A 392,077-nucleotide genomic window follows, 5' to 3' on the forward strand; every position below is an offset into this window, starting at 1 on the left:
TGCGCATATTGCTCACCGGTCACCAGGGCTACCTGGGGAGCGTGATGGCCCCGGTGCTCACCGCGGCCGGGCACGAGGTGATCGGGCTGGACTCGGGGTTGTTCGCCGACTGCGTGCTCGGCCCGCCCCCGCCCGACCCGTCAGGTCATGCCGTCGACCTGCGTGATGTCACGCCCGACCTGCTGACCTGCATCGATGCCGTGATCCATCTGGCCGCGCTGTCCAACGACCCGCTCGGGTCGCTGGCCCCCGAGCTGACCTATGAGATCAACCACCACGCCTCGGTGCGGCTGGCGCGGATGGCCCGCGACGCGGGCGTCAAGCGGTTCCTGTACGCCTCCACCTGCTCGGTCTACGGGGCCTCCGGCGGCGATGAGCTGGTGGACGAGAGCGCGCCGCTGCGGCCGGTCACCCCCTACGCCGAGTCCAAGGTGCGGGTGGAGGAGGACCTGGTCGCGCTGGCCGACGGTGACTTCACCCCGGTGTTCCTGCGCAACGCCACCGCGTTCGGCTACTCGCCCCGGCTGCGCGCCGACATCGTGCTGAACAACCTCGTCGCGCACGCCTACCTGACCGGCGAGGCGCGGGTGCTGTCCGACGGTACGCCCTGGCGGCCCCTGGTCCACGCCGAGGACATCGCGCGGGCCGTCGTGGCGCTGCTGACCGCCCCGCGCGAGGCCGTGCACGCCAAGCCGTTCAACATCGGCAGCGAAATCAACAACGTCACCGTGGCGGAGATCGCCGCGCAGGTCGTGAACGCGGTGCCGGGGGCCAAGCTGGTGATCACCGGCGAGGCGGGGCCCGACCCGCGGTCCTACCGGGTGGACTTCTCGGCGCTGCGCGCCGCCGTACCGGGGTTCGAGGCGACCTGGACGGTGGCCGCCGGCGCGGCCGAGCTCCTGGACGCCTACACCAGGTACGGCCTGCGCGAGGCCGACTTCCAGCCGCGGTTCATCCGCCTGGTCCGGCTGGCCCAGCGGCGCGAGGACGGCACCATCGACGCCGAGCTGCGCCCCCGCGAGGGCCTGCGCGGCTCCCGCTCGCCGGAGGCCGTCGGACTGTGACCCTCGACATGCACGAGCTGGTGCGGCGGCTGTACCCCCTGTGCCGCAGCATCACCGGCGACGGGGTGCGGCGCACCCTTGAGATCGTCGGCGAGTCGATCCCGCTCGACGTGAGCGAGGTGCCGACCGGCACCGAGGTGCTCGACTGGATCGTGCCCAAGGAGTGGAACATCCGCGACGCCTACATCAAGGACGTCGCGACCGGCCGCAGGGTCGTCGACTTCAACGAGTCCAACCTGCACGTGGTCGGCTACAGCGTGCCCGTGCCGCCGACCGTGCTGAGCCTGGCCGAACTGCGCGGCCGGCTGCACACGCTGCCCGATCAGCCGGACCTGATCCCCTACCGGACCAGCTACTACAAGGAGACCTGGGGGTTCTGCCTGCGGCACGAGACGCTGGCGGGGCTGCCCGAGGGCGACTACGAGGTCATGATCGACTCGACGCTCGCCGACGGGCACCTCACCTACGCCGAGCACGTCGTGCCCGGCCGTACCGACCGCGAGGTGCTGGTCTCCTGCCACGTGTGCCACCCGTCGCTGGCCAACGACAACCTGGCCGGCATCGCGGTGGCGGTCTCGCTCGCGCTCCGGCTCAAGGACCCGTACCACACCTACCGGTTCGTCTTCGCGCCCGGCACGATCGGGTCCATCACCTGGCTCGCGCGCAACCGGGAGCGGGCCGCCGGGAAGATCGCGCACGGGCTGGTACTGGCCTGCGCGGGCGACCGCGGCTCGCTCACCTACAAGCGCAGCAGGCGCGGCGAGGCCGAGATCGACCGGGCCGCCGCCCACGTGCTGCGCGCCTCCGGGCGCGAGCACACCGTCCTTCCCTTCTCCCCGTACGGCTACGACGAGAGGCAGTACTGCTCGCCCGGCTTCAACCTGCCGGTCGGGTGCATGACCCGCAGCACGTACGCGGGCTACCCGGAGTACCACACCTCCGGCGACGACCCTGACTTCGTCTCCGCGGAGGCGATGAGCGACACCCTGGAGACCTGCTGGGAGGTCTTCCAGGTGCTCGAACGCAACCGGCGCTACGCCAACCTCAGCCCCTACGGCGAGCCGCAGCTCGGCAGGCGCGGCCTGTACGGCTCGCTGGGCGGGCGCAGCGACACCCAGCGACTCCAGGTGGCAATGCTGTGGGTGCTCAATCAGTCCGACGGCGTCTCGCCGGACTGCGCTCTGCTCGACATCGCGGAAAAGTCCGGTCTGCCGTTCGACGCCGTCGCGGAAGCAGCGCGGGCGCTGGCCGAGGCCGGGCTGCTGAAGGAGATCCGATGAGTACCAGCTTACGGGTCGGCGACGTGGTCGAGGTCCGCAGCGCGGACGAGATCCTGGCCACCCTCGACGAGAACGGCGAACTGGAGAACCTCCCGTTCATGCCGGAGATGCTGCGCTTTTGCGGGCAGCGGATGACCGTGCACAAGGTCGCGCACAAGCTGTGCGACACGATCAGCCGCAGCGGCATCCGCAAGATGGAACGCGCCGTGCACCTGACCGGCGCGCGCTGCGACGGCGCGGCCCACGGCGGCTGCCAGACCGCCTGCTCGCTGTACTGGAAGGAGGCATGGCTCAAGCCCGCCTCCGGCCCGCCGCCAACCGAGGAGCCGCCGCGCAGCCTGCCGCTCCTTACGATCAGGACCCGCCGGGAGGACGGCGAGGACGGCGAGGTCCGGTACCGCTGCCAGGCCACCGAACTTCTCCGCGCCGCGCCCACCTGCCTGCCGTTCGGCTCGCTCGGGCAGTACGCCGACGACGTGCGCAGCGGGAACGTCGGCGTGGCGGGGAGCGCCCGCACCTTCCTGGTGGGGCTGTTCAACCGCTTCCAGGACCGCGCCAAGCGGCACCTGCCCCGGTGGTTGTGGATCAGGGGCGGCCTGCGCTGGGGGTTCGTCAAGGGGGGTGTCACCGAGGGCAAGACCCCGACCGCCACGCTCGGCCTGCAACCGGGCGAGGTCGTCAGGATCAAGTCCAAGGCCGAGATCATGGCGACCCTCAACGCCGACCTGCTCAACCGCGGCATGGGCTTCGAGGAGGAGATGGCCCGCTACTGCGGCCAGACGGCGCGCGTGCGCGCCCGGGTCGAGCGGTGCATCGACGAGAAGACCGGCCGTCTGCTGACGATGAAGAACCCGTGCATCATCCTTGACGACATCGTCTGCGCGGGTGTGTACAACGCCAACTGCCCCAGGGAGTTCGTGCCGTTCTGGCGGGAGATCTGGCTGGAGCGCGTCCCCGCGGCCGTAGGCCCGGTGAAGGAGCCTGTAAGCGGATGAAGGAACAACCGCCGGACACCACAGACGGCCTCGCCGACATCGGCCGCAAGGCCGGTCGCGGGCTGGGCTGGAGCCTGCTCGGCAACGTGGTGATGAAGGCGGGCTCGTTCGTCATGAGCCTGGTGCTGGCGCGGCTGATCGACGCCGACCAGTTCGGTGTCTTCGCGGTCGCGCTGGCCGCCAGCCAGCTCATGCTGCACATCAACGACGCCGGGATCATCGCGGCGACCGTGCAGTGGCGCGGGAGGCTGTCGGAGATCGCGCCGACGGCCACCGTGATGGCCATCGTCTCCAGTGTCACCCTGTACGCGATCTTCTGGACCGCCGCCCCGCTCTACGCGCTCTTCGTGGGGAGCGAGGACGCGGTCGGGGTGATGCGGGTGCTCATGCTGACCAACGTGGTCTACGGCCTGTCGGCGGTGCGCAGCGCGGCGCTGATGCGCCGCTTCGAGCACGGCAAACTGGCGCTGGCCAACCTGATCGGCTTCTGCGGGAACGCGGCCCTGGCCATCACCCTGGCCGCGAACGGCACCGGGGCGATGAGCTTCGCCTACGGCCAGCTCCTCCAAGCCGTGATCACCGGCATCCTGGTGATCACGTTCGCGCGGGTGCGGATCCGCATCGGCCTGGACCGCGCGGTGGCCCGCAAGCTGCTGGTCTTCGGCCTGCCGCTGTGCGTGACGATGGGCATCGAGGGCCTGCTACTCAACGTGGACCTGCTGCTGGTCGGCAGCGCCGTGGACGAGCACGCGCTGGGCCTGTACCTGATGGCGTTCAACATCTCGGCGTGGGTGCCGGGGCTGATCGGCACCGCCGTACGTTACGTGGCCCTGCCCAGCTTCTCCCGGCTGGCCGAGGACGCCTCCGGCGGCTCGACGGACTCGGTCTCCGAGGGGGCCAGGCACGCGATCCCCATGCTGATGTCCGTGGTGCTCCCGGTCGCGGTGCTGATGGGCGTGCTCGCGCCCGCCCTGGTCACCTTCCTGTACACCGCCGAGTGGGCGCCCGCCGCCGAGGCGCTGCGCTTCCTGGCCATCGTGATGACGGTACGCATGCTCAGCGCGCTGGTCACCGACATCCTGGCGGCGCTCGGCCGTACCAAGGCCACCATGTGGCTGAACCTCTCCTGGGTCGGCATGCTCGTGCCGGCCCTGCTCATCGGCGGGCGGCTGGACGGCATAAGGGGCGCGGCCATCGCGCACGCCTGCGTCGCCGTGCTGTACGCGCTGCCGGTGATGGTCTTCGTCATGCACCGCGCGGGGGTCCGGCTGCCTCCCGTGGCGCTCGGCCTGCTGCGCCCGCTGGGCGGCGGGGCCGTGGCGGCGGTGGTGATGATCCTGCTCGCCCGCGCGGTGGGCGACTCCCAGTTCGTTCAGCTCTGTGTGGCGGGCGGGGGCGGGCTGCTGGCCTTCGCCCTCGTCGTCGTACCCCGGGCCGTGCTGGTCTCGATGGCCGCCAAGGCCGGGCTGCGCCCCGCCCTGAGGAAGGAATCCGATGCCTGACACCACGCCACTGGTCTCCATCGGGCTGCCCGTCTACAACGGGGCCGGCCGGGTGCCCGGAGTGGTCCGTTCGGTCCTCGCGCAGGACCACGCCAACCTCGAACTGGTGATCTGTGACAACGGCTCGACCGACGACACCGAGGCGGTGTGCAGACGGCTGGCCGCGCTGGACGAGCGGATCGTGTACCACCGCCACCCGCGCAACCTGGGCCTGCTGAACAACTTCATCTCGGCGATCGACCTGGCCAGGGGGGAGTACTTCCGCTGGGTCGGCGACGACGACCGGCTGGAGCCGCAGTGCGTGACCCGCTCGCTGGAACCGTTCCTGCGCGATGAGCGGATCGTCCTGGTCACCACCCAGGTCGCCTACACCGGCCCGGACGGCGTCACCGAGACCGCCGCCTACGAGGGCACCGCGCTGGGCTCGGCCGACCCGGTCGCGCGGTTCGCCGAGATGCTGCGCCTGCTCAACCAGAGCCACCTGCTGATCGACCCGCTGTACGGCATGGTGAGGCGGGAGCCGGTCCAGGCGATACCGCGCCGCAACATGCTCCGCGAGGACGAGGTGTTCGCCACCAAGCTGGCCCTGGCCGGGCCGTGGGCGCACATCCCCGAGGTGCTGGCGCACCGCAACTGGAAGCACGACCGGCTGCCCAAGCTGGCCCGCCGCCTGGACGTACCCGCCTGGCAGGCCCGATTCGCCACGCTGTTGCAGTGCCGCGAGATGCTGCGCTGGCTGCCGCAGGCCGGGCTCACCCCCGCCCAGCACCGCCGCGCCCGCGCCGCGGTGCTGCGCATGTACGGCACCCGCCACCGCCGCACGCTGGCCCACCGCACCCGCAAGCTGGCCCGCATGGCCGCCTCGGTGACGGCGTCACGCGGAACGGCCCACGGCTGATCCCTCACCCTTCTCATCCAGGTCAGTGTGGTGAACCGAACGCCTACGATCTCGCCGGCGCGAGACGGCCGAGCGCACGGCCTCCCGCAGCGCGGGCCAGGTCCGGTGCCGCTGGAACGGCCACTCGAAGGCCGCCGCGAACAGCCGCGCCACCACCAGTGTGAGCGGGACGGCGAGCGCCAGCGTGGCCAGGAACCTTCCAGTGCCGGGCGCGGCGAACGGCTGGACCACCAGCACGCTCACCACGACGACCAGCGGGGCGTGGGTCAGGTACAGGCTGTAGGAGAACGACCCGAGCGCGCGTACCGGCCGGGTGTCCAGGAACCGCAGGAACCACCGCGGCCGTCCGGTCGCCACCGCGGCGAGCAGCAGGCCGACCGAGGGACCGATGGCGAGGTCGGCCCAGAAGAAGTTGCCGACCGTCCACACCGAGCCCTTGACCAGGATCAGCGCGAGCACCGGCAGGAAGGCGAGCAGCGCCAGCCAGTGCCAGGGCAGCCCGCGCGTCCGCTCACCGGCGGACACGATGCCCGCCGCCACGACGCCGATCGCGAACAGCGCGGCGAACTGCGGCGTGAACCGCATCAGGGCGTCCACGGCGGGCACGCTCGGGGCCAGTGCCCCGATCGCGGCCACGACGGCGGTCACCGCGCCCAGCATGACCGCGGCCCCGGCCCGGCGCACGATGAGCAGCAGGAGCGGGAAGACCAGGTAGAGCTGGGCCTCCACGGCGATCGACCACAGCGCGCCGTTCGGGCTGGGCGCGCCGAAGACGTCCTGCAACAGCAGGCCGTAGATCAGCACGGACTTGGCGGTCGGCGCCGCCTCGCCCGGCTGAGGGACCAGCGTCCAGGCGATGACCAGGCTCATCACCAGGGCGGGCCAGTACGGCGGCAGGATGCGCCACAGCCGCCGGTGGGCGAACCTGCGCAGCCCGCCGAGCCGCCAGCCGGACCGCGCCGGGGCGACGGCGAGCGAGAAGCCGGACAGCACGATGAAGACGCCCACCGCGAAGTGCCCGTACAGCAGCCAGCCGGACCACCACGGGCCCGTGTCGGCGGGAAATCCGGTGTAGGACAGAAGCCGGCAGTGGTGCAGCACGACGAAGAACGCGGCGAGGCCGCGGATCCCGTCGAGCCCGGCCAGCCGGGTGCGGCCGTCCGTGGAAGACACGGACGGCGCAGGCTGCACAGACGGCACGGAACGTTGCATTCAGGAGACTCCAGTCGCCGACGTGTCACTTGCGGGCACTACCGGGCGAAGCGGGCTGGCGACGATGGAGTGGTCGCACGGGGGGTTCGGCCCTCGGCTGTTAATCGAATGAAAGGCTCTCTACGTAACATGAATCCGAAGAGATGAAAGGTCATGGGATCGTTCCAGATACGGCGTTTTATGCCGGTTTATGCTTGAGTGTGCTGATGTTTCACGCCTTGACAACCCAAAGGTTGACGGTTTCATATGTGGGTGGAGCGCAACACCTGGTAACAGGCAGGCTGCCGCGGACGATGGCCAACGACGGTGTCCCAGGGTTGCCGGCGCCCTGGCGCACATAGAGGGCGGGGAAAAATGGAGTTCTGGAAGACCATATTTGATCTTGCCCGGAGGAAGTTCGTCGGCCCTCCGGTGGTCCTCGCGTCCCTGATCCTGGCCTCGGTCGCCTACCTGCTGGTGCCCTCCACCTACGTGTCCAGCGTGTCGATGGTGCTGACCACGTCCCCGAACGGCGGCACGCTGACCCCCGACCCCGAGCGGCAGGGCGGCCTGACCAACCCGCTGCTCCAGTTCAGTGAAGGGCTGCGGGTCACCGCCGGTGTGATCATCGCGACGATGAACTCCCCCGAGACGCTGGCCGAGCTGGGGATCGTCAAGGGCGGCGACACCTCGATCGTCATCAACGACGGGCGCAGCAACGCCGAACTGCTCGCCGCCAGCGTGAGCGGGCCGTTCGTCTACGTGCAGACCACCAGCAAATCCGCCAAGAAGGCCAGGGACATCACCGCGCAGGCCCAGCGGCGGCTGCGCCAGGAACTGGTGGACCGCCAGCGCCAGCTCAACGCCCCCCGCTCCACGTACATCGTCGTCGTCGATGTCGTCCCGCCGACCGCCCCCGTGGAGTCCACCTCCACCAAGCTCCAGATCGCCGCCGGGACCTTCGCGTTCTGCGTGGTCGCCGGGCTGGCCATCGCCTACTTCTTCAGGCGGCGGCAGATCCTGCGCGCCGAGGGAGCCGGGGGCGAGGGGCCGCCGCTGCCCGCTCCGGTCGCCGCGGCCCTGACGGTGGAGAAGACGGAGAAGCCGGAGGGACCCGGCGCCGGCCTGAGCAGGCCCCTGCCGCGGCCGGCCACGACCCCCGCCCCCGCCGGGGCGCAGGCCGCCGCGCCGGAAGAACCCGGCGAGACCGGACGGCCGGAGCGCCCGGCCGAGGAGCGGGAACCCAGGAAGGGGCTCGGCAAGTCGGTCGTCGTGGTGTTCCCGGCGACGGGCGGCGACGACGACACGGTCGCGTTCGCGCGCATCCCGATGGACGAGACCGCGCCCATCCCGGCCGTCAACAACGACAAGCACATCAACCAGAAGGACCACGGCAAGGACACCTGAGCGCACCGGTGCCGGAGGGGCCGCGGGTCAGGACTCCGCGGCCACCTCCGCGCAGCGCCGGATGGCGGCCCGGCGCGCGTGGTGCGGGGTATTGGACTTGGCGGAGATCGCCATCCCCACCGCCTGCGGCCCCAGCCGCCCGGCGAAGGCCACCGCGGTCGCCTCGTCCCAGGGGTCGGGGTCGTAGCTGGTGTGGCAGAACGTCGTGTCGACGGGCGGGGACTCCTGGCTCTGGCCGAGCACCTCGTCCACGAAGACGCCGTACAGGATGAACTCCGAGATGTGCATCTCGGCGGTGAACGCGTCCAGCCAGTGCCTGCCGGTCACCTCGGTGATCCGGCGCTGCATGGCCCGCACGATCGCCGGGTCCCACGGGATCATCGGCCCCACGTAGTCGGGCAGCGGCAGCGAGGGCGGCGGCGACAGGCCGAGCAGCCTGCGGGCCACCTGGTGCCAGATGACGTGCCGGGTCATCGACGCGTGCACCGCGTCGTCCTCGCGGTAGAGCACCACCTGTCCGTCGCGGACGAACCGCTCGGCCTTGGTCGGGCGGACCAGCACCACGTCGGAGTCGGCGATCAGCACGACGTCGGCGTCGGCCGACGCGGTGGCGTGGATCTTGATGGCCTGCTGGGTGATCCAGCCGCGCACCGGCGGCCACGGACGCCGGGCGTTGACGTAGATCTCCGAGGAGGGCAGCCGCAGGTAGCGGCGGGGCAGCGCGCGGGAACGGACGCTCACCCGGCAGCGCGGGCCCTGGAACCGGGAGAACAGCCGGAGGTCTCCTGGCGGCACGTAGACATGGTGGATCGTCGCGTCCTGGGTGTGGGCGAGGACGGACTCGTGAAGATCCGCGAAGAGCGGGAGGTCAGGCGGGTAGCTCGGGGTGACGACGGCCAGCTTCGGCATGGGTGGTCGCGTCTCCAGTCCTACGACGTCATGGGCTGTTTGCCTATTCATCATGCTGGTGCCTGAGCGCTTCGACCGGAGTACCGGAAAAGTTGCGTTTCGGTCACGTCGAGGACGTGGAAGAACCGCCGTTCGGAACGTAACATCCGACCGGCTTGGGCCCGATTGCTCTTAGGGGAGTCGAGTGCTCTTCGGGGAGACTGCCTGTTCGGCTCCCGTCATCCGGAATGGGGAAGCGAATGGACTTTTGGGGGACGGTCCTCGTTCTGTTCCGGCGCTGGTACCTCTCGGTGCCGGCCTTCCTGCTGGCCGTCGGGGCCGCCTTCGGGGTGTACAAGACCGTGCCGGTCACGCACGTCTCCTCGGCCATGCTGGTGCTCACCATCCCGACCAGCGGCGGCAGCCTGCCGAACAACCCGCAGTACCCCAACCCCAAGGTCAACCCGCTGCTCAACTTCGACCACGGGCTGAGCGTGTCGGCGTCCATCCTGATCGCGGCTCTCGGCACCCCCGAGGTGGCCGCCGAGCTGGGCTCGATTCCCGGCGGCCCGACCACCTACCGCGCCTTCAACGGCAGCAGCAACCTGGAGTCGCTGGCCACCGGGCCGTTCGTGTTCATCGAGGCGGAGAGTTCCGATCCGGCCGCGGCCAAGGCGATGGTCCGCAAGGTGATCGCCCGCGCCCACGTCGAGCTGGCCGAGCGGCAGCGGCGGCTGTCCGCGCCGGAGGCGACGTACATCGAGCTGAGCGAGACCGTTCCGCCGACCGCGCCGCTGGAGCAGGGCACCCGCAAGATGCGCGCGGTGGCGGCGGCGCTCGGGCTGGGCGTGATCTCGGCGCTGACGGTCACGTTCGCGGGGGAGAGCGTGCTCGGGCACCGCCGGGGACGGCGGGACCGCGCGCCGGCCGTACCGCCGGATCCGGGACCCGAGCCCGCGAAGGCCGAAGAGCCGGAGGAGCCCGGCGAGCGGGGCACGGGGCTGGTACGCGTCGGCACGCCGCCGGGGAGCTGATGTGACGACCCTCACGAGCGAGGCCGAGCTGCTGCCCGGCAAGGGCTTCGTGCGCGCCGACGGGGCGACGCTGGCCGTGGTGTTCTCCACCGTGCTGCTGGTGGTCCCGGCCCGGCTGGTCTTCGTCGGGCTGCCGCTGTCCATCACCCCGGCCAACCTGATCAGCCTGGTCGCCGCGGCCTGCTGGTTCTTCGCGCACTTCACGCTGGTGCTGAAGATGGCCAAGGGCCGCACGCCGGTGCGCACCGGCGTGTTCGTGTACGGCGCGGCCATGATCGCGACGTACGGCTTCGCGACCTACCGCTACCTGCCGCCCGACGAGCTGGGCCTGGCCGACCACGCGTTCATCCTGATCGTGGCCAACCTCGGGCTGACCCTGCTGGTCATCGACGGCGTGCGCGGCTCTGACCGGCTGGACTTCCTGCTCAAGTGCATGGTGCTGGCCGGGGCGTTCATCTCGGTGATCGGCGCGTTCCAATACCTGTTCAACATCGACCTGACCCGCTTCCTGGAGCTGCCCGGCCTGCGCTACACCTCCGAGGAGGCGTTCGTCATCGAACGCTCGGGCGGCCGGCGTGTGGGCGCGACGATGGGCCATCCCATCGAGTTCGGCGTGGCCTGCTCGATGCTGCTGCCGATCGCGATCCACTACGGGCACAAGGCCAAGCTGCGCGCCGAGCCGTCGCTGCGCTGGTGGGCGTGCGCGGTGCTGATCGGCCTCGGGCTGATGTTCTCCGTGTCCCGCTCGGCGGTCCTGGGCCTCGGCTGCGTGGCCGTGGTGCTGCTGATCGGCTGGCCCGCCCGGCGCCGCCTGATCGCCCTGGCGGTCACCTTCGGCTTCCTGGTGGTGATCAGGTTCGCCGTGCCGGGGCTGCTCGGAACCTTCGTCGGCCTGTTCAGCAACCTCGGCAACGACGACAGCATCCGCTACCGCACCCACGACTACGACGTGGCGGCGGCGGAGATCGCCAAGCATCCGTGGCTCGGCCGCGGGGTGGCGACCTGGTACGCGCCCAAGCACCAGGTCTTCGACAACCAGTACATCCTCAACCTGGTGGAGACCGGCTTCATCGGGACCGCCGCGTTCGTGGCGATGTTCCTCGTGGCGATGTACGCGGCGCTGCGCGCCCGCCACCTGAGCACCGACCCCGGCACCCGCGACCTCGGGCTCACCCTGGCCGCGTGCCTGACCGCCCCGCTGATCGGGTCGGCCACCTTCGACCTGCTGGCGTTCGCCACGGTGACCGGCCTCGGCTTCCTGATCATCGGGGCGTGCGGCGCGCTGCACCGCAACGCCCTCGCCGAAGCCGTCGCGGGTAAGGGAGCGGGTCAGAAAGCAGGTCAGGGGCCGGCGCAGGCCAGCGGGCCGACCGTGCCGGTGATCCGGTAGTTCTCGTCGATCCGCACCAGCGTGTTGTCCGCCCACACGGTGTCGCGGCAGTCGGTGTCCACCGGGCCGTACACCCACGACTTGTCCACCAGCTTGTTGTCCTTGACGACCTGGCGGCCCGCCACGTTGCGCACCTGGATGCTGTAGGTCCCGCCCATCACCAGGTTGTCGGTGACCGTGACGTTCTCCTGCCCCTCGTCCACCAGGAAGATCGGCGCGGTGGCGTCCTTGGCGAACCGCTGGTCGATGGTGTTGTGGTGGAAGACCAGGTTCTTGCCGGTCTTGTAGGACTGGATGCCGTCGGAGTGGTCGCCGGGGTTGGAGCACAGCTTGATGTAGGAGTCACGGATGTCGATGTCGTCGCCGGAGGCCCGGAAGCCGTCGGAGTGGTTGCGGATGTTGACCCGCGTCGCCTTGTACTTCGACGGGCCGACCCCGGGGGCCTGGTTGCAGCCGCCGGCCGGGCCCACCGTGGAGTCGGAGATCGTGAAGGACGAGAACTTCATGTTGTACTCGCCCCACACCTGACCGTCGATCAGGCTGTTCTTGATCGTGACGTTGTCCGCGCCGATCACCAGCTCGCCCTTGACGTGCACGCCGTCCAGTACCGCGCCCGGCGTGTCCACCAGGTGGGCGAGGCCGTCGATGTTCAGCTCCACCTCGGTCAGCTTGCGGCCGGGCGGCAGCCCGGTGCACTCCGGCGTCGGGTGGCCCTGGCAGGCCGGGGACGGCGTGGGGGAGGGGGCGCGCGGCGGGGACGGCGCCGCCTCAGGCGTCGCCGTGCAGCCCGCCAGCAGCGCGGCGGCGGCGATGATCGTGAAAACCCGGCGCATATTCCAGACTCCTACAGTCGTTCGCGCAATTGTGCCCATGAACCCGCGGCACGGTCACGAGCGCTTACCACGGTGACCGGAACCGGCCACTCGATCGACAATTCGGGGTCGTCGAACCGGACCGAAAGATCCTCCGCGGGATCGTGTTCCCGGTCGATTCTGTAGCACACGTCGGCGTGCTCGGTGAGCGCCTGAAAACCGTGCAGCATTCCGGGAGGGACGTATAGCGTGGTGAACGTCTCGTCGTCCAGCCGCACAGAAAGCCGCTGCCCGAACGTCGGCGAACCCGGCCGCGCGTCCACCAGGACGTCGAGGATCGCCCCCCGGGCGCAGCGCACCAGCTTGGCCTCGCCGCGCCCGGAACGGCCGTGCATTCCGCGTATCGTGCCCCGCACCGAACGCGACTGGCTGTCCTGCACGAAAGCCGGCGGGTCCAATCCCGAGTCCTTCGCGAGAGCGTTGTCGAACGTTCGGGTGAACAGCCCCCGCTCATCATGGTGCGGAGTCGGGACGAATAACAGAACGCCATCGAGCGGTGCTTTCTCAACGCGCATATGAGATCCTTTCCCAAGGGGAGGGAAAATGGCCACTGTAGTGATTCCCGCGCACAACGAGGAAACCGTCGTGGGGGCGGGTGTCGAAACCCTGCTGGACGGCGCCGAGCCGGGCGAGTTCGAGGTCATCGTGGTCGCCAACGCCTGCTCCGACCGCACCGCCGAGGTGGCCAGGAAGGCCGGTGCGCGGGTGGTCGAGACGGAGCGGCCGGGCAAGGCCAACGCGCTGCGGCTGGGCGACGCCGCCTGCCGTTCGTTCCCGAGGGTCTACCTCGACGCGGACGTCCGACTGTCCGCCGCGTCCGCGCGGGCGCTCATCGCGGCGGCGCGCAGGCCCGGCGTGCTCGCCTGCGCGCCGGTGCCCGACATGGACATGGCCGGGGTGGGCTGGCTGTCGCGCCGGCTGCACAAGGTCCAGGAGCGGCTGGTGGAGCCGACCAGGGGCCTGGCGGGCACCGGCGTGTACGTGCTCAGCGAGGAGGGCCACGCCAGGGTGTTCCCGATGCCCGACGTGATCTCCGACGACGGCTACGTCCACGCCAGCTTCGCGCCCCACGAGCGGGTGGTGGTGCCCGAGGCGCGGTCGCTGGTGCGTCCGTCCCGCACGCTGAGCGCCAACCTGAACCGCCGGGTCCGGGTGCGGATGGGCAACCGGCAGCTCGAAGAGCTGGGCCGCCCGGTCAGCGAGCGCAGGCTGTCGCTCGGCGACCTGTGGGCGCTGCTGCGCGCCCGCCGGGTGAGCCCGCTGGACGCCGGGTGCTTCCTGGCCGTGCTCGTCATGGACAAGGTGCTGACCAGGCTGCGCGCCCAGCGCGGCGGCCAGGTGAGCTGGGGGACCGACGCCACCACGCGCTAGCGTCCCCGGCCGTCCGGCGCGGTCACGCACGGGGCTCCAGCAGGTAGACCCGCGTCGACCCGAACACCTCCGGCTTGCCGCGCCCGCGCGCCACCGTGCGCACGAGCCGGAACCGGCCGGTGGCCAGCAGGCGGGCCTCCTCGACGGGGTTGAAGTAGATCAGCCGCACCCGGCGCGGCCGGCGGTCCACCGACTCGATCAGGTTGTCGATCACCCTGGAGAACACCTCGCCGCCGAACGGGTTGTTCATGAACACCGTGTTCACCTCGTCGGGGATCGCGTAGTCCAGCGCGTCGGAGGTGACCAGCCGGACATCGCCGCAGCGCAGCCGCACCCGGGTGCTCTTGAGGTTGGCGCGGGCGATCTCGTTCAGGTGCCGGGACAGCTCGACGCCGATCACCGTCCTGAACCGGTACCCGGCCGCCGCCTCCAGGACCATGCGGCCCATGCCCGAGCCGAGGTCGAGGAAGACGTCGTCCGGGGCCACCTCGCGCCTGGGCAGCGTCCGGCGCAGCGTCATCCAGTTGGCGGGTGAGTAGTAGGCGCGGTCCTGGTGGGCGAGCCCGAGCTCTTCCAGGTGGACGAACTCCGAGGTGTGCACGCCGTACCGCCACTCGAACAGCAGCTTGGCGGCGGTCTGGCGGAGCCAGGTCAACGGACGGCGGGCCGCGAGCAGCCCGACCGACTCCGCGCCCGCGCACTCCGAGGCGATGTCGACGACGGTGACGGCTTCCAGCAGGACCGTCATGCCCTCCCCTTTCTTCTCCTGCGGCCACGCGGGCCGTAGGGTCACTCCGGCCGGTTCCGCCCGGCCCCGCCTACGGCGGCCTGGTACGCCGCGATGAGCGCCTCCCGCGACCGCTCCCACGACAGCGGGCCCGCGACCCGCTCGCGGCCGATCGCGCCCATCCTGGCCCGCTCGTCCGGATCGTCCAGCAGCCTGGCGACCAGCCTGGCGAACTCCAGCTCGTCGTTGCCCGGCGCGTACAGCGCGGCCTCGCCCGCCGACACCCGGGCCTCGCGCAGCTCGAAGGAGACCATCGGCCGGGCCATCGCCATGTACTCCATGACCTTGTTCATGGTGGAGACGTCGTTGAGCGGGTTGAACGGGTCGGGCGACAGGCACACGTCGGCGGTGGACAGGTAGCGCAGCAGGTCCTCGTCGGGGATGCGCCCGGTGAACTCCACCTGGTCGGCCAGCCCGAGCCGCCGGGCCAGCGCCACCATGTCGTCGAAGGTGTCGCCCGCGCCGACGAAGACCGCGTGCCAGTCGTCCCTGCCCACCTCGTCGCGCAGCCGGGCCAGCGCCCGCAGCGCGTAGTCCACGCCGTCCTGCGGTCCCATCACGCCCAGGTAGCACAGCAGGTGCGGCTTGCCCCTGCGCAGCTCAGGCTCCTGCGGGACCTGCCTGAAACGCTCCACAACGGGCGCGCTGCGCACCACGAAGACCTGTTCGGGCCGCTTGCCGCCGCGGGTCAGGGCCATCTGGCGGTAGCTCTCGTTGGTGGCGATCACCACGTCGGCGGCCCGGTACGTCCGGCGTTCCAGGAAGCACACCACGCGGTAGAGGAGGTCCTTGCCGCGGTTGAAGCGGGACAGGTACAGCTCGGGCACCAGGTCGTGCTGGTCGAAGACGAACTTCGCGCCGCGCCGCCGCAACCCTCCGGCCAGCAGGAAGAACAGGTCGGGCGGGTTGCAGGCGTGCACGACGTCCACGCGCCCGACGCGGCGGGCGAGCCTGCGGGTGTGCCACAGCGCCGCGCCGTACTCCCGCAGGTACCCCAGCGGGCCGCCGGTCGCCGCGCGCAGCGGGTAGCGGTGGATCCGCACCCCGTCGATCACGGCCTCCGCCTCGGTGTCCCGCTTGGTGCCCTGCGGGCAGATGACGTGCACCTCCCAGCCCGCGTCGCGCAGCGCCAGGCTCTCCTGCCAGACGCGCCGGTCGAAGGGCACCGAGAGGTTCTCGACCAGAATGAGGACCTTGCCGAGCGAGGACGCCTTACCAGCCAAGTCCCACATACCCAGGTCGGGCCCGGCGCACGGCGGCGTCGGGGAGGCGGATGAGATCGATGATCACCTGGTCCGGGCCGGCCTTGTCCAGCGCGGTCAGCACGTCGGTGTCCGCGCAGCCGGCCACGCAGATCTCCGCGTGGTCCAAGACGTCGGTGGCGGAGTTGGTCAGCAGTTCGCCCAGGTGGGGGAGGCGGCCCTCGATGTAGGCGCGGTTGGCGCCCATCAGCCGGGACAGGGAGACGTTGGCGTCGTAGATCCGCAGGTCGTAGCCCTTGCCGAGGAGGCGTTCGGCCAGCTCGACCAGCGGGCTCTCGCGCAGGTCGTCGGTGCCGGGCTTGAAGGAGAGGCCGAACAGGCCGATCTTGCGCTTGCCGTAGGAGGCGATCAGCTCGAACGCGCGCCGCAGGTGCTCCTCGTTGGAGGGCAGCACGTTGGACAGCATCGGCACCGAGACGTCGGCGCGGCGGGCCGCGTAGACCAGGCCGCGCAGGTCCTTGGGCAGGCAGGAGCCGCCGAAGGCGAAGCCGGGGCGCAGGTAGGCGGGGCTGACGTTGAGCTTGCGGTCGGCCAGGAAGACGTCCATGACCTGGTGGGAGTCCAGGCCGAGGGCGCGGCAGACGGCGCCGATCTCGTTGGCGAAGCCGATCTTCACCGCGTGGAACGTGTTGTCCACGTACTTCGTCATCTCGGCGACGGTGACCGGCACCCGGAACACCTCACCGGGTAATCCCTCGTACAGCGCCGCGACGGTGGCGCCGCTCTCCTCGTCCAGCTCGCCGATGACGGTCTTCGGCGGCTCGTAGAAGTCGCGGACGCTCGTGCCCTCCCGCAGGAACTCGGGGTTCACCGCCACGCCGAAGTCGATCCCGGGAGTGAGCTGCGACGCCTTGGACAGGATCGGCACCAGCAGCTCCTCGCAGGTGCCCGGCAGCATGGTGCTGCGGAACACCACGGTGTGCCGCGGTTCGTCCGGCGACCGGGCGGCCAGGGCCCGGCCGATCTGCTCGGCCACCCGCTCCAGGTAGACCGTGGACAGGCTCCCGTTGGGCGCGGAGGGGGTGCCCACGCAGATGAGCGATACGTCCGATCCCGCGATGGCCTCGTCCACGTCGGTGGTCGCCCGCAGCGCGCCGGAGCGCACCACCTCGGCGGTCAGCTCACCGATCCGCTCCTCGACCACGGGGGCCTTGCCGCTCGCGATGAGGGCGACCTTGTCCGGGTTGGCGTCGATGCCGATGACCTGGTGACCCCGCGCCGCCAGGCACGCGGCGGACACCGACCCCACATAGCCCAGACCGAAAACGCTGATCCGCACGCTGAACCCAGCCCCTCCATCGCTCGCGGACACCGCGGAGCGGGAGGTGAAATATCCGGTGTTCCCCCGACTCCACCGCATATATCGCCGCAGCGTGACGGGTCGTTACGCCGGGAATGGAAAGGGGTTCGCCGGGCCTCGCGCGGGCCACCGGATCCGGGATGTGGGCCCCGCATTGTAAGCCCTGATAGTAGGATTTAGCGCAGTATCCGGTCTCGCGGGCGATCGGCTCCCCATTCGTGCTGGACGTTCATCGTATTGAGGGTCTGATGGCAGAGGGTCGTAGCGGATCACCGCAGGTGACGGGCGTCGTTTCGGCGCGGCAGCCGCCGGTCAGGCTGCCATCATTGACCGGATTGCGGTGGTTTGCCGCATTTGCAGTGTTCGGTTTTCACATACGGAACATCGGGCTTACCGACGAACCGGTCATCGCCCGCCTGCTCTCCGTCTTATTCGGGCCGGGTTCATCGGGCGTCCCGTTCTTCTTCATCCTCTCCGGGATGGTCCTCACATGGTCGGCGCGCGGCGGAATGCCGGCCACCGCCTTCTGGCGCCGCCGCGCCGCCCGCATCCTGCCCAACCATGTGATCACCTGGGTCGGCGCGCTCGCGCTGCTGTACGTCGCGGGCGAGGCGGTCGCCCCCGGCCCCGCGCTCAGCGGCCTCTTCCTCACCCAGGCGTGGGTCCCGGACGAGGGCTACTACTTCGCGGCCAACACCCCCGCCTGGTCACTGTCGTGCGAGCTGGCCTTCTACGCCGCGTTCCCGCTGCTGCTGCCCGTGGTCCGGCGCATACCGAAGAACCGGCTGTGGGCGGCGGCGGCCCTTCTGCTCGCCGGGGTATGGCTGGTGCCGCTGGCCACGCTGGCGCTGCCCACAGAGCCGGGATACTGGTTCGTCTGGATCTTCCCGATCCCGCGCGCGCTGGAGTTCGCGCTCGGCATGACCATCGCGCTGATGGTGCAGGAAGGCCGCTGGCGTGGTCCCGGGCTGCTGGTGTCCGGCGCGCTGGTGGTGGCGGCCTACTTCACGGTCCCCTACGTCTGGCCCGCCTGGAGCTGGGTGGCCTGGATGGCCGGGCCGTACGCGGTGCTGATCGCCGCGGCGGCGACCTCCGACGTGCGCGGCAGCAGGTCGCCGCTGCGCGCGCGGTCACTGGTCTGGCTGGGTGAGGTGTCGTTCGCCTTCTACCTGGTGCACGCGACCGTCATCCGGGTCGTCGCCCGGCTCGCCGGGGAGCACCTGCCGACGTCCGCCGCGGTGGCGATCATGCTGGCCACGCTGGTGCTCGCGGTCGCCACGGCGTGGGCGCTCTACCGGCTGGTGGAGCGCCCGCTCGAACGACGGCTGGGCAGGCCCCGCCTCACCGGCTGATGGACCGCAGGGAGCGCATCGCCCGCCGCAGCGCCGGGGCGAGCGGCGAGCGCTTCACCGCGGCCCGCACCGCGAGGCCCGCCCGGCGTACCAGGCGGCCGGTCGCGCCCCTGGTCACCATGCCCTGGCTCACGGTGTACTCGCCGGTCTTGGCCCGGCGCTTGTAGTCGTCCTCGCCGCGCCCGAGGTCGATGCGGGTCAGCCCCAGCTCCGGAGCGGCGGCCAGGATCTCGCGCAGCAGGATCCAGCCCGGCGACAGGTTGCCGAAGGCCGGGTCGTAGACCGGGAACCACCAGTGCAGCACGCCGTCCGAACGCATCCCGAAGTGCGCGGCCAGCAGGTGCGGCCCGGCGTGGACCGTGGACAGCATCCCGGAGAAGCCCGGGTCGCCGGTGTGCAGCAGCCGGGTCATCAGCTCGCGGCGGCCCGGCATCGCGAAGTAGTCACGGACTCCGGTCGCGGCGTACATCTCGCGCTTGCGCTCGATCACCCGCGCCAGGGACTCCTCGTCCACCGACCGCGCCTCGAAGCGGACCTGCCCGAGTTCGCGCCCGGCCTTGTTGGTGCCCCGCCGGGCCTCGGCCATCTTGTCCTTGCCGCTGCGCGAGGCCCGGCTCAGGTAGCCGTCGAGCCCGCCGGTCGCGTCGACGTACGGGGAGACCATCCGCGACTCCACCCACGGCTCGAACTCCTCCAGCCCGGCGAGCCCGTCGCGCAGGTGGTCGAAGGCGTACTGCCGCACGCCGCCGGTCAGCAGCGCGGCGAGCGGGAACGCGAAGCCCGGCTCGGCGATCGGGCCCTGGAAGTCGGCGGCGGGCCAGCCCATCGGCCGGATCAGGGAACGTTCCCGGTGGTAGGGCAGCAGCCCGCGGACCCGCCCGGTCGCGTCGCGGCCGACCGCCACCAGCACCTCGTTGCCGGTGGCGTGGACGGCGGCGGCGAACCCCGGATGGAAACAGGGACTGTCGAGCCTGGGGTCGGCGGCCCGGATCGAGTGCCAGGCGTCCAGCTCCTCGGCCCCCAGAACGTCGTAGCGGACCGTTCGCACGGTGGTCAGGGTCATACTCCCGTCTGGGCCATTGCTAGGGCATACGGACGCGTGAGGGCCGCAGCAGCGCCGCGACGGAGGCCCGGGCGGTGGGCCGGCCCGCCACGGCCCGCAGCGACTCGCCCAGGATCACCGCCAGGTAGTAGGGCACCGCGGGCAGCGCCCCCCGCCGCCTGCGGAACAGCCGGACCTTGTTGACCACCAGCAGCGCGGCCAGCCTCGGGCTGGTCCCGGACTCGCCGCCGATGTGCTCGACCACCGCCGACGGCTCGTACCAGAGCGTCCAGCCCTTGTCGGCGGCGCGCAGGGCGTACTCGGTCTCCTCGCTGTAGAGGAAGAACGACTCGTCCCACGGGCCGATCTCGCGCAGCGCCCGGACCGACATCATCATCGCCGCGCCGGTCGCCCACGGCCACACCGCGCCCTCCGGCCCGTCGTAGTCGCGCGGGTCGGTGGACATCTCGCCGAGTGTGCCGATCCGGCCCGCCCACCCGCCGCCCATCAGCCCGGTGGCCAGCGCCCTGAAGATCGCGGGCGTGCGGTGCAGCGAGGGTTGCAGCGAGCCGTCCGGGTTGACCAGCTTGGGGGCGGTGATCCCGCGCCCGGCCGGGCCGAGGGCCTGGGCCAGCGTGGTCACCGTGCCGGGACGCACCCGGCAGTCGGGGTTGAGCACCATCACTGCGTCGAGCGCTTCGAGATCCAGCGCCGCCACTCCGGCGTTGATCGCGGCGGCGTAGCCGGCGTTCCTGCCGACCTGCACGACGCGGACCGGCAGACCGTCACCGGCCGCGCGCTCGGCGATGGCCACCGAGTCGTCGGCGGAGGCGTTGTCGGCGACCACCACGCTGGTGAGCCGCGCGTCCCTGGCCCCGGCCGGCAGTGACTCCAGGCAGGCGCCGATGACGGCGGCGCTGTTGTAGGTCACGATGACCACGGCGATCCGCGGACCCTCGGGGCCCGCTGTGACATGCTCGGACATGGCCTCCTCCCTCAGCCTCGTAACCGTTTGAAGGCGCGCGCCGCGGTCCCGCGGGCGCGGCCGTACACCGATGGGGTGCCGTTGAGCACCCGGTCGAGCCAGTCCTGGTCGAGGTCGGGGCCGATGCTCGTGCGGGTCTGGAGCCACGTTCCGGGCCTGGCCCGCCCGCCGTCGCTGGTGTAGGCGCGGGTGATCCTCGACTCGCGCATCCTGCGCAGCACATGGCGGTCATAGGAGCCGAACGGGATGGCCACCCGCGACACCGGGTGCCCCACCAGACCGGCCAGCACCCGCCCGGCCTCGATCATCTCCCGCTCGACGTCCTCCACGCTCAGCAGCCGCCAGTCGCGGTGCGCCCAGCCGTGCGACCCGATCCGCATCCCGGCCGCGGTCAGCTCGCGCACGCCGTCCGCGTCGACCCTGCCCGGCTCGCCGAGCAGCCCCGCGCACACGAAGAACTCCGCGGTCAGCCCGCGTTCGAGCAGCCTGGGCAGGGCGATCTCGACGTCGGAGGCGTTGCCGTCATCGAAGGTGATCCGCACGTCGCCGCGGCCCACGGCCGCGTCGAGCATGCGCTCGAACTGCTCCACCTCGACCCAGACCTCATCCTCCCCGGGATCCAGCTCGCGGACGACGGGACCGATTCCGTGCACAGTGACATTGACGATCGAACCCGCCATTTCCCCACCCTCGCATCCCCGGCTCACCGTCATATCGGGATGTCCGGCGTCCGGTGTTACACGTCATTCGGCGGCGGGCGGCTCGGATCTGGAACGGTCCGCGTACCACGCCACGGTGGCGCGCAGCCCGTCCGTCAGCGGCGTGGCCGGACGCCAGCCGAGCACCTCGGCGGCGGCGCCCACATCGGCGATCTGGGGGTTGTCCAGCGGGCGGTCCGGCCGCGCGCCGAACCTCGGCTGCCCCGCCCCGCCGACGATCCGGGTGATCCGCTCGACGGTCTCCTTGATCGAGACCCGGTGGCCGGAGCCGATGTCGAAGACCTGCCCGGCGGCCTTCTCCGCGGACGCCGCCGCGAGGAACGCCTCCACCACGTCGTCCACGTAGACCCAGTCGATCATCCGGGTGCCACTGGACAGCTCGGGGTCGCGGCCCTGGAGCAGCGCCCTGGTGACGTACGGCACCAGCCGCCGCGGCTCGTCCTTGCCCGGTCCGTAGACCATGGCCACCCGGAGCACGGTCACCGGGACGTCCCACAGTCCGTGGAACATCCGCGCGTAGCCGGTCGCGGCCCACTTGGCCGCCGCGTACGGCGAACACGGCACCGCGTCGCCCTCCCGGGCCTCCTCCACGGACCCCGCGAGGATCACCTTGGTCCCCGTCCCGGCCCCGGCGACGGCGGACATCAAATTGACCGCGGCGCCCAGGTTGGCGTGCAGCGTGGGCAGCACCGCGTTGTGGTCCCGGGTGCCGGTGACCTCGCTGGCCAGGTGGAAGAGCACGTCGGGGCGCGCGGCCCTGATCAGGTTGCCCGCGGCCTCCGGATCGGTGAGGTCGGCGGTGTGCCAGACCTCTCCCGCCGCCTGCGCCTGCGGTCTGCGGCTCACAGCGTGTACCTCGGCGTCCAGAGCCACCAGCCTGGCGACCAGCCGGTCACCGATGAAGCCGGTGGCGCCGGTGACGAGCGCCCGCTTGCCGTACCAGTCCCATGGTCCCTCGGCAGGGGCCATCCGGATCCTCCTCACGGATTCGGCATCGGCGAACGCACTCACATTAGTCGGGAGCTTGCGGCGACGGAACAGGAATCAGCGCGAATTCGGATCTATAGATTTATTTGGCGAGGTCAGCGGCGATGTAGTGGCCTGATCCGGACGTCCTGCGATCGTTTCTGCGGAGGCTCGGCGAGATCATCGAAATTCCACGTCCGAAATCAGATAATGCGTGGAATTCCTTCTCAGATATGAAACCTTTTCAGGTCGCCAGACGGCGATTCAGGTCTACCAGATCGCGTGGAAATGGTGGACCGGACCGCGGCCGTGCCCGACCCCGAGCGTGTCGGCCGCGCGCAGCGCGCCGGTCAGGTAGTCCTTCGCCGCGCGGACGGCGTCCGGCCACCCCTCGTGGCGCGGACGCAGCGCCGCGATCGCCGACGACAGCGTGCAGCCGGTGCCGTGCGTGTTGCGGGTCGGCACCCGCGGCGCGGTCATCTCGATCTCCTCCTCGCCGGTCAGCAGGAGGTCCACGCACTCCTCGCCGTCGAGGTGGCCGCCCTTGAGCAGCACCCGCCGCACGCCCAGGCCGAGCAGCCGCCGGGCCTGGTCGCGCATCTCGTCGAGGGTCTTGGCCTCCGGCTCGCCGAGCAGGTCGGCGGCCTCGGGCAGGTTGGGGGTGATCAGGTCGGCCAGCGGCAGCAGCTCCTCGCGCAGCGAGGACACCGCCTCCGCGGCCAGCAGCCGGTCGCCGCTCTTGGCGACCATCACCGGGTCGAGCACGACGTACGGCGGGCGGTAGGCCCGCAGCGCCGAGGCGACCGCCCGGGTGACCCGGGCGTCGCTCAGCATGCCGATCTTCACGGCGTCCGCGGGGACGTCGGTCAGCAGCGTGTCGAGCTGCTGGGTGACGAACTCCGCGGGCACCTCATGGATGGCGCGCACGCCGGTGGTGGTCTGCGCGACGAGCGCGGTCACCACCGTCATGCCGTACGCGCCGAGCGCGGAGAACGCCTTCAGGTCGGCCTGGATGCCCGCGCCGCCGCTCGGGTCGGTGCCGGCGATGGACAGCACCTTGGGAATGCCGGTCACGGGTATCCTCCTTCGCCAGCCCGGTCGCGCTCGCTAGCCGATCCGCCAGGTGTCTCCGCCGTGCAGCAGCCTGTGCAGGTCGCCCTGCCCGCCGGCCTGCGCCTGCTCCAGCTGCTCGCTCATGAGCTGGTCGTAGGACGGCCGGTCCACGCTGCGGAAGACCCCGATCGGGACGTGCTCGAAGGCCGGCTCGTCCAGCCTGGACAGCGCGAACGCCACCGACGGGTCGGGGTGGTGGGCGTCGTGGACCAGGATCTCCGACTCCGGCACCGAGGAGCGCGCAACGACCTCCAGGCCGCCGCCGGGCGCGCGGCGCACCGCCTTGGACGCGCTCGCGATCGGCTGCCCGTGCTCCAGGCGCACCGTGATGTCGTCGCGCAGGTCAGGGTCCTTGAGCTGCTCGAAGGCGTTGTCGTTGTAGATGTTGCAGTTCTGGTAGATCTCCACCAGCGAGGTGCCGCGGTGGCTCGCCGCCTCGCGCAGCACCGAGTGCAGGTGCTTGCGGTCGGAGTCGATGGTCCGCGCCACGAACGACGCCTCCGCGCCGATGGCCAGCGAGATCGGGTTGAACGGCTTGTCCAGCGACCCCATCGGCGTCGACTTGGTGATCTTGCCGACCTCCGAGGTCGGGCTGTACTGGCCCTTGGTCAGCCCGTAGATCCTGTTGTTGAACAGCAGGATGTTGAGGTTGATGTTGCGGCGCAGCGCGTGGATCAGGTGGTTGCCGCCGATGGACAGCGCGTCGCCGTCACCGGTGATCACCCACACGCTGAGGTCGGGCCGGGAGGCGGCCAGGCCGGTGGCGATCGCGGGCGCGCGGCCGTGGATCGAGTGGAACCCGTAGGTGTTCATGTAGTACGGGAAGCGGGAGGAGCACCCGATGCCCGAGACGAACACCATGTTCTCGCGCCGCAGCCCGAGCTCCGGCACGAAGCTCTGCACGGCGGCCAGGATGGCGTAGTCACCGCAGCCGGGGCACCAGCGGACCTCCTGGTCGGACTTGTAGTCCTTCATGCTCTGCTTGGCGTCGGTCCGGGGCACCAGCGCCAGCCCGCGGCCGTTGAGGGTGGTCTCACTCACTGTCGATCACGTCCTGGATCACTCCCGCCAGCTCCTCCGCCTTGAACGGCAGGCCGCGCACTCGGTTGTAGCTGATGACATCGACCAGGAACCGGGCGCGCAGCAGCAGCGCGAGCTGGCCGAGGTTGATCTCCGGCAGGAGCACCTTGTCGTAGGACTTCAGGACCTCGCCGGTGTTCTTGGGCAGCGGATTGAGGTGCCGCAGGTGCGCCTGGGCGACCTTGCCGCCCGCCCGGCGTACCCGGCGGGCCGCCGCCGCGATCGGGCCGTACGTCGAGCCCCAGCCGAGCACCAGCACCCGGGCGTCGCCGTCCGGGTCGTCGACTTCGAGGTCGGGTACGTCGATCCCGTCGATCTTCGACTGGCGCAGCCGGACCATCGTGTCGTGGTTGTTCGGATCGTAGGAGATGTTGCCCGTGACGTCGGCCTTCTCGATGCCGCCGATGCGGTGCTCAAGGCCCGCGGTGCCGGGCACCGCCCACGGCCGGGCCAGCGTCCGCGGGTCGCGCTTGAAGGGGTGGAAGGTCTCGCCGTCGTCGTCGTTGGGCGCGGCCGCGAACCCAGGGGTGATCACCGGCAGCGCGGAGACCTCGGGGATCCGCCACGGCTCGGAGCCGTTGGCCAGGTAGCCGTCGGACAGCAGGATCACCGGCGTGCGGTACGTCACCGCGATCCGGGCCGCCTCGATGGCCGCGTGGAAGCAGTCGCTCGGGGTGGCGGCGGCCACGATCGGCACCGGCGACTCGCCGTTCCTGCCGAACATCGCCATCAGCAGGTCGGCCTGCTCGGTCTTGGTCGGCATGCCGGTGCTCGGGCCCGCGCGCTGTACGTCGACCAGGATGAGCGGCAGCTCGGTGGTGACCGCGAGGCCCACCGTCTCGCCCTTCAGCACCACGCCGGGGCCGCTGGTCGTGGTGACGCCGAGCGCCCCGCCGAACGACGCGCCGAGCGCGGCGCCCACACCGGCGATCTCGTCTTCGGCCTGGAAGGTGCGGACCCCGAAGTTCTTGTGCCGGGACAGCTCGTGCAGGATGTCGGAGGCCGGCGTGATCGGGTAGGACCCGAGGAAGAGCGGCAGCCCCGACTGCACCGAGGCGGCGACCAGCCCGTACGCGAGCGCCTGGTTGCCGGAGATGTTGCGGTAGACGCCCGATTCGAGCTTGGCCGGCTTGACCTCGTAGGACACCGAGAACGACTCGGTGGTCTCGCCGTAGTTCCAGCCCGCCTGGAAGGCCGCGATGTTGGCCTTGGCGATCACCGGCTTCTTGGCGAACTTGGTCTCCAGGAACTGGATGGTCGCCTCGGTCGGCCGGTGGTACAGCCAGGACAGCAGGCCGAGCGCGAACATGTTCTTCGCCCGCTCGGCGTCCTTCTTGGACATGTCGAAGCCGTCGAGCGCGCCGACCGTCAGGGACGTGAGCGGCACGGCGTGCACCCGCCACTCGGCCAGCGAGTCGTCGTCGAGCGGGCTCGCCGCGTAACCGACCTTGGCCAGGTTGCGCTTGGTGAACTCGTCGGTGTTGACGATGATGTCGGCGCCCTTGGGCAGATCGCCCAGGTTGGCCTTGAGCGCCGCGGGGTTCATCGCGACGAGGACGTTGGGGGCGTCGCCGGGGGTGAGGATGTCGTGGTCGGCGAAGTGGAGTTGGAAGCTGGAGACTCCGGGCAGCGTGCCTGCGGGGGCGCGGATCTCGGCCGGGAAGTTGGGCAGCGTGGACAGGTCGTTGCCGAACTCCGCGGTCTCGGCGGTGAATCGGTCGCCCGTCAACTGCATGCCGTCGCCCGAGTCACCGGCGAACCGGATGATCACGCGGTCGAGTTGCTGAACCTGCTTGGTCACAGCTCAGTCCTCCTCGACGCGCAGGGGCGCCGCTGGTTGTGGCATCTCTTTCGGCTCCATGCTAGGTCCCTTGGGATGGCGCGTATCTCGTTCGCGTACCACTCCCGGAGGAGTGTGACGCACGTCGCAGATTCTCCGGGCCCGCTGACCCGGGGCTGGCCGGCGGAACTTTCGTGCTCCGGGCGCGTGGCGAGGGGCGGACCCCGGGGGCGTCCCGCTCGGGCGTGGCGCGTGACGGGACAGGGCCGTCGGTGCGCCTGGTGCGGATCGTGGCGGACTTTGTGTCGCCGCCGCCGTCACGACCGCGGAAAGTAGCCGCGACACAGCCCCGACGCGAGCCGGCACAGGTCCACGTGCAGGCGAGCGAAAAGGACGGTTCGGGTCACGAGCACTAACTATATGACCCCTGTGGTGATGGGCCGCGACGGGTCCCGTACCTTGCCGTACGCCATCGGCCGCCCACACCCCGTTATGCTTCTGTAATTCCCCCGTTATACCGACCGGTGCCCCCTGTATAGGACGTTGTGGCTTTTGGCACTAATGGATAGCGCTCATGGTGCTATGGGTGGTGCGGCGGGTGCCGCTCATGCCGGGCTCCGTGCCTGGTGACACGGTCCTGCCCGCATAGTAAGTCTGTCCCGGTTCCATGGCATCCAGTCCGTCCAATTCCGGCACGGTGACGAAGACGTACCCCTGCTTTCCGAGTTCGGTGAGAACGCCGGGCAGGGCGTCAAGTGTCGGCCGGTAGACGTCGTGCATGAGGATGATCGCCCCGGGAGCGGCCCCGTCGATCGCGCGGCGCTCGATCGCCCGGCTGTCCCGCTCGACCAGGTCGCGCGTATCGACGTTCCACTTCACCACGCTCAGCCCCAGCTTCTCGGCCACCCTGCTCACCTCCGGGCCCATCGACCCGTACGGCGGGCGCATCAGCGTGGGCACCTGCCCGGCCACCGACGCCACCGCGCTCTGGGTGCGGCTGAGCTGCTCCGAGAGCGTCGGAGTGCCGAGCGAACTGAGGTTGCGGTGAGACCAGGAGTGGTTCGCGACCAGATGGCCGTCGTCCCGCATCCGCCGCAGCGACCCCGGCTGGGCCGCGGCGTTGGCGCCCAGCGCGAAGAACGTGGCCCTGGCCCCGTGCCGGGCCAGTACGTCCAGCACGTCGTCGGTGTAGCGGCCCGGTCCGTCGTTGAAGGTCAGCGCGACGCACTTGACGCGGGTGCAGTCCACCGAGCCATGCTCGTTGCTGAACGCCTTGGGCGGCGCCTCGGCGAACGCCCGCATCGGCGGCCCGTCCCAGGCCCTCCTGGGCGCCTCCTCGGTCGCCAGCCGGGCGTGCCTGCCCGCCGTGGACAGCAGCGGGTCGGCCTCCTCGCGCGGTACCGCGACGGCCACCCGGCCCAGCCAGACGGGTCCGACCTGGCCGTCGTCGAACTCCACGACCAGGTCCCCGTGCCGGTTGAAGGCGATCGAGTCGAACATTGCCTCCGTCGGGGCGATGGCCCGCACATTGACCTGCGGGGAGCGCGGGGCGAGCCGCCGCTTGACCATCCCGGCGAGGGTGGACAGCGCCTCGCGGTCGCGGAGCAGCCCGGCCGAGCCGAGCGGGCGCTTGCCGGATTGGTGGTACCAGAGGGTGCGGGTGGAGTTGCGCCAGTTCAGGCCGCCGTACTCCCCGGACCGCAGCCGCACGCCGACCATGTCGGAGGACAGGGCGGTGATCTGCCACTCCACATTGAACTCCCGCGTCGGGCCGGTCTCCTCGCGTTCGCCGGTGAACGCGCGGACCTGCCGGGTCACCTCCTCGCGGAGCCGGTCCGTCAGGGCGGGGGCCTCGGGCAGGCTCGGGTAGGTGACGTGGATCCGGGTGCCGGTGGTGCCGCTGATCGTGCGGGTGTCGATGCCGTCCACGCGGGCGGGGTCGACGAACTCCATCATCGTGGGGTCCGAGGGCAGGGGGGCCTTGGCGGGGTCGGCGGCGGGGGAGACGTCCATGGCACCGCAACCGGTGGCGATTGCGGTGATGAGCGCGACTCCTCCGGCCAGTCGGACGGTGCGCATGGAGGTGAGGCTAGGGAGCCGATCGGGCGAATTGTGGTGACTTGTCATGAATTGGTGGGAAGCGGGGGGATGCTTTTACGCGACGTTCCCGGACCATGGCCGGCCCTGCCCGCGCCTTCGGGCGGTCTTCTGGCAGGGCCTGGCAGGGTCTTTTAGCACGGTCTTCTGGCACGGCTGGGAAAGACCCGGCGGCGGAGTTACGATCGCCGCATGGGCGGATACTTCGGCTCCTACGCGCTGGTGGTCGTGCTCTTCGCGATCGGCGCGGTCGTCGTCGCCGGCGCCCTGTTCGCCAACCGGATGCTCCGCCCCAGCCGTCCCACCCCTGAGAAACTGACCTCCTACGAGTGCGGTGTCGATCCCGTGGGGGAGGGCTGGGCACAGTCGCAGGTCCGGTACTACGTCTTCACGTACCTTTATGTGGTGTTCGCGGTCGATGCCGTCTTCCTGTTCCCGTGGGCTACCGTCTACGCCGAGCCCGGCTTCGGGATGACGACACTGGTGGAGATGTTCCTCTTCCTGGGATTCATCGCGCTCGGCATCCTCTACACGTGGCGCAAGCGCGTGCTCGCCTGGACCTGACCCGGGCGGGCCGCACGGAAGGAGAACGATGGCCAAGGCGGACCTGCCGATGCCCACCCCGATGCCCACTGTGGGCCCGGTGTCGCGGCTCGCCCCCAAACCCATGCGGTTCATCCTCAACTGGGGGCGGCGCTACTCGCTGTGGGTGTTCAACTTCGGGCTGGCCTGCTGCGCGATCGAGTTCATCGCGACCTCGATGAGCAGGCATGACTTCATCAGGTTCGGGGTGATCCCGTTCGCCAACGGCCCCAGGCAGGCCGACCTGATGATCGTCGCGGGCACGGTGACCGACAAGATGGCCCCCGCCGTCAAGCGGCTCTACGAGCAGATGCCCGACCCGAAGTACGTGATCTCCTTCGGCGCGTGCTCCAACTCCGGCGGCCCCTACTGGGACTCCTACGCCGTCACCAACGGCGTCGACCAGATCATCCCGGTCGACGTCTACGTGCCCGGCTGCCCGCCGCGCCCCGAGGCGCTGCTGCACGGCATCATAAAGCTCCAGGAACAGATCGCCGGCGAGACACTGAGCGACCGGTACGTCTGGTCGCGGCCCCACCAGGACGGGGAGGCCGGCTCATGACCGGCGACCCCGCCCGCGCCCTCGCCGACCGGTTCGGCGAGCGCGTCCAGGCCACCGAGTCCTTCGGCGAGGTCACCGCCGACGTGCCCGCCGAGCTGTGGCCCGACCTGCTCACCTTCGCCCGCGACGAACTCGGCTGCGAGTTCTTCGACTGGCTGACCGGCGTGGACGACCCGCCTGAGGCGTTCTCCGTGGTCGCGCACGTCTACGCCCCCACAGGACGTACGCACCTGCTGGCCCGCACCTCCGTGCCCCGCGCCGACCCCCGGCTGCCCAGCGTGACCGGCGTCTACCGGGGCGCGAACTGGCACGAACGCGAGACCTTCGAGATGTTCGGCGTGATCTTCGAGGGGCACCCCCACCTGGTGCCGCTGCTGCTCCCCGACGGCTTCGAGGGCCACCCGCTGCGCAAGGACTTCGTCCTGGCCGCCCGCGTCGCCAAGGCGTGGCCGGGGGCCAAGGAGCCCGGCGAGTCCGACCATGCCTCGCCGAGCCGGCGCAAGACCCTTCCTCCCGGCGTTCCCCCCGATTGGGGTCGCGATGGCTGAAGTGCTCGACGTCCTGGTCCGGATCGCGTGCGTCGTCGTCGCGTTCCTGCTGCTACCGCTGATCGTGGGCCAGGCCGAGCACAAGGTCATGGCGCACATGCAGGCCCGTCTCGGCCCGATGTACGCGGGCGGCTTCCACGGCTGGGCCCAGTTGATCGCCGACGGCGTGAAGTTCATGCAGAAGGAGGACGTGATCCCGCGGGCCGCCGACCGCCCGGTCTTCGCCCTCGCCCCCGGCGTCTCGCTCGTGCCCTACCTGGTGGTGATGGCCGCCATCCCGATCGGCCCCGGCCTGGTCGCCGCCGACCTCGACGTCGGGCTGTTCTTCGTGCTCGCCGTCATGGGCATCGGCGTACTCGGCTCGATCATGGCCGGGTGGTCTTCGGGCAACAAGTACTCCCTGCTCGGCGGCATGCGCTCGGCGGCCCAGCTCATGTCCTACGAACTCCCCCTGGTGCTCGCCGCCTCCTCCGTCGCGATGGCCGCGGGCACGCTGTCCCTGTCCGGCATCGTGGACGCCTGGCAGTGGTGGTGGCTGCCCTGGCAGGCGGCGGGCGGCGTGGTCTTCTTCATCGCCGGGCTGGCGGAGCTGCGCCGCCCGCCGTTCGACATGCCCATCGCCGAATCCGAACTGATCATGGGCCACATGACGGAGTACACCGGCATGCGGTTCGCGTTGTTCATGCTGGCCGAGTACGTCGGCATCGTGGTCCTGTCCGCCCTCACGGCCGTGCTGTTCCTGGGCGGCTGGCACGGGCCGCTGCTGCCGGGGCCGGTGTGGATGCTGGTGAAGGTGGCGCTGCTGTCGTTCGTGGTGATCTGGCTGCGGGTCAGCTACCCGCGCCTGCGCGAGGACCAGTTGCAGCGACTGGCCTGGATCGGCCTGGTCCCGGTCGCGCTCGGTCAGCTCGCGCTCACCGGTCTGGTCAAAGTCCTCATCGTGTGACGGTCAAGATTTCCGGGGAAATCATGCGGACGGGTGCTGTGGCATTCACCTTCGCGGCAAGGTGCGCCATGATGTTGAGTCGTGGCGCACATACCGGGAGTAGGACTGGCCAAAGGGCTGTCGGTCACGCTGCGGCACATGCTGAGCAGGTCGGTCACTCAGCAGTATCCCGAGGTGAAGCCCGACCTGCCGGCCCGCAGCCGGGGCGTGATCGCGCTCGTCGAGGAGAACTGCACGGTCTGCATGCTCTGCGCCCGTGAGTGTCCCGACTGGTGCATCTACATCGACTCGCACAAGGAGACGCTGCCCGCCCCGGAGGGCGGCCGTCCCAGGGCCCGCAACGTCCTCGACCGCTTCGCGATCGACTTCTCGCTGTGCATGTACTGCGGGATCTGCATCGAGGTGTGCCCGTTCGACGCGCTGTTCTGGTCGCCGGAGTTCGAGTACGCCGGCCACGACCTCGGCGACCTCCTCCACGAGAAGGACCGCCTCCGCGACTGGATGGACACCGTCCCCCCACCTCCTCCCCACGACCCCAGCGCCGACCCTCCCAAGGAACTGGCCGCCACCTCCCGCCCCCAGCGCCCCAAACCACCGACCACCGGCAAGGCGCCCACCCCTTCGTCCCCCACCCCCCAACCGGCCCCTGAAGCCGCGCACCCCACGCCAGGTCGTTCCCCCGCCGTCTCCGGCACGCAGCCGCCCTCGCCCTCCGCTCAGCGGACTCCCGGCGCCACTCAGCCGCCCCCTGAAGCCGCGCCCCCCGAGCCGGGGACCACCCCCGCAGTGACCCCGCCTCCTCCGCCCACCGCCGGGCCGCCCCTGGCTCCCCCTCAGCCGCTCCCCGAATCCGCGGAGCCCGAGCCAGGCCGCCCCACCGAGGAAGGCGCCTCACCGAGGGCCCCCAGAGAGACGAGGCCGACGCGGCGCGCGTCCAGTACGACCGGCCACGCCGCCGTACGCGCCATCCGCCCACCCGGAGCGCTGCCCAAGCGCCCCGCCCCCGAACCACCACCCCCGCCCCCCACCGGAGGACCACCGCCCGCCAGCGGAGACGAGTCCTTAACCGCTGATCCCCCCGCCCGCCCGCCAGAAGGCGGCGAGATATCCACAGGCGGAACCGCCGCTTCGCGGTCATCCACAGAATCCGATTCGGGTGACACGAGCGGCCGGGACGAGCGGCAAACTCCTTCGCAAAGGCCGGATCGGCCACCGGATCAAACCGGCGGGCGAGACTCCAAGGAGGAGTGATGACCGGGGCAGTGCCGTCCTACCTGTCGCCGACCGGGCAAGAGATCGTCTTCTTGCTCCTGGGCGCGGTGACCGTGGGGTCGGCACTGCTCGTCGTGACGACGCGGCAACTCGTGCACGCCGCCCTCTGGCTGGTCGTCTGCTTCGGCGCCCTGGCCGGTTGCTACCTGGTGCTCACCGCCGAGTTCGTCGCGTGGGTCCAGGTCCTCATCTACGTAGGGGCGGTCGTGGCGCTCCTGCTGTTCGGCATCATGCTCACCCGGGCACCGATCGGCCGATCGGCCGACCTCGACAGCGGCAACCGCGTGGTCGCCGCCATCGTCGCCCTCGCCACCGCCGCCGTGCTGGTGACCGTCGTGATCGACGGCTTCCGCACCGCCTACGCCGACCTGACGCCCGGCAGGGGAGCGGCCTCCGAGGTCGGCAGCAGCCTCTTCCGCAACTGGGTGCTGCCCTTCGAAGCGCTCTCCGTGCTCCTGCTGGCCGCCCTGATCGGCGCGATCGTGCTCTCACGCACGGATATCAGGGGGCGCTGATGCACATCGTCTACCCGGCCGTCGTGTCCGCCCTGCTGTTCTCCGTAGGCGTCTACGGCGTGCTCGCCCGCCGCAACACCGTCCTGGTCCTGATGTCGGTCGAGCTCATGCTCAACGCGGTCAACCTCAACCTGGTCGCCTTCGACGTATGGCTCAAAGACCGCCTGCACGGCGGACAGGTGCTCACGCTGTTCGTCATCGTGATCGCCGCCGCTGAACTCGGCGTCGGCCTCGCCATCGTCCTCGCCCTGTACCGCAACCGCCGCACAGTCGAACTCGACACCCTCCGCCACCTCGCCGACCCCGGCATGGAGTCCCCACCTTCCCCTAACGGCTCCACCCCCACATCCCCCTCGGCCACTCCATCCCCGATCCCCCCACCCGCCCTCACGCTGGCCTCACCCTCCCCTCGCGCGACAGCTCCCGCCCCCACAACGGCCCCACACTCCCCGCCACTTTCAGCCCCTCCCACTGCGTCGGCGCCATCGGCAACCCCGGCGCTCACAAAAGAACCATCCGCCTCCCCGCCTCCAAAGCCCTCCGCCCCCACCCAGCCACCACACCCTGAACTGCCTTCGGACACCCCCGCCTCGGGCACTCCATCAGCAGTTCCCTCGCCCATCCCCAAACCTCCGGGCGCTCCTGCCTCGGGGGCCACGGCCTACCCCATTGCCGCACCGCAGTCCAAACCGCCTCCGGACGCTCCCGCCCCGGGCGCTACCTCGCCGGTTCCTCCGCCCACCCCTACAACGGGACAGCCCTCCGCGCCGCCCCCAAGTACTGCCGCACCCAGCGGGCCGGAGGTGGCCGAGGCTGAGGCCCTTGGGCAGGCCCGGAGTGGCGGCAGCGCCGGGGATGTCGGCCAGGTCGAGACGGTCGCCACGCCCAGAGGTACCGCCCAAGGCGACGAGAAAGACACAGGAGACCAGGCCGAAGGCAGGGCCGATGAGGAGGCGGAGCCGTGATCGTGATGTCCGCCGCCGTGGCGACACTGTTGCCATTCCTGGCATCGATCGCCGGTCTACTTGGATCACGCCGCCCACGCCTACGTCGTCGCCTGCCGGGCGCAGCCCCGCGCACGACCGCAGCTCACCCACCGGGCGCGACAGCGGGCACGACCGTAGCCCACCTGCCGGGCGCTACCGAGCCACGCCGACCGGCCGGCGACCATACCCGAGGACAGGCCGCCGCCCACGCAGACGCCGACCAGACTCAGACCCAGCCCCAGCCCCAGCCCGCCGCACGCCGTGCAGCCGTCATCGCCATCGCGCCCACCGCTCTCTCCACAGCACTGGCGGTCTGGATCGCCTACGCCTGGTGGGCCGCATGGGGGCTCACGCCGTCCGAAGGCCGTTCGCAGGCAGGCACCCTGACGGTCATCGACACCGGCTCGCTGCCCATCACGGTCGGCCTGGAGGTGACCGCCCTGTCGGTCGTGGTCGGCCTGCTGGTGACCATCGTGGCCCTCGCCGTCCAGATCTACTCCGTCGGCTACCTGGCCGGCGACCCGCGCTACCCCTCCTACAGCGCCTTCATCAGCCTCTTCACCAGCGCCATGCTGCTGGTGATCTACGCGGGAGACCTGCTGCTCCTCTACGTCGGCTGGGAGGTCATGGGCCTGTGCTCCTACCTGCTCATCGGGCACTGGTGGGAAGACCGCGCCAACTCCCGCGCCGCAATCAAGGCGTTCCTGGTCACCCGCCTCGGTGACGTGGGGTTCCTGTTCGGCCTGTTCACCCTCGGAGTCGGCGCGGGCAGTTTCCGGATCTCCGACGTACTCGCCGCAGTCCCTCAGATGTCCCCGGCCACCCTCCTCACCGGCACGATGCTGCTCCTCGCAGGTGTCGCAGGCAAGAGCGCCCAGCTTCCGCTGCACACCTGGCTGCCCGACGCGATGGCGGGCCCGACGCCGATCAGCGCGCTGATCCACGCGGCCACGATGGTCGCGGCCGGCATCTTCCTGGTGGCCAGGCTCTTCCCGGTCTTCGGGGCCGCCGGGCCGACGCTCGACGTCCTGGCCGTCATGGCCGCCCTGGGCATGCTCGCGGCCGCGCTGGCCGCGCTCGCCCAAGACGACCTCAAGCGGGTCCTCGCCTACTCCACCATCAGCCAGCTCGCGTACATGGCCGCGGCCCTGGCCGCCCGGGACGAGACCGTGGCGATCTTCCATCTGCTGACCCACGGGGCATTCAAGGCGCTGCTGTTCCTGTGCGCGGGCGCGGTGATCCACGCCGTCGGGTCCAACCTCATGCGCGACATGGGCGGCCTCCGCCGTACGATGCCGGTCACCTTCGTGACCATGACGATCGGCTTCGCCGCGCTGATGGGCCTGCCGCCGACGAGCGGCTTCTTCAGCAAGGACGCCGTGGTCGTCGCGGTCGAACGAGCAGGCGCGGACGGCCTGCTGACCGACGCGGCCGGCTGGCTGCTCCACGCGTGTACGCTCGCGACGGTGGCCGTGACCGGCGCGTACGCGACCCGGGCGTGGCTGCGCACTTTCTTCGGCGAAGCGCGCGTCGTCGCTCTGCCCGAGCCCGCGCCCGGCACCGCGCACGTCTTCACCGGCCGGGAAGCGCCGCGGTCCATGCTGCTGCCGATCACCGTGCTCGCGGTCCCGGCACTGCTGATCGGGCTGGTGGGCCTGGGCGGGGTCCACTGGGGGCCGGCCGCGATCACCGTCGCCCTTGCCCTGCTCGGCGCGGCCGTCACCTACGCCGTGTGGCGCGCCGATCCGGTGGCCGACCCGGCGCGGCTGCTCGGGCCGTTCCAGGTGGCCTGCGAGCGCGCGTTCGGGATCGACCGCTTGTACCGGGCGCTGTTCGTCTGGCCGGTACTGAGGCTATCCCGGGCGGTCGTCGCGACCGACGCGGGCGTGGTCGACGGCGCGGTACGCGGCTCAGGCAGGGCCGCGGTCGGGATGTCCGGTCTGCTGAGGTTCGTCCAAAACGGCAATGCCCAGCTTTACCTGAGCGGTGTGCTGGCGGGCGTCCTGCTCATCGCGGTGGGGGCGGTGATGCTCGGATGAACTGGCTGCCCATCGCCATCCTCGCGGTTCCGCTGCTCGGGGCGCTCGCCGCGCTCGCCGGGCGTAACGGCCCGGGATCCGCACGAGTGCTGCGGTGGCATTCACTCGCCGTCTCGGCGGTCACGTTCGTACTGACCGTGCTGCTGGCCGCCACCTTCGACCACGGCGACGCCGCCCGCATGCAGTTCGTCACCGACCTGCCCTGGATCCCCGGGCTCGCCATCCACTTCCACCTGGGCGTCGATGGCATCTCACTGCCGCTCGTCGTCCTGACCTCGCTGCTCACCCTGCTCTGCTTCGTCTACCTGGCCGGTACCGGAAGCCCGCGCCCGCGCGCCCTCGTCTTCGCCCTGCTGTTGCTCGAAGTCGGCATGCTCGGTACGTTCCTGGCGCTCGACCTGCTGCTGTTCTTCGTGTTCTTCGAGGTCGTGCTGATCCCGATGTACTTCGTGATCGCCATCTGGGGCGGCCAGGGCCGCCGCGCCGCGGCGGTCAAGTTCATCCTGTACACCCTGCTCGGCTCGGTGATCCTGCTACTCGGCCTGCTGCTGGTCTGGGCGCAGACCGGCACCCTGGACATGGTCGCGCTGGCCCGCACCCCCGGGGCCGGCATGACGCGGGCGGCCCAGGTGCTCGCGTTCGTCGCGATCGGCCTCGGGCTCGCGGTGAAGACCCCGATGTGGCCCCTGCACACCTGGCTCCCCGACGCGCACACCGAGGCCCCCACCGTCGGCTCGGTCCTGCTGGCGGGCGTACTGCTGAAGATGGGCACATACGGCTTCGCCCGCATCGCGATCCCGATCCTGCCCGAGGGCGCGGCGGCCGTCGCGCCGTGGCTGGGCGCGTTCGCGGTGGTCGGCATCATCTACGGGGCCCTGGCCTGCCTGGCCCAGCGCGACCTGAAACGCATGATCGCCTACTCCTCTGTCGGCCACATGGGTTTCGTCCTGCTCGGCTTCGCCACCCTCACACCGGTGGGCATCAACGCGGCTCTGTTCGGCAACATCGCCCACGGCCTGATCACCGGCCTGCTGTTCTTCCTCGCGGGCGCGATCAAGGACCGCTACGGCACGGCCGATATGCCTTCCATGGGCGGCGGCATGCTCACCCGCATCCCCCGCCTCGGGGCCCTGCTCACCTTCGCCTGCATCGCCTCCCTCGGCATCCCCGGCCTCGCCGGCTTCTGGGGCGAAATGCTCGCCCTCCTCGGCGCCTTCACCCCCGGCCCGGGCCTGCCTCGCCCGCTCTACCTGGTCTTCATGGCCCTGGGCGGCATCGGAGCGGTCCTCACCGCCGCCTACTTCCTGATCATGCTCTCCCGCACCACCCACGGCCCCACCACCGCCCTGGCGACATCCGCGCCCGACTCCGCCGACACCGCCACCCTGCCTGTAGCCGGTGCCTCGGCCGAGACGGTCGCTTTCGCCGGTGTCTCGTCACCGGTCCAGGGTTCGGCGTCGACTTCCTCGGATCCTCCGCTGATCGGCACGGTCGAGGCAGGACCTGGTGCGGTTGCGCCGCCGTCTTCGCCCGGTACGGCCGTCCCCCCAGACCCCGCTGCGTCCGCGCCTGGGTGGGATGTGGGCGAGGGGAGCGGGGCCGGTTCTGCGGATAGCGGAGGCTTGCCGGAGGCAGGAGGTTCAATGCCGGACGTCCGCGGCTTCGAACTGGCCGCATGGGTTCCACTGATCGCCCTGATCGTGCTGCTCGGCCTATGGCCGAAGGCCCTCCTCCTGCTCACCACACCCGCCGTCCAGGCCATCCTGGGAACGCCATGAAAGAGCAGGCCCGCACCCTGACCCGGGCAGTACACCTCCGACAGCTCCCTCTGCATCGTGCGTCTTTGCTTTTCCCGCTTACCAGGCTGGAGGGGCCGTGGAAGGGCAAGCCGTGGTCTTCGCTGCGGCGGTACGCCGCGCCCGCCATGCCCCGTCCGAGCAGGTCTACCACGTTGGAGGGGCTGTGAGAGAGCCAGTCTGTGGTCTCCACCGCCCGGCAGCCCCGGCAGTACGCCTCCGGCAGCCCACCCTGCTTCGTGCGGCTGTGCTCTTCCTGCTTACCACGCTGGAAGGGCAGGCCGTGGTCTTCGCTGCGGTGGTACGCCGTGCCCGATGTGGCCCGTCCGGACACGGCCGCCACGTTGGAAGGATTGTGAGACCCGGCCTGTGCTTTCCGCCGCCGGGCAGGCCGGGCGGTACGCCTACGGCAGCTCACCTTGCTTCGTGCGGCTGTGCTCTTCTCTCCTACCAGGCTGGAAGGGCTATGGAAGGGCAGGCCGTGGTCTTCGCTGCCCGGCCGCCTGGCGCGGTACGCGGCACCCGATGTGGCCCGGTCGGGAAGGTCTACCACGTTGGAGGGGCTGCGAGAGTGCAGGTCTGTGGTCTCCACCGCCCGGCAGGCCGTGCCGTGCGCCTCCAGCAGCCCGCTGTGTCCGAGACTTTGCCCTTCCTGCGCATCACTCTGGAGAGGGCACGAAAGGGCAGGCCCGTGGCCTTCGGCCCGGCCACCCAGGCGGTACATCGCGTTCGACATGGCCCCACCGGTCACGACCACCACCCGGGAGGCAGGCCGGGCGGCACGCCTCCGGCGGCCCACCCTGCGTGGCATTTCGCTGGAGGGGCCGTGAATGGGCTGGCCTGCGGTCTTCGCCACCCGGTCGCCTGGGGGGTATGCCGCGTCTCGTGTGGTCCCACTGGCCACGCTTACCCGGTTGGAGGGGCTGTGAGGGAGCAGGCTCACAGTTTCCATCGCCCGGCAGGCCTCAGGCAGCCTGTGGCCCTCGCCTTTCCTCCGCATGCCACGCTGGGGGCGCCGTGATCCAGCCGATCGACTATGCCGCCATCGCCACCCCGCTGGTCCTTGCGCTCACGGCCGGGCTGGTGCTGTTGCTCGACGCCTTCCTGCCGCGCCCGTCCGCCGAGACGGCCCCCGCCGCCACGACAGGTCCGGCCCGGCCCATACGGCAACGCGTCGCAGCGGCCCGCGTCGGCTCAGCCCCCACTGACCACGGATTGCCGAGGCGTGCGGACGACGCTTCGCCGTTCTCCCGGAGCGGGCTGAGCCTGGGCCTGGTCACGATGGCCGGGCTGCTCGGCGCGCTCGCGATCGTGCTGGCACAGGCGCTGGGTGGTACCACCCTCCGGACGTTCTGCGTGCCCGCGGAGCTGGCCCCCAAGGGGGGTTCAGCCCCCTGCTCCCTCGTCATCGATCCTTTCGCGCTGACCATCGCCGCCCTGGTCCTCGTCTCCGCCCTGGTCGTCGTACTGCTGTCGATGACCGAGCTAGCCGACGGCCACATACCCGTCGGCGAGTGGTACTTCCTGCTGCTCTGCAGCATCACCGGAGCCGTACTGCTGCCCGCCTCCCGCGACCTGATCACGCTGGTCGTCGCGCTGGAGATCGTCTCCCTGCCCGTCTTCGCGCTCACCGCGCTCAAGCGTTACGACGGCCGCTCCTCCGAGGCCGCGCTGAAACTGTTCCTGGTGTCGGTGGTCTCCACCGCGGTCATGCTGTTCGGCGTCTCGCTCCTCTACGGCCTGACCGGCACGGTCTACCTCGACCGGCTCGGCCTCGCCGCCGAGCCACGCCCGGTGTCGGTGGTCGCGATCGTCCTGGTGGTGGCGGGGTTCGCGTTCAAGGTCGCCGCTGTGCCGTTCCATTCGTGGGCCGGTGACGTCTACCAGGGCGCGCCCGTGCCCGTGGCGGCTCTGCTGTCGGTGATCTCCAAGGCCGCCGGATTCGCCGGACTCATCCTGCTTCTGGTCCTCGCCCTGGGCGCTCAGGTCGCCTTGTGGGGGCCCATGGTGGCCGTGCTGGCCGGGCTCACCATGACCGTGGGCAATCTGCTGGCGCTGCGGCAACGCCATGCCGTGCGTCTGCTCGCGTGGTCGTCGGTGGCGCAGTCCGGCTACATCCTGGCACCGCTGGGCGTCGCGGCGGCCGGAACGGCGGGCGCAACGGGCGCGCCAGGCGCGCAGGCGGCCAACGCCTCCATCGCGTACCTGGTGTTCTACGCGGCGATGAACCTGGGCGCGTTCGCCGTTGTGATGCTGGTCTCAAAGCGGAGCGAACGCAACGAGATCGACGACTACCGGGGCCTGGCCTTCCGTGACGCCCCGGCCGCCGTGGCGCTCGGCTTCTGCCTGATCTGCCTCGCCGGGCTGCCGCCTGGGCTGGCGGGCCTGTTCGCCAAGATCGTCGTGTTCCGTGAGATCGTCGGCGGGGGCGGAGCCGTCCTCGCGCTCGTCATGGCCGTCAACACCGTGATCGGCCTTTACTACTACGTGGCCTGGACGGCCCGGCTGTTCACCCCGCCGCCCACCGCCGTGGAGGCCCCCGCCACCAGCACTCGCATCACCACCCCCGTCGCCGTGGCCGCCGTCCTCGCGGTTGCCGTCGCCGTCGCGTTCTCCATCGCCCCACAGGCCGTACTCGGCCTCCTGCCTGGGTCGCTGTCCGCTGCGGGCTGACCACGTCCGGGAACGATAGGTGTGTCGCCGGGCGTTGAACCAAACGAGCCCACGGAGAACCGGCCCTTGCGAAGGGGGGAGCCACATGCATCACAACGGTCTGCGGACCGCGGTCCTCCTCGGCGCGCTTTCCGCGCTGATATTGCTGGTCGGCGCGTGGCTGGGAGGCGGGACCGGGGTCCAGATCGCACTCGTCGTCGCACTGGCGGTTAACGCGATCTCCTACTTCTTCTCCGACCGGATCGCCCTGTCGGCCATGCGCGCGCGCCCGGTCGGCGAGGTCGAGCAACCGGCCCTCTACCGGATCGTCCGTGAGCTCTCGACCGAGGCGCGCCAGCCGATGCCGCGCCTGTACGTCTCGCCCACGATGCAGCCCAACGCGTTCGCCACCGGCCGCAACCCGCGCAACGCCGCGGTCTGCGTGACCTACGGCATCACCCAGCTCCTCAACGAACGCGAGCTGCGCGGCGTCATCGGCCACGAGCTGTCCCATGTCTACAACCGCGACATCCTGGTCTCGTCCATCGCCGCGGCCCTGGCGACGATGATCACCTACCTGGGGTACATCGGCGTCTTCTTCGGAGGCTCCGACGACGATGAGGGCCCCGGCTTCCTGGGGGCGCTGCTGATGATGATCCTCGGCCCGGTCGCGGCGGGGATGATCCAGATGGCGATCTCCCGCGCCCGGGAGTACCAGGCCGACGAGTCCGGCGCCCGCCTGACCGGCGACCCGCTCGCCCTGGCGAGCGCACTGCGGAAGATCGAGCTGGGCAGCCGGGAGCTGCCCCTGCCGGAGAACGGCCGCCTCGCCTCCGCGTCCCACCTGATGATCGCCAACCCGTTCCGCGGCGCGGGCCTCGGCCGCCTCTTCTCCACCCACCCGCCGATCGCCGACCGGATCGCACGCCTGGAACGAATGGCCGGCTACCGCCGCTGAGCCGCCCCGCCCCATCGCATGGCTGGAGCGGGCGGCCGCCCATCCCGGCCGGGGCCTGGCCATCCCACCAGTGAGGTCAACTTCACCTCACCTGCCTCTGATCGCGTGGCCGGCCCAGGTTCGGCTCCGCGTGGTCGACGGCGACACGCCCGCTCAAGACCCGCTGCCGCGGACCCTTACCGCTTAGCCTGCAGAAACAGGATCACGCGCGGGATGTGGTCGTACACCCTCGCATGGACGTGACCCTCGCCGGTCGGGTCTCCACCCACCCTCCGCTCATGCGGTTGGAGCGGGGTCCAGCTATCGCCGCTGGGGCTTGGCCGTCCGGACCGAGCTGAAGTGGCCCATTGATGCACCAACCCCTCGTCGGTCAAGGGTTTCGCCGTGGGGCCGCTTATCCGGGCAGCCTCCGCCTACCGCCCCGATCAGGCCGGATCTGCGCCCACCACCCCGACCGCGTAGTTGGAGCCTGCCGCCCCCAAAGCACCCCAGACGGCACAGCACCCTGCCCCGTCCTCGCCGCCTTCCGACAGGGCAAGGCGGCACCGCACCTCCAGCTCACCGCAGGGCGAATCCGCCCTGGCGGCAGCGCCGGCCCGGCTGCCCGCGCCCCGGCCGATCAGGCATGCCTCCGCTTGGGCGGGGGAGGGGCGTCTCGTTGGTCAGGAGCGCAGGTGTACCGGATCGGTCTCGTTACCGGCCAGTGCGGGCAGGCCGTCGATGCTCGCCCGGGGGTTCTGTGACCGCTGGAGGCGCCGGGCATTACCGGCACCGGCGTTTCTGCCGTCGTCGAGGAGGGTGCGATCCTGGTCGTAGTTCATGAAAGGTACGGCGAAGCCGCACGAGTCGGCGACGCGGTCGCAGGTGACGACGATGATCGTCCGGACGCCCGGATGCGGGCCGAACAGCTTGAGCAGGCGCTCGAAGTCCTCGTCGTGCGGGGTGACGACGCGGCCGGTGCCGTACAGCCGGAGGATCTTCGGCTGGCCGGAGAACGCGCAGAACATGATGGTGATCCGGCCGTTGTCCCGGATGTGGCTGATGGTCTCAACGCCGCTGCCGTCGAGGTCCAGGTAGGCGACGGTGGTGTCGTCGAGGATGGCGAAGGTGTCGGCGTACCCCTTGGGGGACACGTTGACATGACCACCCGATTCGGGGGCGGTCGCCACGAAGTAGACGGGCTGTGCGGAGATGAAGGAACGTAGGCGGTCGTTCAGGCCTTCATAGACTTTGCCCATATGACGAAAGTATCCGTATTTGTCGCGACTTGAGCGTGATGTCCAGATGTCGGGACACGCGGTGTTGCCGTCCCGCTCGCAGAGCCCGTGCGTTGCTCTTGATGGACACAAGCCGCCGGGCGATGGCACGCGAGACGAGCTTACTGAGCGACTTACCCCGAAATGGCGTCGCCTTCACATGTTCATTGACAAGAACCTGACGAACCCTTGGCTTGTCACTCGCGGGCATCTACGATCATGACGGCCTAGCGAGAGGTAATGCCATGTTCCCTCGGTCCGCCCCACGCTCAGTCGTCATCGCGCTCAGCTTCTTATGGGTGGTCGCGGGTCTCGCCGCGCTGGTCGCCATCATCGTGATGCTCATCACGGAACCGGAGGAGGGCAGCGAGAACGTCGACACCGTCGCATGGCTCGTACTCGCCGGAGCCGCCGCCCTGGCCGGCCTCGCCGCACTGGGCACCCGGCGCGCGTGGTGGGTCTGGGTCACGCTGAACGTGGTTTGCGCTGGCATAGTGGTCTACAGCCTGGTCTCGTTGAGCGGCGATTCGATCGCGTTCTCGCTGTTCGGCGCCACCATGATGGTCGTCCCCATGTGGAACCTGGCACGCTGGGAGGCCCGCGCCTATTACCGCATGCCGGTGCGGTCCAACGTGATCCCCGGCGCCACCCCTGCCCCCGCCGACGAGCACATAGTCGACCTCACCCGCGAGACGCCGGCCGCCGGACGGGTCCCGCAGGGTGCGGCGGAGCGGGTGTACCGGCGGGACACCGCGTCGCTGTGGCGGGTGGGCCTGACCGCGCTGGGCATCGGGCTGGTATGCCTGGTCATCAGCATCATGCTGGTCGGGGCCGGACTACTCGGCGCCGACTCGCGCGGCGGGAGCAGGCTGTTCGCGCTGCCGGCCGCGCTCACCGTGCTGGCCCTGCCCGTCGGCGTGGTCCGGATCGTACGTGCGATCTCCTGGCGCGGCGAACGCTTCGAGCTGCACCCGGATGCGTTCGTCCAGGTACGGCCGGGCGACGCGAGAGAGGTGTTCGGCTGGGATGAAATCGCGGAGCTGCGAACCTTCACCCACGCCGACGCCAAGAGCCTCGTCCGTCTGCTCGACCGCGACTTCTGGTGCCTGGTACGGCGGGGCGACGGGGTCCAGGTACGGCTGGACCACACGGTGCAAGACGCCGAGCGGCTCGTGAAGGCCATCGAGGAACGGGCCGGCCGAGCCCTGGCCGCCCGGACGGAGGCGATCACGCAGTCGGGGCGGTCTGTGGCGTTCGGTGCGGTTCGTCTGACTCCGGCGGGGCTCGGATTCGGGTCGTTCGTCATCCCCTGGCGGGAGATGACGGACAAAGTGGCCGTCAGCACGGACAGCGTTGCGCTGGTACTCCAACGCCGCGTCATCCCCCTCGCCGACCCGGTCAACACCCCGAACTTCCTTGTCCTGCGCCACCTGCTGACCGCCCCCGCGCCCGACTGACCGCCTCCGGGGCGGCCCAGGGCCTCTCCGCGACCCAGGGCCTTTCAGTGGAGGGCGAGCACGATGACGTAGTCGTCCTCGCCAAGGGTGATCCTTTGTGACTTGTCCGGATTGAGGATGACGCCATAGGACGGCGCCTCGTTCACCTTGTCCCCGCGCCGGTACCCGATCGCCGTCTCGCCCCTGCGGCGGGCCGACTCGATCACCGTGGCGAACTCGATCTCCACCCCCGGGCGTACATAGTCCCCGGCCGGGCGCGGATAGATCTCCGAGCCGCGGGCGTCGAAGAGGTGGCCGAAGACCTTCGCCAGGTGCTGGTTCTCGGCGAGCTGGGCCAGCAGCAACCCGATCACCGTGTCACTGATCACGATGTCGTCGGCCTTGGTCACCTCGGCGAGGGTCCGGTTGTTCTCATCGTGCATCTCGCTGACGATCGAGTAACGCTCTGCGAGTACCGTCTGCATGTCCCTGAGCTGCAGCAACGTCATCAGCGTGCGCGTGTCGGCGTGCTGTGTGCCATACCGGTCATCGGACAGCACGATCACCCGCTCGTAGACCCCCGCGCCCAGCGACTCCAGCGCGTACCGGTCGGTGGTGTCGCACTCCTTGAAGTTGACCGTGAGGTTGCGCAGCCCGTGCAGGCCGCTCCCGGCGTCCGGGTGTGTGGCGGCGATGTCCAGTACCGAACCCGGCGCGACATAGCCGTCCATCTGCCTGACGATCTGCGGCGCGCGGACGTTCCAGTTGAGCAGCAGGGTACGTTCCGGGCGAAGCGGTGACGACTCGGTCAGTACGATCGCGTCCTCGTTCGCCTCCGGCGTCTCCTTGGCGAGCCGGATCAGCGAGTCGTCCTGCGCGATCAGCACGATCTCGTCGTCTTCGGCGATGACCGTGTCCATGGCCGGGTTGAGCATGACCGCAGACGGCGTGCGTAGCCCGATTATGGTCGCGGTTTGGTATGCCTGCAGCGCCTCGCCGTACTTCAGGCCAGCCAGCTTCGGCTCCCGGCGTAGATAGATCTCGCCGTTGTCAAAGTTGAGCAGGTCCATGCAGACCACCGAGACCCCGGACTGCCTGGACGACTGCACGATCAGCCGCGACGCCGTGTCATCGGAGTCCACGATGTGGACGTCCGGGCCGCCCGCGAGCCGCGCGGCGGCCATGTTGCCCGAGGAGGTGATCGAGGCCACCACCGGCGGATGGTCCCCGGAACGCTTGGCCAGCGCCAGCAGCGTCTTGATCACGTGCGCGTCCGGGTCCTCCCCCTGCGGGGACAGTACGACGACCGAACGCGCCACGCCCGGGTTCATCATCTCCAGGTCGGCCGGCTCAGTGGGCCGCCCGGTGCGGCAGACCACCCGGGTCCGCCCGGTGTCGCCCACCCGCTCGCGGATCTCGGTCTCCATCGAGATCTTGTCCTCGTCCGCCATGATGGCGATCACCGTGCCGCGCTGGCTCGCGTGCGCCTTGATCAGCTCGCTGACGATCGTGAACACCTGGTCCGACCAGCCGAGGATCACCGTGTGACCCTGCTCGACCACCCGTGACCTGCCCTTACGCAAGTCTTCGATCTTGGTCTTGAGGCCGTTGGCCAGCAGGCCGACGAGCGTACTGAAGATGAACAGGCCGCCCAGTGAAGCGGTGAGCATCAGGACCAGGTAGACCGGGGTGCCTTCGTCGCCCGCGATCTTGCCGGGGCTGAGGGTGTGCATGAGCGTGGACCACAGCATGCCGCCCAGGCCGTTGTTGTCCGCCGCCTCGCGCGGCGTGAGCCAGATCGTCAGCACGCTGACCAGAAGGATCACGGCCGTGGAGACGGCGGTGAGCCACCCGATCAACGCCACCGTGCCCTTGGACATGGTGTTGTCGAACCAGTACTTCAGCCGTTCCCGTCGAGTCGCGCGCGCCACGACACCCAACACCTCCCGTCAGACTACCAATCGGACAAGCTACATCCGCCGACGAAGTGCTCGCACCCTGCTAGGTCATGCCGTGATGGCCTATACGGCGACACCATGGGACTTTTGGTGATTCTTACGAAATTGGTGAAGTGTTGGCGTGTCGGGGGATAGACGGTGTTCGTCCCATATGTCGGGAACGATGTGGGCGTCCAGGCTCACCATGATCGAAGCCCCGCGGGTACGTCGGTACGCTCGCCCCGTGCCGTACTTCCTGACCGCCCACGGCCCGCCCGACGCCTACACCGACGGACCCGAACTCTACGAGAACGCCCTCGGCGGCGCCGCAACCGTCCGCGAGCACTGGATCGCCCCCGCCCGCCGCCTCGGCCTGCCGATCCTCGCCCGGCTCGCCACCGAGGACGTCACCGTGCGGCACACGGACCTGGACACACTTGCCGCCGAGGTCGTACGTCTTTCACAAGACTGGACCGATTCGGTACCCGGCGACGCGACCACACTGCACCTGATCGACGGACGGCGATTCGAGGTCCCGCTCCTCGTGGATCTCCTCCACCGCGCCGACCACCTCACGGCCGCCATCCGCCTGGCCCGCCTCGCGGGCGGCCACGTATGGATGGGCTCGATCTGAAGCCCGGGAGCGGGGGACGCCGAAAGGCTTGGGGCACACGCACAAGGCCGGCGCTCTCCTCGCCCGCGCTCGCGCCGTGTGCCCCGATTTCGCACTCCAGACCGTCCCAAACCGGCTAAGCCCAGGTCGGCGCATCTACCAGCCCCGATAACTTAGCGGTAGTTGGTGAACTGCAGGGCGATGTCGAGATCCTTGCCCTTGAGCAGGGAGATCACATCCTGAAGCTCGTCCTTCTTCTTGGAACTGACCCGCAGCTCCTCACCCTGGATCTGGGCCTTCACACCACGCGGCCCCTCATCCCGGATGATCTTCGAGATCTTCTTGGCGCTGTCCTGGTCGATGCCCTCCTTGAGCCCGACCACGAGCCGGTACTCCTTGCCCGACAGCTTCGGCTCACCCGTGTCAAGGATCTTGAGCGAGAGCCCTCGCTTGATCAGCTTCTCCTTGAACACGTCAAGGACGGCACCCGCCCGCTCCTCGCTGTTCGCCTTGACTTCGATGTCCTTCCCGGACCAACTGATGCTCGCCCCGGTCCCCTTGAAGTCGAACCTGTGCCCGACCTCCTTGACCGTCTGGTTCAGCGCGTTGTCGACCTCCTGCCGGTCGATCTTGCTGACGATGTCGAAACTCGAATCGGCCATCGATGTAGGTGTCCTCTCTACGTCCGTACCGACCTTAGCGACCTCAGACGATCAGGGTACGGAACCTCACCCCGGACAAACCGGTGTCACGCCCACCCTCGAAGTCCGCTATTCTTCTACCTGTCGCCGCGAGCAGCGGCAGACCAGGCAGGTTGCCCGAGTGGCCAAAGGGAGCGGTCTGTAAAACCGTCGGCTCAGCCTACGCAAGTTCGAACCTTGCACCTGCCACCAGCAGTGACAGCAGTTCAGAGGCCCTTCGGGGCCTCTTCTGTGTTTCAGGGGCCATGCAGCCGGATGCCGCCGTGAGCGGGCTGCGGTCGCAGGTTCCGGATATGGCCGTGGGAACGCGTTGGGAACGGCGAAGGGCCCTAGAAGCACGTCCGCACCGTGCCCGGCTCGCTCGGCTACATCGGGGGCGGGCACCCCTGCGTTCAGCCAGAGGGACACCGCCGCATGCCGTGGGTCGTACGGGCGACGGGCGAGCAATGAGGCGCACTGGGCGGGTGTCAGGGCCAGCTTCCGGGCGTCCTGCCGGCCCTCCGTGTAGGCCGTCGGGGCGACGACTTCACCGCGTTCGCTGTGGAACAGCCGGCGATCCTCGGCGACGCCGAACTCTGCGATGTGTTGCTGAAGGGTCTGGACCGGCTTGGGCGGGATGGGGACCGGGCGGGCGTCGCCGGTGTCGTCCACTGGACATTGACCTCGAGGCGGGAGACATTGACGAGGATACGGCCCGAGCCGGGCGGCAGTTGATCGACGGGATCCGGTGGCGGATCCGGAGCGGGGCGCCGTGGCGGGACGTGCCGGCCTGCTATGGCCGCTGATTCGCCGTGTACGGCCTGTTCCGCCGCTGGCAGCGGGCGGGCAGGTGGGTACAGATCCTGGCGGTGTTGCAGGCGTGTGCGGACGCCGCGGGGAAGATCGGGTGGACGGTGAGCGTGGACTCCACCATCGTCCGGGCTCACCAGCACGCGGGCGGCGCGCGCCGGGATGGTCATCTGCAGAAGGAGCCGCCCGCGAGGCCGGGGAGGCGAACCGGCCGATCATGGGCTGGGACGCCTTGCGCGGCGGGCTGACCACCACGACGCAGCTGGCGTGTGAGCAGGGCCGCAAGATGATGGCTGCGGTGGTGAGCGCCGGGCAGCGTGGCGATGGTCCCCCAAGTTCAGGCTGATGCGCGCGGACGGCCGGAGCAAGGCGTACACCGTCGGCCCGGGTGCAGGGCAGGGCGGTAGTGCCCGCCTGGGTGTACCGGCCGCAGTCTCCGGTGGATCCCGTCGATCGACTGCCGCTTGCTGAACGGCGACGGGCGCCCTCACCGCTTCGGTACCGGCAGCCCACCATGCGTGACTTCGATACACGCGCGTTGATCCATGACAATCAACCTGTGTCGAGTGAGGGTGAGAGGTGGCGTTTTGGAGGAGACGATGATCAAGAGACGTCCGCTGCGGTTCAGGCATGGCTGGGCATGGCTGATGTCTCTTGCCGGCGTCGCTTTGATTCTTGTGGCCGGGGTCTTTCTGACCGATCGCGACGATCCGGAGAGGGCTGGTCGATCAGTTTCCACGCCGACCAAGAGCGATGCTGCGCCGAACTTCAAGATCATCGATAAAGAACAGCGTATCGATGTCGATACCTTCGATCAGAAGGACAGCCCTCTGTGGCCGCTGTTCGAGGAGCTTCGTAGTGCCGTCCCCCGAAACAGCTCTACGGCCACGGACCCGTCATGAATGTTGCGCCTGCCGTCACGAGGCGGCTCGGCCCCTGACCAGCGGTGGCCTGGTCGGAGGCCGTGCGTGGGCAGGGGGGCAGGTGTTCGACGTTTTTGGGCCGGTGGTTGTCTGCTCTTGTCGTGCAGCTGAATAATTCGGCCACGTCTTGCCGCTATGCGCCTTGATCTTCATGCCGATGACGTCGTTGCCACCATGTCCAATTCGAATCGGGCGACGTAGGTGGCATCGGTGAGGTTCGGTGGAGGTAATACAGGTCGATGGGCAGGATCAAGGCATACAGATGTGCCCTGGCCCACGGCGGTAAGCCGGTGAGGGCCCGTTGAAGTCGCCGGCGGGGTGCGTCGCCGGTGCACTCGGGGCACTCGCACCTGAAGAGGACGCGGTCGGCGGTGCCCATCAGGGTCGCCTCCTGCCAGCTCGCCAGGGCGGCCGCCACCGCGCCGGGCCACAGGCGGGTGTGTTCGAGGGTGATCACTGCGGCCATGGGGCGATGGCCAAGGCCGGGAACTTGATGGATCACGGCTCGGTGGGTCCCACACGCTGAACCCCGGGTACGGACCTCGGAAGGGCGCCTACGCGGCATGGCCCTTTCTGAGCGATGGCATGAACACGATGGTCGCATGTCGGCCCGCGATTCCCAAGGTGAGGGGTCCTTTGTGGGCCTTATCACCCCCCGCTAGGGAGCAAACCATGACAATGGCTTATGAAACCGTACAGATCACGCGTACCTACCCCACCACCCCCGAAGGCATCGCCGCCTGGTGGTCACCGGATGGTTTCACCGTCGAGGTCGGTGAACTCGATCTGCGGCCGGTGGTGATCTCGTCTACACGATGACCGCCACGGGGCCTGAGCAGGTCGTGTTCATGGAGAGCCACGGAATGCCGCTGAACACTGAGTCCCGCAAGAAGTTCGTCGAGGTGTCGGTGCTGGCCAGGCACTCGTACACCTCGCTCGCGGACTTCATCCCCGGCGTGGACCCGTACGACTTCCTCACCGTGGTCGAGCTGGCGGCCGTCGAGGGCGGCGGACGCGATGGAGGCGGCCTCGTAAACATGGCAGGCTCGTGGCCCCCCTCTTTCTGACATGGCCGCCGCTGGTGACCGCCGTCCGGCCGGGCCGCCTATCCTGGTCAGCCGGCGCGGTTATCTGGGGAAACGACGTCCGCACCGGGCTGTGGAGCCTGGCGGCGACCGTGGTGCACCTGCCACGTCCCCGACCGGCCGTTGGACGTTCGAGGCGATGGCCATTGGCCGGGAACATGTGGCCGCGCGCCTACGTGAGCCTCGCGGTGTCGGCGGTCCTGGTCCTGTGCGGCCCCTGGCCCTTCATCGTGTACTTGTCGCTCGCCCAGCGGGTGGTCGCGCCGGATCGACGACGACCTCCGGCGTACGCTCGGCACCGCCCTGGAGGGCGGCAGGAGCCCGCGCACCCGTCGCGAGACCGAGGTCGGCCACCGTACGCGACTGCCTGTCGAACGCGACCAACAAGGTCGGCGCCCGCAACCGCATCCCCGCGACGTCGGCCGGCTGTGATCCACCGGTGCGAGTCGTGTCATCCTGTGCGCCATGGACGACCTTGAATTACTGCGATGGGAGTTCGGCGCGGAAGACGGATCGTTCCTCATCCAGCTTCGATGTGATCTCCATTGGGACCGGCATGCGTTCAGCCGCCTGGAGCAGGCCATGCGTCGTGTCTGTGCCGAACAGGAGACCAATGAACGACTCGACCGCTGGCTGGTCGAAGGTTACTGGTACATGGCCGATTTCGTCCGCGGCCATACCCGCCACCCGAACTTCCCCCGTCCCGAACCGCCCGCATACTACGAAGCCGCCATCGAACGGCTGCATGACCTTCAGAACTGGTTCGTCACCGGCCGATCCCCGTATCTCGCCAGCTACACATGGCCCGATCTCTAGAGCATCCAGTGGCGGCGGCAGCTTGAACAGCACGACAACAGATTCCGCTTCGGTCACTGGCAGATGGTCGGGCTCTGGGCTTGGCGGTCGAACTCCTCCTGGGTGATCGTGGTGTCGACCCAGTGTGGTGACGCCTTCTCCTCGTACCGCTGGATCAGGACCGAGCCGGGCTTGAGGCCGGCGATGCTCTCGGCGGAGAAGCCGACGTCCATGGTGTTGACCCGGGCATGGCCTTGGCCCCGGTAGCCGTAGGCGTGGTAGAGGACTTTCGGGCGCAGTACGAACGGTTTCGGCTCCACGGTCCACCCGTCCTGTGGGTCGTCCAGGCGGACGGACGCGTGCCGCCCGTCCAGGGATGGTGCGGTGAAGTTCACGTCATCGGTGACCGTCGCGGCTGAGGATGGGTGGGCGGGGCCCGTGGCCAACGGGCCTGAGGGGTCCTCGTGATGGAAGATGCTGACGCCCTCGGGGGTGGCCCCTTCGCACCAGGCCAGGACGATGATCGGATGTCCCGCCGCATCGACGCTGACCCCGGTGGACCCCGCTACGGGAGGGGAGCAACTTGAGAGGGTGATGATCCCAGCGATGACCAGTACGAGTCCGCATAAGCGCCGCATACACGTACGTTAAGCCAAGCCGGTCGGCCTGCTGCGGTTCGGGCCGGGTGGGGCGGGGTACTCGTGATCTCACTCACATAAAGAGGACTGTGAGACTCCTCTTTAAGTACGATCGCCGTGTGCACCTGAACCGGGCCACTGACATCGGCCTTCGCATTCTCATGCTCGGCGCGACCCGTGAGGACCTGCTCACCATTGATGAGCTGGCCGAATCTCTCGTCGTGCCACGGCATCACCTGGCCAAGGTGGTGCAGCGGCTGCAGCACATGGGGCTGTTGGAGACCGTTCGGGGGCGGCGGGGTGGGGTGCGGCTCGCCGGGGTGGCGCGTACCGCGTCGGTCGGCGGCATCGTACGTGAACTGGAGGGCGGGACCGAAGTGGTCGATTGTGACGGCGACCCGGCCTGCCCGTTGAGCCGAGGGGGTTGCCTGCTGCGCGGGGCGTTGCGCCGGGCGCAGGAGGCGTTCTACGCCAGCCTCGATCCGATCACGGTCGGGGACCTGACCGCGCCGCCGATCCGGCAGGTGCTGCTGAGCCTCGGCCGCCGTTGATCCGTCACCTATTCCCAGACCGGGAGGAACATATGCTTTCCGCCAGCAGTGCGCCGATCATCGAGGAGACTCTCCCCGTCGTCGGCGAGCACTTGGGCGACATTTCAGGGGTTTTCTACGACACCATGCTCGGCGAGAACCCCGACCTGCTCAACCTGTTCAGCCGGAGCGCGCAGGCGACCGGTGAGCAGAAGAGCGCGCTGGCCGGGGCGGTCGCCGCGTTCGCCAGGCACCTGGTCGGCCTCGGTCCGGACGGACCGGCCTTCGACCGGGTGGTGGAGCGCGTCGCGCAGCGGCACTGCGCGCTCGGGATCCGCCCAGAGCAGTACACGATGGTGGGAAAGTACCTGTTGAGGGCGGTCGGTACCGTGCTCGGTGACGCGGTCACCCCGGCCGTCGCCGCCGCCTGGGACGAGGTGTACTGGCTGTTCGCCACCCGGCTGATCGGGCGCGAGGCGCGCCTCTACGCCCAGGCGGGCGTGGACGGTCCCGCGCCGTGGCGGGAGTACGTCGTGGCCAGCAAGATCACCGAGGCGGACGACACGATGTCGTTCATCCTCACGCCGCAGGACGGCGGTCCCGCGCCCGATTTCGTGCCCGGGCAGTACGTCACCGTCGCCGCCGACCTGCCCGACGGCACTCGCCAGTTGCGGCAGTACTCGCTGTCGCAGGCGGCGGCCGTCGGGATGCTGCGGATCACGGTACGGCGGGTGCGCGGCAACGGCGGCGCCCCGGACGGCCTGGTCTCCGGCTTCCTGCACGACCAGGTGGACCTCGGCGACCGGCTGCTGCTCAGCCACCCGTACGGCGACCTCACCCTGCGCGCGGGCGCGTCGCCGCTGCTCCTGGTCAGCGCGGGCGTCGGGATCACGCCGATGGCCGCCATCCTGGACCACGTCTCGCGTACTCAGCCCACGCGCGACGTCACGGCGGTGCACGCCGACCGGAACGTGGCGCGGCACGCGCTGCGCGCCGAGATGAGCGCCAACGGCTCGCGGCTGCGCTCGTTCCGCAGCCTCACCTGGTACGAGCAGAACGTCCCAGACGTATCGGACGCGCTCACCGGGTTCGTCGACACCGATGCGATCCCGCTCACCGACGACGCGGACGTCTATCTGTGCGGTCCGGTGCCGTTCATGCAGATGGTCCGGGCCGGGCTGCACCGGCGCGGTGTGCCTGACGAGCGGATCCGGTACGAGGTGTTCGGCTCCGAGCAGTGGCGCCCCGCGCCCGTACCGGTGCCCGCATGACCAGGCGTCCTGCCGGGCTACCGTGCCCGGGCCGAGTCCGGTGGAGGCGCCCCTGACCTGGTCCAAGCGACCGGTTGAAAAAGGTTCATTGTGCGGCTGAGGCGGAACGGGCGCCTGCGGGACCATTCGGGAGGACGGGTTTCCGGGCCGGAGTCGGGTCCTCCGGGTTCTCCGGATTGTGCGGGGCCGGGAATCCGGCGCGGCGCAGGCGCAGGCCCAGGAGGGTGAGCCAGGTCCAGGCGGTGACGATGGCGGTCCGCTGGAGTAGTCCCGCGTGGTTCACCCAGGGTTCCAGTTGGTCGAAACCGAGCTGGGAAAGGACCAGCGAGGTCGTGAACACGACGGCGGTGGCGGCGGAATAGGCCGCCCAGCCGTACCTTCTCCGCCTGGCGAAGCGGACCGCGACGACGATCCCCGCGATGGTCAGCGCCGCGAAGCCGGGGACGGCGACCGCGTCGTGCAGCAGGGCGGGCAGCCCTGAGTACTCAGGACGCAGGGCGGGGGTGCCCGCCGGGTAGCCGCTGATCGGGTCGCCGGTGAAGACACCGGCGAGGACCATGGCGACCGCCCATACGCCGATCAGCAGCGGCGCCCAGAAACCGCCCTGCGCACGGCGCACTCCGATGGCGAAGGCCGTGGTCAGCAGGCCGCAGACGAGGAAGTTGAGGGTCTGGGTCCAGCCGAGGTCGCCGAGGGCGAGGGAGCTGACGGGGTGGCGCATCGGGTCGTAGCCGGTGCGGGTGGCGCCTTCGATGAGGAAGGCGGCGATGAAGAGCGGGCCTGCGATCACGCCGCAGGTGAGCAGGGTACGTGCCGGTTTGCCGGTCGGTGCCGCTGGTGAGGTGCCCATGGGTGTCAATGTAGGTTGACGCGGCGGCTCACGTCAACCCGGGTTGACGTTGGTCCCGGGGCTGCCGGGCGGCGTGCGTACTGTCGCCGCCCTGGCGGCTCCGGCCCTGCGGGCTTCCTGGGGGTACGTCAGGGGGCCGCGGTCGCCGGGGACGGACGGCGGGCGGTGATTCCGGCCGCCCACAGTGCGACGCCGATGTAGAGGATCTGCTCGGGGATGCGCTGCCACAAGGGTGTGGCGGGCTCGCCCGCGAGGGGCACGTCGGCCAGGGCGGCGTGGATGTTGGCCGGGAGCATGAGTACGAACAGCAGGGCCAGGCAGATGCCGGCGGCGCGGCGGGTGGCGGGGAGCAGGAGGCCGGCCGCGCCGGCCAGTTCCAGGACGCCGGTCGCGTAGACCATCAGGGCCGGGAACGGGATGAACGGCGGGACCATGGCCACCATGTCCGCGTGATTCGGCATGAAGGTGGCGGTCGGCGGGGCGAAGTGGGCGCTTGCCGTGAGCAGCAGCATGACGGCCAGGCCGTGCCCGGCGCTCACCCGCCAGGTGGCGAAGCGGGCCACGCCGAATGCCGCGCCCAGCAGGCGGAAGAACAGGGTGGCGATGACGAGAACGATCACGGTCATTGGATTCGACCTCCTTGGATAGTGATACTACCCAATATTGGATAGGATGGCTATCCAATAGATAGGCGGGTGGACGAGGCTGCGAAGTGCTTGCAGGAGCAGTAGGCACGTTGGTGTTGACGTGCTGCAATGCGGTTTTCGCGGCATCCTCGGTGGTATGAGCCGCACACCTCCCACACACGGCCATGGTCATGAGCACGGTCACGGTCACGGACATGAGCACGGTCACGGACATCAGCACGGACACGGTTCGCGCGGGCGCGTCTGGGCGCGGATCAGGCACGCGCTTCGCCCGCACAGTCATGAGGCGGCGGACAAGGTGGACGCCGCCATGGAGACCAGCGCCGAGGGCCTGCGGGCGCTGTGGATCTCGCTCGCCGTCCTCGGCTTCACCGCCGTGGTGCAGGCGGCGGTCGTGGCGGTGTCCGGTTCGGTGGCGCTGCTCGGCGACACCATGCACAACGCCGCCGACGCGCTGACCGCAGTACCGCTGGCGATCGCGTTCCTGCTGGGCCGCAGGGCGCCGACCCGGCGCTACACGTACGGCTACGGGCGTGCCGAAGACCTGGCCGGGGTCGTCATCGTGCTGGTCATCGCGGCGTCGGCGGCGCTCGCGGCGTACGAGGCGGTGGACCGGCTCGTGCATCCGCGTCCGGTGTCGAACCTGCTCGCGGTGGCGGGCGCCGCCGTGGTCGGCTTCGTGGGCAACCAGTGGGTCGCGCAGTACCGGATCAGGGTGGGGCGGAAGATCGGTTCGGCGGCCCTGGTGGCGGACGGCCTGCACGCGCGTACGGACGCACTGACCTCGCTGGCCGTCCTGGCCGCGGCGGGAGGGGCGGCGGCCGGGTGGCGCTGGGCCGATCCGGTCGTCGGGCTGCTGATCGCGGTCGTGATCCTCGCGGTGTTGCGCCAGGCGGCGCGCGAGGTCGGCCGCCGGCTGATGGACGCCGTGGACCCCGCGCTGGTGGACCAGGCCGAGGCCGCGTTGCGGGCCACGCCGGGGGTGCTCGACGTGGGGGAGATCCGGTTGCGGTGGATCGGCCACCGGCTCCGCGCCGAGTGCGCCGTGGTGGTGGACGCGGACGCGACCGTCCTACAGGCCCATGGGGTCGCGGTGAACGTGGAACACGCGCTGCTGCACGCGATCCCGCGCCTGGCGGCGGCGCACGTCCACGCCGATCCGTACGCGCCCGAAGGCGTCGACCATCACCTCATCCTGGCCGCCCACCGCTGAGAATCGGCTCACTGCGCGGCCGGCAGCTTCGCGAGGTCGGCCGCGACCGCTGCCTCGACCCCGTGCAACTGGTGTCCGCCTTCGTCGAAGGCGGACGTCGTGGCCTGGGGAAGCAGCTCGGCGTAAAGACCGAGATGGGCGAAGGGGACCACCTCATCGTCGCGGCAGTGGTAGACGTGGATCGGCGTCTCTTGCGGGAGCCTGGCGGCGGTGTCGTGCGGCGGCTCGAACTGCTCGCCGCCGTCGTAGCGCCAGCCGTCGCCGCCCCACATCGGCGCGGCCATCAGCACCAGGGCGGCGATCGGCCGCGGCGGCTCGATCTCGGCCAGGCACTTCACCAGGACCGACCCGCCGAGCGAGTGGCCGATCAGGACCAGCGGACCGGACATCGAGGCCATCTCCTCGATGATCCGCTGCTTCCACTTCGCGTGGTCGGGCTCGTGCTCGTCGGGCATGGCGGGATAGTGGATCTCGTGCCCGGGGCCGAGCGCCTGTCTCAGCCGCGCGACCAGCTCTCCGTCCGCCGCATGGGCCCCCTGCCCGGCCCCATGGACGAACAACGTCTGCTGCCCTTCCACCTGTGCCACCCCCCTCAGCCAAGGAATCTCACGCTAGCAAGGCGGTCCGACAGAATTCGCGTACGCTCGTGACGATGGCCGGTGGAGATCTCTACGTGATCGTGTGCGCCGCGGGCCCGGCGGCGGAGGCCGGGCGGCTGGTCGGCATGGCGCAGCGGCGGGGGTGGGGGGTTCAGGTCGTCGCGACGCCGTCGGCGGTGGATTTCCTGGACGTCGCGGCGCTGGAGCGGCAGACCAGTCGGCCGGTCCGCACCCGTTACCGCAGGCCCGACGAACCGAAACCGCCCAGACCGGGCGCGATCATCGTGGCTCCCGCGACGTTCAACACGGTGAACAAGTTCGCGCTCGGGATCGCCGACACCTACGCGCTCGGCCTGCTCGCCGAAGCCCCTGGGCTGGGGATTCCGGTGGTGCTGATGCCGTACCTCAACGCGGCCCTCGCCGCACGCCCGCCGTTCCGCCGGGCGCTGGAGGCGCTGCGCGAGGAGGGGGTCCGGGTGCTGTTCGAGCCGCATCCGGCGGGCGCGGGGGACGACGAGGCGGCGGCCTTCCCATGGGACCTCGCCCTCACCGCACTCGACGGACTCACCGCCCGGCGTCCCTCGGCCTTGCCCGGCGACGTCTAGCGTCCACATGTCGCGCACGACCAACTGCCGGGAGTTGTCTGGGTCAGGTGGGGATGGTGGTGGTGATGGTGTCGAAGGGGGCGGCTGATTTGATCAACCAGCTTCCGCAGGAGCACCGCAGGTAGAAGATCACCCCCTCGGAGGTGAGGTGGCTGGAGATCAGGCGCTGGGCTCCTGGATCGTGGACCCCTTCCCGGCAGGTTCGGTGGCTCATGGTGTCAGGATGATGTAATGCCCTTATGCAATTCAACGCTTACGGAGGCCATGGCGCCGCGCTGGCCGCAGCGCTCGTCAACTTCCGTGATCATCGGCTTGAGGCGTTGGAGGAGCTGCTGGCCGCGTACGAGATCGGGCGGCCGAAGTTGGTGGCCGCGCACGCGGACGGGCTGTACGCCTGGGCCGAGCGGATTCGGCCGATCTTCGGTGAGCAGGACAAGGATCAGCAGGTCGCGCTGATCAACGGCCTGCTGGCGGCGGCCGCCTCGCGGCCCTACGTCAGCACCCACGACGGCCTGCCGCCGCATCTGCACTACGTGTCCGACGAGGCAGACCTCGGTTCCCGCGTCCGTGCGGTCACCGCCGGCGGCCTCGCGATCGCGGCCACCTTCTCCGACGGCTCTCGCCTCGGCCGGTGTGAGCGTCCCGGCTGCGCCGTCGTCTTCGTGGACACCTCGCGTAACGGCCGCCGCCGGTTCTGCTCCCCGCAGTGCGCCAACCGCTTCAACGTCGCCGCGCACCGCGCCCGCCGGCACGGCGAACGCTGACTGTACGCAGATTCGCGTACGGCGAGAGCCGCGTTCCGGCGGATGCCCCGGACGCCCCCCGCTGGCGAGAATCGCCGCTGTGATTACCGCAGCCCGTAACCATCCGTACGCCCGGCGGCCGTCGTGCTGAGCGTGATCGCCCGTGCGTTCCGCACGCCCGAGTTGCGGGGCAAGCTCCTGTTCACGCTGGGCATGATCGTGTTGTTCCGGTTCGGGCAGATCCTGCCCGCCCCCGGGGTGCACGTCCAGAACGTCACCGCCTGCCTGACGCAGGCCCGTACGGGCTCGTCGCGGACCGTGCTGGACATGATCCAGTTCTTCAGCGGCGGCGGAATGCTCCGGCTCTCGGTCTTCGCGCTCGGCATCGTGCCGTACATCACGGCCAGCATCCTGATCCAGCTCCTCGCCGTGGTGATCCCCCGGATGGCGGCGCTGCGCAAGGAGGGGCAGGCGGGTACGGCCAAGGTCACGCAGTACACCCGCTATCTCACGGTCGGGCTCGCCGTACTGAACGCCACCGCGATCGTCGCGATGGCGCGTTCCGGGCAGATCTTCGCCTCCTGTGACCGTCCGCTGCTGACCGGTGATGACATGCTCACCGTCGGCACCCTGGTGGCCACGATCACGGCGGGCGCGGTGCTGGTCATGTGGATGGGGGAGCTGGTCACCGCGCGCGGGGTCGGCAACGGCATGTCGATCCTGATCTTCACGCAGGTGGTCGCGGTCTTCCCGTCCTACCTGGCCACGATCATGCGGCAGAACCCGCTCGCCTTCGCGCTGATCATGGTGCTGGGCGTCTTTCTGGTCGCCGCCGTCGTGTTCGTGGAGCAGGGGCAGCGGCGCGTCGCCGTGCGGTACGCCAATCGCATGGTGGGCCGCAGGGTGTACGGCGGTACGTCCACGTACATCCCGATCAAGGTGAACCAGGCCGGTATCGTCCCGGTCATCTTCACCTCGTCCCTGCTGATGCTGCCGCAGCTCGCGCTGTCCTTCCCGGCCGTGCAGTCCAGCCCGGCCGCCGCCTGGCTGACCCGGTACCTCGTCTCCGGTGACCATCCGGTCTACGTCATCACGTACTTCGCGCTGATCGTTGGCTTCGCCTTCTTCTACGTTTCGATCACCTTCGATCCGGTGGAGATCGCCGGCAACCTGCGTACGTACGGCGGGTTCGTGCCGGGCATCCGGCCGGGGCGGCCGACGGCCGAGTACCTGAACTACCTGCTCAACCGGCTGACCGCGCCCGGAGCCGTCTATCTCGGGGTGCTGTCGTTGATCCCGATCGTGGCGTTCGTCCTGCTTCGGGATCCGGCCACCCAGCAGAACTTCCCGTTCGGCGGCGCGAGCATCCTGATCATGGTGGGCGTGGGGCTGGAGACCGTCAAACAGATCGAAAGCCAGCTCCAGCAGCGCAACTACGAGGGCTTCCTCCGCTGACGCACAGGGCGGGTCAGCCGGGGATCGTCAGGCCCGCCCGCATCGCGAACACCACGAGCTGGGCGCGGTCGCGGGCGTGCAGCTTGACCATGGCCCGGCTCACGTGGGTGCGTACCGTGTCACGGCTGAGCACCAGCTCCCTGGCGATCTCCTCGTTGGACCTGCCGGTGGCCACCCAGGCGACCATCTCGCGTTCGCGCGGGGTCAGTTCGTCCAGGCCCGCGACGGCGGGGCCGATCCCGTCGGCCAGGTGGCGGCCGAACATGCCGATCACCCGCCTGGTCACCGAGGGGGAGAGCAGCGCCTCGCCCGCCGCGACGACCCTGACGGCGTGCGCCAGCTCCTCCGGCGCGCGCTCCTTCAGGATGAAACCGCCCGCGCCCGCCTGCAGCGACTCGAACACGTAGCGGTCGATCTCGAAGGTGGTCACCACGATGACCCGTACGTCGCGCAGGCCGGGGTCGGTGGCGATGGCCTTGAGCGTGGCGACGCCGTCCATGCCGGGCATCCGGATGTCCAGCAGCAGGACGTCGGGGCGGGTACGGCGGAGCAGGTCGAGCGCGGCCGCGCCGTCGGCCGCCTCGCCGACCAGTTCCAGGTCGGCCTCGCGTTCGATGAGGACCCGCAGGCCCATCCGGACCACGGCCTCGTCGTCGGCCAGCGCGACCCTGATCATGCGGCCGGCCGGGGGAAGCGGGCCACCACGCGGAAACCGCCGCCTTCGCGCGGACCGGCGGTGAACCGGCCACCGGCCGCCTCCACCCGCGCCCGCATCCCGGCCATGCCCCTGCCCTCGGCAGGGAGGGCCGCCGTGGAACCCCAGCCCCGGTCGGTGACCTCCACGACGAGGTCGCCGGACGTGCTCGGCTCCTGCGCCACGCGCACCACGGCGCGGGTCGGGCCCGCGTGCCGCATCACGTTGGTCAGCGACTCCTGGACGACGCGGTGGACGGCCGCGCCCAGGTGGGCCGGTACCGGCCCGTCCGGCTCGGCCACCTCCAGGTCCACCGGGAGCCCACCGGCCCGCACGGTCTCGGCGAGCGTCCACAGCCCGTACGGCCCGGCGGCGGCCAACGGTTGCGGCGCCGCTTCCCGGGCGGTCGCGGGAGGTGGTGGCGTGGCGTGCAGATCGCTCTCTGGGGGTGGGGACATCGTGTCGAGGGCGGCGCGGAGGTCGGCGAGGGCGCGGGTGCTGGTGGCGCGGATGGCCTCCAGGGACTCTCTGGCCTGTTCCGGGCGTTCGTCGAACATCAGCAGCGCCAGCCCCGCCTGCATCGCGATCGCCGCGAGCCCGTGCCCCGCCGCGTCGTGGACCTCGCTCGCGATCCGCATCCGCTCCTGGCGGGCCGCCCGCGCGGCCACCTCGTGGTAGACGTCGCGCGGGGCGGAGGTACGTGAAGCCGCGGACGGCTTGGCCGAAACGGACGGGGCGGTCACGCCCGCCGACTGGCCGCTCTGGGCGGCGGCCGGGGAGATGCCCCAGGGCAGCGCGAGCCAGCCGGTCCAGGCCAGTATGAGGATGACCGGCAGGTCGCCCGGGCGCGGCAGGTGCGAGGGCACCAGAGGCACGGCGAGCACCCGGTCGGCGAACGCGCTCCACAGCCCACGCCGCCGCATGATCTCCAGCACGGCTAGGCCGGTCACCGCCCACAGGCCCACCGCGCCCGCCTCGGACACGGTGGCCCACACCGACCCGGCGGAGACCGCGACGCCGAGGAGGGCGTCGTCCCACCGGCCGGTCGCGGCCCGCGCGTTGCGGGCGCGGCGCCGGGCGGGCGGGTGCGTGTGCTGCTCGGCCACCTCTCCCCACGGCTCCCTACGAACGCCTGACTGCTCCCACCGAACTGCTCCCCATCGGCTACGCCGATCTGTTCGTGAGACTAGTCGATCTGATCCGCCTGCCCGGCCCGCCGGCACGGCAGAATTCCCCTGTGGGGAAAATGTGGCGGTACGTCCGTAAGCGGTATCCGCACGTCAGGTACGTCCTCCCCGTCGTCCCCGCCGCCGCCGTACTCACCCTGGCCGTCGCCTCCACGCCGCTCGCCGCCCCCATCGACGTCGTCGGGGATTCGCGCGGGGTGGTCGCGCTCGCGGAGGCCGTCATGCGGGGACGGGCGCTGCCGGGCTGGCGGGGCGGGGCCATACCGTACGTGTGGGGCGGCGGTCACGCCCGCAGGCCGGGGCCGTCGCGCGGCACCTGCCTGGGCTATCGCGGCAAGGTCCGCCCGTGTCCGGCCGAGGACACCACCGGGCTGGACTGCTCCGGCCTGGTCCGCTGGATCTACCACCTGGCGTACGGCGACGACGTGCTCGGCGGCGGCACCACCAACGACCACATCCGCCGTTTCCGCAGGGTGGTCGCGGAGGAAGCGCGCCCGGGCGACATCGTCTTCTACGGGGACAAGCGCACCGACACCCACCACGCCGGGATCTACGTGGGCGACGGCCGGATGATCAACGCCCTCCGGACGGGGACCTTCGTACGTCTGGACGAGGTGACGGTCCTGGACGACCTTTTCGGCTATTACCGGCTGAAAGACGACAGATGATCGCATACTAGTTCGGTATCGGCGATGCGCGTGTTGTTCTGGGTGACCTGTGGGGCTTGGGCTTAGTCTGTCCGTTCGTGGAGAGGCATTGGGTGGGGCCGGACGGCCTTCAGATCACGGGCGCCGTGCGCGCGGGCCGGCAGGTGCTCCGGCTGCGCCGCAACGGCCGGATCGTCGCCGAGTGCCGGTCGGTCGAAGAGGTCGCGCGGTACGTCGATCTGGCCGACCTGTGCGAGGTCATCCCGCTTCCACGCCGCCCGCAGGACCCGTCCGCAAAGGCCGATCGGGCGGGCCGATCTGATTCGCGCGAAGCAGGGGTGCCGTGTATGGTTACACCTGTCAGCGACGCAAGAGCGGCGCGAGACAAGCCCCTATAGCTCAGTCGGCAGAGCGTCTCCATGGTAAGGAGAAGGTCAACGGTTCGATTCCGTTTGGGGGCTCCACCACAGAGCATCGCATGACGCCCGACTCGCACATCCGCGAGCCGGGCGTTTTACGTTGTCACGCCATCTCCGCCGTGCCGCGCCGGCGTCACTTCCTGGCGGCGCGGCGCTTCAGGGTGCGGTCGTAGTCCTGGAAGCGGGCCTTGGTGATGACCGCGCGGTCGGGGGTGCGCAGCACGATGCCCTCGTTCGCGCCCGGCTCGCCGGAGGTGGCCACGCGGGTGACCCGGTACGCCTCCATGAACGCGCGCATGCCGGCGATGTCGGCGGGCAGCGCGCCACCGTCGATCTCGAACAGGCGGGGCGTCAGCTCGACCCCGAAGGCCCGCGCGGCCTCGCGCAGCGCCGGTTCGGCGGCGTAGGGCTGCCCGCCGTCCTGCCGCCACGCGGAGATCTTCGCCAGGTCCCATTCCAGCAGGTCCGGCCCGATGGTGGCCATGTCGAACAGCCGCAGCGCGGGCTCGCCCGAGCCGTACTTCCGCCAGGCCGGAAGCTGCTTCCCGCCGTACACCTCCAGGTAGAGGACCGTGATGGCGTCGCGCTCGCCCGCGGCCTCGCGGGCCACGGAACGCAGAGCGTCGACGATGCCCAGCGCCGGGTTGTGGACCACGTCGCCGCTCGCGGTGAGCAGGTCCTCGCGGGAGCCGATGAGCCACGTGCCGTCCGGAAGCAGAATCACTCGCCCGTTGGTGCCGTCGACCTTCTCGGTGCCCAGCACGGTCCCGGGGAAGACGGCGGGCTCCTCGACCAGGCCGCCGTTCTTCGGGTCGAGGGTGTGGTGCGTCGGAATGGACGGGTACTTGGTGAGTGAATTGAGCCTGCGCAGATCAGCGGTGCGCAGCGAGAACACGGCCGCTCCTTCGGTCCGGTATCGGGGGATCAGGCTAAGCTCCCGGACCTGCGCCGCGCCTCCGCTTTTCACCGGGGGCGGCCTCCCGCGGCGTGCGGGAGGCCGCGGTTTCCGCAGCGTTCGCCCCAGTCGAAGGGCTCGCCGGGATTCTAGGGTGGCGCGGTCACGATTACCTGGGAGGGGCGTTCGCCGCCCGCGGCGAAATCTCGCCGTTAAGGTGTCACTTGGCCGCAGGCGGCGGCCTGCTCGGGCGTCTGGGCGCTGTCGAGGCAGGCCACGACGTCGTTGACCACGAAAATCGCGGCGGCCAGCCAGACGGCGGCGATGACGGTGCTGAGCGCGCCGAGGATGATTCCGGAAATGGCCACGCCCTTGTTCGAGGCGCCCTTGCGGCTGATCCGGCGCAACGCGCCGATGCCGAGGCCGATGGCGACCAGACCCATCGGTCCGCCCAGCCAGAACGTCAAGGGCACGATCGCGAAGATGACACCGATGATCCCGACGACCAGCGCCGCGGTACCGAGGCCGTTCCGTTGTGGCGGGGGGCCGCCGGCCGGCGCGTAATAGTCCGGGAATTGCGCCTGCGGCGCCCCGGGCGGTGGTTCGTAGGGGGGCTGTCCTTGACCGTGGGCCATCAATGCTCCTGATCGTATGTGGAACGGATCGTGAGCAAGTTAATGGAGTTAATCCTGCTATGTGGCGAAATGTAGGGCACAAATAAATAACACAAATAAATAACTCGGCTCCCTCCCATGGCCCCACGGCACGCGGGGCCCGCGCCCGACCGGCACGTTGAGCCCCGTCCCCGCGCCTGAGTGGCACGTCGAGCCCCGTACCCGGGGTGAATCCGTTCGCGTGAGGGCGGCCCCGCCTGGTAGTCTGACCAGCGATCCAACCCAGGAACCCACGCATCCATGCGACTCGCGCGCCGCCGGCCGCAACCGGGGTCCATCCCGGTGCCGGGCGGTCGTGTGCGTTGCACCCCCGCAGGTCGGGTATTCTTGGGTGCCGTTGGATTTCCACGCATCCAGGCGGAGTAGCTCAGTCAGGCAGAGCAAGCGGCTCATAATCGCTGTGTCGCCGGTTCAAGTCCGGCCTCCGCTACTACCCATGCCGTGTCTTCTCATCAGGAGACCGGCGCGGGTCGTCCACCCGTCCCAGACGCAGAAAGGCACTCCCACGTGGCTGCCACCGACGTTAGGCCGAAGATCACGCTGGCCTGCCAGGAGTGCAAGCACCGCAACTACATCACGCGGAAGAACCGGCGTAACGATCCCGACCGCCTTGAGCTGAAGAAGTACTGCCCTAACTGCAGGTGCCACCAGCCGCACCGCGAGACTCGCTGACCCGCCGGACCTTCCCCCGCCGCGTCGCGGCGAGCGCGCGCGATCCCGCCTACCCGCCTTGCCGCGTCTCGGTAGGCGGGTAGTGGTGTTTCCGCCACTGCTTCACAAATTGGGGCGAAAGGAGTCCCGGGCACGATGGCTTTGAACCGTGAGTTCGTCGGGCGTCAGTACCCGGCACCGGCCACCTACGAGGTCAGCCGCGTCAAGATCAAGGAGTTCGCGGCGGCGATCGGTGACACCAACCCGATCTACCGCGACCGTGAGGCGGCGAAGGCCGCGGGGCATCCCGACGTGATCGCGCCGCCGACGTTCCCGATCGTGTTCACGCTCACCGGGGCGGGCGAGGCGCTGGCCGATCCGGAGCTGGGGCTCAACTACGCGATGGTGGTCCACGGCGACCAGCGCTTCGAGTACACCCGGCCGATCCGGGCGGGCGACGAGCTGGTGTGCGTCTCGACGATCACCGAGATCCGCAGCATCGGCCGCAACGAGGTGCTGACCGTGCAGAGCGACGTGACGACGGTCGATGGCGAGCACGTCTGCACCAGCTACAACACCATCGTCGAGCGTGGGGGAGCGGCGTAGGCATGTCCGCGACGATCAAGTACGACGACGTCGAGACCGGCCAGCAGATCCCGGCCGCCGACTACCCGGTGCGCCGGGTCAACCTCGTGATGTATGCCGGGGCGTCCGGCGACTTCAACCCCATCCACTGGAACGAGCGGTTCGCCAAGACCGTCGGGCTGCCCGACGTGATCGCGCACGGCATGTACACCATGGCGCAGGGCGGCCGGTTCGTCACCGACTGGGCGGGCGACCCCGGCGCGGTGGTCGACTACTCCGTGCGGTTCTCCTCGATGGTGGTCGTGCCCGACGACGACGAGGGCGCGACGATCACGGTCAGCGGCGTGATCGACCAGAAGCTCGAGGACAAGCGGGTGCTGGTGATGCTGACCGCGCGCTCCGGCGACTCGCGGGTGCTGTCCCGCGCGCGGGCCGTGGTCCAGCTCGCCTGACGCTTACCGGCCCGGCCCCCGGGTAGGGGCCGCCCCAGGAACGGGCGGTCGAGCCGGAGGGGGATGTCGCCGCGGTGGGCAGAGCGACCGAAGTACCACACCACGTCAGAGGACTCGCCGAGCAGCGCGCCCAGGCGCGCGCCGATCGTGACTTCGCCGCGGCCGACGTGCTGCGCGAGCAGATCGAAGAGGCCGGCTGGCAGATCAGGGACGACGGCCCGGACGGCTTCGAGCTGACCCCGAAACCGCCGTTCAAGGTGTGGCCCTCGGTCGGCGCGATCCCCGAGGAGCCACGGGCCCCGGAAAAGGGCCCAGAAAAAGGCCCGGAAAAGCCCGAGCCGGGCACAGGGACCGGCCCCGGCACCGAGAGCATGGTCGCCTCCCAGGTCCTGTGGGACGCCAGCCTGGCCGTCTCCCGGGTGGACGAGGCGATCACCGGCGCGGGGGCCACCGAGGAGTACGCGAAGGCGGCCTCGGCGACCGTGACGGTCGCGCTGCTGGTGGACGGCTGGCCCACCGACGTACGCAAGTGCGTGGACGCGCTGCTCGCCTACACCGACGCCCGCATCCTCGCCCTGGACCTCGGCGACATCGACGGCGCGGGCACCGTGCTGCACGAGCTTGCGGCGGCCCATCCCGACCGGATCGAGGAGTGGCACGTGGCCGAGCGCCCGCACTGGCGGGACGGCACGGCCGGCTGGGGCCCGAGCCGTACCAAGCTGCTCCGGCTGGACACCGCCGACGTCCACGTCATCATGGAGACCTCCACGATCCTGGACGGCGACGCGCTCACCCCGCTGACCGAGGCGCTGCGCGCGGGCGCGACGGCGGCCGGCTGGAAGGGCGTCGATCCGGGGGACGACCAGCGCGAGTGGCATCCGGCGGGCCCGGGCAAGGTCCGCGGCCTGCTCGGCTACCTGCTGGCCGTACGCCGGACCGCCGCCCTGGACGCGGGCGGCATCAGCGGCCAGGCCCGCTACTACCGCAACGCCGACCTCGAATTCTCCCTCGCCCTGCCCGGCGACCTGGTCGTCCCCGACGTCGCGCTCCCGGTGCACCAGGAGCGCCACCGCGCCTACCACGAGGTCGATCCGGACTACCGCGACCGCGAGTCCCGCCGCACCTATGACCGTGTCCTGCGCCTGCTGCGGTCGAATTCGGACACCAAGACGCCTTAGGCTGTTTTCCGACCTGATCATTCGAGGAAGAGGCCAATGGCGGAGCGGGTGGCTGGCGTGCGGCTGGGGCCGTACACCACGTTGGGGCTGGGCGGCGAGGCCCGCGCGTTCGCCGAGGCGGGCACCGCGGACGAACTGGTGGCCATGGTCACCGCGGCCGACGCGGCGGGAGAGCCGGTGCTGGTGCTCGGCGGCGGCAGCAATCTGGTGATCTCCGACGACGGGTTCGACGGCCTGGTGGTGCGGGTGGCCACGCGGGGCCTGGAGGTGGCCGCCGAGGCGGACCGGGTGCTGGTCACCGCGGCGAGCGGCGCGGACTGGGACGCGCTGGCCGCGCGCGGCGTGGCCGAGGGCTGGTCGGGGATCGAGTGCCTGTCGGGCGTGCCGGGGCTGGTCGGCTCGACGCCGATCCAGAACGTCGGCGCGTACGGCCAGGAGGTGGCCCAGACGATCACGCAGGTCCGGGTGCTGGACCGGCGTACCGGCGAGGTGCGCGACATGGACGCCGCCGAGTGCGGTTTCGCCTACCGGCACAGCGTCTTCAAGGCCGACCTGGCCCGGCACCTGGTGCTGTCGGTGACCTACGCGCTGGCCCGTTCGCCGCTGTCCGGGCCCATCGCCTACCAGGAGCTCGCCACGCGGCTGGGGGTGGCGCTGGGCGACCGGGTGCCGCTGGCCGACGCCCGCGCCGCCGTGCTGGAGCTGCGCCGCTCCAAGGGCATGGTGCTCGACCCGGCCGACCCCGACACGCACAGCGCGGGGTCGTTCTTCACCAATCCGGTGCTCACCGCGGAGCAGGCCGCCGAGCTGGAGCTGCGGGCCGCGGGCTACCCGCGCTGGCCGCTGGCGGACGGCACGGTGAAGGTCCCGGCCGCCTGGCTGATCGAGCAGGCCGGTTTCGTCAAGGGGTACGGCACCGGCGGGGTCCGGATCTCCGGCAAGCATCCGCTCGCCCTGACCAATCCTGATCTGTCCGGTACGGCGGGCGAACTCCTCGCCCTGGCTCGCGAGGTCCGCGACGGCGTCGCCGAGAAGTTCGGTGTCACCCTGGTCAACGAACCGGTGATGGTCGGCCTGTCCCTGTGATCCGTGCCACCACCACGGCCCGGTTGACCTGGGAGATGTTAAGGTTGTGGAGTAACACCGAAGGGGAGTAGTCCCAATCGCGTGATCGACACACTGGCGCGGTAGCGCCCGGTCACGCGGGCCCATTCTGACGGGCGGACGAGACCTTCGGCCTGGTAGACGTGTCGTGTTCGACGCGCCGCCCGGCCGAAGCCCTGCCCGACTCCCCGGGTGTGCGCCCCGGCCGGGCCGCGCCGGAGGAAAGGGCCCAACCCCCGTGGAAGCCTTCTGGATCAGCCTTGCCGTGATCTTCGTCGCCGAACTCGGCGACAAGAGCCAGCTCATGGCGATGACCTTCGCCACCCGGTTCAAGGCATGGCCGGTGCTGGCCGGGATCACCATCGCCACCACCGTCGTGCACCTGCTCAGCGTGGCGGTCGGCGGCCTGGTCGGCGACCTGCTGCCGACCACCGCCATCGCGATCGTGGCGGGCATCGCCTTCCTCGGTTTCGCGGTGTGGACGCTGCGCGGTGACGAGCTGACCGAGGAGGAGTCGGGCAAGGCCGCCCGTACGACGAGGTCCGCGCTGATCGCCGTGACCATCGCGTTCTTCCTGAGCGAGCTGGGCGACAAGACCATGCTGGCCACCATCACCCTGGCCACCCAGCACGGCTGGCTGGGCACCTGGATCGGCTCCACGGTCGGCATGGTCGCGGCCGACGCCCTGGCCATCGTGGTGGGGCGGATGCTCGGCCGGCACCTGCCGGAGAAGGCCATCAGATACGGTGCGGCGGCGGCGTTCGCGATCTTCGGCGTCATCCTGATCGGCGACGCGGTGATGTGACGCCCCGGCTCAGATCAGCAGGGAACGGCGGTGCGCGGCGGCGGTGGCCTCGGTACGGCTGGAGACGCCCATCTTGGCCAGGATGTTGGAGACGTGCACGCTGACCGTCTTGGCCGAGATGAACAGCTCGGCGGCGATGTCGCGGTTGGAGCGGCCCTCGGCGACCAGCCGGAGCACCTGTACCTCGCGCGGCGTCAGCAGGTCGCCGGGGGCGGTCCCCGCCTCGAAGGCGGCGTCGTCGCCGAGCGGCGCGCCCGCCCGGCGGGCCAGCAGCTCGATCGCCTCGGTGAGCGGGCCCGCGCTCAGCGACACCGCGATCGGGTGGGCCTGCCGCAGGTGCGTCACGGCGGTGTCGCGGTCGCCGTCCAGGAACGCCACCTTGGCCGCGAGCAGCAGGGCTTCGGCCCGTGGGTGCGGGCGGCCCAGCCGTTCCCAGGCCACCGCGGCCTCGGCGTAGGAGCGCTCGCACACCAGCCGGTAGGCGTCGCCGACCGGGCCGTCGCCGCGCAGGCTGGCCTTGACCGCGCCCGCCTTGGCCAGTACGCCCTCCGCCCGCGGGATCGAGTCGCAGACGTAGGAGTGGCACAGCGAGACGATGTCGGCGATCAGCCGCCAGCCCATCAGCGCCTTGCTGGTCGGCTGCGGGTTGCGCAGGCTCCGCTCGGCGATGTCGAGCGCCGCGTCGGGCTCGCCGCGCAGCCGGTGCAGGGCGAGCAGCAGCCGGTTGTTGGCGGTGATCTCCTGGGCGCCCTCGTCGGTGGGCGCGCTGTACGCGCCGACCTCGGTCAGCACGGCTTCGAGCACGTCGATCTCGCCGCGCGCCGCCGCCACGTCGCCGCGGGCCCGCAGCAGGTGGTGGCGGGTCTGGAGCACCGGGTCGCGGGCGAGGGCGGCCTCGATCACCTCGACCGCCTCCTCCCACCGCGACAGCGACTCCAGCGCCTCGGCCTGGTTGAGCGCCTGGAACAGGCCCTGCACGCGGTAGCGGCCGTACTTGCGCGACAGCTCCTGCGCCTGGACGGCCATCACGACGGCCTCTTCTGAGCGGCCCAGGTTGTTGAGGGTGTCGGCGGTGTTGCCCATCGCACGGATGATCAGCCTGCCGTTGCACAGCCGCTCGCCGATCGCCTTGGCCCGGCCGTTGGTGGCGATGGCCTCCTCCAGCCTGCCGCCGAAGGACATGCCGACGGCCAGGTTGATCAGCAGGTCGGCGACCATCGACTCGTCGCCCACGCCGCGCGCGATGCGCAGCGCCTCCTCGGTCACCTCGGTGCCCTCGCGGATGTCGCCGCTGAACATCAGGTGCGAGCCGAGCCGGGTGAGCACGTAGGCGCGGGCCGCGCCCGGTTGGGGCACCAGCCGCTCGGCGTGGCGCAGGTGCTCCAGCGCGCCGGGGCGGCGGCGCTCCTTGTGGAACTGCGCCAGCCGGACGATCAGCTCGGCGACCCGCTCCGGCTGCGACTCCTCCGACAGCTCGCCCAGCGCCGCCTTGACGAACTTGGCCCCGCGCTCCAGCTCGCCGCTGGCCAGGGCGGCGCCGGAGGCGAGGTTGAGGACGTGGGTGTGGTCGGCGCCGATCCGCTCGGCGGCGTCGGGGACCTTCTGCCACAGCGTCAGCACCCGCTCCAGGAGCTGCAACTGCTCGGTGTAGGCGAACGCCTTGGCCGCCTTGCCCGCGGCCTCCCAGGCCGAGATGAGCGCCCACAGGTCATCGCGCGCGGAATACCAGTGGTGGGCGATCTCGATGGCGGCCCGGCCGGGCGGCACCAGCGTGCGGTCCCGCTCGATCTCCTCGGCGAACCTGGCGTGCATCCGGGTGTGCTCACCGGGCAGCAGCTCGTCGTGGACGGCCTCGCGGATCAGCGCGTGCCGGAAGGCGTAGGCCCGGCCGTCGGCGACCTGGATGACGTTGGCGGCGATGGCGGGCCGGATCGCGTCTTCGAGCGCGGCGTCGCTGAGCCCGCTGACCGCGGCCAGCAGCGCGTGCCCGACCTTGGTGCCGCCCGCGGCGGCCATCCGCAGCACCCGCTGCGTCTCGTCGGGGAGGTTTTCCACCGCGCCGGTGATGAGGTCGTGCAGCGACTCGGGGAACGCCGTGTCCGCCCCCGACTCCAGCAGCGCCTCCACGAACAGCGGGATGCCCTCGCTGCGCTGGTAGACGGTGATCACCCGGTGGTATTCGGCGGGGCCGCCGAGGATGCCCGCCATCTGCGCGGCGACCTCGTCGTGGGTCAGCCGCGGCAGCTCCATCCGCAAGACCCCGGCCACCCGGCCCAGCTCGGCGAGGACCGGCCGCAGCGGGTGCTGGCGGTGCAGCTCGTCGGAGCGGTAGGTGAGCACCATCAGCACGGGGGCGGTGCGCAGGTTGCGGCTCAGGAACGCGATGAGGTCGCGGCTGGAGCGGTCGGCCCAGTGGACGTCTTCGATGGTGAGGACCAGCGGGCGGCGCTCGGCCAGGCGTTCGAGCAGCGCGAGGATCTGCTCGAACAGGCGGGCCCGCGCGGTCTCGGTCTCGGTGTCGCCGCTCGGCTCGCCGAACTCCGGCAGCAGCCGCGCGAGGTCGCGCCCGGCGCCGTCGGGCAGCAGGGCCGAGACCGGCGCCACGCCCATCTCCCTGACGAGCTGGCGCAGGGCCGCGGTGAAAGGGGCGTAGGCGAGACCTTCGGTGGACAGCTCGACGCAGCCCCCGGAGAGCACCTGGGCGCCCTCGTCCTGCGCATGCTCGATGAACCTGCCCACCAGGCGGGTCTTGCCCACACCGGCCTCGCCCCCGAGCAGGACGACGGTCGCGGCCCCCTTGCGCGACTCGTCGAACGCCTCGGTCAGAACCCCCAGCTCGGCTTCCCGGCCCACGAAGACAGGGCTGACCGTCCGACCCACCATGTCCTCAAGCATGTCATGCCCCGCTGTTGAGGTTCCCCTGGTTTTTCGGCCGGCAGAATGCCGCCGGGACGATCCCGGCGGGCACTCCCGGTGTCACCTTCAAGGGGGCTTTGAGGCCCGGCCGAGAGGGAGGTTTCGGCCGGGCGCTCTGTGGACGGTCACGAGGTGCGCAGTCTGCCGAACAGGCTGCGGCTCCGCGAGCCGCGGGTCCGCTCGGCGGCCTTGCGCGTGCGTACCGCCTCCCTGGCCCTGCGGTGCTCGGCCGCGGCCTCGTGCAGCTCGCTCACTCGGCTGACGATCATCTCGTAGTGGATCTCCGGTCCCATGGTCTGGGTCCCCCCTGTGCATTGCTGTTTCCTGACACTTCTAGGTTCGTCCTAAGGCACCCCCTGCCACATCGGGCGGATGCCTTATCTCAGGGCCTTAGTCCCAGGTACGGCATGCCTAGGTACTCCTAGGCGGGCTCCTGGGGGCGTCGCCGCAGTGGCACGAGCGAAAGTTGACGAAAAGGGGTGACGACGCTCGGCCGGGTCCGGTTTGGAATCAATCGTGCTGGTCGGCGATGCTGGGATGGTGTCAACACTGACTACCGCCTTCGCGGATGTGGTGTCCTCCAACGCCACGCTGCGGGCCTTTCTCCGCGGCCTGCCCGGTGTCGACCGGGTGGGCGCCGATCAGCGGGCGGCCATGCTGAGCACCCGATCGATCAAGACCACCGCCAAGGCCCAGGCCATCGACCTGGCCATCGGCATGGTGGACCTCACGACACTGGAAGGTGCCGACACCCCGGGCAAGGTCCGTGCGATGTGCGCCAAGGCCGTACGCCCCGACCCCGCCGACCCCGCGGCCCCTCACGTGGCCGCCGTGTGCGTCTATCCCGACCTGGTCGCGGTCGCCATCGAGGCGCTGGCCGGCTCGCCCGTCAAGGTGGCGAGCGTGTCCACCGCGTTCCCCTCGGGACGATCCTCGCTCGAGGTCAAGGTCGCCGACACCGCGCTGGCGGTGGCGGCCGGAGCCGCGGAGATCGACATGGTGATCGACAGGGGCGCGTTCCTGGCCGGCGACCTTCTCAAGGTCGCCGAGGAGATCACCGCGGTCAAGCAGGCGTGCGGCGAGGCCCACCTGAAGGTCATTCTGGAGACCGGCGAGCTGGCCACCTACGACAACGTGCGCCGGGCCTCCTGGCTGGCGATGCTGAGCGGCGCCGACTTCATCAAGACCTCCACGGGGAAGGTCTCCCCGGCGGCCACCCTGCCGGTCACCCTGGTGATGCTGGAGGCCGTACGCGACCACCGGGCCGCCACCGGGCGGATGGTCGGGGTCAAGGCCGCGGGCGGCATCCGCACCGCCAAGGACGCGATCCGCTACCTGGTCCTGGTGAGCGAGACCGCCGGAGAGGAGTGGCTGGATCCGGCCTGGTTCAGGCTGGGCGCGTCCTCGCTGCTCAACGACCTGCTGATGCAGCGGCAGAAGCTCGCCACCGGCCGGTACGCCGGTCCCGACTACTTCACGCTGGACTGATCGACGATGAGATTCGAATACGCGCCCGCGCCCGAGTCGCGGGATGTTGTGGAGATCCAGCCGTCGTACGGGCTGTTCATCGACGGGCGGTTCACCGACGGAGGCGGGACGGCCTTCAAGACGGTCAACCCGGCCACCGAGGAGACGCTGGCGGAGGTCGCCTGCGCCGACGAGGCCGACGTGGACCGCGCGGTGGCGGCGGCCCGCAAGGCGTTCGAGACGTGGAGCGCGCTGCCGGGGACCGAGCGGGCCAAGTACCTGTTCAGGATCGCGCGGATCATCCAGGAGCGCGCCCGCGAGCTGGCCGTGCTGGAGACGCTCGACAACGGCAAGCCGATCCGCGAGTCCAGGGACGTGGACGTGCCGCTGGTCGCGGCGCACTTCTTCTACTACGCGGGCTGGGCCGACAAACTGGCATATGCCGGGTTCGGCCCGGCACCTCGCCCGCTCGGCGTCGCCGCGCAGGTGATCCCGTGGAACTTCCCGCTGATGATGCTCGCCTGGAAGATCGCGCCCGCGCTGGCCTGCGGCAACACGGTGGTGCTGAAACCGGCCGAGACCACGCCGCTGACCGCGCTGGCGTTCGCGGAGATCTGCGTCCAGGCCGGGCTGCCCGCCGGTGTGGTCAACATCGTGACCGGCCCCGGCGCGACCGGTGCGGCGCTGGTCGCCCACCCGGGCGTGGACAAGGTCGCCTTCACCGGCTCCACCGGTGTGGGCAGGCAGATCGCCAGGACCGTGGCGGGCGGCCGTAAGAAGGTCACGCTCGAACTGGGCGGCAAGGCCGCCAACATCGTGTTCGAGGACGCGCCGCTGGACCAGGCGGTGGAGGGGATCGTCAACGGGATCTTCTTCAACCAGGGGCACGTGTGCTGCGCCGGGTCGCGCCTGCTGGTCGCCGAGCCGATCCAGGACGAACTGCTGGCCGCGCTGCGGCGGCGGCTCGCCACCCTGCGCGTCGGCGACCCGATGGACAAGAACACCGACGTCGGCGCGATCAACTCGGCCGCCCAGCTCGCCCGGATCACCGAGCTGGTCGAGGCGGGCGAGGCCGAGGGCGCGACCCGCTGGTCGCCCGCGTGCGACCTGCCCGAGCGCGGCTACTGGTTCGCGCCCACCGTGTTCACCGGGGTCGCGCAGTCGCACCGGATCGCCTGCGAGGAGGTGTTCGGGCCGGTGCTGTCGGTGCTGACGTTCCGTACGCCCGCCGAGGCCGTGGAGAAGGCCAACAACACCCCCTACGGCCTGTCCGCCGGGGTCTGGACCGAGAAGGGCTCGCGCATCCTGTGGATGGCCGACCGGCTGCGGGCGGGCGTGGTGTGGGCCAACACCTTCAACCGGTTCGATCCGGTCTCGCCGTTCGGCGGCTACAAGGAGTCGGGGTACGGGCGCGAAGGCGGCCGGCACGGCCTGGAGGCGTACCTCGATGTGTGACCACCGCAGGCCGCGCCGGGACGACCGGCGCAGGCAGATGAACCGGGGCCACGCGTTCGCCGCCGCGGGCCGTACCGAGCCGCGCGAGGGGTGGTTCGCCCACCGGGCGGGCGTCAGCCGCTGCGCGCAGGTCACCGGGACCGAACGGCCGGCGCACCAGAGCACCTGGAGAGGGCGCGGACATGAGTGAGGGCGGCACCAGGCTCGGGGTCCGCAAGACCTACAAGCTGTACGTCGGCGGGGCCTTCCCCCGCTCGGAGAGCGGAAGGTCCTACGCCGTGACCTCCTCCAAGGGCCGGTTCCTGGCCAACGCGGCGCGGGCCTCGCGCAAGGACGCCAGGGACGCGGTGGTCGCCGCCCGCAAGGCGTTCCCCGGCTGGAGCGGAGCCACCCCGTACAACCGGGGGCAGGTCCTCTACCGGGTCGCGGAGATGCTGGAGGGACGGCGGGCGCAGTTCGTCACGGAGATCACCGACGCGGACGGCGTGCCCGCCCGCAAGGCGGGCGAACTGGTGGACCTGGCCGTCGACCGGCTGGTCTGGTACGCGGGCTGGGCCGACAAGATCGCGTCGGTGTTCGGCGGGGTCAACCCGGTCGCCGGGCCCTACCTGAACGTCTCCAAGCCGGAGCCGACCGGCGTCGTCGCCGTCGTCGCGCCCCCGATGGGCCCGCTGCTCGGCCTGGTCTCGGTGCTCGCCCCGGTGATCGTCACCGGCAACACCTGCGTGGTGGTGGCCAGTGAGCGGGCCCCGCTGCCCGCCATCACGCTGGCCGAGGTGCTGGCCACCTCCGACGTACCGGGCGGGGTGGTGAACATCCTGACCGGACGGCAGGCCGAGCTCGCCCCCTGGCTGGCGAGCCACATGGACGTCAACGGCATCGACCTCACCGGCTGCCCGGCGGACCTGGCCCTTACGTGCGAGCAGGCGGCGGCGGAGAGCATCAAGCGGGTGCTTCGGCCCAGGCCGGTGGACTGGCTCGCAGACCCGGGCACCTCCCGGATGACATCTTTCCTGGAGACCAAGACCGTCTGGCACCCTGCGGGCGTCTGACACTTGGCCGCGGCGGGATGGCGCGGGGCCCGGCTCCGCGTCATCCCGCGTGGTATTCCGCCAGGAATGATCTGGTGTTCTGAAGGGGGCCGGGAACGCTTTTTCCGGTAGTGACCATAGTGGTACAACTGGGTTGCGATCATCTAGGTCATACAGGCTGTTCCACGAACTCCCTACTCAAAGAGAGGGTAATACGGCTAACGTTCTCGGTATGGCCGGCGGCTCGAACACGCGCTGGTCACAGGGTTCCCACGGGCAGAAGTACGCATCTTTCCGCCACGCCGGACGCGTGTCGGTGAGCATTGCGAATCTGCACAACAGCGGACGGCCCGCCGTTCCCTTCACACCAGAGGTCCCCCGATGACAACCGGCATCCCCCGAACACCGGCCGGCCTCCCAGCGCCCGGCTCGCCATCGCATCAGCCCCCTTATGACGCCTATTTCCAGACCGCCCGCTTACCCATGACGGGCCCCCAGCCCGCCGGACTCCCTTCACCGTCGCCCGATGCCCTGGCGTCGGCCGCGGCGGCGTCGGGGGCGGCGTCATCGGGGCCGCTGCCGTCAGGGGCCGGGTCGCCGGTCTTCGATCCGACCGTTCCGAACGCCGCGCGGATCTACGACTACCTCCTCGGCGGCAAGGACCACTTCCCGCCCGACCGTGACGCGGGCGGCCGGCTCGTGGACATGATGCCGCTGATCAAGGCGTCGGTCCGGGCCAACCGGGAGTTCCTGATCCGCGCGGTCAAGGATCTCGCCGGGCGCGGCTGCGACGCGTTCATCGACCTCGGCTCGGGCCTGCCGACCCAGCGGAACGTCCATCAGGTCGTCCAGGACATCAACCCCGACGCCCGCGTGGTGTACGTGGACCACGATCCCACGGTCATCGCCCACGGCCGGGCGATCCTCAACGCCCCCGGCGTGGACATGCTCCAGGGCGACCTGCGGCAGCCGGACCGGATACTCGACTCCCCGATCCTCACCGGGCTGATCGACCTGCGGCGGCCGGTCGTGGTGGTCGCCGTGGCCGTCCTGCACTTCGTCGCCGACCAGGACGACCCGGGCGCGATCATCGACCGGCTGCGCGCCCGCCTGGCCCCCGGCAGCCGGATCGTGCTCAGCCACGCCTGCCTGGACGGCGTGCCGCAGGAGGCGCTCACCAAGGGCGTGGCGATCTACCGCAACACGGCCACCCCGATCACCCCCCGCTCCAAGAAGGAGATCTCCGAACTGCTCGCCGAATGCGAGCTGGAGGAGCCGGGCCTGGTCGCCGTGTCGGACTGGAAGCCCGAGCCCGATGAGCCGCACGAGGACGTCGGCGAGGCCCGCTTCGTCGGCGGCGTGGCCGACCTGCGTGCCCACGGGCGGCCCGAGGAACCCTGAGGTCTCCTGGAGGGCCCGGTCGCGCGCGGCCGGGCCCTGCCGGATCAGCACTTGGGGGCGATGCCGTCCATCCGCCGGCCGAATCTATTGATGTCGGTGTATTTCTCACTCCAGTCACCGATATAGGTCGGCCGCCTTTCCGGTCGCTCGGAGTCCACGAAACAGCCGTCGATCCGGGCGTCGAACGAGCCGACATGATCGCGCAGATATACGGGAAGCCGGTCGCCCGATTTCTTGCCCGGCGACCATATCCACACATTGCCCCCGAATTTCCCTTGGGGCCACAGGCATATCGACCCGACCGCGCACTGCGGATGGGTGTCCGGCTGCGGGACCGCCCCCGGGGACACCGGTTGCGGGGTGGCCTCGCTCGGCACGGCGAAGCGGTCATAGAGGAAGAAGCCCGCGCCACCCAGCGTGATCACTGCCCCGATGATCGCCGTGATGCCCTGCCAGCGCGCCCACGCCACCGTGTCATCCGCCCTTTCTGAGGGGGAGGTCTCCGGTACGTTCTGCTTACTGGTGGACGAAGTCGCTTTCCGATTTTGCCGCCTATTGCCCATGTTTTCCCATGCCCCCGCCGACGCATTTGGCCACCGTTATATTCACGCCTATCAGCGTCAACGGCAAGCCGTACATCGGCGGGGGAGGTCAGGCGTTCTGCGGGAAACCCAGGTCGAACTCCCGCGTGCCGGTCGCCGGCCAGCGTGAGGTCACCGCCTTCTCCCTGGTGAAGAAGTGCACGCCCTGCTCGCCGTACGCCTTGGTGTCGCCGAACATCGACTGCTTCCAACCGCCGAACGAGTAGAACGAGACCGGCACCGGGATCGGCACGTTGATGCCGATCATGCCCGCCTGGACCTCGCGCTGGAAGGTGCGGGCCGCGCCGCCGTTCGTGGTGAAGACGGCGGTGCCGTTGCCGTAGGCGCCGTCGTTGATCAGCCGGATGCCCTCGGCCAGGTCGCGCACCCGGACCACCGACAGCACCGGGCCGAAGATCTCGTCGGTGTAGACGCGGGAGTCCCGGCCGACGCGGTCGATCAGCGTCGGGCCCAGCCAGAAGCCCTCGGCCGCGCCGTCGGCCCGTACGTCGCGGCCGTCCACGACCACCTCGGCGCCGTCCTTCTCGGCCTCGTCGATGTACCCGGCCACCTTGTCGCGGTGCTCGCCGGTGACCAGCGGTCCCATGTCGCAGTTCCGGCGGCCGTCGCCGACCTTGATGCCGCCGATCCGGGCCCTGATCCGGCCGATCAGGTCGTCGGCCACGGAGTCCACCACCGCCAGCACGCTGATCGCCATGCACCGCTCGCCGGCCGAGCCGAAGGCCGCGTTCACCGCCGCGTCGGCGGCCATGTCGAGGTCGGCGTCGGGCAGCACGAGCATGTGGTTCTTTGCCCCGCCGAGCGCCTGGACGCGCTTGCCCGCGCGGGTCGCGCGCTCGTACACATGCCGCGCGATCGGCGTGGACCCGACGAACGACACCGCCTGGACATCGGGGTGGTCGAGCAGGCCGTCCACCGCGACCTTGTCGCCGTGCAGCACGTTGAACACCCCGTCGGGCAGGCCCGCCTCCTTGAGCAGCGCGGCCAGCCAGCCGGCCGCCGAGGGGTCCTTCTCGCTGGGCTTGAGCACGACCGTGTTACCGGTGGCCAGCGCCATCGGCAGGAACCACATGGGCACCATGGCCGGGAAGTTGAACGGGCTGATCACGGCCACCGGGCCGAGCGGCTGGCGCACGCTGTAGACGTCGACCCCGGTGCTGACGTTCTCCGAGTAGCCGCCCCTGGCCAGGTGCGGCATGCCGAGCGCGAACTCCAGCACCTCCTGCCCCCTGGCGATCTCGCCCTCGGCGTCGGAGAGCACCTTGCCGTGCTCGGCGGTGATGATCTCCGCGAGTTCGCGCCTGCGCCGGTTCAGCGCCTCACGGAAGTTGAACAGCACCTCCTGGCGGCGCGCCCAGGACATGTCCCGCCAGGCCGGGAAGGCGGCGGTGGCCGCGTCCACGGCGGCGTCCACGTCGGCGGGGGCGGCCAGCCGTACCCGCTTGGTCTCGACGCCGAGCGCCGGGTCGAACACCGGCCCGAGGCGATCCCCGGAGCCCGCGAAGGGCCGCCCGGCGACGAAGTGATCGACGATGCTCATGCGGGAGGTCTCCGATCGTTCAGAGGGCTGACGTACTTTTCATATATGTGCAAACTGGGGATGAATGTCAAGCACAGCGGTGCCGTACCATGCCAGCGGTGACCGAAACGCCGCAGGCAGCGAGGGAGTGAGGGACATGGCAGGTTCCCGGGACGGCGCCGCCACCGTGCCCTCCGTCGCCAGGGCGGCGCGCATCCTGGAACTGCTGGCCTCGGCCCCCGAGGGGATGACCCTGTCGGAGGTGGCCCGCGCCCTCGGCCTGCCGCCGAGCAGCGCGCTGGCGATCTGCACCACCCTGCGCCAGGCCGGGCTCGCGCACCGCACCCCCGAGCGCCGATACATGCTCGGGCCGGGCATCCTGGCACTCGCCGAGCGATATACGCGCGGCGGGCTGCCCGCGCTGTTCATGCGGGCCTGCCGGGACGCCCTGCCCGACGCCAGGGAGACCGTGGTGCTCGCCGTACGCGAGTGGCACGAGGTCGTCTACCTGGCCCAGCGCCCCGGCAACCGGCCGCTCGCGGTCAACTACCACCTGGGCATGCGGCTGCCCGCGCACACCACGGCCAGCGGCAAGGCGGCGCTCAGCACGGTGACCGACGCGGAGGTCCGGGAGATCTACTCGCTGCCGTCCTCCTCCGGCGTGGACGTGGACCTGCTGATCGAGGATCTGCGCAAGACCCGCGAACGCGGGTACGCCATCGACGACGAGGAGACCGCGCCGGGGATGGTGTGCCTGGGGGTGCCCATCACGGTGCCGGGGGCCTCGACCACGACGGCGGCGGTGGCGGTCAGCCTGGTGAAGTCCACCGTGGACGACGAGGTGCTGTCGGAGTACGTCGGGGTGATGCGCGCCCTGGCCGAGACCCTGTCCACCGATCCGTCGCCCGCGGAATGAGCGCCGGGCCGAAGCGGCTAGCCTGAGCTACGCGCGCGCCCCGGCCCCCCGGCGGGCCCGCGCGCAGCCACGGCTCAAAGACAAGCAGGGAGCGCAGTGAAGCTTCTCCACTCCGGCAAGGTACGCGACGTCTACGAGGACCGGGGGGACATCATCCTGGTCGCCTCGGACCGCGTCTCGGTCTACGACGCGATCCTGCCGACGCCCATCCCGGACAAGGGCAAGGTCCTCACCCGGCTCACCCTGTGGTGGTTCGAGCAGCTGGCGGACGTCGTGCCGAACCACGTGATCTCGGCCACCGACGTGCCGGAGGAGTTCGCCGGGCGGGCCGTGCGCTGCAGGCGGCTGCGGATGGTCCAGGTCGAGTGCATCGCCCGCGGCTACCTGGCCGGGCTGGGGCTCAAGGAGTACGAGCGGGACCGCGCGGTGTCCGGCGTCGCGCTGCCGGACGGCCTGGAGGAGGGCTCCCGGCTACCCGAGCCGATCTTCACGCCCACCACCAAGGCGCGGATGGGCGAGCACGACGAGTTCATCACGCTCGACGACGTGATGGCCCAGGAAGGGCCGGAGGTCGCCGAAGACCTGCGGCGGCTGACCCTTGAGGTCTACCGGCGGGGGGCCGAGATCGCGCGGGAGCGCGGGATCATCATCGCGGACACCAAGCTGGAGTTCGGCTGGGACGACGAGGGCGTGCTCACCCTCGGCGATGAGGTCCTGACCTCCGACTCCTCGCGCTTTTGGCCGCTGGCCGGCTGGCGGCCGGGCGGCCCGCAGTACGCCTTCGACAAGCAGTACCTGCGCGACTGGGCCGCCGGCACGGGCTGGGACAAGAAGGGCCCCGCCCCCGAGGTCCCCGACTACATCGTCGCGACCACGCGCGACCGCTACATCGAGGCGTACGAGCGCATCACCGGCACCCGCTGGTGAGCGATGCCGTGCTGACCGAGTTCGACGTGGCGGTGCCCGGCGGCGGCGTGCTGCACGCCTACGACGTCGATCCGGGCGGACCGGGCGAACACCTCACGGTGATCTGGCACCACGGCACGCCCAACATCGGCACGCCCCCCGAACCGCTGTTCCCCGCCGCCGCCCGGCTCGGCGTCCGGTGGGTCTCCTACGACCGTCCCGGCTACGGCCGATCGACCCCCGCGCCGGGGCGCGACCTGGCGTCCGCCGGCCGTTACGCGGAGCTGGTCGCCGACGTGCTCGGCGTCGAGCGGTACGCGATGGCCGGGCATTCCGGTGGCGGCTCGCACGCGCTCGCCGGTGCGGCGGCCCGGCCCGGCCGGGTGACCGCTGTGCTCAGTGTGGCCGGGCTGGCACCGCTCGACGCCGGCGACCTCGACTGGTTCGCGGGGATGGGGCCCGCGAGCGCGGCCTCGCTGCACGCGGCCGTCGCGGGCCGGGCGGCCAAGGAGCGGTTCGAGGCGGCGGCGGAGTTCGATCCGGAGATGTTCACGGCCGCCGACCACGCCGCGCTGGCCGGTGAGTGGGCCTGGCTGAACGGTGTGGCCGAGGCCGGGTCCGCGCCGGGGTCCACCGGCCTGATCGACGACGACCTGGCCTACGTCGCCCCCTGGGGCGCGGACCCCGCGGAGGTGCGCGCCCCGGTCCTGCTGCTACACGGCCAGAAGGACCGGATCGCCCCCGCCGCGCACGGCGAGTGGCTGGCCCGCCGCTGCCGGTCCGCCCAACTGCGGCTCACGCCCGGCGACGGGCACATCTCGGCCCTCGCGGGCGCGGCCTCGGGGCTGGAGTGGTTGCACGCCCATGCCGGGTAGCGGGGCGGGTCGGTGGGTGTGGCGGCGCAGTGGGACTCCAAGGCCCTCGTCGCGGGCCTGCGCGGCCTCACGACCTCACCCGATCCCTGACCCCTGACCGGCCGGTCCGTCAGCCCGGCTGGGGGACCAGGGCGCCCACCGGCTCGGCGTGGCGGACGAACCACACCGACTTGCCGTGCGGCCACGGCTCGACCCCCCAGTCGTCGGCGTAGGCGTTGACCAGGATCAGCCCCCTGCCGTGCTCGTTGAACAGGTCGGCGGGCAGCAGCGTGGGCAGCGCCGGGCCGTGGTCGCCGACCTCCCCGCGCACGGTGCGGCCGTCGGTGCACAGGGTCAGCGTGATCGGCCCCTTCCCGTACGCCAGGGAGTTGGTGACCAGCTCGGACACGATCAGCGTCACGTCGTCGGTCAGTTCGGCCAGCCCCCAGCGGGCCAGCGCCCGGCCGGCGAACCGGCGTGCCGCGCCGATCGCCTCCGGCCCGCCGGACACCTCGAACCGCGCCTCCCGGGCGCACGTCTCAGCCACCATGACCACATCCCCGGTTCACACGTCCCCAGTCAGGGGACTCTGCGAGCGGCGTCAACAAGTCGATGAACGGCGTTCGGTCCAGTGGTGTGCGCGCGGGCGGATGGTGTGCACGCCCCCCTATGGGGTCGGCGCTTTCCCGGTGAAGGGATGGATGGCGGCGGGGGCGGGCAGCGGCTCGGGGGACGGGCGCGTACCGTCCAGCAGCAGGGCCAGGTAGCGGCGCGGGTCGGCGCACAGGGCGTCGCCCTCGTGGGCGGTCGCCCACGTCATCACCACGATGGCGGCGAGGTCACGGGTCATGAGGTCGCCGCGTACCAGGCCGCGCCCCTGAGCCGCGGCCAGCACCTCGCCGAGCGGTCCCATGAACCGCTCGGCGATCTCCACGGTGAACGCCCCCGACTCCCGCGCGGCGGCCAGCAGCGACCGGTGCGCGGGCATCGCCTCCACCGCCACGGTCAACGCCTCCGCCAGCCCGCGCCTCGGGTCGGGCGCCGCGCGGGCGGCGAGCACGGCCGGTTCGATCTCCTCCGCGAAGTAGGTCTCGAACGCGGCTCCGATCACGCCGTCCCGGTCGCCGAACCGCCGGTAGACGGTCGCCACCCCCACACCGGCGCGGCGGGCGATCTCGTCCAGCGGTACGGCGGGGCCGTCCTTCTCCAGGGCTTCGAGCGCGGCCCGAACGATCCTGTCGAAGTTGCGCTGCGCGTCCGCCCGTCGCGTCTGGGGGGTTGTCTGGTCCTTTGTCCGCCTCTGCTGCACAGGGCGAACGGTAGCAGGGGCCGGTGGACCTACCAGGCCACCTTGAACTCGTCGAGGCCGTACACGATGCTGAACGTGCGGAACCGCGGCTCGCCCACCGGCCGCAGGCCGGGGAAACGACGCAGCAGGGCCGGGAAGGCCGCCCGCATCTCCATCCGGGCCAGCGGCGCGCCCAGGCAGTGGTGCACACCGTGACCGAACGCGACGTGCCCGGTGCTCTCCCGGGTGATGTCCAGCCTCTCCGGGCCGTCCAGCAGCCCGGGGTCGCGGTTGGCGGCGGGCAGTACGCACACCACGCGGTCGCCCGCCCGGATCGTCTGACCGGCCAGCTCGGTGTCGGCCGCGGCCCGCTTGTGGGTGCCGCTGTGCACGATGCTGAGCCAGCGCAGCAGTTCCTCCACCGCGTCCTCGACCCGCTCCGGATCCTTGGCCAGCAGCTCGGCCTGCTCGGGATGGCGCAGCAGGGCCAGCGTACCCAGGGAGAGCATGTTGGAGGTGGTCTCGTGCCCGGCCACCAGCAGCAGGTGGCCGATGCCGGCCAGCTCGTCCATGGTCAGCTCGTCGCCGTGCTCGCGTACCAGCATGCCGAGCAGGTCATCGCCGGGCTCGGCGCGGGCGCGGGCGACCAGCGTGGCCATGTACTCCCGCGACTCCTCGCGCATCGCCAGCCGCTTGTCCAGCGGGATGGACACGTCCAGGATCTGACTGGAGCGCTCCTGGAACTCGTTCCTGTCCTCGTACGGCACGCCGAGCAGTTCGCAGATCACCAGCGACGGGATGGGCAGCGCGAACTCGGTGACGAGGTCCACCGGCGGGCCGTGCCGCTCCATCGCGTTCAGCTGGTCTTCCACGATCTCCGCCACCCGCGGCACCAGCCTGCGCATCCGCCGGACGGTGAACTCCGGCGTCAGCATCCGGCGCAGCCGGCTGTGTTCGGGCGGGTCGTGCGCGAGCAGGTTGCCCGCCCGGAACTTCGCCAGATCCTCCGGCGAGAGCTCCCCCGCCTGTTCGAAAGGCGTGTCGATGATCGGGAATCTCGTCGTGTCCGACAGCACCGCTCGGACATCCGCGTACCGGGTGACCAGCCACAACTCGCCGTACGGGGTCTGCATCTTACGCACCCCGTCCGCCTCGCGTAGCTCGGCCAGCTCGGGGGCGGGATCAAAAGCCGTCCGCCGCATATGGAACGGCAGGACCGCAGACTCGCTCATGGTTCCTCCTGGGTTATGCACCTTCGGGGCCACGCTTGTCCTCGCCTAAACGATAGCAAGCTATCGTTTAGGCGACCAGACGGGCCCTGCTCGCAAAGGTGACCAACCCGGAACCAACCCGGAGGAAGGCGGCGGATCAGGCGGGGATCACGCCGAAGGACACCAGCGCGATGACCAGGACGCCGAGCGCGACCCGGTAGATGACGAAGCTGGTGAACCGGTGGGTGCTGATGAACCGCAGGAACCACGCGATGATCCCGTAGCCGACCGCGAACGAGATGACGGTGGCCAGGATGGTCGGACCCCAGGCGGGGGCGTGCGCCCCGTCGATCTCGCGCAGCTCGAACAGGCCGGACATGAGCACGGCGGGAATGGCCAGCAGGAAGGAGTACTCGGCCGCCTCCTCCCGGCGGTAGCCGAGGATCAGGCCCGCGCCCGTGGTGCCGCCGGAACGCGAGACGCCGGGGATCAGCGCGAGCGCCTGCGCCAGGCCGTAGGTGACGGCGTGCGGCAGGTTGAGGTGCTGGTCCAGGGTGAGCTTGTTGCGGGCCATGTAGTCGGCCAGGGCGAGCAGCAGGCCGAAGACGATCAGGCAGGTGCCGACCAGGCGCAGGTCGCGGACCACGGTCTCGATCTGGTCTTTGAAGGCGAGGCCGAGCACGCCGATCGGGATGCTGCCCGCGATCACGAACCAGCCCATCCGGGCGGCCTGCTCCTGGCGCAGGTGGGGGGTCCACAGGGAACGGGTCCAGGTGCTGATGATGTCCCAGATCCGCTTGCGGAAGTAGATGAGCACCGCGGCCTCGGTGCCGAGCTGGATCACCGCGGTGAAGGCCGCGCCGGGGTCCGGCCAATGAAAGAAGGCGGACACGACACGGATATGGGCACTGGAGGAGATCGGCAGGAACTCCGTGAGCCCCTGCAGGACGCCCAGTACGGTCGCCTCAAACCAGCCGATCAAGCGAAGACACCTTCCACGGTGATGCCGCGCCGTTCCGGGTCCGAAGGGCGGCGGGTCCGACAAGTATGTGAGAAGGCGAGGCTAGCGGAGGCTGGGAGGCGGCGCGGCCGGTCGTTGTAGCGGGTCAGGGTTCCGGGGGAAACGCGGGAGTTCGTCACCGGTTATCCGAACCCGGTTTCAAGACATGTCGGTCGGTGCTCGGAGGCCGTCCGGGAAACCCGTCCGGGAAACAGGGACGGGCCCCGGCTGTGCGCCGGGGCCCGTCGTGCGCGGTGCGGTCAGGAGACCGAGGTCCCCCTCAGCGGCACCGCCGTGCCGGTGGTGGCGGCGGCGGTGGCCGCGCGCCTCGGGATGGACGACAGGTCGAAGGCGTAGGTGGCGGTGGCCACCGCGATGGCGTCGGAGTTGACGTCCAGCGCCCTCTTGTTGATGTTGGTGATGGTGTCGCAGGCCACGTGGTAGCAGGAGTCGTACGGGGCGCCCGCCTGCCCGCCGAACAGCTTCGCCTCGGCCTCGGTCTTGGTGCCCTCGGCCCCGGTGAAGATGCCGCCGGCCGGGATGCCGTTGGCGATGAACGGCCCGTAGTCGGAGCGGCCGTCGAAGTCGGTGCCGACGTGGCCGAGGCCGCGGCGGTCGAAGTACTTCGCCAGCCGCTGCTCGATCTGCGCCGATCCCGCCGGGCCCGCCGGGAAGCCCACATTGTCGGAGTTGTCGCCGTCGTACAGCTTGTAGGCGTAGTTGGGCGAGGCGACCATGTCGAAGTTCAGGTAGAGCCTGATCCGGTCGCGTTCGGCCGGGGACAGCTCGGCGACGTACTGCTCGGAGCCGAGCAGACCGAGTTCCTCGGCCGCCCAGAAGCCGAACCGCACCTTGTTGCGCACCGGGAGGTGCTTGAGCCGCAGCGCGACCTCAAGGACGGCCGCGGTGCCCGAGCCGTTGTCGTTGATGCCCGGACCCTCCGGCATGCTGTCCAGGTGCGCGCCGACCATGACCACGTTGTCGCGGTCGCCGCCGCGGGTCTCGGCGATGACGTTCCTGGTGGTCGCGACCTCGACCTTGGTGTCGGTCCGGACGCGCACGCGGGTGCCCGGCGAGTTGGCCAGGGCGGACCCGACGGAGAAGCTGCTGAACACCACGGGGAACCCGTAGCGCCACTCGCCGATGTCGAAGGCGTAGGCGTCGGTGCGGCCCGGCTGTCCCTCGTTGAAGAAGATCACCGCCGCTGCGCCCGCGGCCTTGGCGTTGTCGGCCTTCTGCACGTACGGGCAGGTGCCGCGCTGGATGAGCGCGATCCTGCCGGGCACGAACCCGGCCCAGTCCGAGGCCTCGCAGCCCGCCGTCGAACTCGGCGACGGCGTGGGCGGCAGTGTCGGATCGACGGCCTGTACCTCGGCGGTCACGTCACCCGAGCCCGAGGAGATCACGGTGACGAAGTCCGCGGGCGTGGCGTACTTGGTCGGCGTCGGTGCGACCTGCTCCAGGACGGGCGGGGACAGTTCCTCCCAGCTCTTGGGGAACTGCACATCGGTGGTCTTCACCCGGTACCCGGCCTTGCGCAGCTTGCCCGCTACGTAGTCGACCGAGGCGTCATAGCCCGGCGAACCCGCGGCACGGTTGCCGCCGTTGGCGTCGGCGATGGACTGCAGGGCGTCCAGGTGCTTCTTGACGTTCGCCCCGGTGACCGTTTTCTCCAGGAGTTTGGCGAAGATGTCGGCCACAGGGCCGGACTGTGCCGACGCCGGTGGCGCGAAGGCCAGTGGCAACGCGAGAGCCGTGGCCAGGGTGACGGCACGGACCACGCGTTGGCGCAGCGATAACCGCATAGGGTTCCTCCAGCGAGGTAAGGATTGCAAACCCCCGAAGCATGCTTAGGGGAACTTAACCTGCCAGACCGCGCTTCGCCAGAACCCCCGGACTAATTGCTCGGCCGTACCATAAGGACCATGGCAGAACAGCCGTTGCTGCTGGTAGATGTGGACGGGGTGCTCAATCCGACCGGCCGTCAACGCGGCGATTTTCGGACATATGACTGCGTTACTAGTGGAACGTTATATAAGGTCCGGCTGAACCGCACCCACGGCACCTGGCTCCTCACCCTGGCCCAGAACACCGGAGCCGCCCTCATCTGGGCCACGACCTGGGAGGACGCCGCCAACGACTGGATCGGCCCACCCCTCGGCCTGCCCACCCTCCCGGTGATCCCGATGCCGCCCTCAGCGCCCCCCGCGCGGGGCCGCGGCTTCGGCGAGATGTTCAAGACCCCGTACGTCGCCGACTACGTCGCCGGGCGGCCGTTCGTGTGGTTCGACGACGCGGTCTCGGAGGCGGATGAGGAGTATCTGCGCCACCGCTCCGACGTCGGTGAATTCCTGCTCGTTCAGGTGTCCGCCGAGCGCGGGCTGACGAGGGACGACGTGGATCGGGCGGGGGCGTGGCTGGGGGATCGGCCGCGTGAACGGAGGGGTTCAGGGTAGCGGGGGGTTCGGTCTCAGGGATGAGGTCAGGGTTTTGTCAGGGGCGTCAGTCGGAACGCCGATCCCTGGCCGGGCGTTTTCCCGAGTGAGACCAAAACAGCGGGAGGAACAAAAGGTGTACCGGTCAAGACGACACAAGGTGATCGCGGGTGTGTGCGGCGGCATCGCCGAGCGCTTGGGCTGGTCGCCCAACGTGGTGCGGCTGCTGTTCGTGCTCTCGTGCATCCTGCCGGGGCCGCAGTTCATCATCTACCTGCTCATGTGGATCTTCATCCGTAAGGCCCCCGTCACGGGCGGCCCCTCCGCGCCCTACTACCAGTAAAACTCCCGGAGCTAAGCTGTCCGCATGAGGCAACGGCCGCTGTCGATGATCCAGGACGACCTGGTCGAGTACGAAAAGGCCATGGAGCGCATGGCCGCCCTGGTGGAGGAGCGGCAGCGGGACGCGCGCCCCGACACGCTCTGGCTGCTGAGCCACCCCGCCGTCTACACGGTGGGCAAGCGCACGCTGCCGGAGCACCTGCCCGTCGGCGGGCACGACATCCCGGTCGTGGCCACGGGCCGGGGCGGCCAGCTCACCTACCACGGCCCCGGCCAGCTCGTCGGCTACCTGATCGTCAAGCTGGGCGAGACGGAGGGCATCGTCGACTACGTCCGTGAGGTCGAGTTGCGGATGGTGGAGGCGCTGCGGGCGCTCGGCGTCGAGGCCGAGCGCCGGGACACCCCGCCCGGCTCCGAGCTGCTCACCGGGGTGTGGACGGCCCGTACCGGGCGCAAGATCGTCTCGATCGGCATGCGGCAGAGCCGGGGTGTGACCAGCCACGGGTTCGCCCTCAACGTCGATGGCGACCTCACCCCGTGGCAGTGGGCGGTGGCCTGCGGCATGCCGGATGTGGACATGACCTCGCTGAGCCGCGAGGAGTGCCCGGCGGGCATGGACGAGGCGCGCGTACGGGTGGCCACGGCCTTCGAGGCGACCGCCGCCGTCTGACCCGCCAGGTCAGAAGGACGGCAGGCCCCGGGCGTCGTCGATCAGCCGGCCGAAGGCCGGGTCGTCCAGGTCGCGTACGGCCCGCAGATGCCTCGCCGCCGCGCCGGGATCGGCCGGTCCGTCCAGCAGCCCGCACCGGACCGCCGACCGCAGTGCGCAGACGAGATCCGACATGATCCGATAGAGCGTGACCCTGGCGAACAGCCGCCGGTCCGGCCCGCCGAAGTAGGCGGCGGCCAGCATCGGCACCAGGTCGGCCGGATAGTCCGCCTCGGCGGCGATGGCGCCCAGGTCGAAGGCCGGGTCGTGGTTGCCGGAGAGCCGGTAGTCCATGATCCGCACCTCGCCGCCCTCCGTCGCGATGAGCGTTTCCGGCAGCAGGCCGTTGTGGCACGGCACGGCGGGCGGCGGCCAGTGCGCGAGGGCCCGCTCGATGTCGGCCACGGCGGGCAGCCGCTCGGCGTACCCGTCCGGCACCGCCAGCCCGTGCCGCGTGCACAGGCCCAGCAGCCGTTCCAGCTCGGCGAAGATCGAGAAGTCGTTCGCGAAGGCCGGTCCCGCGTGCAGCCGCCTGCACGCCCGGGCGATGCCCGGGATCAGGTCAGGCTCGCGTACGGCGGCGCCGTCCAGCGCCCGCCCCTCGACGTACTCCAGCAGCAGCGCCGGCAGCCCCGCCAGCCGGTGGACGACCTGCGGCCCGACGCCGCTGACCGCCGCCTGCCGGGTGTTGGCGATCTCCTCTTCCGGTTCGAGGCCGAGCCCGGCCGCCGCCACCCCGGGGTCGAGCACGCGCAGCAGCCAGCGCCGGCCGCCGTCCGCGTCGATCCGGGCCACGCGGTGGCCGCGCCCGCCCTCGATCTCGGTGATCGTCACCGGGCCTCCGGCCCAGGCGGTGATCAGTGGGATCGGGTCCGCGGACGGATCGGGCATCCAGGAGCCCCCCTTGGCCTGTGGTCAGACCGTTGATCTGCCGGTGACTCCGTGGCGTTACAGGCGTTTTCGCGCCGGGTGCGGGAGCCGGTCAGGGTTCGACCGCCACCATGGCGTCCACCGCGGCCTGGCAGAACGCCTTGAGGTCGTCCGGCTTGCGGCTGGTGACCAGCAGGTTCGGGCCGTCGGTGGAGATGACGACCTCCTCGTCGACCCAGGTCGCGCCCGCGTTGCGCAGATCGGTTCGCAGGCTCGGCCAGGACGTGAGCGTACGGCCGCGTACGACGTCGGCCTCGATCAGCGTCCACGGAGCGTGACAGATGGCCGCCACCGGCTTGCCCGCCTCGAAGAATCCGCGGACGAACCGCACCGCGTTCTGGTCGGTGCGCAAGAAGTCGGGGTTGGCGACGCCGCCCGGGAGCACCAGGCCGTCGAAGTCCGCAGGGGAGACCTGGTCGACGGTCGCGTCTACCTCGAAGGTGTCGGCCTTGTCGAGATGGTTGAACGCCTGTGCCCGCCCGGCCCTGGTGGAGATCAGCCGTGGCGTGCCGCCGGCCCGCTGGATCGCCCGCCAGGGCTCGGTGAGTTCGACCTGCTCGACGCCCTCGGGCGCGAGGAGGAAGGCGATGGACTTGCCCTGCAGCATGATTTCCCCCTAGATGCGCTGCGTGGATGCTCAGTACCGGCACGTTCCCGAGGCGGCGGGATCTATGCCCGGGCCCGGGCGCTATGACAGGGTCACGGAGGGGTCACACAAGTACGGCGCGCCGATGAACCGGTTCGCATGCGGGACCCCGATGTACAAAGATTGAGAAAAACGGCAAACTAATCGGTCTCGTGGACTGTCCAAGACTGAGGAGATCACCCGGCAGGGCGGTCTACGCGGGGCGATGAAGTGTGGGGCGGGGGAGAGCGGTGGGCACGAGCGGGCCGCCCATGAGCGCCGAGGACGTGCGAGACGCCCTCCGGCGACGTCGTGGTGAGCGCGACCGGCTGTCCGCCGACCTGCTCGACCTGGAACAGCACCCCGGCCACCAGCTGCTCAAGGGCGCCGCCCTCGGCGGGGAGACCGAACGCCGCTGGGAGGAGGCGCAGGCCGGCATCGCCACGCTGTGGTGGCTGTTCGACGCCTACAGCCGGGTGCTCGCGCGGGCCGAGGAGATCGCCGACGGCGGCCGGCGGCTGGGCGGATCGGAGCTGGAGACCCTCACCGACCTGCTGCGCGGCCCGTCGGTGGAGATGAAGGTCGAGGACGTGCCCGTGGAGCGGCGCTCCCTCGTACGCCCCACCGCGGAATGGCTCACGCTCGACCAGGTCATGTCCCGGATGGACACCGCCTACCAGGGCAGCGCGCAGACCGTCGCCGCCGCCGACGCCGCGTGGAGCGTGCTCGCCCCCCGCCTGAACCAGGCCGAGGCCGCCCTGCGGGCCGCCGCCGACGTGCTCACCCGGCTCGGCGGCACGGACGACGAACTCGACCGCATCGGCGCCGACCTGCTCAGACTGCGTGACGAGGCCCGTGCCGACCCGCTCGCCTACGCCGGCGGCGACCCGCGCGAGCTGCTGGCCCTCGACGGGATGCTCGCCGCGCTGGCCGAACGCCGCCGCGTGCTCGAACAGGCCCTGCGCATCAAGGACGACTACCAGCGGCGGGCCGACGAGGTGGCCGTGCGCATCTCCGGGGTGGCCGACGCCGAGGCGGAGACCCGCGCGGCCTGCGAGACCGCGCTCATCAAGATCGCTACTCCGGTGCTGCCCGCGCTGCCCGGCCAGGCCGCCACCCTCGCCGACCGGCTGGCCGCGCTGACGAGCCTGTACGGCCGGGCCGACTGGACCGAGCTGGCCGAACGGCTCGCCGACTTGGAGCGCGCCACCGCCGCCGCCCTGGACCAGGCCCGCGCCGCCACCGCCCACGTGACCGGGCTGCTGGACCGGCGCGATGAGCTGCGCGGCAGGCTGGAGGCGTTCCGCGCCAAGGCGGTCCGCCTGGGCATGGGCGAGGACTCGGCGCTGGCCTACCTCTATCGGCAGGCGCGCGAACTGCTCTGGACGGCACCGTGCGACCTGCGCCAGTCGACCGTGGCGGTGGCCGCGTACCAGCGGGCGATCAAGCGGATGGGAGAGGCCGGATGAGCGCGTGCACCCAGCCCGGCTGTACCGGGACCATGGAGGACGGCTACTGCGACACCTGCGGCATGCCCCCGGCTGCCGCGCCGCCGCAGGAACGCTCCGCGGGCGGCAGGCACGCCGCCCCACCGGGCGGCCCGCCCCCGGGCGGCGCTCCGGCGTACCCGCCGCAGGGGAGCGCGCCTTACCCGCCCCCGGGCAGCGCCCCGGCGTACCCCCCGCAGGGAAGCGCCCCGGCCTACCCGCCCCCGGCGTACCCGCCGCAGGGCAGCGCGCCTGCCTACCCGCCGCCGGGAGGCGGACCGCCCGCCCCGCCGCAGGGGAGCGCCCCCGCCTATCCGCCGCCGCCCTCGGGGCCGGCGCAGCCGGGCTCCGGCGGCAGGCACGCCCAGCCCGCCCCGCCGTACCCCCAGACCGGGCAGGTCCAGCCCCCGCCCCCGCCACCACCCTTGCAGCAGCAGGCCGCGCCGCCGTCGATGCCGCAGCGGCCGGGCAGCGCGCCGGTGTCCGGCTGGCAGGGCGGCAGCGCCCCGGTCTCCGCCGGCTGGCGCGGCCGGGGCATCGACCTCGGCACCGCGCCCTCCACCGGCCCGGTGAGCGGGCGCGGCACCAGTTCGACCCGCTCGCGGCGCAGCTCGCTCGGCGCGAGCCTGGTCGAGGTGCCGCCGGTGCCCTACCGGGACCCCGCGCTGGTCGTGCTGCGCGACCCGCAGGTCCCCGAGCACAAGCGCTTCTGCTCCAACGGCTCGTGCGGCAAGCCGGTGGGCCGGGCCAAGGGCGACCGGCCGGGCCGCGCCGAAGGCTTCTGCCCGCACTGCGGCACCCGCTTCTCCTTCACCCCCAAACTGGCCGACGGCGACCTCGTGGCCGGGCAGTACGAGGTCAAGGGTTGCCTGGCGCACGGCGGCCTCGGCTGGATCTACTTGGCCGCCGACCTCAACCTGGACGGCCGGTGGGTGGTGCTCAAGGGCCTGCTGGACACCGGCGACGTGGAGGCGCTGCTAGCGGCCGAGGCCGAACGGCGGTTCCTGACCGGCGTGGACCACGCCAACATCGTCAAGATCTTCAACTTCGTGCAGCACCCCGACCCGACCACCGGGACGATGGTCGGCTACATCGTCATGGAGTACGTCGGCGGCCAGTCGCTCCAGGACATGCTGAAGGCCCGCCTGTCGGCCAGCGGCAACCGCGACGCGCTGCCGGTCGGCCAGGCCATCGCGTACATCCTTGAGGTCCTGAAGGCGTTCGACTACCTGCACGACCGGCAACTGCTGTACTGCGACCTCAAGCCCGCCAACGTCATCCAGGTCGAGGACCAGCTCAAGCTGATCGACCTCGGCGCGGTCCGCCGGGTGGACGACCAGGACAGCTCCATCTACGGCACGGTCGGCTACCAGGCCCCGGAGATCGCCAAGGACGGCCCCTCGGTCAGCTCCGACCTCTACACGGTCGGGCGCATGCTGGCCGTGCTGTGCATGCCGTTCAGCCCGGCGGCGGACAACCGCGAGGCCCCGCTGCCCACGCCCGACCGGCAGCCGCTGCTCGCCGCGTACGAGTCCTTCCACCGCTTCCTGCACCGCGCCACCGATCCGGTGCCGAGCCGCCGCTTCCAGAGCGCCCAGGAGATGTCCGAGCAGCTCACCGGCATCCTGCGGGAGATCAGGGCGGCCGAGGACGGCAGGCCGCGACCGGCGCTGTCCACCGAGTTCGGGCCGGAGCGCCTGGCGGCGGCCACCACGCTCGCCGCCGACGGCGCGCAGAGCGGCCAGGTGCTCGACCTCCTCGGGGCCGACTCGGCGGTGGCCGCGCTGCCCACGCCGCTGGTCGATCCCGGCGACCAGGCCGCGGGCTACCTGGCGGGCATCACCGCGCGAACCCTCGACGACCTGGTCAGCATGCTGGACGCCGCCCCGGTCGCCACCCTGGAGACCCGGCTGGCGCTGGTCAGGGCGCTGATCGAGCAACGCAACCCGCGGGCGGCGGAGGTGTTGCAGCAGGCCGCCAACGAGGCCCCGTGGGACTGGCGGGTGCTGTGGTACCACGGGCTGCGCGAGCTGGCCTGGGGCAACCTGGCCGAGGCGCTGCGGCTCTTCGACGAGGTCTACTACCGGATGCCCGGTGAGCGCGCGCCGCGGATGGCGCTGGCCTTCGCCCGTGAGTGCGCGGGCGACCACCACGAGGCCGGGCGGCACTACGCGGCCGTCTGGCGTACCGACCGGGCGTACGTGAGCGCCGCGTTCGGGCTGGCCCGGGTGTGCCTGGCGGTCGGAGACCGCGCGTCGGCGACCCGGGTGCTGGACGAGGTGCCGACCACCTCCAGCCACTACGTCTCCGCGCAGATGGCGGCGGTGGCGCTGGCCGTACGCGGGCGTGAGCCCAACGCGCTCCCCGCCGATGACCTGATGGTCGCCGGCGAACGGCTGACCGACCTGGACCTCGACCCCGGGCGGCACAACCGGCTGGCCGCCGAGCTGCTGGAGGTCGCGCTCGGCTGGGTCACGGCGAGCGGTCAGCGCGGCACGGCGGGCCCGCCGCTGCTCGGCGCGGAGCTGAGCGAGACCGGCGTGCGGCGCCGCCTCGAAGGCGTCTACCGCGAGCTGGCCAGAGGGTCGGGGGCCATCGAAGACCGGCACGCGTACGTCGACAAGGCCAACGCCGTGCGCCCGAGAACGTGGGTGTGAGATGAGCGGCAACTGTCCCCACTGCGGCTATCCGGTGCTGGCCGGGGAGACCTTCTGCGAGGAGTGCGGCCGGGCGCTCCAGGCGGGCGCCCCCGGCGCGTGCACCGCCTGCGGGGCCGCCGCCATCGACGCCGAGGGCTACTGTGAGCGCTGCGGCCTGCGCCAGCCGACCGCCCGTGACCACGCCGAGGTCGAGGCGGGCCGCGCGGCCGGGGTGAGCGACCGCGGCAGGCGGCACAGCCGCAACGAGGACGCGATGGCGCTGGTCGCGGTGGACGCCGAGGTCGTCGCGGGCATCGTGTGCGACGGGGTGTCCTCCTCGCCGCGCCCCGACGACGGCTCGCTGGCCGCGGTGGAGGCGGGCGCGTCCGCGATGGTCAAGGAGCTGCGCGGCGGCAGCGGCCCGGTGGAGGCCACCCGCGCCGCGGTGGCCAGGGCCGCCGAGGCCATCGCCGTGCTGGGCACCCTGCACGACGCGCCGGCCTGCACGTTCGTGTCGGCGGTGGTCGGCAGGGGCCGGGTCACCATCGGCTGGGTCGGCGACAGCCGCGCGTACTGGCTGGGCGGCACCCCGGCCAGGCTCACCCTCGACGACGCGACCGAGTCCGGGATGCTGACCGCCTGGCTGGGCGCGGACGCGGGCGAGGTGATCCCGCAGGTCCGCACCTTCGAGCCGGACGGGCCCGGGGTGGTGCTGGTGTGCAGCGACGGCCTCTGGGGCTATCTGCCCGCTCCCGAGGACATGGCCAGGGCGGCCCAGGACGCGGCCCGCGCCCCGCTGGCCACCGCCCAGGCGCTGGTACGGCTCGCCAACGACGCAGGTGGCCGCGACAACATCACCGTGCTGGTGATCCCGTTCGAGAAGGGAAGCACGCCCAAGTGACCGAGCAGCCGCAGTTCACCGTACGCGTAGACCAGAACAAGTACCTCCCGATGGACGGCACGGAGGTCCACGCGGTCCTCACCGTCGAGGCCGCCGGGCCGGTGGAGCGCATGGCGCAGGAACAGCAGGCGGCCGAGGTCATCATCGTGGACACCTCGGGCTCCATGTCCTACGGCAAGATCAACGAGGCGCGCAAGGCGGCCATGGCCGCCGTGGACACCCTGCGCGACGGCGTCCACTTCGCGATCGTCTCCGGCACCGCCTACGCACACATGATCTTCCCGCACGATCGCCGCCTGGTGCCCACCGACCGGGGCAGCCGGGAGGCGGCCAAGGCCGCCATCAGCCGGATGGAGGCCGACGGCGGCACCGCGATCGGCCGCTGGCTGCGGCTGGCCGCCGACCTGTTCCAGCCGTTCCCGCACGCGATCAAGCACGCGATTCTGCTCACCGACGGCAAGAACGAGCACCAGGACGCCCGCGAGTTCGACGCCGACCTCGCGTACTGCACCGGCAAGTTCGTCTGCGACTGCCGCGGCGTCGGCGACGGCTGGGTGGTGGCCGAGCTGCGCAAGGTCGCGTCCGCGCTGCTCGGCACGGTCGGCGACATCCCCGACCCCAAGGACCTTGAGGCCGACTTCCGGGCGATGACGCAGACCGCGATGGGCAAGGCGGTGGCCGACGTGGTGCTGCGGGTGCGCACGCCGCAGAACGCCTCGCTCAAGTTCCTCAAGCAGGTCTCGCCGACGCTGGAGGACCTCACCGCCCGCCGTACCCCCTCCGGGCCGCTGGACGGCGACTACCCGACGGGCTCGTGGGGCGCGGAGTCGCGGGAGTACCACCTGGCGATCCAGGTGCAGCCGGGCACGGTCGGGCAGGAGATGCGGGCCGCGTGGGTGCGGGTGATGGTCCCCGACACCGGCGCGCAGCTCGCCGCGGGCAACGTACTGGCCGAGTGGAGCGCCGACCCGGTCGCCTCCACCAGGATCAACCCCAGGGTCGCCCACTACACCGGCCAGCAGGAGCTGGCCCAGCTCATCCAGGACGGCCTGCAGGCCCGCAAGGACGGCGATCTGGAGCTGGCCACCGCCCGGCTCGGCCGGGCCAGGGGCATCGCCCAGCAGTCCGGCAACGGCGACACCGCCAAGCTGCTGGACAAGGTCATCGACTACGACCCCGAGAGCGGTACCGCCCGGCTCAAGCCCGACGTGGCGAAGGCCGCCGAGATCGCGCTGGACACCGGTTCGGTGCGTACGGCGCGGATGCGCAAGGAGCCCCAGGGCTGACGGCCCGCCCTGAGACCCGAGACCCGAGAGTGAGGAGGAGCACCAGCGATGGCGATATGTCCATCCGGCCACGAGTCGGAGGCCACGGACTACTGCGACATCTGCGGGACGGCGATGGGGGGCGCGGCCCCCGCCGCGGCCCCGGTCGTGTCCGCGCCCTCGGCTCCTCCGGCCGCCCCCGCGGCGACCTCGGGGGGCGAGGGCGAGCGCACGGTCTGCCCCGACTGCGACGCGCCGAGAACGGGCCGTTTCTGCGAGGACTGCGGCTACGACTACGCCAGCGAGATGTCCGGCGCGGTGCGGATGGCCGAGCAGGCGCAGTCGGTGCAGGCCCTCCTTGAGGGCCGGGCGGCGGGGCAGTCCGCGCGGCTGTCGCCGCCCCAGCCGACGGCCACGTTCACGGCGACTCCGCCGCTGTCCGCGCCCACAGCGCCGCCGGTGCAGCCGGTGCCTCCGATGCCGCAAGTGCCCCCCGCGCCGGTCGCGGAGCCGCAGGCCGGTCTGTGGGAGGCCGTGGTCACCGCCGACCGCGGCTACTACAACACCGTCATCGGGCAGGGCGGCCCGGACGCGGCGAGCGTGCCGTTCCCGCCGTACTGCCCCGAGCGGCGGTTCCCGCTGAGCGGCCAGCAGGTCATGATCGGGCGGCGCAGCCGCTCGCGCAACCTCAGCCCCGAGATCGACCTGACCGGCCCGCCACAGGACCCGGGGGTCTCCCACCTGCACGCGGTGCTGCTCGCCCAGCCCGACGGGTCGTGGATGCTCGTCGATCCCGGCTCGGCCAACGGCACGACCGTCAACGGCTCGCGCGAGGCGCTGCCGCCCAACGTGCCGGTGCCGATCGGCGACGGCGACCGCATCCAGCTCGGTGCGTGGACCGTGATCACGCTACGGAAAGGGTGAGGCACCATGACCGCGCCTCCACTGACGCCCGCCCCCGGCGGTGAACCGCAGGGGACGACGGCCGTCATCGCCCACCCCCAGGGGAACACGACGGCCGTCGTCGGCACGCCGCCGGACCCTATGCAGAGCCTGGAGCCCGCGGCGCGGCCCGTGCGGACGCCGCGCCGCCGTACCGTGCCCGGGCGCATCCGCACCCGGGCCGCGGTGTGCCTGCTCGCGGTCGCGGCGCTGTTCGGCGGCACGTTCTGGGCGATCGGCAACGTCCGCGACGGCCTCACGGTCATCGGCGAGGACGCGGGCCCGCAGGTCGTCGCCACCGCCGACATGTACTTCGCGCTCAGCGACATGGACGCCCAGGTCGCCAACATCCTGCTGATCGGCAGGGAGACCGGCCTCGGCGACGGCAAGGACAAGGCCGTGCGGCGCTACGAGCAGCGCCAGGCCGAGGTCGGCAAGGCGCTGCTGCTGGCCAGCGACCTCGCGATCGGCGACGCCACGGAGAAGCGCACGGTCGAGGCGCTGCTCAACGGCTTCGGCCGCTACCAGCAGCTCGCCGAACGCGCGATGCTGCTGAACCAGCAGGCCGCGCACCCGGCGGGCCCGCCGCCCGCCCAGGTCGTCTCGGTCTACCGGGCGGCGACCGACCTGATGCGGCTGGACCTGCTGCCCAAGGCGTACAACCTGACGCTGGAGAGCGGCACCATCGTGCGCCAGACGTACGAGACGCAGTACCTGGCGATCAACATCGGGCGGATCGTCGTCGGGGTCGTCGGCCTCGGCACGCTGGTCGCCCTGGTGATGATCCAGGTCTTCCTGGCCCGCCGGTTCCGCCGAGTGGTCAACCCGGCGCTGCTGGTGGCCACCGTGGGGGTGGGCGTGCTCACCGTCGCCGCCGTACTGCTGCTCGGCAACGGGGCCGAGGGGCTGCGCAAGGCCAAGGAGGAGGGCTTCAACTCGGTCCTCGCGATGTCCCGGGCCCGCGCCATCGGCAACACCATGCACGGCGACCAGAGCCGCTACCTGCTCGACCCCGAGCGCGCCGACACCTACGAGCAGGTCTACCTGGACAACTCGCAGAAGGTGCTCTACACGGCCGGCGGCAGCCTGGACAAGTACTACGTCGGAGTCGACAAGGCCGTGGGCCAGTATCCCGATTCGATCGCGTTCCTCGGCTTCCACGGCGACGAGGCCAAAAGCATCGTGAACCGCCCGGACGAGAAGACGGCGCTGGTGCGGGTGCTGAAGGGCTACCAGCGCTTCCAGCAGAGCGACCGGCAGATGCGCCTGCTCGTGAACTCCCAGAAGGGCGCGGAGGCCATCGCGGAGCGGATGGGCGACCTGAGCCGCAGGTTCCAGGCGTACGACAACGCGCTCGTGGACCTCATCAAGTTGCACGGCGGGACGTTCGACGAAGAGATCAAGAAGGGCGACGCGTCGCTCGGCGGCTGGAACTGGCTACTGCCCGGCGTCGCCCTGGCCGCCGCCCTGCTGATCCTGCTCGGCGTCCGGCCGCGGCTGAGCGAGTACCGCTGAAAGGAGACCCGTCATGCGCGTACGGCACACGGTGATCGCCGCCGCCCTGGTCCTCGGAGTGTCCGGGTGCGGCCTGGCAGGCGCCCAGACGAGCACGATCGTCGGCAAGGAGACGATGACCGTCGGCGTGAAGATCGACCAGCCGGGGCTCGGCGCGCTGAAGGGCGGCCGGAACGAGGGCTTCGACGTGGACGTGGCCGCCTACCTGGCCCGCAAGCTGGGTGCGAAGAACGTCGTCTACAAGGAGACCAAGTCGGCCGAGCGGGAGGAGATGCTCCGGCTGGGCAAGATCGACTTCATCGTCGCCTCCTACTCGATCACCGCGGAGCGCAAGGTCAAGGTCGACTTCGCCGGGCCGTACTACGTCGCCCACCAGGACACCCTGGTCCGCGCCGCGGACAGGAACATCAACAACGTGCGCGACCTGGCGGGCAAGAAGCTCTGCCAGGTCACCGGCTCCAACTCCTGGCGCAGGGTCAAGGAGGAGCGCAAGGTCGACGTGAGCCTGGTCGAGATGAAGAGCTACCGCGACTGCACGGCCAAGCTGGCCGACGGCTCCGTGGACGCGGTCTCCACCGACGACCTGATCCTCGCCGGCCTCGCCAGTGAGACGGGCACCTCGTCGGTCCGGTTCGTCAACGCGCCGTTCACCGACGAACGGTACGGCGTGGGTCTCAAGAAGGGCGACGTGGCCGCCTGCGAGGCGATCAACCGGGCGATCAACGAGATGTACCTGGACGGCACGGCCAAGGAGCTCCTGGACAAATGGTTCGGCCCCACCGGGCTCAAACTGACCGTCACCGTCCCGCAGTTCGAGGGCTGCTGAAGCGCTTCGGGTGAGCCCGGTGGGCCGCTGCCGGGGTCAGCAGTTGGACAGGACCGGTAGGCCCTCGAACCGGCTGGACAGCCAGGTGATGGCGATCGGCACGCCCTCGACCGCGCCGGTGGTGTGGTTGGGCGCGGGCAGCGGGGTCCACAGGACCTTCGCGCCCCTGTCGCACCAGTCGCGGCGCAGGGTCCGGCCGATCGCGATCGGGATGACCTCGTCGTCGGTGGCGTGGTACAGGTAGATCGGTACGCCGGGCGTCCGCCCGCCGAGCCGGTTCTCGTTCAGCCGCGCCTGCCAGGCGGGCACGTTCAGCACGTCGGCGGTGGTGAGCTGGGACAGCCTGCGGCCGGCCAGCCTGTCGACGATCGCGCCGGTGCAGTCGTCGCGGATCCCGGCGAACAGCGTGCGGCCCTCGGCGGTGAGGTAGCGGTCGAGGTCCAGTTCGGGGTAGGCGGCGTCCAGGCCGGCGCCCGCCGCCGCGGCCAGTCCGAAGTGGGGGCGGCCGTCCAGGTGGTCGGCGGCCCGCTTGAGGTCGGCGGGCACGCCGCCCGTCGCGACGCCGCGCAGCCGCAGTTCCGGCGCGTACGCCGCGTGGAGCTGGGCCGCCCAGCCCGCCGCCGCGCCGCCCTGGGAGTAGCCGAGCACGCCCACCTCGGCTGACGCGGACAGCCCCGCGCCGGGCACCCGCGCCGCGGCCCTGATCGCGTCCAGTACGGCATGGCCCTGCGAGAGGCCCGCCATGTAGGTGTGCGGGCCGGGCGTGCCGAGCCCTTCGTAGTCGGTCACCGCGACCGCCCAGCCGCGCGCCAGGAGCAGGCTGACCAGTGCGATCTCCTTGTCCTTGCCGCGCTGCCACAGCGCCGAGGGCGCGCACTGGTCGCCCAGGCCCTTGGTGCCGACCGCGTACCCGATGATCGGCCGGGTGCCGGGGTAGGAGGTCTTGGGCACGAGCACGGTCCCGGAGACCTGGACCGGCGCGCCCGTGGCCGATGTGGAGTGGTAGAGGATCTTCCACACCTTCGCCGGCACCTTCAGCAATCTGGCCGGGTCGTAGTAGAGGGTGACCTTTTGCGCCGAGACGACATCGCCGGCGGTCGCCGCGGCGGCCGGAATCGCCGTTCCTGAGATGGCTAGGACCATGGTGACAAAGACCATGCTCACGCGAACACACAAGCTCATTTGGCCGTCCTTGGGGAGAGAGTGCGCAGGGCATCGGGACGGCGCGCCGTGAGCTGATACTTACTCGCGGGTAACCGGGTGTCAATGCCATTCTCAGGACGGCTGGAGTGCCATATCAGACCGGTCGGGCGGTGCCGGAGACCGAAATACGTGAGACGGTTGGACCATGAATCCTGAGGAGGTCGCGGGCGCGCTGATCGAGCGGTTCGCCACCGAGGTGATGGCCGCCGTTCCGCTCGTCGCCCTGTGGGTGCACGGCTCGCTCGCCTCGGGCGACTTCCAGCTCCGGCGCAGCGATCTCGACCTGCTCGCGGTCATCGCCGAGACCCCCGACCGCGACCAGACCCGCAGGCTCACCGACCTGCATCGCCGGCTCGCCGACCACCAGCCGCTCGCGGCCCGCCTGCACTGCTCCTACCTGGTCAAAAACCACCTGCACGATCCGGAGCGGGAGCACCTGACCTGGGCCTTCTCCGAGCTGTACCACCGGCCGGTCTCCCCGGTGATCCGGCGCGAACTCCTACGCGAGGGCGTCACCCTGTACGGCCCCGGCCCGACCGGCATGATCCCGCCCGTCACCGACGGCGAATTGACCCGCTTCGTGCGCGATGAGCTGGACGGCTACTGGCGGCCCCTGGTGGCCCGGCTGCGGCCCTGGCTCACCGACGACTGGGTCGATTCGGGCGTGCTGACCCTCGCGCGGGCCACCGTCACGCTGCGCGGCGGCGGGATGATCTCCAAGCGGGAGGCGTTCCCGGTGCTGCTGGAGCTGGGCGCGCACCCCGACCTGGTCGGCGACATCTACGACCGGCGGTACGGCGGGCGGGTCCGCAGGTCACCGGCCTGGCGGCTGCGCCGGGCGGGGCTGGCCCGCGCCTTCATGGGGCCGGGCATCGACCGCGCGCTCGCCCTTTCCTGACCTGACATTCGAGGGTGCCGTGTCGTCGTATCGCCGAGAAGGCGATGCACCACCACCCCGAATGGAAGGGACGGTCGGCGATGACCGCGCTACGCGAAAAGCACGAGACCGAACTCCGGGCGCACATCGACAAGGTGGCCGCGGGAATCGAAGCCAAGGACATCGAGGCCCTGCGGCGGCTTTACACGCCGGACGTCGTGTCCTTCGACGTCGAGCCGCCGCTGCGGCATGTCGGCATAGCGGCGAAACTGAACAACTGGCGGAATGTCTTCACGTTCTTCGAGGAAGTGACGTACGAGGTTCGTGAACCGGCCTTCACCGTGAGCGATGAGGTGGCGTACGGGCACTTTTTCGGCCGGCTCAGCGGCACGTTGCGAAACGGTACGGCGACCAGCGGAATGTGGGTCCGGGCCACCGTGTGCTTTCGCAGGATCGACGGCGAGTGGCTGATCGCCCACGATCAGGTTTCGGTGCCGTTCGACATTTCAACCGGAATGGGAGTGGCCGATCTCACGCCCTGACGGGCTCGGGTCATGGTCCTGGCCCGGTGCGATGCCGCTGCGCCGGGCCAGGACCTTGGTCCCCGGGCCGTAGGCGGCGCCCGGACCGGGCAGCGCCTGCACATCGGCGGTGCTCACCGGCCGCCCGCAGCCCGAGCAGCAGACCTGCGGGGTGAACTCGGCCCCGCACTCGCGGTGGACCAGGCGCACCGGCGGGCCGCCCTCCGGGGTCGCCCATTTGTCGCCCCAGGCCATCAGCGCCATCAGCACCGGCACGAGGTCGCGGCCCGCTTCGGTCAGGTGGTACTCGTGCCGCGGGGGCCGCTCCTGGTAGGCCCGGCGTTCCACGATGCCGTCGGTGACCAGCGCGTCCAGCCGGCGGGTGAGCAGGTTGCGAGAGATGCCCAGGTTCTCGGCGATGTCGTCGAACCGGTGCAGGCCGAGGTGGAGGTCCCGCATGATCAGCGGCGTCCACCACTCGCCGATGCGTTCCAGGGACTGCCCGATCGAGCAGTGCATCTCCGCGAAGCTGGTCCGTTGCATGGTCCCAGTGTAGAGGGTTGATTCATTGAACTCACTGGCTGTAGGTTGTGGGCTGAACGAGTTCAATGAAAGGACTTACTCATGCCGTTCGTGGAGTTGTTCGTCCCCAAGGGCTCGCTGGACGAGGCCGGCCGCGACAAGATCGGCGGGCGCCTGGTGTCGGAGGTGATGGCCGCCGAGGGTGCCCCGGACACCGAGGCGGCCAGGACCATCTCCTGGCTGGTGGTGAACGAGATCGACGCCTGGTTCATCGGCGGCCGGCGGCTGCCCGCGGGGGAGAAGCCGAAGTACGTGGTGCGGGTGGGCGTTCCGGCCGGTTCGCTGAACGACGCCAAGCGCCTGGACATCGTTCAGCGCGTCACCCAGGTGCTCGCCGACGCCGACGCGGAGCCGGGGCGGTTCGCCGAGGCCACCACCGCGTGGGTGCACATCAACGAGATCCCCGAGGGCAACTGGGGCGCGCGTGGGGAGATCGTTCGTCTTAAGGATATTTCATCGTTCGTGACCAGCGGCTAAGGCCGATATAGGTCGGTGGCCGTCCTCGATGGCCGGCATGCTGGTGGCCCATGAGCGACACCCCGGCCCGGCTGCTGAAGCTGTTGTCGCTGCTCCAGATCCCCCGGGAGTGGCCGGGCAGCGAACTGGCCGAACGACTGGCGGTCAGCCCGCGCACGATCAGGCGGGACATCGAGCGGCTGCGCGACCTCGGCTACCCGGTGACGGCCAGCATGGGGGCGGCGGGCGGTTACCGGCTGGTGGCGGGCACGGCGATGCCGCCGCTGCTGCTGGACGACGAGGAGGCGGTGGCCGTCGCGGTGGGGCTGCGTACCGCGACGGCTCAGGCCGTGCAGGGGATCGAGGACGCCTCGGTCCGCGCGATGGCCAAGCTGGAACAGGTGCTCCCGGCCCGGTTGCGTCACCGGGTGGCGGCAGTCGGCGCGGCGACCGTCCCATTCGGCGCCGCGCCGGGTCCGGGCGTGGACCCGGAGGTACTGAGCGCCCTGGCCGCCGCGGTGACCGCCCGGGAAAAGGTCCGCTTCGCGTACCGATCCGCGCAGGGCGACCCGTCCAGGCGGCTGGCCGCCCCGTACCGCCTGGTCGCCACGGGGCGGCGCTGGTACCTGATCGCGTACGACGACGAGCGCGACGACTGGCGGATCTTCCGGGTGGACCGCATCGAGGACGTCCACCCCACCGGAATGCGCGCCCCCACCCGCGAGCCACCCGAACCGGACGCCGCCGCCTTCCTCAAGGCGAAGCTCTACACCTCCGGTCCCGTCTACGAGGCCGATGTCACCCTGCACGCCCCCATGGATGAGATCGCCCCGCGCCTGCCCGGCGACGTCGGCGTCCTGACCGCGGTGGACGAGGATTCCTGCCGGTTGCGCGCATCCGCCGACACACTCGACTACCTGGCCTTCAGCATCGGACGGCTGGGCTGCGACTTCACCGTCCACGGCCCGCCGGAACTGGCCGCCCACCTGCGCATGCTGGGCGACCGCCTCACCCGCGCGGGTCAGACCGGCGGGACCAGGGTGAAGTAGCGGTCGAGTACGTCTTTGTCGCCGCTGATCTGGAGTCGGTCGGCGGGGACCCGGCCCCAGAGGTAGAGTGCCAGGTCGGACGCGGTTCCGGCCAGCTCCACATCGCCGGGGCCGTCCGTGAGGGCGACCTCGCCGCCGTCGAACCGCGCCGTCCACGCCCCCGGGCCGTCGGTACGGCGGAACGCGTACCGCTCGCCCCGCCCCGGCGGTGCCTGCCGCCACTCCCGCCGCGCCGGGGCCATCACCTCGAAGGTCTGGGCGATCATGTCGGAGGCGAGGTCGGCGTCGATCGGCTCGGGATCGCCGGTCGCGGCCTGCGCGTCCCACCGGTGCACGGCCGCCTCGATCGCCTGCACCCGCACCCAGAACCCGACGGTCTGCTCCCGCGACCACGTCCAGGCACGCTGGGCGGGATCGGTGTCCCGGAACACCGCGTACAACTCGGCGGCCCCCTCCGCGAACCAGTCGATCAACCCTGCGGGCACCGGCCCCCGGTTGGGCGCGGTATCCGGCCGCGGCCACCCCGCCGCCTCCGCGGGCAACCGGAGAAACCCGAGGTCATCCATGCCCGGCCAGGTCACAAGGTCGTTCTTGATGATGTGGCTCACCCCACGGTGAACCCCGCCCAGATGCGCGATCAGATCGTTCACCGACCACCCGGGGCACGACGGCGTCAACGGCGCTTCATTCCCCCCGGCCACCCCCCGTACCGCGGCCTCGAACCCCTGGATCTCACGCCGAAAGTGCGGAACCAAGTCCATCCCCCAAGCCTGTCACCCACCACCCCTCCAAGCGAAACGCTTTTCGCCGTGGTGACAGGTCGCCGCCACCGGGTCAGGCAGGTGGGCGGTTGGTGCTTTCGCGGATGTGGAGTTCGGTTTGGAGGGTGACGCGGGTGGCCGGGCGGCCTGGGGTGGCGATTCGGCCGGACAGGAGTTGGGCCGCGGACTTGCCCATCTCGTACGTGGGCTGGCCCACGGTGGTGAGGGACGGGCGGGCCAGGCGGGCCCAGGGGATGTCGTCGAAGCCGACGACGCCCACGTCATCGGGCACCGTCAGGCCCCGGTCGACCAGGCACTCCAGCGCCCCCACCGTCATCAGGTTGTTGGCCGCGAACACCGCGTCCGGCCGGACGTCCTCGTCCAGAAGCGCGGCCATGGCGGCGTAGCCGCCCGCCTCGCGGAAGTCGGCGTGCCGGATGAGGCTCTTGTCGGCGGTCAGGCCGGTGGCCTTGATGGCGCGCTGGTAGCCGCGCAGCCGGCGGATGGCGGTGGAGGTGCGGCGCGGGCCGGTGATGCAGGCGATGCGCCGGTAGCCGCGTTCGGCGAGGTGCCGGGTGGCCTGTTCGGCCCCGCCCTCGTTGTCGACCAGCACGGTGTCGAGGGTGACCTGGGACAGCTCCCGGTCGATCGCGACCACCGCGGTGCCCGCCTCGACCAGCGGGCTGACGTCGCTGGTGTCGCTGGTCGGGGAGATGATCACACCGGCCATCTTGTCGGCCAGGCAGGCGGCGATGTACTCCGACTCCTTCGTCGTGTCCTCGTCGGTGTTGCACAGCACCACCGAGTAGCCCTCGCTGCGCCCGACGTCCTCGACCCCCCTGACCAGCGAGGTGAAGAACGGGTTCTCGATGTCGGAGATGAGCACCGCCCACAGCGTGGTCTGCCGCCTGCGCAGATTGCGCGCCACCGAGTTGCGGCGGTAGCCGAGGGCGCTGACGGCGCTCTGCACTCGTACGGCGAGCGCCGGGTCCACCGTCTCGCGGCCGTTGAGCACCCGGGAGACCGTGGCCGCGGAAACGCCCGCGTGCCGCGCAACGTCGTGGATCGTCGCCATCTGCTCAGCGTCCTCCGCATGAAGCCCAAAGGGGGGCGGGGTGGGGGCCTGCCCGGTAAATCGTACGGCTGCCGGCCCGCAACGGATCTCTGACCGGCGTTGACATCCTACGCCGCTAACTCTACCTTCTTGAGAAATCGATTTCTCAGAGAGGAATGAGCCTTGGTGGTCACCCCCCCAACGGGCGCGGGCGACACGCGCCTGTCGCCGGCGGAGGACCCCGCGGACGACTCGCTCACCGCTGCGCGCGAGACGCTGCGGTGGGAAGCGGAGGCGGTGGCGGCGCTCGCAGGGCGCTTGGACGATAGGTTTGTGCAGGTGGTCGATGCGATCGCGGGCTGTGCCGGACGCGTGGTGGTGACCGGCCTCGGCAAGTCCGGGCACATCGGCAAAAAGATCGCCGCCACTCTGGCCAGCACTGGCACCCCGGCCATCTTCGTGCACGCCGCCGAGGCGCTGCACGGCGACTCCGGCATGGTGGCGCCCGGCGACGTGTTGATCGCGATCTCCGGATCCGGGGAGACCCGGGAGGTCTGCGTGTTCGCACGGATGGTGGCCGACCGGCGGAGTACTGTGGTGGCCCTGGTCGGCGTCGCCGACTCGACTCTTGGACGGACCGCTGATCACGTGCTTGACGTGGGTGTTTTCCGTGAGGCCGACCCGCTGAACCTGGCGCCGACCGCGTCCACGACGGCGACGTTGGTGATGGGCGACGCGCTCGCCTCGGCATTGATGGTCCGGCGTGGGTTCACTGAAACCGATTTCGCACGCTTCCACCCGGCGGGCTCGCTCGGGCGTAAGTTGCTGGGCGAGAAGGCGGAGGCATGAACGCCGCGGCGACGGGCAACGGCGCCGGACGGCGCTTCGACGTCTGCGTGCTGGGCAGCTTCATGAAGGACCTGGTGGCGAGCGCCCCGTACCGGCCGCGTACCGGCGAGACGCTGCGCGGCACCGGGTTCGCGGAGTTCCTCGGCGGTAAGGGCGTCAACCAGGCGGTGGCCGCGGCGCGGGCCGGGGCGACCGCCGCCATGATCGGCAGGCTCGGCGACGACCGCTACGGCCAGGAGTTCATCGACCTGCTGCGCGACGAGGGCATCGACGCGTCCTGCGTGGTGCGCGACGGCGAGCTGGGCACCGGCGTGGGCCTGCCGGTCGTCGAGCCGGGCGGCGCCAACTCGATCATCATCGTGCCCCGCGCCAACGACGCCATGAGACCGTCGGACATCGCCCGCGCGGCCCCGGTGATCGCGGCCTCCAAGGTGCTCGCCGTACAGCTCGAACTACCGGTCGAGGTGAGCTTCGCCGCCCTGCGCACGGCCCGTGAGAACGGCGTGCTGACGTTGCTCAACCCCGCCCCATACACCGCCATACCCACCGATATCCACCCATACGTGGATATCCTCATACCGAACCAGGTGGAAGCGGAGCAACTGCTCGGCTATCCACCCGATGGAGAGGACGCCCGGTCCGCCGTGGGCGACCTGTGCGACCGGTTCGGCTGCCGGGGGGTGGTGCTCACGCTGGGGGAGCGGGGGGCGATCGTCGCCCGGCGCGACCCTGGAACGGGCATGCTCGACATCACGCCGGTGCCCGCCTCTGCCGTCACGGCGGTGGACACCGTGGGTGCGGGAGACGCCTTCTGCGGCGCGCTCGCGGCCCGGCTGGCCCGGGGCGAGGACCTGGTGGCCGCGGCCCGGTTCGCCAACGCGGCGGCGGGCATCGCCACCACGCGGCCCGGGGCGGTCGCGGGCATGCCGTACCTGCCGGAGATCGAAGCCGTGCCGCGCCCCGCGCAGCCGGCCTGACCGCGCGCGGCGTGCCCCGGCGTGCCGCGCAACATCTTGGTAACTCGGGGTTGACGCTGAAGGAACCCCACCCCTAGATTCCGAGAAATCGATTGCTCGAGGCCGGGAACCCGGCATTTTCGCAGTTGGAGAGCACATCCATGGCCACCCGTTTTGTCACCGGTCCCCGTGCCGGCACACCCGATGTCGGTGCGGTGAGCCGCCGGGCATTCCTCGGCGGCGCCGCCGCACTGGGCGCCGTTCCGCTGCTCGCCGCCTGTGGCGGCGGAGGCTCCGCCGGGGGCGGCGGGAACGCGAAGGAACTCGTCTTCTGGAACTTCTACGGCCCCACCGACAAGCCCAGCGCCCAGTCCGACTGGTTCGTCAACATGGTCAAGGAGTGGAACGCCGACAACGAGGTCAAGGTCAAGCTCCACTACCTGCCCACCGCGGAGTACATCACCGGCACCCCGCTCCAGACCGCCTTCTCCGCGGGCGAGGGCCCGGACATCTTCCTGATCAGCCCCGGTGACTTCCTCCGGTACTCCAACGCGAACGTCCTCCAGGACCTCACCCCCCACCTGAGGCCCGACGCCATCGCCGACTACGTGGACGGCGTACTGGACACCCGCAAGGTGAACGGCAAGATCTACGGCCTGCCGATGGAGATCGAGCCACTGGCCCTCTACTACGGCATCGACGCCTTCGAGAAGGCCGGCCTGTCCGAGGGCGACATCCCCACCACCTGGGACCAACTGCTCAACGTCGCCGAGAAGCTGACCGACAAGGACCGCTTCGGCCTCCTGTTCGAGACCATCCCCGGCTACTACCAGAACTTCACCTGGTACCCCTTCATGTGGATGGGCGGCTCCAGCGCGGTCCCCGCCGACGGCCTGGCCGGTTTCGACTCCCCTGGCGCCATCGCCGCCCTGGACCTCTGGCAGAAGACCATCCGTGCGGGCATCGCCCCGAAGAAGCCGCGCGGCGACGGCGCGGGCAACGTGGTCGCGAACCTCGTGTCGGGCAGCGTGGCCATCCAGCAGACCGGCACCTGGGCGCTGGCCGACCTCCAGCAGCAGGCCAAGGACTTCAAGTACGGCGTCTTCAAGCTGCCCACCCCGCAGGGCGGCACGTACACCACCGACATGGGCGGCTGGGCCTTCGTGGCCAACGCCAAGGGCAAGAACCCCGAGGCCGCGGCCAAGTTCATCGCCTGGGCGCTGGGCTCCATGGACGCCGGTAGTGTGGAGCGCGGCCGGCAGTGGAGCACGGTGGTCAAGACGACCGTGCCGCCGCGCAAGTCGGTGCAGAAGGCCGCGGAGGAGAAGGGCGCGTTCCAGGACAAGGCGTTCGCGACCTTCATCAAGGACGTCGCGCCCGGCGGTCGTCCCGAGCCCCGCTACCCCCCAGAGGTCTACAAGGCCGTGTCCGACGCCATCCAGGCGTGCCAGCTCGGGAGCACGGCTCCCGCGACGGCGGCGGCGGACGCGGCGGCGAAGATCGACGCGTTCCTCAAGACCTACAAGGGCGCACCGATCCTGTGAGCGGTGACAGCGCGGCGGCCGGGCGCGGCGAAAGCGAGACGTGACACGGTGACGAGCACAGACGACGTGGGCACCGCCGTACCTGACTCCCGGCCGGGGCCTATCCTTCCTGCCCAGGCCCCGGCCGGGCACCAACCGGGCAAGGGCGCCGGGCGCAGGAGGGGCGAGGGCCGGGAGGGCCTGGCCGCCGCCTTCTTCCTGGCGCCCGACGTGCTGGGCCTGGCGATCTTCGTGCTGCTGCCCATGCTGCTGGCCCTCGGGGTGTCGCTGTTCCAGGTGGACGGCTTCGGCGGCTACACGTTCGTGGGGCTGGACAACTTCCGGCAGATGCTGGGCGACGCGGCCCTGTGGGAGAGCGTCAAGGTCACGCTGATCTACGTCGTGACCTTCGTGCCGCTCTGCTTCGCGGCCGGGCTCGGCCTGGCTCTGCTGGTCCGCGACCACTTCCCCGGCGTGGCCGGGGTGCGCACGGCGCTGTTCCTGCCGCATGTGATCAGCCTGGTCGTGGTGGGCATGCTGTGGCAGTTCCTGCTGGTGGACAAGCAGGGCATGGTGCCCACGCTGCTCGCGCCCCTCGGGCTCGGCGACGTGTCCTGGCTGGGCACGCCGTCGCTGGCGCTGGGCACGTTCGTACTGATCAGTGTGTGGTTCCTGATGGGCTACCAGATGCTGATCTTCGTGTCCGGGCTGAAGGACATCCCCAAGGAGTACGGCGAGGCGGCGCGGATCGACGGGGCCTCGGCCTGGCAGCGCTTCCGCCATGTGACCTGGCCGCTGCTCCGGCCCACCAGCTTCTTCGTGCTGATCACCCTGACCGTCAACGCGGTCACCGGGCTCCAGGCGTTCGACCTGGTCTGGGCGCTCACCGAGGGCGGCCCGGCCAACGCCACCACCACCGTGGTCTTCTACATCTACCAGCAGGCGTTCTCGTTCAACAACTACGGCTACGCGGCGGCGCTGACCAGTGTGGTGGTCGCGTTCCTGGTGATGGTGACCGGCGTGATGTTCGCGATGACCAGGGGAGGGCGCTTCGATGCCGACGAACGCTAGGGCGCTGCCGCGGCGCAGGGCCCGGTTCGGGCCGCGGGCGGTGCTGGCGTACCTGATCGCGGCGTTCACCGTGGCGCCGATGCTGTGGCTGCTGGTCACCGTGCTCAAACCGGCCCAGGAGATCTTCACCCTCGGCCTGCCCAGCCGCTGGACGCTGGACAACCTGATCTACGTGCTCACCGAGATGCCGCTGCCGCGCTTCCTGTTCAACAGCGCGCTGGTCGCGGTGACGATCACGGTGGTCGCGCTACTGTTCCACTCGATGGCCGCGTTCGCGCTGGCCCGGCTGCGCTTCCGGGGGCAGCAGGCGATCTTCTCGATGATCTTCTCCACCATGCTCGTGTCGCTGCCGGTGATCCTGGTCCCGCTGTTCCTGGTGGTCAGGGAACTGGGCATGCTGGACAGCCACGCGGGCCTGATCGTCCCGGCCATCTTCAACGCGTTCGGGATCTTCCTGCTCCGGCAGTACTACCTGAACATCCCGCGCGAGCTGGAGGAGGCCGCCAAGCTGGACGGCTGCGGCTTCTTCGGCCTGTACTGGCGGGTCGTCCTGCCGCTCAGCAAGCCCATGCTGGCCACCCTGTCCGTGCTGTTCTTCCTGACCAACTGGAACGCGTTCCTGTGGCCGCTCACGGCCGTCAGGGACCCGGACCTGCGCATGATCCAGGTCGGCATCGCCGGGCTTTCCGGCCAGTACTCCACCGCATGGCACTACGTGCTCGCCGCCAGCCTGGTCGCGGCGATCCCCACGGTGATCGTGTTCCTGGCGGGCCAGAAACGGCTCGTGGACGCGATGAAGACCACCGGCCTGAAGTAATCACCGCGTTCCAAGAGAGAGGATCTTCATGACGTACGGCCAGTACGGCAGCAGCCTGCGCGACCTGCCCCGGCTGCGTACGAGCCGCCGCAAGCGGGCGTCGAGCTGGGACCGCACCGGCGGCAACGACGACCGTCTCACCGTCCAGCCGGGCACCCGGGTCACCCTCGCCGACATCGAGGGTCCGGGGTCGATCAACCACATCTGGTGCACGGTCGCGCTGCCCCACATCGAGGTGCCGGACATCGCCGACGCCGACTACCTGCGGCAACTGGTGCTGAAGATCACCTGGGACGACTCCGAGGCGCCCAGCGTGCTGGTGCCGCTGGGCGACTTCTTCGGCATGGGGCACGGCCGCACCGGGAACTTCGTCTCCGCGCCGCTCCAGATGAGCCCGGAGGACGGCAAGGCGTTCAACTCGTGGTTCCACATGCCGTTCGGACGACGGGCGCACGTCGAGCTGATCAGCGAGCTGACCACGCACCCGGTGTTCTTCTACTACTACATCGACTACGACCTGTTCGACGGCCCGCCGGACACCGAACTCGGCTACTTCCACGCTCAGTGGAACGCCGAGCGCCCCACCGGCGGCGTCGAGCAGGGCGCGCAGACCAACCGTGAGTACCTGCTGGAGGGCACCAACCTGACCGGCGATGACAACTACGTCATCCTCGACGCCGTGGGGCGGGGGCACTACGTCGGCTGCGTGTTCAACGTCCGCAACCTGCGCGAGACCAGCGACTGGAACTGGTACGGCGAGGGCGATGACATGATCTTCATCGACGGCGAGCCGTTCCCGCCGTCGCTGCACGGCACCGGCACCGAGGACTACTTCAACACCGCCTGGTGCCCGACCCAGACCCACCACGCGCCCTACCACGGGGTCACCCTGCCCGGCGGGCCGAACTGGAGTGGCGACATCTCGCTGTACCGGTTCCATGTGGAGGACCCGATCACCTTCACCGAGTCGATCAGGGTCACCATCGAGCACGGGCACGCCAACAAGCGGTCCGACGATGTCAGCTCGGTGGCGTACTGGTACCAGACCCTCCCGCACCGGCCGTTCGAGCTGCCCCCGGCCGCGCGCCGCCGCCCGTACCGCATGTAGCGCCCGCACGGATCGGCACTTCGGTACCATACGTAGGTCCTTCCGGCGGGATTGACTCCGGCTGGGACCCCGGGCGGCTCAGGGCACTCATTCGCAGCCGCCCGGGGCTGACCTTCAGCACAGCACCCGGCGCCGCAAAGCCACATAAAGCGCCTCGATGAGAGCGCCCTCACCCACCCCTCACCCAGAGTTCACGCGTGATGGCGAGGCTGATCTCCGAATCGCCCGCAGTGACTCAGGGAGGACATCGTGCGTTCGGCGACCGTGGTGGGCCTGCTGCTGGACCTCGCCGCGATAGCGGTTCTGGCCTACGGCCTGTACTTCCGCCGACATCACCGCCGCGACCTGCTGTTCGCCTACGCCGCGCTGAACGTGGGGATCTTCGCGGTGGTCTCGCTGCTCCAGGCGCAGCGGGTGGACCTCGCGGTCGGCTTCGGCCTGTTCGGGGTGCTGTCGATCATCCGGTTACGGTCCAACGAGATCACCCAGGGCGAGATCGCGTACTACTTCGTCGCCATCGCGCTCGGCCTGGTCAACGGCATCGCCGCTGACCGGCCGCTGACCGCCCTGTTCCTGGACGCCGCGCTGCTCGGCGTGATGTACGTCGCCGACCACCCGCGGCTGCTCGAAGGCACCCGCCACCAGCTCGTCACGCTGGACCGCGTGCACAGCGACCCCCGGTCCCTGGTCGCCGACCTGGAGAACCGGCTGCGCGTGCCGGTGCTGCGCTGGGAGGTCACCGAGGTCGACTACGTACGCGAGCTGATGGTGGTCGACGTCCGCTACAAGGACTCCCCGGCACGGCTCGGGGCCGCCCGGTGAACGCCGGGCAGGCCACCCCGGCCGACCTGGTGCTCGCCGGGATCGCGGCCGGGCTGCCGCCGGTGGGGCTGGCGGAGGCGGCGGGCCTGATGTCCAGGATCGACCGGAAGTACCTGGTCCCCGCCGCCGCGCTGGCCGACCTCGCCGGGCGGCTCGGCGAGCGCTTCGCGGTGCTCCAGATCGGCCGGCGCAGGCAGTTCCGGTACAGCTCCACCTACTTCGACACGCCCGACCTGCTCACCTACCGCCAGCACCGGCAGGGCAGGCGGCGCAGGTTCAAGGTCCGCGTCCGCGCCTACGCCGACTCCGGCGAACGCTGGCTGGAGGTCAAGCTCAGCGGTGAGTGCGGCACGGACAAACACCGCGTCCCGCACCGGGCGGCGGGCGGCGCACTGTCGGCCGAGGACCGCGAGTTCGTCTCCGACGTCGTACTTCGCGGCCTGCGCACCCCGCCGCCCGGCCCGCTGCTGCCGATCCTGACCACCGACTACCGGCGCATGACGCTGGTCGATCGCGCGGGCGCGGCCCGGCTGACCTGCGACACGGGGCTGGTCTGCCATGACGGGCGGCGGGCGTTTCGGGCGCGCGGCGATTACGCGCTGGTCGAGTCCAAGTCGGAGAGCGGCGACGCGGCCCCCGACCGGGCGCTGCGCGCGATGGGGGTGCGCCCGGTCAGCGTCAGCAAGTACTGCATGGCGGTGGCGCTGCTGCGAGACACCGCGGCCGGCCGGTGGCGGCGGGTGCTGCGCGACTACATGATGGAAGGATGATCGATCCACAACTCAGCGGGAGGGTCGCCCTGGTCACCGGGGCCAACCAGGGCATCGGCGCGGCGGTGGCGCGGGCGCTGGCGGCGCAGGGGGCCGCCGTGCTGCTGACGTACAAGCGGCTGGACCCGGCCGAACACGCCGACGACCCGTCCTTTCCGGAGGAGTACGGCAGGCTGCGCGCGCAGAGCGCGGACGTCATCGCGAGCGAGATCCGGGAGGCGGGCGGCACGGCCGAGGCCGTCGAGGCCGACCTGGCCGACCCCGCCGTGCCCGGCGCGCTGTTCGACCGGGCCGAGCGCGCCTTGGGGCCGGTCGAGATCCTGGTCAACAACGCCAGCGGGTGGCTCGCCGACACCTTCCTGCCCGATCCGGCCGACCGGTTCGGCCGCGACCTGCGGCTCGTCGACCTGGCGGGACATGAGCGGCAGTTCGCGGTGGACACGCGCGCGCCCGCGCTGCTCATCGCCGAATTCGCCCGCCGCCACCTCGCCCGGGGCGCGTCCTGGGGCCGGATCATCGGCCTGACCTCCGGAAGCCCCGGCGGCTTCCCCGGCGAGGTGTCCTACGGCGCGGCCAAGGCCGCCCAGGAGAACTACACGATGTCCGCGGCCCACGAACTCGGCCGGTACGGCGTGACGGCCAACATCGTGCATCCCCCGGCGACCGACACCGGCTGGGTGAACCCCAAGGTGGCCGAGGAGGTGCGCGCGACCGGGCCGCTGTACCACGTGGGCCGGCCGGAGGAGGTGGCGGAGGTGATCACCTTCCTGGCGTCCCACCAGGCCCGGTACGTGACCGCCCAGCGCATCCAGATGTCATGACCTCATATCCAACTATATAGGCGGCGGGTTAATTAGCTGACGGCATAATTCGCTTCCGGCTTGATTGCGCGATTGGCCTACAGCTAAAAAGTGCCTGCCGCTGCCGGACCTGGGGTTAGCGTTTTGAACACGCGCTTCCGGCGCGTCGATTCGTATTACCCGGCACACGGCGAGAAGCAGGTGACGCACATGACCACCCCGTGGCACACCCCAGGTCCGGCGGCCCACGAGTACATCGCGCCCATCCGGGCGCGCACCACCGAGGCCCCCGCGCAGCCGATGACGCAGGAGACCTACCAGCGGCTGCTCCGGCAGCGCATCGTCTTCCTCGGCCAGGAGGTGGACGACGAGATCGCCAACCGCATCTGCGCGGAGTTGCTGCTGCTGAGCGCCGAAGACCCGCAGCGTGACATCTTCCTCTACATCAACTCCCCGGGCGGCTCGGTCAGCGCCGGGATGGCCATCTACGACATGATGCAGTTCATCCCCAATGACGTGGCCACCGTCGCCATCGGGTTCGCCGGGTCGATGGGGCAGGTCCTGCTGACCGCCGGGGCCGCGGGCAAGCGCCACTCGCTGCCCTACACCCGGGTGATGATGCACCAGCCCTCGGGCGGCATCGGCGGCACCGCCTCCGACATCGCGATCCAGGCCGAGCAGATGGTCTACGTCAAGCAGACCCTCGCCGAGCGCATCGCCTTCCACAGTGGCCGCTCGGTCGAGCAGATCCGCGCCGACTGGGACCGCGACCGCTGGTTCACCGCCCAGGAGGCCAAAGAGTACGGCCTGCTCGACGAGGTCGTGCCCAGGGCCACCCACCTGACGGCCGACGGTTCCTGAGCGGAGGATGGGCATGTTCGAGAGCAGGCACGTGGTCCCGTCGTTCGTGGAGCGCACGACGTACGGGGTCAAGGAGACGAGCCCGTACAACAAGCTGTTCGAGGACCGGATCATCTTCCTCGGCGTGCAGGTGGACGACACCTCGGCCAACGACGTCATGGCCCAGCTCCTGACCCTGGAGTCGATGGACCCCGACCGTGACATCAGCATCTACATCGACTCGCCGGGCGGGTCGTTCACCTCGATGCTGGCGATCTACGACACCATGCAGTACATCCGGCCCGAGGTGCAGACGTTCGTCCTGGGGCAGGCGGCCTCGGCCGCGGCGGTGCTGCTGGCCGCTGGGGCGCCCGGCAAGCGGTTCGCGCTGCCGCACTCCCGGATCCTGATCCACCAGCCCTGGATGGAGGGCGGCCGGGGCAGCGGCAGCGACCTGGAGATCCAGGCGCGTGAGGTGCTGCGGCTGCGCGACATGCAGAACGAGCTCCTCGCCCGGCACACCGGCCAGCCGCTCGACAAGGTCGCCACCGACCTCGACCGCGACAAGATCCTGTTGCCGGAGGAGGCGAAGGGCTACGGCCTGATCGACGACGTCATCGCCTCCAGAAAGCGGCGGCCCATTTCTCATTGATCGGCCCGATCGATCTGCACGATCGGCCGGCTCGATCGAGCAGGGAATGGACAGGAAAATGGTCACCGGAATACGGGAGAGTGTTCTGACCGGTCGAATCGACCGGCCCCTCATCCGCTGCCCGGAAAGGCGACGAGGCCGCCATGCTTCCTGCTCTCATCTGCGTATCGCGAGGCCACCGGCCCGCCCCCCGCCATGACCGTCCGCCGGTGCGGGGCCCGCGATGAGCGGGTTCGGCGCCGGGCGTCCGGTGGTGCTGCGCGGCGGCACGGTCCTGACGATGGACGGCGGGCGGGTGCTGCCCGGTGCCGACGTCCTCGTGACCGGCGACCGGATCGCCGCCGTCGGCCCCGAGGTCGCCGCGCCGGAGGGCGCGGCCGAGATCGATGCCTCCGGCGGCATCGTGCTGCCCGGCATGATCGACACGCACCGGCACATGTGGCAGACCGCGCTGCGCGGCTACGGCGCCGACTGGACCCTCACCCAGTACTTCGTGTGGTTCTACCTGGAGCACGGCGCGCTGTTCCGGCCCGAAGACGTGCACGCGGGCAACACCCTGGCCGCGATCGAGGCGCTGGAGGCCGGGGTCACCACCGTCGTGGACTGGTCGCACGGCCTGCGCACCCCCGACCACGCCGACGCCGCCGTGGACGCCCTGCGGGCCGTGCCCGGCCGGTACGTGCTCGCGTACGGGAACATCCACCGGCCGCCCGCGGAATGGACGGCCGCGCCCGAGTTCAGAGACTTCGTCCGCCGCCGGATCACCGGCGACGACCTGCTCGGGTTCCAGCTCGCCTTCGACGTGCTCGGCGACCCCGCCTTTCCCGAGCGGCCCGCCTTCGAGGTCGCCCGCGACCTCGGCGTACCGGTCACCACGCACGCCGGGGTGTGGGGCGCGACCGGCGATGACGGCATCCGGCTCATGCACGAGCACGGCTTCATGACCCCCGGCACGACCTACGTGCACGCCGCGTCGCTGTCGGCCGACTCCTACCGGCGCATCGCCGCCACCGGCGGCTCGGTCTCGGTCTCCACCGAGAGCGAGCAGAGCGCCGGTCAGGGCTACCCGCCCACCTGGGCCATCCGGTCCCACGGCATCCCGGTCTCGCTGTCCATGGACACCAGCGTCTGGTGGAGCGGCGACCTGTTCTCCGCGATGCGCGCCACCCTCGGCGCGGACCGATCCCGCGAGCACCTGGAGGCGCAGGCCCGGGGCGAGACGGTCACGCACTGCGCGCTGCGCGCCGAGCAGGTGGTGGAGTGGGCCACCCGGGGCGGCGCGCACGCGATCGGCCGCCCCGACCTCGGCACGGTCGTCCCCGGTCAGAAGGCCGACCTGGTGCTGATCAAGAACGACGCCTCCCCGGTGTCGTTCCCGCTGCTCAACCCGTTCGGCCACGTCGTGTTCCAGGCTCAGCGCGGCGACGTGCACACGGTGCTGGTCAACGGGCGGGTGGTCAAGCACGCGCACCGGCTGACCGGCATCGACCTCGCCGCGGCGCGTGTCCGGGTCGAGCGCACGGTTGAATACCTCAGAGCGGCCATGGGGGAGGAAGCATGGGAAAAGGGTATGAACCCTGACATTCCTACGGCCAAGATCCTCGACAACCCGTACACCTACACCGACTACCGCAGTGACACCACCCACCGCCCCTGACGGACAACTCCGGCGGGTCGCGCAAAGGGGAACGTGATCTTAATCTCACCCCCCGGCGGGCTCCTTGATCAATGACGCGGTAATTCGCCCTCTCGCGGTTTTAAGCCCGGCCCCACTTACCGCCGCGAGCGCGCCGCTTCTTTCGCCGGGCAACGGAGAAGCCCCCTCCTTCTGGAGGGGGCTTCCGGTCATTCAGCGCTACCACTCAGTGGAACGCCTCAGTGGGCGGCCTCGTACTGCTCGACCACCGAGGACGGGATCCGGCCGCGCTCGCTCACCGCGAGTCCGTGCTGCTTGGCCCACCGGCGAATGTCCGCCGACTGCTCACGGCTCATCCGCGCGGGGCGAATGCCACCGCGCCGAACCCGGCCCGGCCGCTCGCGGCGCACCGGGCGGGCCGCGGTGAGGAACGGGGCGAGAGCCTTACGCAGCTTCTCCTCGTTCTTCTCGGACAGGTCGATCTCGTAGTCCGTGCCGTCCAGGCCGAACTTCGTGGTGCCGGCAGCCGCACCACCGTCAAGATCATCTATGAAGATTTGCTCAATTCGCTTCGCCACAGTCCCTCCACTACTCGGCGTAAGATTCCGGAACTATAGCACCCAATGAACGGCTATACCCTCCGGGTGTGCCATTACACTTGTGACACGATGCACCCACGGGTATCCGGTCAGTGCGCCTACCGTACCGCCTCGGCATAAGCCGTGTTTCCTATACCTCGGTCATCACCGACCAGAACAAGAACAAGAGATAGGACCGCACCGATACGGCCATCGGGGACGCCCGCCGTGATTGACCCGGAACATGCCTCGGAAGAGACTCGATCGCCGGCGGCCCGGGTGTGGTCAGAGTGGGCCGCCGGCGATCGGGGGTGAGGAGCACAGTGGCTCTTCTCGTACCTCGTGCGCTCCGCTACCCGAGCCGGGGCGGGGTATGCGTGCGCCCGGCCGCCGGTCAGGGCTTCGCGGCCATGCCGCCGTAAATCCAGGTGCGGGCGACCTCGTCGTCCCAGACCGGGGTGTCCGGTCGCCACAGCGGCACCGGCACCAGGCCGGGCGCGAGCATGTCCAGGCCGGTGAAGAGCGCGCTCACCGCGCGCTGGTCGCGGGGGATGAGCGTGACGCCGTCCCTGGCGGCCCCCGCCGAGATGGCCTGCGCCTGCGCCGGGGCGAGGTCGGCGCCGAGATGGGAGAGGGCCAGCAGGCTGCCCGGAGCGACCGCGCCGATCAATCGCTCGACGATCGCGCCGGGACCGGCCTCGTCCGGGATGTGGTGCAGCAGGGCGACGCACAGCAGGGCCACCGGCTCCTCGAAGTCGATCAGCGCGCGGGTCTCGGGGGCGTCCAGGACGGCCTTGGTGTCCCGCAGGTCCGCCAGCAGGAAGGCGGTGTCGCCCGCCGACGTCAGCAGTGCCCGGGCGTGGGTGGCCACGATCGGGTCGTTGTCCACATAGACGACGCGGGCGCCGCGCGTGTGACGCCCGGCGACCTCGTGCACGTTGGGGCTGGTGGGAATTCCGGTGCCGAGGTCGATGAATTGCCGAACTCCGGCCTCCACCGCCGCCCGCACCACCCGGGTCAGGAAAGCCCGGTTGGCGCGCGCGAGATCACGCAGGCCGGGGGCTTTGCCCAATCCACGTTCGGCGGCGGAACGGTCGGCCGGGAAGTTGTCCTTTCCGCCGAGCAGATAGTCGTACACGCGCGCCGGGTGCGGCCGGTCGGTGCGCAGATCGACGGGATCGAGGCGGCCTTTCGTGCGCAGCCGTAAGCCGTCCATGTCGTCATCGTCGTCGCCGCCGGGGCGTGCGGGGGTGCCGCTGGGCTCGTCCACCTAGATCCCTTCCAATCCATACGCTGATGCCGGAGGTTTTGGGTAGTGGGCCGTGGAACGCGAATCGATCCTTCCAGGGGGATGGCGATGACCACCGAAAGTGCCGGCAAGACGGTCCAGAATGTGATGCATCAGGGTGCGCAGTGCGTGGGTGAGCACGAGAGCCTGCGTACGGCCGCGCGGATGATGCGCGACATGTCCGTCGGCGCGCTGCCCATCTGCGGGGACGACGATCGGCTCAAGGGCATCATCACCGACAGGGACATCGTGATCAAGTGCTGTGCCGAGGGCAAGGACCTCGACCGTACCGAAGCGGGCGAACTCGCCGCCGGGCTGGTGTGGGTGGAGGCCCACAGCAGCATCGAAGAGGCGCTCGCGACGATGGCCAAGCACCAGATCAAGCGGGTCCCGGTGATCGATGAGCGGCGGATCGTCGGGATGGTCAGCGAGGCCGACCTCGCCAAGGAACTACCGGACAACAAACTCGCGGAGTTCGTCCACCGCGTCTACGCCCACGGGTGAGCCCGTAGGCGCGCGGTAAGCGCCGAAGAGCCGCCCGTCGCAGGCGGGCGGCTCTTCGGCATGCGTTCTTTCAGATGTGGCCTTCAGGTACGCGGCCTGCTCAGATGTGCCCCTCAAGGTCGGCCACGAGCAGCCGCTTGGGCTTGGCGCCCACGATCTGCCGGACGACCTCGCCGTCGCGATACAGGTTCATCGTGGGGAACCCCATCACCCCGTAGCGCCGCACGATCTCCGGGTGGTCGTCGCCGTTCAGCTTGGCGATGGTCACGCGGTCACCGTACTCCGCCTCGATCTGCTCCAGCACCGGCGCGACCATCTTGCAGGGGCCGCACCACTCAGCCCAGAACTCGACGAGGACCGGCTTGTCCGCGCCGAGCACCTGCTCGTCGAAGTTCTCCGTGGTCAACGTGATCATTGATCTGCTCCCTGGTCAGGGCGCAGCCAGGACAGGCCCGCGCCAGTTGGTCCGCCACGTCGGCTCTGCGCCTGATCAGGTCGTGGATCTCCGCGTCGATCTCGGCGAGCTTGCGCCGGTAGACGGCGACCGACTCCGGGCAGGAGTCGCCCGCGGGATGGCCCGCGCGCAGGCAGTTCACGAACGGCCGGGCGTCCTCCAGGGCGAACCCGGCCGCCAGCAGCGCGCGGATCTCCGCCACCAGCCGGACGTCGGACTCGTCGTACTCCCGGTAGCCGTTGGCCGTGCGGCGGGCCGTGATCAGCCCCTGCTGCTCGTAGTAGCGCAGCGAACGCGTGCTCACCCCGGTACGCTCGGCCAGCTCCCCGATCCGCATCGGGCGGCCCCCTCCCTGATCCGTGGCTCCCAGCACGGTAAGCCTTGACACCGATGTCAATGTCAAGGCGCGGGCATGTCCGTTTCATCCCGGCACAATCGAGGGATGCGATTGATCTACCACATCGCCTCCCGGCCCGAGTGGGAGGCCGCGCTGCGCGCGGGGGAGTACACGGTCTCCACGCTGGGGCTGTCGCTGGCCGAGGTCGGGTTCGTGCACGCGAGCACCGCCGGGCAGGTGGCCGGGACGGCCGACGCCTTCTACGGCGGCGCGGACGACCTGGTGCTGCTGGTCATCGACGAGGACAAGGTGGCGCCGCAGGTGAGGTACGAGAGCGTGCCGGACCGGCCCGAGAGGTTCCCCCACATCTACGGGCCGCTGAACACCGACGCGGTGGTGCGGGCCGTGCCGTACGCCAAGGGGCCGGACGGCCGCTTCCCGCCACCACCCGAGGAGTAGCGCTCAGGCCCAGCCCCGCCGCACGGCCTGCACGCCCGCGTGGAAGCGGCTGGTGGTGCCGAGCGCGGCCAGGATCTCGGTGACCCGGCGGCTGTAGGTGCGCAGCGACATGCCGAGGCGCATGCTGGCCGCCTGGTCGGTCAGCCCGTCGAGCAGCGACGACAGCACCGGCTGCAGGTGCGGCGGCGGCTCGTCCAGCGGCGAGGCCCGGCCGGACAGCTCCCAGCACACCTGGTGGGCGCCCGCCAGCGTGCGTACGACCACCGGGTCGCGCACCAGCAGCACGCCGTTGTGGAAGGAGTCCAGGTCGAGCGGCAGCAGCGCGGCCCCCCGGTCGAAGACGGCCATCCGGAACGGCAGCGGATCGATCAGCCGCACCTCCACGCCCTCGTGACGCGCGCCGCCCTCCGCCGGCTCGCCCGGGACGGCGATCAGCCGCACCACCGTGCCCGGCAGCATGACGCGCGGCAGGGGCGCGCCGATGCTCAGCAGCTCGTGCCGGGTCGTGGCGGCGAGCCGGTTGATCAGGATGCCGACCGGGGCGGACCCCATCACCACCTGGGACGGCGGGCGGGCGGAGGCGAGGGCCGCCCCTCGCCTGCCGTTGCCGGATATCCGCGTGCCTCCCACGAAGACCCTCCCCAGTGATCACCCATCCGACCACTACACAGGGTAGTTCTAGACCACGTAAAGTAACAGTATCAAAACGCCAGCGACTGGCGTGTCCATGCCAAGCCGCGTGTGTCCCCGGCCCCCGTGAAGCACCCTTGATCGCATTGACAAGCGCCATCGCCGATCGAGGGAGCAGCCGCGATGCACCGACCTCCGTCCGGCCTCGGGGCGGTGGCCGCGGGTGCGGTCGCCACCGCCGTGGCCGTCCTGCCCGGTCTCGTCCTGGCGCCGCAGGGCGCGTTCGCGGAGTCCGCGCTGTCGGTGAGGGAGAACGCCGACCGGATCATGCACCTCGGCTACGCCGACTTCGCCGAGCAGCCGCAGATCGAGCCGTTCGACTGGGGCACCGACGGCTGCACCGCGACACCGCCGCGCCAGGCCAGGCGGTTCCGCCAGGCGTGCGAGCAGCACGACTTCGGCTACCGCAACTACGGCAGGGGCGAGCTGGCGCTGTGGCCGGAGGAGGACGGCAGAAAGTGGGTCGACTCCCGGTTCCTGACCGAGATGCGGGCCATCTGCCGCGACCGGCACGCCGACGCCCAGTGGTGCCGCGACCAGGCCCGCGTGCTGTACGACGCGGTGCGGCTGTTCGGCCGGTTCGCCTACTTCGGCTGATCCGCCCCACCGCGCCTCAGCGGAACCGGTCGGTCGCGTCGATCGTGTGGTGCAGGGTGCCGGGCTCCGATCCGGCGTGCCCGGCGTTCTCCACGACGTGCAACTCCGCCTCTGGCCAGGCCAGGTGCAGGTCCCAGGCCTGCTCCATGGGCGTCTTCATGTCGTAGCGGCCGTTCACCAGCACGGCCGGGATGTGCCTGATCCGGTCGATGCCCGCCAGCAGCCCGTCGCCGAGGAAGCAGTCGTTGCTGAAGTAGTGCTGCTCGATGCGGGCGAAGCCGAGTACGGTCCGGTCGTCGAGGTCAGGGTCGGGCACCGGGAGCAGGGTGTTGGCCGAAAGCTCCCACCCGGTCCAGGCGCGGGCGGCCGGGAGATGGACGTCGGGGTCGGGGTCGGACAACCGCCTGCCGTACGCGGCGAGCAGGTCGTCGCGCTCGGCCTCCGGGATCAGGTCGCGAAAGGCCGCCCACTCCTCGGGGAACAGCCGCGCCGCGCCGGTGCCGGTGAAGGACCACACCTCGTCCGACGGCCTGGCCAGATAGATCCCGCGCAACACCAGCTCGGTGACCCGCTCGGGGTGGCTTTGGGCGTAGGCGAGGGCCAGCGTGCTGCCCCACGATCCGCCGAGCACCAGCCAGCGGTCGATGCCGAGGTGTTCGCGCAGCCTCTCGATGTCCGCGACCAGGTTGGGGGTGGTGTTGGCGGCCAGCGAGGTGCCCGGGTCGCCCGCGTGCGGCCGGCTGCGCCCGCAGTTGCGCTGGTCGAACAGCACGATCCGGTACGCCGCCGGGTCGAACAGCCGGCGATGGTCGGGCAGCACCCCGCCGCCGGGGCCGCCGTGCAGGAAGACGGCGGGCTTGCCCGCGGGATCGCCGCAGATCTCCCAATGGATCGCATCGCCCCCGCCGACGTCGAGCAGGCCGGAATCATGCGGTTCGACGGGCGGATAGAACGTCTTGAAGTCCATGATCCCAGTCATACTGCACGCGACGCGCTCAGCGGCGTCCGGCGGCCGCTTGATCGCGCAACGCGGCCCCGCCTCCCGATATGTAGGGTCATCCAGGGAGGAATCAATATGGATCACGAATTGACGTTGATGGCGGTACATGCGCACCCGGACGACGAGGTGCTGAGCACCGGCGGCGTCCTGCTCCGCGCCGCCGAGGAAGGCATCCGCACGGTCCTGGTGACCTGCACCAACGGCGAACAGGGCGACGCGCCCGGCGGGGTGAAGCCGGGCGAACCTGGACACGACCCCGAGGCGGTCGCCGCGCTCCGGCTGACCGAACTCCGCGAGTCGATCTCCCACCTCAACATCGCGCACCTGGAGACGCTGGGCTACCGCGACTCGGGCATGGCGGGCTGGGAGGCCAACGGCGATCCCCGGGCCTTCGCGAACGTGCCGGTGGAGACCGCCGCCGCGCGGCTGGCCGAGCTGATCCGTCAGTACCGGCCGCAGGTCGTGGTCACCTACGACGAGAACGGCGGCTACGGCCACCCCGACCACATCCAGGCCAACCGCATCGCGGTGGCCGCCACCGAGGCGACCGGGATTCCCGACAAGCTCTACTACGGGGCGATGCCGCGTTCGGGCATCAAGCGGATGGTCGAGCACATGCGGGCGGCCGGGATGCCGATGGAGGAGGAGTTCCCCGACGACTTCGGCACTCCCGACGAGTTGATCACCACCGTCGTGGACGCCTCCGCGTACGTGGAACGCAAGGTCAAGGCGCTGAAGGCGCACCAGAGCCAGAGCGACAGCGTGTTCCTGCTCGCGCTGCCCGAGGAGTTCCAGAGGCACGGCCTCGGCACCGAGGCGTTCATCCGGCACTACAACCGCGTCGCCGCGGCCCCCGACCACGAGGACGACCTCTTCGCCGGTCTCCGCTGACGCCCCTGGTAATGGCGGCCCCCGCTCGGGGGAACGACGGAGGCATGAGGTTCGAGGGGAGCGTCGCGTTCGTCACCGGGGCGGCGTCCGGGATCGGCGCGGCGACGGCGAGGCGGCTGGCCGAGGAGGGCGCGCGGGTCCTGCTGTGCGACATCGCCGACGAGGCGGGGGAACGGGTGGCGCGGGACATCGTGGCCGCCGGGGGCGCGGCGGCCTACCTGCACTGTGACGTGGCCGCGCCGGACGACTGGGCGGCGGCGGGGGAGTGGGTGCTGGCGGAGTACGGCAGGCTGGACGTACTGCACGCCAACGGGCCCGGCCGGGTGGTGCCCGCGGTGCCGCTGGGCGACCTGACCGAGGCCGACTGGGACCTTCAGCTCGCCGTGTCGCTCAAGGCCGCCTACCTGGGCGCGCGGACCTTCCTCCCGCTGCTCGCCAAGGACGGCGGCGGCGCGATCGTGATCACCTCGTCGGTGCAGGCGCGGGTCGGGCTGCCCGGCTGCGGGCCGTACGCGGCGGCCAAGGGCGGCCTGCTCTCGCTGACCAGGCAGCTCGCCGTGGAGTACGCCCCCGAGGTGCGGGTCAACGCGGTCGTGCCGGGCCCGATCATGAGCCCGGCCTGGGACGACGTCGCCGAGGCCGGACGGGTGGCCACCGTGGCCGCCACGCCCGCGGGGAGGTTCGGCCGCCCGGACGAGGTGGCCGCCGCGGTCGCCTTCCTGGCCGCCCCCGAAGCCTCCTTCATCACCGGCGCGGCCCTCACCGTGGACGGCGGCTGGAGCGTCGCCAAGACCTCGGCCTGATGCCGCTCAGTCCTTCTGGAAGTGCCAGATCAGCATCGCCGGAACCCCGGCCGCCGCCGCCTTCGCCGCCTCGGGCGCGAGCGCGGCGAGCGACCACGGCCACAGCTCCCACACGTCGATCGAAGGGGCCTCGCCCTTTTCCGTATGGTCGGCGACCGGCGGGGTGGGCTCCTCGCAGCGTACGACCCGCAGCCCCACCGGCAGCGCGGCCCGCAGGTAGTCGCCCACCAGGTGCCGATGGCTCGCCACCCGCCCGGGCCTGCCGTCCGGCAGCCGTACCGGCGGCACGACGCCCCGCGCCACTCCCTCCGGATGGATGTCGGCGATCACCAGGCCGCCGCCGGGACGCAACACCCGGGCGAACTCGGCCATCACCGGTGCCAGATCCTCGACGTGTGCCAGCGCCAGCGAGCACACCACCAGGTCAACGGCGTCATCGGGGATCGGAAGCCCGGTCAAATCACCCTCGCGGAACTCCGCGTCCGGCACCCGCTTCCGTGCATGCACCAACATCTCGGGCGAACTGTCCACCCCGATCACTCGGTGCCCCCGCTCCCCGAGCAACGCGGCGATCCGCCCGGTCCCACATGCGGCGTCCAGCGCGTCACCCACCGGCAGCGGGCCGATGATCTCCTTGATGTACGGCTCGTCCAGATCGAACGCCGAGTTGGGCCCGTCATAGGTGGCCGCCCAGACGCGGTACCCCTCGACCGTGCCCACCCGAGCGACGTCCACCCCGGCCCCGGCCAGGGCCTCATCATCGAGCAGCCCGCGGATCTCGGCGAACCGCCGCTCGATGAACGCCCGATCGTGCTGTCCGGTGAAGGACCGCATCAGCGCGATGCCTTCGAGTCCGAGTACATAGGCAAGTGGATGCTCATAAATCACCGGCGCGACGCTACCGACGTTCCGGCCACGATCGCCACCTATTATCGGCCCTGCCCGAATCACCTGCTCAGTCGGGTGATCGCGTCGGCTTCTCATCGAGCTCGAAGCCGAAGGCCACGATGTCGATGCGGCGATCCGCCTCCCACTCTATGGCGAGGTGGTGACAGGGGAGTCCGCGCGGGTGGGAGTACGGGCGGGCCAGCTCGCTGTCCTCGACCAGGACCACCTGGGCGACCTCGGACAAGCCCCAGTTCATCCTTTCCGGCTCCTGGAGCATGGACGGGTTGAGCGCGTTGGCGAGGTGCATCTCCTGGACGAGTACCGCCCGCACGACGACGATATGAGGGCGGCTGCCGAGGTCGTCGCGAATCCGCGTCCCGTCGCCGTTCCAGATGTAATCGAACGGCACCTCGATCGAGGTGCCGTGATGCGCCCAGCCGACATCGGTGATGACGCATTCCCCGAAGCTCTGGTGGTCGGCGAGGGCCGCGCGGATGGCCGCCGGATCGGTCAGCATCGGTCGAGGCGCTCGGCGGAGTCCAGGAGATGCGCGGGAAGCTTGGACCTGGCACCGAGGACTTCGACGCCGATCAGCCGCCCGGACTCGTCGAAGTCCAGGTTGATCATCCCGTCCACGGCCACCGGGTCGCAGGGGTACATCCAGGCCGAGAGCACCTTTGGGTCCTCGGTCAGATAGATATAGGCGGCATTGGCCTCCGCGTCGTAGGTGACCCTTAATGGCGTCATTCGGCGTAGAGGACGGCGAGGCTGGCCTCGCCCTGGTCGAATTCGGAGAGGAGTTCGTCGAGCGGGGCCGGGCCCGCGTGGTCGATCAGGAGGACCGCCTGCTTCTCGCCGTCCACCACGGCCGGGACGAAATCGGTCACCAGTTCGCGGCGGAGCAGGGTGACCCGGTCGTCGTCGGCGTCGTCGGACGGGAGTCCGGCCAGGTGGTCGCGCAGGGAGTCGGCCTGGTCGGCGAGGTCGTGGTCGAGTACCTTGCGGGAGGCGGTGAGGCTGACCGCGAGGCGTTCGCCGGTACGTTCGTAGCGGGCCGACAGGTCGGCCGGGAGCAGGTAGAAGACGCCCTCCTCGCCTTCGTGACCCCGGTTGAGCAGTACCGAGACCATGCGCTCGCCAGGGTCCTGCGAGGTGAGGTCGAGCGCGAGAAGTACCCCGATGTCGTCCGGGCCGAACGGTGGAACCGCGGTGATCCACATGCGTGCCGAGTCATCCATGATCGGCATTTAACCGCACCTCGGCCGGACCCGGACACGCTCCGAGCTCGTGTCGTCAAGCCGATACCGACACCGTCAGCACGCCGGCCAGGCAGACCAGCGCCGCCGGGCCCACGACACGCACCCGGTAGGGGCACCTCACGCCTCCGGCACGGCGAGGTCGAGCGCGGCCAGCCGGGCCGGGTCGCCGATCACGTCGATCTCGGTGATCAGGCCGTCCGTGACGGTGAACGTGAGCACCAGGAAAAGCCTGCCGTGCCGGAGCATCGCCAGCCCTGGTAGCCCGTTGATCAGGGCCACCCCGGTGAACTGGGCACGGCTCGTAGCCGCCATGGCGCTCTTGGCGACAGGCTGGGCACCCTGGATGACAACCGGCCGGGCCGTGGGCACAGCGGGCGCGTCGGCGTGTAGCACGACGTCGGGGTGCAGCAGGCTGATCAGGGCCGCGAAATCGCCGGTACGGGTGGCCGCGAGGTAGGCGGACACGACATGGCGGCGACGGGCCTGGCCAGGGTCGTCGGCGGCGGCCGGTACGGCGGCGCCCTTGACCCGGCGGCGGGCGCGGCTGGCGAGCTGCCTGGCCGCCGTGGGGGAGCGGTCGATCATGGTGCCGATGTCCTCGAACGGCACCGCGAACATGTCGTGCAGCACGAACGCGAGCCGTTCGGCCGGGGCCAGTGTGTCGAGTACGGCCAGTAGCGCCACGCCCACCGCGTCGGCGAGCACCGCCTCCTGCTCCGGATCGCCGCCCGCCGCAAGCGGCCGGTCATCGAGCGGGTCCTCGCGCCGCCGTTCGCGCGAACGCAGCAGGTTGAGGCACACCCGGGCGACGACCGTGGTGAGCCAGGCGGTGAGGTTCGCGACGTCGCGGGTTTCGGTACGGCTGAGCCGCAGCCACGTCTCCTGCACGGCGTCGTCGGCCTCGCTCAGCGAACCGAGCATCCGGTAGGCCACCGCCCGCAGATGCCCCCGATCCTGTTCGAAGCGGGCGGCCAGCCGTTCGGCCTCGTCGTCCACCGTCGTCACGTTCCTTCCATGCCCGGGGTCGTAACCGTAGAGCGACACGGACCGACCGAAGGGCGGGGAGCGATTATGCCGGAAACTGTACTGGTCACGGGGGGTACGGGCCGACTGGGGCGGCTGCTGGTGCCGATGCTGCTCGACGCGGGCCGCCAGGTGCGGGTACTCAGCCGCAGCGGCGCTCGCGCGCCGCTGGCCGACGTCGAGTACCTGACCGGCGACCTGGTCAAGGGCGAGGGGATCGAGCGCGCGGTGAAGGGCGCGCAGACCGTCGTGCACCTGGCGGGCGGTGCCAAGGGCGACGACATCGCGGCCGGGCACCTGACGCGGGCGGCGGCGCGGGCCGGGGTGGAACACATCGCGCACATCTCGGTCATCGCGGCCGATCGGCTCCCGCTGGGCTATTTCCGCGCGAAGCTGGGCGCGGAACGGGCGGTGGCCGACTCGGGCGTGCCATGGACGACGCTGCGCGCGGCGCAGTTCCACGATCTCGTGCTGGGCGTGCTCGGCGCGATGGCAAAGCTGCCGGTCATGCCGGCGCCGGGCGCGGTGCGGCTACAGCCGGTGGACACGCGTGACGTCGCCGACCGCATCCTCACCCTGGCCCTGGGCGACCCCGCCGGCCTGGTCGCCGACCTCGCGGGTCCGAAGGTGTACGGCCTGGCGGACCTCGCGCGGATGTACCTGCGGGCGCGCGGGCGTCGGCGGGCGCTGGTCCCGGTACCGATGCCCGGCCGGATCGGCCGCCTGTACCGGGAGGGGGCGAACCTGACCCTCTCGGGGGCCGACCTGGGTACGCGTACCTGGGAGGACTTCCTGGCCGAGCAGTTGTGAGCCCGCTGTCACCTCGCCCACAAAGGGACGATCCGCTCGTCGCCTCTGGGGGCGAGGTCGCACGGTTCGTCGGCGGGGGTGTACACGCGGGTACCGGCGGGCGCGGCGACGATCGCGGTGAAGCCGCGCTCAGGGTCGGCGGTCATCTGCCGGAGGTCGTCGGCGGGGAGCACCAGCGTGTCCCCGGCCGCGACGGTGAGCGTCCCCGCCGGCAACTCCACGGTCGCGGCCCCGGCCACGATGGTCCACACCTGCTCGGTGTCGAAGGCATGCTCGGGGCCCCGCCTGCCGGGCGCGAACTCGACATGCCAGACGGCCAGCCCGGCCGTACCGCCCTGGGTGGGGGTGGCGAGGGTGGTCATCACGCCGTTGGGGGTCTCGGTGCGGCGGCGTTCGGTGTGACGGATGACGGGCATCGGACACTCTCCCTAAGATGGTCAATGAGGTTGTCCATATAGTCAACGAGGTTGTCTTTTATGTCAAGCGACACCCCGGGATTCGAGCTGCCCCTGCGGCTGCTGCTCGGCTTCCGCATGATCATCGACGAGGTCCACGCCGAACTGGCCCAACAGGGCCACCCGGACATGCGGCCCCTGCACGGCTTCGTCTTCCAGGCCATCGGCCCCTCAGGCGCGACGGCCGTCGAACTGGGCCGCAGACTGGGCGTCTCCAAACAGGCGGCCGGCAAAATGATCGACACTCTCGAACACCTCGGCTACGTCGAACGCACCCCCGACCCCGCCGACGCCCGCCGCAAAACCATCCACCTGACCGCCCGCGCCATCGACGCCCTGACCAAGTCCGCCCAGTCCTTCGACCGCATCCGCACCCAATGGTCGGCAGTCCTGGGCCCGGCCCGCCTCCAAGCCCTGGAAACGGACCTCCGCAAGGTCACCCCACCCGACCTGTTCCGCCTCGACATGCCCAACTGGTTCGGCGCAGGCTGAGCGATGTTATGAGACGGCGGGTCGGTCGGCCGACCGGGAACGCCAGGTGGCCTCCTCGTCGCCCCACCCTTCCTCGGCGGCGATGGACGCCGCGAGCCCGGCGAGAGAGGACCGGGTGTCGTCGCAGTCGAACAGCTCCCAGCCGCCTTCGTCCTTACGCCGCCAAAGGTGTCCGCCCGGCGTGTGGTGAGTGACTGGAAGGTTCCAGGCGGACTCGGCCACATTGAGCGCGGCGCGGGAGCGGCCGATGCCGGCAAAGCAGCACATCTGGTTGTAGGCATTGGTGAGGGGTGCCTTGTATCCCATGTCCCCGGCGGCCTGAAGGTGTCGCAGAGCCTCCCGGGGATCCTCTGGGATCAGGCAAAATCCCAGGTTGTTGCGCAATGTCGGGTCGTCAGGGCGGTGCCGGGTGCCGAACTCGAAGACGGCTGCGGCCTCGCGGTGCCTTCCCTGCCGCAGCAACCCGTCCGCGTGGCGGGTCATCTCATGCACCAGAGAGGGCTCCGACGAGCCGGTCTCCGGCTCTCCGTAGACCGCCCGCTTCGCGATCTCCGCTTCGATCTCACCCCGCGAGATGGGACGGTCGTGCATCAGTTCGTCCGGACATGGCGGTACTGCGTCACCGTCCAGCCAGCGCAGCGCGAGGTGCAGTGACTTCGTCCGCCACTCGGTGTAGAAGGTGGTCGCGAAGTGGTCCACGGCCCAGGTGTAGTGCTCGATGAGCCCATGATCGGCTGTTTCCCCGGCCGATGAGGGTAGCTCGCCATTTCGGGGTGGGGCGAGCGAGACAAGATCGTCCAATGGGACCGCTTCGATCCACCGGTGGATCCGGGAGATGCTGGGAAAGATCTGTTCCTTGGAGTAGGCCAACCAGGTAAATCCGCGGGGAAGCGGAGAGGCGGGCTGGAGAGGCGGCACCCCAAGTGCGGCATGCCAGCGGGCGATGTCCACACCCGGCAACTCTTCCGTACCCGGCAAGTCTTCTGTCTCCCCCTGGTACACCGCCTTGATCATCAGTATGCCGATGACGATCTCGGCCACTTCTGATCGCATGCCGTACCTGGCCAGGGACAGCGCATCCAGTCCCCTGGCCGACAGCTCGCGCGCCACGGCGCGGACCACCCCTTGCCGCCTCTGGGGCGCGGTGTCCAGGAAGTGCGGGCCCCCGGGTCAGGATGCCCAGCATCGCCGTCACGAGGCTCACCGTCCGCCATCGCTGAGGGTCCCCATTCTGGGCATCGCAGAGGTACCACTCCTGTGCGTCGAAGGGCTTGCTGTCGTCCAACCGGCCTCGTCCTTCAGATCACGCCCGGTCGAGGTGTACCTTGGCCAGGATCGTGGGTAGGATTCTAGTCACGATCCTAGTAGTGGAGCGGCGCGATGTCAGACATAATCTTCCTTCCTACTGATCTGGCCAACCGGCGCACGGAGTTCCTTGAAGCCGCCCGGAAGGGGCAGGCACGACTCCGTGACAAGGACGGGACCAGCTTGGTGATGTTGCCCGAGAGCCGCCTGCGGCTGTTGGAAACGCTCAGCAAGTGGTGGGAGGCGTACATGAAGCTTGAGCAACTGCTGCGCCGGAAGGATCTACCCAAGGCCGGTGAGCTGGGCGAACTGGCTTGGCTACGTACGTTCGATCGTGATGACCTGACGGAGTTCCTGGGGGAGCTGAACGATGCTCTGGTCGCGGCCAGCGCGGACGAGGACACGGCGATTCTGGATGAGTGTGTCGCGGCGTGGCGGAACACCGCGCGTCAGCTAGAGGATCCGCTACGGCGTTCGGTGCTTTTGGGGGAACACCGCCCGGGGCACTATGTCGAGGTCACCGAGCCGGATGAGCAGGGGTAGCGCGTACGACCCGCATCGCCCGGCCCGCCGGCCGGGTGGGAGGCCCGAGGAGGCGCCTCGGTATCGGGTCCTGGTCCATCGGCAGTACCTCGGACATTGGGGCGAGTTGGTGGAGCGGGTCGGGCTCAAGCAGGCCCAGCAGTTCTGGGACCACGTTTCGCGTACTCCGGGCAGCCCGGACCCGATCGCGTCGATCAGCCTGCTCAAGGGGCGTGCCGGACGTCCGAAGGGTGAGGGGTGGTCGCGGACGTTTCACTACAGGGTCAGTAGTTCCGCGCGTATCGACTACCAGTATTGCGATGCGTACACGACTGGCCCTGAAGGAGATCCGCATCCGGTCGTGGTCATCCTGACCGTCAACTACAGCAGCCACTAGAGGATGCCACCCCTGACGTCACGGCGTGACTTTCCCTGTGGGGAGATGACGGCGGCCCACTGGGTGAGGGTGCGGTGGAGAAAGTGAGCCGCCGCCATTTGTTGCTTATGTCAGCTTGTTGGTCCATTGGGTTAGTGCGGCCCTCAGGAGCTCGATGGTGTCTCGCCTGGAGAGGGCGTCGGCGCGGATGGCCTCATACCATATTTTGACCTTTGCCACCATTTCTGGGTTTGTGGAGCACTCGGCTCCCAGGAGTGAGTCCACCGACGCGAATTCCTGTCCGGTGGGCAGCTTGGCGAGCTGGAAGGCGGCGCTGGTGCCGGCCGCGTTGCCGGCCTGCATGGGGACTATCTGGATGGTCAGGCGGGGGCGCTCTGTCCATTCCAGGAGGAAGCGGAGCTGGTCCACGAGGATGTGCGGGCTCCCGATGGGGCGGTGGAGGGCGCACTCGTCGATGAGGCAGGTCACGTTCGGGGGTGACTCGCGGTCGAACATGGCGCGGCGTCCGATGCGGCGGCGGGTGTGTTCTTCGACCTCTTCTGGGGTGAAGAAGGGGTTGTAGCCGATGACCGCCCGCGCGTATTCGTAGGTTTGCAGGAAGCCGGGGATGAGCAGTGGGTCCCAGCACTGGAGCCAGACGGCCTCGATCTCTATTTCGCGCCACTTTTCGAGCCAGCCGAACGAGCCGCGTTCGTAGACGATCGCCTCGTACAGTTTGCCGAAGTGGCGGGTGGCGGTGAGGCCGAAGACCTGGTCCAGTGCGTCGGCAATGGCCTTCGAGGGCACCTTTTTCTCACACTCGATATGTGAGATGAGGGATCGGTGGACGTTGAGCCGGGTGGCCAGCGGGGTTTGGGTGAATCCTTGCTCTTCTCGGATTCTGGCGAGCTCTGCGGCGAATGTCGCAGTCGCCCGGTGCAGGTGCATGATGCGACCCTCCTGAAGTCCGCGTGGCAGTGACCTCGCCAGGTCGCATGCCGTAGCAGAAGGTCACCGCCAACTTTCCCATGGGCTGCAGTATGCACGGCAGGCTGTATTCGGAACAGCCGGAATTCAGAACGGGCAAAAGCTCGACCCGGCGAAGACGGATATCGGCGACATATCATCCTAGGAATTCCATGGCGTCCACCATCGAGAGTAATCCCCGTAGCGACACGCTCATGTTGGTCGCGCTGCCCAGTGCCGTCTGGATCGGGCGGGCGCATACGGCGGCCGTCCTACGTGGCTGGGGTCACCGGGCCGCTGCCTTCATCGAGGATGCCCAGCTCATCGCCTCGGAGCTGATCACCAACTCCATCCAAGCCCTCGGATACGCGGACAACCCTCCCGCAACCCGCACGCTACTCGCCAAAGATTCCCTTATCCGCATCACCCTCTCAGAACTTGACGACTCCCTCTCCATCAACGTATGGGACTCCCACCCCCGCCTCCCCGAAGCCCCCGCCGAAGTCCCCTTCGAAGCCGAGAGCGGCCGGGGGCTCTTCATCGTTCGATCCATCGCGAAAGAGGCGGGCTACCGCTATTCCGACGGGGTCTCCGGTAAAACCGTGTTCGCTACCCTGCCTTTTCCGCGAGTATTCGCAAACGAATAGGGTCAGGCGTTGTCGGCGAAGGTGATCACGATGTCGCGGCCGTTGGCGTAGCTGACCACCGGACGTCCCAGGCTCTCGCCCGCACGGCGGGCCACCGCCTGGAACAGCTCCACCATGTCCGGAGTGTCGGCCGTGACCCGGAAGCGCCCCTTGGTGGTCAGCGTCTCCGTCACGAGCGCCGTGAAGGTGGCCTCCGCGCGGGGTCGTTCGTCGGTGGTGAGCGGGGTGTGGCGGGGGCTGAGGGGGTGGGTCATCGCTGAGCTCCTGTTGATCGTCCGGCCCCCAGCATGCCACCGAACCAGGTGGCGAGCGCTTCGCCCAGGTCGCCATGCCCGGCGGTCCAGGCGACGTAGCCGTCCGGGCGTACAAGTACCCCCGGGCCCTCGCCCCCCGACTCCGCACGGACCCGATCTTCGTACCCCAGCGGGGCAGGGCCGGCGTTCAGGAGGAGGGCGCGGCCGTCGGGGAGGTCGTGGCCGGAGGCGAAGGGGGCGTAGTCCACTCCGGTGCCGTCCATCATCACCGCGAAGTGCTCGTGGGCCTCGGGCAGGCGCAGGGTCTCCGCAAGGACCTCGCGCAGGGCGTCCACCTGGGGGCCTGGGCGCATGAGGGCGACCTGGGCGCGGGTGTTGCGCAGGACCTTTTCCGCGACCGGGTGGCGTTCGGCGGTGTAGGTGTCGAGCAGCGCGTCACCGGCCCGGCCCGTCGCGGCCAGGGCGAGCTTCCAGCCGAGGTTCATCGCGTCCTGGAGGCCCAGGTTGAGACCCTGGCCGCCGATCGGGGAGTGGACGTGCGCCGCGTCGCCCGCGAGCAGGACCCGCCCCTTGCGGTACGTGTCGGCGTGGCGGGTGTTGTCGCTGAAGCGGATGCCCGTGGTCAGCCTGGCCACCCGTACGTCGAGCCCGGTCACCCGGCTCAGGCTTCCGGCCAGCTCGGCGGCCGTCATCGGCTCGTCGCGGTCGTCGGGCCCGCCGTCGAACTCCAGAGTGGAGATCTCGCCGGGCACCAGCGACGGGGTGACCAGCCCGCCGGGGGCGCGGATCGACGAGGTGATCTGGCCCGGGTCGGCCAGTTCGGTGAGGGCGGTCCGGCCGGTCATCGTGGGCGGCGTACCGGTGAACGCGAACCCGGACCGCTTGCGCACCACGCTGCGCCCGCCGTCGCAGCCTGCCAGGTAGCGGCCGGTGATCACCTGTCCGTCGGTGAGTATGGCCGACGCGCCCGAATCGTCCTGGACGACATCGACCACCTCGCACCCCTGCCGGACCTCGACCCCCAGCTCGGCCGCGCGAGCCGCCAGCACCGCCTCCAGGTCGTGCTGCTTGAGCATGACGTACTCGGCGTTGCCGGACTCGTCGAGCAGCGGCAGGCCGCTGAAGTGGCCCCTGATCATGCGCTTGCCGGTGAACTCCACCAGCAGCCCGATCATGTCCTCCGCGCCCGGACGGCGATACTCGCTCAACTCGTCGAACAGGGCCTGCTGCGCCGCCGCCATCGGCTCGGCCAGGCCGCGTAACGCGAGCGACTGCAGGCTGCGGGCGTTGATCGAACGCAGCCCCAGGCTCCGCGCCGCCCGCCCCTCGCCCGTCGCGGCCTCCAGGACCAGCGGCTCCGCCCCGCCCAGCTTCAGCTCGCAGGCCAGCAGCAGGCCCACGGGCCCGCCGCCGACGATGATGACGTCAGCCATGATCGCTCCTTACGTACACTGTATGCTTACGCCGTAAGTACTAGCACATACGCCGTAAGCTCTGTCAATCGGCACCGGCGGAAAAGGACGCGCGCATGGCCCGGCGGGAGACCCTGAACAGGGAGAAGGTCTTGGACGCGGCACTGGCCCTGGCCGACGCCGAGGGCCTGTCCGGCCTGTCCATGCGGCGGCTCGCCAAGGTGCTCGGCGTCGAGGCGATGTCCCTCTACAACCACGTCGCCGGCAAGTCCGACCTGCTTGACGGCCTCGCCGAGCGGGTCATGGGCCAGATCGAGCCGGCCGACCCCCGGTTGCCCTGGCCGGAGCAGGTCCGAACGCTGGCCCTCGGCATGTACCGCGTCCTGCGCCGCCACCCCGCCGTGCCGATGGCCCTGGTCACCGACCAGTCCAACCCGTCCGCCGAATCCTCGCTCAAGCCGCTGGACGCGCTGGTCGGGGCGCTGTTCTCGGCCGGGTTCGACGAGCAGGGGGCGTGGCGGGCGCTGGGGGCGGTCAACAGCCTGGTGTACGGCTCGCTGGTGCTGTCCACCGGCGGGTTCACCGGCGATCCCGCCCGGCATGCGGGCGAGCCGAGCGCCAGCGCGTACGTCCGCAGGCTCGACCCCGAACGGCTGCCGCACTTCAGCAGGCTGATGCACGGCACCCAGACGGGCGTGGACCCGCAGGCCGACTTCGAGTACGCGCTGGACGTGCTGATCAAGGGCCTGGTGGCCACCGCCCCCACCAGGTGACGGGCTCAGCCCTTCGCCGAGCCGAGGGTGAGCCCGGCCACGAAGTGCTTGTGCAGGAGCTGGAAGACCACCAGCGTGGGCAGCGCCACCAGCAGCGAACCGGCCGCCAGCAGGTTGTAGTCCGTGAAGAACTGGCCGCGCAGGTTGTTCAGCGCGGAGGTGATCGGCAGCTTGCCGCCCGAGGTCATCAGCACCAGCGCCCACAGGAAGTCGTTGTACATCCAGGTGAACTGCAAGGTGCCGAGCGCGGCCAGCACCGGGCGGCACAGCGGGAGGGTGAGCCGCCAGTAGCGTCGCCACACCCCGGCCCCGTCCACCAGCGCGGCCTCGGTGATCTCGATCGGGATCGTGCGCATGAAGTTGGCCATCACGAACACGCAGAACCCGAACTGGAAGGCCACATGGATCAGGATCAGCCCGAGGTAGGAGTCGTAGAGCGACATCGAGTCCGACAGCCACCAGGGCAGCGGGACCAGCGTGTAGAGGCTGTAGAGCGGGGTGATCAGCACCTGCGGCGGCAGCAGGTTGCCCGCCGTGAACACGATCAGCAGGGTCCGGCGGCCGGGGATGGGCAGCCTGGCCACGGCGAACGCGGTGAACGACGCGACCAGCAGGGTCAGCGCCAGCGCGGGCAGCACCACGATCAGCGTGTTCAGGTAGTACTTCGGCAGCTCGGCCTCGGTCCAGGCGCGGGCGTAGTAGTCGAGCGTCAGCGACTCGGGCAGGGAGAAGTAGCCCAGTCTGGCGGTCTCGGCGTACGGGCGCAGCGAGGCGTACACCGCGAGCACCGGCGGCAGCACCCACCCCAGCGCGACCAGGCCCAGAAAGACGTGCAGCGCCGCCCGCTTCACCGGTCCTCCCGGAAGATCTGCGACAGGTAGACGACGATGAACCCCGTGGAGATCACCAGGAGGATCACCGCGATGGCCGAGCCGAAGCCGATCCGCGCCGCCTCGCCCACGATGTTCTCGGTCACCAGCACCGACAGCAGTTCCAGGCCGTTGCGGCCCTTGTTGATCGCGTACACGATGTCGAACGCCCGCAGCGCCTCGATCACCGTGATCACCAGCACGATCACGTTGACCGGGCGCAGCGCCGGGAAGACGACCCTGAAGAACGTCTGCGTCTCGCTCGCCCCGTCGATGGCCGCGGCCTCCTTCAGCGCCGGATCGACGGACTTGAGCCCGGCCAGGTAGATGATCATCACGTAGCCGGTGTGCCGCCAGCCCGCGGCGAGCATGACCACCCAGAGATTGATCGAGGAGTCGCCCAGCCAGTCGGTGGTCAGCCCGGTCACCGCGTTGAGCACGCCGTAGTCGGCGGAGAAGACGAGCTGGGCGATGAACCCGACCACCGCCAGGGACAGCACGACCGGGAGGTACAGGGCGCTCTGGTACACCCGGGACAGGCGCAGTCGCCGGTCCAGCAGTACCGCGCACAGCAGCCCGAACGGCGTGGCGATCAGCGCGAGGAAGCCCAGCCAGAGCAGGTTGTTGCGGACGGCGGGCCAGAACGGCGGATACTCGCCCGCGAGGTCGGCGTAGTTGCCGCCGCCGACCCAGCGCGGCTGCCCGATGCCGTCCCAGTCGGTGCCGGACAGCACGATGGAGGCGAGCGCCGGACCCCAGATCAGCGCCAGTTCCAGGGCGATGGCCAGGCCCAGGCCCACCGCCACCACGGCCCGGTCCCCAGCGGAGTAGCGCCGTACGGGGGCCATCAGCGGAAGATGTTCGCCTTCTGCGCCTCGATGTCCCGCAGCAGGGCATCGATGTCGTCCGGGTGCCCGATGAACCGCTGCAACGCCGGGATCATCACGGTCGAGGCGAAGTCGGGCCGGGTGTCGCGGTCCAGGAACTGCGCGATGTGCCGGGCGCCGGACACCAGCTCCGCCGCGCGCTGCTGCAGGGAGGTGTAGCCGCGGGTGTCGGCCTTGGCGCTGCACGCGAGCGTGCCGGGGTCGAGCTCGGTGGCGACGTTCTGGGAGGAGGCGGCGGCGAGGTGTTCGAGCAGCGCCTTGGCCCCGGTGACGTTGCGCGCCTTGGCGGAGATCATGTAGCCGTCGATGGGGGCGTCGATGGCGTCGGTGCCGTACTTCGGGTTGATCTCCGGGAAGGTGAAGAGGTCGAGGTCGTCCAGCTCGCCCGGGGGGAACTGCTGGGCGACGAACAGCCCCAGAAGGTACATCCCGGTCTGCCCGCGCGCCAGCGACTGCGCGGCCTCCTGCCAGGTGCGGCCGAGCGCGGCCGGCTGATGGTGGGCCAGCAGGCCGCGCCAGGTGTCGAGGACCGCCTTGACCCTGCGGTCGGTCCAGGACTCCTTGCCCGACATCAGCGAGATGTGGAAGTCGTAGCCGTTCAGGCGCATGTTGAGGATGTCGAAGGTGCCCATGGCGGGCCAGCCGTCCTTGTCGGCGAACCCGATCGGGATCAGCCCGTCGCGTTTCATCCGCCCGGCCAGCGCGGTCAGCTCGTCGAGCGTCGCCGGCGGCCGGTAGCCCCGGTCCGCCCACACGCTCTTGCGGTAGAAGATCGCCCACGGGTAGTAGGTGAACGGCACGAAGTACTGTTTGCCGTCGGCCGCGGAGGACGCGGCCTTGAGCGCGGGCGTGTAGTCCTGGCCGATCCGCCGCCACACGTCGGAGACGTCGGTGGCCAGGCCCTGTTCGGCGAAGAACCGCATCCGGTAGCCGGAGAACCAGGTGAACACGTCGTCGGGCGTGCCGCGCAGGTAGCGGTTGATGTTCTCCTGGAACGTGTTGTGGTCGACCGTGTTGATCCGCACGCTCGCCCCGCCGAAGCCGTCGACCACCGTCTGCAGCGCCTTCTTGGGGATCGCGTCGGAGGCGTTGGAGCCGATGCTGACCGTACCCGCGCCCGAGCCGCCCGGTGGCCCGCCGCACCCGGCCAGCGCGGCGGGCACGCCGAAGGCCGCCGCGCCGAGCAGCGCCCCGCGGCGAGTGATCATCGGCTGGCCCATCGCGGCTCCTTCGCCCCGGCACCCGTTGTCACGGAGAGCTGTTCCCCGGTAACGGATCGCTGATTCAAGGAATCTCCAAGTGGTATTGACCAATATGCCGGATTGCTCCTACTGTGGGCGGTAGTGAACGCGATGGAGGTGGCCGGGGTGTTGTCCGCCGAGGAGCCACAGGTGAAGACGAAGCGCGGTGCGGTGCGCATCGCGCTGCTGGCGATGCTCGACGCCATGCGGCCGGGCGACGCGCTGCCCCCCGAACGCGGCCTCGCCCAGGAACTCGGCGTCTCCCGCCCCACGCTGCGCGGCGTGATCGACCAGCTCGTGGCGGACGGACGGCTCCGCCGCAAGCAGGGCAGCGGCACCTTCGTGGCCGAGCCCAAGATCGCGGTGCCGCTCACCATCAGCTCGTTCACCGAGGACATGATCCGCAGAGGCATGCGCCCGGGCGGCCGGCTGCTGTCCTTCCGGCGCGGGGCCGCGGGCCCCAAGATCGGGCGCAGACTGGCCGTCTCCCCGAGAGAAGAGGTATTCACCATTAGACGCCTGCGGCTCGCCGACGGCGCGCCCATGGCGATCGAGACCCTGTACGTCCCCGGCGACCTGCTCCCGCACCTGACCCGCGACGCGCTCGAAGGCCGCTCGTTCTACGAGCTGCTGCGCGAGCACGGCATCGTGATCGCCTCCGGCACCGAGACGATCGAGCCGACCGTCACCACCCGGGAGGAGTCAGAGGAGCTGGACGTGCCCGTGCACGCCCCCGCCTTCCTGTTCAAACGGCTGAGCCTCGGCGACGACGGCAAGGCCCTGGAATACGTCAGATCCATCTACCGCGGCGATCGGTACCGAATCGAACTGGAACTCCGCCCGCCGCACTGAACCCCCATCGGCGATTCGGACGTGGCCCGCCACCCCCGATAGCGATGATCAGCAACATCCGTCTTCAGGTCACCAAGGACTGAGGTGGACCCACCGTGGACATCGTCAAGAACATTCTCACCTTCCTGGCCGACAACGTGTTCGGCCAGGTCCCCATTCTCATCGGACTGATCACCTTGGCCGGGCTGCTGCTGCAGCGCAAACGGTTCGAGGACACGGTGGCGGGCGCACTGCGGGCCACGATCGGCGTGGTCATCCTGTTCATCGGCATCGAGGTCCTCACCGGCGGCCTCAGCAGCTTCCAGACCGTACTGGCCAGCGCGATGGGCACCACCCCGCCCAAGGCCGACCGGACCCTCGCCGACTTCCTCGGCACGCACGGCGGCACGGTCGCGCTGGTGATCACCGTGGCGTTCGCCGCCCACGTGGTGAACGTGCGGCTGTTCCCGGCCGCCCGCTACCTCTACCTCACCGGGCACCTGATGTTCTGGGTCAGCGCGGTGACCGTGGCCTCGCTGGTGACGATCGCGCCGGACGCCGACCAGCTCACGCTGGTGCTGTGCGGGGCGGGGTTCGTGGCCGCGTACTTCACGCTGCAACCCCTGTGGATGCGCCCGCTCATGCTGCGGGTGATGCCCGACGACAAGTTCGGGTACGCGCACACCAGCTCACTGACCGCGCTGCTCACCGGCTACGTCGCCCGGCCGTTCGGGAGCCGCGAGAAGCACGACACCGAGAAGCTGAAGCTGCCCCGCCAGCTCTCCTTCTTCAAGGACGTGAACGTCAGCACCGCCCTGATCATCGCGGTGATCATGCTGATCGCGGTGGCGCTGGCCGACTCCAAGGTGGTCGGCGAGCAGGCCGCCGCGATGAACGAGAGCCTGTCGCCGTGGGTGTGGGCGCTGCTGGTCGCGCTGCGCTTCGCGGGCGGCATCGCGATCCTGCTGTTCGGTGTGCGGATGTTCCTGGCCGAGATCGTGCCCGCCTTCAAGGGCGTCAGCGACAAGGTGATCCCCGGCACCCGGCCCGCGCTGGACGCGCCCACCGTCTTCCCGGTGGCCCCGACCGCCGTGATGTTCGGCTTCGTGGCCTCCACCGCGACGTTCCTGATCTGCCTCGGGATCTTCGCCGCGGCGGGCTGGTTCACCCTGGCCCCGCCGATGATCATGCTGTTCTTCGTCGGCGGCGCGACCGGGCTGTTCGGCAACGTGGTGGCGGGCTGGCGCGGCGCGCTGATCGGCGGCGTGCTGACCGGGCTCATCCTGGCCGTCGGCCAGGCGCTGACCTGGGGACTCTTCCAGAACACCGCGCCGGAGCTGGCCGCGCTCGCCGACCCGGACTGGTACGCCATCGCCTGGCTGCTGAAGGCGGTGGACCCACTGATCGGCGGGGCCTCGGTGTGGGCGGTGCCGATCGTGGCGCTGGCCGTCACCGTGGCGACCTTGGTGATCGTCGGCCGCAGGCAGGCCAGGCGGGCCGGCCGGGCCGGGCAGACCCCGGTGGCCGCGGCGGAGAAGTGAACGACACAGGAGGGGGAATCTGATGGCGCTCGACCGGAGGCTCGACGTCCTCGCCGTGTGCGGGGTGGGCATGGGCACCAGCCTGATGCTCAAGATGACCGCCGAGGACGCGCTGAGCACGCTCGGCGTGGACGCCCGGGTGGAGAACACCGACATCGGAAGCGCGCGGGGGATGAGTCCCGACGTGGTGATCGGCCAGGGCATGCACACCTCCGAGTTGGAGGATCTCGCGCCCGTGGTGATCACGGTCAGCGACTTCCTGGACAAGGAGGGGCTGGTGGAGCAGTTGCGCGAGCGCCTGTCCGAGAAGGGCTGGCTCGCATGACGGCGGTCGGGGCGAGCGACGGGGTCACCGCCGCGGACTGGCGGGAAGCGGTACGCGCCGCGGCCGGGGTGCTGGTCGGGCTGGGCGCGGCCGGCCCCGGCTATCCGGACGCGTGTGTCGGCGTGGTCGAGTCCAGCGGGCCGTACATCGTGATGGCCAAGGGCCTGGCGCTGGTCCATGCCCGGCCCGAGGAGGGCGGGCTCGCGGTGGGCGTGGGCGTGACCCGGCTGGCCGCGCCGGTGGACTTCGGGCACCCGGACAACGACCCGGTGGACCTGCTGCTCGCGTTCTGCACCCCGGACGCGGACTCGCACGTCGCGGCGCTGTCCACGCTGGCCAGGCAACTCCTCGCGGGCCTGGCCGACCGGCTGCGCGCCGCGCCCGACCAGGACGCGCTGGGCGAGGTGCTGCGCCAGGCGGTGGCCGGCGACCAGGGGAGGGCGTAGATGGCGGAGCTGGGCGATCGGGTGCGCGGGCTGCTCGACGACCTCGACGCGACGTCCGGCGCGGCGATCGGCGAGGCCGCCGCGCTGCTGCTCGGCTCGATCGAGGCCGGGGGCGTCATCCATGCCGGGGGCGCGGGCCACTCGCTGGCGATGGTCTTCGAGACCTTCTACCGGGCGGGCGGCCTCGCGCCGGTGCGGCCCATGTGGGACGAGCGGGTGCAGCCGCTGGCGGGCGCGCTGCGCAGTACCGACGCCGAGCGCCGGCCGGACCTCGGTCGTGCGGTGGTCGAGGCGTACGAGCCCCGGCCGCCCGACGTGGCCGTGGTGTTCTCCACCAGCGGGCGCAACCCGTATCCGGTGGAGATGGCCCAGGAGTGCGCGGCGCGCGGCGTGCCGGTCATCGCGGTGACCTCGGCCGCCGCCTCGCGCGGCGCCGCCGACCGGGCCGGGGGGACGCTGGCCGGGCACGCCACGGTCGTACTGGACACCTGCGTGCCGCCGGGCGACGCCGTGCACCCGCCGGACGCCCCGCGCACGGCCGCGGTGTCCACGATCCTCGCGTCCTACGCGTGGGCCCGGCTGCTGGCCGAGCTGGACGACCTCGCCGCCGCGCGCGGCGTCGAGCTGCCCCGCTGGGTCAGCGCCAACGTACCGGGCGGCGACGAGATCAACGAACGGCTGCTGGCCCGCTACGGCGACCGCATCCCGGAACTGACCATGAACCGCTGACCCGGCGGGCCGCCGGGGATTCGGCCCCCGGCGGCCGGCTCACATGGGGCGGCGCATCGCCTTCTCCTTGCGCGCGGCCACGGCCGACCCCGACTCGCGCCTGGCCATCCGGCGCAGTACGCCGGGCGCGACCAGCAGCCCCGCGACCGCCCACACGCCGAGCACGACCACCGTCTCCAGCGGCCGGAACGAGGCCCCGATCTCCGCGGCGGCCAGGCCGTCGGGCAGCAGCGCCGACCGCATGCCGAGCCCCAGCCAGTAGATCGGGAAGACCTGGGCGAGCCACTGGAGCCAGACCGGGAAGCCGGTGATCGGGTAGAACACGCCGGACACGGCGACCAGCCCCATGACCGGCAGCATCACGATGCCCAGGCTCTGCGCGCTGTTGAACATCGATCCGAGGATCGCGCTGACCGGGATCATCGCCACCAGCCCGAGCGCGAGCACCCCGGCCAGCACGAGCCAGGACGGCACGCGGCGCAGGTCCAGTCCGTCGAAGGCGAACGCCGACGGGATCAGCACGATGAGCACGCTCACCGTGGCCATCCCGGCCGAGGTGAGCACCTTGCCGACCAGGTAACCGGTCATGCCGTCCGGGATCGCCTTGGCCCGCAGCAGCGTGCCGTCCTCGCGGTCCACCGTCAGCCCGGCGGCCAGGTTCAGGCAGATGAACGCGACGTTCATGGCGATGATGCCGGGGACGGCCTGCGAGCCGAGCGAGAAGGTGGTGCCCGGCACGGTGTTGCCGCGCAGCACGAACATCACCACCACCGCGATCAGCGCCGGTCCGGCCGCGCCCCAGACGTCCCAGAAGCTGGTGAGGTTCTGGCGCAGCTCGATCCCGCCGCGCTGGAACCCGGCCCGGTAGGCCGCCGCCCGCGCGCCGCTCATCGGGCCGCCTCCGTCAGGTGCGCGGCGGGCTCGGTACGCCGTCCCGACTCGAACTCCCTGACCATGGTCAGGTAGATGTCCGCCAGGCTCGCCCGGCGTACCTCCAGGTCGCCGACCGCCTCGCCGTGCTCGGCGAACAGCCTGCGCACGTGGCCGGTGGCGTCCTCCACGGTGCGGGCGTGCGGCTCGCCGTCGATCGTGTACCTGACCTCGGCCTTGGTCTCGAAGCGGCGGGCCAGTTCGGCGGCGGTGCCGTCGGCGACGATCTCGCCGCCGGCCAGCAGCAGGATGCGGTCCGACAGCTTCTCGGCCTCGTCCAGGTCGTGGGTGGTGAGCAGGATCGTGGTGTCCATGCCGGACAGCCGCAGCATCAGCTCGTGGAACGCCTGGCGGGCCTGCGGGTCGAAGCCGACCGTCGGCTCGTCCAGGAACAGCAGGTCGGGGTTGCCGATGATGCCGATCGCCACGTCCAGCCTGCGGCGCTGGCCGCCGGACAGCCGCCCGATCCTGGCGTCGGCCTGCTCGGTCAGGCCGACGAGGGCCATCAGCTCGGCGGTGTCGTACGGCCGGGGGCGCTCCGGCGTGCCGTAGGGGGTGTAGTAGCGGCCCAGGTGGGTGAGGAGTTCGCCGACCCGCCACTTGCCGTGGTCGCGCCAGGACTGGAGCACGATGCCGAGCCGGGCCCGCCACGCCTCGTCGCCCTCGCCGGGGTCGGTGCCGAGCACGCGCACCTCCCCGGCCGAGCGTTTCCGAAAGCCCTCCAGGATCTCGATCGTGGTGGTCTTGCCCGCCCCGTTGGGGCCGAGCAGGGCCACCACCTCGCCGCGTTCGGCGCGGATGTCGATCCCGCGCAGCACGTCGGCCGAGCCATAGCGCATGCGCAGGCCGTGTGTCTCGAAGGCGGGATCGGTGCTGGAATGAGAGGGGGATCGCTGGGTTCCCATGGCTTCAAGTGTTCCATTGAAGTGCTTTGTTGAGACTTGAGTGGAGATTTCCGGCAATAAGTGCCGATAACCTTAAAATTGTGGGTGATACAGGGCGGGTGCTGCGTCCGATCGATCTGGCGCGCGAGGCCGGCATCTCCGCCCAGCAGGTGCGCAACTACGCCGACGACGGCATCCTGCCGCCCGCCCCGCGCACGCCGTCCGGCTACCGCAGGTTCGACGCCAGGCACCGGGCGGCCCTGCTGACCTACCGGGCGCTGATGCGCGGGTACGGGCCGGACGCCGCGCAGCGGATCATGCTGGCCGTGCACGCGGGTGACGTGCCGCTGGCGCTCACCGTGGTGAACGCCGAGCACGCCGCGCTGCACGAGCAGCGGCTGTCGCTGGAGGCCGCGGGCGCGGCCGTGGCGGCGGTGGCCGAGCGGCCCCCGGGCGCGACCGGCGTGCCCCGCGGCGGCCTGCGCATCGGCGAGGTCGCCGCCAGGCTGGGGGTGCGCACGTCCGCGCTGCGGGTGTGGGAGGCGGCGGGACTGCTCACGCCGCGCCGGGAGCGCGGCACGCGCTATCGCACGTACGGCGAGACCGACCTGAGGGACGCCCGGATCATCCGCATGCTGCGCCAGGGGCGTTACGGGTTCCCGCAGATCCGGGCGGTGCTGGACGGGCTGCGCAGTACCGGGAGCGGCGAGGCACTGCGCGCGGCCATCGACGAGCGCCGCGCGGCGCTGCTCCGGCGGACCGCCGCGATGCTGGAGGGGTCCGGGCGGCTGCACGACTACCTCGGCGGACTATAGGGACGGGAGCTGTCCGGCACTGCCGCCAGACTGCTCGCATGCAGACACCACAGCCCTGCAGGCCGACCTTGACGACCTGAACGAGCGCCTGGCGCGGACCCGCTGGCCCGACCAGTTGCCCGGGGTGGGCTGGTCCTACGGCGTGAACCGCGACTACCTTCAGGAACTCGTCGAGTACTGGCGGACCGGATACTCCTTCCGCGAGCATGCGGCCCGGCTCAACCGGCTGCCCCGGTTCACCACCACGATCAGCCCTCACCGGTGCCGACCGGCGTGGCCGACTTCGCCGGCGACGGCGCGATCCGCGGCCTGGCCGAGCTGTCCAACACGGTCACGCACTGGTCGGAGTACGACCGGGGCGGCCACTTCGCCTCCCTGCAGGCCCCTGACCTGCTGGTCGCCGACATCCATACCTTCTTCCGAACCGTGCGCTGAAAAGGGCCGGGCCACCACCCCCGTGCGGGAGTGGTGGCCCGGTCGTCGATCACTTACCTTGGATCACTTCTGGGGACCGGCCGCGGGCAAGGACCGCGGGTAGTCCTGGACCAGGGCGTAACTCTTACCGCCGAACGCGAGCACCCAGTTGGACGGGCTCGCGATCGGCAGCCGGTAACTGAGGTTCACCTCGGCGCTCGCGCCGTTGGCGATGGTCTGCCAGCTCGGCAGGGTGAGGGTCACCCGGTGGAAGTCTCCCTTCAGCCCACCGACGTTGTTGCCGGTGTGGCCGGGCTGCACCGACATCGTCCAGCCGGACTGCTGGCTCATGTCGCCCGGCGCGGAGGTGCCGTACTCGAACGTGAACGTCGCCCCGCCCGGGATGGTCTGCCCGGAGTTGTTGGTGATGCGGAGCTTGGGAGTGATCGGGTAGTTCGAGTCACCTGTCGGGTAGTTCACCAGGTCGGCCTTGACGTTCACCGTCTCGGTCGGCATGGTCTTGTCGGTCTTCAGATGCTTGTACGGCGTGGCGTTCTTGAACTTGTCGTACAGGATCGAGGTCAGCGTGGTGCCCATGAACCACTCGCCCTGGCCGTTGTTCCGGGAGGCGTCCCAGGCGTAGTCGCCCGCCAGCTCCCAGATCATGACGCCGCCGAGGCCCTTGTCCACCACGTAGTCGGCCTTCTTGGTGATCGACTGGTCGTCCTCGGTGGAGATGAACACCTTCTTGTTGGCGTTCCACAGCCACGGCGCGCCCATGGTGTTGTCGTAGTGGCGGGTGTAGGTGCCGCTCAGCTTGTCGGCCGGGTCGGTGTCGGGGTCCAGGCCGTAGTCACGGATGTAGCTGCCCTGGATGCCCTGCGCGAGGTTCTTGGCGTGCCACATCGGGTTACCGCCGCCGAGCACCTCCTTGCCGTCCTTGTCCAGGTCGTGCCAGACGTTGTCGATGCCGACCGCGCCGTGGCCGCACGGTGTGGTCGAGCCGACCGTGCCGCCGGTGCCCGGCGGGCACTTGGTCTGGTCGGGCAGCGCCGCCTTGCCCCACAGGCCGTTCGTACCGCCGGTGACACCCTGCCAGCCGCGTGTGTAGTACGGCACGCCGATGTTGATCCGGCCCGCCGGAACCGCGCCGCGGAAGTAGTGCGCCGCCCAGTCGGTGTTCAGGTAGCCCATGCCGTAGGTGCTGTACACGGCGCCGTCGACCTGCTCGACGTCCTTGCCGTCGTCGAACAGCGCGGCGTTCGGGCCCACGAAGTGGTTCCAGGCGCCGTGCAGGTCGTAGGTCATCATGTTGATGTAGTCGAGGTACTGGGTGATCTGGTGGCTCTCCTGGCCGCGCAGCAGCCAGCCGGAGGCCGGGGCGGCGACGGTCAGCATGTAGTACTTGCCGTCGGCGGCGCTGGCCGCGTCCAGCTTCTCCCGCAGCGTCTTCATCAGCTTGACGTACTGGCCCATGAGGGACGCCCGGCGCGGGTTGGAGAACGTGAAGTCGTCCGGGTTGCCGGCGTAGTTCATCGAGGTGGCGTACTCGTAGTCGATGTCGGCGCCGTTGAAGCCGTACTTGCGGACGAAGTCCACCACCGAGTCGGCGAAGGTGTTGATGCCCGCGTCGGTGCTGGCCATCGTGTAGAAGCCGCCGGAGGCGACCCGCTTGCCGTTGTCGTCGATGTAGCCGCCGGTCTCCGCCCAGCCGCCGATCGAGACCAGCGTCTTGACGTTCGGGTGCTGCTTCTTGAACTTGTTGAGCAGGTTGAAGTGACCCTTGTAGGAGTACTCGGGGTCCATCTCGGCGCCCGGCACGCCCGGCCACTCACGGCCGATCGCCGGGTTGGTCGGGATGTTGCCGCCCACCGACACCTTGTTCTGCGAGTCGATGTGCGCGAACGCGTAGTTGATGTGGGTGATCTTGTTCCACGGGATGTCGCTGGCCAGGTAGCGCGGCGCGCCGTTGGCGCCGTCCCGCCAGCTGGTGAAGTAGCCGATGATCCGGCGCTTGTGGTCCGAGCCCAGCTTCTCCCGGCCGTCGGTGTCGTAGACCTGGCAGTACGGCGGCTTCACGCCGGGGGTCTGGTACAGGCCGTCGGGACGGCAGTTGCCGCCGCTCTGGCCGATGGTGACGGAGATCTCGTTGCTGAGCGGACCCACCTGGCCCGCGGTGTCCTTGGCGCGAACCGTGTACTTGTAGGTGCCCGCGGTCAGCCCGCCGATCGTGGCCGTGGTGCCGGTCACGGTCTGCACGGCGGTGCCGTTCTGGAGGACGTCGTAGCCCGCCACGCCGTGGTCGTCGGTGGCGGCGTCCCAGGCCAGCGAGACCGAGTCGGACGTGGTGTTGGTGCTGCGCAGGTTGCCCGGCCGGGTCGGCGGGTCGTCCTGGCCCTCGTCCGGGGTGGTCACCGAGACCGCGGCGCTGACCGGCGAGAGCTGGTCGGCGGTGTCGCGGGCGCGGACGGTGAAGCTGTAGGTGGTCTTGGGCGTGAGGCCGGTGACCGTGGTGCTGGTGCCCGTGACGGTGCTGACGACGCTGCCGTCGCGCAGGACGTCGTAGTTCTTGACGCCCCTGTCGTCGGTGGAGGCGTCCCAGGTCAGCTTGGCGCTGGTCGGCTTGATCTCACTGCCGCGCAGGTTGGTCGGCCGGGTGGGCGGGTCGTCCACGCCGTCGTCGGGGGTCTTCACCGACAGCGCCGTGCTGACCGGGGAGAGCTGGTCGGCGGTGTCGCGGGCGCGGACGGTGAAGCTGTAGGTGGTCTCGGGGGTGAGACCGGTGACGTTGGCGGTGGTGCCGGTGACGGTGGTCACGACGGCGCCGTCGCGCAGGACGTCGTAGTTCTTGATGCCCTTGTCGTCGGTCGAGGCGTTCCAGGCGAGGGCCGCGCTGGTCGGGAGGACCTCGGTGCTGCGCAGGTTGGTCGGCGCGGTCGGCGGGGTGTCGGTGGGCACGCCGTCGCACGACTCGCCGTTGAGCTTGCAGTTCTGCGGCGCGCCGAGCGTGCCGCTGTAGGTCACCAGGAACCCGAACGACACCGAGGCGCCGGGGTTGACCGTGCCGTTCCAGGACCGGTTGTTGAACGTGTGGTGGGTTCCGGAACTGGTGAGCAGAGCGTCCCAGTACGACCCCATGCGCACGTTGGAGGCGAGGTCGAACTCCACCTTCCAGCTCGGCAACTGCGCGCTGCCGCCATTGGTGATCGTGCAGGTGTACTGGGCGCCGGTGCCCCAGTCCTGCGCGGTCTTACAGGCTGCGGTCGGTCCCGCCGCCGCGCCCGCGGGGACGGCGGTCGCCGCCACCCCCATGCCGAGGAACAGGGCAAGGGCGCCTAACAGCGCCGCTGCCCTGCTTCCCGGTCTTCTCGCTCTTGTCGGCCTGATCGCCATCGTTGCTCCACATCGCGGGGGGTATGGGTCTTTCGCCGGTGAAAGCCCAGGACATAGAGAGCACATTTAGGAAAGTTTCCTAATTGTTAGTGGAAAGGTAGCTCCCCGCGCTGTGCCCGGCAAGACCCCTCCCGCCCCATGGGGGCAGATTTGCGGTGGGGGGCGGTCTTATGGCGGCGGCGGTACGTTTGCCACATGGACCCGGTCCAAGCGCTGCGTGACATCGCCTTCCTGCTGGAACGGGCGGGCGAGCCGACGTACCGCGTCCGCGCCTTCCGGCGCGCCGCCGCGGTCGTCGCGGACCTGCCCCGCGATGAGCTGGAACGGCTGGCGGGCACGGGCGGCCTCGCCACGCTGCCCGGCATCGGCAAGGTCACCGCGCTGGCCGTCACCGAGGCGCTGGCCGGGGACGTGCCGACGTACCTGCGCCGCCTCCAGGCCACCGCGGGCGACGACCTCGAAGCCGAGGCCGCCGCGCTGCGCGCGGCCCTGCGCGGCGACCTGCACAGCCACTCCGACTGGTCCGACGGCGGCTCGCCGATCGAGGAGATGGCGGAGGCGGCCATCGCGCTGGGCCACGAGTACCTGGCCCTGACGGATCACTCGCCCCGGCTGACCGTCGCCAACGGCCTTTCGCCCGCCCGGCTGCGCCGCCAGCTCGACGCCGTGGACGAACTGAACGCCCGGCTCGCGCCGTTTCGCGTCCTCACCGGCATCGAGGTGGACATCAACCCCGACGGCACCCTCGACCAGGACCCGGCGCTGCTCGACCGGCTGGACATCGTGGTCGCCAGCGTCCACTCCAAGCTGCGGATGAATCGGTACGAGATGACCAGGCGCATGGTCACCGCCATCGCCGACCCCCGGGTGGACGTGCTCGGCCACTGCACCGGCCGGATCGTCCGCGCCGGAGGCCGCAGGGGCGGGCTGCGGCCGGAGTCGGAGTTCGACGCCGAGCTGGTCTTCGAGGCGTGCCGCAGGTACGGCGTGGCCGTCGAGATAAACTCCCGCCCCGACCGGCAGGACCCGCCCAAGCGGCTGATGCGCCTGGCCTGGGAGATGGACTGCCTGTTCGCCCTGGACTCCGACGCCCACGCGCCCGGCCAGCTCGACTGGCAGCGCTTCGGCTGCGAGCGCGCCGCCCGCTGCGGCATCGGTCCCGACCGGGTGATCAACACCTGGCCGCTCGCGGATCTTCTGGGCCTGACAGGCAGTTGATAGGCGGCTACACTGGGTAGTCTATGGGTGGGCTGGATCGCACGGCGATGGAGGCGGCGGTGGCCCGCATCCAGCGGATGTCCGACGAGCACGGGCGGGCGCTCGACGAGTCCTGCCGCCTGCTGGCCGACGACGCCTGGCTCGGTCCGGCGGCCGTCCGCTTCGGGCAGGAGGTCCACGGCCTGCGGCACGACCTGCGCTCGATGCTCGCCCGCGCGCTGGCCGACGCCCACGCCGGGCTGGCGGTGGCCCGGTGAGCCCCGGGCCCGGCTTCACCGGTGTCCGGCAGCCCGCGTTCGACCTGCTGGTCGCCGGGCACGGGCGGGCGGGCGAGCAACTGGGGGAGCTGGCCGGGCTGCTGTACGGCGAGCTGCGGGCGGCCGGTCTGGACCCGACGCCCGCGCTGCGCATCCGCGAGATCGCGCGGCGGGTGAGCGCGCAGGGCGCCGACATCCGCCGCAGGCAGCGGCTGATCAGGGAGCTGGAACGGCAGCAGGTCGCCTTCGGCGCCTGCACGGCCACGGGCACCTTCTTCGCCGTCCCGGATCGGGAGGCGGCGGCCGAGGGGCTGCTGGCGGGCGACGCGGCGCGGCGGGCCGTACGGGGGGAGGCGGGGGCGATCCGGCGGCTGGAGTCCTACGCCGCCGCCGGTCCGGACGACCCCGACTTCGTGCGGGCCTTCGTGGGCACGCTGGGCGGGGCCGGGGTGGCCGGGGTTCCGGGCGTACTGGTCTGGCGGATCGGCGACGCCCTCCGGCACGGCGACGGCGCGGGGGCCGAGCGGTTCGCGGCCCAGGCCCGGCGGGTGCTGACCCTGCTGTCGGCGGCCGTGGCCAGGGCCACCGACCCTGACGATGCCGCTTTCGCGGGCGATGACCTGCTGGCGGAGCTGGTCAGGGAGGGCAGGGCCCGGCACACCGCCTTCGGCGTCACCTACTACGGCTACCAGGCCCAGGCGCTGCTCTGGCGGTTCGGCGGCCACGCCTGGTCCCGCCGCTTCATGGAGGTCGCGGGTCGCGACGCCATCGCCTTCGAGCGCGAGCTGTACGCCGGCCGCTGGCAGGCCCGTACGGGGCCGCTCGGCCTCGGCGCGTCCCAGGTGGCCCTGCTCGACCTCGCGGCGATGCTCGGCACTGTCATTCCAGGCGCGGGGGACTCCGGCCGGGGCGTACTCGACGCCCTCTTCACCGCCGCCGCCCCCGACCCCGCCACGGCCCAGGCCCTGCTCGACCACACCCCCGCCGGCTGGGACCGCTCCACCCTCTCCTACCTGCTCACCACCCGCCTGGACGCCTTCGCCCTCACCGGCGGCCATGCCTCCTTCGGCCGGCTGCTCCAATCCGCCACCACCGGCCAGGACGCCATCTCGGCCCGCCTCGCCACCGAGCTGGCCACCACCGTCTCGGCCCACCTCGACGGCGTCTTCGGCGTCGGCGACGACGGCGAACTCACCATCGCCGACCCGGCCGGGCTCGCCCGCGTCGCCCCACTGCGCCTCCCCCTCGCCGCCGCCCTCGCGGCCCGCATCGGCGACCTCACCGACGCCTTCGTCAACCACGGCCGCCTCGGCACCCTCCCCTCCGAACGCCTGGACCGCCTGCTCGCCTTCGTCAACCGCGACGAAGCCGCCTTCGACCTCCTGGTCCGCGCCCACGCCGAACACATGCGCGCCGCCCTCAACACCATCCCCGACCTCGGCTCCGCCCTTGAGCGAGGCGATTTCGACGGCGACGGCACCCTCTCCGCCGCCGAACGCGCCCACCTCCTCAACCGCCACTTCACCAACCGCATCGTCGAGGAGGCCCGCCTCTTCGGCCACCTCCTCGAAACCCGCGCCCAGGCCCTCGTCGCCGCCGGCCAAGACGCCAAACGCACCGACGATTCCCTCCGCACCATGGTCCGCGACTCCCTCGGCCTCCTCCCCCTCCCCGGCGCCACCCTCGCCGGCACCCTCGCCAAGGGCGCCTTCGGCGATTTCCTCACAAAGGGCCACGAAAAACTCACCACCACCGGCTACGACCAAATCGCCAAACACATGGCAGGTACATCAGGGATGCCGTTGGACATGGCTTATGAGGATCTTTCCCACAATGAACGGGCGGTCGAGCGGCTGACCGAGCAAATGATCATCACGACCATGCTGACCAATGGCATGTTCGACGACGACTCGGTCCAAGGTCGAACGTTCGCCACCGGCGGCGACCCTGCCACCATCAAACCCATCAAAACGATGACATCGGACGAATTCAGGGATTTCCTAAAGTGGGCGCGCAGGAACAGCGAAGTCAGCGACCTGCTGCAACGAGCCCGCGACACCTTGGGTAACACGGACGACGCGCGGCGCAATCTCAGGCTGTCACCCCGGAGAGGCGATTGATGGCGGCGACAGCATGGCGACCCATCATGGCCTTAGTGGCTGTGGTGCTTTCTTCCGGCTGCCTCGCCGGCAGCAAGGCGGGCCGGGTCGCCCCGACGCCCCATCTAGGCCCCCTGGTCGATGCGGCGCCGTACATATGCGGATTCGTTCCTGAGGGAGCACTACGTCGGATCAGCGGCTACACCGGCCGGCTGACGGATCGCCGCAGTGGGCTCTGGAAGAGTTCCGGCGACTGCCGAACGCCTGACGTCATCCCCGAGCCGTTGTCGCTCGGGTGGGCCCAGCGAGATGGCGACAAGGTGCTGGAACGGCTGCATGGGGGAGAGTTCGCCAGGTTCGGGCCCGTTCCGTTGCCAGCTGACCTGGGCAAAGGGTCCGTCCTCCTGCTGGACGATCCTCCCGGCTCGGTCACCGACCCCTACGACGTCGTCGGGGTCTTCCGATGCGGGGGAGTCCGTCCGTGGATCAACATCTCGCTGGCGCGGGTGGCCGAGGGGAGGGATGCGGTCAGGGATTTGACGGAGTTGATGCGGATCGCGCAGCGGCGGTACGGGGAGTTGCATGGGTGTGTGCCGCGGCCCAGGTGAGCGGGACGGCGGAGCGGTGCGCGGATGTGGGTGGGGCACCGCTCCGCCGGGCTGCCGTCCGGCGGCGCAAGGCGGACCACCATGCCGTTCCCCTCCCTGCGGGCGCGGTACGTGCCGGACGGTTCGGGTCTCATCATGGGCGGGGCCCCGGACAAAGCATGGACAGATGCTGGACAGAAGACCGGTCAGTCGCCGTCCGTGCGGCGGCGGGCGCGGGCGCGGCGTTTGCCCTCGTGCATGGCCTGGACGCGGGCGACCGGGATGGTGTGGCCCTGCTCGATCAGGTCGGCGGGGAGGGGCTGGGGGGCGGGCATCAGGGTGGACCAGGGGTCGGTGCCGGCGAGGAGGCCCACGGCGGTGTGGACGGTGAAGTCGGCGGGGGAGACGCGGTCGAGGTCGTCCCAGGCGACGGGGAAGGAGACCGGGGTGCCGTGGCGGATCCGCGGGCTGTAGGCGGCGACGATCGTCGCGCCGCCCGCCCGGGTGGAGTCCAGGAAGACCTTGCCCTGGCGGTCCTCGCGGATGAAGGCCGTGGTGGCGAGGGCCGGGTCCAGTCGTTCGGCGCGTACGGCGAGGGCCCGGGTGGCCGCGGCCAGGTCCTCCATGGCGATCCCCGGGACCACCGGCACGAAGATGTGGACGCCCTTGGCCCCGCTGGTCTTCACCGCGCCGGACAGGCCCGCGTCCGCCAGGGCCTGCCTGACCAGCAGCGCCGCGGCCACCACCGGCCGGAAGGACTCGCCCTCCGGCGGGTCGAGGTCGAGCACCATGTGGGTGGCGTGGTCGCCGCGCACCAGCGCCGGGTGGTACTCCACCGCCCGCTGGTTGGCGAACCACAGCAGCGTACGCCGGTCGTCGCACAGCGCGTAGGACACCTGCCGCTGGGAGGCCGCCGCCCACAGCGAGACCGTCCGGATCCAGTCGGGGGCGTACTTCGGCACGTTCTTCTGCATGAAGGGCGCCTGGCCCGGCCGGACCCGCAGCACGGACAGTGGCCGGTCGCGCAGCGCGGGCAGCAGGCGGTCGCTGATCTGGTCGAGGTAGTCGACCAGGTCGCGCTTGGTGGCGTTCGCGCCGTCGAAGAGCGGAGCGCCGAGGTTGGTCAGCGGCACTCCCTCGCGCGTCTCATCGCCGGTCATCCGCCCCACGATAGCGGGCGGGCGCAGGGCGGCAGGAAGGCCGTGCCGGGCAGGTAGCGGTTCCATTCCGCGCGGGTGACCGGGGGATGGGCCAGGCCGCAGACCTGCGCGGCGACCCGGCCGAGGTCGGTGTCCCAGAGCCGGGCGGTGGCATCCGCGCCGCCGGTGACCAGGGTGGAGCCGTCGGGGCTGAACGCGGCCGACAGCACCCGGGCGGTGTGGCCCGCCAGGACGGCCGGCGGGCCGGGGGCGGCGGGGTCGGTGATGTCCCACAGCCGGGCCGTGCCGTCGAAGCTGGCGGTGGCGACCACCCGTCCGCCGGGGTGGAAGACGACGTCGGAGACGGCGTTCGCATGGCCGGTCAGGATGGCGACGGGGCGCGGGGCGGCGGGGACCGTGATGTCCCACAGCCTGGCCGTACCGTCCGCGCTCGCGGTGGCCAGCAGCCGCCCCCCGGGGTGGAAGTCGACGTTCATGACGGCGTTCGTGTGACCGGCCAGGATGGCGGCCGGGCGCGGGGCGGCGGGGGCGGTGATGTCCCACAGCCGGGCGGTGCCGTCTGCGCTCGCGGTGGCCAGCAGCGTGCCGTCCGGGGCGATGGCGACGTCGTCCACCGCGTCGGTGTGGCCGGTCAGGATCGCGAGCGGGGCCGGGCGGCGGCGGTCCGCGACGTCCCACAGCCGGGCGGTGGTGTCCTGGCTGGAACTGGCCACGATGCGCCGGCGCGGGTGGTAGGCGACGCCCGTCACGTTCAGCGTGTGCCCGACGAGCCGGGACAGCGGCACCTCCGGGCGCTCGGCGTCCCACAGCCGCAGCGTGCGGTCCAGGCTCGCGGTGACCAGCGTACGGCCGTCCGGGCTGAACGCCGCGCCGGAGACGTTGTCGGTATGCCCGCCCGGCCGGGCCCGTACGGCGGGCCGCCCCCGCTCGCTCAGGTCCAGCAGTTGCGAGGTCTTGTAGCTCCCGGCCAGCAGCGCCTTGCCGTCCGGGCGGTACGCCACCGCGTTGACCGTCCCGGTGTGCCCGCCGATGACCGGCGCGCGTACGCTCCACAGCCGTACCGTGGTGTCCTTGGAGGCGGTCGCCAGCCTGCCGCCGGACGGGTCGAACGCGACCCCGTAGACGACGTCGCCATGGCCGCTCAGCGTGACCGGCGCGCCCGCGAACTTCGGATCGGCGATGTCCCACAGCCGCGCGGTCAGGTCGTAGCTGCCGGTGGCGATCGTGTGCCCGTCCGCCGCGAACGCGATCGACACGATGCCGCTCTCATGGCCGGGCAGCTCGGCCAGGAACCGGGGGCGGCGTGGGTCGGCCACGTCCCACAGCCGCAGCGCGTTGTCGAAGCCGCCGGTGGCCAGGGTACGTCCGTCCGGGCTGAACGCCGCCGCCAGCACCCGGTCCGCGTGCCCGGTGAGCGTGGGCAGCGCGACCGGACGGGCGGGGTCGGTGACGTCCCAGCGCCACACCCGCGCGTCGCCCCCCGCCGCGACCAGGGTGCGCCCGTCGGGGCTGAAGGCCGTCTCGTTGAACACGCCGGGCAGCGTGGCGAGGGTCCTCGGGCGGGCCCTGTCGGTGATGTCCCACAGCCGCGCGGTCTCGTCCTCGCTCACGGTGGACACCGTGCGGCCGTCGGGGGCGAAGGTGATCTCCGAGATCCGGCCGGCGTGGCCGGTGAGCGTGGCCAGCGGCCTCGGCCGGCGGGGGTCCGTGACGTCCCACAGCCTGCCGGTGGTGTCGCTGCTGGAGGTCGCGAGCAGTTCGCCGTCCCTGCTGAACGCCACGTCGGTCACGTCGTCGGTGTGCGCGGTCAGCGTCGCGAGCGGCAGCGGGCGGCCCGCGTCGGTAACGTTCCACAGCCGGGCGGTGGCGTCGGCGCTCGCGGTGGCCAGGACCCGCCCGCCGGGGTGGAACGCCACGCCGAACACCGTCGCGCGATGGCCGGTCACCCGGGTCGCGAAGGGCGCCGACAGGCTGCTGAGCAGGCTCCCGCGGGCCTCAGCGGTGGGCGCCAGCCGGTACGCGGCCAGGGCGAGCTGCGCGGCCAGCGCCGGGTTGGTGGCGCGCAGCGCGGTGGTCTCCGCGGCGACCTTCCGCGACAGCGCCTCGTCGCGCTGCCGGGTCGCCGTGCCCTCCGAGCGGATCGCCGCGAACGACGCGCCGAGCGCGAGCACGAGCGACAGCAGCAGCGCGCCGATGGTCCGGTACAGCCTGCGGGTACGGCGGCGCGCGTGGCGCACGCTCGCGTCGAAGAACGCCAGGGCCAGCGGCGGCAGCTCGGACCGGTGGTCGCCGATCCACTCCTGGGCGGCGGCCAGCCGGGCGCCCCGGTAGAGCGCTCCGGGGTCGCGCCCGTCGCGCTGCCAGGACTCCGCGGCGGCCACCAGCCGCCGCCCGGCGATCAGGCCCGCCCGGTCGGCGTCCAGCCAGGACCGCAGCCGGGGCCAGGCGGTCAGCAGCGCCTCGTGGCTGATCTCCACCGTGCCGGTGTCGGCGGTGATCAGGCGCTGCGCGATGAACCGGTCCAGTACGTCCTCGGTCTCGGCCTGGGAGGCGTCGCCGCGGGCGGCGAGGAGTTCGGCGGTGGTGGCCCTGCGGCGGGTGTCGGCGGTGTCGGTGCCCAGGTGGACCAGGTGCAGGAACAGCCGCCTGGCCACCTCCTGCTGCTCGGCGGACAGTGAGTCGTAGACCGCGCCGGCGGTGGCGGCGACCGCGCCGTCGATGCCGCCCACGGCCCGGTAGTCGGCGACGGTGAGCTTCTTGCCGCGTCCGTGTCGCCAGCTCGCGTACAGGGCGTGCGACAACAGCGGCAGGACCCCCGGCTCGTGCGCCCCCTTTCCCCCGCCGGGCGGGGCGACGTCGCGGAGGAGGAGTTCGACCAGGCCGTCCTCGATGGGGGTCCTCGCCCGGCGGGCGGGTTCGACGATCGCCTCGCGCAGTTCGGCCGCGCTCATCGGCCCGACGGTGATCTGACCGGCGCGTACGGCGTCCACGAGCTGCGGGTACCGCAGCGCGGGCGCGTAGAAGTCGGCGCGCAGCGCGATCACCACCAGCGCCCCGCCCGAGGCCGCCGCCGACGCTCCGGCCACGAACAGGCGTCGCTCGCCCTCGTCGTCGCACGCGGTGAACAACTCCTCGAACTGGTCGATCACCAGCACCGGACGCCCGCCGCCCGCCTTTCCCGCGTAGTCCGCGCAGCGGCCGGGGTCCGCGCGTACCGCCTCGGTCACCTCGGCGACGGGCGCGGCGGCCAGGGCGGCCAGTCTGGCCGCCAGTTCGTCCACCGGCCGGGGGCCAGGGGTGAACAGCTCGATCGGCCAGTCCGCCGAACCGGGCAGCGCCCCGCCGCGCAGCGCGGCGATCAGCCCGGCGCGCAGCAGCGAGGACTTCCCCGAGCCGGACGCGCCGACCACGACCAGCACCCCCGCCCCGGTCGCGAGCCGCTCGATGAGCAGGCCGGTCAGGGCGCGGCGGCCGAAGAACCAATCGGCGTCCTCCGGCTGGAACCCGGCCAGCCCCCGGTAGGGCTCGGGGCCCGCGGGCCGGGGACCGGGCGCGCGGCGTACCCGGTGCCAGGCCGCCAGCCAGCGTTCGGCCTGCTCCGGGTCGCGCACCCCGCACACCTCGAGCACCCGCAGCAGCAGGTCGCGGGAGGCGCTGGCGGGCAGCCCGCGACCGGCGAACCAGTCGCCCACCGTCGTGTGCGCCCCCTGCACGCCGATCTTGGCGGCCACCTGCCGGACGGTCAGCTCCGCCTGCTCGCGAAGCAGCGACAGCTCCGTGGCGAAGTCTTCTCTGCGTTGCACCCGGTCCGGGTCGGGCGGCCCGCCGGGCGCTGGCGACGAGGTGGGCATCCGGCCTCCTGACGATGACTGGTACCTGATTGTCGTCAGAGCAGCACACATGGTTACAGGAACATCCGGTGGCGTTAGCCGTACGCGACCCCGGGCACCCGGAGGGCATGGCACAGGAATCCAAGAGCGAACGGCCGGAGCAGAGCCAGCCGTACCCGGGGCGTACCCGCGAGATGGCGCCAGGGCCCAACGACGAGATGCGCGACTACGCGGGCCGGGACCTCCTGGCGGGCAAACGGGCGCTGATCACCGGCGGCGACTCGGGGATCGGCCGCGCGGTCGCCGTCGCGTTCGCCAAGGAGGGCGCGGACATCGCCATCGCGTACCTGAGCGAGCACGAGGACGCCGCGCACACCAAGAAGCTGGTCGAGGCCGCCGGACGGCAGTGCGTGCTCATCCCCGGCGACCTCGCCGACGCGAGCCGCTGCCAGGCGGCCGTCCAGCAGGCGGTCAGCGAACTGGGCGGGCTGGACATCCTGGTGAACAACGTGGCCTGCCAAGCCGGGGTCGAGTCCCTGGAGGAACTGTCCGACCAGCAGTGGGAGCACACGTTCGCGGTCAACATCCACAGCTACTTCCGGGTGACCAAGGCGGCGCTGCCGTACCTGAAGGCGGGCAGCGCGATCATCAACACCTCGTCCATCAACGGGCTGCGCGGCAACAAGTCGCTGATCGACTACGCGGCCACCAAGGGTGCGATCAACGCGTTCACCTACTCGATGGCGCAGAACCTGGTCGATCGCGGCATCCGGATCAACGCGGTGGCCCCCGGCCCGGTCTGGACGCCGCTGATCCCGGCCACCCTGCCGCCGGAGAAGGTCGCGATGTTCGGGCAGCAGGTGCCGATGCGGCGGGCCGCCGACCCGGACGAGATCGCGCCGTCGTACGTGTTCTTCGCGTCGGAGAAGCTGTCGTCCTACTACACGGGCGAGGTCCTGGCCCCGATCGGTGGAGAGACCCTGCCGGGCTGAACCCCGGCGGTCTTGGGGTGTGCGACTCCGATCACCACCCGGTACGGCATGGTCTGGCCTGGCCGGAAAATCGATTGACGTGCCGCGGCGCGGTTTCCTAGCCTGCCGACATGGACAGCCCCGAGGCATCGAGACGCTAGCCGCCGCCCGTCCGGCGGTTTCCGCGATGTCCTGTCATCGGATCGCCGTTGTGCGCGCTGTCCGCCGTCCGGGCCGCGCCCTGGCCGCTTCTCAGGCCGGCGCCGATCCGCGTTCTCGATGCGGAGTTCCATGCCTTTCGCCATCCATGGTCTCGGGGACGGCGTCGCCCTGAGCCTGCGGCCCGAGATCGGGCCCGACCCGCCCCTCCTTCTCCGACCCTGTGCACAGCCCAGCGAGGAGAAGGACGTCCGATGGCCGCATCCGGCTTCAGAAGGAAATCACGGGCCAACACCAGGTCCCGCCGTTCGCAGTGGAAGGCGCGGCCCGCCGCGCTGACCCGCTGCCCCAACCCGGCTTGCGGCGAGCGCACGTACGCGCACCGGGCCTGTACCGCCTGCGGGCAGTACCGGGGCCGCCAGGTCCTGTAGCACCCCGTGGAACCACGCGCCCACCGGCCCGCTCGTACGGCCGGTGGGCGTGTTAGGGTGCGGCCCTGCTCATGGCCGGGAGGATGAGGGGGAGGTACGGACGGTGAGTGAACCGCCGGTGTCGCTGCCGGTCATGTATCAGCGCTGGTCGTGGATGACGTTCGCGCACTGGCGCTATCCGGCGCCGGTCGTTCAGAGACTGCTGCCCGATGGGCTCACCGTGGAGACGTACCGCGATGACGCCTGGGTGGGGCTGGCGATGTTCCTGATGGAAGGGGTACGCCCGCCGGGGTTGCCCGCCGTGCCGTGGTTGTCACGGTTCCCCGAGACGAACGTGCGGACCTACGTCCGCGACCGGCAGGGGCGCAGCGGGATCCGGTTCCTGTCGCTGGACGCCGCGCGGCTGCCCGCCGTGCTCGGCGGGCGGGCCGGTTTCGGGCTGCCCTACTTCTGGTCGCGCATGTCGGTCGGCAAGGCCGGGCCGCGCGTGCGCTACCAGTGCCGCCGCCACTGGCCCGGACCGCGCGGGGCGCGCGGTGACGCCGAGGTCGAGGTGGGCGAGGCGTTCACCGAAGACGAGTACGACGAGCAGTCGCACTTCCTGATCGAACGCTACCGGCTCTTCACCCGCATGGCCGGACGCCTGGCCACGGCCAGGGTCGAGCACCCGCGCTGGCCGCTGCGGCACGCCCGGCTGCGCGCCCTGGACCAGAGCCTGCTCCAGGCGGGCGGCCTCCCCGAGCCGTACGGCTCGCCGCTGCTGCACGCGTCGGCGGGCGTTCCGGTGCGGATCGGCATGCCGCACCGGTGACTATCGCTCGCGGGTGTCGCCGCGCTCGAGCCGCCGTACGGCGAGCAGCCCGCCGATGCCCGGGATCAGCGCGCGCAGCCGGACCCCGGGCACGATGGGCGCGCGGGCCAGCAAAGTGATCATGATGACCACGAGGTAGGCCGCGCCGTGCAGCGGGCCCATGACCGCACTGACCGGCTTGGCGTGCGCGGTGACCAGGTTGACCAGCAGAATCACCAGCGAGATCGCCTCGATGGCGGACGCGAGGCGCAGTACCGGCAGCCCGCTCATCCGGCCGCTCCCGAGCCGGGCTGGACGACCATCAGCACCACGATGGCGGTCCACAGCAGGTTGTAGACACCGGAGAGCATGCTCAGGGTGCGCAGCCCGGCGCGGTCGCCGGGGTCGGCGAGCGCGTCGCGCTGCCGCGGGTAGATCTGCATGGCGACCAGGCCGCCCGCGACGGCGGTGAGGATCATCGCGAGGATCACCCAGAGCTGCATGGTACGGCCCTGCATGACGGCCAGGACGAGCCCGGCGACCGGCACGATGAGGCCCGCGATGCCGTAGCCGCGGGTGATGCGGTGCAGCGCGGCGGCCACCGCGCGGCTGCGTTCCTCGGGTGGGTCCGTGCCCGCGGGCACGGTGGCGGCCAGCGGTACGTAGCGGGGGAACAGGCTGGTGGCGATGGCCGAACCGCCGACGAACACGATGCCGCCGATGATGTGCACCACGAGCAGGAGGGCTTCCACAGGCGTCTCCATGACCTTCAGGGAGCCTGAAGCTTAACACGCAACCTTCAGGGTCCCTGAAGGGGCTCAGGACTCCTGGGTGAGCACCGTGCGGATGGTCTCGGCCACCCGCCGCCGCATCGGATCGGCGTCCGGGCCGAACAGCTCCTCGTCCACCCCCCGCAGCGCGGTTTTCGCCGCCCGCAGCAGCCGCGCGCCCTCCTGCGTGAGCTCGATCGCCGAGGCCGCCCCAGCGCGGGCCGTGTTGTCGCGTACCAGGCCCGCGCCCACGAGCGTTCGCACGGCCCCGTGCGCGCTCTGCACGGTGATCCCCGACATCCTGGCCAGGTCGCTGAACGAGATGCCGGGCACCGCGGCGATGTGACCGAGCATGCCGAACCTGCCCACCGTGAGGTCGAGCGGCGCGAGCGCGGCGTTGAGCCGGGTCTCGACCTGCCGGGCCAGGGTGAGCACGACGATGGAAGGGCTGGTCGGGGGGCTGGTCCGGTCGTCTTCGGTCACACCTCCAGTGTTCCGTAGGTTGCCTTGTCCATGGACTATGACTGACCGGTCAGTCATAATGCTGCCATGATGAGCCCCAAACGCGTGGACAAGTCCGCCAGGCGGCAGGAGATCCTGGAGGCGGCGGTGCGGGTCTTCGCCCGCCGCGGCTTCGCCGCCGGCCGCATCGAGGACGTCGCGGCCGAGGCCGGGATCGCCAAGGGCAGCGTCTACCTCTACTTCGACAGCCGCGAGGAGATCCTGCAGGCCGCGTTCGAGGCGCTGGCCGCCGGGTCCCGGGAGATCGTCGGCCGGGCCCGTACCCCGGGGACCCCGCCATTGGACCGGCTCGCCGCCCTCATCCGCGACGTGATCGCCTCGGTCACGGTCAGCCCCGAGCCGGCCCGCCTGCTGCTCGACCTGTACGGCTCGGGCGCGCGCGAGGAGGGCCTGCCGCTGCACATGGCCGAGATCTACCGCGAGTACCGCACGGTCATCGCCGCCCTGCTGGCGGAGGCCGCCGCCGAGGGCTCGGCCCGGCCGGGCGTGGGCGCGGCGGAGGCCGCCGTGATCGTCGGGGCGATCGAGGGCTGCCTGCTGCAATGGATCATCGATCCGGCCCTCCCGATCACCGAGCTCACCGGGCCCATCGTCACCGTGTGCCTGGGCGGGGTCCGATGAGCCGGGCCATCGGCGACATGCTCATCGCCCCTGAGGCCACCCGGGGGGAGACGGTGACCGCGTACGCCACGGCGGCCGCCGGGGCCGTGCTGGCGGGGCTCATCAGTGCGCATGCCGGGCACGGCCGGCCGGTGGTCGCGCTCCTGGCCCTGGCCGGCTTCGACCTGTTCGGCGGGACGGTGGTCAACGCCACCGCGTCCGCCAAACGCCGCTTCCACCGGCCGGGACGTACCGCCAGGCACCACTTCCTCTTCGTCGCGGGCCACGTCCATCCCTTCCTGATGGCGCTGCTGGTGCCCGGGTTCGGGTGGGGGGCGGCCGGGGCCGTCTACGGTTTGGCGGTGACGGGGGCGCTGGGCGTGCTCGCGACGCCTGCCGAGCTGCGGCGTCCGGTGGCGTTCGCGGTGGCGGCGCTGGCGTCCACGGTGAGCGTGACGCTGCTGGCGATCCCGGTCGAGGTGGCGTGGTTCGCGCCGGTGCTGTTCGGCAAGCTGCTGCTCGGCCACATCCTGCCCGAATGATCAGCCGGTGAGGCCCGCCTCGTAGGCGAGCAGGCCCGCCTGGGTCCGGTTGGCGCACTGGGTCTTGGCCAGCACCCGGGAGACGTGCCCCTTCACCGTGGCCTCGCCCACGAACAGCGCCGCCGCGATCTCCGCGTTCGACATGCCCCTGGCCACGCACGCCAGTACCTCCCGCTCGCGGTCGGTCAGCTCGGCGAGCAGTGCCGTACGCCGGCCCCGCGCCTCGCGACGCCGGCCACCGGCGGCGAGCAGGCTGTCCGTGGCCGTACGGGACATCACCGTGTGCCCGCCCGCGGCCACCCGCACCAGCCCGATCAGCTCGCGCGGCGGCGTGGACTTCAGCAGGAAGCCCGACGCGCCCGCGTCCAGCGCGCGCAGCACGTAGTGGTCGGCGTCGAAGGTGGTCAGCACCACGATGTACGGCGGGGCGGCCAGCTCCTTGATGCGCCCGATCGCGGTGATCCCGTCCACCTCCGGCATCCGCAGGTCCATCAGCACCACGCCGGGCCGGTGCCGGATCACCGCCTCCACGCCCGCCGCGCCGTCGTGCGCCTCGCCGACCACGGTGATGTCGCCGGATGAGTCCAGGATCGTACGCAAATGGGCGCACACCATCGGCTCGTCGTCCACCACGACGACCCGGACAGGGTCCTCGGGTCCGTTCATGTGCGGGCGGGCACCTCCTTCGGCAGCGTAACCTCTACCTCGAACCCGCCCTCGCCGTCCGGGCCGGCCCGCAGCGTGCCGTTGACCAGCGCGACCCGCTGCCGCAGGCCGAGCAGCCCGGTACCCGGGCCGCTGCCGACCAGGGCCGGGTCGGCGGCCCTGGCGGGCGCGGTGTTGCGCACGCTCAGCCGTACGGCGTCGCCCGCGTACTCGACCTGGACCCGCGCGGCGGCCCCCGGGGCGTGCTTGCGCACGTTGGTCAGCGCCTCCTGGACCACCCGCCGCGCCGTACGGCCGACGGCGGGCGAGACCGGCGACCGCTCCCCGGACTCCACCAGCTCGACGGCCACGCCGACGGACGCCGACTCGGCGACCACGTCGTCCAGGGCGGGCAGCGGCGCGGCCTCGTTCGTGCGGCTCGCGGGACGGTCGCCGGGGTCGCCTCCGCGCAGGACGCCGACGAGTTCGCGCAGCTCGTCGAGGGCCTGGCAGCCGGTCGCGCGCAGCGACTCGGCGGACTCCCGGGTCGCCGCGTCGGCCGAGGACACGTTCAGCGCGCCCGCCTGGAGCACCATCAGGGTCACCCGGTGCGTGACGAGGTCGTGGATCTCGGCGGCCAGGCGTACCCGCTCCTCGCCGCGGGCCTGCTCGCCGAGCAGATGCCGCTCGCGCTCGGCGCGCTCGGCCCGCTCGCGCAGCGTCGCGATGAGCTGGCGGCGCGCGGTGACGTACAGGCCGAGCAGCACCGCGCCCGCGGTGAACATCGCGGTGCGCACGCCCGCCTCGGCGGGCGACGCGAGCGGCAGCGCGACGAGCGCCACCGCGGCGGCGACGACGGCCGGCCCACGGACGCTGGTGAACGCCATCAGGGCGTACGCGGCGAAGGGCGCGGCGGGCGGCCACCACAGCACGTCCGGGCCGGCGGGGATCGCGCCGGAGACGGCCAGTACCGCCGTGGCGGCGGCGGTGAGCCAGGCCACCGCCAGGGGCGCGTGCCTGCGCAGCGCGAGCAGCAGCGCGGCGGCGACCACCACCACCGGGCTTTTGCCGAGATGCTCGGCGCTCAGCATCAGGCAGGCGACCACCACCAGCGCGTCAAGGGCCCTGTCGCGGATCACAGGCATCAGAGTAGGCCGGTGGCCGCCCCTGCGGCCCCCTCCGAAAGTCGGGTTCTCGGACGTCGCATTGGGCGGATGGGGACTAGTGTGGCCCGCCATGACCGACTTCATCTCCCTCCCCTTCTATGACCTCCTCCACGAGAACGCGCACGTCCCGGCGGTCCGCGAGAAGCTTCCACCGCTGCTCACCGGCGTACGGCGGAGCATCCTGGAGATCGGGGCGGGGTCCGGTCTGATCACCATCACCCTCGCCGACAGCACCCCCGCCGAGATCTTCGCCCTGGAGCCCTCGCCCGGCATGCGCGGCATCCTGCTGTCCCGCCTGACCGGCCGCCCCGAACTCCTCAAGCGGGTGACCGTCCTGCCGTACGACGCCCTGAGCCTGGACCTGCCCGAGCCCGTCGAGGCCATCGTGATGATCAACGTCATGTACGCGATGGAGCCGGAGTACCGCGAACGGCTCTGGCCGGTGCTCGCGGGCGCGCTGGAACCGGGCGGCCTGCTCGTCTTCACCTGGCGCGACGGCGACCTCCCGGCCCCGCACCCCCTGAAGGAGATCGACTCCCGCCAGGTGGGGCGGCACACCTACGCGTCCTTCTCCGAGATCATCGAGTCAGGGGAGGGGCGGATCAGGTACCGCACGGTCTACCGGGTCATCGCGGACGGCAAGGTCATCGACGAGGAGGACATCGTCGGCAACGCCTACCGCCCGGCCTGGAACGTCCTTGAGCCCGAACTCACCGCCGCCGGCTTCACCTGCGCCGCCGCCCCCGACGGCCTCCTCGCCTGGCGTAGGTAAACTGCGTTAAAGCGAAAAACCTCATCATTTACACCATACCCACCGATTATCCCGGACTTTGCGATTTACCATCCGGGCGAAGAAGTAAATGCCTATCGTGAGCCCCGGAGGCGGCGAATACGGCCGCCCTGGCAGGCAGACCCACCGTCGCTGTTCCCTCGCCGCCTCCATTGGCGGCATGTCAACATCGCGTAAGTACTCCCGGGCTCCCCGTCCAGATCGCGTAGGAACGGGGCCGACGTCGTTCCAACGGGCCTAACGTCACGGTTGCACGCCTCGTCCAAGGAGGAAGTCCGATGCCTGCCCAACCGTTCTACGTGCCCATACGCGCTGGTCGAGTCGCCGCCGCCCTCCGGCTGTTCCGCACCGCGGCGGGCGACCGGACCGCGGTGGCCTTCTCCTCGCCCGCCCGCCTGACGAAGGTCCTCGGCCACGACCAGAACTGGATCCGGCTCAGCGAGCCCGCCCTGCGCCGTATGCTCGACGGACTCGACATCGCCGGCATCGTCATCGACCCGGCGGGATGCGGAAGAACGGTGGGATCTGAGTGGGCGCCTGGGACGTGGGACCGTTCGACAATGACACGGCCGCCGATTGGTGCGGCGACCTGAACGACGCCGAACCGGCCGAACGCCTCGACATGATCCGCCAAGCCCTGGCGGACGCCGCGGACACCGACGGTTACCTGGACAGTTCGGAAGCCTGCGAGGCGCTCGCCGCCGCCGCCATCGTCGCCGCCCAACGCCCCGGCGGACCTGAGATCGACGACGTGTACGGCCCCGATTTCCTGTCCGGCGGCGCCCCCATCGAACTCCCCGCCGACTTGGCCCCGCTCGCCGTCCGCGCCATCGACCGCATCCTCGGCGACCACTCCGAATGGCGCGACCTCTGGGAAGACAGCGGCGCCCTCCCCAAGGCCCACGCCGCCCTCACCCCCATCCGCGCCGCCCTCCTCCCCCATCCAGCCCCTTGAGCGCCAGCCCCCACGGATAATCCTCAAACCGCTGATTGCCCGCCCCCACCGGATGCGGCTCGAACCCACCCGCCCCGAGCAGCACCCGAACGCCTTCACCACGTAAATCAGCCACACTACGGCGAAACGGAGCACGAGAGGCCAGCGCCGCATTGACAAAGGGCAGAACGACAACAGGAATACCCGAACCCGGCGCCTCGGAAAGCACCCCCAGCGCATAGTTGTCGGCTATCCCCTGTGCGAACTTGTTGATCGTATTGAACGTGGCCGGAGCCACAATGATCGCGCCCGCCCGGGGACTCCTGGGCTCCCCGGCCTCCCGATACCGACTGCGAACCGGCCGGCCGGTCTGCCTCTCCAAAGCCTCGGCGTCGATGAACCCGAGCGCAGCCGGAGTGGCAATGACCTGAACCGCCCACCCGCCCTCGTGCGCCATGGCCACCAACCGCCCGACCTCACCAGCAGGCCCGGCCCCACACACGACGACGTACAGAACCGGCTGGTTCACGCCCGCACCCCCATCGCGGCGGCATACTCCCGGACTTCACGCCGCACACCGGCCGGAGCCGTCGTACCGATGTCCCACAACAACCGCGACCCACCGGGACGGCCGGTGACTTCCTCAGGCGCGATATCGGCGGCGGCCCGCAGGACGCCGAGCGCCCGATCGTGCCTCCCGCACATCAGCAACGCACGAGATGTGTCAAGGAGCATCACGGCCTTGCGCTCATTGATCGCCAGCGCCTGGATGTCCACCTCCCGGGCGTACGCGATCGCAGTGCCCGCATCCCCCAGCCGCAGCGCGACGCTCACCCGGTGGCACAGCACATTCCCCGGCCCGAAGGCGGTCCACATGTGGTTCCCCTCGTACCCGAGCCTGCGGCCCGCGTCGGCCGCCTCGTCAAGGAACTCCACGGCAGTACGCCGATCCCCGGCCTTGGCGGCGGCGACGGCCCCGCGCAGAAGCAACACCCCATAGACCGACAATTCATCCGCCGACGCGTCGCTCCGTAGTTCGCTACCCATTCGCTGAGCGGCCGCACGGGCGAAATCAGTGGCGGCACGATGCCGCCCGCCGTCCATCAGGGCGTGCACGACGATACGCGAACTGGAACCGATCACGAGCGGGCTCTGGCTGACCTCAGCGGCCTGCACACTGCGATCGGCGGCCAGCCAGGCCATTCCCTTGTCTTCCTGTTTGAACAGAATGGAGGCGGCGACATGGTGCACTTCAGCAGACAGCGCGTAGGCGCGTAGCCGCGTGTCACCCGCTGAATTCGCGCACACCGTTTGAAGATCACGCAACAGGCCCGGCAGTACGGCGACCACCTGGCCGTAGCGGCAGGCTTGGTAGTCCCGCTTGGCAGTGGCGACAGCGTCAGCGAGCAGGCCAAGCCGGACCGGACGATCAGCATGTGAAGAACGGCCGACCAGGGCCATGGCCAGGTTGTCGAGGGCGTCGCCGCCCGGCTCATCGATAGCCGCCGAGAACAGCGCGCCCCCTGTCAGCCCGACGAACTCACGGCGTCGCACGTCGTCCTCTCCCCGGCTCGGGGGATCAGTCTCTGATGTTCTGTTCGCGAGGGTATCAATGGAAATCGGGGGAAGCTCGGGACATGCCTTGATAGCCCGCCTTGTCGGTGTGAACCCCAGATCTTCGGGGGCGAGCCGGGTCAGTTCCGTCAGAGCCAGCCGGTACGGCTCCCGAGGCCAGGACACTTCCCCTGTCTCCCACCGGCGGATACGTTCCTCATCGCAGACAAGGCCATACTTGATGCCGCTGTGGGTGAGGTTGACCATCTTTGCCATTTCACCCCGTGACAAGTCTGCCTTGATGCGCCACTCCCAAAGCCGGGCATTCTGCTGTTCTGCTGCCATCAGCGCCCTTCTTTCCGCCTGGATGATCGAAAAGGGTTAAGAGGGGGTCTTCTCAGGGGGGTTCGTGGCCACGCATTGCCGATGAAGTTGTCATCGACCGACCACGTTACGTCACCTGGGCGCTCGACACAGGGAGCACCAGCGAATCAAGAAGGCGCGATGAGCCATGAACTCAGAAATGTCCGCGCGGCTGACCGCCGTCGCACTGGGAGCCCGACACATCGAGGAGGAAGCGGACAAACTGGCCCTGCTGCAGAACGCGCTGCTTCGCCGCGGGGTACAGGGCGAGTTGCGGAGCGACGGCCCGGCATTGCTGATCCGGCGGCGGATGCCAGGCATGCCGGTGTGGGTCTTCGTCGGGTACGGCGGCGCATACTACTCCTGGCAGTCGGCCGAGCGGCGGCATCCCGCCGGTGACGTGGAAGGAGCCGCCGAAGTCCTCGCCCACTACGTTGAGAGTTGACCGCTCACCGGCCGGTCACGGGAGGTGTTCCCGTACAGTGAGCCATTGGTCGAGTTCGGTGATGATCGTCGGGTCGGTGAGATGAGGGCGGAGCATTTTCGCCGAGCTCAGGAGGTTCTTGCAGTGGCGTAGCGAACGGATCTCCGATATCGGGCGTTCTTCCCAGTTGAGAGACCATGTCGCCGCCTGCTCCCGATCGAGGGGAAGGACATGGAGAATATCGGCCCCGAGCACGTCGGGGTCCCATTCGGGATCGCCGTTGGGGCCCAGGTCGGTAATGATGAGCATCCGGAGCCTGAAGCGGCTCATGTCCCCTGACACTTTGTCCATGCCGCAGGCTTCCGCCCGGCTGAGGGCGTACATGGCCGTCTCGGCCAGCATGCGACGTGCTTCGCCGAGCGCAGGTTCGCTCACGTGGGACTGGTTGATGCAGTACGCCGCGAGCCAGCAATTGATCAAATCCGAGGGTGTTTCGGCCACAATGGAAGTATGCCCAGCCGAATGGCGGGCCGTCACGATCACCAGAAAATCAGGACCGAAGCGGTTCGGATCAGCATGATGTGGCGCTGCCGGCATGCAAGGTGCATATGCTGCTTCCTACCCAGCCTCCGTTCAAAGGCCCAGCAGAGCGGTATGGTAGCTGAAGATCCAGGTGGGGATGGACGGAGGCTCATTTCGCCGGACGGGGCAGGGGGATTACTGTTGCCGTGGGTGGCCGGTGCCGGCTCATCTGGGGCGGTCGGTCGTGTGCCAGGGGGGGAGCCGGTGGCACATGCGCGGGCGGAGCAATGATCTCCAGCCGCCTACGGCTTCGGGTGACCCTTTCGGCGCTCATCGTCGAGCTGTAGAGCCTTCGCCGAGAGTGTTCTCCTTGTGGCCTGGTTTCAGGTACGCCAGGATGCGTCACATGCGCTTACTTCGCTTTCTGCCCTTCCTGCCCGCTTTCATGCTGCCTCCCCTCCTGATAATGAGAGTTTGGTGGCTTGCGATGGTCCCCTTGGTTCTGCTAGGGCTTGCGGGCATCGGCCTTTCGCTTTGGGCGGTTCACAAGGAGAACGTTGCTCGCGAGGCTTGGGAGCGCGAAGCTGGTTATAGTCCCCAGCCGAGCCGAAACACTCTGGTCGCGATGGGCAGGTGGCTGGCGAGGCACTAAGGGCGCGCTTGTGCGGCCAACGGGGTTGCCATCATCGTGCGGGGCGGGCGGCGTGGCGGGAATCGAACCCCCGCTGCCAGCCCGCGAATTCGGCATCGCGATTGCCTCCTCGCCACCTCACCCAGGCGTACGCCGATGGCGCGACGGTCAGTCCATGATCTGGGGTCGCTCGCGCGCCGCGTGCATTTCACCTTGCTTGATCATCCCGTCTGCCGTTGACCCGCCCGAAGGAAAAGCGGGCCGTGGCGACCCTGTGGATCACGCGGCGATCATCTCGGAGCCGGAATGCCCCCGCCGGAGGCGTAAAGAGGTTGGCCGGGCAGTGGGTTCGGCGGGACCATGAGCCATGGGGTTGTTCAACAGGCTGAAGTTACCCGAGCCGCTCACGTGCCCGAACTGCGGTGTGGTCGGCAGTTGGACCGCGCAGTTCAGGTTCGGAGCGGTGGACCTCATCGACTATGAGGTGGGTCAGCATCTGATCTGGGAGGAGCGGCGGGGTGTGGAGGGGGAGCCCGGCCGTCACCGAGTGCTCGCCCAGGGTGTCCTGGAGGGGTGCGGGCACTGCGGGATGTACGACTTCGGCGGCAGCCTGTGGGAGATGGTCGTCATCGAGATCGTCGATGATGTGATCGTCTCAGTGGTGCAGGACACCAGCGGTGAAGGCTGGTGGGAGGAAGACTGGCGAGTGCTCGAGGAATAGGGTAACGCCGAGTCGAGCGCAGGCCGCACGCAACCAGGGGGATCGGTTGGAGCGGGTGACGGGAATCGAACCCGCGCTGTCAGCTTGGGAAGCTGAAGTTCTACCATTGAACTACACCCGCGTGCGTTGAGGCGCGAGACCACTCTAGCGGAAACCGCGGGTGGTCGAGCCATTGTCCGGGTGGGGGGCGGAGCCGGTAGGTTGCCTCACGTGCTGCTTTCCGATCGTGACATTCTCGCGGAGATCGAGGTCGGCCGGGTCGGGCTGGATCCGTTCGAGCCGGCGATGATCCAGCCGTCCAGTATCGACGTGCGGCTCGATCGTTACTTCCGGGTGTTCGAGAACCACCGTTATCCGCACATCGATCCCGCCGTCGAACAGCCTGACCTGACGCGGATGGTGGAGCCGGATGGGGATGAGCCGTTCATCCTGCATCCGGGGGAGTTCGTGCTGGCGAGCACCTATGAGGTGATCCGACTGCCGGACGACATCGCGTCGCGGTTGGAGGGAAAGTCCAGTCTGGGGCGGTTGGGGCTGGTGACGCACTCGACGGCCGGGTTCATCGATCCGGGGTTCGAGGGGCATGTGACGCTGGAGTTGTCCAACCTGGCGACGCTGCCGATCAAGTTGTGGCCGGGGATGAAGATCGGGCAGTTGTGCATGTTCCGGCTCAGTTCGCCGGCCGAGCATCCGTACGGGTCGGCGAAGTACGGCTCCCGGTACCAGGGCCAGCGCGGGCCGACGCCGTCCCGCTCGTACCTGAACTTCCACAGGACACGGATCTAGACACGGGCACCCGGTACCGACCAGACGCGGTCACCAGGCCATAGGATGCGTACGGGCTGGCAAAAAGCCATCAAAGTCCAGCAAAACGGACGAAGGCCAAGAGCCTCCCAATGTTGGTGTCAGGGATCACAACGGGGGTAGCCAGAGCTAGAAGACCGGGTGACAAGCGGGTGAAGTTCGCATATCCGCTGGCTACCCGTACTCTTCTCTGCGGACCATCCCCGCACATCTGGAGAACGACGTGCGCCTGCGTCTCACGCCCCGTGAGGACAGTTACTACGACTTGTTCGCGGACTCGGCGAACAACCTGGTCACCGCGTCCCGCCTGTTGGTCGAGATCATCGGCGACGGGTCGGATCGGCAGGCCCTCGCCGAGAAGATGCGTGCCTGCGAGCATGCGGGCGACGATCGCACCCACGCGATCATGAAGCGGCTCAATGAGAGCTTCATCACGCCCTTCGACCGCGAGGACATCTACCGCCTCGCCTCGAACCTCGACGATGTGATGGACTACATGGAGGCCGCCGCCGACCTGATCGTGCTCTACAAGATCGACCACCTGCCCAAAGAGGTCATCCGGCAGGTCGAGGTGCTGGAGCGCGGCGCCGAGCTGACCGCCGAGGCGATGCCCCGGCTGCGTTCGATGAAGAACCTGAACGAGTACTGGATCGAGATCAACCGCCTGGAGAACCAGGCCGACCAGATCTACCGCAGGTTGCTGGCCAAGTTGTTCGGCGGCGAGTACGACGCGCTCACCGTGCTCAAGATGAAGGAGGTCATCGACCAGCTGGAGATGGCCGCCGACGCGTTCGAGCACGTCGCCAACACGATCGAGTCGATCGCCGTCAAGGAAAGCTAGTAAGGCACAGTGGAGCTAGCACTCGTCATCGGCGTCATCGTCGTGGCGTTGGTCTTCGACTACACCAACGGTTTCCACGACGCGGCGAACGCGATCGCGACGTCGGTGTCAACGCGCGCCCTGACGCCCAGGGCCGCGTTGTTCATGGCCGCGGCGATGAACTTCCTGGGGGCGCATCTCGGCACGGCCGTGGCGGACACGGTGGGCAAGGGGATCATCGATCCGCCCGCGGGGGCGCACGGACTGGTGGTCGTCGGATCCGGGCTGGTCGGCGCGATCACCTGGAACATCATCACCTGGTACTTCGGACTCCCGTCCTCCAGCAGCCACGCCCTGATCGGCGGGCTGATGGGCTCGGCGCTCGCCGCGTCCGCGGTCGTGCACTGGGACGGTGTGCTCGCGAAGGTGGTGGTGCCTATGATCCTGTCTCCGCTCATCGGCTTCTCGCTCGGCGCGATCATCATGATAGCGATCTTCTGGATCTTCCGTCGCACGCAACCGGGAAAGGCCAACCGCGGTTTCCGCTACGCGCAGACCGTGTCGGCCGCCGCGATGGCGCTCGGCCACGGGCTCCAGGACGCCCAGAAGACGATGGGCGTGATCTTCCTGGCCCTGGTGGTCGGCGGGCACGCGTCCACCGACGACCCGATCCCGCAGTGGGTCATCCTGGCCGCGGCGGGGGCGATCTCGCTCGGGACGTACGCGGGCGGCTGGCGGATCATGCGTACGCTGGGCCGCCGCATCATCGCCCTGGACCCGCCGCAGGGCTTCGCCGCGGAGTCGGCCGCGGCCGGCGTCCTGTACAGCGCGGCGATGGCCTTCGGCGCGCCCATCTCGACCACGCACACCATCACCAGCGCGATCATGGGCGTGGGCGCGACCAAGCGCCTGTCCGCGGTGCGCTGGGGGGTGGCGGGCAACATCGTGACCGCCTGGGTCCTCACGATCCCGGCCGCCGCGCTGGTGGCCGCCCTGAGCTACCTGGCCTTCCACTGGCTCCTGGAGTAAGGGAACCTAGCCCTTCCGGTACATCACGTCGGTGTCCCAGCGGGCGAACCCGAGCCGCTCGTACACCTTGATCGCCGCCTGGTTGGCCTCGTCCACGTACAGCATCACCTGGGCGAGGCCACGGTCGCGCAGGTGGTGCAGCCCGGCCAGGGTGAGCGCACGGCCGAGCCCGCCGCCCTGCCGGCCGGGGTCCACCCCGACCACGTAGACCTCCCCGATGGGCCCGTCCTCCCCGCCCGCGTGGACCTTGGTCCAGTGGAAGCCCACCAGCCCGCCGTCCCGCTCGGCCAGGAAGAACCCCGCCGGGTCGAACCACTCCTCCTGTTCGCGCAGTTTGAGGTCGTCCAGCGTCCAGGCGCCCTGTTCGGGGTGGTCGGCGAAGGCGCGGGCGTTCAGCGCGAGCCATTCCCGCTCGTCCTGTCCGGGGACGAACGTGCGCAGCCGTACGCCCGCGGGCGGCCCGAAGTCCGGCAGCGGTTCGGACAGCGACCGGCGCATCCGCCACAGCGAACGGACCCGGGTGAGGCCCGCCGACGCGGCCAGCCGCCCGGCCGCGGGCAGGTCGCCGTGCGCCCACAGCCGCAGCCGCCCGCCCGCCTCGGCGAGCACGGCGGCCAGCAGCGCCCCGCCGTACCCCCGGCCGCGCCACGCCGGGTGCACCACCAGTTCACCGCTGGGGCCCTCGGCGTCGTCCGCGTCGTCCGCGTCGTCCGCGTCGTCCGCGTCGTCGGCAGGGTCGAGATGGGCGAATCCGGCCACCGAGCCGTCCGGCGCGCGCAGCAGCACGGCCTTGGCCCGCTCGTCGCCGCCGTGCAGCAGGTGCAGCATGACGTGCTCGTTCAGCGGCCGTACGCCGTCCGCCGCGGTGGCCGCGTCCACGAGGGCCAGTACTGCGGCGGTGTCGTCTTCGTCGAGCCTGCCCCGCGTTTCGACCTGCGCATCCATGGCTGAAGCCTAGATCCAGCGGCAAAAGACGCCATCTTCCGGGGGGTTGATTCGTTACCTCTAGGACATTCGCCGCATAGATCGTCGGCTTACTGTCTGGGTCCATGACGACGTCACGTTCCAAAGTGCGGTGGGCCGCGGCGGCCGGGTTCTCGGCCGCGGTCTGCACGGCGCTCGCGCTGGGCGGCCCGGCCCCGGCCGCCGCGGCCGGTCAGGCCGCCCACCCAGGCCAGGCGAGCGGCAAGGCGAGGGCGGTCCCGGTACGGCTGATCGCCGTCAACGACTTCCACGGCAACCTGGAGCCGCCCACCGGCTCCGGCGGCCGGATCGTCAACGAGGCGGGCCAGACCGTGGACGCCGGCGGCGCCGCCTACCTGGCCAGCCACATCAAGGCGCTGGCCAACAGGAACAGCACCGTGGTCGCCGCGGGCGACCTGATCGGCGCGACGCCGCTCATCTCCGCCGCCTACCACGACGAGCCCACCGTCGAACTGCTCGGCAAGCTGGGCCTTTCGGTGTCGTCGGTCGGCAACCACGAGTTCGACGAGGGCTACCGCGAACTGCTGCGGATCTCCAACGGCGGCTGCCACCCCACCGACGGGTGCACGCCCGCGGGCAAGTGGCGCGGGGCCCGCTACGACTACCTGGGCGCGAACGTCCGCTTCAAGAAGGCCCCGGCCCTCCCGGCGCTGGCCCCGTTCTCGATCAAGAAGATCAACGGCGTCAAGGTCGGCTTCATCGGGCTGGTCACCAAGACCACCCCGTCCATCGTGACGGCCGAGGGGATCAAGGACCTGACGTTCGCCGACGAGGTCGAGTCGGCCAACCGCACGTCGCGGGCGCTGCGGCTGCTCGGCGTACGCGCCCAGGTCGTACTCGTGCACGAGGGCGACCAGGTCACCCCCAACCAGAGCCCGGACGCCTGCCCGGTGATCGTCGGCGCGGGCAGCCGGATCGCCTCGGGCGTGAGCCCCGAGGTGGACATGGTGGTCATGGGCCACTCCCACCAGGCGTACGTCTGCAAGACCAAGGACCCGGCGGGCGCCGACCGCTACGTCAGCCAGGGCTCGTCGTTCGGCCGGGTGCTCACCACGCTGGACTTCAAGGTGGACACCCAGACCAAGGACGTCGTGCGTTCCACCGTCGCGGTGGACAACCACGTCGTCACCCGTGACGTACCGGCCGACCCGGAGATCGAGCGGTTCGTGGCGACGTGGAAGGAGCGGGTCTCCGAGGTCGCCAACCGGCAGGTCGGGACCATCACCGCCGACCTGACCCGCACGCCGGGCCCGTCGGGGGAGTCCCCGCTGGGCGACGTGATCGCCGACGCCCAGCTCGCCGCGACCAAGACCGGCGGCAACGCCGAGATCGCGCTGATGAACCCGGGCGGCATCCGCGCCGACCTCACCCACGCCCCTGACGGGGTGGTGACGTACGGCGAGGTGTTCACCGTCCAGCCGTTCAACAACCTGATGCAGGTCATCACGCTGACCGGGGCGCAGCTCGACGCGCTGCTCGAACAGCAGTACCAGGTCAACCGGGTGCTCCAGCCGTCCGCGTCGCTGACCTACACCGTCAGCTCCTCGGCCCCGGCCGGCTCGAAGGTCTCCGGCATCAAGGTCAACGGGACGCCGGTCACTGAGACCCAGCAGGTCAGGGTGGCCGCCAACAACTTCCTCGTGGGCGGCGGCGACGGCTTCTCGGTCTTCACCCAGGGGACCGACGTGTGGAGCGGCCCGCTGGACATCGACGCGCTGGTGAACCACTTCACCGCGAACTCCCCGGTCGCGCCCCCGGCGACCGACCGGATCACCGTCGTGCCGTAGCCGCAGGCTCAGTGGTGGGCGGGCTCGCGCTCCTCGGCGTGCTGCTCGCCCCCACGGTCGGGGACGAACCGGTAGCCCACGTTGCGCACGGTGCCGATCAGCGACTCGTGCTCGGCGCCCAGCTTGGCGCGCAGCCGCCGGACGTGGACGTCGACCGTGCGCGTGCCGCCGAAGTAGTCGTAACCCCAGACCTCCTGCAGCAACTGCGCGCGCGTGAAGACCCTGCCGGGGTGCTGGGCGAGGTACTTCAGCAGCTCGAACTCCTTGAACGTGAGGTCGAGCGCCCGGCCGCGCAGCCGGGCGGTGTAGGTGGCCTCGTCGATGGACAGGTCGCCGCTGCGGATCTCGTCGGGCACCTCTTCGGCGGCGGCGATGGACCGCCGGCCGGTGGCCATCCGCAGCCGGGCCTCCACCTCGGCCGGTCCGGCGGTGTCCAGCAGCACGTCGTCGGCGCCCCACTCGGCGCTCATCGCGGCCAGGCCGCCCTCGGTGACGATCACCAGCAGCGGGCAGTCGAGGCCGGTGGTCCGCAGCACCCGGCACAGGCTCTTGGCCTGGACCAGCTCGCGGCGCGCGTCGACCAGCACGGCGTCGGACGGGGGCGCGTCGATCAGTGCCGACGCCTCGGCGGGCGCGACGCGCACGGAGTGGAGCAGCAGGCCGAGCGCGGGCAGCACCTCGGCGGACGGCTCCAGGACGTTGGTGAGCAGGAGCAGATTGCTCAACAGGCTCCGCCTCCTTCCGGCCTGGACGGCCAGGACGGCCCGTCGCGCGGGCGGCCCGTCCCATGTAGTGAGGATAACGGACCGGTATCGCGCGCCCGCGCTATGGTCATGAACGTGGGACGAGAAGGGGCGAAAGGTCGATGGTGACAGGAACGATCCGCTACTGGGCCGCGGCGAAGGAGGCCGCGGGGATCGCCGAGGAGCCGTTCGAGGCGGCCACGCTCGGCGAGCTGATCGCCGAGGTCACCCGGAGCCGGAGCGAGCTGGCGAAAGTGATCCGCAGGTCGTCGTTCCTGGTGGACGGTGACCCGGTCGGCAAACGCGACCACGCCACCGTGGAATTGCGGCGAGGATCGACGGTAGAGGTACTTCCGCCCTTTGCTGGCGGTTGATCCCGGGCTTCCGTAATGTTCGGATCAGCCGCAGGACTCGCGCCCACCGAAGGAGAGCGATGCGCAAGCTGGTCGTCTTCTTGATCGTGCTCGCCGTCGTGCTGGGTGTGGTGGACCGCGTGGCCGTGTCCGGCGTGGAGCGCGAGATCGCCAAGCAGGTGGCCGCGCAGTACAAGTTGAGCACCCAGCCCACCGTGACGATCAGCGGCATCCCCTTCCTGACCCAGGCGGTCGGCGGGCGCTACGACGAGATCAACCTGCAGATCGGCTCGCTGACCCGCAAGGGCGTACAGCTGTCCGGCGTGACCGCCACCCTGTACGGCGTGTCCGCCCCGCTGCTCGACCTCATCCAGCGCCCGTCCGCCGCGAAGATCACCGCCGAGCGGGTCACCGGGGCGGTGACCGTCCCGCTGTCGGTGATCGAGCAGCGCGCGCCCAAGGGGGTCAAGCTGTCCGGCGACGGCGGTACGCTCAAGATCGCAGGTGAGATCAACCTGCGCGGGGTGCCCGTCCCGCTCTCCGCCGACCTGAAGGTGGACGTGGTCAAGGGCGGTGTACGGCTCGCGCCGGTCAAGGTGGTCGTGGCGGGCGGCATCCAGGTGCCGCCGGAGGCGATGCGTTCGATGACGTACACGATCCCGGTACAGGGCCTTCCGCTCGGCCTGAGGGTGACGGCCGTGGAGATAGTCCCGGAAGGACTGCGAGTGACCGGTGAGGCGAACGATGTTCCGCTTCGGGCATGACCGCCGGGGGCGGGAGCGGCGGACCTCCGGTGAACCGCATCTGCGGGCCGTACGTGATGAGGGTGTGAGTCCAGTCGCGGGTACCGCCGATGAGGAGCTGATCAGAGCCCTCTTCGACGAGCATGGCGGGCCGCTCTACGGCTACGCGCTGCGGCTGACCGGTGATCCAGGACGTGCGGAGGATGTCGTGCAGGAGACGCTGCTGCGGGCGTGGCGGCACCCCGACGCGCTCTCCGGGCGTCCGGTCCGCGCGTGGCTGTTCACGGTGGCCCGCAACCTCGTCGTCGACCAGCACCGGGCGCGCAAGTCGCGCCCCCAGGAGACGGGGGACGAGGCGCTGGCCGTGCTCCCCGCCGAGGACGAGCTGGAGCGCGCGGTGGAGTCGTGGGCGGTGGCCGAGGCGCTGGGGGCGCTGCGGCCGGAGCATCGCGAGGTACTGATGGAGGTCTACTACCGGGGGCGTTCGGTGAAGGAGGCGGCGCAAGAGCTGGGCATTCCGGCCGGCACCGTGAAGTCGCGCTCCTACTACGCCCTGCGGGCGCTGAAGCTGGCGCTCGAAGAGCGGGGGCTGGCGCCATGATGAGCTGTGCGGAGGTACGGCTGTCGCTCGGCGCGCTCGCGCTGGGCGCACTCGACGCCGACGAGACGGTGATCGTCGAGGCGCACCTGGCCGAGTGCGCCGAGTGCCGCGCCGAGTACGACGAACTGGTGGGGGTCACGGCCTTCCTGGGGCGGGTCTCCGCGGGCGACGTCGCCCAGGCGGTGCGCCCGCCGCGGGCCGTGCTCGACCGCATGCTCGACGCGGGGGTCAAGCGGCGGCGCAGGTCGCGCGTGCTGCTCGCGGCGGCGGCAGCGGCCGTGGTGGTGGCCGGTGGCGGGGCCGTGGTGACGGCCCTCACCAACACCGCGACCACGCAGCCGACCGTCGCGAGCGCGCAGGACGCCCCGAGGACGCTGAACGCGCCGCCGGAGGCCGCGCGCGACTCCGACCCGGACGCCGTCATGCCGAAGGCCGCGCCCGACGACTCGGCCGCGCTGGCAGAGCAGGTGCCCGCGCGCACGCTGCGCGGCAAGGACGGCGAGATCAGCGGTCATGTGCAGGTCTTCTCCGAGGAGAACGGCAGCCGGGTCGAGGTCAGCCTGGACGGCGTGCCGCCGGGCGCGCGGTACGACCTGGTCGCGGTCGGCCGGGACGACACCAAGAAGGTCGCGGGCAGCGCCATCGCGGCCGAGGCCCGCTACACCAGCGAGCCCGGCCACTCCTTCACCGGCAACACCAGCTTCACGCCCGGCGAGATCCAGCGGTTCGAGGTCGTGGACGCGTCCGGACGGCTGCTGCTGACCCTTCAGGGACCGTGACGACCGTGACCCGGATTTTCGACCCGGTATAGGGGAAGATATCCGGGCATCGCCGGGTTGCACCCGAGCGATGGAAGGGTTGCTCGTGGCACTGGCGACTCTCGCCGCGGCGACCGTCTTCGGCTTCGCCTGGCGGCGGCGCCAGGGCCGGATGGCCGATCGGGGAGGGCCCGTGCTGACCGCCGACGACATCGGTGCGGAGCTGGGCGAGCGTGCGACGCTCGTGCAGTTCTCCACCGCGTTCTGCCAGCCGTGCCGGGCCACCAGGCGCGTCCTCGCCGAGGTGACGGCCATGGTGCCGGGCGTGCGGCACGTCGAGATCGACGCGGAGTCGCGGCTGGAACTGGTGCGGGCGCTGGGCGTGCTGCGCACGCCGACCGTGCTCGTCCTGGACGCCGCCGGGACGATCGTACGGCGGGCCGCCGGCCTGCCCAGGAAGGCCGATGTGATCGCGGCGCTGGGCCTGGCGGTGGACAACGGAAGATCGTGAAATGCCGTACCTTAGCGGGTTTCTCACATCGGCGTCTCAAAAATCGGACGGGGGATGTGACAGACGGCGTGACGGCGGGTAGTCTCATCACCGTGCTTCCGAGGACAGAACTGCTTACCAAGCGACGGGCGGTCGATTTCTGCCGCGTCACTACTGAGCTCTGTCCCGCTTCCTGACCGGGCGATCTGGCGGCGTATGCCGCACTTGTTCGACACCATCAGGAGCACCCCGCGATGCAGGTTGATCCCCGAGCCCATCGATTCTCAGCGGCGATCACTACTTCGGTTCTCGCGCTCGTCCTCGTGACGGGCAACGTCTGGCTGCTCGGCGCGCAGGCGCTGTTGTTCGCGCTGGGCGTGGCCGGAGTGTCGCCGTACCGGCCGATCTTCCAACGGCTCGTCAAGAGCCCGCCGAAGGAGCTGGAGGACGCCGCGCCGCCGAGATTCGCCCAAGCCGTGGGGTTGGTCTTCGCCATCGTGGGAATCGTCGGGTATGTCGTGCACGTCACGCCGCTGGCCGTCGGCGCGACCGCCGTCGCCCTTTTCGCCGCATTTCTCAATGCCGCTTTCGGCTTCTGCCTCGGCTGCGAGATGTATCTGATCATTCGCCGTCTGACCCCTGCCGCAACCCGATGAACCGGAGGAATTCATGAGCCGCGCCGCGTCCCTGGTGGATGCCGAGTGGGTCGAGGCCAACCTCGACACCCCTGGTGTCGTGCTCGTCGAGGTCGACGAGGACACCAGCGCCTATGACAAGGGCCACATCCGTGGCGCCGTCAAGATCGACTGGAGGAACGACCTCCAGGACCCGGTCCGCCGCGACTTCGTCGACAAGGCCGGGTTCGAGGCCCTGCTCTCGGCGCGCGGCATCGCCAACGACGACACCGTCGTCCTGTACGGCGGTAACAACAACTGGTTCGCCGCCTACGCCTACTGGTACTTCAAGCTGTACGGCCACGGCGACGTGAAGCTGCTCGACGGTGGGCGCAAGAAGTGGGAGCTCGACTCCCGCGAGCTGGTCACCGACGTGGCCGAGCGCCCGGCGACCACCTACGCCGCCCAGGAGCAGGACACCGCCATCCGCGCCTTCCGCGACGACACCGTCAACGCGATCGGCAAGCTGAACCTGGTGGACGTCCGCTCGCCCGACGAGTTCTCCGGCAAGCTGCTGGCCCCCGCCCACCTGCCGCAGGAGCAGGCGCAGCGCGGCGGGCACGTGCCGACCGCCCGGAACATCCCGTGGTCGAAGGCCGCCAACGACGACGGCACCTTCCGCTCCGACGACGAGCTGCGCAAGCTGTACGGCGAGGCGGGGGTCGACTTCGCCAAGGACACCATCGCCTACTGCCGCATCGGCGAGCGCTCGGCGCACACCTGGTTCGTGCTGCACGAGCTGCTCGAGCAGTCCAACGTCAAGAACTACGACGGATCCTGGACCGAATACGGCTCGCTCGTGGGCGTGCCGATCGAGCTTGGAGAAGCGCGATGACCTTCGCCGACGGGTGCGCCGCACCCGAACAGACCGCTGAACTTCCCGCCGGGGTCGACCTGTCGACCCAGGCCGTGATCCAGGGCGTGGTGTCCGGCGCCTCGACCGCCTACGCCCGTCTCCTCGACTCCTCCGGTGAGTTCACCGGTGAGGTCGTGGTGTCCGACGAGGGAGTGTTCCGCTTCTTCGCCGCGCCGGGTGACTGGACCGTCCGCATCATCGCGGGCGGCGGGGTCACCAAGGACATCGCCGTGCAGGCCAGGCGCGGCGAGGTGGCCAAGCTCCAGGTCGCCGTCTGACCACGGCCGCCTGAGCGCGGCCGCTTTGAACACGGCCGGGTGAGCACGGCCGTTCATCGGGGGTGCGAGCGCCGGTCCTCCTAGCTGGGGGACCGGCGCTCCGGCTTTCCGGCCCGGTCTTCATGGACCTGTCCGCATGGCCGTGACGGGATCGATACGATGCCCTGGATGTCTGGTACGTCTGGATTGGCTGCTCCGCCGCGCCCCGCCCCGCAACGAGCGAGATCGCGGGCCGTCCCCTCGCCCTACTCCCTCCCCGCCCTCACCGCGCGCCTCGCCGCGACCTGCGGCGTGGGGCTGCTGCTGTGGTACCTCACCGGACAGGTCGCCAGATACGCCCTGCTCTACCTCGGCACCGAGATCTCGCACGGCGACCACCGCGAGGTCCGCCTGGTGCTGACCATGCTGATCTTCACCGTCATCGTGGCGCTGCAGATGGTGGTCACGGTCGGCATGCTGCACACCCTGCGCGGCGCGCTGGCCGAGATCCGCGCCCGGCGCGCGGAGGGCGGCGGTGACGAGCGGTTCCTCGTGGCCTTGGACCGCGTCGCGCCCGCGTTCGCGGTCATCTACCTGACCTGGGGCTTCTTCTCCGAGGACGCGCGCGACTTCGTGGCGCTGGATGAGATGCACCGGCTCGGCGAGCCGTTCGACGCCTACTTCCAGGGCCGGGAGAGCACGGCCGGGCGGGGCCTGCTGGACCTGGACGTACGGGTCTCGCTGGGCGTCATGATCGTCGCCTGGGTGGTCCGGCTGATCTTCAGCCGCCGCTACGACAACGGGGACGGGTCCTTCTCCGGGTCCGTGGCCGCGTTCGCCGAGCTGGCCTTCGCCTTCTTCGGGCTGAACGCGACGCTGACCATCGCCAGCGAGCGCTCGGACTGGATGTACCACCGTTCGGCCGTGGCGGGCACCCGGGACATGATCGCGCAGGCGGAGGAGAAGATCCCCGGCTGGCAGGCGTTCTGGGGGTTCGTGGGCGAGGTCTGGCCGTACATCGTGGACGCCATGGTCCTGCCGCTCACCTGGCTGGCCGTCGGCATCCTGGTCTTCGGCGCGGACATCAGCGACACCAGGGCGGCGATCAGGGGCACCCGGATGGAACGCGTCGCGGGCCGCCTGGACCAGACGCACAACCTCACCAGGCAGGCCATCACCAAGATCACCGGCGGGCTCCAGGACCGCTGGATCCCGATCGCGCACGCGCTGCGGCTCACCGTGCGCGGCGGCGCGCCGCTGTTCGGCATGTTCTGCCTGTGCTACGTCGGGCTGCGGTTCGTGGTGGACCACGGCGTACGCGGGCTGCAGCACCTGATCGGCGCGACCGAGCAGTACTTCTGGCAGGTCCTCGCCTGGCCGGTGTTCCTGCTCGCCGAGCTGATCATCACCGTGCTCACCATGTGCCTGCTCGCCGCGACCTTCGACATCGCCTCCACCCGGGCGCGGGCGCTCGGCCTGGACCGCGGCGAGGCGGCCGGCGATCAGCGGTCGAACACGAACACGTCGTAGGTCTCCTGCTGCCCCTGGGCGGCCTTCCGCAGGTCGGTCTCGGCGGTGTGGCGGTAGGCGTTGGGCTTCAGGCGTACGCGCACCCGGTCGGCCACCGCCGCCGGCACGATGCCGAGCCAGGTGTAGCCGTACGGCGTGCGCAGCTTGTGCTCGGCCACGTCCGTCGGGACGTTGTCCTCGAAGTCCAGGACCTGCCAGCTTCTGCCGGCGTCGTCGGTCAGCTCGACCTCGGGCTTGGTGTCGCGCAGCGCCCCGTCCTGGTTCAGCGCGACCCTTGTGGCACTGACCTTCATCCAGGTCCGCTCGGGCGGGAGGGGCTTGGCCCCCTTCGGCGGGGGAATCCGCGCCACGGCGACCTGCCAGGAGACGTTCAGGAAGGTCAGCGGCTTGCCCGCGGGCACGGTGTGGACGACGTCCCGGTCGAAGTTCTCCACATGGACCAGGTAGCGGTCCACGGTCGGCGCCCCGAACGCGAGCACGGCGAGCGCGCCCAGCGCCGCCAGCCGCAGGCCCGTCCGCCGCGAACGGCCGGGCGGCGGGGGCGTGGAGCCGTCGCCCTGCTCCGGCCCCGGCGGCGACACCTGATGCTCCTCCCGCGCCCGCGGCGTCTCCGGCGGCGGCCCCGTCCTGCGCCGCCGCCCCCGCCGCTGCTCGCCCTCGGCCCTCCCGGGACCACCGGCCGGGCCGGGCGGCCAGGCGTGATCCCCGGAAGGCTGGACCTGTCCCGCAGGCCACTGGGTGTGGCCGGGCGGCGGAGCGGGGCGGCTTTGGGGCGGCGCGGGGGGCGGGGGATAGGGGCCCGGTGGGGGGCCGAACCAGTCGCCGGGGCCGGAGGGGCGCCGGGGGTCTTGGGGATGCTGCCGGTTGCCGTCCATGAGTCAGTTCCCGCGCGTGAGCTTGTAGGGGTGCTGCGCCCTGGCGACCAGGTCGCCCGCCGCCTTCTCGTCCAGCCCCAGATCGATCACCGCCGCCGGCGGATAGGGCTCGATCAGCACGTTCTCGCGATCCGGGGTCACCACGACGCTGCCGCCCGCGACCGCCTCCCGCGGCACCTCGAAGACGAAGACGCCCTTGACCCACCACCCGGGCTGGATCCAGGGCTCGGCCAGAGTGTGCGCCCCGCGTACCTTGTCCGTGGTCAGGAACCGGCGTCCGTCGGCGGCGGCGAACTCGGCGTCGATGTGCATGGGCTCGGCCGGCACCGTCGCGGACGCCTGGACGACCAGGAACAGCCCTTCGCCGTCCACGACCTTGTTCTTGTTCCCGTCCGGGACCTCGATGGACGTGGCCGCCGTCACCGACTCGACCTTGGCGGAGTACCGGCCGGTCGCGACCTCCTCCCGCACCGCTCCGGTCGAGGCCAGCGGGGCCGCCTTCTCCTCGGGCGTCAGCGTGAGGAACTGCAGGGTCACCGCGACGGCGGCCAGCGCGACCCCCGCCACCGTGCTCGTCACTCTGCCGCTTCCCCTGGCCGAGGCCCGCCGCCGCCCGCCGGCCTGCCGCCGCGAACCCGTCATCACGCCTCCCCGCGCTGGACCGGCAGGGTGACCTTCGCGACGACCACCGGCGCGTAGCGCTTGTCGCCCGCCTCCTCCATCACGGAGGACCACTCCGCGACCTTGGACGGGAACCGCTCCTGCATCTCGAATGAGCCCATGTGCAGCACCAGCGTCCCGGGGACCCGCGCGTCCTCGTCCAGCTCGTAGCGGACCACGACGGTGGCGGGGACCCCCGGATGGAGCTGCCTGGACTCCACGCCGCCCCGGGTCAGCACCAGGCCGGTCCCGCCCGACCCGGACTTGATCTCCGGTTCCGTCCGCAGGACGGAACCGCCGAAGAAGGAGAAGAAGGAGGACCGGCGTCCCGGCGGGGAGGGGCTGCCCACCGGCACGGTCTTCGCACCCAGGTTGGTGACCTTGAACATCAGGTCGATGAACCGTTTCTCCTCGGAGAACCTGTTGGCGGGCGGCACCGCGACGAACTTCGTCCCCAGGAACCGCGTGGCGAACTGGCCCTGGTCGAGCGTGTCGCCCGGCCCGAGCGCGGCCGGCGGCGGGTCGGGCACCCGGTCGAGTCCTCCCAGCACCGCCGTGGCCCCCATGCCCGTGGCCAGGAGGACCGCGATCACCGGTACGAGCACCGGTCGCTTCTTACGGCTGCCGCCGCCGGGAGGTGACGTCATAACAGAGCATGTTAGTGGGGCTAGTGTCCAGATTTGAGTCGAACGCCCGTTGTGCTCCAGCGGTGGCCTCGGCGTACGCCAGGTATGGCCCGGCCGTTGACGGGGATTCTGACCGTCCGAGAGGTGTCCGGGGTCACCGCATCCGGGGTGTCCGGCTCCCGCCCGGGGGCGCCGATGGGCGTCGGTCCATGTGGCCAGTGTGGGCGGGTTGCCGGACTATGGGAGCGACTCATGCTTTTATGGTGTTTAGGGACTGGTCGACCGGTGTCTCCGCTGTTGAATGGGTACAGCGCTTCCCAGATTGCCTATGGCGTCCGGGTGTGGGCTTTCTCATTTCTCATGCCCGCCGTGCCGCCGAGATGACTGCACACCGATTTTCATGGCCTAGAATTGGTTTGACCCTGCGGTCCACAGCAGATTGCCAATACTGTTGGGAGGCTGTAAGTGGGTGCCGAGTCAACCCCCGACCCGGAGTCGCCACGTGTCCGCTTCGGTGCGGAAATGCGGCGCTTGCGGCGGGAAGCGCGATGGTCACAGGCTGCGGTCGGCGCGCGCTTGGGCTGCACGCAGACCCAGGTGAGCCGTCTCGAACTGGCCTCGCGCACACCGTCGCAGTCCGACGCCGAGCGGTTAGACCAAATGTTCGGCTTAACCAAGAAACAGCACTTTACGCTGCTGTATAAGCGCATCTTCTCCCATACCGGGGGCCCTAGCTGGTTTCTGGGCTGGGTCGACGAGATCGAGCCCGCCGCCAGGGTAATTCGTTCATGGGATCCGCTGCTGATCCCGGGGCTGCTCCAGACCGAGGAGTATGCCCGATGTGTCTTCGCGCAGAGCCCGCGGATCACCGAAGAGGAGGTGGAGGCCCGGGTCCGGGCGCGATTGCGGCGGCAGCGCATCTTCGACCGGAGTGACCCGCCTTATCTGCTGGTGCTCATGGACGAGGGCGTGCTGCGCCGCCGGGTGGGCGGCCCCGAGGTCATGCGCGACCAGCTCGATCGCCTGCTGGAGGCGGCCAAGCTGCCCAACGTCTGCATCCAGGTGGTCGATCCGGGCTGCCTGGCCGGCATGCCGGGCACGTTCATGATCGCGGAGATGCCCGAGGGCGAGCCGGACGCGTCCTACACCGATTCCGCCGCAGAGGGTCGGATCTCCACCAATCGCGACATCCTTGCCTCTCTTTCCAATCGATATGAGGCGATCAGGCGCTGGGCCTACCCTGAGCACGTGTCCCTGCGCATGATCCAGGAGGTCAGGGAGGAATGGGCCTGAGGTCCCGGTTCTCACCCCGGCGAGCGGCGCTCCTTCCTCGCCGGGGCGAAGGACGCCGGTGCGGCGCTGGGGCGCGGCGGCACCCGGCGTACCGCTGAGGCGCGTGGGGACACTGGGCCAGAAGATCGCGGGGAAATCCGGCTGATTGGGCAGAACCCGGCCCCAAAGCCGACGGGGCCTTTATACGCTGTCTCGAAGGCGACGATTGGCGGCCGGAGGTCCCCGTGGCGGACGTGCATCCCGAGCACGCACAGCTCCAGGCGGACCGGATCTACCTGGGCTGGCAATACGTGCTGCTGTACCCCGACCCGGGGCCGCCGCCGAAGCGTCCCTCGCCGGGCGACGCCCCCGGCCCGCTCCCGGCCGTCGATCCCGAGTGGGTCCGCAGGGAGAAGCTTCAGGAAGACCTGCTGAACCGCCCGGTGCGGATCTTCCGCGCCTTCATGGTCATCGTCGCGCTGATGATCTTCACGCTGGGCGTCACCGAGATGCTGAGCTGGTCGTTCGCGCTGATCGGCCTGGCGGCCACCGGCGGTGTGGCGATCTTCACCAGCTACGCGATCTACCAGGGCAACCGCGCGGTACGGCACCGGGTGGCCGAGAAGCAGGCCGAACAGGACCGGCTGCGCCGCGAGCGCGAACACGAGCTGTTCCAGGCCCAGGAGGAGCACGCCCGGCGCTACCGGGAGTGGGAGGAGAAGAAACGCCGCTTCGACCAGCAGGTGTCCTGGTACGCCGTGGCCGTCCCCGACGAGATCGACCGCATCGACGTGGCGGGCGGCACGCTGCCGGGCTGGTCGGCGCTGATCACGCTGATCGGCGCGACCCGGCTCTACAGCGGCGGCCACCTGACCGTGCTCGACCTGTCCGAGGGGGCCATCGCCAAAGACCTCATCGAGCTGGCCACCCGCGGCGGTGACGACCCGCTGGTCTGGGTGCTCCCGGTGGACCTCCCCCGGCTCGACCTCGGCGCCACCCTGCCGCCCGAGGCGTTCGCCGACGTGCTCGCGCACGTCGTGAGCGTCAGCGAGGAGCACCACACCACCCGCGACCTGTCCTTCGACAACGCGATCCTGGAGCGGGTCCTTGAGGTGCTGGGCGAGAACGCCACGATCAACCAGGTCACCGCGGCCCTGCGGGCGCTGGCCCAGGTCGGCGACCCCCGCGAGGACCTCCGGCTGGGCCTGATCACCGCGACCCAGCTGGAGAAGATCGGCACGCTGTTCGGGCGCGGGGTCAGCGACCGGGTGGTCATCGAGCGGGCCTGGGCGCTGGAGGCGCAGCTACGCAAGCTGGAGACGCTGGGCAGCGAGGCCGTACGACTGCCGCCCGCGCGGCTGCGGGTGATCAGCATGGACCGCCAGGCGGGCGTGCTCGGCAACCGGGTGCTCGGCACCTACGTGGCCACCGCGCTGACCCACATCCTGCGCCAGTCGCCCGCCGCAGACCGGCCCTGGTACCACACCATCATCGTCGCGGGCGCGGACAAGCTGCGCGGCGACGTTCTCGACCGGCTGATGGACGCCTGCGAGACCTCCCGCACCGGCCTCGTGCTGACCTACCGCAGCCTGACCCCGACCGTGAAGGAACGCCTGGGCCGGGGTCACGCCGCCGTGGCGTTCATGCGGCTCGGCAACGCCGAGGACGCCCGGGTGGCCAGCGAGCACGTCGGTACCGAGCACCGGCTGGAGCTGGCCACCCTCACCGAGACGATCAGCGCCCCGGTGGACGGCCTGGACGGCGGCTACACCTCCACCGTGGTCGCCCTCGACGACGACGGCGAGGCCGGCCGCGACCCCGCCGAGCCCGACCTGCGCGAGGACATCACCGAGTCCACCGAGTGGGGCAGGGCGGCCAGCAAGGCCATCGGCGGCGAGACCGAGCGGGTGCTCCAGCGCTCCCGGGAGTTCCTGGTCGAGCCGCACCAGCTCCAGCAGCTCCCCACCACGTCGGTGATCGTCACCGACGCGACCGCCACCGGCAGGCGGGTGCGCCTGGCCGACGCCAACCCGGCGATCCTGACCTTCCCCCGCACCACCCTGGGCGAGCTGGAAGACGTCAAGGACGCCCTGCAACGGGTGCCCGAGCAGCAACAGCAGCCGCCCCCGCCGCCCGAGGGCGAGGACGGCCCGCCGCAGCCGGCCCCCGACGCCCCGGGAAACGGCCAGATGCGGGTCGAGACGCCCGTGCCGCCGCACCTGGTCCCGCCCAACCTGGGGCCGCCCCCCGCCCGGCTGGACTGGCGCCGCCGCCGCTGAACCGCTCCGGTCCGCGCCCGCCGCGGGCACCGGAGATGGCAAGGTGGTCGATGGACTACGGACCTGAATCGATGTCATGGTAGGACGCCTCGCCGCCGGTCACCCGGGGGATCGGCGGGCGGCGTGGCAGGCAGAGTCGCCGAGCGCGGGAGTCACATGCAGCCGAGCGTGCCTTCTAACGTGGGCCATCCGCTCTCCGGGCCGTGGTACCAGGTCCAGGCCATCGCCGCGCCGACGCGCAGCTCGTCGGCGGAGTGGGACTTCGTCACCGTGCTGCCCGCCGTGCTCTCGGCCGCGCAGCGCGGCCGGCCGTTCGTCATCGGATGGCTGTCGCGCGGGTCGGGCAGCCCGCTCGAACTGATCACCAACGCCGGTCCGCTCACCCCGCCGCGTCCGCCGCGCCGGGCCGCGGACGCGCCCCCCGATCCGACGCCCGCCGGGCCGCAGCCGCTGCTCTTCCCCGGCGGGGCGCGCGGGGTGCCGATCGGGCCGGAATGGCTCGACGACCTCGCCGACCTGGTCTGGACGCCGTGCCCGGGGCGGCAGGCCCCGCCGCTGGGCGGTCGCCGCGAGCCCGCGCCCGACGAGATCAAGCTGCCCACGCTGTTCGAGTCCACGCTGGTCACGCTGATGTCGCGGCCGTTCGGCTGGCTGGTGGTGGCCGAGCCGACCGACCGGCTCGACTCCGAGGTGGCCCACCTGCGCACCCAGCTCAACGTGCTGCGGCAGTACGGCGACGCCTCCGAGCGCAGCCGGTACGACGCCGAGCGGGCCGAGCGGCGGATGCAGGAGCTGGACGCCTTCCGCGAGGCCGGGCTGTGGAACGTTCGCGTGCTCGCCGGGGCGGCGAGCCCCGAGGAACTGCGCCAGATCGCGCCCGTGCTGGTCGGCTCGGTGGAGATGAGCCAGCACCCGTACCGGCTGCGCAGCGCGCCCTCCGGTGGCGCGGAGTCGGCGTACGGGCTGGCCGAGGCGCTGGCCGTCGGGGTGCAGGACCCGGCCGACGAGGCGGCGGCGCCGTTCGCCGCGACGGCGGGCGCGCTCGCGGCGCTGGCCGGGCTGCCCCGGCGCGAGGTGCCCGGCGTACGCGTGCTGGACGCCGGATACTTCGACGTGACCAGCGAGGCCGACGCCCGCGCGCCGGCCGGCGACCTGATCGACCTGGGCACGATCGTGGACGGCCAGGACCGCGCGGTGGGCGCGTTCCGGGTGCCGCTGGCCACCCTCAACCGGCACGCGTTCGTCACCGGGGCGACCGGCTCGGGCAAGTCGCAGACCGTACGCCACCTGCTCGAACAGCTCACCTCCGCGGGCATCCCGTGGCTGGCGATCGAGCCGGCCAAGTCGGAGTACGCGGCGATGGCCGGGCGGGTCGAGCACCTGGGGCAGGTGACCGTGATCAACCCGTCCGCGCCCGACACGGTGCCGCTGAGCGTCAACCCGCTCGCGCCCGAGCCGGGCTATCCGGTGCAGGCGCACATCGACATGGTCAGGGCGCTGTTCATGGCGGCGTTCGACGCCGAGGAACCGTTCCCGCAGATCATGTCGCTGGCGTTGCAGCGGGTGTACGAGGCCAACGGGTGGGACGTGGTGACCGGCGGCGGCATCCCCGGCGCGGCGGTACGGCCGGCCGTACCGACCCTCGAACAGCTCCAGGCGCACGCCATGGACGTGATCCACGAGATCGGCTACGGCCGCGAGGTGCAGGCCGACGTGGAGGGGTTCATCCGGCTGCGGCTGCGCAGCCTGCGGGTGGGTTCGGCGGGCCGCTTCTTCGAGGGCGGGCACCCCGCCGACATCGGCGGCCTGCTGCGCCGCAACGTGGTGCTGGCCATCGAGGACGTCGCCAACGACGAGGACAAGGCGTTCCTGATGGGCACGCTGATCATCCGCATCGTGGAGCACCTGCGGATGCGGGCCCGCCAGGAGCGCTCGGCCGGGCTGCGGCACGTGATCGTGATCGAGGAGGCCCACCGGCTGCTGCGGCACCGCGGCGAGGGCCGGGCCAGCACGCACGCGGTGGAACTGCTGGCCGGGATGCTGGCCGAGATCCGCGCGTACGGCGAGGGCATCGTGGTGGCCGAGCAGATCCCCACCAAGCTGGTCCCCGACGTGGTGAAGAACACCGCGCTGAAGGTGGTCCACCGGCTGCCCGCCGAGGACGACCGGCAGCTGGTCGGCGCGGCGATGAACCTCAGCGAGGAGCAGTCCAGGCAGGTGGTGTCGCTGTCGCCGGGGGTGGCCGCGGTGTTCGCCGACGGGATGGACCGGCCGCTGCGGGTGCAGGTGCCGCTGGGGGAGGGGCGGGAGCGGGCGCTGCCCGGCCCGACGCCGCCGATCGACGGGCGGCGTTCGGTCGCCTGCGGGGCGGCCTGCCGCAGTGGCAAGGCGTGCACGCTGTTCGAGCTGCGCGAGGCCGACCTGCTGGCCGACGCGCCGGAGTGGGCCTGGCTGCGGATCTGGACCGACACGCTGGTGCTCGCGTTCTGCGCCAACCGGCCGCTGCCCGGGGTGCCGCGGGTGCTCGCCGACATCTGGTCCGAGCTGCCCGAACGCCGCCGCGAGTGCCTGCTGGCCACCCTGGTGGAACGTGGCGTGGCCCGGCGGGCCTGGTCGCTGCGGACGCTCTACGACCCCGACCTGCTGACCCAGAAGGCGGCGGAGGTCGCGGTCGAACTGCTCGCCCCGCGGCCCGCCCCCGGCCCGCGGCGGCCCACCGAACGCCAGGGGCCGGAGTGGGTGATCCCGCAGGTCCGCTGGCTGCACGAGGTGGACCGGCTGTTCCCCTACGGGCATCCCGCGCCTGATCTGCGCACTCCCGCGCCGCCGATGGAGTACGCGCTGTTCGGCGCGGGGGCGTACGACCGGCCCTACCCCCAGCCGGGCCGCCCGGGCGGCGAACTGCTCGGCCACCGGGCCAAGGCGCTGCGCCACCACCCGCTGTCCATGGAGGTGGACCGCAACCGGGCGCTGGCCTACCGGGCGATCCTCGGCGACGACGAGCACGCGGTGGTGGGGCGCGACATCATGACCGTCGCCATCGGCGTGGACCCCGCGCAGCGGATCGGCCATGTGGCCCAGACGATGGCGGCGAGCTGGCTGGAGACGGTGCTGTCGTGGCCGCGCCGGTTCGTCATGCCGTTCGACGGCGATTCCGACGCGGAGGCGGAGATTTCGTTTACCGACCAGTAGCGTAGAGTGGTCGATATGCCACGAAAAGTGACATTCTTTCTGGGGGCCGTGCTGATCGCCGGGGCGCTGCTCGTCATGGGCGCCATCACGCTCACGGTCGTCCTGGCCGCGTGCATGCCGAGGTCCGTTCCGCCGTACACGCCGATCGTGCGGGTGTCCCCATGATCTCCGCCACGAGGGGCGACGGGACCGATCCGCGGCTAGGATCGGACGTCATGAGTCAGCTTCCGTTCAGGGCGCAGGTCGCCAGCGCGCTCGGCCGGACGGCCGCCACGCTGTCCCGCATGACCGGGCGCGGCGACGGTTCGGTGATCGGCGGCCGGGTCGGCCTGGTGCTGGAGCCCGACCTCCTGCGCAAGCTCGCGCAGGACCGCAAGCTGGTGCTGGTCAGCGCCACCAACGGCAAGACCACCACGACCCGGCTGATCACCTCGGCGCTGCTGGAGCTGGGTGAGGTCGCCACCAACGCGTTCGGCGCCAACATGCCCGCCGGTCACGTGTCCGCGCTGTCGCAGGCCAAGCGCGCGCCGTACGGCGTGCTGGAGGTGGACGAGAAGTACCTCCCCGACGTGCTCGACACGACGGGCGCGAGCGTGCTGTGCCTGATGAACCTCAGCCGCGACCAGATGGACCGCGCGGCCGAGATCTGGCTGCTGGCCCAGAAGTGGCGGCGGGCGGTCGCGGGCAAGCCCGTCCACGTCGTGGCCAACTGCGACGACCCGCTGGTCACCTGGGCCGCGTCCACCGCGGGCCAGGTCATCTGGGTGGCCGCGGGGCAGCGCTGGAAAGAGGACTCCTGGTGCTGTCCCGAGTGCGGCGGCCCGCTCGACCGTAAAGACGCCGACTGGGCCTGCCGGGAGTGCCGCTTCAGGCGTCCGCAGCCGCACTGGGTGCTCGACCACGACACGGCGATCGACCCGCGCGGGCAGCGCTGGCCGCTCGACATCCAGCTCCCCGGCCAGGCCAACCGCGCCAACGCGGTGATGGCGCTGGCGGTGGTGGAGATCTTCGGCGTGCCGGTGCAGCGGGCGCTGCCCAAGCTGGCCGAGGTCCGCTCGGTGGCCGGCCGGTACACCACCGTGGAGCGCGACGGCAGGCACGCCCGGCTGCTGCTGGCGAAGAACCCGGCGGGCTGGCTGGAGGCGTTCGACGTCACCGACCCCGCGCTGCCGATCATCTTGGCGGTCAACGCGCAGGGCCCCGACGGGCGCGACACCTCCTGGCTGTGGGACGTCGACTACCGCATCCTGCGCGGCCGTCCGGTGTTCGTGATCGGCGAGCGCAAGCTCGACCTCGCGCTCCGGCTGGACACGGCGGGGGTGCCGTTCCAGCTTGCCGCCGACTTCACCCAGGCGCTGGCCGCGCAGCCGCCCGGCCGGGTCGACGTGATCGCCAACTACACCGCCTTCCAGCAGATTCGGACGGAGTTCGGTCGTGCAGAATGACCCCAGGCGCACCGAGAGCGCACTTCGCATCGTCTGGATCTACCCGGACCTGCTGAGCACCTACGGCGACCAGGGCAACGTGCTGGTGCTCGAACAGCGCGCGCTGCGCCGCGGCATCCCCGTGGAGACCGTGCACGTGCGTTCGGCCGATCCCGTCCCGGAGGGCGGTGACATCTACCTGATCGGCGGCGGCGAGGACCGCCCGCAGATCCTCGGGGCCGAGCGGCTGCGCCGCGACGGCGGCCTGCACCGGGCGGTGGCCAGGGGCGCGACCGTGCTGGCCGTGTGCGCGGGCTACCAGATCATGGGCACCACGTTCGGCGGCGAGGAGGGGCAGCCGGTGGCCGGCATCGAGCTGCTGGACATCGCCAGCGGGCGGGGCAAGGCCCGGGCGGTCGGCGAGCTGGCCGCCGAGGTCGCGCCGGAGCTGGGCGGCCTGCCGATGCTGACCGGCTTTGAAAATCACATGGGGGTGACCTGGCTCGGTTCGGCCGTCCGGCCGCTGTCGCGCACGATCGTCGGCACCGGCAACGGCGACGGCACCGAGGGCTGCTACTCCGGCCGGGTCATCGGCACCTACCTGCACGGCCCGGCGCTGGCCCGCAACCCGGCGCTGGCCGACCTGCTGCTGAGCTGGGCCACCGGGCCGCTGGCCCCGCTCGACGACACCTGGTACGACCGGCTCCGCCAGGAGCGGCTGGCCGCCGTACTGCCCAACCAGTAGGCCCGTCAGTAGACGAGGGCCTGCGCGCCCTCAGAGACGATCTCCTCGACGAACGCCGGGGCCCCCGCGATGCGGACGCCCTTGATCACGTCGTCCACGGTGATGTCGCGGCGGGCCGCGCACTGCGTGCAGAGGGTCACCTGCCCGGCGGCGAGCACGGCGTCCAGGAGGTCCTGCAGCGGGGCGGCGTGGGCCAGCTTGAACTCCGCGGCCCGGCCGGGCAGCGCGAACCACGACGCCTCGCCGGTCAGCCACAGCGAGACCGGGACGCCGCTCGCCAGCGCCGCCGCCGCCACCGTGAACGCCTGGTTGCAACGCTCGGGGGCGTCGGCTCCGGCGGTCACCTTGATCACCAGTGAACGTGCCATGCCGGAAAGCCTATTCCGACGGCGCCATGATCCACCAGACGGCCGTGCCGATCAGCAACAGCGCCCCGCCCGCCGAGGTCAGCGCCGCGGTCAGCCGGGAGCGGGTGCGCAGCTCGGCCTCGCTGCTGGTGGAGATGATGAACGGCGGGGCCGCCGGGGCGCAGATCGACGGCACGCCGTCCACCTGCCTGGCCGCGCCGAGGGCGTACACGGGGTCGCCCTCGCGCAGCACCCACTCCTGGAAGCGGTTGCCCTGGGTCGAGCCCTCGCCCCTGCCCAGCATCACGCCCAGCGCGCTCGCCCGGTCCCCGATCGGCCCGTGAGAGCCCTCGTAGACGTTGATCGTCCTGGTCGCGCCGTCGGGACGCTTGTCGCCCGGGTGCAGCGGCACCCGGCCGCTCACGTCGCTGACCGCGAAGGGCGTGCCGGACTGGGAGTCGAAGATCTCCTCTTCCTTGGTGACCCGCTTCCTGCCGCCGTCCTTCTGCCGCTGCCACTCGGTGTACCGGCGGGTGACCCTGATCCGGTGCCACACGCACGGCGTGCCGGTGAACGGCGAGCGCAGCGGCCCCGCCGGGCCGGGCGCCGCCGTGCCCTGCACCTCGACGACGACCTCGCGGCCCGGATCGATCAACGAGCCCACGTCTCCGGCCCCGATGGTCGGGGTCTTGGCCATCACCTGCTGCCGGTACCGCTCGTACAGGGCCCAGCCGATCAGGGCGAGCCCGGCGAGGATGAACGCGATGCGGTAGATCAGCATCGACGGGTCCCGGGGAGATTGGCGGTATGTGGTGACATGGCTGACCAATTTAGAGGCATTGGCCGGGCCGTGCCCGCACACTCCGGGTCCCGTGTGGCTCTAGGCTCCTGTTCTATGGGCCTACCTGACATGCATGCCGACCTCGAACCGCTCGCCTTCCTGCTCGGCCGGTGGGAGGGCGCGGGGGTCGGCGGATACCCGACGATGGAGAGCATCCGGTTCGGCCAGGAGATCGTCTTCGGGCACAACGGCAAGCCGTTCCTGAGCTATGTGAGCCGTACCTGGCTGCTGGACGACGAGGGCGGGCGCGTACGCCCGCTGGCCACCGAGTCCGGCTACTGGCGCGCGCAGCCGGAGCGCCAGGTCGAGGTGATGCTCGCGCACCCCACCGGGATCGTGGAGATCTACCTCGGCGAGGTGGTGTTCAACAAGGTCGAGATGGCCACGGACGTGGTGGCGCGGACCGGCACGGCGAAGGAGTACGCGGCGGGCCGCCGGCTGTACGGGCTGGTGAACGGCAACCTGATGTGGGCCTATGAGATGGCCGCGATGGGCCACGGGATCCAGCCGCACATGTCGGCCGAGCTGAAGAAGGTGGCGGAGTTCACCGGCGAGGAGTCCTGACCGCCCGGCGTACGGGCAGAAAAGAACCCCGGGCGTGCTCCACCCGCCTTGCGGCGGATGGGCCGGATGGACCAACAGGCGCGAAGCGCCTTCCGGCTGCCCGGGGTTCCGGTGGTTGCCTTGTAGTCGCCGGACGTCGCCAGACGCCCGGACCTAGGTCCGGAGTCGGCGAGTCCTAACGGACAGCCACCTCGCTAGCCCAATAATGATCAACCATTGTCTGGACCACCTCCTTTCCGCGTGCTTGCACCATATGTCCAGCCCGCAAACCACGGCAAACCCTTTTTAACCGGACACCCCGCAGGCCCATCCCACCCCCGCTGACCAGGCCGATGGAAGCAGAATGAAACACCGCGCCAAACGACACGCCTCCTGCCGCCCTGCCCGCTTCTTGCCCTGCGCCGGCGTGAGAACCCGTTCCGCAGTCTCGTCCAGCACGGCCTGACGCAACTGCATGTACAGGCCCGGGGCGATCTGCGTCTTCGAGCGCCCCAGCCCGACCGAGGCCACCTTGATGTCCGGCCCGGCCTCCGACATCAACGTGGCCGCCGTGTGCCGCCCCTCACGTAGCTTGATCACCGGCAGGCCGGCCTCGCGGGCCGTCGCCTCGAACCCCTCCGTCATCCGTTCCGGGTTCCACGGCCGTCCGGCCGGGTGTGGATCAGATCGTTGTTTGGGTACTCCTCCCCGGCGGCCAGCGGATGATCTGGTCATCGTGGCGTTGACTCTTGTTCTGCGCCGGAGTTCGGCGTAGCCGGGATCGGCGGGCCGGCCGCCCATCATGCGTGTCCCCCTCGCGAAAGACGCCGTAGGAGACGAAGACGCCGCAGGTCTCCAGCAGCGTGCCACCTCCATCATGACCACTCTGGGTAATAGATTTACCACTTAGTGACTTTATGTGTCATATAGGCAGGACATGTTGACTATGCCGGAGCGGGGTCGGCCACAGGACTTTAAAGAGCGGAGAGCGTCTTCATGAGCACTGAAACAGGCGAGACGAATATAGCGAGAGCGCTCGAAGGGCGATGGTACAACGTCTATACCGAAGTTGACGGGGAGCCCGTCGACCAGGCGGACAGCATCATCGAGATGCGGGGCAACGAGTTCACGATCGAACAAGATGGAAATGTGACGTATCGTGGTACCTACAGGGTGGGCCCGGCGTTCGAGGGAAATCGATCGCAGTATCACATCACCCTCATCTACAGCGAGAGCATAAATCCGCTCTTCCTCGGAGGTCCCCGCCCCGGGCTGTTCCAGATATGCGGCGAGACCCTTACCACGGTGTTCGCAGGCGTAGGACAGCAAGCGCCCCGCCAGTTCATAACCCACCGTGGCAGCGAGTCGGTACTGACGCGCTACCGACTGGAGGGGGCCAAGCGCCTCAACCCCCGCGAGCGTGGAGTCACGCTGTTCGGAGGCAACTCCATATGGTGACTGCGGCATCGGCGTGAGCCGGTCGCGAAGGAGTAGGACTCTTCTCAGGGGTGGCCGGATATCCGCCACCCCTCGACTCTATCAGGGCGGCGGTATGTTCGACCTGCGAATTTTGCGGGACCAGCCGACGATCAAGTTCGATCGGCAGCTCCCCGTATTCAACTGGCCTCATCCATTCAGCCGGCTGGAGAGCTGCGTCGACGATGGCCGGCATATTTATGCGGATCGCCATGAGGCTCTGGTGCGCAGAAGGGCGGTCTATCTGCATGTACCGTTCTGCGAGACGATATGCAACTTCTGCCCGTTCGGGCGGGAGAGGTACACCTCAGCGGCCACGGTCGAGAAGTACGTCGATGCGCTCGTCCAGGAGATCTCCCTCAAGCAGCGGTTCATCGGGCGCTGCGAGGTCGACGCCATCGCCGTCGGCGGCGGGACACCGTCACTGCTCGCTCCCGACCAGATAGCGCGCATCGGCACCGCCCTCGCGCAGGCGTTCGACCTGGGAAGGCTGCGGGAGTTCACCTTCGAAGCCGAGGTCAAAAGCGTATCGCAGCAGAAACTCCAGGCGATGCGCGACATCGGCGTCAACCGGGTCAGCTTCGGAGTGCAAACCTTTTCGGACCGTTACCGTGAGTTGTTCTCGCTGGACGCGCACGCCCGGCAGGTCAGGGCGGCGGCCGCGATGATAACGAGCATGTTCGACCACACGAATGCGGATCTGCTGTACGGCATGGCCGGGCAGGAACTCGGCGAACTGGATGACGACATCGCGGCGATCACCGAACTCGGGACCACCACCCTCGACGTGTATCCGATAAACAATCTGTCCGCGACCTCGGCGATGCATCGGGCCATAAGACGTGCCGGTCTGGGCTACCTGCCGGAGGCCGCCCGGGTGCGCTTTCGAATGCATGCGGAGGAGAGGCTCAGGGGACTCGGATACTCGCCGATCAGTGGCTACGGATTCGCGCGCACCGACAGCCGCGCCGACGTCGCAGGGCCGGTCCAAGAGACCCCGACATTTCTCTACCACGATCTGGTTTATGGTCACGAAGACGACGAGATCATCGGATACGGCTCCTCGGCCATGAGTAGAAGTCCCGGCGTCAGCCTGTGCAACATCGACAACAGGCGGGCGTACGTCGAGACCGTCATCGGCAAGAAATCATTGCCACATGACCGCATCGGGAGGTGCAGGTCTCCTGAGCGAGGTGTGGTCACCTTTCCGTTTCGTGGAGAACTGGACAAGGCGAGGGTGCCCTGGCATCAGGTGCCCGACGAGACCCTGAACGCCCTCCGAGAGGCCATCGACGCGGACCTGGTGACCGATGAAGGCGAGCGATACGTGCTCACCAGGCACGGCTGGCTGTTCTATGTGAACTTGATGTTCCATCTGATGCCGGCCTCGGGAAAGCAATTGATATCCCAGAAAATGGAGGAGATGGAACACGGCGGCCGGCTCACGGGAATCACGGACCTGACGAATCTCATGGTCCCGACGGAGGTCGCGACGCGCTGATCCTGGACGGTAGCCGCCACCGTTGCGTGCCGCCCACGTCTGGGTCACCACGACGTCCTCGCTCTTGATCGCCGATCGTCCCACCTGATTTCTGTCCGGCGCTGTCAGTCGGCGGCCGGTCCGGATCGTGCGAAGCCGGGCCGCTGAATCAGCCGAACCGGTACTGGCCGTGGGGGACGGCCCGGCGCCTTACGGCCTCGAACGCCTCGCCACAGAGCTTGATCACGTCCGGTAGCACCTCCCCGTCGAACAGCCAGAAGTAATTGCCCGGCAGCGCGAGGCCGGTGCCCCGCCTGCCAGGCGTCGCGTCCCGCATTTCCAGGCGCAGCGGCCGGAACCGGGCATCAGGAGCGGTCGATCCGGGCGGTTCGCAGAGCGGCTGCGACCGAGCGCTCGTGCTCGTCGCTCCACCGCACATCGGGGTCGGCTTCTAGCGCTCCGACCACCATGGACGCGATCGCCAGGGCCGGTTCGGACCATTCGGCGGGCTCGGGGGCGCCGAACGGGTTGGCCTGGAACCGGCGGGTGACGATCTCCGGGTTGCTGGGGGCCATCAGGAGGAGTCCGCGCAGTGCGGCGATGGCCTGGCGGGCCAGCGTCTCGAAGGTGATGCCGGCTCGTGGCCGCAGGCCGATCAGCTGGGCCAGCCGGGTGTAGGCGGTCGCCACGTCGGCCACCATCGCGCGTTCCGACTCGATGAGCGATCGATGGACCTCGGCCCTCAGGTCGCCGTCGGGCAGGCCGCGGAAGGTGGCCTGCAGCGCGAGATAGGTCTGCCAGGCCGATGAGCCGTGGAACGCCTCGAACTCACCGAGCGCGGCCCTCCTCAGAACCTCCGCGGCCAGTGCGGGGCGCAGCGCCGGCGTACGGGCCCAGGCGAGCGTGGCGAGCAGGGTGCGGGCCGCGGCCGGGAGCGCGCCGGGATTGGCGTCGATGATGGCGGGGCCGGCTCCTTTGGCGAGTTCGCGGAGCAGGTCGCTGAAGAACAGGTCCTTGTACGGCCAGCGGCGGTAGACCGCGCTGCGGGCGACGCCGGCGTCACTGATGATCTTCTCGAAGCTGATGTGCTCCAGGCTCACCGTCATCCCGGATTCCTCGACCGCGGCGATCGCGGCGGCGAGCATCCGTCGCGCGGTCTCTTCGTCCGACAGGCGCTTTCGCCGCCGCGCCAGACCGCTCTCCGGTGTCTCTCGTGTCACCCTGCCACTATATGGTACTTGGGATATCATGTCGCAAATAGGGATTGATGAAGCTTGTTCCAGACCGGACACCCCATACGCTTCCTGATCCTGGTCGCCGGCCTGTCGGTGCCGTTCTACGTGCTGGGGGCCGTATCTCCCGTCGTCCGGGTCGGCGCGATCGCGTTGCCCGCGAGCGCGGCCATGTTCGTGCTCCCGGCGCTGGCCGCCGTGATCCTCACCTGCCGTGACGGCGGCCGGGCCGCCGTCACGGCCTTCCTGGCGCGCGTCATCGACCGCCCCCCGGGACGGGCCCGCTGGTACGTCGCCGCGACCCTGCTGCCCGCCGCCATCGGTACGCTCACGTGGACCTTCGGCCGGCTCGCGGGCGACATCGGCTCGGTGCTCCCGGAGTCGCTCGTGGCCTTGCCGCTGATCCTCGCCGCGGCGCTGGTGGCCGCCGCGTGCGAGGAACTGGGCTGGACCGGCTACGCCACCGACCCGCTGCAATGCCGTTACGGCACGGCCGGGGCCGGACTCCTACTCGGGGTCTTCTGGGCCGTGTGGCATCTGGTCCCCCTGCTGCAGGCCGGTCGCGGCGCGGCCTGGATCGGCGGCTGGTTCCTGGGCACGGTCGCGGCCCGGATGATCCTCGTCGGCCTGCGCAACGCCACCGCAGGAGTGTCGGCGGCGATCCTGATGCACGCCATGCTCAACGTCACCGCCGCCTACACCCCCGGCTACGACGAGCCCGTCGCCCCGCTGCTGTCCGCCCTGCTCACCGTCGTGGCCGCCGCGGGCGTGATGCGGCTCAGGTCGTGCCGGGCCGGTGGCGAGGGTCGTCGAGGATGATCGCGGCGGCGCGGGCGCGGACCTGGGCGGGGGAGCGGCCGTCGTGTTCCGCGGCCAGGAAGTGGTGGCCGATGGCCAGGCAGAAGGCGAGCAGGCTGCGGGCCTCCACCTCGTCGGGGTCGGTGCAGAAGGTGGCGATCTGTTCGCGCAGCAGGGCGATGCGCCGGTTGTCCACACGGCGCAGGCGCTCGGCGACGGCGGCATCGCGGCGGGCCCAGTCCCGTACCGCCAGATCGACCGGCAGCAGCCGCTCGGAGAGCGTGAGCAGGCCGGCCAGCCGGACCTTGGCCCGGGCGTCGCCGCCCTCGCGTTCGACCCGCTCGACGACCTCGTCGACGCTCTCCCGCTCCCAGGTGTCGAGCATCGCCGCGAGGAGCGCGTTGCGGTCGCTGAAGTAGCCGTAGAAGCCGCCCTTGGTCACCCCCAGCGCCTTGGCCAGCACCTCCACCCGGACCGCGTCCACACCGGACGCGGCCAGCACCCGCAGCCCCTCGTCGATCCACTTCTCGCGCGGTGTGCGCAGTGCGCCCATGTGCGGCTCACCTCACCCTCTCCCCTTGGTTGTACGTAGCCGTACAACGGGTCTATGGTTGCATTATACGGCACCGTATAACTCAAGGAGGACGCCGTCATGTCGTTCGGCTTCGTGGCCTTCCACTACCCCGCCCCCGAGCACGTCGAGGAGTTCGTCGCCCGCTGCCACCAGGTCGCCGAGCTGTCGCGGTCCCAGCCGGGCCACCTGTCCACCGAGGTCTGGGTCACCCCGGACCAGGAGGCCGTCGTCACCACCGGCTCGTTCGCCTCCGAGGAGGCGTTCCGAGCGGCGGCCGAGGGCGCCCGCGAACTGGGCGCGACGCCCGACGGCCTGAGCGAGCTCGAGGTCCGGCCCCGCCAGGTCCACTGGCTCGTGTCGCGGTGACGGGGCGGAGGACATGTCGATGCGGCTCCCCGTCGCCGAGCACACCTCGCGACCGTGGCGGATCCACGAGATCACACCGGACTTCCGCGTCGAGGACGTGTGGGCCTTCCGCACGCCCGGCGCCGGTCCGGACGACTTCCCCGCGATGCTGGCCGCGCTGCGTGCCCGTACCGCGCCGAAGTACCAGAGCCGGCCGGTCAGGTTCCTGTTCGCGGTCCGCTGGAAGGTCGGCGCGCTGCTCGGCTGGGACGAGCCCGGCGCGGGCCTCGGCGGGCGGGTCGGCACCCTGTGCGACCGCCTGCCGGACGACCTGCGCCGGGCCCCCGGCGTGAAGGACCCCAACTTCCCGTTCACCCCGGTCTATGAGCTCGCCGACGAGTCCGCCCAGGAACTGGCCAACAAGACCGTCCACACCATCTGTCACCTGGGCTGGGTGCCGAACGGGGCCGGTGGACACGAGCTGCGCATGGCGGCCCTGGTCAAGCCGAACGGCCTGTTCGGCACGGTCTACATGGCCTGCATCAAGCCGTTCCGCCACCTCATCGTCTATCCGGCCATGACCCGCCGCTGGGAACACGCCTGGCGGGTCAGGCGGGCTTGACCGCCTCGACCAGGACCCTGGTGGAGTGGGCGACGAACGGGCCTTCCCGTTCGATCAGATCGTGCAGGTCGCGCAGCCGGTCGCGGTGACGCTCGACGGTGAAGCCGGGGACGATCCAGATCACCTTGCGCAGGAAGTAGACGATCGTGCCGATGTCGGTGAACTCCATCCGCAGCCGCTCCGGGCGCAGGCCGACGACCTCCAGGCCGGCCGCGCGGGCGTCGGCGGACTCGATGTCGGGGTGGCGGGTGCGCCTGACCTCCTCCGGCTGTGGCCCGAGGAAGAACTCCGTCAGCTCGAACACGCTGGCCGGGCCGACGTGCTGGGCGAAGTAGGTGCCGCCGGGGCGGAGCACCCGGGTGATCTCCGCCCACCACACGGTGGCCGGATGGCGGCTGGTCACCAGGTCGAACGCGGCGTCGCCGAACGGCAGCGGCGGCTCGTCGGGGGTCGCGACGACCACCACACCCCGGGGGTGGAGCAACGCGGTGGCCTTGGCGACGTTGGGCGGCCATGACTCGGTGACGGCCATGGTCGGCGGCAGCTTCCCGGCCCCGGCCAGCACCTCGCCCCCGCCGGTCTGGATGTCGAGCGCGGCGCCGGCCTTGGCGAGCCGCGCGCTCATCAGCCGCTGGTAGCCCCAGGAGGGGCGCTCCTCGGTGGCCCGGCCCGCGAGCCAGGAGAAGTCCCACCCCGCGACGGGGGCCGCCTCGGCCTCGGCCACCAACTCGTCAAAGCCGCGTCCCATCCCCCCATGCTCTCAGGGGAGGAGCGGGCCGGGGAACCGGTTTTCCGGCCCGTGGCCGGGGGCGGTCATGGCCACCCCAGGTAACCTGCGAGCCATGGAGGACGCGCTCACCTCGCTCGGCAGGGCGGGTTTTTCGCCCGGCACCGCACTGGACATCCTCTACTTGGGGGTCGCCGCGGGCCGGGAGCCGGACTCGTCGCTGCTCTCGGGGGAGCTGACACCGGGGGAGTTTCCGCTGCTCAGCGCCGCTGTCACGGCCGGACGTGAGCCGGCCGCGCGGTTCGGCTTCGCGCTCGACGCGATGCCGTCCGGGTTCGAGGCGGCACGCGGGCCGGGCCGGGCGTAGCGGAATGCGGGTCACCTTCGCGACCGCGCCGGGCGCGGACCACAACGAAGACCTCGTGGTCGCCGCGCCCACCTGGGCGTTCGTCCTGGACGGGGCCACCGTGCCGCCGGGCGTGCGCACCGGCTGCGTCCACGACGTGTCCTGGCTGGTCGCCCGGCTCGGCGCGGCCCTGGTGAACGGGCTCAGCACCCGGCCCGGCGAGCCGCTGCCCGGCCTGGTGGCCGGGGCGATCGAGCGGACCATGGCCGCGCACGCCGCCACCTGCGACCTCACCGACCCCGACTCGCCGTCCGCCACGGTGACGGTGCTGCGCGAGCGCGGCGACGCGCTGGACTACCTGGTGCTGTGCGACTCGCCGCTCGTGCTGGTCCGGGCCGATGGCGAGCCGATCGTGGTCCATGACGACCGGGTCGAGCGGCTGCCCGGCGGCCGGCCGTACGGCAACGCGCTGGTGCGGGCGCACCGCAACCGGCCGGGCGGATTCTGGGTGGCCTCCACCGCGCCCGAGGCGGCCCATGAGGCGATCACCGGGACGGTGGAACGCGCGCCGGTGACCGCCGCCCTGCTGGTCACCGACGGGATATCGCGGCTGGCGGAGTGGTACGGCGTGCCGTGGCGGGAAGTGGTCGCGACCGCCGCGACGTACGGGCCGCACGAGCTGATCACGCAGGTCCGGGCCGCCGAGCGCGAGCACGGCCCCCGGTACGGCAAGCCGCACGACGACGCGACGGCCGCCTGGGTCACCTGGTGAACGGACGGCCGGGCGGTGCGCCGCCCGGCCCTCGGGGCCGTCCATGGCCGTGTCCTATGGCCTAGCGGTGCCTCCTGCACTCGACCCGCACCCACTTGCCATGCCGCTTACAGAACCTGCACCACCGGTTCTTCCACCAGCGCCACCGGCACTGCTGGGCCTCCGTGGCGCAGCTCAGGGTCGTGGAGACGGTCTTGGCGACGGCCGGGGCGGTGGCCTGCGCCGGTGCCGCCGCCGGTGCGACGAGCGTCGCGGCGGTGAGGGCCAGAGTGGCGAGAGTGTTCCTGAGCATGGGGATCACCCCGTGTTTCTGCGGAAAGGGCCCCGATCCTTGCGACCTGGGCCGGACGAGCGCCGAAACGGGCCTGCGGAACCGAAAGCGCCGTACCGGCGCGTGATCTACGACTTCAACGCTAACGGGGGGTCACCAGGGGAGACACCCTGTGGCGGCAAAGGAGTGATTACTCCGCGTTCGACCCGTTCGCGGTCGGTGAACGGGCCGAAGCCGTACGGCGACGGCGTTCGCGGCACGCCGCCGTACGGTAAAGGTCACCAGGGCACCAGGTCACCCCGGTCACCAGGCGGGCACGAGATCGGCGGTGATCGGCACCTCCGGCACGGCGGTGTTGGTGACCACGGTCAGCTCGTGGCCGTCGCGGGTCGGCCGCCACTGGCCGCCGATCAGCGGCACCAGCGCGATGTTGGGCGTCGGGCCGCCGGTCCAGTCGAGCGGGCCCGCGATGGTCGTCAGGCGGGTGCGGGCGAGCGCCTGGGCGACGGCCGCCCGGTCGGCGGGGTCGGCGGCGCCCGCCAGGGCGTGCCAGGCGACCTCGACGAGGGCGTGCGCGAGGCCGAGCGGCTGGAGCCACGGGTGGCCGGTGCCGTGCTGGTAGGCCCAGGCCAGGTCGGCGGCGGTCGTGCCGTCCAGCGAGGATCGGTAGGGGTGGGCGGGCGTCCAGTAGACCAGGGTGCCCACGCGCGCCCGGGCCAGCTCCTCGCCCGCCTGCCGCCGGTGCGGGTAGGCGAGCCAGCGCGAGCTGGTGATCAGCCGGGGGCGCAGCCCCGCCTGGACGGCCTGGCGGTGGAAGGTCGCGAGGTCCGCGCCGGTCGAGGCGCTGGTGACGACATCGGCGTCGTACCGGCGCAGGCGTTCGAGCTGCGGGTCGAACCGCGCCGCGGGCTCGGGATAGCCGCCGAGGTCGATCAGGGCGTGGCCGCGGGCCGCCGCCACGGAGGTGAACCCGTGACGGGTGTGCCGCATCAGCCGCCCGTGCAGGCCGTCGTTCCACAGGCAGCCGACCGGACGCCCGGGGGCCAGCATGTCCCACATCTCGGCGAACACGGCGGCGATGTCGTCCAGGCCCCAGGCGAAGTGGTAGGTCCACCGGAAGCGCTCCTGGCGGTCGATGTCGCGCCGGTGGACGTACGCCTGCCAGGGGAACGTGGTGGACACGCACGGCACCTGGAGGGCTTCGCAGGCGTCGGCCACCGCGGGCAGCACCTGGGTGCCCGCCATGGTGAGCACGATGTGCGCGCCCTCCGCGCCGGCCAGCTCGCGCACCGCGCGCCGGGCTCGTAGCGGGTCGGACCGGCTGTCGCGTACCGCGATCCGCACCGGCCGGCCGGCCACCGCGGGCAGCCTGGGCGCCAGCCGCCCGAGGACGAACGCCAGCGCGTCGCCGAGCCGGGCCAGCCGCCCGGTCCGCGGGACCACCGCGCCGATGCACAACGGTGCCGTCGTTTCCATCATCACCTCGCTGAACGGCCGGATCGCGGGCCACCGGCGGTGTGGCCCCGATCGCGGGTGCTACTTGGTGACGCAGGTCGTCCGGCTGACCACGGCGATGGTCTCGTTGCCGCAGTTGTTGCCGTGTCCGGAGGCGTTGCGGGCGAACAGCAGGTTGGACAGCGTGCCGCCGCTCGGGCCGGTCAGGTCGCCCCCGTGGTGGTGCCCGTCCTTGGTCACGCAGGTGCGGTCCTTGAGCAGGGCGATCTTGCCCGTGCCGCACAGGTTGGCGTGGCCCGAGGAGTTACGGCCCGAGACGTTGGACAGCAGGCCGCCCGGCCCGCCGTCGTGGTCGCCGGTGCCGGCGAGGGCCGCGCCCGCCGGGGCGGTCACGATCGCGGCCACCGCCGCGAACTTCTGGAATCTCTGCATCGGTCCGTCCCTGTTCTGGTGTCCTTCGCCGCGTGTCGCGCGAAGGAGTGACGACAGAGAGTAACAGGGCGACCACGAATTGTCACAATGATCGTCAAGGCGGATCAGGGCCGCAGCCGGTGGAACAGCTCCACGCGGGCGCGGTGGTATTCGAGGTCTTCGTCGTCGTGGACGACGCCCTCGGCGGCCACCTTGGTGAAGTAGGCGTACTCCCGGCGCAGCCGGTGCCGCAGAAGCTGCGCGAAGCTCTCCTCGTCCAGCTCCTCGGCGGTGCCCCCGGCCTCCAGGTAGCAGGCGATGAACTCCTTGCCGCCCGCCGGAAAGTCGTCTTCGCCCCATTCGAGCGCGGCGGAGGCCAGCTCCAGCTCCGGCGCGCCGACGAACGCCTCGTCCCAGTCCAGCACCGCGGTGATGACACCGTCGTGGATGAGGGTGTTGCCGGTGTAGTAGTCGCCGTGCAGGGGGTGGCGCCGGGTGTGCGTACGGTGAAACTCGGCCAGCCACCGGTCGAGCGCCGGGTCGGGCAGGCCGTCTGCGGGGTCGGGCACATCGGACGGGCCGTACAGGCCGTGCTCGGCGAACGAGGGGACCGGGCGCGGGCCGGGGCGGGCGTCGGCGAGCGCCCGGTGCAGCCGGGCCAGCAGCCGCGCGGCCTGCTCGCGCTGGGCGGGCACCTCCGATTCGGGCCAGGCCCCCTCGATGTACGGCCACAGCGACACCGGACGGCCCTCCACCCGGATCACGGTCGCCCCCTCCGGGGTGGGGATCGGGGTCACCGCCTCGGGGAACGTCGCGGCGGCGTGCCGGGCGACGGCGTGGCACCACTCGATCTCGGCCGAGCCCCGCCAGGTCGGGCCGATCCGGACGACGTGCCCGCCGATCCGGTAGGCCGCGGACTCCTCTCCGCCGAACAGCCGCTCCTCCTGCCCGCCCACTCCCCAGGTTGCGGCGAGGGCCTGCCGTGCGGCATCCGTAATGGGTGTTTCGGTATAGATCACGTCATCAGGCTATGCGGACGCGCGTTCGGGAGGGCTTCGGCCGCGGCCCCCATCGCCCCGGGAAAGACCTAGACTTCAGTCATGACCGAGACGTCGTGGCATGAGGAGCTTCGCTCCCGCGGCTATCGGGTGACGCCGCAGCGTCAGCTCGTCCTGGAGGCGGTCAAGGAGCTGGAGCACGCCACCCCCGAAGACATCTGCGTCCGCGTCCGTGAGACCGCGCGCGGGGTCAACATCTCGACCGTCTACCGCACCCTGGAGCTGCTCGAAGAGCTGGGCATGGTCACCCACACCCATCTCGGGCACGGCGCTCCGACCTACCACCTGGCCGCCGACGCCGATCACGTGCATCTGGTGTGCCGGGGCTGCGGCGAGGTGACCGAGATCCGACCCGAGCTGGTGCAGAGCCTGGTCACCACGCTCGACACCGAGCTGGGCTTCGACACCGACGTCCGCCACCTGACCGTCTTCGGCCGCTGCCGGACGTGCAAGTAATCTGAGTGCCATGTCCAGCCCTTTGCTGAAGACGCCCGGCGCGGTGGCCGCCGAAGGCACCGACGCGGGAGTCGCCGCCCACTACGGCGAGCCGTACGCCGAGCAGCGCGCGCTGGCGGCCGGGGAGGCGGTGGTCGACCGCAGCAACCGCGAGGTCGTCACGATCACCGGCCCCGACCGGCTGCGCTGGCTCAACGACCTGACCTCCCAGAAACTCGACATCCTCAAACCCGGCGAGCCCGCGCAGACGCTGTTCCTCGACGGGCAGGGCCGGGTGGAGCACCACCTGACGCTCGTGGACGACGGCAAGACCGTGTGGGGCCACGTCGATCCCGGCGCGGGCGCCGCGCTGGTCGACTGGCTGGAGCGGATGCGGTTCATGCTGCGCGTGGAGGTGGCCGACGAGACCGCCCGCTACGCGGTCGTCTCGCACCTGGCCGATGACCTGCCGCTGCCGGAGGGCGCCGTCGCGATCGGCCACGACGTGCTGCTGCCGCGCGCCGAGCTGGAAAAGCACCTGGGGCTCCGGCCGGCCGGGCTGTGGGCGTACGAGGCGCTGCGCGTGGCCGATCACCGGCCGCGGCTCGGTTTCGAGACCGACCACAAGACCATCCCGCACGAGGTGGGCTGGATCGGCAGCGCCGTTCACCTGTCCAAGGGCTGCTACCGCGGTCAGGAGACCGTGGCCCGGGTGCACAACATCGGGCATCCGCCGCGCCGCCTGGTGTTCCTGCACCTCGATGGCAGCGTGGACAAGCTGCCCGCGCACGGATCGCCGGTCACCCTCGACGACGGCGACACGGTGGGGTTCGTCGGCACCGCCGCGCGTCACCACGAGCTGGGGCCGATCGCGCTGGCCGTGGTCAAGCGCACGGTGCCGGTGGAGGCGACGCTGCTCGCCGACGGCGTGGCCGCCACCCAGGAGGTCATCGTGCCGCCCGACGCGGGCCGCAACGTGACGGTCGACCCGGCGCTGCGCCGCCGGTTGCGCTGAGGCTCGGACGTCCACTTGCGCTGAGGCTTTGTGCTGAGGCTCACACGTCCACGATCAGGGTGATCGGTCCGTCGTTCACCAGCGCGACCCGCATGTCCGCGCCGAAGACGCCGGTCTCGACGTGGGCGCCGAGCGTGCGCAGTCCGGCGACCACGGCGTCCACCAGGGGCTCGGCGACCGGGCCCGGGGCCGCCGCCTGCCAGGTCGGGCGGCGGCCCTTGCGGGCGTCGCCGTACAGCGTGAACTGACTGATCACCAGCAGCGGGGCCGCGACGTCGGAGCACGACTTCTCGCCGTGCAGGATGCGCAGGCCCCACAGCTTGGCGGCCAGCCGGGCCGCCTCGGCGGGCGTGTCGCCGTGCGTCACGCCCACCAGCACCAGCAGCCCGGGCTCGTCGATCGCGCCCACGACCGAACCGTCCACCGACACCGACGCGGAACTCACCCGCTGCACCACTGCTCGCATGCCTGCGAATTCTGCCAGCCGGGCCGCTGTTTACACTCGTCCGGGGAGCCAGGCGACAGAGGGGCGATATGGAGACATTGGTCATCGAGGTGGTACGTTCCGGCTTCGTGGAGTCCGTCCACCGGGCGCGGGTGTTCGCGGCGGGCCCGGACGGCTCGGTCGTCGCGGTGTACGGGCCGGTGGACGCCCTGGCGTCCCCCCGATCGTCGATGAAGCCGCTCCAGGCCCTCGGCATGCTGCGCGCCGGGCTCGACCTCGACGGCGAACTCCTCGCGCTGGCCTGCGCCAGTCACTCGGGGGAGGCGTTCCACACCGACGGCGTACGCAAGATCCTGGCGGGCGCGGGCCTCGGCGAGGAGGCCCTGGGCTGCCCGGCCGACCTGCCCGAGCACGCCGGGTCGCGGCGGCAGGTGCTGCGGTCGGGCGGCGAGGCCGCCCGGATCACCATGAACTGCTCCGGCAAGCACGCCGCCATGCTGGCCACCTGCGTGCTGAACGGCTGGCCCACGGCCACGTACCTGGACCCGGCCCACCCGCTGCAACGGGAGATCCGGGCGACCGTCACCGAACTCACCGGCGAGCGGATCGCCGCCTCCGGGGTGGACGGCTGCGGCGCGCCGCTGTTCTTCGTGTCGATGGTCGGCGTGGTCCGGGCGTTCCGGGCGTTCGGTACGGCGGCGCAGGGCACGCCCGAACGCCGGATCGCCGACGCGATGCGCGCCCACCCGCTCTGGACCTCGGGCACCGAGCGCCCGGAGGCCGCGCTGATGCGGGCCGTGCCCGGGCTGATGCTGAAGGCGGGCGCGGAGGGCTTCGACGCCTTCACCCTGGACGACGGCAGGGCCGCGGCCATCAAGATCGAGGACGGCGCGGCGCGGGCCAGGGTGCCCGCCACCGTCGCCGCGCTGCGGGCTCTCGGCGTGACCGGCCCCGAGCTGGACGGGCTCGCCGCCCCGCCGGTGCTCGGCGGCGGACGTCCGGTGGGCGAGATCCGGGTCCGTTAGAGGCTTCTGAACTGCCGGGCGGCCGAGATCGCGCCCGAGGTGGTGGTGGTGAAGGTCCGCATCGACCCGGCGAACTTCGACAGGTCCCACTCGGCGGGCCCGTGGTACCAGTACAGGTTGTCCGCCGGGCCGCCGCTGCCGTTGACCGAGGCCACCACCCGCGCCCAGCGGTCCACGTTGTCGAACACGACCGCGTACGGCAGGTAGCGGGAGAACACCTCGACCCGCTTGTCGGGCGGCACCCGGTCGAGGTCGCCCGCGGCCAGGTACTCGCGGAAGCCGAGGGTGTGCGCGAGGGCCGCCGCGCCCTTGGCGGTCTTGGCCGGCATGTACTGCCCGCCCATGGCCAGCGCCGCGCCCGCGATGATGACGGCGAGCCCGAGCAGGCCGTACGTGGTGAACCAGGCCAGCGCCACCGTCGCGAGCACCCCGGCCACGGTGAGCGCGGCCCCGGCGATCGTCCAGCGGGTCCGCACGCCGTCCGGGCGGCGGGCGAACCAGCCCTGGGCGACGACGTCGGTGTACAGCGCGTCGCGCACCTGCGCGAGCCCGGCCGCGAACGCGCCGTGCAGCTCCGACAGCCGTACGGCGTCGCGGCCGTCGAAGATCGCGTCGTACAGCGCCCGCTCGTAGGGCAGCAGCGAGGACACCGGGGCGTCGGGGAGCTTGACCAGCACCCAGTCGGGCGCGTCGTAGGTCTGCCGCGGCTGCTCGTCGATCCGCAGGTAGCCGCGTACGGCGAGGTCCACGATGGAGGCGGTCACGTCGATCACGTCGGCCTGCTCGTCCAGCAGGGTGCCGACCTGGCCGGGGCGCACGCCGTCGGGCGGGGTGAAGTGGCCGTCGCGCAGCGGGTCCAGCGCGCCGGACTCGTGCCCGACCACGCGGGCGTCGCGGCCCCTGGTCCAGTACAGCAGGCCGACGCCGCCGAGCAGCACCACGAGCAGCCCGGCCAGCGCGCCGCCGGTCACCGCGTCCACCGTGAACGCGTTGGACAGCTCGAACCTGCGCTCAAGGATCGGCGTGCCGCCGCTGGTGCCCTTCGGGTAGCCCATGATCACGGTGAGCGTCTCGCCGGCGGCCAGGCCCTGCTGCTCGAAGTCGCCGGTCACGCCGGTGTGGTCCATCGAGGCCGCGGTGCAGGGCAGCGAGGAGGTGAGCGGGCCGGCGAAGCAGGAGAGGTTCTGGATCTGCGCGCCGCCGGCGACCTTGACGGTGGCCTGCTCGACCCGCGCCGACCAGCCGCCCGCCGCGTGCCAGCGCAGCTCCTCGCCGCCGGCGATGGGCGTGACCACGCCCTTGACGTCGTACTCCAGGGTGGCGGTGCCGCTGGGGCCGCCGGTGAGGGTGATGGTGTCGCCGGTCAGCCTGCCGTCGCCCTTGAGGCCGGAGATCGTGTAGAGGCGGTCGCTCGCGTCGTCGTACCTGGTCCGCGTGACGAACGTCCTGACGGGCGCGCCCCCCTCGTAGGTGACGGTCTCCTTGACGTGGACCACGCCGCCGGGGCGGAGGGTCAGCTCGACGGCGTCCGTTTTGATCACCCCGGCCGCGGTGCGCGCGGCGGCCGTGGGGGTGGCCGACGCGAAGAGGAATGCTGTGGAGAGCGCGGTGCCGAAAGCGACCATGGCCGCCAGAGTGAAGGTCGTACGGACGGCCGCCCGGCGCATGAGTGATCCCGCCATGGCAGGTCAGCCTACCGAGAATCCGGAGGTGACAACGGACACACGGTATTGATCGCGATATTTCACGAAAATTAGAACTTTTCGTGAGAAGGGGGGATTAAGGGAGGGAAGGGGATTTGTGATCGGCCATTCCTGTGGCCGCGGTCCCGGCCTCTGGCGTGGGGCCTCTAGCATTACCGGGCGGATCGGGGTTTCGGGGGCCGGGAGGTGTGATGGTCGGGCAGGCGGAGTTGCGGCACCTGCGGCGGTGTGTCGAACTGGCGGCGCAGGCGCTGGACGTCGGCGACGAGCCGTTCGGGTCGGTGCTGGCCGGGGCGGACGGCACGGCGCTGGCCGAGGACCACAACCACGTCGCGTCCGGCGACCGCACCCGGCACCCGGAGTTCGAGCTGGCCCGCTGGTCGGCCGAGAACATGACACCGCGCGAGCGCGCGGGCGCGACCGTCTACACCTCGGGCGAGCACTGCCCGATGTGCTCGGCCGCGCACGCCTGGGCGGGGCTCGGCCGGATCGTCTACGTCTGCTCGTCGGCCCAGCTCTCCGGGTGGCTGGCCGAGTGGGGCGTACCGGCCGGTCCGGTGCGGCCGCTGCCGATCCGGGAGGTCGCGCCCGGCGTGATCGTCGAAGGGCCCGTGCCCGAGCTGGTCAACGAGGTACGCGACCTCCACCGCCGCTTCCACCGCAGGTGATCCGCGGCCCTCAGTCGGCGATGGCGATGCGCAGCCGGCGGAAGCCCTTGCCCTTGCTCTCGATCTTGGCGACCTTGATGCGGCCGATCTGCTTGGTGGAGGCGACGTGCGTACCGCCGTCCGCCTGGGTGTCCAGGCCCACAATGTCGACGATCCGGACATCCTGCACCGACTCCGGGACGAGGTTGGTCGCGGTACGGATGATGTCGGGGATCTCGAACGCCTCCGCGCGTGGCAGCACCCGCACGTCGATCCGCCGGTCGGCGACCACCTCGGCGTTGCAGGCCGCCTCCACCGCCTCCTTGAACCCCGGCGGCACCTCGGGCAGGTTGAAGTCCATCCGCGCGCTCAGCGGCTCCATGTTGCCGCCGGTGACCAGCGCGCCATAGTCGCGGAAGACCACCCCGCAAAGGACGTGCAGCCCCGAATGGGTACGCATCAGCGCGGACCTACGTTCATCGGCCACGGCGGCCGAAACGGTGGTGCCGGGCGGCGGCAGCGGGTCGCCCTCGGCGGGGATCAGATAGAGGTCATCGCCCTTGCGGACACCGGCGATCCTGGTCTCCACGCCTTGCCAGATCAGCACTCCGTGATCGGCGGGCTGGCCGCCTCCACCCGGATAGAATGCCGACTTGCTGAGCACGATCCCATCTGGCGACGCTTCGAGCACAACCGCTTCCCAGTCGCGTAGATTCTGGTCGGCGAGTTCGAGGCGAAGAGTTCTTCCGTGCAGGTCGCTGCTCATATCGGCAGCTTACGGGTCCGAGAGGCGGTTATGCGCGGTCCATCCCGAGCGCATCGCTCGTTGACGTACCGCACCCTTTCCGCCCTCGAAAGGGCCCCTGGTCGGTGGCTGCGGCTCCTCGCCCTGGCCCTGCGGCATCGGCCATGGCGCCCGGGGCCGGAGGTCGTTCCGGACGCGCGGCGCCGGCTCTCGGGGCACCGGCTCTCGGGGCACAGACCTCTCGGCGAGGCGGCGGGCGCGTCGCGGCGCCGGCCCTTATGGCGTGGGCTGGTCGCGGTGACCGGTTCCGCCGTACTGCTCGTCACCGGGTGCGGCGGGGCCGCTCCGGAGACGAACCGCACCACCCGGGTGTCCCCGCCGTCCGTCACGCACCGGGCGCCTGTCGTGATGGCCGTCGGCGACAGCTTCACCGTAGGGTCGGGGCCGGTGCGGAGCTGGAACACCTACCTCGCCGCCGCGGCACGGCAGCTCGGCTGGCAGCCCGTCATCGCGGGCGCGGCCGGTACCGGCTACCTCAATCGCGGCAAGGCCGGACGCAACTTCCTGGCCTCCTTCACCGAGGAACTGTCCTGGCGGCCCGCCCCGGACATGCTGATCGTCTCCGGCGGGCACAACGACCGCAGATGGGCCCCGGCACGGATCGAGGCCGCGTGCCACCGGCTGCTGGTCACCGTGAAGAAGCAGTGGCCGCGTACGCGCGTGATCGTCGTCGGCCCGATCTGGATGACGGCCCCTCCGTCGTGGTCCAAGGGCGTCAAGAACGCGGTCTCCTCGGCCGCCCGCCGCGCGAAGGCGCCCTTCCTGGACCCGCTGCCCGAGCTGGCCACCATGATCGACCAGCCGGGAGAGCCAAGGGCGGTGGACGAGGTGGCAGAACACCCGCAGGCCCGCTCCGGCGGCTCGGAGCTGGTCCTGCCCGACGGGGTCCACCCGACGCTGCTCGGACACCGGCGGCTGGGCAAATGGCTGGTGGACGCGCTGCGCGCGATGCCCCTGTCCGGCTGAGGGCCCTCTAAAGGACGCTTACCAGGGGCCGTAGGGGCCGGAGTTGCCCCCCTTGCCGATCTCCTTGACCGCGGGACGCACATCGGCGAGGTACACCCCGGCCGCGATCACCGAAATGATCGACAGCAGCCCGATCGACGTGATGAACTGCACGGCGGCGGAGAACGAGAAGAGCGTCGCGAACGCCAGAATGATCAGCCAGAGCTGCTTGGTCTGCTTCCCGGCGATGGCGAACGCCCTGGCGGGCGTACGGATCGCGTGGATCAGCGCAAATGCCGACATCGCGAACGCGGCGACGCCGAGCACCCAGTAGATCAGATCCAGCACTCCATGCACCGCACCCATAGTCGCCGCTCCCGTCATAGCCCGGCCAGCCTACGCATCACACACTAACGGCCCACCGGCCGAACCCCGCGCTCCGAACCTCTTCCGTTACCTCCCAACGCCCGGACCCCGCCCAAAGTTTCCCGCCCCGGCCACCAGGCTGCGGGCGGCGACATCTCCTCAAGCTTCAGGAGGGCATTTCATCGCCATGCCGAACAGGGAGAGCAACGTAGGTGAGTCCAATAGGCGGGTGACACTTTGGAGTACCGCAATGGCGGTGCAAGGGATGAGCGGTGACCCGGCGTAAGAAGCTCATGTGCGCGATCTTCGTGACGCCGTGGTGTCCTCCGGGTGCTCGGCCGGCAGGGAAGGCCCGGACCGAGGGCGAAGGCGGAACGTATCGTGGATTCGTCCCCCATATTCGTGCGCGGCCGTTCCGTTACCGGCTTCACCGGCCTTTTGAAGGACCTCACCGGCGGCCAATGGGCGACGTCCGGGAACTGTCCGATACAGGATGTCAAGGCGGTAACACAGAGGTTGCTCCCGCCGAAATGGGCACCGGTTCGAGCGGATCGCCCATAAGCCCTTCGCGGGCGGGGGGAGGCCGACGGTCCCGGGTGGCCGGTGTGGGCCGGGGGACCGTCGGTGGGTGGGTCAGGGCCTCTTGGAGTTGGCGGGCTTGCGCGGGGCGGGCTTGCGTACGACCGGCTTGGCGACGGGCGGCTCGGCGGCCTCGGAGACGTCTTCGAGTTCGAGGGCGGCCTCGCCGCTGACCCGGCTGACGACCTTGCGGCCCCGGTCGGCGAACTCCTCGTACAGCTCGGTGGCCCGGACGGTCACGATGTCGGCGTAGCCCTTGGCCTTGACCGGGAGGTCCTTGGCGTAGCCCTCGGCCTTGGCGGCGTACTCGCGGGCCTTGGTCGGCAGGTCCTTCGCGGACTGGCCGAGATCGCCGCTGCGGGCCTGGAGCTTCTCCAGGCGGCCCGGGATTTCGCGCAGCTTCTCCATCGCGAAGTCGCCGGCCCCGGCGACCGCGTAGAAGGGCTTGGAATCGGTGAGCTTCTTGACCTCGGTGGCGAACGTCATGGGTTAACCTTCCTTGGTTCGCGGAGTGGCGTTGCCGTTGCCGGTGTAGTGGTCCTCCGCCACGAAGGGCTCAAGCGTGGCGGTGTAGGACTCGGGCAACGGGTCGTCGTCGCTCTCGGCGGGCTCCGGCCGGGGCTGCGCGTTCTGGGAGGTCTGCGTGTCCTCGGCCGGAGTGCCCGTGCGGTTCTCCTTGCGAAACGACTCGTAGATGTCGATGAGTACCTGGCGCTGCCGTCCGGACAGGAACGTGTCGGCGCGGATCGCGGCGACCACGTCACTGTCGGCCTCACGATGCTCGATGAGGCCGGCCTGCACATAGAGCGCCTGTGCGGAGATGTGCAGGCCCTTGGCGATCTGGTTGAGGATCTCCGCGCTGGGCTTGCGCAGCCCGCGCTCGATCTGGCTCAGATACGGATTGGAGACACCGGCCGCGGCGGAGAGCTGGCGAAGTGAGATCTTCGCCTGCTTGCGCTGCTCGCGGATGTACTCCCCGATCGAGCCGACCTTCGGTAGTGCCATGCCACCAGTCTGCCGCACGCTGCTTGCAATTGCAAACAGCGGGGCTAACTGTAGCTAGCGGCAGGCGGGCGTCAGTGCGGCAGCAACCAGAGCAGCGGAGCGGACACGGCCAGCGAGACGGCGAGGGTCAGGGCGAGGGCGCGGATCCGGCGGGGGAGAGCAGGGCCGGGGGTGACCAGGCGCTCCACCCGGAGCATCACGCCGGTGTGGCTGCCGCCGATGGCCCCGAGCGCGCCGTGCGGCGTCGGCACCGGCTCGGCCGTACCGAACCGCAGCAGCGCGGTCGCCAGCCGGCGCGGCGAGCAGAACCGCCTGGCCCGGTCGTCGGCGGCCATCTCGATGAGCAGCTCGACCATGGCCTGGGTGTCGCGCACCACCGCCGACCACGGCAGCACCCGGCGCAGCGCGGAGAACGGCAGCAGCACCAGGTCGTGCCGCTCGCGCACATGGGCCGACTCGTGCGCGAGCACGGCGGCCAGCTCGTCGGGGGAGAGCAGGCGCAGGGCGCCCGCGCTGACCACCACCTGGGAGCGCAGGCCGGGCAGGCAGTAGGCGGCGGCGCCGGGGTGGTCGACCACCCGCACGCCGGGCACGTCGGGGTCATCGCGCGAGATGAGCGCGAGCAGCGCGCGGTGCCGGCGCCTGGCCCGGATGGTCTGCACGGCGGCCGCGGCGGTCACCGTGATCAGCACCGCGAGCAGGCTCACGCCCGCGATGAAGGCCAGGATGTGGGGCAGGTCGTAGGCGTCGCGCGGGCCGTAGCCGCCGGTGGCGGCCGACGCGGCGAACGCGCCGAGGCCGCCGAGGACGCCCCGCTCGTAGGGCTGCAACGCGTAGGCGAGCAGCGCGCCCGTGGTGGCCAGTCCCCACGTGATGCCGACGGCCTGCCACAGCAGGATCGCGGTGCGCGGGGCGCGGTAGGTCCACCGCGCGGTGGTGAAGCGCCAGGCTCCGACCGCGCAGACCAGGGCGAGCGCACCGAGGGCCGCCGCGGTCATTCCTCCTCCAGCTCCGTGAGGGCCCTGCGCAGGATGTCGGCCTCGTCGCCGGAGACGGCCTTGGCGAAGCGCGTCAGCGCCGCCGACCGGTCGCCGGTCAGGTCGAGGGCCTCCAGCATCAGCTCCGCGATGTAGGCGTCGCGGCTGGCGGCGGGCTGGTAGCGCCAGGCCCGGCCGTCGCGGGTGCGGTGCAGGAAGCCCTTGCGGGTGAGGCGGTCGAGGACGGTCATGACCGTCGTGGGGGCCAGGTCGCGGTCGGCGATGTGCCTGCCGACCTCGCGCGCGGTGGCGGGCGCCTGCTGCGCCCACAGGATGTCCATGATGCTGCGTTCGAGCTCGCCGAGACCCTTCACGCCATCCAGGGTAACCTGCGAGCGACGAGCCGTAGTACTACGGGTCGTCGAGCGAGCCAGGGAAGGGGACGGCCCGGCATGCGGATCATTCTTGTGCAGGGGGACATCACCGAGCGGCGGGCGGACGCGATCGTCAACGCGGCCAACTCCTCGCTGCTCGGCGGCGGGGGCGTGGACGGCGCGATCCATCGCCGCGGCGGACCGGAGATCCTCGCGGAGTGCCGCGCGCTGCGCGCCTCCGCGTATCCCGAGGGGCTGCCGACCGGTCACGCCGTGGCGACCACGGCGGGCCGGCTCCAGGCCCGCTGGGTGATCCACACGGTCGGGCCGGTCCACTCCAGGTCGGAGGACCGTTCGCATCTGCTCGCCTCCTGCTATCGGGCTTCACTGGGCGTCGCCGCGGAACTCGGCGCGCACACCGTCGCCTTCCCTGCGATCTCCACCGGAATCTACGGCTGGCCGCTCGATGACGGGGCCAGGATCGCGCTGAAGACCGTGCGCGAGACCCCCGCCCCCGGTGTCGAGGAGGTCAGCTTCGTGCTGTTCGATGCCACAGCCTACGCCGAGTTCGATCGAGCGCTGCGCGGCCCCGGCCAGGCTGTGGACAACTAGCCCGCCCGCTCGGCGGCCGCCTGTGGAAAACCCGGGGCGACGGCCTCCCACGGCAGTGTCAGTTCGCCGAGCCGCCAGCGGGCGCGTCCGCCCAGCGGGGGGCGGGTGAGCACCGGCCAGGTGCGGGCCAGCGTCTCCGCCGTGGCGGCCCAGCGCTGGCGCACCCCGTACGCCGCGTACGGCGAGCACACCGCCCACGCCCGATCAAGGTCCTGGAACAGGTCGTACACCGGCTCGCCGGGCACATTGCGGTGAATGAGCGCTTTCGGCAGCCGCTCGGCGAGGTCGGACGGCTGGTCGAACCCGGTGAACCGGGTGGAGAGCGTGAGCGTGCGCGGTCCCGAGGCGTCCAGCCCCACCCAGGCCGCCCGATGTCCGATCTCCGAGCAGGTGCCTTCCACGATCACGCCGTCGGCGGCGATCCGCGAGCGCAGCAGTGCCCACGCCGCCGCCGACTCCGCCTCGCCGTACTGGCGCAGCACGTTGAACGCGCGCACGATCAGCGGCGGGCGGGCGGCCGGCAGCAGTTCGAAGCCGCCGACCGCGAACGACAGGCCCGGCCGGGCATGCGGCGCGGCGGTGGCGACCCGTTCGGGATCGATCTCGATCCCGAGGACCTCCACGTCCCGGCGGATCGCGCGCAGCCGCAGGTACAGCTCGGTCGTGGTGACGTGCGAGGCCCCGAAGCCGAGGTCGACGACCAGCGGGCGGGAGGCGGACCGCAGCAGCCCGCCGTACGCGGCGGCGATCCACCGGTCGGCTCGCCTGAGCCGGTTGTGGCCGGTGGTTCCGCGGGTGATCGAGCCGACCGGCCGCCGCGTGCGACCGCGCAAGGGGACTCCAGGGGGAAGACGGGGATTACGGGGCGGGCGTGCGGTGCACCTTGTGCTGGGCGGCCTGCGCCCGCGGGCGGATGACCATGCGGTCCACGTTGAAGTGCGCCGGTCTGGTCACCGACCACACGATCGCGTCGGCCACGTCGTCTGCGGTCAGCGGATGGGCCACGCCCTGGTAGACCCGGTCGGCCGCCTCCCGGTCTCCGCGGAACCGGGTGAGCGCGAACTCCTCGGTGCGCACCATCCCGGGCGCGATCTCCACGACCCGCACCGGGCGGTCGTACAGCTCCAGCCGCAGGGTCTCGGCCATCGACTTCTGGGCGTGCTTGGCCGCCACGTAACCGCCGCCGCCCTCGTAGGCGACCAGCCCGGCCGTGGAGGTGAGCAGCACGAGAACTCCGTCGCCCGACTCGACCAGCTTCGGCGTGAGCGCCTTGGTCATCCGCAGCGTGCCCAGCACGTTCACGTCGTACATCCGCTGCCAGTCGGCGGGGTCGGCCTCGATCACCGGCTCCAGCCCGAACGCCCCGCCGGCGTTGTTGACCAGCACGTCGCACCGGTCGAGCGCCCCGGCGAGCGCGTCCACCGACTCCTGGGAGGTGACGTCCAGCGGGATCGGGCGTACGCCCGCCACCTCGGCGGCCAGCTTCTCCAGCCGGTCCACTCGCCGGGCCGCCGCCACGACGTCGTACCCCTCCGCCGCCAGACGCCGCGCCGTCGCCCATCCGATGCCGCTGCTCGCGCCGGTCACCACAGCCGTCTTCGTCATGCTTTGCATCATTCCAGGACCCCGCCGAAGGTGTGCTCCGGGGCTTGTGATCGCATGGCGGGACAAACACGGGAATCGTCGGTGAAATCGAGTGGTTGTAAGCCCTTCGGAGGTGGTGTCAACGTGAGGCGACGGCGGGTCCACCGGGTCGCGACGGTCAGCATGCACACGTCCCCTCTGGATCAGCCGGGCACGGGTGACGCGGGCGGCATGAACGTCTACATCGTCGAAACGGCCAAACGGCTGGCGCAGCTCGACGTCGAGGTGGAGATCTTCACCCGGCAGACGGCGCGCGATCTGCCCCCCACGGCCGAACTCGCGCCCGGGGTCACCGTGCGGCACGTCACCGCGGGGCCGTACGAGGAGCTGGACAAGGGCGATCTGCCCGGCCAGCTCTGCGCGTTCCTGTCGGGAGTGCTGCGTACCGAGGCGTCCTACGACCCCGGCCGCTACGACGTCATCCACTCCCACTACTGGCTGTCCGGACAGGTCGGCTGGCTGGCCAAGGAGCGCTGGGGAGTGCCGCTCGTGCACACCATGCACACCATGGCCAAGGTCAAGAACCTGCTGCTCGCCGACGGCGACAAGCCCGAGCCCGCCGCCCGGGTGCTGGGCGAGGAGCAGGTCGTGGACGTCGCCGACCGCCTGGTCGCCAACACCGACGCCGAGGCGCGCGAGCTGATCGACCTGTACGGCGCGCCGCCCGAACGGGTCGCCGTCGTCAACCCCGGCGTGAACCTCTCGGTCTTCCAGCCCGCCTCCAAGGGCGCCGCCCGCCACCGCCTGGGCCTTCCCGACGACGCCCACATACTGCTGTTCGTCGGCCGGATCCAGCCGCTCAAGGCCCCCGACGTGCTGCTGCGCGCCGCCGCCCGGATGCTGATCGAGGACCCCGGCCTGCGCTCCCGGCTGGTCGTGGCCTGCGTCGGCGGCCCCAGCGGCAGCGGTCTGTGCCGCCCGGCGCTGCTCTCCGACCTGAGCGAGTCGCTGGGCCTGAACGACGTCGTGCGCCTGGTGCCGCCCGCCCCCCAGGACGAGCTGGCCGACTGGTACCGCGCCGCGGACGTCACGGTCGTGCCCTCCCACAACGAGTCCTTCGGCCTGGTCGCGCTGGAGTCCCAGGCGTGCGGCACGCCCGTGGTCGCCGCCTCGGTGGGCGGGCTGCGCACCGCCGTACGGGACGGCGTGTCCGGGCTGCTCGTCGAGGGCCACGACCCGCACGACTGGGCGCGGGCCCTGGACGGCCTGGTACGCCGCCCCGCCTGGCGCGACCACCTGTCCAAGGGCGCGGTCGAGCACGCGGGCGCCTTCGGCTGGTCCGCCACCGCCGCGCGGCTGGCCGACGTCTACGCGGAGGCCATGGCGAACCTGCACCGCTCGCCTGTGGCGCTCAGTTCCTGAGCCCGTATGGTGGAGCGCATGGACGTTGCCGGGGTCGTGGAGTCGGCGCTGAAGTCCGCCGAGGCGTCGTACGAGCACCCGAGGCCGGGGGCGTTCCTGGTCAGGCTGCCGGGCAAGCACAAGCTGGCCACCATGACCTGGCTGATCGTCGGCGAGCGGATGCTGCACGTGGAGGCGTTCTTCTGCCGCAAACCCGACGAGAACCACGCTGAGTTCTACCGCTGGCTGCTCACCAAGAACGGCTCCATGTACGGCGTGCGCTTCGCGCTCGACGACGTGGGAGACGTTCACCTCGTCGGCAGGACGCCCCTTTCCGCCGTGACCGAGCAGGAGATCGACCGGCTGCTCGGCTGCGTCCTCAGCTACTCCGACGAGTCCTTCGACCGCGCCCTCGAACTCGGCTTCGCCTCCTCCATCCGGCGCGAGTGGGAGTGGCGGGCCAAGCGCGGCGAGTCGCTGGCCAACCTGCAGGCGTTCGCCAGGTTCGCGGATCCCGCGCGCTGACCGGCCGTCGGTAAGGTTGTCGGCATGGCGACATTGGTGCTGTTGCGGCATGGTGAAAGCGACTGGAACGCGAAGGGCCTGTTCACCGGATGGGTGGACGTCAGCCTCTCGCCCGCGGGCGAGGCCGAGGCGCGTAGGGGCGGCCAGCTCCTGCTCGACGCCGGGCTGCGCCCCGACGTGGTGCACACGAGCCTGCTGACCCGGGCCATCCAGACCGCCGAGCTGGCGCTCGGTGCGGCCGACCTGCGCTGGCTGCCGGTGCGCCGCTCGTGGCGGCTCAACGAGCGGCACTACGGGGCGCTGCAGGGCAAGAACAAGGCGCAGACGCGCGAGGAGTTCGGCGACGAGCAGTTCATGCTGTGGCGCAGGTCCTATGACACCCCGCCGCCGCCGATCGCCGACGATGACGAGTACAGCCAGGTGGGCGACCCCCGGTACGCGTTGCTGCCGCCGGAGCTGATGCCGCGCACCGAGTGCCTGAAGGACGTCGTGACGCGGATGTTGCCCTACTGGTACGACCAGATCGTGCCCGACCTCGCGGCCGGTCGCACGGTGCTCGTGGTCGCGCACGGCAACTCGCTGCGCGCGCTGGTCAAGCACCTCGACGGCATCGACGACGACACGATCGCCGGGCTGAACATCCCCACCGGCATCCCGCTGCAATATGACCTCGACGCGGACTTCCGGCCGGTCACCAAGGGCGGGCTCTACCTCGACCCCGAGGCGGCCAAGGCCGCCATCGAGGCCGTCGCCAACCAGGGCCGCTGAGCCCGGCCGGCCCGCGAGCCGGTCACAGGGGCGACATGTCCTGGGGCCGCGAACCCGTCACCAGGTAGACGACATCGCGGGCCACGCGTACGGCGTGGTCCGCGTACCGCTCGTAGTACCGGCCGATCAGGGTCACGTCGATGGCCTGCTCCACCGCCCACTTGGAGTCCTTGGCCAGCAGGACCCGGAACAGCCTCCGGTGCAACTGGTCCATGGCGTCGTCGTCGGCCTCCAGCTCCATCGCCGACTCCACGTCGTGGGAGGCGATGCAACTGCCCGCCTTGGTCACCAGGCGCTCGGCGATCTGCCCCATCTCCAGGATGGTCGAACGCAGCTCCGCCGGGATCGCCGAGTCCGGATGCCGCAACCGGGTGATCTTGGCGACGTGCTCCGCCAGGTCGCCCATCCGCTCCAGGTCGGAGCCCATCCGCAGGGCGGTGATCACCATCCGCAGGTCCACCGCGACCGGCTGCTGACGGGCCATCAGATCGAAGATCGACGCCTCGATCTCGGCGTAGATGCGGTTCACCTCGTCGTCCTGCGAGATCACGCTCTCCGCGAGGTGCAGGTCGGAGTCGAGCAACGCGGTCGTGGCCCTGGCGATCGCCGAACGGACCAGCCGGGTCATCTCCACGAGCCTGTCAGTGAGAGCGTCAAGCTCTTCGTGGTAAGCGTCTCGCATGGGGCCAACCGTACGCGCGGGGTGATGAACGAACTTCGACCAGAAAATGAACTTTACGGGAAACGCCGTGGTCAACGGGCATTTCCTCGTCGAGAGTACCCGCTGGTCCGCCTACCATCGGAGGCGTGAGTGGACACAGCGGTGCTGCGCCCCGGCGGCGGCGCGGGGCGACACGGGAGGTCCCGTGAGCGAGTTGCTCGCGAGTCTGGCGGCACTGGCGGGGTTCGTGGTGGGCGCGTTGGCCGTGATGGCCGTACGCAACCACTTCGAACACCGGCGCGTGCCCGACGCCACCGGCGAATCCGAGGCAGCGGCCCTGCCCAACGGCGTCGCGTCGGTGCTGGCCGTACTACCGTCGTCGGCCGTGGTCCTCGATCGCGAGGACCGCGTGCTGCGCGCCAGTTCCGCCGCCCGGGCCTTCGGGCTCGTCAAGGGCGACCGGATGATGGCCGTTGAGCTGCTTGCGCTGGCCAGGCAGGTGCGCAGGGACGGCGAGATCAGGGAGAGCGAGATCGAGGTGGCCGGGCACAAGTTCGGCCAGGAGGCCACCTCCTTCGCGGTCCGGGTGGCCCCGCTCGGGTCGCACGGCCAGGTCCTGGTGCTCGCCGAAGACCAGACCGAGCGGCGCAGGGTCGAGGCCGTCCGCCGCGACTTCGTGGCCAACGTCAGCCACGAGCTGAAGACCCCCGTAGGGGCGCTGAGCCTGCTCGCCGAGACCATCCAGGACGCGGCCGACGACCCCGAGGCCGTCACCCGCTTCGCCGGGCGCATGCAGCACGAGGCCGCCAGGCTCAACTACCTGGTGCAAGACCTCATCACGCTGTCCAGGATCCAGGGCGGCGAGCCCATCCCGACCCCCGGCCCCGTGCCGGTGGACGAGGCGATGCACGAGGCGATCGACCGGTGCAACACCAAGGCCGCCGCCAAGGACATCACCCTCGTCGCCGGCGGCACGGAGGGCCTGCGGGTCTGGGGCGACGACGAACTGCTGGTCACCGCGTTGCGCAACCTGATCGACAACGCCGTGGCCTACAGCCCCGAGCACACCCGCGTGGTGGTCAGCGCCCGTCCCGCGGGGGAGTCCGTCGAGATAAGCGTGAGCGATCAGGGCATCGGCATCCCGGAGGGCGCCCAGGAGCGCATCTTCGAGCGGTTCTTCCGGGTGGACGCGGCGCGGTCGAGGGCCACCGGGGGCACCGGTCTCGGCCTCGCCATCGTCAAGCACGTGTCCGTCGCGCACGGCGGTGAGGTGACGGTCTGGAGCAAGGAAGGCTCCGGGTCCACCTTCACGCTGCGTCTGCCGGCGTTCGGCGGTACGGCCGTCACCGAACCGCACAGCACAACCACAACTCCCCTGGAGGCCGCGAAGTGACCCGCGTACTCGTCGTAGAGGACGAGGAGTCGTTCTCCGACGCGCTGTCGTACATGCTGCGCAAGGAGGGGTTCGAGGTCGCGGTCGCGGCCACCGGCCCCGAGGCGCTCGACACCTTCGACCGCAACGGCGCAGACCTGGTGCTGCTCGACCTGATGCTTCCCGGCCTGCCGGGCACGGAGGTCTGCCGCTCGCTGCGGCAGCGGTCCAAGGTGCCGGTGATCATGCTGACCGCCAAGGACAGCGAGATCGACAAGGTCGTCGGGCTGGAGCTGGGCGCCGACGACTACGTGACCAAGCCGTTCTCCTCGCGCGAGCTGGTGGCCCGCATCCGCGCCGTGCTGCGCAGGCAGGGCGACGTCGAGGAGCTGGAGTCCGCCGTGCTGACCGCAGGGCCGGTGCGGATGGACGTCGACCGGCACATCGTGGCCGTGCGCGGGCGGCAGGTGCAGCTTCCGCTGAAGGAGTTCGAGCTGCTCGAGGTGCTGCTGCGCAACGCGGGGCGGGTCCTCACCCGGGGGCAGCTGATCGACCGCGTCTGGGGGGCCGACTACGTCGGTGACACCAAGACGCTCGACGTGCACGTCAAGCGGCTGCGGGCGAAGGTCGAGTCCGATCCGTCCAACCCGCGGTGCATCCTCACCGTGCGCGGACTCGGCTACAAGTTCGATCCCGTCGACGAATGAGCCCTCCCCGCCCGCGCGTGATCGTGCGGGCGGGCGGGCGGGATGCGAAAGGGCCCGGTCTGTCACGTCCTCGGGGGGCGTGACAGACCGGGCCCTTTCGTCGTACCGGGTCAGTGACCGCCGGTCGAGGCGTCCTCCGTGGCCGTGGCCGTGGCCGTGGCGGCGGGCGTCGCCGTCGGGGCCGGGGTGGGGCCGGTCGTCGGCGTCTGCTGCGTGGTCGGCGCGGGCGCGGGCGACCAGGTGGCGAACTCCCGGCTGCGGGCGACCACAGGCAGGGTCACGTCCACCGCGCCCGCGTTGGCGAACTGCAGGCTCACCGCGATGTACTCGCCACCGGCCAGATCCTTCGTCAGGCCCTCGATGACCAGGGGCGTCGCCCCCGCGCCCGGGGCGGGCGTGGCGCCCGGAGCGGCGGCGCCCGCGGTGCTCACCCGCTTGTCACGCGGCAGGACGATGGGCGCGGCCAGCTTCACCGTGCCAGCGTCGCCGGGCACCACCCCGACGAGCTGGTCGTCCTGCTGCTCGATGTTGGTCAGCGACAGGTAGATGGGCGCGGACCCGCCCTTGGGCAGCTTGCCGCCCGGTTCCGGGCCGAGCACGAAGCCCTGCGAGATCTGGATGCCTCGCACGGTGGTGGCCCGTGCCTCGGTGGGCGAGTAGTGCTTGACGGTCGTGGCGTCGAATCCTGCGGCGCAGCCGGCCAGTACCGGGGCTGCGAGGAACGCGGCGGCGGCGATCGCCCAGCGACGGCTGGTGCGGGTCACGGTCGGATTTCCCCTTCTCGCGCGTGGAGGGTGGTGAGCAGGGTAACCCTATCCGTCACGACAGGCGGTACTTGCTCCGGCCCTTGCGCCACGCGGGCCGAGGAGGGGTACCGAACGGGCATTTGATGGGCAATCGACGACCTTCCGAGGGCCGCTGTAAGAACTGCGCCCACGCAGGTCACCACCTATGTCAGGGTTTGTGATTCACATAGTCGATGGTTTGTCAAGCCCTAAAATGAGCCTTTGACCTGCAGTTATGGTGATTTCACTGTTCCGGGAGGCTGTGGATGCGTGGTACTCTGGAGTACAGCGGAAGGGGTATCTGTCACATGACTTTCCAGGTCGGCGACACTGTCGTCTACCCCCATCATGGGGCTGCTCGCATCGAAGCCATCACGACCCGGACCATCCAGGGTGCGGAAAAGACCTATCTGGTGCTGAAGGTCGACAAGGGCGATCTTACCGTCCAGGTTCCGGCTGAGAACGCCGAACTCGTCGGCGTGCGCGACGTTGTCGGCCAGGAGGGTCTGGAGCGCGTCTTCGACGTGCTGCGCATGCCGCACACGGAAGAGCCCACCAACTGGTCTCGCCGGTACAAGGCAAACCTGGAGAAGCTGGCGTCCGGCGACGTCAACAAGGTTGCCGAAGTGGTGCGGGATCTCTGGCGGCGCGACAAGGAGCGCGGCCTGTCCGCCGGCGAGAAGCGCATGCTCGCCAAGGCGCGGCAGATCCTGGTGAGCGAGCTCGCTCTGGCCGAGAAGACCAACGAAGACAAGGCAGAGGCCCTGCTGGACGAGGTCCTCAACTCCTGAACACGATATTTCCACGGGTGGGCGTCGGGGTCGATGTCCACCCGTTCGCATCCGGGCGGGAGCTGCACCTCGCCGGCCTGCACTGGCCGGGCGAGACCGGCCTCGCCGGCCACTCCGACGGCGACGCCGCCGCCCACGCGGCGTGCGACGCGCTGCTGTCCGCGTCCGGCCTCGGCGACCTCGGCGGGCTCTTCGGCACTGCCGACCCGCGCTGGGCCGGGGCCTCGGGCGTCGCGCTGCTCACCGAGACGGCCCGGCTGGTACGCCAGGCGGGCTTCGAGATCGGCAACGTCGCGATCCAGGTGATCGGCAACCGGCCCCGGATGGCCGCCCGCCGTACCGAGGCCGAGAAGGCCCTCAGCGCGGCCGTGGCGGCCCCGGTGAGCCTCTCCGCCACTACGACCGACGGTCTGGGTCTCACGGGCCGTGGCGAGGGCGTGGCGGCCGTGGCGACCGCCCTCGTGGTCGCGGTGTGACGGGTGCGCTCATGGGGGCCATTGACCGCCCGGCTTGACGCGGGGCGCGGTGTATCCGCAAATTTCGGTAAAGTAGCCGCCAACCAATGGGCGAATCCACGCGTCTCATTACCGGGAAACCGATTCGGTTAACCCAGCGGGCGGCGTGGATGTTCGCCCGGGTTCACGGCGGCGGTCCGTTTACTGGCGCGGTGCGGACCGCCGCCCTCAATCTGTTTTCAGCTTTCAGCCTGGTCAGGCTGGGTAGGCCCCCTGTAAGCGGAGCATGTCATCGGCATACGGGGGAGCGACATGCTTGGAACCATCATCTCGGCCATCGTGATCGGCGCCATCATCGGCGCGCTGGCCCGGCTCATCGTGCCGGGCAAACAGAACATGAGCTGGGGTCTCACGCTCATCGTGGGGATCGTGGCGGCACTGCTCGGCACACTGGTCGCGCAGTTGTTCGGCGTCGCGACGACATCCGGCATCGACTGGATCGAACTCCTCTTCCAGATCATCCTGGCGATCATAGGAGTGCTGATCGTGTCCCGGATGTCCGCGGGACGCGGCCGGGCCTAGCCTGCTGACCTGGGACTTCGCCGAACATCCGATTACTGCGGCGATTTCGGGTATCAGCCTCTGCGTGAGAGTGAAGGTCTCGCCCTCACGGGAGGTTGAAATGACCATCGAGTCCATTATCGGCGCGATCGTCATCGGTGCCGTCATCGGCGCGATCGGTCGGCTGCTGCTTCCTGGCAGGCAGGCGATCGGGTGGATCCTGACCATCGTCGTCGGGATCGTCGCCGCGCTCATAGGTACGGCGATCGCACAGGCGATCGGGGTGGAGACGACACCGGGGATCGACTGGATCGAGCTGCTGATGCAGGTCGTCCTCGCCATCGTCGGCGTCGGCCTGGTCGCGGGGCTGCGACGCGGCGCCCGATGACCCTGGCGGCCTCCACGGAGGGACACAGATCCCCGCCCCTCCGGTGGGCCCGCCGAAGACGTTGAGGATCGGCGCGGGCGGGGGCGCCGAAGAAACGGGCGTAATGCGATCAGCCGGGCCGTTCGGGCCCGGCTGATCGTGTGTTCACTCCTCGGGTGGCGTCGGAGTGCTGCGCACCCGGCCGGAGGGCGGTCCCGAATCGCCCGCCTCCGTCTCGCCGGTGCCGTCGGCGTGCCCACGCGCCTTCGGGGGTTCGTCGGAGAAGACGCGGAGCGGCTGGGTGTCGGGGCCCTCGTCGGTGTCCTGCCCCGTGTCGTCCTGGTCCTGGCTCGGACGCGGATGGACCAGTACGTCACCCGGACGCTTGCGCGGCAGGGTCTTGGCCAGGTCGCCCCAGCGCAGTGGCATGTCGGGGGCGCGCTCCTCCGGTACGGGGGGGCGGGCCGGCTCCTGCGCGACCTCCGCGGCCTCTTCCTCTTCCTCGTCGTCGAGGCCGATCCGCGGCTTGGGCATCGGTGAGGCGCCGGGGAGCCGCTTCGGTAGCTCGGGAGCGCGTTCCGGCTCGGCTGTGTCCTCAGCTGTGTGCTCGGGTGCGCGCTCAGGAGTCGGCTGAGACTCGGGTTCGGGCTCGGGCTCAGGCTCGGGCTCGGCGCGGTTCGGCGGGCGGAAGGGCACGATGTCGTCCTCCGCGCCGGTGTGGCTCGCGAGGGCTTCCCGGCGGGTCCCGGCGTGCTTGATCATCAGCAGCCAGAGCCAGAGGGCGACGGTGAGCATCACCCAGGGGGCGACCGCCACGCCGATGACCATGCCGATGGGGCCGTCGGGGGTCAGTGTTCCGGTGGGCGCGGGTACGGCCTGGCGTACGTCTATCGCGCCCACCGCCGCGGCCACCTCGGCGGCGCCCGCCGCGACCAGCAGCAGGACCAGCACCGCGCCCGCCTGGACCCGCACCACGGTCCGCCCGGTGCGCAGCAACAGGACGCTGATCAGCGCCACGGCCAGCAGCGCGTCGAACCCCGCGGGGTAGAGGTAGGCGAGGTCGGGGCGGGCCCGGCCGACGACGGCCAGCGCGCGCAGCTCGTCGAAGGAGAGCACGCACGCGACCGCGCCCAGCGCGACCACGCAGGCTCCCGCGAGCGCGATCGCGACGTGACGCAACGTCAGCCTCGCCCGGCCCGCGCGCTCGGCGGGCCGGGCCGCCGGGTCCGGCGACGACTGCTCGGTGAACGCATGCGGATGGACGGCGGGCGGGCCCGCCGCAGGGGGAGTAACGTCCATGACCCTCCGAGCCTACAGAAGCCGCTTCGCGCGGACGGTGGTTACGTGGCGGGGCGTATGGGGTAAATGACACGCATGCCGGATTCTGTGCCGCAGACCGGTGCCTCAACGTCGCGTAATCAGGCATGTGAGGTGGGGCGAAGGCGTTAGCCTGGCTAGGTGAGCCTGCACCTCTACGACACCAGCACGCGAACGGTTCGCGAATTCGTCCCGATCGAGCCCGGCCGGGTCTCGATCTATCTCTGTGGGGCCACCGTGCAGGCTCCGCCGCACATCGGGCACATCCGCTCCGGGGTCAACTTCGACGTGCTGCGACGCTGGCTGACGCGGTGCGAGTACGACGTGACCCTGTGCCGCAACGTCACCGACATCGATGACAAGATCATTCGGGTGGCGGGCGAGGAGGGCGTGCCGTGGTTCGTGGTCGCCGAGCGCAACCAGCGCGCCTTCACCTGGGCGTACCAGGTCCTCGGCTGCCTGCCGCCGACCGTCGAGCCGCGCGCCACCGGGCACGTCCCCGAGATGATCGAGCTGATGCAGCGGCTCATCGACCGCGGCCACGCCTACGCCGCCGACGGTGACGTCTACTTCGACGTGATGTCCTACGCCGACCGGTACGGCTCGCTGTCCAACCAGCGGCTCGACAACATGCGTCCCGCCGCCGACACCGACAACGATGGCTGCAAGCGCGACTCGCGCGACTTCGCGCTCTGGAAGGGCGCCAAGCCCGGCGAGCCGACCTGGCCGACGCCGTGGGGGCCGGGCCGGCCCGGCTGGCACCTGGAGTGCTCGGCGATGGCCACGAAGTACCTCGGGCCCACCTTCGACATCCACGGCGGCGGCGTCGACCTGATCTTCCCGCACCACGAGAACGAGCTGACCCAGTCCCAGGCGGCCGGCGACGGCTTCGCCCGCTACTGGATGCACAACTCGCTGCTCACCGTGGGCGGCGAGAAGATGGCCAAGTCCCAGGGCAACTCCCTGCTGATCCCGGCGATGCTGCAGAAGGTCCGCCCGGTCGAGCTGCGCTACTACCTGGTCGCGCCGCACTACCGCAGCGTGATCGACTACTCCGACGAGGCCCTGCAGGAGGCCGCCGCCGCCTACCGGCGGATCGAGGGGTTCGTCACCCGCGCCGCCGAGGTGATCCACGACGTCGACGCCGACGCCCCGCTGCCGGTCGAGTTCGCCGCGGCGCTCGACGACGACCTGGGGGTCCCGCAGGCGCTGGCGATCATCCACGAGGTGGTCCGCGAAGGCAACGTCGCGCTGGCCCAGGGCAACAAGGAGCAGGTCGCCAGGCTGCTCGCCGAAACCCAGAACATGCTCGACGTGCTCGGCCTCGACCCGCGTTCGGAGCAGTGGCGTTCGTCGGGCGACGACTCCGGGCTCCGGCAGACCGTCGACGCCCTGGTCGCGGTCGCCCTTGAGCAGCGGGAGGCCGCCCGCGCCCGCAAGGATTACGCGGCGGCCGACGGCATTCGCGACCGGCTCACCGGTGCCGGCATCGTCGTGGAGGACACCCCGGCCGGTCCTCGATGGGAAATCGCCCGCTGAACCCCCGCTAGGCTGTGCGCATGGCTGGTGGCGGAAAGAGGAAGGGTCCCACGCGGGGCACCGGTGGGCAGCGCCGTAGCGGCCTCAAGGGGCGGGGGGCGACTCCGCCCGCCCAGATGCGGCATTGGTTCAAGGACAAGCAGAAGGGCACCGGAGGCGACCGCGGCGAGCGGGCCGAGGGCCCGGGCACCGAGGCCCCGGCGCGGGCACGGCGCCCCAAGCGCGACGATACGCCCGAGGTCATGGGCGGGCGCAACCCGGTGGTCGAGGCGCTGCGCGCGGGCGTACCAGCGAACACGCTCTACGTCGCCCAGCGGGTCGACAACGACGACCGCATCCGCGAGGCCATCAAGCTGGCCAGCGACCGCGGCATCGCGCTCCTGGAGGTCTCCCGCGACAAGCTCGACCGGCTCACCGAGGGCACCGTCCACCAGGGTCTCGGCCTGCAGATCCCGCCGTACGACTACGCCCACCCCGACGACCTCGTCGCCGCGGCCCAGGACGCCGCCGAGATCCCGCTGATCGTCGCCCTCGACGGCGTCACCGACCCGCGCAACGTCGGCGCCATCGCCCGTTCCGCCACCGCCTTCGGCGCCCACGGCCTGCTCGTCCCCTCCCGCCGCTCGGCCGGAGTCACCGCGGGCGCCTGGAAGACCTCCGCCGGCACCCTCGCCACCATGCCGGTCGCCCGCGCCGCCAACCTCACCGCCGCCCTGCGCGCCTACCGCGACGCGGGCCTGTTCGTCCTCGGCCTCGACGGCGAAGCCCGCACCGACCTCGCCGACGCGGGCCTCGTCACCGAGCCCCTGGTCCTCGTCGTCGGCTCCGAGGGCAAGGGCCTCTCCCGCCTCGTCCGCGAAACCTGCGACGCCCTCGCCCGCATCCCCATGCGCGCCGCCGCCGAATCCCTCAACGCGGGCGTCGCCACCGGCATCGCCCTCTACGAGGTCTCCCGCCGCCGCTCGTGAATTATGTGGTTACGCTCGGCGTTCATCACGACTAGACTGGGTGATCCTTGCCGACGTAGCTCAATCGGCAGAGCGGCTGTCTTGTAAACAGCAGGTCAGGGGTTCGATTCCCCTCGTCGGCTCTCTGCGGCGCAGGCTTGGCCTGCACCGGGCCCCGTGCTGTCGCCTTCGAGGAGACGGCACGGGGAGCCCGTAGGGAGCCCGGCAGTTCTGGACACCGAGCGAGGCACGATCGCCGCGATCTTCTCCGCAGCGCTGTGAGCGACCTCCGGAAGTACCGACGTGTAGGTGTCCGACGTAATCGCCTGCGAGGAGTGCCGCAGCATCGCACTCACCGTCTTCATGTCCACCCCGGCCGCCAGCGCGAGCGTGGCCGCGCCGTGCCGGAGGTCGTGGAGCCGGATCGGCGGCAGGCCGATCTCGAATGCGATCCGCTCGAACTCCTCAGTCACCCACGCCGGATGCAGACCCGACCCGTCCTCCTTGGTGAACATCTTCCCCGAGCCCTGCCACGCCTCGCCCCACTCCAGCCGGTCCCGCGCAGGCTCGCCAAGACGGCCGAGGAGATCGCCACGGCCATGGACGCGGCGCAGATGGCCGCCGAGATCGAGATCCCCCGCGCCCCGCGGCTCACCGCCGACGACGTGACGCCCGCCCAGGCGTCCACGCTTCTGTACGAGAACGGCGGGCGCCTGGCCATCCTGTCGGCCGAAGGCACGTTCTTCGAACAGATCATGGGGCGCTATTCGAACGGCAAGCCAGACTTGGAACTGATCTTGAAGGGGCACGCGGGTGACCGGCTCGTGGTGGACCGGCGCGGCCTGGAGGAGTTCGTCGAGCGGCCCTCGCTCACCTTGGGGATCTGCATCCAGCCGCAACTCCTTCAGGACATCGCCGCCAAGAAGCAGATGACCGGCCGGGGGCTGTGGCCCGCCTGCTGCTATCGGTCCCGGCCGACCGCGTCGGCTTTAGGAACGTGACACCCGAGCTGCTCGACGACACGATCATCCGCGACTACACCGAGACGCTCAAGGGCCTGGTCGTCGATCTGCACGAGTGGACGGACCCGGCGCTCATCCCGCTGACCCCCGAGGCGCTCAAGCTCCACACCGAGTGGCGCGCGGAGATCGAGCCGCGCATGCGGCGCGGAACCGGCGACCTGGAGGCCCTGCGCGAGTGGGCGTCCAAGCTCGGCGGCCAGACCGCACGGCTCGCCAGACTCCTTCATCTGGCCGCCAACCCGGCCTGGGGCACACAGACGCCCATCTTGGGGGAGACCATGGCCGGCGCCATCGAGCTGGCGCAGTACTACGTGGAGCACGCCAAGGCGGCGTGTGGGGTGGTGAGCACCAACCCCGTCGTCGAGAAGGCTCAGGCCATCCTCGATTGGATCGGCAACCGCGATCAGATCAAGCCGCGGGAGATCCTGCGCGCCCTGCACCGCAGGTTCAGCGGCGCGGCAGAGGTGGGCTCCGCACTCCGGGTGCTTGAGGACCACGGATACGTCCGGCTCGCGCTGACGCTGTCCACCGGGGGACGCAAGCCCGTCGTCTACGACATGGACCCCAAGGGGCGGTGACAAAAGCCCGTCTTTCCGCCTCTGACCTGGCCCGACACCTGTCGCCGGAAGGCGTCGACAAAGCGGTGACGCAAGCCTGCGGCGGTAACAGAAGTCGCCGGAAGCTGTGTCAACAAGCCCCGGGACAAAAGAACCCGCAGATCAGGGCACACATGAGACTTCTGTCACCGCACTGTCCACACTCCCCGGTGACAGTGTTATCGCAGGTCAGACCCAAGATTCCGACTTTGTCACCGCCTTCCACCCACCCAAGAGAAAAGGAGCTGACACAACAGTGCCCCCCAACCACCAGAGGCGAGAACCAATGACCTCACGCGCCGACAAGACCGCAGAAGCCATCACCGAGGCATGAATCTTCTGGCTCGACCAGCACCCGATCAGCATCGGCGAACTCGTCCAGGACGGCATCGAGAAGGCCGCCCGCAAGTGGATGGACGCCAACGCCGACCGCCTCCCCGCCGCCATCGCCCACGAGATCGCCAAGAAGATCCCACCGCCCGACACGAACGAGGAGAAGTAGATGCCCGCGCCCGCGAAGATCAGGTCGCGGTCGTATGAGCTTTCGTTCTCCTCATCCGCGATGACGAGCGCGGCGAGCTCGTCGGCGGCCTCCTGTGGTGTGGGGATGCCGGGCGGATCGGCGTGGGCGATGCCGGCCATGGGGGCGAGAAGGGTGAGGGCGGCGAGTACGGTGCCGGCCGCGAGGGCGAGGCGCATGGGGGGTCCTTCCTGTCCCGGACCTCGGCCGGCCGGGAGGCTGGCAGGGGGCGAGGTGGGACAGGAGGGACTGTGTCAGCGGTGACACTCCATAGTCATACGCTTACGGTGAGAGTTCAATTGCCGCTGCCTGGAGCGAGTTCCGTGTCCGCTGCGCCGAAGCGACAGTGCTGATCGTTACCAGTTGACCCAAAACCACAGCTGATATCTGGCGGCCACGGGCCAGTTCTCGGGCACATACCTGCACTCGTGGGGGTGGACGGATCGGCGTCCGTCCCTGTGGCATGCGTTAAGACCTGACGGGGTGCCGGGATAGGCCCCCTGGTAACTCCACCCTCCTGCGGCGATGTTCGACGGGGCGGTGACCGGCGCCGCGGCGGCGGGTGCTGAGCCCAGCAGGGCGGGGCCGGCGGCGAGGGTGAGGGCCGTCCCTGCGAGGACGAGACCGCGTTTCCAGATGGACATGAGCTCTCCGATCGTCTTGCCAGGTCACACCGTTCTGTGTCACCCGGTCCATGTCGGTGAGCCTCACAGGCCGCGCTCACCGCGACCTCACCGCGCGCTCACCGGCTCAGGAGCACCCCATCAGGGCGGGGCTTGATTTCCTGGGCAGAAACGGGGGCGCGGTCAGGACCTACACGGCCGCCAGGCGCGCCGCTTCAGCCCAGGCGAGCAGCTGCTCCGCCAGCTCTTCGGCTTCCTCCGGCGAGTCGACCCTCCGGTGGGGCACCACCCACACTCCGCGCCCGTTGGGGCACGGCAGTAGCGCCCCCGGCTGCTGCTGTACGAGGGCCACCCGATCATTGTCCACCCGAAATATGAACGCCCCTCCGGCCGATCGTCCAGGGCGGCGCGCTGGACGTGGCTATGCGCCCGCCGACACAGGCGCGATGGCCGCAGCCTCCAGCGCGCCCAGGGCCGCGGGGCCCTCGCGCTGTCAGGGCGTCTATGTGAGGAACACACATGTTCTGGTGACGAACCGCATCTAGGCCGCCTTTGTCGCGGCTCCTACTGTGGAGGCATGACCAGAGGCTCAGTCATGCGGCTTGCGACCATCGCCGGGACGGCGCTGCTGATGACCACCGCGCTGGCGACGCCGGCGCATGCCGGTGGTCACTACCGATGCGCAATCGGATCCGTGACCCCGGCGGGAGACGAGTACAACCTGGACGCGCAGATCTGCGACGGGTCCGGGGCGTTCCTGGTGGATGTAACGATCACACGCGGCCCCGCCGCGGGCGACTACCGCTGTCGCATGGTCATGCACTTTCCCCTGACCGACAGCATCATCGGCGACGGCTGCCGGCCGATCTGAGCCGTGCTCCTCCAAGATCCCGGTCGGCGAGCGCCCACGACCACAGATCACCCGTGGGCGGGCACCCGGCCCATTTGTCCCCCAAACAAGCGCGCCCTCCTTCGGTTGTGCGGTCATCTGCGGTGTGGGTTGAGGGCCCGCCAGGCGCGCTGCCAGGCGGCGGACGGCGGCGGCGCGGCCTTGTAGGTGCCGGAGTCCGGGGTCGAGCAGACTCCGGGAGTCCGGAGGGGCGCTCATCAAGGTCTATGTCCGATGAGCCGGGACCTCGAGCCACTGGCGGCTGGGGCCCGGCCGAAGGTGGATGAGCGGGGCGTGGTGAGCGCCGAGGTTCGGACGCTGCCCGGCGGCACGCTGGACGACGGCCGCAGCCTGCTGCCCGCCCTGTCGGCGGCGGTGGGACGTTCTAGAGGGACAGACGCTCGACATTTATCTGAACGACTGTGTGCGCTGGCGCGAAGTGCCAGCGGCAGTCTGGGATTACAAGATAGGTGGCTTCCCAGTATTACGGAAGTGGCTGAGTTACCGTGAGAAGCGCGTCCTGAAGCGCGATCTGATAGTCGCTGAGGCTCGGGCTTTTACCGATATTGTGCGTCGACTCACCGCATTCGTGCTATACGGTCCCAAGCTTGACGCGAACTACCTTGAAGCAGTTAACCGTGCGGGGGTCCGTAATGGCGTGGTCGGAGATACAGAGGTTGAAGGGTTGAGGTGTATCGGCGTAGTTGCATGCTTTTCTGCCGGTCGGTGAGTATGCCGGAGGTATGCGGTATCCGGATGGTGGTGGCCTGACCCCGGCCGCCAGAGCCAAGCGCGAGCAGGTGCGCATGCACGCCGGGGAGTTATTCGCCGCGGGCGTTGCGCCCTCGCACGTCGCCAAGCGGCTGAGAGTGTCGCGCAAGTCCGCCTACGCCTGGCATCGCGCCTGGCAGGCCGGCGGAGTGCAAGCGCTGCGCTCGAAGGGGGCGAGCGGGGCGTCGTGCCGGTTGAACGAGCAGCAGCTGGGACGTCTGGAGGATGCCTTGGACGCCGGCCCGGCCGCCTGCGGGTGGGCTGAGGATCAGCGCTGGACGCTGGCGCGGGTGGCGGCGCTGATCGACCGGTTGTTCCGGATCTCCTACACCCCGCGCGGCGTGTCTTACCTGCTGCGCCGGCTCGGCTGGAGCCCGCAGGTACCGCAGCGCCGGGCAGCCGAGCGCGATGAGGAGGCCATCGCCACCTGGATCAAACAGGCCTGGCCGAGCGTGGAAAGACCGCCCGGGACCAGGAGGCGTGGATCTGCTTCGAAGACGAGGCAGGTCAATCACTGAGGCCGCCCAAGGCCCGTACCTGGTCCCGCCGGGGATCCACCCCGGTCATCACCATCACCGGCAAGGGCGCCGGACGCGTCTCGATCGCCGGCCTGTCATGCCTCAGACCCGGGCACCGCACCCGCCTGATCTACCACATGCTGCTGTATCGGGGCCGCCACGGGGGAAGGGCTTTCGCGAGGCCGACTACGCCCGCCTGCTGGATGCCGCCCACCAGCGGCTGGGCGGGCCGATCATGCTCGTCTGGGACGACCTGACCGCCCATCGGGACGCGTCGATGCGCCGGCTGATCGAGTCCCGCTCCTGGCCGGCCGTGTTCTACCTGCCCTCTTACGCGCCCGAACTCAACCCGGCCGAGAACGTGTGGTCCCACCTTGAACGCAGCCTGGGCAACCTCGCTCCCGCTACCCTCGACCAACTCGCCGCGTTGATCCGCACCCGGCTCAGGCGGATGCAGTACCGATCCAGCCTGCTGGACGCCTTCATCGCACACACCGGCCTGACCGTCACCGGGGCTCACCATGAACCCTGACCTTTCAATCTCTGTAGTGAGCGGGCCGATGTTCTCTACTCTCATCGCCCTGCGGGTTGTGTCCCCACTTCGGCGGTCTGGAGATATCTTGGCCGCGGCCGACCAGAGGCTCCTTCAGGAGAAGCCGCTGTCGCCTCGCGATTCATGTCGGGGATGAGTGTCGCTTGCGGGTGCGGTAAGCCGCGGTCAGCGCGGCTATGAGGAGGATGGTCAGCACGCTCCAATAGACCATGCCGCGGGTGCCCAGGTTGGTTACGTTCTCGGCGAGATAGATCAGGCCGGGGAGGAGGTAGATGGCGGCGGCGAGGGCCCATCGGCTGTCCCTGGCCGCGATGGTGGCGAGGAGGGCGACGAGGAATGCGAGGATTTCTAGTGCTGCCCGTGACTCGGGGGCGAATCCTGTGGATTGCAGGGCCCAATAGGCGAGGGGGACGAGGAGCCACAGCCCGGATCGGGCGGGCATCGTCTGCATCCAGCGGGATATTCGGGTCTTTGAGGGGGCGGATGCTGATCGGAAGGCGAGTATGGCCGAGCCGGCCACGATCAGCCAGTAAGGGGCGATCGCCGAGATGTCGCCGAAGCCTGGTCCGTAGTAAGGGATGGGGATTTCCACTGCCTCGTACATCAGGGGTCTGCTGACCTGTATGGCGGCGACCAGGGCCAGGGGCAGGGCCAGGCGTGTCCAGCCAAGGATGATCGCGAACAGGAGCACGATCATCAGGGCCGCCCATATGGCGGGGATCGGGTACGGGAGGATGCGGACGTTCATCGCGACGGTGGCGGCGGCTACGGCGAGGATGCCCAGATGTATTCCGTCCGCCCACCAAGGTGGTCCCGCGGGTCGTCTGGCGGCGCGGGCGCGGGCGGTGAAACCGCCGGTGAGGAGGGAGGCGGCTTCTCGGAGGGTCGGTCGGTGCCGGTGAGGACCGGCCGCCTCCAACAAGGTGCCGACCAGTTCGTCGCCGTGTTGCTCGCGATAGACCTTGGGGTAGGCGTGCAGAAGCCGGCGGTAGTGCCGTTCTAATGAGGGTGTGCTGCTCATATGCCGCTCACCGCCATCTGCCTGGTGACGAGTGAGGCCGCGCGGCGCAGTCGGGCCGCCTCGGTGCGGACTGCGGTGACGCCGTCGTCGGTGATGCGGTAGTAGCGTCGCGCGCGTCCGTTGACGATCTCTTCGCGTTCCACCGCCACCCATCCCGTCTCTGCGAGGCGGTCGAGGGCGCTGTACAAGGTGCCTACCGCGAGGTTCACGTCTCCGGAGGAGAGCGTGCGCACCGACTTGATGATGCCGTAGCCGTGCAGTGGCTCCCGTAGCAGAGCGGCGAGGATGAAGTAGGTCGCTTCGGACAGCTTGCTCATGGGGGCAGAATATATCGACGGTCGAAATATTGCCACGCTCTAACAGCTGGCCGGGCCTCGGTTTTGGTGGACGACGTGAGGGGGTGGCGGCTGCCTGGCATAATCACGGTTCGTGTTCACCATGTTACTCGCCTGGCTGGAGAGGCGGTTGCGGGCGCTGGGAGGGGTGGTGCAGCGCGGGGTGGTCTTTGGGAGTGGCCACGTCACTCAGATCGCCGGAGACCAGACGATCATTTATAGGCCGGGGGCGCCGCAGCGTAGTAGGCCTGGTACGGGGGGTGGCTTGTGCCCGTATCCGGGGATGGCGGCGTTCGAGGAGGCGGAGGCGCGGTGGTTCTACGGCAGGGATGCGCTGGTCGCTGAACTGGTGGGGCGGCTGGACCGGCGGGTGGTGGGCGGGGGGATCCAGATGGTCGTGGCGCCGTCGGGGGCCGGGAAGTCGTCCCTGTTGCGGGCCGGGCTGCTGCCCAGGCTGGGGGCCATGGCGCTGCCGGGGTCGGCGCGCCGGCCGGTGGTGGTGCTGACGCCGACCGCTGATCCGCTGGCCGCGCTGGCCGGGGGGATCTGCTCGCTCACCGGGGAGGATGTGGAGGCGGTCGCCGCGGTGTTGTCGGTGGACCCCGGTGCTTGTGTCCCGATGCTGGCTCGCGCGTTGGCCGGACGGGGCGGCGGGGATGGGGAAGCGCCGCCCGATCGGGTCGTGGTGGTGGTCGATCAGTTCGAGGAGCTGTTCAGTCTCTGTGGCGTCGCGTCGAGGCGGGTGGCGTTCGTCGCGGCGCTGTCCCGGCTGGCCACCGGCCATGTGGGGCTTGTGGTGGTGGCGCTGCGGGCCGACTTCTTCGCCGACTGCCTGGCGGTGGATCGGCTGCGGGCGGCGTTGCGGGACGATCCGTTGCTGGTCGGGGCGATGTCGGCCCCGCAGGTGCGCGAGGCGATCGTCTGCCCCGCCGAGGATGTCGGGCTGGAGGTCGAGCCGGGGCTGGTCGAGGTCCTGTTGAGCGATCTCGGTGTCAGTGACCGCGACGCTGAGGGCGGATATGAGGTGGGACGGCTTCCGCTGCTGGCGCATGCCCTGCGGGCCGCTTGGAACAACCGCGACGGCGTGACGCTGACCGTCCAGGGGTACCGGGACACCGGGGGGATCCGCGGCGCCATCGCCACCACGGCGGAGCGGACGTTTCTGGCGTTGGACGACGACGGGCGACGCGCCGCCCGGTGGATGTTCCTCCGGCTGGTCAGGATCGGCGACGGCGTTCACGACACCCGGCAGCGGGTGCGGACCGCCGATCTGGCCCAGGCGGGCGAGTCCGTCGAGGTCGTGGTGAACGCGTTCACCGAGGCCCGGATGCTCACCCGCGACCGCGACATCGTCGAGATCAGCCACGAGGCGCTGCTCCGCGAGTGGCCCAGGCTGCGGCGCTGGCTGGACGACGACCGGGCCGGGCGACTGACCCAGCAGGACCTGGAGGAGGCCGCGGCCGCGTGGCAGCGCGACCGGCGCGACCCGGCGGCACTGTATCGGGGCAGCCGCCTGGACGCCGCCGTCACCTGGGCCGCGAGGTCCGCGTCCGATGAGGCCAGCCGTACCGCGCAGGCGTTCCTGGCCGCTTCGGTCCGGCTGCGACGCCGTGCCGCCCGGCGACGTACCGCGCTGGTCACGGTTCTTGCGGTCCTTCTCGCGCTGACCGGCGGTGCCGCGGTGGTCGCCACCCACTACGCGGCCACCGCCAACGGTCAGCGGACGCTGGCGCTGCCGCGGCAACTGGCCGCGCAGAGTCAGCTCCTGCTCGACGTCGATCCGCGGCTCGCGGCGAGACTGGCCGCGACCGCCTGGCATCTCGCTCCGGGCGTCGAGTCCCGCCACGTACTGCTCGACACCTGGTCGTCCGCCCGCGACGTGCTGACGGGCCAGGGCGGTGCCATGGCGTCGGTGGCGTTCAGCCCGGACGGCGCCCTGGTGGCCGGCGCGGGGGGCGACGGCACGGTACGGCTGTGGCGGGTGTCCGACCGGCGGCCGGTGGGCGCCCCGATGACGGGCCATGACGGCATGGTCAACGCCGTGGCGTTCAGTCCGGACGGCGGCACGCTGGCCAGCGCGGGGGATGACGGGACGGTACGGCTGTGGCGGGTCGCCACCCGCACCCCGCTGGGCGTGTGGATCCGGCACACCCAGGACGCGGAGACCATCGCGTTCAGTCCGGACGGCGGCATGCTGGCCAGCGCCGGGGACGACCGGGTGATCCGGCTGCGGGGGATCACGACCTCGCGGGAGGACGCGCTGGCCGGGCACACCACCGAGATCAATTCCATCGCCTTCTCCGCGAACGGCGCACGGTTGCTGAGCGCGGACGCGGGGGGCGCCGTCCGGCGGTGGGACGTCGCGAGCGGCCGAGGCGAGGTGCTGGTCGAAGGCGGCGATACCGACGAGTCGATCGAGGCGCTGGTGCTCAGGCCCGGCAGCCGTACGCTGGCCCGGGCGGGAGACGGCGGCGAGATCCGGCTGTGGGACGCGGCGACCGGGCGCGGCACCACGCTGGAAGGTCATGCCGGAGATGTCCAATCGATGGCCTTCAGCCCCGATGGCCGCACGCTGGCCAGCGCCGGAAGCGACACCACCGCCCGGCTGTGGGACGTCGAGACCGGGCGCGGTGTCACGCTGGAAGGCCACACCCAGGACCTGACCTCGGTCGCCTTCAGCCCCGACGGCCGCTCGCTGGCGAGCGCGAGCGAGGACGGGACGATCCGGCTGTGGGACATCGGCGGATCCCGCGAGGCCGTACTCCGGGGCGCCACGGACGATGTCAGAGCGGTCGCCGTCCATCCCGGCGGGACGATGGTCGCCGCCGCCGGGGACGACGGGAGACCGATGCTGTGGCGGCTCGCCACCCGCCGCCGCCTCGACGGGCCGCCGACCGCGCGTCTCGGCCGCACACTCGCGCTGGCCTTCAGCCCGGACGGCGGCGCGCTGGCCGCCGGGGGCGACGACGGGCGGGTACGGCTGTGGCACCTCGCCGATCGGCGCCCCAGCGTCACCGTCGCCGATCACGCCGGACAGATCCGCGCCCTGGCGTTCAGCCCGGACGGAGGCGCGGTCGCCGTCGCGGGCGAGGGGACCGCCGTCGGTGTGTGGCGGCCGGCCTCGGCGCGGCGTGTCCTGCTGCACGGCAACACCGACGACGTCAACGCCGTGGCGTACAGCCCGGACGGCGCGCTGCTGGCCGGCGGCGGTGACGACGCGACGATCCGGCTGTGGTGGGCGGCCACCGGACGGCCGCGCGGCGTCCCGCTGACCGGGCATCGAGCCGACGTGAGGTCGGTCGCGTTCAGTCCGGATGGGGCCGTGCTGGCGAGCGGCAGTGAGGACGGGACGGTCCGGGTGTGGGATGTCGCCACGCATCGCCAGGTCGGTCCGGACATGACCGGGCACACCGGGGCCGTCCGTTCGGTGGTCTGGCATCCCGGCGGGGCCACGCTGGCGAGTGGTGGCGAGGACGGGACGGTGCGGCTGTGGGATGTCGCCACGCATCGCCAGATCGGTCCGGACATGACCGGGTACGTCGGGATCGTCCGCTCGGTCGCCTGGACTCCTGACGGGGCCACGCTGGTCGCCGGTGACGAGGAGGGGACGATCCGGCTGCACGACGTCCGGCTGCCCGCCGACCCGTTCGCCAAGGTGTGCGCGATCGCCGCCGGATCGCTCACGCCCCGTCAGTGGGCCAGGTATCTGCCGGACCAGCCCTATCTGCGGGTCTGCCCCGAACCGGCGGGATTTCAAGAACAGAGTGCGTTGGATGACTTATCGGAGGTCGATGATGTCGGTCGTGCGCAGACGCAGGCTGGCCCGGGGCGGGGCCGCCGTCGCGGTGGGGGCCCTGGCCGGGCTGGCGGTGTACTTCGCCCGGGTGGGACTGAAAGAGGCGGACCAACTGGCCAGCGTGCTCGGGTCGTTCGCCGCGATGCTCGGGCTCGGGGTGGCGGTGTACGGGCGGGTCGCCGGGCCTGACAGCCCTCACGACGCTCACAATGCTCACGACGCCCCTGCCCCGCCCGGTACTCCGGGCCCTGATGATCGCCCGGTCGCGGCGGGCGGCGATGCCGCCGGGGACCGCCACTCCGGCGCCCGGATGAAGGGCGTGGTGTACGGGAGCGGGAAGGTCGTCCAGGTCATCGGCGACCAGGTCATCTACGAGCGGTGAGGCTCGGGGCGGCCGGGTTTATGATCGCCCGGTGGCGGAGCGGATGGTCGTGTTCGCGTGCGCGGGGTGTGGCGCGGAGTTGACCGCGCCGGTGTCGCGGGTCGAATTGCCCGACCACGCGCATCAGTTCTACCAGTGGGTGCTGATGCCCGCGCTCCTGGAGCCGGGGACGTACGCGGTGGACCCCGAGCCCCAAGGGCCGCCGTGGCGGATGTGGGATGAGATCGGAGCGGAGGAGGCGGCGGCTCGTGGGGTGTACGCGCCGGTCACATCGCTTTCGTACGGCCGGGCGGGGCGGGTGGCGGTCGCGCCGGGGGAGGTGCGGGGCACCGAGCCGATCCTCGCGCGGTGCGACGGGTACTGCTGCGGCCACGCCGGCGGTGACGGCGTGAACCTGGCGTGCGCCGGGTGCGGGCGCGAGGTGGCGACGCGGGTGGACGACTGCTCGTACTGGCACGCGGTGTGGCTGGAGCCGGGCGCGGTACGGCGGGTCGTCCTGGAGGAGCCCGCTCCGGCGATCGTGGGGTGGGGGGACCTGCCATGCGAACCGGCGGTGGATCTGTCGGGGCGGTGGAGTCCGATCTGGGAGGCGGCCGCCGGGGTGGCGCTGGCCCACCTGGTCGTGGCGTCGGACGGCGGGCCGGTGCGGGTCGCCGATGGGCCGGCCGCTCGGTTCTTTCAGCCGTGGCTGGATTTCCTGCTTCCGCGGAAGGGAGCGGCGAAGGTTCTTGGGGTGGCGGGGCCGGGGCTGGGGGACGTCGAGGCGGACATCGCGCTGGTGCCACGGCATCCGCAGACCGGGCGGGCCTGGGGTGGCCGGCCGGGGCCGGCGGTGCCATTGGCGGCCGGGGTGTGGCGTGGTCTGGCGTTCGGGGGCGGGTGGCCGCCGATTCCCGCATCGGGGAGGATGCCGGACGGCGTCCTGCGGGACGAGCCGCCGGCGCGCCCACCGTGGGTGCGGTTCGAGCCGGACCAGGATCTGTTCGTGCACAGGCTGGCGCGTTCGCCGCGGGTGAGGGAGCCCTGGCTATGGGCGATCTACGACCGGGTGCGGGACCGTATCCGGTGGCTGCCGGTCGACAGGTAAAATACTCAGCGTATTCCTGGGATTACCCACAGAAAGTACGGCGTGCGGCGTACCGTGCTGACATGCCTCCCGCGCACACCAGTCCGGTGACCGATCTGGTTCGAGCCTGTCATCGCTTCACCACGCACATGCGGCTGCTGGCCGATCAGCTCGGCCGGGTGCACGTCGATGACGGCGACGTGACGCTGCTGGACGAGGCGACGCAGAATGCGCGGATCGCGCTCTGGCACGTGATCGCCCGGTCCAACGGGGCGTTGCAGCGGCCGACCGAGGGCAATGAGTGCTCGTTCTTCACGGTGGTCACGGATGCAGAGTGGCAGCGGCTGATGGAGTCGGGGGAGTTGCCGAGGGAGCACGCCTACGAGTGCGGAATGCCCGCCGACCATCCGGGGCCGCACGTCACGTTCATCTATGAGGCGATGGGCACCTTTCAGGGGTGGTGGCTGCGCTGGCGCGGCCGGGAAAGGGAGTTGGTGATCCACCCTTACTGCGGGGAGACCCAGCGCGGGCTCGACCCCGACGGGCTCGACGACACCAACTGCCTGCTTTTCCAGGGACACCCCTGTCCACACCGTTTCTAACGGAAGAACGGAAATACCGGCGCGGAGCGACGCCGGGGTTAAGAAACAGAGTTATGGTCATCGCCATTGCTTCGGCTGACTCGCCTTGACACGATGCGTAAGATCTCCGACCTGCTGAGAGAAGCGCATCATGAGGCCCATGAGATGGCTGAGCGCGCTTGTTGCGATCGCGTTGCTCGGCATCGTGTCACCGTCCGAGGCGGCCCCTTTGGTGGCCGCTCCCGTCTGCTCCCCCGCGACGACCGTCGTCACCGACACCGGCAAGGTGTGCGGCACGGCGGGGCAGGGGGTCCTGTCCTGGCTCGGCGTCCCGTACGCCGCGCCCCCCGTGGGCGACCTTCGCTGGGCGCCCACCCGACGGCACGCCCCCTGGCCAGGGGAGTTGCAGGCCACCGAACGAGGCGCCCCGTGCCCGCAGGCCCCGCTCCTCGGGGCGGGCTCGGAGAACGAGGACTGCCTCAAGCTCAACATCGTCATCCCCGCCTCCGCGCACCCCGACCTGCTGCCCGTGATGGTGGAGTTCCACGGCGGCGGGTTCCGGTTCGGCGCGCCCGGGCCGGGCGACCATCTGGCACGCGCCGGGCAGGTGATCCATGTCGGGGTGGGTTACCGGCTCGGCGTGTTCGGATTCCTCTCCCATCGGGGATTCGGCCCGAACTCCGGCAACTACGCACTGAGCGACCAGCAGGAGGCGCTGCGCTGGGTGCAGCGCAACATCACGGCCTTCGGCGGCGACCCCAAGAACGTCACGATCTTCGGTGCCAGCGCCGGCGGATCGAGCGTGTGCGCGCACGTGGCCTCGCCCACCGCCCGCGGGCTGTTCGCCAAGGGGATCGTGCAGGCCGGTGAGTACAACTCGCTGCGCGGCGCGAACACCGTCTGGCAGCCGCAGGACTGCAAGGCCGAACTCCCCACGCAGACCGAGGCGCAGCAGACCGGCGACCGGTTCGCCACCGCGCTCGGCTGCGCCCAGGCCACGCCGGCCGCGGCGGCGGCCTGCCTGCGCGGCAAGCCGGTCAAGGCACTGCTGGACCAGTCGTCCGATGGCATGACCCCGGACCGCGGCACGATCGCGCCCATCGTGGACGGCCGCATCCTGACCAGTTCGCCGGGGCTGGCGTTCGCCAAGGGCAGGGTCAACCAGGTCGCGGTGATGCACGGCGTCGGCCGTGACGAGGTGCAGATCCCGCCGGCCAACACGCCGGAGCAGTACGAGAAGCTGGTCCGCGACCAGTACGGCCCGCTCGCCCCCGAGGTGCTGGCGCTGTACCCGCTGAAGCGGTACCCCGAGCCCGCGCCGTTCATCGCCTCCCGCACGATCGTGGCCGACAGCAACTCGGTCTGTCCCGCGCTGCGCAACGACGAGCGGCTGGCCAGGCGCATCCCGGTGTTCGCCTTCCAGGTGGACAACACCGACGCCCCGCCGCTGTTCTTCCTCGACCGGACCAAGCCGAACGGCAGCTTCCACATCAGTGAGGCCCCGTTCCTGTACGGGCCGGTGACGAACGAGGGGGCCAACCAGCAGGCGTTCGGCGTCCAGCTGGTCGCGCAGTGGACGGGGTTCGCCAGGACCGGCGACCCGACCGTGGACGGCACGCCGTACTGGCCGCGCTACACGATCAAGGACCCGGCGGTCATGTCCCTGGCCCCCGCGGGTGACAGCGTCGCCACCCGCGAGATCGCCAGGCAGCATAACTGCGACTTCTGGGACAAGCACACACCGTACGTGAACGAGGAGAGACGATGACCGGCAGACGACTCATCCGCGCGGCTGCGGCGCTGGCCGCGCTCTGTTTGGCGGTGACCGCCAGCCCCGCGACCGCGACCCCCGCGCCGGGCGGCGGTGACCGGCCGCACCACGGGGACTGGTCGATGTGGCAGCAGAACCCGTGGGGCTGGCGGCACAACGCCGCCGAGCGCAAGATCACCACCGGCAACGTCGGTGGCCTGGAACTCAAGTGGGCCTTCGCCTACCCGAAGGCCGCGGGCGCCCCGCGCAGCCAGGCCGCCGTCGTCGGCGACACGGTCTACTTCGGTTCGCCCGAGGGCAAGATGTACGCGCGCGACGCCGCGACCGGCGCGGCCAAGTGGGAGTTCGACCTGAACACGGTCGGCCAGGGCGGCTGGCCACCGCAGGTCCAGGACGGCCCCGCGGTGGCCAGGGGCAAGGTGCTGTTCGGTGACAGCCGCGGCTACTTCTACGCCGTGGACCAGCGCACCGGCAAGCTGGTGTGGTCCCGCCGACTGGACGACAAGCTGGCCGCGCTGGTGACCAGCTCGCCGGTCGTACTGGACCGCAAGGTGTTCGTCGGCGTGTCCAGCGGCGAGAACATCATGGGCAAGGACCACGAGTGCTGCCAGTTCCGCGGCCACCTCAACGGCCTGGACATCGACTCCGGCAAGCAGTTGTGGCGGTTCTACACCACGCCGCCGCCGGTCGCGGACGGCACCTGGCCGAACGGCAAGACCCGCTACGCGCCCTCCGGCGCCGGGGTCTGGAGCAGCCCAGCGGTGGACCCGATCACCCGTACGGTCTACGTCGGCACCGGCCAGAACTACACCGGCAGCGCCGGACACTACGACTCCGTGCTGGCCATCAACGCCGACACCGGACGCCCCCGCTGGACCCGCAAGATGACCGACGTGGACACCTGGCGGATCGAGTGCTCGTTGCCCACCCCCCAGGACCGCGAGTACTGCCCCAACTTCCCCGACGGCACCGCGCTGGACTTCGACCTCGGCGCAGCCCCGAACCTGTTCCGCGCGGGCAGGCGGGCGCTGGTCGGGATCGGCCAGAAGAACGGCGTGTACCACGTGCTCGACGCCCGCACCGGTGAGATCGTCTGGCAGCGGTCGCTGTCCAAGCCGCAGCCCGGCGGCGGCCTGACGGGTGTCCAGTGGGGTTCCAGCTACGACGGCAAGCGGCTGTACGTCGCGACGTACATGGCCTCCCCGGGCACGCTGTTCGCGCTCGACCCGGCCACCGGGCACCTGCTGTGGGAGACGCCCAACCCGGCCGACGGCTGCACGACCGGCGGCGCGTCGCAGTTCCCGCAGTTGTGCAGGCCCGGTCACTCCACCGCCGTGTCCACCACGCCGGGACTGGTGTGGGTGGGCAGCACCGACGGCAAGGTACGCGCCTACTCGGCCGAGACCGGCCAGGTGCTGTGGTCCTACGACACCATCCAGGACGTCGTGGGCGTGAACGGGCTCACCGGCCGCGGCGGGCAGGTCGCGGGCACCGGCGGCCCGGTGATCTCGCACGGCATGGTGTACACGCAGTCGGGCGCGGGGTTCTTCCCGTACCCGAGCCCGCACGGCGCGGTGTTCCTGGCCTTCGGCCTGCGCTGACGCCATAGGTTCACAACCCCCGGCGGCGGGTCACTCGCCGCCGGGGACGCTCCGCCAGTGCTGGCGCTTGTCGCGGTCGCGGACCACGACACCGAGGCGGGTCAGTTCCTCGCGGAGCTCGGCGGCGTCGTCGCCGCGGTCCTTCTCCAGCGCCCGCGCCCTGGCCCGCAGCAGGGCGTTGGCGGTGGGGGACAGCTCCGGGTGGTCCTCCACCCAGCGCCGGAACTCGTCGCGGTGCGGGTCGCCGTCGGCGTGCCAGGGGTAGCCGTGGCGTACGAAGGCGTCCTGGACGCGGGCGGCGGACGGCAGCGAGCCGCGCGACCTGGCGATCTCCTCGGTGGCGTGGCCGAGCAGGACCACGGCCTTGCCGTCCAGGAACGCCGCGCCGACATCGGCCCGGCGTACCTCCTGGCGGGAGTCGCCGTACACCAGGCTCGCCCGGTCGTCGTCCACGGTGATCACCACATGGTCCGCGATCGCCAGGAACGCGAGCACCAGCCCGGCGATGCCCCCGACGGCCAGCGCCCCGATCGTGACGTGCGGCTCGGGCAGGGACGCGATGAACTCCAGCGGCTTGTCGAACGGGACCCATGGCAGCGTGATCGCCCATCCGGCGACGGCCTTGATCCCCCAGCCCAGGCCCGCGCCGAGCACCGGGAATCCGGCCCAGATCAGGGCCTGTTCGCCCGGCGGCAGGGTGACGACGGTCTCGGTCACACCGTCACCCGCCCGGCTCGCGAGGCGCGGGCCCCCGCCGGGGCGAGCAGCAGCGGGCCCAGCGCGGGCGGCGGCCGCGTCGCCGTTCGCGGACGCGGCGGGGTGTCGGTTCGCATCCCTCGACGCTAGGGAGGGGCGGGGCGGCGGCGGATCGGCCGCGGGTCGCCTCCGGCGTGACCGAGGTCGCCGTCCGGTGCCCGGCGCTCAGCGCAAAGTAGCGGGCCGCCCGCTACTTTCGTCGCGGCCAGGGTGAGCATGGCGTCGGCGGCCCGGGCGCTCTGGGCGGCGACGCCCGGAATGCCGGACGTGATGAACGGTCCGCCGCCCGCGAGGTCGCCCGCCACCTGGACCCGCGGATCGGCCGGTACCACGCCGCCCGCCGGGTGGAGCGCGGCCAGGCCCTCCGCCACCAGCGACGTGACGAGTTCCCCGGCCGCGCGGGGGACGGCCTGGGGCGGCGGGTTGATCGCGTTGATCACCGCGTCCACCTGGATGGTGCTGTCACCGAATGTCACTGCGAAGCCTCCATCGGTCGCCTCCACGGCGCGGACGTCGCGCGCGAGGGTGAGCCGCCCGGCGTCCAGCAGCCGCAGCAGCCGGGCCGCGTTCACCGGGACCATCGGTGAGGCCACGCTGGTCGCCAGCCGGAAGTGCCGCCGCAGCCGGGCCCGCCCCGGCTCAGGCAGCAGCCGCCAGGCGTAGGGGCCGACGGTGTGCGCGGTCTGCTGGAGGACCCTGCGCCCGATCCGCGTGTCGCCGGTGTTTCGCAACTGCCGCCGTAGCCGCTGTACCGGGTCGTCGGTCCCGGCGGCCAGCAGCTCGGCCGCGAACGCGTCGAAGTCCTCGCCCGCCTCGGCGAGTTCGGCGCGCAGCAGGCCGATCAGGCGATCGAGCGGGACCGTTCCGTGCTCGCGGTGCGCCGCGGCGACCCGCTCGGCGGTCACGTGCACGGGCCGGCGGCCGGACGGGCGCTGCCAGACGTGCGGCAGCGTGCCGCTGCGCGACAGCATCGTGATCGGCCCGGCGTGCCCGCGCCCGGCCAGGGACACGACGACGTCCACCGCGGTCAGGCCGCTGCCGAGGACGGCGATCCGGGCCTCGGCGGGGATCGGGGCGAGCGTGCGGGCCAGCGGATACGGCTCGTGGACATATCCGGGGACGCCGGCGAGGCCGTACAGGTCGCGCGGCTCGCCGCCGCGTTCGGGCCCGGCGAGGCGGCGTTCCTGGCCACGCTGTCACGTCCGCTGGCGATGCGGCTGCGGGAGTTCGCCAGGCCATCGGGGGCCTCCGGTCCGGGGGAGGACTCCGCGCCCGGCCTGGTGCTGTTCGACTCCTCCGGCGAGGCGACGTCGATCAACGAGGAGGCCCGGCGGCACCTCGCGTCCCTGCCGGACGGCCCGTCGGTGCCGTCCGCGCTGGGCGTGCGGCTGCCCATCTGGATCATCGGCACGGCGTTGCAGGCGCGGGCCATCGCCTTCGGCCGGGACCGGGGCGGCGCTCGCGTGCGCATTCGCACCGTGGACGGCCGCTGGCTGACCTGCCACGCCTCCTGCCTGACCGGCCCCGGAGGCCGGCCGGGCCCGGTGGCTCTGGTGATCGAGCCCGCCGCCGCGTCCGACCTGGCGACCATGATCGCCGAGGCGTACGGCCTGACCCCGCGCGAACTTGAGATCACCCAGCTCGTGGTACGCGGGCTGACCGTCGCGGAGATCGCCGAACGCCTGCTCATCTCCCCGCACACCGTGCGCGACCACCTCAAGGCCGTGTACGGAAAGGCGGAGGTGTCCGGCCGCGGCGAACTGGTCGCGCGGTTGTTCGCCGACCATTCCTGGCCATCGGTGAATCGTCCTCAGGCGCGGGTGTACACGAGATAGACATTGGCCGTCTTCACGGCCTTCTCGTCGAGGTCGGCGAGCACCCGCACCGGTTTTCCGTCCAGCCCGGCGACCACCACCTGGAAATCGCGGCCTTTTCCGACCAGCGCGACGAAGTGCCGCTCGTCCCACCAGCCGAACAGGGACTCGGCCGGGAAGTTCACCTTTTTGATGATCTTTCCCTGCGGCCAGCTCACCACACAGACGTCGGGGTCCTCCTCATAGGGGCACCCGGTGAGCAGCCTGCGGCCCGAGGGGGAGAAGGCGTATTCGCCGTCGGGGGTGTTTCCCACCTTGAGCGACCGCCGCAGCCGGCCGTCCAGCCAGTATTCCTTGATCTCGCCCTCCAACCAGGAGATGACGCTGCGGGCGCCGGGAGTCCATTCGAAGAACGCCTCGGGGTTGGCGTCGGTCACCTTGGCCTGGCGGTAGGTGAGTTTCTTCGTGTCCAGGATGGAAAAGCCGCTGACCTCTGATTTGGTGCTGGTCAGGCTCTTGCGCTCGGTGCCGACGAGGTACCGGCCGTCCGGCGACCAGCGCAGCCAATCCGTCATCCATGGCTGGCGCACGGTTTTGACGCGCTTTTCCGCCCAGGTGCCGCGGTCCAGCAGGACGACCTCGTCGCGTCCGTCGGCCGCGAAGTCCTCCAGCTGACCGGCGATCCGGTCACCGCGCGGCGAGACCGTCAATCCGTGATACCGAGTCCTTCGGGTGAAGATGTCGCTTCCTTTACCACGCAGATAGACGCCGTGGTACAGGCCGTACGACGTGACACGTAACCGGTCGTCCGGCCTTTCGTGCAGGGTGACCCCGGTCGCGGGAAGTTCGATATGCACGACGCCGCCGGTTTCCGCCGACACCGGGCCGGCATTCAGCAGCGCCAGGAAAATGGCGAACCCGCCAAGGCGAATGGTTGATTTCACGGCGCTGATCCTAAACCGCGACGGCGGGCGCGGGCGCGGTGATCGCGCCCGCTCGCCGGGGTTCGGCTCAGTCGAACACAGCGGCGTTCTCGCGGACCCACTGCGCGAACGTCCGCGCCGGGCGGCCGGTGACCTTCTCCACGGCCGGCAGCACCAGGTCACCGGTGATCGGCGGGTCGGTGCGCATGGCCAGGAAGAACTCGATGTCGCCGTCGCCGTAGCCCTCCGCGCGCCAGCGCGTGACCATCTCGTCCCTGCTCAGCTCGACGAACCGGATCTCCCGCCCCAGCACCTCGCCGATCACGCGCACCCGCTCCGGCATGGTCAGCGCCTCGGGCCCGGTCAGCCAGTACTCCTGCCCGGCGTGGCCGTCCCCGGTCAGCGCGGCCGCCGCCACCGAGGCGATGTCGGAGTCGTGGATCAACGCGCTCCTGGCCTCGGCGAACCCTTCGCGTACTGTGCCCTCCTCCCGGATGGAGGCCGCCCACTCCAGCGTGTTGGACATGAACTCCACCGGCGCGAGGTGGGTCCACTCCAGCCCGCCGGCCTCGACGGCCGCCTCCAGCGGGCTCTTGCCCATGTCGCCCTTCAGTACCGTCACCTTGCGCACGCCCGCCCGGACCGCGGTGGACACGATCTGCTCGCCGTTGGTGAGCGGCGCGAAGTCGTCCCCGCCGAAACAGATCAGGTGCGCGGCGGTGACTCCCTCGAAGGCCGCCTCCAGCCCGGTGCCGGCGGCCAGGTCGCCCGCCACCGCCTCGGCTCCGGCCGGAAGGTCGGCCTTGGCCGGGTTCCTGGTCAGCGCGCGGACCCGGTGCCCGGCCGCGAGCAGTTCGGCCACCAGGGGCCGCCCGACATTGCCGGTCGCACCGGTCACGAGAATCGTCATGGGGAATCTCCTCTCTCTCGGACCCGCACGTTATGAGCACAAAAGGACACTTGATGTCCGCCACTGCCCGGCGCTCGGAGGACGGTCAGCGCAGGGCGTCCACCGGTTCCATGCGGGCCGCGCGCAGCGCCGGGTACAGCCCGGCGAGCAGGCCGACCAGGGCTCCGGCGACCGGGGCGGCGAGGACCGGTGTGATGTCGAGCACCGGCGTCCACTGCCGTACGGCCGCCACCGCGACCACCGCGACGACGCCCACGCTCGCCCCGATCACGCCCCCGGTCAGCCCGATGAGCGTGGACTCCACCAGGAACTGCGCCGCGATGTGCCGCCGGGCGGCCCCCAGCGCCCGGCGCAGGCCGATCTCGGAGATCCGTTCCAGCACCGTGACCAGCGTGACGTTGGCGATGCCGACCGCGCCCACCACCAGCGACACCAGGCCCAGGACCAGGAACAGCCCGTTGACGTCGCCCTGGACGGCGTCCCTGGCCCGGGTGGGGCTGGGCGGGGTGATCACGTGCAGTTCAGCGCCCCTGGCCGGGTTGAGGGCGCGGGGGAGCTGGCCCGCGATGAGGCCGGCCGCGCCCAGGTGGGTGTTGACCAGTACGCGGGTGACGTCCTTGAGCCCGAAGTGGGCCCCGATGCCGGGCGGCACGATCACCGCCGTGGACAGCGCCTGGTCGCGGCCGAGTCCGGACAGGATGCCGATGACGCTGTAGGCGCGTTCGCCGATGAACACGGCGGGGCCGTCGGCCAGGCGGGACACGCCGAGCATGCGGGCGGCGTCCGCGCCGAGCACCACGACGCGGTCGCCCCGGCGTACGTGGCCCTCGTCGTAGAAGCGGCCCGCCGAGACGTGCCCGCGCACGGCGGCCGGGAGGTCCACCGTCGCGGCGACCACGGCGAGGTTGCGCCCGGTGACCCTGGTCGGGTCCACCAGCCGGTTGGCGGTGACGGTCAGGTCGGTGTCGCCCTCGTTCTGCGCGACGGCGGCGGCCGAGGCGACCCCGCGCAGCCGGGTCAGCTCGGCGGGGGCGTCCCAGCCGACCAGCGGGCCGTCCTCGCTCCGCGGCACCTCCACGGTGATGGCCGTCGCGGTCAGTTCGTCGAACCGGCCGACGATCCGGTTGCCCGCCGTGGCGGCCACGCCCAGCGTGATCACCAGGGTGGCGATGCCGAGCACGGTGCCGAGCGTGGTGAGGGCCGTGCGCAGCGGCCGGGCGAGCACCCCGGCCACCGCCTCGGCCCACAGGTCGCGCGGGTCCACTCATCCCTCCCTCAGCACGCCGTCGATGATCCGCACCCTGCGCCCGGCGCGGGAGCTGACCTCGTCCTCGTGGGTGATGACCACGATGGTGAGCCCCTGTTCGCGCAGCTCGTCGAACAGGTCCAGGAGCAGCGTGGTGTTGTGGCCGTCCAGGTTGCCGGTGGGCTCGTCGCACAGCAGCAGCGACGGCCGGCCGAGCAGCGCGCGGGCGACGGCGACGCGCTGCCGTTCGCCGCCGGACAGCCGGTTCGGTGGAAAGTCCGCGCGGTGGCCCATGCCGACGCGTTCCAGGGCCGTGCGGGCGCGGGCCCGCCGCTCCTTGCGCGTGCCGGTGGGCGGACGCCGGTAGACCTCGGCCAGCATGACGTTCTCCAGGACCGGCCGGTGCTGGAGCAGGTGGAAGGACTGGAAGACGAACCCGATCCGCCCGCCGCGCAGCCGGGTGCGCTCCGCGTCGGGCAGCGTGGTCGTGTCGATGCCGTCCAGCAGGTACCGTCCCGACGTGGGCCGGTCCAGCAGTCCCAGCGTGTTGAGCAGGGTGGACTTGCCCGACCCCGAAGGGCCGATCACCGCCACGTGGTCGCCTTGGTCCACTCGCAGCGACGCGCCGCGCAACGCGTGCACCGGCGGCTCGGCGGGGAAGACCCGGTCCACGTCCACGAGCCGGATCACGGGCTCGGCGGCCCCGGGGTCAGCCATCGCCGATCACGACCCGGTCGCCCTCCTTGATCGCCCCGCTGACCTGGACCTGGCCGTCGGCGGTGAGCCCGGTGCGCACCTCCACCGCGCGGGTCCGGTCGGTCGCGTACTCCACCTGGACGCGCGGCCTGCCGTCGGCCGCGGTGATCACCGCGGCCACCGGCACGGTCAGCACCGCGCCCTCGGTCTCGCCCACCGTGATCCGGACCGTCACCGCGGCCCCGGCCTGCTCGCGCAGTTTCGCGGTGGCGGCCGGTGTGATCCGCACGGGGACGCTGCCCGGGTCGGCCTGTTCGTCGCTCTTCTCGGTGGGGACGCGGGCGTCCGCGCCCATCGCGGTGAGCCGCGCCGGATGGGCCGTGCCCGCGCTGGTCTCGATGACGGCGGGCAGGCCCTCGCGGAGCAGTCCGGCCTCCTGGTCGTCCACCGAACCGTTGATCACCATGGCCGTGCCGGTCACCGTGCCGATCGTGGTCTCGACCGGCTCGCCCGCGCGCAGCGCGGTCTTGGTCAGCCTGGCGGGCAGCCTGGGGAGGAACACGATCTCGCCGGGCGGGACGCTGATCCCGTACGCGGCCTGGTACTCCAGCAGGTCCGCCCTGGCCCTGTCCAGCCTGTCCCGGCCGTTGGTGATCTTGAGCCGGAGCGGCCCGGTACGCCGGGCTTCGCGCAACGCCTCCCCGGCCGCCAGCACCGCCTCCTCCGCGGTCCGGGCCGCCTTGCCGTCCCCGGACTTCCTGGCCGCGCGCAGGTCGGCGCGGGCGTTGGCCAGCCGTTTGCGCAGCGAACCGACGTCCTGGGCCTTGCGCAGCGCGGCCCGGTCGGCGGCCAGCGTCTCCTCGGCGGTCTGCACCGCGGCGCGCAGGTCGCCGAGCGCCTGCCGGGCGGCGAGGCCGGGCTCCTGGGCGCGGTAGCCCCGCGCGCGGTACCACCGCTGGACCGCCGCCGCCGTACCGGCGTCGAACACGCCCGATGCGGGCGCGCCGAACCCGAGGCGGCGCAGCGCCCGCTGCAACTGCCGCACGTCGGCCCCCCGGGTGCCGGGCGCGATCGTGCGGTGCATCGGCACCTTCCCGGCCAGGGCGAACACCGGGCGGCCGTTCACCTCCATGAGCGGCCTGCCCGCGACGATCCGGCCCGGTCGCGGGGCCCGCGTGACGCGCTGGGGGGCCGTGCCCTCGTCCGCCGTGCCGCCCATGGAGCCGACCGCTCCGGCAAGGGTGATCGTCAGCGGCGAACCGTACTCCAGCGTGCCGTTGAGCGCCACCGCGCTGGTGAGCTTCTGTTTGCGTACCGGGGCGGTGACCAGGGATGGCCGGGGCGGTTCGCGCAGCGCGGCCTCGTCGGCGGGGGAGCGCAGCGAGCCGCCCACGAACCACCCGGCGCCCGCGATCAGGACCAGCCCGCCGACGACCATGGCGAGCACCCGGCGCGGCGACCTCACCGTCATGGTCACAGCCCGAAGTCTTGGTGGACGCGCTGCTCGATCTCCCGCTCGGCGGGCAGGAAGGCGGCGTAGAAGTCCTTGCCGCAGGCGAGGTCGTCGAGCGCGTCCTTGACCTCTCTGTCCAGGTAGGGGCGGGCCTGCTCGGCCGTGAGGTTCGGTTCGTAGCGCTCGCCCTTCTTGGTGCCGAGCCCCTTGGCGACGTCGTCGGGGATCTTCTCGCCCATCGGGCGCTTCACCGCCTCGAACCGCTCCCTGCCCCGGGAGGCGACGGCGGTCGGCTTGGTGGAGGGCACCGAGTATCCCTTGGCCTTCAGGCAGGAGGCGGTGGCGGCGGCCAGTTCGACCAGCTCGGCGTCACCGTCGAGTTCCTGCTCGGCCGTCCGTCGGACGGTCTCTCCGGCCTGCTCGAAGCGATCGAACCGCCCCTTGATCCGTTTCCCGGTGACTTGCTTGACCGCGTCGGCGTAGCACCGGTCCTCGGCGGTGCGGTAGGCGGCATACTGGCTCTTGGACAGTGACGCGATGATCTTGTTGTTCGGGTTGACGGCCTTCGGCTTGGCGGTCTCGTCCGGCTCGACCATGGGGTTGCCGAGTTCCTGGGGGTACACGTAGATCGCGAACACGCCGTACCCCTGCTTCTGCCGGTGTGCGAGCATCGCGGGGTAGTCGCCGGTCAGCGCCTTGCCCGCCGTCTCGCTGGTCGGCTGTGGCGGCGGGGCCACGAAGGGCACGCACTGGAAGCCGCGCCCCTTCATGCAGTCGGCGATGATGTTCTCGATCTTCCGCTTGGTCTCCGGGCCGGTGGCCGCGGGGGAGGCGGCGGTCGGCGTCGCGGCGGAGCCGCACGCGGACAGCAGCGCCAGCGGTACGGCGGCGCAGGCCGCGCGAATGAATTTGGGCATGGTTCACCTCAATGTCGGGCGAAAGGCTCGGTCAGAGCAGGGCGTGCCGGCTCGCCCTGTGGGCGGCCGTCGCGGCGGCCGAGGTCAGGAAGACCAGCAGGGCCAGGTGCGCGTAGTCGCCCCGGGTGGCGGTGCCGATGTTCTCCGCCAGTTCGACGACCTCTACGGGCAGGCAGAGCAGGGCGGCGAGCGCCCAGCGGGGGTCCGCGGCGACGTGCCCGGCCCATACGGCGAGCAGCAGCAGGCCGATTTCCAGGGCGGTCCTGCCGGGCGTCGCGGTGGGGTCGGTGAGGGCGCGCATGTCGGTGTTGACGCCGATGAGCAGCGGTACGGCCAGGGTCCACCGCCAGGAGCGGGCACGGGGGGCGGCCCGTCGTACGGCGAGCACCGCCGCGCCCAGGAAGACCAGCGCGTGCGCGGTCGCCGGGGCCGCCGGGCCGCCCGTGGACAGCAGCGCGGGCACCCCCCACTCCCGGGGCAGCGGGTCGGCGAACACCGGCAGCAGTGTGTCGTCCAGCCACGGCAGGCCGAGGCCGATCGCGGCCACCTTGACGCTGGTCAGGGCGGCGGCGGGGAGCGCGAGCCAGAACCGGCGGCGGGCCACGGCCACCGCCGTGAACACCGCGAGGCCGGTCCACAGCGGGATCGTCCCGGCGTAGGGCAGCAGCATGGCGACGTTCGCGACCGCCAGCGCGGTGATCGCCAGATGCACGGCGTCGGCCCACGCCGGACCCTGGGCGGCCTGGACGGCCCGCGTCCGCAGGCCCCCGGCGAGCAGCGCCACCGTCTCGGTGAGCGGCGGCGTCGAACGATGCGGCTCGGCCGTCGCCAGCAGCGTGGCGATCAGCTCCTCACCGTGCCCGGCGCGGTAACCGCGGGGGTAGGCGAGCAGCATCCGCCGGTACCTGCGTTCCAGGGGCCCTGGCGGGGTCGGCGAGGTCACGGTCATGTCGGCGCCGGTCGCCACCCGAGCGCCAGACCGAGCGCCGATCGGGAGGTCATCGGTGCGAACGCCGACCCGGGCAGCGCCCGCCCGGCCACCACCGAGGCGGCCTGCCGCATCCGCTCGGCCTCGGTCAGCACCAGCCTGGTGCCGTCGTCGGTGAGCCGGAAGTAACGCCGCGGCCGCCCGTCCACCACCTCTTCCCGCTCGACCGCGATGAGCCCGTTCCCGGCCAGCCGATCGAGCGCGCCGTACAACGTCCCCACGGGCAACTTGACCCGCCCCTCGGACAGCCCGAGCACATGCTTGATGATCCCGTGCCCGTGCAACGGCCCGTCCAGCAGCGCGGCCAGAATGAAGTACGTCGACTCACTGACCGGCCCAGATCCCTTAGCCATGCCGTCGACCATACTTCGCCCCACGAAGCATCGTCAATTCGGTTGCCCCGCCCGCGGGCGGTCTGTTGTACTGCCGGACGGGAAAGCGTCGAGAAATCGGGAGGCGTCATGCGAGCAACCGTCGTGTCCAACTCAGCGGTCATCGCCACCTATCCCGAAGGACATGACGCTTGTCGCCGACCGACGTATCGAGACCTCAGACTCATGTAACGGACACTGACGCCCGCGTCCGGCGGGCGGTGCTCAGGGAGCTGCGCCCTGGGCCGCGGCCGGCGTTGGCGCTGGCCGGGGCGGTCGTCGCCGCCACCGTGCTGCCGCTGGCGGCTCCGCAGCTCACCCGGATCTTCGTGGACGACGCCATCGCCGGGGCGAGCCTGGCCCATCTGACGCTGGTCGCGGCGGGATATCTCGCGTTCGCGGTCGCGGGGCAGGGCGCGCGGGTGCTCACCGCGTGGCTGGCGAGCATCCTGGCCTGGGACGGCACCGACCGGTTGCGCGAACGGCTCGCCGCGCACGCGCTCGGCCTGGACATGGCCTTCCACGCCGGGCACCCGCCGGGGGAGATGATCGAGCGGGTGGACGGCGACGTGGTCGCCGTCGCCGACTTCGTGGTGGCGTTCCTGCTGGACGTGGTGGCGAGCGTGCTGCTGCTGGCCGGGGTGGTCGTCGTCGTGCTGGCGGTGGACCCGCGGGTCGGCGGGGCGCTGCTGGCGTACTGCGCGCTGGCCGGGTTCTTGATGGCCCGCGCGCAAAGGCTCGCCGTGCCCTCGGCGGCCAGGTCCCGCGCGGCGGGCGCGGTCATGTACGGCCACATGGAGGAACGGCTGGCGGGCGTGGAGGACATCCGCGCCAACGGGGCGGGCGAGCACCTGGTGGGCCGCTTCCACCAGGTGAGCGCCGCCTGGTTCCGGGCCGACAGGCGCGGCGCGCAGGTGGGCACGGTGGTCATCGCGGGCACGTCCGTGGCGTTCGCGGCGGGCACGGCGCTGGTGCTCGGCCTGGCCGTGTGGATCGGCCGCTCGGGCGCGCTGAGCGTCGGCACGGCGGTGCTGCTCTTCCAGTACGCCCAGATGGTCCGCACCCCGTTCGAGCGGCTGATCGACCAGTTGCAGCACTACCAGGCGGCGCTCGCCGGGATGGCCAGGATCGGGGCCCTGCTCGCCGAACGCCGTACCCTGCCCGACCCCGCACGCCCGGTGCCGCTGCCCGCCGCCGGGCCGCTCGCGCTGCGCTTCGACGGCGTCGGATTCGCCTACGCCGACGACGACACGGAGGTCCTGACCGGCATCGATCTCACGCTCGCGCCCGGCGAGACCCTGGGCCTGGCCGGGCGCACCGGCAGCGGCAAGACCACGATCGGCAGGCTGACACTGCGCCTGTACGACCCCACCCGGGGCGCGGTACTGGCCGGTGGAGTGGACCTGCGCGACGCCGACCCGCTCTCGGTGCGGCGGCGGATCGGCGTCGTCACCCAGGACGTGCAGATCTTCGCGGCCAGCGTCAGGGACAACCTCACGCTGTTCCGGCCGATCGCGGACGACGCGCGGCTGCGCGAGGTGCTGACCGAGGTCGGCCTGGCCGACTGGCTGGCCGGGCTGCCGGACGGGCTGGACAGCCGGCTCACCCGGGCGGCGGCCGGGCTGTCGGCGGGGGAGGCGCAACTGCTGGCCTTCGCCAGGGCGTTCCTGATCGACCCCGGGCTGGTGGTGCTGGACGAGGCGGCCGGGCGGCTCGACCCGGCCACCGAGCGGCGCGTCGAACGGGCCGTGGACCGGCTGCTGGACGGGCGTACCGGGGTGATCATCGCGCACCGGCTGTCGTCGCTGGCCAAGGTGGACAAGATCGCGGTGATCGAGGACGGCCGGATCGTGGAGTACGGCCGCCGCGCCGACCTCGCCGCCGACGCCGGCAGCCGGTTCGCCGGGCTGCTCGCCGCCGCGGGGGTGACCCGATGAGCCGCGGACGTCCGGTGCTCCGGGTGGCCGGGCGGGTGGCCGTCACCCCCGGCCTCGGCCGGTACCTGGCCGGGATGCTGCTGTGGCTGCCCCACCCGGTCCTGCCGCTGCTCGGCGGCCTGGTGCTCAAGCTGCTGTTCGACCAGATGAGCGGGCACGCCGCGGCCGGTATGGACCAGGTCGTGTGGCTGTGCGCGGCGTTCGTCGGGGTGGAGGTGCTGCGCGGCCTGGTCCTGATCGTGGCCTGGATACACGGGGTCTACTGGTGGGACGGCGCGGCGACCGTACTGCGGGCCAACGTGCTGCGCTCGATCCTCACCGCGCCCGGCACCGCCGCCGCCCGTCAGCCGTACTCGCCGGGCGAGTCCCTGGCCCGGCTCCGCGACGACGTGGGCGACCTCGTCGACTTCACCGACGAGAGCGTGCCCCTGGCGGGCGCGACCGTCTTCGCCGCCGGGGCGCTGGGCATCATGGCGTCCATCGACCACGTCATCACCCTGATCCTGCTGGTCCCCATGCTGGTCATCGGGGTGCTGAGCCGGGCGTTGAGCGAGGTCGTACGGCGGTTGCGCAGGCGGGCCCGCGTCCTCGGCTCGGTCGTCACCGCCTTCATCGGCGACGCGTTCGCCGGGGCGCTGGCGATCAAGACCGCGGGCGCGGAGGACGCCGTGCTGACCCGGCTGCGCGCGCACAACCGCGACCGCCGTGCCGCCGCCGTCAAGGACCGCCTGGCCACCGACCTGCTGGACACCGTGACCGGGACCACCGTGGAGATCGGCATCGGCCTGGTGCTGCTGCTCGCCGCGCCCGCCATGCGCCGCGGCGACTTCACCGTGGGCGACCTCGCGCTGTTCACCGGCTACGTCGGCTGGCTCGCGACGCTGCCGCGCGCGATCGGCGGCATCCTGCACCGGGTGCCCCAGGCGGCGGTGTCCATCGAACGCCTCGGCGAGCTGATGGCCCCGCACGAGGACGCCCGCGACCTGTCGCGACGTACGGGCCTGTGGCTGCGCGGGGAGCCGCCGCCCGCCGTGCCCGCGCCGCCGCCGCACGCCGACCCCCTCCAGGTCCTGGAGGCGCGCGGCCTCACCGTACGGCACGCGGGCGGCGACCGCGGCGTCCACGGCATCGACCTGCGCATCCCCAGGGGGTCGTTCACCGTGATCACGGGCGCGGTCGGCGCGGGCAAGACCACCCTGGTACGCGCCCTGCTCGGCCTGGTGCCGCTGGACGCCGGTTCGATCACCTGGAACGGCCGGCGCGTCGATGACCCGGGCACGTTCATGGTCCCCGGCCGGGTCGCCTACGCGGGCCAGGTACCCCGCCTGTTCTCCGAGACCCTGCGGGAGAACCTGCTGCTCGGCCTGCCCGCCGACGACGCCGAGGTCGCCCGGGCGCTGGAACTGGCCGTCTTCGACCGCGACGTGGCCGCGATGCCCGGCGGCCTGGCGACGGTCGTGGGGCCGCGCGGCGTACGGCTGTCCGGCGGGCAGGTGCAGCGGGCCACCGCCGCGCGGGCCCTGGTCAGGGCGCCCGACCTGCTCGTCGTGGACGACCTGTCCTCCGCGCTGGACGTCGAGACCGAGGAACTGCTCTGGGACCGTGTGGCCGCCGCCGCCCGCGACGGGCGCGGCCCGGACACCCTCCTGGTGGTCTCCCACCGCAGGGCCGCCCTCGAACGCGCCGACCGGATCGTGGTCCTGGACCGCGGCCGGATCGCCGGCGAGGGCGCGCTCGGCGACCTGCTCGCCACCTGCCCGGAGATGCGCCGCCTGTGGGGCGGCGAACGGCTCGCCGAGGCGGAGGAGGGAGGTCCGGCTTGGCCTGGAGCGCGCTCCACTCCGTAGGCTCCGCAGCATGACTACCGCTCAACACAAGATCGGATCAGGGTTCGGCGCGCGCAGTACCGCGGAGGAGGTACTGCGCGGTGTCGATCTGTCCGGGAAACTCGCCATCGTCACCGGCGGCTACTCGGGCCTCGGACTGGAGACCACCCGGGCGCTCGCCCGCGCCGGCGCCCGCGTGGTGGTGCCGGCGCGGCGCAAGGGCGCGGCGGAGCAGGCGGTCGCGGGGATCGACGGCGTCGAGGTGGACGAACTCGACCTCGCGGACCTGGCGAGCGTGCGCGGGTTCGCCGAGCGCTTCCTGGCCTCGGGGCGCGGCATCGACATGTTCATCGGCAACGCGGGGATCATGGCCCTGCCCGAGCGGACCCTGGCCGGCCCCGGCTGGGAGGCGCAGTTCGCCACCAACCACCTCGGGCACTACACGCTGGTCAACCTGCTCTGGCCGGCCATCGAGGCGGGCGGCGCGCGGGTGATATCGGTCTCCTCCGGTGGCCACCGCCGCAGCCCGATCCGCTGGGACGACCTTCATTTCACCGGCGGCTATGACAAGTGGCAGGCGTACGGGCAGGCCAAGACGGCGAACGTGCTGTTCGCCGTGAGGCTCGACGAACTCGGCAGGGACGCGGGCGTACGGGCGTTCGCGCTGCACCCCGGCGGGATCATGACGCCGTTGCAGCGGCACATGCCCAAGGCCGAGATGGTCGCCATGGGCTGGATCGACGAGGACGGCAACGTCGCCAACCCCTCCTTCAAGACGCCGGAACAGGGCGCCGCCACCCAGGTCTGGGCGGCGACCTCACCGCGCCTGGCGGGCCTGGGCGGGCTGTACTGCGAGGACTGCGACATCGCCGAGCAGGTCCCCGACCAGGGCGATTTCACCTCGGGCGTGCGCGGATACGCGATCGACCGGGAGCAGGCGTCCCGGCTGTGGACGCTCTCCGCGGAACTGACCGGCGTGGACGCGTTCGCCCGCTGACCGCTCCGCGGCTGACTTAGCGGACATGTCCGCAATGCGTCCGGGGTTTGTCCATCCCGGCTGCGACGCTTCTCGTGTCGGTTCGGCGGCCCCCGCCGGGCCGGATTCTCAACACACGGAGGATTCACATGAGCACGAGGAGCAAGCTGTTCGCGACCATCGCGGCGCTTCCCCTCGCGGGTGCGGCCCTGCTGGCCGTGTCCGCTCCCGCATCCGCCACCGCTCCGCCCGCGCCGAACTGTGTGGTCGGCTACGTCTGCGTGCAGTTCACCAACGGCGCCGTCGAGGCGATCCCGGGTGGCGCGACCCGGACCTACAACCCCGCCGCCACCATGGTCGGCATCACCAACGGCTCGGCCTACGACTACTGCGTCGACGGCAGCCCGGACTTCCAGCTGAAGTCGGGCTGGTACCGCGACGAGGTTCAGCCCATCACCCGCATCGCTCCCGGCGAGGTCTGCACCTCCTGATCCTCTGAGACCGTCCGCCCCCTCCCTCCGGAGCGATTTCCGGGGGCCGGAACCGGGGGGAGGGTGGTGGTCGATTCAGCCCGTCCGGGCCTCGCCCCTCAGGAACTCGATGTAGCGGTCCGCCGAGGACCGCAGCGCGTCCTTGGCTCCCTCCCGGAGCACGGGCGTCCACCAGCCGCCGTAGATGCGGTCGAACGCGTAGGGCGCCACGGCGTCCACGACCCGCCGTACGTCGCGCTCGGGCAGCGGCAGCCGGTTGGGGGCACTCCACACGAACGTCAGCCGGTCCTCGCCGGGCGTGACGAAGATCGTGTCACCGGTGAACAGCGCTCCCGCGCCGCCCGCCCCCTCGGCCCAGTGGACCACCGAGCTGCCGGGGAAATGACCGCCGCACTGGATCAGCGTGACGCCGGGCAGCACGTCCAGCACGCCCGACCAGGTGCGCACGGCCGGTGACGGCCGCGGCAGCCACGAGGCGTCCACCTCGGGCAGCAGGATCTCCGCCCCGAAGGCCTCGCTCCACACCACGATCGAGCCGTAGAAGTGGGGATGGCTCGCGCTCACCGCGCGCAACCCGCCCGCCTCCCGAACCGCCCGCACGGCGTCGTCGTCGATGAACCCCGACGGGTCCCAGAGCAGGTTGCCCTCCGCAGTGCGGACCAGCAGCGACCGCTGCCCGATGGCGACCTGCGGAGCCGCGCCGATCCCCAGCAGCCCCGGCTCGATCTCCCTGATGTCGGCGCGGTGACCCGCCGCCGACAGCTCGGCCAGGGTCGTCCAGCGCTGGCCGCCCGGCGGCACCCACTGGCGCTCGTCGGCGCAGATGTGGCACGTGGACGGCGGCGACTCCGCCTCCGGGTAGTGATTCGCGCAGGTGGCGCACACCCAAGGATGGCTCATCGCCTCATGATCTCATGATCGCCCGCGGACGGCCCGACACTCCGATTCGGCGGAACCGCCACGCCGTGCGACCGTCCGGACACATACTGGAGCGCCATGGACTCGGTGCGCGGGCGTGTCGCAGGGCCGGTGGGAGCGGCCCCGGTGGTGACGCAGGTCGATGTCAGCGTGGTGGTGCCGGTGCGCGACCGCCGGTCGTACCTCGACAGGTGCCTGACGTCGCTGCTGGTCCAGCGGGTGGCGCTGGAGATCGTGGCGGTGGACGACGGGTCGGCCGACGGCGGCGGCGACCTGCTCGACCTGTACGCCGCGCACCACCCCGGAGTGGTCAAGGTGCTGCGCCTGGACCGCCCGATGGGCGCCGGACGCGCCCGCAACCTCGGCCTGGCCAACGCCCGCGGCCGGTACGTGTTCTTCTGCGACGCCGATGACCACCTGGGCCCCGAGGCGCTGGAGCGGATGACCGCGATGGCCGACCGCAACGGCTCCGACATCGTGCTCGGCCGGGTCGTCGGCCCCGGCCGCGTGATGTTCGAGGCCGACATCGACCGCGCGCCGCTCGGCGACAGCCCCGTCTACAACAGCCTGAGCTGCTGCAAGCTGTTCCGCAGGGCGATGCTGACCGCGCACGACATCACCTTCGCCGAAGACCTCCGGGTGGGCGAGGACATGGTCTTCACCAGCCACGCCTACTGCCACGCCGGGGTGATCTCCGTGGTCGCCGGGCACGACTGCCACCACCTGGGCGCCGGCGTCACGCAGGAGGACGTCGGCCGCGACCCCGTCCGCCGGCTGCGGATGATCAGGCGGCCGATGGAGCTCGTCGCCGGGCACGTACCGCCGGGGCCGCTGCGCGACCACCTGATGCGCCGCCACTTCCGGCACGATGCGCTCGCCCACCTGGGCGCGCCGTTCCTGGCCGCCGGGGACGTGGCGCGCAAGGAGATCGCCGCCGAGATCGCCGCTTTGTGCGAACGCTGGCTGACCGACGGCGTGCGCGAACGGCTGAGCGCGCCGGAACGCCGCAAGCTGGCCGCGCTCGACGACATCGACCAGCTCGTCCGGCTGGCCCGCGTCGAGGCGTCGGCGGTGACCAGGCGGCTCACCGAGATCGCCTGGGCGGGCGACCTGCTCACCCTGCGCGGCGAGGCGGCCCTGGACGGCGGCCCCGACCTGGACTTCACGGTGTCGGTGCTGCTCCGCCCGCGCGGGCCCGCCGCGCACGGCGAACGCTCCTTCCCGGTGTGGTCGGGCGGCGGCAGGTTCGCCGGGGTGATCGACCTGCGCGACCTGCCGTCCGGAGTGTGGAACGTGCACGTGGCGATCACCTGCGAGGGCGTGACCAGGCTCGGCAGGCTGCGCCCTGAGCGCACGGACGCCGCGCCCGGCCCGCGGCTGCTCGGCGAACGCGCGGCGGTGCCCTACTTCACCCGCGTGCAGGGCAATCTCAGCATCGACCTGGGCGGGCACGTGGCCGCGGTGCCCTGCGCGGTGAAGATCACCGAGGCCGGGTGGGGCCGGGGCAACCGGCTGCTGCTCGGCGGGCGCGTCACGGTCGGCGACGCCGTCCCGGGGGCCGGGACGGTGCGCAGGCTGGTGTGGCGGGAACGCCGGTCGGGGCGGGAGCGCGGCCGGACGGTCACCGACCTGCCGGGTGGCGGGTTCGCGGTGTCCCAGGGCTGGGAGGACTTCGCGGGCGGCGTGTGGGACGCCTACCTGGAGCTGGACCTCGGCGGGCCGCCGGTGCGCTGCCGGATCGACGCGGGCGTCCCGGTGCAGCCGCGCGCCTGGTGGCGGTGGGCGGTCAGGCGTACGGTGCGGCCCTATTCGACGTCCGGCAGGGGGCGGCTGAGCGTGAGGGTCAGGAACGTTCCGGTACGCCGTGCGGTGCGCCGGTTGCTGCGATGGTGATTCCTCAGTTGCCACCCACTTGCACGTGCAATCCGATCCCTTAAAGTTAGTGACATATTCCCGTTTTCGGGGATACTTCCCCAGGTCGGGAGGCTCACCGTGCATGTCCCCGATGGCTTCTTCACCCTTCCCGTCTCCGTAAGTGCCGGTGTGGTCGCCGCCGCCGGTGTCGCGGTCTGCCTCCGCGCGACGCGCCGCGAACTCGACGACCGGACCGCCCCCATGGCCGGCCTGGTGGCCGCCTTCGTCTTCGCCGTCCAGATGCTCAACTTCCCGGTCGCCGCGGGCACCAGCGGCCACCTGCTCGGCGGCGCGCTGGCCGCGGTACTGGTGGGCCCGTACACGGCCGTGCTGTGCATGGCGGTGGTCCTGCTGGTGCAGGGGCTCGCCTTCGCGGACGGCGGGCTGAGCGCGCTCGGCGTCAACATCACGCTCATGGGCATCGTCACCGCGGCCGTCGGCTGGGGCGTGTTCCTGCTGGTCAAGCGGCTGTTCGGGGGCGGGAGGGGCGCTGTCGTGGCGGGCGCGTCCGCGGGGGCGCTGGTCTCCGTGCCGGTGTCGGCGCTGGTGTTCACGCTGCTGTTCTGGATCGGCGGCAACGCGCCCATCGAGGTCGGCACGGTGGCGGCGGCGATGGGCGGCGTCCACGTGCTGATCGGGATCGGCGAGGCGCTGATCACCGCGGTCACGGTGAGCACCGTGCTGGCCGTGCGGCCCGACCTGGTGTACGGCGCGCGCGGCCTGACCGGGGCGCTCGTGCTGCGCGGCCCGGACGGCGAGACCACCGAGGCCGCGCAGGAGACCCGGCCGATGACACGGCCCGGGCGCCCAGGGCGGTTCCTGCTGAGTGGCATCGTGCTCGCCGCGCTGCTCGCCGGGGTCGCCAGCTTCTTCGCCTCGGCCTCGCCCGACGGCCTGGAGCGGGTCGCCGAGGACGCCGGGTTCATCTCATCGGCCACCGACCACCCGCTGGGCGGGCAGCCGCTGGCCGACTACGGCGAGGCGGGCGGCATCCCGGTCGGGATCGCCGGGCTGGTCGGCGTCGGGGTGACGGCGGTGGTCGGCGGCGGCCTGTTCTACGCGGTGGGACGGCGGCGCGTCCGGGCGTACGCGAGGGACTGAGCCGATGGGCGCCGGACACGGTCACCCGATCCACCGGGCGGGCGACACCGCCGTCCACAGGCTGCCGCCGCAGTGCAAGCTGGCGGCGGCGGCCGGGTTCGTCGTCGTGGTCGTGGCCACGCCACGGGAGCTGTTCTGGGCCTTCGCCGCCTACCTGGCGCTGCTCGCGGGCGTCGCGGCGGCGGCCAGGGTGCCTGCGGGCTTCGCGCTGCGGCGGATGGCGATCGAGGTGCCGTTCGTGGTGTTCGCGGTGGCGCTGCCGTTCATCGGGACGGGCCCGCGGGTGCAGGTCGCCGGGCTGGCGCTCAGCGCCGAGGGCCTGTGGGCCGGGTGGAACATCCTGGCCAAGGCCACGCTCGGGGTGCTGACCAGCGTCCTGCTGGCGGCGACCACGCCGCCGCGGGACATCCTGCTCGGGGCGCGGCTGCTGCGGCTGCCCGCGCCGCTGGTGCAGATCGCGATGTTCATGCTGCGGTACCTGGACGTGATCGCGGGCGAGATGCGCCGGATGCGCGTCGCCCGCGAGTCGCGCGGGTTCACCGCCAGGGACGTCCGGCACGTCCCCGCCGTGGCGCGCTCGGCGGGAGCGCTGTTCATCAGGTCCTACGAACGGGGGGAGCGCGTGTACCTGGCGATGCTCAGTCGCGGATACACCGGGACGATGCCGATCACCGGCGACCTGACGGCGACCGGGGGACAGTGGGCGCTGGCGGCCCTGCTGCCCGGCCCGGCGCTTACCGTGCTGCTGGCCGTGCTGCTGGCGGGGGTGCTGTGAACGACGCTCAGGGGTCGGCCGGTGGCCCGCCGTCACTGAAGGTCACCCGGCTCGCGTACGCCTATCCTGATGGCACTCAGGCCCTCTACGGGGTGGACCTGACCATCGCCCGCGGCGAGCGGGTGGCGCTGCTCGGCCCGAACGGCGCAGGCAAGACCACCCTGGTGATGCACCTCAACGGCATTCTCACCCCTGGTCACGGAAGTGTCGCCGTGGCCGGGCTGCCGGTCGGGCGGCGCGACCTGAAGGAGATCAGGCGGCGCGTCGGCCTGGTCTTCCAAGATCCCGACGACCAGCTCTTCATGCCCACCGTGCGCGACGACGTCGCGTTCGGCCCGGCCAACCTCGGGCTGCGCGGTGCGGAGCTGGACCGCGCGGTCACCGGCGCGCTGGAACAGGTCGGCATGCTCGACGCGATCGACCGGCCGCCCCACCACCTGTCCTTCGGCCAGCGGCGGCGGGTCGCGGTGGCGACCGTACTGGCCATGCGCCCGGAGATCCTGGTCCTCGACGAACCGTCCTCCAACCTGGACCCGGCCTCGCGGCGGGAACTGGCCGAGATCCTGCGCTCCCTGGACGTCACGGTGCTGCTGGTCACCCATGATCTGCCGTACGCGCTGGAGCTGTGCGAACGCGCGCTGATCCTCTCCGGCGGAGTGATCGCCGCCGACGGACCGATCCGGGATATCCTCTCCGACCGCGCGCTCCTCGCGGAACACCGCCTGGAGCTGCCGTACGGCTTCGCGGTCCCCGCGCCGTGAGTGCGGGATACGGTGGGATAGTAGGGCGTGTCGAGGGCGACTAGGGATGAGCACATGAAGCTACGGCTGGCACGGCACGCCGTCGGCGATGCCGTGGTGGTGGCGGTCGAGGGCGAACTCGATCTGTTCACGGCCCCTTTCCTGCGCGACGAGGTCCGTGACGCGATCAAGCAGGACGGCTCCAGGCTCGTGCTCGACCTCACCTCGCTCTCGTTCATGGACTCCAGCGGCCTTTCTGTGCTCATCGAGGCGTGGCGGCTGGCGACCGGCGAGGGCGGCGGGGTCTGCCTGGCCGCGCCGCAGGCCCCGGTGGCCCGCATCCTGCGCACCACCGGCCTGGACCGGCGGATCAAGGTCTATCCCGACGTCGACACCGCGGTGTCCACCGAGGTCTGACGGCCTAGGGCGGCCCCCGCGTAGAACTTCATTCGGTGACCGGTTATGGTCCGCTCATGGAGCTGAATGGAGTAGCAGCAATCGTCTCGGGCGGCGCGAGCGGTCTCGGTGAGGCGACGGCCCGCGACCTGGCCGCGCACGGCGCCACGGTGGTCGTCGCCGACCTCAACGAGGAGCGCGGCAAGGCCGTCGCCGACGAGATCGGCGGCCTGTTCGCCCGGTGCGACGTGTCCGACGAGGACCAGGTCACCGCCGCCGTCGAGGCCGCGGTCGCCACCGGCAAGCCGCTGCGCGCGGTGGTCAACAGCGCCGGCATCGGCTGGGCGGCCCGCACGGTCGGCAAGGACGGCTCGCCGCACGACCTGGCGGCCTACCGCAAGGTGATCGACGTCAACCTGGTCGGCACCTTCAACCTGATGCGCATCGCCGCCGCCGCCATCGCCAAGACCGAGCCCGCCGACGAGGACGGCCAGCGCGGCGTGGTGATCAACACCGCCTCGGTGGCCGCGCTGGAGGGCCAGACCGGTCAGATCGCCTACTCCGCCTCCAAGGGCGGCATCGTCGGCATGACCGTGCCCGCGGCGCGCGACCTCGCGGTCATCGGCGTACGGGTCAACACCGTCGCCCCCGGCATCATCGACACCCCGATCTACGGGTTCGGCAGCGGCGACGTGGACGCCTTCAAGGCCCGGCTGGTCGCCCCGGTCGTGTTCCCGAAGCGGATGGGCCGGCCCGCCGAGTTCGCGCACCTGGTGCGCTCGCTGATCGAGAACGACTACGTCAACGCCGAGGTCGTGCGCTTCGACGGAGGCATCCGCTTCCAGCCCAAGTGACCGTTCGTCCTGACCTGCCAGCCCGCCCTGCCCGATTGGAGCCGTGAGCGTGTCCGATGAAGTACTGGTCGAGGTGGACGGCGGCGTCGCCGTCATCACGATCAACCGTCCCAAGTCCAAGAACGCGATCAACGGAGAGGTGGCGCGCGGGATCGCGGCGGCGCTCGACGAGCTGGAGGAGCGCAAGGACGTCGCGGTCTACGTGCTGACCGGCGCGGGCGACTCCTTCAGCGCCGGAATGGACCTCAAGGGGTTCCTGAGCGGCGACTTCCCGCACGTGCCCGGCCGCGGGTTCGGCGGGCTGGTCGAGGCCCCGCCGAAGAAGCCGATCATCGCGGCGGTGGAGGGCTACGCCCTGGCCGGGGGGTTCGAGCTGGCGCTGTCGTGCGACCTGATCGTGGCCTCCGACACGGCGAAGTTCGGCCTGCCCGAGCCGACCAGGGGCCTGATCGCCGGGGCGGGCGGCATCCCGCGGCTGCCCCGGCGCCTGCCGTACCACGTCGCGCTGGAGGTGGCGCTGACCGGCGACCACTACCCGGCCGCCAGGCTGCATGAGCTGGGGCTGGTCAACCGGGTCACCGCGGCGGGCGAGGCGCTGGCGACGGCGCTCGAACTGGCCCGCAGGATCGCCAGGAACGCGCCGCTCGCCGTCGCCGCCACCAAGCGGCTGATGATCGAGTCCGCGGACTGGAGCCTGGACCAGATCTTCGCCAGGCAGGCCGCCACCGTGGACGAGGTCTTCAACTCCAAGGACGCCAAGGAGGGCGCGGCGGCGTTCGCGGAGAAGCGGGCGCCGGTCTGGAAAGGCGAGTAAAGCCAGCCTTAGGCGAGTAAAGCCCGGCTTCAGGCGAGTAAAGCGGTATGCGATGGCCTCTCCCTGGTTCGTACTTGCCGGGGAGGGGCGCGTCCACGCCTGTTCCTGCGTACGGTAAAGGTGTGCGCGGTTTCCTTCAGGGCAGGGTCCGCACACGTCGTCGGCTGCGCCAGGAGAACAGATGAACGACTTCCCGACCGGCTACGGATCACCGGGCTCGGCCAGTGGTGAGCAATTCAAGCGGGGCGTGCGCGAATTCCTCACCGGGGCGCTGGGCAGCGCCCTGCTGCTGGCCCTGCTCGTCGGCGCCATGTGGCTGATCGAGATCATCGACTACACCACCGGCGGCGGACTCGACGCCTACGGCATCGTGGGCTGGAACCCCGACTCGCTGTCCGGCATCCTGTTCGCGCCCTTTCTGCACGGCGGCTTCGGCCACCTGATGGCCAACTCGGTGCCGCTGCTCATCTTGGGCTTCGTGGCCGCGATCCGCGGCATCGGGAAGTTCCTGCTGGCCAGCCTGATCATCGTGGTGGTCAGCGGGGTCGGCGTGTGGCTGACCACCCCGCCCCACTACGTCACCATCGGCGCGAGCGGCCTGGTCTTCGGCTACTTCGGCTACGTGGTCGCCCGCGGGCTGTTCGACCGCAGGGTCCTCGACATCGTGCTCGGCGTGGGGGTCGCGGCGGCCTACTACTCGCTGCTGTGGGGCGTGCTGCCCTCCCAGGAGGGCATCTCCTGGCAGGGCCACCTGTTCGGGCTCATCGGCGGCGTGGTGGCCGCGTGGGTGCTGCGCAGGAAGGGCGCCCTGGCCAGGGCCTGATCGCGCGCCAGGCCCCGGCGGGACGCCGCCTAGAGGCGCTCGACCACGTAGTCGACGCAGACGGTCAGCGCCTCGACGTCGGCCGGGTCGACCGCCGGGTACATCGCCACCCGCAACTGGTTGCGGCCCAGCTTGCGGTAGGGCTCGGTGTCCACGATGCCGTTGGCCCGCAGCACCTTGGCCACCGCGGCGGCGTCGACGTTGTCGGTGAAGTCGATGGTGCCGACCACGTTGGAGCGCTGCGCCGGGTCGGTCACGAACGGCGTGGCGTAGGACGACTTGTCCGCCCAGGTGTACAGGCGCTGCGCCGACTCGGCCGAGCGCGCCGCGCTCCAGGCCAGCCCGCCCTGGGAGTTCATCCACTCGATCTGGTCGGCCAGCAGGAACAGCGTGGCCAGCGCGGGCGTGTTGTAGGTCTGGTCCTTGGCGGAGTTGTCGACCGCCGTGGGCAGGCTGAAGAACTCGGGCACGTACCGCCCCGACTCGGCGATCTCGGTCACCCTGGCCAGCGCCTTCGGCGAGAACAGCCCGAGCCACAGCCCGCCGTCGGAGGCGAAGCTCTTCTGGGGCGCGAAGTAGTAGACGTCGAACTCGCTCGCCTGGACCGGCAGGCCGCCCGCCCCCGAGGTCGCGTCGACCAGCACCAGCGAGTCGTCATCGGCCACCCGCTTGACCGGCATCGCCACGCCGGTCGAGGTCTCGTTGTGGGTGAGCGCGTAGACATCGACGCCCTCTTCGGGCCGCGCCTCCGGGTGCGTGCCCGGGTCGGACTTGATCACCGTCGGGTCGCCCAGCCACGGGGCCTTCGCCACCACCGTGGCGAACTTGGAGGAGAACTCGCCGAAGTTGAGGTGCTGGGAACGTTCCCGGATCAGGCCGAAGGCCGCGATGTCCCAGAACGCCGTGGTGCCGCCGTTGCCGAGCACCACCTCATACCCCTCGGGCAGGCCGAACAGGGAGCCCAGTCCCTCGCGTACGCGCCGGACGATGCGCTTGACCGGCTGCTGCCGGTGCGAGGTGCCCATCACCGAGGCGCCGGAGTCGGCCAGAGCGGCGAGCTGCTCCGGGCGCACCTTGGAGGGGCCGGAGCCGAAGCGGCCGTCGGCGGGCTTGATGTCAGCGGGAATCACGATGTCAGCCACAGCACAAGAGTAGTCAGGCGGCGAGTGCGGCAAGACGCGGGTCCGGATATTGAGAACGTAATCAAATGATCATCCTAGGTGACACCATGAGACGGGGGGCGTGCCTGACATCTGGTGACCGGGGTGGTCCATGGAAGCGATACCGCCGTACACCGCCATCTGTGCGGATCTGGTCCGACGCGGGCTACACGCCCGATTTCTACCGTTCATGCTCTTCACCGGACGCAAGGCCCACATCGTGGTGCGGCATTTCGTCTCGCCGGTCCGCCGCAAGGTGCCGGTGGCCGAGGTCGGGCCCGTCCGGGCCGGTGAGACCGATTCGCTCACCAGGCTCATGGAACGCGTGGCCGGCGAGGACGGCGCGCTGGGCAGGCGGGTGCCCTGGTCGTTCCTGCCGCCGCCGCGCTTTCCGCTCGCGCAGTTCGTGCTGTGGGCGCTGACCAAGGCGGACGCCGAGAACCAGCGTCTCGACCAGCCGCTGCGCGCCTGGCTGCGGCGCGACGGCTTCGCCTGGCAGCGGCCCCTGGACAAGGCCGAGTACATCACCCGGTTCCTGGCCGTCCCCGCGCTGGCGACCGGCTCGGTGTCGGCCGTGATCACCAATGTCTACGACATGGCGGTGTGGGGGGCGGGGGTGATCTGGGGCGTCGCCCTGCTGTTCGCGGTGTCGCTGGCCACGCTGAGCGCCGCCAACTGGTCCACCGGGCACTTCCGGTACCGCTGGTTCGGCTCGCAGCCGTTCCTGCCGCGCGAACCACGGGAGTCCCTGGCCGACTACGTCGCCAGGATCCACGCACTCAAGGACGCCGACCCCGACGGCGACGAGGTGGCCAAACTCCTGGTCAACGCCTTCCACGAAGACCTGCGGATCGCGTACCGGCGGCTGCGGCCCTGGCTGCTGTGGCCGGGCTGGGCGCGCGGCGCGCACGCCGTGCTCGTGCTGACCGACACCGGCCCGGGCACCGCCGGACGCCGCCTGCTCACCCTCATGCACGACGTCCAGGTGCAGGTCGGGCGGCCGGTACCGCTGCTCGTGGTGGCGGCGATGGACGCCCCGCCCGACTTCGACGCCCACCGGCACGCCGGCGCCACCATGACGGACGCCGCCGGCCTCAACGAGGTCTACGCCCGGTGGCGGTCAGGGGCCGAGCGGCCCGCGCCGTGCCCCTACGTCGTCATCGACGTCGGCGACACCGAGCCCGAGGGCGGCGACTCCTCGCATCGGGTGGGCCGGCGCGGCCTCGCCCTGACCTATCGGGCGGCGGTCGTCATGGCCGTCGTGCTTCCGCTGTACGTGACCGCCCGCGCCCTGCTCCCTCCCGTGTGCGCGGCCGGTCTCACGCTTGAGGACGAACAGTGCGTCGGGGTGACGGCCTCCGTGGAGAGCTTCTCCCCGGCCCTCGCCCCGCTGCTCAAACGCATCGACCAGCAGAACAAGGCCATCCACCCGGACGCGAAGTCGTTCACGGTGGTCTACTTCGGCACGCTCACCCAGCGGCCGGGCACGACCGACGTGAGCCCGCTGGTCGGCACGGCGGGCGAGCTGATCGGCATCGCCGCCCGCCAGGCCCGCTACAACGCGCTCGGCGAGCTGCCCAGGATGCGCGTGGAGTTCGCCAACGCGGGCCAGAGCTACGCGCACGCGGCGGCCGTCGCCGAACAGCTCAAACGGCGGGCCGTGGGGGATGAGACCCTGGCCGCGGCCATCGGCCTCGGCTGGAGCCGCGAGGAGATCAGGAACGCCGTCGGAGTCCTCGGCTCGGCGCAGTTGCCGATGGTCAGCACCACCGCCACCGCCGACAACGTGGCGGATGTGGAGGGCAAGCCGTCGGCGTGGTTCTTCCGGCTGCCCGCCGCCAACTCCCGGCAGGCGCGGGCCACGGTGGAGTGGATCACCAAACTGGGCGTGCCCACGACGCGCGGGCGGCGGTTCAAGGGCGAGCAGGTCGCGGTGCTCACCCAGGCCGCCCCGCACGAGCTGTACAGCAAGGACCTCACCGGGTGGTTCATCCGGCTCCTGCCCGGTGTGTCCGAGTACGAGTTCTCCGACGACTCCAAGCTCACCCAGCGGGTGCGCGAGGCGTGCGACCGGGGTACCGAGCTGATCTACTTCTCCGGGCGCGGCGCGCAGCTCGCCACGCTGGCCGACGCTTGGCGCGGCCATTGCGCGGCCCGGGACGTCGCCGTGATGGCGGGCGACGACGTGACCAGGGAGGTCGCCCGGAGTCTCCAGAACGGCGGGTCGGAGCAGAGCCTGGCCCTTCAACTCGTCTCGCTCACCGATCCACGCCGCCAGCCGGACGTCCCAGAGGGCGAGAAGCGCTCGCAGTCGTCCGGGCACCGGGCGGTCATCAACGAATGGGTGACCAAGGCCGCGGCCGACAAGGTCGCCCTGCCGTCATATTCGGCCGGTCACGCGGCGCTCGGCTACGACGCCGCGCTGGTGGTCACGGAGGCGCTGGGCGCGTTCCTCGGCATGGGCGACTTCCTGGACATCTGGGGTGACACGCACGTACGCACGGGGATCCACTACAACCTGCGCGGGCTGAGCGTGGTCGGCGCGACCGGCAAGATCACTTTCGCCGCCGAGTCCGAGGGGCACGACGCGCTGGACCGTCAGGTGTGGCTGGTCAGCGCGGGGGAGAAGGCGTTCAAGGTGCATTACATCTGCACGCCGACCGACGAGAAGGCGGCGTGTGCGCGTCCGAAGTGAGCCGTGGCCCGTGCCGTGAGCGGGGCGGCACGGACCGCGGCTCTTCGTCGGGAGTGGGAAGGGTCAGCGGTCGCTGAGGACCTGGGCCGCCCCCGGAACGTCCGTGACCGACCGCTGGGGCGGTCCGACGTACCGTGCGCTCGGACGGACCAGGCGGCCGGTCCGCTTCTGCTCAAGGATGTGCGCGGCCCATCCGGCCGTACGCGCGCAGGTGAACATGGAGGTGAACATGTGCGGCGGCACCTCGGCGAAGTCGAGCAGCAGGGCCGCCCAGAACTCCACGTTGGTGGCCAGCACGCGGTCCGGCTTGCGGGCGTGCAGTTCGGCCAGCGCGGCCCGCTCAAGCGCCGCGGCGACCTCGTAACGCGGCGAGCCCAGCTCCTGGGCGGTACGCCGGAGCACCCGGGCGCGCGGGTCCTCGGCGCGGTAGACGCGGTGGCCGAAGCCCATCAGCCGCTCGCCGCGGTCCAGCGCCTGCTTGACGTAGGTCTCGGCGTCGCCGATCCGCTCGACCTCCTCGACCATGTGCAGCACCCGCGCGGGCGCGCCGCCGTGCAGCGGCCCCGACATCGCGCCGACCGCCCCGGACAGGGCGGCGGCCACGTCGGCGCCGGTGGAGGCGATGACCCTGGCGGTGAAGGTCGAGGCGTTCATGCCGTGCTCGGCGGCCGAGGTCCAGTACGCGTCGATGGCCTTGACGTGCTTGGGGTCAGGCTCACCGCGCCAGCGGATCATGAATCTCTCGACGATGCTCTCGGCCTGGTCCACCCGGCTCTGCGGGACCATCGGCAGGCCCAGGCCGCGGGCGGACTGCGCGACGAAGCTCAGCGCGGTGACGCTCGCCCTGGCCAGGTCCTCGCGGGCCTCCTTCTCGTCGATGTCGTGCAGCTGGCGGAAGCCGTACGCGGGCGCCAGCATGGCCAGCGCGCTCTGCACATCGACGCGGATGTCACCGGAGTGGACGGGGATCGGGTACGGCTCCGCGGGGGGCAGTCCCGGCTGGAAGTCGTTGTCCACCAGCAGGCCCCATACGTGGCCGAAGGTGACCTTGCCGACCAGCTCTTCGATGTCGACGCCCCGATAGCGCAGGGCGCCACCTTCCTTGTCCGGTTCCGCGATCTCGGACTCGAAAGCCACTACGCCTTCGAGCCCGGGTTTGAAGTCGGACATTCTCGGCCGCCTCCCTTTCCTGAGTCAAAGCCTTGATGTCGAGATACCGGCGGGTGCTATTCAACCCCCTGTCCGGACCCGCCCTGCCGCCGGGCATGCCGAAGAGCCATAGTGCCAGGTAGGGGGCCTGCGCAGGTCATGTACCCGGGCAGGGGAGAATAGCCTCCCGTGGACGCCGCATCGCGCCCCCCTTCGCTGGCGGGGCTTCGCCGTACGTATCAGGGCGAGCCGCTGCTCGAAGCGGACCTCGCCGCCGAGCCGGTGGCGCAGTTCGCCACGTGGTTCTCCGACGCCCTGGACTCCGGGCTGCCCGAACCCAACGCCATGGTCCTGGCCACCGCCTCGGCGGGCGGCCGGCCCAGCGCGCGGACGGTGCTGCTCAAGGGGTACAGCACGCAGGGTTTCGTCTTCTACACCAACTACGAGTCGCGCAAGGGCCGCGACCTCGCCGAGAACGCCAGGGCGTGCCTGCTGTTCCCCTGGCATCCCATCCGGCGCCAGGTCCGCGTGGAGGGGCCGGTGGTACGGCTGTCCAGGGACGAGACGGCCGCCTACTTCCACAGCAGGCCGTACGGCTCGCGGATCGGCGCCTGGGCCTCCCGCCAGTCCGCCGTGGTGGGCTCCAGGGAAGACCTGGACGCCCGCTACGAGGAACTGGCCGAGCGCTGGCCCGACGATCCGCCGGTGCCCGACTTCTGGGGCGGGTTCCGGGTGGTCCCGCAGGAGGTCGAGTTCTGGCAGGGGCAGACCGACCGGATGCACGACCGGCTGCGGTACCGCAGATCGGGGGGCGGCTGGGTGCTGGAACGCCTGGCCCCCTGACGGCCTGTGGCGGACAGGGCCAAGCCGGGGCAGTGATCGATCTATGGATTCATTGATCCGGCTTGCGGGGGAGGCCGGGCCTTCCGGGTAGGCGAGGGGTCTTCACACGCCGCCACGGAAGGACGGCCATGGCTTTTCAGGTGCTTCCGCTGGCCGTCACCATGGTCGCGGGGCCGCAGATCATGTCGGCGATCATCCTTCTCACGCACCGGAGGGTGGTGCGGGTGTCGCTGGCGTACCTCGCCGGGTTCGCGCTCGCGACCGTCGCCGGGGTGGCGCTGGCCCGCCGGATCGCCGCCCTGCTGTCCGGTGTCCTGTCACTCGGCGACCCCGCCGACCGAGGATCGGCGGGCACGATCATCCAGTACATCCTGGTCGGGCTGCTGCTCGTCGCGGTGGTGCGGAACTACCTGGGCCGCACCACCGCCGAGCCGCCATCCTGGCTGGGCACCCTCCTGGGCGCGGGCCCCGGCCGCGCCTTCGTGACCGGGGTGTTGCTGGTCCTGTTGATGCCGACGGACCTGATCGCGATGCTCACCGTCGGCGTGAACCTGGAACAGGACCACGCCCCGCCTTCCGCGGCGATACCGTTCGTGCTGGCCACGGTGTTCCTGCTGGCGCTGCCGCTGCTGGGCTACCTGGCCTTCCGGCAGCGGGTGACCGCCGTCATGCCCCAGGTCCGGGAGTGGATGAACTCGCACGGCTGGCTGATCAACATCGTGGTCTGCCTGCTGTTCATCGTGCTCATCCTGGCCTGAGGCCATGGCCTTATCGGGGCCTCAGCGGGCCAGCACCTTGGCCTTGGCGTGCTCGAACTCCTGCGGGGTGAGGTCGCCGTGGTTCCTGAGGTCGGCCAGCCGGGCGAGTTCGTCGGCCTGGCCGGCGCCCTGGAAGACGCCCCGCTCGGCGGCGGCCTCGTAGTAGCGGGCCTCGCGCGCGGCCAGCGCGGCGACCTCGCGCCTGCCCATCCCCTTGCCGCGGGCGACCAGGTACACGAAGACCCCGACGAGCGGCAGCACGATCACGAAGATCGCCCAGCCGGCCTTGGCCCATCCGTTGAGCGAGTCGTCGCGGAAGATGTCCACGATGACCCGGAAGAGGAGCATCAGCCAGAGCACCCAGAGGAAGAACCACATCATCGTCAGGAAGATGTTCAGCAGCGGGTAGTCGTCCATCGGTCGTCCCCTCCTACCGCGCGTCGGTACGGACCAGATGCCCCTGTGCCCGCAGGTGAGCGGGCGAATCCGGGTCGAATCACATCAAAGCGGATAATTTACGTCCACTTGGCCGTACGTGGCCCGGGTGCCTCCAGCCGGGCGGCACATGGTTCCCTTTGAGGGGACAATTCGCGACTTTAACTGGGGGTAATGGGTGGCTGGGCGGTTGTGGCAGCGGATTGCCGTCGATACCACCCCGTTGCGGAACGTCGCCTACCGGCGCCTGTGGTGGGGCCAGGGCGTCTCCTTCATCGGCTTCCAGCTCACGTCGGTGACCATGGGCGCGCAGGTGTACTCGATCACCGAGTCGTCGTTCTGGGTCGGCATGATCGGCCCGGCCAGCCTGGTCCCGCTGGTCGTGTTCGGCCTGTGGGGCGGCGCGGTCGCCGACGCCGTGGACCGCCGCAGGCTGCTGCTCGCCGGGTCCCTGATCGCCTGGGTCGCGACCGGCGCGCTGCTGCTCCAGGCCGTACTCCGGATCGACAACATCGCGCTCATGCTGGGGACGGTGGCCGTCCACTCCGCCGGGTTCGCCGTCACCGGGCCCACCCGGGGCGCGATCATCCCCCGGCTGGTCCCCGTCGAGGAGGTCCCGGCCGCCAACACCCTCAACTTCCTGGTCGGCAACCTCGGCACGGTGATCGGCCCGCTGCTGGCGGGCATCGTGCTCGACCGGGGCGGCTTCGCCACCGCCTACCTGATCGACTTCATCCTGTTCACCGGCGGCTTCTACGCCGCGCTGCGGCTGCCGCCCCTGCCGCCGCTGGGCGAGATCACCCGGCGTCCCGGCTGGCGGTCCGTCAACGAGGGCCTGGGCTTCATCGCGCGGCACCCGGTGGTGCTCATGTCGTTCGTCGTGGACATCATCGCCATGGCCTTCGCGCTGCCCAGGGCGCTGTTCCCGGAGATCACCGCCGAGCGGTTCGGCAACTCGGGGATGGCCTTCGGCTGGCTGTCGGCCAGCATCGCGATCGGCTCGGTGATCGGCGGGCTGTTCTCCGGGTGGGTCGGCCGGGTGCGCCGCCAGGGGATCGCCCTGACCGTCGTCATCGCGCTGTGGGGCCTGTCCGTGGCGGCGGCGGGGCTCGCCGGGCAGCTCTGGCTGATGGTGGCGCTGCTCGCGCTGGGCGGGGCGGCGGACCTGGTGTCGGCCGTGTGGCGGCAGACCATCCTGCAGACGTACGCGCCGGACGAGATGCGCGGACGCCTGCAGGGCGTGTTCCACGTCGTGGTCGCGGGCGGGCCGCGCCTGGGCGACCTGCGGGCCGGTGCGACGGCCGCCGCGGTGGGCGTGATGCCCGCGTGGGTGGGCGGCGGGCTCGTGTGCGCGGTGCTGGTGGTCGTGGTCGGACTCGCCGTACCGGCCTTCCGGACCTACCGGCCCGTGGGCCGCTGACCCACCGGCCGGCCGCCCTCCTGGGCGGCCACCATCAGGTCCGACAGGAACTCCTGGTACGCCTCGTCCCGGTCCGGCGCGCGCAGTACCGCCGACGGGTGGACCGTGGCCACCAGCGTGGTCTCGCCGTGCGGCATCGGCTCGCCGCGGTGCCGGGTCAGCCGGAACGACGGTCCGAGCAGCGCCCTGGCGGCCGTCGCGCCGAGGATGACCGTGACCTCCGGGCGCAGCAGCCGCAGCTCGGCGTCCAGCCAGGGCGCGCACGCGGACACCTCGACCGCGCTCGGCTTCTGGTGGATGCGGCGCTTGCCCTTGTACGTGAACTTGAAGTGCTTCACGGCATTGGTCAGGTACACCGTGTCGCGCTCGATGCCCGCCTCCGCGATGGCCCGGTCGAGCACCCGCCCGGCCGGTCCCACGAACGGGTGGCCCTGGCGATCCTCCTGGTCTCCCGGCTGCTCGCCGACGAAGACGTACCTGGGGTCCGCGCCGCCCTCCCCGAAGACGGTCTGCGTCGCGTCGCGGTACAGGTCGCATCCCTGGCAGTGGGCGGCGGCCGCGCGAAGGGCGGCGACGTCCGTCATGTCGGATTCATTGGGAAGGAAATGCTCTGCTCCGGTGTTGGCGTGCTTTGCCACGCTCGTCATCTCCTGCCAGGCGGTCGGTTCGGCTTCGTCCGGCACATTGCCCGCCACTGCCCTCGCCGAGCCGTCTCAGTCCAGGGCCCGATGGGCGTAGCATCGAGGAAGGACGGGAGGAGCCCTTGACCGCACATGGCCTGATCGACACGACGGAGATGTACCTCCGGACGATCTACGAGTTGGAAGAGGAGGGGATCGTCCCTCTTCGCGCGCGCATCGCCGAGCGGCTGCAGCAGAGCGGGCCGACGGTCAGCCAGACGGTCGCGCGCATGGAGCGCGACGGCCTCGTGCGCGTCGAAGGCGACCGCCACCTGACGATGACCGAGCTGGGCCGCACCCTGGCCATGCGCGTGATGCGCAAGCACCGGCTCGCGGAGTGCCTGCTCACCCAGGTGATCGGGCTGCCCTGGGAGGAGGTCCACGTCGAGGCGTGCCGCTGGGAGCACGTGATGTCGGAGTCCGTCGAGGCCAGGCTGGTCACGCTGCTCAACAAGCCGACGGTCTGCCCGCACGGCAACCCCATCCCCGGCCTTGAGGAACTGGGGGTCAGCGACTCGGTTCTGGTCGACGACGATGCCATGCTGGCGATGTCCGACCTCGCGGGCGCGCGTGACATGGCGGTCGTGGTGCGACGAATTAGCGAACAAGTGCAAAGCGATCCTGCTGTGATGCTTAAACTCAAGCAAGTTGGGATACAACCCGGACGCGAGGTGACGCTCGCGGCGAGCGACGACGGTGTGCGGGTGACAGGTGACGATCAGGCTGACAACACGAGCGCGGAGCTGCCACGTGAGGTCGCCGCGCATGTTTTTGTCGCAAAGCGCTGATCGCCGCGCGGCTGCTTGGTTGAATCCCTCCAGGGAGACTCCCTACTGCTCGATCAACGCAGGAGCATCCGTGGTTCGCTACCCGCACGACCACCCGTACGAGGTGGTGATCGCCGGATGAAACGCTGGGGGGATCTCTCGCAGGACGCCGCGGACCACCTCTCGCCCGCGTCGGTCCTCGACCACGCGGAGATGGCCGTCGTGGTCACCGACCGGTTCAGCAACCTCCTCTACTGGAACCCGTTCGCCGAAAAGCTGTTCGGGCGGCCCAGCAGGCCGGCCGGGTCCCGCGATCCGGAAGCCCTGTCCATGGGCATCATGGAGAAGGACCACCCGCTGGCCGTCGAGCTGGCCAAGCACGTGCTGCGCGGGGGCGTCTGGGAGGGCACCTTCGACGTCACCCGCTCCGACGGCACGATGATCTACGTCAGGGCGCAGGCCGTGCCGCTGCGGCACTCCTCCGGGTCGGTCACCGGCATCGTGATCACCGCCCGCGAGGCGATGCGCAGCAACGAGCGGGAGAAGGACCGCTTCGGCCTGCTGGAGCGCATCGGCGAGCGGCTGGCCGGGTCCCTGTACGTCGAGGAGACCCTCAAGCGCGTCGCCGACATGCTTGTCCCGCAGTTCGCCGACCACTGCTTCATCGAGCTGATGGAGAACGACCGGCTGATCCGCAGGGTGTCCACCCACGTCCAGAACTGGACCCCGCCGCCGGACAGCTGGCGCCCGGTCGGCGCGGAGATCCACTACCCGGCCGGCCACTACGCCGAGTCGGCGATGCGCCGCCAGGAGACCATCCTGGTGGAGGACTTCTCGCAGGTCAGCTACCCGAGCGCGAGCGTGGCCAGCGCCAAGCTGTGCGGCGAGATCGGGATGACCTCGGCCATCGTCGCCCCGCTGTGCGTGCGCGGCGAGATCCTGGGCCTGATGTACCTCGGCCTGTCCAACCTCACCGACCGGCGCAACCCGCACTACGACGCCTTCGACCGCGACTTCGTCGGGGCCATCGCCACCAGGGTCGCCCTGGCGGTGGACAACGCGCTGCTGTTCGAGGAGGAGCGGCACACCGCCGAGTCGTTCCAGAAGCACCTGCTGCCGCGCGCGCTGCCGCAGCTCGACGGCCTGCGGATCGCCGTGCGCTACTACCCGGCCGCCCCCCTCGCCTCACACGGCCAGGGCATCCAGACCCAGGTCGGCGGCGACTGGTACGACGTGATCCCGCTCTCGGCCGGACGGGTCGGCATCGTCATCGGCGACGTGGAGGGCCGCGGCGCGAAGGCCGCCGCGATCATGGGCCAGCTCCGCGCCGCGCTGCGCGCCTTCGCCCAGGACGACAAGTCGCCCGCCGACATCCTGGCCAGGCTGGACGAATGGACCCGCCTGGTGGCCACCCCCGAGCCGGGCCCCGGCGGTGACGACATCGCCGTGTCACCCATCGTGACCTGCCAGTACATGGTCTACGACGCGTGGTCGCGCACGCTCTCCTTCGCCAACGCCGGACACGCACCCCCGCTGCTGCTGATCGACGGCACCTGCCAGGAGCTGGACATCCACGAGGTGGGCCAGCCGCTCGGCGTCCATGCCAAGGGCATCCACGCCGACCTCGTCTACAAGGAGGAGACCCGCACGCTGCCGCCGGGCGCGTCGCTGCTCCTCTACACCGACGGCCTGGTGGACCGCCGCCCCACCCGCGACGCCGACGGCACGATCCCCAGCCAGGAGGAAAACCTCCAGCTCCTGTGCGACAAGCTCGCCAAGATCGGCGACATCTCGGTGGAGGAGCTGGCCGACGCGGCGACCGTCGCCGTCCCCGGCGAGATCGACGACGACATGGCCATCCTGGTCATCCGCTCCAGCCCGGCCGATCTCGAAGTCGAGGAGCGCACCTTCCCGGCCCAGCCGATCATGGTCGGTGAGGCCCGCCGGATGGCCGCCGAGGCGTTCTCCGGGTGGAACGTGCCGGAGGAGCGCGCCGAGCTGGCCTGCCTGCTGGTCTCCGAGGTGGTCACCAACGTCGTGCTGCACGCGGCCACCGCCTCGGTGCCGCGCCGCGAGCTGACCATGGACGGGCCGCCGATCCCCTTCGACGAGTCGTGGGACCTCCCGGGCCTTGAGGAGGAAGCGGTCGGCGAGAAGGAGTTCACCCTCCGGCTGCGCCGCGGCGGCGAGTCGGTCTGGGTCGAGGTGTTCGACCAGGACCTCCGGCTGCCGCGCATCCGCAGCGCGGGCGAGAACGACGAGGGCGGCCGCGGCCTCTACCTCGTCGACCAGCTCGCCAGCCGGTGGGGCTCACGCCCCACCCAGGAGGGCAAGGCGGTGTGGTTCGAGATCCCCACCCGGCGCCGCTAGCGGCGCGCTCGGGCCCTTCACGGCGGCCGGGCGGGCTCAGCGGAAGGTCTGGGTCCAGATGGCCAGCACGACGATGATGAACACGATCATGACGCCGCCGTAGGCGACCGGGCCCAGGCGCAGCGCCCGGCGCACCCGATTGAGGCCCCAGGCGAACAGCAGCGCCAGGAAGGCCAGCAGGATGAGACCGCTGTCGATCGCCACACGACCAGTATGCGCCCTCCCGGCCGCCTGTGCGGGAAATCCGGGGCCGCCGGCCGCCGTCCGGTCGTGGTGAATCGGTCCGAAGTGGGACGCCCGGTGTGGTACTTCTCTAGTCCGAGAGCTAGGGAGGGCCTTCCACCGGATCATGGGCGCTGACCATTCGCACGGCCCCGCCGTGCCCGCTTCCCGTGGCGCGGTGATCGCCACCCTGTCCGTGATCGTCCCGCTGGCGGTGGCCACGCTCGCCGCGCTGTTCTGGCTCTGGCCGGGCGGCTCCGGCGGCGTCGTACCCGAGGCGGGTCCAGCGCCCGAGCGGGTGACCGGGACGATCGCCGCCATCACACTGAAGCCCTGCCTGGAGGAGCCGCCGCCCGACGGGCAGGCGGCCGGGCAGCAGCCCGCGCCCGACCCGGCCACCTGCGGCGACGCCGCAGTCGAACTGACCGGAGGGCCGCAGCGGGGCGAGAGCGTCACCGTGGCGCTGCCCAGCGGGCCGGGCGCGCAGGTCTTCGCGGCGGGCGACGCCATCGTGCTCCTCTACACGCCCGGCGACGAGAAACTGGGCGCCTCGCCGTACCAGATCTCCGACCACGACCGTTCGCTGCCGCTCGGGTTGCTGGGCGCGGCGTTCGCGCTGGCGGTGATCGCCTTCGGCCGGTGGCGCGGGGTGAGCGCGCTGGCCGGGCTGGCGATCACGTTCGTGCTGCTGTTGCTGTTCGTCATCCCGGCGATCCTGGAGGGGCGTCCGCCGCTGCTGGTGGCCATCATCGGGGCGGCGGCGATCATGCTGACCGTGCTGTACCTCACGCACGGGTTCAGTGTGCGCACCTCCATGGCCGTCATGGGCACACTGCTCAGCCTGAGCCTGACGGGCGTGCTCGCGTCGGTGTCGATCGGGATCGCCAACCTCAACGGGATCACCGACGAAAGCTCGTTCAACCTGGACATGAGCCTCCAGATCAACACCCAGGGGCTGCTGCTGGCCAGCATCATCATCGGCTCGCTCGGCGTGCTCGACGACGTCACCGTCACCCAGGCGGTCACGGTCGCCGAACTCGCGCATGCCAACCCCGGCTACACCGTGCGGCAGCTCTACCGCGCCGGGGCGCGGGTCGGCCGCGCGCACATCGCCTCGGTGATCAACACCATCATCCTCGCGTACGCGGGGGCGTCGCTGCCGTTGCTGCTGCTCATCAGCGTCGGCCGGCAGCCACTCGGCGACATCGTCAACACCCCGGTCATCATGCAGGAGATCGTCCGCAGCGTGGTCGGCACCATCGGGCTGATCGCCGCCGTACCGATCACCACGGCCCTCGCCGCCTTCACCGCCACCCGGCGCGCGGCAACAGCGGACCATGACGAACGCGACCACCACCGGCACGTCCCCCGGTCCGCCCGGCACCGCCGCGTCGGCAACGACGAGCTCACCCGGAGGCCATAGCGGGGAACCATTACTCTTCGAATATGATCGGTGACTCATGGTGCCGATTGGATGGGAGGGTTCACCGCATGTCCGTGCGACGAATCGCAGGCAGGGCCGGTGCCGCGCTGGCGGCGGTCGTGCTGGCCGGCACGCTCGCCCCACCGGCCCAGGCGGAGGTCAAGGCGTACTTCGAGTTCGAGTATCCGCCGAACGCCGGCAAATGGGTCATCAAGCTCGTCGAGCCCGCCAAGATCCAGCACGCCAGAGACCTGCTGAGCGGCGCGACGAACGCCGACCCGCACGTCAAGGGCTGGATCGTGAAGGTCCGCGCGCCGCACAACGACAAGTGGAGCTGGCACTACGACCCGCACTCGATCACCTTCATCGCGCGCGGCAGCCGGTCCTGCGACGCGCCGCCGGCCGAGGTCGAACGGCGGCTCGCCGAGGTGGGCGACACCTTCCTGCCCGGTCGCATCTGGTGCCCGAGGCGGTCACGCATCCTGCGCGAGGTGCGCTGAGGCCCCGGGCGAGGCTTTCAGAAGCCGAAGGAGCGGCCGATGATCTCCTTCATGATCTCGGTGGTGCCGCCGTAGATGGTCTGCACCCGGCTGTCCAGCCACGCCTTGGCGACCGGATACTCCTGCATGTAGCCGTAGCCGCCGTGGAGTTGCAGGCAGCGGTCGATGACCTTGTTCTGCAACTCGGTGGTCCACCACTTGGCCTTGGCCGCGTCCACGGCGTCGAGCCGCTCGGCGTTGAGCGCCAGGACGCACTTGTCCAGGTAGTGCCGGGCGATCTCCACCTCGGTGGCCAGCTCGGCGAGCACGAACCGGGTGTTCTGGAAGCCGCCCAGGTTGTGGCCGAACGCCTTACGCGTCCTGCAGTACTCGATCGTGCTCTCCAGCACGGTCTCGGCCGCGGCCACGCCCGCCACCGCGATGGACACCCGCTCCTGCGGGAGATTGCGCATGAGCTGGACGAACCCCTGGCCGTCCCGGTCGCCGAGCCGGTTGGCCACCGGCACCCTGACGTTGTCGAAGTACAGCTCGGCGGTGTCCTGGGCGTGCATGCCGATCTTGTCCAGGTTGCGGCCCCGGGTGAAGCCGTCCATGCCGCGTTCCACCACCAGCAGCGTGGTCCCCTTGGCCCCGGCCGCCGGATCGGTCTTGGCGGCCACGATGACGAGGTCGGCGTTGATGCCGTTGGTGATGAAGGTCTTCTGGCCGTTGAGCACGTAGTGGTCCGCGCCCTCCGCCCTGATCGCGGTGGCCCGGATACCCTGCAGGTCACTGCCCGCGGCCGGTTCGGTCATCGCGATGGCGGTCACCAGCTCGCCGGACACGAATCCGGGCATCCAGCGCTGCTTCTGTTCGTCGTTGGCCAGGCTAACCAGGTAGGGGGCCACGATGTCGTTGTGCAGGCCGAAGCCCAGCCCGGTGGCGCCGACCCTGATGATCTCCTCGACGATCACCATGTTGTAGCGGAAGTCGGTGATGCCCGCACCGCCGTACTCCTCGGGGATCGAGAAGCCGAACATGCCCAGCTCGCCGGCCTTCTTCCAGACCTCGCGGGGGACGATGCCGTCCTGCTCCCACTGGGCGTGGTGCGGCACGACCTCGCGGGCCAGGAAGTCTCTGACGGTCTCCTGGAAGAGCAGGTGTTCCTCGTCGTAGAGGTCACGTCGCATGGTTCGCCTCCTGTAAGCCCACTCCTGTCAAACAGAATAGTGTTCTACTCGCGGCGCGGTACAGGTCCCCGCGGACATCACAAGTGCGCCACAGTGCGGAAATCGAGCTCGGCGGCGTTCGCCCGCTCAGTACGCTTTTCTGGGACTTGTGATCGGAGTGTGCGGTGAGCGGGTCGGGAGCAGGGCTGCGTAAGGCCATCCTCGTGTCGGCGTTAAGCCTGGTGGGCGGGGGCCTGTTCGCGATATCCAGTACCCCGGCCCAGGCCAACACGGTCGGCGTGGACCTGGACTACAACTGCACCGGAGGCATCGGCCAGGGCACGAAGCTGAGAGTTACGGTCACCGCCCCGACCACGATGACGGTCGGGCAGCCCATCGGGGTCAAGTGGAACATCGCCTACCATGACCAGACGGCGTTCACCTCCCCGAGCTATCTAGCGCCCCAGTCGAAGCTGTCCGCCAAGGGCGCTCTGCAGATAGAGGGGCCATGGAGTGGCAATACCTCGGCTGGAGGGTCGCTCGATCAGTGGGAGCTGAAGAAGGGGGACCGGCTCAAGCTGCCGTCGCTGGACACGGGTAAGGTAGGTGCCACCGAGCCGGGTGAGATCCGTATCACGCCGGGCGACCTGGTAGTGGACTTCACCCCGGCCGAGGGCGAGAAGGCCGTTGATGACGACGAACTCCCCCTTGGCGCCTATGAGGGTACTTGGCGTGACGTCGCTGGCCGAGACGTGCACGAGACCACAGCGCGGAACGCCAGTGTCTCGCTCAAGTTCCTGGGCACCGGCGTGGACTTCATCACCGAAAAGGATCAGCAGCCGGGCAATCTCAAGCTTGAGGTCGATGGAGTAGTGCACGCTCCAGAAGTCGTTGACCCGCCGAAGGGCGGCGACGGGGCTCTGGACGATGGGCCCAAGGTGGGTGGCCACAGGCTGTGGAAGGTGCGCGATCTGTCGTACAACGAGCACACGGTCAAGGTCACTAACCTCGAAGACGGTAAGTCGGCTGTCGTGGACGCCTTCAGGGTGGTGACTCCGAGGTTCGAGGCGCCGCCAGATGACTTCCGCTCGACCTGCAGCCCTGATCCGAAGAACGTGACTTTAACGATCAACATTGGCGAGAAGCCGCCGACCACTCCGCCTCCGAACCCTGGCGACAACGGCAACAACAACGGTGGCCAGAACGGGAACGGCAATGGCAACGGTGGCCAGTCCACCGCCACCACCACTGCGACCGCCACCGTCACGGCGTCGCCGAGTCCGGTTCCCACCAATACCCGGACGGTGACCGCCACCGCTACCCCGCAGGTCCAGATCACCCCCGTTGGCGCACCACAGACGGGGGAGTCGCCTGCGCCGCCCTCCGGCGGGGCGTTGATCGGGGCGGGGTCCGCGATGCTGGTGGGCGCGATCATGGGTGGTGTAGCGCTGCGCCGACGTAGGGCCGCGCACGCCGGAGCCGGGCGATGACCCACCCGGCGCACCCCGGAGGTAAGGGGACCAAGGAGAAGCTGCGGGCGGCCGTTCTGCCCGCGGTGCTCGTGGCCGGGTCCCTCGGTGGGATCGCGGCGATCGTGGCCGGGCTGCTCACGTACCTCGCCCCGCCCATCGAGCCGGACCGGACGCAAGAAGGCGTCCTGGCCGCCGCCCCCGTGCCACAGCAGCAGGACCGGCCCGCCGCCGCCGACGTCGTTCAGCAGGCCGCCGAGCCCGCCGTGCTGCCCACGGTCGGGCCGGGCGGCCCCGGGGTGCCGCTGACCGCCGCAGAGCCCGCCGCCCCGCCGCCGATGCCGTCGCTCAAGCCCCCGCCGCCGGTCCGTACCGACGCGCGGACCCGGCCGACGAAGATCTCCATCCCGGCCATCGGGGTCTCCGCCGGGCTCATGTCGCTCGGCGTCCAGAAGAACCGCGAGATCGCCGTCCCGCCGCTGAGCAAGCCCAAGCAGGCCGGGTGGTACCAGCACGGCCCGGTGCCCGGTCAGATCGGCCCGGCCGTGATCCTCGGCCATGTGAACAACCGGCAGGGCCCCGCCGTCTTCGCCCGCCTGCACCAGGTGAAGCGCGGGCAGAAGATCCGGATCACCCGGACGGACGGGAAGGTCCTGGAGTTCACCGTGGACGGCGTGGAGAAGATCCGCAAGGCGCGGTTTCCCACGGCCCGGGTCTACAGCAACCTCAACGACGCCAGCCTGCGCGTGATCACCTGCGGCGGTATTTATGACCCCCGCAGGCACAGCTATACGGACAACATCATCGTCTACGCGACGCTCTCCAAGCGGACCCGCTGAGACGAGGCGATCACCGCTCGTGACGATCTACCGTTGCGAGACTGAATCTATGCCCGATTTCGGCATATGGGTGCAGATTCTCATCAACTATTCATAGGATCTGAGTCGAAACATCAGTAATGACTGGCATGCTGGTGCGCCTGTCGGCCCGGTAGACCGCATCGAAACGGAGAACGGGACAGTGCTGAAGTCCAAGGCGCGACGTCGCGTCGCCCTGAAGACCGCCGCCCTGGGAGCCATCGGGGGAGGTCTCATCTTCGGAGCCATTCCCGCTCTGGCCACACCGGTCGATGTCGTCTACTCCTGTACGCCACCTAACGGCCAACCGACCACCGTGACATTCCCGATGGAGCTGGTGGGCCCCTCCGGCACCCCCTCCCCGAACACGGCGGTGACCATCACTTGGTGGATCGGCCGCTCGGCCACCCCGAACACCACGCCAACGGCAACGCCATCACCCACCGCCACGGGCACCAGCACCCCGCTGCCCGCCCCCGCGTCCATCTCCGCGAATGCGACGGTAGTGGCACAGGGCACCGTGGCGGCCAGCGGGCCGATCGCCAGTACCACTCCCACCGCGACGGGTGCTGTCGTGGTCGCCACCGCTGTCCCATCGGGCAGCCCGATGCCGATCCCCACGTCGATGGCCGTGGTCCTGCACCCGACCGCCTCCGGCACGCTCGCTGTCCAAGGCGGGGGCTTCGTCCTCAAGGCGGGCACCGGCTCCAACACCGTTTACTACAACTGCTCCGGTGTGGGCCCGTCCCTGAACCTCCCCATCGGTGGCACGGGCACGCCGGTCGGCACGCCGACCACCTCGACCCCCACCCCCACCCCCTCCAACACGCCCAGCCCGACGCCGAAGAAGACCAACACCCGGACGGCGACCGTGACGGCGGACACCCAGGTCGACAAGACCCCCAAGGACGGCGCGGCCACCGGTGGCGGTGGCGAGATGGGGCCGGACGGGCGGACGTTCGTGCTGGTGGGTTCGGTTCTGGTGCTGGGAGCGGGGGTCGGCGGGCTGTTCATGCGCCGCCGGGCCCAGGCGTCCAAGGGCTGATCGGACGGGCCGGCGGTGACCACCCAGCCCCCGGAAGAGGGATATCCGCAGCAGGGCGGACATCCCTACCCCGGCCATCCCGTCCCCTACGGCCAGCCGCAGCAGTACTACCCGCAGCCCGGACAGGTCTTCTACACCCCACCCACCCCGCCGCCGCCCCCTCAGCCGCCCAAGAAGGACGGCGGCCGGGCGCTGTTCTCGATCCTCGTGCTGGCCGCGGTGGCCGGAGTGGTGACGGTGGTCGTCGGCCTGGTGTTCATGCTGGCCGACCCCGCGGCCTACAACCTGTCCGACGGCCGCACCCAGCTCCCGGCCAAGGTCCAGCCGTCGGCGGCGAGTGAGTTCTTCCAGGCCGCGCCCACCGCGCCGCCGCCGCTGCCGCCGATCAACCCGGCCCCGCCGATGCAGCCGTCCACCCCGCTGCGGCTGGTCATCAAGAAGCTGAAGGTCAACGCTCCGATCAAGTCCGTCGGGCTGGCCAAGGACGGCACGATCCAGGTGCCCCCCGCCAACGACCCGAACCGCGTGGGCTGGTACCGCCTCGGCCCCACGGCGGGCCAGGCCGGGCCGTCGATCATGCTGGGCCACAAGGACACCACCAGCCGCAGCGCGGTGTTCAGCCGGCTGCCCGAGCTGCGGTACGGCGACCAGATCGAGGTGCACCGCCAGGACGGCACGGTCGCGGTGTTCACGGTGGGCGGCATCGAGCAGGCGGACAAGCGGACCTTCCCCACCCAGCGCGTCTACGGCGACCGCGAGAACGCCCAGCTCCACCTGATCACCTGCGGCGGCACCTACAACCGCGTGACCGGCCACTACACCGACAATGTCATCGTTTACGCCACCCTGACCGGCAGTCACCGCATTTCCCGGGCTTCCTAGGCATTCGCGGCGCGCGAAGCCTTAGAATCCCCGGCAGGGGTGAGCGATGAGCAGGCGGCCCAACATCAGCACCTCGATGCTGGCCGCCGTCGCGGCGGCGGCCTGGTTGTCGGTAGTGGAGTTACCCGACCTGTGGCGTTCCCCGGCCTGGGGGATGGGCCTGATGGTGGGCATGTCGTTCGTCTATGCGGGGGTCGTGGCCTGGCGCACCCACCCGCACAACCGGGTCGGCCCGCTCATGCTCGCGCTCGGCATCGCATGGATTCCGCAGCAGTTCAAGTTCGCCTTCGGCGAGCAGCACGGGGGCCTGGACTGGCTCGATCTGGGCGTCGGCCTGTGGGCGGGCGTCGCCTGCCACCTGTTCCTGGCCTTTCCCACCGGGCGGCTGGACGGCCTGCCCGCCCGGATCGTGGTCGGCATCGCCTACGTCGAATCGCTCGGCATCCCCGGCGTGTCGGTGCTCGCCGAGCTGCGGCCGGAGGAGCCGTGGCACACGATCGCGACGTTCGTGGACCGTACCTCCTGGGGCCTGATCGTCGCGGCGGGCATGTCGGTGATCGGGCTCGCCGCGGCGCGCTGGCTGGAGGGCACCGCCGCCCAGCGGCGGGCCGTGACGCCGGTGGTGGCCGCCTCGATGGTCGCCACGATGGCGTTCATGGCCGACCGGGCGTTCAACGTCTACGACATCCCCGCCCTGGGGCTGCCCTCCGGCTCGCTGTTCGGGGTGTTCGCCGGGGTGCCGGTCGCCTATCTGGGCAGCATGATGCGGGTCCGGATCGACCGGGGCAGGGTCGCCGACCTCGTCGTACGACTGCGCGGCAGGCGGCAGCGGGACGGCCTGGAGAGCGCGCTCGCGGCCACCCTGAAGGATCCCACGCTCAAGGTCGCCTACTGGATGGCCGACGAGGGCCGGTACGTCGATGCCGACGGCAACCCGGTCACGCTGCCGCCGTCGCAGGACAGCGGCCGGGTGATGACCCGCGTCGATCAGGGCGAGGCGCGGCTGGCCGTGCTGCTGCACGACGCGGCGCTGCTGGAACAGCCGCTGCTGGTCGACGCCGCGTGCGCGGCCGCCGCCCTCGCGCTGGAGAACGAACGGCTCACCGCCGACCTGCGGGCGCGGGTGCGGCAGCTCGCGGCGTCGCGGGCGCGGATGCTCCAGTGGGGCGAGGCCGAACGCCGCAGGATCGAACGCGACCTGCACGACGGCGTCCAGCAGCGGCTGCTGTCGGTCGCGATGACCCTCGGGCTGGCCGAGGCGACCACCGATCCGGCGCGGGCGGGAGCGCTGGTCGGCGAGGCCAAGTACGCGGTGCTCGGCGCGCTGGACGACCTGCGCGCGGTCAGCCACGGCATCCACCCGCCCGTGCTCACCGAGCGCGGGCTGCCCGGCGCGGTCAAGGAACTGGCCGCGGTCGCGCCGGTGCCGGTCGAGTGCGTGATCGAGATGACCGGGCCGCTGCCCCCTGCGGTCGAGAGCGCGGCCTACTACATCGTCAACGAGGGGCTGGCCAACGTGACCAAGCACGCGCGGGCGAGCCGGGCCTGGGTACGGCTGACCCGCGGCACCGGGCGGTTCGTGGTGGAGATCGGCGACGACGGGCGCGGCGGGGCCGACCCCGCCCATGGGTCGGGGCTGGAGGGCCTGGCCCACCGCGCGGAGGCCAACGGCGGCCGGCTGACCCTGGTCAGCCCGCCCGGCCGGGGCACAGTGATCATGGTGGAGCTGCCGTGCGAGTAGCGATCTGCGAAGATTCCGCGCTGTTCCGGGAGGGCATGACCCGGCTGCTGGCCGAGGCCGGTTACCAGGTCGTCGCGGCCGTGGACGACGCGGACAAGCTGCTGGCGGGCATCGCCGCGCACCTGCCCGACGTGGCCATCCTGGACATCCGGCTGCCGCCCACGCACACCGACGAGGGACTGCGCGCGGCGCTGACCCTGCGGCAGCGGCATCCGGAGGTCGGCGTTCTGGTGCTCTCCCAGTACGTGCGGGTCAGCTACGCGGTCGAACTCCTCGAAGGCGGCGTGGAGGGCATCGGCTACCTGCTCAAGGACCGCGTCTCCGACCTGGCGGAGTTCGCGGCGGCGATCCGCCGGGTCGGCTCGGGCGGGTCGGCGCTGGATCCGGAGGTGGTCGAGCGGCTGGTGAGCAGGCACCGCCAGCCGCACGACCCGCTGAGCCGGCTCACCGGGCGGGAGCGCGACGTACTGCGGCTGATGGCCGAAGGCCGGACGAACCTGGCCATCTCCGAACGGCTGGTCATCGCCGAGCGCACGGTGGAGAAGCACTGCACGAGCATCTTCGGCAAGCTCGGCCTCACCGCGGGCCCGCACGACCACCGGCGCGTGCTCGCCGTACTGCGCTATCTGAACGCCTGACGAGCCACCTGAACGCCTGACGAGCCACCCGGCGCGCAAAGCGGAAGGTGCGGTTACCCGCACCTTTCCCGGTGCGGTTGCCCGGCTTCCCCCCGACCGCGGCGCGGGGGAGGATGCAGGCGACGAAGGGAGTCTTGACCGTGGCAGTGGCAAACGCCGGCTTACGGCGGCTGGTGATCGATTCCGGTGAGGCACGTACGTGGGTGTCGGGCCGGACGGACCTGGTCACGGCGTTGCTGGGGGTCTGGTTCGGCATCGGCCTGATGATCGACGCCTGGGCGCACAGCAACCTCGCCGAACTTGAGACCTTCTTCACCCCGTGGCACGCGGCGTTCTACTCCGGCTTCGCCGCCGTCTCCGGGTGGATCATCTGGCAGGTGTGGCGCAATGTACGGGCGGGCCGGCAGGGGCTGGCGGCGGTGCCGACCGGCTATCTGGCGGGCCTGGTCGCGATTCCCGGGTTCGCCGCGTTCGGCTTCATGGACATGATGTGGCACACCTTCCTCGGCATCGAGACCATGATCGACATCTTGTTCAGCCCCTCCCACCTGGGGCTGATCTCCACGATGCTGCTGATCTTGACCACGCCGCTGCGTTCGGCGTGGAACGCGCCCGACATCGCCGAGCGGCCCTCGCTCGGCCGGTTGTTCCCCGCGTTGCTCGGGCTGGCGCTGGCCGGCACGCTGATCTCGCTGTTCGTCTCCTACGGCAACGCGATGCAGTGGGACGGGCAGGGCGTGGTGGCCGCACTCTCCATGACGGAGGGGGGCCGGACCGGCGACCTGGCCTCCTCGATCCTGATCACCAACGCGGTGCTGATCCTCCCGGTGTTGTTCCTGGTGCGCCGGTGGCGGCTGCCGTTCGGCAGCGTGACCGTCATGTACCTGGTCGGGGTCCTGATGCCGGGCGCGCAGACCGCCTTTGACAACGTGCCGATCCTGATCGGTTTCGTCGCCGGGGGCCTGGCCAGTGACCTGCTGATCCGGTGGCTGCGCCCCTCGGCGGAGCGCCGCGGCGCCTACTGGGCGTTCGCGGGGCTGTCGCCCCTCGTCACCTGGTCGCTGTACGTCCTGGTGGCCTCGGTCTCGGCGGGCAGGCTGCCCGCCGTACCTGAGCTGTGGACCGGCGCGCCGATCGTCGCCGGGCTGATCGGGCTCGCCCTCGGGGCGCTGTTGCTGCCCAACGCCCAGCGGGCATGATCCGAAGGCTCTGCCTGCTCCTCGGCCTGTCCGCCGTGCTGGCGCTGGCCGGGGCGGGTCCCGCTGCGGCGCACAACGTCGTGGTGGGGGCGGATCTGCGGATCGCCCAGACGATCGCCGGCGCGGAGCTGACGCTGGTGATCAAGGGGACCCCGCAGGTGCCGGGGCCGCTGCGGATCGGCGTGGAAACCTACCAGGCGGCGGGCGAGCTGCCGATCGCGCTGGAGCTGCGCTCGGTGACCGACGGACGTACGGTCACCGGGCGGCTCACGGCCGGGCCCGGCGACCGGTACACCGGGCTGCGGGTGGAGACGACCGGCCCGCACGAGCTGACGCTGCGGGCGGGCGGCGAGGTCGCCGTGGTGCCGTTCCGCGTCCTGGTGGACCGCGGGTCGATGTGGGAGGTGCTGATCTACGGCGGGCTGTTCGCGGCCGGGGTCGTACTGGTCGGCGGCCTGCTCACCGGCGCGCTGTCCCGGCCCGGCCGGGGGACGCTGCTGGTGGCGGGGGCCGCGGCCGGGGTCACGGTCGCGGCCATGATGGTCGTCCTCGAACCACAGCTCCCCACCGGCCCGCCGGACGGCGCCGCTCCCACCGCGACCGATCGGCAGCAGGCCGGACGGCCGTACGTGCAGGGACGGGTGACGACGCTGCCGGAACGACCGGCGGCCGGGGAGGAGTTCACCTTGCGCATCGATCTGCTCGACGGGTCCACCGGCAGCCCCGTCGACGACCTGACCGCCCACCACGAGGCGCTCGCCCACGTGGTCGTGACCAGCGAGGACGGCCGCTACTTCCGGCACGTCCACTCGCTGCGCACCGCGCCGGGACGGCTGGAGATCCGGCTGCGCGCCGACCGGGCGGGCCGCTACCGGGCCTACACCGAGTTCGAGCGCGAGGACTCCGGCGGGCAGCTCATCTCCGCGGACTTCACCGTCGGCGGCGAGCCCGCGAGCCCCGCCGAGACCGCCGAGACCGCCGAGACCGCCGAGACCGCCGAGACCGCCGAGACCGCCGAGACCGCCGAGACCGCCGGGGTGCGGTCGGCGGCGGCGGTGACCCGGCCCGCCGTACCGGTCGCCGGGCGGGCCGCGACGATCGAGGTCCGGCCGACCGGCGCCGTACGTCCCTGGCTCGGCATGGCCGGGCACCTGATCGTGCGCAGCGCGGACGGCGAGTTCTTCGGCCACGTCCACGAGATGAGCGCGGCCGGGCAGGTCGCCGCTCAGGGATTGCGCTTCACCTACGCCTTCCCCGCGGCCGGCCGGTACCTCGCCTGGGCGCAGTACGCCACCTCCGGCGGGATCGTGACCGTGCCGTTCACCGTGGAGGTCACCGGGGAGCCCGCACGATGAGGAAGGCCCTGATCGCGGCGGCCCTCGTGGCCGTCGCCGTGACGATCTTCGTGCTCGGCCGGGGCGGCGGCGAGCCGGTCCGGGTGACCACGACCGGGGCGCACTACGGCGTCACCGTGGTGATCGACAAGACGGCCGAACGCGACTTCACCGTCGAGATCCTGCTCAACTCCGGCGACGCGGACGCCGTCACGTTCTCGGCGGTGATGCCGACCATGGGCCACGCGATGCCCGAGGTCACCGCGCGCAAGCCCGGCCCCGGCCGTTTCCTGGCCCAAGGCGACCTGTTCTCGATGACCGGGGTGTGGCAGCTCTCCATCCGCGTCAGCGGCCGGGCGGGCGAGGAGACCCTGGGGGCGAGCGCGTTGATCAGCGGATAGGCCCGGGTGGTAGCCTCCGAAGAGAAACCGAACAATGCTCGGTCGCATCGGCGGCACCGATCGGGAGGCACTGTGGCAGAGGCGTACATCGTCGGGGCGGTCCGTACCCCGGTGGGGAAGAAGAAGGGCGGGCTGTCGGCCGTGCACCCGGTCGATCTGGCCGCGCACACGCTGCGGGAGCTGGTCGAACGCACCGGCGTTGACCCGGCGGCGGTGGACGACGTGATCATGGGCTGTGTCATGCAGATCGGCCCGCAGAGCGTGGACATCGCGCGCAACGCCTGGCTGTCGGCGGGCCTGCCGGAGAGCGTCGCGGGCGTCACGATCGACCGCCAGTGCGGCTCGTCGCAGCAGGCGATCCACTTCGCGGCGCAGGGCGTACTGTCCGGCACCCAGGACCTCGTGGTCGCGGCGGGCGTGGAGTCGATGAGCGTGGTCCCGCTCGGATCGAGCGTCACCATCGCGATGCAGCAGGGCATGCCCGCGCCGTACGGCAAGGGCTGGACCGACCGGTACGGCACGCAGGAGATCTCGCAGTTCCGCGGCGCGGAGCTGATGTGCGAGAAGTGGGGGTTCACCCGCGAGGAACTGGAACGGTACGCCTACGACAGCCACCAGCGGGCCGCCAAGGCCATCGCCAACGGCCACTTCCGCACGCAGATCGCGCCGATCGCGGGCGTCGAGGCCGACGAGGGACCGCGCCCGGACACGACCCTGGACAAGATGGCCGGGCTTTCGACCCTGCGCGAGGACGGCGTGATCACCGCGGCCACCGCCAGCCAGATCTCCGACGGCGCGGGCGCGCTGCTGATCGCCTCGGAGACGGCGGTACGCGAGCACGGCCTGACGCCCAGGGCCCGGATCGTGACGCTGACCCTGACCGGCGACGACCCGGTGTTCATGCTGACCGCGCCGATCCCGGCGACCCGCAAGGCGCTGGCCAAGGCGGGGCTGTCCATCGGCGACATCGACGTGACGGAGATCAACGAGGCGTTCGCGCCGGTCCCGCTCGCCTGGCTGCGCGAACTCGGTGCCGACCCCGCGACCACCAACCCGAACGGCGGGGCCATCGCCCTCGGTCACCCGCTCGGCGGCACCGGCGCGATCCTGATGACCAAGCTGCTGCACGAACTCGAACGTGTGGGCGGCCGGTACGGCCTGCAGACGATGTGCGAGGGCGGCGGCCAGGCCAACGTGACCATCATCGAACGGCTCTGATCCGCCGGAAAAGCCAGTGGCGCGGTGACCCGGCGCTCCGCTCCAGCCGGAGCGCCGGGGCCACCGCGCCTGCCCTGCGGGTGTCTAGCGGCCCTTGGGCAGCCGGCGCGGCTGCTGGATCGGGCGCTGTGGCATCCGGGGCATCGGTGTCTGCCTGGGGTAGTCCCGCGCGGGGATCGCGGGGTTCTTACCGGTCTTTCTGGCATGGCGGTTGCGCATGTGCGGACCTCCTCGAAGTGGACGGCGACGCGGCGACCGGAAAAGGTCGAACCGTGCCTGATCTCAGCTACCGCGTCGGAGAAACGGGGTCAGAAAGCTGAGCGGTGCGGGCCTATCGCCGCGAGGACGCGGGACTCGGCCGGCTGCCGACGGTCAGGAGTTGATCCACATGTCATCGACCCTACGCAGCGGGCCGATCACGCGCAACCGATTATTTGATGGACCCGGCCGTGAGCCCGTTCACCACCTTCCGCTCGATCAGCGCGAACAGGATGATCACCGGGATGGTGGCGATCACCGATCCGGCGAACAGCCCTTGCCAGTCCACCTGGTACTGCCCGATGTAGGAGTTCAGCGCCACGGTCAGCGGCTGGTTCGCCGGGGTCGTGCTGAGCATCAGCGCCACCGCGAACTCGTTCCAGGCCGCGATGAAGGTGAAGATCAGCGCGGTCACCACGCCGGGCATGGCCAGCGGCAGGGTGATCCGGAACAGCGTCCCGAACCGGCCGTTGCCGTCGATGAACGCGGCCTCCTCCAGCTCGCGGGGGATCGAGGAGAAGTAGGCGTTCAGGATCCACACCGCGAAGGCCAGGTTGAACCCGCCGTTCACCAGGATCAGCGCCCAGATCGTGTCCACCAGGCCGAACTGGAAGAACTCCCGGTAGATGCCGACGAGCATCGCGGTCGGCTGGAACATCTGCGTGATCAGCACCAGGAACAGGAAGCCGGTGCGGAACTTGAAGTTGTGCCGGGAGGTGTAGTAGGCGGCCGGCAGCGCGACCAGCAGGACCAGCAGCGTCGAACCGGCCGCGACCTGGAGGGTGACCACCAGGTTCCCGGCCAGCCCGCCGCTCCAGAAGTCGATCAGGCTGGACCACTCGAACGCGCTGGGCAGGTACGTCGCCTCGCGCAGCGTCTCCTGCGGCCGCACCGCGGTGAGCAGCATGATGACGTACGGGAAGAGGAAGATCAGCGCGATCACATAGGCGGACCCGGCGATGACCACGCTCTTGAGGCGGGGGAGCGCCCGGGAGGGGGCGGGGGCGGAGTGCGCCATCACGCGACCTCCGATTTCCACCGCGTGACCTTGAGGAACACCACGGTCAGAATGATCACCATGCCGAAGTTGACCACCGACATCGCGGCGGATTCCCCGATGTCCCGGTTTTTGAGGATGTACATGAAGATGGTGGACGTGGAGGTCGAGTAGCCCGGCTGTCCGCGCGTCATCGCCCAGATGATCGGGAAGTTGTTGAAGACGTTCATCACGTTGATCAGCGCCGCGACCGTCAAGGCCGGGCGGAGCAGCGGGAACGTGATCGACCAGTAGATCCGCATCTTGGAGGCGCCGTCCATCCTGGCCGCCTCGTAGATGTCGCCGGGGATGGTGGACAGGCCGGCGATCAGCGCGTACGTGGTGAACGGCACCGAGACGAACACCGCGACGAAGATCAGCCAGGGCATCGCGGTCGCGGACTGCCCCAGCGGGTCGGCGGCCGCGCCGCCGAGGGCGTCGAGGAGGCCCAGGTCGCGCCGGATCATGTTGATGACCCCGACCTCGGGGTCGAGCATCCACCGGAAGATGATCGCCGTCATCAGCACCGACGCCGCCCACGGCGCGATCAGCGCCCAGCGCGCGATCTTGCGGCCGGGGAAGCGCTGGTTGAAGAGCTGGGCCAGGGCCAGGGAGATGACCACCGTGAGCCCGACCACCGCGACCACCCAGATCAGGGTGCGCCCCATGATGCTGGCGAAGTCGGGTTCGGCGAAGAGCTTGTCGTAGTTCGCCGTCCCGTTGCCGCCCTGGATGATGCCGAATTTGCTGATCTTGAGGAACGACGACCGGATCATCTCGACCACCGGCCAGAGCACCACGAGTGCGATCAGCACGATGGCCGGTCCGACCCAGGCCAGGGGTTCGAGGGCGCGCAATCCCCTCGATCTATGCCGCATCTGTCCTGCTTCCTAGGGAGGGGTCCTGGAAAGGGCCCGAAGGGGCCTTTGGGGGACCTGCGGGGTCTCTTGGGGATCCGCAGGGGGCCCCACAGGGGGTACGGCCGGCGCCGGGGTGTCGAGGCGCCGGCCGTACGGGTGTGCCCGGGGTCAGCCGGGATCAGCCCGTCTCTGCGGCCTTCTGCAGGTCACCGAGCACCTTGGCCGGGTCCTCGACCGCGCCGCCGATGGTCTGCTTGATGGTGTCCGAAACAGCGGGCCACTTGGGGTCGGTGAAGGGGTAGAAGCTGGCGTTCGGGAGTCCGTCCAGGAACGGCTTCAGCTTCTCGTCGCCGGACAGCTTCTCGATGCCGCCCTTGGTGACGGGCAGCAGCTTGTAGTTGTCCACGATCTTCTGCACCGCGTTGCCGGTGTAGAAGAAGTCGAAGAACTTCTTGATCTCGGCCGGGTGGTTGTTCTTGTTGAACGCCATGATCCAGTCCATGACGCCGAGCGTGGTGTCGAGCGCACCGGTCTTGCCGGCGATCGGCGCGACACCGTACTTGTCCTTCACCGAACCCTCGTCGAAGATCGGGATGGACATGGGGCCGCCGTTGACCATGCCGACCTTGCCCGCCGCGAAGTCCTCCCAGACCGTCTTGCGGTCCTTGGTGCCCGGGTTCGGGGTGGTCAGACCCGCGTCCACCAGGCCCTTCATGAAGGTGAAGGCCTCGATGTTCTGGGGCGAGTTGATCGCCCACTTGCCGGAGGCGTCCTTGTATCCGCCACCGGCGCCGAGGAACCACAGGAACGACTCGCCCTGTGCCTCCTCCTGGCCGAGCGGCAGGCCGAACGGCTGGCTCACGCCGGACTTCTTCAGCTTCTCCGCGGCGGCCTTGAGTTCGTCCCAGGTCTTGGGCGGTTCGGCGACCCCGGCCTTGTCGAAGAGCTCCTTGTTGTAGAAGAGCCCGCGGGCCGAGGAGACGAACGGGATGCCGTACGCGACGCCGTCCACCTTGCCGAAGTCGGCGAACTTGGTCAGCAGGTCCTGCTGAACGTTCGGAGAGAGGATCTCGTCGACCTTGTGCAGCAGCTGGTCCTCGACGAAGCCGGAGTAGCCGCCGGTCTGCAGGATGTCCGGCGGCTGGCCGTTCTGCACCATGGTGGCGACCTGCTTGTCGATGTCGTTCCAGTTGATCACCTGGACATCGATCTTGATGTTCGGGTTGGCGGCCTGGAACTCGTCGACGATGCCCTTCCAGAACTTCGCCCCGGCGTTCTCCGCGTTCGGGTCGGAGCCGTAGTCGGCGGCCACCATCTTCAGCGTCACCGCGCCGCCACCCGAGGCGGCGGTCTTGTCGCCGCCCTGGCTGGTTCCGGACGAACCGCAACCGGCCAGGGCCAAGACGGCCGCCAAGCCGAGGGCGCCCGCGATCCTCGTTCTCATCAGTGAATACCACCTTGACCTGGGGGAACCTCTGGTCCGTACCGGTCTGCCCGCCGTCTGCGGGGCCCCGTGTAGACGGCCGCATCCAAGTACGGCGAGGCCAGCGTAAGCGTGGGGTTGATGGCCGGTCCATACCGGGAAATATCGGATCTGCAACGAGTAGGTGGCGAACAAGCGTCGCCGGTCTAGACCGGTTGCAAATGATCGATGGCGAACGGCCGCCTCACCGTAGCCAGGCACCGGAATCCCGGCGGGTGTGATTGCGCGGTATAGACCAGTGCCCGGCGTCGTGGTGGCGGGGCCTGTCTCAGTGCGCGACGGCCCGGTGGACGTCCTCGGTGACCGGCGTGCCGGGCTCGGTGGCGGCGACCCAGGGGCCCTCCAGGGAGGGGTCCAGGATGCCCTCCTCCAGGAACGTGTAGCGGCCGGTGAGGGCGTACCGGGCCAGGCGTACGTCCGCGCCGTCGGTGTTGTTCCACAGCCGCCCGAACAGCTCCTCCACCCGCAGCCGCGCCTGGCGGCAGAAGACGTCGGCCAGTTCCTGGGGCCTGCGGCCCAGGTCGGTGGTGTCCTCCTGGGCGCTGACGCAGGTGGCGGTCATCGCGAACAGTTCAGCGCCGATGTCCACGACACGCCCGAGAAAGCCCTGTTTGTGCTCCAGCTTGGCCTGCCAGCGGGACATGCCGTAGAAGATGGACCTGGCCAGCTTGCGGCTGGTCCGCTCCACGTAGCGCAGGTGCCCGGCCAGCGGCCCGAACTCCGCGTACGCCCCCGGCCGCACACCCGCCCCGACCACCAGCGTCGGCAGCCAGCGGGCGTAGAAGCCGCCCGCCCTGGCCAGCGCGCGGGCGCGGTCGGCGGCGGCGGCCGAGGGATCGACGAGCTGCCCGGCCACCGCGAGGTGGGCGTCCACCGCCTCGCGGGCGATGAGCAGGTGCATGATCTCCGAACTGCCCTCGAAGATCCGGTTGATCCGCATGTCGCGGAGGATCTGCTCGGCGGGGACGCCCCGTTCGCCCCGCGCGGCCAGCGACTCGGCGGTCTCGTACCCGCGTCCGCCCCTGATCTGGACCAGGTCGTCCACGACCCGCCAGCCCATCTCCGAGGCGTACAGCTTGGCGAGGGCCGCCTCGATCCTGATGTCGCTGGACTCGGCGTCGACCAGCCGTCCGGCGAGATCGACCACCGCGCCCAGCGCGTAGGCGGTCGCCGTGATGAACGCGAGCTTGCCGGCCACCGCCTCGTGCGCGCCGATCCGCCGCCCCCACTGCTCCCTGGCCCCGGACCACTCCCGGGCGATCTTGGCGGCCCACCTGGCGTTGCCCGCGCAGGTCGCGGGCAGTGAGAGGCGGCCGGTGTTGAGCGTGGTGAGGGCGATCTTGAGGCCCTGGCCCTCCCGGCCGATCAGGTTGGCTGCCGGTACGCGCACCCGGTCGAACCGGGTCACGCCATTCTCGATGCCGCGCAGCCCCATGAACGCGTTGCGCCGTTCGACCGTGATGCCCGGCGTGTCGGCCTCGACGACGAACGCCGAGATGCCCCGGGCGGTCCTGGCCATCACCACCAGCAGGTCGGCGATCACGCCGTTGGTGGTCCACAGCTTGACGCCGTCGAGGATGTAGTCATCGCCGTCGGGTGTGGCGGTCGTGGCCAGGCGGGCGGGGTCGGAGCCGACGTCCGGCTCGGTCAGCAGGAAGGCCGAGACGTCCCCGGCCGCGCAGCGGGGCAGGAACGCGCGTTTCTGCTCCTCGGTGCCGAACAGCTTCAGCGGCTGCGGCACGCCGATCGACTGGTGCGCCGACAGCAGCGCGGCCAGCGACGGAACGTAGGAGGCGACCATGGACAGGGCGCGGCCGTAGTGGACGTGGCCGAGGCCCAGGCCGCCGTACCGCTCGGGGATGTTCATCCCGAACGCGCCCAGTTCGGCCAGGCCCTTGACGACCTCGTCGGGGACGCGCGCCGTACGCTCGATCAGCGCCGGATCGACCCGGGCGGACAGGAAGCGGCGCAGCGAGCGCAGGAACTCCTCGCCCTTGGCCGCCCCGGACACCGGTGGCGGCGGATGCACCAGATCCAGCCGGAAGTCGCCGAGGAAGAGCTGCCTGCCGAAGCTGGGCCGGGTCCACTCGGTCTCCCTGGCCTGCTCGGCGACCTCGCGGGCGCGCGCGTAGTCCGTCATGCCGATGGACGTACCCGCGCGCGGGCGGGTCAGACTTTCGGGACCTCCGCCACGCAGAACACCGTCTGGCCGAACGGCGGGCGGATGAACCGCTCGATCAGCCGGGTCGCCGGGACCACCGTGCGGTCGTAGATCTTGACCAGCCGGGGGTCGGGATAGCCCACGCCGCCCCGGCGCACGGCCAGCCACCAGGCGATGCCGCCGAGGAAGTTGATCGGCTTGATCGTGCGGATCCGCAGGCCCGCCGAGGTGACCGTGCGGGCGAGCGTGGCCGGCGTGTACCGCGTGACATGCCCGACCTTGCGGTCGAAGTCACCATAAAGCTGCATGTAGCCGGGCACCCAGATGATGATCCGGCCGCCCGGAACGGTCACCCTGGCCAGCGAGCGCAGCGCCTCGGCGTCCTGCTCGATGTGCTCAAGGACGTTCATCATCACGACCGTGTCGACCCGGTCGTCGCCCTCCAGCGGGATCTCCGTCGGCAGCCCGAACTGGAGCACCTGGATCGCCTTCTCGTGCCCGTCGAAGCGCTTGCGCAGCTGCTCCACGCAGTAGGGGTCGAAGTCGCTGACCACCAGGCGGTCGAGCCGGGGCAGGAACTGCTCGGCGAAGTGGCCGAGCCCCGATCCGATCTCCAGCATCGACCGGCCGACGTGCGGGGCCACCATGTCCAGCTCGTACTGGCGGTAGTTTCTGGCCTCATCGCCGCCCAGATGATTTTCCAGGGCTTCGTCTCCGGCGGCCGGTTGTACTACACGGTCATACCCAGACATGCGATTCCGTCCAGCTCGCTGATTACACAAAACCGTGGCCGGTCGGCCACGGTACGGACTCGGCCGAGTCTAGTGGGATCAATGGCGGCCGTTCTCAAACTCCGTCCCACCCGCTTCCCCCAGTCTGCCTCAGCTTCGGCTTCAGGGGGCGGGGGAGTCGTCGGCCAGCCAGGCGTCGACGCGCCGCAGCAGGTCCTTGACGACCTGCTCGGGCGCGGAGGAGGACCGGATCGACTGGCGGGCCAGTTCGGCCAGCTCCGCGTCACGGAACCCGTGCGCATCCCTGGCCAGTTCGTACTGCCGCAGCAGCCGCGAGCCGAACAGCAGCGGGTCGTCCGCGCCCAGCGCGATCGGCACCCCCGCGTCGAACATCCGCCGCAGCGGCACGTCCTCGGCCCGCTCGGCGACCCCCAGCCCGACGTTGGACGCCGGGCACACCTCGCAGGTGATCTGCCGGTCGGCCAGCCGTTCCAGCAGGCGCGGCGACTCGGCCGCGCGCACGCCGTGCCCGATCCGGTCGGCGTCCAGGTCGTCCACGCACTCGGCCACGCTCACCGGCCCGGCCAGCTCCCCGCCGTGCGGTACGGCCAGCAGCCCGGCCCGCTTGGCGATCCGGAACGCGCCGTCGAAGTCGCGGGCCCTGGCCCGCCGTTCGTCGTTGGACAGCCCGAACCCGACCACGCCCTGACCCGCGTACTGCGCGGCGAGCCTGGCCAGCGTCTTGGCGTCGAGCGGGTGCCGGGTGCGGTTCGCCGCGACGACCACCCCGATGCCGATCTCGCTCGCGGCGGCGGCCTGCCGCGCGGCGTCCAGCACCAGGTCCAGCGTCGCCGTCAGGCCGCCGAACCGCGCCGCGTACCCGGAGGGATCGACCTGGATCTCCAGCCACGCCGACCCCTCGGCCGCCTCGTCCTCCGCGGCCTCGCGCAGCAGCCGGTAGACGTCGCTCGGGCGGCGCAGCACCGAACGCGCGATGTCGTACAGCCGCTGGAACCGGAACCAGCCCCGCTCGTCGGTCGCGTGCAGCTTGGGCGGCCAGTCCTCCTCCAGCGCGTCGGGCAGGTGGATGCCCTGCTCCCTGGCCAGTTCGATCAGCGTCGAATGCCGCATGGAACCGGTGAAGTGCAGATGCAGGTGCGCTTTCGGGAGGGTGTGGAGTGGCCGTGGCATTTCCCCATGGTGCCGTAACTTCGATCTCAACCTGCGCGGACCCCGGCGCGTTGGGAGGGGCGAAAGGGGACCTCGCTGATGACGGACGAAGACGAGGCGGCCTTTGATGAGTTCCTGGCCGCCCGAAGTACGGCTCTGCTGCGCACCGCGATCCTGGTGTGCGGCGCGTCCCAGCATGACGCCGAGGACCTGGTCCAGCACGCCCTGGAGAAGGTCTACCGGCACTGGCCGCGCATCCGGCACGACAACCCCGGCGCCTACGCCAGGCGCGTCGTGGTGAACGCGGCCATCTCCGCCGCGCGGCGGGCGAAGGTGATCAGGGAGATCTCCTTCGCCCGCCCGCCGGACACGGCCGCCACCGCGGCCGACCTCGACCTGCGCGAGGTCATGCTGGGCGAACTGCGCAGACTCCCCGCGCGGATGCGCGCGGTCGTGGTGCTGCGCTACTGGGAGGACCTCTCGGAAACCGAGACGGCCACACTGCTCGGCTGCTCGGCCGGGACCGTAAAGAGCCAGGCGGCCCGTGGGCTCGGCCGCATCCGCGAACGCATGACGAGACTCGAGGGAGTGAGCGCATGACCATCGAGGACGAACTCAGGGACGCCATGTCCACGCAGGTCGGCGACGTGCGAGCGGGGGCGGGCACGGCGGCGGCCGTGCGCAGGCTGCACCGCCGCCGTACCGTCAGGCTCCGTACGGCGGGCGCGGCGCTGGTGACGGTGGCGGTCGCCGGGACGGTGCCGCTCTACCTGGCGATGAGCCCGGGGCAGGAGTCGCCGGGGCTGGGGCAGCGGGCGGCGTCGGGCGCCACGGTAAAGCCGGGCGTGGCGATGCCGGACCTGGCCGGGATGACCATGGAACAGGCGGAGCGGGCACTGGGCCGCGCCGGGCTGACGGCCGACTACAAGAGCGCGCCCTCCAGCGCGGTGCCGGGCAACTCGGTGATCTCGCAGGCGCCCACGGCGGGCACGGCCGTGGAACCGGGAGCCCGCGTCACGGTCACGGTGTCGGACGGGACCAAGGACAAGCTTCCGCCGGAACTGGGCGACTTGGGGCAGGGCGGCAGGCGATTCGCCGGGATCGAGTGGAGGTACCTGCCGGACGGGCTGAAGTGGGAGGGCTCGTACGCCGAGGACAGCTTCGGCGCCGACAGCCTGTCCACCGCATGGAACACCCCGGCCGACACCGAAGAGCCGCCGGGGGTCGACGTGGTCGTCTATCGGGGGGACTCGGCCGCGGAGGCCGCCGACCGGCTGACGCGCTACGGCAAGGAGGGCGCCGAGTCGATCACCGTCAGGAACGGCCGGAAGGCGTACCTGGTCGATGTGGGCGAGAACGACTGGGTGCTGGGCGAGGACGAGTCGGAGCCCGCGCCGACCGCGACTTTCACCGAGCTGCCGTACGAGCTGCCCGCTGAGTCGCTGTCCGCGGAGCCCACCACGATGCCGTCCGAGGACGGGGAGAAGCCCACCGGACCGAGCGAGCCTGAGGCGACCGGACCGAGTGGACCTGAGGCGACCGGACCGAGCGAGCCTGAGGCGACCGGACCGAGTGGACCTGAGGCGACCGGACCGAGTGAACCTGAGGCGACCGGACCGAGCGAGCCTGAGGCCACGCCGTCAGGGGAGTTCAGCAGCCGCCTAATGCTCTGGCAGGAATCGCCGGAGCTGGCGATCGAAGTAATGATCAGCGCGGAGCTCGCCGGAAAGATGGGCGCCGACGCCGAGCTGAAGAAGATCGCCGAATCGCTCACCGTCGTGCCGTGAGCCGGCGAGGGGGCCCGCCCTGCGGGAGCGGGCCCTTGCCGCTCGCGTCAGCGGATCTCTGAGAACAGCTTGGCGATCCGGCTGACGCCCTCCACCAGGTCGTCATCGCCCAGCGCGTAGGACAGCCGGAAGTAGCCCGGCGTGCCGAACGCCTCGCCCGGCACCACCGCGACCTCGGCCTCTTCGAGCACCAGCTCGGCCAGCTCGGCGGTCGTGGCCGGGCGACGGCCGCGCAGCTCCTTACCGAGGAGCTGCTTGACCGACGGGTAGACGTAGAACGCGCCCAGCGGCTCGGGGCAGAGCACGCCGGGGATCTCGTTGAGCATCCGCACGATGGTCTGGCGGCGGCGGTCGAACGCCTCGCGCATGGTCGCCACCGCCGACAGGTCGCCGGTCAGCGCGGTCAGCGCGGCGGCCTGGGACACGTTGGCCACGTTGGAGGTGGCGTGCGACTGGAGGTTGGTCGCGGCCTTCACGACGTCCTTGGGGCCGATCATCCAGCCCACCCGCCAGCCGGTCATCGCGTAGGTCTTGGCCACGCCGTTCAGGATGACCACGTGGTCGGCCAGCTCGGGCGTGGCGGTGGCGATGCTGGTGAACTCCGCGCCGCCGTACACCAGGTGCTCATAAATCTCGTCGGTGACCACCCAGAGCCCGTGCTCGACCGCCCAGCGGCCGATCGCCTCGACCTCGGCGCGGCCGTAGACCGCGCCCGTCGGGTTGGACGGCGAGACGAACAGCAGCGCCTTGGTCCGCTCGGTGCGGGCCGCCTCAAGCTGGTCGAGGCTCGCCAGGTAGCCGGTCGTCTCGTCGGTGACGACATCGACCTGGACCCCGCCCGCCAGCTTGATCGCCTCGGGGTAGGTGGTCCAGTAGGGCGCTATCACGATGACCTCGTCGCCCGGGTCGAGCAGCGTGGCGAACGCCTCGTACACCGCCTGCTTGCCGCCGTTGGTGATCAGCACCTGCGAGGTGTCGGCCCGGTAGCCCGAGTCGCGGAGCGTCTTGTCCACGATCGCCTGCTTGAGCTCGGGCAGGCCGCCCGCCGGGGTGTACTTGTGAAAGCGCGGGTTGCGTGCGGCCTCGACGGCGGCCTCGACGATGTAGTCGGGCGTCGGGAAGTCCGGCTCGCCCGCGCCGAAGCCGATCACCGGACGGCCGGCCGCCTTCATGGCCTTGGCCTTGGAGTCCACCGCGAGGGTCGCGGACTCGGAGATGGCTGCGATACGCGCTGAGATGCGAGGTCGGGTCATACCCCCCATGCTCCCAGACGCGCAGGGCCGTCACCTCCTCTTATCCGGGGCGTGTGGCCTGTGGTTCTGCTGCGGTTCGACGTGAGGCCGAAACCCCCGTAGACTGCGGCATGGCCGTGGCCACCGTTCGTCGTGTGGCCGGCCGAGCGAGTCCTGGCCAGACTCCGGCTCAGTCGGGGTATGGTTGGTTGCACGACCTAGGGCACTGGCGCAATTGGTAGCGCACCGGTCTCCAAAACCGGCGGTTGGGGGTTCGAGTCCCTCGTGCCCTGCGAGAAGCGGTCCGCGCGGCAGGCGTGTTACAGCGCACCGCAGGTGGCGAGGACACGACGGATCAGGTGATTAATTGTGGCGATCGACACGCGCGGCGAGACTTCGGACAAGCCGGCTCCCAGCCCTAAGAAGAAGCGCACCACACCGGCCCTGTTCTATCGGCAGGTGGTCGCAGAGCTGCGTAAGGTCATTTGGCCGACGCGCAAGGACCTGATCACTTACACCACGGTCGTCTTGGTCTTCGTGTTGATCATGGTGGGCATCGTGTCCGCGCTAGACTTCCTGTTTACGGAGGGTGTGCTGCGGCTCTTCGGGTCCTCCTGAGCGATCCGGAGTCGATACCGGCGGGCACGCTCGCCGGTGTTGCCAGCAGCCCATCCAAAGGAAAGAGAAAGAGTCACCGTGTCCGAGTCCCCACTGTCGGCCGGCGGATCCCGCGAGGAGTGGGACGGCGAGCCCGACGAGGTGATCGAGGCCGTCGGCGAGAGCCCTGAGGCGGCGGAGTCCGAGGCGTCGGAAGAGCCGGAGGCCGCGCAGGAGGCCGATGGCGCCGATGAGTCGGCCGTCGATGAAGACGGTGACGTCCTTCCGGACCTGTCGGAGGTCGACCCGGTCGAGGAGTTCAAGCGCCAGATGCGCGGCCTCCCGGGCGAGTGGTATGTCATCCACTCCTACGCCGGTTACGAGAACCGGGTGAAGTCCAACATCGAGACCCGTATCGGCTCGCTCAACATGGAAGACTTCATCTTCCAGGTCGAGGTGCCCACGCACACCGTGACCGAGTTCAAGAGCGGTAAGAAGGTCCCGGTCAAGGAGCGGGTGCTGCCCGGCTACGTGCTGGTCCGGATGGACCTCTCCGACGAGTCGTGGGCGGCGGTCCGCAACACGCCCGGCGTCACCGGTTTCGTGGGCCTGTCCAACAAGCCGAGCCCGCTCAACCTCGACGAGGTCGCCAAGCTGCTCGCGCCCGAGCCCGCCGAAGAGTCCAAGAAGGCGGCGTCCAAGGCCGCGCCCGCCACGGTCGACTTCGAGGTCGGCGAGTCCGTCACGGTCATGGACGGCCCGTTCGCCACGCTGCCCGCGACGGTCAGCGAGATCAGCGCCGAGTCGCAGAAGCTCAAGGTGCTCGTCTCGATCTTCGGCAGAGAGACCCCGGTCGAGCTGTCGTTCAACCAGGTCTCGAAGATCTGAGTCATCGCGTAGACTTGCCATTCGTCCCCTCGGTCGCGTAGCGATGAGCCGCGTCCGCGAGGGATCGTAAAAGGACCCGGAGAAGGACAGATGCCTCCTAAGAAGAAGATCGCGGCATTGGTCAAGGTCCAGCTCCCCGCTGGCCAGGCCACGCCCGCCCCGCCCGTCGGTACCGCGCTCGGCCCGCACGGCGTCAACATCATGGACTTCGTGAAGCAGTACAACGCTGCCACCGAGGCCCAGCGGGGGAACATCATCCCCGTCGAGATCACCATCTTCGAAGACCGCACCTTCAACTTCATCACCAAGACGCCCCCGGCGCCTGAGCTGATCAAGAAGGCCGCCGGTCTCGACAAGGGCAGCGCCAACCCGCACCGCGACAAGGTGGGCAAGCTCACCAAGGACCAGCTGCGGCAGATCGCCGAGACCAAGATGCAGGACCTCAACGCCAACGACATCGCGGCCGCCGAGAAGATCATCGCCGGCACCGCCCGGTCGATGGGCATCACGGTCGCCGACTGACGACACCGGCCGGCGATTCAGCCGGTCGGCCAGTGGAAGGGCCGAGCGCTGGCCCATACCACGACCACTCGTCCATGACACAGGAGTGAGCAGTGAAGCGCAGCAAGGGCTACCGCAACGCGGCGGGCCAGATCGACAGGGACAACCTCTACGCCCCCGCCGAGGCGGCGAAGCTGGCCAAGGACACCTCTGTCACCAAGTTCGACGCCACCGTCGAGGTGGCGCTGCGGCTGGGCGTCGACCCCCGCAAGGCGGACCAGATGGTGCGCGGCACCGTCAACCTCCCGCACGGCACCGGCAAGACCGCCCGGGTCCTGGTCTTCGCGACCGGTGACCGCGCCGAGGAGGCCCGCCAGGCGGGCGCCGACATCGTCGGCGCCGACGAGCTGATCGACGAGATCTCCAAGGGCAACCGGCTCAACGAGTTCGACGCGGTCGTCGCCACCCCCGACCTGATGGGCAAGGTCGGCCGGCTCGGCCGGGTGCTCGGCCCCCGCGGCCTGATGCCCAACCCGAAGACCGGCACGGTCACCCCCAATGTGTCCAAGGCGGTCACCGAGATCAAGGGTGGCAAGATCGAGTTCCGCGTCGACCGGCACGCCAACCTGCACTTCATCATCGGCCGCTCGTCCTTTAGCGAGCGCCAGCTCGTGGAGAACTACGCGGCGGCCCTCGACGAGGTGCTCCGGCTCAAGCCGTCCGCGGCCAAGGGGCGCTACCTCAAGAAGGTCACCTTCAGCACCTCCATGGGCCCGGGCATCCCGGTCGACCCCAACATCGTCCGCGGCCTCGTCGCCGAAAACCCCGCCTGACCCACCCCGACAGCCCACCCCGCCCACACGAGGCTGGGGTGGGCTTCGTCCTTCCCGGGGTATCAGGTCATGAAGACACCGCTGTGAAGGCCCGGCACCCCCAACCACCCCCGCCCCCGTACCCCCGGCGCTCGTCACTTGGCATTCCGCGCTGCCCTGGCCCCCATCCCTCCAACACCAGCCAAGGCCCCTCGCCCACCTGCGGCTACCGATGCGAGGGGCGCGGAGGCGGACAGGTCGGCCTTGATGTCCGGTACGTCGAGGTGGGCGATGTCGTCCGGCCGATGTCTACGGTCGCCAGCACGTTAGGGGCGGCGAATGTGCAGGTTTGGCGAGGTAAAGGTGCGTTTACTGCCGAAGTATCGGTAGTTCCCTGATAAAGGCGGACCCTCAGGGTAAACCCGGGGATAACCCGGAGGTCCCGGGGGATCACGGCCCGAACGCCCCACCGGCGCGTAGGGTCGGAGTCAGTGCAGGGGATATGAAGGGACTCAAATAGATGCGCCGGATTTCACTCGCGATCGCCGCCGTGAGCGCAGCCAGTGTGGTCGCCCTCACCGGGTGCGGGTCGACGAGTCCGCAGCTCGGCAACGTCAAGCTGGCCGCGGCCGAAGCCGTGGCGCAGACGGCCGAGAAGGCGGAAGCGGTCACCAGTTACACCGTTGACGCCGTGGCCGAATTCTCACACTCCAAGGGTGAGAGCGGCAAGGTTCAGGGTCGGATGGTGTACCAGAGCAAGCCGCAGCTCGGGGTCGACGTCACCCTCGACACCGTCGCCTTCGGCGAGAACAGCCTGCCCGGTGGCGCCCGGGCGATCCTGCTCGGCGACACCGCCTACGTCAAGGTGGACGCCCTGAAGTCGGCCACCGGCGCGACCAAGCCGTGGATCAAGGCGTCCGTCTCCGACCTCGACGGAGGCCACCAGAGCGAGGCGAACGACGCGCTCAGCCGGGTCCGGCAGTTCGACCTGGCCGCGGCGGTCAAGCTGGTCACCGCGTCCAAGGACATCAAGGCCGTGGGCACCGAGAGCGTCGGTGGCGCGGACACCACGCACTACTCCGGCACTTTCCCGGTGGACGAGGCCGTCAAGCTGCTGGACGACGCCAAGCGCGCCCCGGCCGCCGACCAGCTCGGTGAGTTCAAGGACATCAAGTTCGACCTGTGGGCGGACGCGGAGAGCCTGCCCCGCAAGATCACCCTGAACGGTTCGGCGGAGGGCGGCTCGTTCAACGCCACCATGCTGTTCAAGGGCTACAACGAGCCGGTCGAGATCTCGGCCCCGCCGGCGAACGAGGTCGGCGAGATCCCGCAGCAGAAGAACTTCAACTGATCCGCCACTGACCTTTTTCCACCCACCCGAAGGCCCGCGCCTGCCACCGGCGCGGGCCTTCGCCCTTTCCGAGTCTGCGACGAATACCCGTTCGCCTCGACCAAGTGGGGGGCGGGGTCGCGCTGGGCGGTTTCTACACCCGTGTGCACTGCTTGAGGCGTTCAGCGTGGGCTGAGCCGGATCACCGGATACTCGCGGTCGGACTTGCTCTGGTACTTCGCGATCCGGGGCTGGGCGGCGGCGATGCGCTCCCAGGCCCGCTCGCGATCCGCGCCGTCGAGCCGGTGCGGGGCCACCGGCAGCGGGGGGCGGCCGGGCAGTTCGATCGTGGCGCGGTCCGGGTGCGCCATCAGGTTGACGTACCAGTCAGGGTGCCGGCTCCCGCCGCCCGACGCGACGATCAGCCGCCCCCCGTCGGCGTCGTCGGCGAACCACGCCACCGGCGTCTCCCGGGGCTGCCCGCTGCGGCTGCCCACCGTGTTCAGGATCAGCACGTCCATGCCCATCATCTGGCCGCGGCCCCGCCGTACCTTGCGGTTCATCCGGGCGTTCATCGTGCGCTGCATCCACCGGGAGAACGCGCCGGGCGTGCCGGGCCTGCGCCTGCTCGTCTGCTGCTGTGCCATGAGCCACCTCCGGGGCCGTGGTCCGTTCGCTACCCCGCCAACGTAGGACGGCGGCGGCCCGGCACGCTTCTCCGATCCTGCTCAGGGCATGTCCAAGGCGCTGAGCAGGGTGCGCAGGATCGGTTCGGCGTGCGTCCACAGGAGGGAGCCGCCCGCGTCGTGGACGAGGTGGTGGCGGGCGCCGGGGATGCGGCCGGCGAGGGTGCGGCCCTGGTCGGGGGAGTGGGTGGTGTCCTGTTCGCCGTACCAGAGGTCCACCGGGACCTTGATCGCGCCCAGGTCGTACGGCCAGCGGGACATCGCCAGCAGCGTGTCACGGGCGTAGCCGCCCGGACCCTGGCCGAACGCCTCCGCCATGGCCCCCCGGTACGCGCGCGCGAACTCCGGCGACTCGTAGACCGCGCGGTCCACGGCGGGCGCGCCGGGCACGATCATGTCCCACAGCACGTCCGGCGTGATGGCGGCGAAGGACCGCTCGGCCGCCTCCGGGTCGGTGGCGGCCAGGTGTACCAGGTCGCGCAGCGGCGCGGGCAAGGCCGGGCCGAACGCGGGCCAGGCCACCTCGTCGGCCCCCGACACGATCGCCACCCGGGCCGCGATCGGGGCACAGGCCAGGGCGAACGGCGCGCCCTGGGAGAAACCGACGATCCGCGGCCGGGTCAGCCCGAGGGCCGCGACGTCGGCGGCCCAGGAGCCGAGCGTACGGCCGGGGGCGGGATCGGAGGCGCCGAGGCCGGGCCGGTCGAGCGAGATCAGCCGGACGCCGAGCCGGTCCACGACGTCGCCGCCGAACCCCAGCGACCGCCCCGTCCCCGCCCCCGGGCAGAACACGACCGGTGTGCCGTCACGCGGTCCCCACTCCGCCCAGCCGAGCCACCGCCCGTCCGGCAGCCGGGTGCGCCCGGTGCGCGCGGGCTCCGGCACCCTCAAACGACCTCCCTGGCGAGACGGCGCGGGGCGACGAGGGTGTAGGAGGTGCGGACCCACTCGGCGATCTCCTGCCAGCGGTCATCGTCCGGCCGGTCGCCGACCTCGACGCGCACCCAGCCGTGCCGCCCCAGCCCGTAGCCGGCGGGCTCGGCCTCCGGATCGGTGGCCACCACCGCGTCGGCCTCCTCCTTCGGCAGCTTGACGCGTAAGGATGTGGCCTCGGGGTCGGTGAACACGAACGTCTTGTCGCGCACCCGGAACGTCGGCTGGCCGTCCCATGCCTCGACGTCCACCCGCGTGGCCTCGGGCAGCCGGGCGACGATCTCTTCGAGTCTCGCCATGTTGCTCATGAACAGGCAAGATAGCGAACGGCACCGACAAAACGAGCTACGCCGACCAGGCGCCCGCCGCCGCCGCGCGGGCGGCGTAGCCGGCGAAGGTTGCCGGTTCCCGCCCGAGGACGAGCCGCACGTCGCCGGTCGGTTCGGACATGTGCCCGGCGCGGTGCAGCGCGAACATGTCGCCCAGCGCGTCCGCGACGGCCTCGGGGAAGCCCTCGGCGATCAGTTCGGCCCGGTAGGCGGCCGGGGTCAGCTCCACGTACTCGATCGTCCGCCCCGCCGCCCGGCCCATGATCTCGACGGCCTGGCGGAACGTCAGTGCCTCGGGCCCGGAAAGCTCATAGATCCGCCCCGCGTGCCCGTCCTCGGTCAGTGCGGCGGCGGCCACCGCCGCCAGGTCCTCCACGTCGACGAACGGCTCGGGCACGTCCCCGATCGGCAGCGCCAGCCGCCCGGTCCGTACCGGGGCGTGCCAGATGTCCTCACTGAAGTTCTGGGCGAACTCGTTGGCGCGCAGCACGGTCCACTCCGCGCCGGAGGCGGCCACGGCCCGCTCCGCGGCGATCATGCCCGCCCCGAAGTCGCCTTGGATGTGCTCGATCCCGCGCCCGGAAAGGACCACGAAACGCTCGACCGGCCCGTGCCGCCGGGCCTGTTCGACGAAGCCGGCGACGGGGGCGGGGTCGTCGGGGGCGATCAGGTACACCGCCCCGGCCCCCTTGGCCGCCGCTTCCCACGTCCGCGGGTCGGACCAGTCGAAGGGAACCGCGCTGGAGCGGGAGGCCGGCCGTACCGGGAGGTCGCGTTCGCGCAGCAGTCGTACCAAACGGCGGCCGGTCTTGCCGGTCGCGCCGAGAACCAGAATGTCGTCCATGCCTGACAGCCAACCGCCGCGACGCCCGTACGGACATGGCCGAGCGTCCGCGGGAGCTGTCCGATCGTCCCGTTATCGTGAGCGATATGGACCCATATGACGATCTGTTGCGTGGGGTGCGCGGCGAGGGGGCGGTCTTCGGCGCTTCGGCGCTCTCACCGCCGTGGACGCTCGGTTTCGACCGCGGCGCGCCCCTGACGTTGTGCCTGCCGCTGCGCGGCGAAGGGTGGATCGTCCAGGGCGAGACCGCCGAGCGGGTACGGCTGGGCGAGGCCGCCGTGGTGCGCGGGCCCGAGCCCTTCGTGTTCGCCGACAGCGCCACGCCGGGCCCGGTACGGACCGCCGCCGCCGACGCGCCGGCCGAACTGACCGGTGACACGGTCCTGCTCGTCGGTTCGTACCAGCTCGGGGGAGAGGTGCTGCGCCGCCTGATCCGCGTGCTGCCGCCGGTGGCCGTCGTGCCGGACGACAACGACTGCTCCGGGATGCGGACCTACCTTGAGTCCCAGCTCGTCCAGGGCCGCCCGGGCCGTCAGGTCGTACTGGACCGGCTGCTGGACTGGCTGCTGGTCTGCTCGCTGCGCGACTGGTTCGACCGGCCGGAGGCGACCAGGCCCGCGTGGTATGCGGCCTTGAGCGACGACGTGGCGGGCCCGGCCCTGCGCGCGATCCACGACGATCCGGCCCGGCCCTGGACCCTGGCGTCCCTCGCCGCCACCGCCAACGTCTCGCGGACCACGTTCGCCAGGCGGTTCACCGACCTGGTGGGCGATCCGCCGCTGACCTACCTGACGGAGTGGCGGATGGCGCTGGCCGCCGACATGCTCACCGAACCGGCGGCGACGGTGGGGGCGGTGGCCCGCAAGGTGGGATATTCCGACGCGTTCGGGTTCAGTTCGGCCTTCAAGCGCACGCTCGGGATCAGCCCCAGCGCGTACCGCCGGGACGCCGGACGCACCCGCGCCAACGGCGCGGCCCGCGCGATCACCTCCTGAACCCCGCTCAGGCGGTCCGTACGGCCCGTTCGTAGCGGCCGATCAGGGTACGCAGATGCCCGGCGAACTCCGGGCCCTCGACCACCTCGAAGTCGACGTCGAGCAGCCCCAGGTACAGCGCGAGCATCTGCAGGGTGTCGGCCCCGGCCTGGACCAGGCAGGTGCGCTCGTCCACCGCCTCGACCAGCACGGCGGGCGGCAGCCGGGACGCCACGGCCTCGGCCGGCGCGTGCAGCCGTACCCGGGCCCGGTGCCGCCACAGCGCCGCTCCGACGCCGCGCTGGACGTAAGTGGCCACGTCGCCCCCCGGCGGCTCCCTGGGGGCGAATCGCGGCCCCGTGGGCGGGCGCGGCCGCACCCGGTCGGCGCGGAAGGTGCGCCAGTCGTCGCGTTCCACGTCCCAGGCGACCAGGTACCAGCGGCGGCTCATGTGGACCAGCCGGTACGGCTCGGCCAGCCGCCGCGTGACGCCGCCGTCGTGCCCGGTGTAGTCGAACCGCAGCCGTTCGCGCCGCCGGCAGGCCCCGGCCAGTACGGCGAGCACGTCGGCGTCCACCGTCGGTCCCCCGGTCCCGGGCACGGCGACCGTGGCCGACTCCAGCGCCTCCACCCGGTGCCGCAACCGCGCCGGCAGCACCTGCTCCAGCTTGGCCAGCGCGCGCAGCGAGGTCTCCTCGATGCCGGTGACACCGGCGGTGGCGGCCGTACGCAGGCCGGCCACCACGGCGACCGCCTCCTCGTCGTCAAGCAGTAGCGGCGGCAGCGCGGCCCCCGCGCCGAGCCGGTAACCGCCGCCGGGGCCGGGCGTGGCGTGGACCGGGTAGCCGAGTTCGCGCAGCCGCTCGACGTCGTTGCGGACCGTGCGGGTGGTGACCGACAGGCGTTCGGCGAGCTGGGGGCCGGACCAGTCGCGGGGCGTCTGGAGGAGGGAGAGCAGGCGCAGCAGCCGGGCGGAGGTTTCGAGCATGTTCTTCAGTCTGGCAGTGAATGCGGAACCGTCCTTTCCGCGTTCGTTCCTAGTGTCGGCGGCATGGAGAACGAGATTCGCCCCTTCCGCATCGACGTTCCGCAGGCCGACCTCGACGACCTGGCGGACCGGCTCGGCCGTACCCGCTGGCCGCGCGGGGTGCAGAGCACGAGCTGGACCCGCGGGGTCCCCCTCGGGTACCTGCGCGACCTCGCCCGGTACTGGGCGGAGGAGTTCGACTGGCGGGCCCAGGAGGCGGCACTGAACGAGATCCCGCAGTTCGTCACCACGATCGACGGCCAGGACGTCCACTTCATGCACGTACGCTCGCCCGAGCCGGACGCGCTGCCGCTCGTGCTCACGCACGGCTGGCCGAGTTCGCCGCTGGAGTTCCGCAGGGTGATCGGCCCGCTGACCGACCCCAGGGCCCACGGCGGCGACCCCGCCGACGCCTTCCACGTCGTGCTGCCGTCGCTGCCCGGCTACGGGTTCTCCACGCCGGTACGCGAGGAGGGGTGGGGGAACCTGTTCCGCGTCGCCTCGGCGTGGGCCGAGCTGATGGCCCGCCTCGGGTACGAGCGCTACGGCGTCCACGGCACCGACGCGGGGGCGGGCGTGGCGAGCCTGCTCGGCATGATCGCCGCCGACCGGGCGGCGGGCGTCCACCTGACCGGTACGTCGGCGGCCATGCCGTTCGGGCCGCCGATCGACGTCGAGGCGGTGCCCGCGGCCGACCGGGCGCGCGCCGAGCGCTTCAACCGGCTCCAGCGGGAGGGCCTGGGCTACCTCCACATCCAGGCCACGCGGCCCCAGACGCTCGGCTACGGCCTGAACGACTCCCCGGTGGCACAACTGGCCTGGATCGTGGAGAAGTTCGCCGAATGGACCGATCCGGCGCTCGCGCTGCCCGAGGAGGCCGTCGATCGCGACGACCTGCTGACCGCGATCAGCGTCTACTGGTTCACCGGCTCGGGGGCCTCGTCCGCGCACGGCACGTACGAGGGCATGCAGGCGTACCGGGAGATGGCCGGGAACTCTGGGGACTGGGAGGCGGCGCCGCCGGTGCCCACCGGGGTGGCGGTGTTCGCGGGGGACGACACCATCAGGAGCCTGATGGACCCGGCGGGCCACATCGGGCACTGGTCGGAGTACGACCGCGGCGGGCACTTCCCGGCCATGGAGGTGCCGGAACTCCTGAGCGGCGACCTGCGGAAGTTCTTCCGGCCGCTGCGATGACGTGCCGAGGCACGCCGAGGTATGGGGTACTGTGGTGGGTGCCGAAGACCGCCGGTCGTCGCCGAGGCAAGCTCGGTGACCCAAGGTCCCGTGAAACGGGCGACCAGCGCAGGTGGATGTGAGTTTCCATATTGGCCGTCCCTGACGTCCGATGTGCGAGCCCCGTGCGCCTGCGCCGGGGCTGTTTCGTTTCTCCGGGAGCCTTCTCCGGCGGCACATCTGGAAGGAGGCCCATGGCGAGGGCGGAAAAGGCGACTGCTGTTGCCGAGCTCAAGAGTGAGTTCGAGGGCTCCAGCGCCGCCGTTCTGACCGAATACCGCGGTCTCACCGTCGCTCAGCTCAAGGAGCTGCGCGTTTCGCTCGGTGGGAATGCGAAGTTCGCCGTGGTGAAGAACACGCTGACCAAGCTGGCGGCGAACCAGGCCGGGATCTCCAGCCTGGACGACCTGCTGCAGGGCCCGTCGGCCATCGCGTTCGTCAAGGGCGACGTGGTCGAGGCTGCCAAGGGGCTGCGTGACTTCGCCAAGGCCAATCCCCTCCTGGTCATCAAGGGCGGTGTCGTCGATGGCAAGTCGATGACCCCCACCGAGATCACCAAGCTCGCCGACCTGGAGTCCCGCGAGGTCCTGCTCGCGAAGCTGGCCGGCGCGATGAAGGCGAAGCAGAGCCACGCGGCCGCCGTGCTCAACGCGCTGCCCACCAAGATGGCCAGGCTCGCCGAGGCCCTGCGCGCCAAGAACGCCGAAGGCGGCGACGCGTCCACGGACGCCGCCGCGGGCGAGGGCGAGTAGCGCCACCGGGGGATTGCCGCAGACACCGCGGTCCCGATTCTCAGACAACGACCCATACGGAGGAACACCACCATGGCGAAGCTCAGCACCGACGAGCTGCTCGAAGCGTTCAAGGAGATGACCCTCCTGGAGCTGCACGACTTCGTGAAGCTCTTCGAGGAGACCTTCGACGTCAAGGCCGCGGCCCCCGCCGCTGTGGCCGTCGCCGCCCCCGCCGCCGGTGACGGCGGCGCCGCCGCCGAGGCCGAGGAGCAGGATGAGTTCGACGTCATCCTGGAGGCCGCGGGCGACAAGAAGATCCAGGTCATCAAGGAGGTCCGCGCCCTCACGAGCCTGGGCCTGAAGGAGGCCAAGGACCTCGTCGACGGCGCTCCGAAGCCGCTGCTGGAGAAGGTCAACAAGGAGGCCGCGGAGAAGGCCAAGGCCGCCCTCGAGGGCGCCGGCGCCACCGTCACCGTCAAGTGACGCTCTGAGGCGTAAGCACGACCCCTATCGAAGCGGGCGGTTCACCCAGGTGCCGGGTGGGCCGCCCGCTTCGTGTCTGCCGGGGCCCGTTCTGGGGCGGGACGCGGGTAACGGGGCCGTAACGTTCCATCGGCCCGGCCGGAACGCGGTTTACGGTGGTTGCGCCGGCAAGTAACACGCGCTGGGGGATCGGCGCGACGAGGGTGGACGGGGTCGTGGGAGTCGAGGTCGTGGTCGAGGGGCTGACAAAGTCGTTCGGCAGCCAGGTCATCTGGCAGGACGTCTCGCTCACCCTGCCGCCCGGCGAGATCTCGGTGCTGCTCGGCCCGTCCGGCGCGGGCAAGTCCGTCTTCCTCAAGACCCTGGCCGGGCTGCTGCGCCCGGACCGCGGCCGCATCCGGATCGACGGCCGCGACGCGGGCGCCGAGCGGCGGCGGGCCGGCGTGCTGTTCCAGGACGGCGCGCTGTCCGGTTCGCTGACCGTCTACGACAACATCGCGCTGCCGCTGCGCGAGCGCGCCGCGACGCCGGAGTCCCGCGTCCGCCGGATCGTGATGGACAAGATCGAACGGGTCGGGCTGCTCGGCGCGGAGGGCAAGCGGCCCGGCGAGATCTCCGCCGCGCTGCGCAAGCGCGCGGGGCTGGCCAGGGCGCTGGTGCTCGATCCGGAGGTCGTCCTGTTCGACGAACCGGACTCCGGGCTCGACCCGGTACCGACCGCCTACCTCAACCAGCTCATCGTGGACCTCAACGCCGAGACCGGGGCCACGTTCCTGATCGTCACCCACGACCTCGACACCGCCCGTACCGTCCCCGACGACATCGGCCTGATGGCCGGCCGTGAGCTGGTCATGTTCGGGCCGCGGGAGATGCTGCTGTCCAGCGACCAGCCGGTGGTGAGCGGGTTCCTCAACGCGCGCGGGCCGGACGGGCTGCCGCCGATCCCGCCGCAGCTCATGCCGACCGGCGGGCGCATCCGCCGGACCCAGCCGGTGCCGGGGGCCTGGCTCGCCGCCAACGGCGTCGTACCGCCGCCCGGGTCCTTTCTGGACGAGCACGGACGCGACTGGCGGGCCGAGTACCGGCGGCTGCTGGCTCCCTGAGCCTCACATCTCCGATTTCGCCGCTGAAGTCGGGCATGCCGGTCGCCGTCGCGGGTTATGATCCGGCGGCGACCGTGCGCAGGAGGGTGGACGCATGCAGCGACCCGGACCGCCCGCCGCACCCGAGAGGTGCGGCGGATGAGGGCGGCGGTGATCGGGGCGCTGGCCGCCGTGGTCGTGGCGCTGGGCCTGGTGGCGGGGCTGCACACGCGCTGGCTCGCCGACGAGCAGGCCGCCGCGGCCGAGCGCGAGGCGGTCATGCGCGCGGCGGGCGCGCACGCGGTGAACCTCCTGTCGGTCAGCCACGACAGTGTCGAGGAGGACATCCGGCGGGTGCTGAACAGTTCCACCGGGCCGGCGCGCGACGCCTACGAGGCGGGCGTGACGAAGCTGCGGCAGACCACGGTGGCCGACAAGGTGGTGCAGATCGGCGTACTCCGCTCGGTCGGCCTGGTCTCGCTGAGCGGCGACGAGGCCAGGGCGCTGGTCGTCGCGGACGGCGTCATCCAGTGGGAGGGCCGCGAGGCCGCGCCGCGCGAACGCTTCCACCGCTGGACGATGGATCTCACCAAGACCGGCGGAAGCTGGCTGGTGTCGCGCTGGGAGGAGGTCCCGTGAGCCGGCGTGACGGGTCCTGGCGGGCGCGGGCCCGGGTGCGCTCCCGGTCGCGCGCCTTCGTGGTCGTGGTGTCGGTGCTGACCGCGCTGGCGCTGGCGCTGGCGGGCGTCGTACTGGTCCTGCACGCGAACGTGCGCTGGCTGCGCCAGGGCACCGAGGCGGCCAAGGAGGCGATGGAGGCGGCCCGGTCGGTGGCCCCGGACATGCTCTCCTACAACCACGCCACCGTTGAGCAGGACCTCGCCCGCGGCCGGGACCACACCACGGGCGAGCTGACCGGCCACTACAGCCGCCTGCTCCAGGTGCTGGTCCCGACCGTGAAGCAGGAGCACACCGTACGCGAGGCCGAGATCGTCAACGCGGCCGTGGAGTCGGCCACCCCCGACCGCGTGGAGGTGCTGTTGTTCGTGGACACGACCACCACCAAGACGGTTCCAGGGGAGGACGAGCCGCAGCGGCAGGTGACCCAGGACCGGGCCAGGTTCGTCATGGTCAAGTCGGGGGCACGCTGGCTGGTGGCGGAGATGTCCACCCTGATCGGGAGCGTTCCGGCGCACTGATCGCGGGCCGCCGAAGCCTGCCTGTCACCTCCCGGGCGCGTTCGTGTTACCTAATTGTTAGCAAAGAAAGCGTTTGAGTAAGGTGTGACAAGGGGGATGGATGCCGCAAGAGTTCCAACCAGCGGCAAGGGTTAGAACCTCCGTGTCACTCAGCGTTACCCCAGGGCGCTCGTGGGTATCGTCTGGGGTCCGGCAGCGCGGGCGAGGCGCACGGAGGGGATTTCCCAGCGTGCTGGCTATCAAGTGGCTGGAATGTCGGCTCTCGGGCTTGACGTTTCGGCTCAGACGGGCGATGCTGCGAACAACGTGGAGCATGCAGCGGACGTAGAGTGGACAGGTGTATGCCATTCGGCTACACTGCTCCTTTGCGCTGCCCTTTGACGACCTCGCTTCTCTCCGTAGTCTTGCGAGGTTGTCTGGCGTGCGTGTAGATCAGTCCGCCGCGAGCCCTCGGAAGGACATCTGTTGGCAGCCTCGCGCAACGCCTCCGCCGTACCCGCTGGTCCCCGTCGAGTGTCATTCTCGCGTATCCAGGAGCCCTTCGAGGTTCCTGATCTTCTCGCCCTGCAGACCGAGTCGTTCGACTGGCTGCTCGGCAACGAGAAGTGGAAGGCCCGGGTCGAGGCGGCCCGCCAGGCCGGGCGCAAGGACGTTCCGGCCCAGTCCGGTCTCGAAGAGATCTTTGAAGAGATCAGTCCCATCGAGGACTTCTCCGGAACCATGTCCCTGTCGTTCCGCGATCACCGGTTCGAGCCGCCGAAGTACTCCGTCGATGAGTGCAAAGACAAGGACATGACCTTCTCCGCCCCGATGTTCGTCACGGCGGAGTTCATCAATAACACCACCGGTGAGATCAAGAGCCAGACGGTGTTCATGGGCGACTTCCCGCTCATGACCTCCAAGGGCACCTTCATCATCAACGGCACCGAGCGTGTCGTGGTCTCGCAGTTGGTGCGGTCCCCCGGCGTCTACTTCGAGCGCAACGTCGACAAGATCTCGGACAAGGACATCTACGGCTGCAAGGTGATCCCCTCCCGGGGCGCCTGGCTGGAGTTCGAGATCGACAAGCGCGACGCCGTGGGCGTGCGCATCGACCGTAAGCGCAAGCAGCCGGTGACGGTGCTGCTGAAGGCGCTGGGCTGGACCAACGACCGGATTTTGGAGCGGTTCGGCCAGTACGAATCCATGCGGGCGACCCTGGAGAAGGACCACACGGCCGGCCAGGACGACGCGCTGCTCGACATCTACCGCAAGCTGCGGCCGGGCGAGCCGCCGACCAAAGAGTCGGCGCAGACCCTGCTGGAGAATCTCTATTTCAACCCCAAGCGGTACGACCTGGCGAAGGTCGGCCGTTACAAGATCAATAAGAAGCTGGGCGTCGATTCCGAGATCACCCAGGGCACGCTCACCGAGGAAGACATCGTCGGCACGATCGAGTACCTGGTCCGGCTGCACGCCGGCGAGGACTCCATGCCCGGCGCCTCCGGCGAGGTCGTGGTCGAGGTCGACGACATCGACCACTTCGGCAACCGCCGCCTGCGCACGGTCGGCGAGCTGATCCAGAACCAGGTCCGCCTGGGCCTGGCCCGCATGGAGCGCGTGGTCCGCGAGCGGATGACCACCCAGGACGTCGAGGCGATCACGCCGCAGACCCTGATCAACATCCGCCCGGTCGTGGCGTCGATCAAGGAGTTCTTCGGCACCTCGCAGCTCTCGCAGTTCATGGCGCAGGAGAACCCGCTGGCCGGCCTCACCCACAAGCGGCGGCTGTCCGCGCTCGGCCCGGGCGGTCTGTCCCGTGAGCGCGCCGGGTTCGAGGTCCGCGACGTGCACCCGTCCCACTACGGCCGGATGTGCCCGATCGAGACCCCGGAAGGCCCCAACATCGGCCTGATCGGCTCGCTGTCCTCCTACGGCAGGGTCAACTCCTTCGGTTTCGTGGAGACCCCGTACCGCAAGGTCGTGGACGGCAAGGTCACCGAGCAGATCGACTACCTCACCGCCGACGAGGAGGACCGCTACGTCAAGGCGCAGGCCAACACGCCGCTGAACGCGGACGGCTCGTTCGCCGAGGCCCGCGTCCTGGTCCGCACCAAGGGCGGTGAGACCGAGCTCGCCCGTGCCGAGGAGGTCGACTACATCGACGTCTCGCCGCGCCAGATGGTGTCGGTGGCGACCGCGATGATCCCCTTCCTGGAGCACGACGACGCCAACCGCGCCCTGATGGGCTCCAACATGCAGCGTCAGTCGGTGCCCCTGCTGAAGAGCGAGTCGCCGCTGGTCGGCACCGGCATGGAGTACCGGGCGGCCACCGACGCCGGTGACGTGATCATCGCCGAGAAGGCCGGCGTGGTCGAGGAGGTCTCCGCCGACTACGTGACCGTGATGAACGACGACGGCACGCGGACCACCTACCGCGTCGCCAAGTTCAAGCGGTCCAACCAGGGCACCTGCTACAACCAGAAGCCCATCGTGGACGAGGGCGCGCGGGTCGAGATCAACCAGGTCATCGCCGACGGCCCCTGCACCGACCAGGGTGAGATGGCGCTGGGCAAGAACCTCCTGGTGGCGTTCATGCCCTGGGAGGGCCACAACTACGAAGACGCGATCATCCTGTCCCAGCGGCTGGTCCAGGACGACGTCCTCTCCTCGATCCACATCGAGGAGCACGAGGTCGACGCCCGCGACACCAAGCTGGGGCCCGAGGAGATCACCCGCGACATCCCCAACGTCTCCGAAGAGGTCCTGGCCGACCTCGACGAGCGCGGGATCATCCGGATCGGCGCCGAGGTGACCCCCGGCGACATCCTGGTCGGCAAGGTCACCCCCAAGGGCGAGACCGAGCTGACCCCGGAGGAGCGGCTGCTGCGCGCGATCTTCGGCGAGAAGGCCCGCGAGGTCCGTGACACCTCGCTGAAGGTGCCGCACGGCGAGTCCGGCAAGGTCATCGGCGTCCGCGTCTTCAGCCGCGAGGAGGGCGACGAGCTGCCGCCTGGCGTCAACGAGCTGGTCCGCGTCTACGTGGCGCAGAAGCGCAAGATCACCGATGGTGACAAGCTGGCCGGTCGGCACGGCAACAAGGGCGTCATCTCCAAGATCCTGCCAGTGGAGGACATGCCGTTCCTTGAGGACGGCACCCCGGTCGACATCATCCTCAACCCGCTGGGCGTGCCCGGCCGGATGAACGTCGGCCAGGTCCTGGAGACCCACCTCGGGTGGATCGCCGCCCGCGGCTGGGACCTCTCCGGGGTCGAGGAGGCGTGGGCCGAGCGGCTGCGCGACAAGGGCTTCGGCCAGGTCGATCCGCGCACCAACGTGGCCACGCCGGTCTTCGACGGCGCCCACGAGGAAGAGATCACCGGTCTGCTGAACAACACCCTGGTCAACAGGGACGGCGAGCGGATGGTCGGGGTCAACGGCAAGGCGCGGCTGTTCGACGGCCGCTCCGGCGAGCCGTTCCCGCACCCGATCTCGGTCGGCTACATCTACATCCTGAAGCTGCTGCACCTGGTGGACGACAAGATCCACGCGCGGTCCACCGGCCCGTACTCGATGATCACCCAGCAGCCGCTGGGCGGTAAGGCGCAGTTCGGCGGGCAGCGGTTCGGCGAGATGGAGGTGTGGGCGCTGGAGGCGTACGGCGCCGCCTACGCCCTGCAGGAGCTGCTGACCATCAAGTCCGACGACGTCACCGGCCGGGTGAAGGTCTACGAGGCGATCGTCAAGGGGGAGAACATCCCCGAGCCGGGCATCCCGGAATCCTTCAAGGTGCTGATCAAGGAAATGCAGTCGCTGTGCCTCAACGTCGAGGTGCTCTCCAGCGACGGCATGTCCATCGAGATGCGCGACACCGACGAAGACGTCTTCCGCGCGGCGGAAGAGCTCGGGATCGACCTAGCCAGGCGCCCTAACGAGGGTGCCATGAGCGTCGACGAGGTCTAATTCAAAGGGGGTATGAAATGCTCGACGTCAATTTCTTCGACGAGCTGCGAATTGGCCTCGCCACGGCTGACGACATCCGCCAGTGGTCGCACGGTGAGGTCAAGAAGCCGGAGACGATCAACTACCGGACCCTCAAGCCGGAAAAGGACGGGCTCTTCTGCGAGAAGATCTTCGGTCCCACCCGGGACTGGGAGTGCTACTGCGGCAAGTACAAGCGGGTCCGGTTCAAGGGCATCATCTGTGAGCGCTGCGGCGTCGAGGTGACCCGTGCCAAGGTGCGTCGTGAGCGGATGGGCCACATCGAGCTGGCCGCTCCGGTCACCCACATCTGGTACTTCAAGGGCGTGCCGTCCCGGCTCGGCTACCTGCTCGACCTGGCCCCGAAGGACCTGGAGAAGGTCATCTACTTCGCGGCCTACATGATCACGCAGGTGGACACCGAGACGCGTGACCGCGACCTGCCGTCCCTGGAGGCCAAGATCTCCGTGGAGCGGCAGCACATCGAGCAGCGCCGCGACGCCGACATCGAGGGCCGCCAGAAGAAGCTGGAGGCCGACCTCGCCGAGCTTGAGGCCGCGGGCGCCAAGGGCGACCAGCGCCGCAAGGTCCGTGAGGGCGCCGACCGCGAGATGCGCCAGCTCCGCGACCGGGCCCAGCGCGAGCTGGACCGGCTGGAGGAGGTCTGGTCCCGCTTCAAGAACCTCAAGGTCCAAGACCTTGAGGGCGACGAGCTGCTCTACCGCGAGATGCGCGACCGCTTCGGCCGCTACTTCCGCGGCGGCATGGGCGCTCAGGCCATCCAGGAGCGGCTGGCCAACTTCGACCTCGACGCCGAGGCGGAGAACCTCCGGGAGACCATCCGCAGCGGCAAGGGCCAGAAGAAGGCCCGTGCGCTCAAGCGGCTCAAGGTCGTCTCGGCGTTCCTGAACACCCGCAACTCGCCCAACGGCATGGTCCTGGACTGCATCCCGGTCATCCCGCCGGACCTGCGCCCGATGGTGCAGCTCGACGGTGGCCGGTTCGCGACCTCCGACCTCAACGACCTGTACCGCCGGGTCATCAACCGGAACAACCGCCTCAAGCGTCTGCTCGACCTCGGTGCGCCCGAGATCATCGTGAACAACGAGAAGCGGATGCTCCAGGAGGCCGTGGACGCGCTGTTCGACAACGGCCGCCGCGGACGTCCGGTGACCGGCCCCGGCAACCGGCCGCTGAAGTCGCTGTCGGACATGCTGAAGGGCAAGCAGGGCCGGTTCCGCCAGAACCTGCTGGGCAAGCGCGTCGACTACTCCGGCCGAAGCGTCATCGTCGTCGGCCCGCAGCTCAAGCTGCACCAGTGCGGCCTGCCCAAGCAGATGGCGCTGGAGCTGTTCAAGCCGTTCGTGATGAAGCGCCTGGTCGATCTCAACCACGCCCAGAACATCAAGTCGGCCAAGCGCATGGTCGAGCGCGCCCGCGCCGTGGTGTGGGACGTCCTGGAAGAGGTCATCACCGAACACCCGGTGCTGCTCAACCGGGCGCCGACCCTGCACCGCCTGGGCATCCAGGCGTTCGAGCCGCAGCTCGTGGAGGGCAAGGCCATCCAGATCCACCCGCTCGTCTGCACCGCGTTCAACGCGGACTTCGACGGTGACCAGATGGCCGTCCACCTGCCGCTGTCGGCCGAGGCGCAGGCCGAGGCCCGCATCCTGATGCTGTCCACCAACAACATCCTCAAGCCGGCCGACGGCAAGCCGGTGACGATGCCCACCCAGGACATGGTCATCGGGCTCTACTGGCTGACCACCCAGAAGGACGACGCGCCCGGCGCCGGCCGTACCTTCAGCTCGGTCAGCGAGGCGCTGATGGCCTACGACCGGCGCGAGCTGGACATGCAGGCCGAGATCAACGTCCGGTTCAAGGAAGTGGCCCCGCCGCGCGGCTGGGCCGCGCCCGAGGGCTGGGAGCCCGGCGACCCGCTGCGGCTCACCACCACCCTGGGCCGCTGCCTGTTCAACGAGACGCTGCCCGCCGACCTGCCGTTCGTCAACTACCAGGTCGGCAAGAAGCAGCTCTCCGCGATCGTCAACGAGCTGGCGGAGAGTTACCCCAAGGTCGAGGTGGCCGCCGCGCTGGACGCGCTGAAGGACGCCGGATTCCACTGGGCGACCCGCGCCGGCGTGACCATCTCCATCGACGACGTGGTGGCCCCGCCGAACAAGGCGACCATCATGGAGGACTACGAGCGCCGGGCCGAGAAGGTCCAGCGCGAGTACGAGCGCGGTCTGATCACCGACGAGGAGCGCCGTCAGGAGCTCATCGAGATCTGGACCCACGCCACCGCCGACGTCGAGACCGACCTGGTGAACGCGTTCCCGAACACCAACTCGGTCTGGATGATGGTCAACTCCGGCGCCCGTGGTAACAAGATGCAGGTCCGGCAGATCGCCGGTATCCGCGGCCTGGTGTCCAACACCAAGGGTGAGACGATCCCGCGGCCGATCAAGTCCTCGTTCCGCGAGGGCCTGTCGGTGCTGGAGTACTTCATCTCCACCCACGGCCAGCGGAAGGGTCTGGCGGACACCGCGCTGCGGACCGCCGACTCCGGTTACCTGACCAGGCGACTGGTCGACGTGGCCCAGGACGTCATCGTCCGCGACATCGACTGCGGTACCGACCGCACCGTCCCGCTGCACGTCGCCGAGCGCGATTCGGCCGGCAACCTGGTCCGCGCGGAGAATGCCGAGACCAACGTGCACGGCCGCATCCTCGCCGAGGACGTCGAGGTGGACGGCAAGGTCATCGCGGCCTCCGGCGTCGACATCAACGACCCCATCGTCGATGCGCTGGTCGCGGCCGGCGTGGAGACCGTGCGCACCCGCAGCGCGCTGGTGTGCGAGGCCAAGATCGGGGTCTGCGCGACCTGCTACGGCCGCTCGCTGGCCACCGGCAAGCTGGTGGACGTCGGCGAGGCGGTCGGCATCATCGCCGCGCAGTCCATCGGTGAGCCCGGCACCCAGCTGACCATGCGGACCTTCCACACCGGTGGTGTGGCGGGCGCCGACATCACCCACGGTCTGCCGCGTGTGACCGAGCTGTTCGAGGCGCGCATCCCCAAGGGTGTCGCCCCGATCACCGAGGTCAGCGGTCGCGTCCGGATCGACGAGACGGACAAGACCCGCAAGGTGGTCATCACCCCGGACGACGGCTCCGACGAGGTCGCCTACCCGGTGTCGATGCGCGCGCGGCTCCAGGTGTCGGAGGGCCAGCGGGTCGAGGTCGGCCAGCAGCTCGTGGCCGGCGCGATCAACCCCAACGAGGTGCTGCGCATCCTCGGCCCCCGGGCCGTGCAGCTCCACCTCGTGGCGGAGGTCCAGCAGGTCTACCGGTCGCAGGGTGTGTCGATCCACGACAAGCACATCGAGATCATCGTCCGGCAGATGCTCAAGCGGGTCAACGTGCTGGAGTCGGGCGACACCGACCTCCTGCCCGGCGAACTGGTCGAGCGTCCGCGCTTCGAGGCGATGAACCGCGAGTGCGTCGCCGAGGGCGGCTCCCCGGCCTCCGGACGTCCGGTGCTCATGGGCATCACCAAGGCGTCGCTGGCCACCGAGTCGTGGCTGTCGGCGGCCTCCTTCCAGGAGACGACCAGGGTCCTCACCGACGCGGCGATCCACGCCAAGTCCGACTCCCTGCTCGGCCTCAAGGAGAACGTCATCATCGGTAAGCTCATCCCGGCCGGTACGGGCATGCCCCAGTACCGCAACATCCGGGTCGAGCCGACCGAGGAGGCCAAGGCCGCGATGTACACGGTCGGCGGCTACGACGGCAGCGCGGCCGACTACACCTTCGGCACGGGGAGCGGCGAGGCCGTCCCGCTGGAGGAGTACGACTTCGGCCAGTACAACCGCTAGCCCCAGCTCCACCAAGACGGCCGCCCCGCGCAAAAGCGCGGGGCGGCCGCCCCATTTTCCCCCACTTCTTCGCGCGAGTAAGTGGTCGGCACCGGAAGTCCTTCGGGGGTTGACTGTGGAGCGATGCCGGATGTCTCGCGGTCAGATGTCGTAGGTGGTGAGGCAGGAGCTGGCCCTGCACCGGAACCGGATCGCACGTTAAGTGGGTTCGTGGAGGCCAAGGCGAGATTGTGGACGCGATGGGGCGCGTCCAGCGGGTCACGGCCCAGGGTCTCTGCACCAAAGCGTGCGAGAACAATGACGATCATTATTCGGGAGCGCCGATCAGCGCCATGCGGCACCACCGAGTGAACGCGTCCAGGCGACCTCCCGGTCGAGCTGGCCGGTCCGCCGAAACAGACGGACCTGATGCGTGGTCGCCAGCATCCGTGCGAGCTCCATTCGATCCGCCGAGGTGAATCCGAGCCGCTGCCAGAACGGTCCGGACCGGCGGCTGAAGAGCCAGGCTCGGCGTGCGCCCTCGGCGGCTGCCTGATCGAGTGCGAACCGTCCCAACTCCAGTCCGAGACCGCCGCCCCGCAAGTCCGTGTCGACCGCGACGCTGCGTATCAAGGCGTTCTTTCCGTCTTCCGCCAACTCGTACCCCGTGCTGCCCCGCACGATCCCGTTCTCGTCTCGCAACAGCCACAGCCGGACGGTCGGAGCGTCCAGACCGCTCAGTGTCAGGTCCGACCGGGTGAGGAAGTCGACGAGGTCTGGCATGTCCGAGGGGCCGAGCGGGGTCAGAGGGTCCACCTCGCGATCCTACGGGGCGCGGGGGTTCAGCTTCTGGGCGAGGATGTCCTGGCCGATTCCGTCGCGGTGGGCATGCGGCCACCCTGTCGGATCTGTGCCCGGCACTGTGCGGCAGGCTCCCGCCGGTAAGATCTACTTCTGCTGATCGGCCTGTCTGCCTTGCCCGTTGCCGGGCGCAAACGGCTGAACGCCTACGGCCGCAAGGTCGAGTGCAGCGTCTTCAGCAACGCACATGATCACGCCAAGGCCGTCATGCTGTCCCGCGCACGAGTGAACTCCCCGCCGCTTGGCGAGTCGCTCGATAGCCGCAGGTTAAAGATCAAGCTTGGCGCCGGCGCACGGTCCTGGCTCATGACCTGGGCGACCAGATTCATGAACGGGTCGATGCCGGTGCGCGGCTCGGTGCGGCCGATGACGTGGGCGCGGTGGACGTCGTATGCGGCCAGGCCGGCCAGTGCGCCGCCGCGGCCATACGTGTGGTTGATGGCCGCAACTGATCGGGGTGAATGTCCGTTTCCGCGCCCAGTTCGCCCTATGTCGACGGCGAACTGCGCGATGGTGAGCGGCTGCCCTTGCTCCGTCTGCGATACGGCGGATCGGCTCACCGGTGGGGTTCGGCGATCTACGTGGCCGGCTCCGCCGTCGTGGAGGAACACCGCGTCAGCGCCGTCGAAAACGGGCCGAAGGCTCTCAGGGGCGGCCAGGTCCACCTGGCGGTACTGGACTCCCTCCGGCACCGCCACGCCCGAGACTCCTCGGGACAACGCCGTCACCTGCTCGCCGGCTGCCGCGAGTGCCTGCACGAGCGGTCGGCCAACGTTGCCGGTGGCTCCCGTTACTACGATCATGAACTTTCCCATCGATAAGCTCTCCATGGCCTCCCCGTGGGCCATGGGCGGCGTGCTCCCGGTGGTGATCGTGGTGGTTACGTCAGGAAGACGGGCGATCAGAGATTGCGCGAGCACGAGCGTTTGTGTGCGGCTGCCCCCCGTAGGGGAGCGCGATCTCACCTCCCTCAGTGACGACAGCGATCTCCTGTTCAACGAGCCGGCGCGTGCCGAGCCTGGAGGCTTGATCAGCACGTGGCTGTAAGCTCCGCTGGGCCCGAGCAGAGCAGCGATGGAGTCAGCCTGCGCTGCCTCGAAGTAGGCAATCAGCAGCGCCCTCTCGAATTGCTCGAACATCATGATCAGGACCTGCCCGCCTTGAAGCCACCGCTATCCAAGGTGTCGGCCAAGCAGGCGTACGACCTCGTTCGATGTTGATCGGGATCCACACCCGTAAGTAAATCGAGACCTTAGGCCTATGGGCCGGAGTCACCGCAGGTCAGAGGCAACTTCGTTGGAAATTTCTTCATTACTACTGGGACCCCTGCCAGTCCGCGACTTATGTCGCAAGCGACAGACGGACGACACGGAAACGCGGATTACGACATCGAAACGCGGATCCTACAAACGCCCATTCCAGGGGGATCAGTCCGAGACCGGTGACGGCGAAATGGATCACGAAGCCGACATCCGTGACGAGCATCAGGCCCTTAGTCGCGCGCAGCACGGTCGATCGCCTCCATCAGGTAGCGGCCGGTCCCCTCATGCAGGTCAGGGCCGGGAGAGGCAAGTCCGAGGAGCCTGGCCGCCCACCATCCGTCCACGGCCAGCCGTACGGCTGTCGCCGCCGCAGGGTCGATACCGTCGTCGGCGAGCCTGGTCTGCCAGGCGGCGAACCGTTCGCGCAGCGGTTCGAGCTCTGACGGGTCGACGAGCACCACGGCGAGCAGTGCGGCGGTGACGCGGTCGGCGGGTGCGGTGGTGTGCCGTTCGGGAATGGTCGCCTCGACGTAGGCGCGCAGGAAGTCGCCAGGGCGGGGGCCCGCCTGGGCGAGCGCGTCCTCGAAGGCTCTGGTCAGCCGATCGACCATGGCGCTGACCAGGGCTTGCTTGGTGGGGAAGTGGTAGAACAGCCCACCCTTGGAGATCCCGGCCCGCTTGGCGACGGCTTCGAGGGTGAGCGACTCGCCTCCCTGCGACAGCAGCACGTCGGCGGCGGCGTCGAGGAGACGGTCCTGAGGGCAAGCCTTCCCGGCCCGTTCCGTTGGCGTTCAGCCGGATCGGCCGGGTGGACGGCTGGATCGATGAGTTCGAGCGATGGCGAGGCCCTTGGGTCAGGGGAGGGGGCGCCAGGTGGGGGTGGGGCCGTCTGGGGTGACGTGGCCGAATTGGACGTCGGCGAAGTGGATGCCGAAGCCGATGGTGTTGGGTTCGGCGAGGTCGGTGACGAGTTGGCGGCGGAAGGCGGCGGACTGGGTGGAGTCGTGGTCGGGGGCGGCGGACCAGTCGGGGTGGTCGATCTGGATCGAGGAGTGCAAGGCGTCGCCGAAGGCGATGAGGCGACGGCCGCCTGAGGCGATGACGTAGGCGGCGTGTCCCGCGGTGTGGCCGGGGGTCGCGTAGACGGTGACGCCGGGGAAGATCTCCTGGCCGTCGGTCACGGTACGGACCCGGGGCTCCAGGAGGCCGAGGATCTGGCGGGCGGCTTCGTGCGCGTCGTAGTACAGGTGGCGCTGGGTCCACTCCGGCTCGGGGACCAGGTACTCGGCGTTGACGAAGGCGGGGGCGTCGCTGCCCGGTGCCGGATGCCAGGCCCAGCCCACGTGGTCGATGTGCAGGTGGGTGATGGCGACCGCCTCGATGTCGGCGGGCTTGCGGCCGATGACGGCGAGGTTGTCCAGGAGGGCGCCGCCGTGGATGGCGCCGTGGGCGTTGCCCGGCTGGTCGGGCAGTGCCTGCGGGCCGAAGCCCGCGTCGATCAGGAGCGCGCGGTCGCCGTGTTCGACCAGCAGTCCGCCGATGCTCGCCACCAGGTTGCCGCTCTCGTCGAGGTATTCGGGGTGGGCGGCCCACGTCTCGTCGGTGGTGGCGGGGAGCCAGGCGCGCGGCTTCAGCTGTACTGCTCCGTCGGGAACGTACGTCACCGTGAGATCGCCGATCGGCAGCGACCGGATCGGGGCGGGCCGGCGCAGGCGGGGCTCGGAGATCGACGGGGTGTTCGGCACGGGCACGCTTCCTTCGCGGGTCATGATCACGACAGTCGGTGTGAGGCCAGAGTAAACGTAAAGCTTTAACTGTTCAAGCTTTAAATGTTGACGGTTTGGCCCAGTTGGTTAGCATGACTGCATGACGATCCCGGAATCACAGGCCGTCGCTGAACGCGAGCTCTGTGGTCTGGTGAACGGTCTGGCCAAACAGATCGAAGATCATGTACGCCAGCGGGCCGCCACGCTTGGTCTGACCGCGCCGCAGGCCACCGCGCTTCGCGAGATGACCGGGCCGATGGCCATGCGGGAACTGGCCATCCGGCTGGGCTGTGAACCGTCCAACGCCACGTTCATCGTGGACAAGCTGGAGCAGGGCGGCCTGATCGAACGCCGCCCGCACCCCACGGACCGGCGTACCAAGCAGCTCTTCCTCACGCCCGCGGGCGAGGAACTACGGGCCCGGCTGATCGATCTCCTGATCGAACGATCTCCGCTCGGCGGGCTGACCACCGAGGAACAGCGCACCCTGCACGAACTGCTCAACCGCGCGGTCGCGGGCCCCGCGGAGTGAACGTTCACCCGGGCCGTACGCCCGGGTGAACGCTCGAAGCCGTACGTCAGCGCTTACGGTAGTCGGCGGCGACGCCGATCAGCGAGATCAGGCCGGAGGCGAACTCCATGGCCTCGGCATGTCCCTCCTCGAACGGCGGCTGGAAGCCCACCGGCTGCCAGCGGCCGGTCGCGGCGTCGTAGATGTCGTTGCCGACCTCGAAGTCCCAGCCGAAGATGCCGAAGTCGTACCAGAGTTCGTCGGCGGAGTTGCCCGCCGCGGAGTACAGGACGTCGGTGACCGGGCCGGTCTTCTGGGGCCAGGTGACGGTGCCGCGTTCGGCGGCGATGGCCTCTTCGATGGTCCGGGCCGAGCGCAGGAAGTACGCCTCCTGTTCAGGGGTCGGGCGGGGGAGGGTGACGCGGCCGTCCAGCTTGTAGGAGCCGGGGGGCCACATGAAGTAGCCGCCGTAGCTGTGCACGTTCAGGGCGAACTTGATGTTGCGGAACTTCTGCGCCAGCCAGATGACGTTGCGGCTCTCCGGCTCGGAGTGCTCGGCCGGGCCGGCGTGGGTCGCCGACTGGCAGTCGCTGGACGCGCCGAAGTACCCGTCGTGCAGGGAACCGACCGCGTAGTTGCGGTTGATGTCCACGCCCCAGGAGTCGCGCTGCGCCGGGTCGGAACGTGAGGCGGGGCAGTAGTTCCGCATGTTCCTGCGCTGGAAGTTGTAGTCGTAGAAGCTGTAGTTCGCGCCGTCGGGGTTGACGGTCGGCACGATGAAGACCTCGGTCTCACGCAGCAGGCGGCGGGTGGCGCGGTCGTTGTCGTAGTTGCGCAGCAGCCGCTCGGCGGCCTCGACGGTGACCAGCGGGGTCACCCACTCCCTGGCGTGCTCCTGGGCGTACGCGAGCACGCCGGTACGCGAGCCGTCGCGGTGGACGCCGATGCGCAGGACCAGTACCCGCGCGGGCTTGCGGGAGACGTCGGCGGGGGCCTTGAGGTAGTCGGTGAGCTGGGTGAGCGGTACCGGTTCAAGAATGCCCGCGCCCGGGTCGGTGCGGTAGAGCGAAGCCCGGACCCGGGGGCCGTTGGCAGCGTTGACCGCGGCGACGACCTGGGCGACCGTGCTGGTGGGGGTGCCGGAGCCGTCGGTGGCCAGGCTGATCGTGAGCTGCTTGCCGTTGGCATGGACGGTGAGCGGCCGGTTCGGCGCGCCGGGCGTGACGACCTCGGCGGACAGGTCGTTGCCGCCCTCGGAGCCGTAGGCGTAGGAGGTCAGTACGACGGCGTTGGGCGGGGTGCCGAGCAGGGCCATGGCGTGCCTGCGGTAGCCGTTGGTCAGGTTGGGCAGCTCGACGAGGTCGGTGAGCTTGGGGTAGCGCCGGTGCAGGGACTTGATCCGCTCGTTGAGCTGCGCGGGCGGCATGTACTGGCTGACGAAGTCCTTCTCGTAGCCGGGGCCGTGGCGGTCGGGGCGCTCGCCGCCCGGCCACCGCGTGACCTTGGCCTGCGCCGTGCCGCCGCTCGCCGAGGTGACGGTCACCCAGAAGGGCTGCTGCTCGGTGAGGACCGGGCCGCCGACCTCATGGCCCAGGTACACCCCGGCGTCCTCGTAGGCGTAAAGCCGTGCTTGCCCGCTGGTGCCTTTCTTGCCCTTCCAGTCCACGCTGAGCGTGGCCGCCGCGCCGGCGTTGCTGGACGCCTCGACCGACAGGAAGTACCGGCCGCCGGATTCGTACCAGACGGCCCGTTCGATCACGATCTGGTCGGGTGCGGCCGAACTTTGCGGGGCCTTCTTGGCGGGCGGCGGGGTACCCGGTGCGAGCGTCGCGCCCAGCGAGCGCAGTCCGGCCAGTTCGCTCGGCCTTACGACCGCGTCCACCTGGATGCTGCCGTCGGCCTGAGGCCGCACCCGCGCGGTCAGGTCGGTACCGGAGGCGACCAGTCGCTTCAGCGCGGCCTGATCGGGGACGGAGAGCACGACGAGGGACGCCGGCTCCGGATCGGTCGGCCCGGCCACCGCTGGGGCTGACGGCTCCGTGGTCAGAAATGTCGTGAGAACCATTGTCAAAACGACTGCGGATACCCGCAATGCACGCATCGGCTCCTCCTGGATCACCGCTATGGAGATCATTGAAAGCCGACGTGACCGGACCTACAACCCCCCGCTTAGGAAAATGTGAAGAAAGCCGGACAGCGCTATTTGTCCGGCTTTCTCGGGATATCATCTGAACAACTATTCAAGCATTCTTCGGCGAATAGTGTGCTGACCTGTGGTTTCCGGTTCGTGCTCGGTCACTGGGGGCGGTGGGGGAGTGATGTCGATCCGCTCCGGCTCAGGTACCGCGCTCCACCTGGTGGGCCGCAGATCCACGCAGCCCGGCGTCGCGGAGTGCGTTCGTGAGCCCTCGTCCCGCGTACCGGAGGCATGAAAGGGCCCACGTGAGAACGGGCGAGCGAACTCACGTGGGCGTTGTTCGGCTTACTGACGGGTGGTCAGGTGCCGGTGATGGACGGTTCCCGCTCTTCGTGGCGGCGCTGGTGGCGGTGTTCGTGGGTGAAGTCGTGCGTACCGCCCGACTCCTCGCAGTGCGTTTCCTCGACGCGCAGCGCGACCCCCATGGCGACGAATGTGGGCGCCCACTCCCCGATGAAGATTCCCCAGCGGTCCGCCCGGTCCAGACCGGCTCCCTCCAGTTGCCGGGACGTGAGCCACGTGGCGAACGACAGGCCGACCGAGATGATCCCGGCCGTGTACATGGCACCTGAACGGACGCCCATCTTGTGGAGTGTTCGGATCATGTTCCCCCCCGATCCTGCGTCCCGCCCACCTGCCCCACCTGCGAGGATGAAACTACTGACGGCGGGCGACGCGGAGTTCGGTGAGGTACCGCTTGACCACGCGCCCGCCGTACCGCGCGTCGGCGAGCGCGGCCACGCAGTTCAGCAGGCCCGCGCGGGCGGTGGGCGGCAGCGCGCGGTGGCCGGAGTAGGTGCGCAGCAGGTCGATGTACTGCTCGGTCGAGTAGGCCAGCTCCCACTCGTACCTGATGAACTCCGGAGGGCCGAAGCCCTCCGCAGACTCGATTTCGTCCCGGTCATAGGGGATCTCGGCGGCGGGCGACAGGCGCAGTCCGGGCGGCGTCGCCGGGTCGAACCGCTCGTAGCACGCCTGCACCTCGTGGAAGAAGCCGACGGTGCCGCCCTTGACATGGTGGGTGGCGACCGTGGCCAGCACCCCGCCGGGGCGCAGCGCCTTGGCGGACTTCGCGATCCGCACATCGGGATCGATCCAGTGGAAGGCCGTCGCCGACACCACGGCGTCGAACGGGCGGCGGGGCAGCGGCCAGTCCTCGAACGCCGCCGTCACCACCTCGGCCCGCGGGTACGGGCGCAGGTTGCGGCGGGCGCGCTCGGCCATCGCGGCGCCCAGTTCGACGGCCACGACCTCCCAGCCGCGCCGGACCATCGGGACGGTGGCCTGCCCGGTCCCCGGCCCGATCTCCAAGACCAGGGAGCCGGTACCGAGGTCCGCCGCGCCCGCCAGGTCGTCGAACATCTCCTCGGGGTAGCCCGGACGGACCCGGTCGTAGAGCGCGGGGTCCTCGGTAAAGGTCGCGCGCAGCCTCTCGCGCTCGTCGTCGGCCATGAGCCGGGAGCCTAGCGGCGGTGGACCCGTGTGGATGATCTACGGGCCCGGGGGCGGAGCCTGGGACGAGGTCACGGGGGTGGACGGGCGTCCGGTGTACGGGGGGAGTTCGCTGCCGTCCTGGCCGGGGGAGCGTACGGAACTGATCACGAGCGCGGTGCACCCGAATAACACCAGTAGCGGTACGCCGACCACGACCAGCCAGAACCGCAGCCCGCGCAGCGCCTTGCGCGGCCGCCGCGGCGGCCCGCCGTACCCCGGCCGCCCCCCGCCAGGACCGCCGGGCCCTACGGGCCCGCGAGCGCCCCCCGGCCCCTGGGGACCGGCCCCACCCGAACCTACGGGCTTAGGAGGGCGGACAGGCCCTCCGGGTCCGCCAGGAGCGGCGGGACCGGCGGAAGGGGTCGGACCCCGGCCGCCGGGGCCATAGGGACCTCCTGGACCGCCGGCGCCACCCGGACCGCCGGGCCCTCCAGTGCCGCCTGTGCCGCGCCGCCCCCCGCCTTCTCCGCTCGTCGGCCCGCTGGGGCGTTGAGGGGGATAGGGCGGGTGGGGAGGGTGGCCGGGGTCGGGGGAGTGCGGGGGTGGGGGCGGCTGGGTCATATGTGCTCCTGTCGGGATGTACTGCCTCTAGGACGTCTTGTTGATCAATCGCGTTCACCCGGCCGGACGGCCATGAGCGACCGCCGCCATTACCATGAAAGCGCGCTGAGCGGTGGCGAGCGCCGTTATACTTGGCATCGAGCCCGGAATAGGTGACGCCGCGCCGCACGGTTCGGAGTCGTCCGGGGACCATGGTCAACACGGTGGTCGCTTGGCGCCACGGCCCGTGTGACCGGCCGTTTTGACGTGCTACACGGGCCTGGGTAGGCTATGCGTTCGTGCCCATGGCTACATGGGCTCTCATGCATGCGCTCGGCAAGGCTCCTGTTTCCCGGGAGCGCGGAGCCAGGCATGGTCTCTCCCCACAGTCCGGCCTATGGCCGTGCGTGTTGCCCGCGAAAGTGCGCGACACGCCCGAGCGCGGGGGGCGGCGAAGCAAGTGAAGCAGCAGGTCAAGACACCGGCAGGGCCTGCGGATGCAGCAATGCATTAACCGAAACACCGGCCAGATTGCACGAACGGAGACGCGGTGCCCACGATTCAGCAGTTGGTCCGCAAGGGCCGCCAGGACAAGGTCAGTAAGACCAAGACCCCGGCCCTGAAGGGAAGCCCGCAGCGGCGGGGCGTTTGCACGCGCGTTTATACGACCACTCCCAAGAAGCCCAACTCCGCCCTGCGGAAGGTGGCTCGTGTCCGGCTCACCAACGGCATCGAGGTGACCGCGTACATCCCGGGTGTCGGCCACAACCTCCAGGAGCACTCGATCGTGCTCGTGCGCGGTGGCCGTGTGAAGGACCTGCCGGGTGTTCGCTACAAGATCATCCGCGGCTCGCTGGACACCCAGGGTGTCCGCAACCGCAAGCAGGGCCGCAGCCACTACGGCGCCAAGAGGGAGAAGGGCTGAGATGCCGCGTAAGGGTCCCGCAGGTCGCCGCCAGCTCATGGCCGACCCGGTCTACAGCTCCCCGCTGGTGACCGCTCTCATCAACAAGGTGTTGCTGAGCGGCAAGCGCTCGCTCGCCCAGAGCATCGTCTACAACGCCCTTGAGGGCTGCCGGGAGAAGACCGGCAACGACCCCGTGGTCACCCTCAAGCGGGCGCTCGACAACGTCAAGCCCACCCTTGAGGTGCGCAGCCGCCGGGTCGGTGGCGCCACCTACCAGGTGCCGGTGGAGGTGCGGGCCGCGCGCAGCACCACGCTGGCGCTGCGCTGGCTGGTGCAGTACTCCCGCGCCCGCCGCGAGAAGACCATGACCGAGCGGCTGATGAACGAGCTGCTCGACGCGAGCAACGGCCTCGGCGCCAGTGTCAAGCGGCGCGAGGACACGCACAAGATGGCCGAGTCCAACAAGGCCTTCGCTCACTACCGCTGGTAGTGCCCACAGGCCGGGCCCGAGTGTCACCCACTTGAGCCCGGCCCTACGAGACGAGACGACGAGGACGCGAGAGAAGTGGCCGCAACGACCGCTCTTGACCTGGCCAAGGTCCGCAATATTGGGATCATTGCCCATATTGACGCGGGCAAGACCACGACGACCGAGCGCATCCTGTTCTACACCGGCATCAACTACAAGATCGGTGAGGTCCACGATGGCGCCGCCACGATGGACTGGATGGAGCAGGAGCAGGAGCGCGGCATCACGATCACGTCTGCCGCGACGACCTGCGAGTGGGCCGGTCACACCATCAACATCATCGACACTCCGGGGCACGTCGACTTCACCATCGAGGTCGAGCGCAACCTGCGGGTGCTCGACGGCGCCGTCGCGGTGTTCGACGGGGTCGCGGGCGTTGAGCCGCAGTCGGAGACGGTCTGGCGGCAGGCCGACCGCTACAACGTTCCGCGCATCTGTTTCGTGAACAAGATGGACCGCGTCGGTGCGGAGTTCCACCGCTGCGTCGACATGATGGTCAGCCGCCTGGGTGCGATCCCGGCCGTCGTCCAGCTCCCCTGGGGCGTCGAGGCCGGCTTCCGCGGCGTCATCGACCTGGTCCGGATGAAGGGCCTGCTCTGGAGCGAAGAGGCGGCCAAGGGCGAGATGTACGACGTCGTCGACATCCCGGCCGACCACGCCGACGCCGCCCGCGAGTGGCGCGACAAGCTGGTCGAGACCATCGCCGAGAACGACGACGAGCTGATGGAGATGTACCTCGAGGCCGTCGAGCCGACCGAGGAGCAGCTGGTCGCCGCCATCCGCAGGGCCACCCTGTCGGGCAGCGTCAACCCGGTCCTCACCGGCACCGCCTTCAAGAACAAGGGCGTGCAGCCGCTCCTCGACGCCATCGTCGCCTACCTCCCCGCCCCGACCGACATCCCGGCCTTCAAGGGCCACGCGGTCGGCAACGAGGAGGAGATCGTCGAGCGGCACGCCGACCCCAAGGAGCCGTTCGCGGCGCTGGCCTTCAAGATCATGAGCGACCCCCACCTGGGCAAGCTCACCTACCTGCGGATCTACTCCGGCTCGCTGGAGGCCGGCTCGCAGGTGATCAACTCCGGCAAGGGCCGCAAAGAGCGGATCGGCAAGATCTACCAGATGCACGCCAACAAGCGTGAGGAGCGGCCGTCCGCGACCGCCGGTGCGATCGTCGCCGTCATGGGCCTGAAGGACACCACCACGGGCGACACGCTGTGCGACCCGTCCGACCAGGTGGTCCTGGAGTCGATGACGTTCCCGGCCCCGGTCATCAACGTGGCCATCGAGCCCAAGACCAAGGGCGACCAAGAGAAGCTCAGCACCGCCATCCAGCGGCTGGCCGAGGAGGACCCCTCCTTCCAGGTCCGCAGGGACGAGGAGACCGGTCAGACGGTCATCTGGGGCATGGGCGAGCTGCACCTGGAGATCCTGGTCGACCGGATGCGCCGTGAGTTCAGGGTCGAGGCCAACGTCGGCCGTCCGCAGGTCGCCTACCGCGAGACCATCCGCCGCAAGGTGGAGAAGGTCGAGTACACCCACAAGAAGCAGACCGGTGGTTCCGGCCAGTTCGCGCGGGTGATCATCGACCTGGAGCCGCTGGGCGAGGGCAACGACGGCTACGAGTTCCAGAACAAGGTCACCGGTGGCCGCGTCCCGCGGGAGTACATCCCGTCGGTCGACGCGGGCGCGCAGGAGGCCGCCGAGTTCGGTGTCCTTGCCGGCTACCCGATGGTGGGCGTCAAGGTGACGCTCCAGGACGGTGCTGCGCACGACGTCGACTCCTCGGAAATGGCGTTCAAGATCGCCGGATCGATGGCGTTCAAGGAGGCCGCTCGCAAGGCGAGCGCGGTGCTCCTCGAACCGCTGATGTCCGTCGAGGTGACGACGCCCGAAGACTACATGGGTGATGTCATCGGCGACCTCAACGGCCGCCGCGGGCAGATCCAGGCCATGGACGACCGGGCCGGAGCCAAGGTCATCCAGGCCCTCGTCCCGCTGTCGGAGATGTTCGGTTACGTGGGCGACCTGCGCAGCAGGACCCAGGGCCGGGCGGTCTACAGCATGCAGTTCGACTCCTACGCGGAAGTGCCTCCGGGCATCGCACAGGAGATCGTCGCGAAGGCTCGGGGCGAGTAGTACTCCCCCTAGCCTGAGTGAGAAGACGAAAGTCAAGTCAGAATCTCTAAGGAGACAGAGCAGTGGCCAAGGCCAAGTTCGAGCGGACCAAGCCGCACATGAACATCGGCACCATTGGGCACATCGACCACGGCAAGACCACTCTGACCGCGGCGATCACCAAGGTGCTCCACGAGCGCTTCCCTGAGCTCAACAAGGCGACCCCGTTCGACAAGATCGACAAGGCGCCGGAGGAGAAGGCGCGCGGCATCACCATCTCCATCGCGCACGTCGAGTACCAGACGGAGAAGCGGCACTACGCGCACGTCGACTGTCCTGGACACGCCGACTACGTGAAGAACATGATCACCGGTGCTGCCCAGATGGACGGCGCGATCCTCGTGGTCGCCGCCACCGACGGCCCGATGCCGCAGACCAAGGAGCACGTGCTCCTGGCCCGCCAGGTCGGCGTGCCGTACATCGTTGTCGCCCTGAACAAGGCCGACATGGTGGACGACGAGGAGATCCTGGAGCTCGTCGAGCTGGAGGTCCGCGAGCTGCTGACCGCCCAGGAGTTCCCCGGCGACGACCTGCCCGTGGTCCGCGTCTCCGCGCTGAAGGCGCTGGAGGGCGACGCCAAGTGGGCCGACTCCATCATCGAGCTGATGGACGCCGTGGACGAGAGCGTGCCGGAGCCGCCGCGCGCCATCGACCGCCCGTTCCTGATGCCGATCGAGGACGTCTTCTCGATCACCGGTCGCGGCACCGTCGTCACCGGCCGGATCGAGCGTGGTGTCGTCAAGGTCAACGAGACCGTCGACATCATCGGCATCCAGGAGGAGAAGACCACCACGACCGTCACCAGCATCGAGATGTTCAACAAGATGCTGGACGAGGGTCACGCGGGCGACAACGCGGCGCTCCTGCTCCGCGGTATCAAGCGCGACCAGGTCGAGCGCGGCCAGTGTGTCATCAAGCCGGGCACCACGACCCCGCACACCGAGTTCACCGCCCAGGTCTACATCCTGGCGAAGGACGAGGGCGGGCGGCACACGCCGTTCTTCAACAACTACCGTCCGCAGTTCTACTTCCGGACGACCGACGTGACCGGCGTGGTGCAGCTTCCCGAGGGCACCGAGATGGTCATGCCCGGTGACAACACCGAGATGACCGTCCAGCTCATCCAGCCGATCGCGATGGAGGACGGCCTCAAGTTCGCGATCCGCGAGGGTGGCCGGACCGTCGGCGCCGGCAACGTCATCAAGATCATCAAGTAGCACGACCGCGGGGCGGCGGTCGGCCCCCGGATCCCGGGGACCGGCCGCCGAACCACGAGGGGGCCCGCCACATCGGCGGGCGTCCCTCGGCACGCGGGCCCATGGCCCGTGATCTCGCAGTGGTTTCGACTCGATCGAAACACCTGCAAGATCACGGATGGGGCCGGCGGGCCACCGAAGGCGGCGCACCGCCGCACGATGCTTTTACAGGACGACAGCGAAGGACACCGAGGCCACTATGGCGGGACAGAAGATCCGCATCCGGCTCAAGGCCTATGACCACGAGGTCATTGACAGCTCGGCCAAGAAGATCGTCGAGACGGTGACACGGACCGGCGCGAAGGTCGCGGGCCCGGTGCCGCTGCCGACCGAGAAGAACGTGTACTGCGTCATCCGCTCGCCGCACAAGTACAAGGACAGCCGCGAGCACTTTGAGATGCGGACGCACAAGCGGCTGATCGACATCTTCGACCCGACCGCGAAGACCGTCGACGCGCTCATGCGACTGGATCTCCCGTCCGGCGTCGACATCTCGATCAAGTACTGAGGGAACGCACTGACATGGCTAAGCAGATCAAGGGCGTCCTGGGCAAGAAGCTCGGCATGACCCAGGTCTTCGACCAGGACAACCGGATGGTACCGGTGACCGTCGTCGAGGCCGGTCCGTGCGTGGTGACCAGGGTCCGCACCCAGGACAGGGACGGCTACTCCGCCATCCAGCTCGGTTTCGGACAGGTCGACCCGCGCAAGGTCAACAAGCCGCTGGGTGACTACCTGCGCAAGCACGACATCACCCCGCGCCGCTACTTCACCGAGGTCCGCACCGACGACGCCGAGCAGTACACCATCGGCCAGGAGCTCCTCGCCGACACCTTCGAGGCCGGCCAGTACGTCGACGTGACCGGCAAGAGCAAGGGCAAGGGCTTCGCCGGCGTCATGAAGCGGCACGGCTTCGGCGGCCTCGGCGCCTCGCACGGCACCCAGCGCAAGCACCGCTCGCCCGGTTCCATCGGTGGCTGCGCCACCCCGGGCCGGGTCTTCAAGGGCCTGCGCATGGCGGGCCGGATGGGCAACGTCCGGACCACCGTGCAGAGCCTGAAGGTCCACGCCGTGGACGTCGAGAAGAACCTCATCCTGATCAAGGGTGCGATCCCCGGCGCCAACGGCAGCCTGGTCCTGGTCCGCACCGCCGTTAAGAAGGGGGCCGCGAAGTGACTTCCGTCGACGTCCTCGACCGCGCCGGCGCCAAGGTGGGCACGGTCGACCTGCCGGAGGACATCTTCGGCGCCAAGGTCAACGTCCCGCTGATCCACCAGGTGGTCGTGGCCCAGCTCGCCGCCCGGCGGCAGGGCACCCACAAGGCCAAGAGCCGCGGCGAGGTCCGTGGCGGCGGCAAGAAGCCGTACCGCCAGAAGGGCACCGGCCGGGCCCGCCAGGGCTCGACCCGCGCGCCGCAGTTCGCCGGCGGCGGTGTCGTGCACGGCCCCGTGCCGCGCGACTACTCGCAGCGCACCCCCAAGAAGATGAAGGCGGCCGCGCTGCGCGGCGCCCTGTCCGACCGCGCCTCCCACGGCCGCGTGCACGTGGTGAGCGGCCTGGTGGACGGCGAGACGCCGAAGACCAAGTCGGCGCTCACCGCGCTGCGCAAGGTCTCGCAGGCGGGCAAGCTCCTGGTCGTCGTCGAGGAGACCGACGAGCTGACCTGGCTGAGCCTGCGCAACGTGCCCGAGGTCCACCTGCTGGACGCCGGGCAGCTCAACACCTACGACGTGCTCGTCAACGACGACGTGGTCTTCACCCAGGGGGCGTACGACCAGGTCGTGGCACGGCTGAGCCAGAGCGGGCAGGAGGACGCCTGATGGACAAGGTCGACGACCCGCGCGACATCATCATCCAGCCGATCGTCTCTGAGAAGAGCTACGGCCTGATCGATGAGTTCAACAAGTACACGTTCCTGGTGAAGAAGACGGCGAACAAGACCCAGATCAAGATCGCGGTCGAGCAGATCTTCGGCGTCAAGGTCACCGGCGTGAACACCATCAACCGGCAGGGTAAGCGCAAGCGGACCCCGCAGACCAAGCGCAACCAGACGCAGCGCTACGGCAAGCGCCCCGACACCAAGAGGGCGATCGTGAGCCTGGCGGGCGACGACCGGATCGACATCTTCGGTCAGGTCGGCTGAGCGCCGCCGCGAACCCGCCATAGCCAGCACCGACAAAGGATGAACGAAAGAGATGGGCATCCGTAAGTACAAGCCGACGACTCCGGGTCGGCGCGGCGCGAGTGTCTCGGACTTCTCCGAGATCACGCGCAGCACCCCCGAGAAGTCGCTGCTTGCCCCCTTGCACAACAAGGGCGGTCGTAACGTCCACGGCAGAGTGACCGCGCGCCACCAGGGCGGCGGGCACAAGCGCGCCTACCGGATCATCGACTTCCGGCGCAACGACAAGGACGGCGTGCCGGCCAAGGTCGCGCACATCGAGTACGACCCGAACCGCACCTCGCGCATCGCGCTGCTGCACTACGCCGACGGTGAGAAGCGCTACATCATCGCGCCGGCCGGCCTCAAGCAGGGCGACCGGATCGAGAACGGCCCCACGGCCGACATCAAGCCGGGCAACTGCCTGCCGCTGCGCAACATCCCGACCGGTACCTTCATCCACGCGGTGGAGCTGAAGCCGGGTGGTGGGGCCAAGCTCGGCCGTTCCGCCGGCGTGCAGATCCAGCTCCTGGCCAAGGAGGGGCAGTACGCCACGCTGCGTATGCCGTCCGGTGAAATGCGCATGGTCGACGTCCGCTGCCGGGCCTCGGTGGGCCAGGTCGGCAACGCCGAGCAGGGCAACATCAACCTCGGCAAGGCCGGGCGCGCCCGCTGGAAGGGCAAGCGCCCCTCGGTCCGTGGTGTGGCCATGAACCCGGTCGACCACCCGCACGGCGGTGGTGAGGGCAAGACCTCGGGTGGTCGCCACCCGGTCAACCCCAAGGGCAAGCCGGAGGGCCGTACCCGCCAGGCCAACAAGGCCAGCGACCGGCTGATCATCCGTCGTCGGAGCAAGCGGAAGAAGCGGTAGGAGCAACCAAGATGCCACGTAGCCTTAAGAAGGGCCCCTTCGTGGACGACCACCTGCAGAAGAAGGTGGACGCCCAGAACGAGAAGGGGACCAAGAACGTCATCAAGACGTGGTCGCGTCGCTCCATGATCGTTCCCGACATGCTGGGCCACACGATCGCCGTGCACGACGGCCGCAAGCACGTCCCGGTGTTCGTCACCGAGGCGATGATCGGTCACAAGCTGGGTGAGTTCGCTCCGACGCGGACGTTCCGCAGCCACGTCAAGGAAGACCGGCGTAGCCGGCGGTAAGCGCCTTTCAGAAACGAGGAGTAAGCGATGGAAGCCAGGGCTCAGGCGCGGTTCGTCCGTGTCACGCCCCAGAAGGCCCGCCGTGTGGTGGACCTCATTCGCGGGCTGCCCGCTTCGGAGGCGCAGGCCGTACTTCAGTTCGCCCCGCAGGCCGCGAGCGAGCCCGTCTACAAGGTGCTCAGCAGCGCGATGGCGAACGCCGAGCACAACCTCAAGCTCGACCGCGAGACGCTGGTGGTCAGCCGCGCGTACGTGGACGAGGGGCCGACGCTCAAGCGGTTCCGTCCCCGTGCGCAGGGCCGTGCGTACCGGATCAACAAGCGGACGAGCCACATCACCGTGATCGTCGAGCCCAGGCCCGACGGCCAGGGCAAGCCGAAGGGAAGGACCCGCTAGTGGGCCAGAAGGTTAACCCGCACGGGTTCCGCCTCGGCATCACGACCGACTTCAAGAGCCGGTGGTACGCCGACAAGCTGTACAAGTCCTACGTCGCCGAGGACGTGTCGATCCGCCGCATGCTGCAGCGCGGCATGGAGCGGGCCGGCATCTCCAAGGTGGAGATCGAGCGGACCACCGACCGGGTGCAGGTGGACATCCACACCGCCCGGCCGGGCATCGTCATCGGCCGCCGCGGCGCCGAGGCCGACCGCATCCGCGGCGACCTGGAGAAGCTGACCAAGAAGCAGGTCCAGCTCAACATCCTCGAGGTCAAGAACCCCGAGATCGACGCCCAGCTCGTCGCCCAGGGCGTGGCCGAGCAGCTGTCCAGCCGGGTCTCCTTCCGGCGGGCGATGCGCAAGGCCATGCAGTCGGCGATGAAGAGCGGCGCCAAGGGCATCCGGGTGCAGTGCTCGGGCCGTCTCGGCGGCGCGGAGATGTCGCGCTCGGAGTTCTACCGCGAGGGCCGGGTGCCGCTGCACACGCTGCGCGCCGACATCGACTACGGCTTCTACGAGGCCCGCACCACCTTCGGCCGGATCGGCGTGAAGGTGTGGATCTACAAGGGCGAGGCCCCGACCTCCCGCGCCGAGCGCGAGGCCGCTGCCGGCGCCCGCGCCGGGCAGCGCAGGGACCGCTCCGACCGCCCGCAGCGCGGCCGTGGCGGCCGTGGCGGCGGCCGTGAGGGCGGCGGGCCGCGCGGCGGTCGCGGTGGCGGCCAGAAGACCGAATCCAGCGCGCCCGCGGGCGCGCCCGAGTCAGGCCCGGCGGAGCAGCCGGCTGAGGGGAGCTGACCATGCTTGTTCCGCGTAGGGTCAAGCACCGCAAGCAGCACCGACCGGACCGGCACGGCATGGCCAAGGGCGGCACGAAGGTCTCCTTCGGTGAGTACGGCATCCAGGCGCTTGAGCACAGCTACGTGACCAACCGCCAGATCGAGGCCGCTCGTATCGCGATGACCCGGCACATCCGCCGTGGCGGCAAGGTGTGGATCAACATCTTTCCCGACCGGCCGCTGACCAAGAAGCCCGCCGAGACCCGCATGGGTTCCGGTAAGGGCTCGCCGGAGTGGTGGATCGCCAACGTCAAGCCCGGACGCGTGATGTTCGAGCTGTCGGGCGTCGCCGAGCCGGTCGCCAAGGAGGCGCTGCGCCGCGCCATGCACAAGCTGCCGATGAAGTGCCGGTTCGTCAAGCGTGAAGTGGGTGAGGCGTGATGGCACAGGGTGTGACCGCCGCCGAGCTGCGGGATCAGACCAAGGACGAGCTGGTCGCCAAGCTGAAGGAGGCCAAGGAGGAGCTGTTCAACCTCCGCTTCCAGGCCGCGACCGGCCAGTTGGAAAGCCACGGGCGGCTGCGCGCCGTCCGGCGGGAGATCGCCCGTATCTACACCGTGATGCGGGAGCGCGAGCTTGGCATCATCACGGACGTGACGGACGTGAAGGAGCCGAGCGATGGCTGAGGCCACGGGAAGCGACGCCGTGCAGGACACGACGCGCGTGAGGAACTACCGGAAGACCCGCGAGGGCGTGGTCGTCAGCGACAAGATGGACAAGACCGTCGTCGTCGCCGTCGAGGACCGCGTCAAGCACGCCCTTTACGGCAAGGTCATCCGGCGCACCAGCAAGTACAAGGCGCACGACGAGGCCAACGAGTGCGGCGTCGGCGACCGGGTCCTGCTCATGGAGACCCGGCCGCTGTCGGCCACCAAGCGCTGGCGCGTCGTCGAGGTCCTGGAGAAGGCCAAGTAGCGATACGCGGCTCCGTGGGGTCCGCCCCACGGAGGCGTCCAAGGGCGCGGAGTCATGACGGCTTCGCGCCGCCCGCGGCGGCGGTGGGGCTCCACTGAGGCCGGGGGAACAAGACAACAGCAGGTTCCGCAAGGCTCGCCCGGTGAGGGTGAGAACCGGCGAGACACACAGGAGTAGACGTGATCCAGCAGGAGTCGCGGCTCAAGGTCGCCGACAACACCGGGGCGAAGGAGATCCTTTGCATCCGGGTGCTCGGCGGCTCGGGCCGGCGCTACGCGGGCATAGGCGATGTCATCGTCGCCACGGTGAAGGACGCCCTTCCCGGCGGCGGCGTCAAGAAGGGTGAGGTCGTCCGGGCCGTCGTGGTGCGCACCCGCAAGGAACGGCGCCGCCCGGACGGCTCCTACATCCGCTTCGACGAGAACGCCGCCGTCCTGATCAAGGACAGCGGCGACCCGCGCGGAACGCGCATCTTCGGCCCGGTCGGCCGTGAACTGCGCGACAAGAAGTTCATGCGCATCATTTCGCTCGCCCCGGAGGTGCTGTGATGCCGAAGGCCACCAAGCAGGTGCAGCCCGGCAGGCTGCACGTGAAGAAGGGCGACCTGGTCCAGGTCATCGCGGGCGACGACAAGGGCGCCAAGGGCCGGGTGATCGCCGCCTACCCGCGCAGGCAGCGCGTGGTGGTCGAGGGCGTGAACCTGGTCAAGAAGCACTCCAAGGAGACCCACCAGGGGCCGCGCGGCGCCAAGACCGGTGGAGTGCAGACCATGGAGGCTCCCATCCACGTGAGCAACGTCAAGAAGCTCAAGGATGAGAAGCCGGCCGACGAGAAGAAGCCCGCGAAGAAGGCTGATGCGGCCGACGAATCGGGTGAGGACTGATGACCGCGACGACCGAAGAGCGCACCATTCCGCGCCTCAAGCAGCGCTACCGCGCGGAGATCGCCGGCAAGCTGCGCGAGCAGTTCGAGATCCAGAACGTCATGCAGGTGCCCGGCCTGGTCAAGATCAAGGTCAACATGGGCGTCGGCGAGGCGGCCCGTGACTCCAAGCTGATCGAGGGCGCGGTCCGCGACCTCGCGGCGATCACCGGCCAGAAGCCCGCGGTGGCTCGCGCCCGCAAGTCCATCGCGCAGTTCAAGCTGCGCGAGGGCATGCCGATCGGCGCGCACGTCACGCTGCGCGGCGACCGGATGTGGGAGTTCCTGGACCGGCTGCTGTCCACCGCGCTGCCGCGTATCCGCGACTTCCGCGGCCTGTCGCCCAAGCAGTTCGACGGTAACGGCAACTACACTTTCGGGCTCACCGAGCAGGTCATGTTCCACGAGGTCGACCAGGACAAGGTCGACCGGCAGCGGGGCATGGACATCACCGTCGTGACCACCGCGACCAACGACGAACAGGGCCGGGCGCTGCTGAAGCTCCTCGGATTCCCCTTCAAGGAAGCATAGGAGAGAGCGGATCATGGCCAAGAAGGCGCTGATCGCCAAGGCGGCGCGGAAGCCGAAGTTCAAGGTGCGGTCCTACACGCGGTGCTCCCGCTGCGGGCGTCCGCGTGCCGTCTACCGCAAGTTCGGCCTGTGCCGGGTGTGCTTCCGTGAGATGGCGCACCGTGGCGAACTGCCGGGCATCACGAAGTCGAGCTGGTAGCCTCCGGGCGCCGGCCGTACGACAACTGGTAACTCATATTCACCGGGCGCCGAACGCGGCGCCCACGACCACGCCGAAGGTCCCTTGGGGAAACCGCGGCGGGGAGGGCCACCGGCCATGACGATGACCGACCCGATCGCAGACATGCTCACTCGTCTGCGTAACGCGAACTCGGCGTACCACGACACCGTGGCCATGCCGTATTCGAAGATCAAGGCGCACATCGCCGAGATCCTCCAGCAGGAGGGCTACATCCAGGCCTGGAACGTCGAAGACGCCAAGGTCGGAAAGAACCTCGTGGTGGAGCTGAAGTTCGGGCCGACCCGAGAGCGGTCCATCGCCGGACTGCGCCGGGTCTCCAAGCCCGGGCTGCGGGTCTATGCAAAGAAGGGCAACCTGCCGCGGGTACTGGGCGGGCTGGGCATCGCGATCATTTCGACGTCCGGCGGGCTCATGACCGACAAGCAGGCCGGCAAGCGTGGTGTGGGCGGGGAAGTCCTCGCCTACGTCTGGTAACGAGGGGAGGAATCACAGCATGTCGAGAATCGGACGGCTGCCCATCCCCGTTCCGGGCGGTGTCGAGGTCAGCATCGACGGCAGGGCCGTCACCGTCAAGGGGCCCAAGGGCACTCTTTCGCACACGGTGGTCGAGCCCATCACGGTGGCCCGTGACGACGACGGCACCCTCACGGTGTCGCGCCCGAACGACGAGAACAAGGTCCGTGCGCTGCACGGCCTCTCGCGGACGCTGATCGCCAACATGGTCGCCGGGGTAACCCAGGGCTACACCAAGGCGCTGGAGATCGTCGGAGTCGGTTACCGCGTCCAGGCCAAGGGCCCGACGCAGCTCGAGTTCGCGCTCGGCTACAGCCACCCGGTGGTCGTCAACGCGCCGGAGGGCATCACCTTCCGCGTCGAGAAGCCGACCCTGCTGCACGTGGACGGCATCGACAAGCAGAAGGTCGGCGAGGTCGCCGCTAACATCCGCAAGTTGCGCAAGCCCGACCCCTACAAGGGCAAGGGTGTGCGTTACCAGGGCGAACAGATCCGCCGCAAGGTCGGAAAGGCTGGTAAGTAGGCATGGCTCCGAAGGTCGCGTTCGGCAAGCACACGGCCGCCCGCGCGGTCTCGCGGGCCCGCCGGCACCGCCGTGTCCGCAAGAAGGTCGTGGGCACCACCGCTCGGCCGCGCATGGTCGTCAACCGCTCGACGAGGCACATGTTCGTCCAGATCATCGACGACAGCCAGCACCACACGCTGGTGAGCGCGTCCACCATGGACGCCGCGCTGCGCGAGCTGGACGGCGACAAGACCGCCAAGGCCAAGAAGGTCGGCGAGATTCTCGCTGCGAAGGCCAAGGCCGCTGGCATCACCGCGGTCGTCCTGGACCGTGGTGGGAACCGCTACGCGGGGCGTATCGCCGCGCTGGCGGACAGCGCCAGGGAAGGCGGGTTGGACTTCTGATGGTCTCCCGTCCCATGAGCAACGAGAAGAGGAACCACTGATGGCTGCAGCTCCGCGTCGCGGTGGCGGCACCGGTGGCGAGCGGCGGGACCGTCGTGACGATCGCCGGGGTGGCGCCGCCGACAAGGGCGTCTCGTACATCGAGCGCGTCGTGAAGATCAACCGAGTGGCCAAGGTCGTGAAGGGCGGTCGTCGCTTCAGCTTCACCGCCCTGGTCGTCGTCGGTGACGGCAACGGCATGGTCGGCGTCGGGTACGGCAAGGCCAAGGAGGTGCCCGCGGCCATCGCCAAGGGCGTCGAGGAGGCCAAGAAGCACTTCTTCAAGGTGCCGCGCATCCAGGGCACCATCCCGCACACCGTGCAGGGCGAGGACGCCGCAGGCGTCGTCCTGCTGCGCCCGGCCTCGGCCGGTACCGGTGTCATCGCGGGTGGTCCGGTGCGCGCCGTCCTTGAGTGCGCCGGCATCCACGACGTGCTGTCCAAGTCGCTCGGCTCGGACAACCCGATCAACATCGTGCACGCCACCGTGGCGGCGCTCAAGGGGCTGTCCCGCCCCGAGGAGATCGCCGCCCGCCGTGGCCTGCCGATCGAGGACGTCGTGCCCAAGGCCATGCTGAAGGCCCGCGCCGAGGGCATGGCCGAGGCGGCGGCGGCCGCGAAGGCGGTGAGCTGACGATGGCGCGCCTGAAGATAAAGCAGGTCAAGTCGAAGATCGGTAACAGGCAGAACCAGCGCGACTCGCTGCGCTCGCTCGGCCTGAAGCGGATCGGCGACGTCGTCATCAAGGAGGACCGCCCGCAGATCCGCGGGATGATCGCCGTGGTGACGCACCTCGTCGAGGTGGAAGAGGTCGACTAGTCATGTCAGAGTCCGAGAACACTCATCTGCGCATCCACGACCTGCGGCCCGCCAAGGGCGCCAACCGTCCCAAGGTCCGTAAGGGCCGGGGCGAGGGCTCCAAGGGCAAGACCGCGGGCCGGGGCACGAAGGGCAGCAAGGCGCGCAAGACCATGCCGCTCGGCTTCGAGGGCGGCCAGGTGCCGCTGCAGCGCAGGCTGCCGAAGCTGAAGGGCTTTTCCAACGCGCTGTTCAAGACGACCTATCAGGTCGTCAACCTGGACCGGCTCGGCGAGCTGTTCCCCGAGGGCGGTGAAGTCACCGTCGAGGGTCTGGTGGCGAAGGGCGCGGTCCGCAAGAATCAGCCCGTGAAGGTCCTGGGGACCGGTGAGATCTCCGTCGCGGTGAATGTTTCCGCACACGCGTTCTCCGCGAGCGCCAAGGAGAAGATCGCCGCTGCCGGGGGCTCGACGACCGAGCTGTGACGTACGCGCGAGGCGCGGAGGTTCGTTATGGGCCTCCGCGCCCCTAGTGCGTTAGAGTTCGCTGGGCGGCGGGGAGTTTCCGCCGAGGAATTTCCTGTGGGATTTTCCTCGGGGGGCCCTCGCCTCTGACAATCTCTATGACAGACACTCCATGGACCACCATGGATCACCCCCGCACCATCGCTGACCGAACCCGCCGTAAAGGCGCGCAGGAGGGACCGTGCTGACCGCGATTACCCGGGCGTTCCGTACACCGGACCTGCGCAAGAAGTTGCTCTTTACCCTGGGCATCATCGCGCTGTTCCGGCTTGGCTCGGTGCTTCCGACCCCCGGCGTACACGCCGAGAATGTCCGCCGATGCCTGGAACAGGCGCAGGCGGGCGACGCAGGAAACATCTATGGCATGGTGCAGTTGTTCAGTGGCGGCGCGCTGCTGAAACTGTCCGTGTTCGCGCTGGGCATCATGCCGTATATCACCGCGAGCATCATCCTGCAGCTCCTCGTCGTGGTGATCCCGCGCCTCGAAGCCCTCAAGAAGGAGGGCCAGGCGGGCACCTCCAAGATCACACAGTACACGCGCTACCTGACCATCGGTCTCGCGGTACTGCAGTCCACCGCTTTCGTGGCGCTCGCCCGCAGCGGCCAGCTCTTCCAGGGCTGTAGCGACCCGGTGCTGCTCAACGACGACGTGTTCACCGTGGTGACGATGGTCATCACGATGACGGCCGGTACCGCCGTGATCATGTGGCTGGGCGAGCTGATCACCGACCGCGGCGTCGGCAACGGGATGTCCATCCTGATCTTCACCCAGGTCATCGCGGTCTTCCCGTCCGAGCTGATGAACATCTTCCGCCGCAACGCCTTCACCTTCGGTGTCGTGATGGTGGTCGGCATCTTCATGATCGCCGCGGTGGTCTTCGTGGAGCAGGCGCAGCGGCGCATCCCGGTCCAGTACGCCAAGCGCATGGTGGGCCGCAGGATGTACGGCGGGACCTCCACCTACATCCCGCTGAAGGTGAACCAGGCGGGCATCATCCCGGTCATCTTCGCCTCCTCGCTGCTGTACCTCCCGCAGCTCGTCACCACGCTGTTCGCCACCCAGACGCAGCAGAACGTCGTCATCCAGTGGATCTCGCAGCACCTGGTCACCGGTGACACACCGGTCTACATGGCCACGTTCTTCGTGCTGATCATCTTCTTCACTTACTTCTACGTGTCCATTACCTTCAACCCCCCTGAAGTCGCGGACAACATGAAGAAGTACGGTGGGTTCATCCCGGGCATCCGGCCGGGCCGGCCGACGGCTGAGTACCTCAACTATGTGCTCACTCGTCTCACCGCACCCGGTGCGCTCTATCTGGGCCTGATCTCGATGGTCCCGATCGTCGCGCTCGCGGTTGCCGGGGCCAGCCAGAACTTCCCGTTCGGAGGGACGAGCATCCTGATCATGGTCGGCGTTGGGCTTGACACCGTGAAGCAGATCGAGAGCCAGCTACAGCAGCGTAACTACGAGGGCTTCCTGAAGTAGTGCGCCTCGTCCTGGTAGGGCCCCCCGGAGCGGGTAAGGGGACGCAGGCCCAGTTCATCGCATCCAACCTGTCCATCCCGAAGATCTCGACAGGTGACATCTTCCGTGCCAACGTTTCCGGCGGCACGGAGCTTGGCAAGCTCGCCAAGACATACATGGACCGCGGTGACCTCGTCCCCGACGAGGTCACCATCGCGATGGTGCGCGACCGGCTCTCCGAGGACGACGCGCAGGACGGTTTCCTGCTCGACGGCTTCCCTCGGAACGTCCCACAGGCAGAGATCCTCAAGAAGATGCTCGCCGAGTGGAACACCGGTCTCGACATCGTCCTGGAGCTCGTCGTCGATGACGACGAGGTGGTCCGCAGGCTCGCCGGCCGGCGCACCTGCAGCCAGTGCGGCCGCATCTGGCACGTCGAGTTCGACGACAAGCAGGACGACGATTGCGATGCCTGTGGCGGGCGGCTCTTCCAGCGGGACGACGACCGTGAGGAGACCATCCGGCACCGGCTGGAGGTCTATCAGGAGCAGACCGCGCCGCTGATCGCCTTCTACGCCGACGAGCGCATCCTCGCCGGGGTGGACGCGACCGGGCCGGTCGAGGAGATCACCCAGCGCGCGATGGAGCACCTACGTCCCTTCATCGACTAGCCCATGGATCATTGTGGTTCACCGACCCGTCCGGATGACGGGCACGCCACTCACCGGCGCCGCCGTGAGTGGCGTGTTGGCGTTTAGGGCACAATCGGGGGGAATTGGGGACTCCTGGTGTCCGTTCTCCCGGGGAGCCGCCGCCCTACCGCCCTCATGACAGCCCCAGGAGGTGTCGCAGTGTTCAGGAAGAACCGGCATGGGATCCAGGTCAAGTCACCCGAGCAACTGGAGAAGATGCGAGCGGTCGGCCTGGTCGTCGGCCGGACCCTCCAGCTCCTGCGCGAGTCCGTACGGCCGGGGATGACCCCGATCGACCTCGACGCCATCGCCGAGAAGGCGATCAGGGAGGCCGGCGCGATCCCGTCCTTCAAGGGCTACCAGGGGTTCCCGGCGACGATCTGCGCGTCCGTCAACGACGAGGTGGTGCACGGCATCCCCACCGACGCCCACGTACTGCGCGAGGGCGACATCATCTCCATCGACTGCGGCGCGATCCTGGACGGCTGGCACGGCGACTCCGCGATCACCATCCCCATCGGCGAGGTGGCCCCCGAGCTGACCGAGCTGATGCGGGTGACGGAGGAGGCCATGTGGCGCGGCATAGCCGCGCTGACGGTCGGTCGGCACCTCTCGGACATCGGCTGGGAGATCGAGCGCTACGTGCGCTCTCAGGGCCGTTACGGCATACCTCAGGAGTACGGCGGGCACGGCATCGGCACCGAGATGCACATGGACCCGTGGGTGGCCAACCACGGCAGGCCGGGCAGGGGCCCGAAGTTCGAGGCGGGCATGTGCCTGGCCATCGAGCCGATGGTCAACATGGGCACCGACCGCACCCGCGTGCTCGCCGACGACTGGACCGTGGTCACCATGGACGGAAAGCCCTCCGCGCACTTCGAGCACAGCGTCGCGGTGACACATAATGGGCCTTGGGTGCTTACCTCCCTGGACGGTGGCAAAGAGCGCCTGAGCGGACTTCTCACCTCGGGAGTGGATGAAGATGGCGTCAAGCCCGGAGATGAGGGCATCCGACTCTGACCGCGACCGCATCGCCGGGATGCTGCGCGAGCACTACGCGCAGGGGCGGCTGAGCGTCGAGGAGTTCGACGAGCGGCTGGAGCGGCTGTACGCGAGCAAGACGTACGGGGAGCTGCAGGTCATCACCGCCGACCTGCCCGACATCGACATGCGCTCCTACACCGCCGGGCGCGAGCTGGAGAAGCAGGCCAAGCAGGCCGACAAGAAGGCCCAGAAGGAGAAGGACAGCCTGCGCGGGGCCTGGGCGGGGTGGGCGGCGGTCAGCGGCGTCAACTGGGTCATCTGGTTCATCATCAGCCTCACCGGGGAAGGCGGCGTCTATCCGTGGCCGCTGTGGATCATGGGGCCGTGGGGTGTGATCCTGCTCGTCAACACGGTGTTCGGGCAGGAGCGGCGGAAGCGCCTGGAAGGGTAATAATGCGCGCTCGGCCGCGAATGTGAATTCCTACCCGGAACGCGGCCGGAAAGCTTCCTAACGTGAGTGTCGCCCGGAAGGTGAAGGGCTCTCGGACACTCACAGGAGGAAGAACGATGCGTAAGGCGCGCTATCTTCTCGCCGGCGCGGCGCTGGCGGGGTCGCTCTCGGTTCTCACGGCCGGCATTGCCGCCGCTCCGGCCCACGCCGCTACGGGATGGGCGAAGCACCACTTTGGACCGTACTTCTCGCAGGGGCAGGAGAGCTTCCAGCGGGAGTCGTACTTCAAGGGGTACTGGTACAAGGCGGGCGGCAAGTACTACTTCGCGGGTGATCTGGTGGATCGGCACCGCAATGACCGGGACTACAGCTATGTGTGGTTCAAGTGGTACGACCGGTTCGGCAAGTTCCACCAGAACTACTACAAGACGTTCGGGCACAAGCACTTCAACCCGTTCCCGTTCAAGCGGGACTTCGACCTGAGGGTGTGCGAGGGCGACACCCCGACCAGCGGCTGCGGCGGCTGGCACGACGTGTTCTGATCGCGCCGCACGGTGGTCCCAGGGATCCATGGGGGGTTGACCTGGGGGGACACGACATCGAGAGGGCTCACCCGGCTCCCGCCTCCAGCCCGAGCCCTCCATGTCCCACCCACCCCGCCCTCCGATGCCCAGCGCTTCCCACGCCACAAGGGTCTCGCTTCCGCTAGGGCGCCTTCCCGATGCCGGGCTCCGCCCGACGCCGCCCCGCCCCGCGCGGTCGCCGGACGTGCATCGGAACGTCCCCGCCGCCGGATGGGTGGTGGCATAGAACGGTCCAGGGGCCATTGACCGGGGCGGGGGTGGGGATCTAGCCTCTTTTTTAGGAAACTTTCCTAAAAGAAGGTGCGCCCTTCTGTAGCCCCCCAAGCTCCAAGGAGACTCAATATGAGCCTTCGTCGTAAGATCGCCACCGTCGCCGGATCCGCCGCCATCGCACTCGGTGCCGCCGTCCTCGCCCCCTCGCCCGCCATGGCGGCCCCCACCGGCTGCACCGCCTGGCTCTCCAATGGCTATGCCCACAGCAACTGCACTGGAGGTACCGGCCAGCACAGTGTCGCCGTCACGCAGTGGCACCCGTACGCCGGGGTGATCCTGGTGACCGGTCCCTGGAAGCCCGCCGGTGAGATCTCCTCGGTCCGGCTTCCTCCGTACGAGATCAGGCGGGTCTTCACCAACGTGCAGGGCTGATCCGGCGGAATGACGGACTTGGTGGGCGCCGGCACGGGCGTGGCCCGGCCGATCGGGGGGCCCACCAAGTCATCTGCGGGGCCTTGTGCGCGTCGGAATGTCGGACCCCTCTGCCAGGATCGCGCGGGACGCGAACTGACAGGGAGAGACAGATGACCGACGAAGGCCGATCGCGCGCGCGGGCCGTGGAGCCCGAAGACCTCAGTCGTTTCGTCGTGGAGCGATTGAACGCCGGCGATGTGGACGGGCTGGTGGCGCTCTATGAGCCGGACGCGGTGCTCGCGTTGCCCGGCGGTGGGGCGGCCACCGGGAGTTCGGAGATCCGGGCGGCGTATGAGCGGATCGTGGCGGCGCGGCCGGTGTTCACGCCCGGGAAGCAGTTGCCGACCTTGCGCAGCGGTGACCTGGCGATGACCTCGGTGCTGCTGGGCGACGGCGCCGCCACCGTCGAAGTGGCCCGCAGGCAGCCGGACGGCACCTGGCTCTGGGTCCTCGACCAGCCGCGGGTCCCGTAGTAGGGGATCGGTGGGTGGGGGCGGCTTCGTGGTGGTCCAGTGCGGTCCAGTGTGGTGCCGGTGCTATGGACCCGATTCGCAGGACAACGGGGCTACTCAGACGCACACTTTGCCGATGATCACATTTGGCAGGGAAGAGTGCGGGTAATGGATCTTTCGTGAGGGTCCGTGTCCGCCCGCCCGAGTATCGGCGGTGCTGGGGTGGGTGGGCACGGATTCCCGCAACCGGGCACGGATTCCGGCAGGCGGACACGGCTCTCGCGGGTGGGGCGGGGGCGGGCCGTGTTGGGGTATCCTTTGCTGTGGTGGTGTGCTGACACCGGTCCCGCGTGCGTTTCGCGTTTTCCGCGGCGGTGGCGTACACTTCTTTGTCGGTTCACTTACTGACCATGGCGTCATGGCGGCCTTCGGGCGCCGCCCTCTCACTGTGCGTTTGGTCGCGGCTGCGAAGTGATCCGATGCCTCAGATGACCGATCAGTGAAACGCGAGGGACATGCCCAAAAAAGACGGCGCCATCGAGATCGAGGGCACTGTGGTCGAGTCGCTCCCGAACGCCATGTTCCGGGTGGAGCTCGACAACGGGCACAAGGTCCTGGCCCACATCAGCGGGAGGATGCGGATGCACTACATCCGGATCCTGCCCGACGACCGGGTTGTCGTCGAACTGAGCCCCTACGACCTGAGTCGTGGGCGGATCGTCTACCGATACAAGTAAGCGTCTGAGGAACGACAGGGACGATGAAGGTCAAGCCGAGCGTCAAGAAGATCTGCGACAAGTGCAAGGTGATCCGCCGGCACGGTCGCGTCATGGTGATCTGCGACAACCTGCGCCACAAGCAGCGTCAGGGCTAGTCGCGACAAGGCTTCTCCGAGTCCGCTCCAGTAGCGGACTCGACGCATGAGGGGCCGACAACTCAACGCAGCGTCTCACACTCGCGCAGGCGGTGGCGGCCGGGCAGGTCGCACGCCGTACCACGCGGGAGACCCCCGGTCGGAGGCCGGGGCCCTCACCCCGGGCATGGGGAGGGGTGGTGCGGCGCAAGACCTCCGCCAGAACGACAAGGAGATGCCCGACCATGGCTCGCCTGGTTGGCGTCGACCTCCCCCGCGACAAGCGGATCGAGGTCGCACTCACTTACATTTTCGGCATCGGCCGTACCCGCGCGCTGGAGACCCTCAAGGCCACCGGCGTCAGCGGCGACCTGCGCGTGCACCAGCTCACCGACGACGAGCTGATTCCGCTGCGCGACTACATCGAGGCCAACTTCAAGATCGAAGGTGACCTCCGCCGCGAGGTGCAGGCCGACATTCGCCGCAAGATCGAGATCGGCTGCTACCAGGGCATCCGGCACCGCCGCGGGCTTCCGGTGCACGGTCAGCGCACGCAGACCAACGCACGCACCCGCAAGGGCAAGAAGAAGACCGTGGCCGGCAAGAAGAAGCCGGGCAAGAAGTAGTCCGCGCAGCAGGACCGAGCACCTCACAGGAGTTGAAGGCGACCAATGCCTCCGAAGAGCCGTCAGGGCGCGCCCAAGAAGGTACGCCGCAAGGAGAAGAAGAACGTCGCTCACGGGCACGCCCACATCAAGAGCACGTTCAACAACACGATCGTCTCGATCACCGACCCGTCCGGGAACGTGATCTCCTGGGCCAGCGCCGGCCACGTCGGGTTCAAGGGCTCTCGCAAGTCCACCCCGTTCGCCGCGCAGATGGCCGCGGAGAACGCCGCTCGCCGCGCCATGGAGCACGGCATGCGCAAGGTCGACGTCTTCGTCAAGGGTCCCGGCTCCGGCCGTGAGACCGCGATCCGTTCCCTGCAGGCCACCGGCCTGGAAGTGGGTTCGATCCAGGACGTCACCCCCGTGCCGCACAACGGCTGCCGTCCGCCCAAGCGCCGCCGCGTCTGAGCCACCGCCACAGGAGATCAACGACAATGGCCCGTTACACCGGAGCGGACTGCAAGCTCTGCCGCCGCGAGAAGACGAAGCTCTTCCTCAAGGGCAAGAAGTGCGAGTCCGCCAAGTGCCCCATCGAGATCCGGCCCTACCCGCCGGGCGAGCACGGCCGTGGCCGCCCCAAGGAGTCGGAGTACCAGCTTCAGCTTCGTGAGAAGCAGAAGATGCGCCGCATCTACGGCGTGCTGGAGAAGCAGTTCCACAACTACTACGACGAAGCCAACAAGAAGGAAGGCAAGACCGGCGAGGTCCTGCTCCAGATCCTGGAGAGCAGGCTCGACAACGTTGTCTACCGCGCAGGCTTCGCCGAGTCCCGCGACGCGGCCCGTCAGCAGGTGCGGCACGGCCACATCCTGGTCAACGGCCGCAAGGTGGACATCCCGTCGTACCGCGTGCGCGAGCACGACATCATCGAGGTGCGCGAGAAGGCCCGCAACCTGCTGCCCTACGAGGTGGCCCGCGCCACCGCAGGCGACCGGACCATCCCGGCCTGGCTGGGTGTGATCCCCGACTCGCTGCGCATCCTGATCCACCAGCTCCCGGTCCGGCAGCAGATCGACACGCAGGTCCAGGAGCAGCTCATCGTCGAGTACTACTCGAAGTAACCCTTCGGGCAGCGCTCACCGCCTCGCCGTACGGCTTCCGCGTTCCGACGCGGGCCGTACGGCGTAGGCTTGAAAGACCGGCGGCGTCATATAGCGGGCGCCGTGGACAACAGGGGAGACCCAAAAATGCTGATCGCCCAGCGACCCACTCTGCTAGAGGAATCCCTAGAGGAGACCCGCTCCAGGTTCGTCATCGAGCCGCTGGAGCCCGGATTCGGCTACACCATCGGCAACGCGCTGCGCCGCACGCTGCTGTCCTCCATCCCGGGGGCGGCCGTGACGAGCATCCGCATCGAGGGCGTGCTGCACGAGTTCTCGACCGTGCCGGGGGTCAAGGAGGATGTCACCGACATCATCCTCAACCTCAAGGAACTGGTCGTGTCCTCCGAGCACGACGAGCCCGTGGTGATGTACCTCCGCAAGCAGGGCCCCGGTGAGGTCACCGCCGCCGACATCGCGCCCCCGGCCGGTGTCGAGGTGCACAACCCGGAGCTGCGCATCGCGACTCTGAACGGCAAGGCCAAGCTGGAGATGGAGCTGACCGTCGAGCGCGGTCGCGGCTACGTCTCCGCCGCCCAGAACAAGCAGCCGGGCCAGGAGATCGGCCGGATTCCGATCGACTCCATCTACTCCCCGGTCCTCAAGGTCATCTACAAGGTCGAGGCGACGCGTGTCGAGCAGCGCACCGACTTCGACCGGCTGATCCTCGACGTCGAGACCAAGCCGAGCATGAAGCCGCGCGACGCCGTGGCGTCGGCGGGCAAGACGCTGGTCGAGCTGTTCGGCCTGGCCCGCGAGCTGAACGTCGAGGCCGAGGGCATCGACATCGGCCCGTCGCCGACCGACGCGGCGCTCGCCGCCGACCTGGCGCTGCCCATCGAGGAGCTCAACCTCACGGTCCGCTCCTACAACTGCCTCAAGCGCGAGGGCATCCACACCGTGGGCGAGCTGGTCGCGCGCAGCGAGCAGGACCTGCTCGACATCCGCAACTTCGGGGCCAAGTCCATCGAAGAGGTCAAGCAGAAGCTGCACGAGATGTCGCTCGCGCTGAAGGACTCCCCGCCCGGGTTCGACCCGAGCGCGGTGGCCGGCGACTACAGCGACGACGAGGACAGCCGCTACGTCGAGACCGAGCAGTACTGATCCCGGCGTAGGCGGCGGCACCGCTCTTCCGGCGGTGCCGAGTCAGATCATCGGGGGCGCGTCAGCCCGTACGGCGGCGCGCCCGCCGGCCCGATCCCGGTACCTCACACGGCCGGGACGGGTTCACTCACGAGGAGACCACCACAATGCCCAAGCCCACGAAGGGCGCCCGTCTCGGCGGCAGCCCGGCCCACGAGCGGCTGATCCTGGCCAACCTGGCCACGGACCTGTTCCGGCACGGCCGCATCCGCACCACCGAGGCGAAGGCCAAGCGCCTGCGCCCGCTGGCGGAGCGTCTGATCACCAAGGCCAAGAAGGGCGACATCCACAACCGTCGCCAGGTGCTGACCGTCGTCAGGGACAAGGGTGTCGTGCACCACTTGTTCACCGAGATCGCTCCCACGTTCGCGGAGCGTCCCGGCGGCTACACGCGGATCACCAAGATCGGCCCGCGTAAGGGCGACAACGCCCCGATGGCCGTGATCGAGCTGGTGACCGAGCCGATGAACCCGGTGCGCGTCTCGCGTGCCGCCGACGCGGCCCCGGCCGCCGAGGCCGAGCCGAAGGACGCGGAGCCGCAGGACGCTGAGCCCACCGACGAGGCGCAGGCCGAGCCGCAGGACGCGGCCCCCGCCGAGCAGGGCGAGGCGGCCGAGACGGCGAAGGACGAGCCCAAGAAGGACGAGTCCTGACCCACGAGGTCTCCCAGAGCACAACGCGGGCCCGCACCCCGGATCGACGGACGGGGGCGGGCCCGTCGCTTTTCCACACGTAGCGGAGGAGGGTCATGGTCGACGACGTCGTACGGCTGCGCCTGGACATCGCCTACGACGGCACCGGCTTTTCCGGATGGGCCGCGCAGCCCGCCCGCCGTACCGTCCAGGGGGAGATCGAGGCGGCGTTCGCCACGGTCCTGCGGATGCGCGAGGAGCGGCCGGCGCTGACGGTCGCCGGGCGTACCGACGCCGGGGTGCACGCGCGCGGGCAGGTCGCGCACGTCGATCTGTCCGAGGCGGCCATCGCCGCCCTCAGCCGGGACACCGAGCCCCGGGAAGTGGCTGAGCGGCTTCCTGGACTGCTCAAGCGGGTCAACGGGGTCCTGATACCCGATGTGCGGGTTCGGGGGCTCAGCGTGGCTCCTGAGGGCTTCGACGCCCGCTTCTCCGCGCTGTGGCGCCGCTACGCCTACCGGGTGAGCGACGACCCGGCAGGCGTGGACCCGCTGCGCAGGCACGACGTACTGTGGCACCCCCGCCCCCTGGACGTCGCCCGGCTCAACGAGGCGGCGGCCCGGCTGCTCGGCGAGCACGACTTCGCCGCGTTCTGCAAGCGGCGCGAGGGCGCGACGACGATCCGCGAGCTGCGGTGCCTGGAGTGGGCGCGCGAGCCGGGGGAGGGCGGCGCGCTGGTGGCCACGGTGGTGGCCGACGCGTTCTGTCACTCCATGGTCCGGGCCCTGGTCGGCGCGCTGCTGTGGGTCGGCGACGGCCGGCGGGAGGTGGCCTGGCCGGGGGAGGTACTGCGGCGCGCGGTACGTGACTCGGCGGTGACGGTCGCGCCCGCGCACGGACTGTGCCTGGAGGAGGTCCGGTACCCGCCGCCGGGCGAGCTGGCGCGGCGGGCCGAGGCGACCCGCCGCGTGCGAACCCTCCCGGTCTGACTCGGTCTAAGCGGTCTTTTTCGGCCAGGCTCGGCCGTAGCCGTCGATGGCGTCGAGCAGGGCCCCGGCCATGCCGGTATGGCCCGTGCCGTGGCCCGCCTCGTCGATCAGCACCAGCTCGGCGTCGGGCCAGCGCTGCGCGACCTGCCAGGCGATGTCGGGCGGGCCGCTCACGTCCATCCGCCCGTGGACCAGTACGCCGGGCGTGCCCGCGAGCCTGTCCGCCTCCCGGACCAGGACGCCCTCCTCCAGCCACGCCGCGTTCGCCCAGTAGTGGGTCACCAGGCGGGCGAAGACCATCCGGAACTCCGGATCCTGGTATCTGGGGTCGGGCCGGTAGTCCCTGACCGTAGCCACATGGGTGTCCTCCCAGGTGCACCAGTCCCGCGCGGCCTTCTCACGGACCGCCGGGCCGGGATCGGCGAGCAGCTTCGCGTACGCCGCGGCCAGGTTCCCGTCACGGTCCCCGGGCGGTACGGCGTCACGGAACCGCGCCCACTCCTCGGGGAAGATCCGGCCCATGTCGCGGGTGATCCACTCGACCTCGCGGCGCGAGGTGTTCGTGACGCTGAACAGGACCAGCTCCGAGACCCGCTCGGGGTGCCTCTCCGCGTACGCGAGCCCGAGCGTCGCTCCCCACGAACCGCCGAACACCAGCCACTCGGCGATGCCCAGATGGTCGCGCAGGGCCTCGATGTCGGCCAGCAGGTGGTGGGTGGTGTTGTGCGCGAGGCTCACCGCGGGGTCGCCCACGGACGGCGTACTCCGGCCGCAGCCGCGCTGGTCGAACAGCACCAGGCGATACACGGCGGGATCGAAGTAGCGCCGCCAGCCCGGCGTGCACCCGGAACCGGGGCCGCCGTGCAGGGCGACGGCGGGCTTGCCGTCCGGGTTGCCGCAGATCTCCCAGTAGATGTGGTTGCCTGCGCCGACGTCGAGCATGCCGCTTTCGTACGGCTCGGTCTCGGCGGGATAGAGATCGACCATGGCGCCAATTTATAACAGCACTGTTAGATTGGCGTCCATGAGCATGACCGAGCCCGTGCCCGATCGGGAGGCCGTCGGCACCCTCCTGCGCCACCTGCTGGAACTCCTCGACGGCGAACTCGCCGAGCGGTACGGCAGGGCGGGCCTTGCCGACTACCGGCCGCGTTACTCGCCGGTCATCAGGGCACTGGCGGCCGAGGGACCGATGCCGATCCGGGATCTGGCGCGCAGCGTCGGAGTGACCCATTCGGCGGCCAGCCAGACCGTGCGCCTGATGACCCGCTCCGGCCTGCTCACCCTCGAACCCGGCGCCGACGCCCGGACCAGGGTCGCGAACCTGACGGCCCGGGCGAAGGACCTGCTGCCGTTCATCGAGGCGGACTGGGCCGCCACCGCCGCCGCCATGCGCGAACTCGACGCCGAACTGCCCATGCCGCTCGGCGACGTGCTGGTCGCCGTAGTACGGGCGCTGCAACGCCGTCCCCTGCGCGAACGGCTGGCCGACGGCCCCCAGGAGGCCGAGGGGGTCGTCAGCCCGTGATGCGGCGCTCCAGGACCAGGGCCGTGTTGTCGCGGAACGCGCCGCTCACCTCGCCGAGCCCCTTCTCCTTGGCGGTCGGGGTGTGGCCGTCGGCGTTGGTGGCGTAGCTGAACACGATGTAGCGGCCCCAGACCAGCCCGGACGCGTACCCGCCCGCGATGTGCACTCGCTCCGCGCCCGAACCGGACCCGCCGGGCAGCGCGCGGAACCACACGTTGGTGCCCAGGTTCTTCGCCTTGTCGGCGGCGAGGGCGTCCTCCCTGGTCGGGAAGACGGCGATGCCGGTGGTGATGGCGTGGCGCTTCTTGCCGTCCACGTAGGTGGCGCGCACGACCCGGGCGCACTTGTTGCCGGTCAGCGCCTCGGCGAACTTTCCGATGGCCGCCTTGGCGCACTTGTCGGTTATGTCGGTCTTCACGCGGGTGTAGGCGACGCCGTTGAACTCGGCCTTCTTCTCCGGGAACGCCTCGGCCAGCGACAGCTTCTGCGGGTCGGTCGCCTCGGCGTTCAGGATCGAGTTGCCGCCCGCCTCACCGGCCGGCTCGCTGGGGGAGGGCTCGCCGGTGGGCTGGTTCGTGGCCAGTACGTCATCGCCTCCGGCGCTGGGGGTGCCGGACGGCGACCGGAGCAGGAAGAACCCGGCACCGACGACCACGGCGAGCGCGACGACGGCCCCGACGATGATCAGCGTCATCTTCCGCTTGGGGGCCCCGGGGGCGGGGCCGGTCGTGGTCGGAACCTGGGCACCGGGCGGCTGGCCGCCGGGCGTGAACAACGACCGTGGTTCGGCCTCACCGGGCCCCTGGAACGGCGGACCACCCGGCACAGGACCACCCGGCACGGGACCGGGCTGCCGGAACGTGTCGAGAGCCATCGTCCCGTCCCCGCCCGGCATCGGACGGTATGGACCGGATGCGGGGTCCTCGCCGCCGGGGAAGGGTTCGGGGCCGGTCGGCACCGATCCGCCCGGCACCGGGCGGTGGGCACCGGGCGGCCAGGGGCCGCCCGGCGGTGTGGGGTCCTCGCCGATGGGCACGGGTCCGCCGGGGAACGGACGTCCTTCGGCGGCGGCCGGTACCGGCCCGTCCGGCATCGGCCGCTGTGCTCCCGGTGGGGTGGGTCCGTCCCCGGTGGGGCGGATCGCGCCGGATGCGGGGTCCTCGCCGGAGAGGCGGAGGGTGTGTTCTTCGGGGCGAGGGCCGTCTCCCATGGGCCCGGCCGGGGACTCTCGGCGCGGGCGGAAGCCGTCCGGCGGGGTCGGGCCGTCGGCCGGGACGGACCCGTGCCGCGCGGCGGGCGGCGGCTCCCACGGGGCGGAGGCCCACGGGGGCGGAGGCAGGTCGCCAGGGGGCGGAGCGACGCTGGCGTTGCTGGAAATGCCGCCGGAGGCCCCGAACATCGGCGGCGGGGCGCCGGGCGGCTCGACGTGCCCTTGGATCACCGGCGGCGTACCGGTGCCGCCCTCTCCGGCCGGAGGGCCCGCCATCGCGTCACCTGCGCCACCGGTGCCCGGCGGGGCGTACGGCGGTGGCGTGCGGTCACCGGGGGCCCCGGGGGCGGGGAACGGCGGCAGCGGGACACCCTGCACGGGTTCCCCCGCGCCGGGCCGCTGAGGGCCGTCATCGCGGCGGTTCACCTGACGAGTCACGGTCGCCTCGCCGGGGCCCGCAGGCGGGTCCCAGGGCGCGTCTTGAGGCTCCTCCCGGCGCGGGCGGCCGTCGCCTGCCGGGCCGGGAGCGCCGTGGCGGGGGCGGGCGGCCCGGGTGACGTTCCAGGGGGACGCCTCGGGGGACTCGTCCGGCTCGGACGCCCACGGCGGTAGTTCGACCGGCTCGCCCGTCGCCGCCGGCCAAGGGACGGAACCCGACGACTCGGGTGCGCCCTGCCACACCGGCATCCCGGCCGCCGCAGCCGTGTAACCGGCAGGCGGCTGCCACGACGGCTCCTCAGGGCCACCAGGCCCCCGCCCACCGCTTCCACCCGGTCCACCGGGCCACGGCGCAGGCAGATCACCCGCGCCCCGGTAGGCCGGCCCCGCCGTACCACCAGGAAGATCCGTTCCGCGGGGAGGGGTCACCCCATCCGGAAGGCCCGGCCCACCGGCAGAAGCCGCCCCATCCGGAAGGCGCGTACCGCCAGGAGGAGTCGTTCCGCCGGGGTACCCCGTCTTGTCGGGGATACCGGGTCCGGCGGGGGGAGCCATGCCGTTGCGAGGGTCCGAGTTGTCGGTAGGAGCTGTTCCATAGGGGAGGCTCGTACCGCTGGGAGGAGTCGTCCCACCGGGAAGGTCCGGTCCGCCGGGGTGACCCGTCTTGCCGGGGATACCCGGTCCACCGGAAGGCGTCATGCCGTTGCGAGGGTCCGAGTTGTCGGTAGGAGCTGTTCCATAGGGGAGGCTCGTACCGCCAGGGAGGTCCGTGCCGATGGGAGGAGTCGTCCCACCGGGAAGGTCCGGTCCGCCGGGGTGCCCCGTCCTGCCGGGGATACCCGGTCCACCGGGGGAAGCCATTCCGCCAGGGAAGTTCGGGGCGCCGGGCGGGGTCATTCCGTGGGAACCGCCCGTTCTGCCGGGAAGGCCGGGCTCGCCGGGTCGGGACGTGCTGCCGAGAGAAGCCCTGCCATCAGAAAGGCCCGTACCGCCGGGAAAGTCTGTTCTGCCCTGAAGGTCCGGCCCGCCGGAAGAAGCCGTGCCGCCGGAACGGCTTGTACGGCCAGGAAGGCCCGTACCGCCGGGGAAGCCTGGTCCGTCGGGAGAGCCCAGGCGGTCGGGAGGGGGGGTTCCACCGGGAAGGCCCGTACCGCCGGGAGGGGTTGTCCCGCCGGGAAAGCCCGGCGCGTCGGAAGAGCCTGAGCGGCCAAGAGGGGGCGTTCCAGCGGGAAGGCTCGGCGTGTCGGGGGTGCCCGGGCGGTCGGGAGGGGGCGGTCCGCTGGGGAGGCCGGGGCCGATGTTGGGGTCCTGTCCCCGGAGGGGGGCGAAGCCGTGGACCGGGCCCGGGGCCGGGGTCATGTTGGCCGGGCCGGGACGGGGCTGGCCTGGAGCTGCGGGGAGGCCGGCGTGCCAGTCGTAGGCGGAGCTTTCGCCGGACACCTCCCACGGCTCGGCCGCGCCCGGCCACGCCGGAGGCTTGCCCTGGTCCGGTGTGGAGCCGCCCGCGGCCCAGGGGGGCGGGCCGGGGACACCCGGCCGCTCGCCGCCCGGCGATGAGGTGGGACCGGGCCGGTCCGGCGTCGTGCCGCCGGTCGGGCGGGAGGGCAGGGGAGCGGACGGCTGAGGCCAGGGGTTGTCCCCGTCGGAGTAAGGGGCTCGCGGCGGCACCTGGGGTGCCGCCGTACCCGGCTCCGGGGACTGCTGGTGCGTCGGCTGGCCGAAGCTCGGTGGCGGGGTCGCCGAAGCGGCCGAGCCGCCGCTGTCACGGTCGTGCTCGGACACTGAATCCTGGCCACGCATACGCCGAAGCGTAGCGAGAGTCCGGGACCGTCACGCCGGTATGGACGGATCCGGCACGCCTTTCCTGGCAATTGCCCACAAAAGGTGCATCTTAGGACGAGATCACTCCGGTTTCCGTCCCGTCAGGGCCCGTGAGTCCAGTGCGGGATAGACGGTCTTGTCCGCGATGGCCATCGCCGCGCCGGTCAGCTTCTTGCGCTCGGCCTTGCTCGGCTCGTGCCCGTCCTTGAACTGGAACCACAACAGCACCGCGTAGTGCCCATGCCGCCAGGCCCCCGCGTTGGCCTGCCCCGTACCGAGGGTCTTGGTGGCCTCGTCCTTGCCGGGCAGCGGCTTGACGTAGTCCTCCAGCGCACCGCCCGCCGCCGCGTCCACCACCTTGCTCGCCTGCTTGGAGGTCTTCAGGTTGGCGACGCCCACCGTTCCGATGATCTTGCCGGACTTGTCACGGTACGTGGCCCGCAGCATCTGGTTGCAGTCCGCGTCCTTGAGCGCCTTGATGAGCTTGTCGCCCGTGGCCGCGTCCTTGCACTTCTTGTCCGTCCTGCGCGCGGTACGCACGTAGGAGCCGACCTTGGCGTCGGGGAACACCTCCTTGAGCGTCAGCGGGTACTTGTCGGTGGTCCGGGAGGAGGCGAAGCCGTCCTTCCCGGCCGGACGGTTCTGGACGAGCGGGTTGGTCGCGGCGGCGGAGGGCTCCGGGCTCACGGCCGGCTTCGGGTCGGCGTCGGCGGACGCGAGCATCGCCAGGCCGACACCACCCGCGATCAGGACGAGGAGCCCGGCGATGGCGATGTAGATGGGACGGCGTGACCTGGGGCCCTCGTCGTAGGGGCTCCACATCTCCCGCCGGGGGCGGGGTGGCTCGAACTCCTGCTTGGGGCCGCCCGCGCCCGGCGTACCGGACGAACCGGAGACGGTCGTCGGCGCTTCGGACGAGGACGCGGGATCGCCACCGGGAGGCGTACCGTCGCCACCGCTGGGCGCGCCCCGCCGCCTGCGACCACGGGGCGCGGCACCGGGCTCGGGCCCGGACTCCGCACCGAACACGCTCCCGAACCCATCAGGTTCCGGCTTCCCGCCGAACACGCTCGCGAGCGCGTCGGACCCCGGCTTCCCGCCGAGCACGCCTCCGAGCCCGTCGGGCTCCGGCTTGCCGCGGCGCGGACCAGGCCCGTCCGGGCCGGGCTTGCCACCGAACGCGCCCCCGGGCTCCTCAGGCTCCGGCTTCCCGCCGAGCTCCGGCCCCGCGTCCGGTTTGACACCAGGCCCCGTGCCGGGCTCCGGCGTGGCCCCGAACGGAGGCCCTGGAGGAGGCCCTGGTGGAGGCCCAGGAGGAGGGGTCGCGGAGGTGCCGGGAAGTGCGCCGAAGAGCGGGTCGTTCGCCGCCGCTCCCGGAGTGAACGGGCCAGGCCCGCCGAACGTCTCTCCCGTGCCGCCCGGCCCCGCCGCCGGACCGGGGCCACCAGGCCCCGGCGCCTGGCCGCGCCCGGACAGCTCACCGGTCCCGCCGCCCGTGTCCGGCGGCCCGCTCCTGAAGGGTTCGCCGAGCCCGAACGGCTCGCCGAGGCCGGAGTCGGGGCCGGTCCTGATGTCGGGGTTCGTGCTGGCCCCCGGATCGGTGCTGGGCCCGCTGTCGGAATCCGGCGGCAGTGGTCCTCCGCCGAGGATCGGACCGAGCCCCAGCGGGTCGCTCCCCCCGGAAGGAGGAGGGTCCGCAGGTCCCGCCGGCCTCGGCGCGCCCAGCGGGCGGCTGAGGTCCAGGGGGTCGAAGTCCGGGTCGAGCGCGCGGTCGAACCCCGGATTGAGCCCGTAATCCGGGTGGGAGGGATGGTCGGGGCCTGCCTCCGGACCGCTGCCGGGCGCGCGCTGGGAGTCGTGCGGCGGCTCGGCGGGCTTCTGGTTGTGCGGCGAGGCCGTGAACCAGTTCTCCTTGGCCGGTGGCGAAGAGCCCGACTGCTCATACGGCTGGCGACGTGACGGTTCCCCGGGGTTACCCATGCGCCGAGATTAACTGTGAACGGGCACCGAGATGGTCATGAATATCCGAAGTCCTGTGTCCACCACAGCCCGCCGGGCCCCTCCGCGACCCCCACTCCGATGGCCACCATCCTGCAGTTGAGGATGTTCGCGCGGTGGCTCGGGCTGCCCATCCAGCTCTGCATGGCCTCCTTCGCGCCGAGGTAGCCCCTGCCGATGTTCTCCGCGCCGCCGTCCTTGTAGCCCGCGCGTTCCATCCGCCTCCACGGAGACGAGCCGTTCGGGGAGTTATGGGTGAATTGCCCGCTTTTCGCCATCTCGATGGAGTGCTGCCGGGCGGACCGCATCAGCCTCTGGTCCAGCCGCAACGGCCGGCAGCCGTGCTTGCGCCTGGCCCGGTTCGTCAGCCGTACCGCCTGGCTCTCCATCGCGCGCAGCGAACCGTACAGCGCGGTCGGGGCGATCCGCGGCTGCTCCCGCAGGCCCCCGCCGACGTCGGTGCCGTCGGTGGCCTGCGCCCCCACGGCGTCCTGCGGCACCGGGACGTAGTCGCTCAGGGCGCTGCTGGTCGAGCGGGGGAGCGGGGCGTGCGTACGTCTGGCGTGCGGCGCGGAGGGCGACGGGCGGAGTACGGCGCCGAGCGGGGCGCGGCTGCGGTCGGCGCGCGGCTGGGCCAGTACGGTGGGCGTCGCCGGTTCGACGTTGTTCAGGAACACCGGCTCCGGCTCCTCCGCGCCGCGTGAGACCCGTCCGATCACGATGCCGGTGATGAGCACCGACACCAGGCACGCCACGACCCCCAGATGACTCCGGCGCCGGAGCATCGCCTGGGGTGACCGAACGTGAGGGGGCTGCCGCATTCCGCCCCCAACGATAGAGATGTTGAGTCATGGGGAAAAAGGGAAACGCGGGAACGAAACCCAACCGTTCTCCTTCCGTCCCCCATACGCATCAGTGACCGTCGCCCTGAGGCCCCGAACGACCCGTACCCCCATGCGCGGCGTGGCCGTTTTGACCGTGGCCGCCGATGGGCGGTAGTCTGCTTGTTCGTTGTGTGCGAGTCAGTCCTTGGCGACTGAAGCGCGGCGCGTCCGGCGTCTTCTCCCGTGTGCGGAGACGGAAGGTCCGGGTCGCCGTGTGCCCGCACCTTCCCACCACAGGCTGCCATCCCGAAGGCAGCGCCGAAGACGCGAGCAAAGAAGGCCATACGACCGTGCGCACGTACTCAACCAAGCCCGCCGAAGTTCAGCGCCAGTGGTTCGTGATCGACGCGACCGACGTCGTGCTGGGCAGGCTCGCCAGCCAGGTGGCGACGCTGCTTCGCGGTAAGCACAAGCCGATCTTCGCCCCGCACGTCGACACCGGTGACTTCGTCATCGTCGTCAACGCCGACAAGATCGCGCTGACCGGTGACAAGCTTCTGCAGAAGAAGGCGTACCGCCACTCGGGCTACCCCGGCGGTCTGCGTTCCGTGAGCTATGGCGAGCTGATGGAAAAGCGCCCCGACCGCGCCGTGGAGAAGGCCGTCAAGGGAATGCTCCCGAAGAACGCCCTCGGCCGGAAGATGGCCAAGAAGCTGAAGGTCTACGCCGGTGGGGAGCACCCGCACCAGGCGCAGCAGCCGGTCCCGTTCGAGATCACCCAGATCTCTCAGTAAGCCCAGAGCATCCCACCAGTAGCGCCGAGAAAGTAAGAGGAGAACCGTGGCCGAGCCCACCGGTGTCGAGACGCCCGTCGAAGGCGAGCTGGAGGAATTCTCCGGCGAGGACTTCCCGACCGAGTACACCAGCGAGTCCGCCCCCGCCGGCGACGCGCCCGTCCGCAAGCCCGTCACGACGGGCAACTCCTACGGCACCGGCCGCCGCAAGGAGGCCGTGGCGAGGGTCCGCATCGTGCCCGGCACGGGCAAGTGGAAGATCAACGGTCGCGCCCTCGACGGCTACTTCCCGAACAAGGTCCACCAGCAGATCGTGAACGAGCCGTTCGTGACGCTGGGGGCCGAGGAGCAGTTCGACGTCGTCGCGCGGATCGACGGCGGCGGCGTGACCGGCCAGGCCGGTGCGCTGCGCATGGGCCTGGCCCGTGCGCTCGCCGTGCTCGACGTCGAGACCAACCGTCCGCCGCTGAAGAAGGCCGGCTTCCTGACCCGCGACGCCAGGGTCAAGGAGCGCAAGAAGTACGGCCTGAAGAAGGCCCGTAAGGCTCCGCAGTACAGCAAGCGTTGACGGCGCGGCTTTTCGGCACCGACGGGGTCCGTGGGGTCGCTGGACGCGACCTCACGGCCGAGCTCGCCATGGAGCTGTCGGTGGCGGCGGCCCACGTGCTCGGTGACGCGGGAGCGTTCGCCGGGAGCGCGGGCGACATGGCCGACGACATGGCCGGCGTCGGCGCGGCCGGCAGCGCCGCTGGGCGCGGCCGGCCGGTGGCGGTCGTGGGCAGGGATCCGCGGGCCTCGGGGGAGTTCCTTGAGGCCGCGGTGGTCGCCGGGCTCGCCTCCTCGGGAGTGGACGTGCTGCGGCTCGGCGTACTGCCGACGCCCGCGGTCGCCTACCTCACCGCGGCACTCGGCGCCGACCTGGGGGTGATGCTCTCCGCGTCGCACAACCCGGCCCCCGACAACGGGATCAAGTTCCTCGCCAAGGGCGGCTACAAGCTGCCCGACACCGTGGAGAACGAGATCGAGGAACGGCTGGGCGAGCGGTGGGAGCGCCCGGCCGGTTCCGGCGTCGGCCGGGTCCACGAGGCGTACGGCGAGGCCGACCGGTACATCGCGCACCTGCTGACCACGCTGCCCGTCCGTCTTGAGGGCATCAACGTGATCGTGGATTGCGCCAACGGCGCCGCCCACACCGTCGCCCCCGAGGCCCTGGTGCGCGCGGGCGCGACGGTGGAGGCCATCGGCGCCCGCCCGGACGGCCTGAACATCAACGCCGGCTACGGCTCGACGCACCTCGACCGGCTCCAGCAGGTCGTGGTGTCGCGGGGCGCCGACCTCGGGGTCGCCTACGACGGCGACGCCGACCGCTGCCTCGCGGTCACCCACGAGGGCGAGATCGTGGACGGCGACCAGATCATGGCCATCCTGGCGCTCGCCATGCACGCCAAGAAGGAGCTGGTCAAGGACACCGTGGTGGCCACGGTCATGTCCAACCTCGGCTTCAAGATCGCGATGCGGGGCGCCGGGCTCAACGTGATCGAGACGGCGGTCGGCGACCGTTACGTCCTTGAGGCGATGAAGGCCGGCGGCTACAACCTGGGCGGCGAGCAGTCCGGCCACGTCCTGCTGCTGGACCACGCCACCACCGGCGACGGGCTGCTGACGTCGCTGCACCTGATCGCGGAGGTGGCCAGGCAGGGCCGGTCGCTGGCCGAGCTGGCCTCGGTGATGACCCGGCTGCCCCAGGTGCTGATCAACGTGAAGGGCGTGGACAAGGCGAAGGCCGCGGCCTCGCCCGACCTCGCGGCGGCGATCGGCCGCGCGGAGGCCGAACTCGGCGAGACCGGCCGCGTGCTGATCCGGCCCAGCGGCACCGAGCCCATGATCCGCGTCATGGTGGAGGCGTCCTCCGAGATCATGGCCCATGAGATCGCGGAACGACTGGCGGAGACGGTCCGCGCCACCTGTTCCTGAACCCGCTCATCGCACTGTCACCCCGGCTCGGTTCCGCGGCCGGGGTGTCGCGTTTTCCGGCCCTCATGGCGGGGTGAGGGCGCGCAGGAGCGTGGTCCGCATCGCCCGCGCGGCCTCCTCCGGCGGCATGAGGCCCGCGGCGACCTGCTCGCCCGCCGCGTGCGCCAGCGTGATGGTCACCGTGGCCAGCCAGCCGGCCGGCAGGCCCGCATCGAACTCCCCGGACGCCCTGCCTCGCTCGATCACCCGGATCAGGCGCTCGCTGATCGGCGCGTGCGCCTCGCGGTCGGTACGCGGGCTCACCGGGTTCGTGACGATGGCCTGGACCAGCCCCGGGTAGCGCTCCGCCGTACGGGCGGCGGCGTCGAGCACCCGCAGCAGCGCCTCGGCGGCCGGGCCCGTGTCGGGGTCGGCGGCGTCCATCGCGGCGGCCGTCTCGCCGGTGACCTGCTCGACGACGGCGGCCAGCAACCGCTCGCGCGAACGGAAGTGCGCGTAGACGGTCTGGCGGGTCACGTCCGCCGCGGCGGCGATGGCCTCGACGCTGGCGTCGGGATCGGCGCGCAGCAGCCGCAGCGCCGCGTCGAGGATGGCCGCCCTGCTGCGCACCGCGTCGGCACGGCGGTTGCGGGCCTGGTACCGAGACAACTCTTACACCTTGCCAAAGTTTTCGCCGGACTTATATCTTACGAGCTGTAAGAGATAGTAGGTGATGGGATTGACCGTGCTCAACGACACCCTGCTCGGCGACACCGACCCCAAACGGTTCATCGCCGACTTCTATCGGGCCCTGAACGACGACCTGGTCAACACCGACGAGGACTCCGGGGTGATCATCGACCGCTACCACACGCCGGACATCGTCCAGGTCGCCGACGGGCACCGGATGGACCGCGACAAGCTCATCGCGCACACCCGCCCGGTGCGTAAGAACCGTCCGACGAGCCGCATGGAGGTACACGAGGCGCTGCGGCAGGGGGACACGCTCGCCGCCAGGTACACGCTGCACGTCCGCAACCCCAAGCGGGATTTCGCCATCGAGGTGTGCTTCTTCGGGCGGTTCGCCCCGGATGGGCGGATGTGCGAGGCCAACATGCTCACCCGCATGCTCCCCGGCCAGGACGAGGCCCCGGCGTGACGCGGCACGTGTACCGGGTGAGCGGCATGGCCTGCGGGCACTGCGCGCGGTTCGTCAGCGAGGAGATCGAACGCGTCCCGGGCGTGGACACGGTGACGGTGGACGTCGGCGGCGGCACGGTCACCGTCACCGGTGACCGTGCCCTGGACGTCGCGGAGGTCCGCGCCGCGGTCGAGGAGGCGGGTTACGAACTCGTCCCGTAGGCCGCCCGGTCGGCGAGGTCCCGCAGGAGGAGGTCCTGCGGCGTACGGGCCTGCGCGGGTGGCTCCGGCGGTACGGCGGGGCAGCTCGCCCGGTACGCGGGCGGCTTCAGCTCGATCAGGTACCGGTCGATCGTGCTGATCGTGCAGTCACCGCGGCCGTAGACGCTGTGCCCGGTGCCCTCGTAGGTGAGCAGCCGGCCGGCCTTGCCGAGCTGGCCCGCGACGCTGACCGCCCAGGCGTGGCCGGTGATCGGGTCGTTGCGGGAGTTGACGACCAGGATCGGCGGCGCGCCGCGCACGCGCAGGCGGTGCTGCGGGTTCGGGATGGGCTTCGGCTCGCTCAGGCACCAGGTCTGGAGCGTCAGATGCGACGGGTTCAGCTCCACGTCGGGCGCGACGGCCTTGGCGCGGCGCAGGAACCTGGCGTACTGCTCGTAGTCGCGGATCGAGGTGTCGAAGTCCGCGCAGTTGAGCTGCCATGCCACCGGCAGGTCACCCGGGGCTCGCAGGGAGGCCGGTGGGGGGCTCGCGTCGAGGCGGGCGATCTGCTCGGCGACGGAGTACCACGCGGGCGCGTACGAACCGCTGGAGATGATGCGGGCCACGCTCCGCTTGGTGTGCGTGCCCAGTTCGCCGCGTTCGGCCCGGTCCATGAGCCGTGTCCAGATCGCGCGTACGTCCTTGCCGTGCAGTGCGCACCGGGCCTCGCCCGCGCACCACTGCACGAAGGCGTCGAAGGCGCCCTGGGTGGACGCGGCGGTGTCGCGGAACGCGCGGCCCTCGCCGATGCTGTGGTCCACGACGCTGTCCAGGACGAGGGCCCGCACGCGGCGGGGGAACCGCTCGGCGTACGCCTGGCCGAGCACCGTGCCGTAGGAGATCCCGTAGAAGGTGACCTTCTCCTCGCCGAGCGCGGCGCGCACGGCGTCCATGTCATGGGCCACGGAAACGCTGTCCAGGTGCTCGAACACCGGCCCGGTGCGGGATTTACAGTCGGCGCGCATCCGGCCGCTAAAGTCCCGCCAGTGGTCGAGTTCGGCCTGGTTCTTGATGAACGTGTCCGGGTACTGGGCCAGGAGGTCGGCCGAGCACAGGACCGGATGGCTCCCGGCGGTGCCACGGACGTCGAAGCCCACGATGTCGAACCGGCGGCGGACCTCCGGGCTGAAGAAGCCGAAGGTGGCGAACGTGGCCGCGGACAGGCCCGGCCCGCCGGGGTTGACCAGCAGCGACCCGATCCGGGCCGCCGGATCGGTCGCGCGCTGCCTGGTCAGGAACAGCTCGACGGTCGGCCCGGCCGGGTCCTTCCAGTCCACGGGCACGGTGAGCGTGCCGCACTCGTACTTCTCCCGGGGCCACGCGCACGCGGCCCATTCGATGGCGGACGGTTCGGCGGCCCGCGCGGGGGCGAAAGGGGTCAGGCCGATGAGGGCGGCCAGGGCCGCGGCGAGTAATGGCCCGGTCCTACGCATGTGATCTCCAATCACCGGGGCACGTCCATTTCCTGGACGCCCAGATTGTCGACCCCCTGATTCACCGTGACCATAGGCCGGAATGACCAATTGAGAATGGCGGGCCGGCGTCCGGGAAATTCCGCGCTTTATGCGCGGGTGATCGCCCGGCCGGTCAGCCGGGCACCCGGGCGAAGTAATCGATGGTGGTCGCGTCGCCGGGAAAGAACGCCTCCACGGCGATGTCGTCCAACGTGATGTCGAAGGCGGTGCCGATGGTGGTGATGGTGCTGATGAAGGAGAGGTCGGTGCCGTGGTGACGGATGCGGATGGGGAGCGCGATGTCGGCCGGATCGAGCGGCGGCGGGTCGCCCTCCGGCCCGTAGGAGCGCAGCTCCTCGTACAGGGCGGTGGTCTCGGGGTCGCCGGTGTTGGCGGCCTGCCGGGCCAGGCGGGGGAGCAGGAAGGCTCGGACCTGGGCGAGGTTGAGCAGCCGGGGCGCGAAGCCGCTGGGATGCAGGCCCAGCCGCATCATGTTGACCGGCGGCCGGAGCAGCGCCGGATCGACCCCCTCAAGGAAGACGTCGATCGCGGAGTTCGCGAACAGCATGTTCCAGCGGCGGTCCATGGCGAGCGCGGGATAGGGCTCGTGACCTCGGACGACCTGCCGGAGGGCCTGCCTGGCCGGCTCCAGATGGGGATCTTCCAGGGGCCGCTCCTGGACGCTGGGCGCGTACCCGGCGGCGACCAGCAGGCGGTTGCGCTCCCGCAGCGGTACGTCCAGGTGCTCGGCCAGGCGCAGGACCATCGCGCTGCTGGGGATCGTGCGGCCGGTCTCCACGAAGCTGATGTGCCGCGCGGACACCCCGGCCTGGATCGCCAGGTCGAGCTGGCTGAGCCCCCTGCGGTGCCGCCATTCCCGCAACAGCTCACCGGCAGGCCGATCTCCCGTCATGGGAACATTATCGCCAGCGGCGCCGATCCCCTCGATTACCTGCGGCGTAATCGACACCGGCGAAGAAATTCTGGAACGGTCGGGCCCATGACCCAGACCAGTGAAAGCAATGCCGCGCGCAACAAGGAAGTCGCCGTCCACGTGTTCAAGGAGTTCGCGGCGGGCGACATCGAGGTGCTCCGCGACCACCTGCGCGAGGACTACATCGAGCACAGCCCGGACGCCCCTTCGGGCCGGGACGCCTTCATCGCGTACATCGCCACGACCCCGCTCGCCCGGTCGAAACTCGACCTCAAACGGGTCATCGCCGAGGGCGATCACGTGGTCGTGCATCTCCACATGGTGGCTCCGGAAAGCGAGCGCGGTGTCGCGATCGTGGACATCTTCCGAATGGCGGACGGCCTGATCGCCGAACACTGGGACGTGATCCAGCCGGTCCCCGAGCCCGACCGGGTCCCGCACGGCATGTTCTGACCCGAAACGCGTGCGCCCCGCCGTACCGTACGGCGGGGCGCACACGCGCGGGGTCACTCCTCGCCGGCGAGGGTGAAGGACCGCAGGCGCTGGCCCGCCCAGAAGACCGCGCCGATGGTGACGATGGCGATGGCGATGAGGGCGAAGCCGACGCTGACGCTGGGCTTGCTGAAGAAGCCGGAGGTGTTGAACTGGTAGGCGATCGACTGGGCCCACTGCTGGACGGAGAAGTTGCGGGCCCCGGGGACGAACCCGCCGACGACGGACTCCCAGATCAGCGCGTACGCGATGCCGATCGCCACCGCGTGCTTGGTGATGACGCCGAGCAGCAGGAACAGCGCCGCGTAGGCGACGCCCCCGGCGAACGCGCCGATCGCGAACCCGAGGGCGATCCCCGATTCGGTGCCCACGAGCAGGTAGGCGGCGACGAAGGCGGGCAGCGCGCCGAACAGCGCCAGCAGCGAGGCGGCCACCCCGAACTTGGTGACCGCGATCGCCGGGCGGGAGATCGGCTTGGACAACAGGTGGACGATGGTGCCGTCGTCGATCTCGGGCGCGATCACGCCGGTGCCCGCGATCAGGCCGAGCAGCGGCAGCATGGTCCCCACGCCGAAGATCTTCAGCAACATCAGCGCGGACCGCTCGTCGTCACTGCCCATCATCCGGAGCAGTACGGCCAGCGCGATGAGCCCCGCGGGCAACAGGACCATCAACCAGATCCGCCGCCGCCCGATGACCATGCGGTAACTGATCCCCGCGACCGTGCTCATGTGGCGCTCCTGGTGATGAGGTAGGAGAACACGCTCTCCAGGTCCTCGTCGGCGGGGGCGACCTGCCAGACGTGGATTCCGGCGCTCTTGGCGACGCGGGGGAGAAGGCGTGTGAAGCGGGCGAAGTCCACCGCCTGGGCCTGGAGGCCGTTCTCGGTGAGGGAGACCGCGCCGGAGGAGGCGTCGGCGATGAGGGCCGCGGCGAGGGCGCGGTCGTCGCTGGAGCGGATGGTGAACAGGTGCGGCCGGTCGGTCATCCTGCGGCGGATCTCGCGGAAGTCGCCGGAGGCGGCGTGCCGGCCCGCGACCAGGACCTCGATCTGCTGGGCGACCCGCTCGACCTCCTCCAGGATGTGCGAGCTGAACAAGATGGTCTTGCCCGCCGCGCCCATCTGCCTGACCAGGTCCATCAGGTGCAGGCGCTGGCGCGGGTCCATGCCGTTGAACGGCTCGTCCAGCAGCAGTACGCGCGGATCGTGGACCATCGCCGCGGCGACCTTGACCCGCTGGCGCATGCCCTTGGAGTAGGTCTCGATCCGGCGTTCGGCGGCGTCCAGCATCTCGACCGTGGTCAGCGCGCGGCGGGCCGCCGCCTCCGGGTCGGGCAGGCGGTGCAGCTTCGCGCTGGACAGCACGAACTGCCACCCGGTGAGGAACCCGTACACGGCCTCCCGCTCGGGGACCAGGCCGATCGAGCGGTACACGTCGTGGTTGCGCCAGATGGGCCGCCCGTCCAGGGTCACGCTGCCGGTGGAGGGGGCCAGGAATCCGGCCATCATGTGCAGCAGCGTGGACTTGCCCGCGCCGTTCGGGCCGAGCAGGCCGGTGACGCCGGGGCCGATCGTCATCGTGACGTCGTTGACCGCGACGACGTTGCCGTACCAGCGCGACACCTGGCGAAGCTCGACGCGGGCGGGTGTCGTGCTGGCGGACGGCGTGGTCACGCCCTCCGGTGTGGTGGTGGTCACGCGGATGCCGCCTTCCGGTAGCGCAGGATCAGTACGGCGCCGCCCAGCACGGTCAGCGCGACGACGCCGAGGGCCGCGACCGGCCCGGAGGCTCCGTCGGGGTAGGAGTTGCCCATCGCGCCCGAGGCCCCGGTCAGCCACACCTGTACGGCGTCCACCAGGTAGAACGGGTTGATCAGCAGTGCCCACCCGGCCGAGCCGTCGTCGCTCATCGAGCCGAAGACCTCCGTGAGCACCTGGGAGACCGCCGTGGTGAACAGGTAGAACGCGATGACCGCGGCCACGCCGAGCCCGCGGCGCGGGGTGAGCGAGGCGATGGCGAGACCCAGGCAGGCCAGCATCACCGAGTAGACGACCGAAAGGAGCATGCTCGCCACGTAGTGGCCGGTGGCGGGGTCGCCGCCGGGCGGGTCGACCAGCAGCTCGCCGATGTACGTCACGGTCAGCGGCAGCCACTGCAGGATCAGCAGCGCCAGCGACATCGCGGCCACCTTGGCCGCGACGTAGTCGCCGACCGTCACCGGCCGGGAGAAGTACAGCGGCAGGACGCGGAAGCGCAGGTCGGGCGCGACCAGAACGGGCGACTGGGTGGCCAGGAAGATGGCCAGCACGACCGACATGGTGGCGGCGAAGCCGGGGTACTGGATCACCGGCCCCGGCTGCCGGACCAGCGCCATGGCCGCGATGGACACGACGGCCGGCAGCACCATGATGACCAGCAGCACGAACGGCATGACCTTCGCGCGAAACGATCGGCCCAGGCCGAAGGCCCCGCGCAGGCTGTGCCGGGTCAGCGCGAGCCTGGCCTGGCCGCGGCCCAGCCGCGCGCCGTCGTAGTGGCGGTAGCCGATGTCGTGGATGACGCCCGCGGGCTCGGGGGTCGATGTGGCGGTCATGCGGTCACGCCCCCGGAGGATGCGGCGGAAGTGGTCTCGTGGGCCCGGCCGGTCTCGTCGATCTCAGCGGCCGAGCCGCGGAAGACGTCCTCGATCCGCCTGCGGCCCTGCTCCAGCCGGATCAGCGACATGTCCAGGTCGCACACGGCGTCGCGTACGGCGTCGTAGGTCTCGGGGCCGCGTACCTTGACGGTCAGCAGGCGGCCCGCGCCGCTCACGGTCTCGCCCAGCTCGCCGAGCCGGGCGGCGAGCGGCCGCCAGTCCTCCTCGACCTCGACCGTCACGGTCTCGGTCGCGCCGGTGAACTCGCCGATCGCCGACGAGCGCAGCAGCTTCCCGCCGTCGATCACGATCACGTGGTCGCAGACGCGCTCAAGCTCGCCCAGCAGGTGCGAGGTGACCAGCACGCTGATCCCGAACTCCGCGCCGATCCGCCGGATCAGCCGGAGCATGTCGTCGCGGCCCTGTGGGTCCAGGCCGTTGGTGGGCTCGTCCAGGAACACCAGGCGCGGGTCGTGGACCAGCGCCTGGGCCAGCTTGACCCGCTGTTTCATGCCGGTGGAGTAGCCGCCCACCGGGCGGTAGCGCTCTTCGTACAGGCCGACGTGGCGCAGGGTGTCGGCCGCGCGTTCGCGGGCCGCCGTACGCGGCAGCCCGGACATCTGGGCCATGTGGACCACGAACTCGGTGGCCGACAGGTCGGGGGGCAGGCAGTCGTGCTCGGGCATGTAACCCACGGCGCGCCGGATCTCGGCGCCCTTGGTGGCCACGTCGAGGCCGAGTACCTGGGCCGTTCCGGCGGTCGGTTCGAGGAGGCCCAGCAGTATCTTGATGAGCGTCGACTTGCCCGCGCCGTTGGCCCCCACCAGACCTGTGACCCCCGGGGTGACCGTGACGCTGAGCGTGTCGAGCGCGGTCACCCGGGGGAAGCGTTTGGTCAACCCTTCGGTCGCGAGGATCGTCATGGGGCGGACTCTATCGCCGCATTTCCGGGCATGCCCTCGTCCGAATGTACGATCTGACCCTTAGCCGTTAATCAGGGTCGCGTGTGCTTCAGCATCCTCCGTAGCTGCCCGGGATAGGGGCCGCCGAGGCGCGACCACAGCAGCCGCTGCGCGTACAGCGTCGCCGTGCCGGAGATGGTCATGCCGAGCACGTTGACCGCGACCTGGGCGATCGAGGAGCCGAGGTCGTCCCAGCGGCCGAGCGCCAGGGCCAGGGCGGCGTAACCGGCCGCGGGCACGGTGGTGACCGAGATGAAGACCCCGATCAGGGCCGTCGATTTGGCGGCCGTGATGGACAGTACGCCCGCCGCGCCCGCCAGAAGCGCCACGATGAACGACCAGCGGTCCGGATTGACGATGAACTCGACCTCGGCGTGGGAGTCCAGCGAGGTGGGGCCGATCCAGCCGATCCCGAGCGAGACCAGCGCGCACACGAACGTCACCGCGATGCCCACGCAGAACCCGGCCGCCACGCTCCTGGCCGCCCGGCCGATCAGCGCGCCGTCGCGGCGCAGCAGGCCGAAGCACATCGCCGAGATCGGCCCGAACTCCGGTCCCAGCACCATCGCGCCGACCAGCACGATCGGCGAGTCGACCACCACCGCGATGGCCGCGATCTGCGTGGCGATGGCGAAGAACGCGAAATAGGCCCAGGTCATCCGGCTGTCGTCGGCGACCCGCTGGCTGAGTTCGTCCCACACCACGGCGTCGTCGGGGTCGCCCGGGGCCTCGGCCTCGGCCCGGTCGGCGGCCTCGGAAAGGATCAGGCCCGCGTTGTCGGCGCTGATCGAGCCCACCTCGTGCAGGCGCATCTCCTTCAACCGGCCCAGCACGTCGTTGGCCGCCTCGCGGGCCACGTCGAACAGCAGTACGTCGCCCTGCGGGCGGGCGGCCACGCCGGGAAGCACGACCAGATCGACCACGCCGGGCGCGCCGGTCAGGTACTCGACGGCCGCGGCGGTGTGCGTGGCGGGACTTATGACGCGCATGTGCAGCACGTGGCCCACCCTAGTGAGAGCGGACCCGGCGAGGCACGGCCCTACGCGCGGCGCAGCAGCACCCGCTGGACGGCGTGGTCGCGGCCCTTGTGCAGCACGAGCGCCGCCCTGGCCCTGGTCGGGGCGATGTTCTCCACCAGGTTGCGCTCGTTGACCTCGCGCCACACATCGCGCGCGAACGCCGTTGCCTCGGTCTCCGACAGGTCGGCCAGGTGCCGGAAATAGGACTTCGGGTCGGCGAACGCGGTCCGGCGCAGCTTGTGGAACCGGTCCACGTACCACTCCCGGACGTCTTCCACCTGCGCGTCCACATAGATCGAGAAGTCGAAGAAGTCGCACACGGCCAGCGCGGTCGGCGGGGCCGGCTGGAGCACGTTGAGCCCCTCGACGATCAGGATGTCCGGCCGCCGCACGCTCTGCGCCGCGCCCGGCACGATGTCGTACTCCAGATGGCTGTAAACGGGCGCGGTCACCTCGGCCGCGCCCGCCTTCACCGCCGACACGAACCGGACCAGCGCCCGCCGGTCGTAACTCTCCGGGAAGCCCTTGCGGTGCATGATCCCACGCTCTTCGAGGACCGCGTTGGGATACAGGAAGCTGTCGGTGGTGATCAGCTCCACGTTGGAGTGCTCGGGCCAGCGGGCCAGCAGCGTGTGCAGCAGCCGGGCGGTCGTGGACTTGCCCACGGCCACGCTGCCCGCGATGCCCAGGATGTACGGCGGCGGCGCGTCCTTCTCGCCGAGGAACGCGCTGACCGCGGCCCCCCGCTTGCGCGCGCCGGTGAAGTGCAGGTTGAGCAGCCGGGTCAGCGGCAGGTAGATGTCGGTGACCTCGGCCAGGTCGATGGGGTCGTCCACGCCGCGCAGGTCTTCGAGTCCGGCCTCGGTGAGCGTGAGCGGGGTGTTCTCGCGCAGACCCCGCCACTGCTCGCGGCCCAGCTCGACGTACGCCGACGTCTCGACCGCGGTTGCCTCGGTGACCATGCCGGAAGCCTACTCAGCGCGCGCGAGCGGCCATCGGGTGGCCTGCGGATTAGGCTTGGGCCGGTGATCGTGGGAATCGGCGTGGACGTCGTCGACGTCACGCGCTTCGCCGCCACCCTGGAGCGCACGCCCGCGCTGGCCGCACGTCTGTTCACCGAGGCGGAGCGGGGGCTGGCCGTGCACTCGCTGGCCGCCAGGTTCGCGGCCAAGGAGGCGGTGGCCAAGGCCCTCGGCGCGCCGCCCGGCCTGCGCCACCTCGACGCCGAGGTGTGCGTCGGCGAGCACGGCAGGCCGTTCCTGCGGGTGTCGGGACGGGTGGCCGAGACCGCCGGGGCGATGGGCGTGCGGCGCTGGCACCTGTCGCTGACCCACGACGGAGGTGTCGCCATCGCGTATGTGATCGCCGAAGGCTGAGATAACTTCGGCAGCATGCGCACCGCGTACACCAGTGACCAGATTCGCACCGCCGAGCGGGCGCTGATGGCCCGCCTCCCCGAGGGCGCGCTGATGCGCCGGGCCGCCGCCGGGCTCGCCGCCGCCTGCGCGGGCCTGCTGCCCCGCGTGTACGGCTCGCGGGTGCTCGTCCTCGTGGGCAGCGGCGACAACGGCGGCGACGCCCTCTACGCCGCGGCGACCCTGGCCGGTCGCGGCGCGCGGGTGGACGCCCTGCTCGCCGGCTCGCGTACCCACCAGGGCGGGCTGGCCGCCCTGCGCGCGGCGGGCGGCAGAGTGCTCGGCGACTCCGGGCCCGAGGCGGTACGACGGGCGGCCGGACCGGCCGACCTGATCATCGACGGGCTGGTCGGCATCGGCGGGACGGGCGCGCTGCGCGAGCCGTACGCGGCGCTGGCCGAGATCGTGAACTCCGTGGATGCGACCGTCGTCGCGGTGGACGTGCCGAGCGGCGTGGACGCGAGCACCGGGCAGGTGGACGGCGCCGCCGTACGGGCGGACGTCACCGTGACGTTCGGGGCGTACAAAACCGGTCTGTTCATCGACCCCGGCGCTGGGCAGTCAGGGGTCGTGGAACTCGTGGACATCGGGCTCGGGCCCTACCTCCCCGACGCCGACGTGGTCGCACTGACCGACCCCGACGTGGCCGGGCTGCTGCCCAGGCCCGGCCGGGAGTCCGACAAATACCGCAGAGGGGTCGTGGGGATCGTCGCGGGCGGCGACCGGTTCACCGGGGCGGCGGTCATGACGGTGGCGGGCGCGATCAGGTCCGGCGCGGGGATGGTCCGCTACGCCGGACAGGACCAACCGGCCGCCGCGGTCAGGGACCACTGGCCGGAGGCGGTGATCAGCACGCTGGCGCCCGGCGAGGGCATCGATCGGGTGGGCCGCGTGCAGGCGTGGGTGCTGGGGCCGGGCCTCGGTACCGACGACGACGCGCTCGCGGTGGCCGAGTCCGTGCTGGCGGACGACCTCCCGGTGGCGATCGACGCCGACGCGCTGACCCTCGCCGCCGCCAGGCCGTACCTGCTGGACAGGGACGCGCCCACGGTGATCACCCCGCACGCGGGCGAACTGTCCAGGCTGACCGGCGTGCCCAGGCAGGACATCGAGGCCGCCCGCCTGCACCACGCCCGCGAGGCCGCGCGGACGCTCGGCGTGACCGTACTGCTCAAGGGCTCGACCACCATCGTCGCCGAGCCCGGCAGGCCGCCCAGGATCAACCTCACCGGCACCCCGTGGCTGGCCTCGGCGGGCACCGGGGACGTCCTTTCCGGCATCCTCGGCACACTGCTGGCCGCCGGACTCAACTGTTACGATGCCGCCTCATGCGCGGCCTACCTGCACGGCGCGGCGGCCCGCGTGGCCGCCGGCGGTGCTCCGCTCGCCGCGACCGACGTGGCCGACGCGTTGCCGCAGGTGACGCGGTCCTTGACCTGATATGTGCACCCGGGAGTGAGAGTCCTATCGCTCAGCAGACCGTGTCACCTGCCATTCTTGTAAGATGGATTTCCCGACAGTAGCGCGCGTGGACCTCGGAGCCATCAGGCACAACGTCGAGGTCATGCGCGAGCGCGCCGCGGGCGCGGAGCTGATGGCGGTGGTGAAGGCCGACGCCTACGGGCACGGGCTGGTGCCATGCGCGCACGCGGCTCTCACCGCGGGGGCCGGTCGGCTGGGCACCGCTTTCATCCATGAGGCGCTGACCCTGCGGCGGGCGGGCATCGGCGCGCCGATCCTGGCCTGGATCATCACGCCGGGAGATCGGCTGGAAGAGGCCGTCGCCGAGGACATCGAGGTGTCCGTGAGCGCGATCTGGCTGCTGGACGAGCTGATGGAGGCGGCCCGCCGCCGGGGGCGTACGGCACGGATCCACCTCAAGATCGACACCGGCACGTCCCGGGGCGGCGCGACCGCGACCGAGTGGGAGAAACTGCTCGACCGCGCGGCGGCGGCGCAGAGGGAGGGCCTGGTCCAGGTCACCGGCATCTGGTCCCACCTGGCCTGCGCCGACACCCCCGGCCACCCGTCCATCGACGCCCAGACGCACAAGTTCGACGAGGCGTTGGCCATGGCCGAGAAGGCGGGCGTGGCCGGATCCCACGTGATCAGGCACCTGTCCAACTCCGCGGCGACGCTCACCCTCGCCCGCGCCCGGTTCGACATGGTACGGCTGGGCAGCGCCATCTACGGCCTGCCGTCCGTGCCCGAACTGGGCGACTGCGAACTACGCCCGGCGATGACGCTGGCCTCGACCGCGGCCCTGGTCAAGCGCGTACCGGCGGGGTCGGGGGTCTCGTACGGTCACGAGTACATCACCGAACGGGAGACCACCCTCGCCATGATCCCCCTCGGCTACGCCGACGGGGTCCAGCGCCGGGCCACCAACCGGTGCGAGGTGTTCGCGGGCGGGCGGCGGCGCACGGTGGCGGGGCGGGTCTGCATGGACCAGTTCATGATCGACGTGGGCGACGACGCGCTGTCCCTGGGCGACGAAGTGATCATCTTCGGCCCGGGCGACCAGGGCGAGCCCACAGCCCAGGAATGGGCGGACCGCCTGGGCACCATCTCCTACGAAATCGTCACCGGCCTAGGCGCCCGAGTCCCCCGCGTCTACGTGTAAATGGCGCTCGCTCCGCTCGCGCGGGGCCCGGGCGCTTTCGAGGTCGCGCCCTCCGCTCCTCGCTCAGTCGTTCGTTCCTCACTCCATCGCTCGTCGCTGCGGACACGACCGCGCCCGGGCAAAGCAAAGCGCCTCGCTTCGCTCGCGCCCAAACCCCCCGCCTCCGGCGGGGGACGCGCTCCGCGCGATGGGTCCCGCCTTCGGCGGCCAGGGCGCGCTCCGCGCGCGTAAAGGGCCTCGCTTCGCTCGGACGGTCTTCCTTTGCCGGGCTTCGCCCGGCGTACGGCAGGCCCACTCTCGCCGCCCGTCCGTGCCTGGTCGCGGGCCGGTGCCCGGGATTTCGCGTGTGTCGTGGCTGCTCGCCGTTCCAGCACCGGCTAAGGCCATTTGATGGTGTCTCGTCTAGTGGCGTAGAGGGAGCGTCCAAATCGGACATTGCCGAGGCCGGCCGGTCCATGCCATGGAGGAGTTCCACCACTCCGCGGGACGCGATCCATACCGAGAACCGGGACCAGGGCGTACAGCACTTGATGCGCTTGCTCCGCTTTGACAATCACCATCGGTGTGGTGGTCAGTCAGGCCGCCGCAGCGGCCTCAAAGGCGGCACGGGAGACCCTCAGCAGCGCACACGCCCGCTTGACGTTGTGGCCGCCTTGCTTCTCCGCCTCGATGAACGGGTGCATGCTCACCGGGTCTCATTGGCGAAGAAAGCCGTCGCTCGCTGAAGGAGCTCGACGTCCTCGCGCAGCCGCCGGTTCTCCCGCCGCAACGCCGCCAGCTCCTCCCGCTCACCGCTGGTCAGTCCGTCCCCCTCACCCGCGTCGATCTCGGCCTGGCGCACCCATTGCCGCACCGAGGTCTCGGTCAGATCGAAGTCGCGGGCGACCTCGCCGATCGACCGGTCCCCCCGCCGGCACAACTCGACGATCTCTGCCCTGAACTCCGGTGTGAACGACCGCCGCGGGCGCGGCTTTTTCTTCGCGATGCTCTCCATCATGGACATCCCCTTCGGGGGCTAACCCGAGGTTGTCACTTCAAGTGTGTAAAGATCGCTCCCGGTAGCCAGAGAGCCGTCTTTACCTGATCCGTCCTGGATAAGCGATATCGAGTTCGATGAGCGCCTCGCGCCAGCCGATGGTCCGCTGCCCCTCGATCAGGCGGGCGGTGCCGGGCGAGGACTTGACCCGGCCGGTCTTCTCCTTGTGCGCGGCGCGTTCACGGGCGCGTTTGTCCTCGATGTTGATGATCGCCAGCCACAACAGCTTGACCACCGCGTCATCGCCGGGGAAGTGCCCCCGGGCCTTGGTGACCTTGCGCAACTGGTAGTTCAGCGACTCGATGCCGTTGGTGGTGTAGAGCAGCCGCCGCACCGCGGGGGTGAAGGCGAAGAACGGCGTGAACCGATCCCAGGCAGCCTCGAACACCCGGCCCGCCTGCGGATACCTCTGGCCCCAGGTAGAGGCGGCGAAGTCGGCCAGCGCATCGAAGGCCGCCTGCTCGGTGGGCGCGGTGTAAATCTTCTTCAACTCGGCGGCCACCGCGGCGCGGTCGCGGCGGGCCACCGGCCGCAGCGCGTTACGGATCAGATGCACTACGCAGGTCTGCACGATGGTGTGCGGGAACGCCATGTGGACGGCGTCTTCGAAGCCGTTCAGGCCGTCGGTGCAGGCGATCAGGACGTCACGCACCCCGCGATTCTTCAGGTCGCCCATCACCGAGGCCCAAAACCGGGCCGACTCCCCGGCGGTCGCGGACTCGGTCGGGGTCTTGGCCAGCCAGATCCCCAGCACGTGCTTGGCGCCCTCGGCGTCGATACCGACGGCGAGGTAGGCGGGTTTGGCCTGCACGACATGGTTGTCGCGGACCTTGACCACGATGGCGTCCAGGAAGAGCACCGGGTAGACCGCCTCCAGCGGGCGGGCCTGCCAGGCGCGGACCTCCTCCAGCACCGCGTCGGTGATGTTGGAGATCGCCTCGTGCGACAACTCGGTGTCATAGACCTGGCGCAGGTGGTGCTGGATGTCGCGGACGCTCATACCATGCGCGTACAAGCTGATGATCATGTCGTCCAGGCCGCCGGAGATCCGCCCGGCCCGCTTGGGCACCAGTACCGGCTCGAAGGTGCCGGCGCGATCTCGGGGCACCGCCAGCCGCACCGGCCCGACGCCGGTCTGCACCGTCTTGCCGATCTTTCCGTTGCGGGAGTTGCCCGTCCCGTGGCCGGCGACCTCGTGCTTGCCGTAGCCCAGATGGGAGGAGATCTCGGCCTCCAGCGCGCGTTCCAGCACGGCTTTGACCAGCTCGCCGAGCATCGAGCCCTGACCGGTCAGCCGCAGCCCGCCCGCCCTGTCGCGTGAGCGTTCCAGCAGCAGGTCCAGTACCTGATCGCCGAGCAGGTCCCGCAGCGGCGGTTCCTGGCCGGGATGTGCGGATTCCTGCCCGCTGTGGTGAGCGGCCCGGGCCAGGTTGCCCGTCTGCTCGTGGGCCTGTGTGAAGCCGCTGGTCAGTGCCGCTGTTCCCCGTGTGTTCGTCATGGTCGACGCTCCCCCCGAAGCGTAAAGTGATCTACCTCGACTCATCTACCCAAAGTGATCCTTTCCACACTTAGAGTGGTTCTGCCAAGATTTTCGTGGTAACTGCCTGCAACTGATCACACACGTGCCGATAGTTGCATATGCGTGATTCCGATCAGGAACTGTTGGACCTGCTTCTTCCGCAACTGAGCGACGTGCAGGTGG

At 70.5% G+C, this 392,077-nt stretch carries 418 protein-coding genes, 6 tRNA genes and 5 pseudogenes (1 of these 429 running past the window's edge); 265 read left to right on the forward strand and 164 right to left on the reverse strand.

Going from position 1 to position 392,077, the window contains the following annotated elements; translation table 11 throughout:
• The 5 genes in view from DP939_RS03470 to DP939_RS03490 are tightly spaced (each overlapping or abutting the next) and all read left to right on the forward strand, a layout consistent with a single transcriptional unit that may run on beyond the window.
• On the forward strand, window positions 1-1,064 hold the 3' portion of the coding sequence (locus DP939_RS03470; RefSeq protein ID WP_113978738.1) for an NAD-dependent epimerase/dehydratase family protein. Its footprint begins 1 nt before the window's first position; the window shows 1,064 of its 1,065 coding nt (coding positions 2-1,065); the start codon is cut by the window's left edge — 2 of its three bases fall inside, at window positions 1-2; it ends in the stop codon at window positions 1,062-1,064.
• Window positions 1,061-2,344 carry a DUF4910 domain-containing protein gene (locus tag DP939_RS03475; protein ID WP_225878023.1) on the forward strand — a complete coding sequence of 428 codons (1,284 nt, stop codon included), beginning with the start codon at window positions 1,061-1,063 and terminating at the stop codon, window positions 2,342-2,344. Before DP939_RS03470 ends, DP939_RS03475 begins: the two co-directional genes overlap by 4 nt.
• Window positions 2,341-3,339 (forward strand): hypothetical protein, encoded by a 999-nt coding sequence (locus DP939_RS03480; RefSeq protein ID WP_113978741.1) that lies wholly within the window; start codon window positions 2,341-2,343, stop codon window positions 3,337-3,339. The genes DP939_RS03475 and DP939_RS03480 overlap by 4 nt, the downstream gene beginning before the upstream one ends.
• On the forward strand, window positions 3,336-4,841 hold the full coding sequence (locus DP939_RS03485; RefSeq protein ID WP_113978744.1) for an oligosaccharide flippase family protein: 1,506 nt from the start codon (window positions 3,336-3,338) through the stop codon (window positions 4,839-4,841). The genes DP939_RS03480 and DP939_RS03485 overlap by 4 nt, the downstream gene beginning before the upstream one ends.
• On the forward strand, window positions 4,834-5,739 hold the full coding sequence (locus DP939_RS03490) for a glycosyltransferase family 2 protein (RefSeq protein ID WP_113978746.1): 906 nt from the start codon (window positions 4,834-4,836) through the stop codon (window positions 5,737-5,739). The genes DP939_RS03485 and DP939_RS03490 overlap by 8 nt, the downstream gene beginning before the upstream one ends.
• On the opposite strand, the gene DP939_RS03495 is transcribed toward DP939_RS03490, so the two are convergent.
• Window positions 5,716-6,912, reverse strand: coding sequence for an acyltransferase family protein (locus DP939_RS03495; RefSeq protein ID WP_225878024.1), 1,197 nt, complete (start codon window positions 6,910-6,912; stop codon window positions 5,716-5,718). The genes DP939_RS03490 and DP939_RS03495 overlap by 24 nt on opposite strands.
• A 393-nt stretch (window positions 6,913-7,305) precedes the next feature.
• Here DP939_RS03495 and DP939_RS03500 point away from each other — a divergent pair, with 393 nt between their 5' ends.
• Window positions 7,306-8,337, forward strand: a complete 1,032-nt coding sequence (locus DP939_RS03500) for a hypothetical protein (RefSeq protein ID WP_147267851.1) — start codon at window positions 7,306-7,308, stop codon at window positions 8,335-8,337.
• Between the two features lie 27 nt (window positions 8,338-8,364).
• Here DP939_RS03500 and DP939_RS03505 read toward each other — a convergent pair whose 3' ends face one another.
• Entirely contained in the window at window positions 8,365-9,246 is an 882-nt protein-coding gene (locus DP939_RS03505; protein ID WP_113978754.1) for a DUF6492 family protein, read from the reverse strand.
• 239 nt (window positions 9,247-9,485) lie between these two features.
• On the opposite strand from DP939_RS03505, the gene DP939_RS03510 reads away from it, so the two are divergent.
• Together DP939_RS03510 and DP939_RS03515 are read left to right on the forward strand one after the other, a co-directional pair.
• Window positions 9,486-10,259: a YveK family protein gene (locus DP939_RS03510; RefSeq protein WP_113978756.1), complete on the forward strand. Its 774-nt coding sequence runs from the start codon at window positions 9,486-9,488 to the stop codon at window positions 10,257-10,259.
• Between the two features lies 1 nt (window position 10,260).
• Window positions 10,261-11,649 (forward strand): O-antigen ligase family protein, encoded by a 1,389-nt coding sequence (locus DP939_RS03515; protein WP_113978759.1) that lies wholly within the window; start codon window positions 10,261-10,263, stop codon window positions 11,647-11,649.
• On the opposite strand, the gene DP939_RS03520 is transcribed toward DP939_RS03515, so the two are convergent.
• Window positions 11,601-12,482, reverse strand: coding sequence for a right-handed parallel beta-helix repeat-containing protein (locus DP939_RS03520; RefSeq protein WP_113978761.1), 882 nt, complete (start codon window positions 12,480-12,482; stop codon window positions 11,601-11,603). The genes DP939_RS03515 and DP939_RS03520 overlap by 49 nt on opposite strands.
• An 11-nt stretch (window positions 12,483-12,493) precedes the next feature.
• The gene (locus DP939_RS03525; protein ID WP_113978764.1) at window positions 12,494-13,036 is read right to left on the reverse strand and encodes a dTDP-4-dehydrorhamnose 3,5-epimerase family protein; all 543 of its coding nucleotides are present in this window, start codon (window positions 13,034-13,036) and stop codon (window positions 12,494-12,496) included.
• A gap of 28 nt (window positions 13,037-13,064) precedes the next feature.
• Here DP939_RS03525 and DP939_RS03530 point away from each other — a divergent pair, with 28 nt between their 5' ends.
• Window positions 13,065-13,892, forward strand: a complete 828-nt coding sequence (locus DP939_RS03530) for a glycosyltransferase family 2 protein (protein WP_113978766.1) — start codon at window positions 13,065-13,067, stop codon at window positions 13,890-13,892.
• A 22-nt stretch (window positions 13,893-13,914) separates the two neighbouring features.
• Here DP939_RS03530 and DP939_RS03535 read toward each other — a convergent pair whose 3' ends face one another.
• From DP939_RS03535 to DP939_RS03545, 3 genes are read right to left on the reverse strand one after another with little or no spacing between them, the layout of a single operon-like run.
• Window positions 13,915-14,640: a methyltransferase domain-containing protein gene (locus DP939_RS03535; protein WP_113978768.1), complete on the reverse strand. Its 726-nt coding sequence runs from the start codon at window positions 14,638-14,640 to the stop codon at window positions 13,915-13,917.
• Between the two features lie 41 nt (window positions 14,641-14,681).
• Window positions 14,682-15,902: a glycosyltransferase family 4 protein gene (locus DP939_RS03540; RefSeq protein ID WP_225878025.1), complete on the reverse strand. Its 1,221-nt coding sequence runs from the start codon at window positions 15,900-15,902 to the stop codon at window positions 14,682-14,684.
• Window positions 15,892-17,220 carry a nucleotide sugar dehydrogenase gene (locus tag DP939_RS03545; protein ID WP_113978773.1) on the reverse strand — a complete coding sequence of 443 codons (1,329 nt, stop codon included), beginning with the start codon at window positions 17,218-17,220 and terminating at the stop codon, window positions 15,892-15,894. The genes DP939_RS03540 and DP939_RS03545 overlap by 11 nt, the downstream gene beginning before the upstream one ends.
• A 269-nt stretch (window positions 17,221-17,489) precedes the next feature.
• On the opposite strand from DP939_RS03545, the gene DP939_RS03550 reads away from it, so the two are divergent.
• The gene (locus DP939_RS03550) at window positions 17,490-18,593 is read left to right on the forward strand and encodes an acyltransferase family protein (RefSeq protein ID WP_113978776.1); all 1,104 of its coding nucleotides are present in this window, start codon (window positions 17,490-17,492) and stop codon (window positions 18,591-18,593) included.
• On the opposite strand, the gene DP939_RS03555 is transcribed toward DP939_RS03550, so the two are convergent.
• The 9 genes from DP939_RS03555 to DP939_RS03590 all read right to left on the reverse strand — a co-directional run bounded on the left by DP939_RS03555 (window position 18,583) and on the right by DP939_RS03590 (window position 28,357).
• Window positions 18,583-19,641 carry a GNAT family N-acetyltransferase gene (locus DP939_RS03555; RefSeq protein WP_199564910.1) on the reverse strand — a complete coding sequence of 353 codons (1,059 nt, stop codon included), beginning with the start codon at window positions 19,639-19,641 and terminating at the stop codon, window positions 18,583-18,585. The two genes, DP939_RS03550 and DP939_RS03555, sit on opposite strands and share 11 nt — an antisense overlap.
• Before the next feature lie 34 nt (window positions 19,642-19,675).
• A complete protein-coding gene (locus DP939_RS03560) occupies window positions 19,676-20,620 on the reverse strand; it encodes a glycosyltransferase family 2 protein (RefSeq protein WP_113978781.1) in 945 nt (314 codons plus the stop codon).
• 11 nt (window positions 20,621-20,631) lie between these two features.
• A complete protein-coding gene (locus DP939_RS03565) occupies window positions 20,632-21,300 on the reverse strand; it encodes a polysaccharide deacetylase family protein (RefSeq protein WP_113978784.1) in 669 nt (222 codons plus the stop codon).
• A 63-nt stretch (window positions 21,301-21,363) separates the two neighbouring features.
• The gene (locus DP939_RS03570; protein WP_113978786.1) at window positions 21,364-22,308 is read right to left on the reverse strand and encodes an NAD-dependent epimerase/dehydratase family protein; all 945 of its coding nucleotides are present in this window, start codon (window positions 22,306-22,308) and stop codon (window positions 21,364-21,366) included.
• 267 nt (window positions 22,309-22,575) lie between these two features.
• Entirely contained in the window at window positions 22,576-23,379 is an 804-nt protein-coding gene (gene thiD, locus DP939_RS03575; protein WP_113978789.1) for a bifunctional hydroxymethylpyrimidine kinase/phosphomethylpyrimidine kinase, read from the reverse strand.
• Between the two features lie 33 nt (window positions 23,380-23,412).
• Complete coding sequence (locus DP939_RS03580) at window positions 23,413-24,393, reverse strand: 2-oxoacid:ferredoxin oxidoreductase subunit beta (RefSeq protein ID WP_199564956.1); 981 nt, start codon at window positions 24,391-24,393, stop codon at window positions 23,413-23,415.
• Window positions 24,394-24,451: 58 nt separating this feature from the next.
• Window positions 24,452-26,299 carry a 2-oxoacid:acceptor oxidoreductase subunit alpha gene (locus DP939_RS03585; protein WP_113978793.1) on the reverse strand — a complete coding sequence of 616 codons (1,848 nt, stop codon included), beginning with the start codon at window positions 26,297-26,299 and terminating at the stop codon, window positions 24,452-24,454.
• 296 nt (window positions 26,300-26,595) lie between these two features.
• A complete protein-coding gene (locus DP939_RS49220) occupies window positions 26,596-26,691 on the reverse strand; it encodes a putative leader peptide (protein WP_404828571.1) in 96 nt (31 codons plus the stop codon).
• Between the two features lie 145 nt (window positions 26,692-26,836).
• Window positions 26,837-28,357, reverse strand: coding sequence for a polysaccharide deacetylase family protein (locus DP939_RS03590; protein WP_158578449.1), 1,521 nt, complete (start codon window positions 28,355-28,357; stop codon window positions 26,837-26,839).
• Between the two features lie 210 nt (window positions 28,358-28,567).
• On the opposite strand from DP939_RS03590, the gene DP939_RS03595 reads away from it, so the two are divergent.
• From DP939_RS03595 to htpX, 11 genes and pseudogenes are all read left to right on the forward strand, one after another.
• Window positions 28,568-28,939: an NADH-quinone oxidoreductase subunit A gene (locus DP939_RS03595; protein ID WP_113978799.1), complete on the forward strand. Its 372-nt coding sequence runs from the start codon at window positions 28,568-28,570 to the stop codon at window positions 28,937-28,939.
• A gap of 28 nt (window positions 28,940-28,967) precedes the next feature.
• Window positions 28,968-29,519, forward strand: coding sequence for an NADH-quinone oxidoreductase subunit B (locus DP939_RS03600; RefSeq protein ID WP_318656261.1), 552 nt, complete (start codon window positions 28,968-28,970; stop codon window positions 29,517-29,519).
• On the forward strand, window positions 29,516-30,067 hold the full coding sequence (locus tag DP939_RS03605; RefSeq protein ID WP_113978801.1) for an NADH-quinone oxidoreductase subunit C: 552 nt from the start codon (window positions 29,516-29,518) through the stop codon (window positions 30,065-30,067). The genes DP939_RS03600 and DP939_RS03605 overlap by 4 nt, the downstream gene beginning before the upstream one ends.
• A complete protein-coding gene (nuoH, locus tag DP939_RS03610; RefSeq protein ID WP_113978804.1) occupies window positions 30,060-31,013 on the forward strand; it encodes an NADH-quinone oxidoreductase subunit NuoH in 954 nt (317 codons plus the stop codon). The genes DP939_RS03605 and nuoH overlap by 8 nt, the downstream gene beginning before the upstream one ends.
• An 81-nt stretch (window positions 31,014-31,094) precedes the next feature.
• Window positions 31,095-32,264 (forward strand): 4Fe-4S binding protein, encoded by a 1,170-nt coding sequence (locus DP939_RS47545; protein WP_225878026.1) that lies wholly within the window; start codon window positions 31,095-31,097, stop codon window positions 32,262-32,264.
• Complete coding sequence (locus DP939_RS03620) at window positions 32,264-32,800, forward strand: NADH-quinone oxidoreductase subunit J family protein (RefSeq protein WP_113978806.1); 537 nt, start codon at window positions 32,264-32,266, stop codon at window positions 32,798-32,800. Before DP939_RS47545 ends, DP939_RS03620 begins: the two co-directional genes overlap by 1 nt.
• Window positions 32,800-33,081: pseudogene (gene nuoK / locus DP939_RS03625) on the forward strand (NADH-quinone oxidoreductase subunit NuoK); the annotation flags it as partial. The gene DP939_RS03620 and the pseudogene nuoK, both read left to right, overlap by 1 nt.
• A gap of 689 nt (window positions 33,082-33,770) precedes the next feature.
• Window positions 33,771-35,825: an NADH-quinone oxidoreductase subunit 5 family protein gene (locus DP939_RS03630; protein WP_113979487.1), complete on the forward strand. Its 2,055-nt coding sequence runs from the start codon at window positions 33,771-33,773 to the stop codon at window positions 35,823-35,825.
• Window positions 35,822-37,603: a complex I subunit 4 family protein gene (locus DP939_RS03635; protein ID WP_113978808.1), complete on the forward strand. Its 1,782-nt coding sequence runs from the start codon at window positions 35,822-35,824 to the stop codon at window positions 37,601-37,603. The genes DP939_RS03630 and DP939_RS03635 overlap by 4 nt, the downstream gene beginning before the upstream one ends.
• 1,035 nt (window positions 37,604-38,638) lie before the next feature.
• Window positions 38,639-40,294: an NADH-quinone oxidoreductase subunit N gene (locus DP939_RS03640; protein ID WP_225878027.1), complete on the forward strand. Its 1,656-nt coding sequence runs from the start codon at window positions 38,639-38,641 to the stop codon at window positions 40,292-40,294.
• An 85-nt stretch (window positions 40,295-40,379) separates the two neighbouring features.
• The gene (gene htpX, locus DP939_RS03645) at window positions 40,380-41,231 is read left to right on the forward strand and encodes a zinc metalloprotease HtpX (RefSeq protein WP_113978811.1); all 852 of its coding nucleotides are present in this window, start codon (window positions 40,380-40,382) and stop codon (window positions 41,229-41,231) included.
• Window positions 41,232-41,893: 662 nt separating this feature from the next.
• Here the strand turns inward: htpX and DP939_RS03650 are convergent.
• On the reverse strand, window positions 41,894-42,469 hold the full coding sequence (locus tag DP939_RS03650) for a pyridoxamine 5'-phosphate oxidase family protein (RefSeq protein WP_113978813.1): 576 nt from the start codon (window positions 42,467-42,469) through the stop codon (window positions 41,894-41,896).
• A 317-nt stretch (window positions 42,470-42,786) separates the two neighbouring features.
• Here DP939_RS03650 and DP939_RS03655 point away from each other — a divergent pair, with 317 nt between their 5' ends.
• A complete protein-coding gene (locus DP939_RS03655) occupies window positions 42,787-43,944 on the forward strand; it encodes a DUF6585 family protein (protein WP_147267852.1) in 1,158 nt (385 codons plus the stop codon).
• 44 nt (window positions 43,945-43,988) lie between these two features.
• Here DP939_RS03655 and DP939_RS03660 read toward each other — a convergent pair whose 3' ends face one another.
• Window positions 43,989-45,854, reverse strand: coding sequence for a CASTOR/POLLUX-related putative ion channel (locus DP939_RS03660; protein WP_113978818.1), 1,866 nt, complete (start codon window positions 45,852-45,854; stop codon window positions 43,989-43,991).
• 250 nt (window positions 45,855-46,104) lie between these two features.
• Between DP939_RS03660 and DP939_RS45985 the strand changes: the two genes are divergently transcribed.
• On the forward strand, window positions 46,105-46,494 hold the full coding sequence (locus DP939_RS45985; protein WP_158578450.1) for a hypothetical protein: 390 nt from the start codon (window positions 46,105-46,107) through the stop codon (window positions 46,492-46,494).
• Between the two features lie 152 nt (window positions 46,495-46,646).
• Here DP939_RS45985 and DP939_RS03670 read toward each other — a convergent pair whose 3' ends face one another.
• Window positions 46,647-47,135: a YajQ family cyclic di-GMP-binding protein gene (locus DP939_RS03670; protein ID WP_113978821.1), complete on the reverse strand. Its 489-nt coding sequence runs from the start codon at window positions 47,133-47,135 to the stop codon at window positions 46,647-46,649.
• A gap of 146 nt (window positions 47,136-47,281) precedes the next feature.
• Between DP939_RS03670 and DP939_RS03675 the strand changes: the two genes are divergently transcribed.
• From DP939_RS03675 to DP939_RS03695, 5 genes are all read left to right on the forward strand, one after another.
• Window positions 47,282-47,366, forward strand: a tRNA-Tyr gene (locus tag DP939_RS03675).
• A 1,184-nt stretch (window positions 47,367-48,550) separates the two neighbouring features.
• A complete protein-coding gene (locus DP939_RS45300) occupies window positions 48,551-48,865 on the forward strand; it encodes a hypothetical protein (RefSeq protein ID WP_147267853.1) in 315 nt (104 codons plus the stop codon).
• Window positions 48,866-49,564: 699 nt separating this feature from the next.
• Window positions 49,565-49,705: an SRPBCC family protein gene (locus DP939_RS45990; RefSeq protein ID WP_158578451.1), complete on the forward strand. Its 141-nt coding sequence runs from the start codon at window positions 49,565-49,567 to the stop codon at window positions 49,703-49,705.
• Window positions 49,702-49,953, forward strand: coding sequence for a hypothetical protein (locus DP939_RS03690; protein WP_113978825.1), 252 nt, complete (start codon window positions 49,702-49,704; stop codon window positions 49,951-49,953). Before DP939_RS45990 ends, DP939_RS03690 begins: the two co-directional genes overlap by 4 nt.
• Window positions 49,954-50,436: 483 nt before the next feature.
• Entirely contained in the window at window positions 50,437-50,787 is a 351-nt protein-coding gene (locus DP939_RS03695) for a hypothetical protein (RefSeq protein ID WP_113978828.1), read from the forward strand.
• 53 nt (window positions 50,788-50,840) lie between these two features.
• Here the strand turns inward: DP939_RS03695 and DP939_RS45305 are convergent, their stop codons facing one another.
• Window positions 50,841-51,404, reverse strand: a complete 564-nt coding sequence (locus DP939_RS45305; RefSeq protein WP_147267854.1) for a hypothetical protein — start codon at window positions 51,402-51,404, stop codon at window positions 50,841-50,843.
• Between the two features lie 119 nt (window positions 51,405-51,523).
• Here DP939_RS45305 and DP939_RS03705 point away from each other — a divergent pair, with 119 nt between their 5' ends.
• Together DP939_RS03705 and DP939_RS03710 are read left to right on the forward strand one after the other, a co-directional pair.
• Window positions 51,524-51,955, forward strand: coding sequence for an RrF2 family transcriptional regulator (locus tag DP939_RS03705; protein WP_113978833.1), 432 nt, complete (start codon window positions 51,524-51,526; stop codon window positions 51,953-51,955).
• A gap of 32 nt (window positions 51,956-51,987) precedes the next feature.
• Window positions 51,988-53,205, forward strand: coding sequence for a globin domain-containing protein (locus tag DP939_RS03710; protein ID WP_113978836.1), 1,218 nt, complete (start codon window positions 51,988-51,990; stop codon window positions 53,203-53,205).
• A gap of 85 nt (window positions 53,206-53,290) precedes the next feature.
• Here DP939_RS03710 and DP939_RS03715 read toward each other — a convergent pair whose 3' ends face one another.
• Window positions 53,291-54,055, reverse strand: coding sequence for a DUF998 domain-containing protein (locus DP939_RS03715; protein WP_113978839.1), 765 nt, complete (start codon window positions 54,053-54,055; stop codon window positions 53,291-53,293).
• A gap of 128 nt (window positions 54,056-54,183) precedes the next feature.
• Complete coding sequence (locus DP939_RS03720; protein ID WP_113978841.1) at window positions 54,184-54,681, reverse strand: DoxX family protein; 498 nt, start codon at window positions 54,679-54,681, stop codon at window positions 54,184-54,186.
• Window positions 54,682-55,012: 331 nt separating this feature from the next.
• On the opposite strand from DP939_RS03720, the gene DP939_RS03725 reads away from it, so the two are divergent.
• Complete coding sequence (locus DP939_RS03725) at window positions 55,013-55,915, forward strand: cation diffusion facilitator family transporter (RefSeq protein ID WP_199564911.1); 903 nt, start codon at window positions 55,013-55,015, stop codon at window positions 55,913-55,915.
• An 8-nt stretch (window positions 55,916-55,923) separates the two neighbouring features.
• Here DP939_RS03725 and DP939_RS03730 read toward each other — a convergent pair whose 3' ends face one another.
• Entirely contained in the window at window positions 55,924-56,502 is a 579-nt protein-coding gene (locus DP939_RS03730) for an alpha/beta fold hydrolase (protein WP_158578452.1), read from the reverse strand.
• Window positions 56,503-56,567: 65 nt separating this feature from the next.
• Here DP939_RS03730 and DP939_RS03735 point away from each other — a divergent pair, with 65 nt between their 5' ends.
• The gene (locus tag DP939_RS03735) at window positions 56,568-57,119 is read left to right on the forward strand and encodes a flavoprotein (RefSeq protein WP_113979489.1); all 552 of its coding nucleotides are present in this window, start codon (window positions 56,568-56,570) and stop codon (window positions 57,117-57,119) included.
• Window positions 57,120-57,162: 43 nt separating this feature from the next.
• Here the strand turns inward: DP939_RS03735 and DP939_RS45995 are convergent, their stop codons facing one another.
• Window positions 57,163-57,333, reverse strand: a complete 171-nt coding sequence (locus tag DP939_RS45995; protein WP_158578453.1) for a hypothetical protein — start codon at window positions 57,331-57,333, stop codon at window positions 57,163-57,165.
• Window positions 57,334-57,358: 25 nt separating this feature from the next.
• Between DP939_RS45995 and DP939_RS03740 the strand changes: the two genes are divergently transcribed.
• Together DP939_RS03740 and secY (DP939_RS03745) are read left to right on the forward strand one after the other, a co-directional pair.
• Entirely contained in the window at window positions 57,359-57,883 is a 525-nt protein-coding gene (locus tag DP939_RS03740; protein ID WP_113978849.1) for a CGNR zinc finger domain-containing protein, read from the forward strand.
• A 123-nt stretch (window positions 57,884-58,006) separates the two neighbouring features.
• Window positions 58,007-59,317 carry a preprotein translocase subunit SecY gene (gene secY, locus DP939_RS03745; protein WP_113978851.1) on the forward strand — a complete coding sequence of 437 codons (1,311 nt, stop codon included), beginning with the start codon at window positions 58,007-58,009 and terminating at the stop codon, window positions 59,315-59,317.
• A 13-nt stretch (window positions 59,318-59,330) separates the two neighbouring features.
• Here the strand turns inward: secY (DP939_RS03745) and DP939_RS03750 are convergent, their stop codons facing one another.
• Window positions 59,331-59,993, reverse strand: coding sequence for a response regulator (locus DP939_RS03750; protein ID WP_113978853.1), 663 nt, complete (start codon window positions 59,991-59,993; stop codon window positions 59,331-59,333).
• On the reverse strand, window positions 59,990-61,117 hold the full coding sequence (locus DP939_RS03755) for a sensor histidine kinase (protein WP_113978856.1): 1,128 nt from the start codon (window positions 61,115-61,117) through the stop codon (window positions 59,990-59,992). The genes DP939_RS03750 and DP939_RS03755 overlap by 4 nt, the downstream gene beginning before the upstream one ends.
• A 140-nt stretch (window positions 61,118-61,257) precedes the next feature.
• Between DP939_RS03755 and DP939_RS03760 the strand changes: the two genes are divergently transcribed.
• Both DP939_RS03760 and DP939_RS03770 read left to right on the forward strand, forming a co-directional pair.
• Window positions 61,258-61,866, forward strand: coding sequence for a C40 family peptidase (locus tag DP939_RS03760; RefSeq protein ID WP_113978858.1), 609 nt, complete (start codon window positions 61,258-61,260; stop codon window positions 61,864-61,866).
• A gap of 367 nt (window positions 61,867-62,233) precedes the next feature.
• Window positions 62,234-62,309, forward strand: a tRNA-Thr gene (locus DP939_RS03770).
• 88 nt (window positions 62,310-62,397) lie between these two features.
• On the opposite strand, the gene DP939_RS03775 is transcribed toward DP939_RS03770, so the two are convergent.
• A complete protein-coding gene (locus DP939_RS03775; protein ID WP_113978861.1) occupies window positions 62,398-63,159 on the reverse strand; it encodes an RNA ligase family protein in 762 nt (253 codons plus the stop codon).
• Window positions 63,160-63,371: 212 nt separating this feature from the next.
• Complete coding sequence (locus DP939_RS03780; protein WP_113978864.1) at window positions 63,372-63,794, reverse strand: DUF4190 domain-containing protein; 423 nt, start codon at window positions 63,792-63,794, stop codon at window positions 63,372-63,374.
• Window positions 63,795-64,189: 395 nt separating this feature from the next.
• Here DP939_RS03780 and DP939_RS03785 point away from each other — a divergent pair.
• The 7 genes from DP939_RS03785 (at window position 64,190) to DP939_RS03815 (ending at window position 68,608) form a co-directional block, all read left to right on the forward strand.
• A tRNA-Met gene (locus tag DP939_RS03785) sits at window positions 64,190-64,263 on the forward strand.
• Window positions 64,264-64,340: 77 nt separating this feature from the next.
• On the forward strand, window positions 64,341-64,505 hold the full coding sequence (rpmG, locus tag DP939_RS03790; RefSeq protein WP_111167039.1) for a 50S ribosomal protein L33: 165 nt from the start codon (window positions 64,341-64,343) through the stop codon (window positions 64,503-64,505).
• 135 nt (window positions 64,506-64,640) lie between these two features.
• On the forward strand, window positions 64,641-65,090 hold the full coding sequence (locus DP939_RS03795) for a MaoC family dehydratase N-terminal domain-containing protein (protein WP_113978867.1): 450 nt from the start codon (window positions 64,641-64,643) through the stop codon (window positions 65,088-65,090).
• Window positions 65,091-65,092: 2 nt separating this feature from the next.
• A complete protein-coding gene (locus DP939_RS03800; RefSeq protein WP_113978870.1) occupies window positions 65,093-65,521 on the forward strand; it encodes a MaoC family dehydratase in 429 nt (142 codons plus the stop codon).
• 74 nt (window positions 65,522-65,595) lie between these two features.
• Window positions 65,596-66,699, forward strand: a complete 1,104-nt coding sequence (locus DP939_RS03805) for a hypothetical protein (RefSeq protein ID WP_113978872.1) — start codon at window positions 65,596-65,598, stop codon at window positions 66,697-66,699.
• 36 nt (window positions 66,700-66,735) lie between these two features.
• Window positions 66,736-67,785, forward strand: a complete 1,050-nt coding sequence (locus DP939_RS03810) for a UDP-N-acetylmuramate dehydrogenase (protein WP_113978874.1) — start codon at window positions 66,736-66,738, stop codon at window positions 67,783-67,785.
• Between the two features lie 256 nt (window positions 67,786-68,041).
• On the forward strand, window positions 68,042-68,608 hold the full coding sequence (locus tag DP939_RS03815) for a TMEM165/GDT1 family protein (protein WP_113978876.1): 567 nt from the start codon (window positions 68,042-68,044) through the stop codon (window positions 68,606-68,608).
• 9 nt (window positions 68,609-68,617) lie between these two features.
• Here DP939_RS03815 and DP939_RS49060 read toward each other — a convergent pair whose 3' ends face one another.
• Together DP939_RS49060 and DP939_RS46710 are read right to left on the reverse strand one after the other, a co-directional pair.
• Complete coding sequence (locus DP939_RS49060; protein WP_318656262.1) at window positions 68,618-71,491, reverse strand: ATP-binding protein; 2,874 nt, start codon at window positions 71,489-71,491, stop codon at window positions 68,618-68,620.
• Between the two features lie 158 nt (window positions 71,492-71,649).
• Window positions 71,650-71,817, reverse strand: coding sequence for a hypothetical protein (locus DP939_RS46710; RefSeq protein ID WP_199564912.1), 168 nt, complete (start codon window positions 71,815-71,817; stop codon window positions 71,650-71,652).
• Between the two features lie 244 nt (window positions 71,818-72,061).
• Here DP939_RS46710 and deoC point away from each other — a divergent pair, with 244 nt between their 5' ends.
• The 5 genes from deoC (at window position 72,062) to DP939_RS03845 (ending at window position 76,878) form a co-directional block, all read left to right on the forward strand.
• Entirely contained in the window at window positions 72,062-73,012 is a 951-nt protein-coding gene (deoC, locus tag DP939_RS03825; RefSeq protein WP_113978881.1) for a deoxyribose-phosphate aldolase, read from the forward strand.
• 6 nt (window positions 73,013-73,018) lie between these two features.
• Window positions 73,019-74,446, forward strand: a complete 1,428-nt coding sequence (locus DP939_RS03830; RefSeq protein WP_113978884.1) for an aldehyde dehydrogenase family protein — start codon at window positions 73,019-73,021, stop codon at window positions 74,444-74,446.
• Entirely contained in the window at window positions 74,439-74,636 is a 198-nt protein-coding gene (locus DP939_RS03835; protein WP_113978886.1) for a hypothetical protein, read from the forward strand. Before DP939_RS03830 ends, DP939_RS03835 begins: the two co-directional genes overlap by 8 nt.
• On the forward strand, window positions 74,629-75,498 hold the full coding sequence (locus DP939_RS03840) for an aldehyde dehydrogenase family protein (protein ID WP_113978888.1): 870 nt from the start codon (window positions 74,629-74,631) through the stop codon (window positions 75,496-75,498). The genes DP939_RS03835 and DP939_RS03840 overlap by 8 nt, the downstream gene beginning before the upstream one ends.
• A gap of 462 nt (window positions 75,499-75,960) precedes the next feature.
• Complete coding sequence (locus tag DP939_RS03845) at window positions 75,961-76,878, forward strand: SAM-dependent methyltransferase (RefSeq protein WP_113978891.1); 918 nt, start codon at window positions 75,961-75,963, stop codon at window positions 76,876-76,878.
• A 44-nt stretch (window positions 76,879-76,922) separates the two neighbouring features.
• On the opposite strand, the gene DP939_RS03850 is transcribed toward DP939_RS03845, so the two are convergent.
• Both DP939_RS03850 and DP939_RS03855 read right to left on the reverse strand, forming a co-directional pair.
• Window positions 76,923-77,348, reverse strand: coding sequence for a hypothetical protein (locus DP939_RS03850; RefSeq protein WP_113978894.1), 426 nt, complete (start codon window positions 77,346-77,348; stop codon window positions 76,923-76,925).
• 181 nt (window positions 77,349-77,529) lie between these two features.
• Window positions 77,530-79,020: a CoA-acylating methylmalonate-semialdehyde dehydrogenase gene (locus DP939_RS03855; RefSeq protein WP_113978897.1), complete on the reverse strand. Its 1,491-nt coding sequence runs from the start codon at window positions 79,018-79,020 to the stop codon at window positions 77,530-77,532.
• A 136-nt stretch (window positions 79,021-79,156) separates the two neighbouring features.
• Here DP939_RS03855 and DP939_RS03860 point away from each other — a divergent pair, with 136 nt between their 5' ends.
• The 3 genes and pseudogenes from DP939_RS03860 to DP939_RS03870 all read left to right on the forward strand — a co-directional run bounded on the left by DP939_RS03860 (window position 79,157) and on the right by DP939_RS03870 (window position 81,696).
• Complete coding sequence (locus DP939_RS03860) at window positions 79,157-79,915, forward strand: IclR family transcriptional regulator (protein ID WP_158578454.1); 759 nt, start codon at window positions 79,157-79,159, stop codon at window positions 79,913-79,915.
• Window positions 79,916-80,005: 90 nt separating this feature from the next.
• Window positions 80,006-80,842: pseudogene (locus DP939_RS03865) on the forward strand (phosphoribosylaminoimidazolesuccinocarboxamide synthase); the annotation flags it as partial.
• Entirely contained in the window at window positions 80,839-81,696 is an 858-nt protein-coding gene (locus DP939_RS03870; RefSeq protein ID WP_199564913.1) for an alpha/beta fold hydrolase, read from the forward strand. The pseudogene DP939_RS03865 and the gene DP939_RS03870, both read left to right, overlap by 4 nt.
• 109 nt (window positions 81,697-81,805) lie before the next feature.
• Here DP939_RS03870 and DP939_RS03875 read toward each other — a convergent pair whose 3' ends face one another.
• The 5 genes from DP939_RS03875 to DP939_RS03895 all read right to left on the reverse strand — a co-directional run bounded on the left by DP939_RS03875 (window position 81,806) and on the right by DP939_RS03895 (window position 86,979).
• Window positions 81,806-82,225, reverse strand: a complete 420-nt coding sequence (locus DP939_RS03875; protein ID WP_113979491.1) for an ATP-binding protein — start codon at window positions 82,223-82,225, stop codon at window positions 81,806-81,808.
• A gap of 117 nt (window positions 82,226-82,342) precedes the next feature.
• On the reverse strand, window positions 82,343-82,984 hold the full coding sequence (locus DP939_RS03880; RefSeq protein WP_113978905.1) for a TetR/AcrR family transcriptional regulator: 642 nt from the start codon (window positions 82,982-82,984) through the stop codon (window positions 82,343-82,345).
• Between the two features lie 29 nt (window positions 82,985-83,013).
• Window positions 83,014-84,195, reverse strand: a complete 1,182-nt coding sequence (locus DP939_RS03885) for a cytochrome P450 (RefSeq protein ID WP_113978908.1) — start codon at window positions 84,193-84,195, stop codon at window positions 83,014-83,016.
• Between the two features lie 136 nt (window positions 84,196-84,331).
• A complete protein-coding gene (locus DP939_RS03890) occupies window positions 84,332-85,156 on the reverse strand; it encodes an undecaprenyl-diphosphate phosphatase (RefSeq protein ID WP_225878028.1) in 825 nt (274 codons plus the stop codon).
• 278 nt (window positions 85,157-85,434) lie between these two features.
• Complete coding sequence (locus DP939_RS03895) at window positions 85,435-86,979, reverse strand: M28 family metallopeptidase (RefSeq protein ID WP_113978910.1); 1,545 nt, start codon at window positions 86,977-86,979, stop codon at window positions 85,435-85,437.
• 120 nt (window positions 86,980-87,099) lie between these two features.
• Between DP939_RS03895 and DP939_RS03900 the strand changes: the two genes are divergently transcribed.
• The 3 genes from DP939_RS03900 to lipB all read left to right on the forward strand — a co-directional run bounded on the left by DP939_RS03900 (window position 87,100) and on the right by lipB (window position 88,621).
• On the forward strand, window positions 87,100-87,630 hold the full coding sequence (locus DP939_RS03900; protein WP_113978912.1) for an HAD domain-containing protein: 531 nt from the start codon (window positions 87,100-87,102) through the stop codon (window positions 87,628-87,630).
• Window positions 87,631-87,745: 115 nt separating this feature from the next.
• Window positions 87,746-87,952: a PspC domain-containing protein gene (locus tag DP939_RS03905; RefSeq protein WP_113978914.1), complete on the forward strand. Its 207-nt coding sequence runs from the start codon at window positions 87,746-87,748 to the stop codon at window positions 87,950-87,952.
• Between the two features lie 24 nt (window positions 87,953-87,976).
• Window positions 87,977-88,621, forward strand: coding sequence for a lipoyl(octanoyl) transferase LipB (lipB, locus tag DP939_RS03910; protein ID WP_113978917.1), 645 nt, complete (start codon window positions 87,977-87,979; stop codon window positions 88,619-88,621).
• Window positions 88,622-88,630: 9 nt separating this feature from the next.
• Here lipB and DP939_RS03915 read toward each other — a convergent pair whose 3' ends face one another.
• Both DP939_RS03915 and DP939_RS03920 read right to left on the reverse strand, forming a co-directional pair.
• Window positions 88,631-89,551, reverse strand: coding sequence for a protein kinase family protein (locus DP939_RS03915; protein ID WP_113978920.1), 921 nt, complete (start codon window positions 89,549-89,551; stop codon window positions 88,631-88,633).
• 91 nt (window positions 89,552-89,642) lie between these two features.
• Window positions 89,643-90,197: a type 1 glutamine amidotransferase domain-containing protein gene (locus tag DP939_RS03920; protein ID WP_113978924.1), complete on the reverse strand. Its 555-nt coding sequence runs from the start codon at window positions 90,195-90,197 to the stop codon at window positions 89,643-89,645.
• 290 nt (window positions 90,198-90,487) lie between these two features.
• Between DP939_RS03920 and DP939_RS03925 the strand changes: the two genes are divergently transcribed.
• The 7 genes from DP939_RS03925 to DP939_RS03955 are packed head-to-tail and all read left to right on the forward strand — an operon-like array spanning window position 90,488 to window position 99,790.
• Window positions 90,488-91,684: a hypothetical protein gene (locus tag DP939_RS03925; protein WP_147267856.1), complete on the forward strand. Its 1,197-nt coding sequence runs from the start codon at window positions 90,488-90,490 to the stop codon at window positions 91,682-91,684.
• Window positions 91,681-94,359 (forward strand): serine/threonine-protein kinase, encoded by a 2,679-nt coding sequence (locus DP939_RS03930; RefSeq protein WP_225878029.1) that lies wholly within the window; start codon window positions 91,681-91,683, stop codon window positions 94,357-94,359. Before DP939_RS03925 ends, DP939_RS03930 begins: the two co-directional genes overlap by 4 nt.
• Window position 94,360: 1 nt before the next feature.
• Window positions 94,361-95,242, forward strand: coding sequence for a protein phosphatase 2C domain-containing protein (locus DP939_RS03935; RefSeq protein ID WP_113978929.1), 882 nt, complete (start codon window positions 94,361-94,363; stop codon window positions 95,240-95,242).
• Entirely contained in the window at window positions 95,239-96,528 is a 1,290-nt protein-coding gene (locus DP939_RS03940; RefSeq protein WP_225878030.1) for a VWA domain-containing protein, read from the forward strand. Before DP939_RS03935 ends, DP939_RS03940 begins: the two co-directional genes overlap by 4 nt.
• A 48-nt stretch (window positions 96,529-96,576) precedes the next feature.
• A complete protein-coding gene (locus DP939_RS03945; RefSeq protein WP_113978932.1) occupies window positions 96,577-97,431 on the forward strand; it encodes an FHA domain-containing protein in 855 nt (284 codons plus the stop codon).
• 6 nt (window positions 97,432-97,437) lie between these two features.
• Complete coding sequence (locus tag DP939_RS03950; protein ID WP_225878031.1) at window positions 97,438-98,964, forward strand: vWA domain-containing protein; 1,527 nt, start codon at window positions 97,438-97,440, stop codon at window positions 98,962-98,964.
• Window positions 98,965-98,977: 13 nt separating this feature from the next.
• Complete coding sequence (locus DP939_RS03955; RefSeq protein WP_113978937.1) at window positions 98,978-99,790, forward strand: glutamate ABC transporter substrate-binding protein; 813 nt, start codon at window positions 98,978-98,980, stop codon at window positions 99,788-99,790.
• A gap of 36 nt (window positions 99,791-99,826) precedes the next feature.
• Here DP939_RS03955 and DP939_RS03960 read toward each other — a convergent pair whose 3' ends face one another.
• A complete protein-coding gene (locus DP939_RS03960; protein WP_113978940.1) occupies window positions 99,827-100,948 on the reverse strand; it encodes a lipase family protein in 1,122 nt (373 codons plus the stop codon).
• Between the two features lie 190 nt (window positions 100,949-101,138).
• Here DP939_RS03960 and DP939_RS03965 point away from each other — a divergent pair, with 190 nt between their 5' ends.
• Window positions 101,139-101,891 (forward strand): nucleotidyltransferase domain-containing protein, encoded by a 753-nt coding sequence (locus tag DP939_RS03965; protein WP_199564915.1) that lies wholly within the window; start codon window positions 101,139-101,141, stop codon window positions 101,889-101,891.
• A gap of 80 nt (window positions 101,892-101,971) precedes the next feature.
• The gene (locus DP939_RS03970; protein WP_113979496.1) at window positions 101,972-102,412 is read left to right on the forward strand and encodes a YybH family protein; all 441 of its coding nucleotides are present in this window, start codon (window positions 101,972-101,974) and stop codon (window positions 102,410-102,412) included.
• On the opposite strand, the gene DP939_RS03975 is transcribed toward DP939_RS03970, so the two are convergent.
• A complete protein-coding gene (locus DP939_RS03975; protein WP_199564916.1) occupies window positions 102,377-102,934 on the reverse strand; it encodes a winged helix-turn-helix transcriptional regulator in 558 nt (185 codons plus the stop codon). The genes DP939_RS03970 and DP939_RS03975 overlap by 36 nt on opposite strands.
• An 81-nt stretch (window positions 102,935-103,015) precedes the next feature.
• On the opposite strand from DP939_RS03975, the gene DP939_RS03980 reads away from it, so the two are divergent.
• Window positions 103,016-103,450 carry a tautomerase family protein gene (locus DP939_RS03980; RefSeq protein ID WP_113978941.1) on the forward strand — a complete coding sequence of 145 codons (435 nt, stop codon included), beginning with the start codon at window positions 103,016-103,018 and terminating at the stop codon, window positions 103,448-103,450.
• Window positions 103,451-103,500: 50 nt separating this feature from the next.
• Window positions 103,501-104,478, forward strand: coding sequence for a helix-turn-helix transcriptional regulator (locus DP939_RS03985; protein WP_113978942.1), 978 nt, complete (start codon window positions 103,501-103,503; stop codon window positions 104,476-104,478).
• Here DP939_RS03985 and DP939_RS03990 read toward each other — a convergent pair.
• Both DP939_RS03990 and DP939_RS03995 read right to left on the reverse strand, forming a co-directional pair.
• Window positions 104,451-105,239 carry a maleylpyruvate isomerase family mycothiol-dependent enzyme gene (locus DP939_RS03990; RefSeq protein ID WP_113978943.1) on the reverse strand — a complete coding sequence of 263 codons (789 nt, stop codon included), beginning with the start codon at window positions 105,237-105,239 and terminating at the stop codon, window positions 104,451-104,453. The two genes, DP939_RS03985 and DP939_RS03990, sit on opposite strands and share 28 nt — an antisense overlap.
• Before the next feature lie 73 nt (window positions 105,240-105,312).
• On the reverse strand, window positions 105,313-106,314 hold the full coding sequence (locus DP939_RS03995; protein ID WP_113978944.1) for a LacI family DNA-binding transcriptional regulator: 1,002 nt from the start codon (window positions 106,312-106,314) through the stop codon (window positions 105,313-105,315).
• A gap of 165 nt (window positions 106,315-106,479) precedes the next feature.
• Here DP939_RS03995 and DP939_RS04000 point away from each other — a divergent pair, with 165 nt between their 5' ends.
• The 12 genes from DP939_RS04000 to DP939_RS04055 all read left to right on the forward strand — a co-directional run bounded on the left by DP939_RS04000 (window position 106,480) and on the right by DP939_RS04055 (window position 118,158).
• On the forward strand, window positions 106,480-107,142 hold the full coding sequence (locus tag DP939_RS04000; RefSeq protein WP_225878068.1) for a KpsF/GutQ family sugar-phosphate isomerase: 663 nt from the start codon (window positions 106,480-106,482) through the stop codon (window positions 107,140-107,142).
• Window positions 107,139-108,119, forward strand: coding sequence for a ribokinase (locus DP939_RS04005; RefSeq protein WP_113978945.1), 981 nt, complete (start codon window positions 107,139-107,141; stop codon window positions 108,117-108,119). Before DP939_RS04000 ends, DP939_RS04005 begins: the two co-directional genes overlap by 4 nt.
• 194 nt (window positions 108,120-108,313) lie before the next feature.
• Window positions 108,314-109,642, forward strand: coding sequence for an ABC transporter substrate-binding protein (locus DP939_RS04010; RefSeq protein WP_199564918.1), 1,329 nt, complete (start codon window positions 108,314-108,316; stop codon window positions 109,640-109,642).
• 48 nt (window positions 109,643-109,690) lie between these two features.
• On the forward strand, window positions 109,691-110,692 hold the full coding sequence (locus DP939_RS04015; protein WP_199564919.1) for a carbohydrate ABC transporter permease: 1,002 nt from the start codon (window positions 109,691-109,693) through the stop codon (window positions 110,690-110,692).
• On the forward strand, window positions 110,676-111,509 hold the full coding sequence (locus DP939_RS04020; protein ID WP_113978947.1) for a carbohydrate ABC transporter permease: 834 nt from the start codon (window positions 110,676-110,678) through the stop codon (window positions 111,507-111,509). Before DP939_RS04015 ends, DP939_RS04020 begins: the two co-directional genes overlap by 17 nt.
• 28 nt (window positions 111,510-111,537) lie before the next feature.
• Window positions 111,538-112,617 carry a glycoside hydrolase family 172 protein gene (locus tag DP939_RS04025; protein WP_113978948.1) on the forward strand — a complete coding sequence of 360 codons (1,080 nt, stop codon included), beginning with the start codon at window positions 111,538-111,540 and terminating at the stop codon, window positions 112,615-112,617.
• 249 nt (window positions 112,618-112,866) lie between these two features.
• On the forward strand, window positions 112,867-113,439 hold the full coding sequence (locus DP939_RS04030) for a DUF4956 domain-containing protein (RefSeq protein ID WP_113978949.1): 573 nt from the start codon (window positions 112,867-112,869) through the stop codon (window positions 113,437-113,439).
• Entirely contained in the window at window positions 113,436-114,209 is a 774-nt protein-coding gene (locus tag DP939_RS04035; protein ID WP_113978950.1) for a polyphosphate polymerase domain-containing protein, read from the forward strand. Before DP939_RS04030 ends, DP939_RS04035 begins: the two co-directional genes overlap by 4 nt.
• A complete protein-coding gene (locus DP939_RS04040) occupies window positions 114,206-115,030 on the forward strand; it encodes an SDR family NAD(P)-dependent oxidoreductase (RefSeq protein ID WP_113978951.1) in 825 nt (274 codons plus the stop codon). Before DP939_RS04035 ends, DP939_RS04040 begins: the two co-directional genes overlap by 4 nt.
• A 189-nt stretch (window positions 115,031-115,219) precedes the next feature.
• Window positions 115,220-115,870: an ATP-dependent Clp protease proteolytic subunit gene (locus DP939_RS04045; protein WP_113978952.1), complete on the forward strand. Its 651-nt coding sequence runs from the start codon at window positions 115,220-115,222 to the stop codon at window positions 115,868-115,870.
• A gap of 13 nt (window positions 115,871-115,883) precedes the next feature.
• Complete coding sequence (locus DP939_RS04050; protein WP_263972290.1) at window positions 115,884-116,501, forward strand: ATP-dependent Clp protease proteolytic subunit; 618 nt, start codon at window positions 115,884-115,886, stop codon at window positions 116,499-116,501.
• A gap of 223 nt (window positions 116,502-116,724) precedes the next feature.
• Window positions 116,725-118,158, forward strand: a complete 1,434-nt coding sequence (locus DP939_RS04055; RefSeq protein WP_113978954.1) for an amidohydrolase family protein — start codon at window positions 116,725-116,727, stop codon at window positions 118,156-118,158.
• 218 nt (window positions 118,159-118,376) lie between these two features.
• On the opposite strand, the gene DP939_RS04060 is transcribed toward DP939_RS04055, so the two are convergent.
• Both DP939_RS04060 and DP939_RS04065 read right to left on the reverse strand, forming a co-directional pair.
• Entirely contained in the window at window positions 118,377-118,715 is a 339-nt protein-coding gene (locus tag DP939_RS04060) for a histone-like nucleoid-structuring protein Lsr2 (protein ID WP_113978955.1), read from the reverse strand.
• A 394-nt stretch (window positions 118,716-119,109) separates the two neighbouring features.
• Window positions 119,110-119,985 carry an SAM-dependent methyltransferase gene (locus DP939_RS04065; protein ID WP_225878032.1) on the reverse strand — a complete coding sequence of 292 codons (876 nt, stop codon included), beginning with the start codon at window positions 119,983-119,985 and terminating at the stop codon, window positions 119,110-119,112.
• 126 nt (window positions 119,986-120,111) lie between these two features.
• Here DP939_RS04065 and DP939_RS04070 point away from each other — a divergent pair, with 126 nt between their 5' ends.
• Complete coding sequence (locus tag DP939_RS04070) at window positions 120,112-120,507, forward strand: CBS domain-containing protein (RefSeq protein WP_318656267.1); 396 nt, start codon at window positions 120,112-120,114, stop codon at window positions 120,505-120,507.
• Window positions 120,508-120,607: 100 nt separating this feature from the next.
• Here the strand turns inward: DP939_RS04070 and trxA are convergent, their stop codons facing one another.
• Both trxA and DP939_RS04080 read right to left on the reverse strand, forming a co-directional pair.
• Window positions 120,608-120,922, reverse strand: coding sequence for a thioredoxin (trxA, locus tag DP939_RS04075; RefSeq protein WP_113978956.1), 315 nt, complete (start codon window positions 120,920-120,922; stop codon window positions 120,608-120,610).
• Window positions 120,843-121,298, reverse strand: a complete 456-nt coding sequence (locus tag DP939_RS04080; RefSeq protein ID WP_113978957.1) for a MerR family transcriptional regulator — start codon at window positions 121,296-121,298, stop codon at window positions 120,843-120,845. Before DP939_RS04080 ends, trxA begins: the two co-directional genes overlap by 80 nt.
• A 105-nt stretch (window positions 121,299-121,403) precedes the next feature.
• Here DP939_RS04080 and DP939_RS04085 point away from each other — a divergent pair, with 105 nt between their 5' ends.
• A complete protein-coding gene (locus DP939_RS04085; protein WP_113978958.1) occupies window positions 121,404-121,757 on the forward strand; it encodes a DUF952 domain-containing protein in 354 nt (117 codons plus the stop codon).
• 3 nt (window positions 121,758-121,760) lie between these two features.
• Here the strand turns inward: DP939_RS04085 and DP939_RS04090 are convergent, their stop codons facing one another.
• A complete protein-coding gene (locus tag DP939_RS04090) occupies window positions 121,761-122,387 on the reverse strand; it encodes a helix-turn-helix domain-containing protein (RefSeq protein ID WP_147267857.1) in 627 nt (208 codons plus the stop codon).
• Between the two features lie 183 nt (window positions 122,388-122,570).
• On the opposite strand from DP939_RS04090, the gene DP939_RS04095 reads away from it, so the two are divergent.
• On the forward strand, window positions 122,571-123,044 hold the full coding sequence (locus DP939_RS04095) for a phospholipase A2 (RefSeq protein WP_113978960.1): 474 nt from the start codon (window positions 122,571-122,573) through the stop codon (window positions 123,042-123,044).
• A gap of 16 nt (window positions 123,045-123,060) precedes the next feature.
• On the opposite strand, the gene pip (DP939_RS04100) is transcribed toward DP939_RS04095, so the two are convergent.
• Window positions 123,061-124,011 (reverse strand): prolyl aminopeptidase, encoded by a 951-nt coding sequence (gene pip / locus DP939_RS04100; RefSeq protein ID WP_113978961.1) that lies wholly within the window; start codon window positions 124,009-124,011, stop codon window positions 123,061-123,063.
• A gap of 108 nt (window positions 124,012-124,119) precedes the next feature.
• Here pip (DP939_RS04100) and DP939_RS04105 point away from each other — a divergent pair, with 108 nt between their 5' ends.
• Together DP939_RS04105 and DP939_RS04110 are read left to right on the forward strand one after the other, a co-directional pair.
• Window positions 124,120-124,935: a PIG-L family deacetylase gene (locus DP939_RS04105; protein WP_113978962.1), complete on the forward strand. Its 816-nt coding sequence runs from the start codon at window positions 124,120-124,122 to the stop codon at window positions 124,933-124,935.
• A gap of 44 nt (window positions 124,936-124,979) precedes the next feature.
• Window positions 124,980-125,738, forward strand: a complete 759-nt coding sequence (locus tag DP939_RS04110) for an SDR family NAD(P)-dependent oxidoreductase (protein ID WP_199564920.1) — start codon at window positions 124,980-124,982, stop codon at window positions 125,736-125,738.
• A gap of 6 nt (window positions 125,739-125,744) precedes the next feature.
• Here the strand turns inward: DP939_RS04110 and DP939_RS04115 are convergent, their stop codons facing one another.
• The 5 genes from DP939_RS04115 to DP939_RS04135 form a co-directional block, all read right to left on the reverse strand.
• Window positions 125,745-126,626: a class I SAM-dependent methyltransferase gene (locus DP939_RS04115; protein WP_113978964.1), complete on the reverse strand. Its 882-nt coding sequence runs from the start codon at window positions 126,624-126,626 to the stop codon at window positions 125,745-125,747.
• Window positions 126,627-126,693: 67 nt separating this feature from the next.
• Complete coding sequence (locus DP939_RS04120) at window positions 126,694-127,143, reverse strand: hypothetical protein (RefSeq protein WP_113978965.1); 450 nt, start codon at window positions 127,141-127,143, stop codon at window positions 126,694-126,696.
• A complete protein-coding gene (locus DP939_RS04125; RefSeq protein WP_113978966.1) occupies window positions 127,137-127,373 on the reverse strand; it encodes a DUF2283 domain-containing protein in 237 nt (78 codons plus the stop codon). The genes DP939_RS04120 and DP939_RS04125 overlap by 7 nt, the downstream gene beginning before the upstream one ends.
• Complete coding sequence (locus DP939_RS04130; protein WP_199564921.1) at window positions 127,370-127,873, reverse strand: hypothetical protein; 504 nt, start codon at window positions 127,871-127,873, stop codon at window positions 127,370-127,372. Before DP939_RS04130 ends, DP939_RS04125 begins: the two co-directional genes overlap by 4 nt.
• Before the next feature lie 129 nt (window positions 127,874-128,002).
• Window positions 128,003-128,890 (reverse strand): sigma-70 family RNA polymerase sigma factor, encoded by an 888-nt coding sequence (locus DP939_RS04135; protein WP_404828572.1) that lies wholly within the window; start codon window positions 128,888-128,890, stop codon window positions 128,003-128,005.
• 66 nt (window positions 128,891-128,956) lie between these two features.
• Between DP939_RS04135 and DP939_RS04140 the strand changes: the two genes are divergently transcribed.
• Window positions 128,957-129,718, forward strand: a complete 762-nt coding sequence (locus DP939_RS04140; RefSeq protein WP_113978967.1) for an SDR family oxidoreductase — start codon at window positions 128,957-128,959, stop codon at window positions 129,716-129,718.
• An 8-nt stretch (window positions 129,719-129,726) separates the two neighbouring features.
• Here DP939_RS04140 and DP939_RS04145 read toward each other — a convergent pair whose 3' ends face one another.
• Window positions 129,727-130,134, reverse strand: coding sequence for a cupin domain-containing protein (locus DP939_RS04145; protein ID WP_113978968.1), 408 nt, complete (start codon window positions 130,132-130,134; stop codon window positions 129,727-129,729).
• A 60-nt stretch (window positions 130,135-130,194) separates the two neighbouring features.
• Here DP939_RS04145 and DP939_RS04150 point away from each other — a divergent pair, with 60 nt between their 5' ends.
• On the forward strand, window positions 130,195-130,665 hold the full coding sequence (locus DP939_RS04150; RefSeq protein ID WP_113978969.1) for a MarR family winged helix-turn-helix transcriptional regulator: 471 nt from the start codon (window positions 130,195-130,197) through the stop codon (window positions 130,663-130,665).
• 6 nt (window positions 130,666-130,671) lie between these two features.
• Here DP939_RS04150 and DP939_RS04155 read toward each other — a convergent pair whose 3' ends face one another.
• Window positions 130,672-131,775, reverse strand: coding sequence for a tetratricopeptide repeat protein (locus tag DP939_RS04155; protein ID WP_113978970.1), 1,104 nt, complete (start codon window positions 131,773-131,775; stop codon window positions 130,672-130,674).
• 270 nt (window positions 131,776-132,045) lie between these two features.
• Here DP939_RS04155 and DP939_RS04160 point away from each other — a divergent pair, with 270 nt between their 5' ends.
• Together DP939_RS04160 and DP939_RS04165 are read left to right on the forward strand one after the other, a co-directional pair.
• Window positions 132,046-132,513 (forward strand): hypothetical protein, encoded by a 468-nt coding sequence (locus DP939_RS04160; protein WP_113978971.1) that lies wholly within the window; start codon window positions 132,046-132,048, stop codon window positions 132,511-132,513.
• Window positions 132,514-132,619: 106 nt separating this feature from the next.
• Entirely contained in the window at window positions 132,620-132,889 is a 270-nt protein-coding gene (locus DP939_RS04165) for a hypothetical protein (protein WP_147267858.1), read from the forward strand.
• 105 nt (window positions 132,890-132,994) lie between these two features.
• Here the strand turns inward: DP939_RS04165 and DP939_RS04170 are convergent, their stop codons facing one another.
• Entirely contained in the window at window positions 132,995-133,816 is an 822-nt protein-coding gene (locus DP939_RS04170; protein ID WP_113978973.1) for a helix-turn-helix domain-containing protein, read from the reverse strand.
• Window positions 133,817-134,007: 191 nt separating this feature from the next.
• Between DP939_RS04170 and DP939_RS04175 the strand changes: the two genes are divergently transcribed.
• Window positions 134,008-134,481, forward strand: coding sequence for an ATP-binding protein (locus tag DP939_RS04175; RefSeq protein ID WP_158578455.1), 474 nt, complete (start codon window positions 134,008-134,010; stop codon window positions 134,479-134,481).
• A 2-nt stretch (window positions 134,482-134,483) separates the two neighbouring features.
• On the opposite strand, the gene DP939_RS04180 is transcribed toward DP939_RS04175, so the two are convergent.
• Window positions 134,484-134,735 (reverse strand): hypothetical protein, encoded by a 252-nt coding sequence (locus DP939_RS04180; RefSeq protein WP_113978975.1) that lies wholly within the window; start codon window positions 134,733-134,735, stop codon window positions 134,484-134,486.
• Window positions 134,732-136,168 (reverse strand): FAD-dependent monooxygenase, encoded by a 1,437-nt coding sequence (locus DP939_RS04185; protein WP_113978976.1) that lies wholly within the window; start codon window positions 136,166-136,168, stop codon window positions 134,732-134,734. The genes DP939_RS04180 and DP939_RS04185 overlap by 4 nt, the downstream gene beginning before the upstream one ends.
• A 95-nt stretch (window positions 136,169-136,263) precedes the next feature.
• Between DP939_RS04185 and DP939_RS04190 the strand changes: the two genes are divergently transcribed.
• Window positions 136,264-136,920 carry a TetR/AcrR family transcriptional regulator gene (locus DP939_RS04190; protein ID WP_113978977.1) on the forward strand — a complete coding sequence of 219 codons (657 nt, stop codon included), beginning with the start codon at window positions 136,264-136,266 and terminating at the stop codon, window positions 136,918-136,920.
• A gap of 5 nt (window positions 136,921-136,925) precedes the next feature.
• On the opposite strand, the gene DP939_RS04195 is transcribed toward DP939_RS04190, so the two are convergent.
• Genes DP939_RS04195 through DP939_RS04205 form a run of 3 tightly spaced genes read right to left on the reverse strand, consistent with a single transcriptional unit; the run spans window position 136,926 to window position 139,896 of the window.
• Window positions 136,926-137,771 (reverse strand): carbohydrate ABC transporter permease, encoded by an 846-nt coding sequence (locus DP939_RS04195; protein WP_113978978.1) that lies wholly within the window; start codon window positions 137,769-137,771, stop codon window positions 136,926-136,928.
• The gene (locus DP939_RS04200; protein WP_113978979.1) at window positions 137,768-138,637 is read right to left on the reverse strand and encodes a carbohydrate ABC transporter permease; all 870 of its coding nucleotides are present in this window, start codon (window positions 138,635-138,637) and stop codon (window positions 137,768-137,770) included. Before DP939_RS04200 ends, DP939_RS04195 begins: the two co-directional genes overlap by 4 nt.
• Window positions 138,637-139,896 (reverse strand): ABC transporter substrate-binding protein, encoded by a 1,260-nt coding sequence (locus DP939_RS04205; protein ID WP_113978980.1) that lies wholly within the window; start codon window positions 139,894-139,896, stop codon window positions 138,637-138,639. Before DP939_RS04205 ends, DP939_RS04200 begins: the two co-directional genes overlap by 1 nt.
• Window positions 139,897-140,028: 132 nt before the next feature.
• On the opposite strand from DP939_RS04205, the gene DP939_RS04210 reads away from it, so the two are divergent.
• From DP939_RS04210 to DP939_RS04230, 5 genes are all read left to right on the forward strand, one after another.
• Window positions 140,029-140,769: a GntR family transcriptional regulator gene (locus DP939_RS04210; protein ID WP_113978981.1), complete on the forward strand. Its 741-nt coding sequence runs from the start codon at window positions 140,029-140,031 to the stop codon at window positions 140,767-140,769.
• Window positions 140,770-140,864: 95 nt separating this feature from the next.
• Window positions 140,865-142,289 (forward strand): PTS ascorbate transporter subunit IIC, encoded by a 1,425-nt coding sequence (locus DP939_RS04215; protein ID WP_113978982.1) that lies wholly within the window; start codon window positions 140,865-140,867, stop codon window positions 142,287-142,289.
• A gap of 22 nt (window positions 142,290-142,311) precedes the next feature.
• Window positions 142,312-142,614: a PTS sugar transporter subunit IIB gene (locus DP939_RS04220; RefSeq protein ID WP_113978983.1), complete on the forward strand. Its 303-nt coding sequence runs from the start codon at window positions 142,312-142,314 to the stop codon at window positions 142,612-142,614.
• Window positions 142,611-143,060: a PTS sugar transporter subunit IIA gene (locus tag DP939_RS04225; RefSeq protein WP_113978984.1), complete on the forward strand. Its 450-nt coding sequence runs from the start codon at window positions 142,611-142,613 to the stop codon at window positions 143,058-143,060. Before DP939_RS04220 ends, DP939_RS04225 begins: the two co-directional genes overlap by 4 nt.
• Window positions 143,061-143,789: an SIS domain-containing protein gene (locus DP939_RS04230; protein WP_113978985.1), complete on the forward strand. Its 729-nt coding sequence runs from the start codon at window positions 143,061-143,063 to the stop codon at window positions 143,787-143,789.
• A 39-nt stretch (window positions 143,790-143,828) separates the two neighbouring features.
• Here the strand turns inward: DP939_RS04230 and DP939_RS04235 are convergent, their stop codons facing one another.
• Together DP939_RS04235 and DP939_RS04240 are read right to left on the reverse strand one after the other, a co-directional pair.
• Window positions 143,829-144,680 carry an ABC transporter permease gene (locus tag DP939_RS04235; RefSeq protein ID WP_113978986.1) on the reverse strand — a complete coding sequence of 284 codons (852 nt, stop codon included), beginning with the start codon at window positions 144,678-144,680 and terminating at the stop codon, window positions 143,829-143,831.
• Complete coding sequence (locus DP939_RS04240; RefSeq protein ID WP_199564922.1) at window positions 144,677-145,624, reverse strand: ABC transporter ATP-binding protein; 948 nt, start codon at window positions 145,622-145,624, stop codon at window positions 144,677-144,679. The genes DP939_RS04235 and DP939_RS04240 overlap by 4 nt, the downstream gene beginning before the upstream one ends.
• Before the next feature lie 80 nt (window positions 145,625-145,704).
• Here DP939_RS04240 and DP939_RS04245 point away from each other — a divergent pair, with 80 nt between their 5' ends.
• From DP939_RS04245 to DP939_RS47570, 3 genes and pseudogenes are all read left to right on the forward strand, one after another.
• Window positions 145,705-146,418, forward strand: a complete 714-nt coding sequence (locus tag DP939_RS04245) for a MerR family transcriptional regulator (protein WP_113978987.1) — start codon at window positions 145,705-145,707, stop codon at window positions 146,416-146,418.
• A 115-nt stretch (window positions 146,419-146,533) separates the two neighbouring features.
• A pseudogene (locus DP939_RS49065) lies at window positions 146,534-146,611 on the forward strand (epoxide hydrolase N-terminal domain-containing protein); the annotation flags it as partial.
• A gap of 68 nt (window positions 146,612-146,679) precedes the next feature.
• A complete protein-coding gene (locus DP939_RS47570; protein ID WP_225878033.1) occupies window positions 146,680-146,853 on the forward strand; it encodes a hypothetical protein in 174 nt (57 codons plus the stop codon).
• Window positions 146,854-146,916: 63 nt separating this feature from the next.
• Here DP939_RS47570 and DP939_RS04255 read toward each other — a convergent pair whose 3' ends face one another.
• The gene (locus DP939_RS04255) at window positions 146,917-150,144 is read right to left on the reverse strand and encodes a chitinase C-terminal domain-containing protein (protein ID WP_158578456.1); all 3,228 of its coding nucleotides are present in this window, start codon (window positions 150,142-150,144) and stop codon (window positions 146,917-146,919) included.
• A 276-nt stretch (window positions 150,145-150,420) separates the two neighbouring features.
• On the opposite strand from DP939_RS04255, the gene DP939_RS04260 reads away from it, so the two are divergent.
• From DP939_RS04260 to DP939_RS45310, 4 genes are read left to right on the forward strand one after another with little or no spacing between them, the layout of a single operon-like run.
• Window positions 150,421-151,443: a PHP domain-containing protein gene (locus DP939_RS04260; RefSeq protein WP_113978994.1), complete on the forward strand. Its 1,023-nt coding sequence runs from the start codon at window positions 150,421-150,423 to the stop codon at window positions 151,441-151,443.
• Between the two features lie 23 nt (window positions 151,444-151,466).
• Window positions 151,467-151,700: a hypothetical protein gene (locus tag DP939_RS04265; RefSeq protein ID WP_147267859.1), complete on the forward strand. Its 234-nt coding sequence runs from the start codon at window positions 151,467-151,469 to the stop codon at window positions 151,698-151,700.
• Complete coding sequence (locus DP939_RS04270) at window positions 151,697-153,820, forward strand: hypothetical protein (protein ID WP_113978999.1); 2,124 nt, start codon at window positions 151,697-151,699, stop codon at window positions 153,818-153,820. Before DP939_RS04265 ends, DP939_RS04270 begins: the two co-directional genes overlap by 4 nt.
• A gap of 35 nt (window positions 153,821-153,855) precedes the next feature.
• Entirely contained in the window at window positions 153,856-154,407 is a 552-nt protein-coding gene (locus DP939_RS45310) for a hypothetical protein (protein WP_147267860.1), read from the forward strand.
• Between the two features lie 185 nt (window positions 154,408-154,592).
• Here DP939_RS45310 and DP939_RS04280 read toward each other — a convergent pair whose 3' ends face one another.
• Window positions 154,593-155,546 (reverse strand): DNA polymerase domain-containing protein, encoded by a 954-nt coding sequence (locus DP939_RS04280; RefSeq protein WP_113979004.1) that lies wholly within the window; start codon window positions 155,544-155,546, stop codon window positions 154,593-154,595.
• Window positions 155,543-159,397 carry an nSTAND1 domain-containing NTPase gene (locus DP939_RS04285; RefSeq protein ID WP_113979007.1) on the reverse strand — a complete coding sequence of 1,285 codons (3,855 nt, stop codon included), beginning with the start codon at window positions 159,395-159,397 and terminating at the stop codon, window positions 155,543-155,545. The genes DP939_RS04280 and DP939_RS04285 overlap by 4 nt, the downstream gene beginning before the upstream one ends.
• Before the next feature lie 107 nt (window positions 159,398-159,504).
• Between DP939_RS04285 and DP939_RS04290 the strand changes: the two genes are divergently transcribed.
• The 3 genes from DP939_RS04290 (at window position 159,505) to DP939_RS04300 (ending at window position 161,748) form a co-directional block, all read left to right on the forward strand.
• A complete protein-coding gene (locus DP939_RS04290; RefSeq protein ID WP_113979010.1) occupies window positions 159,505-160,368 on the forward strand; it encodes an SDR family oxidoreductase in 864 nt (287 codons plus the stop codon).
• Window positions 160,369-160,760: 392 nt separating this feature from the next.
• The gene (gene rpmF / locus DP939_RS04295) at window positions 160,761-160,937 is read left to right on the forward strand and encodes a 50S ribosomal protein L32 (RefSeq protein ID WP_113979013.1); all 177 of its coding nucleotides are present in this window, start codon (window positions 160,761-160,763) and stop codon (window positions 160,935-160,937) included.
• A 103-nt stretch (window positions 160,938-161,040) separates the two neighbouring features.
• Window positions 161,041-161,748, forward strand: coding sequence for a YqjF family protein (locus tag DP939_RS04300; protein WP_147267861.1), 708 nt, complete (start codon window positions 161,041-161,043; stop codon window positions 161,746-161,748).
• Here the strand turns inward: DP939_RS04300 and DP939_RS04305 are convergent, their stop codons facing one another.
• The 3 genes from DP939_RS04305 to DP939_RS04315 all read right to left on the reverse strand — a co-directional run bounded on the left by DP939_RS04305 (window position 161,749) and on the right by DP939_RS04315 (window position 162,980).
• Window positions 161,749-162,018 (reverse strand): DUF3817 domain-containing protein, encoded by a 270-nt coding sequence (locus DP939_RS04305; protein WP_199564923.1) that lies wholly within the window; start codon window positions 162,016-162,018, stop codon window positions 161,749-161,751. It lies immediately after the preceding gene.
• Window positions 162,015-162,479: a hypothetical protein gene (locus DP939_RS04310; RefSeq protein ID WP_113979506.1), complete on the reverse strand. Its 465-nt coding sequence runs from the start codon at window positions 162,477-162,479 to the stop codon at window positions 162,015-162,017. The genes DP939_RS04305 and DP939_RS04310 overlap by 4 nt, the downstream gene beginning before the upstream one ends.
• A gap of 66 nt (window positions 162,480-162,545) precedes the next feature.
• Window positions 162,546-162,980, reverse strand: a complete 435-nt coding sequence (locus DP939_RS04315; protein WP_225878034.1) for a MarR family winged helix-turn-helix transcriptional regulator — start codon at window positions 162,978-162,980, stop codon at window positions 162,546-162,548.
• Between the two features lie 66 nt (window positions 162,981-163,046).
• On the opposite strand from DP939_RS04315, the gene DP939_RS04320 reads away from it, so the two are divergent.
• Together DP939_RS04320 and DP939_RS04325 are read left to right on the forward strand one after the other, a co-directional pair.
• A complete protein-coding gene (locus DP939_RS04320; protein ID WP_225878035.1) occupies window positions 163,047-163,640 on the forward strand; it encodes a TetR/AcrR family transcriptional regulator in 594 nt (197 codons plus the stop codon).
• Window positions 163,637-164,161, forward strand: a complete 525-nt coding sequence (locus tag DP939_RS04325) for a hypothetical protein (protein WP_113979020.1) — start codon at window positions 163,637-163,639, stop codon at window positions 164,159-164,161. Before DP939_RS04320 ends, DP939_RS04325 begins: the two co-directional genes overlap by 4 nt.
• On the opposite strand, the gene DP939_RS04330 is transcribed toward DP939_RS04325, so the two are convergent.
• Together DP939_RS04330 and DP939_RS04335 are read right to left on the reverse strand one after the other, a co-directional pair.
• Entirely contained in the window at window positions 164,162-164,827 is a 666-nt protein-coding gene (locus DP939_RS04330; RefSeq protein WP_113979022.1) for a response regulator, read from the reverse strand.
• On the reverse strand, window positions 164,824-165,945 hold the full coding sequence (locus DP939_RS04335; protein ID WP_199564924.1) for a sensor histidine kinase: 1,122 nt from the start codon (window positions 165,943-165,945) through the stop codon (window positions 164,824-164,826). The genes DP939_RS04330 and DP939_RS04335 overlap by 4 nt, the downstream gene beginning before the upstream one ends.
• A gap of 97 nt (window positions 165,946-166,042) precedes the next feature.
• On the opposite strand from DP939_RS04335, the gene DP939_RS04340 reads away from it, so the two are divergent.
• The 3 genes from DP939_RS04340 to DP939_RS04350 all read left to right on the forward strand — a co-directional run bounded on the left by DP939_RS04340 (window position 166,043) and on the right by DP939_RS04350 (window position 167,717).
• Window positions 166,043-166,744, forward strand: a complete 702-nt coding sequence (locus DP939_RS04340; RefSeq protein ID WP_113979508.1) for a class I SAM-dependent methyltransferase — start codon at window positions 166,043-166,045, stop codon at window positions 166,742-166,744.
• 296 nt (window positions 166,745-167,040) lie between these two features.
• Complete coding sequence (locus DP939_RS04345) at window positions 167,041-167,355, forward strand: SAV_915 family protein (protein ID WP_113979028.1); 315 nt, start codon at window positions 167,041-167,043, stop codon at window positions 167,353-167,355.
• A complete protein-coding gene (locus tag DP939_RS04350) occupies window positions 167,307-167,717 on the forward strand; it encodes a DUF4259 domain-containing protein (RefSeq protein ID WP_199564925.1) in 411 nt (136 codons plus the stop codon). The genes DP939_RS04345 and DP939_RS04350 overlap by 49 nt, the downstream gene beginning before the upstream one ends.
• Here DP939_RS04350 and DP939_RS04355 read toward each other — a convergent pair.
• Together DP939_RS04355 and DP939_RS04360 are read right to left on the reverse strand one after the other, a co-directional pair.
• On the reverse strand, window positions 167,674-168,225 hold the full coding sequence (locus tag DP939_RS04355; protein WP_113979033.1) for a flavoprotein: 552 nt from the start codon (window positions 168,223-168,225) through the stop codon (window positions 167,674-167,676). The two genes, DP939_RS04350 and DP939_RS04355, sit on opposite strands and share 44 nt — an antisense overlap.
• Window positions 168,222-169,595 carry an XRE family transcriptional regulator gene (locus tag DP939_RS04360; RefSeq protein WP_225878036.1) on the reverse strand — a complete coding sequence of 458 codons (1,374 nt, stop codon included), beginning with the start codon at window positions 169,593-169,595 and terminating at the stop codon, window positions 168,222-168,224. The genes DP939_RS04355 and DP939_RS04360 overlap by 4 nt, the downstream gene beginning before the upstream one ends.
• Window positions 169,596-169,761: 166 nt before the next feature.
• Between DP939_RS04360 and DP939_RS04365 the strand changes: the two genes are divergently transcribed.
• A complete protein-coding gene (locus tag DP939_RS04365; protein WP_147267862.1) occupies window positions 169,762-170,058 on the forward strand; it encodes a hypothetical protein in 297 nt (98 codons plus the stop codon).
• Window positions 170,059-170,073: 15 nt separating this feature from the next.
• On the opposite strand, the gene DP939_RS04370 is transcribed toward DP939_RS04365, so the two are convergent.
• On the reverse strand, window positions 170,074-170,634 hold the full coding sequence (locus DP939_RS04370; protein ID WP_147267863.1) for a hypothetical protein: 561 nt from the start codon (window positions 170,632-170,634) through the stop codon (window positions 170,074-170,076).
• 1,019 nt (window positions 170,635-171,653) lie between these two features.
• On the opposite strand from DP939_RS04370, the gene DP939_RS04380 reads away from it, so the two are divergent.
• The gene (locus tag DP939_RS04380; protein WP_147267864.1) at window positions 171,654-171,911 is read left to right on the forward strand and encodes a hypothetical protein; all 258 of its coding nucleotides are present in this window, start codon (window positions 171,654-171,656) and stop codon (window positions 171,909-171,911) included.
• Between the two features lie 47 nt (window positions 171,912-171,958).
• On the opposite strand, the gene DP939_RS04385 is transcribed toward DP939_RS04380, so the two are convergent.
• Window positions 171,959-172,032: transfer RNA gene (locus tag DP939_RS04385), tRNA-Gly, on the reverse strand.
• An 89-nt stretch (window positions 172,033-172,121) separates the two neighbouring features.
• Here DP939_RS04385 and dcd point away from each other — a divergent pair.
• From dcd to DP939_RS04400, 3 genes are all read left to right on the forward strand, one after another.
• Window positions 172,122-172,697 (forward strand): dCTP deaminase, encoded by a 576-nt coding sequence (gene dcd, locus DP939_RS04390; RefSeq protein ID WP_113979049.1) that lies wholly within the window; start codon window positions 172,122-172,124, stop codon window positions 172,695-172,697.
• 241 nt (window positions 172,698-172,938) lie between these two features.
• Complete coding sequence (locus DP939_RS04395) at window positions 172,939-173,556, forward strand: DUF47 domain-containing protein (protein ID WP_113979052.1); 618 nt, start codon at window positions 172,939-172,941, stop codon at window positions 173,554-173,556.
• 9 nt (window positions 173,557-173,565) lie between these two features.
• The gene (locus tag DP939_RS04400; protein ID WP_113979054.1) at window positions 173,566-174,564 is read left to right on the forward strand and encodes an inorganic phosphate transporter; all 999 of its coding nucleotides are present in this window, start codon (window positions 173,566-173,568) and stop codon (window positions 174,562-174,564) included.
• Between the two features lie 6 nt (window positions 174,565-174,570).
• On the opposite strand, the gene mshD is transcribed toward DP939_RS04400, so the two are convergent.
• On the reverse strand, window positions 174,571-175,509 hold the full coding sequence (gene mshD / locus DP939_RS04405; protein ID WP_113979057.1) for a mycothiol synthase: 939 nt from the start codon (window positions 175,507-175,509) through the stop codon (window positions 174,571-174,573).
• A 104-nt stretch (window positions 175,510-175,613) separates the two neighbouring features.
• Here mshD and DP939_RS04410 point away from each other — a divergent pair, with 104 nt between their 5' ends.
• Window positions 175,614-177,335, forward strand: coding sequence for a bifunctional metallophosphatase/5'-nucleotidase (locus DP939_RS04410; protein WP_113979060.1), 1,722 nt, complete (start codon window positions 175,614-175,616; stop codon window positions 177,333-177,335).
• 8 nt (window positions 177,336-177,343) lie between these two features.
• On the opposite strand, the gene DP939_RS04415 is transcribed toward DP939_RS04410, so the two are convergent.
• Complete coding sequence (locus tag DP939_RS04415) at window positions 177,344-178,060, reverse strand: winged helix-turn-helix transcriptional regulator (RefSeq protein ID WP_113979062.1); 717 nt, start codon at window positions 178,058-178,060, stop codon at window positions 177,344-177,346.
• A 140-nt stretch (window positions 178,061-178,200) separates the two neighbouring features.
• On the opposite strand from DP939_RS04415, the gene DP939_RS04420 reads away from it, so the two are divergent.
• The 9 genes from DP939_RS04420 (at window position 178,201) to DP939_RS04460 (ending at window position 184,340) form a co-directional block, all read left to right on the forward strand.
• On the forward strand, window positions 178,201-178,452 hold the full coding sequence (locus DP939_RS04420) for a MoaD/ThiS family protein (RefSeq protein ID WP_113979065.1): 252 nt from the start codon (window positions 178,201-178,203) through the stop codon (window positions 178,450-178,452).
• Window positions 178,453-178,511: 59 nt separating this feature from the next.
• Complete coding sequence (locus tag DP939_RS04425; RefSeq protein WP_113979067.1) at window positions 178,512-179,195, forward strand: LmeA family phospholipid-binding protein; 684 nt, start codon at window positions 178,512-178,514, stop codon at window positions 179,193-179,195.
• Window positions 179,176-179,775, forward strand: a complete 600-nt coding sequence (locus DP939_RS04430; RefSeq protein ID WP_113979068.1) for a sigma-70 family RNA polymerase sigma factor — start codon at window positions 179,176-179,178, stop codon at window positions 179,773-179,775. The genes DP939_RS04425 and DP939_RS04430 overlap by 20 nt, the downstream gene beginning before the upstream one ends.
• Window positions 179,772-180,554 (forward strand): anti-sigma factor family protein, encoded by a 783-nt coding sequence (locus DP939_RS04435; RefSeq protein ID WP_113979069.1) that lies wholly within the window; start codon window positions 179,772-179,774, stop codon window positions 180,552-180,554. The genes DP939_RS04430 and DP939_RS04435 overlap by 4 nt, the downstream gene beginning before the upstream one ends.
• A 151-nt stretch (window positions 180,555-180,705) precedes the next feature.
• A complete protein-coding gene (locus tag DP939_RS04440) occupies window positions 180,706-181,044 on the forward strand; it encodes a TlpA family protein disulfide reductase (RefSeq protein WP_225878069.1) in 339 nt (112 codons plus the stop codon).
• Window positions 181,045-181,277: 233 nt separating this feature from the next.
• Complete coding sequence (locus DP939_RS04445; RefSeq protein WP_113979072.1) at window positions 181,278-181,679, forward strand: DUF4395 domain-containing protein; 402 nt, start codon at window positions 181,278-181,280, stop codon at window positions 181,677-181,679.
• Between the two features lie 13 nt (window positions 181,680-181,692).
• Window positions 181,693-182,532 (forward strand): sulfurtransferase, encoded by an 840-nt coding sequence (locus DP939_RS04450; RefSeq protein ID WP_113979075.1) that lies wholly within the window; start codon window positions 181,693-181,695, stop codon window positions 182,530-182,532.
• Window positions 182,529-182,831: a DUF1416 domain-containing protein gene (locus tag DP939_RS04455; protein ID WP_113979078.1), complete on the forward strand. Its 303-nt coding sequence runs from the start codon at window positions 182,529-182,531 to the stop codon at window positions 182,829-182,831. The genes DP939_RS04450 and DP939_RS04455 overlap by 4 nt, the downstream gene beginning before the upstream one ends.
• A gap of 168 nt (window positions 182,832-182,999) precedes the next feature.
• On the forward strand, window positions 183,000-184,340 hold the full coding sequence (locus DP939_RS04460; RefSeq protein WP_147267865.1) for a hypothetical protein: 1,341 nt from the start codon (window positions 183,000-183,002) through the stop codon (window positions 184,338-184,340).
• Here DP939_RS04460 and DP939_RS04465 read toward each other — a convergent pair.
• From DP939_RS04465 to DP939_RS04475, 3 genes are read right to left on the reverse strand one after another with little or no spacing between them, the layout of a single operon-like run.
• Window positions 184,313-185,215, reverse strand: a complete 903-nt coding sequence (locus DP939_RS04465; protein WP_147267866.1) for a hypothetical protein — start codon at window positions 185,213-185,215, stop codon at window positions 184,313-184,315. The two genes, DP939_RS04460 and DP939_RS04465, sit on opposite strands and share 28 nt — an antisense overlap.
• Before the next feature lie 3 nt (window positions 185,216-185,218).
• Window positions 185,219-185,857 (reverse strand): hypothetical protein, encoded by a 639-nt coding sequence (locus tag DP939_RS04470; protein ID WP_113979086.1) that lies wholly within the window; start codon window positions 185,855-185,857, stop codon window positions 185,219-185,221.
• Window positions 185,857-186,522, reverse strand: a complete 666-nt coding sequence (locus tag DP939_RS04475) for a hypothetical protein (protein WP_147267867.1) — start codon at window positions 186,520-186,522, stop codon at window positions 185,857-185,859. Before DP939_RS04475 ends, DP939_RS04470 begins: the two co-directional genes overlap by 1 nt.
• Window positions 186,523-186,966: 444 nt before the next feature.
• Between DP939_RS04475 and DP939_RS04480 the strand changes: the two genes are divergently transcribed.
• From DP939_RS04480 to DP939_RS04500, 6 genes are all read left to right on the forward strand, one after another.
• Window positions 186,967-187,794: a helix-turn-helix domain-containing protein gene (locus DP939_RS04480; protein WP_147267868.1), complete on the forward strand. Its 828-nt coding sequence runs from the start codon at window positions 186,967-186,969 to the stop codon at window positions 187,792-187,794.
• Window positions 187,795-188,018: 224 nt separating this feature from the next.
• Window positions 188,019-190,052 (forward strand): hypothetical protein, encoded by a 2,034-nt coding sequence (locus DP939_RS04485; protein WP_113979095.1) that lies wholly within the window; start codon window positions 188,019-188,021, stop codon window positions 190,050-190,052.
• 168 nt (window positions 190,053-190,220) lie between these two features.
• Window positions 190,221-193,244, forward strand: coding sequence for an ATP-binding protein (locus tag DP939_RS04490; RefSeq protein ID WP_225878037.1), 3,024 nt, complete (start codon window positions 190,221-190,223; stop codon window positions 193,242-193,244).
• Window positions 193,245-193,271: 27 nt separating this feature from the next.
• Complete coding sequence (locus tag DP939_RS46000; protein ID WP_158578457.1) at window positions 193,272-193,409, forward strand: hypothetical protein; 138 nt, start codon at window positions 193,272-193,274, stop codon at window positions 193,407-193,409.
• A gap of 50 nt (window positions 193,410-193,459) precedes the next feature.
• Window positions 193,460-194,689 (forward strand): Mur ligase family protein, encoded by a 1,230-nt coding sequence (locus DP939_RS04495; RefSeq protein ID WP_113979509.1) that lies wholly within the window; start codon window positions 193,460-193,462, stop codon window positions 194,687-194,689.
• Window positions 194,679-195,413, forward strand: a complete 735-nt coding sequence (locus DP939_RS04500; RefSeq protein WP_113979100.1) for a type 1 glutamine amidotransferase — start codon at window positions 194,679-194,681, stop codon at window positions 195,411-195,413. The genes DP939_RS04495 and DP939_RS04500 overlap by 11 nt, the downstream gene beginning before the upstream one ends.
• Before the next feature lie 5 nt (window positions 195,414-195,418).
• On the opposite strand, the gene DP939_RS04505 is transcribed toward DP939_RS04500, so the two are convergent.
• Entirely contained in the window at window positions 195,419-195,781 is a 363-nt protein-coding gene (locus DP939_RS04505) for a DsrE family protein (RefSeq protein ID WP_113979103.1), read from the reverse strand.
• Between the two features lie 10 nt (window positions 195,782-195,791).
• Window positions 195,792-196,541, reverse strand: coding sequence for a GIDE domain-containing protein (locus DP939_RS04510; protein WP_113979106.1), 750 nt, complete (start codon window positions 196,539-196,541; stop codon window positions 195,792-195,794).
• A gap of 114 nt (window positions 196,542-196,655) precedes the next feature.
• Between DP939_RS04510 and DP939_RS04515 the strand changes: the two genes are divergently transcribed.
• Window positions 196,656-197,165, forward strand: a complete 510-nt coding sequence (locus DP939_RS04515) for an FABP family protein (protein ID WP_199564926.1) — start codon at window positions 196,656-196,658, stop codon at window positions 197,163-197,165.
• Window positions 197,166-197,450: 285 nt separating this feature from the next.
• Here DP939_RS04515 and DP939_RS04520 read toward each other — a convergent pair whose 3' ends face one another.
• On the reverse strand, window positions 197,451-197,789 hold the full coding sequence (locus DP939_RS04520) for a hypothetical protein (RefSeq protein WP_113979111.1): 339 nt from the start codon (window positions 197,787-197,789) through the stop codon (window positions 197,451-197,453).
• 351 nt (window positions 197,790-198,140) lie between these two features.
• On the opposite strand from DP939_RS04520, the gene DP939_RS04525 reads away from it, so the two are divergent.
• Entirely contained in the window at window positions 198,141-198,602 is a 462-nt protein-coding gene (locus tag DP939_RS04525) for a hypothetical protein (protein WP_113979114.1), read from the forward strand.
• A gap of 94 nt (window positions 198,603-198,696) precedes the next feature.
• On the forward strand, window positions 198,697-200,121 hold the full coding sequence (locus DP939_RS04530; RefSeq protein WP_113979116.1) for a coproporphyrinogen-III oxidase family protein: 1,425 nt from the start codon (window positions 198,697-198,699) through the stop codon (window positions 200,119-200,121).
• Between the two features lie 148 nt (window positions 200,122-200,269).
• On the opposite strand, the gene DP939_RS46005 is transcribed toward DP939_RS04530, so the two are convergent.
• Window positions 200,270-200,437: a hypothetical protein gene (locus DP939_RS46005; protein WP_158578458.1), complete on the reverse strand. Its 168-nt coding sequence runs from the start codon at window positions 200,435-200,437 to the stop codon at window positions 200,270-200,272.
• A 28-nt stretch (window positions 200,438-200,465) separates the two neighbouring features.
• Window positions 200,466-201,320 carry a TetR/AcrR family transcriptional regulator gene (locus DP939_RS04535; RefSeq protein ID WP_225878038.1) on the reverse strand — a complete coding sequence of 285 codons (855 nt, stop codon included), beginning with the start codon at window positions 201,318-201,320 and terminating at the stop codon, window positions 200,466-200,468.
• A 54-nt stretch (window positions 201,321-201,374) separates the two neighbouring features.
• Here DP939_RS04535 and DP939_RS04540 point away from each other — a divergent pair, with 54 nt between their 5' ends.
• Window positions 201,375-202,151, forward strand: coding sequence for a CPBP family intramembrane glutamic endopeptidase (locus DP939_RS04540; protein ID WP_113979119.1), 777 nt, complete (start codon window positions 201,375-201,377; stop codon window positions 202,149-202,151).
• On the opposite strand, the gene DP939_RS04545 is transcribed toward DP939_RS04540, so the two are convergent.
• A complete protein-coding gene (locus DP939_RS04545; protein ID WP_113979122.1) occupies window positions 202,111-202,683 on the reverse strand; it encodes a TetR/AcrR family transcriptional regulator in 573 nt (190 codons plus the stop codon). The two genes, DP939_RS04540 and DP939_RS04545, sit on opposite strands and share 41 nt — an antisense overlap.
• A gap of 99 nt (window positions 202,684-202,782) precedes the next feature.
• Between DP939_RS04545 and DP939_RS04550 the strand changes: the two genes are divergently transcribed.
• Entirely contained in the window at window positions 202,783-203,070 is a 288-nt protein-coding gene (locus DP939_RS04550) for an antibiotic biosynthesis monooxygenase family protein (RefSeq protein ID WP_113979124.1), read from the forward strand.
• Between the two features lie 19 nt (window positions 203,071-203,089).
• Window positions 203,090-203,671 carry a DUF2867 domain-containing protein gene (locus tag DP939_RS04555; RefSeq protein ID WP_113979511.1) on the forward strand — a complete coding sequence of 194 codons (582 nt, stop codon included), beginning with the start codon at window positions 203,090-203,092 and terminating at the stop codon, window positions 203,669-203,671.
• On the opposite strand, the gene DP939_RS04560 is transcribed toward DP939_RS04555, so the two are convergent.
• The gene (locus DP939_RS04560; RefSeq protein ID WP_113979126.1) at window positions 203,658-204,419 is read right to left on the reverse strand and encodes a class I SAM-dependent methyltransferase; all 762 of its coding nucleotides are present in this window, start codon (window positions 204,417-204,419) and stop codon (window positions 203,658-203,660) included. The two genes, DP939_RS04555 and DP939_RS04560, sit on opposite strands and share 14 nt — an antisense overlap.
• 94 nt (window positions 204,420-204,513) lie before the next feature.
• Between DP939_RS04560 and DP939_RS04565 the strand changes: the two genes are divergently transcribed.
• Both DP939_RS04565 and DP939_RS04570 read left to right on the forward strand, forming a co-directional pair.
• Window positions 204,514-204,765, forward strand: a complete 252-nt coding sequence (locus DP939_RS04565; RefSeq protein WP_113979129.1) for a hypothetical protein — start codon at window positions 204,514-204,516, stop codon at window positions 204,763-204,765.
• A 4-nt stretch (window positions 204,766-204,769) separates the two neighbouring features.
• A complete protein-coding gene (locus tag DP939_RS04570) occupies window positions 204,770-205,516 on the forward strand; it encodes a protein phosphatase 2C domain-containing protein (RefSeq protein ID WP_113979131.1) in 747 nt (248 codons plus the stop codon).
• Window positions 205,517-205,577: 61 nt separating this feature from the next.
• Here DP939_RS04570 and DP939_RS04575 read toward each other — a convergent pair whose 3' ends face one another.
• From DP939_RS04575 to DP939_RS04590, 4 genes are all read right to left on the reverse strand, one after another.
• Window positions 205,578-205,808 (reverse strand): hypothetical protein, encoded by a 231-nt coding sequence (locus DP939_RS04575; RefSeq protein WP_147267869.1) that lies wholly within the window; start codon window positions 205,806-205,808, stop codon window positions 205,578-205,580.
• A 282-nt stretch (window positions 205,809-206,090) separates the two neighbouring features.
• Entirely contained in the window at window positions 206,091-207,266 is a 1,176-nt protein-coding gene (locus DP939_RS04580) for an ABC transporter substrate-binding protein (protein WP_113979137.1), read from the reverse strand.
• A gap of 57 nt (window positions 207,267-207,323) precedes the next feature.
• A complete protein-coding gene (locus DP939_RS04585; protein ID WP_113979140.1) occupies window positions 207,324-207,674 on the reverse strand; it encodes a hypothetical protein in 351 nt (116 codons plus the stop codon).
• Between the two features lie 104 nt (window positions 207,675-207,778).
• A complete protein-coding gene (locus DP939_RS04590; RefSeq protein WP_113979143.1) occupies window positions 207,779-208,672 on the reverse strand; it encodes a phosphotransferase enzyme family protein in 894 nt (297 codons plus the stop codon).
• A gap of 81 nt (window positions 208,673-208,753) precedes the next feature.
• Between DP939_RS04590 and DP939_RS04595 the strand changes: the two genes are divergently transcribed.
• Window positions 208,754-209,167: a Fur family transcriptional regulator gene (locus DP939_RS04595; RefSeq protein ID WP_113979145.1), complete on the forward strand. Its 414-nt coding sequence runs from the start codon at window positions 208,754-208,756 to the stop codon at window positions 209,165-209,167.
• 10 nt (window positions 209,168-209,177) lie between these two features.
• A complete protein-coding gene (gene ygfZ, locus DP939_RS04600; RefSeq protein WP_113979147.1) occupies window positions 209,178-210,161 on the forward strand; it encodes a CAF17-like 4Fe-4S cluster assembly/insertion protein YgfZ in 984 nt (327 codons plus the stop codon).
• Between the two features lie 40 nt (window positions 210,162-210,201).
• Here the strand turns inward: ygfZ and dtd are convergent, their stop codons facing one another.
• Window positions 210,202-210,627: a D-aminoacyl-tRNA deacylase gene (gene dtd, locus DP939_RS04605; RefSeq protein ID WP_113979150.1), complete on the reverse strand. Its 426-nt coding sequence runs from the start codon at window positions 210,625-210,627 to the stop codon at window positions 210,202-210,204.
• Between the two features lie 68 nt (window positions 210,628-210,695).
• Here dtd and DP939_RS04610 point away from each other — a divergent pair, with 68 nt between their 5' ends.
• Complete coding sequence (locus tag DP939_RS04610; protein ID WP_113979153.1) at window positions 210,696-211,631, forward strand: asparaginase; 936 nt, start codon at window positions 210,696-210,698, stop codon at window positions 211,629-211,631.
• On the opposite strand, the gene DP939_RS04615 is transcribed toward DP939_RS04610, so the two are convergent.
• Window positions 211,628-213,313: a DUF2207 domain-containing protein gene (locus DP939_RS04615; RefSeq protein WP_225878039.1), complete on the reverse strand. Its 1,686-nt coding sequence runs from the start codon at window positions 213,311-213,313 to the stop codon at window positions 211,628-211,630. The two genes, DP939_RS04610 and DP939_RS04615, sit on opposite strands and share 4 nt — an antisense overlap.
• Before the next feature lie 212 nt (window positions 213,314-213,525).
• Here DP939_RS04615 and DP939_RS04620 point away from each other — a divergent pair, with 212 nt between their 5' ends.
• The gene (locus tag DP939_RS04620; RefSeq protein ID WP_199564927.1) at window positions 213,526-214,002 is read left to right on the forward strand and encodes a nucleoside deaminase; all 477 of its coding nucleotides are present in this window, start codon (window positions 213,526-213,528) and stop codon (window positions 214,000-214,002) included.
• A 10-nt stretch (window positions 214,003-214,012) separates the two neighbouring features.
• Here the strand turns inward: DP939_RS04620 and DP939_RS04625 are convergent, their stop codons facing one another.
• Window positions 214,013-214,747: an alanyl-tRNA editing protein gene (locus DP939_RS04625; protein ID WP_113979158.1), complete on the reverse strand. Its 735-nt coding sequence runs from the start codon at window positions 214,745-214,747 to the stop codon at window positions 214,013-214,015.
• 276 nt (window positions 214,748-215,023) lie between these two features.
• On the opposite strand from DP939_RS04625, the gene DP939_RS04630 reads away from it, so the two are divergent.
• Window positions 215,024-215,752: an SGNH/GDSL hydrolase family protein gene (locus DP939_RS04630; RefSeq protein WP_158578459.1), complete on the forward strand. Its 729-nt coding sequence runs from the start codon at window positions 215,024-215,026 to the stop codon at window positions 215,750-215,752.
• 18 nt (window positions 215,753-215,770) lie between these two features.
• Here the strand turns inward: DP939_RS04630 and DP939_RS04635 are convergent, their stop codons facing one another.
• The 5 genes from DP939_RS04635 to DP939_RS04655 form a co-directional block, all read right to left on the reverse strand.
• On the reverse strand, window positions 215,771-216,097 hold the full coding sequence (locus tag DP939_RS04635; RefSeq protein WP_113979165.1) for a DUF2516 family protein: 327 nt from the start codon (window positions 216,095-216,097) through the stop codon (window positions 215,771-215,773).
• A gap of 633 nt (window positions 216,098-216,730) precedes the next feature.
• Complete coding sequence (locus tag DP939_RS04640) at window positions 216,731-217,162, reverse strand: hypothetical protein (RefSeq protein WP_113979168.1); 432 nt, start codon at window positions 217,160-217,162, stop codon at window positions 216,731-216,733.
• Between the two features lie 3 nt (window positions 217,163-217,165).
• Entirely contained in the window at window positions 217,166-217,681 is a 516-nt protein-coding gene (locus tag DP939_RS49070; RefSeq protein ID WP_113979170.1) for a helix-turn-helix domain-containing protein, read from the reverse strand.
• A 71-nt stretch (window positions 217,682-217,752) separates the two neighbouring features.
• Window positions 217,753-218,679, reverse strand: coding sequence for a M56 family metallopeptidase (locus tag DP939_RS04650; protein WP_113979173.1), 927 nt, complete (start codon window positions 218,677-218,679; stop codon window positions 217,753-217,755).
• Entirely contained in the window at window positions 218,676-219,032 is a 357-nt protein-coding gene (locus DP939_RS04655; RefSeq protein WP_199564928.1) for a BlaI/MecI/CopY family transcriptional regulator, read from the reverse strand. Before DP939_RS04655 ends, DP939_RS04650 begins: the two co-directional genes overlap by 4 nt.
• 78 nt (window positions 219,033-219,110) lie before the next feature.
• Here DP939_RS04655 and DP939_RS04660 point away from each other — a divergent pair, with 78 nt between their 5' ends.
• Complete coding sequence (locus DP939_RS04660; RefSeq protein ID WP_113979176.1) at window positions 219,111-219,644, forward strand: O-acetyl-ADP-ribose deacetylase; 534 nt, start codon at window positions 219,111-219,113, stop codon at window positions 219,642-219,644.
• On the opposite strand, the gene DP939_RS04665 is transcribed toward DP939_RS04660, so the two are convergent.
• Together DP939_RS04665 and DP939_RS04670 are read right to left on the reverse strand one after the other, a co-directional pair.
• The gene (locus DP939_RS04665) at window positions 219,641-220,477 is read right to left on the reverse strand and encodes a class I SAM-dependent methyltransferase (RefSeq protein ID WP_113979179.1); all 837 of its coding nucleotides are present in this window, start codon (window positions 220,475-220,477) and stop codon (window positions 219,641-219,643) included. The two genes, DP939_RS04660 and DP939_RS04665, sit on opposite strands and share 4 nt — an antisense overlap.
• Window positions 220,478-220,502: 25 nt before the next feature.
• A complete protein-coding gene (locus DP939_RS04670; protein WP_113979182.1) occupies window positions 220,503-221,249 on the reverse strand; it encodes an SDR family NAD(P)-dependent oxidoreductase in 747 nt (248 codons plus the stop codon).
• Between the two features lie 123 nt (window positions 221,250-221,372).
• Here DP939_RS04670 and mshA point away from each other — a divergent pair, with 123 nt between their 5' ends.
• The 3 genes from mshA to DP939_RS04685 are packed head-to-tail and all read left to right on the forward strand — an operon-like array spanning window position 221,373 to window position 223,922.
• Window positions 221,373-222,650, forward strand: a complete 1,278-nt coding sequence (gene mshA, locus DP939_RS04675; RefSeq protein ID WP_225878040.1) for a D-inositol-3-phosphate glycosyltransferase — start codon at window positions 221,373-221,375, stop codon at window positions 222,648-222,650.
• Window positions 222,651-222,668: 18 nt separating this feature from the next.
• Window positions 222,669-223,154: a type III secretion system chaperone family protein gene (locus tag DP939_RS04680; RefSeq protein ID WP_225878041.1), complete on the forward strand. Its 486-nt coding sequence runs from the start codon at window positions 222,669-222,671 to the stop codon at window positions 223,152-223,154.
• 24 nt (window positions 223,155-223,178) lie between these two features.
• Window positions 223,179-223,922: a phosphoglyceromutase gene (locus tag DP939_RS04685; protein WP_113979190.1), complete on the forward strand. Its 744-nt coding sequence runs from the start codon at window positions 223,179-223,181 to the stop codon at window positions 223,920-223,922.
• Between the two features lie 22 nt (window positions 223,923-223,944).
• On the opposite strand, the gene phoU is transcribed toward DP939_RS04685, so the two are convergent.
• Window positions 223,945-224,604 (reverse strand): phosphate signaling complex protein PhoU, encoded by a 660-nt coding sequence (phoU, locus tag DP939_RS04690; protein ID WP_113979193.1) that lies wholly within the window; start codon window positions 224,602-224,604, stop codon window positions 223,945-223,947.
• 247 nt (window positions 224,605-224,851) lie between these two features.
• Here phoU and DP939_RS04695 point away from each other — a divergent pair, with 247 nt between their 5' ends.
• Together DP939_RS04695 and DP939_RS04700 are read left to right on the forward strand one after the other, a co-directional pair.
• Complete coding sequence (locus DP939_RS04695) at window positions 224,852-225,976, forward strand: sensor histidine kinase (RefSeq protein ID WP_113979514.1); 1,125 nt, start codon at window positions 224,852-224,854, stop codon at window positions 225,974-225,976.
• Window positions 225,973-226,662, forward strand: a complete 690-nt coding sequence (locus tag DP939_RS04700) for a response regulator transcription factor (RefSeq protein ID WP_111169334.1) — start codon at window positions 225,973-225,975, stop codon at window positions 226,660-226,662. The genes DP939_RS04695 and DP939_RS04700 overlap by 4 nt, the downstream gene beginning before the upstream one ends.
• Before the next feature lie 110 nt (window positions 226,663-226,772).
• Here DP939_RS04700 and DP939_RS46010 read toward each other — a convergent pair whose 3' ends face one another.
• Window positions 226,773-227,426 (reverse strand): copper chaperone PCu(A)C, encoded by a 654-nt coding sequence (locus DP939_RS46010; protein WP_158578460.1) that lies wholly within the window; start codon window positions 227,424-227,426, stop codon window positions 226,773-226,775.
• Between the two features lie 329 nt (window positions 227,427-227,755).
• On the opposite strand from DP939_RS46010, the gene DP939_RS04710 reads away from it, so the two are divergent.
• The 4 genes from DP939_RS04710 to DP939_RS04725 all read left to right on the forward strand — a co-directional run bounded on the left by DP939_RS04710 (window position 227,756) and on the right by DP939_RS04725 (window position 229,642).
• The gene (locus DP939_RS04710; protein WP_111169336.1) at window positions 227,756-228,238 is read left to right on the forward strand and encodes a CarD family transcriptional regulator; all 483 of its coding nucleotides are present in this window, start codon (window positions 227,756-227,758) and stop codon (window positions 228,236-228,238) included.
• A 17-nt stretch (window positions 228,239-228,255) separates the two neighbouring features.
• A complete protein-coding gene (gene ispF, locus DP939_RS04715) occupies window positions 228,256-228,714 on the forward strand; it encodes a 2-C-methyl-D-erythritol 2,4-cyclodiphosphate synthase (protein ID WP_199564930.1) in 459 nt (152 codons plus the stop codon).
• Between the two features lie 291 nt (window positions 228,715-229,005).
• Window positions 229,006-229,275 carry a GlsB/YeaQ/YmgE family stress response membrane protein gene (locus DP939_RS04720; RefSeq protein WP_113979199.1) on the forward strand — a complete coding sequence of 90 codons (270 nt, stop codon included), beginning with the start codon at window positions 229,006-229,008 and terminating at the stop codon, window positions 229,273-229,275.
• Between the two features lie 100 nt (window positions 229,276-229,375).
• On the forward strand, window positions 229,376-229,642 hold the full coding sequence (locus DP939_RS04725; protein ID WP_113979201.1) for a GlsB/YeaQ/YmgE family stress response membrane protein: 267 nt from the start codon (window positions 229,376-229,378) through the stop codon (window positions 229,640-229,642).
• A gap of 144 nt (window positions 229,643-229,786) precedes the next feature.
• Here DP939_RS04725 and DP939_RS46720 read toward each other — a convergent pair whose 3' ends face one another.
• On the reverse strand, window positions 229,787-230,920 hold the full coding sequence (locus DP939_RS46720; RefSeq protein ID WP_113979204.1) for a hypothetical protein: 1,134 nt from the start codon (window positions 230,918-230,920) through the stop codon (window positions 229,787-229,789).
• 159 nt (window positions 230,921-231,079) lie between these two features.
• On the opposite strand from DP939_RS46720, the gene cysS reads away from it, so the two are divergent.
• The 3 genes from cysS (at window position 231,080) to DP939_RS04745 (ending at window position 233,567) form a co-directional block, all read left to right on the forward strand.
• Window positions 231,080-232,477, forward strand: a complete 1,398-nt coding sequence (gene cysS / locus DP939_RS04735; RefSeq protein WP_113979206.1) for a cysteine--tRNA ligase — start codon at window positions 231,080-231,082, stop codon at window positions 232,475-232,477.
• 20 nt (window positions 232,478-232,497) lie between these two features.
• Window positions 232,498-233,445 carry a 23S rRNA (guanosine(2251)-2'-O)-methyltransferase RlmB gene (gene rlmB / locus DP939_RS04740; protein ID WP_113979208.1) on the forward strand — a complete coding sequence of 316 codons (948 nt, stop codon included), beginning with the start codon at window positions 232,498-232,500 and terminating at the stop codon, window positions 233,443-233,445.
• A 49-nt stretch (window positions 233,446-233,494) separates the two neighbouring features.
• A tRNA-Thr gene (locus DP939_RS04745) sits at window positions 233,495-233,567 on the forward strand.
• Here the strand turns inward: DP939_RS04745 and DP939_RS04750 are convergent.
• Window positions 233,541-233,939 (reverse strand): tyrosine-type recombinase/integrase, encoded by a 399-nt coding sequence (locus DP939_RS04750; protein ID WP_113979211.1) that lies wholly within the window; start codon window positions 233,937-233,939, stop codon window positions 233,541-233,543. The genes DP939_RS04745 and DP939_RS04750 overlap by 27 nt on opposite strands.
• A 99-nt stretch (window positions 233,940-234,038) precedes the next feature.
• On the opposite strand from DP939_RS04750, the pseudogene DP939_RS47580 reads away from it, so the two are divergent.
• A pseudogene (locus tag DP939_RS47580) lies at window positions 234,039-235,024 on the forward strand (DUF3987 domain-containing protein).
• Window positions 235,025-235,231: 207 nt separating this feature from the next.
• On the opposite strand, the gene DP939_RS04765 reads toward DP939_RS47580, so the two are convergent.
• Window positions 235,232-235,741 (reverse strand): hypothetical protein, encoded by a 510-nt coding sequence (locus DP939_RS04765; RefSeq protein WP_113979221.1) that lies wholly within the window; start codon window positions 235,739-235,741, stop codon window positions 235,232-235,234.
• 634 nt (window positions 235,742-236,375) lie between these two features.
• The gene (locus DP939_RS46015) at window positions 236,376-236,552 is read right to left on the reverse strand and encodes a hypothetical protein (RefSeq protein ID WP_158578462.1); all 177 of its coding nucleotides are present in this window, start codon (window positions 236,550-236,552) and stop codon (window positions 236,376-236,378) included.
• A 228-nt stretch (window positions 236,553-236,780) separates the two neighbouring features.
• Between DP939_RS46015 and DP939_RS04770 the strand changes: the two genes are divergently transcribed.
• The 4 genes from DP939_RS04770 to DP939_RS04780 all read left to right on the forward strand — a co-directional run bounded on the left by DP939_RS04770 (window position 236,781) and on the right by DP939_RS04780 (window position 238,895).
• Window positions 236,781-237,056, forward strand: coding sequence for a hypothetical protein (locus DP939_RS04770; RefSeq protein WP_113979223.1), 276 nt, complete (start codon window positions 236,781-236,783; stop codon window positions 237,054-237,056).
• 424 nt (window positions 237,057-237,480) lie between these two features.
• Window positions 237,481-237,804, forward strand: coding sequence for a type ISP restriction/modification enzyme (locus tag DP939_RS49225; RefSeq protein ID WP_225878070.1), 324 nt, complete (start codon window positions 237,481-237,483; stop codon window positions 237,802-237,804).
• Between the two features lie 13 nt (window positions 237,805-237,817).
• Window positions 237,818-238,363 carry a winged helix-turn-helix domain-containing protein gene (locus DP939_RS04775; protein WP_113979226.1) on the forward strand — a complete coding sequence of 182 codons (546 nt, stop codon included), beginning with the start codon at window positions 237,818-237,820 and terminating at the stop codon, window positions 238,361-238,363.
• 97 nt (window positions 238,364-238,460) lie between these two features.
• Entirely contained in the window at window positions 238,461-238,895 is a 435-nt protein-coding gene (locus DP939_RS04780) for a transposase (protein WP_199564931.1), read from the forward strand.
• A 142-nt stretch (window positions 238,896-239,037) separates the two neighbouring features.
• Here DP939_RS04780 and DP939_RS04785 read toward each other — a convergent pair whose 3' ends face one another.
• Window positions 239,038-239,937, reverse strand: coding sequence for a hypothetical protein (locus DP939_RS04785; RefSeq protein ID WP_113979228.1), 900 nt, complete (start codon window positions 239,935-239,937; stop codon window positions 239,038-239,040).
• Window positions 239,934-240,254, reverse strand: a complete 321-nt coding sequence (locus DP939_RS04790) for a PadR family transcriptional regulator (protein WP_113979231.1) — start codon at window positions 240,252-240,254, stop codon at window positions 239,934-239,936. Before DP939_RS04790 ends, DP939_RS04785 begins: the two co-directional genes overlap by 4 nt.
• Before the next feature lie 301 nt (window positions 240,255-240,555).
• Between DP939_RS04790 and DP939_RS04795 the strand changes: the two genes are divergently transcribed.
• The 6 genes from DP939_RS04795 (at window position 240,556) to DP939_RS04820 (ending at window position 249,469) form a co-directional block, all read left to right on the forward strand.
• Entirely contained in the window at window positions 240,556-244,257 is a 3,702-nt protein-coding gene (locus DP939_RS04795; protein WP_113979233.1) for an nSTAND1 domain-containing NTPase, read from the forward strand.
• Window positions 244,190-244,450 carry a hypothetical protein gene (locus DP939_RS04800; protein WP_147267871.1) on the forward strand — a complete coding sequence of 87 codons (261 nt, stop codon included), beginning with the start codon at window positions 244,190-244,192 and terminating at the stop codon, window positions 244,448-244,450. The genes DP939_RS04795 and DP939_RS04800 overlap by 68 nt, the downstream gene beginning before the upstream one ends.
• A gap of 31 nt (window positions 244,451-244,481) precedes the next feature.
• A complete protein-coding gene (locus tag DP939_RS04805) occupies window positions 244,482-245,537 on the forward strand; it encodes a hypothetical protein (protein WP_113979239.1) in 1,056 nt (351 codons plus the stop codon).
• A gap of 62 nt (window positions 245,538-245,599) precedes the next feature.
• Window positions 245,600-246,118, forward strand: a complete 519-nt coding sequence (locus tag DP939_RS04810; protein WP_147267872.1) for a hypothetical protein — start codon at window positions 245,600-245,602, stop codon at window positions 246,116-246,118.
• 139 nt (window positions 246,119-246,257) lie between these two features.
• On the forward strand, window positions 246,258-247,865 hold the full coding sequence (locus tag DP939_RS04815) for a carboxylesterase/lipase family protein (RefSeq protein ID WP_225878042.1): 1,608 nt from the start codon (window positions 246,258-246,260) through the stop codon (window positions 247,863-247,865).
• Window positions 247,862-249,469, forward strand: a complete 1,608-nt coding sequence (locus DP939_RS04820) for an outer membrane protein assembly factor BamB family protein (RefSeq protein ID WP_113979247.1) — start codon at window positions 247,862-247,864, stop codon at window positions 249,467-249,469. Before DP939_RS04815 ends, DP939_RS04820 begins: the two co-directional genes overlap by 4 nt.
• Before the next feature lie 30 nt (window positions 249,470-249,499).
• On the opposite strand, the gene DP939_RS04825 is transcribed toward DP939_RS04820, so the two are convergent.
• Both DP939_RS04825 and DP939_RS04830 read right to left on the reverse strand, forming a co-directional pair.
• Complete coding sequence (locus DP939_RS04825) at window positions 249,500-250,186, reverse strand: YqeB family protein (protein ID WP_113979250.1); 687 nt, start codon at window positions 250,184-250,186, stop codon at window positions 249,500-249,502.
• Between the two features lie 125 nt (window positions 250,187-250,311).
• A complete protein-coding gene (locus tag DP939_RS04830; RefSeq protein WP_113979252.1) occupies window positions 250,312-251,247 on the reverse strand; it encodes an FAD/NAD(P)-binding protein in 936 nt (311 codons plus the stop codon).
• Here DP939_RS04830 and DP939_RS04835 point away from each other — a divergent pair.
• Window positions 251,212-252,060: a helix-turn-helix domain-containing protein gene (locus tag DP939_RS04835; RefSeq protein WP_225878043.1), complete on the forward strand. Its 849-nt coding sequence runs from the start codon at window positions 251,212-251,214 to the stop codon at window positions 252,058-252,060. The two genes, DP939_RS04830 and DP939_RS04835, sit on opposite strands and share 36 nt — an antisense overlap.
• Here DP939_RS04835 and DP939_RS04840 read toward each other — a convergent pair.
• From DP939_RS04840 to DP939_RS04875, 8 genes are all read right to left on the reverse strand, one after another.
• Window positions 252,036-252,983, reverse strand: a complete 948-nt coding sequence (locus tag DP939_RS04840; protein ID WP_113979255.1) for a WD40 repeat domain-containing protein — start codon at window positions 252,981-252,983, stop codon at window positions 252,036-252,038. The two genes, DP939_RS04835 and DP939_RS04840, sit on opposite strands and share 25 nt — an antisense overlap.
• Window positions 252,984-253,050: 67 nt before the next feature.
• Complete coding sequence (locus tag DP939_RS04845) at window positions 253,051-253,872, reverse strand: NmrA family NAD(P)-binding protein (protein ID WP_113979257.1); 822 nt, start codon at window positions 253,870-253,872, stop codon at window positions 253,051-253,053.
• An 85-nt stretch (window positions 253,873-253,957) separates the two neighbouring features.
• Complete coding sequence (locus DP939_RS04850) at window positions 253,958-255,136, reverse strand: ABC transporter permease (RefSeq protein WP_113979260.1); 1,179 nt, start codon at window positions 255,134-255,136, stop codon at window positions 253,958-253,960.
• On the reverse strand, window positions 255,137-255,835 hold the full coding sequence (locus DP939_RS04855; protein WP_113979263.1) for an ABC transporter ATP-binding protein: 699 nt from the start codon (window positions 255,833-255,835) through the stop codon (window positions 255,137-255,139). It lies immediately after the preceding gene.
• Window positions 255,828-257,285, reverse strand: coding sequence for a peptidoglycan-binding protein (locus DP939_RS04860; protein WP_199564965.1), 1,458 nt, complete (start codon window positions 257,283-257,285; stop codon window positions 255,828-255,830). The genes DP939_RS04855 and DP939_RS04860 overlap by 8 nt, the downstream gene beginning before the upstream one ends.
• A gap of 2 nt (window positions 257,286-257,287) precedes the next feature.
• On the reverse strand, window positions 257,288-258,184 hold the full coding sequence (locus DP939_RS04865) for a hypothetical protein (protein ID WP_113979266.1): 897 nt from the start codon (window positions 258,182-258,184) through the stop codon (window positions 257,288-257,290).
• A gap of 31 nt (window positions 258,185-258,215) precedes the next feature.
• Complete coding sequence (locus tag DP939_RS04870; protein WP_147267873.1) at window positions 258,216-259,133, reverse strand: hypothetical protein; 918 nt, start codon at window positions 259,131-259,133, stop codon at window positions 258,216-258,218.
• On the reverse strand, window positions 259,130-259,525 hold the full coding sequence (locus tag DP939_RS04875) for a PadR family transcriptional regulator (protein WP_113979517.1): 396 nt from the start codon (window positions 259,523-259,525) through the stop codon (window positions 259,130-259,132). The genes DP939_RS04870 and DP939_RS04875 overlap by 4 nt, the downstream gene beginning before the upstream one ends.
• A gap of 239 nt (window positions 259,526-259,764) precedes the next feature.
• Between DP939_RS04875 and DP939_RS04880 the strand changes: the two genes are divergently transcribed.
• The 4 genes from DP939_RS04880 (at window position 259,765) to DP939_RS04895 (ending at window position 264,773) form a co-directional block, all read left to right on the forward strand.
• The gene (locus DP939_RS04880) at window positions 259,765-261,480 is read left to right on the forward strand and encodes an ABC transporter ATP-binding protein (RefSeq protein ID WP_199564933.1); all 1,716 of its coding nucleotides are present in this window, start codon (window positions 259,765-259,767) and stop codon (window positions 261,478-261,480) included.
• Window positions 261,477-263,327, forward strand: coding sequence for an ABC transporter ATP-binding protein (locus DP939_RS04885; RefSeq protein WP_113979276.1), 1,851 nt, complete (start codon window positions 261,477-261,479; stop codon window positions 263,325-263,327). Before DP939_RS04880 ends, DP939_RS04885 begins: the two co-directional genes overlap by 4 nt.
• A gap of 10 nt (window positions 263,328-263,337) precedes the next feature.
• Window positions 263,338-264,303: an SDR family NAD(P)-dependent oxidoreductase gene (locus tag DP939_RS04890; protein ID WP_113979279.1), complete on the forward strand. Its 966-nt coding sequence runs from the start codon at window positions 263,338-263,340 to the stop codon at window positions 264,301-264,303.
• Between the two features lie 128 nt (window positions 264,304-264,431).
• Window positions 264,432-264,773: a hypothetical protein gene (locus DP939_RS04895; RefSeq protein ID WP_113979281.1), complete on the forward strand. Its 342-nt coding sequence runs from the start codon at window positions 264,432-264,434 to the stop codon at window positions 264,771-264,773.
• A 75-nt stretch (window positions 264,774-264,848) separates the two neighbouring features.
• Here DP939_RS04895 and DP939_RS04900 read toward each other — a convergent pair whose 3' ends face one another.
• Window positions 264,849-265,673 (reverse strand): MBL fold metallo-hydrolase, encoded by an 825-nt coding sequence (locus DP939_RS04900; RefSeq protein WP_113979283.1) that lies wholly within the window; start codon window positions 265,671-265,673, stop codon window positions 264,849-264,851.
• A gap of 96 nt (window positions 265,674-265,769) precedes the next feature.
• Here DP939_RS04900 and DP939_RS04905 point away from each other — a divergent pair, with 96 nt between their 5' ends.
• From DP939_RS04905 to DP939_RS04940, 8 genes are all read left to right on the forward strand, one after another.
• Window positions 265,770-267,584 (forward strand): glycosyltransferase family 2 protein, encoded by a 1,815-nt coding sequence (locus DP939_RS04905; RefSeq protein ID WP_113979286.1) that lies wholly within the window; start codon window positions 265,770-265,772, stop codon window positions 267,582-267,584.
• Window positions 267,585-267,683: 99 nt separating this feature from the next.
• On the forward strand, window positions 267,684-268,706 hold the full coding sequence (locus DP939_RS04910) for an energy-coupling factor ABC transporter permease (protein WP_113979288.1): 1,023 nt from the start codon (window positions 267,684-267,686) through the stop codon (window positions 268,704-268,706).
• Window positions 268,707-268,710: 4 nt separating this feature from the next.
• Window positions 268,711-269,481 carry a cobalt ECF transporter T component CbiQ gene (gene cbiQ, locus DP939_RS04915; protein ID WP_113979291.1) on the forward strand — a complete coding sequence of 257 codons (771 nt, stop codon included), beginning with the start codon at window positions 268,711-268,713 and terminating at the stop codon, window positions 269,479-269,481.
• Window positions 269,478-270,242 (forward strand): energy-coupling factor ABC transporter ATP-binding protein, encoded by a 765-nt coding sequence (locus DP939_RS04920; protein ID WP_113979293.1) that lies wholly within the window; start codon window positions 269,478-269,480, stop codon window positions 270,240-270,242. Before cbiQ ends, DP939_RS04920 begins: the two co-directional genes overlap by 4 nt.
• Before the next feature lie 54 nt (window positions 270,243-270,296).
• The gene (locus tag DP939_RS04925; RefSeq protein WP_113979295.1) at window positions 270,297-270,638 is read left to right on the forward strand and encodes an STAS domain-containing protein; all 342 of its coding nucleotides are present in this window, start codon (window positions 270,297-270,299) and stop codon (window positions 270,636-270,638) included.
• A 56-nt stretch (window positions 270,639-270,694) separates the two neighbouring features.
• Window positions 270,695-271,471: an SDR family NAD(P)-dependent oxidoreductase gene (locus DP939_RS04930; RefSeq protein ID WP_113979297.1), complete on the forward strand. Its 777-nt coding sequence runs from the start codon at window positions 270,695-270,697 to the stop codon at window positions 271,469-271,471.
• A 49-nt stretch (window positions 271,472-271,520) separates the two neighbouring features.
• Entirely contained in the window at window positions 271,521-272,285 is a 765-nt protein-coding gene (locus DP939_RS04935; protein WP_113979300.1) for a crotonase/enoyl-CoA hydratase family protein, read from the forward strand.
• 181 nt (window positions 272,286-272,466) lie between these two features.
• Window positions 272,467-273,108, forward strand: a complete 642-nt coding sequence (locus DP939_RS04940) for a rhomboid family intramembrane serine protease (protein WP_113979303.1) — start codon at window positions 272,467-272,469, stop codon at window positions 273,106-273,108.
• Window positions 273,109-273,137: 29 nt separating this feature from the next.
• Here the strand turns inward: DP939_RS04940 and serC are convergent, their stop codons facing one another.
• Window positions 273,138-274,250, reverse strand: coding sequence for a phosphoserine transaminase (gene serC / locus DP939_RS04945; RefSeq protein ID WP_113979306.1), 1,113 nt, complete (start codon window positions 274,248-274,250; stop codon window positions 273,138-273,140).
• 208 nt (window positions 274,251-274,458) lie between these two features.
• On the opposite strand from serC, the gene DP939_RS04950 reads away from it, so the two are divergent.
• Entirely contained in the window at window positions 274,459-276,963 is a 2,505-nt protein-coding gene (locus DP939_RS04950) for an ABC transporter substrate-binding protein (protein ID WP_113979309.1), read from the forward strand.
• A 63-nt stretch (window positions 276,964-277,026) separates the two neighbouring features.
• Here the strand turns inward: DP939_RS04950 and DP939_RS04955 are convergent, their stop codons facing one another.
• Window positions 277,027-278,133: a citrate synthase 2 gene (locus DP939_RS04955; RefSeq protein WP_113979311.1), complete on the reverse strand. Its 1,107-nt coding sequence runs from the start codon at window positions 278,131-278,133 to the stop codon at window positions 277,027-277,029.
• Between the two features lie 168 nt (window positions 278,134-278,301).
• Here DP939_RS04955 and pdxH point away from each other — a divergent pair, with 168 nt between their 5' ends.
• Both pdxH and DP939_RS04965 read left to right on the forward strand, forming a co-directional pair.
• Window positions 278,302-278,955 (forward strand): pyridoxamine 5'-phosphate oxidase, encoded by a 654-nt coding sequence (gene pdxH / locus DP939_RS04960; protein WP_113979314.1) that lies wholly within the window; start codon window positions 278,302-278,304, stop codon window positions 278,953-278,955.
• 128 nt (window positions 278,956-279,083) lie between these two features.
• Window positions 279,084-279,713 (forward strand): GAP family protein, encoded by a 630-nt coding sequence (locus DP939_RS04965; protein WP_113979316.1) that lies wholly within the window; start codon window positions 279,084-279,086, stop codon window positions 279,711-279,713.
• A gap of 21 nt (window positions 279,714-279,734) precedes the next feature.
• Here DP939_RS04965 and DP939_RS04970 read toward each other — a convergent pair whose 3' ends face one another.
• Window positions 279,735-280,130 (reverse strand): SHOCT domain-containing protein, encoded by a 396-nt coding sequence (locus DP939_RS04970; protein ID WP_113979319.1) that lies wholly within the window; start codon window positions 280,128-280,130, stop codon window positions 279,735-279,737.
• A 241-nt stretch (window positions 280,131-280,371) separates the two neighbouring features.
• Here DP939_RS04970 and DP939_RS04975 point away from each other — a divergent pair, with 241 nt between their 5' ends.
• A complete protein-coding gene (locus DP939_RS04975; protein WP_263972291.1) occupies window positions 280,372-281,568 on the forward strand; it encodes an MFS transporter in 1,197 nt (398 codons plus the stop codon).
• Here DP939_RS04975 and DP939_RS04980 read toward each other — a convergent pair.
• A complete protein-coding gene (locus DP939_RS04980; RefSeq protein WP_113979518.1) occupies window positions 281,547-282,215 on the reverse strand; it encodes a UdgX family uracil-DNA binding protein in 669 nt (222 codons plus the stop codon). The genes DP939_RS04975 and DP939_RS04980 overlap by 22 nt on opposite strands.
• 116 nt (window positions 282,216-282,331) lie before the next feature.
• Here DP939_RS04980 and DP939_RS04985 point away from each other — a divergent pair, with 116 nt between their 5' ends.
• Window positions 282,332-283,036: a metal-dependent transcriptional regulator gene (locus tag DP939_RS04985; RefSeq protein WP_113979323.1), complete on the forward strand. Its 705-nt coding sequence runs from the start codon at window positions 282,332-282,334 to the stop codon at window positions 283,034-283,036.
• Between the two features lie 117 nt (window positions 283,037-283,153).
• Window positions 283,154-285,385, forward strand: a complete 2,232-nt coding sequence (locus DP939_RS04990; RefSeq protein ID WP_113979324.1) for an ATP-binding SpoIIE family protein phosphatase — start codon at window positions 283,154-283,156, stop codon at window positions 285,383-285,385.
• A 36-nt stretch (window positions 285,386-285,421) separates the two neighbouring features.
• Here the strand turns inward: DP939_RS04990 and DP939_RS46025 are convergent, their stop codons facing one another.
• Window positions 285,422-285,589: a hypothetical protein gene (locus DP939_RS46025; protein ID WP_158578464.1), complete on the reverse strand. Its 168-nt coding sequence runs from the start codon at window positions 285,587-285,589 to the stop codon at window positions 285,422-285,424.
• Window positions 285,590-285,764: 175 nt separating this feature from the next.
• Between DP939_RS46025 and DP939_RS04995 the strand changes: the two genes are divergently transcribed.
• The gene (locus DP939_RS04995) at window positions 285,765-287,030 is read left to right on the forward strand and encodes a YibE/F family protein (protein ID WP_225878044.1); all 1,266 of its coding nucleotides are present in this window, start codon (window positions 285,765-285,767) and stop codon (window positions 287,028-287,030) included.
• A 68-nt stretch (window positions 287,031-287,098) separates the two neighbouring features.
• Window positions 287,099-287,530, forward strand: a complete 432-nt coding sequence (locus tag DP939_RS05000; RefSeq protein ID WP_199564934.1) for a BP74-related protein — start codon at window positions 287,099-287,101, stop codon at window positions 287,528-287,530.
• Window positions 287,531-287,547: 17 nt separating this feature from the next.
• Here DP939_RS05000 and DP939_RS05005 read toward each other — a convergent pair whose 3' ends face one another.
• Window positions 287,548-288,699: an acyl-CoA dehydrogenase family protein gene (locus tag DP939_RS05005; protein ID WP_113979326.1), complete on the reverse strand. Its 1,152-nt coding sequence runs from the start codon at window positions 288,697-288,699 to the stop codon at window positions 287,548-287,550.
• Between the two features lie 164 nt (window positions 288,700-288,863).
• Here DP939_RS05005 and DP939_RS05010 point away from each other — a divergent pair, with 164 nt between their 5' ends.
• Together DP939_RS05010 and DP939_RS05015 are read left to right on the forward strand one after the other, a co-directional pair.
• Entirely contained in the window at window positions 288,864-290,168 is a 1,305-nt protein-coding gene (locus DP939_RS05010) for a hypothetical protein (protein WP_113979327.1), read from the forward strand.
• On the forward strand, window positions 290,165-290,986 hold the full coding sequence (locus tag DP939_RS05015) for a class F sortase (RefSeq protein ID WP_113979328.1): 822 nt from the start codon (window positions 290,165-290,167) through the stop codon (window positions 290,984-290,986). The genes DP939_RS05010 and DP939_RS05015 overlap by 4 nt, the downstream gene beginning before the upstream one ends.
• A gap of 297 nt (window positions 290,987-291,283) precedes the next feature.
• Here the strand turns inward: DP939_RS05015 and DP939_RS05020 are convergent, their stop codons facing one another.
• On the reverse strand, window positions 291,284-291,589 hold the full coding sequence (locus tag DP939_RS05020) for a hypothetical protein (RefSeq protein WP_113979329.1): 306 nt from the start codon (window positions 291,587-291,589) through the stop codon (window positions 291,284-291,286).
• A gap of 22 nt (window positions 291,590-291,611) precedes the next feature.
• Between DP939_RS05020 and DP939_RS05025 the strand changes: the two genes are divergently transcribed.
• The 8 genes from DP939_RS05025 (at window position 291,612) to DP939_RS05060 (ending at window position 299,462) form a co-directional block, all read left to right on the forward strand.
• Complete coding sequence (locus tag DP939_RS05025) at window positions 291,612-292,049, forward strand: hypothetical protein (RefSeq protein ID WP_113979330.1); 438 nt, start codon at window positions 291,612-291,614, stop codon at window positions 292,047-292,049.
• Window positions 292,050-292,064: 15 nt separating this feature from the next.
• Window positions 292,065-292,931 (forward strand): class F sortase, encoded by an 867-nt coding sequence (locus DP939_RS05030; RefSeq protein ID WP_225878045.1) that lies wholly within the window; start codon window positions 292,065-292,067, stop codon window positions 292,929-292,931.
• 46 nt (window positions 292,932-292,977) lie between these two features.
• A complete protein-coding gene (locus DP939_RS05035) occupies window positions 292,978-294,672 on the forward strand; it encodes a sensor histidine kinase (RefSeq protein WP_113979331.1) in 1,695 nt (564 codons plus the stop codon).
• Complete coding sequence (locus DP939_RS05040; protein ID WP_113979332.1) at window positions 294,663-295,310, forward strand: response regulator; 648 nt, start codon at window positions 294,663-294,665, stop codon at window positions 295,308-295,310. Before DP939_RS05035 ends, DP939_RS05040 begins: the two co-directional genes overlap by 10 nt.
• Window positions 295,311-295,450: 140 nt before the next feature.
• A complete protein-coding gene (locus tag DP939_RS05045; RefSeq protein ID WP_225878046.1) occupies window positions 295,451-296,509 on the forward strand; it encodes a hypothetical protein in 1,059 nt (352 codons plus the stop codon).
• The gene (locus DP939_RS05050) at window positions 296,506-297,864 is read left to right on the forward strand and encodes a hypothetical protein (RefSeq protein WP_113979333.1); all 1,359 of its coding nucleotides are present in this window, start codon (window positions 296,506-296,508) and stop codon (window positions 297,862-297,864) included. Before DP939_RS05045 ends, DP939_RS05050 begins: the two co-directional genes overlap by 4 nt.
• Complete coding sequence (locus tag DP939_RS05055; protein ID WP_113979334.1) at window positions 297,861-298,244, forward strand: hypothetical protein; 384 nt, start codon at window positions 297,861-297,863, stop codon at window positions 298,242-298,244. The genes DP939_RS05050 and DP939_RS05055 overlap by 4 nt, the downstream gene beginning before the upstream one ends.
• A 72-nt stretch (window positions 298,245-298,316) precedes the next feature.
• Complete coding sequence (locus tag DP939_RS05060; RefSeq protein WP_113979335.1) at window positions 298,317-299,462, forward strand: acetyl-CoA C-acetyltransferase; 1,146 nt, start codon at window positions 298,317-298,319, stop codon at window positions 299,460-299,462.
• Between the two features lie 84 nt (window positions 299,463-299,546).
• On the opposite strand, the gene DP939_RS48605 is transcribed toward DP939_RS05060, so the two are convergent.
• From DP939_RS48605 to DP939_RS05090, 7 genes are all read right to left on the reverse strand, one after another.
• Window positions 299,547-299,681 (reverse strand): hypothetical protein, encoded by a 135-nt coding sequence (locus tag DP939_RS48605; protein WP_263972292.1) that lies wholly within the window; start codon window positions 299,679-299,681, stop codon window positions 299,547-299,549.
• A gap of 211 nt (window positions 299,682-299,892) precedes the next feature.
• Window positions 299,893-300,738 (reverse strand): carbohydrate ABC transporter permease, encoded by an 846-nt coding sequence (locus tag DP939_RS05065; RefSeq protein ID WP_113979336.1) that lies wholly within the window; start codon window positions 300,736-300,738, stop codon window positions 299,893-299,895.
• Window positions 300,738-301,634 carry a carbohydrate ABC transporter permease gene (locus tag DP939_RS05070; protein WP_225878047.1) on the reverse strand — a complete coding sequence of 299 codons (897 nt, stop codon included), beginning with the start codon at window positions 301,632-301,634 and terminating at the stop codon, window positions 300,738-300,740. The genes DP939_RS05065 and DP939_RS05070 overlap by 1 nt, the downstream gene beginning before the upstream one ends.
• Window positions 301,635-301,794: 160 nt before the next feature.
• Window positions 301,795-303,060, reverse strand: coding sequence for an extracellular solute-binding protein (locus tag DP939_RS05075; RefSeq protein WP_113979338.1), 1,266 nt, complete (start codon window positions 303,058-303,060; stop codon window positions 301,795-301,797).
• 307 nt (window positions 303,061-303,367) lie between these two features.
• Complete coding sequence (locus DP939_RS05080; protein WP_113979339.1) at window positions 303,368-305,239, reverse strand: acyl-CoA dehydrogenase family protein; 1,872 nt, start codon at window positions 305,237-305,239, stop codon at window positions 303,368-303,370.
• Between the two features lie 29 nt (window positions 305,240-305,268).
• Entirely contained in the window at window positions 305,269-306,012 is a 744-nt protein-coding gene (locus DP939_RS05085; protein ID WP_113979340.1) for a class I SAM-dependent methyltransferase, read from the reverse strand.
• A 141-nt stretch (window positions 306,013-306,153) separates the two neighbouring features.
• Window positions 306,154-307,182: an adenosine deaminase gene (locus DP939_RS05090; protein WP_113979341.1), complete on the reverse strand. Its 1,029-nt coding sequence runs from the start codon at window positions 307,180-307,182 to the stop codon at window positions 306,154-306,156.
• Between the two features lie 78 nt (window positions 307,183-307,260).
• On the opposite strand from DP939_RS05090, the gene DP939_RS05095 reads away from it, so the two are divergent.
• Together DP939_RS05095 and DP939_RS05100 are read left to right on the forward strand one after the other, a co-directional pair.
• Entirely contained in the window at window positions 307,261-307,761 is a 501-nt protein-coding gene (locus DP939_RS05095) for a SigE family RNA polymerase sigma factor (protein ID WP_113979342.1), read from the forward strand.
• Window positions 307,758-308,948 carry a PASTA domain-containing protein gene (locus DP939_RS05100; RefSeq protein WP_113979343.1) on the forward strand — a complete coding sequence of 397 codons (1,191 nt, stop codon included), beginning with the start codon at window positions 307,758-307,760 and terminating at the stop codon, window positions 308,946-308,948. The genes DP939_RS05095 and DP939_RS05100 overlap by 4 nt, the downstream gene beginning before the upstream one ends.
• Before the next feature lie 47 nt (window positions 308,949-308,995).
• On the opposite strand, the gene DP939_RS05105 is transcribed toward DP939_RS05100, so the two are convergent.
• Window positions 308,996-310,210 (reverse strand): pyridoxal phosphate-dependent aminotransferase, encoded by a 1,215-nt coding sequence (locus DP939_RS05105; protein WP_199564935.1) that lies wholly within the window; start codon window positions 310,208-310,210, stop codon window positions 308,996-308,998.
• A gap of 190 nt (window positions 310,211-310,400) precedes the next feature.
• On the opposite strand from DP939_RS05105, the gene DP939_RS05110 reads away from it, so the two are divergent.
• The 6 genes from DP939_RS05110 (at window position 310,401) to DP939_RS05135 (ending at window position 314,329) form a co-directional block, all read left to right on the forward strand.
• A tRNA-Trp gene (locus DP939_RS05110) sits at window positions 310,401-310,473 on the forward strand.
• 76 nt (window positions 310,474-310,549) lie between these two features.
• Entirely contained in the window at window positions 310,550-310,798 is a 249-nt protein-coding gene (gene secE, locus DP939_RS05115) for a preprotein translocase subunit SecE (RefSeq protein WP_113979345.1), read from the forward strand.
• A 78-nt stretch (window positions 310,799-310,876) separates the two neighbouring features.
• Entirely contained in the window at window positions 310,877-311,665 is a 789-nt protein-coding gene (nusG, locus tag DP939_RS05120) for a transcription termination/antitermination protein NusG (RefSeq protein WP_113979346.1), read from the forward strand.
• 90 nt (window positions 311,666-311,755) lie between these two features.
• Window positions 311,756-312,187, forward strand: a complete 432-nt coding sequence (rplK, locus tag DP939_RS05125; protein ID WP_113979347.1) for a 50S ribosomal protein L11 — start codon at window positions 311,756-311,758, stop codon at window positions 312,185-312,187.
• 92 nt (window positions 312,188-312,279) lie between these two features.
• Window positions 312,280-312,999: a 50S ribosomal protein L1 gene (rplA, locus tag DP939_RS05130; protein WP_113979348.1), complete on the forward strand. Its 720-nt coding sequence runs from the start codon at window positions 312,280-312,282 to the stop codon at window positions 312,997-312,999.
• A gap of 529 nt (window positions 313,000-313,528) precedes the next feature.
• Complete coding sequence (locus tag DP939_RS05135) at window positions 313,529-314,329, forward strand: LolA-like protein (RefSeq protein ID WP_225878049.1); 801 nt, start codon at window positions 313,529-313,531, stop codon at window positions 314,327-314,329.
• Between the two features lie 161 nt (window positions 314,330-314,490).
• Here the strand turns inward: DP939_RS05135 and DP939_RS05140 are convergent, their stop codons facing one another.
• From DP939_RS05140 to DP939_RS05155, 4 genes are all read right to left on the reverse strand, one after another.
• A complete protein-coding gene (locus DP939_RS05140; protein ID WP_113979349.1) occupies window positions 314,491-314,955 on the reverse strand; it encodes a nitroreductase family deazaflavin-dependent oxidoreductase in 465 nt (154 codons plus the stop codon).
• An 81-nt stretch (window positions 314,956-315,036) separates the two neighbouring features.
• Window positions 315,037-315,879 carry an alpha/beta fold hydrolase gene (locus tag DP939_RS05145; protein ID WP_225878071.1) on the reverse strand — a complete coding sequence of 281 codons (843 nt, stop codon included), beginning with the start codon at window positions 315,877-315,879 and terminating at the stop codon, window positions 315,037-315,039.
• Window positions 315,880-315,881: 2 nt separating this feature from the next.
• Complete coding sequence (locus DP939_RS05150; RefSeq protein WP_199564936.1) at window positions 315,882-316,235, reverse strand: MmcQ/YjbR family DNA-binding protein; 354 nt, start codon at window positions 316,233-316,235, stop codon at window positions 315,882-315,884.
• Window positions 316,236-316,272: 37 nt separating this feature from the next.
• On the reverse strand, window positions 316,273-317,100 hold the full coding sequence (locus DP939_RS05155; RefSeq protein ID WP_113979352.1) for an NmrA family NAD(P)-binding protein: 828 nt from the start codon (window positions 317,098-317,100) through the stop codon (window positions 316,273-316,275).
• An 86-nt stretch (window positions 317,101-317,186) separates the two neighbouring features.
• Here DP939_RS05155 and DP939_RS05160 point away from each other — a divergent pair, with 86 nt between their 5' ends.
• Window positions 317,187-318,095, forward strand: coding sequence for an AraC family transcriptional regulator (locus DP939_RS05160; RefSeq protein WP_113979353.1), 909 nt, complete (start codon window positions 317,187-317,189; stop codon window positions 318,093-318,095).
• Between the two features lie 7 nt (window positions 318,096-318,102).
• Here DP939_RS05160 and DP939_RS05165 read toward each other — a convergent pair whose 3' ends face one another.
• Window positions 318,103-319,062: a helix-turn-helix transcriptional regulator gene (locus DP939_RS05165; RefSeq protein ID WP_113979354.1), complete on the reverse strand. Its 960-nt coding sequence runs from the start codon at window positions 319,060-319,062 to the stop codon at window positions 318,103-318,105.
• A gap of 63 nt (window positions 319,063-319,125) precedes the next feature.
• On the opposite strand from DP939_RS05165, the gene DP939_RS05170 reads away from it, so the two are divergent.
• From DP939_RS05170 to DP939_RS05205, 8 genes are all read left to right on the forward strand, one after another.
• Window positions 319,126-320,298 carry an epoxide hydrolase family protein gene (locus DP939_RS05170; RefSeq protein ID WP_113979355.1) on the forward strand — a complete coding sequence of 391 codons (1,173 nt, stop codon included), beginning with the start codon at window positions 319,126-319,128 and terminating at the stop codon, window positions 320,296-320,298.
• Between the two features lie 233 nt (window positions 320,299-320,531).
• The gene (gene rplJ / locus DP939_RS05175) at window positions 320,532-321,089 is read left to right on the forward strand and encodes a 50S ribosomal protein L10 (RefSeq protein ID WP_113979356.1); all 558 of its coding nucleotides are present in this window, start codon (window positions 320,532-320,534) and stop codon (window positions 321,087-321,089) included.
• A gap of 72 nt (window positions 321,090-321,161) precedes the next feature.
• Window positions 321,162-321,554, forward strand: a complete 393-nt coding sequence (gene rplL / locus DP939_RS05180; protein WP_113979357.1) for a 50S ribosomal protein L7/L12 — start codon at window positions 321,162-321,164, stop codon at window positions 321,552-321,554.
• Between the two features lie 215 nt (window positions 321,555-321,769).
• A complete protein-coding gene (locus DP939_RS05185) occupies window positions 321,770-322,657 on the forward strand; it encodes an ABC transporter ATP-binding protein (RefSeq protein WP_113979358.1) in 888 nt (295 codons plus the stop codon).
• A gap of 138 nt (window positions 322,658-322,795) precedes the next feature.
• Entirely contained in the window at window positions 322,796-323,275 is a 480-nt protein-coding gene (locus tag DP939_RS05190) for a hypothetical protein (RefSeq protein ID WP_113979359.1), read from the forward strand.
• Complete coding sequence (locus tag DP939_RS05195) at window positions 323,272-323,835, forward strand: hypothetical protein (protein WP_225878050.1); 564 nt, start codon at window positions 323,272-323,274, stop codon at window positions 323,833-323,835. Before DP939_RS05190 ends, DP939_RS05195 begins: the two co-directional genes overlap by 4 nt.
• Window positions 323,836-324,300: 465 nt before the next feature.
• Window positions 324,301-327,777 (forward strand): DNA-directed RNA polymerase subunit beta, encoded by a 3,477-nt coding sequence (gene rpoB, locus DP939_RS05200; protein WP_113979360.1) that lies wholly within the window; start codon window positions 324,301-324,303, stop codon window positions 327,775-327,777.
• Between the two features lie 17 nt (window positions 327,778-327,794).
• Window positions 327,795-331,670: a DNA-directed RNA polymerase subunit beta' gene (locus tag DP939_RS05205; protein WP_113979361.1), complete on the forward strand. Its 3,876-nt coding sequence runs from the start codon at window positions 327,795-327,797 to the stop codon at window positions 331,668-331,670.
• A 324-nt stretch (window positions 331,671-331,994) separates the two neighbouring features.
• Here the strand turns inward: DP939_RS05205 and DP939_RS05210 are convergent, their stop codons facing one another.
• The 5 genes and pseudogenes from DP939_RS05210 to DP939_RS05230 all read right to left on the reverse strand — a co-directional run bounded on the left by DP939_RS05210 (window position 331,995) and on the right by DP939_RS05230 (window position 335,541).
• Window positions 331,995-332,465, reverse strand: coding sequence for a GNAT family N-acetyltransferase (locus DP939_RS05210; RefSeq protein ID WP_225878051.1), 471 nt, complete (start codon window positions 332,463-332,465; stop codon window positions 331,995-331,997).
• A 236-nt stretch (window positions 332,466-332,701) separates the two neighbouring features.
• Window positions 332,702-333,652: an NAD(P)H-binding protein gene (locus DP939_RS47585; protein ID WP_225878052.1), complete on the reverse strand. Its 951-nt coding sequence runs from the start codon at window positions 333,650-333,652 to the stop codon at window positions 332,702-332,704.
• 350 nt (window positions 333,653-334,002) lie between these two features.
• Window positions 334,003-334,383, reverse strand: coding sequence for a hypothetical protein (locus DP939_RS05225; RefSeq protein ID WP_263972298.1), 381 nt, complete (start codon window positions 334,381-334,383; stop codon window positions 334,003-334,005).
• A 9-nt stretch (window positions 334,384-334,392) separates the two neighbouring features.
• Window positions 334,393-334,509: pseudogene (locus DP939_RS48610) on the reverse strand (TetR/AcrR family transcriptional regulator); the annotation flags it as partial.
• 117 nt (window positions 334,510-334,626) lie between these two features.
• A complete protein-coding gene (locus DP939_RS05230) occupies window positions 334,627-335,541 on the reverse strand; it encodes an MBL fold metallo-hydrolase (protein WP_113979363.1) in 915 nt (304 codons plus the stop codon).
• A 97-nt stretch (window positions 335,542-335,638) separates the two neighbouring features.
• On the opposite strand from DP939_RS05230, the gene DP939_RS05235 reads away from it, so the two are divergent.
• Entirely contained in the window at window positions 335,639-336,070 is a 432-nt protein-coding gene (locus DP939_RS05235; RefSeq protein ID WP_113979364.1) for a MarR family winged helix-turn-helix transcriptional regulator, read from the forward strand.
• 46 nt (window positions 336,071-336,116) lie between these two features.
• Here DP939_RS05235 and DP939_RS05240 read toward each other — a convergent pair whose 3' ends face one another.
• The 3 genes from DP939_RS05240 to DP939_RS05250 form a co-directional block, all read right to left on the reverse strand.
• The gene (locus tag DP939_RS05240; RefSeq protein WP_199564937.1) at window positions 336,117-338,069 is read right to left on the reverse strand and encodes a M14 family zinc carboxypeptidase; all 1,953 of its coding nucleotides are present in this window, start codon (window positions 338,067-338,069) and stop codon (window positions 336,117-336,119) included.
• A gap of 476 nt (window positions 338,070-338,545) precedes the next feature.
• Window positions 338,546-338,851 (reverse strand): hypothetical protein, encoded by a 306-nt coding sequence (locus DP939_RS05245; RefSeq protein WP_225878053.1) that lies wholly within the window; start codon window positions 338,849-338,851, stop codon window positions 338,546-338,548.
• A gap of 52 nt (window positions 338,852-338,903) precedes the next feature.
• Window positions 338,904-339,698: a class I SAM-dependent methyltransferase gene (locus DP939_RS05250; RefSeq protein ID WP_113979366.1), complete on the reverse strand. Its 795-nt coding sequence runs from the start codon at window positions 339,696-339,698 to the stop codon at window positions 338,904-338,906.
• Window positions 339,699-340,830: 1,132 nt separating this feature from the next.
• Between DP939_RS05250 and rpsL the strand changes: the two genes are divergently transcribed.
• The 40 genes from rpsL (at window position 340,831) to truA (ending at window position 365,836) form a co-directional block, all read left to right on the forward strand.
• On the forward strand, window positions 340,831-341,205 hold the full coding sequence (gene rpsL, locus DP939_RS05260) for a 30S ribosomal protein S12 (protein WP_111166648.1): 375 nt from the start codon (window positions 340,831-340,833) through the stop codon (window positions 341,203-341,205).
• A gap of 1 nt (window position 341,206) precedes the next feature.
• Window positions 341,207-341,677, forward strand: coding sequence for a 30S ribosomal protein S7 (gene rpsG / locus DP939_RS05265; RefSeq protein WP_111166649.1), 471 nt, complete (start codon window positions 341,207-341,209; stop codon window positions 341,675-341,677).
• A gap of 75 nt (window positions 341,678-341,752) precedes the next feature.
• Entirely contained in the window at window positions 341,753-343,852 is a 2,100-nt protein-coding gene (gene fusA / locus DP939_RS05270) for an elongation factor G (protein ID WP_113979368.1), read from the forward strand.
• 62 nt (window positions 343,853-343,914) lie between these two features.
• Window positions 343,915-345,108, forward strand: coding sequence for an elongation factor Tu (gene tuf, locus DP939_RS05275; RefSeq protein ID WP_113979369.1), 1,194 nt, complete (start codon window positions 343,915-343,917; stop codon window positions 345,106-345,108).
• A gap of 238 nt (window positions 345,109-345,346) precedes the next feature.
• Window positions 345,347-345,655: a 30S ribosomal protein S10 gene (gene rpsJ / locus DP939_RS05280; protein ID WP_111166652.1), complete on the forward strand. Its 309-nt coding sequence runs from the start codon at window positions 345,347-345,349 to the stop codon at window positions 345,653-345,655.
• Window positions 345,656-345,669: 14 nt separating this feature from the next.
• A complete protein-coding gene (gene rplC, locus DP939_RS05285) occupies window positions 345,670-346,323 on the forward strand; it encodes a 50S ribosomal protein L3 (RefSeq protein WP_113979370.1) in 654 nt (217 codons plus the stop codon).
• Entirely contained in the window at window positions 346,320-346,967 is a 648-nt protein-coding gene (gene rplD / locus DP939_RS05290) for a 50S ribosomal protein L4 (protein WP_113979371.1), read from the forward strand. The genes rplC and rplD overlap by 4 nt, the downstream gene beginning before the upstream one ends.
• Window positions 346,967-347,290, forward strand: coding sequence for a 50S ribosomal protein L23 (gene rplW, locus DP939_RS05295; RefSeq protein ID WP_111166655.1), 324 nt, complete (start codon window positions 346,967-346,969; stop codon window positions 347,288-347,290). Before rplD ends, rplW begins: the two co-directional genes overlap by 1 nt.
• Window positions 347,291-347,342: 52 nt before the next feature.
• A complete protein-coding gene (rplB, locus tag DP939_RS05300; protein ID WP_113979372.1) occupies window positions 347,343-348,179 on the forward strand; it encodes a 50S ribosomal protein L2 in 837 nt (278 codons plus the stop codon).
• An 11-nt stretch (window positions 348,180-348,190) separates the two neighbouring features.
• Window positions 348,191-348,469 (forward strand): 30S ribosomal protein S19, encoded by a 279-nt coding sequence (rpsS, locus tag DP939_RS05305; protein ID WP_113979373.1) that lies wholly within the window; start codon window positions 348,191-348,193, stop codon window positions 348,467-348,469.
• Between the two features lie 27 nt (window positions 348,470-348,496).
• A complete protein-coding gene (rplV, locus tag DP939_RS05310) occupies window positions 348,497-348,865 on the forward strand; it encodes a 50S ribosomal protein L22 (RefSeq protein WP_113979374.1) in 369 nt (122 codons plus the stop codon).
• Entirely contained in the window at window positions 348,865-349,701 is an 837-nt protein-coding gene (gene rpsC, locus DP939_RS05315; RefSeq protein WP_113979375.1) for a 30S ribosomal protein S3, read from the forward strand. Before rplV ends, rpsC begins: the two co-directional genes overlap by 1 nt.
• A gap of 2 nt (window positions 349,702-349,703) precedes the next feature.
• Window positions 349,704-350,123 carry a 50S ribosomal protein L16 gene (gene rplP / locus DP939_RS05320; RefSeq protein WP_113979376.1) on the forward strand — a complete coding sequence of 140 codons (420 nt, stop codon included), beginning with the start codon at window positions 349,704-349,706 and terminating at the stop codon, window positions 350,121-350,123.
• The gene (gene rpmC, locus DP939_RS05325) at window positions 350,123-350,368 is read left to right on the forward strand and encodes a 50S ribosomal protein L29 (protein WP_111166685.1); all 246 of its coding nucleotides are present in this window, start codon (window positions 350,123-350,125) and stop codon (window positions 350,366-350,368) included. Before rplP ends, rpmC begins: the two co-directional genes overlap by 1 nt.
• Window positions 350,361-350,657, forward strand: a complete 297-nt coding sequence (gene rpsQ / locus DP939_RS05330) for a 30S ribosomal protein S17 (RefSeq protein ID WP_113979377.1) — start codon at window positions 350,361-350,363, stop codon at window positions 350,655-350,657. The genes rpmC and rpsQ overlap by 8 nt, the downstream gene beginning before the upstream one ends.
• A 179-nt stretch (window positions 350,658-350,836) precedes the next feature.
• Complete coding sequence (gene rplN / locus DP939_RS05335) at window positions 350,837-351,205, forward strand: 50S ribosomal protein L14 (RefSeq protein ID WP_113979378.1); 369 nt, start codon at window positions 350,837-350,839, stop codon at window positions 351,203-351,205.
• A 35-nt stretch (window positions 351,206-351,240) separates the two neighbouring features.
• On the forward strand, window positions 351,241-351,540 hold the full coding sequence (gene rplX, locus DP939_RS05340; RefSeq protein ID WP_199536821.1) for a 50S ribosomal protein L24: 300 nt from the start codon (window positions 351,241-351,243) through the stop codon (window positions 351,538-351,540).
• A complete protein-coding gene (rplE, locus tag DP939_RS05345; RefSeq protein ID WP_111166663.1) occupies window positions 351,540-352,109 on the forward strand; it encodes a 50S ribosomal protein L5 in 570 nt (189 codons plus the stop codon). Before rplX ends, rplE begins: the two co-directional genes overlap by 1 nt.
• A 13-nt stretch (window positions 352,110-352,122) precedes the next feature.
• Complete coding sequence (locus DP939_RS05350; RefSeq protein ID WP_113979380.1) at window positions 352,123-352,308, forward strand: type Z 30S ribosomal protein S14; 186 nt, start codon at window positions 352,123-352,125, stop codon at window positions 352,306-352,308.
• 117 nt (window positions 352,309-352,425) lie between these two features.
• Window positions 352,426-352,824 (forward strand): 30S ribosomal protein S8, encoded by a 399-nt coding sequence (gene rpsH / locus DP939_RS05355; protein WP_111166665.1) that lies wholly within the window; start codon window positions 352,426-352,428, stop codon window positions 352,822-352,824.
• Between the two features lie 19 nt (window positions 352,825-352,843).
• Window positions 352,844-353,386 (forward strand): 50S ribosomal protein L6, encoded by a 543-nt coding sequence (gene rplF, locus DP939_RS05360; RefSeq protein WP_113979381.1) that lies wholly within the window; start codon window positions 352,844-352,846, stop codon window positions 353,384-353,386.
• A 2-nt stretch (window positions 353,387-353,388) separates the two neighbouring features.
• A complete protein-coding gene (rplR, locus tag DP939_RS05365; protein WP_113979382.1) occupies window positions 353,389-353,772 on the forward strand; it encodes a 50S ribosomal protein L18 in 384 nt (127 codons plus the stop codon).
• 40 nt (window positions 353,773-353,812) lie between these two features.
• Window positions 353,813-354,445 carry a 30S ribosomal protein S5 gene (gene rpsE / locus DP939_RS05370; protein ID WP_111166668.1) on the forward strand — a complete coding sequence of 211 codons (633 nt, stop codon included), beginning with the start codon at window positions 353,813-353,815 and terminating at the stop codon, window positions 354,443-354,445.
• 2 nt (window positions 354,446-354,447) lie between these two features.
• Window positions 354,448-354,630: a 50S ribosomal protein L30 gene (rpmD, locus tag DP939_RS05375; protein WP_113979383.1), complete on the forward strand. Its 183-nt coding sequence runs from the start codon at window positions 354,448-354,450 to the stop codon at window positions 354,628-354,630.
• A gap of 2 nt (window positions 354,631-354,632) precedes the next feature.
• The gene (gene rplO / locus DP939_RS05380) at window positions 354,633-355,094 is read left to right on the forward strand and encodes a 50S ribosomal protein L15 (RefSeq protein ID WP_113979384.1); all 462 of its coding nucleotides are present in this window, start codon (window positions 354,633-354,635) and stop codon (window positions 355,092-355,094) included.
• A 220-nt stretch (window positions 355,095-355,314) separates the two neighbouring features.
• Complete coding sequence (gene secY / locus DP939_RS05385; protein ID WP_113979385.1) at window positions 355,315-356,622, forward strand: preprotein translocase subunit SecY; 1,308 nt, start codon at window positions 355,315-355,317, stop codon at window positions 356,620-356,622.
• The gene (locus DP939_RS05390) at window positions 356,622-357,272 is read left to right on the forward strand and encodes an adenylate kinase (protein ID WP_113979386.1); all 651 of its coding nucleotides are present in this window, start codon (window positions 356,622-356,624) and stop codon (window positions 357,270-357,272) included. Before secY (DP939_RS05385) ends, DP939_RS05390 begins: the two co-directional genes overlap by 1 nt.
• Window positions 357,273-357,452: 180 nt before the next feature.
• Window positions 357,453-358,313, forward strand: a complete 861-nt coding sequence (map, locus tag DP939_RS05395) for a type I methionyl aminopeptidase (protein ID WP_113979387.1) — start codon at window positions 357,453-357,455, stop codon at window positions 358,311-358,313.
• Window positions 358,294-358,728, forward strand: a complete 435-nt coding sequence (locus DP939_RS05400) for a DUF1707 SHOCT-like domain-containing protein (protein WP_225878054.1) — start codon at window positions 358,294-358,296, stop codon at window positions 358,726-358,728. Before map ends, DP939_RS05400 begins: the two co-directional genes overlap by 20 nt.
• A gap of 116 nt (window positions 358,729-358,844) precedes the next feature.
• The gene (locus DP939_RS05405; RefSeq protein ID WP_113979389.1) at window positions 358,845-359,270 is read left to right on the forward strand and encodes a hypothetical protein; all 426 of its coding nucleotides are present in this window, start codon (window positions 358,845-358,847) and stop codon (window positions 359,268-359,270) included.
• 384 nt (window positions 359,271-359,654) lie between these two features.
• A complete protein-coding gene (locus tag DP939_RS05410) occupies window positions 359,655-359,957 on the forward strand; it encodes a hypothetical protein (RefSeq protein WP_113979390.1) in 303 nt (100 codons plus the stop codon).
• A 152-nt stretch (window positions 359,958-360,109) separates the two neighbouring features.
• The gene (locus DP939_RS05415; protein ID WP_113979391.1) at window positions 360,110-360,472 is read left to right on the forward strand and encodes a YybH family protein; all 363 of its coding nucleotides are present in this window, start codon (window positions 360,110-360,112) and stop codon (window positions 360,470-360,472) included.
• 494 nt (window positions 360,473-360,966) lie between these two features.
• Entirely contained in the window at window positions 360,967-361,188 is a 222-nt protein-coding gene (infA, locus tag DP939_RS05420; RefSeq protein ID WP_093259037.1) for a translation initiation factor IF-1, read from the forward strand.
• A 23-nt stretch (window positions 361,189-361,211) separates the two neighbouring features.
• Window positions 361,212-361,325, forward strand: coding sequence for a 50S ribosomal protein L36 (gene rpmJ / locus DP939_RS05425; RefSeq protein ID WP_003956441.1), 114 nt, complete (start codon window positions 361,212-361,214; stop codon window positions 361,323-361,325).
• Window positions 361,326-361,549: 224 nt separating this feature from the next.
• Window positions 361,550-361,930 carry a 30S ribosomal protein S13 gene (gene rpsM / locus DP939_RS05430; RefSeq protein WP_113979392.1) on the forward strand — a complete coding sequence of 127 codons (381 nt, stop codon included), beginning with the start codon at window positions 361,550-361,552 and terminating at the stop codon, window positions 361,928-361,930.
• Window positions 361,931-361,975: 45 nt separating this feature from the next.
• Window positions 361,976-362,380 (forward strand): 30S ribosomal protein S11, encoded by a 405-nt coding sequence (rpsK, locus tag DP939_RS05435; protein ID WP_012887860.1) that lies wholly within the window; start codon window positions 361,976-361,978, stop codon window positions 362,378-362,380.
• A gap of 26 nt (window positions 362,381-362,406) precedes the next feature.
• Entirely contained in the window at window positions 362,407-363,033 is a 627-nt protein-coding gene (rpsD, locus tag DP939_RS05440; protein ID WP_113979393.1) for a 30S ribosomal protein S4, read from the forward strand.
• A gap of 126 nt (window positions 363,034-363,159) precedes the next feature.
• Window positions 363,160-364,176, forward strand: coding sequence for a DNA-directed RNA polymerase subunit alpha (locus DP939_RS05445; protein ID WP_113979394.1), 1,017 nt, complete (start codon window positions 363,160-363,162; stop codon window positions 364,174-364,176).
• A 146-nt stretch (window positions 364,177-364,322) separates the two neighbouring features.
• Window positions 364,323-364,868: a 50S ribosomal protein L17 gene (rplQ, locus tag DP939_RS05450; protein WP_113979395.1), complete on the forward strand. Its 546-nt coding sequence runs from the start codon at window positions 364,323-364,325 to the stop codon at window positions 364,866-364,868.
• 95 nt (window positions 364,869-364,963) lie between these two features.
• On the forward strand, window positions 364,964-365,836 hold the full coding sequence (gene truA, locus DP939_RS05455; protein WP_113979396.1) for a tRNA pseudouridine(38-40) synthase TruA: 873 nt from the start codon (window positions 364,964-364,966) through the stop codon (window positions 365,834-365,836).
• Between the two features lie 6 nt (window positions 365,837-365,842).
• Here the strand turns inward: truA and pip (DP939_RS05460) are convergent, their stop codons facing one another.
• Complete coding sequence (pip, locus tag DP939_RS05460; protein WP_113979397.1) at window positions 365,843-366,823, reverse strand: prolyl aminopeptidase; 981 nt, start codon at window positions 366,821-366,823, stop codon at window positions 365,843-365,845.
• A gap of 37 nt (window positions 366,824-366,860) precedes the next feature.
• Here pip (DP939_RS05460) and DP939_RS05465 point away from each other — a divergent pair, with 37 nt between their 5' ends.
• The gene (locus DP939_RS05465; protein WP_199564938.1) at window positions 366,861-367,364 is read left to right on the forward strand and encodes a MarR family transcriptional regulator; all 504 of its coding nucleotides are present in this window, start codon (window positions 366,861-366,863) and stop codon (window positions 367,362-367,364) included.
• On the opposite strand, the gene DP939_RS05470 is transcribed toward DP939_RS05465, so the two are convergent.
• The 3 genes from DP939_RS05470 to DP939_RS05480 all read right to left on the reverse strand — a co-directional run bounded on the left by DP939_RS05470 (window position 367,354) and on the right by DP939_RS05480 (window position 373,586).
• On the reverse strand, window positions 367,354-369,261 hold the full coding sequence (locus DP939_RS05470) for a hypothetical protein (RefSeq protein WP_147267875.1): 1,908 nt from the start codon (window positions 369,259-369,261) through the stop codon (window positions 367,354-367,356). The two genes, DP939_RS05465 and DP939_RS05470, sit on opposite strands and share 11 nt — an antisense overlap.
• A 1,653-nt stretch (window positions 369,262-370,914) precedes the next feature.
• Window positions 370,915-372,813: a hypothetical protein gene (locus DP939_RS45320; RefSeq protein WP_147267876.1), complete on the reverse strand. Its 1,899-nt coding sequence runs from the start codon at window positions 372,811-372,813 to the stop codon at window positions 370,915-370,917.
• Window positions 372,814-372,848: 35 nt separating this feature from the next.
• Window positions 372,849-373,586, reverse strand: coding sequence for a CAP domain-containing protein (locus DP939_RS05480; RefSeq protein WP_158578465.1), 738 nt, complete (start codon window positions 373,584-373,586; stop codon window positions 372,849-372,851).
• Window positions 373,587-374,005: 419 nt separating this feature from the next.
• Here DP939_RS05480 and rplM point away from each other — a divergent pair, with 419 nt between their 5' ends.
• From rplM to glmM, 3 genes are all read left to right on the forward strand, one after another.
• A complete protein-coding gene (rplM, locus tag DP939_RS05485; protein ID WP_113979402.1) occupies window positions 374,006-374,449 on the forward strand; it encodes a 50S ribosomal protein L13 in 444 nt (147 codons plus the stop codon).
• A 46-nt stretch (window positions 374,450-374,495) separates the two neighbouring features.
• Entirely contained in the window at window positions 374,496-375,017 is a 522-nt protein-coding gene (gene rpsI / locus DP939_RS05490; RefSeq protein ID WP_113979403.1) for a 30S ribosomal protein S9, read from the forward strand.
• A gap of 68 nt (window positions 375,018-375,085) precedes the next feature.
• A complete protein-coding gene (glmM, locus tag DP939_RS05495; RefSeq protein ID WP_225878072.1) occupies window positions 375,086-376,423 on the forward strand; it encodes a phosphoglucosamine mutase in 1,338 nt (445 codons plus the stop codon).
• Between the two features lie 63 nt (window positions 376,424-376,486).
• On the opposite strand, the gene DP939_RS05500 is transcribed toward glmM, so the two are convergent.
• Window positions 376,487-377,071, reverse strand: coding sequence for a TetR/AcrR family transcriptional regulator (locus DP939_RS05500; RefSeq protein WP_113979405.1), 585 nt, complete (start codon window positions 377,069-377,071; stop codon window positions 376,487-376,489).
• A 64-nt stretch (window positions 377,072-377,135) separates the two neighbouring features.
• Here DP939_RS05500 and DP939_RS05505 point away from each other — a divergent pair, with 64 nt between their 5' ends.
• Window positions 377,136-377,561 (forward strand): nuclear transport factor 2 family protein, encoded by a 426-nt coding sequence (locus tag DP939_RS05505; RefSeq protein ID WP_113979406.1) that lies wholly within the window; start codon window positions 377,136-377,138, stop codon window positions 377,559-377,561.
• Window positions 377,558-377,764: a heavy-metal-associated domain-containing protein gene (locus tag DP939_RS05510; protein WP_113979407.1), complete on the forward strand. Its 207-nt coding sequence runs from the start codon at window positions 377,558-377,560 to the stop codon at window positions 377,762-377,764. The genes DP939_RS05505 and DP939_RS05510 overlap by 4 nt, the downstream gene beginning before the upstream one ends.
• Here DP939_RS05510 and DP939_RS05515 read toward each other — a convergent pair.
• Window positions 377,746-379,236, reverse strand: a complete 1,491-nt coding sequence (locus tag DP939_RS05515; RefSeq protein ID WP_113979408.1) for an alpha/beta hydrolase — start codon at window positions 379,234-379,236, stop codon at window positions 377,746-377,748. The genes DP939_RS05510 and DP939_RS05515 overlap by 19 nt on opposite strands.
• 154 nt (window positions 379,237-379,390) lie before the next feature.
• Entirely contained in the window at window positions 379,391-380,170 is a 780-nt protein-coding gene (locus DP939_RS05520; RefSeq protein ID WP_113979409.1) for a helix-turn-helix domain-containing protein, read from the reverse strand.
• Window positions 380,171-380,257: 87 nt separating this feature from the next.
• Between DP939_RS05520 and DP939_RS05525 the strand changes: the two genes are divergently transcribed.
• Window positions 380,258-380,644 carry a nuclear transport factor 2 family protein gene (locus tag DP939_RS05525; RefSeq protein ID WP_113979410.1) on the forward strand — a complete coding sequence of 129 codons (387 nt, stop codon included), beginning with the start codon at window positions 380,258-380,260 and terminating at the stop codon, window positions 380,642-380,644.
• A 53-nt stretch (window positions 380,645-380,697) separates the two neighbouring features.
• Here the strand turns inward: DP939_RS05525 and DP939_RS05530 are convergent, their stop codons facing one another.
• The 6 genes from DP939_RS05530 to coaA form a co-directional block, all read right to left on the reverse strand.
• A complete protein-coding gene (locus DP939_RS05530; protein ID WP_113979411.1) occupies window positions 380,698-381,414 on the reverse strand; it encodes an ABC transporter permease in 717 nt (238 codons plus the stop codon).
• Window positions 381,411-382,382: an ABC transporter ATP-binding protein gene (locus DP939_RS05535; RefSeq protein ID WP_225878055.1), complete on the reverse strand. Its 972-nt coding sequence runs from the start codon at window positions 382,380-382,382 to the stop codon at window positions 381,411-381,413. Before DP939_RS05535 ends, DP939_RS05530 begins: the two co-directional genes overlap by 4 nt.
• Window positions 382,379-383,278, reverse strand: coding sequence for an ABC transporter permease (locus DP939_RS05540; protein WP_113979412.1), 900 nt, complete (start codon window positions 383,276-383,278; stop codon window positions 382,379-382,381). The genes DP939_RS05535 and DP939_RS05540 overlap by 4 nt, the downstream gene beginning before the upstream one ends.
• A complete protein-coding gene (locus tag DP939_RS05545) occupies window positions 383,275-384,243 on the reverse strand; it encodes an ABC transporter ATP-binding protein (RefSeq protein ID WP_113979413.1) in 969 nt (322 codons plus the stop codon). Before DP939_RS05545 ends, DP939_RS05540 begins: the two co-directional genes overlap by 4 nt.
• A gap of 71 nt (window positions 384,244-384,314) precedes the next feature.
• On the reverse strand, window positions 384,315-385,271 hold the full coding sequence (locus DP939_RS05550; RefSeq protein ID WP_225878073.1) for a DUF389 domain-containing protein: 957 nt from the start codon (window positions 385,269-385,271) through the stop codon (window positions 384,315-384,317).
• A gap of 50 nt (window positions 385,272-385,321) precedes the next feature.
• Window positions 385,322-386,263 (reverse strand): type I pantothenate kinase, encoded by a 942-nt coding sequence (gene coaA, locus DP939_RS05555; RefSeq protein WP_113979415.1) that lies wholly within the window; start codon window positions 386,261-386,263, stop codon window positions 385,322-385,324.
• A 63-nt stretch (window positions 386,264-386,326) separates the two neighbouring features.
• On the opposite strand from coaA, the gene DP939_RS05560 reads away from it, so the two are divergent.
• From DP939_RS05560 to alr, 3 genes are all read left to right on the forward strand, one after another.
• The gene (locus tag DP939_RS05560) at window positions 386,327-386,677 is read left to right on the forward strand and encodes a holo-ACP synthase (RefSeq protein ID WP_113979416.1); all 351 of its coding nucleotides are present in this window, start codon (window positions 386,327-386,329) and stop codon (window positions 386,675-386,677) included.
• 15 nt (window positions 386,678-386,692) lie between these two features.
• Window positions 386,693-388,156, forward strand: coding sequence for an NAD(P)H-hydrate dehydratase (locus tag DP939_RS05565; protein ID WP_113979417.1), 1,464 nt, complete (start codon window positions 386,693-386,695; stop codon window positions 388,154-388,156).
• Between the two features lie 64 nt (window positions 388,157-388,220).
• Window positions 388,221-389,339: an alanine racemase gene (alr, locus tag DP939_RS05570; RefSeq protein ID WP_113979418.1), complete on the forward strand. Its 1,119-nt coding sequence runs from the start codon at window positions 388,221-388,223 to the stop codon at window positions 389,337-389,339.
• Between the two features lie 685 nt (window positions 389,340-390,024).
• Here alr and DP939_RS05575 read toward each other — a convergent pair.
• Together DP939_RS05575 and DP939_RS05580 are read right to left on the reverse strand one after the other, a co-directional pair.
• A complete protein-coding gene (locus tag DP939_RS05575) occupies window positions 390,025-390,336 on the reverse strand; it encodes a transposase (RefSeq protein WP_147267877.1) in 312 nt (103 codons plus the stop codon).
• Window positions 390,337-390,415: 79 nt separating this feature from the next.
• Entirely contained in the window at window positions 390,416-391,744 is a 1,329-nt protein-coding gene (locus tag DP939_RS05580; protein ID WP_404828576.1) for an IS256 family transposase, read from the reverse strand.
• Between the last annotated feature and the right edge of the window lie 333 nt (window positions 391,745-392,077).

Origin of the sequence: Spongiactinospora rosea, assembly GCF_003315795.1 — a bacterium.
GTDB classification, from domain to species: domain Bacteria; phylum Actinomycetota; class Actinomycetes; order Streptosporangiales; family Streptosporangiaceae; genus Spongiactinospora; species Spongiactinospora rosea.

What these genes read in the sequence shown, in the direction of transcription:
- DP939_RS04670 (WP_113979182.1), bottom strand. Translation starts at nt 221,249, where the DNA reads ATGACGAAGACGGCTGTGGTGACCGGCGCGAGCAGCGGCATCGGATGG.
- DP939_RS03670 (WP_113978821.1), bottom strand. Translation starts at nt 47,135, where the DNA reads ATGGCCGATTCGAGTTTCGACATCGTCAGCAAGATCGACCGGCAGGAG.
- rpsD (WP_113979393.1), top strand. Translation starts at nt 362,407, where the DNA reads ATGGCCCGTTACACCGGAGCGGACTGCAAGCTCTGCCGCCGCGAGAAG.
- DP939_RS05165 (WP_113979354.1), bottom strand. Translation starts at nt 319,062, where the DNA reads ATGCTCGAAACCTCCGCCCGGCTGCTGCGCCTGCTCTCCCTCCTCCAG.
- DP939_RS04220 (WP_113978983.1), top strand. Translation starts at nt 142,312, where the DNA reads ATGGCGCTCGACCGGAGGCTCGACGTCCTCGCCGTGTGCGGGGTGGGC.
- DP939_RS04445 (WP_113979072.1), top strand. Translation starts at nt 181,278, where the DNA reads ATGCAGGTTGATCCCCGAGCCCATCGATTCTCAGCGGCGATCACTACT.
- rlmB (WP_113979208.1), top strand. Translation starts at nt 232,498, where the DNA reads ATGGCTGGTGGCGGAAAGAGGAAGGGTCCCACGCGGGGCACCGGTGGG.
- DP939_RS04895 (WP_113979281.1), top strand. Translation starts at nt 264,432, where the DNA reads ATGAGCACGAGGAGCAAGCTGTTCGCGACCATCGCGGCGCTTCCCCTC.
- DP939_RS03695 (WP_113978828.1), top strand. Translation starts at nt 50,437, where the DNA reads ATGGACGACCTTGAATTACTGCGATGGGAGTTCGGCGCGGAAGACGGA.
- DP939_RS04875 (WP_113979517.1), bottom strand. Translation starts at nt 259,525, where the DNA reads ATGGCTAAGGGATCTGGGCCGGTCAGTGAGTCGACGTACTTCATTCTG.
- DP939_RS04160 (WP_113978971.1), top strand. Translation starts at nt 132,046, where the DNA reads ATGTCAGACATAATCTTCCTTCCTACTGATCTGGCCAACCGGCGCACG.
- DP939_RS04070 (WP_318656267.1), top strand. Translation starts at nt 120,112, where the DNA reads ATGCATCAGGGTGCGCAGTGCGTGGGTGAGCACGAGAGCCTGCGTACG.
- DP939_RS47585 (WP_225878052.1), bottom strand. Translation starts at nt 333,652, where the DNA reads ATGATGTTCGAGCAATTCGAGAGGGCGCTGCTGATTGCCTACTTCGAG.
- DP939_RS45320 (WP_147267876.1), bottom strand. Translation starts at nt 372,813, where the DNA reads ATGGGTAACCCCGGGGAACCGTCACGTCGCCAGCCGTATGAGCAGTCG.
- DP939_RS03620 (WP_113978806.1), top strand. Translation starts at nt 32,264, where the DNA reads ATGACCGGGGCAGTGCCGTCCTACCTGTCGCCGACCGGGCAAGAGATC.
- DP939_RS03975 (WP_199564916.1), bottom strand. Translation starts at nt 102,934, where the DNA reads ATGCAACGGACCAGCTTCGCGGAGATGCACTGCTCGATCGGGCAGTCC.
- phoU (WP_113979193.1), bottom strand. Translation starts at nt 224,604, where the DNA reads ATGCGAGACGCTTACCACGAAGAGCTTGACGCTCTCACTGACAGGCTC.
- DP939_RS04555 (WP_113979511.1), top strand. Translation starts at nt 203,090, where the DNA reads ATGCGGCTCCCCGTCGCCGAGCACACCTCGCGACCGTGGCGGATCCAC.
- DP939_RS03990 (WP_113978943.1), bottom strand. Translation starts at nt 105,239, where the DNA reads ATGGACTTGGTTCCGCACTTTCGGCGTGAGATCCAGGGGTTCGAGGCC.
- DP939_RS05405 (WP_113979389.1), top strand. Translation starts at nt 358,845, where the DNA reads ATGCGTAAGGCGCGCTATCTTCTCGCCGGCGCGGCGCTGGCGGGGTCG.
- DP939_RS05400 (WP_225878054.1), top strand. Translation starts at nt 358,294, where the DNA reads ATGAGGGCATCCGACTCTGACCGCGACCGCATCGCCGGGATGCTGCGC.
- DP939_RS04790 (WP_113979231.1), bottom strand. Translation starts at nt 240,254, where the DNA reads ATGAGCAAGCTGTCCGAAGCGACCTACTTCATCCTCGCCGCTCTGCTA.
- DP939_RS05100 (WP_113979343.1), top strand. Translation starts at nt 307,758, where the DNA reads ATGACCATCGAGGACGAACTCAGGGACGCCATGTCCACGCAGGTCGGC.
- DP939_RS04040 (WP_113978951.1), top strand. Translation starts at nt 114,206, where the DNA reads ATGATCGATCCACAACTCAGCGGGAGGGTCGCCCTGGTCACCGGGGCC.
- DP939_RS03520 (WP_113978761.1), bottom strand. Translation starts at nt 12,482, where the DNA reads ATGCGCCGGGTTTTCACGATCATCGCCGCCGCCGCGCTGCTGGCGGGC.
- DP939_RS03935 (WP_113978929.1), top strand. Translation starts at nt 94,361, where the DNA reads ATGAGCGGCAACTGTCCCCACTGCGGCTATCCGGTGCTGGCCGGGGAG.
- DP939_RS03600 (WP_318656261.1), top strand. Translation starts at nt 28,968, where the DNA reads ATGGCCAAGGCGGACCTGCCGATGCCCACCCCGATGCCCACTGTGGGC.
- rplQ (WP_113979395.1), top strand. Translation starts at nt 364,323, where the DNA reads ATGCCCAAGCCCACGAAGGGCGCCCGTCTCGGCGGCAGCCCGGCCCAC.
- DP939_RS04965 (WP_113979316.1), top strand. Translation starts at nt 279,084, where the DNA reads ATGGCTTTTCAGGTGCTTCCGCTGGCCGTCACCATGGTCGCGGGGCCG.
- DP939_RS04045 (WP_113978952.1), top strand. Translation starts at nt 115,220, where the DNA reads ATGACCACCCCGTGGCACACCCCAGGTCCGGCGGCCCACGAGTACATC.
- DP939_RS04470 (WP_113979086.1), bottom strand. Translation starts at nt 185,857, where the DNA reads ATGACGGGTTCGCGGCGGCAGGCCGGCGGGCGGCGGCGGGCCTCGGCC.
- DP939_RS04125 (WP_113978966.1), bottom strand. Translation starts at nt 127,373, where the DNA reads ATGACGCCATTAAGGGTCACCTACGACGCGGAGGCCAATGCCGCCTAT.
- lipB (WP_113978917.1), top strand. Translation starts at nt 87,977, where the DNA reads ATGAGGCAACGGCCGCTGTCGATGATCCAGGACGACCTGGTCGAGTAC.
- DP939_RS04585 (WP_113979140.1), bottom strand. Translation starts at nt 207,674, where the DNA reads ATGCAGAGATTCCAGAAGTTCGCGGCGGTGGCCGCGATCGTGACCGCC.
- DP939_RS03835 (WP_113978886.1), top strand. Translation starts at nt 74,439, where the DNA reads ATGTGTGACCACCGCAGGCCGCGCCGGGACGACCGGCGCAGGCAGATG.
- DP939_RS04990 (WP_113979324.1), top strand. Translation starts at nt 283,154, where the DNA reads ATGAAACGCTGGGGGGATCTCTCGCAGGACGCCGCGGACCACCTCTCG.
- DP939_RS04120 (WP_113978965.1), bottom strand. Translation starts at nt 127,143, where the DNA reads ATGCTGACCGATCCGGCGGCCATCCGCGCGGCCCTCGCCGACCACCAG.
- DP939_RS03485 (WP_113978744.1), top strand. Translation starts at nt 3,336, where the DNA reads ATGAAGGAACAACCGCCGGACACCACAGACGGCCTCGCCGACATCGGC.
- rpmD (WP_113979383.1), top strand. Translation starts at nt 354,448, where the DNA reads ATGGCGCGCCTGAAGATAAAGCAGGTCAAGTCGAAGATCGGTAACAGG.
- DP939_RS05205 (WP_113979361.1), top strand. Translation starts at nt 327,795, where the DNA reads ATGCTCGACGTCAATTTCTTCGACGAGCTGCGAATTGGCCTCGCCACG.
- DP939_RS04085 (WP_113978958.1), top strand. Translation starts at nt 121,404, where the DNA reads ATGCGATTGATCTACCACATCGCCTCCCGGCCCGAGTGGGAGGCCGCG.
- DP939_RS03740 (WP_113978849.1), top strand. Translation starts at nt 57,359, where the DNA reads ATGCAATTCAACGCTTACGGAGGCCATGGCGCCGCGCTGGCCGCAGCG.
- DP939_RS04930 (WP_113979297.1), top strand. Translation starts at nt 270,695, where the DNA reads ATGGAGCTGAATGGAGTAGCAGCAATCGTCTCGGGCGGCGCGAGCGGT.
- DP939_RS05080 (WP_113979339.1), bottom strand. Translation starts at nt 305,239, where the DNA reads ATGACGGACTACGCGCGCGCCCGCGAGGTCGCCGAGCAGGCCAGGGAG.
- DP939_RS04900 (WP_113979283.1), bottom strand. Translation starts at nt 265,673, where the DNA reads ATGAGCCATCCTTGGGTGTGCGCCACCTGCGCGAATCACTACCCGGAG.
- rplP (WP_113979376.1), top strand. Translation starts at nt 349,704, where the DNA reads ATGCTTGTTCCGCGTAGGGTCAAGCACCGCAAGCAGCACCGACCGGAC.
- DP939_RS04560 (WP_113979126.1), bottom strand. Translation starts at nt 204,419, where the DNA reads ATGGGACGCGGCTTTGACGAGTTGGTGGCCGAGGCCGAGGCGGCCCCC.
- DP939_RS04950 (WP_113979309.1), top strand. Translation starts at nt 274,459, where the DNA reads ATGCTCTTCACCGGACGCAAGGCCCACATCGTGGTGCGGCATTTCGTC.
- DP939_RS03735 (WP_113979489.1), top strand. Translation starts at nt 56,568, where the DNA reads ATGGCCGGTGGAGATCTCTACGTGATCGTGTGCGCCGCGGGCCCGGCG.
- DP939_RS04680 (WP_225878041.1), top strand. Translation starts at nt 222,669, where the DNA reads ATGGACGTTGCCGGGGTCGTGGAGTCGGCGCTGAAGTCCGCCGAGGCG.
- mshD (WP_113979057.1), bottom strand. Translation starts at nt 175,509, where the DNA reads ATGGATGCGCAGGTCGAAACGCGGGGCAGGCTCGACGAAGACGACACC.
- DP939_RS05075 (WP_113979338.1), bottom strand. Translation starts at nt 303,060, where the DNA reads ATGAGAACGAGGATCGCGGGCGCCCTCGGCTTGGCGGCCGTCTTGGCC.
- rplR (WP_113979382.1), top strand. Translation starts at nt 353,389, where the DNA reads ATGGCTCCGAAGGTCGCGTTCGGCAAGCACACGGCCGCCCGCGCGGTC.
- DP939_RS04710 (WP_111169336.1), top strand. Translation starts at nt 227,756, where the DNA reads ATGACTTTCCAGGTCGGCGACACTGTCGTCTACCCCCATCATGGGGCT.
- DP939_RS03985 (WP_113978942.1), top strand. Translation starts at nt 103,501, where the DNA reads ATGAGCGACACCCCGGCCCGGCTGCTGAAGCTGTTGTCGCTGCTCCAG.
- alr (WP_113979418.1), top strand. Translation starts at nt 388,221, where the DNA reads ATGGATTTCCCGACAGTAGCGCGCGTGGACCTCGGAGCCATCAGGCAC.
- DP939_RS04575 (WP_147267869.1), bottom strand. Translation starts at nt 205,808, where the DNA reads ATGCTCAGGAACACTCTCGCCACTCTGGCCCTCACCGCCGCGACGCTC.
- DP939_RS03895 (WP_113978910.1), bottom strand. Translation starts at nt 86,979, where the DNA reads ATGCGGTTATCGCTGCGCCAACGCGTGGTCCGTGCCGTCACCCTGGCC.
- infA (WP_093259037.1), top strand. Translation starts at nt 360,967, where the DNA reads ATGCCCAAAAAAGACGGCGCCATCGAGATCGAGGGCACTGTGGTCGAG.
- DP939_RS05565 (WP_113979417.1), top strand. Translation starts at nt 386,693, where the DNA reads ATGCGCACCGCGTACACCAGTGACCAGATTCGCACCGCCGAGCGGGCG.
- DP939_RS03580 (WP_199564956.1), bottom strand. Translation starts at nt 24,393, where the DNA reads ATGAAGGACTACAAGTCCGACCAGGAGGTCCGCTGGTGCCCCGGCTGC.
- rplL (WP_113979357.1), top strand. Translation starts at nt 321,162, where the DNA reads ATGGCGAAGCTCAGCACCGACGAGCTGCTCGAAGCGTTCAAGGAGATG.
- rpsQ (WP_113979377.1), top strand. Translation starts at nt 350,361, where the DNA reads ATGGCTGAGGCCACGGGAAGCGACGCCGTGCAGGACACGACGCGCGTG.
- DP939_RS04280 (WP_113979004.1), bottom strand. Translation starts at nt 155,546, where the DNA reads ATGACCGGCGATGAGACGCGCGAGGGAGTGCCGCTGACCAACCTCGGC.
- DP939_RS05085 (WP_113979340.1), bottom strand. Translation starts at nt 306,012, where the DNA reads ATGTCTGGGTATGACCGTGTAGTACAACCGGCCGCCGGAGACGAAGCC.
- DP939_RS49070 (WP_113979170.1), bottom strand. Translation starts at nt 217,681, where the DNA reads ATGGCACTACCGAAGGTCGGCTCGATCGGGGAGTACATCCGCGAGCAG.
- DP939_RS04465 (WP_147267866.1), bottom strand. Translation starts at nt 185,215, where the DNA reads ATGGACGGCAACCGGCAGCATCCCCAAGACCCCCGGCGCCCCTCCGGC.
- DP939_RS05350 (WP_113979380.1), top strand. Translation starts at nt 352,123, where the DNA reads ATGGCCAAGAAGGCGCTGATCGCCAAGGCGGCGCGGAAGCCGAAGTTC.
- DP939_RS05070 (WP_225878047.1), bottom strand. Translation starts at nt 301,634, where the DNA reads ATGCGGCATAGATCGAGGGGATTGCGCGCCCTCGAACCCCTGGCCTGG.
- DP939_RS03875 (WP_113979491.1), bottom strand. Translation starts at nt 82,225, where the DNA reads ATGGTGGCTGAGACGTGCGCCCGGGAGGCGCGGTTCGAGGTGTCCGGC.
- DP939_RS04455 (WP_113979078.1), top strand. Translation starts at nt 182,529, where the DNA reads ATGACCTTCGCCGACGGGTGCGCCGCACCCGAACAGACCGCTGAACTT.
- DP939_RS03830 (WP_113978884.1), top strand. Translation starts at nt 73,019, where the DNA reads ATGAGATTCGAATACGCGCCCGCGCCCGAGTCGCGGGATGTTGTGGAG.
- DP939_RS04265 (WP_147267859.1), top strand. Translation starts at nt 151,467, where the DNA reads ATGGGTGGGCTGGATCGCACGGCGATGGAGGCGGCGGTGGCCCGCATC.
- DP939_RS04435 (WP_113979069.1), top strand. Translation starts at nt 179,772, where the DNA reads ATGATGAGCTGTGCGGAGGTACGGCTGTCGCTCGGCGCGCTCGCGCTG.
- DP939_RS03845 (WP_113978891.1), top strand. Translation starts at nt 75,961, where the DNA reads ATGACGGGCCCCCAGCCCGCCGGACTCCCTTCACCGTCGCCCGATGCC.
- DP939_RS04870 (WP_147267873.1), bottom strand. Translation starts at nt 259,133, where the DNA reads ATGACCGTGACCTCGCCGACCCCGCCAGGGCCCCTGGAACGCAGGTAC.
- DP939_RS05160 (WP_113979353.1), top strand. Translation starts at nt 317,187, where the DNA reads ATGGACCCATATGACGATCTGTTGCGTGGGGTGCGCGGCGAGGGGGCG.
- DP939_RS05540 (WP_113979412.1), bottom strand. Translation starts at nt 383,278, where the DNA reads ATGACCGCCACATCGACCCCCGAGCCCGCGGGCGTCATCCACGACATC.
- DP939_RS05055 (WP_113979334.1), top strand. Translation starts at nt 297,861, where the DNA reads ATGAGGAAGGCCCTGATCGCGGCGGCCCTCGTGGCCGTCGCCGTGACG.
- DP939_RS04770 (WP_113979223.1), top strand. Translation starts at nt 236,781, where the DNA reads ATGCGGCTTGCGACCATCGCCGGGACGGCGCTGCTGATGACCACCGCG.
- rplK (WP_113979347.1), top strand. Translation starts at nt 311,756, where the DNA reads ATGCCTCCTAAGAAGAAGATCGCGGCATTGGTCAAGGTCCAGCTCCCC.
- DP939_RS03930 (WP_225878029.1), top strand. Translation starts at nt 91,681, where the DNA reads ATGAGCGCGTGCACCCAGCCCGGCTGTACCGGGACCATGGAGGACGGC.
- DP939_RS03525 (WP_113978764.1), bottom strand. Translation starts at nt 13,036, where the DNA reads ATGCGCGTTGAGAAAGCACCGCTCGATGGCGTTCTGTTATTCGTCCCG.
- DP939_RS03510 (WP_113978756.1), top strand. Translation starts at nt 9,486, where the DNA reads ATGGACTTTTGGGGGACGGTCCTCGTTCTGTTCCGGCGCTGGTACCTC.
- DP939_RS45990 (WP_158578451.1), top strand. Translation starts at nt 49,565, where the DNA reads ATGGCTTATGAAACCGTACAGATCACGCGTACCTACCCCACCACCCCC.
- DP939_RS03710 (WP_113978836.1), top strand. Translation starts at nt 51,988, where the DNA reads ATGCTTTCCGCCAGCAGTGCGCCGATCATCGAGGAGACTCTCCCCGTC.
- DP939_RS04865 (WP_113979266.1), bottom strand. Translation starts at nt 258,184, where the DNA reads ATGCCCAAATTCATTCGCGCGGCCTGCGCCGCCGTACCGCTGGCGCTG.
- rpsE (WP_111166668.1), top strand. Translation starts at nt 353,813, where the DNA reads ATGGCTGCAGCTCCGCGTCGCGGTGGCGGCACCGGTGGCGAGCGGCGG.
- DP939_RS04150 (WP_113978969.1), top strand. Translation starts at nt 130,195, where the DNA reads ATGTCAAGCGACACCCCGGGATTCGAGCTGCCCCTGCGGCTGCTGCTC.
- DP939_RS04225 (WP_113978984.1), top strand. Translation starts at nt 142,611, where the DNA reads ATGACGGCGGTCGGGGCGAGCGACGGGGTCACCGCCGCGGACTGGCGG.
- DP939_RS04940 (WP_113979303.1), top strand. Translation starts at nt 272,467, where the DNA reads ATGAACGACTTCCCGACCGGCTACGGATCACCGGGCTCGGCCAGTGGT.
- DP939_RS03840 (WP_113978888.1), top strand. Translation starts at nt 74,629, where the DNA reads ATGAGTGAGGGCGGCACCAGGCTCGGGGTCCGCAAGACCTACAAGCTG.
- pip (WP_113978961.1), bottom strand. Translation starts at nt 124,011, where the DNA reads ATGGACTTCAAGACGTTCTATCCGCCCGTCGAACCGCATGATTCCGGC.
- DP939_RS04980 (WP_113979518.1), bottom strand. Translation starts at nt 282,215, where the DNA reads ATGACGAGCGTGGCAAAGCACGCCAACACCGGAGCAGAGCATTTCCTT.
- DP939_RS04410 (WP_113979060.1), top strand. Translation starts at nt 175,614, where the DNA reads ATGACGACGTCACGTTCCAAAGTGCGGTGGGCCGCGGCGGCCGGGTTC.
- DP939_RS05025 (WP_113979330.1), top strand. Translation starts at nt 291,612, where the DNA reads ATGCCGATCCCCACGTCGATGGCCGTGGTCCTGCACCCGACCGCCTCC.
- DP939_RS04970 (WP_113979319.1), bottom strand. Translation starts at nt 280,130, where the DNA reads ATGGACGACTACCCGCTGCTGAACATCTTCCTGACGATGATGTGGTTC.
- DP939_RS04370 (WP_147267863.1), bottom strand. Translation starts at nt 170,634, where the DNA reads ATGCCGGCAGCGCCACATCATGCTGATCCGAACCGCTTCGGTCCTGAT.
- DP939_RS03855 (WP_113978897.1), bottom strand. Translation starts at nt 79,020, where the DNA reads ATGAGCATCGTCGATCACTTCGTCGCCGGGCGGCCCTTCGCGGGCTCC.
- DP939_RS03795 (WP_113978867.1), top strand. Translation starts at nt 64,641, where the DNA reads ATGGCTTTGAACCGTGAGTTCGTCGGGCGTCAGTACCCGGCACCGGCC.
- DP939_RS04130 (WP_199564921.1), bottom strand. Translation starts at nt 127,873, where the DNA reads ATGCCGATCATGGATGACTCGGCACGCATGTGGATCACCGCGGTTCCA.
- DP939_RS05445 (WP_113979394.1), top strand. Translation starts at nt 363,160, where the DNA reads ATGCTGATCGCCCAGCGACCCACTCTGCTAGAGGAATCCCTAGAGGAG.
- DP939_RS04580 (WP_113979137.1), bottom strand. Translation starts at nt 207,266, where the DNA reads ATGATGGAAACGACGGCACCGTTGTGCATCGGCGCGGTGGTCCCGCGG.
- DP939_RS04305 (WP_199564923.1), bottom strand. Translation starts at nt 162,018, where the DNA reads ATGAGCGGGCTGCCGGTACTGCGCCTCGCGTCCGCCATCGAGGCGATC.
- DP939_RS04205 (WP_113978980.1), bottom strand. Translation starts at nt 139,896, where the DNA reads ATGGGCCAGCCGATGATCACTCGCCGCGGGGCGCTGCTCGGCGCGGCG.
- DP939_RS05090 (WP_113979341.1), bottom strand. Translation starts at nt 307,182, where the DNA reads ATGCCACGGCCACTCCACACCCTCCCGAAAGCGCACCTGCATCTGCAC.
- DP939_RS04695 (WP_113979514.1), top strand. Translation starts at nt 224,852, where the DNA reads ATGGCCGTACGCAACCACTTCGAACACCGGCGCGTGCCCGACGCCACC.
- pip (WP_113979397.1), bottom strand. Translation starts at nt 366,823, where the DNA reads ATGGTCGATCTCTATCCCGCCGAGACCGAGCCGTACGAAAGCGGCATG.
- truA (WP_113979396.1), top strand. Translation starts at nt 364,964, where the DNA reads ATGGTCGACGACGTCGTACGGCTGCGCCTGGACATCGCCTACGACGGC.
- DP939_RS04750 (WP_113979211.1), bottom strand. Translation starts at nt 233,939, where the DNA reads ATGTTCACCAAGGAGGACGGGTCGGGTCTGCATCCGGCGTGGGTGACT.
- DP939_RS03950 (WP_225878031.1), top strand. Translation starts at nt 97,438, where the DNA reads ATGACCGCGCCTCCACTGACGCCCGCCCCCGGCGGTGAACCGCAGGGG.
- rpsG (WP_111166649.1), top strand. Translation starts at nt 341,207, where the DNA reads ATGCCGCGTAAGGGTCCCGCAGGTCGCCGCCAGCTCATGGCCGACCCG.
- DP939_RS05505 (WP_113979406.1), top strand. Translation starts at nt 377,136, where the DNA reads ATGGGATTGACCGTGCTCAACGACACCCTGCTCGGCGACACCGACCCC.
- deoC (WP_113978881.1), top strand. Translation starts at nt 72,062, where the DNA reads ATGGTGTCAACACTGACTACCGCCTTCGCGGATGTGGTGTCCTCCAAC.
- DP939_RS03920 (WP_113978924.1), bottom strand. Translation starts at nt 90,197, where the DNA reads ATGCTGCAGGGCAAGTCCATCGCCTTCCTCCTCGCGCCCGAGGGCGTC.
- DP939_RS03530 (WP_113978766.1), top strand. Translation starts at nt 13,065, where the DNA reads ATGGCCACTGTAGTGATTCCCGCGCACAACGAGGAAACCGTCGTGGGG.
- DP939_RS04820 (WP_113979247.1), top strand. Translation starts at nt 247,862, where the DNA reads ATGACCGGCAGACGACTCATCCGCGCGGCTGCGGCGCTGGCCGCGCTC.
- DP939_RS05545 (WP_113979413.1), bottom strand. Translation starts at nt 384,243, where the DNA reads ATGACGATCCTCGCGACCGAAGGGTTGACCAAACGCTTCCCCCGGGTG.
- DP939_RS48605 (WP_263972292.1), bottom strand. Translation starts at nt 299,681, where the DNA reads ATGCGCAACCGCCATGCCAGAAAGACCGGTAAGAACCCCGCGATCCCC.
- DP939_RS05105 (WP_199564935.1), bottom strand. Translation starts at nt 310,210, where the DNA reads ATGGGGGGTATGACCCGACCTCGCATCTCAGCGCGTATCGCAGCCATC.
- DP939_RS04595 (WP_113979145.1), top strand. Translation starts at nt 208,754, where the DNA reads ATGACCGAGACGTCGTGGCATGAGGAGCTTCGCTCCCGCGGCTATCGG.
- DP939_RS05470 (WP_147267875.1), bottom strand. Translation starts at nt 369,261, where the DNA reads ATGCCGGTGTGGCAGGGCGCACCCGAGTCGTCGGGTTCCGTCCCTTGG.
- DP939_RS03570 (WP_113978786.1), bottom strand. Translation starts at nt 22,308, where the DNA reads ATGGCCCCTGCCGAGGGACCATGGGACTGGTACGGCAAGCGGGCGCTC.
- DP939_RS04255 (WP_158578456.1), bottom strand. Translation starts at nt 150,144, where the DNA reads ATGGGGGTGGCGGCGACCGCCGTCCCCGCGGGCGCGGCGGCGGGACCG.
- DP939_RS46710 (WP_199564912.1), bottom strand. Translation starts at nt 71,817, where the DNA reads ATGGGACCGGAGATCCACTACGAGATGATCGTCAGCCGAGTGAGCGAG.
- DP939_RS04095 (WP_113978960.1), top strand. Translation starts at nt 122,571, where the DNA reads ATGCACCGACCTCCGTCCGGCCTCGGGGCGGTGGCCGCGGGTGCGGTC.
- DP939_RS04685 (WP_113979190.1), top strand. Translation starts at nt 223,179, where the DNA reads ATGGCGACATTGGTGCTGTTGCGGCATGGTGAAAGCGACTGGAACGCG.
- DP939_RS04520 (WP_113979111.1), bottom strand. Translation starts at nt 197,789, where the DNA reads ATGACGGAGGGGTTCGAGGCGACGGCCCGCGAGGCCGGCCTGCCGGTG.
- rplB (WP_113979372.1), top strand. Translation starts at nt 347,343, where the DNA reads ATGGGCATCCGTAAGTACAAGCCGACGACTCCGGGTCGGCGCGGCGCG.
- DP939_RS04815 (WP_225878042.1), top strand. Translation starts at nt 246,258, where the DNA reads ATGAGATGGCTGAGCGCGCTTGTTGCGATCGCGTTGCTCGGCATCGTG.
- DP939_RS05150 (WP_199564936.1), bottom strand. Translation starts at nt 316,235, where the DNA reads ATGAGCAACATGGCGAGACTCGAAGAGATCGTCGCCCGGCTGCCCGAG.
- DP939_RS04475 (WP_147267867.1), bottom strand. Translation starts at nt 186,522, where the DNA reads ATGACGTCACCTCCCGGCGGCGGCAGCCGTAAGAAGCGACCGGTGCTC.
- DP939_RS04610 (WP_113979153.1), top strand. Translation starts at nt 210,696, where the DNA reads ATGGAGACATTGGTCATCGAGGTGGTACGTTCCGGCTTCGTGGAGTCC.
- htpX (WP_113978811.1), top strand. Translation starts at nt 40,380, where the DNA reads ATGCATCACAACGGTCTGCGGACCGCGGTCCTCCTCGGCGCGCTTTCC.
- DP939_RS04055 (WP_113978954.1), top strand. Translation starts at nt 116,725, where the DNA reads ATGAGCGGGTTCGGCGCCGGGCGTCCGGTGGTGCTGCGCGGCGGCACG.
- DP939_RS04235 (WP_113978986.1), bottom strand. Translation starts at nt 144,680, where the DNA reads ATGAGCGGCGCGCGGGCGGCGGCCTACCGGGCCGGGTTCCAGCGCGGC.
- DP939_RS03955 (WP_113978937.1), top strand. Translation starts at nt 98,978, where the DNA reads ATGCGCGTACGGCACACGGTGATCGCCGCCGCCCTGGTCCTCGGAGTG.
- coaA (WP_113979415.1), bottom strand. Translation starts at nt 386,263, where the DNA reads ATGGTCACCGAGGCAACCGCGGTCGAGACGTCGGCGTACGTCGAGCTG.
- DP939_RS04905 (WP_113979286.1), top strand. Translation starts at nt 265,770, where the DNA reads ATGGACTCGGTGCGCGGGCGTGTCGCAGGGCCGGTGGGAGCGGCCCCG.
- DP939_RS03860 (WP_158578454.1), top strand. Translation starts at nt 79,157, where the DNA reads ATGGCAGGTTCCCGGGACGGCGCCGCCACCGTGCCCTCCGTCGCCAGG.
- rpsH (WP_111166665.1), top strand. Translation starts at nt 352,426, where the DNA reads ATGACGATGACCGACCCGATCGCAGACATGCTCACTCGTCTGCGTAAC.
- DP939_RS05530 (WP_113979411.1), bottom strand. Translation starts at nt 381,414, where the DNA reads ATGAGCACGGTCGCGGGGATCAGTTACCGCATGGTCATCGGGCGGCGG.
- DP939_RS04440 (WP_225878069.1), top strand. Translation starts at nt 180,706, where the DNA reads ATGGCCGATCGGGGAGGGCCCGTGCTGACCGCCGACGACATCGGTGCG.
- DP939_RS04775 (WP_113979226.1), top strand. Translation starts at nt 237,818, where the DNA reads ATGCGGTATCCGGATGGTGGTGGCCTGACCCCGGCCGCCAGAGCCAAG.
- ygfZ (WP_113979147.1), top strand. Translation starts at nt 209,178, where the DNA reads ATGTCCAGCCCTTTGCTGAAGACGCCCGGCGCGGTGGCCGCCGAAGGC.
- DP939_RS04640 (WP_113979168.1), bottom strand. Translation starts at nt 217,162, where the DNA reads ATGACGTTCGCCACCGAGGTCAAGAAGCTCACCGATTCCAAGCCCTTC.
- DP939_RS05465 (WP_199564938.1), top strand. Translation starts at nt 366,861, where the DNA reads ATGAGCATGACCGAGCCCGTGCCCGATCGGGAGGCCGTCGGCACCCTC.
- DP939_RS04260 (WP_113978994.1), top strand. Translation starts at nt 150,421, where the DNA reads ATGGACCCGGTCCAAGCGCTGCGTGACATCGCCTTCCTGCTGGAACGG.
- glmM (WP_225878072.1), top strand. Translation starts at nt 375,086, where the DNA reads ATGGAGCTGTCGGTGGCGGCGGCCCACGTGCTCGGTGACGCGGGAGCG.
- DP939_RS04320 (WP_225878035.1), top strand. Translation starts at nt 163,047, where the DNA reads ATGATGAGCCCCAAACGCGTGGACAAGTCCGCCAGGCGGCAGGAGATC.
- DP939_RS03605 (WP_113978801.1), top strand. Translation starts at nt 29,516, where the DNA reads ATGACCGGCGACCCCGCCCGCGCCCTCGCCGACCGGTTCGGCGAGCGC.
- DP939_RS03885 (WP_113978908.1), bottom strand. Translation starts at nt 84,195, where the DNA reads ATGAGCGAGTCTGCGGTCCTGCCGTTCCATATGCGGCGGACGGCTTTT.
- DP939_RS03480 (WP_113978741.1), top strand. Translation starts at nt 2,341, where the DNA reads ATGAGTACCAGCTTACGGGTCGGCGACGTGGTCGAGGTCCGCAGCGCG.
- rplJ (WP_113979356.1), top strand. Translation starts at nt 320,532, where the DNA reads ATGGCGAGGGCGGAAAAGGCGACTGCTGTTGCCGAGCTCAAGAGTGAG.
- DP939_RS05410 (WP_113979390.1), top strand. Translation starts at nt 359,655, where the DNA reads ATGAGCCTTCGTCGTAAGATCGCCACCGTCGCCGGATCCGCCGCCATC.
- DP939_RS04005 (WP_113978945.1), top strand. Translation starts at nt 107,139, where the DNA reads ATGAACGCCGCGGCGACGGGCAACGGCGCCGGACGGCGCTTCGACGTC.
- DP939_RS04545 (WP_113979122.1), bottom strand. Translation starts at nt 202,683, where the DNA reads ATGGGCGCACTGCGCACACCGCGCGAGAAGTGGATCGACGAGGGGCTG.
- DP939_RS03630 (WP_113979487.1), top strand. Translation starts at nt 33,771, where the DNA reads ATGTCCGCCGCCGTGGCGACACTGTTGCCATTCCTGGCATCGATCGCC.
- DP939_RS05050 (WP_113979333.1), top strand. Translation starts at nt 296,506, where the DNA reads ATGATCCGAAGGCTCTGCCTGCTCCTCGGCCTGTCCGCCGTGCTGGCG.
- DP939_RS05525 (WP_113979410.1), top strand. Translation starts at nt 380,258, where the DNA reads ATGACCCAGACCAGTGAAAGCAATGCCGCGCGCAACAAGGAAGTCGCC.
- DP939_RS04340 (WP_113979508.1), top strand. Translation starts at nt 166,043, where the DNA reads ATGACCGACTTCATCTCCCTCCCCTTCTATGACCTCCTCCACGAGAAC.
- DP939_RS04510 (WP_113979106.1), bottom strand. Translation starts at nt 196,541, where the DNA reads ATGCTGATCTACCGCATCGCGTTCATCCTCGCCGGGCTCGCCCTGATC.
- DP939_RS04505 (WP_113979103.1), bottom strand. Translation starts at nt 195,781, where the DNA reads ATGGCACGTTCACTGGTGATCAAGGTGACCGCCGGAGCCGACGCCCCC.
- rpsS (WP_113979373.1), top strand. Translation starts at nt 348,191, where the DNA reads ATGCCACGTAGCCTTAAGAAGGGCCCCTTCGTGGACGACCACCTGCAG.
- DP939_RS03550 (WP_113978776.1), top strand. Translation starts at nt 17,490, where the DNA reads ATGGCAGAGGGTCGTAGCGGATCACCGCAGGTGACGGGCGTCGTTTCG.
- DP939_RS04185 (WP_113978976.1), bottom strand. Translation starts at nt 136,168, where the DNA reads ATGGCTGACGTCATCATCGTCGGCGGCGGGCCCGTGGGCCTGCTGCTG.
- DP939_RS04345 (WP_113979028.1), top strand. Translation starts at nt 167,041, where the DNA reads ATGCCTGCCCAACCGTTCTACGTGCCCATACGCGCTGGTCGAGTCGCC.
- DP939_RS04200 (WP_113978979.1), bottom strand. Translation starts at nt 138,637, where the DNA reads ATGGCCCCCGTACGGCGCTACTCCGCTGGGGACCGGGCCGTGGTGGCG.
- DP939_RS04765 (WP_113979221.1), bottom strand. Translation starts at nt 235,741, where the DNA reads ATGCGCCTCGCCCTCGCGGCCGGCACCGTACTCGCCGCCCTCACCCTT.
- DP939_RS03560 (WP_113978781.1), bottom strand. Translation starts at nt 20,620, where the DNA reads ATGTCCGAGCATGTCACAGCGGGCCCCGAGGGTCCGCGGATCGCCGTG.
- rpmF (WP_113979013.1), top strand. Translation starts at nt 160,761, where the DNA reads ATGGCCGCATCCGGCTTCAGAAGGAAATCACGGGCCAACACCAGGTCC.
- DP939_RS04495 (WP_113979509.1), top strand. Translation starts at nt 193,460, where the DNA reads ATGAGTCAGCTTCCGTTCAGGGCGCAGGTCGCCAGCGCGCTCGGCCGG.
- DP939_RS03535 (WP_113978768.1), bottom strand. Translation starts at nt 14,640, where the DNA reads ATGACGGTCCTGCTGGAAGCCGTCACCGTCGTCGACATCGCCTCGGAG.
- rplW (WP_111166655.1), top strand. Translation starts at nt 346,967, where the DNA reads ATGGACAAGGTCGACGACCCGCGCGACATCATCATCCAGCCGATCGTC.
- DP939_RS03500 (WP_147267851.1), top strand. Translation starts at nt 7,306, where the DNA reads ATGGAGTTCTGGAAGACCATATTTGATCTTGCCCGGAGGAAGTTCGTC.
- rplO (WP_113979384.1), top strand. Translation starts at nt 354,633, where the DNA reads ATGTCAGAGTCCGAGAACACTCATCTGCGCATCCACGACCTGCGGCCC.
- DP939_RS04565 (WP_113979129.1), top strand. Translation starts at nt 204,514, where the DNA reads ATGGAGGACGCGCTCACCTCGCTCGGCAGGGCGGGTTTTTCGCCCGGC.
- DP939_RS03715 (WP_113978839.1), bottom strand. Translation starts at nt 54,055, where the DNA reads ATGGGCACCTCACCAGCGGCACCGACCGGCAAACCGGCACGTACCCTG.
- DP939_RS04175 (WP_158578455.1), top strand. Translation starts at nt 134,008, where the DNA reads ATGGCGTCCACCATCGAGAGTAATCCCCGTAGCGACACGCTCATGTTG.
- rplC (WP_113979370.1), top strand. Translation starts at nt 345,670, where the DNA reads ATGGCTAAGCAGATCAAGGGCGTCCTGGGCAAGAAGCTCGGCATGACC.
- DP939_RS04420 (WP_113979065.1), top strand. Translation starts at nt 178,201, where the DNA reads ATGGTGACAGGAACGATCCGCTACTGGGCCGCGGCGAAGGAGGCCGCG.
- DP939_RS46720 (WP_113979204.1), bottom strand. Translation starts at nt 230,920, where the DNA reads ATGGACGTTACTCCCCCTGCGGCGGGCCCGCCCGCCGTCCATCCGCAT.
- DP939_RS04140 (WP_113978967.1), top strand. Translation starts at nt 128,957, where the DNA reads ATGCCGGAAACTGTACTGGTCACGGGGGGTACGGGCCGACTGGGGCGG.
- DP939_RS49060 (WP_318656262.1), bottom strand. Translation starts at nt 71,491, where the DNA reads ATGGTGGGTCGGACGGTCAGCCCTGTCTTCGTGGGCCGGGAAGCCGAG.
- DP939_RS04460 (WP_147267865.1), top strand. Translation starts at nt 183,000, where the DNA reads ATGTCTGGTACGTCTGGATTGGCTGCTCCGCCGCGCCCCGCCCCGCAA.
- DP939_RS03800 (WP_113978870.1), top strand. Translation starts at nt 65,093, where the DNA reads ATGTCCGCGACGATCAAGTACGACGACGTCGAGACCGGCCAGCAGATC.
- DP939_RS04550 (WP_113979124.1), top strand. Translation starts at nt 202,783, where the DNA reads ATGTCGTTCGGCTTCGTGGCCTTCCACTACCCCGCCCCCGAGCACGTC.
- DP939_RS04285 (WP_113979007.1), bottom strand. Translation starts at nt 159,397, where the DNA reads ATGCCCACCTCGTCGCCAGCGCCCGGCGGGCCGCCCGACCCGGACCGG.
- DP939_RS05065 (WP_113979336.1), bottom strand. Translation starts at nt 300,738, where the DNA reads ATGGCGCACTCCGCCCCCGCCCCCTCCCGGGCGCTCCCCCGCCTCAAG.
- DP939_RS04785 (WP_113979228.1), bottom strand. Translation starts at nt 239,937, where the DNA reads ATGAGCAGCACACCCTCATTAGAACGGCACTACCGCCGGCTTCTGCAC.
- DP939_RS04860 (WP_199564965.1), bottom strand. Translation starts at nt 257,285, where the DNA reads ATGACGGTGAGGTCGCCGCGCCGGGTGCTCGCCATGGTCGTCGGCGGG.
- DP939_RS03725 (WP_199564911.1), top strand. Translation starts at nt 55,013, where the DNA reads ATGGAGACCAGCGCCGAGGGCCTGCGGGCGCTGTGGATCTCGCTCGCC.
- DP939_RS03760 (WP_113978858.1), top strand. Translation starts at nt 61,258, where the DNA reads ATGTGGCGGTACGTCCGTAAGCGGTATCCGCACGTCAGGTACGTCCTC.
- DP939_RS04290 (WP_113979010.1), top strand. Translation starts at nt 159,505, where the DNA reads ATGGCACAGGAATCCAAGAGCGAACGGCCGGAGCAGAGCCAGCCGTAC.
- DP939_RS03915 (WP_113978920.1), bottom strand. Translation starts at nt 89,551, where the DNA reads ATGCCCGATCCGTCCGCGGACCCGATCCCACTGATCACCGCCTGGGCC.
- DP939_RS04325 (WP_113979020.1), top strand. Translation starts at nt 163,637, where the DNA reads ATGAGCCGGGCCATCGGCGACATGCTCATCGCCCCTGAGGCCACCCGG.
- DP939_RS04080 (WP_113978957.1), bottom strand. Translation starts at nt 121,298, where the DNA reads ATGCGGATCGGGGAGCTGGCCGAGCGTACCGGGGTGAGCACGCGTTCG.
- DP939_RS05225 (WP_263972298.1), bottom strand. Translation starts at nt 334,383, where the DNA reads ATGGTCGATCGGCTGACCAGAGCCTTCGAGGACGCGCTCGCCCAGGCG.
- DP939_RS46005 (WP_158578458.1), bottom strand. Translation starts at nt 200,437, where the DNA reads ATGCGGGACGCGACGCCTGGCAGGCGGGGCACCGGCCTCGCGCTGCCG.
- DP939_RS04660 (WP_113979176.1), top strand. Translation starts at nt 219,111, where the DNA reads ATGCGGATCATTCTTGTGCAGGGGGACATCACCGAGCGGCGGGCGGAC.
- DP939_RS04170 (WP_113978973.1), bottom strand. Translation starts at nt 133,816, where the DNA reads ATGCACCTGCACCGGGCGACTGCGACATTCGCCGCAGAGCTCGCCAGA.
- DP939_RS05245 (WP_225878053.1), bottom strand. Translation starts at nt 338,851, where the DNA reads ATGATCCGAACACTCCACAAGATGGGCGTCCGTTCAGGTGCCATGTAC.
- rpmJ (WP_003956441.1), top strand. Translation starts at nt 361,212, where the DNA reads ATGAAGGTCAAGCCGAGCGTCAAGAAGATCTGCGACAAGTGCAAGGTG.
- DP939_RS04530 (WP_113979116.1), top strand. Translation starts at nt 198,697, where the DNA reads ATGTTCGACCTGCGAATTTTGCGGGACCAGCCGACGATCAAGTTCGAT.
- DP939_RS04240 (WP_199564922.1), bottom strand. Translation starts at nt 145,624, where the DNA reads ATGGGAACCCAGCGATCCCCCTCTCATTCCAGCACCGATCCCGCCTTC.
- DP939_RS45995 (WP_158578453.1), bottom strand. Translation starts at nt 57,333, where the DNA reads ATGAGCCACCGAACCTGCCGGGAAGGGGTCCACGATCCAGGAGCCCAG.
- DP939_RS04620 (WP_199564927.1), top strand. Translation starts at nt 213,526, where the DNA reads ATGGTCGGGCAGGCGGAGTTGCGGCACCTGCGGCGGTGTGTCGAACTG.
- DP939_RS45305 (WP_147267854.1), bottom strand. Translation starts at nt 51,404, where the DNA reads ATGCGGCGCTTATGCGGACTCGTACTGGTCATCGCTGGGATCATCACC.
- cbiQ (WP_113979291.1), top strand. Translation starts at nt 268,711, where the DNA reads ATGGGCGCCGGACACGGTCACCCGATCCACCGGGCGGGCGACACCGCC.
- DP939_RS05190 (WP_113979359.1), top strand. Translation starts at nt 322,796, where the DNA reads ATGAGGGCGGCGGTGATCGGGGCGCTGGCCGCCGTGGTCGTGGCGCTG.
- DP939_RS04180 (WP_113978975.1), bottom strand. Translation starts at nt 134,735, where the DNA reads ATGACCCACCCCCTCAGCCCCCGCCACACCCCGCTCACCACCGACGAA.
- rplV (WP_113979374.1), top strand. Translation starts at nt 348,497, where the DNA reads ATGGAAGCCAGGGCTCAGGCGCGGTTCGTCCGTGTCACGCCCCAGAAG.
- DP939_RS04190 (WP_113978977.1), top strand. Translation starts at nt 136,264, where the DNA reads ATGGCCCGGCGGGAGACCCTGAACAGGGAGAAGGTCTTGGACGCGGCA.
- DP939_RS05415 (WP_113979391.1), top strand. Translation starts at nt 360,110, where the DNA reads ATGACCGACGAAGGCCGATCGCGCGCGCGGGCCGTGGAGCCCGAAGAC.
- DP939_RS04925 (WP_113979295.1), top strand. Translation starts at nt 270,297, where the DNA reads ATGAAGCTACGGCTGGCACGGCACGCCGTCGGCGATGCCGTGGTGGTG.
- DP939_RS05000 (WP_199564934.1), top strand. Translation starts at nt 287,099, where the DNA reads ATGTCCGTGCGACGAATCGCAGGCAGGGCCGGTGCCGCGCTGGCGGCG.
- DP939_RS04330 (WP_113979022.1), bottom strand. Translation starts at nt 164,827, where the DNA reads ATGAACGGACCCGAGGACCCTGTCCGGGTCGTCGTGGTGGACGACGAG.
- DP939_RS04425 (WP_113979067.1), top strand. Translation starts at nt 178,512, where the DNA reads ATGCGCAAGCTGGTCGTCTTCTTGATCGTGCTCGCCGTCGTGCTGGGT.
- DP939_RS04890 (WP_113979279.1), top strand. Translation starts at nt 263,338, where the DNA reads ATGACTACCGCTCAACACAAGATCGGATCAGGGTTCGGCGCGCGCAGT.
- DP939_RS04450 (WP_113979075.1), top strand. Translation starts at nt 181,693, where the DNA reads ATGAGCCGCGCCGCGTCCCTGGTGGATGCCGAGTGGGTCGAGGCCAAC.
- DP939_RS05155 (WP_113979352.1), bottom strand. Translation starts at nt 317,100, where the DNA reads ATGGACGACATTCTGGTTCTCGGCGCGACCGGCAAGACCGGCCGCCGT.
- DP939_RS04845 (WP_113979257.1), bottom strand. Translation starts at nt 253,872, where the DNA reads ATGACGATTCTCGTGACCGGTGCGACCGGCAATGTCGGGCGGCCCCTG.
- DP939_RS04720 (WP_113979199.1), top strand. Translation starts at nt 229,006, where the DNA reads ATGCTTGGAACCATCATCTCGGCCATCGTGATCGGCGCCATCATCGGC.
- trxA (WP_113978956.1), bottom strand. Translation starts at nt 120,922, where the DNA reads ATGATCACGTTGACCACGGAGAACTTCGACGAGCAGGTGCTCGGCGCG.
- DP939_RS04625 (WP_113979158.1), bottom strand. Translation starts at nt 214,747, where the DNA reads ATGAGCAGCGACCTGCACGGAAGAACTCTTCGCCTCGAACTCGCCGAC.
- DP939_RS05230 (WP_113979363.1), bottom strand. Translation starts at nt 335,541, where the DNA reads ATGACCCGCGAAGGAAGCGTGCCCGTGCCGAACACCCCGTCGATCTCC.
- DP939_RS03980 (WP_113978941.1), top strand. Translation starts at nt 103,016, where the DNA reads ATGCCGTTCGTGGAGTTGTTCGTCCCCAAGGGCTCGCTGGACGAGGCC.
- DP939_RS04360 (WP_225878036.1), bottom strand. Translation starts at nt 169,595, where the DNA reads ATGGCAGCAGAACAGCAGAATGCCCGGCTTTGGGAGTGGCGCATCAAG.
- DP939_RS05015 (WP_113979328.1), top strand. Translation starts at nt 290,165, where the DNA reads ATGACCCACCCGGCGCACCCCGGAGGTAAGGGGACCAAGGAGAAGCTG.
- DP939_RS03635 (WP_113978808.1), top strand. Translation starts at nt 35,822, where the DNA reads ATGAACTGGCTGCCCATCGCCATCCTCGCGGTTCCGCTGCTCGGGGCG.
- DP939_RS03650 (WP_113978813.1), bottom strand. Translation starts at nt 42,469, where the DNA reads ATGGGCAAAGTCTATGAAGGCCTGAACGACCGCCTACGTTCCTTCATC.
- DP939_RS03970 (WP_113979496.1), top strand. Translation starts at nt 101,972, where the DNA reads ATGACCGCGCTACGCGAAAAGCACGAGACCGAACTCCGGGCGCACATC.
- DP939_RS04365 (WP_147267862.1), top strand. Translation starts at nt 169,762, where the DNA reads ATGAACTCAGAAATGTCCGCGCGGCTGACCGCCGTCGCACTGGGAGCC.
- DP939_RS03965 (WP_199564915.1), top strand. Translation starts at nt 101,139, where the DNA reads ATGAATCCTGAGGAGGTCGCGGGCGCGCTGATCGAGCGGTTCGCCACC.
- DP939_RS05250 (WP_113979366.1), bottom strand. Translation starts at nt 339,698, where the DNA reads ATGGCCGACGACGAGCGCGAGAGGCTGCGCGCGACCTTTACCGAGGAC.
- DP939_RS03490 (WP_113978746.1), top strand. Translation starts at nt 4,834, where the DNA reads ATGCCTGACACCACGCCACTGGTCTCCATCGGGCTGCCCGTCTACAAC.
- DP939_RS05095 (WP_113979342.1), top strand. Translation starts at nt 307,261, where the DNA reads ATGACGGACGAAGACGAGGCGGCCTTTGATGAGTTCCTGGCCGCCCGA.
- DP939_RS03750 (WP_113978853.1), bottom strand. Translation starts at nt 59,993, where the DNA reads ATGATCAGGGTCGCGCTGGCCGACGACGAGGCCGTGGTCCGGATGGGC.
- DP939_RS04515 (WP_199564926.1), top strand. Translation starts at nt 196,656, where the DNA reads ATGGGCCTACCTGACATGCATGCCGACCTCGAACCGCTCGCCTTCCTG.
- DP939_RS04025 (WP_113978948.1), top strand. Translation starts at nt 111,538, where the DNA reads ATGACGTACGGCCAGTACGGCAGCAGCCTGCGCGACCTGCCCCGGCTG.
- DP939_RS05550 (WP_225878073.1), bottom strand. Translation starts at nt 385,271, where the DNA reads ATGCGCGTCATAAGTCCCGCCACGCACACCGCCGCGGCCGTCGAGTAC.
- DP939_RS03690 (WP_113978825.1), top strand. Translation starts at nt 49,702, where the DNA reads ATGACCGCCACGGGGCCTGAGCAGGTCGTGTTCATGGAGAGCCACGGA.
- DP939_RS03945 (WP_113978932.1), top strand. Translation starts at nt 96,577, where the DNA reads ATGGCGATATGTCCATCCGGCCACGAGTCGGAGGCCACGGACTACTGC.
- DP939_RS05515 (WP_113979408.1), bottom strand. Translation starts at nt 379,236, where the DNA reads ATGCGTAGGACCGGGCCATTACTCGCCGCGGCCCTGGCCGCCCTCATC.
- nuoH (WP_113978804.1), top strand. Translation starts at nt 30,060, where the DNA reads ATGGCTGAAGTGCTCGACGTCCTGGTCCGGATCGCGTGCGTCGTCGTC.
- DP939_RS04430 (WP_113979068.1), top strand. Translation starts at nt 179,176, where the DNA reads ATGTTCCGCTTCGGGCATGACCGCCGGGGGCGGGAGCGGCGGACCTCC.
- DP939_RS04635 (WP_113979165.1), bottom strand. Translation starts at nt 216,097, where the DNA reads ATGGGTGCGGTGCATGGAGTGCTGGATCTGATCTACTGGGTGCTCGGC.
- DP939_RS03900 (WP_113978912.1), top strand. Translation starts at nt 87,100, where the DNA reads ATGGCAGAACAGCCGTTGCTGCTGGTAGATGTGGACGGGGTGCTCAAT.
- DP939_RS04810 (WP_147267872.1), top strand. Translation starts at nt 245,600, where the DNA reads ATGCCTCCCGCGCACACCAGTCCGGTGACCGATCTGGTTCGAGCCTGT.
- rpsK (WP_012887860.1), top strand. Translation starts at nt 361,976, where the DNA reads ATGCCTCCGAAGAGCCGTCAGGGCGCGCCCAAGAAGGTACGCCGCAAG.
- DP939_RS04650 (WP_113979173.1), bottom strand. Translation starts at nt 218,679, where the DNA reads ATGACCGCGGCGGCCCTCGGTGCGCTCGCCCTGGTCTGCGCGGTCGGA.
- rpmC (WP_111166685.1), top strand. Translation starts at nt 350,123, where the DNA reads ATGGCACAGGGTGTGACCGCCGCCGAGCTGCGGGATCAGACCAAGGAC.
- DP939_RS03780 (WP_113978864.1), bottom strand. Translation starts at nt 63,794, where the DNA reads ATGGCCCACGGTCAAGGACAGCCCCCCTACGAACCACCGCCCGGGGCG.
- DP939_RS03960 (WP_113978940.1), bottom strand. Translation starts at nt 100,948, where the DNA reads ATGGTCTTTGTCACCATGGTCCTAGCCATCTCAGGAACGGCGATTCCG.
- rplE (WP_111166663.1), top strand. Translation starts at nt 351,540, where the DNA reads ATGACCGCGACGACCGAAGAGCGCACCATTCCGCGCCTCAAGCAGCGC.
- DP939_RS03590 (WP_158578449.1), bottom strand. Translation starts at nt 28,357, where the DNA reads ATGCGCACCGTCCGACTGGCCGGAGGAGTCGCGCTCATCACCGCAATC.
- DP939_RS04050 (WP_263972290.1), top strand. Translation starts at nt 115,884, where the DNA reads ATGTTCGAGAGCAGGCACGTGGTCCCGTCGTTCGTGGAGCGCACGACG.
- DP939_RS05005 (WP_113979326.1), bottom strand. Translation starts at nt 288,699, where the DNA reads ATGCGACGTGACCTCTACGACGAGGAACACCTGCTCTTCCAGGAGACC.
- DP939_RS04110 (WP_199564920.1), top strand. Translation starts at nt 124,980, where the DNA reads ATGAGGTTCGAGGGGAGCGTCGCGTTCGTCACCGGGGCGGCGTCCGGG.
- rpsM (WP_113979392.1), top strand. Translation starts at nt 361,550, where the DNA reads ATGGCTCGCCTGGTTGGCGTCGACCTCCCCCGCGACAAGCGGATCGAG.
- DP939_RS03595 (WP_113978799.1), top strand. Translation starts at nt 28,568, where the DNA reads ATGGGCGGATACTTCGGCTCCTACGCGCTGGTGGTCGTGCTCTTCGCG.
- DP939_RS04570 (WP_113979131.1), top strand. Translation starts at nt 204,770, where the DNA reads ATGCGGGTCACCTTCGCGACCGCGCCGGGCGCGGACCACAACGAAGAC.
- dtd (WP_113979150.1), bottom strand. Translation starts at nt 210,627, where the DNA reads ATGCGAGCAGTGGTGCAGCGGGTGAGTTCCGCGTCGGTGTCGGTGGAC.
- DP939_RS05575 (WP_147267877.1), bottom strand. Translation starts at nt 390,336, where the DNA reads ATGATGGAGAGCATCGCGAAGAAAAAGCCGCGCCCGCGGCGGTCGTTC.
- DP939_RS03565 (WP_113978784.1), bottom strand. Translation starts at nt 21,300, where the DNA reads ATGGCGGGTTCGATCGTCAATGTCACTGTGCACGGAATCGGTCCCGTC.
- DP939_RS04210 (WP_113978981.1), top strand. Translation starts at nt 140,029, where the DNA reads ATGGAGGTGGCCGGGGTGTTGTCCGCCGAGGAGCCACAGGTGAAGACG.
- rpsJ (WP_111166652.1), top strand. Translation starts at nt 345,347, where the DNA reads ATGGCGGGACAGAAGATCCGCATCCGGCTCAAGGCCTATGACCACGAG.
- DP939_RS04725 (WP_113979201.1), top strand. Translation starts at nt 229,376, where the DNA reads ATGACCATCGAGTCCATTATCGGCGCGATCGTCATCGGTGCCGTCATC.
- DP939_RS04855 (WP_113979263.1), bottom strand. Translation starts at nt 255,835, where the DNA reads ATGGCTGACCCCGGGGCCGCCGAGCCCGTGATCCGGCTCGTGGACGTG.
- DP939_RS04105 (WP_113978962.1), top strand. Translation starts at nt 124,120, where the DNA reads ATGGATCACGAATTGACGTTGATGGCGGTACATGCGCACCCGGACGAC.
- DP939_RS03810 (WP_113978874.1), top strand. Translation starts at nt 66,736, where the DNA reads ATGGCGGAGCGGGTGGCTGGCGTGCGGCTGGGGCCGTACACCACGTTG.
- DP939_RS03505 (WP_113978754.1), bottom strand. Translation starts at nt 9,246, where the DNA reads ATGCCGAAGCTGGCCGTCGTCACCCCGAGCTACCCGCCTGACCTCCCG.
- DP939_RS04020 (WP_113978947.1), top strand. Translation starts at nt 110,676, where the DNA reads ATGCCGACGAACGCTAGGGCGCTGCCGCGGCGCAGGGCCCGGTTCGGG.
- DP939_RS03720 (WP_113978841.1), bottom strand. Translation starts at nt 54,681, where the DNA reads ATGACCGTGATCGTTCTCGTCATCGCCACCCTGTTCTTCCGCCTGCTG.
- DP939_RS05235 (WP_113979364.1), top strand. Translation starts at nt 335,639, where the DNA reads ATGACGATCCCGGAATCACAGGCCGTCGCTGAACGCGAGCTCTGTGGT.
- DP939_RS04795 (WP_113979233.1), top strand. Translation starts at nt 240,556, where the DNA reads ATGGCGGCGTTCGAGGAGGCGGAGGCGCGGTGGTTCTACGGCAGGGAT.
- DP939_RS04885 (WP_113979276.1), top strand. Translation starts at nt 261,477, where the DNA reads ATGAGCCGCGGACGTCCGGTGCTCCGGGTGGCCGGGCGGGTGGCCGTC.
- DP939_RS04525 (WP_113979114.1), top strand. Translation starts at nt 198,141, where the DNA reads ATGAGCACTGAAACAGGCGAGACGAATATAGCGAGAGCGCTCGAAGGG.
- DP939_RS05140 (WP_113979349.1), bottom strand. Translation starts at nt 314,955, where the DNA reads ATGGCACAGCAGCAGACGAGCAGGCGCAGGCCCGGCACGCCCGGCGCG.
- DP939_RS03925 (WP_147267856.1), top strand. Translation starts at nt 90,488, where the DNA reads ATGAGCGCCGAGGACGTGCGAGACGCCCTCCGGCGACGTCGTGGTGAG.
- rplF (WP_113979381.1), top strand. Translation starts at nt 352,844, where the DNA reads ATGTCGAGAATCGGACGGCTGCCCATCCCCGTTCCGGGCGGTGTCGAG.
- DP939_RS04145 (WP_113978968.1), bottom strand. Translation starts at nt 130,134, where the DNA reads ATGCCCGTCATCCGTCACACCGAACGCCGCCGCACCGAGACCCCCAAC.
- DP939_RS04230 (WP_113978985.1), top strand. Translation starts at nt 143,061, where the DNA reads ATGGCGGAGCTGGGCGATCGGGTGCGCGGGCTGCTCGACGACCTCGAC.
- DP939_RS04780 (WP_199564931.1), top strand. Translation starts at nt 238,461, where the DNA reads ATGCCTCAGACCCGGGCACCGCACCCGCCTGATCTACCACATGCTGCT.
- DP939_RS03995 (WP_113978944.1), bottom strand. Translation starts at nt 106,314, where the DNA reads ATGGCGACGATCCACGACGTTGCGCGGCACGCGGGCGTTTCCGCGGCC.
- DP939_RS05035 (WP_113979331.1), top strand. Translation starts at nt 292,978, where the DNA reads ATGAGCAGGCGGCCCAACATCAGCACCTCGATGCTGGCCGCCGTCGCG.
- DP939_RS04615 (WP_225878039.1), bottom strand. Translation starts at nt 213,313, where the DNA reads ATGGCGGGATCACTCATGCGCCGGGCGGCCGTCCGTACGACCTTCACT.
- DP939_RS05170 (WP_113979355.1), top strand. Translation starts at nt 319,126, where the DNA reads ATGGAGAACGAGATTCGCCCCTTCCGCATCGACGTTCCGCAGGCCGAC.
- DP939_RS04955 (WP_113979311.1), bottom strand. Translation starts at nt 278,133, where the DNA reads ATGTCCGACTTCAAACCCGGGCTCGAAGGCGTAGTGGCTTTCGAGTCC.
- DP939_RS05520 (WP_113979409.1), bottom strand. Translation starts at nt 380,170, where the DNA reads ATGACGGGAGATCGGCCTGCCGGTGAGCTGTTGCGGGAATGGCGGCAC.